Raw genomic sequence first — 461,373 nt, 5'->3', positions numbered from 1 at the left:
GCCGGCGTTGCGCAGATGCTCCGCATCCCTGCGGTATCGGGACTCGGACCGGGGTCATCGATGGCGGTGCGGTTCGCGCAGACGAGCCGCGCTGTAGGGAACGGAAAAATCCAGCTCATAGAACCAGTATCCTATGTTTACGACGCGCTTGCAAGAGAGGGTAGGCCAATCGTGGACCGGCGTCATCACCAGATGCGTCGCGCCTTTGCGCCTCGGCTTGCGGAGGAGGTGTCCCACGCGGCCATCGGCCAGGATCGAGAGGCGCTCCAAGCTGAACGGCGGGCGCGCGCCGTGCCGGCACAATCGCTCGAGCCCTTCGCGATCCCCCGCGCGCCCGGTGATCGAACAGCCATGCTGCAATCCTGCACGGGTCGTTCGAGTGTCCTCGCCGCTGAGTTCGGTCGCGCTGACGCGACGGTCTGCGGCCTCTGCCAGCGTGGCGTAGGCAATATTGAACAGCCGAGTGAGCTCGTTGGCTCTGTTGGTTTTATCGGCGGAACGGTGGATCGTGCTTTATTGTATGTACGTTATGTCAACTGCCGGTCGACGCCGTGGGCGGTCCGAACCAGGTGGTGAGGGCGTCACCGAGGCCCTGGTCCGTGCCTTCTCCGACCCACGCGACGTAGCCGTCAGGGCGAATCAAGACCGCGGTGGGAGCAGCGACCGCGCCCAGCACCGGGAGCTCCCACGCGCCGGCGTATCGCGCGTCGACTCGCCGGACCCGATCCGACCACGGCCGGATGTCGAAGGCGCCGGGCTCGCCGAGGTTTAGGAACACCGGTCGGGCATCGTGCAGCAGGGCGAACACGCGCTGCGGGCTGTCCGTGGTGACCACGTCGAGATCGGGCATGCGACGCCCGAGCAACGGGTGTCCCTCGCCGAGATCGTAGTTGATGTCCACACCAGACATCATCGCGACGTATTGCTGGCGAGGCGCGTCCCTCTGCATCAGCTCCGACATCATCCCGCGCAAGGCCTCGATGCGATCGTCGCCGCGATCGAGCGCGGTGAGCGCCATGGTGTTACGCAGCACGCGGGCACCGACCGGGTGCCGCTCGGCATGGTACGTGTCCAGGAGGCTCTCCGGCGATGTCCCGTGGACCACCTGGGCGAGCTTCCATCCCAGATTCACCGCGTCCTGCACACCGATGTTGAGCCCCTGTCCGCCCATCGGGGAATGCACGTGCGCCGCGTCGCCCGCCAAGAGCACGCGGTTGTTTCGGTAGGACGCCGCCTGCCGAGCCATATCGGTAAACCGGGAGATATAGGTGGCGCTGCGAAGACCATAATCCGTCCCGTAGACAGCGATGAGCGCCTCGCGGACGTCGCGTAGGGTCGGCTTGTCGCCCTGGGCGAGGGGCGGTTCATTCAACACCATGCGCACGCTCTTGCCGTCCTCGAGCTTGCCTATCGCATTGATGCCTTTTTCACCACGGCGGATGCCCCACTCGGGCTCTTCGGCCACCTCGACCTCGGCGATCAAGTAGCTGGTCGACGGATCCCACCCTGGGAAGTCGATGCCTGCTTTCTTGCGGATCAGGCTGCGACCGCCGTCGCACCCGACGAGATACTTCGCTCGCAACGATCGGCCGTCGGACAGCTCGACATCGACGCCGGTGTCGTCCTGCGCGAAACCCGTGACCTCACTTCGGCGATAGATCGGCACCCCCAGCTCGGAGACCCAGTCGGCCAGGATGCGCTCGGTGCGGTGCTGCCAGAGCCCGAGATAGTAGTTGTGGCGAGCCGGGATGTCGCTGATGTCGAGAGTGCCCCGCGCGAAGGGCGCGCTCCGAAACACCTGCCCTTGCGAAATGAAGCGATCGGCGATCCCTCGCTGATCGAGCACCTCGATCGTGCGTATGTACAGCCCGCCTGCGCGCAAGCCCTCGAGGTCTTGGCTCTCACGCCGCTCGACGATGGCGACGTCGACCCTCGCCAACGCCAGCTCGCCCGCCAACATCAGCCCTGTCGGACCTCCTCCGGCGATCACAACCGCGTGCTTTGTCATGGCGACACCGCGTCCGGATTCGTCGTGCATTTCGATCCTCCTGTGCATGCCATCTCTGGCTTGCGGCCGGCGACCGTACGGCACGACCAGGGGCTTGCCGCAAGCCCCCGTCTCTGGCATACGTTGGTAGTGGAGAGAGGCGGGGGTTGCTCTCCCCGGAGCGTTTTGTGTGTGCCCTCTCACAAAACCACGGCGCGCAAATTTCAGCGAGACCCGCCTGTTCCCGCCGGCGTAGTGGGTCAGCGGATCCGCGGCGAAGAGCTGTCCGTCCTCCGGTGGCGCACAGCTGGCGCCGGTGTCCCCTGCGCGGGAGCACGGCCATCACGACAGCCGCGTTCCCGGCGAAGTAGAGACAGGCCGTCCCGATGCGGCGGGCTACCGTGCTTCACCCTGGATGACGAGGAGCGCCACGTCGGCTGACCACGGGTTCCACCCGGGATGACGACGGGTTCCTCCCCGGCCGACGACACCCGCCGCCGCGATACCGACGGCGTTGCGCGCCGCGCCGTCGCGATCCGCGCGCGCGTTCGCCCACGCTCGCCGGCCCTATCGCCGCGAGAAGCCCCTCGACATCCCGCTGCGTGCGCGCCTAGCGTGCGCCAAGCCCGGCAAACGACACAATGACCGCTCCTCAGAACCCGCTCCTCAACGACCGCGACGTCGAGTTCCTCCTCTACGAGGTGCTCGACGCCCCCCGCCTCTGCGAGCTCCCCTATTTCGCCGATCACACGCGGGAGACGTTCGACCTCTACCTCCAGAGCTGTCGCCGGTTCGCGCGGGAGGTGCTGTTCCCGACCTACCGGCCGGTCGACGCGTCGCCGCCGCGCTTCGAGGGGGGCGCCGTCGCGGTGCACCCCGCCCTCAAGCAGGTCTTCCGGCCGATGATCGAGCTCGGCGTGCTCACCGCGGCGCGGCCGGCCGACGTCGGGGGCCAGCAGCTGCCGCTCGTGGTCGCCATGCTCGCCGGCGCGTACCTGATGGCGGCCAACCTGAGCGCGTGCGGCTACCTCGGGCTGACGACCGCGGCGGCGCACCTGATCCAGACGTTCGGCGACGACGCCCTGAAGGCCACCTTCATGACCCGGCTGTACGCCGGCGAGTGGACCGGGACCATGGCGCTCACCGAGCCCCAGGCGGGCTCGAGCCTGGCCGACGTGCAGGCGCGCGCGGAGCGGACCGAGGCGGGGCACTACCTCGTCCGCGGATCCAAGATCTTCATCTCGGCCGGCGATCACGACCTCGCCGAGAACATCGTCCACCTCGTGCTGGCACGCATCGACGGCGCGCCGCCGGGCATCAAGGGGGTGAGCCTGTTCGCCGTGCCCAAGCGGCGGCCCGAGGGCGGGCGGCTCGTCCCGAACGACGTCGAGGTCGCCGGCGTGATCCACAAGATCGGCTGGCGCGGGCTCCCGAGCCTCGCGATGAGCTTCGGCGAGCGCGGGGACTGCCACGGCTACCTCGTGGGCAACCCGCACCAGGGCATCTCCTACATGTTCCAGATGATGAACGAGGCCCGCATCATGGTGGGCGTCAACGCCGCGGCGACCGCCTCGGCGGCCTACCACGAGGCGCTCGGCTACGCGCTCGCCCGGCCGCAGGGCCGGCCGCTCGGCTCGAAGGATCCGAGGACGCCGCAGGTGCCGATCGTCGAGCACGCCGACGTGCGCCGCATGCTGCTCCGGCAGAAGGCCATCGTGGAGGGCAGCCTCGCGCTGGTCTCCACGACGGCGCGGTACGCCGATCTCGCCGCGCACGCCGCGGACCCGGCGGAGCGCGAGCGCGCGCAGCGGCTCCTCGACCTGCTCACCCCCATCACCAAGACCTTCCCCGCCGAGAAGGGCTTCGAGTCGAACGCCCTCGCGCTCCAGGTCCACGGCGGCTACGGCTACTCGAGCGAGTACCTCCCGGAGGCGTGGCTCCGGGACCAGAAGCTCAACTCGATCCACGAGGGGACGACGGGCATCCAGGGCCTCGATCTCCTCGGCCGCAAGGTCGTGGCCGGGGGCGGCGCGGCGCTCATGGCGCTCGGCGCCGAGGTCGAGCAGACGATCGGCCGGGCGCGGCGGGCCGGCGTCGAGCCCGCGTGGTGCGAGCGGCTCGGCGCGTCGATGTCGCTGCTGGGGGAGCTGACGATGCACCTCGCCGAGGCGGGGTTGCGCGGCGACGTCGAGCGGATGCTGCGGCACAGCGCGGACTACCTCGAGCTCGCCTCGATCCTGGTGGTCGCGTGGCAGTGGCTCGCGATGGCCGCGGCGGCCCGCGAGGGGCTGGCCCGGGGCGCGTCGCCCGCCGGCTTCTACGAGGGCAAGCTGTGCGCGACGCAGTACTGGTTCTCGACGGAGCTGCCGCGGGCCCCGGCGCTCGCGGCGCTCTGCCGGTCGGGCGAGGACTCGTACGCGAGGATGCGGCCGGAGTGGTTCTGAGCGGCGCGGGGCGCCGGGGCGCCTCGAGAGGAGCGATCGAATGAAGAGGGTGGTCATCCTGGTCGGGCACGGGGCGCCGGCGGCGGATTGCCCGCGCGAGCTCGTGACGCGCCTGAAGGCGCTGGAGGGCCGCCGCGCGGCGGGCGGGGGCAGCGCGCCGAGCCCGGAGGAGCGCGAGCTCGAGGCGAAGGTCCGCGCCTGGCCGCGCACGCCGGAGAACGATCCCTACCGCGCCGGCCTCGAGCGCCTCGCCGCCGCGCTCGCCCCGATGCTCGGCGGCGCCGAGCTCCTCGTCGCCTACAACGAGTTCTGCGCCCCGACCCTGGCCGAGGCCGTCGCGACGGCCGTCCAGCGGGGCGCGACCGAGGTCGAGGTGGTCCCGTCGATGCTGACCCCGGGCGGCGTGCACGCCGAGGTGGAGATCCCCGAGGCCCTCGCGCGGCTCCGCGCCGAGCACCCATCGGTCACCCTCCGCTACGCATGGCCCTTCGACCTCACGGCGGTGGCGCGCCTCTTCGCCGCGCAGCTCGCGCGGGACGTCGGCTAGGTCGGCACCCGCACCCGCACCCGCACCCGCACCCGCACCGGCACCCGCACCTGCGCACCGCCGCGCCCGCGCGCCGCTGAGCCCGCGGAGCTGCCCCCGGCATGTCCGCGGAGCAACATCTTGGAGAGCTTACCTTGTCCCTGTCCGGTGCTTACGCTACTTGATGGACGCCACCTTCAGGGGTGGCCGGACATCGGCAGGGTAAGCGGGCAAACTCGACGCGGCGCTCCTTGCTTGACACGAGACCCAGGACTCCTTCACCAGGAGAGCGAGATGTACGTCCCGACGACGGCGATCCGGCCTCAGCTCGATATTCGCGCGCAGGCGCCCGTGCCGACGAAGCACGGTGTCTTCCAGATGCTCGTGTTCCATTGGGGGGGAGCGACGAACCCCGAGCAGGGGCTATCGCCCGACCACGTCGCGCTGATCATGGGCGACGTGCGCGGCAAGTCGGACGTCACGCTGCGCGTGCACTCCGAGTGCCTCACCAGCGAGGTGTTCGGCTCGCTGAAGTGCGACTGCCGCGAGCAGCTCGAGGCGGCCCAGGCGGAGATCGGCCGCCGCGGGCTCGGCGTCGTGCTCTACCTGCGGCAGGAGGGGCGCGGCATCGGGCTCGCCAACAAGATCCGCGCCTACCAGCTGCAGGCGTTCGGCCACGACACGGTCGACGCGAACCGCATCCTCGGGCTGCCCGACGACGCCCGCGGCTACGAGCCCGCGGCCGCGATGATCGACCACCTCGGCATCGAGTCGATCCGGCTCCTCACGAACAACCCCGACAAGGTGGAGGGGCTCCGCTCCCTCGGCGTGCGCATCTCGTCGCGCTCGCCGGCCGTCGTGCCCGCGAACCCGTTCTCGGCGCCCTACCTCGAGGCGAAGCGCCTCCGGATGGGCCACGCCATCCCGTCGCTGCGCGACGGCGCGGCCGCCGAGAGCGCCGCGGCCGGCGACGCCGAGTAGCCGGGGGTGGGCGCGATGCGTCGCGACCTGCGCTGAGCCCCCGCCGGCGAGGCTGCGCTCCTGCGTGCCGGGCGCGCAGCCCGCCAGCGCCAGGCCTCGCCGCCTCCGATCGCGGACCTTGCCCATCGTCGCCTGCGCACCGCCGCCTTCCAGCCTCGAGCCGCCCTCAGGAGTCGCGGCGCAGGGTGAGCGGAGGCGGAGTGTCGGCTGCTCCTGCAGCGCGGCGGCGGAACAGCGCCACGCGCGCCAGGAGCAGCGTGGTCACAGGGACCGTGATGGAGAGCATGATGATGATGAGCCACGGGTGCAGCACGGGCCGGGACTCGATCATCGAGAAGTAGAGGATGCTCGCCAGCGTCACGCACCAGCTGCCGAAGGTGTACGCGAGCGCAGGGGGATGCATGCGCAGGAAGAAGTCTGGCAGGCGCAGGAACCCGAACGCGGAGATGACCACGAACAGGCCGCTCAGCACGAGCAACGCAGCGACCGCCGCCTCGACCCAGAGGGGAAGCTGGTTCATTCGATCACCTCCCCGCGCAGGATGAACTTCGCCATCGCGGATGAGCTCACGAAGCTGAAGAGCGCGATCAACAGCGCGGCTTCGAAGTATGTGTCGCTCCGGTGACGAATACCCAGCACCAGCATGACCAGCATCGCGTGGAAGTAGAGCAAATCGAGCGCGAACACGCGGTCCTGCGCCCGCGGCCCGCGGACCAACCTGACGACCACCAGGACCGACGCGACGGCGTAGCAGCCGAGCGCGAAGGCAATCGCGCCAGACAGAAGTGCGCTCATTCGAAGATCTCCCGGAGAGGCTCCTCGTAGCGAGCCTTGAAATGGGCGACGAAGGCGCCTTCATCGCCGACATTCCACACGTGCAGCAAGAGCGCGCTGCGGTCGAGCGCGAGCTCCGACCACACGGTGCCCGGAACCACGGTCGTCACCATGGATAACGCGGCCAGCCCGAGGGGGTCACGCAGATCGAGGGGCACGATCACGAACTTCGACTGGGGTCGCCGCCATCGCCACGCGACCACGCCCCAGGCGACTTGGAGATTCGAGAGCAAAACGTCGTAGCCGACCCTCAGGATGAAGCGCGCGACGACCAGCGGTCGCCGCACCCGGACGTTCGTCAGCCGCAGGGCCGAGGTGAGGAGCGGCACCGCCAGCGCGAGCCCTAGCCCCAGGACGACCTGGCCCACGCTCGTCGAGCGCGCGAGCGCCAGCCACAACGCGAACAGAGCGGCGGACAAGAGCGGCGCGAACACGGGCTTCTCGATGAAGGTCACGGTGCCCCCTCCTCTTCGATCGCGGGGCGCGTCGGGCCCGGACGAGGCCTCATCGACAAGACGGCCTCGATGTACGCCTTCGGCGAGTGCAGCCCCGCGGCAGTCGCGCTCGTGGTGCGCATGACCGGCTCAGCGCACAGCGTGAGCACGATGCAAGAGAGGACGAGGCCGAGGACGGAGGCCGCCTCGACGACCTTCAAGCTGGGCGGGAGCCGCCCGCCCGACGACCAGAAGTGTCGAATGCCCGCCCTCGCGAGGGAGATGGTGGCCGCGAGCCCCGAGAGGAGCAGCAGCCCGAAGAGGAGCCACGCGGCGGGCGGGACGGCGGCGCTGGCGCTCGCGTGGCCGCCCCCTCGGGGCGACAGGAGGGCGGTCAGCAACGAGGCCTTCGCGACGAAGCCCGAGAGCGGCGGCAGCCCTGCGACGAGCAGCGCGCAGACCATGAACGCCAGGCCGAGCAACGCGATGGACACCGGAAACGCTCGGGCGACGAGCGGCGCCTCCTCGTCATCGAGGTTGGTGTCCTCGCCCGGCTCCACGTCGAGGTCCGGCACCCGCCGCTGTCCATCGGAGCCGATGCGCTCCACCAGCTCGACGAGGAGGAAGAGAGCGCTCACCGCCAACGTGGCGCTCAGCATGTAGAACAGCGCCGCCGACGTCACCGCGGGCGTCCCCGTCCCGAGCGACGCGAGGAGCGTCCCCGACGACACGATCACCGAGAAGCCCGCGATGCGCCCGAGGGACATGGAGGCCATGAGGCCGATCGCGCCGAAGGCGATGGTCGCGAGCCCCGCGTAGAGCAGCACTGTCCCCCCGAACTGCGCTGAAGCGCCCGCGGAGAAGAGCAGCGTCCACAAGCGAACGAGCGCGTAGATGCCCACCTTCGTCATCAGCGCGAAGAGCGCCGCGACAGGCGCGCTCGTGGCCGAGTAGGCCGGCACCAGCCAGGCGTTGAGGGGCCAGATCGCCGCCTTGATGAGGAACGCCACGGCGAGGACCGCCGCGCCTGCGTGCAAGAGCCCGCGATCGCGCGCCGGGACGAGCGCGAGCTTCTCGGCGATGTCGGCCATGGAGAGCGTGCCCACGACGCCGTAGAGCACCGCGAGGCCGACGAGGAAGAGCGACGACGCGAGCAGGTTCACGGCGATGTAGTGGAGCCCCGAGCGCACCCGCGGCCACCCGGATCCATGGAGGTGCAGGCCATACGATGCCGCGAGCATCACCTCGAAGAACACGAAGAGGTTGAAGAGGTCTCCCGTGAGAAAGGCGCCGTTGAGCCCCATCAATTGAATCTGGAAGAGCGCATGGAAGTACGCGCCCGCGCGACCCCACGCGGCCTCCGCGTAGAGGGCAGCGCAGAGGCTCACCACGCCGACCAGCACCAGCATGAGCGCAGAGAGCCGGTCCGCGACGAGCACGATCCCGAAAGGCGCCTCCCAGTTCGACATGAGATACACACCGACGGCGCCGGACGAACCGCCAGCGTCGGCGCCGCGCATGATCTCCAGCGCCACGAGGAGGCCCGCCAAGGCCGCGCCGATGTTGACGATCGACTTGGCGCGCTTGCGCTTCGCACCGAGCAGAAGCAACAGGGCCGCCGTCATCAGCGGCAGCACGACGGGCGCGACGATCATGTGCGGGAAGCGCTCGGTCATGGCTCCTCCCTCGTCCCGTCCACGTGATCGGTGCCGCTGAAGCCGCGCGAAGCGAGGAGCACGACGAGGAAGAGCGCCGTGGTCGCGAAGCCGATGACGATGGCCGTGAGCACGAGGGACTGCGGCATCGGATCCGTGTAGTGCTGAAGATCGGCAGGCACGCCGGGCCGCGCGAGCGGCGGCTTGTCGATGAAGATGCTCCCCATGCTGAAGATGAAGAGGTTCACCGCGTAAGAGAGCAGCGTGAGCCCCATGATCACCTGGAAGGTCCGCGGGCGCAGCACGAGCCAGATCCCGGACCCGCCGAGCACACCGATGACGAGCGCGAGCAGGGCTTCCATCTAGCTCGTGCCCTCGCTCGTCGACGACGCCGGGCTCTGGGCTGGTCGCCGGTGCGCACGTAGCGACTGGTGAGCGAGTGCCGTGAGGGTGAGGAGCGTCGCTCCCACGACGACCGCGAACACGCCGAGGTCGAAGAAGGTGGCGCTCGGCAGGTGCGCTTCGCCGATCAGCGGCAGCCTGACATGCGCGGTGTGCGTCGTGAGAAAGGGATAGCCGACGGTGAGCGCGCCGAGGCCCGTGGCCGCCCCGAGCAGCAGCCCCACGGCGATCCAGCGCACCGGACGGAGGCGCGCGCGCGCCTCCAGCCAGAGCGCCCCCGAGACCATGTACTGCATGAGCATCGCGATCGCGATGACGAGCCCGGCCACGAAGCCGCCGCCTGGCTCGTTGTGCCCACGAAGGAGGAAGTGCGCCGCGACGAGGACGGAGACCGGCAGGAGCAGGCGCGCGATGACCGCCGGCACCATCATGTATCCGCGCGCGGCGTCCTCGGCCGTGCGCGGCTTCACGAGGTCGGTGACGACGTCGGCCGGCAAGGCTCTCTGTTGCTCGGGCTGCTCGATGCTCTCCGGGGGCGGTCGAAAGCGGCGCAGGAGGGCGTAGACCGTGAGCGCGACCGCGCCGAGGACCGTGATCTCGCCGAGCGTGTCGAAGGCGCGAAAGTCGACGAGCATGACGTTGACGACGTTGGCGCCCCCTCCTTCCGGCAGCGCGCGGCTGAGGAAGAACGGCGAGATGCTGTGCGGCGCCGGCCGGGTCAGCATGGCATAGGAGAGCGCGGCGAGGCCGCTGCCGGCGCCGATCGCGAGCAGCAGATCGCGCGCGCGCCGCACCCTGTCGCGGGCCGTGACCGGACGGGAGATCCCTTCGATGCGCATCGGCAACCAGCGCAGCCCGAGCAGAAACAGGATGGTGGTGATGACCTCCACGACGATCTGCGTGAGGGCGAGGTCGGGCGCCGAGAACCACATGAACGTCAGGCAGGTGACGAGGCCCGCGCCGCCCATCAACGTGATCGCGATCAGCCTGTGGAACTTCGCCATCACGGCAGCGCCGACCGCGCAGACCGCCCCGATGACCCACAAGAGCACGAACGCAGGCGACGCGGGCAGCCTGTCCCGGTCGCCCCACTCGAGCGGGACGCCGTGCGCCGCGAGGAGCGCGAGGAGGAGCGCGACCGCGACGATCGTGAACATCTGCGTCTGGAGTCGTCGAGTCCCGACGAGCCGAAGCGCCCTCCGCGACAGGCGCGTGAGCCCGAACAGCGCGCTCTCGAACAGCCGCCTCCCGTTGAGCCGTCCGACGAAGGGCGTATCCTGGAGCCGCCCCTGCTCCTGATGCTTGCGCAACCAGAGGTACCCGACGACGCCGCCTGAGATGGCGACGAGGCTCATGACGAAAGGCGGGTTGAAGCCGTGCCAGATGGTGAGGCTGTAGTCGGGGAGCGTCCCACCGACGACGGGGCGGGCCGCCGTCGCGAGCGATGGCCCGATGGAGATCGTCGGCGCGACGCCGACGATGAGGCAGCTGAGCACCAGGAGCTCGATCGGCGTCCGCATCCACCGCGGGGCTTCCTCCGGGTGCCGAGGGAGATCGGTCGACGGCGGGCCGAAGAAGATGTCGTAGCCGAAGCGCAGCGAGTACACGACCGCGAAGATCGCCGCGATCGTCGCCAGCGCTGGCAGCCCCACCTCCACCGAGGGGTGCGCGGACAAGAACATCGTCTCGGCGAAGAACATCTCCTTCGACAGGAAGCCGTTGAGCAGCGGCACGCCGGCCATCGCGGCGCTCGCCACGAGCGCCAGCGCGCCGGTGCGAGGCATGGAACGAATCAGGCCGTTCAAGCGACGGATATCGCGCGTCCCGGTCTCGTGGTCGACGACGCCCGCGGCCATGAACAGCGAGGCCTTGAACGTCGCGTGGTTCATGATGTGAAACACCCCGGCGACGGCAGCGAGCGAGCTGTTGAGCCCGAAGAGGAGCGTGATGAGGCCGAGGTGGCTGACGGTCGAGTAGGCGAGCACGCGCTTCAGATCGTTCTGGAACATCGCGATGTACGCGCCGAGCAGGAGCGTCGTCATGCCCGCGCCGCTGACGATCCAGAACCACAGCTCGGTCCCCGATAGCACCGGCCAGAGCCGCGCGAGCAGGAATACGCCCGCCTTCACCATGGTCGCCGAGTGCAGGTAGGCGGACACCGGCGTGGGCGCGGCCATCGCCCGCGGCAGCCAGAAGTGAAACGGGAATTGAGCGCTCTTGGTGAGCGCACCCAGCAAGATGAGGACGAGCGCGGCTGGGTAGAGCGGGTGTGCCCGCACGCGGTCGCCCGAGGCGAGGGCCACATCGAGCTCGTAGCTGCCGACGATGTGGCCGAGGATGATCACGCCTCCGAGGAGCGCGAGCCCGCCCGCGCCGGTCACGGTGAGCGCCATGCGCGCGCCCCGCTGCGCGTCCACCCGGTGATGCCAGTAGCCGATGAGCAGGAACGAAACGAGGCTCGTGAGCTCCCAGAAGACCACGAGCTGAACGAGGTTGCCCGAGACCACGACGCCCAGCATCGCGCCCATGAACGCGAGGAAGAGCGCGTATAGGCGCGCCACCGGATCCTCGGGGGACATGTAGTAGCGCGCGTACAGACAGACGAGGGCGCCGATGACGGTGATGAGCACGGCGAACATCCACGCGAACCCGTCGATCCGAAGGACCAGATCGAGGCCGAGCGAAGGCACCCACGAGATCGTCTCGCGGATCACGCCCCCGTCACGCACCCGCGGGAATAGGCTGATGACCCAGGCCGCCGCGCCGGCCGACACGAGCCCTGCGCAAGCCGCGAGCTCGGACCGCGCCCGCGTCGGCAGGATAGCGGTGAGCACGCTTCCAAGAAATGGCAAGAGGAGCAGGGCGACCGCGGGCATGGCGCGCGAGTGTACTGGCTGACCGCGCCGGTTTCAGCCATATCCCGCGGTTCTCAAGCTGCGGTGCGACCTCGTCGGCCCGGGGCCTGAGGCCGCGCCGCCGCGCCGGCTACTTCTTCGCCGCGTCCTTCAGCCGCGCCTTCAGCTTGCCGGCGTAGCCCTCCTTGTTCTCCTGCTTCACCCGGCCGATCGCCAGCGCGTCCGCCGGCACGTCGCGGGTCACGGTGGTGCCCGTCGCCACGTAGGCGCCCGCGCCGATCTTCACCGGCGCGACGATCTGCGAGTCGCTGCCGATGAACGCGCCGGGGCCGATCTCGGTCCGGTGCTTCCGGAAGCCGTCGTAGTTGCAGAAGATCGTCCCGGCGCCGACGTTGGCGCCCTCGCCGATGTCGCCGTCGCCGAGGTAGGCGAGGTGGTTCGCCTTCGCGCCCTTGCGGACCACCGTCTTCTTGGTCTCGACGAAGTTGCCGATGTGCGCGTCGGCCTCGATCTGGCTGTCCGGGCGGAGGTGCGAGAACGGCCCGATCTGCGCGCCGGCGCCGATCGACGACTGCGACGCGACGGTGTACGGCTTCACCGAGGCGCCCGCCTCGACGACCACGTCCGTGAGCACCGAGCCCACGTCGACGCGCGCGCCCGCGCCGATCCGCGTCTGGCCCCGCAGCACCGCCGCGTGCTCGATCACCGCGTCCGGCTCGACGACCACGCCGGCGTCGACGCGGGCGCTCGTCCGGATCGTGACGCCGCTCCGGCGCAGCCGGTCGGCGATGCGGCCGTAGAGCACCTCCTCGGCGGCGGCGAGCTGCGCGCGGTCGTTGATGCCCACGAGCGAGCCGGCGTCCCGCGCCACGACCACCGCGGCGCCGCCGGCCTTCGCCGCCTGCGCGACGATGTCGGTGAGGTAGAGCTCGCCCTGCGCGTTGTCGGTCGTCAGCCCGGCGAGCGCGCGCTCGAGGAAGGCGCCGCGGGCGAGGTACACGCCGGGGTTGACCTCGGTGATCGCGCGCTCCTCGGGGCTCGCGTCCTTGTGCTCGCGGATGCCGATCACGCGCCCCGCGCCGTCGCGCAGGATCCGGCCGTAGCCCGTCGGATCGGCGACCTGCGCGGTGAGCATCGCCATCGGCGCGTCGCCCGCGCCGTCGAGCGCCCCGCGGAGCTGCGCGAGCTGCTCCGGATCGAGCAGCGGCGTGTCGCCGCACAGGATCAGCACCGCCTCGGCGGTCGCCTGGAGGTGCGGCATGGCGCAGCGGACCGCGTCGCCGGTGCCGCGCTGCTGGGGCTGGAGCGCGGTGCGGACGTTCTTTCCCTGGGCGCCGAACGCCCTGTCCAGGTAGGCGGAGACCTCGTCGCGGCCGTGGCCGACGACGACCACGACGTCCGAGGCGCCCGCGGCGAGGGCCGCGTCGACGACGTAGTGGATCATCGGCCGGCCGCAGAGCTCGTGGAGCACCTTCGGTCGGGCGCTCTTCATCCGAGTCCCTTGTCCGGCAGCGAGAACGACAGCGGTGAGCGGGGTGGGTTGGGCGGTCGCCATCGCCCCGGAGCCTATCACCCTCCGCCCCGCCGCCGTCCCCATCGCGCACGGCGAGCCTGGAAAACGCGCACTATGTCCTCACCGCCCTCACCCGCGCGGGCGGGAAGCGCTACGCGGCTCCGGCGGAATCGTCTACCCTGGCGCCGTCTCGGGGAGGTTTCCTCATGCGCACGCGTACGCTGCGTTCCTCGGCCGCTGGTGTGCTTCGGCTGGCTGCGCTCGCCGCGTCCGGCGCGGTCGTCGTCTCCTGTCACGAGCCGCTCGACACGGCGCGGAGGGCGCCCCCGAAGGCGACGCTGGGCGACGACGTCTTCGGCGTGCTCTGCGACCGCGTGGGGGCGTCGAGCCTCTACGAGGACCACACGGGCGCGTCGTACCAGCGCGTCTGCCACTACGACGACGCGGGCGTTTACCTGGACGAGGTCGACGTCTCGCTGCTGCCGCCCGTCTCCGGCGAGCGGGCGGAGCGGGCGCGCAGGCTCGGCGTGGCCAAGGTCGAGGCCATGGCCCGGTGGCGCAAGGACCTCGTGCGCGCCGTCAACGCCGCGGTCCCGGACGTCGAGATCGCCAACGTCGCGGCCGGCGAGGGGGGCGGCAAGATCCGGCTGCACGACGCCTTCCTGAGCCTGTCGCAGACGATCGCCCCGCTCTACGAGGCGAACCCGTTCGATCCGAGCCCGGAGGCGAGGGCCGTCCTGCCGGCGTCGACGCAGGGGATGGGGCGGCTCCTCGACGCGCTCATCCACGGCAGCGAGGAGAGCGCGGCCCGGGTCGAGGGGGAGGAGAAGGCGCGGCGAGAGCGGGCGCCGATCGACTGCGACCGGGAAGGGGACGGGGTGGGGGAGGGGAGCGCGGTCGCCTGCGCCCTCTCCGGGATCTGGGGGCGAACGGGGTATCGCTCGGCGGACGCGGGGCTCGGCGCGGCGCGCGCGGCGCTCGCGTACCCGGGCCTGCGCCCGATGACCGTGGCGGCGCTCGACGCGATCGGCCCCGGCGGCTCGGGGGCGCCCGCGCTCCAGGCGCTCTTCGCGGCCGGCAAGCGCGAGCTGGCCGCGCTCTCGCCGGAGGAGCGGGCGCCGCTCTCGGTCGACGCGCCCACCGCCCAGCCGAACCGCCCGCGCACGCTCCTGGAGCTCGCGCAGGCGGCGCTGCTCGCCGAGGACGACGCGTTCGCGTCGCCGCCGTCGAGCTTCGTCGCCCGCCGCGACCGGCGCGGGTGGGTCCTCCCGCAGGGCGGCGGGGTTCCCGCGCCGTTCGCCGACGCCGACGGGGACGGGCTCGCCGACGTCGATGCCTCCGGCAGGTTCGTCGACGAGCGCGGCGAGCCGCTCGCGATCGACCCGCCGTTCGCCATCCCCGGCGTCACCCCGCCGCCGCGGGACGACTTCGGGCGCCTCTCGCCGGAGCTCTACGCCTACGTCGATACTTCGAGGACGCTCCTCGGCGCGGCGCTGCGCGCGATCGTGCCGCTCGTCGACGGGACCCGGTACGCGCGCAAGGACGACCCCGAGCCGTGGAAGACCGAGCACGAAGGGCTCATGTACGCCCTCGCCGGCTCGATCCTGCTCTTCGGCGACCGCGAGGAGGCCTGCTACGACTTCCGGACCGACACGGTCTTGCCGCCGGACCCGACGTGCGAGGAGCGCGACGGCCGCCTGTCGTACCGCCGCTTCCGCGGCGAGGACTCGCCGCTCGCCGATCTCGCGCACGCGGTCGGCCAGGTGCTCGCCGACAAGGACTCGGACGTCCTCCTCCTCACGCTGATCGATCTGCTCGAGAACCACGAGGCGGAGCTCGCCCGCATGATGGGCGCGGCGCTGCGCATCCGCGATCTCGCCCGGGAGCACGACCGGCTGGCCGCCGAGGGCAAGGAGCCGGCGGCGCAGCTCGACGGCGAGGCGCCGCTCTGGGACGAGGTGGCGGCGGTGCTCGACCGGGCCGTCGAGCAGCCCGGGCTCGTGCCGCGCCTCGTCGAGGCGCTCGCGAGCGACGCGCTCCTCGCCCCGCACGGCAGGGCGAAGCACGCGGGCGACGCGATCGCGGCGATGCTCAGGTACCGCGATCAGTACGCGTACGACCCGGAGGACCTGAACGGCCCGGCGATCAACCTCTCGGTCGGGGCGCCGTCGACGTCCGATCCGAAGACGCCGGTGGACCCGACGAAGCCGAAGATCGGCGACAACCGCTCGGCCATGGAGCGGCTGATGCACCTGATGCACGACACCGCCGGCGTGAGGCAGTGCAACAAGCGGGACACGGAGCTGAGCGTGTTCGGCGTCTCGGTGTCCTGCCCCGGGTGCGATGCGCCGTGCGAGCTGTTCCAGATCGACGACCTGGCGGCCTTCTACCTCGACTCCCTCCTTCCCGAGGGGCATGCCAAGAAGGCGGAGCTCAAGATCAAGCCCTCGGTCCTCTCGGCCCTCGTTCCGGATTCGGTGCTCGAGTTCTCCAGCGGCATCGACGGCTTGACGAGCCACCCCACGCCGGCCGCGCTGAGCCGGCTCATCTACTTCGGGGCCGACTCGGACGAGTTCCCGAACCTCGTCGATCTCGACCCGCTGCGCGAGCTGACCAACGAGACGACGAACGATTTCATCTCGGGGACGCTCGAGCCGGCCGGCACGATCCACTGCCCGAAGAACGAGCTCGGCGTGAACGAGTGCAGCTCCCCGGAGAACCTGATCCGGATCCGCCACCCGGGGACGACCTTCCTCATCGAGCGGCTCGGGCTCGGCGCGTACCTGAGCCCGATCGTGGCGGCGTTCGCCGAGGTCGCCCCGGACACCACCGGGGAGGCGATCTTGATCGATCTCTTCAGCACGGCGTACCGGCACTGGCCGGGCAAGGAGCACGGGCCGGAGTGCATCAAGGCCGGCTCGCCGGCGACCAACACCGCGTACTGCTCGGAGGCCGGGGCCAACACGTACGAGCCGCTCATGGCCGACGCGCTCCAGGCCGAGGACGTCCTGGCGTCGTCGGTGGCGTTCGCCCGGACGCTGGCCGACCGATCGGCCCCGGTGACGGTGCAGCGCGGTCCCGGGGCCGCGGCCGAGCCGCGGCAGACCTGGACGAAGGCGCAGGCGATCGAGAAGCTCGCGCGGATCTTCTTCAGCACCCGCTACGCGGGCAACGTGGGGATGGTCGATCGCCACGGAAAGAAGCAGGCGACGTGGGCCGACGGTCGGACCCAGGACCAGCTCACCGGGTTCACCCTGCTCGCGGACGCGCTGAACGGCATCGACGCGCGCTTCGCGGAGAGCGCCGCGCCCGACGCCGCGGCGCGGAAGGGCCAGTGGGAGCGGGCCACGAGCGAGCTCGTCGACGCGCTCCTCGCGGTCGAGGGGTCGGGGCCGGAGACCCGGTTCAAGAACCGCGCGCTCCCGAGGATGGGCGCCGTCGCCCTGCGCGTCCTCCGCGAGCAGCTGAACGCGCGCTGCCCCGATCGCGAGAGGACCGGGCGGTGCGCCTGGGCCCAGGACGAGCTCGGCGCGAAGGTGAGCGACCTCGTGAGCCATCCGCTGTTCGCCGCGGCGGTCGACGTGTCGGAGGCGATCCGCGCCCACGAGCCGGCGCGGCGGGAGCTCGAGCGGTTCCTCACCTACCTGCTCGACGCCGGCGTCGACGACGCCCCGCTCCGCGCGCTGCTCCCGGCGCTGGCCGACGTCCTCCAGCTGCTCGGCGACGAGGACACCCTGATCCCGGTCCTGAAGGCCGCGTCGACCGCGCTGACCCCGGAGGGCGACCGCGGCGGCCCGGGCGCGGCCGACGCGGGGCTCGCGGCGCTCAAGGCGCTCAACGACGACCGGTACGACCGGTACCACGCGATGGATCACGTCCTCCCCGCGCTCGTGACGCCGATGAAGGACGACGGCCGCGCGCCGCTCGAGGTGTTCGTCGACGCGTTCGCGGACGTGCACCGCGTGGAGGCCGCGAGCGGCGAGCCCCTGGCGGCGGAGGACTACCGGCAGGTCCTTGTCTCGCTCCGGGACTTCCTCACCGACGAGACCCGCGGGCTCGAGCAGATCTACGCCATCCTCCGGAAGCGGCCCGTCGAGTGAGCCGCGCGCACGACACCGCGATCCGCGCCGCGCTCGCCGCGGCGTCCGCCGCCGGGGCGCTCGCGCTGCTCCCGGGCGACGCCGGCGCGGCCGGGCTGTACTTCACCGATCGCGGCGTCCGCCCGCTGTCGCGCGGCGGGGCGTACATCGCCGGCGGCGACGATCTCGGGGCGATCGCCTACAACCCCGCGGGCGTCTTCGAGGCCGGCACGCAGATCCTTGTCGACGCCGGGCTCTTCGAGTGGCGCAGCGAGCACACGCGCCAGGCGATCGTGCGGCAGGTCGACCCGAACACCGGCGAGCCGACGGGCGCGAGCTTCGTGCAGACGATGGAGCCCGTCGCCGGCAGCGCGCCGGTGCTGCCGATCCCCACGCTCGGCGCGTCGTTCCGGGTCGATCCGCGGTGGGTGGTCTGGGGCGGCGTGTGGACGCCGTACGCGGCCCTCTCCAGCTACCCGGAGCAGGTGAAGGGCGCGCCGGCGCCGCAGCGGTATGCGCTGCTCACCCTCGAGGGCTCGGCGCTCGCGTTCGTCGGGGTCGGCGCGGCGTACGCGCCGTCGCCCAGGTGGCGCCTCGGCGCGGGGATCGGCGCGGTGGTCGGCACGTTCAACAGCCGCGTGATCGTCTCCGGGTGCGTCCCGGAGCGGATGTTCTGCGCGCCCGAGGATCCGGAGTGGGACATCGAGTCCGAGCTCACGGTCGCCCCGATCGTGGCGCCGACGGGCCAGCTCGGGGCGCTCTTCATCCCGACCCCGGCGTGGCGCATCGGCCTGGCCTTCCAGCTGCCCGCCTGGGTGCGCGCGCCCGCCACCTTCCGGGCGCGGCTCCCCGCGGCGCCCGTCTTCGAGCGCGCCGTCCAGGAGGGCGAAGACGCCGACGTCTCGTTCGATCTGCCCTGGATCCTCCGCGCCGGCGTCGAGGCGCGGCCCGTGGAGGACCTGCGCGTGGAGCTCGGGCTCGGCGTCGAGGGGTGGGGCATGCACGACGAGGTCGTGGTCGAGCCCGACGGGGTGGTGCTCCGGAACGTCGCCGGCTTTCCCGAGGAGTTCCGCGTGCCTCCGGTCACGCTCCCGCGGCGGTTCGAGGCGTCGTTCTCGGCGAGGCTCGGGGGCGAGTACGCGTTCGAGGCCGTCGGCAAGCGGTGGGCGCTGCGCGCCGGCGTGAGCGTCGAGCAGAGCGCGGTCCCGCCCGAGTACGTGTCGGTCCTCACGATCGACGCGCCGAAGGTGACGACGGCGCTCGGCCTGGGCGTGCACCTCGGTCGATGGCGCCTCGACGCGACCTACGCGCACGCGTTCGCCGCGGACGTGCGGGTCGATCCGCGGGAGGCGCGGCTCCCGCAGATGAGCCCGGTGCAGGGCAATCCGCCGGAGAACCCGAACATGATCAACGGCGGCGCGTACAGCGTCCGCGCGAACGTGGTCGGGCTCGGGGTGGCGTACACGTTCGAGGACGCGGCGGGCGAGCCGAAGGCGCAGACGACGAGCGCGCCGAAGGCGCCGCGCTGACGTGCCGTGACGGCCGCGCGGCGCCGCCGGGGGAGAGCCTCGCTAGACGGCCCGCAGCTCGCGCAGGCGCTCCGTGAGCCGGGGCTCGTCCAGCCAGCTCAGGTCCTTGTCCACGCTCGTCTCGATGCGGTTGCTGACCTGCTTGCTCACCGTGCCGCGGAGCAGGCCGAGGAAGTGCGGCGGCGCGATGAGCACCAGCGAGTCGTAGGCGTGCTCGTTGAGACCCTTCTCCAGCACCTCCGCGAGCTCCTGGGCGAACTTCTGCTTCTCGACCTCCTTGGGATCGGTGTCGGGCGCCGCGCCGGGCCGGCCGAGGTACGTGCCGCCCCCGCCGCCGCTGATGTTGCCGTTCCCGCCCGGGGTGCCGTTCGGCTTCCGCCCGTGCGCGTCGGCCATCAGATCCCGCACGCGCGCCCGGCTCTCGTCGTGACTGTAGGACTCGAGCAGGGTAAAGCCCTTGCCCGCAGGCTCTTCACGATAGAGCTGGGCACGGCTTGCGTCGGAGACCAGGATCCACGTCTTCCGTGCTGCCTTGCTTGCCATAAGCCTCCACAGGGAATCAACGCTTCCCTTGGGTTACGTTAGAGATCGACCCCCTCCATCGCAAGCGGCCGGAGAGCCCAAACCGACGAGATTTGACCGGATTGCACGCGAGGGCGCGGGATCGAGCGGGCTCATCCACTTTGATGTGCGTGAATTCGAGGAGAACGGGAGAGGGGGAGAGCGGCTCAGGAAGTTGTTGAGTGAGAAATACGGTCTTCGGTGTACGAGCCGAGGCCGCGGCGGGTGGCTGGGGTTCTCGCGCGACATCGGTGCTCGCCCTCACGCCGCGCAGGCCGCGGCCCCGACCCGGTTCGGCCCGCCCGAAGTCCGGCCGGGGGGGTGGCCGGGCTTCGGCGGCTTCGCGGCGGCTTCGCGCGGGCGGCCTTAGCGTTGTTTTCTCGGGGCTCCGCCCCGCTCCGCACCCCGGCGTCCGCTTCGCCGCCGCCGCAGCTCCGCGTGTCAGCGATCTCCGGCGGGGCTGCTCGGTCTGGTGCCAGCACCCTGGTGCCAGCACCGGGGAAGCGAGCACGGGGTTGACCGGGCGCCCGGATAGGAAGGACGCGGAGATTCGCGAGGATGAGCCTGGTCGGCGCGGTTCGCTTCGCCCTGGGTTCGCTTCGCTCTGGATCTGCCGCGGCGCGGGCATCCTCGGGCATCGCCGACCGCTGACAGCGCAGCGGGCCGACGACGCGCCGCGCTCGGTGATCGACCTGCGAGACGCGAGAAACCTTGGGGCTGGGCAAAGGTCGCCCCAGCATCACCGCCGCGGGGGTCGGCGGATCCGGGGGGGGGCAAGCCGGCAGCGGCGCACCGGATGCATCGGGCGGGGGAGGCGAGTCCAGTGTAGAGGATAGGATAGGAAGCCTATGCATCATGTGCGAAAATGACAGAGATCGCCGCGCTTGCTATGACGAAATTGACGACAACTGGCGCGAGGCGAACGTGGACGGGTGCATTGACCAATCCGATCAATTGCTGATGTGTCTCGAGGTAGAGCCCGAGTGTAGACAGGGCTCTGTCTACAGCGACGGTTGCGACGACGAGCATGAGAGCCTCCTCCGTTGCACGTTCGGCGTAGACGAGAGAATAGAAATAGTGTGCGGAAAGCTCTGCGAATGCGCGGATTGTAACATCGACACGGATCTTGTTGAATGCCTTGACATGGCCGGCGATTATCGACGTATGTCATCCGAGCTGGGGTGCACCGACCAATTCGAGGCATGGCTGGTGTGCCTCGAGGCCGTGGACGTGACCGAGTGTCGACAAGGGCTAGAGAGCCGCAGCTGCGGCGACGAGCTCGCGAGCCTCGTTCATTGCACAGAATAGCTGGGTAGAGCCCCAGCCTGACGAGTCGTCACCCATGGATTCAACGTAAAGACTGCGCGGCCGCGGCTTCGGCGCTGGCGAACTGCTCGAGGCTTCCGGCTCCGCGGGCTCGTTGGGCCAGACGAGGCCATTCGACCCGCTCGGCGCGATGCAGTACGAAGCTGGCCTCTTGCTCAGCTCGCGAGATGGGCAGCGCGCTCGAACTCGCGTGGTTCGCCGCGTGGGTAGCGCCAGACCGGAGCTGGTATCAAAAAGGCTAGAGTTCCCGCTGCTCGTCGACCATCTGGTCGACTTACACGAAGGCGTTCTGGGCCGCGTTCCTGTGGCGGCTCGGCATCGACGAGGTGACGAAGCTCGCCGACGCGATGGCGGTGCCTGACCTTGGCCTCGGCCTCTTCGACGCGATCGCGGAGACTGCGCCCGCCGAACTCGATCGCCACCAGGAGCGGCCAGACGCGCTTCGCGCTGTTCTTGTGCGATCGAGCGAGGGGCGTGTGGCGCCGTCGCCTGTGTTTTCCCAGACCGCATGGAAGCATCCACAAAAGCCAGAAGATACCGGGATGCCCTTGCCGGCCCGTCACGGCAGGACGGTGCAGGGCGACCATCGCAGCACAGCGCTCACGGAGGCCCGCGCCGCCTCGCCGGCGGCGCCGGAGCCGGGACATCGACGGTGAGGTAGAGGTGGCGCTCATCGACATCGAAGCTGACGACGCGCCCCGGCGGCCGCGCCTTGATCACGGATGCGCCGGGAGCGCCGCTGGTCAGGGCGTGCTCGATCTGCCCTGCAACGATGAAATAGGCATCGTCGCCGGCAACGACCAGGCGCTCCTGGCCCGTGCTCCCCTGCGGTGCAGGCCGATGCAGGAGCTCGCGCACGGGACCACCTCGCCTGGGCACGCTGCGCAGGTGTCGCCCGTCGGGCGCGTCGTTCACCCAATAAACGGCGTCGCGGTCGACGGCGATCGCGCGCGGGGCCGGCTGGCCCGCAGCCAGCGTGATCGGCGAGGATGCCCCCGCTGGCAAGCCGCGGATGGCCCCGTCCGGACCGGCCCCGAAGCTCACCCAGTAGATCCCGCCGCCATCGAACGTCACCGCGCCGGGGCGCGTCTCGCCGCCGACCACCTCGCTCACGGCGCCGCTCGTGAGATCCCCGCGCTTGACGCTTCCCTGGTCGGAGCCGGCGACGCCGGTGGTCCACACGGCGGACCGCCCATCGGTGGCTAGCGCCCAGCCCGAGAGCTCGGCCGCGACGAGGCGCGGCGCGGCATCGGTCGGCGAGAGCCCGAGGAGCCCTCCGCTCGTCAAGACCAGCAGCGTGTCGCCGGCCGCGGCAGAGGCGCGCACGTCGCCCACCGGGGTATTAAGTGACACGGTCGCCGACGTGCGGCCGATGTCGTCTTTCGGGCCGACGCGCACATTGGCGACGCTGATGCCGTCGAGCCAGTAAAGGTGCTTGGCGCCGGCCTGGATGCCGCCCAGGGGGAATTGCCAGGTCCGCGAAGCCAGGATTGGGCCGCCGGGGCGCGCCAGCGTGACCACCAGATGGCAGCCTCGCGCATCGCCGGGATCGGGGCAGCTTATCTCGTTCGGATGGGCGGTGGCCGGCGGAGGCGTGGGTGGCATGGGAGCCTCGCTTGACTGGGTGGGTGTCGTCGCTGACCGCGCGCCGCTCGTGGATTCCTCGACGCGAGGGCATCCGAGGGAGAGGAGCGCCACGCAAGCCGCCGGCGCCGCCGCGATGCGACGGCTCACGGGCCGAGCCCTCGCTGCTGGCGGAGCTGGTCGAGGGCGAGCGGATACTTCGACCGGAAAGGCGCGCTGATCCCGAACATGGCCGTCGCCATCAGCAGGACGAGGTGCTTGACCTGGTCGGCCGCCGCCATCCCGAAGAACGCGGGGCCGACCGTGACCGTCTGTGTCAACCGCGGCAACGCCGCGCCCGCGCCGCCCCAGGCGTCGCTCCCCGCGGCGCCGCGGGTCACCGTCAGGATCTGCCAGTTCACCGCCGAGTACATCTGATCGAACCGGTCGTGGATCCCGGCGATCTTGATCTTGTCATCGATCGTTGGCGGCGTGAAGGGGGCCGCGGCGCCGGGATCGGTCAAGCCGAAGATGGGCGCCAGGCGGTGCATGTTCTCTCGATTGTATTCGTCCCCGGTCTGGCTCGTGTCCCATGCGACCGCCGGCGGCAGCGAGCGGTGGATGGTGGAATAGAGCGTCTCGGTGTCGAAGTCGCCGTAGTTGAGCCAGCTCTCGAGCCACGCCACCGCGCGACGGGCCGAGTTCTCGTCTGCCGCCGACATCCCGACCATGGTGTCGGGCACCGCCGGTCCGACAGGGACGGTCCCCGGGTGGGCGAGCAACCAGGCGAGCAGCATATAGCTGTCGGTGTTGCGGAGCTGATCGGCGGGGGAGAGAAAGGCGATCTGGCGGGTGTTCGCGTAGGCCACGTCGTCGGCCCCGAACCCGGGGGTGCCGTGGGCGCTCTCGTGGATCAGCGTCCGTGCTCGCCAGTCGTTGTCGCTGCTCGTGAGGAAGTCGGGGCACAGGGTCATCGTGCCTCCGGCGGCCCCGCTCGGCGGGTCGTTGTACGCAGGGCGCCCGCACCCGGCGTCGCAGCTCGAGTGGCAGCGGTGGTTGGCCGGCAGGCCGCTTACCTGCGTGGCGAGCGCGCTCATGCGACTGACGACCGTCGCGCGCGGCACGCCGCTGAACAGCTGCGCGAGGAGCGCGGTCGCGTCCGGGTCGGCGGGGTTCGCGAGCTTCGTGTTGGCGGTGGTCATCGTCGCGTTGGCGATCGGGAGCGACGATGTCAGCGCCGTGCCGCAGGGCGCGATCTCGGAGCCGGGCGCGGCGCACGCGCTCTGTCCGCTCGGCGCGGCTGCTAGCCCGACGGGCGTCGGGAGGACCTCGACCGCGCGCATCCGGCGGTAGTTGATCTGGCCGATACCGCTGGTGCGCAGGTTGACGGGGGTATGGGTGCCCGTGTGACCGGCCGCCCTCAGCGCGCTGCTCACGGCCGCGATGCGGGCCTGGACGATCGCGTCGTTCGCCGCGGCGGAGCCCTCCTCGCTGCTGAAGCCGTTGAGCGTGAGGTTCTGGCCCGGAGGGGCGGCGAGCGCTGCGATCTTGCCGTGCTCGTGGCTCCCCACGGCGAGCGTCGTGGAGCCCGCCTCGAAGAAGATCATCGAGGTGTTGGCCGCGTCTTCCGGGGAGATCTCGGTGATCCGGAAGTCGGGGGCGACCGCCCTCCGGAGCGTCGATGGCCCCTTCGCGCCCTGCGCGACGTGCGCGAGCTCGTGTGCGAGCAGCCGCTTTCCTTCGGGTGAATCCGGCGCGTACTGGTCACGCCCGAACACGATGCTCGTCCCCACGGTGTATGCCCGCGCCTGCACGGCCTGCGCCGCCTTCGCCGCCTCGCCGTCGGCGTGCACGCGCACCCGGCTGAAGTCGTGCCCGAAGCGCGGCTCGAAGAAATCCCGCGTGGCGCGCGGCAGCGGCTCGCCGCTGTGCTCCGCTGCGCGCACGGCGGCCCCCGTGTCCAGCTCAGCACGGGTAGGCGCGGAGGGCGCCTGCACGCGCCGGATCGTGGTCTTCTCCTCGTCCTCGCACGCCGCGCATTTGCGCTGGATCACCGCAGGCGCCGAGCCGACGGGCGCCCGCTCCGCCGAGCCGCCCGGCGCTGGCTCCGCCATTCGCATCACCTTGTCGGCCACCTCGTCCGCCTCGCGCTCGAGCGGGTCGCCCGGGGAGCTTACGGCCGGCTTGCGCTGGACGGGCGACGGCATGACGGCGATGCGGGCGAAATCGAACTGGGAGCCCGGCGCGACGGGCGAATACGATTCAGCCTCGACGCCTGCCGCCGTGGCGGCGCCCCCGAGGGTTGACCAGGGCACATCGGATCGCGGCCAGACGGGCTCGGCGTAGCGCCGCCTCCCCTCGCTCAGGTCGCGCGTCAACTCGCACGGGGTCGCCGCTCCGGCGCTCCTCGACGCGGCCAGCCGAGCCCGGTGCGGGTTCATGGGCGGCGCGTGCGCCGGGCGCTGCGACGCCGGCTTTGGGGCAGCGGACGGATGCGGCTTCCGGGCGAGCATGAACATGGCGGAGAGCCCTCTCCTTCGTGAATGACCCGAGACTACTCGCTCTCGATGGGCGTGCCCACGGAAATGCTCCTCTCAAGGAGATCCCGAGGAGTTCGCGCTGCCGGTACCGGACCCGTGGGTCCAAGTGACCAGTCTTGGGTCGAGCCGGGGGGCCCAGGCCCATCCGGTTGTGCCTTCCGCTGCTGTCCATGAACCCGGCGCAAGGCTCCCTCGAACGCCAACCAGGCAATCCCAACCGAGCTGCCCGATCACCGATCGCGGCTGGCGTTGAGCCACCGCAGCTTCTCTGGATTTGCCATCGCCCGGATGGCGCGCACCACGCCGCCGTCGATCTCGAGCGCGATGACCACGCGGATCACTGCGTCCGCGCGTCCGCGCAGGAGGAGCGCCGGCTCACCGTTGACGTCGCCGATCGCCCCGTCAAAGGGGCCGGCCGGAAGCCGCGGAGTCGAGGCGACGAAGCGCGCCACCGCCTCGCGGCCGCGCAACGGCGCCAGCACGGCGCCGGGAAACCGCCCGCCGCCGTCGGCATCGAGCACGACGTCCTCGGCGAGCAGGTCGACCAGCCCGCGCAGATCGCCCGAGCCCACGCTGTAGGCGAAGCGCGCCACCAGCTCGCGGTGGGCCTCCGGGGTGGGCGGAGAGCGCGGCCGCTGCCGTTCGAGGTGCTCGCGGGCGCGACACCCGAGCTGGCGGCAGGCGGCGGGCGTGCGCTCGACGACCTGTCCGATCTCGGCGTAGTCGTAGTCGAACAGCTCGTGCAGGACGAAGACCGCGCGCTCGAGCGGCGAGAGCTGCTCCAGCACCACCAGAAACGCCACCGACACCGACTGCCAGCGGGCCAAGGGGGACGAGGCGTCGAGCGCGTCGGCCTCGCTCCAGATCGGCTCGGGCAGCCAGCTGCCGACGTAGGTCTCGCGCCGGCGGCGCGCCGAGCCCAGCAGGTTGAGGCACAGCCGCGTGACGATGGTGCCGAGCAGGGCCTTCGGCGACTCGACCTCGGCCTCGGACATGGCCAGGTAGCGGATGTAGGCGTCCTGCACCACGTCCTCGGCGTCGGCCACGCTGCCGAGCATGCGGTAGGCGATCGCGACCAGGAAGCGGCGGTGGATCTCGACGTCGGGTCTCATGGTTCTTGGCTTGCCTCGATCATGAGACAGCGCGGCCGGCGCGGATGTGACATCGGTCCGGATGTCACACGAGGACCAGCTGCGTGGTCTTGCCGGCACCATGCGCAACCTCATCCTGTTGGTCCTCGTCCCGCTGTTCCCCGCCTGCAGCAGCCCCTCGTCGCCGTCGGGCTTCGAGGGCACCTGGAACTACGACCTGCCCGACCGCGCCAGCGGCACCAACCTGGCTCACGTGTCCTGTCCGGCCCAGGGCGGCGCCCCCGCGGCGGAGCTCGACATCCCGCAGATCGGCAATCTGGTGCTGGCCCGCGACGGCGACCAGACGCTCGCCGGCCGCACCGATCAGGGTTGCTCGTGGACCTTCCACGACGCCGACGGCGAGCGCGCGAGCTTCGCATCGGCGGAGGCGACCTGCGACAATCCGGTCATCGGGTCGAGCTACACCATCACCGGCTGGACGCTGGCCCGCGCCGGCGCCGGCGCCGCCGAGGTCGTCCACGCCATCAGCCACCGCCCCGGCGGCCCTGACTGCGATTTCGTGCTCGCCGCCGGCAAGCGCACTTGGGTCGACCCTGACGTCGACGACGACCCCGCCGCGGCGTTCGTCGGATCGTGGGCTTACGCCCCGCCCGATCCGCTCACCCGCACCAACGTCGCCACCGTCGCCTGCGCCGACGCCGAGGGCAACCCGCTGCCGCCGAGCTACGAGCCCCAGCTCGGCAGCATCGCGATCGAGCGCACCGGGCCGCACTCCGCCGCCGCCACGGACGGCGACGGCTGCACCTGGACCTTCGCGGTCCACGGCAACACCGCGTTGCTCGACCCGCCGTCGCAGAGCTGTGGCCCGCTCACGCTCCATCACTGGGCCCTTGCCGGCGACGGCCGCCACGCCTTCGAGGTCCGCAGCGGCGAGCGCGGCGGCTGCCGCGTCCTCCTGACCATCGGCGAGCGCACCCGCCAGTAGGCGCTCCGGCGGGCGTGCGGCGGTCCTGCCAGGCTCCGCGAGCCTCGGGCCAGGGGGCTCAGCTCGTCTTGATCGTGAGCTCGTTGCCGCGCCCCGCCTCGAACGGGAGCGACTGGGAGAGATAGCCGTTCCGCGGGTCGCGCACGTAGTCGATATAACCCGAGGCCTGCTCGAACGCGTTTTCGCCGATGATGATCGCGCCAGGCTTCAGGTGCGGCTCGAGCAGCTTGAGGACGTCGAGATAAAGGGTGAAGGCGCCGTCGAGCAACACCAGGTCGACATCGCCGGCGATGCCAGACTTGAGGGTCTCCCGAGCGTCGCCGGCCCGGAGCTCGACGAACTCGGACAGCCCGGCGGCGGCGACGTTCGCCCGCGCCCGCTCGACCTTGCTGGGCACGAGGTCGGTCCCGATCAAGCGGCCGCCGCCCATATCGCGGAGCGCGGCAGCCAGATAGATCGTGGAGACCCCCATCGAGGAGCCGAACTCCACGATGCGCTTGGCCTTGCACGCGCGGGCGCACATGTAGAGGAAACGTCCGAACTCCGGGGAGACATTGAGGAAATTCTCCGCGAACCCGTGATACGTGCCTTTCAGATCGCTGGCTTCGTCCTCGAGGACCTGGGTGATCATCTCTTCTCGGGTGGCCGCCTCGCTCTGGGCGCTGGCGGCCAGCGGCGCGTCGGCCGCCTCCGCTTCCTGATGAAGACGCTCGAGGACCTCTGCGACCTGGCCGTTGCTGATTGAATTCATGTCTGCGTTCCCTTTCTTTCTGAATGAACGACCATGACCATGTGAGGTTGGTACCGTTTGACAACCGAGTCGTCCAGGACAATATTGGGCTCGGTTTGAGACCTGTGGAGCATCGATGAGGGGCTGCGGCCAGCCCTGGGATCGAGGAGCATGCCGATGGAACTCCGCCACCTGCGCTACTTCATCGCCATCGCCGAGGAGGAGAGCTTCAGGCGCGCGGCAGAGAAGCTGCGCGTATCACAGTCGCCGTTGAGCCGTCAGATGCAGCAGCTCGAAGAGGAGATCGGCGCGGAGCTCTTCGAGCCATCGGGGCGCGGCGTGAAGCTCACGACCGCCGGGCGGCTGCTCCTGGACAGAGCGAAGACGATCCTCTCCGACGTGGACGCTGCGGCCAAAGAGGTGAGGGAGACGGCCGAAGGCCAGATCGGAACCGTCACGATCGGGTTCGAGAGCGGCTCTGCGTATATAGGCCCGCTGTCGACGATCCTCTCGCGGTTTCGGGAGCTGGCGCCTCGAGTCAACGTGGAGCTCGTGCCCATGAGCAGCGCCCAGCAGTGGGACGCCCTGCGCGCGGGGCAGATCTCGCTCGGCTATGGGAACTACGTCCCTGATGACTCCTCGCTCGAGAGCGTCGTGCTCGCCCGGCATCGCCTGGGGATCGTCGTGCCGAAGCAGCACCCGCTGGCGACCGCATCCACGATCAACGTCAAGGACCTGGCGACCGAGCCCGTGCTCATGGATCCGCGGAAGAGCAACCCTCGTCTGTACGACGACATCATCGCCGCCGTCCGCGCGCGCGGCGTGACCCTGAACGTGGCTTCGGAGATCCTCGACGGAGAAGCCCTGTTGACGCTCGTGGCGAGCGGCTTCGGATTGACCTTCGGCGCGGAGCCCGCGGCTCGTTTCCTCGCGGTCGGCACCGCGATCTGGAGGCCGGTCAGCGATCTCGGTCTGGAGATGCTCAACATCGCGATGTGGCGGCCCGACGCGCCGTCTCTCCTGCTAAAGCCGCTCATTGACTTGGTGCGCGAGCTCGGCGTCGCTCCTCGCGATCGGGAGACGGGGCTGCGAAGACATGAGCGCGAGCGCCAGCGGCGACCGCGACGCGGGTAGGTGCGGTGAGCGGCGCCAGCAAGGGCGCGCTCCGCCGGCACCGCCCCGCGCCTCGTACCGGAGAACCCGCCCCTCGTCGGGCAAAACCCCCGCCTGGTCATCCGTCGCTCGATCCCGCCACGTCGTCTGGCAACGTGGCTGCCCTATGACATCCCGTACACGACAAGATCCTCTGCCGAGGGTCGTCGCCCTCACCGCGCTGGCTGTCCTCAACCCCGCTTGCGGATCGAGCTCCGGCACGCCGGACGCGCCTGACGACCTCCGCGGCGAGCTGGAGCGCCGCCTCGACGCCGCGGCGATGGCCGGGTTCTCCGGATCGGCGCTGGTCACGGTGGACGGGGGCACGGTGCTGGCGCGCGGCTACGGCCTCGCGGACCGAGACGACGGCGTGCCCAACGTCACCGACACCGCGTACGATTTCGGCTCCGTCATGAAGGACCTCACGGCGGCGGCCATCTTCAAGCTCGAAGGCGAGGGCAAGCTCAGGGTGACGGACTCGCTCGCTACCCTCTTCGACGACGTGCCCGCCGACAAGGCCGAGATCACCGTCCTGCAAGTCGTCCAGCACAGCGCCGGGTTCGACGAGTACCACGACACCGAGGGAGACTTCGAGCCCATGGCGCGCCTCGAAGCCCGCCAGCGGATCTTCGCGCAGGAGCTGCGGTTCGAGCCGGGGAGCGAGAGCGAGTACTCGAATTCGGGCTACACGTTGCTGGCCGACGTCGTCGAGACCGTCTCGGGGCGAGGGTTCACCGACTACGTGCGCGACGAGCTCCTGACGCCGGCCGGGATGCAACACAGCGGCTTCTTCGGCGACCCGGTGTGGGAACGGGTCGACACCGCCATCGGGTACGGCGAATCGACGTTCGGGAGCAACGACCCGGCCGCGTGGCCGTACACGTGGTCGCTGGTCGGCAACGGCGGGCTGGTCACGACGGTCTCCGATCTGGAGCGCTGGCTGGTCGCCGTGTGGGGCGGGGACGTGCTGGACCCGGCCGCGCTCGACGCCTACCGGACGCTGTACCTCTCGGGCGCGAGCTTCGAGGGCAAGACGGTTTACGGCTACGCCGGGGGCAGCGACTTCGGCTTCGGGGGGTACGCGGCGGACTGCCCGGAGGCGAACACCCGCGTGATCCTCGGGACGAACGCGTCCGACGCGTTCGACATCGAGCAGCTCGGGGGCGAGCTGGCCAAATTCGTTCTCTCGGCGAAATAGGACGAGCTCAGCCTGGTTGACGGATGCCCACGGTGTTCTCCAGCAACTGCTGCCGGACCTCCCGCGCCCGATCGCGCGACACGGGGACGCGGAGCGTGGGGCCGACCTCGACGAACAGCTCTCCCGCGAGCCGGCTCAGCCCCTGCACGTGCGCGGGGGCGACGAGCCAGTTGCGGTGCACGCGCAAAACGCGGCTGCCGAGGGCGGCCCCGAGCGCGTTGAGGGAGAGGTCCATCGAGAATACACCATCGACGTGGTGGACGTAGGTGAGGCGATCCACGGTCTGAAATGCAAACATGCCATCGAGGTCCAAGAAGACGAGGCTGTTGCTCTTCCGGGCGACCAGGCGCCGCCGCGCGGCGCCATGGATTGGCGGCCGGCGCCGCTCGAGCAGCCGTGCGGCGCACGTCGTGACGCGATCGAGCGCGAAGGGCTTCAGGAGATAGTCGACGACGCCCAGCTCGAACCCGTCGAGCGCATACTGCGCCGAGGCGGTGGCGAGCACCACCGCCGGGGGGCTCGCCAGGCCGGCGAGCGATCGGGCGAAGTCGAGCCCCGAGCGATCCCCGGGCCGATCGACGAGGCGCACGTCGACGAACGCGACCTCGATGCCGAGCTCAGGGCGCTCGAGCACCTCTCGGGCATCCTCGACGCTCGTCACCGCGGCGATGTCCCCGAAGCTTCCAGTGTCGCGCAGCAGCTCTACCAGGAAGTTGCGAGCAGGCCATTCGTCGTCGATGATCAGCGCGGACAGGGGCTTCATGCGCTCCTCCTTGGCAACGCGATCTCGACGCGTGTCCGGCCGGGCTCCGCGTCGATCCGCAGCGAAGCGTGGGCGGACTCGAGGGCCATGCGGCGCCGCACCAGGTCCAGACCCCGGCCCCCGGGGCGGGCCGAGCCCGGGTCGAAGCCGGGCCCGTCATCCTCGACGGTGCAGCGCAAGCGGTCCGCGTCGTCGGCGATCCGCAGGGCGACACGGCCGCGGCCCGGCCGACGGAGCGCGCCGTGATGAACCGCGTTCTCCAGCAGCGGCTGCAGCAGCAATGCCGGAAGGACGCAGTCCTCCGCCGACCGGTCCACGTCCCACGCGAACGCGAGCCGCCCGACGTGCCGAGACTCCAGGATCCGAGCGAAGCCCCGGAGCCAGCTCACCTCCTCGCGCACCGTGTGATGGTGGCGTCGCGACTCCTGCATGGCGTCTCGCAGCAGGTCGCCGAGCGTCGCGATGAGGTCGCGGGCTTCGCGCGGCTCTTCGGTCACGAGGCCTGCGATCGTGTTGAGGGTGTTCAGCACGAAATGGGGCTCGAGCGCGGCGCGGATGCGCGCGAGCTCGGCCTCCTGGCGGAGCGCGTGTCGCTCCTGCTCCAGCCTTCGCTCGGCGCCGATCCGGCGTGGCAGCTCGACGAGCAGGGCCCAGAAGCCGAACAGCGCGTCACCGTCGAAGAAGCCGACGACGGCGGTGGCCCCGAACGTCTGCCGCGGGCCTTCGGCGAAGGAGCCGGGGAGCGCCATGACGAGCAGGAGGGCGGCGAGGTGGATCAGCGAGCTGGCGATCCCGGCCGTGAGCGCGAGGGTCAGCAGCTGCCGCCAGACCGGCGTGCGCTGCGTGTCGAGCCTGTGCGCCACCGCCGTGAGCGCGCCGAGAACCGCCGACACCCACGCCGCGATCCCCAGCGCTGCCCGGGCGTCGAGCCTGCTGGTGCTGACCCAGTCGAGCAGCCAGAGCACGGCCGTCGTGATCAGCACGGCCTTGCCGAGGTGGGCCTTCCCGTGGCTGGCGGGTTCGTGCGCCGCCGCCGCGACGCCACCCGTCTGGGCTAGCATGGTCCGGGCTGGGCCATGGGTTCGTGGGAAACGACATCACGGGAACGTGGCGTCCGCAACGTTATCGCCGCGCGCGACGATCGGCGAAGGAGAGGCGCCGTGCCCCCGCGTGTCCTGTCAGGCGCCCTGAACGGCGCTCACCGGCGCTCCCACGTTCGTCGCCGCCGTGCGTCACGCGCCAGCAACGCCGCGAGCGCGGCGCGTCCGGCCGTTCGCGGTGATCCGCGACCGGATCGCGAGCGCCTACCGGCGCCGACGCCGGAGAACGAGCGCAGAAGCGACCAGCGAGAGAGCGGCGGCGAGCCCGCCGTTCCGAGTGCCCGCGCCCGTCCGGCAAGCGCACGAGCCGCTTGAATCGTCGCCGGCCGCGTCGTTCCCACCCGAGCCACTGGCAGCTTGCGTGCTGTCGTTGCCACCGCTGCCAGGCCCACCGGAGGGATCGGCGCTGCCGCCGGTGCCCGAGCCAGCGGTGCCGGTCGCTCCGCCGGTGCCTCCGGTGGCCGAGCCGCCGCTGCCCGAGGTCGCGCCCCCGGCGCCGCCGCTGCCGCCGGCACCGCCTCCGCCGCCTCCGTCGCCCCCGTCACCCGGCATGGTGGGTCCGGTGAACCGCCACCAGTTGAACTTGAAGAGGTCGCCGTTGCCGCCGACGAACTTCAGGAACAAGTCGTGTTTCCCGCTGCCCCCGCTGACCGCGCAGGTCTTGGTGGTCCAGGACGACGCGCCCGAGACGTCGCACGTCCCGAGCAGGGTGCCGTCCTGACTGTCGAGGTGGAGCTCGATCTTCGCGTTGCCGGCCGAGGACGATACCCGAGCCTCGAAGGAGGTCACGCCGTCCAGGAAATCGACGTTCTTCACCTTGATGTAGTCGCCGTTGCTGATGGACGTGACGTTCATGCCGGCGCCGGTGTCGGTGCACACCTCGGTCTTGAGCCCGGACGAGAAGGCGATGGTCTCGGCCTCGACTTGACTGAACGGATTCAGCGTGTCGACGGCGGACGGTCCGCTCGTGGACGCCGTGATCTTCGGAATGCTGCCGTCGGCGCCGTACGTGAACTCCTCCACGCAGACCGAGCGCTTGTAGTTACTGCCGCCTGGCAATGCGCTGTTGTGATAGAAGAAATACGAGTGCCCCTTGTAGTCGACGATGCCGGCGTGATTGGTGAAGGTGCGCCCGGCGTCCATGATGTCGCCGCGGATGTTCCAGGGCCCGGTCGGGCTGTTGCTGGTCGCGTAGCTGATCTTCTCGCTCCCGGCGATGGCGGCGTAGACGAGGTAGTACAGCGACCCTCGCTTGTAGAACCACGGACCCTCGGTGAAGCCGTTCAACGGCACCTCGGTGATGCTCCCCGAGGTGCTGATCATGTCCGAGTTCAGCTTCACGTGCCGGAGCTTGGCATTCCCCCAGTACATGTGGGCCTGTCCATCGTCGTCGACGAACACCGTCGGGTCGATGTTGCCGCCTCCGGGCGCCACGGCCAGCTCCCTTCCCAGCGGGTCCATGAACGGGCCTGCCACATTGTCCGATACGCCAACGCCGATCTTCGCGCCGGTGTTGTTGTTCAGCGGTACGTATAGATAGTACTTGCCGTTCCTGGCGATCCCCTGCGGCGCCCACGCATTGTCGGTCCCCCAGCGGAAGCTCTTGTAGCCCGCGGGCGAGCCGTGGTCCGTCCAGTTGACCATGTCGACGGTGGAGTACAACCTCCAGTCGTTCATGGTGTAGAAGTCCTTCACCGTCACGTCCTCGTCGTGGGACGTGTAGAGGTACAACCTGCCTTCGTGCACCATGGGAGCGGGGTCGGCCGTGTAGAAGGTCTGCACGATCGGGTTGTCCGCCCGAGCGAGGGACGGAATCGCGGCGACGACGGCCAGCGCCATCCCCGACAGGGTCATGCTTCTTGCTCGGTTCCACGTTGTGTTCAGGCGCACGTTGAATCCTCTCGCGAGCGGAATTGCCGGCGCCCCGCACCCCTGGTGCTGACTCGACGGAGGCGCCATCAAATGAGCGGATGGCCCGCGCAAAGGCACGCAGGGCGACCCACCCAGGACAAAGAACAAGTATTCCCCTTCGAAATGTGAACGATCACATTTCTTGTGTCAAACCCAATCGAACGGCCCGAGCCGGATCCTCGAGCCTGTGGGGAGGACAACGCTGGCGGGCTCCTCCGGAGCGCCCCGCCACCAGGGGGCGAGCGCGGATCGCCGGCCCGATGCGCTCGACGCCGACCTGCGCAGCGACGGCCGGCGCTCGACGCCGCAGGCGGCCGGCGCCCTGGGGATCGCCTCTCGTGCGCGGCGACTCGAGCGCGCGCTCCGGCCACGAGCTCGCCCCACCCTCGGCCGATTCGGAGCGACGTCGCTTATGTGAGCGCTCACATATTTGCGGCTGCGGTGGGGTGGTTGCGCTTGCCCTTCACCGGATCAGGACACGCCGGATGTCGATGAGGCGCGCCGAGCGCTCGGCTTCATTCCCTACCGCAGCGCGGCGAGCAGCTCGGCGAAGCCGCGCTCGGGATCGTCCGGGAAGAAGCGGAGCTCCAGCGTCCCCTTCGGCGTCGCGCCGAACGCGCGCCACCGGCCGCGGAGCTCCTCGAGCGCGGCGTAAGTCGAGGCCACCCGCTCCTCGGTGATCGCGACCGGCGGCGCGATGCCGGCCCCGGCAGCGCCCTCGAGCATGGAGGCGCGCCGCGCCTCGTTCGACACGAGGGGGTCGTACCAGCCGGCGTTGGCGAGCGCCTCGGCGAGGAGCAGCTCCCGGCGGTCCTCGCCGAAGCCGCGGTACTTGTCGGCCCCGCCGGCGCGGGTCGCCTCGGCGTTGATGCGCGCCGGATCCATGCCCGCGTCGACCCGACCCCAGAAGCCGTGGCGCAGGCCGAACGCGGACTCCACCACGAGGTGGATGAGGTCGTGGGGCAGGTGGTCCCCGTAGGTCGGAAACACCCAGGAGGTCTCGGTGCCGTCGCGGCGATGCACGTAGATGCGATCGCGCTGGCCGGGGACGCGGACGAAGGCGGCTCGCAGGAAGGGCGCTCCGGTGCTCATGCCGCCATCGTACCTCACGCGCGCCTGCGCGCGCCCGTCCGAGCGCCCGTCCGAGCGCCCGTCCGAGCAGATAACCGGCCGCCGCGCGTCAGCGGAACCGGTCGGTCGCCTCGATGAGCTCGTGCAGGATGCCAGGCTCCATCGCCGAGTGCCCCGCGTCCGCCACGATGCGCAGCTCGGCCTCCGGGAACGCGCGGTGCAGCGCCCACGCGCTCTCCGGCGGACAGACGACATCGTAGCGGCCTTGCACGATGACCGTCGGGATATGGCGGATCCGGTGCACGTCGTCGAGCAGCTGCGTCTCCGACGCGAGGAACCCCTTGTTCATGAAATAGTGGCACTCGATCCGGGCGAACGCGAGGGCGAACTCCTCTCCCGACGTCTTCGTGACGAGCTCCTGGTTCGTGAACAGGCAGCTCGTCCGCCCCTCCCACACGCTCCACGCCCGCGCCGCCTGCTGCCGCAGCTGGGGATCGGGGCTCGTGAGCCGCCGGTGGTAGGCCGTGAGCAGATCGCCCCGCTCGGCCTCGGGGATGAACGCGAGGTACTCCTCCCACGCGTCCGGGAAGATGGCGCTCGCGCCGCGCTGATAGAACCACTCGAGCTCCTGCTTCCGCAGGAGGAAGATGCCGCGCAGCACGAGCTCCGTCACCCGCTCCGGGTGCTTCTCGGCGTAGGCCAGCGACAGCGTGCTCCCCCACGAGCCGCCGAACACCAGCCAGCGCTCGATCCCGAGGTGCTCGCGGAGCGCCTCCATGTCCGCGACGAGGTGCCAGGTGGTGTTCTCCTCCAGGCTCGCGTACGGCGTGCTCTTGCCGCAGCCCCGCTGGTCGAAGAGCACGATCCGGTAGGCGGCCGGGTCGAAGAAGCGCCGCTGCTTCGGCTCCGTGCCGCCCCCGGGGCCGCCGTGCACGAAGATCACCGGCTTGCCGCGCGGATTGCCGGACTCCTCGAAATAGATCTCGTGAAGATCGGAGACGCGGAGCCTGCCGGCGCGGTACGGCTCGATCTCGGGATACAGCGTTCGCCTCTGGGTGCCTGTCATCGTCATGCCGCTCCCGTCCGTTGACCCGGCGTCCTGCCCGCGCCAGCGCGCGTCAGCCTACGCCAAGGCGCGCCGGGAGGGGAGAGGGCGTGGAGGGGAAACGGCGGGAATGGCGGGGAACAGCGGGGAGCGGCGGGCGCGCCGGCCCGGGGGCGGCGGCCGCTCAGCCGGCCGGCGCGGCCTCGCGCGGCTCGGCCTTGGACGCGCCGCCGAAGAGCGCCTCGAGCGCGGGCCCGTACTTCTGGAGCGCCACGCGCCGCTTCAGCTTCAGGGTCGGCGTGAGCATCCCGTTGTCGGCGGTGAAGTCCTCGGCCGCGAGGGCGATCTTCTTGATCTTCTCGAAGGACTTGAAATCCGCCGCGTACCGGTCGACCTCCTCCTGGACGTGCGCGACCACGCGCGGGTGCTTCAGCATCGCGTCGGGCGAATCGAACGTGAGCCCCTGGCCCCGCGCCCAGTCGGTGAGCGCCGCCATCTCGGGCACGATCAGCGCCACGTTGAAGGGGCGGTTGTCGCCGTAGATCATCGCGCTGTTGATCAGCGGAGACAGCTTGATCTTCTCCTCGAGCGGGGCCGGCGCGACGTACTTGCCGTTCTCCAGCTTGTACTGCTCCTTGATGCGGCCCGTGACGTAGAGATAGCCGTCGTCGTCGAGGTAGCCCAGATCGCCTGTGCGGAAGCCGCCGTCCTCGGTGAAGACGGCCTTGTTCTCCTCGTCGCGCTTGTAATAGCCCATCATGACGTTCGGGCCGTAAATGACGATCTCGCCCTGCTTCGGATCGTGCGTCTCCGACTTGTCGATGACGACCCGCACCCCCGGGATCGCCTTGCCCACGCTGCCGAGGCGGCGGGCCCCCGGGTAGTTCACGGAGGCGACGGGCGACGTCTCGGTGAGGCCGTAGCCCTCGTAGATGGTGATGCCGAGCGCGTCGACGAACTCGGCAACCTGGTACGAGAGCGCCGCCCCGCCGCTGATCGCGTACTTCAGCTTGCCGCCGAACTTGGCGCGGATCTTCGAGAAGATGACCCGGTCCGCCACGGCGAGGGTGAGCCGCTCGACGAGGTGGAGCGGCTCACCCTTGTTCTGCTTCGTCGCGGCGCGCAGCCCGGCGCGGAACAGGCTCTGGATGACCGCGGGCTTCTCGGTCATCTGCTTCTGCACCCCCTCGTAGATGCGGTTGAAGATCCGCGGGACGCTCATCAGCACGGTGGGGTGCACCTCGGCGAGGTTCGCGACGATCTTGTCGACCGACTCGCTCAGCGCCATCGACGCGCCGACCGTGATCATCACGTGGAGCTCGCCGGTGTGGCCGAACGAGTGGGCCCACGGGAGGAACGACAGGCTCCGGTCGCCGCTGCCGAACGGGATGAGATCCACCACGGCGCAGACGTTGGAGGCGATGTTGCCGTGCGAGAGGATCACCCCCTTGGGATTGCCGGTCGTGCCCGAGGTGTAGATGAGGCACGCGGTGTCCTTCGACGTCGGCTGGATGGCGGGCGCCGGGCTCTTCTCGCCCGCGGCGAGCAGCTCCTTGTACGAGGTGGTCCGCGCGCCGGGGACGCCGTCCGCCGGCCCCGCGGGCTCGAACAGACAGACGACGTGCTTCAGCGAGGGCGCCTTCTCGGGGAGATCCTTGCATTTGCCGTAGATCTGCGGCGTGGCGACGATCGCGGCGACGGCCTCGCAGTCGTTGATGATGAACGCCCACTCGCTCGGCAGCTGCGCCTCGTACATCGGCACGACCGCGACGCCCATGCTGAAGCAGGCATAGGCCGAGACCGCCCACTCCACACGGTTGTTGGAGATGAGGGCCACCCGATCGCCCCGCTGGACGCCGAGCGACGCCAGGCCGCCGCGAAACCTGGCGACGAGCTGCCCGAACTCCGCATAGGTGATCCAGTCCCAGCGGCCCTCGGTCTTCGTGCCGAAGATCGGCTGGGGCCCATGCTGCTTCAGCGAGCGATCGAGCAGTTCTACCAGGTTTTCCAGTTTCGCCATCGGGTCTCCTCCCGGGGCGATTTTTACCATGATGCCCCGGCCGGCTCTGCGTCCTTTTGGCGGCGCGCGGCGCCGGCGTGGCTCGGGCCAGCGCTGGATCTGTCCCGCCCGTCCGCATCCGTCCGCAGATCCCGGCCGCGTCGCGCGCGGGGAGGGCGGCGCGCCGCGCCGCGCCGCGCCGCGGGAGGCGGGGGCACGCGGGAGCGGGCGCCGGGCGCGCGAGGTGGCGGCCTCGGGCCCCTTCTGTTAGAGGGTGCATCGCTTCGATGCCCCGGTATTCGATCACGACGTTCGGCTGCCAGATGAACGTGCACGACTCCGAGCGGATGCACGACGTGCTCCGCCGCGCCGGCTACACCGAGGCCGGCGGTCCGGACGAGGCCGACGTGCTCGTGCTGAACACCTGCAGCGTGCGCGAGAAGGCCGAGCAGAAGCTGCGGAGCGAGGTGGGGCGGCTCGCGCGCTGGAAGCGCGAGGGCGAGGGGCGGGTGGTCGTCGTCGCGGGGTGCGTGGCGCAGCAGGAAGGGGAGCGCCTCCTCAAGCAGCTGCGGACGATCGACGTCGTGGTCGGGCCCGACAACATCCCGGAGCTGCCGGGCCTGCTCGGCGACCTCGCGCTCGGCGGCCTGCCGGTCGCGCGCACGGTGTTCGACCTCGACGCGCCCCGGTTCCTCGTGGCGTCGCCGCCGCCCGCGTCGCGCGCCGCGCCGACGGCGTTCGTGACCATCATGAAGGGCTGCGACGAGCGGTGCTCGTTCTGCATCGTCCCGCACACCCGCGGGCCGGAGCGCTACCGGCCGAGCGACGAGATCGTCGCCGAGATCGCCGGGCTCGTGGCCGCGGGGACGCGCGAGGTCACCCTCCTCGGCCAGACCGTGAACAGCTACCGCGATCCGCTCGGCGCGCTGCCGCGGGCCCCCGGCGCGAGCGCGGACGACCCGGACGAGAGCGAGTTCGCGGCGCTGCTCCGGCGCGTCGCCGCCGACGTCCCGGGCCTCGCGCGGCTGCGCTACACGAGCCCGCACCCGCGGCACCTCACGCCCTCGCTCCTGCTCGCCCACGCCGAGCTCGCCGTGCTGCCGCGCCACGTGCACCTGCCGGTGCAGTCGGGCAGCGACCGGGTCCTCCGGCGGATGATCCGCCGCTACACGCGCGCCGAGTACGTCGCGAGGACGCGCGCGCTCGTGGAGGCGGTCCCGGGGCTGACGCTCTCGACCGACATCATCGTCGGCTTCCCGGGCGAGACCGAGGACGACTTCGCGGCGACGCTGTCGCTCGTGCGCGAGGTGGGGTTCAAGGGGCTGTTCGGGTTCAAGTACTCGCGCCGCCCGCACACGCCCGCGCTGAAGCTGCCGGACGACGTGCCCGAGGGCGTGAAGGGCGAGCGGCTCGCGCGCCTGTTCGAGGAGAGCGAGGCGCTGCTCGCCGCCCACCTGTCGGGCCTCGTGGGGACGACGCAGGAGGTGCTCGTCGAGGGGCGCGACAAGGAGCGCGGGCACGGCGGCCAGGGCGGCGCGCTCTGGTCGGGCCGGACGGGGCGCCACGAGATCGCGCACATCGAGGGCGCGGCGGAGCTCGACCTGCTCGGCGAGGTCGTCGAGGTCTCGATCGCGCGGGCGAACAAGCACTCGCTGCAGGCCGAGCTCACGGAGGCGGCGCGCGCCGCGGCCCGGCCGCGGCAGCGGGGCGCCGCGGAGCCGCGGCCGGCCCGGCGCTCGCTGCCGGTGGTCGCCGCCGAGGGGGGCTGACGTGGCGCTCGTCCTCGACCTCGGCGGGGCGTCGCCGCGGCTCGGGCGCGGCGTGTTCCTCGCGCCGAACGCGACGGTGATCGGCGACGTGGAGCTCGGCGACGAGGCGAGCGTGTGGTTCGGCGCGGTGCTGCGCGGGGACATCGGCGCGATCCGCGTCGGCCCGCGGACCAACGTGCAGGACCTCGCGTGCCTGCACCTGACGAGCGGCGTCTCGGAGACGATCGTCGGCGCCGACGTGACCATCGGCCACGGCGCGATCCTGCACGGCTGCCGCGTCGGGGACGGGTGCCTGATCGGGATGGGGAGCATCCTGCTCGACAACGTGGTGGTCGGCGAGGGGTCGGTGATCGCCGCGGGCGCGGTGGTGCCGCCCGGGAAGGTGATCCCGCCGCGGTCGCTGGTGCGCGGCAACCCGGCGCAGGTGATGGGGGAGGTGCGGCCGGACCAGGCCGAGCTCGGCAGGCTGGGGGCCGCGAGCTATGTGGAGAACGCGCGGCGCTTCCGGGCGGCGCTCGCCGCGGCGTCGTCCGCGGCCGGCGAGCCGGGGGCCGCCGCGGCGGGGTGCGATGGTGGCGCGATGCACGAGGTGAAGAGGCCATGAACATCACGGTGAACGGGGAAGCGCGCGAGGTGCCGTCGGCGGTCACGGTGCGGAGGCTCGTCGAGCTGCTCGGGCTGACCGAGGGGCCCGTGGCGGTGGAGCGCAACGGCGAGGTGGTGCCGCGGGCCGAGCACACGGCCGCCGAGCTCGCCGAGGGCGACGTGATCGAGATCGTGCACTTCGTCGGCGGCGGCTGAGCCCGCCTCGTGATCTAGCGTTCTTCCAGTTCGTCCGCGATCCGGGTAGCATCGCCAGCTGCCGTGGATACGAGGGCCCTCGCTCTGGTCTTGGCGCTCGGCAGTTCGGCGGGCGTGGGCGCCGCCCTGGCGGTGCGCGACGCGCTGCCGGCGTCCCCGGTGGTCCGCGGCCTCTCGATCGGCGAGCGCTTCGTGCCGGACGGCGCCGCGCCGGAGGCCTGGCTCGAGGCGAGGCGCGACGCGCTCCGCGGCCGCCTCGTCCGGCTCCGCCACGACGACGTCGACCTGACGGCGACGCTCGGCGAGGCGGGCGTCGAGGTCGACGTCGGCGAGACGCTGGCGGGGGCGCGGCGCGTCGGCCACGAGGGGCCGTGGGCGCGGCGGCTCCGGGAGGCGCGGCGGGCGCGGCGCGGCGAGATCGACGTGCCGCTCGTCTGGGCCGTCGACGAGGCGCGGGCGCGCGCCTTCCTCGAGCGGCTCGCCCCGCAGGTCTTCCGGATCCCGGTGGACGCGCGGCTCGATCTCGCCAACCGGCGCAAGATCCCGGAGCAGGCCGGCCGTGAGCTCGACGTCGACGCCTCCCTCGCCGCGCTGCGCGCCGGGGACCACGAGGACGAGGAGCTCATCGAGCTCGCCGTCCGGTACACCACCCCCAAGATCACCGTCGATGACCTGGTGAGCGTCGACGTCAGCCGGGTCGTCGCGGCGTACGAGACGAAGTTCAAGCGGCACGGGAAGGAGGCCGGGCGCGCCGTCAACATCAAGACCGCGGCGTCCAAGATCGACGGCACCATCCTGGCGCCCGGCGAGACCTTCTCGTTCAACGCCCACGTCGGCCCGCGGACCCGCAAGAACGGGTTCACCATCGCCCCGGAGATCCTCGGCGACGAGACCGTCCCCGGCTACGGCGGGGGGACGTGCCAGGTCTCCAGCACGCTCTTCGCCGCGTCGCTCTTCGGCGCGCTCGACACGCCCGACCGCCAGAGCCACTCCCGCCCGAGCGCCTACATCCCCATGGGGCTCGACGCCATGGTGACGTACCCGGAGTCGGATCTGAAGATCAAGAACACGCTCCCGTTCCCGATCATGATCCACGCCTACCTGCCGACGCCCACGGTGCTCCGCGTCGAGCTCCTCGGCGGCGACCCGGTGGCGGAGGTCGATCACCGCATCTCGGCCGAGCACACCGACGACTTCATCCGCCGCATCTACGTGAAGTCCGAGCTCTCCGAGGGCGAGGTGAAGCGCCACCAGAAGGGCTCGTGCGGGTACGACGTGAGATCGTATGTCACCGTCCGTTACAAGGACGGCCGGGCCTCCGAGCGCAGCTATACGAGCGAGTACAAGCCCGCGCCCGAGGTGTTCTGGGTCGCGCCCGGATACGACCCCTCCGCGCTGCCGGAGGTCCCCGAGCACGCGAAGGCGGTCGAGGAGCTCCAGGAGGGGGAGACCCCCGCGGGCGAGGCCCCCGCGGGCGAGACGCCCCCTGCGGAGGCGCAGGGCGACGGCTTCTCGATGTGAGCGGGGGCGCCCGGCGCCCTGCGCGGCGGGCGTCGCCTCAGGCGGCCCGGGCGCTCCGGTCGAAGCGCAGCGGCAGGCTCTGCAACCCCCGCAGGCTGAACATCGTGCGCCACACGACGGGCCCCGGCTCGCGCGAGAAGGGCGGCAGTCGCCGGAAGATCTCCTCGAACGCGATCTTGCCCTCGAGCCGCGAGAGCGGCGCCCCGACGCAGAAGTGGATGCCGAAGCCGAAGCCCACGTTGCCGCGCTGCTCCCGGGTGATGTCGAACCGGTCCGGATCGCTGAACTGCGCCGGATCCCGGTTCGCGGAGGCGATGATCGGCATGACGATCGCGCCCTTCGGGAGGGTGACGCCGGCGAGGGTCACGTCCTGGGTCGCCCGCCGCATCAGGATCTGCGCCGGCCCCTCGTAGCGGAGGACCTCCTCGATGAAGCCCGGGATCAGCGCCGGCTCCTCGCGGAGGCGGCGCAGCGCGTCCGGGTGCTCGAGGAGCGCCAGCGTGCCGTTGCCGATGAGGTTGGTCGTGGTCTCGTTGCCCGCCACGAGCAGGAGGACCACCATGCCGAGCACGTCGTCCGGCGAGAGCTGGCCGTACTCCACCTCGCCGCGGATGAGGTCGCTGATCAGGTCCTCGCGCGGCTGCCGCTTCCGCTCCGCGATCATCTCGTGGAAGTAGGCGCGCATCTCGCGGCGGCTCCGGAGGATGCGCTCGACGTCCTCGTCGGGGAGCCGCCCCATTCCGGTGCTCACCGAGTCGTCCGACCAGCGCTTGAAGTCCGCGCGGAGCGACGGATCGACGCCGAGCATCTCGGAGATGACCGTGACCGGCAGCGGCACGGCCAGATCGTCCATCATGTCGAACGTATCCTTCGCGAGGATCCGATCGATGTACTCGGTCGTGATCGCGCGCACCCGCTGCTCGAGCCGCGCGATGGCCCGCGGCGTGAACGCGCCGCTGACGAGCTGGCGTATTCGGGTGTGGACCGGCGGATCGCTCATGAGGATGTTCACGTCGCTGACGACGAGCGGCTCGCGCTGGAGCCGCTCGTCCTGCGTGCTCTGCCTCGCCGCGAAGGTGTCGGACGAGAAGAGCTCGGGGTGCTTCATGACATAGACCACATCGTCGTAGCGGCTCACCGCCCAGAAGCCCCTCGGCTCGACCTGACACACCGGCGCCTTCTCGCGGAGCTCGGCGTACACCGGATAGGGGTTCTGCGTGACCTCGGGCCCGATGAGACTGAACGCGTAACTCATGATGTCTTCTCCGTGATGGCGCGGTCGAAGCGCAGGGGCAAGCGCCGCAGCCCGCGCAGGCCGAACGATCGGTTCCACGAGGGCGGCCCCGGCTCGCGCGAGAAGGGGGGCAGCCGCCGGAGGATCTCCTCGAAGGCGATCCTGCCCTCGACGCGGGAGAGCGGCGCGCCGACGCAGAAATGGATGCCGAAGCCGAAGGCCACGTGGCCGCGCTGCTCCCGGGTGATGTCGAACCGGTCGGGGTCGGGGAACTGCGCCGGATCCCGGTTCGCGGCGGCGACGAGCGGCAGGACGGTCGCGCCCTCGGGGATCGTGACCCCGGAGAGGGTCACGTCCTGCGTCGCCCGCCGGGTGAGCAGCCGGACCGGCCCCTCGTAGCGGAGGACCTCCTCGATGAAGCCCGGGATCAGCGCCGGCTCCTCGCGGAGGCGGCGCAGCGCGTCCGGGTGCTCGAGGAGCGTGAGGGTGCCGTTGCCGATGAGGTTGGTCGTGGTCTCGTTGCCCGCGACGAGCAGGAGGACCACCATGCCGAGCACGTCGTCCTCCGTCAGCACGCCGTGCTCCACCTCGCCCCGGACGATGTCGCTGATGAGGTCCTCGCGCGGCCGCCGCTTCCGGTCCGCGATCATCTCGTGGAAGTAGGCGCGCATCTCGCGGCGGCTCCGGAGGATGCGCTCGACCTCCTCGTCGCTGAGCGGCTGGGAGCCCGCGGGCACGTTGATGGTGTCGTCGGACCAGCGCTTGAAATCGGCGCGGAGCGACGGGTCGACCCCGAGCATCTCGGCGATGACCGTGACCGGGAGCGGAACGGCCAGGTCCTCCATCATGTCGAAGGTGTCCTGCGCGAGGATCCGATCGATGTGCTCGGTCGCGATGTCGCGGACCCGCGCCTCGATCCGCGCGATCGCCCGCGGCGTGAACGCGCCGCTGATGAGCTTGCGCATCTGGGTGTGGTCCGGCGGATCGCTCCTGAGGAGGCTCGTATCGCCGACGAGCAGGGGCTCGCGCAGGAGCCGCTCGTCGAGGAGGCTCCGCCTCACCTCGGAGGTGCGGGACGAGAAGAGCTCGGGGTGCTTCAGGACGTAGACCACATCGTCGTAGCGGCTCACGGCCCAGAAGCCGTTCGGCTCGACCTGGCAGACGGGCGCCCCCTCGCGCAGCTCGGCGTAGCGGGGGTGCGGGTTCTCGATGACCTCGGGCGCGAGGAGATTCAACGTGTGACGCATGGTTCCCTCCGTTGCTTGATGCTTGGGCGCGGCGCGGCGCGCCTCCTGATGGATCCGCGGTACGGCGGGCGACGGGCGGTGAGCTTCCCGCGCGCTCGGCTCAGTGCCCCGCGGACACGGGGCCGCCCCTGCCCCTCCCGAGCAGGAACACGAGCGGGAGCGTGGCGATGACGAGCACCGCTGTCACCCAGAACGTGTCGTTGAACGACATCACGGCGGCCTGCAGGTTCACGATTCCGTCGAGCACGTGGAGCGCCTTGTCGCGCGCGTCGGCCAGATCGAACCCCTTCGCGGCGAACGCCGACGTGTACGCGGCGACGCGCTCGAGGGTCGTCGGGTCGCTCGCCCCCATGTGGCTCACCAGGACCGCGCGGTGGAACGCCTGCCGGTCGGCGAGCACGGTGGTGAGCACCGCGACCCCGACGCTGCCCCCGAGCTGCCGCGTCAGGCTGTAGATGCCGGTCGCGGCGGCGATGTCGCGCTTGGGGAGCGGCCCGAGGGTGGCCATGCTGAGCGGCAGGAACATCAGCGTCGTGCCGAACGACCGGATGATCAGCGGCCAGAACAGGTCGCCGGCGCCCGTCGCGGGCGTCAGCTGGTGGAGCTGGAAGAGCGCGACGAGCAGGATGAGCCCCCCCGCCACGAGGAGCGCGCGCGGGTCGAACCGGTTCACGAGCCGCGCGACGAGCGGCATCGAGAGGGCGGAGGCCAGCGCGCCCGGCAAGAGGAGCATGCCCGTCTGCTGCGACGTGTAGCCGAGGATCGACTGGGCGAAGATGGGCACGGCGAAGAGCGCGCCGTAAAGGCCCATGCCGATGACGGCGGAGAGGAGGCTCCCCGCCCAGAGCGAGCGGTGCCGGAGCACGCGCAGGTCCACGATCGGGCGCTCCGACGAGAGCTCGCGGTGGACGAACAGGGCGAGGCTCACGGCCGCGATCGCGGAGCACGCGACGATGAACGGCGAGTCGAACCATTCCTCGGCGTGGCCCTCCTCGAGCGCGGTCTGCAGCGAGCCGACGCCGGCCGCGAGCAGGGCGATCGCGATCCAGTCGACGCCGCCGCGCTCGCGCTCGCCCGCGGCGTCCGGCGGTAGGAAGGCGAGGCACATCAGCACGGCCGCGATGCCGAGCGGGACGTTGATGAAGAAGATCCACCGCCAGTTGATGTTCGTGACGATGTAGCCGCCGAGCGTCGGCCCGATCGTCGGGCCGGCGATGACGATGGACGAGAAGAAGCCCTGCGCCATCGCCTGCTCTTCCTTCGGGAACGTCTCGAACAGGATCGACTGCGCCTTCGCGAGCAGGCCGCCGCCGCCGAGCCCCTGGAGCACGCGGGCGACGATGAGCATCGGCAGGCTGTTCGCGACCCCGCAGAGCACCGACGCCGCGGTGAAGGCGACGAGCGAGAAGACAAAGTAACGCTTCTTTCCGAAGCGGTGCCCGAGCCACGCGGTGAGCGGCAGGATGATGACGTTCGCGATGGCGTAGCTCGAGACGACCCAGCTCACCTGCGTGAGCGTAGCGCCGAGCGAGCTCTGCATCTCGGTGAGCGCCACGTTGACGATGCTCGTGTCGACGATCTCGAGCAGCGCGCCGAGGGCCACGGCCGCGGCCACGAGCCACCGGTTCGCGTTGACGGGCGCGACGGCGTGCGCCGGCGCGGCCGCGATTGCCGCCTCTGCCATGGTTCCTCCTCTCCCGCGCGAGGTGCGCGATGCTTACTTGCTCGCGTCGACCGTCAGCTCGACGCTCATCCCGGGGCGCAGCGCGAGGTCGGACGGCGCGTCGTGGAGGCGGATCCGCACCGGCACGCGCTGGACGACCTTGGTGAAGTTGCCGGTCGCGTTGTCCGGCGGCAGCAGGCTGAAGCGGGCGCCGGTGGCCGCGGAGAAGCTCTCGACCTCGCCGTGCACGGTCACGCCGGGGTAGGCGTCGACGGACACGCGCGCGGGCTGCCCGACGCGCATGTGCGCGAGCTGCGTCTCCTTGAAGTTGCCCGTCACCCAGACCTGCCGCGCGGGGACGAGCATCCCCACGGGCTGGCCGGGGGAGACCAGCTGCCCGACGGAGAGGGTCTTCTTCGACACGACCCCGTCCTGCGGCGCGACGATGCGCGTGTACGACAGCTCGAGGGCGGCCAGGTCCCGCGCGGCCTGGGCGGTCTCGACCTGCGCGTGCGCCACGCGGGCGCGGGCGCGCGCCAGCGCGATGAGGGCGTCGACGTTGCTCGCCTGCTGGACCCTCGCGCTCGCCTCCTCGACCCGGCTGAACGCCTGCGTGGTCGTGGCCTTGAGCGCCGCGAGGTGCGCCTTCGCCTGCTCCAGCGACGCGCCGGCGACGTCGACGGCCGCCTCCAGCTGATCGAACTGCGCCTGGGCGAGCGCCCCGGTCTCCACGAGCCGCTTCGCGCGGTCGCGCTCGAGCGTCGCCTGCTCCAGGGTCGCCGTCGCCGAGGCGACGTGCGCCTCGCCCTCGGCGATCTGCTGCTTCGACGCGCTCGCGCTGCTGGCCGCGCCGTGCAGCGACGCCTCGGCCACCGACTTGTTGCTGCGCGCGTTGGTCTCGGCGATGCGCTCGTCGGCGTCGGCCGCGTCGGCGCTCGCCCTGGCCGCCGACAGGCTCGCCTCGGCCTGCGCGAGCCGCGCGCGCGCGGGCTCGGCGTCGAGCTCGGCGAGCACGTCGCCCGCCTTCACCGCCTGGTTCTCCGCGAACAGGACCTTCACCACCACGCCCGACGCGCGCGCCGGGACGGACACCACCTCGGCGTCGATCTGCGCGTCGTCCGTGGTCTCGAGCCCGCGGTGCGCGACGTACCAGCCCGCGCCCGCCGCGACGGCGAGCGCGATCGCCGCCGCCGTGACGCCGACCGCCTTGCTCGGCTTGCCCGTCTTGACCGCCCCGGAGACCGCCTCGGGGGGAGCCGTCGCCTCTCCAGGGAGAGCGCTCGTCGTCGTGGACATGTCGCCGCCTGCTCCTCGTCGCCTCGACGGCGGGCGCAACCGGCGCCGCGTACCTAAGGCAACCTGTGGTTGCGATAGAGATACCACGGGGACTGACAAAGACAACGACTTGTTGCCATAGCCCGGACGAGCCATGCTCCACGGGTCGCGCCGTCGTGGTTGAATGGAGCCCCCTCGGGATGCGGAGCGTCACGTCGTCCCCTCTGAAAGAGCCTTCTCCGGCTGAGTCCGGCGCCGCGGGGGGGCGCCGCCGGACCGGCACGCACGGCGCGCGGCACGGGGGCCGCAGCGAGCGCGTGGTGCGGGCGGTGATGCAGGCGGCCGCGGCGGAGATCGCGCGCGCGGGCTACGCGGCGCTGCGGGTGGAGGACGTGGCGGCGCGGGCGGGCGTGAACAAGACGACGGTCTACCGCCGCTGGCCGACGAAGGCCGAGCTCGTGAAGGCGACGCTGCGCTCGTTCTCCGACGACCGCGAGGCGCCGCCGGACACCGGCGCGCTGCGGCTGGACCTGCTCGAGCTCGTGCGGCGCGTCGTCGCCGCCGCGTCGACGCCCGAGGGGCAGGGCATCTCCCGCATGCTCATGGCCGAGATGCACGTGCCGGAGGTCGAGGCGCTCGTCCGCGCGCTCCGCGAGGAGCGCCTCGCCCCGTGGCGGGACGTGCTCGAGCGCGGCGTCGCGCGCGGCGAGCTGCCGCCGGGCACCGATCTCGACCTGATGGTGGAGATGATCCGCGGCACCGTGACGAACCGCCTCTTCCGCCTGCGCGCGCCGGTCGACGACGGCGTCCTGGCGTCGATCGTCGACGTCGTGGTGCTCGGCGCGAAGGCCGGGGGCGCGCTCCGCCGCGCCCCCGGCGCGCCGTCAGGTCCGGCGGCGCCGGAGCCCGCGCCGGCGCGCGATCCGGACCGCCTCACTTCTCCGTGAGCACCTCGACGCCGGTCCAGTCGGCGGGCGCGCCGTGCGCCATCAGGTGCGCGATGCGCTGCTGGTAGACCTGGGCGGCCTTGTCGGTCGGGTGCTGCAAGAGCACGTGGGCGATCGCCAGGTTGGCCTCCGCGAACCTCCGGGCGCGGTAGTCGGACAGCGCCTGCTCGAAGTGGCGCCGGGTCTTCTGCTTGCGATCGATCGTCTCCGGAGGGTCGCCGTCGAACACCTCGACGACCGATACGGGCTCTCGCTTGCCCTTGAGCCGCACCTTGTCCAGGAAGCGATGGCCGTAGCCCTCCCGGGTGCTCAGCGCGATCATCGTCTGCTCGCTCAGCACGATGGCCACGCCGTAGCGGGCGGCGAGCCTCTCCAGGCGCGAGGCCTGGTTCACCGTGTCGGAGATCACCGTGGCTTCCATCCGCTCTGCCTCGCCGATCGTGCCCAGCATGAGGCTGCCGGTGTGGATGCCGATGCCCATGCTGATCGATGGCAGCCCCGCGCTCCGCCGCTCCTCGCTGAACTCCCGCACCGCGCGCTGCATCGCGACGGCCGCGCGCACGGCGTCGTCGGCCTTTCCCGGGAAGAGGGCCATGATGGCGTCGCCGATGTACTTGTCGATGAAGCCCCCGCAGCGCCGGATGATCGGGCTGAGCCGGCCGAGGTAGGCGTTCGTGAAGGCGAACGCCTCGCCGGGCGTCATGCTCTCGGTGAGGGCGGCGAAGCCGCGCATGTCGGAGAACAGGACGGTCATGTCGATCTGCACGTGGTCTCCGAGCCTGACGTCCACCGCCCGATCTCGGCCGAGCAGCCCGAGCATCTCGGTCGGCACGAAGCGGCTGTAGGCCTGGTTCGTCGCGAGCAGCTCGTCGTTGAGCCGCGCGAGCTCGGCGGTACGCTCCGCGACGCGGCGCTCGAGGTCGCTGTTGGCCCGCTGTAGCGCGCGCTGGAGGGCGCGCAGGGCCAGGTGCGTGGTCACGCGGGCCAGGAGCTCTTCGTTCTGAATGGGCTTGGTCAGGTAATCGACCCCTCCGACCTCGAAGCCCTTGACCTTGTCGGTGGTGTCGGTGAGACCGGTCATGAAGAGGACGGGGATATCCCTGGTCGCGGGGTCCGCCTTCAGGCGGCGGCAGACGTCGAAGCCGTTCACCTTCGGCATCACGACGTCGAGCAGGATCAGGTCGGGGGCCTCGTAGCGGAGCAGCCCGAGCGCGCTCTCGCCGTCCTCCGCGGCGAGCGTGTCGATCCCGGCGCCGCGGAGGTGCTCGACGAGCAGCTTCAGGTTGGCCGGCGTGTCGTCGACGACCAGCACGCGGGGTCTCGTCGCCTCGCTCACGATCGCTCTCCTCCGGCCCTCCAGGTCGGGCCGCCCGCGAGGGCATCCAGGGCGGCCGGGCGCCGATATCGCCCAGAGATCCGGCGCGTGGAAGGCCGCGCCGCGCGTCGCCCCTGCACCTGCACGTCGATCATGCGGATCCGTCGTCTCCTGTGGCGGCGCGGTCCGTCCCGAGGAGCTCGCGCAGCTCGCGGAGCTTATACGCCTGGGCCAGCGCGCGCACCTGCGCCATCCATCCGGCCAGCCGAGGTTCGGCCTGCTCGAGCTTCTGCGTCTCGGCCAGGAGCTCCTCCACGCGGCCCCTCCTGAGCAGCTCTCGCAGCGCCGAGATCTGCTCGGCGGAGGGCCGCGACGATCTACCGATCTCCTCGCCGGGGGAGCCGGGGCTCTGGGGCCCGTCGCGGCGCGAGAGCCATGTCAGGCCGAGGTGGCGCTGGATCTTGTCGAGCAACGCGCCGACGTCGACCGGCTTGGGCAGGAAGTCGTCGCAGCCCGCGGCCATGCCCCGCAGGCGGTCCGCGTCGGACACGCTCGCCGACGAGCCGATGACGACGACCTCGCCGAGCGCTGGGATCTCCCGCAGCCGCCGCGCCGTCTCGAAGCCGTCCAGGCCGGGCATGGAGTGATCCATGATGACCAGGCCGGGGCGGTGCTCTGCGGCCACGGCGAGGGCCTGCGCGCCGCTCTCCGCCTCGCGCAGCGTGAACCCGAGCGGCGCGAGCGCGTCGCGCAGCAATGCTCGGTTCTCCGCGTTGTCGTCGACGACGAGGATCGTCCGCCGCTCCCCCTCGTATCCGGCGATGTCCTCCCACGTGGACGCCGCGCGCGTGGAGGCCTGGTGGGCGGCCTCCTCCAGGGGCAGCGCGACCGTGAACACGCTGCCCCGGCCCTGCGCGCTCTCCACGTCGATCGATCCGCCCCAGTGCTCGACGATCCGCTTCGTGATCGCGAGCCCGAGGCCGGTCCCTTCCGACCGCGCCGTCTCGTCTCCGACCTGCTCGAAGCGATCGAAGATCCGGGAGAGGTGCTCCGGCGCGATCCCGGGTCCGGTGTCCGTGACGCGGAATCGGACCGTGCGGAGGCGCGGGCTCCTCGGCGACAGCGCGGGGGCGCCGTCGAGCACGGTCACATCGAAGGTGACGCCGCCCCGCGAGGTGAACTTGATGGCGTTGCCGAGCACGTTGAGGAGCACCTGGGTCAAGCGCTTCTCGTCCGCGCGCAGCGCGAGCGCCGGGCCGCGGTAGCTGGTCGCGAGCGAGATCCCCTTCTGCTCGGCGCGCACGCGGCACAGCTCCGCCACCGCGTCGATGAACGCGGGGAAGCGCACCTCGCCTGGCCGCAGATCGAGCTTGCCCGCCTCGATCTTGCTGAGATCGAGCACGTCGTTGATGAGCGCCAGCAGGTGCTCGCCCGATCTCCGGATGACGCGCAGGCCGTCCCGCGTCCGCGCCGTGAGCTCCGGCGCGCGCTCGATGAGCTGCGCATACCCCAGGATGCCGTTGAGCGGCGTGCGGAGCTCGTGGCTCATGCTGGCCAGGAAATCGCTCTTCGCCCGGCTGGCGGCGTCGGCGGCGTCGCGCGCGCCGATGAGCTCGGCCACGAGCCCCTCGACCTCCTGCGCCATGTTGTCGAAGGCGCCGGACACGACGCCGATCTCGTCCCGGCTCCCGATCCTGCTCCTCTGGGAGCGATCCCCGGCGCGGAAGCGCTCCGCGGCGGTGGCGAGCCGGTAAAGGGGGCGGACGACGATGAGCTGCAGGATGACGCCCGTGAGCGCGCAGAGGAGCACGCCGCTGCCCACGGTGATGCCGAGCATCCGGAGCGCGACGGCGTAGGCGAGCGCCTCGGCATCGCTCGTGTCGAGGACCACCTGCACGACGCCGGAGACGCCGCCCTCCAGGCTGCTCGGGAGCCTCGCGCGGTTGAGCGGGGAGGTCACGATGAGCTCGCTCCCGCGGCGCTCGTGGATCGGGCTCGTGAGGTCGCCGCGCGCGAGGAGCGCGAGGAGCGGAGGAGCGTCGACCCGATCGCCGGTGCTCTGGTGGCTGCCGGCGATCACCTCGCCGTCGAGGGACGCTACGAGCACGCTGCGAACCCCCGGCAAGAACGCGGCGTTCGAGGCGATGCGCTGCGCGTGGAACGCGTCGCCGCCGTCGAGCAGCACCACGAAGGTGTAGTTCAGCGTGCCCGCGATCGCGTCGCCCTCGCGCTCCAGCGCCATGAGCGCGGTCTGGCGCGCCTGCCTGAAGGTCAAGACCGCGACGACGCCCGCGAGGGCGAGCAGGAGCGCCCCGACGCTCAGGGCGAGCTTGATCGTGAGCCGGAACCGCAACTTCTGTCCCGGAGGGCTTGGCATCGTCGAGAGCTCCCCCTCCATCGATCAAGGCCGCGCTTCGAGGGCGCGCTCGACGAGGCGCGCGTCGATGACCGCGCTGGCATCCGGCGGCGGGCGCCTCACCATCCTGTGCTCGACCATGAACCGCGCGGTGAGCTCGTACGCTCTCCAGAGCGAGGCCCCTGGGCTTCCGCGGTCGAGGAGGCGGCGGTTCTGCTCCAGATCGGCGATCTCCACCCCGGCAAGGCTCGCTTGGAGCGCCTCCTTGCTCGTGCCGAGGTACCGCAGCGCCGACCGCTGCGCCTCCTCCTGCCGCTCCGGCTGCTTCATCGCCTGCGCCGCCCGGTGCCAGGCCAGGAGCACGCCGGCCACCTCCTCGCGCCTCGTCTCCGCGGCGTCGCGCTGCGCGAGGAGGACATCGACGATCTCGCCGGGGATCTGCCTGCTCGAGAAGACCAGCGACATGCCCCTCTCGCGAGCGGTGGACAGGAACGGCTCCCAGAGCGCAGCCGCGTCCACCTGGCCCTGCTCCAGCGCGGCGATGCACGCCTCCGGGGGCATGCTGACGACCGTCACGTCATCGATCGAGAGCGCGCGCAGCGACAGCGCGCGGATCAGCAGGTACTGCGCCTCGGTCCCGATCTCCACCGCGATGCGCTTGCCTTTCAGATCGTCCACGCTGGAGATCCCCTGTCGCGCGACGATGCCATCCGCGCCGTTCGAGGTGTCGGTGATGAGGACGATCTTGAGATCGGCGCCTTGATCGAGGAAGCGGATCGCCTCGGTCAGCGAGCCTGCGGTGAAATCCGCGCGCTTGTGGAGGAATGCGTGAGTGGCGTCGACGCCGGAGCTCAACCGGACGATATCGAGCCCGGGAGGGGGATAGAGCTCCAGGTCTCTGGCGACGTAAAAGGGGGTGAAGCCAGCCCACTTGACCGTCGTGAGGCGCAGCGGCCGCGGCTCGGCCTTGCCCAGGTCACAGGCGGTGGCGAGGAGCAACAATCCGCACAGGAGCCAGTGACGCAAGAGGGGAGTCTGCATCGCGCCTCCTCCGGGAACTCGAAGCCGGCCGAGAGCACCGTCCTGGCATCATCGCTTCGTTCGGCCGGTGAGCGCAATGACAATCGGGGCCTGCGATCCAAGGTATGGCGATGGTGGTGAAGGTGGGCAGGTAAGTCGCGAGCGCCGCGAGCGCCGCGCCCCGGCGGAGGTGCGGGCGGCGATCGTGCGCTTCGTCGCGCTCCTCGACGCGGGCGCGGCGGGCGGCCTCGCCCGCTGCGACTTGCCCGCTGGATGCGCCCGTCTGTCCGGCAGCATCCATGTCGTCGGCGATAAGCCTGGATGAAATCTCCCATCGAAAAGGGGATATCCACGCAATCTGGGATCAACGCGTGAGCGCCCCTGCTCTCCGGGAATAATCTGCTGGACGGTGCATGACACCGGTGTAGATCGCCGTTGCAGCCGGGGGACCGGAGGTGAGCCGTGGCTCAGCTCGGTCGCGGGCAACAAGCCGAAAGCGAGCCCTCCGCGGTGCGATCGTGCGCGGAGGGCAGATGCAGAGGGGGCGAGCACCGACGGAGTGGGGAGATGCCGGTCGGCCGCCGCGCCGCCGCGAGCTCCTCGCCGGCATGGGGGCGACTGCAGGCCTCTTGCTGCTCGGCTGTCGCGGCGAGCCGGTCGACCTGCGCGCCCAGGCCGCCATCGCCGCCGGCGGCAGCCGGGGTTACGCGGGCCCGGCCGTCGATCTCGCGTTCTGGACGGGCTTCACCGGGGGCGACCGGCCGCCGATGGAGCGGCTCATCGCGCGGTTCAACCGCGAGCACGCCAACATCACGGTGCGGATGAGCGTGACCCGGTGGGGCGATTTTTATCAGAAGATCCCGGCCGCGGTCGACAGCGGTCATGGCCCCGACGTGGCCGTCATGCACGCCGATCAGCTGGCCACGGCGGCGGTCCACCGCACCATCCTTCCCCTCGACGAGGTGACCGAGGCGCTCGGCCTCGGCGCCGGCGACTTCTCCGAGACGCTCTGGAGCGCGGGCGTCTTCCGGGGGCGCCGTTATGGCGTCCCCCTCGACGTCCACCCGCTCGGCCTCTACGTCAACCGCGCCGTGCTGGCCGGCGCCGGCCTCGACGACGCCGCGCCGCCTCGCTCGCGGCGCGATTACCTGGCCGCGCTCGAGCACCTCAAGCGGCGGGGGATCCAGGGATCGTGGGTGTCGCCGGTCCTGTTCACCGGCGGGCTGATGTTCCAGTCGCTCCTGTGGCAGGCGGGCGGCCAGCTGTTCTCGGAGGACGGGGCCCGGGCGATGTTCCACGCCGAGGCCGGCGTCGAGGCGCTGAGCTTCATGGTCGAGCTGATCCGGCGCGGCTACAGCCCGCGCGACGTCGGCCAGGACGCCGACAGCATCGCCTTCATGAACGACCGGAACGCCTTCCTCTGGAACGGCGTCTGGATGATCAACACCTTCAAGGCGGTCCCCGGGCTCCGCTGGGGTGTGCTCCCGGTGCCCGTGATCGGCGCGCACCGGGCGGTCTGGGGCAACGCGCACCACCTCGTGCTCCCTCGCCAGCCCGGGGCCCGCGCTGGCCATCGCCGCCTGCAGGCGGCGGTGGTGTTCCTCGCCTGGCTGAGCGAGCACTCCCTCGACTGGGCCGCGGCCGGCATGGTGCCGGCCCGGCGGGAGGCCCGGGAGAGCGCCGCGTTCCGGCGGATGACGGAGCAGGCGATCGTCGCCGAGCAGCTCCCGGCGGTCCGCTTCCCGCCGGCCATCGCCGGGGCCGACGCGGTGCGCGCGTCCACCCTCGATCTCGCCGTCAACGATGCCGTGCTGCTGAGGGCAACGCCGCGCGAAGCCCTGAGCCGCGCCGCTCGCGAGGCCGACGCGCTGCTCGCGGGCAACCTCAAGAAGTTCGGGAGGGCTCTGTGACGGCGGTCGACGTACCCCTCGTGGAGCCCGGCCAGGCCGAGGCGGACGGCGGCGCGCAGAGCGCCCCCGGCGTCGGCCGGCTCCGGAAGCGCGGCCTCGCGCGGCCGCGGCGGTGGGCGCCCTACCTGTTCCTCGCGCCGTACCTCGCGCTGTTCGGCCTCTTCGTCGCGACGCCGATCGCCCTCGGCGTGTGGCTCAGCCTCCACGACTGGGACCCGTTCCTGCCGTCGCGGCCGTGGGTCGGCCTCGACAACTACGCGGATCTGTTCCGGTCCGGCTCGCCCACCCGCGGCAATTTCTGGCGCGCGCTGCGGGCGACCGCGCTGTTCACGGCGCTGAGCGTGCCTGTCCTGGTGACGCTCCCGCTGCTGCTCGCCCTCGCGCTCAACCAGCGCTTTCCCGGCCGATCGTTCTTCCGGGCCATGTTCTTCGCGCCGTATGTGCTCGGCGTGGCGGTCGTCGCGATGATCTGGCGGCTGCTCCTCGATCCCCAGGTCGGCGCGATCAACCACCTTCTGGGGAAGGTGGGTTTGCCTTCGGACACCGGCTGGACCACGGCGGTGCCGTGGGTGTGGGTCTCGCTGGTCGGGATGACGGTGTGGTGGACCCTCGGCTATAACGCCGTGATTTACCTGGCGGGGCTGCAGAACATCCACCGGGAGCTCTACGACGCCGCCCGCATCGACGGCGCGACCCGATGGCAGCAGTTCTGGCACGTCACGATACCTGGGCTCAGGCCGGTGTTCGTGTTCGTCGTGACGATGACCGTCCTCGCGTCGGCCAACATGTTCGGACAGGCCTATCTGGTCACCGGGGGCGGGCCGGGCAGCGAGACGCGCACCACCATCATGTACATCGCCGATGAGGGTTTCCGGAGCTTCCGCCTCGGCGCCGCGGCGGCCATGAGCTACGTCCAGGCGTTCTTCCTCGCGGTCGTGAACCTCGTCATGTTCCTCCTGTTCTTCGGCCGGGGCAGCGACGAGGACGCTCAATGAAGCTCCGGCTGCACGAGGACGGCTGCCCTGTCCGCCGCCGGCAGATCGGGAGGGCCTTGTCGTATGCGGCGCTGCTCCTGCTCGCCGTGGCGTACCTCGCCCCGTTGATCTGGATGGCGCTCACGTCGCTCAAATCGCCGTCCGAGGCGACGGCGGTGCCGCCCACGCTCGTGCCCGCGCGGGCGACGCTCGAGAGCTACGAGGCGCTCGCGGGCTCGAGCGCCGGGGCGCCGGTGTTCCGCTGGCTCCTGAACAGCCTCCTCGCCGCCGCGGCGCACGCGCTGCTCGTGCTGGCCACGGCGGCCCCTGCGGCGTACGCGCTCGCGCGCATGGAGTTCCGCGGCAAGCGGCTCGTGCTCGCCGCGGTCCTCTCCACGCTGTTCATCCCGCCGATCATGTTCTTGCCCGCGAATTACCTGATCGTCCGGGCCCTCGGCTGGCTCGACAGCCTCACGGCGCTGGTCGTGCCGCCGGCCGCCTCGGCGTTCGGCGTCTTCTTCCTGCGCCAGTTCTTCCTCGGCCTCCCGCGGGAGCTCGAGGAGGCGGCGGCGCTCGACGGCGCCACCCGGCTCCAGGTCTTCTGGAAGATCGTGCTGCCGCTGTCCAAGCCGGCCCTGGCCACGCTGGCCGTGCTCAGCCTGCTGAGCAACTGGAACGATTTCCTCTGGCCGATTTACGTCCTGTTCAACCCCGAGAAGCTCACGCTGTCGCCCGGCCTCGCGCTGCTGCAGGGGGCGCACACCACCGATTACGCGCTGGTCACGGCGGGCGCGGTGGTGGCGAGCGTCCCGATCCTCGCGGTGTTCATCGTCGCGCAGCGATACGTGATCGAGGGGGTCGCCCGCACCGGCTTGAAGGGGTGATCGGCGGCCCGACGCGCGGCGTCACGGCGGCGCGACGGCAAGGACATTGGCTGTCCGTGCGCGCCTCGCCGCCGCTTGATCCTTCGTCGCTTTCGGGGGAAGCTCTCTGTCCACGGCGGCTGCGGTGCCCCTCTCGCGCGCGGCCGAGGCGCCGAGATGTGCCTGCTGCCACGGATGACGGCTGGTGTGCGCTTGGCTTATCTTTGCTTGGATCTCATGAGCGGGATCCGGCGTCCTGTCGTGTCGGCGGAGCCCGTCGTGGTGTGCAGACCTCAGCGCGCCCTCCGCGCCAGCTCGGCCATGAGCCCGAAGAGCTCGACCACGCCTGGCGGATTGAGCTTCCCTCCGCTGAACTCCCGGTAGAGCGTGTGCACGTTCACCGCGATGCGCTCCGCGTCGCTCCAGCTCGCGTAATCGGCGAGCGCGATGTCGCGGGCGGCGTCGGCCGGCGGCATGCCGGCGTCGTAGCGGCGCCGCGCCTCGTCGCGGATGTACACGAGGTAATCGCGCACCGCGCGCACGCCGGCGCGATCCGTGATCGGGCCGTGCCCCGGCACGATGACGTCGGCGTCCAGCGCGAGGATGGTGTCGCACGCCTTGATCCAGTTGCCGACGGGCCCCGCCCACATGATCGGCGTCACGTCGATGAAGAGGATATCTCCCGTGTAGATCGCGCGGTCCGCGGGCACGTACACGAGCAGATCGCCCTTCGTGTGCGAGGGGCCCACCTCGAGGAGGCGGACCTCCTTCGCCCCGACCGCGATGGTCAGCTCCCCCTCGAAGACCCGGGTCGGCGCCGTGGGCGCGATCCCGTCGAAGTCGAAGGCGCCGAAGCAATGGACGAGGTAATCGCCCAGCGCGCCGGCGGCGCCGCTGCGCGCCTGCCGCATCAGCATGGCCAGCATCGGCGCGGGGACCTCATCCATCTCGGCGGCGCTGGCGCGCGTGGCGATGATCGTCGCGCCCTCGACCAGCGCGTTGCCGTAGCAATGGTCGCCGTTCGCGTGGGTGTTCACGACCGTGCCGATCCGCGCCGCCGCCGGGGTGGCCGCGCGCATGGCGTCGAGCATCGCGCGCGTGCGCTTCAGGTCGAAGAGCGTGTCGACGAGCAGCGCCTCGCCGTCCGAGGTGACGAGCCCCGCGTTGCTGAGCCCCCAGGTGCCGGCCGGCTGGAGATACGCAAAGCAGCCATCGCCGACCTCCTGCAACCCTTGCTCATACCGCGATCGGCCCATGTCCACCCCCTGCCGCGCGCGCCGCTGGACGCGCCTCCGGGCTCAGGAGCGTAGGCCACCCGCTCGACGCCAGGGAATCGAAATCGACCCGGCCCGCGGCGCGACTCCTGCGCACGGCGCCGGCGCGGAGGTGGAGCCGAGTGGGCCGGGCGGCGCCGGCGAGCGCCGCCCGGCGCCGCGCTACCAGGCGAAGGCCTCGGGCGCCTCGCCGCCGGGGCCGGGGAACACCTCGTCGAGGCGCTTCAGGTGCTCCGGGGACAGCTGGAGCTCGAGGGCGCGCAGGCTGCCGTCGAGCTGCTCGGCGGTCCGCGGGCCGATGATGGGCGAGGTCACGACCGGGTTCTTGAGCAGCCAGGCCAGCGCCACGTCGGCGGGCTTCTCGCCGAGCTCCGCGCAGAGCGCCTCGTAGGCCTCCAGCTTGGGGCGGTTCTTCTCGATGCGCGCCTGCGCGTCGGCCGACGCGCGCCGGCCCTCGCGCGCCTTCTGGAGGGCGCCGCCGAGCAGCCCGCCGGCGAGCGGGCTCCAGGGCAGGACGCCGAGGCCGAACGCGCGGCACGCGGGCAGGACCTCCAGCTCGACCGTGCGCGCGTTCAGGTTGTACACGCATTGCTCCGAGACGAGGCCGAGGAAGTGCCGCTGCGCGGCGAGCCCGTTGGCCTGCGCGATGTGCCAGCCGGCGAAGTTGCTGCTGCCGACGTAGAGGACCTTGCCCTCGCGGACGAGCTGCTCCATCGCCTGCCAGATCTCGTCCCAGGGCGTCTCGCGGTCGATGTGGTGCATCTGGTAGAGGTCGATATGGTCCGTCTGCAGACGGCGCAGGCTCTCCTCGCAGGCGCGGCGGATGTGATAGGCCGAGAGCCTCCTGTCGTTCGGCCCTTCGCCCATGGGGCCGTAGACCTTCGTGGCGAGGACGATGCGGTCCCGCCGCCCGCCGCCCTGCGCGAGCCAGCGCCCGACGATCTGCTCGGTGATCCCCTCTCCGCGCTTCCGGCCGTACACGTTGGCCGTGTCGAAGAAGTTGATCCCGTGCTGAAGGGCCCGGTCCATGATGGCGAAGCTGTCGGGCTCGCTGGTCTCCGGGCCGAAGTTCATCGTGCCGAGGCAGAGAGGGCTGACCTTCAGGCCGGTGCGTCCGAGATTGCGGTGGTTCATGGTGCCGGGAGGGTAGCAACGCGCCCCGCGCGCGGTCCATGCCGGCACGCTGAACGCGCCGTAGGGCTTCGCCGGAGTCGCGCGTCCGTGAGCTGGCCCGCCGCTTCCTTGATGCGCTGCCGTGCTTCCCATAGGCTCGTTTCGTCGGGCGAGGAGACGATCATGTGGCAGCAGGAGGACACGGAGCTCGAGCACGCAGAGGACGTCCGCGACGAGGCGCAGGGGCTCTCTGGCGTCCGGTTCACCATCGAGCTCGGGCACATCGACCCGTTCGACGCCGCCGCCGTCTTCTGGGATCAGCACGGCCAGGCGCGGGAGCTCTTCCCTGGTACGGAGTGCGCGATGCAGTCGGGATCGTACCGCGAGCCGAGCTTCGTGCTCCGGACGAGCCTGAGCCTCCCGGGGATCGGGCCGTTCACGCAGACGTCGCGGTATTCGGCCCAGCGCGTCGCGCCGGAGTCGTTCGCCATCCGCGTCGATACGATCGACGAGAACATGCTGTGGAAACGGGGGCTCGCGATTCACCGCTTCTCGCCGGGCTCCGGCGCGACGACGCTGCTCGAGGTGACGAGCCTGTACGCGCCCAGGGTGCCGATCAAGATCCTGAATCAGGCGGCGATCGGCGCGGCCCGCGCGCACCAGCGGCGCTATCTCTCGGGCCGGCGACCGACGGCCGCGGAGCGGGAGCATTTCCTGGCGGCGCTCGGCGCGGGCGGGCAGGGCGGCGCCTGAGGCGGGCGTGTCCTCTCGCCGCCTTCGCGGCGGCGCTCCTCAGGCGGAGCGCGGGCGCGCGCGGCGAGGGGCGGCCGGCGGCGCGGCGCGCGGCGTCGCCGCGGCCAGCACCGCGGCCTCGTGGGCGGCGAAGCGCTCCGCCAGGAAGTCGACGAACAGCCGCGCCCTGGCGGGCTGGAAGCGGCGGCTCGGATAGAGCACGTGCACGGCGGAGCCCGGCGAGGGCAGGTCGGTGAGCAGCGGGACGAGGCGCCCGGCGTCGATGTCCGCGGCGACGTCCCAGATCGACTTGAAGGCGAGGCCGTGGCCGGCGACGGCCCAGTCGCGCACCAGATCGCCGCTGTCGGCCACGAGGCGGCCGGCGGGGCGGACGGCGTGGAGCCCCTCTCCGGTGCGGAAGGTCCACGAGAGCGCGCGCATGCCGGGGCGCTGCAGCACGATGCACGCGTGGGCGTCGAGGTCCGCCAGCGTGCGTGGCCACCCGCGTCGCGCGAGGTAAGCCGGCGCGCCGCAGACCACGCGGCGGCTCCGGGCCAGCCGGCGCGAGACGAGGCGCGAGTCGCCGAGCGCGCCGAGGCGCACGGCCACGTCCACGCCGGCGTCGAGCAGGTCCACCACGCGGTCCGACAGGCTGACGCGCACACGGAGCCCCGGGTGCGCCGCCGCGAAGTCGGCCGCGGCGGGCCCGACCCACTGGCGGCCGAGATCCACCGGCGCCGACACGTGCAGGAGGCCGCGCGCCTCGGCCTGGCCGGCGGTCACCGCGAGCTCGGCCTCGCGCACGTCGGCGAGGATGGCGACGCAGCGCTCGTGGTAGGTCGCGCCCTCGGCGGTGAACGTGAGGCGCCGCGAGCTGCGCTGGAGGAGGCGCACGCCGAGCGCCGCCTCCAGCCGCGTCATGCGCTTGCTGGCCACCGCCGGCGAGAACCCGAGCTCGCGCCCCGCCGCCGAGAGGCTGCCCCGCGCGACGGCGCACACGAACAGCTGCATGTCCTCCAGCTCGACCATGCGCACCCCCGGCGAGTCACGGGCAGCGAAGCGGGGGCAGGGTAGCCGCGCCGGGGGCGATCTTCAACATTTCCGAAAAGATGGTTCGGCGATCGCGGCCGTTTTCCTACGCGCCGGAAAGGATCAAGGTGGCTCGTGTCGCCGATCGACCCGATCGGCTGTCCGAGATCGCTTGTTCCGAGGAGACACGCCCCATGAAAAAGACCCTGTTGATCAGCGCCCTCTCCCTCTCGCTCTTCGCCGCCGCGAGCGCCTGCTACGTGCAGGGCGCCGGCGCGGAGGACCTGCCATCGCCGCGGTCGACCGTCGTCGACGGGAGCCTGCCGAGGGAGCAGGTCGACGCGGAGATGCTCGCGGCACGCCGGTTCTACGCGTTCTGGAACACCGGCGATGAGCGCCATCTCGACGCGGCGATCGCGCCGACCTTCACGGACCGCACCTTGCCCAAGGGGCGCCCGCAGGGCCCGGCGGGCCCGGCGTTCGCGTCGAAGAGCTTCCGCGCCGCCGTCCCGGACCTGAGCTGCGAGGTGGAGCAGCTGATCGTCGTCGGCGATCACGTGGTGGCGCACCTGCGCTTCCGAGGCCACTTCACCGGCACGTTCGGCGACACGAAGGGCGCCGGGCAGGCCGTGGACTTCATCGCCACCGACATCCTGCGCGTGCAGAACGGACGTATCACTGACAACTGGCATATCGAGGACAACCTGACGCTGTTTCAGCAGCTCGGCGTGGTGGCGCTGTGATGACGGGGCGGGCCCGGTGGAGCCTCCGCGCCCCGGGTCCGCCGGCGAGGAGCGTTGTCTCGCCTCGCGGCGCGCGAGATCCCCGGGCGAGTCGGGCGTGCTTTTTCGCGCGGCTCGTGCGAGCGTCGATCGGATGCAGATCCGAACCGCTTCTTCTCCTGGTGGGTATGCGAGCGTCCTTTGCGCCGCGATGCTCCTGGCCTTCCCGTTCGCCGCCGGCTGTGACGATGGCGATGGCGGCGGCGACGGGGGCTCGAGCGCCTCGACCAGCAGCGCGAGCGCGGGCGACGGGGGAGGCGCCGCGGGCTCGACCGCCTCGAGCAGCAGCGCGAGCGCCGGGGGCGGTGGCGCCGCCGCGTGCGGCCCCGACGTCGACGCGCCCGAGGAGGTGCTCCCCGGCGCCGCCGATCCCGAGGCGGGGGTGTTCACCCTGGCCGAGGCGCTCGCCGAGCTCCCGGAGGGGCCTGGGCCGCTGCGCGCGATCCTCGACACCGACAAGGGCGAGATCACGTGCGAGCTCTTCCCGGAGCAGGCCCCGAACGCGGTCGCCAATTTCGTCGGCCTCGCCCGCGGGCGCCGGCCCTTTCGGGACTCGGCGACCGGCAGCTGGGTGAAGCGGCGGTTCTACGATGGGCTGACCTTCCACCGGGTGATTCCGGAGTTCATGGCGCAAGGCGGCGACCCGCTCGGCACCGGCGAGGGCTGGCCAGGGTACGAGTTCGACGACGAGATCTCCGCGCTGAAGCATCGAGCGGGGACGCTCGCTTACGCCAACGCCGGGGCCGACACCAACGGAAGCCAGTTCTACATCACGGAGGTGGCGACGGACTGGCTCGACGGCGACTACACGATCTTCGGCCAGTGCGCGCCGGTCGAGGTGGTCACCGCGATGACGCACGTGGAGACCGACGAGGACGACAAACCGCTCGTGGAGCTGCGCCTGCGCGAGGTGACGATCACGCGCTGCGCGCCGTGAAGAGGGCGCGGGTGCGCCGGCCGTGCCGCTCGCTCGGGGCGCCGCGGCGCTGGGCGCCCGCGGTGGAGGAGGTCACCGCGCGAGCGGCTTCCTGGCGCTGATGAGCGAGTATCCCGCGTAGACCGGGATGACGGACACGTCGGTGAACCCGCACCCGCGGACGAGCTCGTCGAGCTCGCCGGCCGTGAGCTGCTTGCCGGGGGTCATGTACACCATGTTCATGGAGAACAGCGCCGCCGTGAGCGGGCCGTCCTGCCCGTCCGAGAGCAGGAGCTCGTAGATGAGGACGCGGCCGCCCGGCGGCAACGCATCGAAGCTGCGCTGGACCAGGCGCCGCTGGCGCGCGCTGTCCCAGTCATGGAGGATGTTGGCGAAGAAGATCGCGTCGTGACCCGAAGGCCACGCGTCGCGGAACATGTCGAGCTCCAGCACGTCGATGCGATGCTCGAGGCCGTGCTCCGCGACGTACCTCCGCGTCGCCTTGCACACGGGCGGCAGCTCGGCGACGGTGAAACGCACCCCGGGGTTCTGCTGCGCCAGGGCGATGCTGAAGCAGCCGGAGCCGCCGGCGACGTCGAGGAGGCGCCCCACGCCCGAGAGCTCGGCCCGCTGCGCGAGCCCGACCGCGGTCGCGAACGAGTGGCTGTGCATCGCCTGGGTGAAGACGAATGCCCGCTCGTCCGACAGGTCCGCCTCTGCCCACTCCTCCGAGATGACCTTGCCCTGGCCCTCGCCCCACGCGACGGCCCCGTCCCGCCGCAGCGTCTCCAGCAAGGTGCCGTGCGTGATGGGAACCTGGCAGATGAGCCGCACATAGTGGCCCCAGTAGAACGGCTTGGTCGGGATCAAGAAGTTGCGAGACGTCTCGGTGAGATGGAACTTGCCATGAGACCGCACCAGGAGCCCCATGCCCGCCAGGGAGGCCAGGAGGGCCTCGGTCGCGCGGACGCTGAGGTGAAGCTTCCCGGCCATCTCCGCGATGCCCGCGGGCTCCTGCTCGAGGAGCGAGAACACCCCGAGTTCGTCGGCGACGCTGATGATGGGCAGCTGGTAGACCGAACACCCGAGCTGCCGCATCAAGGAGTCGTCACAGGTAGGTTTTTCGAGATTCATGGACGTCAATGCATTCCTCCGCTCTGCTCAAGAAGGGGGATGCCGGCGCGGCCGGCGAGCGATCCGTCTCCAACATAGCTGAGCTCGGTCGGAGCTGACCAGGTGTTGCTCGCTGCCTCGTGGGTCCTCCCGCGCCCTCGCCGGCCGTGGCGAGCCCAGCGTCCCGGCGGGCGCGATGGACGACGCTGCTCGGCGTGCGGCTCAGGCGACTGCGCGAAATGAGGCGCCTGCGCGAGACGTAAGCGGCTCTGGTTTCGGCGCGGCGGGTGGGCTGGGCCGGGCTGGGAGAGGGGGCGACCGCCTCAGCACGGCGGCGGTCGTGCTACGCTCGGCGAAAGGCCATGTCCGCTGTCGAGCCCGAGATGACCGCCCGTCCGCCCGCTGCGCCTCACCGGCGGCTGGGAGCCCACGTCTATCGCCGCCCGCCCGAGCCGGTGGTCTTCCCGGAGGCCGAAGAGGTGCCCGAAACGAACCGCCACCTGGAGCTCCGCACCGCGCTGTACCTGATCCTCAAGCGCGAGCTCGCGCACGCAGCGACGCTCGGCTCCGACCAGTTCGTTTACTGGGACCCGACGACGCCGAGGAAGCGCCTCGCCCCCGACGCCTTCGTGCGTCTGGGCGCGCCTCATCGGACCTTCCGCACCTGGAAGACGTGGCTGCATGGGGCCCCCGACCTCGGCGTCGAGATCGTGAGCGATTCGGACGAGGGCGAGCCCGCGTGGGAGGAGAAGCTCGAGCGCTACCGCGCCGCGGGCATCCGCGAGGTCGTGCGCTTCGATCCCGACGACGGCGCGCGGCCGATCCGCGTCTGGGATGCGCTCGACGGCGATCTCGTGGAGCGGTCGCCGGACGACCCGGATCTCTGCGCGTGCGAGACGCTGGGCCTCTGGTGGACCGTGGTGGAGGACCCGTCGGTCGGCCCGATGCTCCGGCTGGCGCGCGACAGGGAGGGCCGTGAGCTGCTGCCGACGCCGGACGAGGCCGCGGCGAAGGAGCGTGAGGCCGCGGCCAAGGCGAGGGAGGCCGCGGCGAAGGAGCGTGAGGCCGCGACGAAGGCGAGGGAGGCCGAAGCCGAGGCGCGGGAGGCGAACAGGAAGCTCCAGGCCGAGCTGGACGCGCTGCGGGCCGAGCTCGCGCAGGCTACGGGCAAGCAGACGCCGCGTTGACGACCGCGCGCCCCGCGAGGGCCGGCTCGGTGCGCCGGCGGCGGGGCGCTCGATCGATGCACGAGCGAGCTATCGCGTCACCCCCGGGACGCGAGCGCCTCGTGTCCTCTCCTGCACGTGGGTTGCGGTCGCCGCGCCCGCGACGCCGGCGAAGATCCGGAGCGCGCCGGTGAGATCGGGATAGACGACCACGTCGCGCGCGGGCTCGTCCGGACCATAACGCAACCACAGCAGCGGCCATGCATAAGCGCGCACCGCCTGGGCCACGAGGCGGCCCCCGGCGGCGAGCGCGGTGAGGCCGGACACGGCGCGCTCGATCGTGCCGGCGAAGCGGTGGCCGTGGAAATCCGGCTCGACCGTCCGATCGCTGCCGCCGCGGTAAGCGCTGCTCCTCGCGCGGGGGCGGAGGTCGTGGCAGCGCAGGGGCTCGGGAGGGGTGTCGGCGCCCAGACGGCGCTCCAGGGCGCCCTCGAACGAGAACAGCGACGGCACGAACGTCATCTCGGGCGGCGCGTAGAGCTCGCGCATCTCGAGCGGGCGGTCCTGCAGATGGCGGATGCGCACCCGCCGGACGCGGCCGGCGCCCATGCAGGACGGGCAGCGGACGTATCCCGCGCGGCACGAGCAGGCGTACGGCCGGGCCCGGCCGCTGCAGCGGGGGCAGCGCGCGCCCCCCGAGGCGCCGGCGCACCCGGTGCAGGGCGCGAGGCCGAGATCCTCGACCAGGCGCCGGTAGGCGCGCGGCTCGAAGGACAGCGGACGGGGCGGGTCGCCCGGCTCGAGCTGCGCCGCGGCCGCCGGGCTGAGGTCGACGACCTCCGTCCAGCCCTCGCGGCGCACGATCGACGCGAGGACGACCAGCGCGGCCACGCGGCGCTCCTCGGCGGGCGCGCCGGGCGGAAGCGCGAGGCCTTCGGTGCGGGCGCGCGCGACCGTGGGGAGAAACGGGGCCACGGGATCGGACGGCGGCTCCATCGCGGCAGCATGTCCACGAACCGGAGGGCGCGCCATCGCGCCGCCGGCGGTGGGCACGAAGGCGCCGTACGGCGTCCCGCGGCGGCCGGGACGCGCCGGATGTGGGGGCCGCGCGTCGCTGCCGAACAGCGGCGGTCGCGCGCTGGGCGCTCCCTCCTCCGCCGGGAGCTCAGGCGTTGCGCATCGGCTCCGCGAGCCATCGAACCAGCGCCTCGCCCTCGAGCTCGATCAAGGCGGCTTCGACCTCGTCTGGACCGTTCACGCGAGCGCGCTCGACGATCGATCGCTCTTCTTCGGCCGTCAGACGTCGCCCGATGCGCCGCGCGAAGAGGCGGCCGAGGAGCTCTGCGATCGCCTTCTGCCCGCGCTCCTCTCCTCGTTGCTCTCCCCGCTGCTCTCCCCGTTGCTCGGCCTCGATGATCATCTCGCCGATGATCGGCGTGCGCCGGAGCAGCCCCTCTTCCTTGTCCTCTACCATGATGATGAGCTCCTTCAGCAGATTATGCCCCCAGGGATCGATGGTCGCCATCACCAGGAGCGCCGTGTACAGCTCAGCCCGCTCCTCCGCGCCCTTCGCCCCCGCGTGGATCTCCGCGACCACCTCCCGCAGCGTCGCCGCGGTCGCATTACGTGCAAGCGGCGCAAATACCAGCCAGAGCACGCTGCCGCGCGCTCGCAGCTCGGAGACTGTGCGCTGGTAGACGGCGTCGATACGGAAGCGCGCGCCGCTGAACGGCCGCCCGGGCCAGGCGATGCGGCGCTTCCCGGCTTTCGGCAAGCGCCGCCTGCGCCCCGAGAGGACCACGGCGACGCTCTCGATGGGCGGCACCGGCGCGCCAGAGGATTCGAGGCGGAGCGCGGCGAAGAGGAAGCCGAGGTATTCGAAGATGCGATCCGGCACGTCTTCGCGGAGCGAGAAGCAGAACTCGACGTGGAGCACCCGCGGCTCGCCGCCGACCCGTAGACGCAGCGCCTTGTCGAGGCGGCGCTCGATGTTCGTGACCTGGCTGTCGACCCAGCCGAGGACCTCGATGGGGCGGCTCTCAGGGACGAGGGCGCGCACCAGGTCTGTCCTTCCAGCAGCTTCGCACTTGCCCCCCGCTCGGGGAACCCCTTTCGCCCCCGGCGCTACGTCCCCGCCCCCGGATCCTTGCAGCAACGAAACCCGATCTCGTAAAACCGGAACATCGGTCCATGCGAGTCGTTGGTCCCGCGGCACCCCGCCCACGGCTTGGACCAGTAGCCGCCCTTCAGCGACGAGCGGTGCGGCCACTCGGGACGCGACGTCGATACCCACTCTTCCACGTTGCCGACCAGATCGACGACGCCGTACGGGCTCACGCACGCCGGATACGAGCCCGACGGCTCGCCCTGCCAGAGCCGCTGCGTCTCGGCGGCCCGCACCGCCGGGTCGTCCGACGCGAGCCGCCGCTCGCTGATGCCCCGGTATGGCTTGCTCACGTTGCAGGCGGCCGGGTCCTGCGCGTAACCGTAAGGGAAGGGGAGCGCCGACGGCCCCTCGCACGCGAGCTCCCACTCGAACTCGGTGCAGAGGCGCTTGCCGACGGCGGCGCACTCCCGCTCGGCCTCGACGAAGCGGAGCATCACGACCGGCAGCGCGCCCGCCCGGTTCGGCCACTCGTGGCGATCCATGCACGTGCGCACCGGCGTGAAGCGCGGCTCGGCGGCGAACAGCCCGGGGAAGAAGCTGAAGCAGTGGCCGCCGCGGTAGCTCGTGCAGATCCGCTGCACGTTCTCGTGGTGCGTGCCCTCCACGAGCACCATGTCGGGCGGGCAGGACGCCGGAGCCCCGGGCCGGGGCAGCGCGTCGGCCTGGGCGAGCAGCGGGGCGAGCAGGAGGTCGAGGAGCACGCGGCGGCTCTCTATCGCAAAGCCGCGCGCGGCGCACGAGAGGCCGCGCGGCGGCTCGCCTCACCGGACCTCGCGCGGCGCTCGCGCCCGCGCCCGCGCCGGGCTAGTCTCGCGCCATGGGAATGACGCTGCTTAGGATGCGGTTCGCCGCGCTCGCGGTCCTGGCCTGGGGGAGCGCCTGCGGTGGCAACGTCGTGGTCGACGGGATGCCCGGCGAAGGGTCGGGAGGCGCCGGCGTGACCAGCAGCAGCGCGAGCGGGACGAGCAACGTGGGGGTGACCTCCACCGGGGGGGGCGGCGGCGACGTGCGGTCGAAGTGTCTCGCGTACTGCGAGATGTTCCTGCCGGTGTGCGGCGCGGCGCCGGGCAGCTGCGGCGACGTCTGTGACGATCAGCTGTCCGCCGCGCCCCCGTGCAACGATCGGCTCGCGCCGTTCTTCGATTGCGCGATCGAGGCGTTCGATTGCTCCGTCACCCCGTCCAGGTGCCAGCTTTTGCTGGCTCAGTACGAGACGTGCGCGTTCGACGCCGACTCCGGCTGTGGAGGGCTGGAGTGCTTCGGCGGCGGGGACAGGGCGTGCAGCTGCAAGGGCTCGTGCCCGGGCTGGGATTTCGCCGTCGAGTGCAGGCCGAGCGGGCGCTCCGACATCTCCTGCTCCTGCCTCGTCAACGGCTCGGAGGTGGGCACCTGCACGCAGGCCGGCTCGGGGTGCGCGCTCGCCGTCGACTGTTGCGAGCCGAAGTTCGAACCGTTCCGCTGAGAGGCACGAGCGAGCGGCGTTCGCCATGGAGGAGGATCGACGGAGCGCAGCGCGAGGCGGGGCGCTCGCCGAGGAGATGGCGAGCTGGGTGGGGGCGCGGATCGACGCCGCGCACGCGAACCCCGCGACGGGGCTCGTCGCGCTGGCCGTGTACGTCGGAGCGCGGCGCGTGCTCGGCGCCGGCATCGGGCCGCGCGTCGCGGGGGTGGGGATCTTGCCGCGGCTGCCGCGGCTCCGCGCCGGCGGGGCGCATCCGCTCCTGGCCGCCATGCGGGCCCACCTGGTCGGCCGCCGCGTGCTGGCGATCGAGGTGCGGGGGGACGGCGTCGCCGTGATCGCCGGCGATCTGTCTACGGCGGAAGAAGACCAAGACGATGAACTGCCTGGTGAGGCGGGGCCGTCGGTGGCGGCGGCGCCCGCACCCGGGTTGAGCCTGGCGGCGCCCGCACCCGGGTTGGGCCCGGCGCCCGCACCCGGGTTGAGCCTGGCGGCGCCCGCACCCGGGTTGGGCCCGGGGTCGCCCGCACCCGGGTTGAGCCCTGGGTTGCCCGCACCCGGGTTGGGCCCGGCGCCCGCCGCGGCGGCGCGGCTGGAGCTCGCCCCGGGGCGCCGCGGCGAGGTGCGGCTGCTCGACGGCGCCGGCAACCTGATCCTCCGCTGGCCGCCTCAGGGGAGCGCCCCGCCGGCCGAGATCGCCTACCCGGAGGATCCGCTGGCCGCCGGCGCCGCGCTGGTCGAGGCGAGCGACGACGCTGCCGCCGGCCAGGAGAAGGCGGCCCTCGCGCGCGCCGTCAAGGCGCGGCGCGCCGCGCTCGAGCGCAGGGCCGAGGCGGTGCGCGGCGATCTCGGGCGGCTGGGGAGCGTCGCGCGCCTCCAGAAGACGGGGCAGCTCCTGCTCGCGCAGGGCGCGCGGGTGCCGCGCGGGGCCGCGAAGGCGCTCCTCGACGACTGGGAGACGGGCGGCAAGCTCGAGGTCGCGCTCGACCCGGCGCGCCCCGCGAAGGCGCAGGCCGAGGCGTTCTTCGCCAAGGCGCGGCGCTACCAGCGCGGCGAGGCGGTGATGCGCGCGCGCCTCGCCGAGACCGAGCGCGCCCTCGAGGCGATCGCCGCCCTCGAGGCCGACGTCGCGGCGGCGGAGGCGCGGCCGGAGGCGCTCGAGCCGCTCGCGCAGCGCGCGCGCTCCCTCGGCGTGGCGCGCGCCGAGATCGCCGGGGCGGGCGCCGCCGTCGCCGGCGAGCCGGGGGTGGCCGGAGGAGCGCGCGCCCCGCGGGCCGGACGGACCGCCCCGCGCCGGCCGTTCCATGCCTACCGGAGCGCGTCCGGCGCGGCGATCCTCGTCGGCCGGGGCGCCGAGGACAACGACGCCCTCACGACGAAGCATGCGCGGCCGCACGACCTCTGGCTCCACGCGAAGGGCGTCGCGGGCTCGCACGTCGTCGTGCCGCTCCCGAAGGGGGCGAGCTGCCCCGCCGACGTGCTCGTGGACGCCGCGACCCTGGCGGCGCACTTCAGCGACGCGCGCGGCGAGGCGGTCTGCGAGGTGAGCTACGTCCCGCGCCGCTACGTGCGCAAGCCGCGCGGCGCGGCCCCGGGCGCGGTGGTCTTCGATCGGGAGAAGGTCATCGCCGTGCGCATCGAGGGGGCGCGCCTTTCGCGGCTGCTCGCGACCAAGGAAGAGGGCTGACGAAGGGCGCTCGCGCCGGTGGCGACGCGCCTCGCGCGCAGGCCGGGAAGCGCCCCGCGGCCGGGCTGCGGCGCCCCCGGGCCCAGGCTGCGACGCCGTCGCTCCGCCTGAGGGCGGGCCGCCCTCAGGCCGTGAACGCCGCCCGGACCTGCTCGTTCAGCTGATCCAGCCGGCGCGCCGGCAGCTCCGCCGCGCGGGCGAGCGACGCGATCACCGCGCGCTCCGCGTCCGAGATCCCCTCGCTCGCGTGGGCCACCGCCAGCGCGACGATGACGCCCTCCTCCACCGCGTCGCAGTCCATGAGGATCTCCGCGAGCAGCCGCACCCGCGGCTCGACGCCCGCCGCCGCGATCACCTTCAGGCTCGCCTCGATCAGGTAGCGGACGAGCTCCGCGTTCAGCTCGGCGCCGAGCATCGGCTCGATCAGCTGCCGCAGGGCGTCGATCTCCTCGGCGTCCACGTTGCCGTCGGCGTTCGCCACGAGCGCGCCGAGGTCGACGATCGGGGTCGGGTTGTACTCGTTCAGGTCGAAGCGGGCGCGGAGCAAGCCGGCCGCCTGGTGGACCAACGCGGGAGGCTTCATGTCGCCTCCGCTCCGGCGATTCGCCTCATGACTCACCACCTTTCGGCGCGCGGCGCCGCACGGTCTCGGACTCGCTGAGCCCGAGGCAGAGCTGCGCCCGGAGCGCGCGCAGCCCCGCGAGCACCTCGGCCGACGCCTTCTCGGCCTCGGCCCGCTCGATGGCCGCGTCGAGCGTCGCGAGCCGCCCTGTCTGGAGCGCCTTGAGCGAGTAGGTCATCTGCACGAACGTGTCGAACAGGTCTCCGAGCTCATCGCCCTTGCGCAGCCCCTCTCCGATGGTGAGCCGCGTCGTGCCGACCTGGCGGCACAGGCGCTTCATCTGGTGGACCGGCCCCACGATGCGCTGGGTGATGAAGATCCCGAGCACCCCGAGGACGACGAGCAGGAACGCGCCCCCGCCGACGAGGATGTTGAGGAGGCGCTGACGCAGCGCCTCGACCTCGGAGCGCCGCCTGCCGACCTCCGCCAGGTTGCGCTCGTACTCGCGGTTCGTCTTCTCGAGCTCCTCGTCGAGGGTATTGCCGAGCTCGGCGCCGTCGCCGCCCAGGGCGGCGGTGCTCATCCTCAGGATCTTCGCGCTGTTGGCGGCCTCTTTGAGCGCGAGCTCGGCCTGGGACGCCGCGTACTGCGCCTGCTCGTTGGCGACGCTCGCGGTCTGCCAGATGACGAGTCCGAGCACCGCCATGACGGCGAGCACCACCGACACCAGGAGCCCCGTGTACTTGAGCTGGAATCGCGGGTTGAGGAGCAGCTTGCGGCGGGGGGCCGGGCGGGCTGTGGCGCGATCCTGGGCGGGAGAGGTCATGAGGTCTCGTCAGCGGGCGGACGGCATGACCGCCAGCACAGGACATGGCATGAGCGGGGCCGCCGCGGTGCGACCCCCCCGGAAAACGCACTGCGGTCTCACTGGTACCCCATTCCCGGCGCCGGTCGCAAGGGTCATTCAGAGGTCGAACAGCGTCCCCTGCCGGCTCGGCCGCCGGAAGGTCGAGCGCTCGTCTGCCGCTTCGCGCTCGCGCGCGGCGTTCAGCCCGAGGCGCTGGCAGTGCACCTCGAACAGCCGCTGGATCGCCGCCCAGCGCGCGCCTGCGCCCTGGAAGCGCGCCCCGAAGGCGGCCTCGTTCATCTTGCCGCCGCGCATCTCCTGGATGCCGCGGCGCACCTTGCCGGCGCGGTCCGGGAAGGCCTCCTCGAGGCGCTCGTCGAAGACCGGCAGCACCTCGCGCGGCAGGCGCAGCGGCATCATGAAGGCGCTCTGCGCCCCGGCGTCGCGGGCGCGCTCGAGGAGCTCGGGGACGTCGCTGTCGTTCAGCCCGGGGATCAGGGGCGACAGGGAGATCCCGGTCGGCACGCCCGCGTCCGAGAGCGCGCGCATGGCCTCGAAGCGCAGCGACGAGCGGCTCGCGTACGGCTCCATCTTGCGGGCCACGGCGTCGTCGGCGAAGGGTATGCTGAGGTGGACGCGGGCGCGGGCGCGCCGCGCGAGCTCGCCGAGCAGGGCGGCGTCGCGCCGCACGAGCGCGCCCTTGGTGATGAGCCCGACGGGGTTCCGGAACGCGAGGCAGATCTCGAGGCAGCGGCGGGTGAGCTCGTAGCTCGCCTCGAGCGGCTGGTAGCAATCGACGTTGCCGGAGAACACGATCGTGTCGCCTTGCCAGCCCGGCTTGTTGAGCTCCTTCTCGAGCAGCTCGGGCGCGTTCGCCTTGACCACGATCTTGCGGTCGAAGTCGGTGCCGGCGCCCCACCCGAGGTACTGGTGCGAGGGCCGGGCGTAGCAGTAGGCGCAGGCGTGGATGCAGCCCCGGTACGGGTTGACGCTGTACTGGAACGGCAGATCGGGGCTGTCGTTCGCGGTGATGATGGAGCGGGCCTGCTCCTCGAAGACCTGCAGCGTCGCCGGGGGCGCCTCTTCGAGGTACTCGACCTGCGTCGACGACCACGGGTTCGGAGGGTTGTTCACGGGGCGCGGCATGGTGCGGGTCAGCGCCGGGCGAGGGGAGGGGGCGCTGCGCGCGCAGTGTAGCGCGTCCTCGCCGGGGTGGGAGCGTTTGTTCAGTAGAGCCCGGTGGGCGTGGGCGCCGTCGTTGCGGGCTGGGCGGCGGGCGCGGCCTGGGCGGCGCTGCCGGCGGCGGGTGCGGCCTGGGGGGTGCGGCCGTGGCGGGGGGCGGGGAGAGCGGATTGACAGCCGAGGGGGCGCCTGCTGGCATGCGGGCGCTCAGGAGCGAGGTGAGGGACAAGATGGCCAATCCGACACAGCCAGGGTTCGATCTCCGCAGCACGTACCTGCACCTCGCGGACGGGGGCGATGCGCTGCAGATCGAGGTGAGGCCGACGTTCTGGCAAGAGCTGATGTCCGGCGACTCGAAGGCCGCGGACATCCGGCGGATCACGGACGAGGGGGGGTGGCTGGTGATACGGTATCCGCTGACCGAGGACACGCCGCAGTGGGAGATGCACCCGGCGGGGGACGAGATCCTGGTCCTCCTGTCCGGCGCGAGCGACGTCGTGCTGGAGGAGCAGGGCGGCGAGCGGGTCGTCGCCCTGCTCGCGGGGGCGGCGTGCAAGGTCCCGCAAGGCGCGTGGCACCGGATCATCGTCCGCGAGCCGGGGGACCTCCTGTCGATCACCTACGGCAAGGGGACGCAGCACCGGCCGCTGTAGTCGCGTGGCGGCGAGCATGCCGTCCGACATTCCGGGGCCGAGCGTCGCCGGCTGCCGCGAAATGAGGCAGGTGGGTTGATGCCGGCCGGATGCTACGCCTCGAGCCACGTCGAGAGGGAGTCACGGCTGAGGCGCTGCATGGTCGTCCGCCCTTCGTGGCGCTCGCAGACGAGCACCGCTTCCGGCGTGTCGGAGAGCGCATCGACGAGGACATCCGAGTGCGTCGTCACGATGACCTGTGTGCGCTCTGATGCGTCGCGCAGGAGGCGCGCGAGCGTGGGCATCAGATCCGGATGGAGGCCGAGCTCCGGCTCCTCGATGCACACGAGCGGCGGCGGCGCTGGATCGAGCAGGATGGCGAGCAGCGCAAGCCAGCGGATCGTGCCGTCGGAGAGGCGCGTCGCGGGGAGCGTCCAGCGCTCTTCCTCGAGGAATATCTGGACCGTTCCTCCCTCGATCTGCACGGAGAAGTCCACGGCTCCATCGAAGACCTGCTGCAAGGTGTCGATCAGCACCCGCTTCGTCGGGATATCCCGGCGGAACCGGTTCAGGATTAGCCCGAGGTTCTGTGCATCTTCTCGCAAGTGGTCGGTCGGCAGATCGGACGGCTGCGGGTATCGTGGGGACGAGGCGCGTCCGAGGCCCCAGTCACGGTAAAGCCGGACTTTGCTGTAGCGATCCCCGACGAACGAGAGCTCCGGATAGTGATCGGGATCCTTGCGCTGGGAGAGGATGGACTGCTGGGGGTCGATGTCCTCGCGCCGGAGCTCGCGTTTGCCGTTTCTCACGTTGAGCACCGGGCGTCCGTGCTCGTAGCCGAAGTAGACGTGCTGGCCGGTCGGCTCGGCCGGCGGCTCCTCGTCCTCGATGCGCTCATCGACGATCTCCAGGCGCGCTCCGAGCTCGGTGAAGGAGACCCGGTGGCGCAGGTTCCAGCTCGATTCCGGCCGGTATTCGAGGATGGCCTCCACCTCGGCCTTCGCGCCCGGCTCGCCTCGCCAGATCCATGCGCTCACCCCCCCGCCTTGTCGTACCGGGGCGAGCAGATCCGTGGGTGCGGAGCGAAGGAAGCCGATGGCCTCGATGAAGTTCGACTTGCCTGACCCGTTGGGTCCGATGAGGACGTTGAGCTTGCTGAGCTCGATCGGATCGGAGCCCGGACCGAAGGACAGGAACCGATCTAGCCGCAGACTCTTGAGGAGCATGCGCGGAACTCTACCCGGGCCGCGCTCATCGGCGCCACCGGGGGAGCCGGCCTCAGCCTCGCCCGGCGAAGCGGCGGTGGTCGACCATGAGGCAGCGGTCCTGCACGACGAGGATGCCGGCCTCGACGAGCCGCTCGGCCACCTGGTCGTTCCGGATGCCGCTCTGCAGCCAGACGGCGCGCGGCCGGGCGGCGAGCAGGTCGTCGAGGTGCGCGGCGACGTCCTGGCCGCGCCGGAAGACGTCGACGATGTCGATCGGGCCCGGGACGTCCGCCACGCGGCGGTAAACCTGCTGGCCGAGGATGGTCTTCACGTCGGGGTAGTAGACGGGGACGGGGATCACCTCCACGCCTGCGCTCTTGAGGTAGCTCGGGACGTAGAAGGCGGGCTGATCCGCCTGCGCCTCGGTCTTGATGCCGAGCACGGCGACGCGCCGCGCCCCGCGGACCAGCTCGGCCACCCGGGCATCGTCATCGCTGATGTCGCGAATGTCGTTCATGGGGAGAGTGTACGTCCGCCGAGCCGGCGCCGCACCCGGGGCGGCGCGATGCGGAGCCGCCGGGCCGGGGGGCGGCGCGCGCCTGCAGCGGCGCGACGGTATCGAGCTCAGCACGAGCTCCCCGTCCGCCGCTCATGGCAGACTCCGCCGCGTGAACCTCGACCGGCTCCCTGCGGATCCTTTGCGCATGACGAACCACGGGCGCCCCATGCTCAGAGCCCACGCTGCAACCGGCCGGCTCGCCGTAGCCATCGGGCTCCTGTCCGGCGTCGCGGTCTCGCTCTGGCCGAAGGCCGCCCTCGCGAACGTCGGCATCCCGATGCTCGTCTTCGCGTGGCCCGCATCGTGGATAGCCTTCGTTCCCGTCGTGCTCGTCGAGGCCGCGGTGGCTCGCCGGGTCCTGCGCCTGCCGACGCGAGAGGCGATCAAGCTCTCTCTGGCGGCGAACGCATGGTCCACGCTCGCGGGGATCCCGATCACGTGGGCTCTCCTGACCGTCCTCGAGATGACCGTAGCGCCCATCCTGGCGATGGCTCGCGATGATCTCGGAACGGCCGCCACCCTGCTCATGGTGCCGATCTCCGCTCCCTGGCTGGGCCCGGTGAAGGAGGGCTGGCGCGTGCTCGCCGCCGGCGCCTTCCTCTGTGTGCCCTTCTTCTTCGCCTCGGTGTGGATCGAGGCGCGGAGCGCTCGGCGCCGCGTGCCGGCGGCCGACGCGCTCCGCTGGGCGAAGAGGGCGAACGCCGCCACCTACGGCTTTTTCCTCGTCGCGCTCGCGCTGTTCGCGCTGATCTCGTGGATGAGCCACGCGGGCAGCGCCGGCTAGCCGCGGTCGCCGGCGTGGCGGCGGCCCTCCTGTGGCAGACTCCCCCGCGTGAACCTCGACCGGCTCCCCGCGCTCTGGGCCGACCTCTCCCGCCACCCCACCTCGCTGCTCGTCGCGCTCGGCGCGGCCATCGCCGTCCTCGGGCTCGGGTTCTTCGCCTACCGCCTGCTCTTCGCCCTGCTCTCGCGCGCCGCCCGCGCGACCCGGACGTCGCTCGACGACCTCCTCATCCGGCGCATGCGGCTGCCGGCGCGCCTGCTCGTCGCGCTGCTCGCGCTGCACACGTTCATCGCCCTGCGCGGCGCCGAGCTGCCCACGCTCCACAAAGGCGTGCTCCTCCTGGAGCTCGCGCTCGCGTCGTACCTGGCCATCGAGATCGCCGAGACCATGGTCATCGACTACTGGCTCGCCGAGCGCCGGAAGGTGCAGCTCCCGGCCCTCGTACGGCACCTCCTGCTCACGATCCTCTACCTCGTCGCCGGCCTCTCGATCGTCGGCGCGGTCACCGGCGTCGACCTCGTGCCGCTGCTCGCGACCTCGACCGTCATCACGGTCGTCCTCGGCCTCGCGCTCCAGGACACCCTCGGCAACCTCTTCGCCGGGCTCGCCCTGCACTCCGAGCGCTCGTTCGGCGTCGGCGACTGGATCCTCGTCGACGGGATCGAGGGGCAGGTCGTCTACGTGGGATGGCGCTCGACCCGCCTCCGGACGTTCTCCGGAGACATCGTGATCCTGCCGAACTCGATCATCGCCAAGGCGCGCGTACAGAACTTCTGCGCGCCGGACCGGACGTGCGCGCGCAACATCGAGATGCTCGTCGCCCTCGACGCCGCCCCCGAGGCCGTGGAGCGCGCGGCGCAGCGCGCCTATGCGCAGGTGCCGGACATCCTCCGCGAGCCGCCGCCCAGGCTCTGGCTCGCGGCCGTCACTCCCCTCTTCCAGCGCTATGTCATCAAGTTCTGGATCGCCGACTTCGAGCGCCACGATCTCCTGGAGTCCGAGCTGATGAGGGCGTTCTTCCGCGCCTGCCGCGACGAAGGCGTCGCCCTCAGCCCCGCCGCAGCGCAGCCGGGCCTCGCCGTCGATCCGCGCATCCTCGACCCGCGCGCGGCCGTCGATCCGACCGCAGCTCCGGTGGTCCTGCCGGCGATCGTCGCGGTCCCGGCCGCCCCGGCGCCCGCCGCCGTGAGCGGCAAGCTCGACGCGGGACCGCCGCGCCAGCAGGGGCGCTCCGCCGAGCCGCTCCCGGAGCGCTGAGCGCGCGATCGGCGCCAGCCAGCGCCCCGGCACCGCTTTGGCCCGCGGCCCGTCGCGACCGGCTCCGCGGCCGTCCGCCGCCTGCCGTCACCCTGATTTGGCTTGGTCCGGTCGCGCCGCTGCGGTAGCCGAGCGGTATGCCTGACAACCAGCCCGTCTCCCCCAACAAGGTCGCGGTCGTGGGCGCTGGCAGCGTCGGCGCGACGATCGCTTACGCGTGCTTGCTCCGCGGCGTGGCGAAGGAGGTCGCCCTGTTCGACGTGAACCGGACCAAGGTCGACGCCGAGGTGCTCGACCTGAACCACGGCCTCCAGTTCGTCCCGGCGGCGACGCTCGAGGGCAGCGATGACGTCGAGGTCTGCCGCGGGGCGCACGTGGTCGTCATCACCGCCGGCGCGAAGCAGAAGCCCGGGCAGAGCCGGATGGACCTCGCCACCGCGAACGTCGCTATCTGCCGCGAGCTCCTGCCGCGGCTCCAGGCCGTCGCGCCCGACGCGCTCTACCTGCTCGTCACCAACCCGGTCGACGTGATCACCTATGTCACGCTCAAGCTGACCGGCCTGCCGCCCGCCCGCGTCCTCGGCAGCGGCACGGTGCTCGACAGCAGCCGCTTTCGCTTCCTGATCGCCCGGCGGCTGAACGTGGCCGTGCAGAACGTCCACGCGTACATCGCCGGCGAGCACGGCGACAGCGAGGTGCCCCTGTGGAGCAGCGCGAGCGTCGCGAACATCCCGCTCGACGCGTGGTCCGTGCCCGGCCACGGCAAGCTCGCCGCGGGCGACCGCGCGGAGATCTTCTCGAACGTGAAGAACGCCGCCGCCCAGGTCATCTCCGGCAAGGGCGCGACCAACTACGCGATCGGCCTGGCGACCGCCAAGATCCTGGAAGCCCTGCTCCGCGACGAGAACCGCGTGCTGCCCGTCAGCAGCCTGCTCAGCGGCTACCGCGGGATCGACGATGTGTGCCTGAGCGTGCCCTGCGTCGTGAACCGCTCCGGCATCGAGTCGCAGCTGCCCATCCCGATGAGCCCCGAGGAGGAGGCCGGCGTCCGCGCCAGCGCGGACACGATCCGCAAGGCGATCCGGTCGCTCGGCTTCTGACGCGACCTCGCGCCGCGTCGCCTGAGCGCGTTGCTGGCGCGGTGATGGGGAGCATTTGAACCACAGAGGCAAAGAGGGCACAGAGGCGAGAGAAGAAGCTACCTATCTTTTTTTCTCTCTCTCTCCTCTGTGCCTCTGTGGTTCTTTTCTCATGAGGATCCATCCGGTGAGCACGACCTTGCGCTGCGATCCGACGATGAGGTGCTAAGCTGGCAGCGGAGGAGCGCTCATGCCGGATCCGTACGATTTGCAACGATTCGTGGACGCGCAGGCTCCGGTCTATGACCGCGTCCTGGCCGAGCTGCGCCGAGGACAGAAGACCAGCCACTGGATGTGGTTCATTTTTCCGCAGGTGCGGGGCCTGGGCCACAGCGCCATGGCTCACAGGTATGGCATCGCTTCGAAGGCCGAAGCAGAGGCCTATCTACAGCACCCGACGCTCGGCCCGAGGTTGATCGAGTGCACTCGCCTCGTCAACCAGATCGAGGGGTGTTCGCTTTATGACATCTTCGACAGCCCCGATGACATGAAGTTCTGCTCGTCGATGACCCTGTTCGCCCGCGCGGCCCCCGACAACGAGACGTTCCTCGCGGCGCTCGAGAAGTACTGTGGTGGCGAGCTGGATCCGCGGACGCTCGCGCTCCTCGAGGAGTGACGGGCTGCCGTCGGTGGGCGCCGGGGGCGGGCGCGTGCACGGCGCGGCGACCCCGGCTACGACCGCGGTGGGGGCGAGGGTGGGGGACCCAGCGCTCGATCTCACCGCGTGTGGGTGCATGGGCGGGCAAAGCCACGACGGCCTGCAGGTGTGCCACAGCGCATCTGGTCCAGGTGACGCGGCGTCGGCGGCCTCGATCGTCCGGCGTTCCAAGGGCTCGAGCCCAAGCAGAGCTCGGCCAGCAGCTTGGCGGCCTGTGGAGGTGCCGTGTGGTCACCGAGGCCGACACCCTGAGGAGATCTTGCTCTACGCTAGCTCCTCCCGATGCCTAGCGACGCTCCTGTCGATCTCTACTCGCTCGCCTTCACCTGCAGCGTCGACCCGCTGCTCTTGCTCGACGAAACCGGTCGGATCCTGGCGCTGAACCCCGCCGCCGAGCGCCTCTTCTCCACGCCCGGGGCGACGGCGCGCGGAGGGCCCGTCGATGAGGCCCTGCGGCCCCATCCGCCCCTCGGCGCGCTGCTCGATCAGGTGATCCGCGATCGCGCGCCGCGCGCCCTGCCGCCCGACTTCACCCTTCACCTCGCGAGCGAGCGCGCCGTCCTCGCCGAGGGGAGCCTCAGCCCGCTCGTCGACCCCGCGGGCGCGTGCGCCGGCGTGCTCCTCGCGCTGCGCGACGTGACCGAGCGACGCCGGGCCGAGCAGGCGGCGCGCGATCAAGCAGCGCGCCTGCACGCGGCCGTCGAGGCGCTCGACGTGGGCTTGGTCATCTACGACGCCGAGGAGCGGCTCTGCTTCTTCAACACGGCGTACAAATCGCACTACCCCGAGTGCGCCGCCGCCATCCAGGTAGGCAATACGTTCGAAGACGTCGTCCGCGAGGGCTGCCGGAACGGGATTCACCTCCACAGCGGCCTCAGCGAAGAGGAGTGGGTCGCCGGTCGCCTCGCGGACCATCGCCGCTCCGGGGACGTCTACATGCGGCGGTTCGGGGACCGCTGGCTCACCCTCAAGAGCACCCGCCTCGCCGACGGCGGCATCGTCGGCCTGCGGATCGACACCACCGAGATCAAGCAGACAGAGCTCGCCCTCGAGCGCGAGCGGCAGTTCATCCGCCTCGTGCTCGACACCATCCCGATCGTCGTCACGGTCAAGGACCGGGACGGCAAGATGAAGCTCGTCAGCAAGAGCTACGCCGCGCTCTACGACACCACGCCGGAGGCGGCGGTGGGCAAGACCGTCGGCGATCTGCCGTCCTCCCACGCCGAGCTCTCCACCATCGGCGAGATGGACCGGGAGGTGCTCACGCGCATGCAGCCGGTCTCGAGGGTTCAACCCATCGCGCGCCCGAACGGCCAGGTGCGGTGGATGTCCATCGTCAAGGTGCCCCTGGTCGAGCAGGACGGCACGGCGCACATCCTCGCCATCGGCATGGACATCACGGCGCAGCGGGAGCACGAGGAGCACATGGCCGCCACCATCGCCGAGCTCGAGCGGCAGAGGCAGGCCTTCGCCGATCAGCTCGCGGTCATCCAGCGCCAGCAGGCGCTCATCCGGGCCCTGTCGACGCCCGTCCTCCAGGTCGCCGAGGGCGTGCTCGCCGTACCCCTGATCGGCGCGCTCGACGACGCGCGCGCGGCCGACGTCACCAGCAAGCTCCTCGACGAGGTCGTGCGCACGGGCGCTCGATTCGCCATCATCGACGTCACCGGCATCGAGAGCGTCGACGCCGCGACGGCCGACCACCTCGTCCGCATCGTCCGCGCGATCCGCCTGCTCGGCGCGAGCGGCGTCCTCACCGGCATCGGACCGGCCGTCGCCCAGTCGATGTGCGGCCTCGAGGTCGACCTCTCCGGCGTCACCACCCATGGCAACCTCCGCGCCGGGATCGAGGTCTGCCTGCGCGCGCTGCCCCGGCGCCGCTGAGCGCCGCCGGCGCTCGCGAGGGCGACGAGGGGAGTCACGCCGCGCAGCGCCGGGCGCGAGACCCAGTCGAGCGCCGAGCGTGGGAGCTGCGAGCGCTCACGCGATCCAGCTCCACCGCTGCCCGTCGAAGCTGAGCACGTCCTTCGCGCCGATGGACCACGACGTGTCGCCGAAGGCGCTCAGCACGCCGAACGGGCCGGCGCCGAGCGACTCGAGGTCGAGCAGCTCGACCTTCCCGGCCTCGATGCAGTACAGCCGGCGCAAGCTCGCGGCGAAGACGCGCCCCTTGAACGGCGCGATGGACCACAGGTCGTCGGGGCAAGCCGCCTCGGGGGCCAACTGCCAATCGAAATTTTGCCCTTGCTTCGAGCTGCTCACCGCGGGCCTCAGCTCCAGTGCGCGGTCAACTCGAGATGATCATCGCCGTCTCCGCCGCCGGCGATGATGCGCTGGCGGACGTGGCTGGCGCCGCCGATCTCGAGGACCTGTTCGCAGGAGCCGATGACCTCGGTCCACATGTTCTCGTCGAATCCGTAGCAGCCGCTCCAGCGAGCGTGGGTGAAGCCGCGGCGGGATTCGAGGACCTGGACGCGGCCGACGGAATAGTAGTTGGCGAAGACGCGCTGGCCCAGGGAGAAGAGGGTAGAAGGGGAGATGAGGGCCGCGATGACCTTGTAGATGCCGCTCATGTCGTCGCGGGTGCACTGGCGGCCGATCTGGTGGACGAGGTCTTTGCCTTCGCCGCTGGCGCGCCGGATGGCCTGGAAGAGATCCTTGTACCAGTCGATCGGGTACCAGCCGGTGGAGACGATGCTGCCGTAGCGCATGCCGGCGCGCAGCGGCTCGCACATCTCGTCCAGGCTGAGCTTCTGGAGGGGCTCTCCGCGCAGCTTGCCGAGGCTCACGTACACGGAACGAAACGCCACTCCCTTGACCTTGGGTTCGTCGGTCATTCAGCCGTGCCAGCGCCCTCAGCACAGAGGGTACCGCGCACCTCGTCCGCAGGCCAGAGAGCTGCCGCTGGCCCGCGCGTGGCCCGGGCCTCGGGCGGACAGCGAAGAGCCCGGTCGGTCGTTGATCGGCAGCGCGGCCGCCTGCGCCACCGCGGCCGCGGCGTCGAGCAGGCCGGCGCCGCAGACGCCGCCGCAGCTGGGCATCGCGGGGGTGTCGCGCTCATTCTGTCGCATGGCGTGCGCCTTTCACCGCTTTATGTGGTGCCAGGAGCGCCCGCGCTTCTTGCCGCCGGTCGCGCCTTGGACGGCCTGCACCCCAGGGTCGAGCAGAGGGTAACCGTTCTCGAACAGCGTGCAGTCCGGAGCCTTCTGGTCTTTCCGGTACTTGTCGACCTTCGCCCAGAGATCGGCGAATGCGCCCGGCTTCTCCTGGTGGAAGCCGACGTAATTCTGGCTCACGTACGGGGCGTCGGGCGCGCCGTGCGTGGGCTGGCCGTGCTCGTCGAGCTCGATGTAGCCGGAGAAGTAGAACGCGAACGGGTGCTGGTACGGCGCGCCGCCCCCCGCGTCGGCGCGGCCGTTCTTCTCGAAGGCATATCCGAAGAGGATCGGCGGGCCCGCGGGCCCGGGCGTGGTGAGCGAGTACGCCTGGATATCCGGGACGCGCGCGGTGTCCTCCGGGTTGTACGGCAGGTGCTCGACGAAATTGGGTCGCGGCGGGTGATTCTTGGGTGAGAAGAAGCAGAAATAGGCGGTCTTCGACAGATCCGGCGCCTGGGGCGCGTCCTCCGGGAAGCCGAAGAAGTAGGCCTTGTTCCCCAGCGACACGAAGGAGCAGGAATAATGATTGCTCTTCGGGAAGATGGGCAGGCACCTCCGGCGGTAGTATTCCATCATCGCGCCGTCGCCGTCGCCGTCCGCCGGTTTGTAGGTCGAGTCGTAGTACGAGGTGCCCTGGGAGAGCTCGTAATCGCTCGGGGCGAGCGTCTTCGGCGGATCCGCGTAGGGCGGCGGGTTGGCTTGCCAGTTTTCGTGGGCCCGGTACATGTTCCAGTCGCTCACCCAGGCCGCCGGCCACTGCGGGTCCGGCGTCGGCTCGCCGCTCTTGCGGGTGCAGGTGCAGGTCGGCGAGTCGCCGCAGGCCATGCACTTGCGGCTGGCATCGGGCTCGTTGTGCGTTCCGTTCGTCGGGAAAACATTGTCCGGGCCAGCGCCGGCGTCCCCGCTGGGACCCGCGCCACATGCGGCGGTGAGCAGCAGCGCCGCAGGCCCCAGGCGCAGGCTGCGGCCGATCGAGGATGAAGATGTTCTTTCAGAGGGCATGGCCATGTACTCGCTCCAGCGTGAGCTCGCGCCGCAGACGCACGAAGGTGCTTCGCCCGCGTCGATGCGTGCGCTCGACCATCGGGCGCAGTGCTCGATCGGGCAATCGGACCATGGTCCGATCGAGGTTGTCAATGCAAACTGCGGCTCCCGCGCCGCGCCCCGCCGTGCGCTCGCGGGAATGCGCGGGCCTTGCCGTTTGGCCGACGTGACCGTTGCCGGGAGCGCACGGCGCCGGTAGCGTGATTATTGATGCGCGAGGTCGACCGCGCGACGGATGTCGTTCGTGGCCTCGCCCTGCGAGGAGGTGCCAGTGAGCTATCTGATCGGGCCGCGAATCACCTTCGCCGGCCAGTTCCAGGCGGATGTCTCCACCATCAACAACGAGGTCCGGTACTATCACAACGAAACGTTCGATCCGGCCTTCCAGGACCGCCGGCCGAGCGGAAACCCCGACGAAGGCGGCTGGTGGAACCCGACCGGGTCCGGCGCCTTCCGCCTTGTCGACTGCAAGGTGACCAGCGCCTGGCACGACGGCGCCTCGGTGACCGACCCGGCGAAGGATCCAGCCATCGGCCTGCTCGTCGCCAACGCGCTGGGCCGCTCGGCGGGCAAGATGGTCGACCTCGACCCGCAGATGCAGATGGCCTCGGGCATCTGGGGAATGGGCGTGCGGCTGACCGACGGAACCGGCCCGGGCTATGTGGCAGGCGACTTCTGGCCGGCCTCCTTCCGCGATCTCACGATGCGGCAGGAGACGCCCAAGCAAAACGGGCAGCCGCTCGGCGCCAGTTATACCTCGGTCCTGCAGAACCTGGTCTGGAATCCGTCCCCGACCATCGCTTCTCGGGTGCTCGAGCAGATCAGGCGGTTGCTCCAGCAGTACGGCCCCGAGGCGGCGCTCTCGATCCATTTCAACCTCTACAATTATTGCCGCAACTACGATAACCCGGAGATCGCCAAGCGCTACACCTTCGGCAATGTCGTGGGGGCGATCGGCGTGGCGCTCCCCAGCGAACCCAAGAGCTTCGTCCTCGGCCGTCGCTTCGCCCCGACGAAGCGGCCAGCGAACCCGTTCGGGGCGGCCTACTTCGACGCCGTGGTGGACATGGCGTCGGGCACCGTGTCCGTCGACCTCGGCAACGCCTTGCCGCTGGACGAGAACGGCCAGGTGCAGACCAACCTCGGGCAAATGTCGCTCGTGGTGCTGGCCAAGGCCGACACGGTCGCGAACGGGCAGCCGACATTCCTGCCGGAAGGCAGTGACCTGTCGGACGGCGATTTCGTCCAGATCGGTGACCTCCCCTATGCCGATCCGGACTGGATCACGACCACGGCGGGCATCGTCTCGCTGGCCCTGCCCGCCGCGGCGCTCGCGCTCCTCGCCGATCATCCGCTGGCGATCGTGAAGCCGGAGGTGCGCGACCTGCTGCCGCCCACGTTTACGATCTGGGCTCGCGAGACCGTCATGGGCTACCATGTCCGCGCCGACGAGTTCGTCCAGCGCCTCAACCCGCAGAGCCAGGTCCCCGATCCGCAGCCCACCGATTCGGTCGACGTGACGGTTTACGCGGCCCAGTGGGGGAATCCTTTCAACAGCGCTGGCCTCCACGTGGAACAACTGGGGCCGACGAACCTCGGTACGGGGGCCCAGCAGGATATCAAGGGGATCGAGGTCCCCTGGACGGGCTTGCCGGCAGAGGTGGTGACCCAGTCGCAGACACCCTTCTCCGGGGGGCGGGCGGTCGTGACGGTCACGGCGACCGACCCCGCGGGAGCGCGCCTCGTCTACTACTACACGCCGCCGGCGAACGAGACGGACCCGCTCCCTACCCCCGCGAAACAGCCGACGCCGCTCGTCGGGACCTACATGGACGGCCAGATCTATAGCCTCATCTACAAGCTCCAGGAGACGTCGGACTGGGAGCTGTACCAGTACACGATCGATCCGTCGGGCGCGAAAACTCCGCCCGCCCAGCAGCATTATCTGGACTACGTGAACCTGCACGTGCGCGACGGCTATGCCGCGAAGCTGGATCCGACCTGGCAGGACGTCGCCCCGATCTTCTCCCAGTACGCGAACCTCTATCCGGTCATGAGCCAGCGGCTCGTCGACCTGAGCGACGAGCCGTCGGTCACTGCCCATGCGGCGTCCATCGAGCTCGCTTTCAGCCTCGAGATGGACGACCCGAACTACATGCCGGTCACGCGCGACATGTCGCCGGCCAAGCAGCAGACCCTGCTCGCCTATCTTCGCAAGGTGCAGGGTAAGCCGGCGGCCGCGCCGAAGTCGCTGCAGAGCACCAGCGCCCCCCGGCCGCCGGGCGCGCCCATCCCGGTCGTGGACCGGGATGCCGCTGCCGCCCGCACCTCCATTCTGAGCAAGAGCCAGGCCATCAAGAACGGCGCCGCGTAGGCGCGACCGCCCAACCGAAGACGAGGAGGAGGACCCCATGCTCCGCGTGAAACCGACCCTGATCTCGCGGCTGAGACAGGTCACGAGTCAAGAAGAGCTGTTCACGTTCATCCAGTGCGCCATCGAGCTCGAGCATTCGACCATCCCGCCCTATCTCACGGCGCTCTACAGTCTCCTGCCGGGCAGCAACCAGGCCGCGGCCGACATCTTCACCTCCATCCTGCGCGAGGAGATGCTGCACATGTCGATCGCCTCGAACCTGCTGATCGCGCTCGGGGGCAAGCCGTGCTTCTCGAAGCGGGAATTCGTCCCGCGATATCCGGGCACGCTGCCCATGGAGGTGGACGACGGGCTCGTGGTCGGGCTCGCCCCCTGCTCGAAGGACCTCATCTACAACACCTTCATGCGCATCGAGCAGCCGGAGCATCCGCTCTCGCTGCAGCTCCCGGACGGCAGCCGCTCCAGCTACCCCGCCGTGGCGGCGGGGAAGTACTCCACCATCAGTGAATTCTACAATGTGCTGCTCGACAAGCTCCGGAGCCTGACCGTCACCTGGGGGCAAAGAGAGGCGCAGGTGACGCCGGAGACGGCTGGAACAGCCTGGTTCCGGACCTCGGACTGGTTCCCCATCACGTCGCTGCAGACCGCCGAGGAGGCGATAAACGTCATCGTCACCGAGGGCGAGGGGGCGACGACCTCCCCGGTCGACGGCGACGGCGACCCAGCGCATTTCTACCGATTCGGCGAGATCTATTATGGCGCGAAGATGGTCCAGCACGCGGCCAAGAGCCTTGACCAGAGCTGGTCGTACACCGGCCCGGCCATCCCCTTCGACGAGGCGAAGGTCTTTCGCATGCCGCCGAACCCCAAGGCCGCCGATTATCCCGTGGGCTCGCGGTCGCGCCTCTTGGTGGACCAGTTCAATCAGGCCTACATGCAGATCCTGCTGGCCCTGGACACGACATTCAATGGTCAACCAAGGCACCTGAACGCCGTGCTGGGGCTGATGTACCAGCTCCGCATCCTGGCCTACGAGGTCCTCGGCCAGCCGGATCCGAGCGACCCGGACCTGACGAGCCAACCGCCCAAGAAGAGCACCGGCCTGACCTTCGAGTACGTGGACCGGGTCATCTCCTGAACGCAATTGCGGCGGGCGGCCAGCGCCTGCCACACCAAAGAGCGGGGCGGCGCCGTACGACCAGCGTGCCTGCGAGCTGGGGTGCGAGCCCGATCGCCAGCGTGCGCGCGAGCTCGGTGGAAGGAGCTTCGCAGAGGTGGAACCCTGGCTGGACGCCAGAGGCCGGAGGCTACGTGTTGACGACCCGATAGACTCGCCAGGGCGCTGTCGGTGAGGTTCTGCGCAGCAGCCAGCAATTGACGCCGACGGTGTCCGGTTGGAGCGTGTATTTGCCGATCGTGTAGAAGCTGAGCGGGTCCCCGAGCGAGACGTACTCCCAGTCCTCGTACTGCATGACGAGCAGGTTCTTCTCTTTGCCGCTCGCGCCGCGGTAGGCGCCCACGATCCCATCGTAGTACGCCTGCCGCCCGTAAATCAGGCCCGTTCCCGACTTCGACTCGGGGGCGTTGGCGATGCCCACGTCTTCGGTCGCTAGCTCCTTCATCTCTTCGAACTGCTCTGTTGCGTAAAGCTCGTTCCACTTCTGGGCGAATTTCTTCACCTGCTCGATGGTTTGCTCCAGATCACCCGTCATGGGCTCCCCCTTTCCTTCCTGCCGTCTCCGCCAGCTTGGCTTGCAGGTTGCAGATGCCTCCCGCCGGCTTCGTGAACGACTGAGGGGTATACGCGATCATCTGCCGCCCCGCGGTGAAGTGCTTGGGCCCGCCGCGCCGGTACGGGCCGATGGCGCCGGCGATGTGGCCCATCGTGTTTGCTGCTGCGAGACGACTCGGCGGCGGTTCGCCGCGCTGCGCCCTCACGGTCGGCGCCGTCGCCGCTCGTGTGCGCCCCCAACGCTTCCCCTTCACGGAGGCCGCTAACAGGCCTGCGTGTCACCTGGCAAGCAGCGTCTCGATCCTCGCCGGGAGGCGTGCGCTTCATCGCGCGGGTGTGCGCTTTGCCTACAGCGGTCATGCGCGCGAGCAAGAGGTCGTCGAGGACCAGCCCGGCGACCTTGGCGAGGCGCGCGAGGGCGTTCGCGTAGGTCCCGTCGGCTCGCGCGACCGCGAGGTGCTGAAGCGGGGGCGGGGCGCGGATGACGAGGGCGCGGAAGCCCTGCCCGCGTTGGGTCACGTCGGAAGACGACTCGGCCAGGCGTCAGCCAGAGCTCGTCGAAATGATAGAAATTCCTGCCGCCGGCGCGTCGCCGCCGGAGAGGCCCTCACGGGATCTTGCAATAGGCCGGGAAGCTCGACGGGACGCCCGACGCGTAGGGCTCGGGGCGCACCTTGTACGGGTGGTCCTTCAAGAACTGCCAGCTCGAGGCGGCGATGCCCGACGGGATGCGGTGCCCGCCGCCGCTGTCGCAGTCGATGGCGAATCCCCCCTTCGCCTTGATGTCGTTCTCGAAGGCCGCGCTCGCCCGCGCGAAGTCGATGACGACCACATCGGAGCCCTGCGCGCCGTGGACCGCCATGACGGCCGGCGGGTTGCTGGGATCCTGGAGGGGCGGCGCGCCGAGGCCCGTCGTACCGCCCGAGTACGTCACGACGCTCGCGACGTAGTTGGAGCGCGCATAGGCCATGTACGCGGTCTGCAGGCCGCCGGCGCTGAAGCCGAGCGCGTGGACGCGGCGCGTGTCGATGTTGCGCTGCTGGATGGCGCACGCGAGCGCCTCGTCGGCGGTGTTGAGGTCGCCCACGTACCACACGTTGTTGCCCGTGGTCCGCGTGCCGTCCTCGCCGCCGTGGCCATCGTACGCGTTGGGCGCGAACACGACGCCTCCGCGGCTCGTGATCTCGTCGATGGCGGCCTGTCCGAGGCCGGTCACCGCCTCTTGCGGGCGGGAGCCCGTGGCGTGCCAGTAGATGACCACTGGCGCCGGGGTGGAGGACCTCGCGCCGGCCCACACGCGAACCTCGCGGCCGAGGAACGTCATCGTCCCGGTGGCGATCGTCGGACATGCCTCCCGGGCCGCCGGCAGGGCGCTCGGCGCGCTGCCGCCGCCGGAGCCACCGGAGCCACCGCTGCCGCCGGAGCCACCGCTGCCGCCGGAGCCACCGCTGCCGCCGGAGCCGCCGCTGCCGCCGGAGCCACCGCTGCCGCCGGAGCCACCGCTGCCGGTCGTGCCGGATGCCTCGCCTCCGGTGACGGACGAGATCGTCGGACGCGTGGTGCCCGTCGCGCAGAAGTTGAACGTAACCGACGCGCCGGGCTCGATGCGCGCGTTGCCCGCGGCCGGCGTCGCCGTCAGCAGCGTGCCGCTGCTCGAGAACACCGCGCCCCAGGACCTGGTCACCGTCGCGTTCTTCACGTCGGTGACGACGCTCCACGACGTGGCCGCGCTCGCGCCGCCGTTCGACACCTCGACGGCGGCGCAATAGCGGCCACCCCAGAGCGGCTGGTAGCTCAGCTCGGCCGAGAGGCCGCTCTCGGCCGCCATCAGCGACTCGCCGCCCAGCTCGGCGTCGCCGGCCTCTCCAGCGACGCACGCGCCCAGCGTCCCGAGCAGCCCGACCAGCGCGAGCCGCGCTAGGCGGTGAGCGCCGAAGACGCCCGCCTCGATCGGGCGCGACGAGCCGACGAGCCGCTCCTCCCTCGCTCGACGCCGCTCATCGCTCCCGCTCCGGGACCGTGAGCGCCGCTGTGACGAGCGCTTCAGCCAGGGGGCAACGTTCATGAGACCTCCTCCGTGTTCGTGATGCCAAGAGCGCGCGGCTGCGCCTGGCGCCGAATGCCCGTGCGCGAGGAGCGACACGGGCACGGCCAAGGGCAGCCGCGAGCTTCCTAAGAAAGCTGGCTCGACGGCCGCAATAAGCGGATCATAGCAAATGTCGCATCGTCTGTGAAACGAAGATGTGATTGGATGAATTGGAATTGTCCGCAGCTTCGCTCGAAGTTTCCGCGGCTCGCGCAAATGGCTCGCACGGTGTGAGACACGGACTCCGGCGGCCGCCGTCGTGCGTTTGGAGTCCCGCTCACGGTGTGCGTGTGTGCTCCTCGTCGAGGCCGCTGGCCGCCGACTCGGACATCGCTGTGCGCGAGACCCAGCGCGACGTCCGGAACGCGTCGCCGCGAGCTCGAGGCGCTGCCCAAGCTCGGCTGGTCGTCGAGGCGCGCCCCGGCAACCTGCGCTGGAGTCACCGGTGCACGATCGTCGCGATCTCGGGCGGCACCCACGGCGCGAACTTCTGCAGCTGCAGCGGCGGTGTCGAGCAGATTACGACGATGAGCTCACCGAGGGTGGTGGTGTGATGGTAGGGAGCGCCCGGCGAGCGCGGCGCGTAGCTCCTCGCGGCTGCAGCGGAGGGTTGCCCTCGGGTCGTCGGAGCATCATCGTGCCGATGCCGAGCATCCGCGCCGAACCGGTCTTCTCCAGGAGTACCTCATGATCAGCGCCGCGGACTCGCAGCGGCCCGAGCCCACCGCGCGGCACGTCCTGCCCCGCCCGCGACCCCGTCCCGCGCCCTCGCGGCGTGCCGCGCGGAGGCCGCGCCGGTCGGGCTCGCCGCTGCGCGGCCTGCCCGTGGTGAGCCGCCTTGCCCTCGAGGCCACCGTCGCCGGCGCGGCCACGCCCGACGCCTGTCGGCGCTCCGCCGGAGCGACGCCGCGCCCGCGGCCGAGGCCGGCTTCGTGGCGGATCCCGCGCGCCTTTAGGCGCAGGGCGGCGTGCGCAGATCGCCCGCCGATCGTGGTATTCTGGGCGGCGTGCTGGACGCGGCGTCCTCGCTGTTCGGGCTTCGAGAAGGAATCCTGTTTGCCGGGCGCTACCGGCTCGTCCGACAGCTGGGCGCTGGGGCCATGGGCGCGGTGTACGAAGTAACGCATATGCGGACGGAGAAGCGCTGTGCGCTCAAGGTCATGCATCCGCACATCGTCGAGCGGCAGGATCTTCGCGACCGGTTCGCTCGCGAGGCGAAGGTCGCGGCGAGCGTGCAGAGCGACTTCATCGTCGACGTCTTCGACGCCGACGTGGACGAGGCGACCGGGGTGCCGTTCCTCGTGATGGAGCTCCTCCGCGGGGAAGACCTGAGCCGGCGGCTCAAGCGTTCTGGCAGGCTCGATCCCAAGGAGGCCTTCCGGTACTTGCAGCATACCGCGCTCGCGCTCGAGGCGATGCACCAGGCGTCGATCGTCCACCGCGATCTCAAGCCCGGGAATCTGTTCCTCGCCGAACGCCAGGGCGGGCACGCGCGGATCAAGGTGCTCGATTTCGGCCTCGCCAAGCTCGTGATCGAGGGGACGGGGGCGGGCACCGCGACCACGGTGGGAACGCCGCTCTACATGGCGCCCGAGCAGTTCCGGGGCGGGAGGGTGGCGGCGGCGGCGGACCTGTATGCGCTCGGCATGATCGCCTACGCGCTCCTCGTGGGAGAGGCCTACTGGGCCGAAGAGCTCAGCGAGCACGGCAACGTGTTCGCGTTCGGGCTCACTGCGATGAAAGGGCCCATTGAGCCGGCGAGCGCGCGCGCCGCGCGCCGCGGCGCAAGCCTGCCCCCGGCGTTCGACCCGTGGTTCGCGCAAGCCACCGCGGTCGATCCGGCCTGCCGCTTCAGCAGCGCCCGAGCCGCGGTGACGGCGCTGGGGGCCATCTTAGAGGCCGACGTGCTCACGGACCGAGAGGGGCACGCGCGGGGCGGAGATCGCGTGGACAGCGCTGAAGCGTGCAGCGGGCCGGCGGTATCGGCGCCTGAGACGCGCGAGGCCGACGGACTCGACACGTCCGCGAGGGCGGCCGCGATGCCCGGCGACGGCACGCTCACGGCGAGTCGCACGCCGAGCCCGCAGCCCCACGCGCCGCCGTGGTCCGGGTCGTCCTCGGCCGCGGAATCCGCGGCGGCGGCGCCACGGGACCAGCGTGGCCGCGCCTGGCGGGCCAGGCGGTGGCTCGGGGCGGCTGGGCTCGTCACCGTGGCGCTCGCGTCGGCCGCGCTGTGGTGGCCGGCGGCTTCACCGCTCGCTCCACCGGACGCGGTGCTCGCATGCCCTGTGCTGCAGGCCTCCGGCCTGGACGAGCCCGCGGGCTGGCTGGGAGCGGCCGCCGCGGCGACGGTGTGCGAGCGGGCTCGGTTGCTCCTCGGCGGCAGCGCCACCCGCACGCTGGTGCCCGCCGAGCTCCTGTCGCTCCCGCCCCACCCGGTGGACAGCTTCCCTGTCGATCCGTATGGCCAGCCGGAGGCCCGCGAGCGCTCGTTGAAGGCGGCGCAGCGTCGCAGCGCCGCCTATATCGACGGCGAGATCGTCAAGGAGACCGCGGGGTTCCGCGTATCCCTTGCGCTGCGCCGCGCCGACGGCGCCGAGCTCGGCCGGGGGGCCGGCGGTGGCCGCGGGCTCTACCAAGCTGTCCGCGAGGCCATGGACGCCATCGTCGGCCCCGATCTGCTCCCCAAGGCGAGCGAGCTCGCTCCCGCCGTGCGCGAGTGGTCGCGCGCGCCCGACGTCGACAGCGCGCTCGCCTTGCTCGACCTCACGCTCGCCATCGCGCACAACGCCGGCGGCCTCCCCGAAGAATGCTCGCGGGTCGCGGAGAGGAGCGCTGGCATCGCGGAGATGGGGCTCATCGAACGGTGGCGCTGCGCGTACATCCTCGGGCTGCCAGCGCCGGAGCTGGATATCCCTGCTGCTCTCGACAGTTTGTCGTCGGGGGCGCTGGGCGCGCGCGCGCGGCTGCGGCACATGGTGCTGCTCGACGACGATCCCAAGCTCATCGAGCTCCTGCAACAGAGACTCGAACGGGAGCCGTCGGCGCTCGGGCAATCGCTGCTCGCCGCCACGGCATCGTGCCTCTTGCAGCAGTCCGATGCTCGGCTCGCCTCGGAGCTCGCGCTCGTTGCGGTGCAGGCGGAGCCCGAGAACCCCTTGGGCGAGGCCTGCTCGCCGTGGGGGCAGCTCGTGGCGACCACCCGGGATACGTCGAGCGCCAGGAGCGTCGTGCGCGCCATGCAGGCCTGGGCGCCCTGGGACGGCAACGGGTGGCTGTGGGACGCCATCGGATCTGCGGACGCGTCTCACGCGCTGACCTACGCGCGGCGCGCTTACGTGCTGACGCCGTTCGATGGCCACGTCGCCAGCGTGCTCGCGGACAAGGTCCTCGCGACGGGGGAGCGCGAGGAGGTGCGGAGCGTCGCCGCGGCGCTCTCGCGGGGTGGTTACCCGGTCCACCAGGTGGCGAGCGATTTGCTCCTCGTGCGCGTCGAGGCGAGCGAGGCGCATTTCGACGCCGCCCTGTCGCGAGCGCGCCGCGCCATGGCGATCCGCCCGGACGACGCCGGCTGGGTGCGGGTGCAGCGCTTCGAGATCGCCTGGCGCGCGCTTGAGCTGGCCACCCTCCTCGGCCATGCTGCGGAGCAGGCCGACCGCATCGTCGAGCACTTCCTCGATCCGGAGCCTCCGCCGCTGGACGGCGTGGATCTCGGCGTGCCCATACGGCTCTCGGCGGTCTGCGCGCGCGCCTCCGAGCTGGTCTCTCGACGGTGCTTCGCGAGATTCCACGCCCTGCGGCGCCACTTTGCAGGCAGCCTCCTCCCGGAGAGCGACAAGTTCGTCGAGGGGGCGGAGCGCTACGCTCGCGGCGATTGGCGGCGCGCGGCAGCGGCCTGGAGGCCGCTGTTGCGCCAGCCAGGGATGTTCACCGCGGCGCTCGCCGACGCGATGGAAGACGCCTTCGAACGATCCGGCGATGTCGAGCTGGTTGCGCGGCTGGAGTCCGCCGCGCTCGCGGCGGGCGCCGGAGAGATGCACGGCGCGCTCCCCGCGCACGCGCGCGCCGCGCGGCGGGCGGCCGCGCGCGGCGACGGGGCGCGGGCGCGAGCCCTCGCCGATAGGGTGATCGACGCATGGTCAGCTGCCGACGTGGAGGTGCCGGCCGTGGGCGAGATGCGGAAGCTCCTCAGGGAGCTCCCGTGATAAGCTTGAGCAATCTGGGATTCACCAGGGAGCTCAAAGAAGGTTGGGGGGCCTGATAGCACCAGTCCTTCGAGAGATCACACGGATGGTTGACGTACGTGGTGATGGGCGAGCGCCACATCGTCTTGCCATCGTCGCTCGAGCAGTCGTCGTAGGCGTCCCCGCTGCCCACGTCGCTCTTGGCGCAGCGGCCGCCCGGTTGGCCGGAGCAGGGGCCGGGCACGTTCTCGAAGCACGTCGTCTCGCTGGACGCGGCCGAGCTGTCCTGCACCTCCGTGCACATGCGATCGGTGAGAGGCTCGACGGCGCTTGACCACCCCTTATCGTAGCACGCATGCATGTTTTCGGACAGCATCACGAGCCGAGCGAACTGCAGCTTGGGATCCAACCCTGGGACGGACCTCCCGCCGAGCGTGACGTTGACGGGCGTGCGACGGAAGAGGTTACCGTAAAACGCGCCCTCCGGGAACGAGAAGATAGCGGTCTCGGGCGCCGGGTACTTGAGAATTTTACGCTGCAAGTCCAAAGGGTCCTTGACGATCGAGGCCAGGCGCGTCGCCTCGACGTCGATGTCAACTTGCGCCTCTTCGGAGCTCATGAGGCTGAAGTAACCGATCTGCTGCCCACTCAACGGCTGGATGGGATAAGGCGGAAACCTGGGGCCGTTGCTAGGACATGTAAACGTTGCGTTGTTGCGTCCAACGACGCTGAGCTCAGGGGTGCTCGCGAGAAATTCCGAGTATTGAACGTGCTCCCCCGGCCTGCGGGGCGTTCGCGGATCATTGCAGCCATATATGCCCGCGCAAACCCGCAGCATCGGGAGCACACGTCTCTTCGAGGCGAAGGGAATCTTCGCGCGTACGGTGACCGTCGTGCCGCTGAGGCACGTGCCGACATAGAGAGGATGCCAGCCACAAGGGCGCGGGTCTTTCGGAGCCGGAGTTTGAGCGCACTTTTCGAAGCTCCAGATCGTCGTCCCGTCTTTCTCTCGGAACTGGGTCTCCACCGGGACTTTGTCCCGGAGCGGCAGGAGGCACTCCGAGTCTCCGCGCAGGGAGATGGGGACCCTCTTCCCCCGCGCATTCACGCGCGCGAGCACGCAGGACGAGACGAGCTCCTGACATGCGAGGCTGGGCGGCCGGTCCTTCCAGTCGCTGCAGAGCCCCAGCTCTCCGCTCCAGGCACCGCCGTTGGCATGCCTGGATTCGACGCTATCCCCGGGCGCCAGGGCGCAGGACACGACGTACTTCAAGAGCTCGTCCGTCTCATTGGCCGTCTCCTCTTGCTTGAACGCGACGTTCTCGTCGAGCTCCTTGAAGGTCGCGCTGTTCAGCGGTCTCTTCGTGAGCGCCTCGCGCAGCCCTGCGTTCGACTTCAGGGCCTCCGCCGCCAGCGCGTTGTGGCCCAGGTCGTTGTGCGCCATGACGCGCAGGACGTCCTGCCGGATGACCGGATCACACCTGGGAGACGCCAGCATCGTCGCGGGTAGGGTGCTCAAGTCCGGTCTGAGGGGAGCGTCGACGATCGCGCCGCGGAGCGATCGGGCGGCACCCGCGGGCAAATCGGCGGCGGTCGGCGGCGCGGAGCCGGAGCCGCACGCTGGCAGAAGCGCCAAGAGAGCACCGAAGACCCATGTTACTTCGATCCGTCGCATGGAGGCTATTCCTTTCGATCTCGAACGGCGGACATCGAGGCACCACCCGTTCCGCCGCGCAGCAACGTCGACAACTTCGCCCTTCGTCATGGCACCGGCCACGGCAAGTTTCGTGCCATCTCGACGCTCCTGCCGCGCCGGTGCGCGCGATTGACTGCAACGACCAGGCCAACTATCGAACGACGATCGATGTCCAGGGGTCACGACAGTCGGACGATGTCCGCCACGCCTGCACCACCTTCCGAGGCGACCTCCACCCATGGCGGCGCGCACCTCTTCCTGGTCCTCCACAGCCATCGATTGCTCGAGCCTGCGATCCGCATATCGCTCACAGGTCTCGACGAAGTCTGCATCGGGCGCGGTCCTGCGCGCTCCATCGAGCGCCGCGACGACGCCAGCGTGCGCCGCCTCGCCCTGAGCCTGCCCGACCCGTGGCTCTCCAACGCCCACGCACGAATCGCGCGGGTGCTCGACCGATGGATGCTCGAGGACGCGGGGTCCAAGAACGGCAGCTCGGTCAACGGCGTCCCTGCGCGACGCGCCGAGCTGGCGGACGGCGACCTCATCGAGCTCGGCCACAACTTCTTCATCTTCCACTCACGTCTCGCCGTCGAGGACGGCGATCCCCTCCCCGGCGTGATCGATGCCACGGCATCGCAGGCAGCGGCGCCCGGGCTCATGACGCTCCTGCCGTCCCTGAAACGCTCCTTCACCCAGCTGGAGTGCGTCGCGAGATCGGCGGCCTCGGTGCTGATCGAGGGCGAGACCGGCACGGGCAAGGAGGTCGTCGCGCGGGCGCTCCACACGCTCTCGGGGCGCCCAGGCGATTTCGTCGCGGTCAACTGCGGCGCGCTTCCCCGGGAGCTCGTCGAGGCCGAGCTCTTCGGGCACCGCAAAGGCGCGTTCTCGGGCGCCACGGAGGATCGCCCCGGCCTCGTCCGCAGCGCCGATCGAGGGACACTCCTGCTGGACGAGATCGGTGACTTGCCCGCGCCTTCGCAGGCGGCGATGCTCCGCGTGCTGCAGGAGCGCGAGGTACGCCCTCTCGGCAGCACGCGCGCTTTCTCCGTCGACTTCCGCGTCATCGCCGCCACCAATCGTCCGCTCGAGGGGATGGTCTACGCAGGAACCTTTCGCGCCGACCTCTTGGCCCGCCTCAAGGGCTACTGCGTCGAGCTGCCGCCCCTGCGCGCCAGGAAGGAGGATCTGGGCGTGGTCCTCGGAGCGCTGCTCCACCGCCTGTCGCCGTCGCAGGCGCAGCAGATCCAGCTCCACCCGCGCGCGGCGCGGGCGCTCTTGCGCCACGACTGGCCCGGCAACATCCGGGAGCTCGAGAAGTGCCTGGAGACCGCCCTGGTGCTCGCGGGCGAGCGCGCCAGGGTGGAGCTCGAACACCTGCCGAAGAGCGTGCGGCGCTCCCTCGACGCGGCCCGCGCGAACGGGGCGGCCGACGACGCGGCCGCGCGCGCCGAGGAGCCGGACGGGCGGCGCGAGCCGACGGGCGAGCCGGCGCCGCCTGGGCAGTTGACGGCGAAGGCGATTCAAGCGTGCCTCGACGCGCACAATGGCGTGATCGAGGACGCGTGGCGCCCGCTCGGGCTATCAAGCCGCCACGCGCTCGCGCGGCTCATTCGCAAGTACGGCCTCGAGCTGCGCAGACGGCCCAAGTGAGACCGGAGCGGGTAGCCGCGCAGGGACGGCCGCTCAAGTGCGCGCTCAGCCGCGCGCATTTGCGCCGCACAGAGCCGTAGCGGCCGAGGCACGAACTGACTACATCCTGTGCGCGCTCATTGATCTGGATTGGGGAGCAGGCGACGCCCGTGCTGGCATGCTGGCCGCAGTGAGCCCCGCGCAGCGACTGGTCTCGCCGTGCCAGGATCTCGTCCGCATCCGGCGGTGCGCGGACGGAACGATGGTCGCCGCCGGCGGAGCTGTCGCAGCAGGAACAGGCGCTGATGAAGCGGTTGGCACGCGTCAGAGCACTGTTCAGCTTTCCCAGCTGCACGGGCACGAGCTATTCGATGCGACGTTCCAGGAGCAGCTGGCGGGCATGTACCGTAAGCGCTGCGTGAAGCGCCGTCTCTTCCCAGCCGCCACGTCCAGCGCATGATTGGCGCGCATGACAAGGACATCGTCGACAGAAGCAAAATGGGGGATCGAGTCCGGGCGTGGCGCGAGAGCGGCGAGTCGGCCGAGGAGTTCGCGTGGAGGCGCGGCTTTGCGGCATCGACGCTGCACGGCTGGTCGAGTCGGCTCTCACGGGCGGAGCGCCCGCGCTTTCTGCGGCTGGTGCCGAAGGCGCCAGCGGCGATGAGCGCTCCGGAGCTCGTCGTCGAGGTCGGCGGCGCGCGGGTGCGCGTCGTCGCGGGGTTCGACCCCACGCTGCTGGCCGAGGTGGTCCGCGCCCTGGGCGGTGCAGCGCGATGATTCCGGCGGGCGTGCAGGTGTTCGTCGCGCTCGAGCCGGTGGACATGCGCTACGGCTTCGAGCGGCTCTCGGGTCTCATTCGCGAGCGCGTGGGTTACGAGGCCCGATGCGGCGCGCTGTTCGCGTTCATCGGAAAGCGGCGGACCACCATCAAGATCATCTTCTTTGACGGCAGCGGACTCTGCCTCTTTTCGAAACGCCTCGATCGCGGCACGTTCGCGCTCCCCGACCCGCCGGCCGAGGGCGCGACGCACGTCGAGGTGGACGACGCGACGCTCGAGACGCTGCTCGACGGCATCGAGATCGCGCCCACGCCGAAGCCCACGAGGCGCGCCCCACGCCGCGTTCACTGACTCCGACGAATTCGCTCGACAAGCACGATCGGCGCACGTAGAGCGGCGCCGTGCACGACGCTGCGGACAAGCCGACGCGGACGCCCGAGCAGCAACGCATCGCGCAGCTCGAAGCTGAGCTCGCCGCAGCGAAGAGCGAGCTCGTGGGAGCGCGCGACGCGCTCGCGCAGCTCCGGCGCGCCTACACGCGTGCGCTCGAGCAGCTCCAGCTGATGCGGCGCCGCTTGTTCGTGGCGAAGGCGGAACGCGCCGAGGTGAGCGCGGAGCAGCTCGCGTTCGACTCGATGTTCCTCGAGGTCCAGCGCCTCGAGAAGGCCTTGGATGCCGCCGAGCGCACGAGCGGCGACGAGCGGCAGCACGACGACCCCAAGGGGCCGAAACGACGGCCCGGCGGCAAGGGCCGCCGCGACCTGTCCGAGTCCGACCTCCCCGTCGTGCGCATCGAGCTCTCCTGTCCCGAGCTCGATACGACGGCGATGCGCATCGGCGTCGAGGAGACCTCGCGACTCGGCTACGAGCGTGGAGGCATGCGCCGCATCGTGCTCGCACGCGTCGTGTACAAGGCCGAGAGGTCCGTCACGGATGCGAGCAGCTCGGGCGAGGGGGAAGCTGCCCCGCTCCAGGTCGTCGCGAAAGAAGTCACGACGCCGACGCCCGCTGTGAGCGTCAGCCCGGAGGACAGGGCCGCGGCCGGCGAGCCGAGCGCTTCGTCCGCAGCTCTCGACACGCCGGCGCCGGCGCCGACGGGTAAGACCTGCACGGTCTTCATCACGACGCCGCTGCCGAAGGAGCTGTTCCGGCGGTCGTTTCTCGCGCCGTCGGCCATTGCGCACATACTCACCAGCAAGTACCTGCTCGGTGTTCCGTTCTACCGGCTGGAGCAGCAGCTGGAGCTTCAGGGGGCGTCGCTCGATCGCGGCACGATGTGTCGTTACGCCGAAGATGTGGGCGCGACCCTGGGTGCCATCGTCGAGGCCGCGCGAAAAGAGGCATTCGACACCGCCTTCTGCCTCTCTACCGACGCCACGGGGGTCTCCATCCAGCCCGGGCCCATCCAGGAGCGCAAGGACAAGAAGCCCGGACCGTGCCGCAAAGGACACTTTTTCGTCGTCCTCGCGGACAAGGATCACGTCTTCTTCGAGTACCAGCCCAAGCATACCAGCGCTGCGGTCTGCGAGATGTTCCGCGGCTTCTCGCGATACATCCAGGCGGACGCCCACGCGATCTATGACGCCCTCTTCCGCGGCACGCCCCCAAGGGGCGCTTCCGCCGACGAGGGACGTGGACCGCCGCCGACCGAGGTCGGATGCTGGTCGCATTGCCGCACCAACTTCTGGGAGGCGGCGGTCTGCAAGCACGAGCTCGGCGTCGACGGGCTGCGCCGGATCAATGCCCTGTTCGCGGCAGATCGCGCGCTGGCAGATCTCGCGCCAGCGCAGCGCAAGGTGCGCCGCGACGCGGCCGTCCGCCCCTTGGTCGACGCGTTCTTCGCCTGGGTCAAGGCCGAGCACGCGCGTCCGCGCGAGCTCGGCCTGGTCTCCACCGCGCTCGGCTACGCCCTCAACCAGGAGCAGCCCCTGCGGCGCTTCCTCGACGACGGCCGCTTGCGCCTGGAGAACAACGCGAGCGAGCGGGCTCTGCGATCCATCGCTGTTGCGAGGAAGGCGTGGCTGTTCTTCGGCAGCGACGACCACGCCTCCGCCGCGGCCAACCTGTTCTCGCTCGTCGCGAGCTGCAAGCTCCACCACCTCGACCCCGAGGCCTACCTCGCTGACGTCATCCGCGCGATGCCCTACTGGCCGCGCGAGCGCTACCTCGAGCTCGCCCCGAGGTACTAGGCGCGCACCCGCGCTCGCCTCGTCGCCGAAGAGATGAAGCTGCCCCTCGGGCCGATCACCGTCCCGCCTCCGCTTCCCGCGGAAGAGCAGCGCGCGACGAGCTGACCGGACCGGTTCCATCGCGCCCATCCTGCACCAGCTGGCCGAGCTTGGGGGCTACGGCGCTTCGCGCAGCGCTTACTCAGTTCCATCGCGCCCATCCTGCACCAGCCGACCGACGTTGGGGGCTACGGCGCTTCGCGCAGCGCTTACGGTGAAGAAATCGGTGAAGTCGGCCCAGCGCGCAGTCAGCATCCAGGACTGCTCGCACGGATCAAGGGTGCGCTCGCTGCGCGAGCCGGTTGCGCGCTCGTTCGTTCTTTTCGACCTGAACCCGGAGCACCCGGAAGTGCACAACGATTATGTCCGGGGCTTAGCGCGCCCTGGCTACCTGTAGGCACAAGGTTCTGACGATCCGGTCGAGGACAAAGCGTGCGTAAGCTCGTGCGCGTGGAGAGAGTAACGATAAAGTCTATTGAACGGCGTACAAGTCGAGCGGACGCGGATCGACGCCACAATTATTCATGGAAGCAACAAAATCTTCTCCGGCGTCAATCAAATCGTAAAAGCAGTCTTCTTCCTCTTTATTATGAAACGCCAGTCCGAACACAAAGTCAAAAATATGATCGAGTGCATGTGGCGATTTGTTGTATGACACCGAAAGATCCACAGTAAATCGGCCATCAGACGTTCGTCGCCATGTCGCCGAAGGTACCGTGACGCGACTGAACACATAGCGGTACCACTGGTACTGCCCTACCTTCAGTGACGTAGGCGGTGCCATGGTTCGAGCAACTTCGACCCAACCTCCGGAACCCCTCGCCATTAGGTACAGTGTGCCTCTGTGCGCAACCAAGTCGGTGTCTGCCCTGGCGAATCCTTCAAGATCAAAAGCAGTAGTTCTCGTTGGAAGCGTCGTGTTGCGATGAATTCCGTAAATGCATCCTATTGTCATAAAGGCGATCGCGACAAGTGTTATGTTCAGACGAAGCCAATTGGTTTTCGATTTCATTGTTAGTCCCCTCTGATTGGTGTTCTGCTGTGGGCGTAGGCTGCTCTTGGTGCAGATGGTTGTGTATTCACGGTTTAGTCGCAGAGATTGATGACGAAGCGACGCCTCAAGAGGATGCGGGTCGTGACCATCTATGATCTAAGTTTCCGCAGTGTGCATGGCTGGATTCGAACACGGTGCAATCCGCATCGGAAGCCCATGCCTACCGTCCTCGCCGCTCTCCAGCTACCCTACTCTGCGAGGCCAGCGGAGATGCCGTCCCGTGTCAAAAGGGGCATGCGTCCGGTGCCCCCGCAGGCAGAGGGGGTTAGGCAGCCGCACTCCCGGCGAGCGGCCCTGAATGTTCCGTCGCGGCTGTACGTGTGTCCCCCGGCTCCTGGCTGCCGCAGGAACGCGAGGCACGCCGTAACCGCCCAGCCATCGCCATGGGCATGGTCCCTTGCGGCTCTCGCCGCGGTCGACGATGCTGGGCGCGGGGCGGCGTGAGCCCAGGCCCGGGCGCATGCGCGCGCAGACGAGAGGGCCGGCGAGGTGCTCTCCCCCGGCGTGAGGCTCGAGAGCGGCGTCGTTCAGGACGCCTCGGCGTCGCCAGGGGCCGATGATTCGACACGAATGCGTACACAAGGTGGTTTATCACCAGTGCTTACTGCGGCGGCAGGCTCTTGCGATACACGTACTCGGACACCACCTGCGAGGGGTCTGTCACGAACTGCTCCTGGGTGAGGATGTCTGTCGACATGGCACGATGCAGCGCGTCGACGCGTCGGACGGTAGCCGCGGTGCGTATGCTGATCGGGTCGCGTCGAAGTATCTCCTCGCGCTCTCGTATCTCGCGCTCCCGCTGCCGCTATTCCTCGGCCGTTGGCTGCTGCGCGGGTTCCCCCTGAATTGCCCGGCCCGGAGCGATACTTTGGCGGCTTCCTCTGCTCGCCTCCGGGCGCCACTTGCTCTGCAGTGTCACTGGCTCGGGCTTCGCTCCCCCGAACTCTAGCGGCTCTTGAGACATTCTTGAACTGGTCACGGCTGATCTCCCAATCGGTTGTACGGCGGCTTGTTCCACACTGGCTCTTAGCCCCTGGCTCAGAGGTCCTCCGGCCCGAACACGCGAAAGTGCTTGAAATACCAGTCGTCGTTGCTCAGATCCTCGTTCTGAATCATGAGGACGTGCACGTGGCCGCGTACACCGGGTGCACGCCCATCGTCGAGGTCCCAGATGTCGAGGCCCTCGAGTTCCTCGTCTTCGCCGTTCTTGTCGAACACCACGGGGATGCGCTTCTGGATCCGCCCGTTGTACGGATCCACTACGACGATACCGCCGCCCTGCACATCCTGCGACAGATAGAGCTTGCCGCTGCTCGAGAACTTCCCTCCCTGGACGCGGGTGAGCGGGGTTGGGTTTCCGTTGCCGTCGCGCAGCTCGAACCTACCCCGGTGGGTGATGCTCACGCTGCTCCCCACTGTGATCTCATATTTGTCGATATAACTCGTGTCGAAGCTCGAGCTGTAGAAGAGGCTGTCCTTGGGGTTATAGGCGATCCAGGGGCAGCTGCCGCCCTGGGGGCCGGGGAGCACCGCGTAACCGTAGTATTGGAGCGCCGTGTTGAACACACCGATCGCGGATCCGGTTCCGGAGCCGCCGCCCGTCTCAAGCGGAACGTAGATCTTGCCGCTCACGTGAACGATGTCTCCGAAGTGGTTGTACACGCCGTGCCAAGGATTGTTGTAAATCGTGGGTGACGCATTGAGGTCGGCACCCACGGGCACTCGCCAGATATGGGAACGCGTGGGGTTGGGCCATGCCAGCTTGGCATTGGTGAAATACCAGTTGCTCGCGTCGTGCGTCACGCCTTGAAGGTCATTGCCGGCCTCGAAGGAGCGATCGAACGGATAGTCCGAGATCGCCGTGAACGGCGGCGTGGCTTTCCGGAAGCGCTCGGTGAGGTGGACCCGGGCGCCCGAGAGCGACGAGCGGTACCAGCCCACGGTCTCGAACCAGAACCGTCTCCAGTAGCGCGGCGCGATCGTCTCGTTCGCGAAGATCTTCCAGCTGCAGCCGCCGTTGCAGTTCCAGGTCTCCACCTTGGCAGACGCGTTCGCGCTGAAGTCCGCGTTCATCAGGGTGGTGTCGAAGTACATGGTCTCCCGCCAGCCGGTCCAAGCCCAGCCGACGTTCGTCGGGCACCACGACGAGTCCACGGTGCTGCGCTCGCAGAAGTTCTGCTCAAACCAGCGGGCGTCGCCCGTCCAGTCCCATTCGACTGCGAGCGAGGCGGTGCCCAGGAGAGCGCCGGCACTCCGTGCTTCCGGATTCGCCTCCCAGGCCCGCCGCAGCTCGACCCGTTGCTGGTCGTGACCGAGCGCAACGGGCTCGGGGGGCGCCGCGTCCGCTGTCGAGTCCCGCTGCGAGATCCGCGCGGCGCGACGGTCCTCCGCGTTGATCAGCGCAGCGGGTATGGGCTCGCCCGGAGCGAGATAGGAGAACGCCTCCGGCAGCGGCCGCCGCAGGATCTCGCTCAGGTCCACGGGCTCATCACGCTCGTCGACCGAGCCGACCTCGACGAGCGCGACGAGCCCCGGCTCGAGTTCGCGGAACTCGACCGCGTGCGTGTCGCTGAGCCTCGCGACAGCGAGCGCAGAGGCATCGCTTTCGGCAGGGTTATCCGGCTGAGCCGCGCCGGAATCGACGCACGCGTGGACCGGGAGCGCCATAAACAACAATGACGAGCAGAATAGAATGTTTTTCATCGGAATCCTCGCGAGGTGGAATTTGCATCGAAACATCATTCATCTCGCCGCAGGATGCTTGGCGCAGAATCGCATCGCAGCGACCGAGCCGCAGGGACGACGCAGCATGCATCACAATGCTCGCGCCTGTTCACACTGAACCCCGCGTGCAACCTGGCGCGCCCGAGGTCGAATGTGGAGACGTTCCGGAGTCTGCGGCCGCAGCCTCAAGGATGATGACCACCGCCAGGCAGCGCGTGTAGCCGAGCTCATCGGCGAAGACGTCCGCGGGCGGGAATCCCTTCGCCGCCGCTGCGCCAGATGGTGTTCACGCAGTGGCTACCCTAAAATTCGCACTCATCCTTGAAGTCATGCTGCTTGACGTAGCTGTCGACGAAAATGACCACATTCTCGGCGCCGCTCGGGCAATGAGCATGCGGCGGCGGGTCAGCTACCAGACGGACTGTCTTTTGGAAGAACGGTCCTGCGAGCCCGTACCAACCGTCTTGATTCGTACTGGTTCCACCCAGGAATGTGTTGTCCTCAATGGAATATACGTTGATAGAGGCTCCCGGGACTTTCCCGTCCCACCACCAATCGTTTTCATCGATGAACTTTCCTCTGAGTATAGCGTACTGAGCTGAAAGTTGGCTTTCGTCCTCTTCGACGTGCTCGGCTTCAGCGTCCGTCTCATCATCCACCTCCATGACGCAGCCCAGAGCGGAATAGGTCAACAGTAGGATGGCCAGGTTGATCGCGCGATATCGAGTATTCATCATAGACCTCTTTCGTCGTTGTTGTACTTGAGTGAATAAGTGCACGCGTCGTTAGCGAAGGCGCGCAAAGGCGATGCGACTGGCGGCACCCATTGGACAGCGTCGCTCTATGCAGTCGGCGTGCCCGTGCGGGACTGCTGCAAGCTTGTGATATTGCCCACGCGCCGAGCGCGCCGTGCACCCGCTGACCCGGCTGGGCACGCGGATCGGGGCTCGACCGCCGCGCATCTGCGCGCGCAAGTGCGCGCGTAGATGTGCGGCACGGGTATTACGAGCCCCCCGTGTCAGAGAAGTTGTCGCCTGCTCTGATCCGCTTACGGAGGATCAGGTCACCAGTTCCGGGGAGCGGAGACAGGCTTTGAGGTGAGAGAGTACTCAGAATCCTTCAAAAGAAAAATCGTCCAACGGCTCCTCGCCCCAGGAGGAGCCACGGCGGTGGCGCTGTCCGCGGAGACCGAGGTGCATCACACGACGCTCTCGCGCTGGCTTCGCGATGCTCGTAGCCTCGCGCCCATGTCCGACGACGCTCGCCGCTCCGCCGCTCCGCCTCTGTTACCGAGCTGAGGCCGGTGGCGAGGACGGCCGAGCCGGACCGCGCCACGCCCCGGTGCACAAGCTGACCGAGGCCGAGCGCCGGCGCATCGTCGAGACGGCCAACAGCCCCGAGTTCCGCAATCTCTCGCCCAAGCAGATCGTGCCACGCCTGGCCGACCGCGGCGTGTATCTGGCTTCGGAGTCGAGCTTTTACCGCGTCCTGCGCGAGCGGGCGCTGCTGGTGCACCGCAATCTGGCTCGACCGGCAAGCGCCCATCGTCCTCGCGAGCTGGTCGCCAGAAGGCCCAATCAGGTCTGGTGCTGGGACATCACGTACCTGAAGAGCGCGGTGCGCGGCGCGTTCTACTTCCTGTACCTGATCGTGGACGTCTACAGCCGCAAGATCGTCGGCTGGTCGGTCGAGGCCGAGGAGTCGATGCTCGCTGCTTCTCGCCTCGTCGAACAGACCTGCGACCGCGAGAGGGTGGGCTCCGGCTACCTGGTGCTGCACGCGGATAACGGCGGTCCGATGAAGGGCTCGGCCATGCTCACCACCCTCCAGCGCCTGGGCGTCGTGCCGTCCTTCAGCCGCCCTCGCGGCAGCGACGACAACCCCTACGCCGAGGCCCTTTTCCGTACCCTCAAGTCCCGGCCCGAGTACCCACGCCGCCCGTTCGCCACCGTGGAGCAGGCGCGCCACTGGGTCGAGCGCTTCGTCGCCTGGTACAACGGCGAGCACCTGCACAGCAGCATCCGCTTCGTCACACCCGACGACCGCCACCGCGGTCGCGACGGCGCGCTGCTCGCCGCCCGCCACGCCCTCTACCAGCGGGCCCGCCGCAAGACGCCCCGGCGCTGGACCGGCCAGACACGCAACTGGACGCCCATCGGCCCCGTGACCCTCAACCCTCACAGTCACGAGGCTCAAGCACTCATGAGGATGTGACCGAATCAACGGACAAGTATGTTGACACCCACCGATCTACGTCTCAGGCGAGCTCGGCGCGGCCCCCACCCCGCGCGGCGAGCTCCCTCTCCGGGGGCCGGGCAGCTCGGCAAGGCCGCGCTCCCCGCGAGCCCCGCGGAAAGCCGTCACCCGCTGACCGGCCCCGTCCCCTGGTCCGACTCCCCCCACGCCACCATGACCGCGCTCGTGTTGTGGAACCCCTCGACGCTCCCCCCGAACTTCGCGATCTGCCCGTAGCACGCCACCCCGAACATCGGATGCGGCGCCGCGTTCGGCGACAGGAACGCCCGCACCTCGTCGCGGTACCGCTCCCCCAGCAGCCGGAACCGCGACGCGCAGTCGAACACCAGCGCCCCCGACACCGCCGGCAGCGGCCCGAGCACCTTCGTCGACAGCCCCTTCGCCGCCTGCAGCAGCGCGTCGGCCGTCGCGCTCACCACCCGCACCACCTGCCCCCGCGAGAGCCCCCCGGTCAGCACCACCGCCCCGTCCCCCCGGATCGCGATCGGCGACCGGATCTTCAGCGCCTCCCCGAACGGCGTCTTCGCCCCGAGCGCGTGCTTCGCCATCGTCTGGAGCAGCCCCTCGCCCGTCGACCGCAGCCCGAGCCGCGACAGCTCCTCCTCGTACACCCGCGCCGCCGGCTGCCCGTCCAGCGTCCGCAGCACGTTCCGCTCGATGTCCGTGATCGTGAAATCCCGCCCACCCTCGGCCGCCCGGAACCCGTGCACCACGTCGAGGTTCACCCGGTGCCGGTGCGTCAGCCGCACCAGCACCGCCGCGTCCGTCAGCGCCTTCCGGCCCAGGAACACCCGCGCTCCCTCGAACGTCCACCCGTCGCCCGCCGTCCCGCCGAACACCCGCATGTGCGGCGGCACACCCTGCCGCAGCGCGGCCACCAGCTCGTCCCCGTCGCACGCGAACGCGTCCGCCAGCACCAGGATCGAGCTCGGCGCGCCGCTGCGCGGGCCGTTGCTCGACACCGCCTCGTCCATGTCGCTCAGCGCCGCCCGCACGCTCTTGCCGTGATCCGCCCGCAGCTCGCGCGCCGCAGCGCACGCCACCTCGACGCCCGCGCCCCCGAGGAACGCGCACGACACCCCGCTCCTGCTGAAGCCCCGCTCCGTGAACGACACCCCGCCGGTGGTGGCCCCGATCACCGGGACGCCCGTCGCGTCCTCGACCGCGGCGAGGTACTCCTCGTGCTTCGTCCCGCTCGGCAACGCCACGATCGCGAGCCGCGCAGGCTCCTTCCACTCGGCGACCGTTCGCTCGATCTTCCGTCCGAGCAGCCAGGCGTTCCCATCAAAGGGTCCGAGGGTCATCATCTTCATGCGCCGAAGCTCCTGCCTGCCCAGCGCCGGAGCGCGGGGCTTCGAGTCCAGGCCATCGCTGACGATACGCGTCGCGGGTCGGTGATAACACGCACGAGGGACGCCCCTCTACTCCTCTTGCAGACTTCTGCCCCGTGCGGCCGCCCGCCTGGCACGGAGCCCGCGGCCGCGCATCGGCAGAGCTCGGGCGCTGTGATCCGCTCACGCACCTCCGCGTCCGCGCGCGTGGTCTGCTTCACCAGGCAGCTCGCCCGGCGTCGGCTGGGCCTCGGGCCGCGCCGCCCCGCGGACCTTCTCGTCGAGCGACCGGAGCGCCTGGCCGAGCTCCGCGATCTGCGCCTCGATCGCCCGGATGCCGAACGCGCTCTGCGTGGTCGCCTTCGCGAGCGGCGCGACGAGCCGCTCGACGAGCGAGAGGTGGTGGCCCACGAACTCCGACACCGATCGATCGGTCTCGACCTTCACCTCGACCTTCGGCTGCGCCACCCCCTTGAGCGCCCCGGAGAGCCGCTCGAGCTCCGGCGCGAGCCATTGCTTCACCTCCCGCGCCCGCCCGTCGCCCGCCTGGGCCGCCGCGGCCGCCTTGCCGATCGCCCCGCGGATGCCCTCCAGCTGCTCGCCGAGCATCGAGAGCGTCCCGGTCACGCGCACGACGGGGTCGTCCTCCTTGCCGCCCATGCGCTTGATGCGCTGGTACCCCTTCTTGATCTCGTCCCACCGCGCCTGCCGCTCGGGCGAGAGCCGCCCGCGCAGCTCGCCGAGCTTGAGCAGGTTCTGCTCGGCGCCCGTCGTCAGCGTCTGCGACTCGCTCACGTAGTGATCGTCGATGAGCCGCTCGATCTCCTCGGGCGTGTGCGCCGACACGACCTTCTCGGCCAGCTTGTTCATGTTGCGGTAGCTGCCCTGCAGCTTGAACGGCGGCTCGGTCCGGAACGCGTCGTCCTGCGACGCGCTCCGGATGTACTCGAGGTTCACGGACAGGAGCACCCTCTGCACCCGGAAGAGCCGCTCGAGCACGGCGACGATCTCCGCGACCTCCGCCGCGGCGTAGGCGTGCTCGAGCTCCGTCGCGGCGATCGCCTCGCCCCGCGCCATCCGGATGAGCTTGTGCGTGTCCCCCGGCGCCCGCCCCGAGAGCGGCGCGAGCGTCGGGTTCGAGGTGAGCGCGTTCTCCAGGTAGCTCAGCGCGAAGAGCTCCTCCTTGCCGTCGAGGATGTCGCCGAGGTTGTACGTGTCGGCCCGGTTCGACAGCATGTCGGGGATCTGGAAGCGCGCGCCCGACTCCGTGTACGGGTTGCCCGCCATCACCACGCAGAACTTCTTGCCGCGCAGGTCGTACGTCTTCGTCCGGCCCCGCCACACGCCCTCGACCCGGCGCTGCCCGTCGCAGAGCGAGATGAACTTCTGCAAGAGCTCCGCGTTCGTGTGCTGGATGTCGTCGAGGTAGAGCATCACGTTGTTGCCCATCTCGAACGCCAGGTTGATCTTCTCGACCTCCTGCCGCGCGGTCGCGTTCGGGGCCTCGGCCGGGTCGAGCGACGTGACCTCGTGGCCGAGCGACGGCCCGTTCACCTTCATGAACACGAGGCCGAGCTTGCTCGCGACGTACTCCATCAACGTCGTCTTGCCGTAGCCCGGCGGCGAGATGAGCAGCAGCATGCCCATGAGGTCGGTGCGCTTCACGTCGCCCGCGGCCCCGAGCTGCTTCGCCAGGTTCGCGCCGACGAGCGGCAAATACACCTCGTCGATGAGCCGGTTGCGCACGAACGACGTGAGCACCCGCGGCGCGAACTCCCCGAGGCGCAGCCGCCTTCGCTCCCGCTCCGCGATCTCGCTCCGCACCTTGCGGTAGGCGCGGTAGCGCGGCGCCCGCTCGCGCAAGAATGCCTCGATCCTGCTCAGGAACTCGTCGAGCCGGAGCGCGAGCGCGCGCTCCTTGATGCGCGGGTGCTGGCCGAGCAGCCCCTCCACGCGCGCCTCGGTCACGGCCCCGCTCGGCTCCCGCTCGAGGTGCCGCTCCGTCACCAGCACGACCGCCGCCTCGAGCGCGAGGTGCCCCATCCGGGCCCACGGGGGTTTGGGGGCAGAGCCCGGCTTGCCGGGCGAGCCCCCATCGTTGACCGCGTCCCGCGCCGTGAGCCCCCGCAGCCACGCCAGCGCGAGCTCCAGCCGCTCGGCCGGGTGCTTCTCGAGCTGCCGCAGGTCGTCGTCGAACGCCGCGCGGCTCCCCTCGAGGTCGAGGCGCGCGAGCAGCGCGTCGCGCAGCGCGAGCGCGGCGTCGCTGGTCACGAACCGCGGGCGCTCCGCGGCGAGCTCCTCCACGAGGTACCGCGCCGCGCCGCGCACGTCCGCCGCGCCGCTCACGTCCGCCGTGAGCCGGTGCGCCGCCGCCGTCGCGGCCACGCCCTCCGCGAGCTCGGCCGCGAGCGCCGCCCGCGCCTCGCCCTCGCCGAGCTGCGCCGCGAGCCGGCCGAGGCTCCGCGCCCGCCGGTGCGCGAGATCCCGGGCGCGCGGGTCGAGCCCCGCCCAGTGAAGGCAGGCGAGGGCCCGCGGCGCGCTGCCGAAGCGGAGCAGCCCCGCCGTGGCGCGCAGCGCGAGCAGCTTCTCCAAAATGAGCGCGGCGTCCGCGTCGTGGACGCCGCGCTCGTAGCCCTCGTCGTGCCGATCGGCCGCGTACGCGCGCACCGCCGCGAGCAGCCCGCCCGGGCCGAGCGACGCCTCGCGCAGCCGCTCGATCGAGAGCCCGCCGCGCCCGGCCTCGGCGTCGAGGAGCATCGAGCCCGCGAGGAACTCGCCCCGGTAGACGTCCCCGGTCTCGCTCACGAGCTCCTGGCCCCAGAGGTCGCGCGCGCTCTCGAGCGCCGGATCCTCGATCGGCTCGAAGAAATCGGTGCCGGTGAGGTGCAGCGCGAGCCCGTCGCCGTGCGGGACCAGCGTGAGCTCCAGGGCCTGCGTGCTCACGTTGAAGCGGTGGCGGCCGAGCTTGATGACGTCGCCGCCGCCCTCGAACAGGTCCTCGCGGTCGCGCAGCGCCCGGAGCGCGTCCTGCCGCGCCGACTTGAGCCGCGCCTCGACCTCGTCGCCCTTCACGCTGTCGCCGAGCGCGTGCAGGCTCGCCGCGAGCTCGCGGATCTTCGCGACCATCGCGTCGGACGCGAAGTACGTGTTGAGCTCGTCCACCGTCGCGAACGTGCGCGCCCGCCGCGAGACCCCCTGGACGATCCGGTCCGCCGCGGCGACGAGGTTCGCGACGCGCCGCTGCCGCTCGTCGAGCAGCGCCTGCCGCCGCGCGGCGACCGCGTCGTTCACCTCCTCGCGCTTCGCCGCGAGCTCGCCCAGGAACTCGTCGAACTCGCCGAACTTGCCCTCGAGCTCCTCGAGCTGGACGAGGAGCTTCGAGAGCTCGGCGTCGCAGCGCTCGGGCGAGTCGCAGACCGCGAGCGCGCTCGCGACGCTCTGGCCGAACACCTTGAACTGGGCGCCGAACTCGGCGCGCCCCTCGGCGCCCCGGAGGTCCTTGCCGCGGGCGCCGAGCGTGGCGCGCGCGCGGTTGAGCTGCGCGTAGACCTCGCTGATCCCCTCCAGGATGCGGGTCCGCGCCGTGGGGTCGTCGACCTTGAGGCCCGCCACGATGTCGGCGAGCACCGAGAGCCCCTCGCTCACCGCGTCGAGGTCCGCGGCGAACGGCGCGAGCTCGGACGATTTCGCGACCGCCTCGATCTTCGCGATGAGGCCCGCGAGCCGGTCGGCCAGCGGCCGGAACGCGTGGTCGCCGAGGAGGAACGCCACGCACGCGCGGCTCACCTCGTCGGACCGCCCGACGATCTCGGCCTCGAGGGCGTCGACGCGGCCGAGGTCCATGTACTTGAGCTCGCGGAGCGTGATGAGGTGCCCCCGCTGCCGCCGCAGCGCGGTCAGGGCCCCGAGGAACGCGTCGACGGTCGCCGCGTCCTCCGGCCGGACCCCGCCGAGCAGCTGCCGCTGCGCCGCCTCGGTCTCGGCGAGCGCGCTCGCCGCGCGCGCCTTGATGGCCTCGACCTTCTCGAACTCGTCGACGATGCTCTCGGAGACGGCCCGGAGCTCGTTCACGGTCGACAGGAGGTCGCCCGCCTCGGCGTGGCCGAGCCAGTAGAAGGCGTCGGTCATCCGCTCGGCGGTCCGGATGAGGTCCTCGTACGTCTGGCGCGTCGGCGACGCCTCGAGCGCGGCGCGCCGCATGCTGAGCGCGTCCGAGATGCCGCGCACGAGGTCGGCGTTGCCCACCTTGGCGAGGTACGAGCCGTCGGTCGGCGCCGACGCCGCGAACTCCGCGGTCATGAACGGCGTCTGCCAGATCTGCATCGGGTGGACGCGGGTCGGCTCCTCGCTCGCGGCGCGGAAGATCACCATCTTGCCGTCGTCGAAGAGGCTGTACCCGTGGCACTGGATCGGGGTCGCGATCTCCTTGCGGATCAGGTTGTACGGGAAGAGCACGTAGCGCCCCTCCACGACCTGGTGGAAGACGTAGAGCACGTCCTCCCCGTTCGGCGAGCGGATGACCCGCTCGAAGACGAGGCTGTCGGTGCTGCCCTCGAAGCGCTTCGTCTCGCCGGTGATGAGGTAGTAGCCGTTCGGGAAGACGATGCCCTGCTCCTCGGGGAGGCTCAGGCAGGCGAGGCCGATCGCGTCGATGCGCGCGACCTTCCGGGTGCGGCCGTTGTAGACGAGGTAGCGGTACGACGGCTCCCGGAACGGCTTGATCTTGAGCAGGATGAGCGGCCCGAGCCGCGCGTACTGGATGTCGGCGTCGTCGAGCGCCTGGCCCGCGTCGTCGACCGGCTCGCGGTAGATACCGAGCCCCGTGGCCGTGTTGTTCTCGACCTTGACCGTGAGGTCGCCGCCGACGGTCTCGACGAAGATCTCGCCGAGGATGGCGACGTGCGGGTGCTTGCCCTGCACGTGGTCGTCGCGCGTGGTCTGCGTCCAGGCGAAGTCGTGCGCCCGCGGCCGGACGTTGTCCTCGTCGCCGCGGGAGTCGAGGTACCGGATGCGCCCGGTCGCGTCGATGCTCCAGCGGAACACCTTCGCGTCGCGCTCGGTCGCGCCGACCTGGAAGATGGCGAGCAGCCTGCTGTCGCTGCGCCGGAGCTGGAGCAGCCGCGGCTCCTTGACGTAGCGGTGGAGGTCCTTGAACTCCTTGACGAAGGCGGGGTCGCCGAGGAACGCGTCGCCCTCGTCGAGCGGCACGTGCGTCAGGTCGAGGGCGCCGCCGTCCTTCGCGAAGCGGTGGAGGCTGAAGACGTCGCCGACGTTCACCTCCTTGAGCCCCATGAACACGAGGTAGCCGACGAGCAGCTTGCCCCGGATGCTCACGATGTCGCGCGGCAGGCAGTTGTTCTCGGTCCGGACGCGCGCGTTCTCGAGGAGCGCGAGGTCGGCGCCGCCGAACACCTGCTTTCGCCGCGCGTTGAGCGCCTCGGCGCGGCGGCCGAGCTCCTCGGCGCGCTCGACGAGCCGCCGGCGGATGACCTCGTAATTGCCCCCATCGAGCGACTCTGCCGCCTGCGGGGGGGGAGCCCCCGCGGTCTGGGCCGCGCCGTCCAAGGCCCCTGTCGACACCATGCATGCTCCGTGTGGTCAGGCTCGAGGCCCGCCCCCGCATCGAATCCGCGCGGGCCTCGGCTCGCCAGCGGCCAGGTTACCGCCGTTCGCCGCGCCCGGGGGGCGAGATGGCGATCGCGCGCCCGGGCGGGGCGGCGCGGTCGCGTCCCCGGCGCGCGCCCTGCCCGGGCGCGCTGTGGAGCACCGCACCGCCGGCGCGCGCCGGGATGTCAAGCTCGCTCTGCCCCCCGCCGGCCCGCGCGCCGCCCGCGGATTTCATCGCCTCCCGGCGACCGGCGCGTCGTAATGCCGCTGCGGCGTCAAATCCGCTTGCCGCACGGGGGGTGTTGCGTTGCGATGTGCCGGTAACGAGGGCGACCTACGCGCGCATACGCGCGCGAGCGCTGTGCGGCGCGCGCCCACGCCGCCTCCGGCGGCGCACCCGAAGGCCGGGGCGCGCCTGTGCCTGTGGCGGCGCGGGCTGAACAACACGACGCTCTTCAGCGAGTTGGGATGGTGGCATCAATGCGCTTGGGAAAGAGACTTACTTCTTCCGTGCTCCTCGTCCTGCTTGCCGGTCCGCTCGCCGCCTGCGGGGACGACGGCGGCGGCGGCAACGGCGGCGCGGGCGGCGGCGTGGGCGGTGCGGGCGGCAGCGGCACGTCGGGCACCGGCGGGACCGACGACAGCTCCGGGGCGTTCGGCGGGTTCATCGTCGGGCCCGGGGGGACCGGCGGCAGCGGGGGCGATCCGTGCGAGTCGCCGGATCCTCCGCCCGAGTGCGACGCGGTCGACGCGGCGTGCGGCGACGGCGAGATCAACCAGGACACCGAGGCGTGCGACGACGGCAACAGCCTGCCCGGGGACTGTTGCTCCGGCGCCTGCAAGGTGGAGCCGTACTGCGAGTGCCCGCCGGGGGAGCCCTGCCGCACGACGATCGCCTGCGGCAACGGCGCGATCGAGCCCGGGGAGAGCTGCGAGGACGGGAACACGGCCTCGGGGGACGGCTGTGACGATCGCTGCCAGCGGGAGCAGGGCGACTGGATCTGCCCGAGGCCCGGGGAGCCGTGCTTCCGGCTCCACTCGTGCGGCGACGGGCGCGTCTCGGGCGGGGAGACCTGCGACGACGGCAACGCGGTGGGCGGGGACGGGTGCTCCGAGGTCTGCGCGCTCGAGGACCCCGGCAACATCACCTGCCCCCGGCCGGGGCAGCCGTGCAGGCCGGTCGAGCGCTGCGGCGACGGCCTGCTGCGGCCGAGCGAGCAGTGCGACGACGGCGGCGTGGCGCCGGGCGACGGCTGCTCGCCGAGCTGCCAGGTCGAGGCCGGCTGGGCGTGCGAGGACGGCGTGCATTGCGTCTTCACGGTCGTCTGCGGCGACGGCCAGATCGGCGTGGGCGAGGGATGCGACGATCGCAACACGGTCTCGGGCGACGGGTGCTCCGCCACGTGCCAGACCGAGCCCGGGTTCGACTGCGCGCGCGCCGGGCGCCGCTGCACCGCCGTCTGCGGCGACGGGATGGTCGTCGGGCGGGAGGAGTGCGACGACGGCCGCACGGACGACGGCGACGGGTGCAACGCCGCGTGCGAGTGGGAGGACGGTGTCGTGTGCGAGCCCGCGCCCGGCGGCTACATCTGCCGCGACACGGTCTGCAACGACGGGGAGCCTGAGGGCTCCGAGCCGTGCGACGACGGCAACAACACGATGGGCGACGGCTGCACGCCGTTCTGCCAGGTCGAGCCGGACTGCGGCGAGACCGGCTGCACCTCGGCGTGCGGCGACGGGCTGCGCCTGGGCGGCGAGGCGTGCGACGACGGCAACACGGCGGACGGGGACGGCTGCTCGTCCACGTGCACCGTCGAGCCGGGGTACAGCTGCACGAACGGCGTGGCGCTCGGCGACGAGCTCCGCGTGCCGATCGTGTACCGCGACTTCAAGGAGAACGCGCCGAACTTCGAGCCCGACACGAATCCGCCGAACGCCGTCGTGACGGGCATCGTGCAGAACCTCCTCGGCGCGGACAACAAGCCGCAGTTCGCGGCGGCGCGGCCGAACGCCTTCCTCACGAACGCCACGGATTTCAACCGGTGGTACAACGACTCGGACCTCTCGAAGACGGTCGTGGACTGGCTCACGCTCGACCGGATCGGGACGTCGGACGTGTTCCTCTTCGAGGATCACGTCTTCTTCCCGCTCGACGACCGAGGCTGGCAGGACCCGTCGCTGCCGGCGGCGCAGCGCGAGGCGAGCCGCGCGGCGGGCGATCCGTTCAACAACTGGGCGAATGCCGGCAACCACAACTTCTACTTCACGAGCGAGGTCCGCTACTGGTTCGAGTACCACGGCGGGGAGCGGCTCGATTTCTACGGGGACGACGACGTCTGGGTGTTCCTCAACAACCGGCTCCGCATCGACCTCGGCGGCATCCACGCCCCGATGGGCACCGGCGAGATCGCCGGGGTGGCGGACAACCGCGGGACGGTGCTCATGGATGAGCTCGGCCTCACGGTGGGTGGGGTCTACGAGGTCGTCGTGTTCCAGGCGGAGCGCCACGTCACGGGGTCGAGCTACAAGCTGACGCTCGGCGGCTTCAACGCGGCGCCGTCCCGCTGCGAGCCGGTGTGCGGCGACGGGATCGTCACGCCGGACGAGGAGTGCGACGACGGGAGCGAGAACGGCGCGGGGTACGGCAAGTGCTCCACGAGGTGCGAGCTCGGGCTCTACTGCGGCGACGGTGTCCGGACGACGCCGTACGAGATCTGCGACGACGGCGCCAACCTGGGCGGCTATGGCTCGAACGCCTGCGCGCCGGGGTGCGTTGCGGCGCCTCGCTGCGGCGACGCGGAGATCGACAGCAAGTTCGGCGAGACGTGCGACGACGGCGTGAACGACGGCCGGTATGGCGGCTGCACGACGGACTGCCTCGTCGGGCCGCGGTGCGGCGACGCGCTGGTCCAGATGCCGGACGAGACGTGCGACGACGGCGTGAACGACGGTCGCTACGGCGGCTGCACGCCGGAGTGCCGCGACGCGGGGCAGTGCGGCGACGGGGTGACCCAGGACGAGTGGGGCGAGGAGTGCGACGACGGCGTGAACGACGGCAGCATGGGGTGCCTCGGCTGCCGGATCGGCGCGGTCTGCGGCGACGGGGTGCCCCAGCAGGACCTCGGCGAGCAGTGCGATGACGGCAGGAACGACGGCGGTTACGGCGAGTGCGCGCCGGGTTGCGTGTACGGCCCGCGCTGCGGCGACGGCGTGACGCAGATGCCGGAGGAGGAGTGCGACGACGCGGAGAACGACGGCGGCTACGGCGAGTGCGCTCCGGGCTGCGTGTTCGGTCCGCACTGCGGCGACGGCGTGCGGCAGCAGCCGTACGAGGAGTGCGACGACGGCAACACCGCGAGCGGCGACGACTGCAGCGCGACGTGCCGCACCGAGGTCAAATGACCCGGGTCGAACCGTGATCGAGAGGAGCGCGCGGCGGCTCGGGTGAGCCGCCGCGCTGCGCGCCGCCGGGGATCACATCGTCCAAACGACCCGGTTGAGCCGGAACACGCCCGCCTCGAGCGGCACCCAGGGCAAGAGCTGGACGAGCCAGCGTGGGGTGACTCCAACCCACTGCGGCGCGGACGTGGTCGTATTCGCTGGCTGGCGCGCGGCGCGCTCGCTCAGCGAGTGGGCTCCATCGTTCATGACAAACTCTTCCTAGCGCTCTGACGCGTGGGGGGGAGGCATGTCTCGGTCAGGGCCATTATGATGTACTATTCCCCCTGACAGCTTCAACAGGACATGCCCTATCTCGTCTACTTTCCTCCTGTAAACTAGAGGCTTCTACGTCATGGTAGAATGAGACAAAGTGCTTGCGCTGGCTTTCCGTTATGTCAGATAGATATCCGTTGATGTTTCAAGAGCGGCGTCCGCTGCCCGCTCGAGGTCCTCACGACCGTCGAGGACGCGTGTAGGCGCACCGTCGCACGTCGTCGCATCGTAGAGGCACCATGTCGAACGTCACACGCCGCTGGTTCGAAGACAACGCAGAGTCGATCGGCCGCACGCCGCTCGTGCGCCTCCGTCGCGTCCTCGACGGCGCGAGCGCGCTCGTGCTCGCCAAGATCGAAGGGCGCAATCCTGCCTATTCGGTGAAGTGTCGCCTCGGCGCGGCGATGGTGTGGGACGCCGAGAAGCGCGGGCTCCTCGGTCCGGGGAAGGAGATCGTGGAGCCGACGAGCGGCAACACGGGGATCGCGCTGGCCTTCGTCGCGGCCGCGCGCGGCTACCGGCTCACGCTCACCATGCCCGAGACGATGAGCATCGAGCGGCGCAAGCTCCTCGCGGCCTACGGCGCGAACCTGGTGCTCACCGAAGGGCCGAGGGGGATGAGCGGCGCCGTCGCGAGGGCGGAGGAGATCGCCGCGTCGAACCCCGACCGGTACGTGCTCCTGCATCAGTTCAAGAACCCGGCGAACGCCGCGATCCACGAGCGCACGACGGGCCCCGAGATCTGGGAGGACACGGACGGGAAGATCGACGTCCTCGTGTCCGGCGTCGGGACCGGCGGCACGATCACGGGCGTCTCGCGCTACATCGAGAACACGAAGGGCAAGGCGATCACCTCCGTCGCGGTCGAGCCCACGCACAGCCCGGTGCTCACGCAGACGCGCGCGGGCCAGCCGCTCAAGCCCGGGCCGCACAAGATCCAGGGGATCGGCGCGGGCTTCGTGCCCGACGTGCTCGATCTCTCGATCGTCGATCAGGTCGAGCTGGTGACCAACGACGAGGCGGCAGCCTATGCGCGGCGGCTGACGCGGGAGGAGGGCATCCTCTCGGGGATCTCGTCCGGCGCGGCGGCGGCGGTCGCGGCGCGGATCGCGAAGCGCAGGGAGAACGAGGGCAAGACGATCGTCGTCGTCCTCCCCGATTCGGGCGAGCGCTACCTGAGCACATCGCTCTTCGACGGGCCCTCCGACGAGGGGGGGCTCGCGACGTGAGCGCGGCCGATCGCGAGGCCGATCGGGGCTCTCCCGCGCCGGCCGGGGCTCCCTGGGCGCTCGGCTCGGTGGTCGCGGAGCTGCGCGCGGCCGCCCCGGACACCGGCGGCGCGCGCCGTCCGCTCGGGCGACCGCCGGCGCTGCCGTCGCGCGAGGTGCTGGTCGGCATCGCCCGCGACCTGCGCGCGGCGTTCTTCCCGGCGCACTTCGGGCCTCCGGATCTCACCGACGAGGGGACCGACTACTTCGTCGGGCGGACGCTCGACGCGGCGCTGCTCGCGCTCCACGAGCAGATCCGGAGGGGCCTCGGCTTCTCTCGGGATCTCGACGCGCGCGAGCTCGCCCGGCGCGAGGGCCGCGCGGCCGAGATCGTGCGCGGTTTCGTCGCTGGCCTCCCGGCCGTGCGGGCGCTGCTCGAGACCGACGTACGCGCGGCGTTCGAGGGGGATCCGGCGGCGACGAGCATCGACGAAGCGGTGTTCTGCTATCCGGGCATCACCGCGATCTTTCACCACCGGATCGCGCACCTGCTCTACACCCTCGGCGTACCGCTCATCCCGCGTATCCTCTCCGAGATCGCCCACGCCGAGACCGGCATCGACATCCACCCCGGCGCCCACATCGGCGCGAGCTTCTTCATCGATCACGGGACGGGCGTCGTCATCGGGGAGACGTGCCGGATCGGCGATCGCGTGCGCCTCTACCAGGGCGTCACGCTGGGCGCCAAGAGCTTCCCGCTCGACGGGGGCGGGAACCCCATCAAGGGCATCGATCGCCACCCCATCGTCGAGGACAACGTGGTCGTCTATGCCGGTGCGACGATCCTCGGGCGCATCACCATCGGTCACGGCTCGAGCATCGGCGGCAACGTGTGGCTCACGCGCAGCGTCCCGCCGAACAGCCGGATCAGCCAGGCCAACGTGCGGAGCGACGTCTTCGAGGACGGCGGCGGCATCTAGCCCCGTCCCCTGCGCGCCAGCCCGACCCGACCGACGGCGGAGGCGATCTCCTCAGCAGCCGGGGTCGGATTCGGTCCAGACACCGCCGGTACAGGTCAGATCGCTGACGCACGCGCCGCCCTCGTCGTAGCGGCACCCAGCCCCCTCGTCCGAGCACGAGCCGCCGGCCGTCAAGCCTCCCCGCGGGCACGTCTTCGTGGCCGAGCAGGTGCGGACGGTGGCCCACGAGCCGTCCTTGCAATGGCTATCGTAGTCGCACCCGGCGTCGTGGAAGCTGCATTCCTCGCCTGCGCTGCACGCCCCCCTGGGCGGCCCTTGCAGGACTCCGCACTCGGCCGCGCCCGCTTCATCACCCCCGGCGGCCGCTTCATCACCGCCGGCGGCCGCTTCACGACCATCGTTGGCTTCGCCGCCGCATCCAACGAGCATATGAGCCATCAAGATCGCTGTCGCTGGTCGAATCATCATCGCCTCCGATCACGCCTCCAGTCAACAAGCGTGCCACTCTTGAACGAATGATAAGACCGCGTTTTCGGGCCGACTCTGCCGCGAGTGTGCCGCTGTGTGCCCACGGCTATGTGTGCCATGGCAACGGCGGCATGACCGGATTAGGCCGTCCAGGAGGCCGCGCGGCTCGCGAGCAGCCGCCGACGCCGGGACGCTGGATCGTGCGATCGACGCCGCGGGTTGCGCTGGGCCGCCGCGTGATCTAAGGACAGGAGCTCGCCCGTTCCGGGCACTCCGTGCTTCATTTTTGTTTTGTTAAGGAGGTCTTATGAATTCTTTCACCACGCGTCATCGGTTTGCCTTCTCTGTGCTCTTCTTGTGCGTCCCGCTGCTGGCCGGGGCGAATGACGACGGCTGCGGCCAGGCTGTCCCAGAGGTCGACGGCGTGGACAGCGCGCCCGCCGAGCTCGTCTCCGCGGCGGCCGGGGGGATCAAGCCCGGCCGCTGTAGGCCGACCGGCTGTAGCGGCCAGGTCTGCGCGGACCAGGTCGTGTACACCACGTGCGAGTGGCGCGAGGAGTACGCGTGCTACGGCGACTACGGCATCTGTGAGCGCGACGCGTCCGGCCAGTGCGGCTGGCGACAGACGCCGGAGCTCGCGGCGTGCCTCGGCGGCGGGGGCGTGCTGGAGGCGGCGCCTGGCGGCGGCCCCGGGCGCTGTGTGGTCACCGGCTGCAGCGGGCAGGTCTGCGCGGACCAGGACGTGCTCACGACGTGCGAGTGGCGCGAGGAGTACGCGTGCTACGGCCAGCACGGCGTCTGCGAGCGCGACGCGTCCGGCCAGTGCGGCTGGCGGGACACCCCCGAGCTCGACGCCTGCCTCGCATCGGCCTCGGGCATCTGAGCCTCGCGCGGGCGGGGGGCCGGGGCGCCCCGCGGCCGGGCGTCAGCGCGAGGGGGCGCCCCCGGCCATGGCCTCGCCGCCCCGAGCGCCCGCGCGCTTCAGGAAGGCGCCCGGCGTGAGCCCGACGAGCTCCCGGAAGTCGGCGATCAGGTGCGCCTGGTCGTAATAGCCCGCGTCCGCGGCGATGCGCGCCCAGTCCTTCGAGCTCGCCGCCCGCCGCACGGCGCGCTGCAGGCGAACGGTCCGCGCGAAATCCTTCGGCCCGATGCCGACGCTCTCCGTGAAGGCGCGGCGAAGATGCCGCGCCGTGACGCCGAGCCGCTCCGCCACGCGCTCCACCCGAACCTCGCCTCCTTCGAGCAAACGAACCGCGCGGCGCGCGAGTTGTGCCGACGCCGGCTCGAAGGTCTCGTGGGTACGAAGGGCGATCGCGTGGGAGAGTCGGTCGAGCACCTCCGGCACGCTTCGCGCCTCGAGGAGATCGAGGCAGAGGTCGCCGCCAGTGCGGCCCCAGAGGTCTTCCAGCGGGACGATCCGGTCCGTCAGCGCGTTCGCCGCCACGCCCAGCAGCGGCGCCGACCAGCCTGGCTTGAACTGAAGCATCACCGCCTGCGCGACGCCGGTTGCGTTCTTGAACAGCGCCCGCGTCCGCGGGCCCGCGACGGCCACATCCCCTCTCCGACCCTCCTCGAACACTCGAAAGACAAGGGTCGTTCTCCCGTTGGGCAGCCATTCAACGTCGAGTGCGCGTCCAGCGACCGGTGCGACAGCGCGAACCTCCTCGACGAAGCGGGAGAGCGAGAACGTCGAGGCTGCAGAGTCCATGGCGCGCGGCACCCTCGCAGTCTCGCGCGCGCACCGCGGCCGGTCAAGCCGGCGCGGGAGGGCCGACGAAAATGTCCGGTCCTTCCAACCGGAGGGCGGCGACGGGAGGTACGAAGGCGGTGGCGGTACGGAGTGAGGCCGGGGCGTCCCGATGGCGCCAGGGCCCTCTTCACGGGGCCGAGCCCACGAAAGGAAATCAACATCATGAGCAAACCGACTCCCGCAGCCGACATCCCTCGCGCACCCACGCCGGTCCTCTCGGTCAGCCCAGTCGTGCTGCCGGCCCCCGGCCGCGCCGTCGATCTCCAGGTGCGCGTCTCCGCGCCCGTGACCGGAAGCGCGCTGCCCATCCTCTTGCTCTCGCACGGCCACGGCCCCTCCAACCACCTCTCCTCTTTGAACGGCTACGCCCCACTCGCCAATTACTTCGCGGCACACGGCTTCGTCGTGATCCAGCCGACCCATCTCGACTCGAAGACGCTCCCGTTCAGGGGCTCCGATCACCCCGAGGCGCCGCTGTACTGGCGATCGCGGGCCGAGGACATGAAGCGCATCCTCGACCAGCTCGACGCGATCGAGGGCGCCGTCGCTGCCCTCGCCGGGCGTCTGGACCGAAGCAAGGTGGCCGTCGTCGGGCACTCGATGGGCGGGCACACCGCGAGCCTGCTGCTGGGCGCGCGGCTCAAAGATCCCCACGACGGGACGGAAGTGAACCTCGCCGAGCCTCGGATCAAGGCGGGCGTGCTGCTCGCCGCGCCCGGCAGAGGCGGCGACGCCCTCAGCGAGCTCGCGGCCAAGAAGTATCCTATCTTCTCGACCATCGACTTCTCCACGATGACGGCGCCCGCGCTCGTGATCGCCGGCGATAAAGACGCCTCTCCCCACCTGACGGTCGCAGGCGCCGACTGGCACGCCGATCCCTACTTCCTCTCCCCGAGCCCCAAGTCCCTGGTCACCCTGTTCGATGCAGGGCACGGGCTGGGCGGCGTCTCGGGATATGACGTCGCCGAGACCACGGACGAGAACCCCGAGCGAGTGGCCGCCGTCCAGCGCCTCACCTGGGCCTACCTCCGCGCCGAGCTCTACCCCGGAGACCCCGCCTGGCAGGAAGCGCAAAACGCGCTGACTGGCGCGGCCAACCCGCTCGGACGGGTCGAATCCAAGTAAGCGGGGCCGCCGAGGTCAGCGCTTCGAATCCATCCAGGCGGTCACGGCCGCGGTGAACCGCTCTGGCTCCTCGAAGAACGGCTGGTGCCCGCTGCGCTCGAACAGGTGCGGCGTGAGCGTGGGCAGCGTCGGCGCGACGCCTTCCCAGAGGACGTGAGGCATCGCGTAGTCGTAGCGCCCGAGCGCGAGGAATATCGGGACGCGCAGCGAGCCCGAGTCGACCCGGATGTCCCAGGACGGCGCGAGCCTCCCGAGGAGATGGGCGAAGAACTGGGGCTTGACGTCCGCCTCCGCGAACAGCGGGGCGGCGTCGATGCGCGGGTCGAAGAAGCGCAGGGGCGTCTGCGCGAGCATGGCGTGGCCCGGCGGCGCGTCCTTGGGCAGCCTGGACAGGTTGTCTCGCAGGATCCTCTTTCGCTCCTCCGACGCGTCCTCCTCGAAGAACGACGCAGAGCGCGCCGAGAGCAGGGCCATGTCGCCGCTGGGCGGCGTGCCCACCGCGATCACGTGCGAGACGCTCCCGGGGCAACGCCGGCCATACTCGACCGCCAGCGCGCCGAGGATCGAGTGGCCCAGGACCGCGATCCGCTCGAGCCCGAGCGCGGATCGGACGGACTCCAGATCTTCGGCGAGCGCATCGAAGGTGAGATCGACCGGATCGCCGGTCGATCGTCCGCTCCCCCGCAGGTCGACGTAGACGAGCTTGAGGCGGTCGCTCAGCTGCGCCGGCATCTGCCGCTCGTAGGGCCGTGTGCCGATGCTGGACAGGACGAGGCACGCGGGCCCATGGCCCTGCACCGAGTAGAACAGCTCAGCCCCTTTGACGGAAATGAACACGGTCTTCCCTCCCGGCGGTCCTTGGCGAGGCCACGCACCCCGCGCCCGACCGACGCCGCAGGCTACCAGAGTCCCCGCGCGGACCGCGAGCACGACCGCGGCTGGAGGGCGGACGAGCCGGCGGCCACGTGAAGCGCCACGACGGCGCCCGATGGGCAGGCGAGGGGGCCGAGAGCCAGCGGCCCACGACGCTGGCTACCCCGGCTGTCCGCCCAGCCGCGTCACCGCCGTCGATCCCGCCTCGATCCCGCGCCGCAGGCACGCCGCCTCGCCCGCGCCCTCGAGCTCCGCGGCGATGAACCCGGCCGTGAACGCGTCGCCGGCCCCGGTCGTGTCCACCACCTCCACCAGCGGCGCCGGCGCGTCGAGGCGCACGCCGCGCCGCCCGCCGAGCGCCGCGCCCCGCGCCCCGCGCTTGATGATCACCCGCTCGAAACAGGCCCCCAGCGCGATCATCTGCCCGGCGAGGTCGCCGGTGCCCGAGAGCGCCTCCGCCTCGTCGGCATTGGCGAGCAGCGTCGACATCCCCCTCGTCCACTCGAGGAAGGCCCCGGCCCCCACCTCCCGCAGGAAGCTCACCGACGCGGCGTCGATGGCGACCGGGATGCCGCGGCTCCGCGCCTCTCCGGCGAGCCACAGCACCGCCCGCCGAGGCCCCTCGGCGAACAGCGAATACCCCGAGACGAGCACCAGCCGCGTGTCGTCCAGGAGCCATAGCGGCATGTCCGAAGGCTCGAGCGCGAGGTTCGCCCCTCGATCGGTGAGGAAGCTCCGCTCCCCGTCGGCATCGACGAGGACGACCAGCACGCCCGACGGCTCCCGCGGATCGGCCGCCAGGATGGCATCCACCTGGCAGCCCTTGAAATAGGCTTCGAGCTGCGGCTTGTCGCTGGCCCCCACCCGGGCGACGAACGACACCCGCGCTCCCATCGCGCCGAGCCACACCGCCTGGTTGGCCCCCGAGCCTCCCGGCCGGCGCTGGATCTTGGCGCGCCGGTCCGAGCCGCGCACCAGCGGCCCCTCGGGGCGGACGATGACGTCCGTCATCACGTCGCCCACCACGAGCACGCGGCCGCCCTCGCTCATGCCTTGGCCTTCGTCTTCGCCTTCAGCTTGCTCAACGCCACCGCGATCTCCGCCGCCACCGCCGCGTTGTTCTCGACCAGGGCGATGTTGGCGACGAGGCTCTTGCCGCCGGTGAGCTCGACGATGCGCTTCAAGAGGAACGGCGTCAGGTCCTTGCGGCTCACGCCCTCGGCCTCGGCGCCCTGGATCGCCTCCTCGATCCGCGCCTCGATCTCCCGGGCGTCCAGGGCATGGCTCTCGGGGATCGGGTTGGCCACAAGGACCCCGCCCAGGCCGAGCTCGAACTGCAGCGCGATGACCCTGGCCGCTTGCTTGGCGCTCTCGATCCTGTGGTCCACCTTCTGCCCGCTCTGCCGCGCCCAGAACGCCGGAAAATCCCCGGTCTTGTAGCCGAGGACCGGCACGCCCTTGGTCTCGAGCGTCTCCAGCGTCTTGGGGATGTCGAGGATCGACTTGGCCCCCGCGCAGACCACCGCCACCTGCGTCCGACTCAGCTCCTCGAGGTCGGCGGAGATGTCGAACGTCGTCTCCGCGCCGCGATGCACGCCGCCGATACCGCCGGTGGCGAACACCCGGATGCCGGCCCAGGCCGCCGCCATCATCGTGGTCGCCACCGTCGTCCCGGCGACCTCGCCGGACACCAGGAGCGCCGCCACGTCGCGCCGCGAGGCCTTGGCCGCCTTGCCGCCCGCCTTGGCCAGCCGCTCGAGATCGTTCGCCTTCACGCCCACCCGGAGCTTGCCGTCCATGACGGCGATCGTCGCCGGCACGGCCCCGCTCCGGCGGACCACCGCCTCCACGCGCTGCGCCATCCCGAGGTTCTGCGGATGAGGCATGCCGTGGGTGATGATGGTCGACTCCAGCGCCACCACCGGCCGGCCGGCCGCGAGCGCCTTCCTGACCTCGGAGGAGATGGAGAGGTGGTCCTTGATCGACACGCTGAAATCCTCCGGCTGCGAGGGGGTTTGCGATTCGGGAGGCCTCGGGCGACGCGGCCGTCTACCCCTTCGGCCGCCATGCATCGGCGGTATAGACGATCTTCCCCCCGACCATGGTCATGAGCACCTGAATCTTGCCGAGATCATCCTCGGGGATCTGAAGAAAGTTCTGGTCCAGCACGATCATGTCGGCGAATTTGCCCGGCTCGATCGAGCCCACGACCTTCTCCAGCCGCAGCTGGTAGGCCGAGTTCATCGTGATCGCGCGCAGCGCGACGTTGCGCGGCAGGAGCGGGTCGTCGTTGAGCCGGCCAGCATAGGACGGACCGAAGCTGGCCGGATGCGTGGGGTCCCCCTTGCGCGTGACGCCGATCTTGAGGGCCAGGAACTCGGCGAACGGATCGATCGGCCAGTCGCTGCCATAAGCGATCCTCGCGCCGGCGTTGTGCAGGCTGCCCTCGGGCTCCAGGCGGGCATAGCGCTCCGGCCCGAGCTGATGCTTCATCGCATCGACGGAATACGGGGCCTCCTGCGCCCACTGGAACGACATCACCGGGATCACGCCGAGCGCCTTGAAGCGACCGAAATCCGCCGGGTCGACCGTCTCGCAATGCGCGATCGCCGGGCGAACGTCGTTGCCCGGCAGCCGGGCGCGCACGGCCTCGTAAGCGTCGAGCGTCTGCCGCACCGCACGATCGCCGATCGCGTGGACGTGGGGATCGAGCCCGGCCTCGACCGCCGCGAGGATCAGCGATTTCAGCGTGTCCGGCGGGTAGTACACGTCGCCGCTGTGCTTGCCCGGGACCCATTGCGGCGCGCCGTCCGTGCCCACGTTGACATGGTACGGCGCGAGCATCGCCGCGGTCTGGGCCGGCGCCTGCAGGACACCATCCAGCATGACCTTGATGTGGCGAGCGCCGACGGAAGGGGCCGGCGCCGCGGCGGGTTGATCGTAGGAGGACGCCAGCGCCTTGACCGCGGCGATCGCCTTTTCCGGACCCTTCGCCACCTCGTCGGGATCGAGCATGATGGCGAAGAGCGCCCTCGCCGTCAGCTCGCCGCCGCGCTGCACGGCCGTGAACGCCCTCAGCGCGCGCTCGTCCGACCACGCATCCATGAAGGTGGTCACGCCCTGGCGGCGGATCGCGTCGAGCGCCGCCTTGGCGCTGCGCACGTCGTCCTCCGGCGTCGGCGGCGGCATGGCCGCCGATACCAGCGCGATGCCGGCATCCTCGAAGATGCCCGTCGGCTGGCCGCCTGCGTCGCGGCCGATCTTGCCGCCGACCGGATCGGGCGTCTTGGCGGTGATGCCCGCCAGCGCCATGCCGCGCGCGTTGGTCAGCGCGCTGTGGTGATCGGTGGAGTGCACGAGGATCGGCCGCTGGGTCTTGAGCGCGTCGAGCGCGGCCCGCGTCGGGTCGGCGTCCACCGAGACCGTGCCCTGCCGATCCCAGCTCGTCACCTCGAGCCACTGGTCGGGACCCTTGGCCGGCTCGCTGTCGAGGCAAGCCTGGATCTTCTGCTGGAGCTGCGCGATGGTGTGCGTCTTGTACTCGAGGCTGCACATCAGGCGCTGCGCCCCGCCGGACATCACGTGCAAATGGCCGTCGACGAGCCCCGGCATCAGCATGCGGCCCTTCAGATCGACGACCTCGGTCCGCGGACCCACATAACCCTGCACGCCGCTGTCAGCGCCGACATAAACGATCTTGCCCTCGCGCACCGCGACCGCCTGGTGCACCGAGTCCGCGGCGTCGACGGTGTACACGAAGCCGTTCCGCAGCACCGTGTCGGCGGCCTGCGGCATGGACGCGCCGCAGGCGACCTGCATCGCGAAGAGGGCGTGCGACGCCGCCCACGCGGCGCCGAACGCGCGACGACGGCGGGGGGGAACGCGGCTGTCCCCGGCAGCTCGAGACCTGTTCCTCATGAGCGCTCCTGGGCCCATTCGGCGTCACCTGCGACATGGCGTCGCCGTGGTCCGATGGGCTCGCTTGTCATCAGAGACGGAGTTGTTCGTCGTCGCGGCTCATGAGAGCTCCGCCCTGGCCATGCCTGCGTCGCTCGAGAGGTCATGAGTCGGGCCGCCATCCTAGCACCCTCGCCGCGGCGGGAGGGGAGCCGGCGCGGCGGAAAGCGGCCGCCGCAGGCGCGGGGCCCCGAGCGCGAGGGCGGCGGCGCACGCGAGCGCGAGCGCGAGCGCGGGCAGGTAAAGCCGCGGCAGCGCCGCCACCGCCTCCAGGTGGTGCCGGCCAGGGCCGACGCGCACCGCGAAGAAGCCCGGGGCGACGCGCCGCGGGGCCAGCTCGGCGCCGCCGTCGCGCACGCGCCAGCCGCCGTACGCCGTGGCGCGGAAGACCACGTCGACCGGCGCCTCGGCGTCGACGATCGCCTCGTACGCGCCCGGCTCGCGCGGCGCCTCGCGCACGCGGGCGCGGGACGCGTCGCAGCCGTCGTCGGCCGCGGTGAGGCGCTCGAGCGGGCCGCGGGCCGCCTCCAGCGCCACGAGCTCGCCGGGCGCGTCGAGCACGGTGCGCGGCTGCGCCAGGTGCTCGAAGAGCGCCGCGAGCAGATCGGCCTCGCGCCCGCGCCACACCTCGCGCACGCACCCGAGCCCGACGTAGTCCGTGCCGCCCACCCGCCGCGACAGCTCGACCTGCCCGCGCCTGTCCACGAGCGCCCACGCCTCGGGCGGCCCGGGCCGCTGCGCGGTCAGGTGGATGAGCGTGCGGACGCCGAGCGCCTCCGCGCGCGCGGCGCTCCCGGGGCGCTCGGGCGCCAGCTTGAGGAAGGCGGCGGCGTGGACGCCGACGTGCGCGCCCGCGCCGGTCGAGAACGCCATCGGGACCGCGCTGCGGAGATCGGCGGCGTGCACCTTGGAGCAGGCCGCGAGCGTGTCCTCGGCGCCGTAGGTCGCGCGGCCATGGGGCGCCTCGGCGAGCCAGCGGGCGATGAGATCGGGATCGAAGCCCTCGACGTGCGGCCGGCAGCCGCGCGACGCGACGAGCGAGGCCTGGTTCTCCGCGAGGACGTGGAGCTCGGCCGCGCGGGCGGGGATCTCGAGCGCCGCGACGAGCGCGAGCGCGGCGGGCGGGAGCGCGGCGAGCGCGGCCGGGAGGAGCGCGGCGAGCGCGGGGCGCGCGGCGAGCGCGGGGCGCGCGGCGAGCGGGGGGCGCGCGGCGAGCGGGGGGCGCGCGGCGAGCGCGGCGCCGATGCGCGCGAGCGCCGCGGCCGCGAGGTCGAGCCCGGCGACGATGGCCGCGGCCGCGACGAGCGGCAGGAGGGCGAGGGCGCGCATCGGCTGGAACACGGAGAGCAGCGCGCGGCCGAGCGGGCCCGCGGAGGCGATCCAGCCGCCGCTCATCGAGAGGAGCAGCGCGGCCGCCGACGCCGCGAGGAGGGCCCGCGACGCCGGGGCGCGGAGGCGCGTCGCGTGCAGGAGGCAGGCGGCGATCCACGCCGAGCCGATCACCGGGGCGTGCTCGTAGTCGAGCAGGTCGCCCTCGAGCGTCCACGGCAGCACGCGCTCGGGCCCGAAGCCGATGTGCCGCCACCCGAGGCCGGCTGGCCAGCCGAAGGGCGCGGCCATCGACGCGATGCCCGGGCCGTAGAGCGCGGCCGCGACAAGGCCGCCGCCCGCGAGCGAGCGGAGCGCCCGCGCGCACAGCCGCCGATCCCACGCGGCGATCGCGGCCGCGGCGAGGACGGCGGCGCTCACCGCGAAGACCTGCGGATGCGTCGCCGCGCAGGCCGCGGCGAGCGCCGGCCCGAGCTCGAAGCGGGCGGGGCGGATCACCGCGGCGGCCCAGGCGACGACGAGGGGGATGACCAGGATCTGCGAGAGCAGCCCGAGGAGGAAGAACGACGGCCACCCGCCGGCGAACTGCACGTACGGCGCGACCCACGCGAGCGCCACCGCGCCGGCGGCCGCCGACGCGGGCCGCGCGCCGACCGCGCGGGCCGCGGCGAGGGCGACCAGCGGGGCGCCGACGAAGGCGGCGAGGCCGAGCCCCTTCGCCGCGACCACCGGCGCGACGCCGAGGCGGATCAGCGCCGCCGTGAGCAGCCAGCCGACCGGCGGGTAGTGCAGCGCGACCGGGAAGCCGCCGTTGTTCGTGTCGATCCACCCGTGCGGCAGGCCGCTCGTCGCGATGTCGTAGGCGATGGCGAGGTGCGAGCTCGCGTCCTTCCACAGCGCGGCGCCGGGCCCGGCGAGCGCGCGCGCGTCGCGCAGCGCGGGCAGGAGCGCGGCCGCCACCGCCGCGGCGGCGGCGAGCCAGGCGAGGCGCGGCGCGGGCGCGGGCGCCGCGGGCGAGGCGGGCGCGGCGGGCGCGGGCGAGGCGGGCGCGGGCGCGGCGGGCGCGGCGGATCCCGAGGCCGCGTCGGCGCGGAGCTCGGCCAGCCGGAGGACCAGGACGCCGAGCGCGAGCAGGAGGAGGAGCATGGACAGAGCTCGCCGGCGCCGGCGTCAGCCCGGGGCGCGCCGCCAGGTGCCGAGGAGCGACCAGCCGGTGAGCGTCCGCCGCACCGACACCAGCTGCATCTGCTCCCCGACGTCGAGGGCCGCGAGGCGGCGCGCGTCGAACTTGCTCGGGTGGATGTGCTTGCGCGAGAAGCCGTCGCGGCGCGCGATCCACTCGAGCACCGTGGCCTCGAGGAGCGGCAGCGTGGACAGCCGGCCGTAGTTCGGGGTCGTGAGCAGCAGGGTGCCGCCGGGCGCGAGGCGCGCCGAGAGCCCGCGCGCCCAGCGCGACGGATCGAGGGTGTGCTCGACGACCTCCTTCGCGAGGACGACGTCGAACGGGCCGTCGAAGCCGCCGCCCGTCGGGAGCGCGTAGGGCCCCGGGCAGACGGCGAAGCGCGCCGCGCGCGCCGGGTAGAGGCGCCGGCACGCCTCGATGGCGCGCGCGTCGAGATCGCAGCCGTAGAGCTCGGTCGCGGGCGGCGCGCCGGGGATCTCGCCCTCGAGGCCGCAGCCGACGAGGAGCACGCGGGGCCGTGGGCCGCGCGCGGCGATGGCGCGCGCGAGGGGGCGGGTGAGCGCGCCGTGGTAGAGCGACCACGGGAACCGCTCGCGGCGGCGGTGGTTCGAGAAGTAGTCGCCGGGCGGCGCCGCCGGGTCAGCCATCGGGCCGCGCCCGCGCCACGAGCAGGTACTCGGCGGCCGCGTCGCCGCCCGGGGCGAGGCGCCCGACCGCGTTGACCACGGCGCGCGCCAGGTCGGCGGTGAGCGGGCGGAGCGCCGGCATCGCGATCCACCGGCCGGTGAGCTTGCGCATCACGTAGCCGAGCAGGCTCGGGTACAGCATGAAGTCGAACGCCCACGAGGTCGGCCTGCCCGCGATCGGGCGCGTCTCCGTGAGGTCGAAGCCCGCGCGCGCGAGGTGATCGCGCCAGCCCGCCTCGTCGTAGAGGTGGACGTGCGAAAAGACCCGGTCGAGCGCGTCGCCGTACGCCCGCGACAGGCCGACCAGGCCCACGGCGCGCATCGCCTCGGGCAGCGCGAGGTGGAACGTCCAGTCGGGCGTGGGCACGATGAGCACGAGCCGCGCGCCTGGCTTGAGCGCGCGCCGGATGTTCACGAGGGCCCCGTGGAGATCGGGCACGTGCTCGAGGCTGCAGTTGGCGATGGCGCTGCCGAAGAACCGCTCGGGCAGGTGGACGCTGACGATGTTGCCGCAGATGAGCGTCCGGTACGACGCGGTCCGCTGCGCGCGCTGCACCTCGGTCGGGTTGATGTCGATGCCCCACGCCTGCTTCTGCGGGTAGGCGAGGCGCGCGAACAGGCCGTCGCCGCAGCCGACGTCGAGCAGCGGCTCCGGCAGGTCGAGCTCGCGCACCGCGCGCAGCCGCACGCACTCGCGGATGGCGAGCGCCGCGGGCGCGAAGGCGTAGTAGGCAAAGAAGTCCTCCGCGTCGAGCGGCCACTCTCGGTCCATGGGAGCGCTCTTCACCCGTGGCGGCGCGGGGCGCGCCGGTGCGCGCGGACCGCTTCCGTGGGGTGCGGATCGTCGGTCGCTGCGACGGGCGCGGTGAGCGCGCCGGGAGCGGGGGGCGGCAGGGGCATGCGCGCCATCGTATCATCGGCGCGGCGCGCCCCGAGCGCGGCGGGCGCCTGACGCTGTCGGCGGAGCCCGGTGCGCGGCGTCCGGCGGCGCCGGCGTGGGACCGCGCCCGGCGCGGGCAGGGCAGGCGCCGCGCTCCTGTCGAGCGAGCTCGACCCATGCAGCGTCGTCTCGCAGGCGGATCTCCGCGTGCCCGGACGCTCGCAGCGTCGCTTCGCGCATGGATCCCTGAGCGCCGGGACGCATGCAGGGTCATCTCGCAGACAGATCTGTAAGCTGAACAACGCATGCACCGTCGTCGTGCATGCAGATCTCTCCCCGGATCGTCCTCCGGCGCTCACCGACCTTCGAGGACCAGATCGCGGAGCGTGTCGTCGAGCTCGGCGCGCGCCATGGCCGCGTCCTCGACGCGCTGGGTGATCTTCGCGCCGGTCTCCTCGGACTGCCGGGTCACCTCGGCGAGCCGGTCGAGCAAGGTCTGGCGGAGCTTGCCGGCCTGGGGCGTGCGCTCGATGGTCCTCAGGCTCTCGCGCAGCTCGGCGGCGCGGTCGATCAGCTCGGCGCGCTTCCGCCGCAGGGGGTCGAGCTCGTCGTTCGCGGCGTCGAGCGCGCGCCGGAGCGCGAGCGCGCGGTCCAGCCGCGCGCGGAGCTCGGCCGGGAGGCTCGAGCCCTTCAGGTAGAGCGAGAGCCGATCGCTGTCGGCCTGGACGAGCGGGATCTCGCGCTGAGACAGCCGCGTCTCCTCGACCACGACCTTCTGGGGCGCGCCGGGCGCGAGCTGCTTCTCGACGAGGCAGGCGTCCGGCGTCGCGTCCGTGCACCCCGGGAGGCCCAGCGGCTCGAACCCCGTCGCCCTCGCGTGGCGGATGAGCAAGGTCTCCGGCACGTCCCGGCCGGGCCTCACGTCGTAGACCGTCACGCGCCGGTACCGATCCTCGACGCGCAGCGCGCCGCGGGACAGCGACACGAGCCGCACCGGCACGTCCGTGGTCATGCTCGTCGCGCGCACCTCGGTCGAGCTGTCGATGGCGTACGGGATGGTCGCGCTCTGCCCGGGCAAGAGGCGCGTGAGCACGCCCTCGCCCACGAAGGTCCCGCCGGAGAAGATCGACACGGATCCGGGCTGGAGGCCGAGCGCGCTCCGGTTCTCGACCTGCGCTGCGCGGAAGGGGTGGGTCGCGCTCGCGGGCGCCGCGGGGTCGGGGCGGAACAGGAGGACGTCCTCGCCCGCGACCGAGCGGTTGATGAGCGTGATCAGCGCCGACGACTTCTTCGGGAGCGTCACCGGGTTCGCGATCGCGTACCGGAAGGCCCCGGCGACGGCGTTCACGCTCGCCGCGCCCTCCGGCACCTTCGCCATCGCCTCGGGCGTGACGGCCGGCGCCTCGCGCTCCGGGCTGGGGGCCTGCGCCTGCCCGACGTCCGCGGCGCGCAGGTAGACGCGGCGGTTGCGCTGCCGGTTTTCCTCGGTGTCGTTGGCGGCGAGGGGCATTGCGGCGCCCTGCGAGCGCGTCACGAGCTCGGTCGTGACCCCGAGCTGGAGGAGCGCAGCGCGCACGGCCGCGGCGCGCCGGGCCGCGAGATCCGCCGCGCCGGCCTCGTCGGCCGACGCGTGCCCCTCGACCTCGAACACGCGGATGTGCGGGACGCCCTTGATCGTGCGCGCGATCTCCTCGATGAGCGGCCTCGCGCGCGGCGGGATGACGTCCGAGCCCTTGTCGAAGGGCACGGTGGTCAGGATCTGGATCTCGCTGCTGATGGCGCGGACGGCCTTCGGGCAGCCGTGATGGCCGGGCTGCGGGCTCGCCGAGCCGGGCTCGCGCGGGCAGGCGTCCTCGTGGTCGAACACGCCGTCGCGGTCGGCGTCGAGCCCGGGCGAGCTCTCCGCGAGCACGGGGGCGAGCGCGCCGCCCTCGCCGTCGTAGACGCCCTTCAGCTCCGGCCTGTCGAGCATCGCCGGCGTGCGCAGGTTCGAGGCGTAGGAGAGCGGCGCGCCCGTCGCGAGGGTCACGTTGACCTCGCTCCAGTCCTCGTCGCCGATGTTGCTGATGAGCGCCCACGCCTGGAGGAGCGCCCGCTTCTCCTTCTGCCCCTTGGCCGGCAGGATCACGCGGTAGGTCGCCTTCCAGGCGGCGGTCGGCACCGCGTACGCGATCGACACGGGCCTCTTCGCGGCCGGCGAGAAGACGAGCTCGACCTCGGCGGGATCCTCGGGACCGCTCGCCTGCCCGGAGCGCGGCAAGAGCGCGCTCACGGTGGAGGGGGTGTCGTTCGGCCCGAGGTTCTGCTCGACGACGACCATGCTCTTCAGCACGTCGTCGACCTCGCGTTCCCGGAACCGGAGCGAGAGCCGCTCGCCCGGCATGACGCCGGTGCGCTCGAAGTAACCGAGGCCGTTCTGGTACAGGACGACGTGCCGCAGGCGGAGGTCGGGCGACGGCCCTTTCGCCAGCGGTCCGGCGCACGCGGTGAGGGCAAGCGAGAGCGCCGCGAGGGAGGCGTGCTTCATGGGGGCGAGCTTTCCGTGAAGAAGGAGGTGGAGGCGCGGGGGCGCCGGCAGTGTACCCGACGGAGATCGGCGGCAAGCGGCCGAGCACGGTGGCGGCGCGGCGGCTCCTGGTCTCGAACAGCTCGGGTGCCTCTGCGGGGCCTCCGTGGCGAGGCGTGGGTCGGAAGAACTCCGCATTCGGGGAGGCGCTGGTCGCCTTCAGGGCGAGATCGGTGGCTCGAGCGTGCCACCCTCATCTTCCGCTCGTCCGCGGATGTACTTGGCGGCAAACTGACAAGCCAGCTCCACGGCGTGGAGCGGATCCGCACCGGCCAGCGGGCGATCGAACGCGATCTCCGCTCCCCACGCGATCGTTACGTTGATGCCCCAAGGCGCGGGATCCTCGCCGTCGCGCACCTGTCTGACATCAAACAGTCGCACCGTGATATCCTTGGGTGTGTCGCCCTTGAATTGATACCTTAGCTCGATCATGCTCATCTGCACTTTCTGTCGCATTCGCGATTGCAGGCGGCGAGTTTGTTGGTGCACTCCGACAAGCAGTTTTTGTCTCCCTTGGGGCAGTCCTGGCGACATTTCTCCCATATCTGGTAGCAGAGGTCCTTGCAGCGCTCCAAACAGTCGTTGGCTGCGCCCGTACCCCACTCGCACGAGCTGCAAGACAGCGCCCCGGAGTCGGTCCCGACGCCGTAAATCTTCTCGCACCGCTCCTCGGCCTCGTCCAGTGATGCATGTTGGCCCTGGTATAGCGTCGTGCAGCTCGTCGTGCTTCCGCAAGTGGCCGAACCGGACTTCCAGGTGACCGTGCACGTCACTGTTTGTGAGCTACATAAATCGAAGGAAGCATCGGCAAGTCGAGGATCTTGCGGCGCATGCCCGAACCCTCCGGCTCCTGTCGGGGTGACGGTGCCAGCGCCGACTCCGCTCGTTTCTTCCATGGGGAGCCAGCACTCGCCCACGTCGTAGTTGCAAGCGATAAGACCGAGAAGCAGGACGGTAATGGCTCTGCTCATTTCGACTCTCCCCCGAATCTCCAAACGGGTCCAGCGGTGACCATCGCCATCAGGTCGCCGTGAAGAACACGGCTGCTCCCGCCGACCCAGTCCAAGTTGGCGCTCACAGACGCGCCCAGAGGATCGGAAAAATACCAGTCGGCCTGGACGTGGCCGCCCGGAGCAACGCCCGCCACTCGATTGCAGAGTGCGACACCGCAGACCGGCATCCAGTAGACCGAGAAGGACGGCCCGAGGCTGACCTTGCCTGCCTCCCAAGCGTACACGAGGGTGACCGCCGTTCGATCGTGGAGCCCCAACCGTTCTCCGGGTAGGACGCTGAACATGTTATGGATCTCGAGCAGAAAATCCCTCTCCTGGCGCCAGAGCAACCCAGCGAAGGGACTCACCGCGAGCTTGGGATTGGTCCCGACCTGGATCCCGCCCACGCTCACGCCACCGCTGAACTCGACAGCGTTGGCCGGCGCCGGAAGAAGGACGAGCGCACAGACACAGACGCACCGCAGGAGCGCGCGCGACTTCGCCTTCGGCCCGTGTGCCATGCCTTCCCCCCGATGCTGGATGCTTCACCCGCCGGAAGGCGGCGTCAACGGTGATCTAGGCTACGATACGTCCCTGCTGTTCCTGTTTCGGCGGGTCGAGCGCAGCGGGGGGCGTCGGTGGATCGGAGCGCCCGCCAGCGGCCACGGTGCCGCCTCCGGACACCGGCTGACGAGCACGACATCACCTCGGCGCGGTAAAGGCACCGCGGCCGAGGAACCTGCCGCCATGCCGCTGGCGGTCGGCATCTTCATGGCCGAGATCGACATCCTCGGCCTGCTCGAGCCCTTCCTCGCCGGCTGATCATTTCTGTCGCACCACGCGGTTGCGCAGGACGCCGATCTTCTCGACCTCCAGCTCGACCACGTCGCCGTCCTTGAGATAGCGCCCATGCTCCAGGCCGCAGCCATCGCCGACGGTGCCGGAGCCGAAGAACTCGCCAGGATGGACGGTCTCGTCGGCCGAGACCCGCGCCAGCAGATCCTCGAATCTGTGGTGGATCGTGCTGGAGTTGCTGTCGCACCAGGTCTCGCCGTTCACCCGCGCCTGCATCCGTAAGCGATAGGGATCGCCGATCTCATCCGTCGTGACGAGGAGCGGCCCCATGCTGTTGCCGGTGTCGAAATCCTTGCCTTTGCAGGGGCCGAGCATGCTCTGCATCTCGATGCTCTGCGCGTCGCGAGCGGAGAAATCGTTGAAGATGGTGAAGCCGAAGATGTGGTCGCGCGCCTCCGACGGCTTGATGTCCTTGCCCTTCTTGCCGAGGAAGAAGCCGAGCTCCAGCTCGAAATCCATCACCTGGCTGTAGCGCGGCCAGATGACGTCGCCATCCGGACCGATCACCGAAAAGCGATTGGATTTGTAATAGATCGGCATCCGATACCAGGCCGGCGCGACCTTGACCATGCCCAGCTTGACCAACCATGGGCCGAGCACGGGATGGCGCATCCTGGCGATCTGTTCCATCGCCTGCTGCACATGCTTCTCGAACAGCATGCTGTCGCGGATCTGCTCTGGCACCGGCACGGGCGCGCGCAGCTCGGCCTCCGACAGAGGCACGCGGATCTCGGCCTTGGCATGCAGGTCGCGTACCCGCGCCATCGCCTCCGCGCCTCCCTTGATGATCGACAGCATCTCCGGGAAGGCATCGCCGAGATCGACGATCATCGCGCCATCGCTGGTGAGGACGCCTGGCCGCATGGTCCCGCGCGGGGGATGACTGAAGGTGCAGAATCTCATCTGATAGCTCGCTTGTCCTGTGCTTCGATGACGGCGACGGCGCCGGTCCGGCCGGCGGGAGCGCCGCGGGGTGGTGGCCCAATTGCCCCAGAGTGATTCACATGAAGGCGGGAAGGCAGGAAGATCATGGATCTGTTCTTCCCGCCTTCCCGCCTTCATGTTCAAATCCGGCCACCACCCGCCGCGGAGCTCGTGCGGCGAGCTGGAGGCGGTGAAGCCGAAAGGCGGCAGGGCGGCCGCCTTGGCCTTCTCAGTTGACGTTGCCCGAGGCCCCCGCGCTGCCCGGGAACCCCATCGAGGTGCCGCCGGCGCCCCCCGAGCCGGCCGCGAGGACGTTGCCCCCGAACGTCACCGAGCTGCTGCCGACGCGGTAAAGACCATACGAGACGCCGCCCGCGCCGCCGCCGCCATACCCACCCTGGCCGCCGTTGCCGCCGCGGCCGCCGTTGCCGCCGGCGCCGACCTCGCTGGTGCACACCGTCCCGCCGTTGCCGCCGTTGCCGCCGTTCCCGCCGGCGCCGCCGACGCCTCCTGCGCCGCCGCTGCCGCCGTTGCCGCTGGAGATCTGGTTGGCGATGAGCTGGAATCCGTTCGAGTTCACCAGGAACAGCCCGAACGAGCCGCCGCCCCCGTTGCCCCCGACGCCTCCGAGGCCGCCGCAGCCCCCGGCCCCGCCGCCGCCGCCGCCGTTGCCGGCGCCGTCGTCGTTCGCGAGACCGCCCTGCCCGCCGCCGCCACCGCCGCCGCCGGCCCCGTTGCCAGGCAGGCCCGTTCCGCCGGTGTTGCCCGCCCTCGCCCGCCAGAGGTTGCCCGTGATCGTCCCGCCGTTGCCGCCGGTGCCGTTCAGCCCGACCCCGCCGTTCGCGCCGTTCTGGCCGGCGGTGCCCGGCTGCGCGCGATTCGTGTTGTTCCCCGGTGCGCCGCCGCTGCCGCCGAGCGACCCGCCCACGCCGTTCTGGCCGCCGCTGCCTGCGTGCTCCCCCTCGGGACCGCCGTTGCCCCCGTTGCCGCCCGTGCGCTCGCAGGTGGACGTGCCCCCCGCCCCGCCGGTGCGCGTGCCTCGGTCGTCGCAGCTACCCGCCCCGCCGGTCGACCCGTTGCCGCCCACGTTGCCGGCCGCCCCGCTGCCGCCCGCCGCGCCCGGCGCCCCGTTGCCGGCCTCCAGCCTGCTGTTCTTCAGCGTCACCGCCGTGCAGTTGACGCACCGCATGGCGTAGTTCGAGGTCCCCGCCGACGACACGCCCAGGTCCAAGGTCATGATCGTCAGCCGATCGAGCGTCGTGGGCGCGTTGATGTTCGTCCCCTCGACCGCCGCGGCGTAGCCGCCATCCGCGCTCCCCGAGCGCACGGTGACGATCGACGAGGCGGATCGCGCCCAGCCGAGCGCCCGGTTGTAGCCGCCGTAGAGCGACACGCCGCTCGTGAGGGTGACCCGGCCGTTGTAGAGCCCCTGCGAGATGTAGACCTGCGTCTTCCCCCGCACCACCGCCTCGTTGATGCCCCCCATGACCGTGAGCTTCGGCTGCGCCATCGTGCCCGGGGTGGTGATGGCGTCGCTCCCGTCCGTGGCGACGAAGATCGCCTGGCTCGCGTCGCCGTCGATGCCGTCGCAGTTCGCGTCGACGAACGCGTCGTCCGGCAGGTCCACGTCGCTCAGGAACGTGCACGCGTACTCGCAGCCGTTCGCGAGCGACCCGTCGACGTTGTAGAAGCCCGGCAGGCAGCCCTCGAAGGTGCACGCCCCCGCGCCGCACCCGACCGCCGCGTTCGGGATCGCCGCGGCGCAGTTCATGCCGCAGCCGCCGCAGTTCGCCGGATCCGTCGCGGTGCTGATCTCGCACCCGTCGGCGTCGATGCCGTTGCAGCTCGCGTACCCCGCGTTGCAGGCGACGAGGCCGCAGGCCCCGGCGACGCACGCCTCGGCGGCGTTCGCGAGCTCGCACGCCGCGCCGCAGGCGCCGCAGTGCGCGGCGCTCGTGCGCGTGTCGGCCTCGCAGCCGTTCGCCGCCTGGCCGTCGCAGTTGGCGAAGCCGGCCTCGCAGGCGCCGAGCACGCAGCTGCCGGCGAGGCACGACTCGGCGGCGTGCGGGAGCGCGCAGGCGATGTTGCAGCCGCCGCAGTTCGCGAGATCGCTCGCCGTGTGGACCTCGCAGCCGTCGAGGGCGCTCGCGTTGCAGTTGGCGAACCCCGGGTCGCACGCGCCGAGGACGCACGTCCCGCCGAGGCACGACTCCGCGCCGTTCGCGAGGTCGCACGCCACGCCGCAGGCGCCGCAGTTCGCGGCGCTGCTGTTGAGATTGACCTCGCAGCCGTTCGCCGGGTCGCCGTCGCAGTCGGCGTACCCCGCGGCGCAGGCGCCGAGCACGCAGCCGCCGTCGACGCACGACTCGGTGGCGTTCGGGAGGTTGCACGTCGCGCCGCAGGCGCCGCAGTGCGCGGTGCTGCTGCTCGTGTTGACCTCGCAGCCGTTCGCCGGGTTGTCGTCGCAGTTGGCATAGCCGGCCTCGCAGTCGCCGAGCACGCAGGTGCCGGCGAGGCACGACTCGGCGGCGTGCGGGAGCGAGCAGGCGATGTTGCAGCCGCCGCAGTTCGCGAGGCTCGTGCCGGTGTTGACCTCGCAGCCGTTCGCCGGGTCGTTGTCGCAGTTGGCGAAGCCTCTGTCGCAGGCGCCCATCACGCAGACGCCCGAGAGGCAGGCCTCGGCCGCGCCCGGGTAGCCGCACGAAATGCCGCAGGCGCCGCAGTTCGCGAGGCTCGCCCCGATGTTCGCCTCGCAGCCGTTCGTCTGGTCGCCGTCGCAGTCGGCGTAGCCGGCGTCGCACGCCCCGAACTCGCAGGCGCCGGCCACGCACGCCTCGCTCGCGTGGGCGAAGTCGCAGGCGACGTTGCAGCCGCCGCAGTGGGCCGCGCTGGTCAGGAGGTCGGTCTCGCAGCCGGTCAGCGGGTCGAGATCGCAGTCGGCGTGGTTCTCCGCGCACCCCATGATGTTGCAGTTGCCGCCGTTGCAGAACGCCGTGGTGTGCTCCTTGAGGCAGCTCGTCCCGCACGCCCCGCACGACCCCACGTCGGTCAGCAGGTTGGTCTCGCAGCCGTTCGTGGGGTTGCCGTCGCAGTCGGCGAAGTGGTCGGTGCACGACGACACCGTGCAGACCCCCTCGATGCAGCCGGTGGTCCCGTTCGGGGAGACGCACAGCTGCTCGCACGCGCCGCAGTGGGCCGCGCTGGTCAGGAGGTCGGTCTCGCAGCCGTTGTCCGGCTCGTCGTCGCACGCCGCGGTCCCCACCGGACAGCTGCCCGACCGCCCGATGACGGGCACCACCACGTCGGGCGCGCGCGCGCTGCCGATCTCGGCCTCCACGGTCACCCGATCGGCGGGCAGCGGCCCGGCGACGCCCCTCGAGGTGAACGTCACCTCGAAATAGAGCGCGCCGCCCGGCTCGCTCTCGGCCGGCAGCGTCTCGGCGGCGCGGATCCACGCGCCCGGGCTCGCCGGATCGGGCTCGTAGCGCGCCGGCTGGACGGCGAAGTCGGCGCTGGCGATGCCGGCCTCGGTGAAGACGACGTCCTTCCCGGTCTGGTTCTCGACGCGGAACAAGCGTGTCCGCTGCCGGCCGGCCGGCACCGACGCGAAGTCGAGGACCTCGGGGCTCGCGCACGCGCCGGTCGGCCCTCCGTCGTTGAGGACGCAGAGCTCGAGCTTCCCGCTCGCGGCCCCGCCGTCGCCGCCGCCGCCGCCGTCGCCGCCGCCGCCGCCCGCGCCGCCGAGACCTCCGCTGCCGCCCGCGCCGCCGGTCCCGGTCGGCCCGGTCGGGACCTCCGAGCCCCCCGCGCAGCCGGTTGCGGCGAGCGAGGCGACCAAAGCGAGCACGGGGACGAGCGGCGCCACCCGGACGAACAGCGTGGCGAGGTTCGGACGCAGAAAATTCCTATCGCGCGCCATAAGGCCAGTGGACCTCAGAGGCCTTACGCTGTCTACAGATCTCGCGGCCGCCGGAACGAGACCTGGCGCGATGGCGACATGGGCCCTCCCTGCGTCCCCGATGGATGGAGGCCAATATCGCACCTCGCCGCATTGCGCAGCGTCACCCCGCCGGCCGCCTGGACGCGCCGCGTTCCTCGGCGTCGGGCCGCCGGCCGTGATTTGACGCGCGTGGGGCCGCACCGCGCGTCGCGGGCGCCTGCCCAGCTCGACCGGCGCTCCGGGGTCGCGCCGGATCGTCCACGACGCCAAGGCCGGCCGGGTCCTGTCCTCGGCAGTGCTCAAAATTGAACATGAAGGCGGGAAGGCGGGAAGAAAAGATCAATGATCTTCCTGCCTTCCCGCCTTCATGTGAACTCTCTCCGGGCAAATTTGAGCACTACCCTGTCCTCTCTTTTGACGATGAGGCGCGCTGCGCGTCGGGCCCGACTCCACGGGTCGCTCGCGTTGTGACGTTCTCCTCGGGTCGTTTCAGCAGCACGAGCGAGCCGCCGGTCCCCTGGACTCGGGCGCGTCCGGGCGCCGCCGGTGACAACGTTTTATCCAGGGGCATTCGGCGCAGAAAACAAACTTGCGCCATAACGAAAATACGAGAAAACGAGTGATCTGCAGCCCACGACAAGGCATCCTATGTCTGGGCGATGGCCGATGAAAGCGCCCCCCGGACGAGGTGAGTGCCATGTACACGTGGGCGAGGCGGTTCATCGTTCCTGCGCTGTTCACGACGAGCTGCGCGGCGATGCTCGGGTGCATCGCGAACATCGGCGGCCTGGATGACGAAGAGGAGAGCAGCGGGCCTGGCGCCGGGCCCGGCAGTGGGCCTGGCGCCGCCGCCGGCACCGGCGGGAGCGGCTCGACGGGCGCCGGCCCCGGCGTCGAGCCGACGGTGTGCGTGCCGGGCGTCCCGCGGACGTCGGCGCTGCCGCGCCTGACCAAGGCGCAGTACGACAACACGATTCGCGATCTGGTCGGCATCGACAGCCAGCCTTCGTCGATGCTCGCGCCGGACGGCGTCGGGAGCGTCGATCAGCGCGCGTGGGATGGGTACAAGACCGCGGCAGCGACGGTGGCGGCGGCGGTGATGGCGGACCCCGGCGCGCGCGCCAAGGCCATCCCCTGCTCCCCGGAGGGCGACGGCGCCGCGTGCGCGCACGAGCTCATCGATGCGCTCGGACGGCGCGCCTTCCGGCGCCCGCTCACCGACGAGGAGAGGGGGCGCTTTCAGGCCCTCTTCGCCCGCCGCCAGGAGCTCACGGAGACTGGCTCGTTCGACGACGGCGCCCAGCTGCTCATCGAAGGGTTCCTGGTCTCCCCCTCCTTCCTGATGCGCGCGGAGATCAACGAGACGCCCGAGGGCGAGTACTTCGCGCTGAACAGCCACGAAGTGGCGTCGCGCCTCTCGTACCTGCTGTGGGGGAGCATGCCGGACGACGCGCTGTTCGCCGCCGCGGACGCCGACGCGCTGCTCACCCCGGAGCAGATCCTCGCGCAGGCGCGGCGAATGCTGGCGGATCCCAAGAGCCGCGGCATGGTCAAGGCCTTCCACGAGCACTACCTGCACATGGGCCCGGGCACCCGCTGGTCGAACATCCAGCGCGATCCGGCGGCCTTCCCGGACTTCGACGCTTCGATGGTCCCCCTCTTGTCCGAGGAGACCGATCGCTTCATCGAGCACGTGGTCTTCGAGCAGGCCGGGACGTTCCAGGAGCTCGTCACCACGCCGGTGGGCTTCGTCAACGCCTCCCTGGCGCCGCTCTACGGCCTGGATGCTGCGCAGTTCAACGGCGCGGAGCTCGTGCCGGTCGATCTCGACCCGACGCAGCGCTCGGGCCTCTTCACGCGCCTGGGCTTCTTGGTGTCGCACTCGGGGTACGACCGGACGTCGCCCATCCTGCGCGGCGCGTTCCTGCAGAAGGAGGTCCTGTGCGCGGACATCCCGCCGCCGCCGCCGATGGTGGAGGGCACGCCGCTGCCCACGGACGAAAACCTCACGACCAACCGCGCTCGCGTCGACGCGCAGACGGCCCCGGACGCGTGCAAGTTCTGCCACCACACGTACATCAACCCGACGGGCTTCGCGCTCGAGGCGTACGACGCCGTGGGGGCCTACCAGCAAACGGAGTCGTTCTCGGGCGCGCCCATCGACACGCGGGTGAGCGTCGACATGGGCCAGAGCGTCGTGGAGCTCGACGGCCCGGTGGCGCTCTCCGAGGCCATCGCGAGCTCGCCGGAAGCGCAGAAGTGCTACGTGAGAAAGTGGGTCTCGTTCGCTTACGAGCGCGAGCTCAACAGCGAGGACGCCTGCACCGTGGACGAGCTGAGCGCCAAGCTCACCCAGGGCGGCTACACCGTCCTCGACCTGATCGCGGACCTCACACAGAGTCAATCGTTCCGAGTTCGTGCACTGCAGACGGAGGTGGCGCCGTGAACCGAAGGCTATTCCTACGCGGAATTGGTGGCGCAGCGCTCGCGGTCCCCTTCTTGAATTCGCTCGTTCGCTCCGCGCGAGCGCAGGAGGTCCCGTCGCCGCGGCGCCTGGTGATCTTTTATACGAACAACGGTTGCCTGACGAACCGCTGGTTCCCGACGATCGAGAACGGGTCCGGGAGCGTCACCGCGGCGTCCCTGGAGGCGGTGCAGGCGGACGGGAAGCCCCGGACCCTCGCTGCGCTCGCCCCCATCGCGGCGAAGCTGCTCTTCCCGCGCGGGCTCGCGATGCCCCTGAACGGCTTCAACAACAAGGTGGACGGGGTGGTGCATTTCGATCCCCACGATCAGGGCATGGGCAGCAAGCTGACCTGCGCGCCGCTCGATCCCGCCGGGGAGCACTGGGCGCTGTCGCACTCGCTCGACCACGAGATCGCGCAGCGCTTCAACCAGGGCACCAACAAGTCCCCGCTCGTGCTCTCCGTCGGCAACGCGTTCACGAACGTCAAGGGCATCGTGTCGTACTCGGCGTCGAAGACGCCGTACGCGCCGGTGACCAACGCTCGCACGGTCTACAGCAGCCTGACCGGGCTCTTCGCGAGCGGCGCCGAGACCGAGGCGGATCATCGCGTGGCGCGCGGCGAGAGCATCATCGATCTGGTGAGCGCCGACCTGAGCGCCTTCAAGGCCCGCAAGATGAGCGCCCCCGATCGGAGGAAGGTCGACGACTGGCTCTCGCTGCTCCGCGAGACCGAGCAGCAGGTCGTCCCCTCGGCCTGCACCGAGGAGGCCGCGGTCGCGCTCGGCGTCACGGACGCCGCGCTCACCGAGGCGGGCTACCCCTCCCGCGGCGGCGGCTTCCCCAACAGCGAGAAGGTGTACACGCTCGGCAGCGAGATGATGATCCGCCTCATCGCCCTCACGATGATGTGCGACAGCAACCGCTCCATCGTGCTCCAGTGGCCGGGCTACGTGACGTTCAATTGGGACGGCATCGCCCACACCCACGATCATCACGGGCTCTCGCACCGGAACGGGAGCGCCGCCACCGGCGGCCAGTGCGTGAGCGGCGTCATCGAGCAGATCCACGAGATCGACCGCTGGTACGCGGGGCGCTACGCCAAGCTGGTGAAGACCATCGACAGCATCGCGGAGGGGGACGGCACCATGCTCGACAACTCCGCGGTCATGTGGCTGCCGGAGCTCGCCGATGGCAACGCGCACAACAACAACAACCTCCCCGTCGTGATCGCCGGCAGCGCCGGCGGTTACCTCAAGCAGGGCGTGTCGGTGAACGTCGCGGGCGGGAACCTCGCGGTGGGCAACAGCGAGGCCAGCTGCGCGACCGGCGCGGAGGGCGAGGACAACAGCGGCAACACCGGCTCGTCGGGCGGGACGGTCCCGCTGAACAAGCTCTACACGACGTTGATCAACGCGCTCGGCGCCGGGATGCCCGACTGGGAACCGGTCGATCGCTTCGGCGTGTCGGATGCGGTCTCGGCTGGCTTCGGCGGCAGCGCTCCGTCGTTCACCACCGACGGCGCGGGCAAGGTCATCGACGGGCCCGGCATCAGCAATCCGGGGGAGCTCGACGCCATCAAGGCGTGAGGCGGGGGGAGGCCCTCGCGGCGCCGCTCGGGCGCGCGGGCCTCGCCTGGCGAGCTCAACAAGACCGAGCTCCCGCGCCTCCTGGGCCAGCTCCGCGGGCACCCGCGCGAGGCCCTGCTTCTCCTCGCCGACGGCGGCGGCGTTCCTCGTCCCGGGCGCCACCCGCGCCTCGGCAGACAGACCCCTGCTTCCAGATCTCCGCGGTGCGCACGTTTTCGTCGGGGCCTCCAGTCTCCTCGGGAATTATTCTGCGCCCCCGTGATCGCTTTCCGTCTCCGGACATGCCGCACCGATCGTAGGCTTCCCTACGATTTTTCGTCGGCTGGTCCGGTCGAGCCGGCGCGCCGCTGCGCGATGAAGCCATCACGACCCCGACGGCGCGTCTGCGCGGCGGACGCTGTCGAGAAGGAGTTTCATGCGAAAGTCGATGTCGTTCGTGCTCACGCCGCTGGTGTTCCTGCCGGCGCTGCTCCTGGGTTGCTCCGGCGAGGAGGCGCCGGGCTCGGCGGGGACGTCGCCAACATTTCATCGCGACGTCGAGCCGCTCTTGCAGAAGCACTGCATGAGCTGCCATTCCCCGGGGAACATCGCCCCGTTCGGTCTGACGACGTACGAGGAGGCGCGCTCGGTGGCGGGCCTGATGGCGCACGCCACGCGGGAGCGTACGATGCCGCCGTGGGGGGCGGAGGAGACCGACGAGTGCCAGCCCCCGTACGGCTGGAAGGATGATCTCCGGCTGAGCGAGGCCGAGATCGCCGTCATCGAGGCGTGGTCTGCGGCGGGCAGCCCCGAGGGGGATCCTGCCGACGCGCCGCCGCCGTTCGTCCCCGGCGCCGGCGGGCTCAGCGGTGTCGAGCTGGAGGTCGCGCCGGAGGAGCCGTTCGTCGCGAGCGGCGATGCCGACCAGTTCCGGTGTTTCGTGATGGATCCTGGGCTCGCGGAGACGCGTTACATCAACGGCGTGCACATCGTTCCTGGCAACAGCAAGGTGGTGCACCACGCGCTCGTGTTCCTCGACCGGGAGGGCGCGGCGGACGAGCTCGCGGACGAGCACGGGGGATACGACTGCTTCGGCGGCCCCGGCTTCTCGGGCGAGCTCGTGGCCGCGTGGGCGCCGGGGGGCGTCCCGCTGGAGTTCGAGTCGAACATCGGCGCGGAGCTCCCGGCCGGCGCGCGGCTGGTGATGCAGGTGCATTATCACCCGGCGGGGACGACCGCGGATCCGGACACGACGCGCCTCCAGATGCGCTTCACGAAGGGGGTGCCGGAGTACTCGATGGGGGTCGCGCTGATCGGCAACTTCGAGTCGTCGGTGGACGGGGCCGGCGGCCTCTTGCCCGGCCCCAACGATGGGGATGACGCCGAGTTCTTGATCCCGGCCGGCGCGGAGGATCACGTCGAGACCATGCAGTTCCGGATGCCCGAGTCGGTGTCTGACGCGGAGATGTACCTCTATGGCGCCGGGACGCACATGCACTATGTGGGCACGGACATGAAGGTCACCCTGGAGCACACACGGGGCGATCCCGACAACGCTGCGAAGGAGTGCCTCGTGCAGACGCCGAGGTGGGATTTCTCGTGGCAGCGCGGGTTTTACTACGACGCTCCCATCGCGGAGCTCCCGCGCATCCACGGGGGCGATCTGCTCACGATGCGGTGCACGTACAACAACTCGAACAGCAATCCGTTCCTCGTGAAGGCGCTCCAGGAGCAGAACATGCCTGGCCCGGTGGACGTTCGCCTCGGCGAGAGCACGCTCGACGAGATGTGCCTCGCCGCGCTGATCTACCTGACCAAGAGACAATAACGAGCGCGAGCTCCGCCTCTCGCGAGCACGGGAGACGGGGGAGAAGGGGCGCGAGACGCGACCGACGCGACGCCGAGCGCCGCGTCGGCCTCGTCTCCCCTCAGGTCCGCGGGGGCCGTTGCGCCAGCTGATCGAGCCCCAGCTCCCGCGCCTTCTGGGCGAGCGCCTCGATCTTCTTCTTCCCGTCCGCATCCGCGCTCGGCAAGAGCGACGTCAGCATCCCCGACAGCGTCCCGTCCGCGGACCTCGCGAGCGGCGAGGGGTGCGCGACGAGCTGCTTCAGGTCCTCGGGGAGGCTCGCGTTGCCGTTCAGGTAGTCGCCGACCAGCGCCCGCACCGTGGCGCTCTGGTCGACCATCCCGTCGACCGACTGGCCGAGCGTGACCGCCTTGACGAACCGATCGAAGAACGCCCCGTCTCCGCCCACGATGTTGATCTTCGCCTGCTCGAACGCGCCCCGCAGGATCTCCGCCTGCGCCCGCGCGATGTCGGCGCGGATGCGCAGCGCCTCGAGCTCCACCGCCCGCTCCTTCTCGAGCCGCAGGCGGAACTCCTCGTGCTCCCGCCCGACCCCGTCGAGCGCCTTCATGGCCGCGGCCTTCTCCGCCGTGCCGGCCGCCTCGGCCAGGAGCCGCTGCTTGATCGCGGTCGCCTCCGCCAGGCCCGTCTTCTCGAGCGCCAGCGCCTCCGCCTCGCGCGTCCGCGCGGCCGCGAGCCCCTTCTGCTCGATGCCCGCGGCCTCGGCGAGCAGCCGCTCCCGCGCGACGAGCGCCTCGGCCCGCCCCTGCTTCTCGATCGCCTGCGCCTCCGCCTCCTTCACGAGCACCCGCGCGAGGCCCTGCTTCTCCTCGCCGACCGCGGCGGCGTTCATCTTCTCGAGCGCCACGCGCGCCTCGGCGAACCCCTGCTTCTCGATCGCCTGCGCGTCGGCCTCCTTCACCCGGATGCGCGCCAGGCCCTCGGCCGCCGACTCGGCCTGCACGCCCTCGGCCAGGCGGATCTTCGCGCGCGCCGCCTTGTCGCTCGCCTCGAGCTCCGCGTCCGCGATGACGAGCTTCTCGCGCGCCCGGAACTTCGCCGCCTCCTCGCTCGCCTCGGCCCCCTTGATCTGCTTGACGAGCTGCTCCTGCGCCTCCGCCTCGGCGTTGATGCGCGTCACGTCCTTGAGGCGCGTCGCCTCGGCCACGGCGCGCACGTCCTTGATCCGCTCCTCCTCCTCGGCCACCGTCTTCTCGACCGCGATCCGCGCCCGGACCACGTCGGCGATGTCCTTCTTCTGGAGCTCGATCTCCTTCTCGCGCGCGATCTTCTGGAGCGACACGTCGCGCTCGCGGCTCACGATCTCGAGCTCCCGCGCCTTCGAGACGCGCTCGGTCTCGACCGCGACCTCGCGCTCCTTGTTCTTCTGGGCGACCTGGACGCCGCGCTCCTTCGCCTCGCGGGCGACGAACGCCTCTTCGTCGTTCTTCTCCTGGAGGAGCACCGTCTTCTTGCGCTCGTCGCTCGTGATGCGGGCGGCCTCGTTCTGCTCGCGCGCCTGCGCCACCGCGATCTCCTTCGCCTTCTTCGCCTCGGCCTCGGCCCGGCGCTGCTCGAAGCGGAAGATCGCCTCGTCGGAGTTCAGGTTCTGGCTGCCGATCTCCATCCGCTCCTTCTGGCGGAGCTCGTTCGTCAGCACGTTCTGCGCGACCGTGAGCTCGGTGATCTTCCGGATGCCCTCGGCATCCATGATGTTGTCCTTGTCGAGCAGCTCGATGGGCGTCTGCTCCAGGTAGTCGATCGCCGCGTCCGCGAGCACGAACCCGCTGAGATCCTTGCCGATGACGTCGATGATGTCGTCCTTGAACTTCTGCCGCTCCTTGTAGAGGTCCTCGAAGTTCAGGCGCTTGCCCACGGTCTTGAGCGCCTCGGAGAACTTCGCGGCGAACAGCTGCTCGAGCGTCTCCGGGTTCGAGGCGCGGACGCAGCCGATGGTCCGCGCGACGGTGCGCACGTCGTCCTGCGTCTTGTTCACCTGCACGAAGAAGGTGACCTTGATGTCCGCGCGGATGTTGTCCTTGCAGATGAGCCCCTCCTTGCCGCGCCGGTCGATCTCGATCGTCTTGACCGAGATATCCATGTACTCGGCGCGGTGGATGATCGGCAGGACGAGGGTCCCGGTGAAGGTGACGATGGGGTCCTGGCCTCGCGTGTTGATGATCAGCGCCTTGCCCTGATCCACCTGGCGGTAGAACTTGGCGTACATGACCAGCATCCCGAGGGCGACGAAGGCGAGGACACCGACGAGGACGAGGATGAGGGGGACGGTCACAGTGGGCACGCGCATCTCCTTCGCGATTCGGCGGAGGGGAGGGCGCTGATCCTCGCGCCAGCGAGGGTCGACGCCCGGGCCCGCTCCGAGCCGGGTCGGGGGCCGCACGATGCCCCCTCGGGGGAGAGCGTACACGAAACCAGCAGCGCGAAAGCGGCGTTCAGCCGCCGCGACGGTGCTCGTCCCTGGCGCGCGCCGCGGGGATGGCCTCGTCCTCGGCGCCGTCCGGGGGAGCTTCCACGCGGGACGCAAGCCGCTCGGCGAGGGGAGGGGGTGGGCCCAGCAGGCCGTCGAGCGGCTCGACGCTGAAGACCTCCCCGTGTGGGTCCCAGCTCACGAGCAGCGCGCGGTCGCCGCGGCGGAGGGCGCCGGGCGTGTCGCACCGGACGTCGAGGATGTGGCTCGCGCCGCCCTCGTCGATCACCGCCTGGCCGAAGCGCTCGTCGACGCGCCCGGTGGAGACGACGCACACGCGGCCGACGAGGTCCTTCTTCGACGTCGCGTGCCGGGTCACGAAGAGCGGCGCGAGCGGCCGCACCGCGACCGAGGTCAGCAGCACGGCGACGACGAGCGACCCGGCGAGCGCCGCGAGGCCGAGGGCCCAGCGGGGCAGCCCGGCGCCGGCCCAGAGCGGCGCGGCGAGCATCGTCGACAGGGCGCTCGTGAACCAGCCGAACGCCGCGATCAGCGTGAGCGTCACGGTCGCCGGCACGCGGTGGAGCTCCAGGGCGACGAGCAGCGCGCCGACGCCGTGCGGGGCGTCGGCCCCGTCGGCGGCGCCTTCGAGCGAGCCCTTGGCGGCGCCTTCGAGCGAGCCCTTGGCGGCGCCTTCGAGCGAGCCCTTGGCGGCGCCCTCGAGCGCGCCCTTGGCGGCGCCTTCGAGCGCGCCCTTGGCGGCGCCTTCGAGGCCGCCGAGGTCGGGCGTCGCGTCGCCGTGGGCGCCGCCGAGCAGGTCGAGGTCGAGCGCGCCCAGGACGACGAAGAGCCAGTAGATGAGCGCGAGCGCGAGCAGGACCGTGAAGATCACGGCGGGGAACGCGAGCGAAGCGGCGAGCACCTCGGCCATAGGAAGACGCGGGCAGGGCGCAGGCGCAGGCGGAGGGGAAGCGATGTGCGATGCGGCGCCCGCGACCAGCGCCTCGATTGGATCACAGGGAGGGGAGGGATGGGGCCAAATTCGGCCGTCCGGGATGCCGCTGAAAAGGCTTGACACGGCCGGACCGGCGCCCGTGGCGAGTCGCCCGACCCGGGGTCGGGGTCGCTTGGCAGCGAGCTGGATCCGGCTCGCCCAGACGACGCGCCGGGCGAGCTTGCCGGGGGAGAGCAGGTGCTATCGCAGAGCGACTCGGCCTCTCGGAGGCGCTCGGCCTCGCGGGCGGCGCTGCGCGTGTACGCGGCTTCTTTGGCGGGAGAGTGAGGTTCCCGCTGCGCGCTGCGCGAACTGCGTTTCCATGAAGCCTTGTCGATCGTGGATGACGTGGTGGTGGGGGCCTTCGTTGCCGTGGTGGAGATATGCCTCCTCGTCGGGACCAGCGCCCTTCGGGACGAGCGCCCGGAGGATCGGCGAGGGGATTGGCGGGTGAAGGCACGAGCCCGGGGAGAGCACATCTCGCTCACGTCGCGAGGGAAATATCGCGCTTGAGGGTGGAGAGGGGCCATGTGCCGCGTAGTCGAGGTGGGCGCCGTGCCCGGCGCCGCGCGGCGAGCAGCGGGCCACGGAGCTGGCGGGGGGATGCGCAGGACGGGGGGGAGTGTTGCATAGGATACAACCGGGGCGCGCAGGAGGGTGGCGAGGCTGCGCAGGAGGGGTGGCGAGGCTGCGCAGGCGATGCAGTGGGGGTGCGCAGGACATGGCAAGGGGAGCGCAGGAGGCGTGGCGGGGCGGCGCAGGAGCCGAGCGACTGTAGTGTAGTTCACGGAATGGGGCGCACAGGAGGTCGGCGAGGCTGCGCAGGAGAGGCGGCGAGGCTGCGCAGGAGGGGTGGCGAGGCTGCGCAGGAGGGGCGGCGAGGCCGCGCAGGCAGGGGGCGAGGCTGCGCAGGACGGGCGGCGGCGCTGCGCAGGAGGGGCGGCGAGGCTGCGCAGGCAGGGGGCGAGGCTGCGCAGGAGGGGCGGCGAGGCTGCTCAGGAGGGGCGGCGAGGCTGCGCAGGAGGGGCGGCGAGGCTGCGCAGGAGGGGCGGCGAGGCTGCTCAGGCGGGCGACGAGGCTGCGCAGGCGGGCGGCGAAGCTGCGCAGGCGGGCAGGCGCTCGTCGACAGCCTGGTCCATCTCGCTCGGAAGACTCTATGATTGCCTGCTTTCGACTCAGCATACATGGGTGAAGCCCTCGCCGTCTGAAATATCCGGTTTGCGCGCAGCGCTTGACTCACGGTGCAGCGCCATGGCCTCCTCGGCGCGAGGGAGACTGCAATGGCGCTCGTTCCGCGATGTGTGCCCCGGGCGATCATCCCGCTCTTGATGTTCCTTGCTTGCGTGCTCGCGCAGGCAGGGTGCCAGTGCATCTCCGGCGAGCCGCCCATGGATCAGCGTCAGGGCGTCGTCGCTTGCCGGACCCAGAGCGCACGCAGCCCTGCCACCTCCCGTCCCGCGCCAGAGGTCGAGACCGTCGCCGCCGGCACCATCGCGGGGGCGTTCTCCATCACGAGCACCGGGGAGGCCGCGTACGCTATGGAGCTGACATCCCCTCCGCCGCGCGCTGGCATGGGTCCTCGGATCGAGCTCGTCTATCGGAGCGACGGCGGCGACGGCGTGCTCGGTGCCGGCTTCTCGATTACCGGGCTATCCGCGATCACGCGATGTCCGAAGAGCCTCGCGCAAGACGGGGAGATCCGCGGCGTGCGGTACGACGGCGACGACGCGCTCTGCCTCGACGGCCAGCGCCTCGTTCCGGTGGGAGAGGGGCCGGGAACGATCGAGTACCGGACGTTTCCGGATACCTTCGTCAAGGTGGTCGGGCACTACCCTGCAAGTGGCGGTGCGCCCGCCGAGGCGCTCTTCTTCGAGGCAACCCTGACCACCGGCCGCGTCGTCGAGTACGGGCGCACCGAGGGCAGCAAGCCGCTCGCCCGGGGCGGCGTCCCGCGCGCCTGGCTCGCGAACAAGGCGCGTGACGGCCGCGGCAACGCCATGACGTACGCCTACTGCCTCGCCGAGGCGGAGGACGGTCATGCCGCCGAGTACGCGGTGGAGGAGATCCGCTACACGGCTTTCGAGGGAACGCCGTCGCTCGAGCCTTCGCGTGCGGTGCGCTTCGTGTATGGGACCAAGGATCCGGCCGCCATTCGCACCGGGTACTCGGGCGGCATGGCGCTCCAGCGCTCGCTTCGCCTCGAGGAGATCCAGATGCTCGGTCCTGGCGACGCGCTGGTCCGGAGCTACGGGTTCCGCTATGAGCTCAGCCCGACGACGAGCCGCACGCTCCTGACCCAGGTCGAGGAGTGCGCGAGCGACCGGGTCTGCAAGCCTCCCACGCGCTTTCAGTACAGCCACGCGAAGCCCGGATTCAAGCGGGTGCCAACGGACATCGACGAGCCGGTCTCCGAGAGGGCGAGCCCGATGGTGTTCGACATCGACGCCGACGGGCTCGACGACCTCGTGATCCCGGACGTGGTCGCGGGGCTCAGCACACCGAGGAATCCGATCACCGCGTGGCGGGTGGCGCGAAACGTCGGGCCGGGCGCCTCGCCGTCCTTCCTCGCACCGGCGGAGCTCGCCTTCCTCGAAGAGTGGCCCACGATCGCCGATCCGGTGGGCCCCTCCGATCCGGCACTTCTTCAGCCCGAGCTCGGGACGGTCCTGGACTACGATGACGATGGGCGGATGGACGTCCTGCTCCACGACGTCTATGGCACCGAGGTCACGTGGCATGTGCTCCTGTCCCGGCCGGACTGGAGCTTCGCGCTCCATGACACGGGCATCCGCAGGCCCTTCCCGCTCGGGGTCACGCCCGCGCCGCCGAGCTTGAGCAGCCCCGGCGCGTCGATGCACCTGGGCGATCTGGACGGCGATGGCGTGCCGGATCTGATCCAGTGCGAGGATCACGCCCGCGAGGGACAGTCACCGCTCCCGCTCGCTGCCGTGTGGGCCGTCCACCCCTGGCGACCTGCGCGCGGCGCGACGCCCGCGGGCTTCGATCCCGCGGGCGAATCGATCGAGCTGCTCACCGGCTATCCCTGCGATACGGAGCTCCATACGCTCGACGTCGACGCCGACGGCAAGGTCGATCTCGTCGTGCCCTCTCTGCAACGGTTCGGTGACGGGACGGTCCTCCTCGGCGAGAGCTACGACGCGATCATGCGCCGGGGCGAGGGGCGCTGGGAGGTGATCGACACCGAGCTCCGCGTCGTGTGGCCCGGGGGCCGCGTCGTCTTTCTCGACGTGAACGGAGACGGCCTGCCCGATGCCGTCGAATCCGGCATGGGTGACCACCAGCTCTATACCTACTTGAACACGGGCCCGACCTTCGTGGCCTCAGCGTTCCGGACCGTGGACGCGTTCAGCTTCGGCGATCTGTTCGGTCTTCCCGATCAGGACGCGTTCTTCCGGTTCGCCGTGCCGCTCGACGTCAACGGCGACGGGCGGCAGGATCTCCTCATGCCGGTTCCGCCAGGCATGCTGCTGGGCGGCTCCGATGCGCTCCCGTCCTGGGCCGTCCTGCTCGCGACGGGCGACCGCGCTGGGCCGCCGTTCAGGCTCGTCGACGCGGGGGTGCCGTTCGAGGCCAGCCTCGGCGATGCGGTCACCCTCGCCGATCCGCGCGGGCCGCGCATCGGCGACGTCGACGGGGACGGCGCGCAGGACGTGATCCTGTCGCTCGGCGGCGTGTTCAACGTGTTCCGGAACCTCTCGGCCGACCAGGATCTCCTGGTCGCGGTCTCCGACGGGATGAACGCCCGCGACCCGGCCGAGTCGGACTTCGTGCCCAACGTGAGCATCTCGTACGGGCATCTGACCGACGCGTCGGCGGCGACGGGCGACGGGGCGGGGGATCCGGCGCGGGAGAGCCCGTTGTATGTCGCGCGTTCCGGCGCGGCGGACGACTGCGGCTATCCGCGCCGTTGCGTGGTCGGGCCTCGTCGGGTGGTCAGCGCGTACGCCCTCAACAACGGGGCGGACCGACCGCGGCGTTTCGAGGTCAGCTACCGCGATGGGCGCTATCACCGGCTGGGCCGTGGATTTCTCGGGTTCGGGGAGCGGCTCGCCACCGACCTGGATACGGGCGCGGCGACGCTCGACGTGTACGATCACATCACCTTCGACGACGAGCTCCAGGTCTTTCCCTTCGCGGGCAGCGTCCAGCGGATATGGCGCTGGGCTCCGGGGCTGGCGAGCCAGCCCAGACCTGAGCAGATCGAGCTCTCGTTCGTCGACGTCATGCGGACGAGGGTTCCGACGAACGACGGCGCGACGTATTTCACGCTGCCGACCGAGCGCCGCGTGAGGCGAGCGCAAGGGATCTATCCACCCCCGAACGGCGCGACGCCCTCCATCGAGGCGTACGTGCGGGAAGTTGAGGCCGGAGGCGACGGCGCGATGCTGCTGCGCGACTCGATGTCGACGGTGACGGACTTCGACACGTTCGGCAATGTGCGCGCCGAGGAGGTCGCGACAAGCGGCGTCGACCTGACGTTCAAGGTCACGCGGACGTTCAAGAACGACACCGAGCGCTGGGTCCTCGGCCAGCTCCAGACGCAGAAGGAGTGTAGCGCGGCGGCGGGGATGTCGCAGTGCCGGACCCTCACCCGAACGACCACGATCCACGGCGAGGTGGAGACCGAGTCCACCGAGAGCGATGACGGCCTGCCGGACACGAAGCTGACGATCGCTTACGTGCGCGACGACTTCGGGAACATCACCGGCGTCACGGCGGAGGACGCCTTCGGGCACCAGCGGGCATCCAGCACGGACTTCGACGAGGAGGGCATGTTCCCCGAGAAGTACGTGAACGCGGCCGAGCATACGACCCTCGTCGAGTTCGACGACGCGCTCGGCGTGCTCCTCAAGCAGGTCGATCCGAATCAGCTCGTGACGACGTGGGCGTACGACGGCTTCGGGCGCCTCGGCGTCGAGACGCGCCCGGACGGCACGACGACGGTCACGCTCTCCCGCACCAAGGACGGCGGCCCGGCGCAGAACGCATGGCGGGTGAGGCAGCGGAGCACGACGACCGGCGGGGCCGACGATACGATCGAGCTCGATGGCCTCGGCCGGCCGATCCGCTGGTGGTGGTACGGGCCCGCGGCGGAGCCGGCGCAGGGGGCGGGCGATGCGAAGCGCATCCAGCAAGAGATCGGCTACGACGCGCTCGGAGAGCACATCGCGCGGCGCTCGGTGCCGGTCCGAGAAGATACCCCTGAGAGCGACAGGCTGTACGATCGCTATGAGTACGACGCGGTAGGCCGCGAGGTGCGGCATACGACGCCGTGGAACGCGGTCACGACAACGGAGTACGACGGCCTGCGCGTGCGCGTCACCGACGCACACGATCACGTGACCATGACCGAGCTGGATCCGCTGGGGCGAACCGTGTTGATCACCGACGCAGCCGACGGGATCACCCGCTACAGTTACGGCACGTTCGGCATGCTGTACACGGTCACCGATCCAGGCGATGCGGTGACGCGCACGACGCGCGACGCGTTCGGCCGCGTCCGGCAGCTCGACGACCCCGATCGGGGCACGACGGTCTCGATCCATGACGGCTTCGGCGAGCTGATCTCGTCGACCGATGCGCTCGGGCGAGAGACCTCGTGGGCGTACGACGCGCTCGGTCGACCGCGCTCGCGCGTGGACCAAAGGGACGCCGAGCGCCGGACGACCACGTGGACCTGGGACACCGCGGCGCACGGGATCGGGAAGCTCCACGCGCTCGCGAGCCCCGACGGGGAGAAGACGTACGGGTACACCGACCGCGGCCAGCTCGACACGATCTCGCTCCGCATCGACGGCGAGCGCTCTCCCCTGGAGGCCAGGCTGCGCTACGACGAGCTCGGCCGCGTCGAGGCGGTCACGTACCCGTCGCCTGCCGGCGCGGCGCCGTTCGTCGTGGACCACGACTACGACGCGCATGGCCATGTGATCGCCGTGCGCGACCGCGGAACGGGCGCCGCCTACTGGCGCTTGACGGACGTGGACGACGCGGGGCGCTTCCGGGAAGAGGTGTTCGGCAACGGCGTCGTCACGGAGCGGAGCTATTTCGCCGACAAGCAGCGCCTGAGGCACGTGGCGACGCAGAGCGGCGCGGGCGCGGTGCAGGATCTCGACTATGGGTTCGACGATCTCCTCAATCTCACGCGCCGCACGGACGCGCTCCAGCCCGAGAACACGACGGAGCGCTTCCGCTACGATCCGCTCCACCGGCTGACCTGCGCGTACTTCAGAGACATCGAGAGCGCGGCGGCGCCCTGCGCGCTCCGGTACGGCCACGACCCGAACGGCAGTCTCACCTTCAAGTCGGACGTTGGAACGCTCTCGTACGATGACCCGCTGCACCCGCACGCGGTCACCGGCGCGGGCACGGCCAGCTTCTCTTACGACGCCGTTGGCAATCAGGTCGCGCGGCCGGGCGGCACGACCGTGCGTTATACGCCGTTCGACCTGCCGGAGCGCATCACGCAGGGCGCGAGCACCATCACGTTCGGCTACGACGGCGACCAGCAGCGGATCCGCAAGACCACGCCGGAAAAAGAGACGCTCTACTTCGGCGACCTGTACGAGCGGGTCACCGATCGGGCGTCGGGCACCGTGGAGCATCGGTACCACGTCCACTCGCCGGAGCGCGTGGTGGCGATCGTGACACGGGGAGGCTCGGACGGCGGCACCCGTTACGTGCATGTCGATCACCTCGGCTCGGTCGACGCGCTCACCGACGAGGACGGCGACGTGATCGAGCGGCGGAGCTACGACCCGTTCGGGCAGCGCAGGAACCCCGTGTGGGGAGAGCCGGCGCCTGCGTCGTTCTCCAGCGAGACGACGCAGGGGTTCACCGGGCATGAGAGCGACGACGAGCTCGGGCTCGTGAACATGAAGGGCAGGCTCTACGATCCCAAGATCGGGCGGTTCTTGACCACGGACCCGATCGTTTCGATTCCGACCTTCGGGCAGAGCTGGAATCCGTACAGCTACGTGCTGAACAACCCCCTCGCGTACGTCGACCCGGGCGGCTTTCAAGAAGCGCTCCCGGAGGCCGGGGCTCGCTCACCGCTGCCGGCCGGCGCGGAGTTCAGTTGGGAAGTGCTCGACCTGCCGCCGATCGGACTCAAGCTGATCGTCGTTCCGTCCTCGGAGCACCAGGCGCGCTCCGACGCCGAGATGAACATCGTGGCTGCCGAAACGGGCGGCGCCATGCCGCCGATCGACGTCAGCACGACCGGAAGCGCTTCCGGGTACGTGCCGCAGCCGGTGAGCACGGGGCCGGAGCACGCGGGCGCCAGCGCCGTGGTTGGCCAGAGCTTGCTGGGCGCCGCGGAGGGGACGGTCGAACTGGCGGCGGGGGTCGCGCGGTCGCTGGCGCTGAACGCGCTGACGCTCGGGATCTACAGCGGATACGAGCTCGGCAGCGCGGCGTGGGCGGGGTACGAGGAGGGCGGGCTCCTCGGCGCGCTGAACGCCGTGAACCCGCTCTACCAGATCGGCCGGGGCGGCGCGGATACGGCCCTCGCCATCGATCAGGGGGATTACCGGGCAGCGGGCGAGGCGGGGGTGAAGACCGTCATCCTTGGCGCGGCCACCGTGTTCGGCGCGGGGAGAGGGCTGGGGGCGCTCGCGGAGGAGTCCGCTGCCGCGGCGGGTGCTGCCGGGAGAGGAGTGGTGGCCGGAGAAGCCGGTCGGTTCGCCGCTCTCGATGCGCGACGTCTTGTCGGGGACGGACTGACACCGCATCACATGCCGCAGGTGGCTCTCGGGTTCACTTCCCGAGCGGACGGCGGGGCGTTGGTTATGATGGCAGAGGAGCACGCCGCAACACGGACCTACGGTGTACTTGGTCGAGTTACGGCCCGAACCGAGGCGGGAATGTCGTTCCGTGATGTGCTCGCTCGCGACATCCGCGACGTCCGCCAGATCGTCGGCCCCAAGTACGACCAAGGGCTCCGCGACCTCTTGCAGTTCTATAGGCAAAATTCCCCCAAACTCATGGAGAGATAATCATGGCTGTCCGCAAGGAAGTGGAAGAATTCGTTCAGCTCGGGCCACTTCCGGATTCTTGCGCTTCTGAGGAGACAATAGCGTTGCACCAGGCACACCTGCAGCGCATCAAGCGGCCGGTGACGGACGAGGAGGCCGCGCTGTTGGTCAGCTCATTCGGGCCGGACGACTGTTACGGACTTGCATGGACCCTCCTTCACCTGATCGAGTCAGCTCCTGGAGGAAGTCCCGTCAAGGTCGAACCGAGTCCTACCGACAATGAGTGGATTCGACGGCTGTGGACGAGCTCCCATACATAGCGATCTTGGTACGCCCTTGCCGATCCGTAGGTGCGACTATCGGGCGGCGGGGGGGTATACCGAAGGTCGCAGTGCAGCAAATGTCACTAATCAAGCATTGTGCGATGCGGATCCCAGGCTGAAGGGTTTGCAAATTCCCGAGCTTGCGCCAGTTAAGTTTGGCGGAATTTCTACAGAGCTGTCAAACAAGATCGCGGTCACACAGGCTGAACAAGCGCCGCTTACGACGTTCTGGAATCGTATGCGAATTCACGTGGAAGGGGGAGTTGGCAAATGACCGACATCGATCTGCTTGCCGCGCGACTCGGTCGAAATCCGCCTGCGCCGGCTGGATAGTCACGGATTCAAGACGATCAAGGTCGCAAGCGACAAGAAGAGCGTCTGTGAGCGCTGCGCCGCTCGGTCCGCCCAGGAGAGGGCCATCGCCGAGGAGAGCGAGGCCGTTGTATACCATGTCCCACATCGGGAGCGCTCCTCCTGCCCGCGGCATCCTCTCCCCCGGGCATGCGGGGGTTGCCAGCGAGTTTCAGGGCGGCGGCGGGCGCGCGAGGCCATCAAGCGGCGCTTGACCTCGCGGAGCCGCTGAGACCACATGGGGAGCCATGCGCACCGTCCCGGTCCAGCCCGGCGACATCCTGGCGGGCAAGTACCGCGTGGAGCGTGTGCTCGGCACGGGGAGCATGGGGGTCGTCGTCGCGGCGGTCCACGTCGAGCTCGGCCAGCGCGTCGCCGTCAAGTTCATGCGCTCGGCCCACGACGTCGACGCCGGCGCGCGCGCGCGCTTCCTGCGCGAGGCGCGCGCGGCGGTGCGGCTGCGCAGCCAGCACGTCGCCCGCGTGTTCGACGTCGGCACCCTCGAGGGCGGGGCGCCGTACATCGTCATGGAGTTCCTCGAAGGGCGGGATCTCGCCGCGTTGCTCAGGGAGCGCGGGTCGCTCTCGCTCGACGACGCCGTGGAGTACGTCCTCCAGACGTGCGAGGCCGTCGGCGAGGCCCACGCCGCCGGGATCGTGCACCGCGACCTGAAGCCGGCGAACCTCTTCGTCACGCACGACGTCAGCGGCTCGCCGTGCATCAAGGTCCTCGACTTCGGCATCTCGAAGATCAGCGGCGCGGACCTCGCCCTCACCGATGACGACCAGACGCTCGGCTCCCCCTATTACATGTCGCCCGAGCAGATGCTCTCGTCGAAGGACGTCGACGCGCGCAGCGACCTCTGGGCGCTCGGCATCCTCTTGTACGAGCTCATCGCCGGGCAGACGCCGTTTCACGCGGACAGCTTGCCGGAGTTCTACGGGCGCATCCTCGCGGCCCGGCCGACGCCGCTCCGCGAGCGCCGGAGCGACGTGCCCCCGGAGCTCGACGCCGCGATCCAGCGGTGCTTGACGCACGATCGCGAGCAGCGCTGGCGCGACGTGGCAGCGTTCGCCGGCGCCCTCGCGCCCCACGCGCCCGCACGAGCGCGGGGCTATCCGGAGCGGGTCTCGCGCGTGCTCGACATGCAGCGGCTGTCATTGTCGGGATCCAAGGACGAGCCGGGGGCGCGCCCCATCGAGCCGTCTCCGCCGCCGGCCAGCGCCGGAGCCGCCGAGGAGACCGCGCCGCTCCCGCTGAATTCCGTGGAGGAGACGGCGCACACCCTGTCCCCGCCGCGCAGCACCTCGTCGTCCTACGAGCTGCTGGGGGCGAAGCCGCGCCGCCGGGCGCTCCTCCTCTTCGCCGGCGCGCTCGTCGCGGGCGCTGCGCTCGCGGCGCTCGTCGGCGGCAGGCAGGAGGGGGCGCCACCCCCGGCTCCGACAGGCTCGCCGGCGGCCGCCCTGGGGGCGCCGGACGCGGCCCCGCCGGCGCCCAATGCGCCCCAGGCTCCCCCCTCCACGAGCGCCCCTCACGGCGCGAGCGCGACGGCGCAGGCGGAGCCCACCTCGCCTTCGGCGACGGCGACGGCGACGGCGAAGGCCACGCGGAAGGCGACGAAGCCCCTCCCGCGGGCGAAGCCCCCGGCCGAGGGCCCTCGCACCCCGAAGCCCGAGCCGACGATTTCGTACGATGAGCGGCGCTGACACCGGGACAAGGGCGAGGGGGGCCGATATCCTCCGGGAGGTGCGTGGCCCAGGCCCGATGCGTGTGAAGCGCAGCGTCATCGCCGCCAGTGCGCTGGTCCTCTCGTTATCGCTCGCGCCGCGCGCCCTCGCGGATCCGACCGCCGAGGACCGGGCGGCCGCCGACGTGCTCTTCCGCGAGGGGCGCGCGCTCATCAAGCAGGGCAAGTATGCCCCCGGCTGCTCGAAGCTCGCCGCCAGCCAGAAGCTGGATCCGATGGCCGGGACGCTGCTCGCCCTGGCGGATTGCTACGAGCTCAATGGCGAGACGGCGAGCGCCTGGGCGACCTTCAACGACGCCGAGGCGATGGCGCGCAAAGCGGGCGATCCGCGGCGCTCGAAGGAAGCGGCGCGGCGGGCGGGGCTCCTCGAGCCGCAGCTCTCGAGGCTCGTCATCGAGGTGGCGCCGGAGGCCCGGATCGAGGGGCTCGAGGTGCGGCGCAACACGAAGCTGCTCGATGCCGCGCTGTTCGGCTCGGCGATCCCGGTCGATCCGGGCGAGCATACGATCGAGGCGGCGGCGCCTGGCAAGGAGGCATGGAGCGCGAAGGTGCTCATCGCGCCGAAGGCAGCGCAGAGCACGGTGCGCGTCCCTCGGCTCGAGGACGCGCCCGCGCCACGAGCGGCCACCGCGCCCGCGCCGGACCGGCCCTCGCGCCCGCGTGCGGCCGCGAGCGCCCCGCCCGCGGCGAGCCCGTGGAGCGCGCAGAAGACCGTGGGGCTCGTGCTGGGCGGGGTGAGCCTGGCCGGGATCGCGGTAGGCGCCGTGTTCGGCGTCGATACGCTCTTGAAAGTTGGCGAGGCGCGCAGCCAGCACGGGTGCACCGACGACGACCCTCCCCGTTGTGACGCCGAGGGGATCGAGCTCCATCAGGCCGCCAACACGACCGCCAACATCTCCAACGTGGCGTTCGCGGCGGGGGGCGCGGCGCTCATCGCGGGCCTGGTCGTGTTCCTGACCGCGCCGTCGAGCGAGGCCGCGCCGAAGGCGGCGCTGGAGGTGCGCCTTCAGCCCGCGGTCGGGGTGGGAACGGCGGGGATGTCGCTGCGAGGTAGTTTTTGAGATGCGAGAGACGCGACCATGGAAGCTCGTCATCGCCGGGGGCGCTCTGCTCGTCGCCGGCTGCCAGCTCGTCGCGGGCGTGCGCACCGACGCGGAGCTGGACCAAGAGGGGAGCGGCGGCAAAGGGTGCAGCGTGCCTTCCGACTGCCCGGGCGGCGTCTGTCAGGGCGGCGTCTGCAAGCCGGCCGGGGCGACGTGCGTGCGGGACCTCGATCCGTTCGACATCCTCACGTCCGAGGACCTCGGAGGCCATGAGGTCGACGCCTCCTCGCTCGTGCTGGCGAGCGGCCCCGGTCGCGCCTTCGTCTCCGTCATCGACAAGACGGCGAGCCGGCTCGTGATCGGGACGGTGCGCGAGCTCCGGGACCCTGCCGGATCCAAGGCGGAGTTCCCCCTCCCCGACGGAGCGGCCTTCGTCACCGGCCGCGAGTCGGGAGGGCAGCTGACCCTGCTGGGCAGGGTGGGGGCCGACATCGGTCAGCTCGTCTTCCCCACGACCACCGACGGCGTCTCGTCGAAGGGGACGTTCCAGCGGTTCCCCGCGCTCGCCCCGGAGTGCTCGAGCCCCAACGTCGCCGCGTCGATGGCGTTCGCGCGAGCGGGCGATGAGGTCTTTTACGCCGCGACCTGCGAGGCGCCGGGCGGCTCGACGCGAGCGCTCGTCGTCGGCGGGTCGGCCGCGACCGCGTCGACCCTGGTGGCCCAGGGCCCGCGCACCGATGCCTCGCTCAACGTGCGCTTCTACACGGTCACGAGCGGCCGGCATCTCCTCCTGCTGGACGACGGCGCGACCGGAGAAGCGTTCTTCAGGACGGGCGGCGCCGCCGCCGATCTCGGCGTGGCGCAACGGATCCAGTTCAGCCCATCTCCTGAAGAGGTGGAGTCGTTCTTCGGCGCGTTCCCGCTGCCCGAGGGCGATGGGGTCACGCTCTTGATCGCGCACATCGTACCTCCGCCGAGGCTCGCCGTCTCGGCGGAGGTCGGCGTCGTGAGGGACTTCTCGTCGCTCGTCGAGGTCCCCCCGCCCGGCTTTACCCCTGTCTTCGAGCTCCAGAACGTGAGCCAGTACAACCCCCCGGGCCCGCCCATGAGCGACGGCGAGAACGTGTATGTGACATTGGTGCCGCACCCTGGAAAGACCGTGAATCTGGGCTGGTTCACGCGGACGGGCGAGTCCTTGCTCCCTCAGGAGCACATCTTCTCCCTCCCGGACGGCAGCAGCGCGCAGATCCTCGGCTCGACCGTCGCGCAGCTCGGCACCAAGCTGCTCGTCGCCTGGATCGAGCAACACGACGGCGCGACCTCGGTGCGCGGCCAGCGGCTTATCTGCGCGCTGTAAGGAGCGCGAGCGCGCCGCGCTCGCCCTGGAAGCGGTCGCGAGATCTGGTGGTAGCCCAATTTGCCCCGGAGTGATTCACATGAAGGCGAGAAGGCAGGAAGAACGTTGATCTTCTTCTTCCCGCCTTCCCGCCTTCATGTTCGAATCCGGCCACCACCTGAGATCTGAGGTGCGCAGGAGTCCGGCCATCGCCATCCTTGGCCGGACCCCCGGGCGGGCGGAGCTACGAGGCGTTCCGGCGCGACTCGTTGTTCTTCGTCTCCGACGTCGACGACGTGGCGCCGATCGAGGTCGCGCCGCCGGACGTGCCCGCGGCGGCGCCGGTCGCGCCCGCCGTGGAGCGCTCGCTCGACGACAGCCCGCCCGTCTTCGCCTCGCCCTGCTGCTGCTGCTCGCGGTACAGCCGGATCTCGTTCCGCACGTCGGTCACGCCCGAGATCCGCTCCGCGAGCGTCTCGAGCTGGTGCTTGAAGCGGCGCTCGCGGACGGTGCCGGTGAGGACGACCTCGCCGTTCTGCACCTTCACCTCGACGTCGCTCGCGTCGAGATCCGGGTGATCGGAGATCTGGTCGCAGATGTCCTCCCGGATCCGCTCGTCGGAGCGCTTGTATCCCTTGGGTGGACGACCGCGCGAACCCCCGACGTCTCCGCCCACGGTGCTGAGGAAGCTCCGGCCGCCGGAGCCCTGTCCGCCGGACTGGTAGCCCTGCCCGCCGGACCGGTAGCCCTGCCCGCCGGACTGGTAAGGGGAATGGCCCTGATCGCGGTAGCGGGGCTCCTGGCCTTCGTACCCGCGCCGCTCGCTCCAGCCGCGCTCGTCGTCGGCCCACTGCCGGAGGCCGCCCCGGGCTCCGTAGCCTTCGTGCTGGCCGCCGCCGAAGCCTCCCTGGCCACCGAAGCCGCCCTGGCCGCCACCAAATCCACCCTGGCCACCGAATCCACCCTGGCCGCCGCCGTGGTAGCCCTGGCCGCCATAGCCGCCCTGGCTGCCGCCGAATCCGGCTTGACCGCCAAAGCTGCCCTGGCCGCCGCCGTAGCCGCCTTGGCCGCCACCATAGCCGCCCTGGCCGCCGCCGAATCCGCTCTGGCCGCCGGCGTGACCCTGACCGCCGTAGCCGCCCCGGCCGCCGAGGTCGCGCTCGCCGCCGAAGTGGCCCTGACCGCCGTGGTAGCCATGGCCGCCCTGGCTGCCGCCGAATCCGCTCTGGCCGCCGCCGTGGCCGCCGAGTCCACCCTGGCCACCGAAGCTGCCCTGGCCGCCACCGAAGCCGCCCTGGCCGCCGCCGAATCCGCCCTGGCCGCCGCCGTAACCGCCTTGGCCGCCGCCGAAGCCGCCTTGGCCGCCGTAGCCGCCCTGGCCGCCGCCGAAGTGACCTTGGCCGCCGTAACCGCTCTGGCCGCCGCCGAAGCCGCCCTGGCCGCCACCGAAGCCGCCCTGGCCGCCGCCGTAGCCACCCCTGGAGCCAAGATCGTCGCGACCTCCTCGCTGGAAGTCATCGCGGTAGCCGCCCGACGCCTGGCGCTGGCCTCCGAAATCTTCGCGCTGGGACCAGCCGCGATCCTGCCGGCCCTCCCAGCCGCGCTCGCCGCCGTAGCCGCGCTCGCCGCGCTCGCCGCTGAAGCCGCGCTCACCCTCGTGACCGCGGCCGCCGAACTCCCGCTGATCCCATCCGCCGCGGAAGTCCTCCTGGCCGCTTCGGGCATGGCGCTGATCGTCTCGCTGGACGACTTGCTCGTAATTGCCACGATGCCCGTAGCTAGCATCGCCGGCGGCTCCGCGCTCGCCTCGATATCCCTCATCGCCTCGCTGTCCCTGGTGTCGCCCAAACCTCTCCTCGTCGCGCCCCCGGCCGTCGTTATGTTCCTCGTCGATCCATCCCTGACGATTCGGCATGACTCCTCCGCCTTTCTTGCGACACGAGCGACACGGCAGCGAAACCGCCTCGCCCCTTGCGTGGTCCAGTCGACGCTCGAGGGGCAACCGTGATCGGGCCGCCCGCTCTGGCGCGCCCGTCCGTTGCCGCGTGACCTGAAGAACCGAGGCCTCGATGCCCCAGCGCGGCCCCGCGTCGCAAGGGGTATTCCAGAACGGGCAGGGCGGTGTTTCGGTACGTTTTCAGGAAGATCACGCCCGCCGCGCACGCGCCGAGGTGCAAAGTGCCTCACGTCGGAGCGGCAAAGCGTCCCATCGAGACGTTGTGCCACAGCGACATCGCGAGTTAGGGCCCCTCCCGAGAATGCCTAGGGAGCCCACGGATGCTCTCTCTCGCAGCGGCGCGGGCTCGGTCGATCGGGCCATGGAAAGCCGCGGGCGACGACCCCGAGCAGCTGCCCCGGACGCCGATTCGCGCCGTCGACGTGCTGCCGAGCTCGGTGCCCGACGCCAAGGCTCGCCTGCCCGGTTTCTTTCTGAAGCTCATTTTGTGCCGAGCCGCTCCTGCGGTAGAGCCCGGCTGCCGTGCCCGGCTCGCCGCGACCTTCCGGACCGGGCGCGATGTTGCCGGCGGGTTGACATCCAGGCGTCCGGACTCGACCATGCCGCGCGCATGAGCCAGCAGCATCAATCGTCGAAGAACGTCCTCGATCGCCGCACCCTCGCGGGCGATCACCGCCGCCTGGCCGAGCTGCTCCGGCCGGGCCAGTCGGTGCTCGACGTCGGCTGCGGGACGGGCTCCATCACCGCGGGCATCGCCGAGGCCGTGCAGCCGGGCGGCGAGGTCCTCGGCCTGGACCGGGACGCGGACCTCCTCGCGCGGGCGGCGGCGCGCTTCGCCGGCCGGCCCGGCCTGTCCTTCGCGTGCGGCGACGTGCTCGCGTTCGACGCCGAGGCGCGGTTCGACGTGGTGACCGCGGCGCGCGCGCTCCAGTGGGTGCCTCGCCTCGACGAGGCGCTCGCGCGCATGGTGCGGGCCGCGAAGCCGGGCGGCCTGGTCGTCGTGCTCGACTACAGCCACGAGCGCCTGCGCTGGGATCCCGAGCCCCCCGCGTCGATGCGGCGGTTCTACGCGGCGTTCCTCGCGTGGCGCGCGGGGCTCGGCATGAACAACGCGCTCGCCGACGACCTCGCCGGGCGCTTCGCGGCGCACGGGCTCGAGGCCGTCCGCGTCACGGACCAGGACGAGCGCTCCCGGCGGGGCGACCCGGGCTTCGGGGCGGCGCTCGATATCTGGCTCCACGTCATCGACGGCTGCGGCCCCGCGATGATCTCGGCCGGCGCGCTCACCGAGCCCGAGCAGGGCGAGGCGCGGCGCGACTACGCGGACTTCTGCCGCGACGTCGCGGAGGGCCTGGTCATGGTCCTCCGCGCGGTCGAGGGGACGAAGCCGGGCGGGTGAGCGCCCGGAGGCCCGCCGGCGGTCGCCCGGAGCCCGCCGGCGCCGGCGCTCACCTCGGCGCGCGCAGCGCCTCGAGGATCGCGTCGAGCCGCTCGACGATCGCCCGGCCCTGGTCGTGCGCGCCCTGCGGCGCGCCGAGCGCGGAGGCCGCGAGCGCGGGGCCCATCGTCATCGCGAAGGCGGCGATCGCCTTGCCCGCGGCGGTCTGCGCGAGCCGGTCGGCGTAGCCGCCGGACACGCACGTCGAGATGAACAGGAGCGCGTCCAGGAAGCTCGCGCACCGCGGGTTCTCGCCGTGCTCGGCCTGGTAGAACAGGGTCGAGCACCCGACGAGCATCACCGCCAGCGCGTCGAGGGGGTCGCGCGTCATCGCGCTCCGGAAGCGCTGCTTCAGCCCGTCGTACGAGAGCTCGCCCGCGCCCCCGGCGGCGAGGCCCAGCGCGAGCAGGGCGACCGCGCCGCGCAGCCGTTCGTTCCGGCCGAGCAGAGGGGCCGCGGCCGCGGCGTCGTCCACGATCTCCCTCGCGGCGAGCGCTGATCGATCTCCCAAGGCGTGCCCTCCCGGCCGCGCCGCGGGTCACGGCGCAGGCTCCATCTCTCGCACGGACGCGGGCCGGAGGGAACGGGCCGCGCGCCTCACCGAAAATTCATGCGCGCGACGCGCACCCGCGATTACCCTCGCGCCTTCCTCGGAGCTCCCATGCCGGCCCAGAGAAGCGTGACGAGATGGCTCGAACGGGCGCCCGCCCCGGTGTTCACGGCCTTCGCCGTGTTCGCCGCGTTCGCGACCTACTTCTGCATGTACGCCTTCCGCAAGCCGTTCGCGGTCGGGACCTTCAAGGGCGCGGTCGCGCTGCCGCTGCTCCCGGACCTCGATCTGAAGAGCCTCTACATCATCGCGCAGGTGCTCGGGTACTGCGCCTCGAAGTTCCTCGGCATCAAGGTCGTCTCCGAGATGCGGCCCGAGCGGCGCGCCCTCGCGATCCTCGCGTGCATCGGCGTGAGCGAGGCCGCGCTCGTCCTGTTCGGGCTCGCCCCCGCCCCGTACGCGGCGCTCTTCCTCGTGCTGAACGGGCTGCCGCTCGGCATGGTCTGGGGGCTCGTCTTCGGCTTCCTCGAGGGCCGCCTCGTGAGCGACCTGCTCGGCGCCGGCCTGTGCGCCAGCTTCATCGTCGCCAGCGGCTTCGTGAAGACCGTCGGCAAGCTCACGCTCGGCTGGGGCGTGCCGGAGGTCTGGATGCCCGCGGTGACGGGCGCGCTCTTCTTCCCGCCGCTGCTCGCCTCGGTGTGGATGCTCGCGCAGATCCCGCCGCCCACGGCGACCGACGAGGCGCACCGGACCCGGCGCGCGCCGATGGATCGCGCCGCGCGGCGGGCGTTCGTGCTGGCCAACGCGGGCGGGCTCGCGACGCTGGTCCTCGGCTACATCGTGCTCACCGCGTACCGCGATTTCCGGGACAACTTCGCCCGCGAGATCTGGGACGCCCTGGGCTTCGCCGACCAGCCGGCGATCCTGACGACGGCCGAGATCCCCGTGGCCATGGGCGCGCTGCTCTCGGTGGCGGTGATGATGGGGATCCGGAGCAACCGCAAGGCGCTGCTCGCGGTGCACGGCATCATGCTCGGCGGCGCGCTGCTCGCCGGGCTGAGCACGGCGCTCTACCAGGCGGGCGTCATCGGGCCCGTGGGCTGGATGATCAGCGTCGGGCTCGGGCTCTACGTGGGGTACGTCCCCTACAACTGCGTGCTCTTCGACCGGCTCATCGCGGCGGTGGGCTCGGTGGCGACGGCGGGGTTCCTGATCACCGCGGCCGACGCGTTCGGCTACCTCGGCAGCGTGGTGTTGCTGCTCTACAAGAGCTTCGGCCAGGCGAAGCTCTCGTGGCTCGAGTTCTTCCTCGGCTTCAGCTACGCGACCGCGTTCCTCTGCGCGGCGCTCTTCGCCGCGTCGGCGGGGTACTTCTGGCTGCGCACGCGCGGCCCGGTCCCAGCCGCGCGGCCGGCGCTCGACGCCTGAGCCGCCGCCCGTCGCCGGAGGCCCCGATCGAGAGGAGGAGGTCCCGTGAGGCGGCGGCGCCGGCCGCGGGGCTCGCCGCCGTTCAACGTCAACGCGGACCGTGCTCGGACGAGGCGTCGGCCTCGTACGCGCCGATGTCGTACGTCGCGCCGATGGGCGGAGGGGTCCCTTCCAGAGCGTCCGGCAGGGCGTCCCAGAGGAAGAGCCCACGGTCTATCGCCGGCGAGCCGCCCCTCAGGCGATAGTCGTCGCTCGCAGGATCGACGAACAGCGCCCACGGCGGGGCGAGGATCGAGTGCCTATCTTGCCCTGTAGTTCGTCGCCAGGTCGCGAGGTTGATGATCGTCTCCCCGTTGTCCCTGCTGAAGCGATCCACGACCACGTTGTAATCGCTGTAGAAGCAAGGGTCCTCCGCGCCGCCCTCATAAATCAGGATCGACCCCCTGTCGAGGCGCGGCGTATAGAGGATGTTGTTCACGATCGTGTTGCACCTCGGGTTGGAGATGCCCTCCGGCGATTCGGGGATGTTGACCACCCAGCGGCTCCCCTCCGCCATCACGATGGTGTTGTTGTAGACCTTGTTGCGGCTGGAGCCTTCGCTGCCGTCGATCGCGAAGAGGGATATCCCGCTCGCGTGGTTCTCGTAGAGGACATTGTACCGGATGACGCTGTCGCTCACCCCGTCGCAGTTGATCGCCGAGGCGCCGCCGAGCCCGTTCTCCCAGATGATATTGCCCTCGACCTCGGCGAAGCTGATGAGCCCATCGCCGGGCGTGAAGTTCCTGTCGCCGTTCATGTGAACGCCGGCAGAGCGGTTGTGGTGGAGGAGGTTGCCGCGGACCACGGGGAAGTCGCCGCTGTTGCTGGTGTAGACGCCGTGCTCGCCGTTGAACTCGGACTCGTTGTGCTGGATGACCACGTGGTCGCTGAACGCCGTGAAGATGCCGGTCCTCCCGCTGTCGTGAACGTGACAGTTCTGGACCGTGATGTCGCGCGTGACGCGCACGTCGACGCCGGATCTGGGGGCGCTCGGGAGCTCGAAGCCGTCGATCACCCAGTCATGAACGACGACATCGTCGGAGTCTTCGACCTCGATGTTGCTGCCGTGCCGGTTGATCGGCCCGGGAGCGTTCACCACGGCGCCCCAGGGAGGCTCTGCCCGCAGGGTCTTGGGCCGGCCGGGCGCGCCTGACTTTCGAATACGACACCCCGCGTAGACCCCCGGTAGTACCTTGATGGTGTCGCCAGGGCGGATGGTGTCGACCGCCTTTTGGAGCGTCGCCCATGCCGTCCTCGGGGTCAAGCCGTTGTTGGTGTCGTCGCCGGTGTCATCGACGTAAAATGTCGCGGCTGCCGCCGCCCCTTGGGTCAGGGCGACCGCGACGAAGGTCAACAGGGATAGAGCGCCGTTCGTATTCATCTTCTGGCTCCTTGCGAAGGACGTTGAACGTCACGGGCGAACGTACGCGTACGAGCGAGCTCTCATGAGCGTCCCTGGATGCCGGCGTCCAGCGGCGCGCCGAGCGCTATCGGCGTCGCGCTCGACGTGCGCTCAGCACGGTCCGAGACCCCATCGCCGTAGACGGTTCAGCGAAGAGGTCGTGTCGCGCTACATCGCAGACCTGGCCATCGACGCCGTCTCGGGCACTGCGGCGGATACGTCCGCGTCTGTTTTGAACGAAGATCGCTTCGTGGAATCCGTCGAATCTCTGGAGATGTCGAAGAACGGAGCAAGGATAAGCCTGGACAGGCATGCTCGCAATGCAGAAACGCAACTCGCCTGCGCGGAGACAATGACGTCGTGGCCGCACGTCACTCCACGTCAGTTCGTGCGCGACGGGTGAACCGAGCCACGCATCCCTGGCCCGCGCCGTCGCGCTCGGGGATGAGGTGGCGGCCCGCATCGTTCACGAGGTACTCGGTCTGCCCGAACCATCCGCGTTCTGACGGTCGACGGACAGCCGATGATGTCAGCGGATCTGCCTGAGCAGCGCTTCGCGCGGGGGCGAAGGAGGCATCGGAGGCGACGGCGGCTACGGCGGCCCCGGCCGCGGTGGCGACTCGATCGGCATCGCCTACCTGGACGAAGACCAGCTCACGCTCGAGAACGTCACCTACGAGCTCGGCCCTCCGGGCAAGGGCGGCATCAGCTGGGGTTGGTCGGGCGCCATGGTCACGAGGGAAGACGGGATCGCCGTCGAGACACTTCGTGTCCCTAACTAAACGTCGCGCTCCTCGCGCGCCCGCCCAGCGCCCTGGGCCTCGGCCCCAAGGTGCGCTGGCGAGCGGCGCGAGCCTGCGTGCTCCGTCACGCTGCAGGCCCTTGTTGGGCGGCGTACCTGGCCATCGCCGTCATTCGAGGGGCGTGTCCGACAGAGTGCCGCTGTGGGGAGCGGTCAGGTCCTCGATCGTGCAATTGCTGCGAAGCCGCGATCCTTCGCATCTCCTCCGCTGCGCAACGGCTTGGGGCTGCGCACATCCTGCGGAAGCGCAGCTCAGAACACCGCTCGCGCCCCCCACCCCCGGCCGCCCCGTCACCAGGTCCCGCTGCACCCCTCGAACCCCTCTGCCGCCTCCGGCTCCGGCGTCATCGCCCCCTCGCCGCCGTACGCCGCCCGCAGCGCCCCCGTGAGCGCGCGCCCCCGCGCGATCTCGCCCAGGACCGCCGCGCCCTCGGTCGCCGTGCGCTCGTAAGACGCGTAATCCACGGTGTAGAGCCCGAACCTCGGCGCGAACCCCTCGGCCCACTCGAAGTTGTCGTAGAGGCTCCAGTGGTAATAGCCCCGCACGTCGACGCCCTCGCCGCGCGCGCGCTCGATCTGCTCGAGGGCCCGCACGACGACCTCGGCCCGCCGCTCGCCCACGCGCGTCGCGATCCCCGACTCGGTGACCACGAGCGGCAGGCCGGGGTAGCGCGCGCCGAGGTCCCGGAGCGCGCCGTACAGGCCGGGCGCGTGGTGCTCGTAGCGCATCGCCGGCACGCAGAACGTCTTGTCGACCGGCGGCACGCACGCGCCAAAATCGAGCCCGTTCACGCACGGCGTGAGGTTCAGCACCGGCACGAGGCCGCCGTCGCCCGTCACGCCGGCGCGGAAGTAGTACTGGACCCCGAGCCAGTCGAGCGCGCCCCGCAGGCCGGGCAGCTCCACGTCGGGCGCGCCGTCGAGATCGACGTCCAGCCGCCCGCTCAGGACGGTGTCGACCACGAGGTGGTTGTAGACGTAGGCCATGCGGTCGCGCGCCGCGACGTCCTCGGGGTCGTCGCTCACCCGGTGGCTCCGCGCCGGGACCCACTCGCCGACCGAGAGCGACAGCCCGACGTCCGCCGCGCTGCCGTCCCGGTCCGCGTCGACGGCGTCCGCCTCCTTGATCGCCCGGTACGCCGCCGCGTGCGCGAGCAGGTAGTCGCGCAGCACCGGGACGAACTCGCCGAGCAGGTCGCCGAGCAGGGCCGCCTTCCCCGGGGGAAACACGCCCACGCCGTAGGCAGCGAGCAGGTAGTTGAACGGCTCGTTCAGCGTGCCCCAGTCGTCCACCCGGTCGCCGAAGCGCGCGGCGAGCAGGGCCGCGTGCTCGGCCATCTCCTCGATCACGAGCGGCCCGCCCTCGGGGTGCCCGAGGCCGCAGAGGTTGTCGTCGCCCGGCCCATCCGCGCAGTCGGTGCGCCGCGGATCGTCGACCCAGACCGGGTTCGAGAAGTGGTGCAGCGTGATCACGGGGCGGATCCCCGCGGCCACGAGCGCGTCGAGGAGCCGGTCGTAATGGGCGAGCGCCTCCTCGTCGATGACGTCCCGCTGCGGCTCGACCCGGGCCCACTCCACGCTGAACCGGTACGAGTCGAGCCCCATCTCCTGGAGCAGCGCGACGTCCTCGATCGCCCTCGAGAAGCCGCGCGAGGCGTCGCCCACGAACTCGGCGCCACGGCCCAGGCCGCCCTCGGCCCTCGGGAGCGTGAACACGTACCAGTCGGTGGTCGGGTTCTGGTCCTCGATCTGGGTCGCGGCGCTGGCGGCGCCCAGGCGGAAGCCGCCCGCGCCGGACGCGCCGGCGAGCGGCCCGGGGCCGGCGTACGCGATGTCGGGCAGCGGCGGCGGCGCCGGCGCCACGGCCTCCTCGGACGAGCAGGCCGCGGCGGCGGCGAGCGCCAGCGCGGCGAGGGCAGGGAGCCCGCAGGCGCGGCGGGCGTCGTGGGCTCGCGTGCCGCGGGCGCGCATGGCGAGGACGGGGCTCAGTTGACCGGCGGGATCTCGGTCTTGCAGCCGACGTTGAGCTGGACCTGCCCGCCCGCCTGGAACCGGGTGCAGGTCGCGGGGCACATCACGATCTTCGTCGGCGTGCCGCCGGTCGCCGGGTCGACGTCGTAGTACCAGCCGCCGGCGGCCGCGTCGCAGCGCGCCTCGTCGGCCACGTAGAAGATGGTCGTCGCGGCGCCGCCGTCCGTCGGCGTGTGCTGGACGTTGAGCGTGTCGTAGTCGAGCGTCTGCCCGGAGGACGGCGCCGGGACCTGGTACTCGCACGCCAGGCTCTTGCCGCGGATCTCGGTGAGCGCGTCGAGGAAGGCCTGCGTCACGTCCGAGCTCGTGTCGATGAAGAAGGCCGACTCGGTCCCGCCGCCGACGGCGATGCGGTCCAGCGTGGCCTGGGCGCCGTCGTCGTTGCCGTCGAAGACGCCGATCACGAAGGTGGAGATGCTCGGCGAGCCGGCCACCGCGCCGGCCGCGAGCTCCGCCAGGCCGTCGGCGTCCTTCGGGTTGCACTCGGTGGGCATGCCGTCGGTGGCGAGCACGGCGACGACCCGGTGGGTCGGGTTCTGCTCGGCGTGGGCGCGGGCCTGCGCGAGCGCGCCGGACAGGGCGCCCGCGGTGGGCGTGCCCCCGTCGGGCGTCTTCCGGTCGATCGACCGGATGAGCTCCTCGGCCGACGCGGCGTCGAGCGGCGTGATCGGCACGGCGGGCGTCGCGTAGTCCTCGACGACGCACGAGTCCGGGTTCGCGCAGTTGCTCCGGGTCACCTTCATGCACGTGCCCGCGTTGCCCTCACAGCTCTCGCCCACGTCGGCGCAGAGCCGGTTTCTCCGGGAGCAGACCCCGAGGTCCACGCACGTGTCGCCCGCGCCGCAGTCCGCGTCGGTGACGCAGACCGTGACCGTCGTGGAGAACGAGTCGTGACAGACCCGGAGCGCGCACGGCCCGTTGTCGCCGCACTCCTCGTTGCTGGTGCAGCTCAGGGGCACGTCGTCGTCCGGCTGCGGGAAGTACTGGAGCCCGACGCCGAGCCCCACCGACTGCTCGTCGGTGAAGAAGGCCTCGAGCGCGTCGGTCACGGCGTCCCACTTGGTGATGCCCCGGCTGAGCTGCTCGTCCATCGACCCCGACGCGTCGAGCATGATGTAGAGGTCGAGCGGCACGAGCTCCGCGGTGCTCGTCTCGCCCGCGCACGAGGCGTCGCCGCCGGCGCCCTCGCCCGCGCCGCTGCTGCTCGCGGCGTTGATCCCTCCCGGCTCGTCGCCGTAACCGGTCGACGCGCTCGTCCCCGAGCCGTTCTCCGAGCTCGTCCCCGAGCCTGCGCCGGCCCCCGTCGACGCGCCGCCGGTCCCGCCGCCGGAGACCGAGCCGCCATCGGCCCCACCGCACGCCGCGAAGATCACGCAGATCCCTGTCGCGGCGAGCGCCACCATCGTTGAGCGGTTCTCCATGAGCAGAATCCAAACACCCTGACCGGTCCTTGTCGAGCGCATCGATCCGACGCTCGTCTGGAATCTGGCCCGATGTGGTGCGGGGTGAGAGGTCTTCCGGCGAGGTGCGTGGAACCCCGCAATTCAGGGGTGGTTCAGCGCGCAGGAGGGCTCGGAAGCACAGGAGGGCTCGAGGCCAGCGTGCTTTGGAGCACCGGGGGTGCTCTGGCGCAGAGGGGAGCGCCCGAATCGGGGCTGCTCCGGAGCACAGGAGTGCTCTGGAGCGCTTCGATGCCGCCGGCTCAGGGCTGCTTCCGGCTCAGGGCTGCTTCCGGCTCAGGGCTGCTTCCGGCTCAGGGCTGCTTCCGGCTCAGGGCTGCTTCTTCGGGCCCACGAGGCTGCGGAGGACGGCGCGGGCGACCTCGGCCCCCGTCGCGTCGAGCAGGCTCACGGGGATCGGGTACTCCCTGCGTTCGCTCGTGTCGGGGACAGGGCACTCGCAGACGGCGCGGATCGTGCCGCGCGCCTTCTTCAGGTACTCGATCGAGAGGCCCGCGACGATGAACCGGGCGTCGTCGGGCAGCGCGTAGGCCAGCGCCGTGTTCGCGGTGAGCTCGGCGAGGTTGACGAGCGCGACGGCGTGCACCGAGCGGAGGTGGTTGCGCAGCCCGGGCACGTCGCGCATCCACACCTCGGCGCGGCCGCGCTCGAGGACCTCGACGTGGGCCCGGATCGTCCCGGTGTACGGCGCCATCGCTCCGATGAGCCGGCTGAACACGCGCTTGCCCCCGGGCAGGAGGTGCAGCTTGTCCCAGAGGTCGCGGATGGTGTTGCGGCGCGAGGTCGCCGCGATGGATGCGAGAGAGAAGTCGGAGAGGTTCATGCGCTGGACCCGCGTGGCAGCGGCAGCGTGCCTCAAGTCGCCCGCGCACGCACCCGGAATGTTGCTCCCCGCGCTCCCGCCGCACAGCGAGGCGACAGCCCGTCCGACACGCCGCGAGCCGCGTCAAGGGGCCACGAGAGCGCGCATTCGGCGCCACGAGCGGCGCAGACGCCCCGTAATCACGCCGAGCAGCCCCGCGCCGCGGTGAGGCCGCCGCGAGCATGGTGGGCAGTGCCGCGCTCGAGCGAGCGGCCGCGGCCGTCCGCCGCGCCCCCGCTCCGGGCGGCGGTCACGAGGCGATCCGGTGGCTCTCGCGGGTGGACGCTCACGTCCCAAAGGCCTCCTTCAGACCGCCGAATCCGGGCAGGAGGGTGCAATTCTCCAGGAGAATTCTCCGGTAAAAATATATTCAAAATTCGGATGGACCACGGGCGCCTCGGCGCGCCGCCGACGCGAGGATTTCGCGCGGTCTTGAGCTCCCCACGCGCCGGGGAGCGGCCGACAGGCCCGTGCGCCCGCCGCTCGCGGGCTGCGGCGCACGGCAAGCGCTCATCTGCGCCCGGAATTTTTGTTGTGTATGACGCGACCTCGCCGCCCGGGCCAAGGTGGTCCACCCGAAAAAGAGCGGGCCTTCGAGCTGCTCTTTCGCGAAAAGACATTCATGCTCATCTGGCGCTGGCTGACGCGCCTGGGCGTTCCTCTGCGCGACCGCGGAGATCTCGCGCAGGACGTCCTGCTCTCCGCGTACCTGAGCTTCGACAACTACAAGCCCGAGATCTCCCGGCCGGAGCGCTGGCTGAACCGCATCGCGGTGCACACCGCCGCGCACTACCGGGAGCGGGCCCAGCACCGCTACGAGGAGCTGGTGCCCGAGGAGGAGTTCCCGACCCTCGTCGACCAGTCCAAGACCCCGGACGAGCTGATGATCTCGGACCAGGAGCGCCTCATGGTGCTCGAGCTCCTGCACCACCTCGACGTGGACGCGCACTCGATCCTGGTCGCGCACGACCTCGACGGCATCCCGATGGCGGATCTCGCGCAGCAGCGCGGCATCCCGCTGTCCACGGCGTACAAGTGGCGCGCGCGCGCCCTGGCCATGTTCCACGACGTCGTGGCGAAGCGCCGGCGCGAGGATCGGAAGAAAGAGGGCCCGCGCTTCGTGCTGCCCCTGGATCTGGCGGCGCTCTTCGCCACCGCCAGGCTCGCGCCGCGCATGCCCGACGACGTGCGGCTGTCGATCCTCCGCGGCGTCCACGAGTCGGCGCGGGCGCTCAAGGAGGGCAACGTCGAGAAGGCCGCCGCCGGCGTCGGCAAGGCGCTGAACGACGCCGCGGCCTGGCTCAAGGGGGTGGTGAGCCTCGTCCAGCAGCTGGTGCCGACCGTGGGCGCGGGGACCGCGGTCGCCGGGCCCATCGCGGCCATCGCGGCCGCGGGGGCGCTCTGGCTGGCGCTCCGGACCGAGGACCCGCCGCCACCGCCGACGGTGAGGCACGTCGCGCCGGCGATCATCACCGCCGTGGCCCCGCCGCCGCCCCCGGAGCCGGCGCCGCCGCCCCCGGAGCCGGCGCCGCCCTCGGCGCTTTCGCCGCAGGGCTCGGAGCCCGTGGCGCCGCCGCCGAGGCGCGCCCCGGAGCGGCGAGCGCCCGACCGGGAGGAGCGCGCGCCGGCGCCGGTCGCGCCCGAACCGCCGGCGCTCGAGATCGGGGTGCCCGGCAGCAGCCGGGACATCGACCTCTTCGAGGCGTGCAGCGCGGCGGTGCGGCGGCGCGAGCCCGACCGGGCGATCGCGACGCTCGAGCGCTACGAGCGCGAGGTGCCGCAGAGCGCCTTCGCGGTGGAGCGGAAGGTGCTCTGGCTCCGGGCGCTCGTGCTCGCGAGGCGCTTCCCGGAGGCGCGCGCCCTGCTCGACGAGGCCCGGCTCGATCCCGCGATCGATCGGCGCCTGCTCGACGAGCTGGACGACTCCATGCCCGATCCGTGAGCGGCGCCCCGGCGGCTCACTCGCCCGCGTACGTGCCGAAGCTCGCGCGGCCGCTCGTGGAGACCTGAGGGGCGGCCTGGCCCACCTGCACGACCGCGGAGAGGAACGCGGCCGGCTTGAGCCCCTCGTCGGGCCCTGCCTCGTTCGTGATGTACTCCAGCCCGAGCCCCGCCAGGAAGCCGAACGACGTGGTGTTGCCCCCCGAGCCGAGGATCGGGACCGTCGGCGCGACGCCCACGTAGCCGAGCAGCCCGACCCGCCCCTCGCCGAGCGTCTGCACGAAGCCGCCGACCTGCGCCGCGACCGGGAAGGCCCGGCGCTCCACCGGATCGTACCGGTCGAGCGCGAGCGCCACGCCGACCGCGCTGAGCACGCTCCGCGTGACGAGGGGCTTCTCGACCCACGGCGCGCGGGTGACCTGGAGGGTCGCGAGCATCGCCGGGACGGTCAGGTAGGCGCGGAAGCAGCTCCCCGCCGCCTCGAGCGTCTCGAAGTTGTCCTCGCCGCACAGCGGGACCGAGTGGATCGCCACCGAGCCGACGAGCCGCCGGGCGCGCTCCGGATCGCCGGGCTCGTTCGAGCGGAGCGAGCTCGCGACGCGGCCGGCGTCGGAGAGGAGCACGACCTTGCCCTGCGGGCTCAGCGGATCGCTGTAGACGGCCAGCCGGAGCCGCGCGTCCCCGTCGAAATCGTCGGCGAGCGGCGGGAGCGGGAACTCCGCGCTGCTCGGCGTGACGATCCACGTGCCGTCCCGGAGGAGCTCGATCGGCGCGCCGCCCCGCATCTGGTCGGTGCGGGTCAGCGAGACGTGCAGCGCGAGCGGCGCCACGAGCCGGTGCTTGGTCTGGCCGGTCAGCCGGATCCGGCAGTTGCCCAGCCGCAGCGGCGCCGGCGAGATGACGACCGCGCCGTGCGCGAGCGGCTGCGGCCCGGGGCGCGACGGATCCACGGCGGGCGCCCGCCGCGGCAGGGCGGCGCGCGGCGGCGCCGGGGAGGGGGCCTGCGCCGCGGTTTGCGGCGCCGGCGGGCCCGTTTGCGGCGCCGGCGGGGCGGCGGCGGGCGGGCGGGGCCCGGGCGGGCGGGGGCTCCCCGGCGGCGGGGCGCTCCCGGGTTCGGCGCGGGGGGCCGCGATCGGCGTGGGGCCGCAGTCGACCTTCAGGTCGTCGGCGAGCGGATCGGGGAAGAGCAGCCGCGCGGGGTTCGACTCGACGAGGTTCTCGAGCGGCGGGATCGTGACCCGGTACGTCGCGTTGACCACGTTGCCCGCCGCGGGCGCGTGCAGGTTGAAGGCGGTGACGCGGAGCCAGCCGCCGCCCGGGAACACGCGGAGCACCTTGCCGTCGGGGCGCCCGCAGGCGCCGGAGGCGACCTCGAGGACCGGCACCGTGAACGTGCGCTGGAACGGCTGCACCCGGGCGTTGCCGCAGCTGTCGACGATGGCGAGGTAGTGGAAGTCGGCCATCTCCGACTGCTTCGGCCACTGCATGCCCAGCGTGAGCTCGCCCGCGTCGGCGGGCGGCGGCTCGGGCCGGCCGTCGCGGCACGCGTCGACGCGCTCGGGCGGCGGTGCGGCCGGCGCGCCCGAGGGGGACCTCGCGGGCTCGGCGACCGGCCGGTAGGCGCAGACGTGCCGGTACGAGCGGCGGCCGAGGAGCACCGGATCGAAGTCGAGCAGGCGCTGGCCGTCCTCGCTGAGCCGCCCCCAGACCGTGAGCGGGAGGGGCAGCGTCGGGGTCTGGAGCTTGATCGAGCGCAGGATCTGGTCGCCGACGGGGCTCTGCCCGGGGTCGCCGGTCTGCGCCGCGCAGCCGCCGCCGCTGCACAGCCAGCGGCCGCCGCGGCGCGCGGCCTCGATCGGGACCGGATCGGTGTCGCGGACGGTCATCCAGACGCGGCGCGCGTCCGGGAAGATCTCCGGCCCGCCCGCCGACGAGGCCGCGGCGCCGACCGCGCCCGCCGGGGCGCGGACCACCTGGAGGCTGCCGCCGAAGTCGGCGGGGACGGCCATGGGCGGCGCAGCGCTCCGCGCCGAGGCCGGCCCCCCGGCGGGCGCGCCGTCGTCCGCCTCGCCGGCGTCCGTCTCGGGCTCGTCCTGCGCCGGCGCGGCGGCGGGCGCCGAAAGCGCGAGCGCGAGCGCGACGGCCGACAGGAGCATCGCGGGCCTGCGCGCGCTCACGGCGAGCCCTCCTCGTCTCCCGGCTCGGGCTCGGGCTCGGGCTCCGGCTCCGGCGCGACCACGGTGATCGGCTCGGACGAGCACTCCGGGCTCGCGAGCAGGCGGGGCGTCACCCGGAGCGCCGTCGTCCCCGGCCCCACGGCGACGCCCTGGATGATCGTCGCCTCGCTGTCCTCGCCGCGCAGGGTCACGGACGCCTCGCCGAGCGCGATCACCTGGTCGTCGCCGACGGTGAGGTCGACGGGGACGGCGATGCGCACGCGCTCGGCGTTGTAGGCGCTCACCTCGAAGAGATCGCCCGGGGTCCCCGCGGTCACGGCGCTCCGGAGGGCGCGCACGCGGAGCAGGCGCGGCTCGGGGTCGACGGTGAGGGAGGGGTTCGGCTCGAGCGCCTTCTGCCCCGAGCTCACGGCGAGCGTCACCGCGCCGCCGAGGTCGCTGAAGCACAGGGTGAACGGCGGGCTCTCCCCGGTCGCGCCCAGCAGCACGCGCAGGCGCGTGGTCCGCTCGCGGCACTGGGGGTCGAGCGAGAGGGCGGCCTCGCTGTGCAGCGACTCGACGATCACGGGGGCGTGCTCCACCACGCCCGGCGCGTTCTGGGGGGGCGACGCGCGGACGCGCGCCTCGCGCGACCGGATCGCGCCTGGCCGCCAGGTGGCGCCGAGGTCGTCCGGCAGGGGCCCGATCGTGCACGTGAGGGGCACGTACGTCGCGAGCACCCGGTCGCTGTCCCCGAGGCCCCCGGCGATGAGCGCGAAGTTGGTGGCGTCCTCGGGCAAGCCCGCGGGGAGCACCGTGATCGGGAGCTCCTCGGTGCGGTCGGCCCAGGCGACGACGACGCGCGCCTCGCCGGACCAGTCGCCCTCGGAGGCGGCGGTGAAGCGGGCGTAGCCCTGCGTGCCGGCGGTGCAGCGGAACGCGCCGTCCTTCACGCCGCACGAGGCCCCATCGTCCTCGGCGCCGCCCGCCGGGCGCAGCGCGAGCGCCTCGCTCGGGGCCACGCGGACCTCGACGTAGGCGCCGTACGCCGGCTCGTTCGCCTCGGTGAGCTTGAGCGAGACCTCGGTGCGCCACGGGCTCTGGCGGGGCGGCACCGGCCGGCCGGCCGCGTCGAGCGTGTCGGCCGCGAACAGCGGCCCGGCGACGTCGGCGCGGAGCTCGACCTGCCCGCTCCCGGCGAGCGGGTAGCCGCGCTCGATGCAGGCGGCGGAGAGGGCGAGCGCGAAGGCGCCGGCCGCGAGGAGCGGCGCTCGCGGCCGGCGCGGGCGGCGAGCGCGGCGCGAGGAGGAGCGGGGCGCGCGCGGGAAGGAGCGGGGCGCGGCCGGTCGAGGGGCGATCACTTCTGGTAGATCTCGGTGTACTCGGTCCCGAGCGGGTGGCGGTGCCAGGCGTAGGCGCTCTGCGGGAATCCGCTCTCGTCCGTGTAGTCGCAGGGGCCGAGCTCCCATTCGGTGTGCCAGACGCTCGCGCCCGTCGCGGGATCGACGGACATCCCGTGGGCGGTCACGTCGTCCTCCGGCTCGGCGGGGTCGTGCGCGACGCGCGTCCCCTCATCGACGTAGCGCTCCAGGACCGCGACGGGGACGCGCGCCACGCGCTTGCCGGGCATCGGGATGAGGAACACGTCGCTCTCGTCAACGGTGCTGGTCATGGCGCTCTCTCCTGCGAGCGGCGGGGGCGGCGCTCGGGGGCGCGGGGCGCCGGCTCCCGGCGTGCGCGCCGCGCTGGATGGGGCGCGGGCGCTCCCGGGGGCTCGGCGCCGTCCCCTCGCGCTGTCTCGAGCATACCCGCTCCGCGCGGCGCGCGGGAACCTTCCGCAGCGCGGACGCGAGCGCGGGCGCGCGAGCCGAGCGCGCTCGCCGCGATCGTGGGCGCGCCCTCGTTCACGCAGCGGCCCTGCTTCGCGCGGCGGAGGGCGACCGAGCTCGAGGTCCCTCGAGCGCGCGACCTCGCGCTCACGATCGCCGCGCCCGCCGACACCTCGCCGTCGAACGGCGGCGGAGGTGGCCGAGGGCGGGGGGGCGGGCGCCGTATGGTAAAGTGCCGGCGCCGCGGCCCTCGCGAAATCGTCCCCACCGCGGCCGCCCCATGCGCTCCCCAGATCGCCTGACCGTCCTCGGTGGCCGCTACCGTCTCCTGAGCGAGATCGGCCGGGGCGGCGCGGGCGCGGTCTACATGGCCGATGACCTCGACGGAGGCGGCCGGGTCGCGGTGAAGGTCCTGCTCCGGACGCCGTCGGCCGGCGAGGCGGCGGCCTCCCGCTTCCAGCGCGAGATCCGGGCGATGCGGCTCCTCGACGCGCCCGGGTTCGTGCGCATGCTCGACGCCGGCGTCGCCCCCGAGCTCGACGGCGCGCCCTTCCTGGTGATGGAGCTGCTCCGGGGCCACGACCTCGAGCACCTCGTCACCACCCACGGCAGGCGCTCGCCCGCCGAGGTGCAGCGCTGGCTCGGCGAGGTCGCCGACGCCCTCGAGGTCGCCCACGCGCAGGGCCTCTTCCACCGCGACCTCAAGCCCGCGAACCTCTTCCTCGCGATCGGCGACGACGGGCGGGAGCGCGTGAAGATCCTCGACCTCGGGCTGGTCAAGGAGGTCGACCCCGGCGCGCTCGGCGCGTCGGGCGGCCTCACGGCGACGGGCACGGCCATCGGCACGCCCATCTACATGGCGCCCGAGCAGGCGCGCGGGCGCTCGGACCAGCTCGGCCCCGCGGCCGACGTGTGGGCGATCGGGCTCATCGCCGTGCGCCTCCTGACCGGCGACATCTACTGGACCGCGAACAGCATGGCCGAGCTGATGGTGGCGCTGCTCGTCATGCGGCTCTACCCGCCGTCGTCGCGCTGGCGGTGGCTCCCGCCCGCGTTCGACGCGTGGTTCCTGCGGTCGTGCGACCGCGACCCGGCCGCGCGCTTCCCTTCGGTCCGCGAGCAGAGCCTCGCCCTGGGCGCCGCGCTCGCGGCGGCCGGCGCCCCCGCCGAGCCGCCCGGCGCGGGGGAGCCGTGGTCGCCGGGAGGCCCCGCGGCCACGGACATGCTCCGCACCGACACGATGGAGCTCGCGGGGACGGTCGAGGCGCCCCAGGAGCCGCTCGCCGGCGGCACGCTCCGCGAGGCCGCCAGCAACCCACGGGATCCCGGCCTGCCCTCGCCGCCGCTGGGCGCCTCGCCGCCGCTGGGCGGCTCTCCGGCGACCGAGCGGCCGCGCCACAACCTGCCGGTCCAGCGCACGCCGTTCGTGGGCCGCGCCCGCGAGCGCGCCGAGATCGCCTCGCTCCTGCTCGAGCCGAAGGCCGGCCTGCTCACCCTCACCGGCGTCGGCGGCACCGGCAAGACCCGGCTCGCGCTCCAGGTCGCCGAGGACCTCGTCCCCGCGTTCTCCGGCGGCGTCTGCTTCGTCCCCCTCGCGTCGCTGCGCGAGCCGGCGCTCGTCCCCTCGGCGATCGCGCAGGCGCTCAGCCTCGGCGAGGGCGGCGCGCGGCCGGATCTGGAGCGCGTGGCGCACTTCCTCCGCGACCGGCGGCACCTGCTCGTGCTCGACAACCTCGAGCACCTGACCGCCGCGGGGCCGGTGGTCGCGCACCTCGCCGCGAGCTGCCCGCGCCTGTCGCTCCTCGTGACGAGCCGCGCCGCGCTGAACCTCTCGGGCGAGCGGCGCTACGTCGTGCCGCCGCTGGAGGTGCCCGAGCCGCGCGAGATCACCGCCTCTGCGGCGCTGGCCAGCTCCGCGGTGAGCCTGTTCTGCCGCCGGGCCTCCGCGATCAAGCCCGGCTTCCAGCTCGGCCCCGACAACGTCGCCGACGTCGTGGAGATCTGCGCGCGCCTCGACGGCCTGCCGCTCGCGATCGAGCTCGCCGCGTCGCGCCTCAAGGTCCTCACCCCCGCGGCGCTGCTCGCGCGCCTCCGCGACCGCGGCGCGGCCGGCCGCGCCTCGCCCGCCGCGGGCTCGTTCCGCCTGCTCACGGGCGGCGCGCGCGATCTGCCCGAGCGCCAGCAGACCATGCGCGCCGCCATCGACTGGAGCTACGGCCTCCTCCTGCCGGAGGAGCAGCTCGCCTTCCGCACGCTCGCCGTGTTCGCGGGCGGGTTCTCGCTGGCCATGGCGGACCAGATGTGCGCCTTCCGCGACCCGGCGCTCGACACGCTCGCGATCCTCGAGTCGCTCGTCGACAAGAGCCTCCTGCTCCCGGTCGCGGGCGAGGAGCCCCGGTTCCAGATGCTCGCGATCCTCCGCGAGTACGGCCTCGACCGGCTCGCGGAGGAGGGCGCCGCCGCGGCGTGCAACCGGCGCTTCGTGGAGCTCTCGCTGGAGCTCGCCGAGCGCGCGGCCGAGGCGCTCCGCGGGCCCGAGCAGGCCGCGTGGCTCGCGGCCCTCGAGCTCGAGCACGACAACCTCCGCCTCGCCCTGGAGCTCGCGCTCGAGCCGGGCGACGCGCGCGACGCGGGCGCGCCGGTCCGCCTCGCGGCCGCGCTCTCGCGGTTCTGGTACATCCACGGGCACTACCAGGAGGGCCGCGCGTGGCTCGCCCGGGCGCTCGCGGGCGCGGCGGGCGTCGCGCCCGAGCACGTCGCCGCGGCGCTCCGGGGCGCGGGGACGCTCGCGCTCCTCCAGTGCGACTACCGCGAGGCGCGCGCGCTGCTCGAGCGGGGCGCGGCGCTCTACCGCGAGCTCGGGGACGAGCGCGGGCTCGCCTCGGTGGTCCAGATCCTCGGGAGCGTCGCCCGCGAGCAGGGAGACTACGAGCGCGCGCTCTCGCTGCACGGCGAGAGCCTGGCGCTGGCCACGCGCCGCGGCGACACGCTCGAGGCGGCGCGCGCGCTCGGCTACTCGGGGTTCGCGGCGTGGCTCTCGGGCGACACCGCGCGCGCGGAGGGCGCGTGCCGCCTGGCGCTGCCCGAGCTCCGCCGCGGGGGCGATCGCGAGGGGACCGCGACGGCGCTGCTCTACCTCGGCTGCGCGGCGTTCTACCGCGGGGATCTCGACGAGGCGTCCCGCCTCTGCGAGGAGAGCGAGGGCCTGTCGCGGGCGGTGAAGTTCAAGGAGGGGATCGCCTGGACGAGCAACATCCTGGGCCTCGTCGCGATCGAGCGCGGCGATCTCGCCCTCGCGGGGCGGCGACTGCGGGCGAGCCTCAGGCTGCACCGGGAGCTCGGCGATCTCTGGCGGTCGGCGAGCGTCCTGGAGGCGCTCGCGCGCGCGGCGGTGCGGGCGGGCAAGCCGGAGCGCGGCGCCCGCCTGCTCGGCGGCGCGGCGGCGCTCCGCGAGGCCATCGGCACGCCGGTGCCGCCCATCGAGCGGCCGGCGCTCGCCGCGTGCGCCGACGCCGCGCGGGCGGCGCTCGGGGCCGCCGTCCACGACGCGCGCCTCGCCGAGGGCCGGGAGGCCGGGCTCGACGCGACGGTGGCGGCGGCGCTCTCGGACTGAGCGGGAACGCGCTGCGCGGGTGGAGCGGGCCTCGCTCCCTCAGCGCGCGTTGGCGGGGGCCGGATTTGAACATGAAGGCGGGAAGGCGGGAAGAAAAGATCAATGATCTTCCGGTCTTCCCGCCTTCCCGCCTTCATGTGGATCACTCTGGGGCAAATTGGGCTCCACCCGCGCGCCCGGGTCGCGCGGCGCCGCCGCGGCCCGGCCGAGGCGCTCGGAGAGGCGGCGGAGGAGGTCGACGAGCTCCTCCGGCTCGTGCACCTCGAACTCGAACCCCAGGAACGCGAAGTGGAACGCGAGCGCGTCGAGGGTCGCGCCGCCGGTGTGGACCACGCAGCGGTCCGGCCCGAGCGGCTCGACGCGCCACGCCGTGCCGGAGAGCTGCGCCGAGGCCACGTCCGCGGGCGCGTGCACCGTCGCGCGCGCGCGGAAGCGGTACGCGTCGACCGACACCGACTGCGACACGTAGGCGGCCACGTCCTCGGCGGGCAGCGGGCGCGGCTTGAACCGCCCCCCGGCCCTCGGCCTGCCCTGGATGCGATCGACGCGGAACGTCCGCCACTCCGCGCGATCGAGGTCGTACGCGAGGAGGTACCAGCGGTGGCTCGTGTGCACGAGCCGGTAGGGCTCGACGGCGCGCGCGCTCGCCGCGCCGCCGTAGCTCGTGTAGTCGAAGCGCAGGACCTCGGCGTCGCGGCACGCGTTCGCCAGCGCGGCGAGCGCGTCCGCGTCGAACGTGGGCCCGCCGTCGCCGAGCCGCACGCTCACGGCCGAGAGCGCGCTCACCTTGCGCCGGAGCCGCTTCGGGAGCACCTGCTCGAGCTTCGCGAGCGCGCGGACCGCCGCCTCCTCCAGCCCCCTCACCGGGCCGGTTGCCGCCGCGCGCAGCCCCACGGCCACGGCGACGGCCTCGTCGTCCTCAAGCGGCAGCGGCGGCAGCTCCTTGCCGGCTCCGAGCTGGTAGCCGCCGCCGATGCCGGGGGTCGCGTGCACCGGGTACCCGAGGCTCCGGAGCCGGTCCACGTCGCGCCGGAGGCTGCGCTCGGTGATCTCGAGCGCGCCGGCGAGCTCCCCGCCCGTCCAGAAGCGCCGGGACTGGAGGAGCGACAGCAGCTTCAGCAGCCGCGCGGAGGTCTGGATCATGCGCCGCTCCTCATCGTTCGACGTCGCGCAACGTCGCGCAACGTCGCGCATCGTCGCGCGACATCGCGGACCGAATCTGTCCGCAATTGAGTGTAGCTTCCTCTCATCCCGCGGGCGAGGCGCTCGGAGGCGTCCCGCCCCCCAAACCCCCTGGAGCTACCGCCATGAGCAACGCCGCTTCCGCGCACACCACGACGACCCCCGGCATGGGCACCTACCGCGGGAGCTGCGCCTGCCGCGCGGTTCGCTTCGAGGCCGACTTCGACCCGAGCGCCGGGACGTCGCAGTGCAATTGCACCATCTGCGCGAAGACGAGGTCGTGGGGCGTCATCGTGAAGCCGAGCGCCTTCCGCCTCGTCGCCGGCGAGGAGGTCCTTGGCGACTACTCGCGGTCGGAGGCCGGTCACGCCCGGTTCTGCAAGACCTGCGGCATCCGCGTCTTCGGGCACGGAAACCTGCCGGAGCTCGGCGGAGAGTACTGCTCGGTCAACCTGAACTGCCTCGACGGCGCGGACCTCACCGGGGTGCCGGTGATGTATCTCGACGGGCTGCACGACACATGGGAGCAGCTCGCCGTCGCGCCGTACGTGGATCCGGTCACGGCCGCGAAGAGGGCCTGAATCGACGCGCGCTCCTCGGCGCAGCGCGCCGCTCGAGCCGCCGACGCCCGCGGCGGCAGCTCTTCAATGCGCCTGACAGAACTCGTTGATCCTGTCGACGAGGGGATCTTCCTTCTGGATCGCCCTCTCGACGGCGGTCTGGGCGACGCTGCTGCCCTCGGCGTCGTCCGCGTCCACCGCCGTCGCGAGATCGCGAGTCGCTCTGGCGGTCTCCTTGGCCATCGCCCGGTACTCCTCCGAGAATCGCTGGAGCTCCGGGGTGGTCAGCGCGACCCGGGCCGCGTCGGCCGCCGCCTTGTCCAGCACGTCGGCCATCGCCCTCAGGTCTCCTGAGCCTACCTGGCCGTCGCTCTCCGCCTCGCGCCTCTCGACGTTCTGCACGCCCTGGTTGATGACCGCGATGAGCTCGTTGCACTCCGCGATCTTGGTCCCGCGAGCGGTCGCGCTGGACGGCGGCGCGGCTGGCGTCGGCGCGGGGCTCGCGGGCGGCGCGCACGCGCAAGGCTCCCAGCCGGCGCCGTCGGGGGCGCAGGTGCGTACGCCCTGGGTCGCGTCGGGACAGACGCACGCCGTGGCCACGCTGGGTCCGCACACCCTCTTTTGGCCCGAGCAGGCTGCTGGCGTGACGAGGAGGGCGGCGGCAGCGAGCGCATGGATCCGGGTGGGGCGCCTCATCGGCGCAGGATGCCGTCGCCGGACCTGCGCCGACAAGACATGAGCCGCAATCCCACGCCCGCCGGGGCGCAGGGCGCGGCGGGGGGGGCCGCCGCGCCCTGAGCGCTTCCTCGGCCGGAAGCCAGCCTCCCGGGCCTCCTCGCGGCGCCGGTGCGCCGGCGGGCTCGCGGGATGGCCGGCGGCTCGCGCGCGCCCGGGCGACCGCCTCACGATGTCAGGGAGAGGTCCCCTTGAGGACGTCGCCGATGATCGCGTCGAGGTTCACCGCGTTGGCCATCGCCTGGTACCCGGCGTCGTTCGGATGCAGCTTGTCGGCGTCGTAGGCCGGGAGCAGCCGGCTCGGGTCGGCCGGGTCGCGCACCGCCTTGTCGAAGTCGATCACGCCGTCGAAGGCGCCGCTCGTGCGGATCCAGGTGTTCAGCTTCTGCCGCTCCTGCTCGCCCTTGGCGGTTCCATAATCGCCCTTGTAGGTCCCGGTCGAGCCGGCGAACGGCACCAGGGTACCGCCGTAGATCTTCAGCCCGGCGGCGCGGGCCGCCTGGATGATCTGCTGGTAGACCGGGATCAGATCCGCGGCCTTGGCGGAGCGATCGCCGATGTCGTTGATGCCGGCGAGCAGGATGACGGCGCGCGCGCCCGGCTGGGTCAGCACGTCGCGCGCGAGGCGGGCCGGGACGGGGTAGCCGAACTGGAGCTGGGGGCGGACGGTGAGCAGCTCGTTCCCGATGATCCCGGCGTTGACCACGGAGAGGGTCTGACCTTTCCGGTTGGCCAGGCGCTGCGCGAGGAAGTCGGGGTAGCGCTGGTTGGTGTTCTTGGTCGAGAGGTATCCGTCGGTGATCGAGTCGCCGAGCGCGATCAGGGTGCCGACGACGTTCGGCGGGGCCTTGACGTCGACGCCCGACAGGAACATCCAGCACGAGATCTTCCGCGTGAACTGCTTGTCGGCGCCGGCGCCCGTCTGATTGCCCGCGGCGAGGAAGCTGTCCTGCGCCGCGAAGTAGTGCTGCGTGGCCGGCCCGGTCTTGGCCGGCAGGTGGATGTTCACCGCCAGCGTCTGGAGGGCCTGCACGTTCATGGCCACGGGGTCGCTCACCGCCTCGCCGCCGGCGGCGATGACGATCGAGGCCTGGCCCGCGAAGCGCAGCGGCTTCGACGACCCGGCGACGGTGGCAGCGCCGCCCGCGGAGGCGGCGATCGACGCCGCGCCCACCCGGAGCGGCTCGCTGCCGCCGGCGTTCGAGATCCGCACGCGCACCGAGCTGCCGCCGGCGCTCAGGCGGACGATGTTCCGGACCGTCTGGCCGGAGAGGCCGACGTCGGAAGGGCAATCCTGCGAGTTGAAGGTGCCGCCCGGCGTCGCGCTGGCGTGCCATGAGGAGACCCACCGCCCGTCGGCCGCCGGGTCTGCGGCCAGGGCGGGGCGGCCCCATGCGCCGGCGATCAGCGCGACCACCGCGGCGAGGAAGGAAGCGCGCGGCGGGCGGCCGAGCTTCGGCCCCGGCAGCTTGAGCGAGGTGCGCGCGGTGTTGCGGCGCTCTGGGGTGACTCCGTGGGGTGTCTGTCGATCTGCCATCGGTTCTCTCTCGGTGGTTCGCGTGGAACGCGGGAAACTCCCCCGGGTTTCGGGGGATGCAGGTTCATTGGCCCGGATCTGCACACGCTGGGTCGGAGCTGTCGCCATGGGCGCGCCCGGCGGGCAGGATGCCGGCGCGGGAAGCAGGAGAGGCAAACGCCTCGGGGGCGTCAAGCCCGAGCTGGGCGAGCGGCGCCGGGTGGACAGCGCGTTCGTACCGCGATTTGACCCCTCCACGCTGGAAAAGTGACGCTGTATCGAACCTTGCCCGTATCAAGGGAGCCGCCGCCGGCGCACGGCCTGCGGGGAGCCCGTCCGACGCGGCCCAGCAGGCCGATGCGGAGCCCACCGCCCGGAGCCGTGTGGGGGGGCACGCCGTTACATGGCACCGCAGCGACGCATAGAGCTCGTCGACGAGCGCAACGATCTCGACTGCCGGCACGTCACTCTTCAGCAGTCGATCCAGCATCGACGGCTCACCGGCGGCCGACGGTCTCGCGCAGCCTGTCGAGCGACGCTCTGAAAGCGTCGTCGCTCACGTCGACGCCCGTCGCCGCGGGCAAGCTCTCGGCGAACATCAGCGCGGCTTTCCTCAGATCGCACACCCTGTGCGGGTATCGCTGGCGGGCTACGAGCGTGAGTCCTGTTACGATGCTGCGCATCGCTGCCCCCTGGAAGCCTGCTCCTTCGACGACGACTGCCGAGCATCTGACGAACGCGCTCGCCTCCGCGAGGAACGCCGAAATCGCCTCGCGCACACGTGCCGGAGGGAACGACGCCCCGCGCTCGATGACGGTGAGCAGCCCTATGCCGCGCGGATGTTGCTTTGAGAACTTCTTACACGCGTCGGAGAAGCGGCGAACTCCTTCTTCGGTCGTCTCCTGGCGCCAGATGACGCAGAAGATCTGGCGCCAGCTCGCCAGGATGTAGTCCGTGTGTTGGGCGACCAGGCGCCAGGGCTCGACGTGCACCGTCGTGCTGGAGCCGAGGCTGGGAGACTCCGCGACGATGGTCGTGTCGTCGTCGCCGAGCTCCCCGCGCACGACGGGGCTCACGAGCGGCCGGTCCGCGTCGTCCGCGGTGCGCACCGTCGGAAGCGGGGCCGTCACCGCTGCGCGCGTCGCCACGCTGACGGGGACCAGGAGCTCGTCCCGCAGATCGAAGCCGTCGGGCAGCAGCGATCGTAGTGCGTCGAGCATCGCCGCCGCGGTGGGGAATCGCTCGCCCGTGTCGAGCCGGAGCGCGCCGTGCACCACGGACGCCGCCTCCGTTCGGACCCAGGGCGCGAGCGCCTGGATCGAGGGCGGCGGCTGCGAGCAGATCGCGATGATCAGGTCGCCGAAGCCGCCGATATGCTCGTATGGGAGCTTCCCCGCGAGGGCACGGTAGAGCACCATCCCGAGCGACCAGATGTCCGTGCGGTAGTCGATGTCGCTGAGCCCCCGGGCCTGCTCGGGCGACATGTAGAGCGGCGAGCCGAGGATCCCTCCGGTGCGGGTGAGGCCCGTGGTCGGGCCGACCTGATGGGGCTCACGCTTGATCTTGGCGATACCGAAGTCGAGGATCCTGACGATGATCTCGCCCGCACGGTGCCGGGCGAGGAAGAGGTTGGCAGGCTTGATGTCCCGGTGCACGACGCCCGCTTCGTGAGCCTTCTGGAGGCCGAGGCAGACCTGCGCCGCGATACGGAGGGCGGTGTCGGGCTCGAGGCACCCGATCCTATCGAGCAGCTGCTGGAGGTCCTCCCCTTCCAGGAGATCCATCACCAGATAAGGCGCTTTGGTCTCCGGATCCGTGCCTGAATCGAGCACCCGGACTATGTGCTCGGTGTCCATGGCGCCCATGGCTTTCGCCTCGCGGTGGAAGCGTTCCACGCTGCTCTTGCCCGGGACCAGGAGGGATCCATCCATGCACTTGAGCGCGACGTGCTCACCGGTCTCTGCGTGCTCGGCCTCGTAGACCGCGCCCATCCCGCCTTGCCCGAGCAAGCGGATAATCCGGTACTTCCCGTCGTGGAGCTGGCCGATCAAGACATGGATAGCGTAAAGGATGCGGGCGCCCGGACGCAACAGCGTTCCGCCCACACCTGCGGCGTTGGCTCCTGACCGCGCCACCAGCGACCTCGACGGGTTCAGGTGTCTCCGTGGTCGAGGTTCCTCTGCTTACTCGATGCGCTCAGGCAGGGCCTGAATCCAGGAGCCGAGCACCCTCGAACTTTCAAGCACGGCTTTCTGGCCCGTGCGCGATCCCAATCTAGCGGTGAATCTGCTCTTTCGTGAACGGCAAGAGCTTCGTCAGGCGGTGGCCCTGGATGAGCGCCGCCCGCTGGGCCAGCGCCATCGGGACCTGCCGGTCCGACAGGAAGTGCTGAGAGCGGCTCGTCACCACCACCTTCGCGTTGTGCTGGGCCACCTGGATCCGCGTATCGAAGTGCTCCGCCGCGCGGTCGTAATGCACCCTCAGCGCGAGCTCGTCGAAGCCGTGATGCGTCGACCGGAGTCGAGCGCGGTTCGCCCGGCGCGCTCGGAACACGCCGCCGTGGCCGCCCCGACACACGCCGCGGCCGCTCCTCGAGCCCGCGACGGCAGTTCGCTGCGCTTGACCGATACGCGCTACGAGCTCCAGATCGACGGGACGAACGCGAAGCTGGAATGGGCCGGCTCCGTCGTGTCGCACCGGCGCGCTTGCCAGACGTTGTTCGATCAGAACCGAGCGCTCATCTCCGACGCGCAGAAGCTCGAAGGGCCCGCGAAGATGTCGGCAACCGAGGCGACGCGCCTGCCGAAGCTCGGGGTCTGCCAGCCGGCGGGCGGCCCCCCCCTCGACGTCCCTCAGCGGGCGCGGCGCGCCAGCGCCTTCTCGTAGGCGGCCTGCAGCTCGCCGAACACCGAGCGCGCCGGACGCGGCGCGCCGAGATGCAGGTGGCGCAGCTCGTCCATGAAGGCGTTCCAGAGCGGCGCGCCACCCTTTTCCAGCAGCTCCGCGCGCACGGACAGCTCCTTGCTCGGGCGCGTGTGGCGGCGGCCCCAGGCGCCCATGTGCGCGAGCAGCGGCACGAGCTGGATCGACGCTTCCGTGAGGCTGTAGATCCCCTTCTGCCGGTGTTTCAGATCGGAGCGTCGCGTCAGCAGGCCGGACGCGGTCAGGCGCTTCAGCCGGTCCGCGAGGATGTTCGAGGCGATGCCCTCCTCGCTCTGCGCGAGCAGCTCGCCGTAGCTGCGCCTGTTCCCGAACATGACGTCGCGGATGACGATCAGGCTCCAGCGGTCGCCGAGCTGTTCGAGCGTCAGGTTGATCGGGCAGCCGGATCGTCCTGTCTGCGGCACGGCCATGCTCCTGAGACTAGTACTTGCAAACCGCAAGCGGTAGGCGTAGGGTGCGGACCAGTTGCAATTTGCAAGTGGCCCGAACCAGGAGTCCCACGATGTCGCTCGCGCTGTACGGTCATCCCTTCTCCTCGTACACGCAGAAGGTGCTCATTGCGCTGTACGAGAACGGCACACCCTTCGAGTTCCGCTGCCTCGGGCCGGACACGCCGCAGCACGCGGCCGAGTGGCTGCAGCGCTGGCCGCTGCGCAAGTTCCCGCTGCTGGTGGACGACGAGCGCAACGTCGTCGAGACCAGCATCATCATCGAGTACCTGCAGCTCGCGCATCCCGGGCCAGCGCGCCTGCTGCCCGCGGACCCGATGGCCGCGCTGGACGTGCGCTTTCTCGACCGCTTCTTCGACCTGCACGTCATGACGCCGATGCAGCGCGCGGTCGACGGCGCGCTGACGGGTGATCCGGTGAAGCGCCAGGAAGGGCTGGCCCATGCCGCGACGAAGCTGGAGCTCGCCTACGCCTGGCTCGAAGGGCAGCTCGCCGGCAGGACCTGGGCCGCTGGCGCCGACTTCACGATGGCGGACTGCGCGGCCGCGCCCTCGCTGTTCTACGCGGACTGGACGCACCGGATCTCCGAGGCGTTTCCCGTGCTGCGCGCCTACCGCGCGCGGTTGCTCGCGCGCCCGTCCTTCGCCCGCGCGGTGGAGGAGGCGCGGCAGTTCCGGCCGCTCTTCCCCCTGGGAGCGCCGGACCGGGATTGAGGCTCCGCGCCGCGAGCGCCGGCGCAAATCGCGGTCGACGCACCTCCAGCGCGTCAATCGCAGTCGATGCAGCCGGCCGCCGTGGACGATGCGGGCGAGCGGGCGGAGGGGCGGGCGGCGCTCGAGGAATGTGCCGCGGCACATTTGCGTTGAATTTGCCGTGGCGCGGTGCGGTAATCGCTCGAAGGGCCCGCCGGGCGCTCGGACGGCGCGGCCCCTGGGCATCCTCATGGACAGGCACGCGTGACGGGCGCACGAGACAGCGGCCGGGGTCTCCCGGCGGGCGCGACCCTCCCGCCCGCGGACAGCCTCCCGCCCGCCGATAGCCGCCCGCCCGCCGACAGCGCCTCGCCCCCCGCGGCGAGCGCGCCCGACGGCGCGCCGGGGGCCGAGCTGCGCTCGGTCGCCGCGGGCGGCGCCACGCTCTGGCTCACGCAGTCGCCCGGGTTCTCGCTGTGGCGCGGCGAGGTGGCCGCGCCGGATCGGCTGCGGATCGAGGGGCGCGACGGCTATCTCCACGAGCTCCGGCTCGAGCCGGTCGGCGTGCTTCGGCTCGGCCGCGCGGAGCGAGTCGGCGACGAGCGCAACGAGCTCGTCTACCCCGACGTCGCGTCGCGGCTCGCGGCCACGCTGCGCCACGACGGCGTGCGCTGGTGGCTGCGCCGCCGCGAGGAGTGCAGCGTGCCCGTGCAGGTCGGCGCGCGGCACCTCGCGCGCGGGGAGGAGTCGCCGCTCGTGCACGGCACCTTCGTCTGCGTCGGCGGCATGCGCGCGACGTTCTTCGACCGCCGCTACGCCGCGCTGTCGGTCCCCGCCGGCGCGGTCGATCCGGCGACGGGCCTGCTCGCGCGCGCCGGCCTTGAGCAGGAGTGCGCGTCGCTGCTCGCGCGCAAAGGCCAGGGCGCGCTCGTCCTGCTCCGGCCGATCGGGGCGGGCGCGCCCCCGCGCGCCGCGGCCGCGCTCGTCGCGGTGCACCGGCTCTGGCCGGACCTGCCGGTCGGCGACGCGGACGGCACCGCGGTGGCGCTCGTGCGGGGCGGCGCCGCGGAGGCGGCGGCCTCGGCCCGGCGCGCGCTGGAGGCCGTGGAGGCCTCCGGGCTCGGTCCGTTCGCGTGCGGCACCTTCGCGATCGCCGGGGAGGCGGACGTCGCCGGCCGCGAGGTCGAGCTCGGCCTCCACGCCATCGCCTCGCTCGCGGCCGAGCGCGAGCGGAGCGGCCCCGGGGCGTCCACCCCCGTGACGGAGCTCCGCGACGGCGCGGCGAGCGCGCGGTTCGCCGCGCCGGTCGAGGTGCTCGAGGCGTCGCGGAGCGGGCGCCGGGCGACGGTCCTGTTCGGCATCGAGGAGCAGAGCGCGCTGTCCGGCGTCGGCCCGCACGTCATCGGCGCGCTCGCGCAGGAGCTCGCGGCGGTCGTCGCGAGCCACGCGGGCGCCGGCGCGCTCATCGCGCCGCTCGCGCCCGGCGTGGTCGCCGCGTGCGTGCCCCGGAAGGCGGATCCGGCGGCGATGGCGAGCGCGGTGCAGTGCGACTGGCACGCTCGGCCGCCGATCCTGGACGGCCGGGTCGAGCACGCGCGGACGCTGTCGTGGGAGCTCCTGCACGGCGCCGACGCGGGCGCGCGGGCGGCGGAGATCGCGCGCGAGTGCGGCGATCCGCACGGGGTGCTCTCGGCGCTGAGCGGCGGGCTGCCGTACCCGATCGCGGGGAGGGTGCGGGCGGCGATCGGGGCGTCGAGCGCGATCGAGCGGGTGAAGATGCTGTTCGACGTGCTCGAGGGCACGTGGCGCTTCATCGCGACGGTGCTCGTGTCGGCCTTCTTCAGCGGCGGCAGCGCGCCGCCCGGGTCGGGGCGCGGCGGCGGCGCGGGCGGGGGTGCCGGCGCGGGCGGGCCGCCGCCCGGGTGGGGCGCGGTGCTCGACTTCTACGGCCGCACGCGCACGCGCGACGGCCTCGCGCTCGGCGCGTGGCGCGAGCTCGCGCGCACGGCCGCGCGGGCGTTCGGGGATCGCGACGATCCGATCGGCTCGATGGCGAGGGAGGTGCTCGACGTCAAGCTGTCGCACAACCAGACGTTCGAGACGCTCTCGAACCTGATGCAGGCCGAGCGCAACCAGTTCGCGCACGGCCACTACACCGAGGCGCGGGCGGCCGCGGATCTGCCCGATTTCGAGCAGATGACCCGCGCGCTCCTGCGGGCGCAGCGGCCGCTCTGCGCGTGGACCCTGGTGACGGTCGAGAAGACCGAGCCGGATCTCTATGGCGATCTCCAGACGGTGGAGTTCATCGATCACACCGGGCCGTTCGCGTCGGGGACGCGGCGGCGCATCGGGCTGAACTCGCCGGTGCGGCTGTCGAACGTTGTGTATCTGGCGCGCTTCCGGGAAGGGCTGATGTTGCCGCTCGAGCCCATGGTGCGGCGGGTGCTGCACGAGGACAGGTTCGACCTTTACTGGATGGATCACCTGCCGCGACAGGGGATGTGCCAGATGAGCGCGGTCGTGGCGGGAAGGGCGGTGAAGGCGCCTTGCGATGCGCGGAGGATGCCGCCGCTCCTGCGGGCGATGGTGGACGCGGCGGGCGGGTGAGGGCTTGAGGGCCCCGGGGCGACGGGGGGCGGCGCGCTCCGCCTGCGTCAGCGAGCGCGGGCTCCCTTCGGCGCGCGCTCGATCACGCGGGCGAACCCGTCGAGCAGGGCGCGCAAGCCGAGGGCGAACAGCTCATCGAAGTCCAGGCTGAAGCCCCCGGTCCCGGCGAACGCGTCGAGGACGCGCGCGAACGCGGGGTAGCGCCCCGACGCCGCGAGGGCATGGAACTGCGCGACCCGCCCCGCCATCCACTCGTCGTCCGTCATCCCCGTCGCGCTCGTCGCGTCGACCTCGGCCTCCAGGTTCGTCGCGATCCCCTGGAGAAAACCGTAGAGGATGATGTGGAGCTTCATCCGCTCCGCGGCGTCGAGGCCGTGGCCGTCGAGCGCCCGGAGGATCCACTCCGCGTGCGCGATGGCGTTCGGGAGCGGCTCGGGCCGGGTCATGTTGATGACGCGCGCGAGCCAGGGGTGCCGGCGGAAGGCGGCCCACTGGACGCGCGCCGAGGCCTCGAGCTGGGCCCGCCAGCCGAGCGGCACCGTCGCCGGCAGCGCCGCCTCGCCGAACGCGGCGTCGGTCATGAGCGAGACGAGCTCCTCCTTGCTCGCCACGTGGCGGTAGAGCGACATCACCGGCGCGCCGAGCTTCGCCGCGACCCCGCGGAGCGACAGCGCGCCGAACCCCTCGGCGTCGGCGATCGCGATCGCGGCCTCGACGATGCGCGCGCGCGTCAGCTCGTGCTCGCGCGGGGCCCGCTGGCGGACGTGCGCGACGACGGTGCCGACGCGCGCGACGCCACGGACGAGGCCGGCGTCGGCGAGCTCCTTGAGCGCGTGGGCCGCGGTCGCGGTCGCGACGCGGTGCGCCCGCGCGAGCTCGCGGGTCGACGGAACCCGATCGCCCGGGCGGAGCTCCCCGGATTCGATCCGACGCCGGAGCTCGGCGGCGATGCGGCGGTACGGAGGTTCGGCGCCTGTTCGTTCCATGGAGCGCCTGTCCTAGTACAGATCGACCGAAGACGCATGAGCTTCTGCGCGCGAGCGAGCTGCGTGTCGAGCGCTGATCTAGTACATTTCCAGCAAATCGACGCGTGAACCACACATGGGGGTGGCGGAGTCGAGGGCGATGCGCACAGTGTACGGACATTCTGGTACAGCGTACGCGTCCTGGAGGAACCACGATGAACAGACCCCATGTCCTCATCTCCGGCGCAGGGATCGCCGGCCCCGCCCTCGCGCTCTGTCTCGACCGCTTCGGCTTCGCGGTCACCGTCGTCGAGCGCGCGCCCGCCCTCCGTGAAGGTGGGCAGGCGGTCGACTTTCGCGGCCCAGTCCACCGCGCCGTCCTCGAGCGGCTCGACCTCTGGGCGCCGATCCACGCCCACCGCACCCGAGCGAGCGCGATCGTCCTCCTCGATCCCGCCGCGAGGCCGCGCGTGACCCTGCCGGCGGTGATGGCGTCGGGCGACGTCGAGATCCTGCGCGGCGATCTCGTGCGCATCCTTTACGAGCGCACGCGGCAGGCGGTCGACTACCGCTTCGGGGATCAGATCACCGGCATCGAGGCGCGCGGCGACGCGGTCGCGGTGGAGTTCGAGCGGGGCGCGCCGGCGACGTTCGATCTCGTGATCGGCGCCGACGGCCTCCACTCGAACGTCCGCGCGCTGGTCTTCGGCGACGAGTCGCGCTTCCTCCGCCATCACGGCTATCGGATTGCGACGTTCGCGCTGCCGAACGTCCTCGATGGGGCGCGCGAGGCGCAGATCTTCAGCGTCCCCGGGCGCGCGGTCGGCGTATTTCCGACATCGCCGGAGGGGGCGCGCGCGCTCCTCATCCACGCGGGTGGGCCGCTGACGCGCGCCGAGCGCCGCGACGGCGGCGGGCTGAAGCGGTCGCTCCGTCAGACCTTTGCCGGCATGTCCTGGGTGGTGCCTCGCGTCCTCGACGCGCTCGACCGCGCGCCCGATCTCTACGTCGACGGGATCGCCACCGTCCACGTGGAGAGCTATTCCAGGGGGCGAGTCGCGCTGCTCGGCGACGCGGCCTACGGCGGCACCCTCGGCGGACAGGGGACCTCGCTCGCCATCGTCGGCGCGTACGTCCTCGCGGGCGAGCTCGCCCGCGCCGGCGATCCCGGCGCCGCCTTCGCGCGATACGAATCGATGCTCCGCCCCTACGCGACGGGATGCCAGACCGGCGCGCGGCGCGCCGGCTCGTTCTTCGCCCCGCGGACCGGCGCCGGCCTGTGGCTCCGCAACGCCCTCTATGGCGTGCTCACGGGGCCGCGGTTGGTTGGCCTCTTCGAGCGCCTGGTGAAGGACGCGGCGACCGACTTCGTGCTCCCCGAGTATGCAGTCCGGTGGGCGCCCGGGAGGCAGGCGCTCGTGAGCTCTTGACCGGGCGATGGGCGCAGCCTGCGGCAGCAGCGACGGCGTGGACATCCGGGTCGCGACCACCGACGCCGACGAGGCCGTCGCCGCCCCGAGGCGGCGCGCCCCCGGCGACGACCGCATCGCGTCGCGGCGCGCCGGCGAACCGTGGCCATTCCGGTGAGAGCGTCATCCTCCGCGCCACGCGGCGCGCGCGCCCCGCACGACCCCGCCCATGGATCGACGCCGGCGTCGGCCCAGCGCCTCGCCATCCCCCACGCCGCCCCCCCGCGCAGCGTTTTGCGGGATCCGGCAAAACCCTGACGCAAGAACGCGCGCCCTCTTTCCCCAACCCGGCCCCAACCCGCGCACCAGGCCGGACATTCCCAGAACGTTTCATGGCACATACGGTGCTTGCAGCTGCGCCGGGCGTCCCGGCAACGACGAAGCCGCCTCGAGCCGCCCGCAGCCCCGCGGGACTGCGGCGCTCGTCTTAAGTCGATCATCCTTGGACAAGGAGAAGCCATGGCACAGCGGTTTGATGCACGCGCAGGCGCGTGCGGATCGATGGTCATTGCGCTGGCATTAGGAGCTTCCGCGTGCGACGCGGACAAGGGGGGTTCCACAGCGAGAGAATCGGCCGAGAGCGGATCCATCCAGGCGGCGCTCACCGTCGGCGGCGCGCGACACGACGTCACCGCCGTCCACTACAAGGTCGTGAGCGCGAGCAGCTCATGCAGCGATTCGGCCATCGCCGAGACCACGAGCCCCCTCGAAGAGGAAGCGCTCCCCGGCGGCGCGCTCCCCCCGGGCTCGGGGACCCACGCCGGCGCCGACGGCCTGTTCGTGGTGCCGCCCGGCGACTACCGCGTCTGCGCGACCCCGATGGGCGACGCCGGACCGTCGGTGGAGTGCGGGCCCGCCGAGGGGATCGCGACCGTCATCTCCGAGGCGACGACCGAGCTCTTCCTCGTCTCCCAGTGCCTCGGGGCGAGCAACGGCGGGCTCGACCCGGTCGTCGCGCTCAACGATCCGCCGGCGTTCCAGGACATCGACGTCGCGCCGAGCAAGTTCATCACCCAGTGCGAGACGGCCACGATCACCGCGGTCGCGGAGGATCCCGACGGCGACGCGGTCTCGTACACGTGGGAGCTGGCCGCCGGCGCCGGCTCGATCACCGGCGACGGCAACACCGCGACCTTCTCTCCGGACGGCCCCGGCGACGTCACCGTGCGGGTGAGGGCCACGGACGCCCTGGGCGGCAGCGCCTCGCTGACCTTCCCCATCCACGTCTCGGCCTCGGACTGCGGCTCGACGGACTGCCAGGTCTTCGGCTCCGATGCCTTCGGATACGTCGGCTGCTCGCGCGTCGAGGAGGTCCCGTCGTGCGATGACATCTCGTTCACCGGAAACCTCGCCTGCAACGAGGACGACTGCCTCAGCAGCGTCGCGCTCCCCTTCGAGTTCAATTACTACGGGACCCCGCAGTCGACCGTGAGCATCGTGTCGAACGGCAAGCTCGGCTTCCCGGGCACGACGTCTTACGGCAACAGCTGTACGCTCGAGCCGCAGACCATCGCGCCGTTCTGGGACGACCTCTACCCGCCGGTCGGCTTCGTCTGGTACGAGACGCTGGGCACGGCCCCGTCGCGCCGGTTCGTCGTGCAGTGGCAGACTCCGCACATCGAGGGCGGCGACCGGCTGGACATCCGCGCGGTGCTGTTCGAGGGCTCGAACGACATCCGCTTCTGCTACGCGAACACCGCGGTCAACAACGCCTCCGTCGATCACGGCGCGAGCGCGACGTCCGGGATCTCGGGCGATACGAGCAGCCTCGTGTACTCGTGCCAGAGCCCGGCGCTCACGAACGGCCTGGCCCTCGAGTTCGATTACCCGGGCGGCTCCGAGACGTGCAGCGACGGCATCCAGAACCAGGGTGAGACCGGCGTCGACTGCGGCGGCCCCTGCGCGCCCTGCGGCGGCGCCGCGGTCGAGTTCTCGGAGGACTTCAGGCAAGGCGAGCCGCCGACCAACCAGTGCCGCGCCTGGGACACGTTCCGCGCGTCGCTCACGGGCACGTACTCGGCGGTCACGCTCCGCGGCAGCCTGGACCCCGACGGCGTGACCTGCAGGGGCGCGGCGGCGAACACGCTCTGCCAGGCGCTCCACAGCGGGACGCCCACCGGGCCGGTCGAGTGCGACGGCCGGATCTGGACCGTCGGGACCAACTGCGGCCCCGAGGGGGTGGTCGAGCTCACCGCGGACGGCGCGGAGTGCAACTGCGAGAGCAGGTACGTCGCGCGACCGTGCATCGGCAACGAGAACTGGGGCGGCGTGGGCAGCGACTCCTGCCTCCCGCCGAGCCAGACGATCTCGGTCGTGTGCGAGGGCGAGGGCGGCGCCGGCCCGACGTGCGATGACGGCATTCAGAACCAGGGCGAGACGGGCGTCGACTGCGGCGGCCCGTGCGCGCCCTGCGGCGGCGCCACGGTCGAGTTCTCGGAGCAGTTCACGCAGGGCTCGACGTCCGCCGAGCAGTGCGGCGCCTGGGACGCGTTCCGCGCGTCGCTCACGGGCTCGTACTCGTTCGTGACGATCCGCGGCAGCGAGGACCCCGACGGCGTGACCTGCACGGGCGCGGCGGCGAACACGCTCTGCCAGGCGCTCCACACCGGGACGCAGACCGGGCCGATCGACTGCGACGGCCGGACCTGGGTCGTCGGCACGGACTGCGGTCCGTCCGGCGTCGTCGAGATCTCCGCGAACGGCGACTCGTGCACATGCAGCGACGGGTACATCGCGCGGCCCTGCATCGATAATGCGAACTGGGGCGGCGTTGCCGGCGAGACCTGCTTGGCGCCGACCCAGACGATCTCGGTCCTCTGCGGGGGCGAGGGCGGCCCCGTCCCCACGTGCGACGACGGCCTCCAGAACCAGGGCGAGACGGGCGTCGACTGCGGCGGCCCGTGCGCGCCCTGCGGCGGCACCACGGTCGAGTTCTCGCAGCAGTTCACGCAGGGCGAGGCGCCGGTCGAGCAGTGCGGCGCCTGGGACGCGTTCCGCGCGTCGCTCACGGGCTCGTACTCGTCCGTCACGCTCCGCGGCAGCCTGGATCCCGACGGGGTGACCTGCACGGGCGCGGCGGCGAACACGCTCTGCCAGGCGCTCCACGACGGGACGCCCACCGGGCCGATCGAGTGCGACGGCCGGACCTGGACCGTCGGGACCGACTGCGGCCCCTGGGGGGTGGTCGAGCTCACGGCGGACGGCTTCGAGTGCAGCTGCAGCAGCACGTACGTCGCGCGGCCGTGCATCGGTATGGAGGCCTGGGGTGGGGTGAACAGCGACTCCTGCTTCCCGCCGAGCCAGACGATCTCGGTCGTGTGCGCGGGCGAGGGCGGCTCCGCCCCCACGTGCGACGACGGCATCCAAAACCAGGGCGAGGCGGGCGTCGACTGCGGCGGCCCGTGCGCGCCCTGCGACAGCGGCCTGTGCGACTCGGCGACCGAGGTCGAGTTCGATGGGCGCTGCTATTACCTGGATGGCTCGGGCGCCGTGTGCCAGGCCGGCTACACGCTGGCTCCGCAGAGCGTGCTGAACAGCATCGCGAACCGGTTCGCGGGCAAGACGTACAAGACCCAGCCGTCGGGCAACTGCTGCATCGCGCACAGCGAGCAATCGACCGAGCTCCAGGACTGGGGCATGGATTGGGATGCTTGCAACATGCCAGGCCCGTTCTCGACGGGCCCCATGCTGGGGGGCGCCGGCTGCACCGACGTGCTGATGGGGAGTTCGACCCAGCTCACGCTGTGCATGAGCCTGTGAGCGGCGCGTGACCGGCTGACGCGCGGCAGAGGGGTCGGCGCGGGGCCTCCGGGCGCCGCGCCGCTCTCGCCGCCGCCGCGGTCGCGAGCGGCCGGGAGCGCGCTTGAGAGTCCCGAAGGGATCGACAGAAGGGAAGAAAAACCGCAAGGGCGCGAGGAGCGCAAGGGGAAGAGAGAGAAAAATCTCGTCTCTGTTCCTTGCGCCCCTCGCGCCCTTGCGATTTCTCTCTTCCCCGCATTCCTTGCCCCCGGAGCTTGCTTCCCGGCAGAGCGGTCGGGCTTCGCAACTCATTGAAGTCATGAAGAGTTCGATCTGTTCGGTGCTCTAGCCGGCAGGCGCTTCGCCCACGGCCCTCGTTTCCGGCGGTGGACCCCGCGCGGCTCCCGCATTGGATCGTTCGATCGATCGGATCGATCCATCCGATCCATCCGCTCAGCGCCGCCCCGCAGTGAGCCCCTTCTTCCGCGCGCTCCGCCGTTGCCGCGTGAAGCCGTCCGCCTGGCACGCGCGGTGCTCGGGTAGCAGACGCGAGAGGAACGACGCGAGACGAACGCCGCGCGAGGCCCGACCGTGGTGGCCTCCGGCGCTCGCGCGAAGGCGAAGCTGTCGGCTCCGAACGCGGTGTGCGTGGAAAGGCGAGGGTATCATCGATGAACATCAAGAGCATTCTCGGCGTGATCTCCCTGGCGGCGGCGCTCGCGCTCGGCGCGGGGTGCAGCTCCCCCTGCGCCGACGTCTGCGAGACGTTCGTCGGCAGGACCCAGAGCTGCGGTCTGGGAGGTCCCTCGGGGGACGCCGAGATCGACGCTTGCGCGGAGGCGCTTCAGGAGACGTATACGGACGACGCCTGCGACATGATGTCGAGCTCCATCGAGTCCCAGAGCTGTGAGAGCTTGAAGCAGAGCCTCTGCGGCGATCCGAGCACGGCCCAGCATTACAGGTGCGATTGATGCGCGCGGGCCACGAGGAGGGATCGATGGAACGAGGGATGATGCTCGGTTCGTGCGCCGCCGTGCTCTGCGCGCTCTCGCGCAGGGGCGTGGCGTGGAGCTGGCCGGCCGGGTGGTTCGTCTCGATGTCGCTCCACGGCGGGGCGGGCGGCGACGCGCCGCGGCTCGGCGTCGTCTACGGCACCGCCGCGCAGGCCGACGGGAAGCGGTAGACGCCGCGGGTACAGCGCTCCTCGGCACCCGGCCGCCCGGTGCCCGGATCTCACCGCATTACTTGGAGGCGCTCCGGCCGATCACGCTGCGGAGGGCGCCATGCGGCCCGACGCCGATGCTCGCCCCGCGCGGCGCGCGCAGGGTGCCGCACGGGGCCGTCGTGGTATCCTCGGCCAAGGCCATGTCAGCCATCGAGCCCACGGTCCGCCCGCCCGCTGCGCCTCGCGAGCGCACGCGGGCGCACGTCTACAGCCGCCCGCCCGAGCCGGTGGTCTTCCCGGAGGCCGAAGAAGTGCCCGAGACGAATCGCCACCTGGAGCTCCGCACCGCGCTGTACCTGATCCTCAAGCGCGAGCTCGCGCAGGTGGCGACCCTCGGGTCGGACCAGTTCGTCTACTGGGATCCGACGACGTCGAGGAAGCGGCTCGCCCCCGACGCCTTCGTTCGGCTGGGCGTGCCCCACCGGACGTTCCGCACCTGGAAGACGTGGCTGCACGGGGCGCCCGACCTCGGGGTCGAGATCGTGAGCGAGTCCGACGAGGGCGAGCCGGACTGGGACGAGAAGCTCGCGCGCTACCGCGCCTCGGGCATCCGCGAGGTCGTGCGCTTCGATCCAGACGACCGGGTGCGGCCGATCCGCATCTGGGACGCGCTCGATGGCGACCTCGTGGAGCGGTCGGCGGACGACCCGGATCTCCGCGCGTGCGAGGCGCTGGGGCTCTGGTGGACCGTGGTGGAGGACCCGTCGATTGGCCCGATGCTCCGGCTCTCGCGCGACCGGGAGGGCCGTGACCTGCTGCCGACCCCGGACGAGGCCGAGGCCCAGGCGCGCGAGGCCGAGGCCAGGACGCGCGACGCCGAAGCCCAGGCGCGCGAGGCCGAGGCCCAGGCGCGCGAGGCCGAGGCCAAGGCGCGCGAGGCCGAGGCCCAGGCGCGCGAGGCCGAGGCCAAGGCGCGCGAGGCGAACAAGACGCTGGAAGCCGAGGTGGCGGCGCTGCGGGCACAGCTCGCGGAAGCCAAGGGGAAGCGGCGGCCGCGGCGACGCTCCCCGGGTTGACCGGAGGGGGTCGAGCACCGTCCCGGCAGCGCGCGGCGCTCCGCCGGAGGCGGCGGGCCACGCGCCCGCGACGTCGCGCGCCGCGCCGCAGGGGGTCGACCCCCCGCGCCGGCGCCGTCGGGCTCGCCGTCCTCCCGATCGCCCCCGATGAGCGCGCGCACGGCGAGCTCGCTGGTGGTTGCCGAATTTGAACATGAAGGCGGGAAGAAAAGATCAATGATCTTCCTGCCTTCCCGCCTTCATGTGAATCACTCCGGGGCAAATGGGGCCACCACCAGCTCGCTCGCGTCGCGCGGCTCGGCTCGCCCCATCAACCCCCTTCCTCGCTCGGCGATCACACCCAGTCCGGACTCACGGTGACGGGGACTCCACCCGCTCTCCCCTGACGAGGCGCGCGCTCTCGGCCGCGCGCGCAGCGCTGCTTCTCACTTTGCGCAAATCGCTAGCTCAGTTTGCGCACCGGTCGAGTGACAGCGCCTCTCCGCAGCCGGGGAGTCGCCGGCGCGCGCGCCTCACCCCGGGCGATGGCTCGCCGATAATTGCCCGTTTTTGCTGAGGATTCCACCGCCTCTCACGTGACACGCGCCTCCGCGCGCCGCGCCCAGGGCCCGCGGCGACCCCCTGGTACGGCACATGCGATATCCGCCTGCGAACGGTCGACGCCGCTCTCACGAGGGTTCCGGCAAGCGCTCATGAGGAGCTCGTCCTCAAGCGCGCTCGCCGCCGGCCAGCGTGGGCCCGGACTGCCACTCATGATCTCATGATCGGCAGTCCGGCCGACGAGCGGATCGCCCGCGGAAATCCCTGCAACAGCAGCCCTCCGGCTGCTCGATGGAGAGGTGCGATCATGACTCATCACGCCCTGAAGTCTCTCGGTCTGTCTTCGCTCTTCCTCGCCGGCCTCCTCTCGATGCTCTCCGCGACCGCGTGCGTCGCGTCCGGCGAGGAGAGCCCCTGTGAGCTCGGCGATCGGGCCGAGAGCGAGCGCGGCGAGGGCGCCTGTGATGACGCGGACGACGAGGAGAGCGCGGGCGAGGAGGCGCCCTCCGACGAGGAGGACGCCCCGCGCCCGAAGGCGCCCGCGAGCGCGCCGCAGGCGCTGCCGGTGTGCTCGCCGTTCTGCGATCGCATCTGAGGCGCGGTGAGACCGGCGCGCCCGCGCCGGTCTCACCGCGCTCAGGGGGACAGCCGCGACTGTAGCCACGTCGCGCAGGCTCGCTCCCACCGCTCGAACGGCGCGCGCGCCGCCAGCGCCGCGCGCGCCGCGGCGTGCTTGCCGGCCATCCGGTAGGCGAGCGCGCGGTGGTACGCCTCCCCGAACGAGCTCGGCGCGCCCACCCGGCCGAGCCAGTCGGCGGCGGCGTCGGGATCCGTCCACAGGTACGCGCCGGCCACCGCGGTGGCCACGTGCGGGTTCTTCGCCGCGCCGTCCTGGAACTGCCGCTCCAGCACGGCGAGGCGCTCCTCCAGCCGGGCGTTCGCCGGCTCCCCCTTCTGCCGCGCGACGCGCAGGAGCCCCCGGATCGAGGCGGCCTCGAACGGCCTGTCGGCCCTGGCCCCGGCGTCGGCGGCGAGCTCCTCCGAGAGCTCCCGCCGCGCCTCGTCCAGCCGATCCTGGCGCAGCAGCACCGCCGCGCGGAGCAGGTGGGCCCCCGGCTCCGGCAAGACGCCCATCCGGCGGCTGACGCCGCGCGCGCCGAGCGTCTGCTGCTCGTCCTCGAAGGCGAGGAGCCGGAGCGACGTCCGGTCCGCGACCTCCCACCGGTCCTCGCGCACGGCGAGCATGATGCGATGTCGCAGGACCCGCCCCGACAGGCTGCGATCCAGCTCGATCGCCTGCTCGGCGACCTGGTCGACGAGCTCGTTCTGGCACGTCTCGTCGTAGAGGCGCGCGAACACGAGGAGCACGTCCGCCGAGCCGGGGTCGGCGTGGCGCGCGGCCTCGCAGGCGTCGAGGGCGGCCTGGTTGTCGGCGTCCGTCGCGTGGCCCTGGGCCTGGCGCTTCACCTGGAGGACGCGGCAGCGCATGACGAGCGCCTGCGCGTCGTCGGGCGCGCGCGCGAGGGCGCGATCGAGGTCGCCGAGGGCCGAGGCGTACAGCGAAGGCTCGCCCTCGGCGTAGGCGTGCAACGACTGGAGATAGGCCCGCTCCGCGAGCGCCGGCACGTACCCGGGATCGGCGGAGAGCGCCTCGTCGAGCAGGCGCTTGCCCTCCGCGTGGTGGTGAGGCCGCGGCGCGGGGCCGATCAGCGTGTAGTACTGGAGCAGCCTCGCCCGGGCCGTGGCGTCGCTCGTCGCGTGGGCGGCGCGCTCCAGGCGGCGATGGTCCCGCCACACGAGCCGGACCTCGTCCTTGGCGCGGTCGCGCAGCGCCTCGAGCAGCCGCGGCAGGTCGCCCGGGTCGCCGTCGATCTCGATCGGCTCGCCCGCGACCGGGCCGTCGGTCGCGCGGAGCTGCGCCGAGAGGCGGAGGCTCGCCCCGACGCGCTGCAGGGAGCCCGTGACGACCCAGGCCGCGCCCCGCCGCAGCGCCTCGGCCGCCGGATCGCCGGGCCGGGCCGGGTCGAGCGCGCGCACCTGCGGCAGGGTGCGGAGGCCGCCGAGGATCGTCTCCGCCGCCCCCTGGCCGAGCCCGTCCCAGGAGGGGTCCTCGGTCAGGTTGTCGAACGGCATCACCACGAGGGCAGGGCGGGTGTCCTCGGGAGGGGCCGAGCGCGCGCCCTGCGCCTGCTCCTCGGGCGGGGCGGCCCCGAGCGAGGCGGCCTGCCCGCCCGCGCCGGCGCGAAAGGCCACGGCGGCGAGCCCGATCGCCGACGCCGCGGCGACGGCCGCGCCGACCCGCCGCCAGCGGGGCCTGGGCGACGCGCGGCCGCCCGCGGAAGCCGCGTCCGCCGCCGGCACCGACGGCCGGACGCCCACGGTCGTGGAGTCCAGCGTGGTCGACAGCGCCGCCCGATCGCCCGGGAGCGTCGTGCTCGTCGCGCCGGCCAGCGGGGCCTCGCGGCCGAGCGGCAGGGTCGTGCCCGCCCCGTCCAGGGGCTCGCCCGCGGCGGCCAGGGGGGCATCCGCCGCGGCCAGGCGGGGCTCCGCGTCCAGATCGGCGATCACCGCCGCGAGCGCGGCCGCGAAGCTGCCGGCGGTCGGGAAGCGCTCTTCGGGGCGGTTGGCCATGGCGCGCGCGAGCAGCGCGTCGAGCGCGCGGACGGCGCTGGCCGGCAGCGCCAGCCCCTCGAGGCGCTGCGGCGCGTCGCGCAGGATGGCGCTCAAGACCGTGGCGGGGGCGCCGCTGCCGAAGGGGGAGCGGCCGGTGAGCAGCTCGAAGCCGAGGATGCCGAGCGAGAAGATGTCGCTGGCCGGGCCGAGCGGCTCGCCGCGCAGCTGCTCGGGCGACATGTACGCGAGCGTGCCGACGATGCCGTCGGTGGACGCCTGGGCGAGCGCGCCCCGCGCGAGGCCGAAGTCCGCGACGAGCGCCTGCCCGTCGCGCCGCACCAGCACGTTCTCGGGCTTGAGATCGCGGTGGATGATCCCCTGGTCGTGCACCGCGGCGAGCCCGCTCGCCACCTGCTGGAGGAGCGAGAGCGCCCGCCTCGGCTCCAGGGCGCGCTCCAGGAGGACGGCCCGCAGCGTCTTGCCCTCGACGAGCTCCATCGTCAAAAAGCGCAGCCCGTCGGCCTCGCCCAGGTCGAAGACGCGGCAGACGTTGGGGTGGGAGATCTTCCGCGCCAGCTTCAGCTCACGGCGGAAGCGCGCCACCACGACCGGCTCGCACGACGCGCCGGCGAGGAGGACCTTGACGGCGACCTCCTCGTCCACCGCGCGGTCCAGGGCGCGCCACACGGCGCCCATGCCGCCCGCGCCGAGCTGGGAGCGGAGCTCGAACCGGCCGGCGATGACGTGCCCTGGGACGAGGGCGGCGACGGCGGCCGCGCCGGGGACGGGGGGCGCGTGGGGGGCCGTCGATGCGCCGAGGACCGGTGGGGCGCCGGGCGCGGTCGGGATGTCGGACAGCTCGTGCTGCGGCATGATCAACCACGCAGACTACCCCAAAAGTGGGCTCGACCGGCAACGGTCGCGCGGCGCGGCGCCGCAGCGCTGGGGAGACCCGGTGAGATGGGTGAGGGGAGGAGCGGTGAGGTGGGCTGAAGCGCCTCGGGCCATCGCTCCCGCGGGGTGAGCCGCGTGCGGGGATGGCCGGCGGGTCGCCGCCGCTGGAACGGCGCGCGGCGCGCGGGCCGCGCCAGCGCGCCGCCGGCTGGTGGTGGCCCAATTGGCCGCAAAGTGATTCCCATGAAGGCGTGAAGACAGGAAGATCATTGATCTTTTCTCCCGTCTTCCCGCCTTCCCGCCTTCATGTTCAAATCCGGCCACCACCCGCCGCCGGCTCCCGGGGGCCGCCGCGCCCGCGCTGCGCTCGTGGGCGGTTGCGCCGCGGTCCCGCGCCCCTGTGGGCCCGGCCGAGGTGATCGTTTGATCGAGCCGATCGCTCCGTTCGATCGATCGCCCGGCGCGATGGAGGCCGCCACGCCCGGCGATCGCCGGCGCGCCCGCGCTGGTATGGCCGTTGCTCTACGGTCAGGGGTCAGGCATCGATGCGCGGCGCGCGCGCTCCCCGGCAGCGGCCGCGGCGCCGCGCGTGATCGCGGGCATCGACCGCCACACGCAGCCCTGACGGCGACGGGGATCTCGCGACCTCGTTCGGCGCGATCGACGCCGGCGTCAGGCTGCGCTCCCCGCGCCGAGCAGGCAGAAGGATGGGATGATCAGATGAAGTTCACGTGGTTTCCTCTCGGATTGGCGCTCCTCTTCTCCGCGGGAGCGATGACGACGATCGGATGCGCGTCGCCCGTGAGCTCGCACGACGAGCAGGCGGTCGGGATGGTCAGCCTGCCGCTCGTGACGTCGGCGGGAGGCGAGTTCCGCCTCCATGGCGCCGTGTTCTCCATCCACTCGACGAACGGCGCCCACGCCGCCACCCTCGACTCCGAGAGCGAGCCGGGCGCGGAGACGCTGACGGCGACGCTGTTCCAGGGGCCCTACACGGTCCGCCTGGCCGACGGCTGGGAGCTCGCGCGGATCGAGCCGGACGGCACGGAGTCCCCCGTCTCCGCGGCCCTGCTCTCGCCGAACCCGCAGACGTTCGAGATCAGCGCATCGGCGATGACCGACATCTCGTTCACGTTCACGACGGGGCAGGGCACCATCACCCTCGGCGACGGCTCGGTCGGCATCAGCTTCGATGTCGCCCCGAACGACGATCGGGCGGAGTGCAACCTGGTCTCCTCCTATGATTATAACTACTGTCCGTCGGGGCAGACCTGCCTCCTCGCCGACTCGAGCGGCCGCACGTTCTGCGCGTCGCCAGGCTCGCTGCCGGTGGGCTCTCCGTGCACCTCGGACCAGTGCGTCGCTGGCGCCCAGTGCCTCAAGGTGGATCAGGCGAACCCGGATCAAGGCTCGTGCGTGAGGTTCTGCCGCGTGAGCAGCACGACGTTCGGCGTCAACTGCCTGAGCCTCGGCCTCCCGGACAGCGACATCGGCTTCGAGGGGCCGGCGCCCGAGGGGACCTGCGATCTCTTGACCCAGACGGGCTGCGCCGAGGGCGAAGCGTGCCAGTACACCGCCGGCAGCTTCCCGAGCTGCGGTGTCCCGGGCTCGACCCCTCCGGGCGGGGCCTGCTCCGGGGAGACCTGCGGGGCCGGGTACGACTGCTATTACGGCACGTGCAGGAAGATCTGCGATGCGAGCACGTGGTATGTCGGCCAGCAGGGCTGCTACTACTGCGAGAACGTGGGTACCGGCAACGCCGGGCGCTGTTACTACTAGCCTCCTCGGCGCTGCCCCGCGCCGCGTCCGCGCCCCGTGGTCGAGGCCGCCCGGCGGCGGGCGCCGAGCGGCGGGGAGGCGCTCGGCTCTGCCAGCCGATGGTGAGCGCGATCTCGCCTCGACGCCTATCGTTGCGCCGCTGCGCGATCGTGGGCGACAATGGCGCGGCTCCCACCCCGCGCCCATGCCCTACCTCGTCGTCCGCGAACCCGGCCAGGTGTCGTACACGGTCCCGCTGCGGGACGGCCTGCGCCTCGGCCGGAGCGAGCAGAACGACGTCGTGCTCGACGACCACCAGGTCTCGCGCTTCCACGCCCGGTTCACCCGGTCGGAGCAGGGCTGGCTCGTCGAGGATCTCGGGTCGACCCACGGCACGCTTGTCAACACCGTCAGGATCACGACCCACGCCCTCAAGGCCGGCGACCGCATCCAGGTCGGCAACATCCTGCTCGCGTTCCGCGACGACGAGGAGCCGGAGCTCGTCCACCAGCAGGCCACGGCGGCCTTCGCGCCCGTGCGCGACGACACGGGCCGCCGCCTCCAGCTCGTCTACGAGCTGAGCCGCGCCGCCTTCGACCTCGCGGATCGCGACGATCTGCTCGGCAGGACGCTGCAGTCCCTCCTCGACGTGCTCGGCTGCGAGCGCGCCCTGGTCGGCCTCGCGGAGCCGGGCGCGCGGGGCTTCCGCCGCCTCGCGCGGACGCGCGGGGGCGGCCCGGGGGCCGACGACATCGCCGTGAGCCGCACGCTGCTCGAGGCGGTCACGGTCCGGCGCGAGGGCGTCATCTCCCACAACAGCGGGGATCGCGGCGCCCCGAAGACCCTCGTGCGGGAGGGGATCCTGACGGCGATGGCGGTCCCGCTCCAGGCGGGCTCGCTCCTCCTCGGCTTCCTTTATGTCGACGCGCGGCCGCCGACTTCGCCCTTCACGCCGCAGGATCTCGATTTCCTGACGGCGATCGGGCACCTCTCGGCGGCGGCGCTCGAGAGCGCGCAGCGCTACCGGCGGATGGAGGCGCTCGCCGAGGCGCTCGGGCCGGGCGGCCCGGCCGCCGAGCTGATCGGCGCGAGCGAGCCGATGCGGCGGCTCAAGGCGCAGATCCAGAAATACGGCGCGTCCTCGGCCAACGTGCTCATCCAGGGAGAGAGCGGGACCGGGAAGGAGCTCGTCGCGCGCACGCTCCACAGCGTGTCCCCGCGCGCGGCGGGCCCGTTCGTGACGCTGAACTGCGCCGCCATCCCGGAGTCGATGGTCGAGAGCGAGCTCTTCGGCTACGAGAAGGGCGCGTTCACGGGCGCCGCCGGGAAGAAGCGCGGCAAGTTCGTGCTGGCCGACGGCGGGACGCTGTTCCTCGACGAGATCGGCGACCTCGACCTCGCGGCGCAGGCCAAGGTCCTCCGCGCCCTCCAGGAGGGGGAGATCCAGCCGCTCGGCGCCGAGAAGGCGGTGCACGTCAGCGTGCGGGTCGTGTCGGCCACGCACAAGGATCTCGCCGAGGAGATCGCGAACAAGCGGTTTCGCGAGGACCTTTATTACCGGCTCAACGTGGTTGAGCTCTCGGTGCCTCCGCTGCGCGAGCGCGGCGAGGACATCGAGCTCCTGGCGCGGGCGCTGCTCAAGGCGGCGGCGTCGAGCATGGGCAAGCGAGAGCTGGAGTTCACGCCGGCCGCCCTCGCGGCCCTGAAGGCCTACGGCTGGCCCGGCAACGTGCGGGAGCTCCGCAACGAGATGGAGCGCGCGGCCATCGACGCCGAGCTCCCGATCGTGGACCTCTACAACCTGAGCTCGCGGATCCGGCAGGGGCCCAGGGCGGCGCCGGCGCCGCGCGAGGGCGCGTCCCTCGCCGAGCGGTTCGCGGCGCTCGACGTGACGGAGCGGCAGCTCATCGAGGAGGCGCTCAAGGCGGCGCGCGGCAACCTGTCCGAGGCGGCGCGGCAGCTCGGGATCACCCGGGTGATGATCAAGCGGCGGATCGACCGGTTCGGGCTCGGTTTCCGCGACGAGCTTTAAGGCTTCTCTCTCGGCCTCCGCGGCCTCGGGAGGTCGTATTCCTTGATCCGGGAGACCAGCGTCCGCCGCGAGATCCCCAGCAGCTTCGCCGCGTAGGTCTGGTTCCCCACGCACTTCTCCAGCGCCTCGATGATGCGCTGCTTCTCGCTCGGCTCCGCCTGGCGCGGCGGCGGCGCGCTCGCCTCGGCGCCGCGCGGGGCCGCCGGCTCCGGCGGGCCGCTCGACGGCGCGGCGCCTCGCGGCGCTGCGGGCGCGCCCCCGGCCCTCATCTTGGCCGGCAGGTGCTCCGGCAGCAGCGTGTCGCCGGCGCAGAGCATGACGGCGCGCTCGATCGCGTTGCGCAGCTCCCGGATGTTGCCGGGCCATGCGTAGCGCTCCAGGAGCGAGAGGGCCTCGGCCGAGACGGCGGGGACGCGCGGCCGCTCGAACGACCGGCTCGCCTTGATCGCGAAGAGCTGGACCAGAGGCGCGATGTCCAGGGCGCGCTCGCGCAGCGGCGGGATCGTGAGCGTGACCCCGTTGAGCCGGAAGTACAGGTCCTCCCGGAACGCCCCCCGCGCGACCTCGGCCTCCAGATCGCGGTGGGTGGCCGACAGGAAGCGGACATCGATGCTGCGCGGGGCCCGGCCGCCGACGCGGAGCACCTGGCGCTCCTCGAGCACGCGCAGCAGCTTGACCTGCGTGGCCTTGGGCAGCTCGCCCACCTCGTCGAGGAACACCGTGCCCCCGTCGGCGGCCTCGAACAGCCCAGGCTTCGCCTGCAGCGCCCCGGTGAAGGCGCCCTTCTCGTGCCCGAAGAGCTCGCTCTCCAGCAGCGTCTCCGACAGGGCCGCGCAGTTGAGCCCGAGGAAGGGCCCCCGCGCGCGGGCAGGCGAAGAGCGGCGGTGGATGGCCCGGGCCAGCACCTCCTTGCCGGTGCCGGTCTCGCCCAGCAAGAGGACGCTGATGAGGCCCGGGGCGGCGAGGGAAGCCTGCTCGTAGAGCGCGCGCATCGCCGGGTCCCGGAGGACGAGGTCGCCGCCGTCCGGCGGCGCGGCGGGGCGGCCAGGGCCGGCCGGAGGCGCGCTCACGGCCGCCTCGGCCAGGCGGACGACGATCAGGGCGGAGCCCAGGGTGATGCAGTCGCCGGGGGCGATCTCGATGGTCTGCCCGGAGACCTGCCGCATGTCCTCCGTCTTCCCTGTCTCGATGGGCAGGCGCGCCTGGTCGGCGCGCGCGGCGCGCACGGAGATCGGGTTGGTGCCGCCGAGATCCTCGATCCGGAGCGGGGGATCGAGGTGCAGGACGGCGTGCCGGCGCGAGACGGACGCGTGGTTGATGCAGACGCCGTTCTCGGAGGAGCGGCCGATCGAGACCGAGCCGCCCGGCGGCAGCGGGTGGACCACGACGGCGTCGCCGGCGAAGACCACGAGCTCCCGCGCCGCAGGAGAGCGCGGGTCCCCGGCCGCGGGGCGATCGCCCGCGGGCGCCGCCCCGGCCGGGGAATGACGGCCTGAACGATCCGATGTCACCGGGTCGTTCTACCACCAGCGCAGGCGCGCTGGGACCGGCGTGCGCTCGCGAGCCCCGTCGAGCGCGGGGCCGCCTCAGCGGGCCACGCCGGCGGCCTCGAACACGCCCCGGTACGCGTCGTCCACCCCGATGTCGCACCCCACCGACGAGAGCGCAGCGCGATCGCCGGGGCCATAGACCCGAAGCACCCAGCTCCCGTCGGCCTGGCGCGCGAAGACCTCGATGCGCGGCGCCTTCTGCGACGCCAGGACGACCTCCCGGATCGACGCCACGGTCTGGTAATGCGCGAACTTGTCGCCGCGGTCGTACGCCTCGCTCGAATCGGAGAGCACCTCGACCACGAGGACCGGATTCAGGAGCGTGTCGCGCCGCTCGTCCTCGAACTCGGGGCGGCCGCAGACGACGGAGCCGTCCGGGTAGACGTAGCGGTCCGCGGAGGGGATCTTGATGCGCATGTCGGAGTTCAGCGCGATGCACCCGCCCTCGCCCAGCGCGTTGCCGAGCAGCCGGCCGATGTTCGCGGCGACGGCGCTGTGCTCGAAGGTGCCGCCGGACATCGCGAAGATCTCGCCGGCGGCGTACTCGTGCCTCACCTCCGATGCGCGCTCGAGCTCGAGGTACTCCTCCGGCGAGAGCTTCCGTCGCGATGCCGCCACGCCCATGTGCGACAGTGTCGCGTGGCGGGCCGGAGATGTCCACGCGCTGCCGGGCGAGCCGCCGCAGGGGCGCCGCGGCGCAGGGCGCGGGACCGTCCACCTCTCCCGCCGCTTTTGATACCGTCGTCCGGCGATGGACCGCACGCTCGTCGACGAGGGCAGCTCCTCCCGCGACCCCGGCGTCGTGCCGCTGCCCCCGGGCGGGCTCGCGCACGTCCCCGGCGACGTGCTCGACCGCCGCTACCGGCTCCGCGTCCGGCTCGGCCGCGGCGGCTTCGGCGACGTGTGGCGCGCCGAGGAGCTCCTGCCCGACGGCGCCCCGTTCCGCGAGGTCGCCCTCAAGCTCCTCGTCTCGGACTTCGCCGACGCCGCGGACTGGGCCGACGAGGCCAAGCTCCTCGCCTCGTTCCGGCACCCCTCGCTCGTCACGATCTACGCCGCCGGCATCCTCCACGGCGCCCCGAGGACCCCGTTCGTCTCGATGGAGCTCCTCGAGGGCAGGAACCTCGCCGACCTCATCCGCTTCCGCCGCCGCATCCCCTGGCGCCGCGTCGTCGCCTGGGCCCGCGACGTCGCCGGCGCGCTCGACGTCATCCACGCGCGCGGCGTCGTCCACCTCGACCTCAAGCCCGCCAACCTGTTCCTCACCCAGGACGGCGCCCTCAAGGTCCTCGACTTCGGCATCTCGCGGCGCGCAGGCCCCTCGCCCGGCGGCCCCCTCTCGCGCGCCCCCGGCGCGCCCCCGGCCGTCAGCGTCGGCGGCGGCAGCGGCCGCGCCGCCGGCAGCGCCGACGGCGGCAGCGCCGGCGACGGCGCCGGCGGCGGCGACCTCGGCACCGCCGCCTTCCTCGCCGAGCGCGACGTCTACGCCTCCACCCGCCGCGCCTTCGTCGGCGCGGACAGCCCCGCCGCCGCGCGCAGCGTCATCGGCACGCCCGGCTTCATGGCCCCCGAGGTGCTCGAGATGGCCGAGCCCTCCGCTGCCACCGACGCCTACGCCCTCGCCGTCTGCATCGCGCAGCTCACGACCGGGCGCCTCCCGCACGCCGTGCCCGACGAGCCGGCCGACGGCTCCGACGCGGCGAGCGTCTCCGCCTGGTGGACCGAGCTCCGCGCCGCGACCCTGCGCGGCGCCATGCGCGACCTCGCGGCCGACCCGGCGCGCCTGCCGCGCGGCCTGCTCGCGCTCCTCCGGCGCCTGCTCTCGGTGGACCCCGCGCACCGGCGCGTCGCGCCGGGGCGGCTGAAGCAGCTGCTCGACGAGGTCTGGGAGCGCCCCCACGGCGTCCCGGACCGGCCGTACAAGGGGCTCGCCCCCCTCTCGGCCACCGACGAAGGGCTCCTGTTCGGGCGCGACGACGACATCGCGCGCCTCGGGCGCGAGCTCGAGTTCGAGCCGTGCCTCGTCCTCCAGGGGCCCCGCGGCTCCGGCAAGTCGTCGCTCGCCTCCGCCGGCCTCGTGCCCCACCTCGCCCGCCGCCACGCCGACCACAAGGACGACTGGATCGAGGCGCGCGTCAGCCCCGAAGGCGATCCGGACGGCGCCCTCGCCCGCGCGCTCGCCGCCGTCTCCCCCGAGCTCGAGGCCGCCGACCTCGCCGCGCTCACCCGGTTCTGCATGGCGTCCGCCGTCGGGGTCGCGCTCGTCGTCGACCCGATCGCGCCCCTCGGCGACGGGCGGCTCGCCGCCCTCGTGGGCGCGCTCGCGACCGGCGAGGCGCGGCGCGGGCTCCGGCTCATCGGCGTGCTCGACGAGGCCGACGAGCGCGCCGCCGCCCTCCTCGCCTCGCCGGCCGGCGAGGGCCTCCGGGCGGCGCTGCGCTACGTGGGGCCGCCGGCCGCCGCGGCCGTGAAGGACCTCGTCGCCGGCCCCGCCAGGCTCGCCGGCGCCGAGGTGCGCGGCCTCGCCCAGGTCGAGGCCGAGGTGCGGCGCGAGCTCCGGAGCGGCGGCGCCGCCCTCTCGTTCGTGGCGCTCGCCCTCGCCGACTGGTGGGCCGCCGCGCGCGACGAGCGCGGCGCCCTCACCGGCGAGGCGTGGCAGGCCCTCGGCGGCGTGCGGGGCGCCCTCGCGCGGCACGCCGACGCCGCCGCCCTGGCCCTCACCCCGGAGGACCGCGCGATCGCCGACGAGGCGCTGCTCCGCCTCGGCGCCGTCGACGGCTCGCGCGTCCGCTGGGTCGAGGCGGAGCTCGTGGAGGCCGTCGGCGCCCCGCCCGCCGACGCGGCCCGGGTCCTCGGCGCCCTCGAGCGCGCGCGCCTGCTCGTCCGCCGCGACCTCCGGGTGGAGCTCGCCCACGAGGCGCTCGTCGCGGGCTGGCCGCACCTCGCGTCCACCCGCGCGCTGCACATGGACCGGCTCATCCTGCTCGAGCGGCTCCGCGAGGCCGCCGACGTGTGGGATCGCTCCGGCGAGAACCCCGATTTCCTGCTGCGCCGCGACCTGCTCGACCAGGTGAGCGCGGGCGCCGCCCTCGCCTCGCGGCTGCCGCGGCGCGAGCAGGCCCTCGTGCGCGAGAGCCTCCGGCGCGCCCGCCGCCAGCGCGCCAAGAAGCTCGGCGCGGCCGCGGCGCTCGGGCTCGCCGCCGCGTCGGCGTTCGCGGCGGAGCGGTGGGCCTCGGCGCGCCAGGCGAGCGCCGAGGCGGCGCGCCGCGCGGCCGAGGAGCGCGCCGACCTCGCCGAGCTCATCGGCAAGGCGCGCCGCACCGAGGACCCGTACCACCGCGCCGCGTGGGTCGCCGCGGCGCTCTCCCGGCGCGCGGACGACGCGGCGCTGCCGCTCGACCTCGCGACCGCGGCCATGGGCCTGCCGCGCGCGCACTTCCTGACGGTCGACAGCGTGGTGGGCCCGGCGCTGCCGTGGGACGACCGCTGGGTCGTCGCCGGCGGCCCCGGCGGCGCCCTGCTCGTCGCCGACCTGCGCCCGCCCGACCCGGAGGTCATCGACGACGTCGCGCTCGACGTCGATCCGGAGAGCGTCGACCGCGCCAAGACGCCGCGCGTGATCGCGCTCCGGCCGCACGACGCGCCGCACGTCGAGCGCGTGCCGTTCGCGTTCGACACGGCGGTGGTGACGCGCTCGGTCACGGGCGAGGTCCGCGTCTTCCGGCTGCGGGAGGACGGCACGGTCGCGCTCGCCGCCATCGCGCCGGTGCGGTGCAGCAGCGCCGTGCACGCGGCCGAGGCGGCGCCCGTCCTCGCGTGCTCGACCGACGGCGGCATCGCGCGCTGGGACCTGCGGCGCGGCGGCGGCGCCGGCGCGGTCGACCGCCACCCGTTCCGCGGCAACGTGCTCGGCGTCTCGCCCGACGGCGCCCGCGTGGCGGCGGTGCTCGGGCGGCGGGCGCTGCTCTGGGGGCCGGAGGGCGGCGCGGGCGCCGAGATCACCCTGAGCGCGCCCGCCGTGCTCGGGCGTTTCAGCCCGCGCGACCCCGCGATCGCGCTCGTGCAGCAGAGCAGGACGTCGATCTACGCCTTCGACCGGCCCGAGGCGCCGCTCCTCGAGCTCGACACCGACCCGGCGCCCGCGTCGGCGCGCTGGGACGCGGGCGGGCTCGATCTGGGCGTCTGCGGCGGCGGCGGCAGCGTCTGGCACTACCTCCGGAAGGGCGGCCGCGCCCCGGGCGACGCGCCGCCCGAGGGCTCGCCGTGCGAGGCGCCCCCGGGCCAGCGCGCGCCGCGGCCGCTGCGCGCGCGCGGCGACGCGGCCGACATCGCCGAGCGCGACGTCGGCCCGCACGGGCTCGTCGGCGGGTGGCGGCTGCCGGACCGCCGCGTGCTCACGCGCGACCTCATCCTGTTCAGCCCGGGCCCGCCCGCCGCGGAGCGCTTCCTCCGCTTCGAGGGGCAGGGCCCGGCGGGCGGCGCGGAGGGCCGCGAGCCGGGCGCCTCGGCCGCCGCGGTGCTGCGGCGCGGGGGCGCGGTGGCCTTCCAGATCGGCGGCGAGGTGCGCCTCTACGACGAGGGGTCGCGGCGCCGCACGGCCGCGCGGCGGGGCCACCTGCTGCGCGCCTGCGACGACGGCCGCCTGCTCGCGTACCGCAAGGACGAGGGGGTGTGGACGCTGTTCGACGCGGCGACCGGGGCGACCGTCGAGGCGGTGCCGAGGGCGCCCGCGCTCGTGCTCGGCGTCGACGCCGCCTGCCGGACGCTGTTCACGCAGGAGCTCGACGGCAACCTCGTGGCGACGTCGCTCCGCGACCTGTCGTCGCGCACGATCGCGGTGACCGACGGCTACGTCTACGAGGCGCGCCCGAGCCCCGCGCGCGGCGGCGTGGGCCCGGGGCTGTGGCTCGCGTTCAGCTCGGGCGCGGTGGCGCGCATCGACGAGGCGCGGGGGGAGGTGCGGGTGCTCGGGTACGCGACGCCGCGGGCGACCGCGATCGCCGACGGCCCGCTGCCGGGCGACGTGGCGTTCGCGGACGCGACCGGCGTCGTCCTGGTCCGCCGCGCCGGCCTCGCGGAGCGGGTGCTCGAGGGCGTGAGCGGGGCGGAGTGGGAGGACCTGTCCGTGGCGCCGGACGGCAGGACGATGCTGCTCGCGTCGGCGGACCGGATCGCGGTGCTCGACCTGGAGCGGCGCGAGATCGTCGGCGCCATGCCGTCGGAGGGCCGCGAGCGGCTCGCGGCGTGGGACGCCGAGGGCTCGGCGCTCTCCTGGTCGTTCGGCCGCGTGGGCGGGCCGGTCGGCGTCGTGGTGCCCCGGGGCCTGCCGCTGGCCCAGCGCGTGGGCGAGGCGGTGTCGAACCTCAGGGCCGAGGGCAAGCGGCTCGTGGCGCGCCACGAATGACCGTGACCCGCGTCACGGATGGCGCGGATGGCGCGGATGTCACGGATGTCACGGATGTCACGGATGAAGATGCGGTCTTTGGGACCGCCAAGGCCAAAACCTTGTAGGGCGCGCGCTCACCTCCGGGGCCGCGACGGAGCAGAAGGGATTGGCTCCCGTCCGCGGACGCCGTACGCTGCGCCCATCGTGCCCGCGTCCGAACCGAGCCAGGGTGCCTCGCTTTTCCTCTGCATCACCTTCTTCCCGAGCGAGCGGATGGCCACCGCGGTGCTGCGTCTGGTGTCCAGTTTCTGCGCCATGGTGCTGGACGACGCGAACGTGAGCTCGCGGTTTTACATGGCCGCGCACGAGCTCGCCGAGAATATCACCAAGTATTCGACCGGCCCCCGGGTCAGCCTGGAGCTCGTGATGGAGGAGGCCGAGAGCTCTTGTATCCTGAAGATCCGCGCGCGAAACGAGGCCTCTCCGGAGCGGCTGCGCGAGGTGGAGAGGCGGCTCTTCGCGCTGAAGACCGCGAGCGACCCGGTGAAGCACTATGACGATCTCATCAGCGAGACGGCGATGCTCGAGGGGGTGTCGGGGCTCGGCCTCGCGCGGGTGCGCGCCGAGGGCGGGCTCGACGTGGACTACAAGATCGAAGGCAACGAGCTGACGATCACCGCGCACGCGCCGGTCGAGAGATGGAGGGCAGATTGAGCAGCTTGAAGGTCGAGTCGGTCGTTACGGACAGCTTCGGGATCGAGCCGAGCCTGCGGGAGGACACCCTCAGCGTCAAGCTCACCGGCACGGGCGACATGGCGGCCGCCGCGCCGCTCGGCTCCTATTTCAAGACCCTCCAGGCGGAGGTGATACGCCTGTCCGTGAGCGCCGTCGAGTTCGACGTGCGGGCCCTCTACTTCCTGAACTCGAGCTGTCTCAAGGCGTTCATCAGCTTCATCTGCGGGCTCGCGGGCCAGGGGCTCAAGTGCAAGATACAGTTCCTCACCGACGCGAAGCTCGGCTGGCAGCGGCGGAGCCTGACGGCGCTCGAGCGCATGTCCCCGGAGCTCGTCTCCATCGCCGATACCTGAGCCGAGAGCCAGAGGCATGAGCAAGAAGCGCCGGACGATCGCCCTCTTGATGGATTACGTACGAGGCGAGTACCAGTCCGAGGTGCGCTTCGGGGTCGAGCGCGCCGCCGAGGCGCACGACGTCAACCTCGTGATCGCCTTCGGCGAGACGCTCGCCCTGCCCGGGTCGTTCGGCGCGGCCCAGAACAGCATCTATCACCTCATCGGCCCGGAGACGGTCGACGGCGTCATCGTCGCCTCGACCACGCTGTGCCATCACGTCGGCGTCGACGGGATGCAGCGGTTCTGCCGGTCCTACGCGCCGCTGCCCGTCTGCAGCATCGGGGTGGCGATCGACGGCGTCCCGAGCCTCGTCGTCGACAACGCCCTCGGGATCGAGATGGCGGTCGGCCACATGGTCGACCGCCACGGGCTCCGGCGCGTCGCGTGCATCGCCGGGCCGGCGAGCAACGAGGAGGCGGACGTGCGCTCCGGCGCCTACTGGCGGGCGCTCGCCGCCCGATCGCTGCCCGCCGACGAGCGCCTGTTCGCGTGCGGCGCGTTCACGATCGACTCCGGGCGCGCCGCCATGCGCGAGATCCTGGATCGCGGGGTGGAGCTCGACGCCGTGATCGCCGCCAACGACGCCATGGCCCTCGGCGCGATCGACGCCCTCCGGGCGCGCGGCCTCGGCGTCCCGGAGGACGTCCTCGTGTGCGGCTTCGACGACGCGGTCATCGCGCGCTTCACGAAGCCGTCGATGTCCACGATCCGCCAGCCGATCAAGCGGCTCGGGGCGCGCGCCGTCGACACGCTGATGCGCATGATCGACGGCGCGCCGGTCCCGGACTGCGACCTCTTCCCGGTCGAGCTCACGCTGCGCGAGTCCTGCGGCTGCGGCGGCCCGGTGGACGCGGCGGGCGCGCCCCTGAGCAGGGGGCCCCGCGCGGCGCCCCCGCCCGCCGGCGAGCGCGACGCGCTCTCGCGCGCCCTCGAGAAGAGCGTCGCGATCCCGGCGGGCTCGCTCCACGGCTGGGCCGGCGAGCTCCTGTCGGCGCTGGACGACGAGATCGCCGGCCAGGAGGGCCGGTTCCTGCGCGCCCTCGAGGCGATCCTCGACGCGGCGGGGCGCGAGGGGGCGAACCTGGAGCACTTCCAGGGGGTCGTCACGCTGCTCCGCGAGCGGCTCGGCCGCCGGCCCGACGGCCGGCGCGACGGGGCGCTGGAGGAGACGCTCGAGCAGCTCTGGCACGCCGCGCGCGTGCTCGTCGCGGGCGCGTCCGTGCGCGCCGAGGGGCAGCAGCGGCTCAGCGTGGAGCTCGCGTCGCTCTACCTCAGCTGGAGCTCGCGGAGCTTCTCGACCTGCCTGAGCCTGCCCGTCCTGCGGCGCATGATGGCGTCGGAGCTGCCGCGGATGCAGTTCTCGCGGGTCGCGGTGTCGCTCTACGACGACCCGCACCGCGCCACCATGGTGCCGCTCTTCCTGATGAAGGACGGCCTCGAGGTCGAGCCGCCGCCCGCGAGCTTCCCGGCCCGCCGCCTCGCGCCCGAGGGGTTTCTGGGCGACGGGGAGCGAAGGAGCGTGATCGCGCTGTCGGTCGCGTTCGGCGACGCGGAGAAGTTCGGCGTCGCGGTGCTCAACAGCGGCGCGAACGAGCTAGTCTATGACGCGCTGCGCCTCCAGATCGGCTCTGCGGTCAAGGCCGCGGCGCTGCACTGGGAGGTCGTCCGGCAGGTGGAGCTGCGCGAGCGGCTGGAGCAGGAGAAGGTCCGCCAGGAGAGCGCCGTCGCGGCGCGGATCCAGACCACGCTGGTGCCGGCGCAGCTCGCGGTCGAGGGGCTCGAGCTCGCCGCGGTCATGAAGCCGGCGGCCACGGTCGGGGGCGACTACTACGATGTCATCGCGACGCCCGAGGGCGGGTGGCTCGGGATCGGCGACGTCGCGGGGCACGGGCTCGCGGCGGGGCTCGTGATGCTGATGATCCAGAGCATGATCTCGGCCCTGACGCGCACCGACCCGAACGCCAGCCCGAGCGACATCCTCTCCGCGGTCAACGCGGCGGTGTACGAGAACGTCCGCAGCCGGCTGAAGCGGGACGAGCACGCGACGCTCTTGCTCCTCCGGTACGAGCGGAGCGGCCGGGTGACGTTCGCGGGGGCGCACGACGACATCATCGTGTGGCGCGCGCGCACCCGCCGCTGCGTGTGCATCCAGAGCTCGGGCGTCTGGATCGGCGCGCTGCCCGCCATCGACGCGATGACGCGAGACGCCGAGTTCTCCCTGGAGGACGGCGACATCCTCGTGCTGTACAGCGACGGCGTGACGGAGGCGCGCAACTGCCACCGGGAGCAGTTCGGCCTCGAGCGGCTGTGCTCTACCATCGAGTCTTCCCAGCACGCCCCGTCCGACGCGATCCGCGACCGGATCCTGAGGGAGGTCGAGGGCTGGTGCCCGAGCCCCGATGACGACATCACCGTCGTCGTGGCGAGGTACAGCGCGCCCCGGGCGCTCTCGCTCCAGTCCGCCGGCTTTCCTACATGAGCGCTACCCCACGCGAGGGCGGAAGGGACTGGATTCGGGCCGAGAACCACGTAGGATGCGTCAATCGTGCCAGTGTCCGAACCGAGCAGCAGCGGGTCACTGTTCCTGTGCATCACGTTCTATCCGACCGAGCGCATGGCGGGCAGCGTGCTCCGCCTGGTGTCCAGCTTCTGCAGCATGGTGCTCGACGACCCGAACGTGAGCTCGCGGTTCTACATGGCCGCGCACGAGCTCGCGGAGAACGTCATCAAGTACTCCTCCGGCCCGCGGGTCAGCCTCGAGCTCGCGCTGGAGGAGAGCGAGAGCTCGTGCGTCATGAAGATCTGCGCGCGCAACGAGGCCTCTCCGGAGCGGCTGCGCGAGGTGGAGAGGCGGCTGTTCGAGCTGAAGACAGCGACGGATCCGGTGAAGCATTATGACGACCTCATCTGTGAGACAGCGATGGTAGAAGGGGTGTCGGGGCTCGGCCTCGCGCGGGTGCGCGCCGAGGGCGGGCTCGACGTGGATTACAAGATCGAGGGCAACGAGCTGACGATCATCGCGCACGCGCCGGTCGCGAGGTGGAGGGGGGATGAGCGCCTTAAGGGTTGAGCCCGTCGTCACGGACAGCTTCGGGGCCGAGCCGGCCCTGAGGGAGGACACCCTCACCGTCAAGCTCACCGGCACGGGCGACATGGCGGCGGTCGCGCCGCTCGGCTTCTTCCTCAAGGAGCTCCAGTCCGAGGCGCTGCGCCTGCGCGTCGGCGCCGTCGCGTTCGACGTGAGGGCCCTTTATTTCCTGAACTCGAGCTGTCTCAAGGCGCTCATCAGCTTCATCTCCGGTGTCGCGGGCCAGGGGCTCAGGTGCAAGATCGAGTTCCTCACCGACGCGCGGCTCGGGTGGCAGCGGCGGAGCCTGACGGCGCTCGAGCGCATGTCTCCGGAGCTCGTCTCCATCGCCGATGCCTGACCGAGAGCCGCGGGCCATGAGCAAGAAGCGCCGGACGATCGCCCTCCTGATGGACTACGTGGGCGGGGACTACCAGTCCGAGGTGCGCTTCGGGGTCGAGCGCGCCGCCGAGGCGCACGACGTCGATCTCCTGGTCGCCTTCGGCGAGACGCTCGCGCTGCCCGGGGAGACGGCCGCGGCCCAGAACAGCATCTATCACCTCATCGGCTCGCAGACGGTCGACGGCATCATCATCGCGTCCGCCACCCTGTGCCATCACATCGGCATCGAGGGGATGCGGGAGTTCTGCCGCGCTTACGCGCCGCTGCCCGTCTTCAGCATCGGGATGGCGATAGAGGGCATCCCGAGCCTCATCGTCGACAACGCCTTCGGGATCGAGCTCGCGGTCGCGCACATGGTCGACGCCCACGGGCGCCGGCGCGTCGCGTACATCGGCGGGCCCGCCAACAACGAGGAGGCGAAGGCGCGGGCCGACGCGTACTGGAGCGCGCTCGCGGCGCGCGGCGCGCCGCTCGACGAGCGCCTCTTCGCGCTCGGCGCGTTCACGATCGACAGCGGCAGGACCGCCATGCGCGAGCTGCTCTCGCGCGGGGGCGACCCGGACGCCGTGGTCGCCGCCAACGACAAGATGGCCCTCGGGGCCATGGAGCTGCTCAAGGAGCTCGGGATCCGCGTCCCGCAGGACATCCTCATGTCCGGCTTCGACGACGCGGTCATCGCGCGCTTCTCCAAGCCGTCGCTGACCACCGTCCGCCAGCCCATGAAGCGGCTCGGGGCCCTCGCGGTGGACAGCCTGGTGCGCATGCTCGACGGCGAGGCGGTCGAGGACGTGGGGCTCCTGGAGGTCGAGCTGACGTGCCGCGAGTCCTGCGGCTGCGGCGTCCAGGCGAGCGCCTCGCTCCCGCCGCCGGGCAGCTCGACGCGGGGCGGGGCGTCGCTGATCGCCGGACAGCGGGAGTCGCTGGAGCGCGCGCTCCGGCGGAGCGTGTCGATCCCGACCGGCTCGCTCGACGGCTGGCCCGGCGATCTCCTGTCGGCGCTGGAGGACGAGCTCGCGGGGAAGGAGGGCCGCTTCCTGTACGCGCTCGAGGCGCTCCTCGACGCGGCGGGGCGGGCGGGGGCGATCCTCGATCACTTCCAGGGCGCGATCGCGGTGCTCCGCGAGCGGCTCCTCCGGCCGGCCGAGGACGGCGGCGTCCTCCACGACGCCCTCGAGCGGCTCTGGCACGCCTCGCGCATCGTCATCGGGAGCGCGTCGGTGCGCGTCGAAGGCGAGCGGCGCCTCAACGTGGAGCTCGCGTCGACGTACCTCAGCTGGAGCGCGCGGAGCTTCTCGACCTGCCTGAGCCTGCCGATCCTGAAGCGCGTCATGGCGTCGGAGCTGCCCGCCCTCGGGTTCTCGCGCGTCGCCGTGTCGCTGTACGACAGCGCGCCGGACGCGCAGGAGACCACCATGAAGGCGCTCTTCCTCATGGAGGGCGGCCGCGAGGTGGAGCCGCCGCCCGCGAGCTTCCCGGCCTGGCTCCTCGCGCCCGAGGGGTTCCTGAGCGGGGGAGAGCGCAACACCATGATCGCGATCCCGGTCGCCTTCGGCGATCTCGAGAAGTTCGGCGTCGCGGTGCTCAACAGCGGTGCGCACGAGCTCGTCTATGACGCGCTGCGCCTCCAGATCGGCTCCGCGGTCAAGGCCGCGGCGCTGCACCGGGAGATGATCCGGCAGGTGGAGCTGCGCGAGCGGCTGGAGCAGGAGAAGATCCGCCAGGAGAGCGTCGTCGCGGCGCGGATCCAGACCACGCTGGTCCCGGATCGGCTCTCGGTCGAGGGGCTCGATCTCTGCGCCGTCATGAAGCCGGCGGCCGCGGTCGGCGGCGACTATTACGACGTGCTCGCGACCGCCGAGGGCGGGTGGCTCGGGATCGGCGACGTCGCGGGGCACGGGCTCGCGGCGGGGCTCGTGATGCTGATGATCCAGAGCATGGTCTCGGCCCTGACGCGCCGGGAGCCGGGGGCGAGCCCGGCCCGGCTGATCTCGGCGGTCAACGCCGCGGTGTACGAGAACGTCCGCGGCCGTCTGCTGCGGGACGAGCACGCGACGCTCTTGCTCCTCCGGTACGAGCGGAGCGGCCGGGTGACGTTCGCGGGGGCGCACGACGACATCATCGTGTGCCGCGCGCGCACCCGCCGCTGCGTGTGCATCCAGAGCACGGGCGTCTGGATCGGCGCGCTGCCCGCCATCGACGCGCTGACAAGAGACGACGAGCTCTTCCTGGAGGACGGCGACGTCCTCGTGCTGTACAGCGACGGGGTGACGGAGGCGCGCGACGCCCACCATGAGCAGTTCGGCCTCGAGCGGCTCTGCACCGCCGTCGAGTCGGCCCAGTCCGCGCCCGTCTCGGCGATCCGCGATCGGATCTTGAACGAGGTCGAGGGCTGGTGCCCGAGCCCGGACGACGACATCACCATCGTCGTGGCGAGGTACCGCGCGCCCCACTAGCCCCGGCGCTCGCGGTCGCGGGTTTGGTCACAGGATCGTACGGCGGACCCATGGGGATTGGCTCCACTGCGAGAACCACGTACGCTGGTCGGGCCGTGTCAGCCTCCGGACCGAGCCAGGGCCGCTCACCGTTCTCGTGCGTCACGTTCTTTCGGAGTGAACGGATGGCCAGCGCGGCGGTGCGGTCGCTCGCCGCGCGCGCCGGTCGGGAGATGGAGGGTCGATGAGCAGCTTGCGGGTTGAGCCTGTCGTCACGGACAGCTTCGGGATCGAGCCGAGCCTGAGGGGCGACGCCCTCAGCGTCAGGCTCAGCGGGACAGGCGACATGGCGGCGGCGCCGCCGCTCGGCATCTGCCTCAAGGACCTCCAGGCGGAGGTCGTGCGCCTCTCCATCCCCGCCGTCGAGTTCGACGTGAGGCCCCTTTATTTCCTGAACTCGAGCTGTCTGAAGGCGTTCATCAGCTTCATCTGCGGCCTCGCGGGCCAGGGCGCGAAGAGCAAGGTGGTGTTCGTCACCGACGCGCGGCTCGGCTGGCAGCGGCGGTGCCTGGCGGCGATCGAGCGCATGTCCCCGGAGCTGGTCTCGATCGTGGACGCCTGAGCCGGGGGCCCGAGGACATGACGAAGCGCCGGACGATCGCCCTCGTGATGGATTATCTGCGCGGAGAGTACCAGTCCGCGATGCGGGTCGCGATCGAGCGCGCGGCCGAGGCGCACGACGTCAATCTCGTGATCGCCGTCGGCGAGGTGCTGACCGGCCACAGCCCCTCCGAGGTCGCCCAGCGGACCATCTATCACCTCGTCGGCCCGGAGGCGGTCGACGGCGTCGTGATCGCCTCGGCGACGCTCGGCAATTACGTCGGCGTCGAGGGGGTGCAGCGCTTCTGTGACTATTACCGGCCGCTGCCCGTGTGCAGCATCGGGATCCCGATCCCCGGCGTGCCCAGCATCCTCGTCGACAACGCCCTCGGGATCGAGATGGCAGCCGGCCACCTGCTCGACGACCACGGCTGCCGGCGCCTGGCCTACATCGGCGGTCCGGACGGCAACGGAGAGGCGCGGCTCCGCGCCGAGGTGTTCCGGAGGGCGCTCGCCGCGCGCGAGCTGCCCTGCGACGAGCGCCTCGTCGCGGCCGGCGAGTTCACGATCGAGACCGGCCGGGCCGCGATGGCCGAGATCCTGGCCCGCGGGGTCGAGCTCGACGCGGTGGTCGCCGCCAACGACAACATGGCCCTCGGCGCCATCGAGGTCCTGATGGCGGCCGGCCGCGCCGTCCCGCGGGACGTCCTCGTGTGCGGCTTCGACGACGTCGGCGTGGCGCGGTACGCGAAGCCGTCGCTCACCACGGTGCGCCAGCCGATCAAGCGGCTCGGGGAGCTCGCGCTCGAGACGGTCCTGCGCATGCTCGACGGCGAGCGCGTCCCCGAGCGGACCACGCAGGAGATCGAGCTCACGCGGCGCGAGTCGTGCGGCTGCTCGTACCAGGCCGTCGTCTTCATGCGACCGGTCACGGACCCGCCGCCGCGCCTCGGTGCGCTCTCGCTCGGCGGCCGCCGCGACGAGCTGGAGCGCGCGCTGGAGCGCGCCGTGGGCGTCTCGGCGGCGTCGCTCGCCGGCTGGTCCGGCGAGCTCCTGTCGGCGCTGGAGGAGGAGCTCGAGGGGACCGAGGGGCGCTTCTTGCACGTGCTGGAGCGGCTCCTCGACGCGGCGGCGCGCGAGGGGGTGTTCCTCGACCTGTTCCAGGGCGTGATCAGCCTGCTGCGCGCGCGGCTCCGCCGGCCCGCCGTGGACCCGGTCGGGGCCGCCGCGAACGAGACCCTGGAGCAGCTCTGGCACGCGGCCCGCATCCTCATCGGGAGCGCGTCGGTGCGCGCCGAGGGGCGCCATCGCCTCGACGTCGAGGTCGCCTCGATCGGCCTGAACTGGAGCGCGAGGTGGTTCTCGACGTCCCTGAGCCTCCCCCTCTTCCGGCGGATGCTGGCCTCGGAGATGCCGAGGCTGCTCTTCACGCGCGTCGCCGTCTCGCTCTACGACGACGCCCAGCGCGACACCCTGAAGACGCTCTTTCTGATGCAGGACGGCCGCGAGGTGGAGCCGCCCGAGGAGAGCTTCCCGGTGCACGCCCTCGCGCCGCCCGGGTTCCTGAGCTCGCGCGAGCGCAGGAGCACCGTCGTGATGCCGATCATCTTCGGCGACGCCGACTATTTCGGGATCATCGCGCTCAACAGCGGCGTGAACGAGATGGTGTACGACGCCATGCGGCTCCAGGTCGGCTCCGCGGTGAAGACGGTGTCGCTGCACCGGGAGATGGTCCGCCAGGTGGAGCTGCGCGAGCGGCTGGAGAAGGAGAGCGAGCGGCAGGAGACGGCGCTCGCGGCGCGGCTCCAGACCACGCTGGTGCCGGAGCGGCTCGAGGTCGAGGGGCTGGAGCTCAGCGCGATCATGACGCCGGCCGCCGAGGTGGGGGGCGATTATTACGATGTCATCCCGACGCCCGGGGGCGGGTGGCTCGGGATCGGCGACGTCGCGGGGCACGGGCTCGCGGCGGGGCTCGTGATGCTGATGATCCAGAGCATGGTCTCGGCGCTGACGAGCCGGGAGCCTGGCGCGAGCCCGAGCGAGCTGCTCGCGGCGCTCAACAAGGCGGTGTTCAAGAACGTCCGCGACCGGCTGAAGCGGGACGAGCACGCGACGCTCTTGCTCCTCCGGTACGAGCGGAGCGGCCGGGTGACGTTCGCGGGGGCGCACGACGACATCATCGTGTGCTCGGCGCGGACGCGGCGGTGCGTGTGCATTCCGAGCTCGGGCGTCTGGGTCGGCGTGCTGCCCGCCATCGACGCGGCGACGCGGGACGCCGAGTTCTTCCTGGAGGACGGGGACGTCCTCGTGCTCTACAGCGACGGCGTGACGGAGGCCCGCAACGCGCACCGCGAGCAGTTCGGGGTGGAGCGGCTCTGCGCCGCCATCGAGGCCGCCCAGGCCGCGCCCGTCGAGGCGATCCGCGACCGGATCCTGAGGGAGGTCGAGGGCTGGTGTCCGAGCCCCGACGACGACATCACGGTGGTCGTGGCGCGGTACCGCGCGCCCGCGTAGCGGCCCGGGGGGGGGCCGCCGCCGCCGCGCTGTGTGCCGCCGCCGCGGCGCTGTCGCCGGGTGACGGCTCTGTGACGGCGCCGCGGAGGGGCGGTGACGTCCTCTCCTCACCGGAGCTCCGGGGCGCGGCGGCGCTGGACTGCCTCGGGGCGCGGTGCTGGACTCGCCGGGGCGCCGCGCGGTGCGGCGCGCTGCAGCGGACGCGAGGATCCGCGCACTCCAGCCGAGAGATCGCGACATGCCTTATCCAGACCCGCAGGTAGTTGAGCAGGCCCTCGCCGCCGTGGAGGCGCTGCGCGCGAGCGCCGTCGAGCACGAGCAGCGCTACCGGCCGCTGCTCGAGGCGGTGCACCCGCAGCACCGGGCGGGGGCGACGAACCTGCTCCACTACCTCGCCGTCCGGCAGCAGGACATCCGCGGCCTCCAGCGGCGGCTCGCCGCGCTGGGCTTGAGCTCCCTGGGCCGGCTCGAGAGCTGCACGCTGGCGTCCCTGGACGCGGTGCTCGGCGCGCTCGACGCGCTCGCGCGGCGCCCCGAGCCGCGGGCGCCCGGCGAGTGCCCTGCCTCGTTCGAGTCGGGGGCCGCGCTGCTCGAGGAGCACGCGCGGGCGCTGCTCGGCGAGGGGAGGGAGGGGCGCCAGACGCGGGTGATGGTCACGCTGCCCGAGGACGCGCGGAAGGGCGAGCTGAAGAGGCTGCTCGAGGGCGGCATGGACATCGCGCGGATCAACTGCTCGAAGGGGGACGCGGACGGCTGGGCGGAGCTCATCGCGCGGCTGCGGAAGGCGGGGCAGGAGACCGGGATCGCCTGCAAGGTGCTCTGCGACATCTCCGGGCCCAACCCGCGCGTGAGCAAGATCGGCGGGGGGTCGGCGCGCGTGACGCTCCCGGAGTCGGGCGAGCGGCCGAAGCTCTGGCTGTGCAAGGACGTGAAGGACGCGAAGAGGGCGCGCGCCGCGGCGGGCGACGCCGACGTCGAGGAGGCGCTCGCCGTGAGCTGCACGATCCCGGAGGTCATCGACGACCTCCGGCCCGGGCACCGGGTGTTTTACGACGACGGGCGGCTGGGCGGCACGGTCGAGCGGGTGACCGAGGGGGCCGCGCTGGTGGAGGTGGATCTCGCGCGGCAGGGTGGGGTGAAGCTGAAGCCGGGAAAGGGCCTGAACTTTCCGGACACCGAGCTCGGGATTGCGTCGCTCACGCCGAAGGATCTCGAGGATCTCGACTTCATCGCGCGCAACGCCGACATGGTGGGGCTCTCGTTCGTCAGGTCTCCTTCCGATGTGGAGCGGCTCCAGGAGGAGCTCGCCGCGCGCGGTGCGGCGCACCTCGGGATCGTGTTGAAGATCGAGACGACCCCTGCGTTCCGGCAGTTCCCGCGGCTGCTGCTCGCGGCGATGCGCAGCGAGCACGTGGGGGTGATGCTCGCGCGCGGCGACATGGCCGTCGAGATGGGTTTCGTGCGGCTGGCGGAGGTCCAGGAGGAGCTCTTGTGGCTCTGCGAGGCCGCGCTGGTCCCGGCGATCTGGGCGACGCAGGTGCTCGAGAGCCTGAACAAGACGGGGGTGCCGACGCGCGGGGAGGTGACGGACGCGGCGATGAGCTCGCGCGCGGAGTGCGTGATGCTGAATCAGGGGGAGAACATCGTGGCGACGGTGGCGTTCGTTGTCGACGTGCTGAAGCGGATGCACGAGCACCAGGACAAGAAGCGGGCGCTGATGCGGCCGCTCAGCGTGTCGCGGCTCGATTGAGGCAGACCGGCTACTTGAAGATCGAGAGGGGCACGGCGTTCGCCATCGCCTCGTGGCCGGCGTCGTTGGGGTGCAGGTGGTCGCCGCTGTCGAACGAGGCGAGGATCTTCGCGGGCTGCTCCGGGTCGCGCACGGCGGCCTCGAAATCGATGACCCCGTCGTAGGAGGTGTTGCCGCGGATCCACGCGTTGACCTCCTGGCGTACGGCCTCCCCCTCGGGCGTATAGTAGGGTGGGAACGCTTCCTCGAACGGCAGGAGCGTGCCGACGAACGCCTTGACCCCCCTCGCTCTCGCCTTGTCGGCGAGCGACTCGAGCCCGTCGATCAACTGGGCGGCGGTCACCTTCTCGGCTTCCCCCAACAAGCCCGGCATGCCGATGTCGTTGATCCCGATCAAGACGATGGCGTGCGTCACGCCCGGCATCCCCAGCACGTCGCGCTCGAAGCGCGACACGGCGCTCGGACCGATGTTGTCCCGGAGCAGCCTGTTCCCGCCGAGGCCCTGGTTGACGACCGCGACCGTCCGCGTCTCCGGATCCGCCTGGAGCCGCGCGAAGAGCCGATCCGAGTAGCGCTTGTCGGCGTCCATCGTCGATGACGAGCCGTCCGTGATCGAGTCGCCGAACGTGACGACGACCTTCTGGGGCTCCGTGGACTCGACGTCGACGCCCGTGAGCCAATACGTGGACGTGATGTTGGCCGGTGACGTCAAGGCCTCGCTCGCCGCCTGGTTCCCCGTGGCGACCGCGTGCGTCGTGAAGGAGAACGGGTGCCACGTCGCGGGCTCCGACGTCGCCGCGCTGTAGATGCTCACGATGAGGCGGTCGCCCGTGCTCACCGCGAGCTCCACGCCGTCGCTCACCGCCTCGCTGGCCGGCGGTATCGACGCGCTCGGCTGGCCGGAGAACTGGACCCGCCGGTCGGTGCCCGGCGCCGAGACGAAGGGCGAGGCCTCTTTCGCCACGCGGACCTCGGCGAGCTCCAGCGGCTGGGTCCCGAAGAGGTTCGAGAGCCGCAGCCGGACCCGATCGCCGGAGGCGGTGACGACGAGCCGCTGGCGCAAGGTCTCGTCGGCGAAGCTACGCGGCGTCGTGTCGGGGAACGGCGAGTCCGGCCCCTGCATCGTCGTCCCCCACGCGGCTGTCCAGCTCGCGACGGGCACCTCGTCGTCGCCGCCGCAGCCGGCGGCGGCGAGGGTCAACACACACGCTCCCAGGGTCGCCCGACGGGTCGATTTCAAACCGATCATCACGCATCTCCTCCACGCACGAGCAGGTCATTTACCTCGGGTTGCGGCTCTTTGCCCGCGCCATGCGCCACGCGAAGCCGGGCTCCCGGGGGTTATCGACCGGGTTGACGACCCTGGCCTCACTGGCGCGACGAACGACCGCCGGCGGGATCGACAGGGCGGGACATTTTTTTCGCGACCCCGCGCGGCGCACCGCCGGGGCCTGGCCCGGCCGCCATGCTCCCGGCCAGCGGCGTTTGGAGCCGTTCCGCTATAGGTGTACGTAGGTCGCTGGGATTCTGCCTGGCGCGAAGCGCTCCACGCGAGCGACGTCATGCTGCGGTCATCGACCTCGGTGAGCGCCTCGGCGAGCTCCGCGTCGCTCGTGCTCGCGCGCGGGGCAGCCTCCGTCTGCGCAGCCGCGGTACGCTGGCCTTCAGGAGCCGGTTCGGCCATGGTGCTGGTCGCGGCGCCGTCGGTGGCGGCGTCTCGCCTGCGCCCGCCACCGAGCGCATGTCCGCGGGTCGAGCGCTCCATGGCTTCTCACCTCCTGTCCTCAAGAACTCGAGCCAACCTGGACGATATGGCACATGATCCTACCGGGGCGCCGCGCGCGCGACGCCTCGTGACCACCGCCGAGCTCGCGGCAGTCCTGTGCGCGCTCATCGGCTGCAGTGCCACGCAATCCACAGGCTCATCCGAGAAGGTCGATTGCCGGCCAACCATCAACGAGGGCCTCGACCTCGTCGCGAGGTCCTGCTGTCCTTATGGGCAGGGGTCCTTCGCCTGGGATGGCCACGGATGCAGGCCGCTTCCGTGTGGTTGTTACGTGTGCCGCGAGAGGCCCTGCGAAGAGATGATGTTCAAGAGCCGGGAGGCGTGCGAGGCCGCTCATGCCCCCTGCCTGGATCGGGTGACCACGCCGGACGCGGCCGCGTCGCGCTGAGGAGGGCTGAGGCGGGCGTTCACGAACGGCTGGGCCACCGGCCGGGTCCCTTCGCCCCGTGGAAGACCCAGGAGCGCCGAGGTGACCTCGAGGCCCGCAGGCCCAGGAGGGCGAGGAGCAACCAAGCGGCGCCGTCGCTCGCCGGCCGTGTCGAACCGCCCGCCGCGCACCCGTTGCCATGCAGGCGCGTCACGCCTCGCGGTTCAACCCATGAGGGATCGTCGGTGCCGGCTGAGGCAGTGCCGCCCGCGCCGCCCTCCGCCGGGGCTCCGCCCGCGCCGCCGTCGGCTGCGCTCGCCGCACCGCCGCCGGCTGTCGAGCCGCCGGCGCCGTCGTTTGTCTCCGGATCCATCAAGCATCCGCCGGCCAGGCAGACGCCGCCAGGGCAGGGTGTGCCCTCCAGCTCAGGTGCTATCACGCAGGCGCCGTTGCGCGGATTGCACAAACCGACCTGGCACATGATGCCGGGAGGATCGGGACAGATCACCTCGGGCCCCGGGGTGCAGACGCCGGCCTGGCAGATGTCATCCTGCGTGCACGGATCGCCGTCGTCGCACGATGCTTGAGCCGGATCACCGCAGTCGCAGGCATCGCCGATGCCATTGTCGTCGACATCGATCTGGGACGGGTTCGATACGAGACGACAATTGTCCTGCGAGTCGATGACGCCATCGTCGTCGTCGTCGGTGTCACATGGATCGCCGATGTCGTCACCGTCGTTGTCGGATTGGACCGAGCTGCCTGGCTGTATGGGATTCGAGAGATCCGGGCAGTTGTCGAGAAGGTCGGGGACGCTGTCCCCGTCCCGGTCGCAAGCGTCGCCTATGCCGTCGCCGTCGGCGTCTTCCTGCCCGGCATTCGCCAGGAGCGGGCAGTTGTCGTCCGCGTCGCTGACGCCGTCGCCGTCCGAGTCGCCGTCCGAGTCGGCGTCCGGATCGCACGAGTCGCCGATGCCGTCGCCGTCGGCGTCTTCCTGCCCGGCGTTCGCTGAGAGCGGGCAGTTGTCGTCCGCGTCGCTGACCCCGTCGCCGTCCGAGTCGGCGTCGCAGGCGTCGCCTTTGCCATCGCCGTCCGTGTCGGTCTGGTCCGGGGGCCACGTTCGCGTATAGGGGCAGTTGTCGTCGGCGTCGAGCACCGAGTCGTCATCGGAATCCACGTCCCGGTAATCTGGAATCGAGTCATTGTCGGTGTCGACGGGCGGCGTCTCCGGCAGGGTATCCCCTGCCTCTTCGACGTCGAGAAATCCGTCGTTGTCACTGTCCGTGTCCAATGCGTCGATGATCGCGTCGCCATCGGTGTCGTTGGCGACGTCGAGCGGATCAGCAGGGTTCGCCACCTCCTCGATGTCCGCGATGGTGTCGACGTCGGAGTCGACGCTGGTCGGATCGGTCCGGAGCGCCGCCTCCTGGGCATCCGTGAGGCCGTCGTTGTCGTCGTCGGCGTCGCATGCGTCGCCGAGGCTGTCGAGGTCGTTGTCGCGCTGATCGAGATTGGAGGCATGAGGGCAGTTGTCGGCGGCGTCGTCCACGCCATCGTTGTCGTCGTCGGGGTCGCACGCGTCGCCGATGCTGTCGCCGTCGGTGTTGAGTTGGTTCGGGTTCGGCGCGAATTGGCAGTTGTCTACTACGTCATCCAGGCCGTCATTGTCGTCGTCGGGGTCGCACGCGTCGCCGAGGCTGTCGAGGTCGTTGTCGTTCTGATCGGGATTGAAGGCATGAGGGCAGTTGTCTGCGGCGTCGTCCGCGCCATCGTCGTCGTCGTCGGGGTCGCATGCGTCGCCGAGGCTGTCGCCGTCGGTGTTGAGTTGGTTCGGGTTTTGCGCGAATTGGCAGTTGTCTACGACGTCATCCAGGCCGTCATTGTCGTCGTCGGGGTCGCACGCATCGCCGAGGCTGTCGCCGTCGTTGTTGTTCTGAACGGTATTGGAGGCACGAGGGCAGTTGTCGGCGGCGTCGTCCACGCCATCGTCGTCGTCGTCGGGGTCGCATGCGTCGCCGAGGCTGTCGCTGTCGGTGTTGAGTTGGTTCGGGTTTTGCGCGAATTGGCAGTTGTCTGCTCCGTCATTCACGCCGTCGTTGTCGTCGTCGGGATCGCATGCGTCGCCGAGGCTGTCGCCGTCGGTGTTGAGTTGGTTCGGGTTTTGCGCGAATTGGCAGTTGTCTGCTCCGTCATTCACGCCGTCGTTGTCGTCGTCGGGATCGCATGCGTCGCCGAGGCTGTCGCCGTCGGTGTTGAGTTGGTTCGGGTTTTGCGCGAATTGGCAGTTGTCTGCTCCGTCATTCACACCGTCGTTGTCGTCGTCGGGGTCGCAGGCGTCGCCGAGACTGTCGCCGTCGGTGTTGAGTTGATCGGGGTTGCGGACAGTGGGGCAGTTGTCGTAGATGTGCGGAACGCCGTCGCCGTCCACGTCATCAGGTTGCGCATGCGCGGCGCTTGCGCAGAGCATGACGCCAACGAGCATCCAAGGAAAAAGTCCGACGCGCGCTCGGTGGAGCCGCGGCACCGACGCCGAAGTTGGCGCTGAGGAACGAGGCTGGCGCCGAGCGGGTGATGTGCGATGACGCATGGTAGGTTCTCCGCGACGGACACGTTGGATCCGTAGACCCCGGCCAGTGCTCTCCCTCCGCACGGAGCATCTACGGGGACAGATGCCGGGCGTGTCACTATATTCAGCTTACTGCTGGTTGGAAATGCTCATCCGGCACGCGACCGGTTGCTGGCTGAAGGCTTGCCGCCGTCAGCTCCCGAGTCTCGGCGTTTGACATGCTGCGGCGGGCAGGCGTCCTGAGGTAGCTCTCTGGTCCTCGTCGCTACTCCTGCTACCCTCCCATAGCCGCAACCCTATGTGAGACCAGCGGGGACACCGTCCCGTGTCAAGAAGGGGGCATGCGCTCGGCAGGCGCCCGGCCGGAGTCGGGGACGGGTCGGCCGCCGCAGGGCGGGTATCCCGCTCGCCGCCTGGATCCTGTGCGGTGGTGCCCGCTCGCTCGTCTCCGGGCTGCGCCGGCATCCAGCTCGGACCCGGGGTCGCCCCTCGCCGGCCTCGTGCCCGCCGTGGAACTTCGTGGAGTCCTGTACCCTGGGGTCACCTGCCACGCCCGCTCCCCGTGATGCCGCCCACATCAATCCGCCCCAAGTCCAGCGTCGGCGAAAGTTATCAGGTCACGCGCGGAGCACACGAAAAGCAGAAGATACGGCTCTCGCCGTGTCTTCCTGGTGGAGGCGCCGAGAATTGAACCCGTGCCCCGACACGCGACGCGCCCGTGCGCTGTCGACGTTTGCCGTGACGAAACCTGGTCACGACGCGAGGCCGGCGCCGAGCCGGCCGTCGATGCCCTCGCAGTTCGGGCAGGTCTCGACGGCGCCGAGCATCAAGGTCCCGGCCGCAGAACGGCACGGACGGCGCTCAACGTAGACTTAGCTCCCGTTCCCACCGCTCCTGCTCCGCGATCGCGTCGTCGGCGGCTCGTACTCCCTCGACGAACAGCGCGGCGAACTCCGGGTCGTTCAGGTCGAAGCCGAGCCGGCGCATGATGAGGCGATCTTCCGGGGGGACGGAGCGGAGGATCGCGGCGGCGGAGCGGGGGCGACGGGCGGGACGCATGCTGCGAGCGTACCAGACTGTGCGCGCAGACCGTAAGGTCGCGCGGTTGGTTCTGGCCTGGCCCGACACAAACGGACGAGAGCGCGTCCGCGTAAGCGTCCTGTGCCGCGGACCGGGCGGGCGGCTACCGGGCGGCAAGGGGCGCTGCTCGCGCGCACGGCCTTTGTCCCACCGATGCTGGCGTTCCCAGCAGTGCGTCGTAGGGTGCCACGTGACTGCGAACACGACTCATCGGCATCGAGTGCCTGGACGAGGACCAGCTCACGCTCGAGGGCGTCACCTACGCGCTGGAGCCGCCGGGCAACGGCGGCAATCCGCTGGAACCACGATGGCAGCACGGTGACAGCGGAGGACGGCATCGCCGTCGAGACGCTTCGTTTCCCTGAATAGGAACTGCGCGCATGGCGCCGACGCGTCAGTCGACCGACGGCACGGTCGCGTCGACCCGGGTCGGCAGCCCGCGCGCGCCCGCCGGCGCGCGAAACGCGGCGCCGGACAGCTCCCGACGCATGCACGTGGCCGCCTCGTCGTAGCGGGGGTCGGAGGCGCTCCCGATGATCGTCGGCACCACGATGTAGCCCTCGGCGTCGACGTTGAACTCCACCCGGACGGCGTCGGGCGGCAGGATCTTGCCGTCCGGGTCGCGGCAGCGCTGCACGAGATCCCAGTAGAGCTGCGCCCGCGCCGCCTTCTCGATCGCGGGGCTCGACATGTCGGCCTGCACCATGGGCGCGCCGATCTCGACGCGCGACCGCGGGGCGGGGGCAGGGGAGGGCGCCGGGGCCGGCGGGGGCGCGGAGGGCGCCGGCAGGCCGGTGTTCGTGCCGATCTTCGCGAGGCTCGCGCCGTCGCCCGGCCTGGGCGCGGCCTGCCGCGCGGCGGCGAGGATCTCCTCGAGCGCGCCCGGCTCGGCGGAGCTCGCCGCCGGCGGCCCGCCCGACCGGGGTTGGGCGCCGCGCTCGCTCAGGGACGCCGCGGCGCTGCGCGTCCAGGGGGTGTGCGCCCCGGCGTCGGCCTCCGCCGGCGGCGCGGGCTCGGGGCGGCCGCAGGACGCGAGCAGCGGGAGCAGGACCACGAGCGCGGTGCGCACGCCGAGAGGGTCGATCGGATGGGCGTCGCGCGCAACGGCGTCGGCGGTGTAGCGTGACCTCGCACGTCGATGCGCGCGCTCCTCGCGATCCTGCGGATCGGTCTTCGCTCGCTGCGCGAGGGGCGCGGGGCGCACATGTCGGAGGGGCCGGCCGGGGCGCAGGCGCATGAGGCCGGGGCGCAGGCGCAAGAGGCCGGGGCGCAGGCGCAAGAGGCCGGGGCGCAGGCGCAAGAGCCGGCAGAGCGCCGCGGCGCCCTCTCCGGAGCCCTGCGCCGCGCGCCCGGGGCGCGCCTGGCCTTGGTCGTGGCGCTCTCCTCGCTCTCGGGCGCCCTGTCCGGCCTCCTGCCGGCGATGGCCGGCGCGGCCCTCGGCGCCGTGGCCGGCCGCGCGGCGTCGCCCGGCGGCGCGGCGCCCGCGAGCGGCCTCGGCGGCGCGCTCGCCCGCCTGCTCGACGGCGCGCCGCCGGCGGCCGTGGTGCTCGCCGCGCTGGGCGCCACGCTCGCCTCCGCCTCCGCGGCGGTGCTGTCGGGCCGGAAGAGCTCCGAGCTCGCCGGCGACCTCACCGCCGCCTTGCGCGTCGCGCTCTTCCGCGCGGCGCTGTCCGCCTCGCCCCGGGACGTCGACGCCGCTGGGCGCGCGCTCCTCGACGCGCACGCCGCGGGCCCCGCGGGCCCCGCGGCGCCCCTGCCGCCGGCCGGCCCTGGCCCGCGGCCCGCGGCGCCCCTGCCGCCGGCCGCCCCCGGCCCGCGGCCCGCGCCGCCCCGGCCGCCGGCCGGCCCCGGCCCGCGGCCCGCGCCGCCCGCGCGGGGCGCCGAGGTCGTGCGCCTCGCGATCGCGCGCGACGCCGGCCTCGTCGCCGACTTCGGCGTCGCCTTCGCCGCCGGCCTGCCCCAGGCCCTCGCGACCCTCGCGGTGCTCGCCGCGTCGCTCGTCTCCAGCGGCATGGCGCTCGTCCTCGCGGGCGGCGCCGCGCTCTTCGCGCTCTCGCGCCTCGCCGCGGACCGGGCCTCGGGCCGCGTGGCGCGCGCGATGCGGGAGATGCAGCACGCCGACACGGCCGTCTTCAGCGCCCTCGGCGAGGCGCTCGCGGGCGCCGAGGACCTGCGCCTGCTCGGCGCCCGCACCCAGGTTGAGGGCGAGCTCGCCGGGGCGGCCTACCGGGTCGCGGACGCCCGACGCCGGTTCGGCCAGGCGCTCGCGGTCTCCGGCCAGATCAAGGGGGTGTTCGCGGCGCTCTCGCCGCTGGTCATCGTCGCCGCCATCGCCGCCTCCCGCGGGGACGCCGGCGCGGGCGAGGTCGGCGAGCTCCTGCTCGTGGTGCCGCTCCTGATGGCGCGCCTCGAGGCGCTCGACGCGCTCCGCGCCGGCTTCCTCGAGCGCGCCCCGCTGCTGCAGGCGACCCTCGCCCTGCTGCGCCTGCCGGCGTACCCGCCGCCCGCGGAGGACGGCCCCGCCGCCGCCGGGCCCGCTTTCGCCGCGGTGGCCCAGGGGCCGGGCGGCGGCCTCGCGGCCGCTCTCGGCGGCGAGGCGAGGCGCCCGCTGGCGATCGCGTTCGAGCGCGTCACGTTCACGCCGAGCGGCGCGACCCGCCCGGTCCTCGACGACGTGTCGCTCTCGATCCCGGCCGGCGCGGTGGTCGGCATCTGCGGCCGATCCGGCAGCGGCAAGTCGATGCTCCTGCGCCTCTTGCTGCGGCTCGACGAGCCGTCGTCCGGCGCGATCGCCGTGGGCGGCGTGGACCTCCGGCGGATCCCGCCCGGCGAGCTCCAGCGGCTCTTCGGCGTGGTGGGCCAGTCGGCGCGCCTGTTCGAGCGGAGCATCCGGGACAACCTCGCGCTCGGCCTCGAGCCGCCGCCGTCCGACGACCGCATGCGGGAGGCGCTCCGCCAGGTGGAGCTCGACGAGCTCGCGGGCCCGCAGGTCGCGCCCGGCGCGCCGCCGACGACGGCCGCCGCCGCGGACGCGGCGGGGCCCGCGGGCGCCGCTCAGGCCGCGGCGCGCGGGCTCGCGACCGAGGTGCGCGCCTCACCGCCGAGCCTGTCGGGCGGCGAGGCGCGGCGGCTGCTGCTCGCCCGGGTGCTGCTGCGCGATCCGCGCGTCTTCGTCCTGGACGAGCCCGAGGCGGGCCTGCCGGGCGCGACCGCCGAGGCGCTCCTGCGCACCGCGTGCGAGGTCGCCGGCGGGCGCACCGCGATCGTGGTGACCCACGCGCCGCACCTCCTCCGGTCGACGTTCAACGTGCTGCTCGACGGGGGCAGGGTCGCGGCGGTGGGCACGCACGAGTCGCTCCGCGAGAGCTCGCCGCTGTACCGATCGCTCCTGGCCGAGGCGCTGCAGCGGTCCGCGGCGAGCCCGACGCGCTCGCCGGACGCCGCGCGATGAGGCCCAGCGTGGATTCGGCCTGCGCGCGCCGCGGGCGCGGGGGCGCGCTCCGTCCCTGGAGCGCCCCCGCGGCCCGTCCGGCGCGCGTCGCCAGCGCCGAGCGGTGTCGTTTCCCTTTCGTCCTCGCTCCGGATCAGGTCGGGCCCTGGGCGCCGTCCAGGATCCATTGCCGCAAGACCTCGAGCTGCTGCGGGCTGACGGTCGGCCCGGTCGTGCTGGGCGGCATCACGCCACTGATGCACTGTGCCATGTCGGTCTGCACGCAGCCCGCGGTTTCCGCCTTGCCAGAGGCCTTGAGGTAGAGCCAGCTGCGGTCGGGATCGCCCGGGACGACGAGCCTGTACTGGCCGCCGCCGATGGAGGGCTGGTTGACAAGGCCGTCGACGATCTTCTTGGAGCTGATGTGGCCGCCGAGCGTCAGCTTCGCGTTGGGCCCCGTCTCGGCATGGCAGCCGCTGCACAGGTTGGTCCGGCTCTCGAAGATGGGCCGCACCTTCTCGTGGAAGAACCCCGACTCCACCGGCAAAGGCTCGTTGGGATTCACGACGTCGTCGGGATCCAGGTTCTGCTGGATGATCTTGATCTCGGTGTCCATCTCGCGGCACTGCGCCTCGAGATCCTCCTTGAGCTTCCGGTCGTCCGGGGTGAGGCCCTTGGCGCGGCGATACTTCTCCCACACGTTGTCGATCCAGCCGTGGAGCTTCCAGAACATGTAGTTGTCGATGTTGGCGTTGGTGTTGTTCACGCCGTGCGTCGTGTTGCCCGGCCGCGCCCACTTGGCGTGCAGCACGAAGTGGAGGCCCACCCACGGCATGTTGGTCGCCCCCGCCAGCCGCTGGCCCACGTTGCACTGGAGCCAGAAGCCGAGCGTGCCTTCGTCCGGGAACCTCGCGAGGTTCTCGGGCTTGTCGATCTCGTCGCCGATCCTCCCGGCCTCGAGGGCGGCCGAATCCCAGTCCTTCCACTGGTTGCGCCACTGGGGCGGCACGTCCTCCGCCTTGGTCGGGAACTTGGAGAAGCCCTCGAACTGCTCGCTGTGGTTGGGCCAGAGCTGCTTCAGCGCCTGGATCATGTGGCGGTGGAACACCAGGAACTGATAGCCGTCGCCGGCGGTCTTGCAGTTCTGATCCTTCGGGACCAGGTTGGTGAACGAGCAGATGTTCACCTTGCTCAACCCGCCGCCGCCCGGGAGGTTACAGGCGCGGATCGCATGCCACTCGACGTGGGCCGCCTGCCAGGAGTGGTCATACATCCACTTCAGGACCTCGGGCTGCACCGTGGTGTCGACGATCTCCGGATCGTTGTTGCCGGGCGGGAAGAAGTCAGCGGGCCCGTCCTTCATGGTGGGGCTCGAGTCGCTCGGGTCGGGCATGTAGCCGTTCTTGCAGTGGTCGTACGGATGGTCGTCCGTGCCGCCTGCGCCCGTGCCGCCCGAACCCACGCTCGCGTGGTCGCCCGCGCCCGCGCCCGAGCCCGAGCCCGTGCCCGCGTGCGAGCTCGAGCTGGCGCCGCCTGCTCCGACCGTCGCACCGGGCCCCCCCGCGCCGCCCTCGGGCTCGCCGGTCAACGAGTTCCCATCGTCGCTGCCGCACGCGCTCAGCGACAACGCGGCCAGCGCCGCGAGCGCGGCCAGGCACTGTCGAGATCTACGGCGGTCGGTTGCAGAAACGTGTAGCAGGTCGTTGAATCGCATGTCGCTCTCGCACTCCGGTAAGCTTAATCCGTCAGGTGCGACCCGCTCCCACATCGGAGCGGGCAACCACACACTATCAGCGGCATGCCTGCTCCTTCCGCGGAGCGAGCATGCAGCAGGGATATTGGATGTTACTGGATTTGTATGTTCTCTCGGCCTCTGAATGAGCTCATGCTGGCTGGCGACGGAGCGAAGACGGCCCTTCCGACGTGTAAAGTTGCTGATAGGGTGTCGCTCTTCCAGGAAGGGCGGATCGGGCAAGGCGTCTTCGGAACCTGCGCCTGACCAGTCCCGGTATATGCCCTTCGTCCCTGTATTTGATCTCGAGGACGAGCTCGGACTCCGCGTCTCCGGTGCCGAGCCCGTCAAACTCGGTGCATTCAGCGACGGCGGCCGGGAGCACCCCGAGCAGAATTCGCTCCGCTACGAGCGCGGCGCGCCGACGAGCGCGAGGCGCTCGCTCGCGCGCGGTGACCTGGGTTGGCGGAGCTCGCTCGCCGTCATTCTGAACCGCGCCGCGAGCCGATGTGTTCGTCGTGCGGTAGTGCTCAAATTTGCCCGGAGAGAGTTCACATGAAGGCGGGAAGGCAGGAAGATCATTGATCTTTTCTTCCCGCCTTCCCGCCTTCATGTTCAATTTGGGGCACTGCCCGTCGTGCGGTGCGGCGGGGGAGCTCCGCGGCACCGGATCCGATCACGTCGATCGCACGTAGATGACGAAATCGACCGTGGCGGTGGCGCCGCGGTACTCCACGGACGCGGTCACCGTGGCCACGCCGGGCGCCTCGGTGCGGATCGTCCCGCGGCGGTCGACGGAGACCACGCGGGGGCGGTTGCTGCGGAAGCTCACCCGCGTGCCCGCGGGGAGCGGGCGGCTTTCGCCCTTGGTGATGTAGCCGTAGAGCGTCTCGTCGGTCAGCGAGACGGTGAGCTGCGGATCGATCTCCGCGCCGACGGGGAAGAAGACCCGCTGCTGGATGCCGAGGTCGTGATCGCCCACGATCTGCGGTTTGGCGGTCGCCACGGCGGCCGTCGGGCGGAGCGCGCCGGTCACCGTCACGAAGGTCTGCTCCTCGATGTCCTCGTCCGCGGCGGAGCGCGCGATCTGGAGCGCGTAGGTGCCCGCGTCGACGGTATAGCGACCCTGCTCCTGGTCGAAGAAGGCCAGATCGGCGACGGGCAGCTCGAAGCTCACGCGCCGGGTCTCCCCGGGGCGCAACGAGATCTTCTGGAACGCGCGCAGCCGCTTCCTGGGACGCTCGAGCGAGGCGGGGGCGTCGGGCGTGCTCACGTAGAGCTGGACCACCTCGGCGCCGGCGACGCGCCCGGCGTTGCTGACATTCACGCTCACCCGCAGCGCGCCATTCGCGTCCACGCGCTGCCGATCCGCGCGCAGTCGGGTGTAGCGGAAGCTGGTGTAGCTCAGGCCATGACCGAACGGATAGGTGACCGGGCCCTGGAAGTACATATAGGTTCGTCCAAGGCTGCTCGCCGTCGGTCGAACGGCGTAATCGTCGATCGGGGGCAGGTCGGAGAGGTTCGTGTACCAGGTGAAGGGCAGGCGGCCGCTCGGGCCAGCGGCGCCGAGCAGGACGTCGGCGAGCGCCTCGCCCTTGCGCTGGCCGTTGTAGGAGCTCCAGAGCAGCGCCGCCACGCCGGGCTCGAAGCTGCCGACGTCCATCTGGCCGACGGTCTCCATATAGACGATGGTGCTCGGGTTCTGCGCGGTCACCTGTCGAATGAGCTCGGCCTGGGCGCCGGGCAGATCGAGGGTGGTGCGGTCCACGTCCTCGCGCGAGTGGCGACCGTCGGTGCCCACGTAGACGACCACGACGTCGTAATCGGCGGCGGCGGCGACGGAGGCCGCGTCCACCTCGGCGAGGGTCTCCGGCGTCACGCCGGGGTAGAAGTCGACGGCGGCGTCGGGGTTGATGGCCTGAACGGCGGCCTTGATGCCGCTGTAGCCGTTCACCGTCTTGGCGTTGCCCGCGGGGCCTTGGTCGCTGGAGTAGCCGCCCAGGAAGACCTCGGCGGGGTTCGCGTAGGTGCCGATCACGGCGAGGCGGAACGCGCCGCGGCGCGGGACGCGGAGCGGCAGGAGCTTGCCAGTGCTGCCGTCCTTGCGCCGGGTCTCGCTGTTCTTGAGGAGCACGATCGCCTCGGCGCCGACCTCGCGCGCCATGGCGAGCCGCTCGGGCGTCTCGGTGATCGCGCCGTTGTCGTCGCTGTTGAGCCACGTCCCCGGCGCGACGCGGGCCCGCGCCTGCGTGACCCAGGGGACGCGGGCGTCGTCGTCGAACTCGCCGAGGCGCATGCGCGCGGCGAAGAGCCGAGTGACCAGCGGGTCGACGTCGTTCTCGTTGAAGATGCCCGTCGGCGTGGGGATGGCGCGCGCGACCGCGTCGGGGAGGGTGTTCGCGTAGCTGAAGCGGTCGTGATAGCCCCAGTTGCAGTTGAGATCCTCGCCGGCGACGGCGGCGAAGGCGTGGCGCTCGACGGCGTCGAGCGGGTGGGGATAGCCGGGCGGCTGCCAGCGGTGCCCGGCCTGGATCTCGCGGATGGCGTCGCAATCGGAGGTGAAGAAGCCCCGGAAGCCGAACGTGGAGCGCGCGAGCACCTCCTTGAGCTGGATGCTGGCGGCCACGGGGACGCCGTTGACGCGGTTGTAGGCGCTCATGATCGACGCCGGATCGGCGGCGCGGATGACGTCGCGGAACTGCGCCGTGTAGTACTCGCGCAGGGTGCGCTCATCCATGTCCGAGCTGCCTCTGCGGCGGTTGAACTCGCTGTTGTTGGCGGTGTAATGCTTGAGCGTGGTGTTCACCTTGAGGTAGCCGCGGCCCTCGGGCAGGGGGCGGCCGCGCTGGTCTTTGCCCTCCATGCCGTTCACGAACTGCGCGGCGATGGCGGCGGTCAGCACCGGGTCCTCGCTGAAGGCCTCGTCGTTACGGCCCCAGCGTGGATCCCGCGCCAGGTTGATGGTGGGGGCGTAGACGTTGAGGTCGAGCTTGTTGTCGCGGAAGATCTCGCGCGCCTCGTCCGAGATCATGCGCGCCTCGCGGTACATGAGCTCCGGGTTCCAGGTCGAGCCGAGGGACAGGTCGACGGGATAGGACGTGGTGTTGACGGTGTTGGGCGGGTTGCCGCCGTGGTTGACCTGCTCGCGGGCGACGCCGTGCGCGGCCTCGTTCCACCAGCCATAGGCGGGGATGCCGAGCGATGGGATGGCCGCTGCCTGGCTGCTGACCATCTGGCTGGCCTTTTCGGCGAGCGTCATGCGGGAGACGAGATCCGCGGCGCGCTCCTCGGGCGAGTAGCGGCGGTTCAGGTAAATGGGGGTGTCGGCGGCCCGCTCGGTCGGGTCGAGCGCCGCCGGGGCGAGGGGCGCCGCGGGCTCGGCCGCGTCGGGAGGGGCATGGTCCGACGAGCAGGCCGCGATTGCGGTCAGCGCGAGGGCGCCGCGGAGCGCGGAGAGCGCGCTTATGAAAGCCAGGTGCTTGAAGGTCATTCGTTGGCCTCTTTCCGTGGTGACAAGACGGTGGAAAGGCTCCTACCTGATGCCCTGTGCTGTGTGATGCCGGTTACATATAGGAAATGCGGGCGAGCGGCAACGGAATGGGGGGGCGACCTCAACCTGGGTCGGCGTTGGCGACCTCAACCTGGGTGGGGCCGGCGGGGGTCACCTCAACCTGGGTCGGCTCGGCGACCTCAACCTGGGTCGGGGCGACCTCAACCTGGGTGGGGCCGGCGGGGGTCACCTCAACCTGGGTCGGCTCGGCGACCTCAACCTGGGTCGGCTCGGCGACCTCAACCTGGGTCGGCTCGGCGACCTCAACCTGGGTCGGCTCGGCGACCTCAACCTGGGTCGGCTCGGCGACCTCAACCTGGGTCGGCTCGGCGACCTCAACCTGGGTCGGGTCGGCGGCCTCAACCTGGGTCGGGTCGGCGGCCTCAACCTTTGTCGGGTCGACCTCAACCTGGGTCGGGTCGGCGACCTGGGTCGGGGCGGCGGGTCGGGGTCGGGTCGCGCAACTTGACGGGAGCACGATTTCAACCTGGGTCGGGGCGCCGCCGGTGCGACCTGGGTCGGGTCACCTGGGCCGCGCCTCGGCTCCGGCGACTCAACCCTGGGTCGGGGCGGGGTCAGCGGCGCCACCTGGGTCGGATCGCGGGACGCGGCGCAATGTCGGAACGAAACGCCTCGGGATAGGCTACGCTCCGAGCCCGTCTATGATTCATCATCCCGGACACCGAATCTGCCTCACGTCGTGGGAGCTGCTTCAGGTCTTTCACGGAGCGGTCATCCCTCGCCAGGGAGAGCTGCTGCTCATCGAGAAAGACGGATGCGAGTCGAAGTACCGCGTGGAACGGGTCATGTACAAGATGACCAGCAACCACGAGCTCATCGCCACCGTCTTCGTGGAGCCAGCGTGATCCCCTCCGGCATACATCGGAGATCGACCGTGGACCGTCCCTGATGCCTCGTCGTACGACGATCCAGGCGATGCACGGGAACCACGGCTGCTCCCGCGGTTCCCCCGAAGGATCACAGGGACGAGCTCGAGCGACGCGCTACGCGCCTCCGGGAAATCCCAGGATGCGAGCTCGATGGGCGGGAGGTGAAGGAGAGGTCTACGCCTTGCCCGTGACCTTGTCCCATGCGTGCCGGACGGCGGACTTCATGTGCTCCCAGGTCCCGGGGTTGCGCTCCTCCCAGGCCTTGCCCGCCTCCGCCTCGATGGTCGTCCAGTCGTGTCCCTTGAAGTTCTGGGACGTCCCGAGCTGATAGCCGAACAGATACGCGGGCGCGACCTGGTCGTAGGCATAGCCGTGCTTGGAGTAAGGGCCCGCCTGGTAGTGTTGCCGGAAGTCGGTGTCGTAGCGCTCGTACGCCGTCGTCCCGTTGCTGCGCTCCGCCGCGCTGACCGGCTCGACGTGGACCTCCGTGTGGCGCAAGGTCTCCCGGATCTGCTCGGTCCTCTGGGTCACCGCCTTGCTGACGACGACCTCCTCGATGACGCGCGCCTTCTTCGCGACGACCGCCTCCTCGTCGGTCTCGACGAGCTCCACGGTGCCGGACTGGAAGGTGTCGAGCGCCGCCGGCTGAACCGGCCGATCCACCGGGTGCCGCTCGACGTGGACGTGCTCCTCGCGCAGCCTCACCGACTCCTGGACCGGCTGCTCAACCAGCCGGCTCGAAACACGCACGCCGCCGCGGTTCACGTCGCGCTTGCCGACCTGCAGCTCCTCCTCGATCACGGGGACCGCGATCTGCTCCTGCAGGACGTCGGCCCGGAGCTCATCCGTCTTCGCCGTCGAGGGGGCGGCCTTGGCGGTCTGCTGGGACCTGCTCAGCTGCTGAGAACGCTGGGACGGGGACATGGAACGTTCGCTGTGATTCATGACGTGACCTCCATGATGTCGTGGTCCATGTGGACCGTTATCCCCTCGCGCCACGCGCGAAGGTGGGGTTCGTGACTCGATCGCCCGGGCGCCGGAGCCCGTCCGACGATCCTTATTTCTCGTCGCGATCGCGCGGGGGCACGCGCTCCACCCGCACGTCCTCGCGGCGGAGCGTGACGCGCTCCGGCGGGCTCATCTCGACCGAGCGGACCCGCGTGATGCGGAGCTCCTCCTTCAGCACCAGGCGCTTCTCGACGAAGAGCACCTCCTCGACGACCGGTACGATCAGAGTGTCACCCTCTTGACGGGTCGCCGGCGGCTCCGTCACCACCCGATCGACGGCGACGCGCTCCACGACCACGCGCTCGCTCACGAGCGGCTCCTCGACGGCCTCGACCCGCTCGTGAACCTGCTTCGTGATGCGGACGCGGCCAGACTCGACCGTACGCTTCGTCACCTCGAGCTCCTGCGCGACGACTGGCATGATGAGCTCGTCGGTGATCTCTACGCTCCTATCCGCCGGTTCCTGGCTGCTGCTCGAGTCCTGCACGGTGCCCCGGTGCGCGCCCCTCCACGGAGCGCGGTCGATCGTCGGTTGAGTCGCTCCCCATGAGCGCTCCCCGGCTGGAGCACGGTCCGGGCCAAGCGCGATCGCAGGCGCCGAGGCGCGGTGGGCAGCGCGATCTCCCCTGCCGCGCGCCGCGCCTCGCGAGGCATCGCGCCACAGGCCTGCTGCGAAGGAATATTTACAAAGTGCCTGTTGCCGGGGATCGCGACGCCAGAGGTGATGACCAGAAGGCCACACGTGAGGCCGCAACGCGGTTCAGCTCTGGGCGCACCGTGAGGCGCGTCGATCGCGGATCACTGGGTCGCTCGCCTGTCGCCCTTATCGTCGTGCCGATTGGGCGCTTGCCCGGGTTTCCCGGCGCGCAGGGCCGCCCGCTCGCCTGTGCGCCCTCACGGGTCGCAGGGGCCGCCCACGCGTACGGGCGGGCGGGCGAGCTGCTCCGCATCGCGTCCGGCGCGGATCGCCTCCTCGGGCATGTCCGCCGAGATGTCGGGCGGGCGGCCCGCGAGACCCCGCGCGAGGTAGATGAGGATGGACGCGGTCCCCCAGGCCAGCGCGAGCGCGACGCCCGCATCGACGATCGCGCGGTACGGCGGGGACATCCGCCGGACAAGCAGGATGAGCGCCACGATGCCCGCGATGAGCACCCACGTCGCGATCAGCCGGCGGCGCGTCGTGTGGAAGAGCGCCATGCAGTAGAGCGGCGCCAGCGCCACGTGCAGCGGCCGACGATGCTCTGCGAGGTAGAGCGCGCGCGCGACCACCCGCGGCGAAAAGCGCTGTTGAAAGCCGCGATATCCCTCGAAATAGGCGATCACGACCGTCCAGGCCGCAAGCAGGACGAGCTGGCCTGTGGTGAGCTCGTGGGCCGTCAGGATGCGAGCCGCCGTGGCGCCGAGCCGGTAGATGGCCTCGACCAGGACGGCGACGACGCCGAGGACACCCCAGAGGACGATGGCGAGACGACGCCGATGCTCGCGGCCCGGCGAGCTCATCGCACCCACGCCGGATCGAGGGGCCCCACGGCCGTGGACCGCGAGCCGTCTGCCGCGTGCGCGGACGATCGCGTCGGACGGTGCGCCGGGCAGCCGAATCGCCGCATGCCCTCGCCATGCTAGGAGAGGAGCGGGGCACGTCAACCGGAACTTCGCAGGGCGGGAGGCCAGCCCGCGGCGCGCTGCCGGTTGCGTGGTTGCGGTTCGTTCGGCGGCCGTCCGGCGGTAGCATCGCCGCCCCATGCCGATCGCCGACCGCTCCGCGCCGGGCGCGCCGCCCGCCCCGGCGCGGGCCCTCCCGCCCTATCCGCACGCGCTGCGCTCGCCGCTCGCCCCCTTCACCGCGCGCCTGCGCGACTTGCTCTCGACCGTCGAGTCCGCGGCGCTCCTCGGCGCGGTCGAGGCGCGCGTGCGCGGGCTCGGGGAGCACCTGCGCTTCGCCTGCCTCGCGATGCCGTGCTCGGAGGCGCTCGTGGCGCTCGAGATGGAGGCGCTCGGACGGCTCACGGTGCCCGTCGTCGCCAACGCCGCCGGCTACCGCACGGCGGGCGCGGAGCTGCCGCCGAGCGGCACCCCGTTCGCGTACCTGCTCGGCGGCGGCGGCGGGCACGCGGTGGCGTTGGCCGACGGCGATGCGATGATCGCGCCGTTCCGGCCGATTCTGGGCGGGGTACCGGCTTATGCAATATTTGTGCCGATTTGCATCGGCGCGGCGATCGTGGGCGGCGCGGCGCTCTTCTCGCACGACGCGCCCCTCGGAGGTCGGGAGCTCGACATGGCCGAGCGGCTCGCCGAGGTCCTCGCGCTCACCGTGGAGTCGTTCCGCACCGAACGGGTCGTCTTCGAGCTCTTCGCCCGCGCTATGCCAGACCTGCTCGGGCACGCGCCATGCCAGGTTGGGGCGGCAAGCCCGAACCAGGTTGGGGCGGCAAGCCCGAACCAGGTTGGGGCGGCGGGCCCGAACCAGGTTGGAGCGGCGGGCCCGAACCAGGTTGGAGCGGCGGGACCGAACCAGGTTGGAGCGGCGGGACCGAACCAGGTTGGAGCGGCGGGACCGAACCAGGTTGGGGCGGCGGGCCCTGGTCGGCCGCTTCAGGAAGAAGCGGACCCACCGCCGACCTCGCTCCGCGCCGCCCTGGAGCGGCACATCCATGCGCTCCGCCTCACGCCCGAGTACCGCCGCCGTCTGGAGCTCGCGGCGGTGGTGGGGAGGCTCGCCGAGCACGGCGAGGTCGAGGCTCGCCTCGCCCTCGACCTCCTCGCGCGAGTCGACGCCTACGCGCGCGGCGGCGGCGTACAGGGGCCGCTAGGCGAGGGGGAGGGGAGCGCGGCGTGACGAGGCCCTCTCCGGTGGGGCCGGGCGGCGATCTCCGCGACGCCGCGCGCCGCGGCGCCAGCGTACGCGTCGCGCTGGTCGACTCCGGCGTCGACGCCTCGCACCCTGCGCTGCGCTCGGCGGCGCTGCGCCATGTCACGCTGAGCCGCCGCGGAGCAGCGCACGAGGTCGCGCCGTGCTCGCCAGGAGACGTCAGCGGGCACGGGACGGCTTGCGCGGGCATCGTCCACCGCATGGCGCCCGGGGCCGAAATCACGAGCGTCCGCGCGCTCGGCGAGGACGGACGATGCTCCCGCGACGGGCTCATCGCGGCGCTGCGCTTCTGCGTCCGCGAGCGCTTCTCCGTGATCAACCTGAGCCTCGGCATCGATATCCCGAAGAGCGCGCCGCTCCGCCCCGGCGACTACCGGTCCCTCGTCGAACTCTACGAGGTCGCCGACGCGGCCTACACGGCAGAGGTCGTGCTCGTGGCCGCCGGCCCGAACGCGGCGGCGTTCCGCACCTATCCGGGGCGCTTCAAGTCGCTGATCGGCGTCGGTCGAGGGCCCTTCCAGGACCCAGAGGCGCTCCGGAGCGAGCTCACGGACGACCACGAGATCCTCGCGCCCGGCGACGAGGTGCTCGCGCCCGCGCCCGGCGGCGGCGACCGGCGCTGGACCGGAACCTCGTTCGCGGCGCCCCATGTGACCGCGCACGTTGCGCGGATCCGCGCCGCCCGGCCGGAGCTCTCGATCGAGGCGGTGAAGGCGGCGCTGCACGAGCTCGCGCGCGGGTCGGGGAGCGGGACCGGGAGGAGCGCTGAGGAGGGCGCGACGGAGGTCGGCGCTAGCGCCGCGGCGGCGGGCCGCGGCGCCGCGCCCGGGCGCGCGGCCGCGGAGGCGCCGGAGGATGGCCGTGCGCCCGCTTGACCCGCTCGACGGCGTGTCGCCCCTGCCGCGGCTGCTCCGGAGCGCGCCAGGCGCCGAGGTCCGCGCCGAGCTCGACCGCATCGAGGCGCTCCTCGGGGAGGGCGGCGCGCCTGCGGCGGCACCGGCCGCTCCGCCGCTTCCAAGAGGCCCGCTCCTCGCCGCGGCGCTCGCCTTCGGGCGGGGCGCGCTCGCGCTGCGCGAAGGCGCGCTGGACGCCGCGGTCCGCCTCCTCGACGGCGCCGCTGCGACGTTCGGCGAGGAAGGGGCGGCCGAAGCCCGGGACCTCGCCCGGTGCGAGGCGGTGCTCGCGCGCCTGCGCCGCGACGCGCGGTCGGCTTGCGCCTCCGCCGTCGCGGAGCTCGATGCCATCGCGGGCGCAGGCGACGGCCGTCGCCGCGCGGCGGTCGTGGCCGCCCATTACCGCGCCACGGCCGAGCGGATCGCCGGCGACGCGGCGGCCGCGCAGCGTACGCTGCTGTCTGCGCTGCGCGGATCGGAGCCGTTCCTCGACGAGCGGGCGCAGATCCTGAACTCGCTAGGGACGCTCTATGTGACCCTCGGTGCCCACGGGGCGGCCGAGGCGCTGCTGGAGCACGCGGCCGAGCTCCACCGCCGCCGGGGAGACGCCGTGGGCGAGGCGATCGCCTACGGTCAGCTCGGCGCGGCGGCGCTCGGCCTCGGCGCCGTCGAGCGCGCCCGCGCGGCGCTCCAGCGGCAAGAGTGGCTGTGCGCGCGCCTCGGCGATGCGTTCGGCCGCGCCCGCGCGCTCACATTTCTCTCGGAGCTGGCGCTCGAGCTCGGACGCGCCGACGACGCCCTCGCGCTCGCGACCTCCGCCCGCGACATCGCGGCGGGCGCCACGCCGCCGCTGCGGACCTGGATTGCCTATGCGGCGCGGGCGATGGGGCGCGCGCGGCGAGACCTTGGCGATCTCGGCGCCGCGGCGGCGCTCGAGGAGGCGGGGGCGCTGTTCCGGGAGCTCGGTCATCCGCTCGGGGAGGCGCTCGCCGCGTGGGACCGCGCCTCGGCCGAGGCGCTCGCGCCGGTGAGGTCCACAACCCCGGTCGCGCCGGTGCAGCCCGCAACCACGGAGCAGCCCGCAACCACGGTGGTGCAGCCCGCACCCACGGTCAACTGGTTCTCCGCCGCCTGGGCGCTCGGCTCGCTGGGGCTGCCGTCCCGCGTGGCGCTGCTCCTTCGCGAGCGGATGGAGATTGAGGAGGCCGCGCCGCGGCCGGAGAACGGCGAGCCGGTGTCGGACGGCGGGATCCGTGAGCGGGCGCTCGCCGCGGCGGCGCAGACCTCGCCGCACGTGGCCGTGCAGCGCGAAGTCGAGCTCGTCTACGACCGGCCGGATGACCTCACCGTGGTTGCCGCCCATAGGGCCGCGGCGCACCGCAATCTAGGCCGCCTCGCAGCGCTGACCCTCGCCCCGCCCGGCCTCGTCGTCGCCGCGATCGTCAACGTCCGCGGCCTCGTGCTCCCGTCCGAGCGCGCGGCAGCCGCCTGCATCGCCCGTCTGCCCGGGCTCGCTGTTTGGCTCTGGCCGTCCGCCACCGCGCCCTCCGCCATCGGCAGCGATCTCGCCGACCTGCGCACGGCGCTCGGCGAGCCGCTGCGCGCCGCGCTCGCGCTCGCGCCGGCCGGACGCGTGCTCTGCCCGCCCTTCGCGGGCGACGTCGGCGCCGAGCTCGAAGCGGTCGAGGTCGGCGCCCTGCTGGCATTGGCAGAATCGCTCGCACCGGGCGAGCTGCGCCTGGATGCACAGCTGGGCTGGAACGGGGAGGTCGGCGCGAGCGTCGAAGCCCTGGGGTTCGTCGTCACGCGCTGAGAGCGTCCGCAGCCACGCTCGCGCCGTGGAACGTGCGCATCCACCATGTTCCTATCGGGAAGACGACACTGCGTATACCGGAACGCCAGCGTTCGAGCGCCGCTCGGTAGGACGCGCGAAATGTCCGTACGGCGTCATCGGCGATTCTCCACGCGTCACCCTGATTACGGCCCACCGCGAACGTCGGATTGCGCTCGCGGAGTGCTTCCGTGCTCGTGGCCCGCTCGTAAGGGGAGACATTGCTGGCGCGCTCGGCGCCCAGAAAGCGGAGTCCCTGCTGCTGCGTCTTGGCATGTGCCTGCGCTTCCTGTCGCTCGAGCTCGGCGGCGACGTCGCGGCGAAACCCTTCCGCGCTGTCCTGCTCTACGGTTGGGGGCAGCGCGAGCGGGAGCGTCGCTTCCTCGGGCCACTGTGGGTTCTCCGGATCGAGGTATACCGAGGGCCGCATCGCGTGCAGGACGCCGCGGCCGAGCTCGCGTACGTCGACCTTGGCGCCCGGCCATTCATGCGCATGTCGGACGAGGCCGGCGGCAACAGGGTTTGCGAGGACGTATGCGATCTTCTCCACCAATGCTGCGCGCGTCAGCAGCCGTACCGCGCTCGTGGGCTCGTGGTCCCACACCGGTCCCTCCCACGCGCGTAGCACCTTCGTCCCGAGCGCCGCGATACGATGGAAGAACTGTAGGAAGCGCGGCAGAACGCCATCGACGTCCGTTACGATGAGGTGAAGATGCGTCGACATCGCGCAGAATGCGTGGACCTCGATGCCGTAGCGGCGGCTCGAGACGGCGAGGGCGTAGACCAAGAGCTGGGTGATGCCTGCGTCTGGGCGGAGGAGGTGATGCCGGCGCAGGATGCGGCGGGTGATCAGGTATGTGGCGCCGGGGATGATCGCGCGGGGCTGGCTCATGGCCGGCGCACATAACAAATGCCGTGCCAGGGTTCTGGTGACGGATTTCAAGGGATCGACGTGCGTCGGGGGGGTGGCGGCCGCCAGGCTATCCGCCACTTAAGCCACCGTAACGTGGGTACGGCACCGCCAGCCCCGGTCAGCCGGACCTAGGTCGATTATTCATCCCCAACCTGGGTCGATTCATCCCCCAACCTGGGTCGGTTCATCCCCAACCTGGGTCTGTTCATCCCCAACCTGGGTCGGTTCATTCTGGTCATCCTCCTCACCGAACTGCGATGCCCTGCGCGCCGCCACCAGGCACCAACCCACCTGCCTCGCCTCGCGGGAGCAGGCTACCGTCGCGGCTCACCTGGAATGCCGCGATCGTCCCGGCCCCGGCGTTGAGGGTATATAGAAACCGCCCGTCGCGCGTCATCGTGAGGTCGATCGGCGCCGTGCCTGCGGGGAACGACGCCGACACGCCGCCGTCGAGCAACGTCAGCGCGCCGCGCGCGTCGACCTGAAGCCCGGAGACCGTGTCGCTGCCCGTGTTGGCCGTGAAGACATACCGGCTCCCAGGCGCGCCGGCGATCCAGCAGGTCGCCCGTTGGAAGGTGTCGACCGTGTCGCTGATGACGGCGAGGCTCCCATCCGCACGGATGCCGTACGAGGACACCGCGCTCGTGTCACCGGTCGCCGGCACGCCGTCGCCGCCGACCTCCGCCACGAGGAGGTGTCCGCGCCGGTCGAAGGCGAAATCGAACGGGACGAGACCCCTGGAGATCGTCGTGACCGGAGCGTCGCTGGGGAAGCCGCGGCCGCTCACAGGGAACACGTGGATCTGGTTCGACCCCTTGCCTGCCACGACCAGCACCTCCCCGTCGGGAGAGAACCCGATCTGACCCGGCGTCGCGCCGAGCGACGGCGGAATCGTGCCGCCGAGACCGAGATCGCGGACCGACCCGTTCATCGGCACAAGCTCGCCGCACGGGTCCACCTCGAAGCCGGCGATGTTGCCGTCGCCACCCACGTTGAGGACATAGACCAGGCCGCCGTGCGACGCGACGCTGACGGGAAAGTCGCCGCCCGAGTCAACCACGTCGAGCAGCGTCAGGCCGTGCGGCCCCACCCGGAACATCGACACCTCATTGCTCCCCGCGTTCACGGCGAACAGCAGCTTTCCGTCCTCGCTGAGGACGAGCGACCCTTGCGAGCCGAGCGGGTTGATCGGCCGGCTCGGCGCGCCGAGCCCCCCGGTCGCATACGTCCTTGCGTACGCGAGCGAGCCGTCCGCGGCCCGGTCATACGCCACCACGGCATTGCCATCTCCGGCGTTGGTCATCACGAAGACCTGACCGTGCCGGTGGACGCCGGCGCCGTGCGCCATGGCGTCGCCGGGCGCGCTCGCGGCGAAGATCCCCAAGCTCAGGGCCGTGATGTTCATCGTGCTGCGAAACATGAGAAAGCTCCTTGGAACGGCGCCGTGAACCCAGCGGCGCGGGCTTGTCGGTGGGTCGATCGTCGAGGCGCATCTCGGTCGTGACGACAGCGCACGACGCGCCCCGAGCCCTCGGGAGCGCGCGTCGCTGCGCGCCCCGTCAGGCGGGGTCATCCGCTGCTACGCGGAAGTCCCTCCGCCGTTTCGCGGCTGCCGCGACCGGCCCGCTCCGGCGCGCCTCTGCCGCTCACCCGGGCGACGCTCCGCCTGCGCACGCGCCGCCCGCGGCGGCTTGGCCGACACGCGCTCGTCGCCCCGCCTCTTTCGGCGACGGACGGACGACCGCTCCGCCCCGCCGGGGGTGCGGTCAGCGCGGCCGCCCGCCGCCGCAGCCGGAAGGCTGGATGCGCCGGACGGCCATCATGAGCAGGTAGCGGTCCGGAGCGCCGGGCAGGTACCGCTCCAGGTGGAGCTCCCCGGGCCGGAAGCCGAGCCCGTGCAGGAAGCGGAACACGCGGTGCGCGGCCTTCTCGTCGCGCGCGGTGCACTCCAGGGTCGCGAACACGGTCGGCGGTACGTCCTGGCGCCGCGCCCCCGGCGGCAGCCGCCGGCCAGGTCGGATCCGGAACCCGACCTCGCCATGAAGCTCACCGTCCCTCAGGTCCAGCGTGCGGACGTACCCGCTGGTCAGGACCGGAACGCGCCGGCGCGCCAGCTCCCGCTTGCGCGCCGCCACGTCAGCGCGAAAGGCCAGCGGGCCCTCCGGCGCCGTCGCCGGGTACCAGACCAGCACCGAGCGCTCCTTCCAGTGCTCGAGGTGCATCGGCAGCTGCGACGACGTCACCCCCCGCAGGTACTGATCCGCGATCTCGAGCGACAGCAGGCGGGCCGTCATCTCCTGCTGCCACGTCGCGAGCATCGCCTCCCGCGCCCGGCCGCTCAGGCGGAGGAACTCGCGGATCGCCGCGATGGGGATCCCCGCCGCCCGCAGGCTGCTGATGCTGCGGGCCTCCTCGACCTGCCCGGGCGCATAGGCGCGGTAGCCGTTCGCGCGCCGGCCGGTCGGCAGCAGGAGGCCCTTGCGCTCATAAAAGCGAAGCGCGCTCGGCGAGAGGCCGCTGCGGTCCGCGAACTGGGAAATCGTGAGCATGCGGCGGATTTCTCCTTGAGCTTCAACCTGGTTCAAGGTGCAGGGTTCGAGCGAAGCGCGCTCGGCGAGAGGCCGCTGCGGTCCGCGAACTGGGAAATCGTGAGCATGCGGCGGATTTCTCCTTGAGCTTCAACCTGGTTCAAGGTGCAGGGTTCGAGCGTCGCTTCCAAGGACCTCCCAGACCTCCCAGGAGAAGAGCGCATGAACGTCTCCGTCGTGACCCGGGGCGAGCTCCGGCTGGCCGGCATCAAAGTGGTGGGCCGCCGCAGTGAGCTCAGCCACCGGGTGCCCCTCGCGTGGCTAGAGCTCGTCGACCGCCTCGACGCCGTCCCCCACCTGGTGGACCGGAGCGTGCTTTACGGGGCCTTCCCGGAGAGCGATCACCGGAAGGCGAGCCACGACGGCGTCTACACCTACTGGGTGTGCGCCGAGGTGAGCGCGAGCGGGGCGCTCCCGGAGGGCGTGCGGCAGCTGGTGCTCCCAGCGCGGACCTACGCGGTCGCCCGGGTCGAGGGGACCGCGGAGGCCATCGAGGCGACCTACCTCGGGCTGTCGCGCTGGATCGAGGCCCAGGGCAAGCGCGTCGACGCGCAGGCCTGGTGCCTCGAGCGGTACGACGAGCGGCGGCAGCAGGTGACGCCGCCCTACGAGCGGTTCGACTACGACGTATGGAAGCCGCTGGACGGATGACGCGCCGAAATCCAAGCGCCACGCCGGTTGCACGCCACGCCGGTTGCGCGTCACGCGTTGCTCGATCGCGCAAGCGCCGGCGCATCACGAGGCGCGCGTTCCTGTAGACCTTGGAGAAGCGCGGCGCAGGACGACCCGCGAGCGCGACGCGGCGATCGCCTGCGCTCGACGGCGCCCCCGCTCAGATCACGGGCGAATGACGCTCCGGCGGGGCGTGGGCGCCTGGCATCGAGGATGCTTGGGCATCCAGGAGACGATCGCGAACGACCATCCATCCTCGAACGGGGCTCTCGCCATGTCCGCTCTGAACCCGCAGCGCACTGGAACCCTCGACGCACGCCGGCCCGCTAGCGCCTCCGAGCACGACGGAGCGGACTGCCTCCGGGACGAGTTCCTCAAGCTCGCATCGCATGAGCTCAAGACGCCGCTAACCTCGCTCGCGCTGCAGGTGCAGCGGATGAAGCGCATGAGCGAGCGGCACGCAGAAGACGCGTCGACGTGGGTCGCCTCGCTCGAGGTCGTCGGCCGCCAGGTCAACCGGCTCGCCCGGCTCTGCGACGACATGCTCCAGGCGATCTCGCTCCGAGCGGGCCAGCTCGCGCCCGATCGCCAGAGCGTCGATCTCGGGGCGCTCGTCCGGGAGGTGGTCGCCGGGCTCCCGGTCGAGCTCCGCGCCCCGTCCGCCGCCATCTCGGTCGACGCGCCCGAGGGCGTGGTCGGCCTCTGGGACCGCGAGCAGATCGGGCGACTCGTGTTCCACCTGGTCAAGAACGCCATCGCGTTCGGCGAAGACCGGCCGGTCTCCATCGAGGTCAAGGCCCCTCCCGGCGGAGCGCAGCTCCTCGTCCGCGACCGCGGCACGGGCATCGCCGAGGAGGACCAGGAGCGCATCTTCGCGTGCTTCGAGCGCGCGGGCGACGTGGAGCACTTCGGTGGTCTCGGGCTCGGGCTCTACATCGCGCGCGAGATCGTGCACGCCCACGGCGGTCGCATCGGCGTGGAGAGCGCCCTGGGCCGCGGCTCGACGTTCGTCGTCGACCTCCCCCTCTAGCCCCACCCGAAACCCAGCCGACCGCCGCGCGCGAGATCCGCGAGCGCCCGCCGCGCGGGGCGCGCTGCGACGAGGCCCTGGGCGGCCCGCCCGACCGGCAGGCCGCCCAGGGCCCACGCTACGGATCGCCGGGCGGCGCGTACCCGAGCCGCTTGATCCCGAGCGCCTTCAGCTTGTAGACGAGCGTGCGCAGCGGCATGCCGAGCGCGCGCGCCGCCTCCGTCTGGTTCCCGCCCGCCTTGCGGAGCGCCTGGACGATCAGCTCGGCCTCGCAGCGCTGGAGCCGCGCCTTCAGGAAGTCGGCGCCCGGCGGCGCGGCGCTGAGCTCGGCGTCATCGCACGGAAGGTCGCGGTCCACGGCCGGCGCGGCCGGGGGCGCCGCCCGCGCGCGCTCGGGCAGATCCTCCTCCGCGATCCACTCGCCCTCGGCGATGACCACCGCCCGCTCGATCGCGTTCCGCAGCTCCCGCGCGTTCCCCGGCCACGCGTACGCCCGGAGGCGCGCGAGCGACCCGGCGTCGAAGCCGCGAATGGAGCGGCCGTTCGCTTGGTTCGCCTGCTCGAGGAAGCGGCGCGCGAGCGGCTCGAGGTCCTCCGGTCGCGCCCGGAGCGGGGGGATCGTCACCGTCATCGCGTTCAGGCGGTACAGGAGATCGCAGCGGAACGCGCCGGACGCGCACATCGCCTCGATGTCGCGGTGGGTCGCCGCGATCACGCGCGCGTCGACGTCGATCGGCTTGTTCGAGCCGACCCGGGTCACCTGCCGGGTCTCCAGGACGCGCAGGAGCGCGGCCTGCGCCGCGGCCGGCAGCTCGCCGATCTCGTCGAGGAAGACCGTCCCCCCGTCCGCCGCCTCGAACACCCCCCGCTGCTGCTGCCACGCGCCCGTGAACGCGCCGCGCTCGTGGCCGAAGAGCGCGCTCTCGACGAGCTGCTGCGGGATCGCCCCGCAGTTGACGCACACCATCGGCTTCCCGCTCCGCGGGCCGCGGTCGTGGACCGCGCGCGCCACGACCTCCTTGCCCGTCCCCGTCTCGCCCAGCAAAAGCACCGGGATCGACGATCGCGCGACCCGCGTGACGATCTCGAAGACGCGCCGCATCGCGGGGCTCACGACGACGAGATCGGCGTGCGGGGCGCCCGCGTGGCTCTTCCACGCCCCGCCCGGCGCCGACCGCACGGGCTGATCCTCCGTCGCGCTGCGCACCGCGTTCCAGCACCGATAGAGCAGGTCCTCCGCCACGGTCCCCGCGTCGGGGAACATCGCGAAGCCCGCGAGCACGGCCGGCGCCCCGTCCGCGCCCGACGCGGCGAGCGCGCGCGCCAGATCGAGCGCCGCGTCGGCCCCGGCCTCGGGGAGCAGCGCCGCCACGACGTCCGAGCTGTACAGGGCGATCCGGTCCACGGGGCGCAGCAGCGCCCGCATGCGTGGGAACAGGTGGCTCACGTGACCGCCCTGCTGGCGCGCGGGCCGGGCCATGACGATGGCGAAGCTCCGCCCGAAGAACCGCGCGCGCCTCACCTCCTCCTCGAGGGCGACGCGGAGCTGCTCGTGGCTCATCAGGCCTGACAGCTCGCCCTCGGCCGCCGTGATCGAGCGGACGGCGACGACCACCTTGCCGAGGATCACCTCGTCGCCCGGCTTCGCCTCGCCGCGCGCGACCCGCGCCCCGCCGAGCCAGGTGCCGTTGGTCGAGCGCAGATCCTCGACGAGGACGCTGTCGCCGGACACGGTGAAGCGGGCGTGCTCGCGCGAGAGGCTGACGTCGCGGATCTGGACCTGCGACGGCGGCGCGCGGCCGATGACGACCGGCGCGCTCGGCCGCAGCACGACGCGCTCGGCGCCGTCGCGGTGATACACGAGCAGGGCCACGCGCCGGTCGTCCTGCCTGACACACTGGATCGCATCGATGAAGCTGCTCGACAGCGGCGTCGTTTCCATTCCGCTGTCCTCGCGAATCACTGACACTCTGTTAACCCCCCTCTCACAAGATCCCGTCCCGGGGTCCGGGCGCCGCGCCGCCCGCGTGCGCGACGCGCGCCGGGCGGAGCCCGCCCGCCCCGCGGGCAGGCGCTCGCTGACGCTGATTTGCGCACCGCCACGGGCGTCTCCCGCGCGCCGCGACGCACCAGATGGCTCACCGGGGTCGGGTGTTCATGTCGCTCCAGTCGCTCCAGTCGCATCAGTCACACCAGCCACACCAGTCACACCAGTCACACCAGCCACACCAGTCACACATCTTGCAATTCAAGCACCACCCGCGGGTCGAGCCCGCCGGTGACAAGGACACCGTGTTCCCGATCGGCGGGCGCGCGCGCTTCATGCTCCGCGGGCGCCACGCTTCGGGCCGGCGCGGCTCCACGATGTGCCGGTCCGCCTCGGGGCTCGACCGGGCGAACCGGGAAGGGGGCCTGAGCCCGGTGCCCCTCTGCATCCAGGCCGCGCTCGGCCGAGGAGACCTCCCATGCGCGACGGCTATCGCATCCTCGACGCGGATCGCCACGTGATTGAGCCGCTCGATCTCTGGCAGGTCCACCTGGCGCCGGAGCTCCGCGATCACGCGCCGTACCTCGCGTACGTCGGCGAGGGCGAGCCGCTGGCCGACCGCGTGGCGTATCCCGGACCGGAGGGCCTGGTCTCGCTCCCTCCGCAGCCGATGATGGACGGGCGGCCGCTCCTTCACCGGACGAGCGCGCGGACGTGGCGCGCGGTCGCCTCGGCCAGCCGCCGGCGCGCCGGGCAGCTCGCGCGGCTCGGCCCCCTGGAGCTGCCCCAGGCGCACATCGAGGACATGGACCGCGAGGGCATCGACGTGGCCTTCCTGTATCCGACCCTCGCGCTGATGCTCCTCGGCATGGCCCCGCTCGATCCGGCGCTCGCGAGCGCCTTCGCGAGGGCGTACAACACCTGGCTCCGCGGCTTCTGCGACCACGAGCCCCGGCGGCTCCGGGGCGTCGCGCTGATGAGCCCCCACGATCCCCCGCAGCTGGTGCCCGAGCTCGCGCGGGCGGCGGCGCTCGGTTTCCGCGCCGTCGTGATACGGCCGAACCCCGTCGCGGGCCGGACCCTGGGCGACCCCGCCTACGAGGCGTTCTGGGCCGAGTGCGAGCGGCGCTCCATCGCGGTCGCCGTCCACGAGGGCGCGCACGCCTCCCTTCCGGCGGCCGGCGCCGATCGCTTCCGCAGCCGCTTCGCCCTGCACGCGTGCTCGCATCCGATGGAGCAGATGATGGCGCTGCTCGCGCTGATCGAGGGCGGCGTGCTCGAGCGCCACCCCCGCCTGCGGGTGGCTTTCCTCGAGGCCGGCTGCGGGTGGCTGCCCTACTGGCTCCATCGCCTCGACGAGATCGAGTACCGCGGCCTTGCCGAGGAGGTCGCGCCGCACGTCCGCCGCGAGCCGTCCGCGTATTTCCGACGCCAGTGCTTCGTCGAGATCGAGCCGGACGAGCCGCTCCTGGAGCAGGCGATCCCGTGGCTCGGGGAGGGCAGCGCGATCTTCGGGACGGACTTCCCCCACATCGACCACGACGCGGGCATGGTGGAGCGGGCGCTCGCGCTCCGCGGCAGGCTCCCCGGCGACGCGCTCCGCAAGCTCCTCTGGGACAACGGCGCCCGGTTTTACGGGCTAGAGGAGTGACTCAGCAGATGGCGACCGAGAGCTGCGCGCCGCTCGCGAGCTCGGCCAGCGCGACGGGGCGATCGGTCTGCTCCGGCGCCGGCGGGACATGGAGCGTGATGACGCCGGCCGACAGATCCCAGGCCTTGCGCTGCTCGCGAAAGCGCCACCCCTCGCCGCTCGGCGCGCCAGGCTCCCGCGCCTCGCGGACGGTGAGCTCGATCCCCTGCGGCAGCGCATAGCCGCAACAGGCCCTCAAGAACTCCCGCGGATCTCTCTTCAGCCGAGCGAGCTGCGCCGGGTCTTCCCAGCTGAGCGCGACCGCGCGCAGCCACGCCGACTCCAGCGCTTGGAGCTCGTCCTCCACCGCGCCTCGCTCGCCTCCGGCACGCGCCTCGACGGGGCCGCCGTCGAGTTGCGCGGGGATGCTCTTGCTCTCGGTCTCGGAAGTCCCAGGCAGGTGATTGGAGGGTTGACGGGAAAACATGGCTATCTCCATTACCGCCGCTTCTGGCGCCCATGTCTCATGGAGCCGCCGCCTCGCGCCGTCGAGCCCCCGGCGCGGGATTCGAGGGCGCTCGAGAGGGGGCCGCGGCAGCTCAACCGCCGAGCTCCTGGTGCAGCGCTCGCGCCTCGGCGAACTCGGGCAGATCGGCGCACTCGGCGGGCCAGCCGCTGCTCTCCCGGAGCAGGGCACGCGCCTCGTCGCGCCGGTCCTGTCGCGCGAGCATACGGCAGATCGAGAGCGTCGAGCGCAGCTCGATCGCCCGCGCGCCCTGCTCGCGCGCGATCGCGATCGACTGCTGAAAGCAGCGCTCGCTCTCCTGCTCCGCGCCTCCGCCCAGGGCACGGAGCGACAGCGCCTTCAGGCGGTAAAGCTCCGGGACGTAGTAGACCTCGCCCAGCTCCGCGGCGAGCCGCAAACAGCCCGCGAGCCGCTCGACCGCGGCCTCGTGCTGCCCGCGCTCGGCCTCGATCTCCGCCACGAGGGAGAGCCAGTAGGGCAATCCCATCGTCTGGCCGGTGTGCCGGATCGCCTCGACGTCCTGCCTCAGCTTCTCGAGGTCGCGCTGCGCCCAGGAGTGCAGGGCCCAGCAGAGCTCCTTGAACCAGAGGTGATGGCTCGTCGTCAGCTCCATGAGGGCGTCGGTCAGCGCGGCGACCTTCTCCCGCTGGCGGCCGTAGTGATAGACGCCTGCCAGGTGGAGCAGCGCCATCCCGAGGGTGTTCGGGTGGTCGAGCTCGCGCGCCCACGCCACCGCGGCCTCCCCTTGCGCGAACGCCTGCGCCGGGCAGCCCATCAGGTAAAGCAGCAGCGCGAGCGTGTACTGGCCGCAGGCCTTGGGATCGAAGCCATACAGGGAGACGTGCTCCCGATCCGCGGGATCGTAGAGCTCGACGCCGCGCGCGAGGTGCGGGCGAGCCTCCGCGAGCTTTCCTTCGAAGAACAGACAGTTCCCCAGCACCACCATGGACGCGGCCCGCTGGCGGGTGTCCTGCGATCGCGTCGCCATCCCGAGGATCCGCTCCGTCAGCGCGCGCGCCTCGCTGCGATGGCTCCGGAAGTTGTGGTACCAGAACATCGCCCACAGCGTCGGCGCGGTCATGGGGCTGTCACCGAACGCGTCGATCAGCTCCTCGCAGCGCTTCACCGCGGCCTCGAGCGCGCGGGGCATGTACCCGAGGCGGTCAAGGAGCGCCACGACGAGCAGGCTGTTCAGCCGCAGCTCCGCGAGCGCGCGCTCCCGGTCGTCCGCGATGGCCGACAGCCAGCCGAGCGCCTGCGTCACGTGCCCGATGGCCTCGGTGTCGTCGGCGTTCGCCGGCCGCTTCAGCGCGCGCTCCGCCGCGATCTCCGCGTAGGCGATCGCCTGCTGCTTCTGCTCGGCGGCGGCGTGGTGGTGCGCGAGCAGATCGGGCCGCGCCGCGACGAGCTCGGGGAAGCGCTCCTCCATCGCCCGGGCCACGCAGGCGTGCAGCCTCCGCCGGCTCCGCTTCGAGAGCGACTCGTAGGCCGCGTCCCGGATGAGCACGTGCTTGAACATGTATGTCGGGTTGTTCAGCCGGCGCTTCCTGTGGATGAGGTCCGCGGCCATCAGCCGATCGAGATCCTCCTGGACGAGCTCGCCGTCGAGGGTGGTCACGGCGCTCAGCACCTCCAGGCTGAACTCCCGCCCGAGCACCGCGGCGATGCGGGCGGTCTCCTTCGCCCTGCCGAGCCGGTCGAGCCGCGCCATCAAGAGGCCCCGCAGCGTCGAGGGGATCGCGAGCTCCGAGAACGGCTCGGAGAGCGTGTAGTGATCCCCCTCGTCGACGAGGGCCCCGGACTCGAGCACCATCCGCGTCAGCTCCTCGACGAAGAGCGGGACGCCGTCGGTCCGGTCGACCACCTGCTCCAACAGCGGCTCGGGCAGCGAGCGGCCGCCGGCGAGCCGCGCGACCATGTGCTCGACGTGCTCGCGATCCAGGCGGCCGAGCTGGATCTGGAGCATGCCCGACGTCGACCAGGGCGGCGAGAACTCCGGCCGCGCGGTGAGCAGCATCATGAGCCGCGCCGAGGGCACATCGACGATCAGCATGCCGAGCCACTCCAGGCTCGTCGGATCGGCCCAGTGCAGGTCCTCGACCATGAACAGGACGGGCCGCTCCTCGGCCATGTCGAAGAGCATGGACACGAGCGCGTTGAGCGTCCTCTCCTTCTGCCGCGGCGGCGGGTCCTGAGGCGCGGCGTAGCGCGCGTCGAGGGGGATCGACAGGAGCGCCGCGAACAGCGGCACCGTCTCCGCCAGATCGAAGCCGCGGCGGGACAGGAGCGCCTCGAGCCGGGCGAGCCGGCGCCCCGGCGCGTCGTCCCGGCCCGGGTCGATCAGCCGCTCGAGCAGCTCGATGAGGGGGTGGAGCGCGCTGTTGCGCCGGTCGGGGGTGCAGCGGCACTCCAGGCAGCTGTGGCTGTCGCCGCGGAGCCGCCGCACGAGCTCCCACGTCAGGCGGGATTTGCCGATCCCGGGCCCGCCGGTGACGAGGATGCTCTGCCCGATGCCCTGCCGGACCTGGCTCCAGCGCTGGAGCAGGAGCTCGAGCTCCTGGCTCCGGCCGATCAGCGGCTCCGTGTCGCGGCCCGCGGTGTCCTGGTCCTGCGTCGAGCGAGGGATCTCGCGCCCCATGCGGTAGATGGCGCTCTGCCGCTCCGCGCCCGAGAGGTCGCGCGACGCGATCGGCTCGAACGTGAACCGGCTCCGGAGCAGCCTGAAGGCGTCGCCGCTCACCGCGATCGTGCCCGGGGCCGCGAGCGCGCTCAGCCGGGTCGCGATCCGCGGCGTCGTCCCGAGGTGCTGCGTGTAGCGTTGCGGCTGGCCGGCGACCACGAGGCCGGTGTGCAGCCCGATCCGGACCTCGAGCGCGATGCCCCGCGCCGCCGCGAGGCGCGCGCTGCGCGCGCGGACGTCCTCCGCGATCTCCAGCGCCGCGCGCGCGGCGCGCCGGGCGTCGTCCTCCTGCGCCGACGGATAGCCGAAATACAGCAGGATCTGATCGCCCAGCGCGCCGGCGAAGCGCCCGCGGTGGCGGCGGGCGATCTCGTCGCAGACGTCCTGTTGCTCGCCGAGCAGATCGTCGATCTCCTCGACGTCGGTGTCCTTCAGGCCCGGGCCCGAGGTCGAGAAGGCGCAGCAGACCACGGTGAGGGGCCGCCGCTCGGCGTCGAGGCACCCGGCGCCGCTGGCGAGCTCCCCGTCCGCGGGAGAGGGCGTGTCCTCCGGCCGGGGCGTCGCCGGAGAGGGCAGCGTGTCGGCCGCCGCGCGATTGCTGGGCGTCGACCGGCCCTCCCGCGGGGGCCGGTCGAGCGGCGTCGTCGCGCTCGCGCCGTAGCCCCACCGGCCCTCGTCCGGCGCGCCGGGGTCCGGCTCCGGCGCCGACGCCAGCCCTCGCGCGCGCGCCACGAAATCCTCGCGGCTCAGCCCCTCCACGCCGCAGGCCTCGAGCTCGCGCAGCAGGCCGGAGGCGGTGGCGACGCGCTCGGCCACGTTCTTCAGGGTCGCGCGCCTGAGGAGGGTGCCGAGCGGGTGGCCGAGGAGCGCCGCGGGGATCGGGATCGGCTCGGAGCTGGCCTGTCGGAACAGCACCTCTTGCAGCGACCTGCCGGAGATCGCCGGCCGCCCGGTGAGGCACTCCAAGAAGACGAGCCCCCAGGCGTACAGGTCCGATCGCACGCTCACCGGCTGTCCGAGGAGCTGCTCCGGCGCCGCGTAGGCGGGCGTGCAGAGGATCTCGTTGCTCGGGGTGAGCTTCGCGTCGACGCCCTCCATGGCCCCGGCGATGAGCGCGCCGATGCCGAAGTCGAGCACCAGCGCGTTGCGCCGCGCGCCGGTGGAGACGATCATGATGTTGCTGGGCTTGAGGTCGCGGTGGACGACGCTCTGCCCGTGGGCGCAGCCGAGGGCGTCGAGGACCTGGAGCATCAGGTGCCGCGCCTCGGTTGGATCCAGGGCGGTCTCCTCGGCCAGCACCTCTGCCAGGTTCTTGCCGGGAACGAACTCGAAGATGGTGTAGAGCGTGCCCTCGTCCGTCTGGCCGGCGTCGATGAGCCGGACGATGTTGGGGTGGTGGAGCTGCGCGCAGAACCGCGTCTCCTGGTGGAAGCGGGCGCAGCGCCGGGCGACGTCGGCGGGCTTGCCGCCCCGGGCCGGCCGCATGACTTTGATGGCCACCATCTGTCCGGTGGCGAGCTGGCGCCCCTTGTAGACGTCGGCGAACCCGCTCTCCCGCAGCGCGGAGACGATCTCGTAGCGCTCCTGGAACACGGCGCCCGGGGCGATGGCGGTCGGGGTCATCGCCGCTCCCTCCGCCGGGCGGCGCCGCGGGACCGGCCGAGCGGGCGCGCCCCGGGAGGCGCGGAGCGCGGCGCCGAGCGGCCCGCCTGGCCGATGGAGCGCTCGCGCACGGCGGCCGCCGACCTCGTCGTTGCGGCTGTCCCACGGCCGACCTCGCTGCTCACGGTAGCTCATATAAGGTGTGGACCCATGGACGTCCGTCGATGGCCGTCCGGTTCCGGCGCGCCCGGTGAACAAACTCTGGATCTCGCCCGCGCCCGTCCGGCGCCTCGAGGCGGAGATCGCGGAGCGGCGGCAGGCGGAGAGGCGGACCGGAGCGCGCCCGCAGCGCCGCTCGCCCGGCGGCGGCGGAGCTCGTCCGGCGCTGTGCGAGGTCGCTAGAATGTTCTGCTGGAGCTATCGACTCCATCGCTTCGATCTGCAGCGAATTGACCTCTGACGCCGCCGGTGAGAGGGCGATGGCGCCGGCTCCGCCGGCGACCTGTCGCGAGGTGCGCCGCGAGCGCCCCACGGCCGGTGAGCGACGGCGCGAGGTTCCTTGAAGGAGTGCGAGACATGCTGAGGCAACTGGCGACGAACATCGTTTTGCTCGCGTTCGCGGCGGCTCTTCCGATCGCGTGCTCGGGATCGGGGGACGGCCCTGGGGCCGCCGGCGGCAGCGCCGTCGCCAGCGGGAGCGGCGGCGCGGCGGCGTCCGTCGGGCAGACCTCGGCCAGCAGCGGCGCGGGCGCCGGCGCGGACGGGGGCGCCGGCGCGGACGGGGGCGGCGGGGCGGGCGAGGGCGGGGCGGCCGAGGGCGGCGCGGGCCCGGGCACGGGCGGCGCCGGCGCCGGCGGCGCGGGCGGGGGCGAGGGCGGCGCTGGGGCCGGCTGCGCGGGGATGGGCGGGATCACCTACACGCTCGCGATGGCCCCCGCGCCGACCGCAGAGCAGCAGTCCGCGTACGCCATGATCACGAGCGCCATGGATGAAGCGCTGTCGCACTACAACTGTTACACGAGCATCGAGAAGAGCCTGTCGGTGTCCTATGTGCCGTCGGTCGCGACGGCCGACGGCAACGTCAACGGATCCATCCGGTTCGGCGCCTTCAGCTCCATGAATTACATCACGGCCATGCACGAGATCTCCCACACCCTGGGGGTCGGCAGCTTCGAGTTCGCGGCGATGGTGAGGGACGGCGTCTTCGCGGGCGAGGCGGCGACGAGCCAGCTCAGGGCGATCACGGGGAACGCGAGCGACGTCGTGCACGCGGACAACCAGCATTTCTGGCCGTACGGTCTCAATTACACGACCGAGGTCGAGACGACGGACGACCTCGTGAACCACTGCAAGATGGTGATCGCCATCCGCGAGGACATCGGCTACTGAGGGCGCGCTGCGGCGCGGCCCGCGCGGCGCGGCGCGGGGGCGCCCCGGCGCGCCGGCGCCACGTCACCGGAGGTACGCGGCCAGGCCGAGCCCCTGATCGCGGATGGCGTCGGCGACCACCCGGGCGATCCGCGCCGCGCCGGAGCGCGAGAAGTGCGTGTGATCATCGCAGAAGAACTCGCCGACCGGCCCTCCGGTCGTCGCGCTCACGTCTCCGCCGGGGACCGGGCAGAAGCCGAGCTCGTTGTAGAGCGCGACGCTGCGCTCGTGGAGATCGATCACCGGCACGCCGTGCTCTTCGCCCGCCTCGTGGGTCGCGGTCACGTACTCCCCGCGCGTCCCCCGGGCCGTGCTGCCACTACAGGCGATCGCGCTCACGGGCGTCACGAACACGGGATGCGCGCCCCGCTCCTGCGCGGCGCGGGCCATCATCCCGTAGCTCGTCTTGAAGGCGTCGAGCCCCACGTGCCGATCGCACGTGCGCGATCCGTCGTTGATGCCGAACTGGATGAACAGGGTGTCGCCCGCCTTCATGCCGTCGAGCATCTGAACCCACCTGTCCTGAAGTACGGGCTCGCCGCTCGCGTCGCGCTCGAGCGCGCACTCCCCGGTGGCATCCATGGTGCTCTGCACGTGGTAGAGCCACGTGCGCACGCTGCGGCCGCCGACCGCGCTGTTCACCACGGTGACCCGCTCGTCGAAGAGCGCCGCGATCTGGCCGCCCCAGCCCGCCGGGCAGGGGGTTTGCCCGTTGGCGACCGTGGAGTCGCCCGCGATCCAGATCGTGATGTCCGGCGGCGGCTCCATCCCGCCTGACCCGGCGCCGCCGCCTCCGGGCGCGCCGCCCGAGCCCGCCGCGCCGCCCGAGCCCGCCGCGCCGCCGCCGCCAGCAGCGCCCGACGAAGCCGCGGTGCTCCCGGCGCCCGACGAAGCCGCGGTGCTCCCGGCGCCCGCGCTCGCGCTGCTCGCTCCCGGCGGCGGGCCTCCGCCCGTCCCTGCGCCGGGGTCGCCGGCCGAGCCCTCCGCATCCGTGCAACAGGCCACGGCGAGCAGCGCGACCCCCGACGCGCGGGCCGCCCGCCGACGAGCGGCAGATCGTAAGTCCAGGTGAATGAGCATGCCTTCCTCCTGCATCCCTGTGTCCGGGACGCCTTCCAATCAATCACCGATGGGCGTTTTTTTCTCGGAGCTGCCCACCGAGGCGCGCTCCGGGGCCTCGTTGCCGCATTTTTGAAACAGCGTCGGAATCGAGCCCGCGCGAGCTCCGGCGCTCCGCGGCCGCCCCTCGACAGGGGAGACGAGGTGAAGAGACATGAACCGACGTCACGAGCGCAGCGGTTCGTTCCCGACGCACGGCGGTATACGGACGGAAACAGGCCAAGTCCCTGGCACTCCGAACGGAAATCCACTCTTCCGCCGTGAGCCGTAGACAGTCGTATTATGCCGTTGACTGACGCGGAAATTGTCACGTAGCTTTACGAAGAGGCGACGCTGGCCAAGGGGGGGGCGTCGCACGGGACAGCAGAAATCACCCAAGCGCGCTCTCGTACGCCCGCGACGCAGCGGTACGAGGCTTCGCCGCGCGATAGCCAGAGGAGACGGTAGTTGTGCCCATGTCTCTAAGAGCTCATCGCACACTCTCGCAGGGGGAGGACGAGAGCGACGTCCATCTCGTCTCACGACGAAGGTATCGAGTGCTCGTCGTCGACGACGAGGAGCGGGCGCTTCGCAGCATCGCCGCCGTCCTGTCGACGGACGTCGATGTCGTGACCTGCTCGTCGGCAGAGCACGCGCTGAAGCTGCTCGAGGCGAGGCGGTTCCACCTCGTCTGCTCCGACTTCTTGATGCCTGGAATGAAGGGAGACGAGCTGCTCCGCCGGGTGTCGGGCATGTCCGTGTACACGAGCTGTCTCCTCGTCACCGGGGCCGACGAGTACATCCGATCCATGAGCGGCAGCCACAACTATGTCATCCTGAAGCCGTTCGACCCTGACCGCCTCATCGGGATCGTGCTGCAGCTCTCGCGCCTCGCCGAGATGAAGCGGTCGGTCCACTCGATGGCCGACTCCCTCGGATCGTCGGGCCCGACGGGGGCGGCCGCCGGGGGCGAGATGGTCTCCTGCGAGCCTGCCGACGCCGGCTCGCCGCCGGACTCCGCGCCGGCGCCGCCCACCTCGAGGTTCGGCGCGCGCGCGGCGGCCGGGTCCACGGCGCGCGGGCCGCAGCAGGGGCCGGAGCTCACGAGGGCCGACCCGGCGAGGACCGGCGTCCCGGGGCGCTCTTGCCGATGAGGCCGCGCGCGGCGTCGACGCGGGCGGAGGGACGAGGAGCCGTATGATCAGCTGGGATCCCCTGGGCGCAGCAGAGCAGGCCGCGGTCGCGGACGAGATCCTGTCCGTGCTGCGCCACGACCTGCGCAACCGCTTCGCCATCGTCCGCAATGCGTCGTTCTACATCAAACGCAAGGTCGCGGGAGACGCGGCCTACTCGGCGGATCCGAGGATCGCGGAGTTCTTCGGGATCATCGACGAAGAGGTGATCGCGGCGAGCGCGCGGCTCGACGAGTCGGTCGACGCCGCGCGGGTCTTCACCCGCCGGAGCGCGCGCGTGAGCGCGGCCGATTGCGTGCGGCGCGCGGCGGCGTGCGCGCGCGTCGGCGCGTCCGGGGCCCGCATCGAGCTCTCGGCCGAGGACGGCGACGTCGAGGCGGACCCGATCGAGCTCGCCGTCGCGGTGAGGTGCCTCATCGAGAACGCCGTGGCGTCGACCCCAGAGGACGGCGTGGTCACGGTGCAGGGCGCCGCGAGCGGCGGGCGGTACCTGATCGAGGTCACGGACGCCGGGGGCTCCACCGGCGAGATGGACGGCGAGATGGACGGCGAGGCGAGCCTGCGCCCGTTCACCACGACGAAGCCGGGTCACTTCGGCCTCGGGCTGAACATCGCGAGGCGGGTCGCCCGGCGCTATAGCGGCACGCTCGCCCTCGAGCCGCGGTCGCGCGGCACGTCGGCGGTCATCGAGCTGCCGCTCGCCGCCCCGCCGGAGCCCGGCGGCGCCGGGCCGGAGCCGGCGCCGTGAGCGCGGGCCGACCGCCCCGAGCGCGCCCGAGGCGCCCGCCGGCCGCCCGGAAGCCGGCGGCGGCGACCGCGCCGTGGCGCGCGCGCCCCGGCATCGCGCTGGGCCTGCTCCTGGCCGCGTCGACGGCGGCCGCGCCGCCGGAGCGGGCCGAGGCCGCGGGGGGGTCGGCGCAGCCCCCGGTCGAGGAGCTGTTCCTCGGCGAGACGCCGTTCCCGCAGGAGGCGCTCGAGCTGCAGGTCACGAGCGCGCCGGCGTGGGAGCGCGACGGGCGCCGGGTCCGCTTCGGCGTCCCGCTGCTGCTGGAGCTCGGCATCACCGATCGCCTCCAGGTCGGGGCCGAGCTCCCCCTCGAGCTCGTGCGCCACGACCGGGGGGCGACGGCCGGGCTCGGCGCCGTCCAGGCGGGGGCGATGGTCAACCTGGTCGACAGCGGGGCGCTCGGGCTCGCGCTGTCGGCGGGGCTGGAGGCCGCGCTCCCCGCCGGCGCGCGCGAGCTCGGCCCGCCGGGCTACGCGCTGGAGCCGTTCGTGAGCGTCGACAAGGCGATGGCCGGCGTCCACGTGGGCCTCTCCGCCTCGGCGGAGGTCCGGCTGCCGGCCACGCGGCGCGGCGCCGCGGAGCTCAGCCCTGGCGTCGCGCTGGCCGTGGTCCTGCCGGTCGGCCCCGTGGCGCCGACCGTGGAGCTCGCCGCCGAGCTCGACGAGGCCGCGTCGCTCGCCGTCGCGTCCGGCGTGCTCTGGCACCCGGCGCCCGGCCTGGAGCTCGGCGCCGCGCTCGAGCTCGGGCTCGCCGGGGAGACGCCCGACGTCGGGCTCCTGCTCCTCGTCACGACCGAGATCGAGCTCGCCCGCGGCGGCGATGAACCCCTGGAGCACGGAAGCAGGAGCCGCTCCCCATGAGCATTCGAGCCAGACTGGCCTCCATCTTCGGCGTCGCGCTGGCAGCGGTCCTCGTCGCCGGGGGAGCGTTCTACTTCACCATCGCGGAGATGCTGATCTTCCAGCGGCGGGCCGAGGCGTCGTACGAGGATCTGACGCTGCACGTCACCCTCGCGAGCGACGCGAGCCGCTACATGAACGAGGCGGCGAAGGTCGCGCTCCTCGGCGGCGTCACCGCGGAGCTCGCGGACGCGGCCGAGGACGCGGCGCGCGACCTCGGCGCCATCGAGGCGCTCAAGCGGCGGATGATCGCCGACGAGGAGGTCAGGGAGAGCGACGAGGAATCGACGGAGGAGCTCGGCCACATCCGCTTCATGCGAGAGAGCCTCGAGCACATCGTCGCGAGCACGGCGGGGATCGCCCGCGTCGCGGACGGCAGCGCGGGCGAGCGGCACGCGATGTTCGTGCGGCTCTCCGATCACGAGTACAAGGAGCGGTTCCTCCCGCACATCAACGCGGCGGTCCACGACGCGGAGCGGGACATCGCCAGGGTCCTCGCCGACGAGCACCGCCTCCGCGCGCGGGTGGCGGCGCTCGGGGCGGCGGCGATCGGCGGAGCGCTGGTCATCCTCGTCGCGCTGCTCGGGAGGCTCCTCCGCGCGATGGACCGCGGCTTCAGCGCGCTGGTCGAAGGCTCCCGGCGGATCGCCCACGGCGACCTCGATCTGCGCCTCCCCGAGCTCGATGAGCACGAGTTCGGGCGCCTGAGCGCCGCGTTCAACCACATGGCGCAGAGCCTCCAGGCCGCCCAGGAGGCCAGGCTGCGCATGGAAAAGCTCGCGGCGGTCGGGCAGCTCGCGGCGAGCGTCGGGCACGACCTCCGGAACCCGCTCGGCGCCGTCCGGAACGCGAGCCATTACCTCGGCAAGCGCCTCTCCGCGACGGAGCTCGGCAGAGAGCCCCGCATCGCGCAGTTCCTCTCGATCATCGACAAGGAGCTCGCGGCGTGCGGCCGGATCATCAGCAATCTGCTCGACTTCGCGCGCGAGCGGCGGCCGCTGCTCTCGGCGTGCGCGCTCGGCCCCCTCGTCGACGACGCCATCTCGGTCGTGGAGGTCCCGCCGCACGTGCGCGTCGAGAACGACGTGCCCGCGGCGTTCCCCGTGGTGGAGCTCGACCGGGACCAGTTCCGTCAGGTGCTCGTGAACCTGATCCAGAACGCGGCCGAGGCGATCCCGGCCGGGCGGGAGGGGCGCGTGCGGGTCGCCGCGGCGTGGGGGAGCGACGGGCTGACGCTCTCGGTCGCGGACAACGGGACGGGCATCCCCGCGGACATGCTCGCGCACATCTTCGAGCCGCTCTTCAGCACCAAGCTGAAGGGGACCGGCCTCGGCCTGGCGATCAGCGCCGGGATCGCCCGCCGGCACGGCGGCACGCTCGAGGCGAAGAGCGAGCCCGGCGGCGGCGCGACCTTCGTCGTCCGGCTGCCGGCGCGCGAGGCCGCGACGGCCGCGGAGCCCACCGCCGCGCCCTCCGGGGCGCAGGGCACATGACAGGGGGGTCGAGCCATGCAGGGGTCCATGCAGCAGGTCAAACGCGTGCTCGTGGTCGACGACGAGGAGGGCATGCGCATGACGCTCGCCGCCAACCTCGAGCTCGAGGGGTACGAGGTGGTGGAGGCGAGGGACGGCGCCCACGCGCTCGAGCTCGCGGAGCGGCAGGCGTTCACGCTCGTCCTCAGCGACGTCCGCATGCCCGGGCTCAACGGCGTCGAGACGTTCCGGGAGCTCAAGCGGATCCAGCCCGAGCTCACCGTCGTGCTGATGACCGCGTTCGCGCTCGAGCAGCTCATCGAGGAGGCGATCACGGAGGGCGTCTACACCGTGATCTACAAGCCGTTCTCGATGGATCACCTGGCGCGCGTCGTCGCGCGCGCGGTCGACGCGCCGGCCGTCCTCGTGGTGGACGACATCCCGAAGGTCGCCGACTCGATCGTCGCGGTGCTCCGGGCGGCCGGGCTGTCGGCCCACGCCGTCCACGACGGGCGGACCGCGGTCCAGCACGTCCTCGAGCGGCGCGTCGACGTCTGCGTGCTCGATATCGTGATGCCCGATCAGGACGGCGTCGCGACGTGCGCGCAGATGCGGGGGCTGAAGAAGCGCGTCACGGTGATCGCCATGACCGGCCACTCGGTCCCGGAGATGGTCGGCGCGATCATGAGCCAGGGCGGGTACACGTGCCTGCGCAAGCCGTTCGACGCGCGCGAGCTCATCCACACCATCGCCCGCGCCCGGGGCGACGCGCCGCCCGAGTGAGCCGCCGCGGCGCCGCCCTGCCAGGCCGGCGGGCCCCCCGCGCGGGGGGAGGCCGGCTCGCCCGGCGCCCGCGCCGGCCCGGGGCGCGGCCCCGCGTCACCCCGCCGGCCGGCCGGACGGCGGGGGCGCCTCGGGGGCTTGCGCCTCGGCGGCCGGCCTGCGCTGGAGCTGCTCCTGGAGGAGCGGCATCGCGCCGTACCCGGCGCCGACGAGGCGCTCGTCGAGCCGGGCCAGGCCGCAGCGGAACTCGTACGCCCTGAGGTGCGCCTCGTTGTGGAAGTACCTGAGGTTCAGCCCGGGGCCGATGGCGGCGTCGATCTCCATGGCGACGATGCGGAACCCCGCCTTCAGCTTGGCGATGAGCACCGCGTTGTTGCTCGGCGCGTGCTCGCTGACCACGTAGTCGAAGCCGAGCTCGCGCGTGTAGGCGAGGATCCGCTGGACGATCTCCCCATAGAGGCCGCGCCGGCGGTAATCGGGGTGAACGAGCGAGTGCCACATGCGGTACGTCTCGGCGTCCTTCTGGTGGCCCGCGAACATCGCCGCGACCCGCTCGCCGTCGCGCGCCACCCAGAAGTCCGCGAGGCGGCGGCCCCCCTCCGACGACGCCAGGCGGGCGCGGGCGCGCTCCCCCTCCTCCCCGGACAGCGCCGCGAGGTTGAAGTAGAACTCGGGCGGGAAATGGCGGCGCATCTCGGCCTCGTGCAGCGCCCAGTACGCCTCGCTGCCGTCGATCCGCTCGAGCGGGTAGCGGCCGGCGAGCGGCTCGCCGAAGTGCTTCCGTCGGATCGGCTCGGCCCAGTCCCACCCTTCGCTCATGCGACGCCCCTACCACGGCCGTCGCTCCACCCCAACGACCGATCCGGGCTCCTCGGCCCGGTCTCGCGGCTCCGCGCGAGGTGCTCGGCGAGGACCTCCGGATCCTGCTCGCCGGCCTCGACCAGCCACGCGCCGGCGAGCTTGTGGCCGAGCTCCCGGTCGCGATTTGTGAGCATCGCGTACGCCGCCTCCCGCAGGAGCGCATTGCGGAAGGCGAGCTCCTCCTCGCCCGGGAGCCGCGAGCCCGGCCGGCGCTCGAGGATCTCGCGATCGAGCAGCTCGGCCCACGCCGCGCGCTCGCTCGGCCCCTGCGCCGGCGCGCCGAGCAGCGCGCGCACGCCCCCGGCCCAGCAGACCTCCCCGAAGACGCTCGCCGCCCGCAGGAGCCGGCGCGCCTCGGGCCCGAGCGCGGCGATGCGCGCCTCCACGAGCCCCAGCGCGGCCTCCGGCGGCGCGCGGCGCCCCTCCGCCGCGGCCCGGACGAGCTCCTCGAGGCAGAACGCGTTGCCCGCGGCCCGCTGCACGAGCGCGGCGGCCTCCTCGGGCGCGAGCGACGCGCCCAGCGCGCTCCGCACCAGCTGCTCGGCCGCCCGGACGGGCAGCTCGCGCAGCCGGAGCTCCGAGAGCCCGCGCTCGGCCCAGAGCTGCGGGAAGAGCGCGTGGACCTCGGGCCGGGCGAAGGCGAGCACCGCGTAGGGCCGATCGCCGAGCTCCCGCAGCGCCCGGTCGAAGATCCCCACCGAAGGCGCGTCTCCCCCGTGGAGATCCTCGAGCACCACGAGCATGGGGCGCGCGCCCGTCACCGCCCGCGCGTAGTCGACGTACGCGCGCTGGATCTCCTCGGCCATCCGCGCCGGGTCGCGCCGCGCGTCCTCCAGCGCCGCCGGCGCCTCGTCCGGCGGGGCGAGGCCGAGCAGCTCGCCCAGGAACGCGGCGGCCCGTCGCCCCTCCTCGCCCGCGAGCAGCGACCCGAGCGCCTGCGCGAGCCTGGCCCGCTGCGCGCCCGGCGCCTCGCCGGGGGCGAGCCCGAGCGCGCTCCGGAGCGCGCCGGCGAGCAGCGCGAGCGCGGCGCCCCCGCCGAGGGCGTCGCCGCGGGCGACGCTCAGCGCCACGCCGGGGTGACGCTGGCGCAGCGCCTCGACGGCCTCGCGGCGCAGGCGCGATTTCCCCATGCCCGCCGCCGCGGTCACCAGCGCCGCCGCGGAGCGCCGCTCGGTGAAGCTGTCGTCGACGAGCTCGAGCAGCTGCTGCAGCTCCCGCTCGCGCCCGACGTAGGGGCTCGGCCCGCCGAGGAGCCAGCGCGCTCCCTCGCCGATCTCGCGCTCCGCCTCGAGCCGCGCGAGCCCGCCGCCCTCGGCCACGACCTCGAAGCGCGCGTCGAGCAGGGCCCGCGTCGCCGCGTCGACGAGGACGCCCTCGCGCCGGCCGTCCGCGCGGGCGGGCGCGGCGGCCACGTCCAGCAGCGCGGCCGCCCGACCCAGCGCCTCGCCGAACGGCGACCCCCCCATGGGCTCGCCCCGCGCCGTCACCAGCGCGACCGCCGCGCCGGGGAGCATCGCGCGGATCTGCAGCGCGCAGCGCGCCGCGAGGGCCGCCTGATCGGTCGCGCAGCCCGCGCTCGCCGCGACGGCCGCCACGATCCCGTCGCCGAGCTCGACCACCTGAGCGCCGAGCGTCATGGCCGCGCGGCGCACCGCGGCGAGCGTGCCCGGGGGCGGCGCGTGCGCGTCCAGGGACTCGGTCGTCGCGGAGAACGAGGGCTCCGCGGACCGGACCGCGACGACCGAGGCGAGCCGCCTCTCCCGCATGGAGATCGCCGCGGGCGGGGGCAGGGCCGAGGCGGCGCCGCTCCCTTCCAGGGCGCCGAGCGCGTCGAGGCAGCGCACCACGGCCGCGCCGTCCTCGGGTCGCTCCGACGGATCCTTGGCCAGCATCCGCGCGACGAGCGCGTCGAGGGCCTCGGGCACCTCGGGCCGCAGCTCCCGCGCCCGCGGCGGGTCCTCGAGGAGCAGCTTCCACACGACCGACAGGTGCTGCCCGCGGAACGCCCGCTGCCCGGTGAGGCACTCGAACAGCACGCAGCCGAGCGAGAAGACGTCGGCGCACCCGTCGAGCGCCTCCCGGTCGCCGCGCGCCTGCTCCGGGGCCATGTAGCCCAGCGTGCCCACCACCGCCGACGTCCCGGTCAGGCGCGACGTGGCGTCCGCGAGCAGCGCGATCCCGAAGTCGAGCAGCTTGACCCCATCGAGCGCGCCGTCGACCAGGAAGAGGTTGCTCGGCTTGATGTCGCGGTGCACGATCCCGCGGGCGTGCGCCGCGCCGAGCGCGTCCGCCACCTTCCGGGCGAGGGCGACGCTCTCGTCGACGCGCAGCTCCTGCCGCGACAGCCGATCCGCGAGGCTCTCGCCGGAGAGCCACTCCATCGCGAGGTACGGCTCCCCCGTCGGCGCCACGCCGTGCGTGACATACCGCACAATGTGCGGGTGCGAGAGCCGGGACAGCGCCGCGGCCTCGCGGAGGAAGCGCGCCTCGGCGCGCGCGTCGAGCCGGCGCAGCAGCTTGATCGCGACGACCTCGCCGGTCGCGCGATCGAGGGCCCGGTAGACCGTGCCCATCCCTCCGGAGCCGGCGACCTCCGCCAGCTCGAAGCGGTCGTCGAGCAGCCTGCCGGGGAGCATCTATCTGTGGGCAGGATGCACCGTCCCCCGAGGGCCTGGCAAGGCGCAGGGGCGGCGCGATCGTGTCATGGAGCCGGCGCGGCGCGCACCGGTGACTTCGTCACGTTCAGGTATCTTCATGAACGGGTATCGCAGGTCGAGGGGGCGGCGCGGCGGGCAGCAGGAGCCCACCCGAGCGCGCTCGCGGGGCCCGCGCCGGCCCGAGGAGACATCGCATGCCGCTCTTTCAAAAGGCCCCCGCGACACCCGAGGAGATGGAGCGCCACAGGCCGCTCGACCTGTCCCCCGAGGAGGTGAGCGAGCTCGACGAGGGGGCCTGGTACGCGCGTGCCTACCGTGGCGACGAGACGCCGCAGCTCACCGTGCGCGCGATCGTCATGGGCGCGGCGCTCGGCTTCGTCCTCGCGTTCACGAACCTCTACCTCGGGCTCAAGATCGGCTGGCACATCGGCGTCGCGATCACCGCGTGCCTCCTGTCGTTCGCGATCTGGGGCTCCTTCGTGCGGCTCGGCGTGGCGCGCACGCCGATGACCATCCTCGAGAACAACTGCATGCAGTCGACGGCCTCCGCGGCCGGCTTCTCGACGGGCAGCACGATGGTCTCGGCGATCCCCGCGCTCCTCATGCTCTCGGCCTCGGCCGAGCGCCCGGGGGGCGAGCACCTGCCCTGGCCGGTGCTCGCCGCGTGGACGTTCTTCCTCGCCGTGCTCGGCGCCGTCCTCGCGATCCCGATGAAGCGCAGCCTGATCAACCAGGAGAGGCTGCGCTTCCCGTCGGGCACGGCCGCGGCCGTCACGCTCCAGAGCCTGTACAGCAAGGGGGAAGCCGCGGCGGGCAAGGCGAAGGGGCTGCTCTTCGCCGCGCTCGCGGGCGGCGTCGTCCCGCTGTTCACCAGCCTGAACGTGGCCCGCGAGGCCGACGCCGCGGGGAAGGCCGTGCGCGCCGCGCTCCTGCCCGGCGCCGTCAAGGCGTTCGACGGGCTGCCCGGGATCGCGGGCGCCGGCAGGACGTATCCGCTCTCCGACTGGAACATCAAGCTCGACTTCGGGCCTGCGCTCATCGCCGCCGGGGCGCTCGTCGGGCTGCGGGTCACGGCCTCGATGATCGTGGGCGGGCTCGCCCTCGCGCTGTTCCTCGGGTCCTGGGGCATGGAGTCGATGTGGACCAACCCCGCGGGCGCGACCGTCCCGGCCGTGACGCGCCCGCAGGCGGCCTGGCGCGAGATCGGGCTGTGGGCGGGCGCGCCGATGCTCGTCTCGGTCGGCCTGCTCTCGCTGGCGCTGGAGTGGCGCACGATCGCGCGCGCGTTCACGGGCCTGCGGCGCAGGGGGCCGGCGAGCGCGCCTCCGCGCGGCGAGGGCGGGCGGCCGCAGGAGGGCCTCGCCGAGCGGGTCGCGCGGACCGAGGTGCCGGGCGCGTGGTTCTGGTGCGGCGGGCTCTTCGCCGGCGCCGGGGTGGTCGCGATCGCGTGGCGTTTCTTCGAGATTCCGCCCTACTTCGGCGTGCTCGCGGTGCTGCTCACGTTCGTGCTGTCGCTCGTCGCGTGCCGGGCGACCGGCGAGAGCGACGTCACGCCGACGGGGGCGATGGGCAAGATCATGCAGCTCGTCTACGGCGTGCTCATCCCGCAGAACGCGACGGCGAACCTGATGACGGCCGGCATCACGTCGGGCGCGGCGGCGGCGAGCGCCGACCTGATGACGGATCTCAAGTCGGGCTACCTCCTCGGCGCCGACCCGAGGCGCCAGTTCATCGCGCAGATCCTCGGGATCGTCCCCGGGACCGTCGCCACGGTGGTGGGGTTTCACCTCCTCGTCCCGGACGCGTCGGCGCTCACGGGCGGGAGCGGCGGTGAGGCCCCGTTCCCCGCGCCGGCGGCGCAGCAGTGGAGGGCGGTGGCGCAGCTCTTCAAGCTCGGGGTCGGCAACCTGCACCCGATGGCGCGGGCGTGCATCGCGGGGGGCATCGTCGCGGCGATCGTCCTCGTGCTCGCGGACAAGGCGCTCTCGGGCGAGAGGCACAAGGCGTACAGGAGATACGTCCCGTCGGCCACCGGCGTCGGGCTCGGGCTCATCTTGCCCTTTTATCAGCCGCTCTCGATGTTCCTCGGGGCCGCGATCGCGGCGATCGTCGGCGCGCGCAAGGGCAAGGCCGAGGCGTACGTGGTGCCGGTCGCCTCGGGGCTCATCGCGGGGGAGAGCCTCGTGGGGGTGGTCGTGGCCGCGCTGAACAACTTCGTGCTCACGTAGGCCGGGCGCCGGCCCCGTAGCGCGCCGCGCCGCTGCGCCTCCTAGGGCCTCCGGAGGTGCTGCAGCAGATCGACCGGCTGCTCTGCGCGCCCTCCGCCGCCCATGGCCGCGCGGTACGTCTCGCGGAGGAGCTCGTCGATGTCGAGCAGCCGCTCGAGGTACTCCGCGGTGGCCGTTCGATAGGTCGCCTGGTATCCCTCGTTGAAGAGGATCTCCTTCTCGAGCTGCGAGATGTCCCACTTGAAGACCGGGACCGCCTCGGTGTTGACCTCGATGGCCCTCGCCCATTTGAGCTCGTCCACGGCGTTGCGCGAGACGCGGTAGTCGTGCGCCTCGACGGCCGTGGAGGCGAGCGCGTAGATCGCCCGCAGCGCTTTCCCGGGGAACCGGATGCTGTGGTACCGGTCGCGAAGGATGCGGATGCCGACCGTCGCGGGCCGATCCAGCGGGAGCGGCTCGCTCCGCGCGATGCTGGGATCGAAGACCTCCAGGGGGAAATTGCTGAGGAGACCGCCGTCGACGAGGTAGCTGACGACCCCGTTCTCCCCCGTCGTCGTCACGGGCCGGAACACGAACGGCACGCCCATGCTCATGCGCACGGCGAGCGCCACATCCATGTCGTCCGGGCTGACTCCATACTGCCGCCAGTTCAGGTCGGAGGGCAGGAAGAGCATGCGTCCGCGCGTGATGTCCGACGCCGTGACGTAGAGCTTGTACCGCCGGAGCGACCCCTCGGGCTCCTTGTGATCCGCGAGCAGGTCGCCGAACGTCCTCACCCCCTTGTCGCGCAGCTTGGATCGCAGAAAATCGAGGAAGTAGTCTCCCTGGAACATCCCGAGCTTCCACAGCACCCCGTGGGCGACGCTGAGCGGCCTGCCGACGACCGGGATCCGGGCGAGCACGCCGTGGTCGGCGAAGCGCGAGAACTCCGTGCTGGCGACGATGGTCTCGAGCTCCGCGGGCGTGTAGCCGGCCGCGAGCAACGCCGCGACGATGGCGCCGGCCGAGGTCCCCGCGTAACGGGACTCGTCGAGCGACAGCGCGAGCCCGCGCGCGTTTTCCCGGTTGAACTCCGCGATCCGCGCCTCGAGCGCCTTCAGGGCGCCGACCAGCGCGATCCCCTTCACGCCGCCGCCCTCGAGCACGAGGTTCAGCTTCTTGCTCAGCGCTCGCGCCATCCCGGCCCCCGGAGCGGGCGCCTGCCCGGCGCCGCGCTCCTCGTCCACCACCGCGCTCTTCATGTGGTTTCCCCCTCCCACGGCGCTCGGCTCCCCGGCGGGCGCTCGCTGCGATCACGGCCCCTGTCCAGCCGGGGTCGACGACGCACGTCGACGCACGTCGACGGGTCGATGCACGTCGACGCGCTTTGCAATCCGCGTGCGAACGGCGGGCTGCGCTGGAGGGGACCACCGCACATTCCCGCGCCGTCCCCCGGCCTGGACATGTCGTAAATCCGCGGCCGCGGGAATGGCCCCTGATGTCATCGCTGGATCCTGCGCGATCGTGGCGGACATCCCGGGGGATCTCGGCCCCAGCGGTCTAGTTTGACGCGTTGCGTCGTCGTCGCCCTCGGCGCCTCCTCGGCGCCTGGGGAGACCGCCACGAGCGAAATCGCGGCGTCGGTTGAACGTTCCGCGGGCGTCCGGGAACGGAGGTTCGTTCGGCCAGCGCAACGGCGGCCCCGCGGAGGGGCGCCTGGGCGCGCCCACAAGGAGTCACCGATGACGCCCGTCTCCTCTGCCCCTCTGGCGCGGAGCTCTGCGCCGCGATCCGCCTTTCGCCGGCTCGTGAAGCCGCTGCTCGGTCTCATGATCTTCGCGGCGCTCTTCCTCGCGCTGGCGTGGGCGCTGGACGACAGGCCTTCCACGGCGGCGGGGCCCCTCGCGGCGGTGGCCGCGAGCCCGCTCGGCCAGCTCTCCCGGTCCGCCGCCGATCGCGCGCTCCTCGTCGGCCGCGTCGAGGAGCGCCTCCCGGCCGGCTCGTACACCTACTTCGCCGTGCGCGCCGGCGAGGCCCTCACGTGGGCTGTCACGGTCGGCGACGCCCCGCCGCCCGGCACCCCGGTGCAGGTGCGGAGCATGGGACGCAGGACGAACTTCCACTCGAGCCGCCTCGCGCGGACGTTCCCCGAGCTCGTCTTCGGGGTCGTCTCGCGCGCCGACTGAGCCCCGAGCAGCGCCCGAATCAGAAAGGACCCTGACCATGACCACGACGACACGTATGTTGAACGAGACCCTCGAGCGCCCCTCGCGCGCGCTCGCCGCCGCCGTCCTCGCGGCGCTCCTCGCGGGGTGCGGATCCGACACCGGCGCGACGCCCTCCGACGCGCCCTCTGACACGCTCCCCGCCGGGTGCACGGGCGGCGTGATCGAGGCTGATCTGGAGGCCGACCCGCTGAGCGGGCCTGGCGTCGATCCCGCGACCGGAGAGCTCCAGCCTCCTCCGGAGGGCTCGTCGTACACGGTCAGCGCGACCTACGGGATGCCGAGGCCGGGAGACGCGGTGATGGAGAAATACGTGCAGTACTTCGGGGCGATCCAGGCGCAGCTCGCGTCTCAGCCCGGCCTCGTGGCGATCCAGCTGGCGCAGTCGTCGTCCTGCGGCTCCGGGCGCACGCTGGCCGTCTGGTCGTCGACCGAGGCGATGTACGAGTTCGTCATGAGCCCCGCTCACCTGGCGGCGATGGACGCCGTGAACGAGCTGGTCCAGCCGAACTATGCCGTCACCCACTGGGAGACCGCCAGGGCCGACGAGGTGACGATGGAGGAGGGGGCCCGCCACATGCACGCGAGCGACGCCCGCGCGCGGTAGCTGACGCCGCGCCGGTCGCGCCCGCTCCGGTCCAGGGTCAGCGGGCGGGCGCGCCCGCGGCGCGCTGCGCGCCGAGGCGGCTCATCGCGAAGGCGAGCCCGCTCTGGAGCGTGCCTTGCGTGGCGATCCGGCTGAAGTCGATGTCGAGGCTCACCAGCGTCCTGGCGATGTCCGGGCCGACGCCCACCATCACGCTCCGACAGCCGAGCAGCTCCGCCGCCTGCACGGCGCGGATCAGGTGGCGCGCCACGGCGGTGTCGATCACCGGCACGCCGGTGATGTCGAGGATCACGAACTCCGCGCCTCGCTCCCCGATGGCGACGAGCATGCTCTCCAGCGCCTGGGCCGCGCGCCGGTCGTTGATCTCCCCGACCAGCGGCATCAGCAGGATCCCCTGCCAGATCTGGATGACCGGCATCGCCATGCGATCGAGCAGCGCCGCCTGCGCGTCGATGATCGCGCGCTGCTCCCGGTTCTCCGCCGCGATCCGCTCGGCCTCCATGTGCCGCCGCTTCAGATCGGTGATGTCCGTGATGAGCCCGCAGAGGCCGACCACCTCGCCCTGCGCGCTCTTCATGGGGAACTTGCGGGTCCAGATCGTGCGCGTCGCCCCGTCCGCGCCCGTGGCGTGCTCCTCGTTCTCGCTCGGCTCACCGGAGTTGAAGACGATATCGTCGTAGCTCCAGAAGAGCGCGGCCTGCTCCTTCGGCCAGTAATCCGGATCGCTCCGGCCGATCAGGTCCTCGTAGCGCCGCCCGATAAGCCGGCAGAAGCCCGGGTTGCACGCGATCCAGCGGTGTTGACGGTCCTTGACGAAGATAGGATCCGGAATGGTGTCGATGACGAGCTGGAGGAGCTCGAAGGTCTTCCAGTCCGAGACGTCGATGCACGGGAGCGTGAACGCCATGGAGAAAACCCGATCTCCCCCCGGGCCAGCCTCTCGTTATCAGCCATCGGGGATGGCTCCGCAAGGACAGAAGCGGCCAGGATCGTGCGCCGAATGGCAAAGACGTAGTGGCGCACGCCATAACGGCGTGGACGTACTTCGTCTTCCTGGTCTGCGCTACATATTTACGAGAAGGCTTCACGCGGCGCGAGGGCGGGAGCACGCGCGGATCGAGCTCCCGCGCTCGGGTCGAGCGCGCGGAGGGGCGGCGGGAGGAGCCACACCTGCCCCGCTTCACCGGCGAGAGCCGCGAGAAGAGGGGGGCGACCTCGAGGCGCTCGCGGCGTCCTCCGGCGATCGCTGCGGCGCGGAGCGGATGCGGCACCTGGACAGCGAGCGGTATTGAGCGCTGGCCGGCGAGAGATTACGAGAGAAGGCGGAGGTGTTCATGCGAATCCTGGTCACCGGGGCGACGGGGTACATCGGATCGCGGGTCGCGCGGCGGCTTCATGCCAAGGGGCACGCGATCGTCGCGGCGGTGCGCGACGAGGCGAGCGCGCGGCGCCTGCGGGACATGGAGGTCCCGGCCGAGCCGCTCCGGGCGTCGCTCGACGACGTGGAGGTCCTGGCCGAGGCGGCCCGCTCGGCGGACGCGGCCGTGCACATCGCCTTCGAGATGCGGGGGGGCGATCTCCGGGCAGCGGTGGCGCAGGAGCGGCGCGTGGCGCAGGCCTTCATCGAGGCGCTCGCCGGGACGGGCAAGCCCCTGATCGGGACGACCGCCACCGGCGTCGTGGGCAACACGGGGCCCGTGCCCGCGGGGGAGGATCACCCGTCGGAGCCCGGCCACCCCGGGGCGCTGCGGCGGGAGTCCGAGGGCGACTACCTGGCCGCGGCGCAGCGGGGGATCCGGAGCGCGGTCGTCCGCCCGTCGATCCTCACGCACAGCGACGCGCCTCACGGCGTCGCGTCGAGGCTCGTTTCGGCCGCGCGCCAGCACGGCGCCGCCCTTCACATCGGCGCGGGCGAGAACCAGGTCACCTGCGTACATGTCGACGATCTCGCCGAGCTCTACGTCCTCGCGCTGGAGAAGGCGCCGCCGGGCCGGATCTACAACGGGAACGGGGCGAACGTGGCGACGGGCGATGTGGCGCGGTGGGTCGGCCGCGCCTTGAAGGTGCCTGTCGCGAGCGCGACGCGCGAGCAGGCCGGCGCGCTGTGGGGGCCGTTCTTCGCCATGCTGCTCGCGCTCGACCACCGGATGTCGAACGAGCGGGCGCGAAGCGAGCTCGGCTGGCAGCCGTACAGGACGACGAACAGCCTCGAAGACGACATCGCGCGCCTCGCGCACCAGCCACGCGACGAACACCCTCGCTGAGGGCCTACCCCACCTCCGCGAAGCCGTGGAGTCGACGTCGAGAAGATAGAAATTTCTTCTCTTGGCGTCCTGGCGGCTTCTCTTCGTACCGCCGCAGAGCGCCTCCCGGACGTCTCCTCGCGTGACGTCGTCGGCGAGGTAGCGCAGCTCGCACGTTTAGGATAGAAGCGTGATCAAACCTCCGAGGTCAGGGAATTCACCGGCGCCCCGCAGCACGCCTTCGTGAATCACGTGCTCGCTGCAATTTTTGCTGTCATCGCTGCCGATCGGGTCGCTGTGCACTTCAGCCGATCGGGCGATGGTGCGCCATGCAGGTGTCGCTGACCATCGAGAGCTTCTAGTCCAACCCATCGAACGCTGGGGCCCCGGGAGCCCCGTCCTGCATGAGAATCGTCGACATTCGCGCCACCACCGTCACCGTCCCCCTCGAGGCGCCGCTGCGCCACGCCAACGGCTGCCACTGGGGCCGCTTCGTGCGCACGCTCATCGAGGTCGAGGCGGACAACGGGCTGGTCGGCCTCGGGGAGATGGGCGGCGGCGGCGAGTCGGCCGAGGCCGTGTTCCGCGCCATGAAGGGTTACCTCGCGGGCCACGATCCGGCCCGCCTCGAGGAGATGCGGTTCAAGATCGCGAACCCGACGGCCTCTCTCTACAACAACCGCACCCAGATCCTCGCCGCGCTGGAGTTCGCCTGTCTGGACCTGCTCGGACAGGCCTACGGCGTGCCGGTCTACGACCTGCTCGGCGGCAAGCTGCAGGACGAGGTGCCCTTTGCGTCCTACCTCTTCTTCCGCTACCCGAACGCGGACGGCTCTGGCGAGGTCCGCACCCCGAAGCAGCTGGTCGAGGAGGCGAGGGCGCTGAAGAAGAAGCACGGGTTCACCTCGCACAAGCTCAAGGGCGGCGTGTTCCACCCGGACTACGAGCTCGAGTGCTACCGCGCCGTGGCCGACGCCTTCCCGGACGACCGCGTCCGCTTCGACCCGAACGCCGTCTGGTCGACGGAGCAGGGCATCCGCTTCGGTCAGGCGATCGAGGGCCTGAACAACGACTACCTGGAAGATCCCGTCTTCGGCCTGCACGCGATGCGGCGCACCCGACAGAAGGTGCGGATGCCGCTCGCGACGAACACCGTCGTCGTGAGCTTCGAGCAGCTCGCCGCGAACGTGCTCGACACGGCGGTGGACGTCATCCTGCTCGATACGACGTTCTGGGGCGGCATCCGGCCGTGCGTGAAGGCGGCGGGGATCTGCGAGACCTTCGGCCTCGGCGTCGCCGTCCACTCCTCGGGCGAGCTCGGCGTGCAGCTCGCGACGATGCTGCACCTCGGCGCCGTCATCCCGAACCTCTCGTTCGCCGCCGACGCGCACTACCACCACCTGAAAGACGACGTGATCCGCGGGGGCCCGCTCCCCTACCAGAACGGCCGTATCCGCGTGCCCGACGGCCCCGGCCTCGGCGTCCGCCTCGATCGCGAGAAGGTCGCCCGCTACGCCGAGGAATACCGCCGCCTGGGCCCCTATCCCTACGACAAAGATCCCCTGCGCCCGGCCTGGTGCGCGACCGTGCCGAACGAGCGCTGGGCCGATCCCAAGGACGACCGGATCCCCGAGGTGCCGAGATGACCCTCGCCGAGCGCGTTGCCAAGGCGATCGACGCCGCGCCCATCATCGATCTCCACACCCACCTCTTCGCCCCCCAGTTTCAGGCGTTGAACCTCTGGGGCGTCGACGAGCTCCTGACGTACCACTACCTCGTCGCCGAGACCCTGCGCGCCGAGCCGAAGGTCACGCCCGAGGCGTTCTATGCCCTCGACAAGAAGGCGCAGGCCGACCTCGTGTGGGAGGCGCTCTTCGTCCGCCGATCGCCGCTGTCCGAGGCGACCGCGGGGGTCGCCACCGTGCTCGACGCGTTCGGGCTCGACCCCGCCGCGCCGAACCTGCGCGACGCGCGCGCCTACTTCGCCGGCCGCAAGGCCGAGGATCACCTGGAGGACGTGCTGCGCCTCGCCGGGGTGAGCGCGCTGGCGATGACGAACGACCCGACCGACCCCGCGGAGCGCGCGATCTGGGAGGCGGGCGTCACGCCCGATCCGCGGTTCTACGCGGCGCTGCGCATCGACCGCCTCGTGTCCGCGAACGACCTCGCCGCCGAGCTCGACCGCTGGATCGCCCGCATGCGGCCGCGCTACCTCGCGATCTCCGTCAACGAGGTCGCGGCCCCGCCCCGGGCCGTGCTGGACGCGTGCCGCGCGCACGACCTGCCGTTCGCGATGATGATCGGCGTGCGGCGCGCGGTGAACCCCCGCCTCGGCGTGGCCGGCGACGGCGTGAGCACCGTCGACCTCACCCCGCTCGAGCGGCTCGCCGGCGACAACCCCGACGTCCGCTTCCTCGTCACGACGCTCTCGCGCGAGAACACGCACAGCCTCTGCGTCGTGGCGCGCAAGTTCGCCAACGTCCTCCCGTTCGGGTGCTGGTGGTTCATGAACAACCCGAGCCTCATCGAGGAGACGACCTCGATGCGCCTGGAGATGCTGGGGCCGACCTTCGTGCCGCAGCACTCCGACGCGCGCGTCCTGGATCAGCTGATCTACAAGTGGCGCCACTCGCGGCGGTCGATCGCGAGCGCGCTTGCGCGACGCTATGGGGCGATGCCCGTCCCGCCGACCGACGCGCAGATCGAGCGCGACGCGCGCGCGCTCCTGGGCGGCATCGCCGGGGAATGGCTGGGAGCATGACCAAACTCTTCGACATCGCGGGCCGCAGGGCCGTCGTGGTCGGCGGCACCTCCGGCATCGGCCGCGCGATCGCCCTCGGCCTCGCCGAGGCGGGGGTCCACACCGTCGCCTCGGGCACCCGGGCCGACCGGGCCCGCGCGGTCTATGGCGAGATCTGCGAGCGGGGCGTCCGCTCGCTCGAGGCGACGTGCGACGTGAGCGACCGGGCGTCCCTCGACGCCCTGCGCGACAGCGTGGTGGAGGCGCTCGGCGGCGTCGACATCCTCGTCAACTGCGCCGGCAGGACGTTCCGCACGCCCACGGCCGAGGTCGGAGACGCCGAGTGGAACGGCCTGCTCGACACGAACGTCACAGGCATGCTCCGCGCCTGCCAGTCGTTCCATGGCCCGCTGCGCGAGAGCGGCCGGGGCCGCATCGTCAACATCGCCTCGCTGTCGAGCTTCGTCGCCTTCCACGAGGTGGCGGCCTACGGCGCGTCGAAGGCGGCCGTGATGGCGCTCACCCGGAGCCTCGGCGCCGAGTGGGCCAAGCACGGTATCCGCACGAACGCCCTCGTGCCCGGCGTCTTCGTGACCGACCTCAACCGCGCGCTCCTCGACGGCACCCCGCGCGGGCGGGAGCTGCTCGCCCGCACGCCGCTCGGCCGCTTCGGCGAGACCCAGGAGCTGATCGGCGCGGCCCTCTTCCTCTGCTCCGACGCGGTGAGCTTCATCACCGGCACGAGCATCGCAGTCGACGGTGGCTTCTTGGCTTCGGGGGTGAACCAGTGACCGCTGCTTCTCCCGTGGTCCCGGCGAGCGGCGGCGTGATGACGCGCACCCGCTGGACCATCTGCGCGCTCCTCTTCTTCGCGACGACGATCAACTACCTCGATCGGCAGCTCTTCTCGCTGCTGGTCCCGTTCTTCGAGAACGAGCTGCGCCTCGGGCCGACGGACCTCGCGCTCATCAACGTGAGCTTCCTGCTCGCGTACGGCTTCGGCATGGTGTTCGTCGGGCGCTGGATCGACCGCGTCGGCACCGGCAAGGGGCTCAGCGCGACGTTCCTGGTCTGGAACATCGCCTCTGCGGCCCACGCCTTCGTCGGCAGCTTCGGCGGCTTCGCGGCGATCCGCTTCCTGCTCGGGGTCGGCGAGGCGGGCAATTTCCCGTCCGCCGTCCGCACCGTCGCGGAGTGGTTCCCCAAAAAGGAGAGGGCGCTCGCGACCGGCCTGTTCAACTGCGGCTCGAACGTGGGCGCCATCCTCGCCCCGCTCCTCGCGGTGCGCATCGCGGAGGCGTACGGCTGGCGCGCTTGCTTCCTCGTCCTCGGCGGGATCGGCGTCGTGTGGATCTTCTTCTGGACGCGCCTCTACCGGCGGCCGGAGGAGCACCCGAAGGTGTCGCCCGAGGAGCTCGCGCACATCCGCTCCGACGCGAAGGAGTCGACCGAGTCCCTCGGCGTCAGCGAGGTGTTCGGGATGCGGCCCGTCTACGCGGTCGCGATGGCGAAGTTCTTCACCGACGCGCCGTGGTGGTTCTACCTCACCTGGCTGCCGAAGTTCCTCGTCAGCGAGTTCAAGCTGACGCCGACGTTCATGGGCTACGCGATCCCGGTCGTGTTCATCGTGGCCGACGTCGGCGCGGTCGGCGGCGGCTGGCTCTCCTCGAAGCTCATCGCGCGCGGCCGCTCGGTCGGCGCGGCGCGGAAGCTCGCGATGCTCGCCTGCGCGCTCGCCGCGGTGCCCGTCATGGCGGTCGGGCAGCTCGTCGACGTCCCGAGCGTCGCCGGCATCCCGTCGGTGTACGTCGCGGTCGCGCTCATCTCGCTCGCCGCGGCGGCGCACCAGGGCTGGAGCAGCAATCTCTACACGCTGGTCTCGGACACCCTGCCTCGCCCGGCGATGGCGACGGTGGTCGGCATCAAGACCGCCTTCGGCGTCGTCGGCGGGGCGATCTTCCAGATCTTCGTGGGCCGGTCGCTCACGCTCACCGGCTCGTACGCCCTGCCGTTCCTGCTCGCGGGGAGCCTGTACCTCGTCGGGCTGCTCGTGCTGCACCTCCTCTTGCCGCGCGTCGAGCCGGTCACGCCCAAGCGGCGCGTGCCGCAGGCGGCGATCGTCGCCGGCGGCCTGGCGATGCTCGCCAGCATCGCGGGCCTGCAGCTCGCCCTCAACCGTCCTCCGTACGCCTCCGTCGACGACTACCGCGCGACGCGGCCCGGCCAGCTCGGCGCGACGGGCGCGCCGGTCGAGGGCCCCGCGGCGCACGTGGGCTGGATGGACGCGCGCTGGTACCTCTGGCCGACGGCCCAGGGGACCAAGGCCGAGCTCGTCAAGCTCGACCGCGACGGGAGGCCCATCGTCGAGTCGAAGGGCGCGAGCGCCAAGGGCTACATCGGCCCGTCCGCCACCGAGGTGCAGTCGACGCGCGCGCCGGGAGGCAGCCCGTGATCACCGCCCTCGGCGCGCCTCGTCGCCTCTGCTCGGCCCCTCGGGGCCACCTCCTCGATTCGGCCCTTCCGTCGCGGGGCCAGCCCACCTACGGGTAAGCCATGTCCATCACGCTCCGCGATCCTGCCGATTGCCGTTGGGACCTCGTCTCCCTCGGCGAGGTCATGCTGCGCCTCGATCCCGGCGACGGTCGAATCTCGACCGCTCGCAGCTTCAACGCCTGGGAGGGCGGCGGCGAGTACAACGTCGCGCGCGGCCTCCGCCGCTGCTTCCGGCTGAGGTCGGCGATCGTGACCGCCCTCGCGGACAACCCCGTCGGGCGGCTCATCGAGGACCTCATGTTGCAGGGCGGCGTGGACCTCTCGCACCTGCGCTGGGTGCCCCACGACGGCGTGGGGCGGACCGTGCGCAACGGCCTGAACTTCACCGAGCGGGGCTTCGGCATCCGCGGGGCGGTCGGCGTCTCGGATCGCGGCCACACCGCCGCGTCGCAGCTGAAGGCCGGCGACATCGACTGGGACGCGATCTTCGGCCGGGAGGGCGCGCGGTGGTTCCACACCGGCGGCATCTTCGCCGCGCTCTCCGAGACCACGCCGGGCGTGGCCAAGGAGGCGATGGAGTCGGCCAGGCGGCACGGGGTCGTCGTCTCCTACGATCTGAACTACCGCCCTTCGCTCTGGAAGTCGATCGGCGGCCAGGCCCGCGCGCGGGAGGTCAACCGCGCGCTCGCTCCGTACGTCGACGTGATGCTGGGCAACGAGGAGGACTTCACGGCGGCCCTCGGCTTCGAGGTCGAGGACCTCGACGAGGGGCACAAGCACCTCCATGTCGGCGCGTTCGAGGCGATGATCCGGCGCGTCATCGAGGCGTTCCCGAACATCCAGGCGGTCGCGACGACCCTGCGCGTGGCGACGTCGGCGACGCGCAACGACTGGAGCGCGGTGCTGTACCAGGGCGGCCGGCTCTACCAGGCGCCGGAGCGCAAGGATCTGGAGATCTACGACCGCGTGGGCGGCGGCGACTCGTTCGCCTCGGGGCTGATCTACGGCTTCCTCGCCGGCAAGGGGCCGCAGTGGGCCGTCGACTGCGGCGCGGCGCACGGGGCGCTCGCGATGACGACGCCCGGCGACACCACGATGGCGACCCTCGACGAGGTACTCAAGGCGATGAAGATGGGCACGGCCCGGGTGGATCGATGAACAAGCAAGACGTGCTGGGGTGGATCGGTCGCACGCGCGTCGTGCCCGTCGTGCGCGCGGGCTCGGCCGACGAGGCGCTCCAGGCGGTCGACGCCCTCCTCGAGGGGGGGATCGACGTCCTCGAGATCACGATGACCGTGCCCGGCGCGGTCGAGGTCGTGCGCGAGGTCGCGGCGCGCCACGGCGATCGGGCCCTGGTCGGCGCGGGCACGGTGCTCGACGCCCGCACCGCCGAGGCGTGCGTCGAGGCGGGGGCGCGCTTCGTCGTCAGCCCCGCGCTCGACGAGGGGACGGTGAAGGCGTGCCTCGCGATGAACGTGGTGAGCGCGCCCGGCGCGCTCACGCCGACCGAGGTCGTGGCGGCGCACCGTGCGGGCGGGGACGTCGTGAAGGTGTTCCCCTGCGACGCCCTCGGCGGCGCCTCGTATCTGAAGTCGCTCAAGGCGCCTCTGCCGCACATCCCGCTCATGCCCACCGGCGGCGCGACGCTGCAGAACCTGGGCGCGTTCCTCGCCGCGGGCGCGGTGGCCGTCGGCGTCGGCAGCAACCTCGTCGATCTCAAGCTCCTGCGCGAGGGGCGGCGCGAGGAACTCGTCGCCCGCGCCCGCGCGTTCCGCGAAGCGGCCCGCCAGGCCTGAAGGGGCAACAGGAAACGTAAGCGCCGTTCGCCGCGTCGAGCTCTCCCGCGCTGCCGGGCAGAGATCGACGCGACGCCGGGCCGTGATCCGTCCGGTGTAGTGACAATAAAAATGTAAGTAAAATCAATCACTTGCGGCGCCAGTGAGGATACCCGGCGCCATCGATAACCAGGGGCTTCGGACATGAACCAATCGAAGGTTGCGAACCTATTCGGTGCGTCGATTCTCTTCGTGGCGGCGGCCGCGCACGGCCAGGCTCCCCCGCCGGCGCCGCCGCGGGGTCCGGCTGCGCCTGCTCCGGCGGCTGCGCCTGCTCCGGCGGCTGCGCCCGCTCCGGCGGCTGCGCCCGTGGCGGCTGCGCCCGCTCCGGCGGCCGCGGCTGCGCCGGCGGCGGCCGCGCCGGCGGCGGCGGCGCAGGCTCCCCAGCCGGACGCTGGCATGACGCAGCTGCCGACCGGCACGCAGGCGCCGGCCACGCCTCCGCCGATGCTGGGCACCGGGCCTGCGGCCGCGGCCCCGCCGCCGGCTCCCCCCGCGGACCTGGCCAAGCCGCCGGCCGCGACGCCCGTTCCCGTGACCTCCAAGTGGAAGGCCACGATCTACGGGATGGCGGAGTTCGACATCATGCACGACTCCACCCAGAGCTTCGGCGAGTCGGTGGGGGCCACGGTGATCCAGCGCGAGGACACCTATGCGGGCAGGCACGCCCGCACGCATTTCACGACGCGCAACTCCCGGCTCGGCGTCAAGGTGAGCGCGCCCGAGTACGAGGGGTTCAAGACCACCGCCGCCCTGGAGCTCGACTTCTTCGGCAGCCAGCCGCCCAACGTCTCGGAGGCCGCGCTGGTGAGCAGCGGGACCTTCCGCCTGCGCCAGGCGTACATCAAGGTGGAGTCGGATTACGTCGACGTGGTGATTGGCCAGACCTATCACCTGTTCGGGTGGCAGCCGTTCTTCTTCCCGGCCACCACGTCGTTCTTCCCGGTGATGAACCAGGTCTTCGGCAGGATGCCGCAGCTGCGCGTCGGCCACACCTTCAAGTCGGAGCCCTTGAACTTCGAGCTCGCGGCGGCGGCCGTCAAACCGCCGCAGCGCGACTCCGAGATTCCGGACATCCAGGCGGGGATGCGCTTCGGCGTCAACGGCTGGAAGGGGATTCACACGCTGGGCGCGGGCGGGATGTTGATCGACCCGCTTTCCATCGGCGTCTCCGGCACGTTCCGCCACCTGAAGGTGGCCGAGCACACCGCCGCCCCGCTCTACTCGAGGTCGGCCAACGGCTACGCGATCTCGGTCGACGCGATGGTCCCGATCATCCCGGCGAGCGCGCTCGACGATCCGGGCAATGCGCTGACGTTGACCGGCTCGTTCTTCTCCGGCACGGGCATCGCGGACATCGTGGGCGTCGCGAGCAACGTGCCGAGCCCGCCGCTCCCGGACGGCGCGGTCTACACGCCGGACATCGACAACGGCCTCGCGGTGTACGACGCGAACAACAACCTCAAGACCATCGGCTGGCGCGGGATGATGGTCGGTCTCCAGTACTATCTGCCGCCCTCGGGCCGCGTCTCCGTCTCCGCCAACTATACCCAGGGCTGGTCGGATCGGATCACGGCGGAGCACGGCTACAGGGACCTTCGCACCGCCTTCCGCGAGTCGCGCTACATCGATGGCAACCTGTTCGTCGACATCATGCCGGCGCTCCGCGCGGGCCTCTCGTTCCAGCGCTCGGAGCAGACCTTCGCCGACGACGTGACCGCGACCAACGAGCGCTTCAAGCTGTCGCTCTACAGCTTCTTCTGAGCGAAGCGCGGGCGCGCCTGGCGGCGGCGCTAACGCTCGCTGAGCGCTGCCCTCATCAACCCGTCGACGCACGCTGGCCATGCGGAGGGGTCGAGGAGCTGCGATGGATCGTACGACGCCGCGCCCTGCGCTGCTCCTGCGGGCGTGCCCAGGGCCCCCATGAGCCCGCGCAGGCCGGCGTCGGTGCCGCGCACGAGGCAGGCCACCATGGTGGCGGATTGCACGTAGAACAGGACCGCCTGCTCCGGGAGGAGCGTGTACGGGATCGATTGCTCCATCACCTCGAGGGGCATGGGGGCATCCCTCACCTGTTCGAGGCGGGCCGGATCGAGCCACCAGGCTTCGCGCGCGACGAGCATGGCGATGCCTTCTTGCGCCCAGGCCGGCCCCAGGATTCCTTGGCTCATCAGGGCGTGGTGCGTGTATTCGTGCACGACGCTGGCCTGCACGTCGTCGTGATCGAGGACCACGTGCAGGGCGCCGTCGTAGTAGGCGACCACGTTGCGGTTGGTGCACGCGGCGGCGACGAGCAGCTCCTTGTCGAAGTACGCGAAGACGTCCGGAGGCTCGGGATCGAGGCCCAGCTGCGCGAGCACCTCGCGTTCCGCCTGCTGGAGGTGATGCAGGAGAGGGAGATGCGCGCCTTCCGGCAGCCTGGGATCGACATAGAGCCGGCCGGCGGCGGCCCAGTCCTCGTTGCGGAAGCGCGCGATCAACGTCTGTCGGATCTGGGCGGCCTCGCTCGGGTCCGGGCACAGGCCAGGCTGCAACCGCCGCCGGAAGGCGGACTGATCCAGCCGGCGCGCGCGGTGCGGGGCGGCGCTTGCGTGGGCGGGGGCTTCCGTGAGGGGGCGCTCGGACGAGCCCTCGTCGACGGGGGCAGGCGGGGGTCCGGGCGGGATGGGGGGCTCCGGCCCCGGCGCCGTCCGCGCGGGCGGCGCGGCGGGAGGAGCGCCGGGGGCTGGCCCGATCGGTGTCGGCGTGGAGTTGGGGGCGCGCCGGTGCGCGCGGAGGGGGGGCGGCACGGGCGCCGGAGCGCCGGAGCTCCCCGCCGCCGACGTCGACCGAGGTTGGGCGGAGGCGCCGGCAGCACCCGAGCGTCGCGCCGTCCACGCGACGCAGATGGCCAGCGAGAGGACGGCGATCAGCCCCAGGGCGAGAATCAGGCGACGGCGAGCGAGAGTCACGGATGGCGGAGCGCAAGGGGTGTGCCGAGCGCTCGGTGTGCGCCTCGTGGTGCGTGCGAGCGGCCGTCCTGCGTCACCTCTGTCGAAGGTGTCACACACGGGGGGCATCGCCAGACGATTTGGCACCCCCAGTTGAGGCGACCGACCCAGGTTGCGGTACGGGCGGCGGGCCGAGCCGACTCAGGTCAGGGGCCCAAGCTGGAGGCGGAGGCGCCCGACCCAGGTTGGGGCGGCGACGACCGACCCAGGTTGAGGCGACCGACCCAGGTTGAGGCGACCGACCCAGGTTGAGGCGACCGGACCAGGTGACGATCGACGCCGCCACCGGGGTCGTCCAGGGCTCGGGCGCCACGTACGACCGGTTCGCCGCGCGGCACAGCGGCAAGTGCCTCGACGTGAACGGCGCCTCGACCGCCGACGGGGCGGTCGTGCACCAGTGGACCTGCAACGGCGGGAGCAACCAGGAGTGGCTGCTCCAGAGCGCCGGCGGCGGCTACTACCGCGTCGTCGCGCGGCACAGCGGTAAGTGCCTCGACGTGGTCAGCGGCTCGACCGCCGACGGCGCGGCCGTGAAGCAGTACACCTGCAACGGCGGCAGCAACCAGCAATGGGAGAGCTGGTGACGCAGCGCTGAGCGCCACCCAGGCGAGGCGGGTCGCCCTGCGCCCGCGAGGCGCACGGCCCTTCCCCGGCAGCGCGCCATCCGCTCGCTCCGCCCATGGAGAAATCTCCTGTGGGAGGACAGGTCCCGCGCCGCGTCGAAGCGCTGCTCAGGGGGCTTCGAGCTGCGTTCCCCGCTCGATTCCTGAGTATGCTGGCCGACGGGATGGCGGGCTCGCTCGCCGGTCACGCTGGGTGCGAGGGGCGCCGGCGGAGGCCGGAGGGGCGCCCGTCTCTGCAGGCCAAGGAGCGACGATGATGACGCCGAATCAAGCCGCCAAGGGATGTCCGGTGCTCCACTTCAAGCCGGACGCGCCGGGGTTTGACGCGAACCCTTACCCCGCATACACGGCGCTGCGCGAGTCCGCGCCGGTGTATTTCTGGCCGGACGCGCAGTCCTACGTGGTCAGCCGCTTCGACGACGTGGCGGCCGTGCTGCGCGATCCGCGCCTCGCGACCGACCCCGTGGCGGCCGGGCTGCGCGCGCCGGACGCGGGCCTGCCGGACGCGATCCGCGGGCCGTTCGAGCGGTCGCTGTTCCGCCTCGCCCCCAAGGACCACGCGCGCGTCCGCCGGGCCGTGAGCCCCGCCTTCACCCCGCGCGCGTGCGACCGCCTGCGGCCGATGATCCAGCGCATCGTCGACGAGGCGCTCGCGCCCTTCGAGGGCAAGGGCGAGATCGAGGTCGCGGAGTTCGCCGACTTCATCCCCCTGCGCGTCATCTCCGCGATGCTCGACATCCCGGGCGCGCACGAGAAGACCTTCCGGGACTTCGGTGAGGCGCTCATCAAGACCATCGATCCGCGCCTCACCCCCGAGGCGTACGCGGCGGTCGTCGCCCCGGTGCCCGCGGGCATGGCGCTCCTCCGCGAGCTCATCGCCGAGCGCCGCAGCCGCCTGGGCGACGATCTGCTGAGCACGCTCCTCCGCGCCGAGGCCGAGGGGGACCGGCTGAGCGAGGACGAGATGCTCGGGCTCGTCGCCGCCATCATCGCTGCCGGCTCGGAGACCACGGTGCATTTCATCTGCTTCGGCGTCATGTCGCTGCTCTGCGTGCCCGAGCGCGCGGCCGCGGTGCGGGCCGAGCCCGCTCTCCTGCGCAGCGCGATGGAGGAGCTCCTGCGCTTCGACAATTTCGGCAAGGGAGGGGTCGTGAGGTACTGCACGGAGGACGTCGAGATCGGCGGGGTGAACATGGCCAGGGGGTCGATCATCGTCGCGATCCTCCCGGCGGCGCTGCGCGATCCCCGCGCCATCCCCGACGCGGATCGCTACGACCCGCGGCGGCAGCACGACGAGATCCTGAGCTTCGGCCTCGGGCCGCACTACTGCCTGGGCGCGTCGCTCGCGCGGCTCGAGGGGGAGGTCGCCACCGGCACGTTGCTCCGCCGCTATGCAGACATGCGGGTCGTCGGCGAGCCCACGTACGCGGGGCATCCGACCCTCCGCAAGCTCTCGTCGCTGCGCGTGGCGGTGACGCCCGCGGCGCGGTCCGAGGTGGCCCGATGAGCCGGATCGTCGTGGACCGGGATCTCTGCGAGGCGAACCAGGCCTGCATGCGGGCCGCGCCGGAGGCCTTCCGCGTGGACGAGGAGGATCGGCTCCACGTCCTCCTGACCGAGGTGGACCCGGCGCTGCGCCCGAAGATCGAGCGCGCGGTGCGGGCGTGTCCGCGAAAAGCGCTCGCGATCGTGGATTGAGGGGGGGCCGGGGGGGCGCCCACGTCGCGGTTCGTGGTAGGATCGCGTTCCGCAAAGGAGATTTCATGCCCGCCGATGTGGACGCCGAAGTGGACAAGTTGACAGAGCTGGCGCTCGCCCTCCCGCCAGCGCTGCGTGAGCTCGTGGCGTACCGGATCTGGGAGAGCCTCCACGCCGAGGAGAGCTGGCCGCTCGCGCCAGGGCACCGCGACGAGATCCGAAGGCGAGCGGCGGAGGTCGAGGCAGGCACGGTACAGCTCGTGGACGGCGACGACGCTCTCCGCGAGGCGCGCGCCCGGATCGATGCGCGCCGGCAGTGATGCGGTTCCGGCTCCACCCGCGTGCGCTTCAGGAGTTCGAGGAGGCGGTCGACTACTATCTCGATCTCTCGCCGGAGGTAGCGTCGCGGTTCGTCGATGCGTTCGAGGCGGCGGTCAGCTTCGTTCGACGGAATCCTGACGCCGCAGCGCGCATCGAGGGGGACGTGCGCCGGTGGAACCTGCGGAAGTTCCCTTATGCCCTGATCTACCGGATCTCGAACGAGCACGTCGTTGTCCTCGCAGTGATGCCTGCTCGCCGCGAACCTGGATACTGGAAGAACCGAATCTCTTGATAGAATCAGGGGCTTGCTCCCAGTGGCACTCCTCCCGGGCCTCGGCGGGGCGAGCGCCGTCGAGCCCCCGTTCTCGGGCATGATGTGGACGAACGCGGCGCTCGTGGACCGGATCCTGTGCGACGGAACCGCGACGTCCATCCGAGGCTGGTGTCACCCGTGATCGGGTGACTACGGAAAAATCTAGACATCGAGCGAGCTCCTGCGGTGGCGCCGCCTCCCTCCGATTGGCCACCACCACGGAAGCGTCGCTCCCCGTCGAGCGAATGCTCGTATGCGCTTCGGGCGACACCGGAGCCGGGCAGATTCTCTGAAGGGAGGTCGCCTCCGGCGGCATTCAGCCTGGCAGCGTGACTCCTGGGCTCTCCCCGGAGCATGGCTGACGGAGCGGAACGGCCCTGCGCGGGCCGTTCCATCGCGTTCGCCGCTGCTCACGCTGTCGTTTCGGACAACCCTTCTCCGATCGGAGGCTGCTTCCATGTTCATGTCACCCTCGACGGTCTCATCGTCACGACGGACCGGAGCGTCGAAGCGGGCCCTGCAAGGGCTGACGCTGAGCTTGCTCTGCATCGCCGGCAGCGCGCACGCCCAGAACCACCCGTTCGGTAGCCACCACCAGGCCTACCACGCGTCGACGTTGCGCGTGTCGGCCGGCCAGGCTGCGGCCGACAGCGCAACATCAAGTTTCTACTGGCAGTGGAAGAGTCGCTACGTCGAGCCCGGTTGTCGGCCGGACGAATACCGCATCCGGGCCAGCACGGGCGACGGCGCTCACGTCGTGTCCGAGGGCCAGGGATACGGCATGCTGATCGCCGCGATGATGGCCGGGCAAGACGCCCAGGCGCGGACGATCTTCGACGGCCTGCACCGCTACAACCGCCGTCACCCCAGCCAGAACAACCCCGACCTGATGGCGTGGGCGCAGGACTCCAGCTGCAGCGACATCCTCGACCACGACTCGGCCACGGACGGCGATCTCGACATCGCCTACGCGCTGCTGCTCGCGGACGCGCAATGGGGCTCCAGCGGCGCGATCGACTACGCGGCCGAGGCCACCCGCGTGCTCAACGCGATCGCGGCGAGCAACGTCAACCCGACCACGCGGCTGGTCAACCTCGGCGACTGGGCCAAGTGGCCGGATGACCCGACGTATTACTATGCCACGCGCAGCTCCGACTGGATGCTCGGCCACTTCCGCAGCTTCATCGGCCGCGCCGGCACCGACTGGTCGCAGGTGCTGAGCGCGCACCAGACGCTGATCGAGACGATGCAGAACCGGTACGCCAGCTCGACCGGCCTGTTGCCCGACTTCATCATCAACACCCACACGACGCCTCGCCCCGCCGACGCCAACTTCCTCGAGGCGCCGCACGACGGCAGCTACTCCTGGAATGCGGCCCGCGTGCCGTGGCGCCTCGGCATCGACGCCGCCATCAGCGGCGACACGCGCTCGCGCAACGCGGCCAGCAGGATCAGCCGCTGGATCCGCGGCAAGACCGGGGGGAACCCGAGCAACATCCGCGCCGGATACACCCTCGCCGGCCGCGCGATCGAGCCCTACAACGACATGGTGTTCATGGCCCCGTTCGCGGTCGCGGCCACCACCGACGCCGGCGGTCAAGCGTGGCTTGACAGCCTGTGGAACGAGATCGTCTCCACCGCGCCCACCGAGGACTACTACGGCGACACGCTCAAGCTGCTGTCGATGCTGTGCGTCTCACGCAACTGGCTGACGCCGTGATCGAACGGAGCGCCGCGCCGGCGGTCGCGGCTCAGAGGGCCTCGACCCGCATCGGCGGCTGCGCCTCTTCTTTCTTCTAGCGCGGACCGATGAGCTTCGCCCGGTGGCCGGGTCTCTACATCCGGACGGCTTTGCCGCCCGCCCTTTTCCGGAGGCCACCATGTCCGCTGTCTCGTCCGTCGGGCCTCCGGGTCGTCGGCCCGGACGGCGGCCGGCCGTCGCTGAAGCAGGCGCTGGTCCGCGAGGCGTTCACGCTCGTCGGCTCGATCCCGATCGTCGGGCCGTTGCTCGCGCTCGCCGCCTGGGTGTGGATCGGTATGACGATCCGCTCGAGCCCGCTCCGCCAGGGCAAGCACGACCTGCTCGCGGGCGGTACGCGGGTGGTGCGCGTCCGGTAGGCGCACCGCGAAGCTCGTCGAGACGCGTGAGGGCTCCGTACACCACAGCACATCATCCCAGAGCTTCCGCGTCGGCCACCGAATCGGTATTGGGCCATACGCATGTGGCTCACGTCACGTGGCCGGCGCGCCCTGCGCTCCTCGTCGCCGGTTGGTCCCGCGCGTCGCATGCGATAGAAGTGACGAGACACGAACCGAAAGGCGCGGGGGACGCCGGAGGCGATGTGCCTTGTCCCGTCATCTCCTGCGCCCTCGGCGCTCTCTCTCTCGCCGCTCGACACCTCACGAGACCGCTTGTCCGACGCGAGCGGCGCCTCGCGAGCACCCCCCGCCCCGACAGAGCTCCTCACGCAGAGACAATGGCCCTACTCTCCCGATACACGCTCGATGAGCCGATTCACGAAGGCAGATCCGCCATCCTGTACAGGGGGCGCCGCAGCGCCGACGGCGTCCCGATCGTGGCCAAGGTCCTGAGGAGCGAGTACCCGGAGCCGCGGGAGATCGCCAAGCTGAGGCACGAGTTCGCCATCCTGAAGCAGCTCGTCCTGCCGGGCGTGGTGCGGGCCCACGCGCTCGAGAAGCACCACCACGGCGTGGCCCTCGTGCTCGAGGACACGGGCGGCCGGTCGCTGGCCCAGGTCATCGCCCGGGAGCGCCTCGGCCTGGAGACGGTCCTCCGGATCGCCGTGTCGCTCGCGGACACGCTCGGCGCCGTGCACCAGCGCAACGTCATCCACAAGGACATCAAGCCTCACAACATCCTTGTCCGGACGGAGGAGCCGCTCTCGGTCAAGCTCGCCGATTTCGGCATCGCCACGCTCCTGTCGCAGGAGATCCAGCGCGCGCAGGCGCCCGACGCCCTCGAGGGCACGCTGCTCTACATGGCGCCGGAGCAGACCGGGCGGATGAACCGCGTCGTCGACCGGCGGACAGACCTGTACTCGCTCGGCGCCACGCTCTACGAGCTCCTGACCGGAAAACCGCCCTTCCCGGTCACGGACCCGCTGGAGCTCGTGCACAGCCACATCGCGAGGACGCCGCCGCCGCCGCGCGCGCTCGCGCCGGAGGTGCCCGAGGTGGTCTCGGACATCGTGATGAAGCTCCTGTCGAAGGCCGCGGAGGACCGCTACCAGAGCGCTCAGGGGCTCAAGCACGACCTCGCGGCGTGCCTCGAGAGGCTCGAGTCGACCGCGCGCGTCGCGCCGTTCTCGCTCGGCCAGCGGGACGCGTCGGGCGAGCTGCGCCTGTCGCAGAAGCTCTATGGCCGCGACGCGGAGCTCTCGACGCTCGCGTCCGCCGCCCTGCGGGCCGCCGCGGGCGCGGCCGAGCTCGTCCTGATCTCGGGGCACGCCGGCGTCGGCAAATCGGCGCTCGTGGGCGAGCTGCCCAGGGTCCTCACCGGCGAGCGGCGCTCGTTCCTCCTCGCCGCCGGCAAGTTCGAGGAGCTCTCGCGCGGCACGCCGTATGTCGGCGTCGCCCGCGTGCTCCAGGACGTCGTGCGGCAGATCCTGGCGGAGCCGGCGGAGGCGCTCGCGCGGCAGCGGGCGGCGCTGCTGCGCGCCGTCGGCCAGGGCGGTCAGGTGCTCGTCGACCTGGTCCCGGAGCTCGGGCTCCTGCTCGGTCCCCAGCCGCCGGTCCCGGAGCTCGGCCCGACCGAGGCGCAGAACCGCTTCGCGCTCGTCGTGCAGCGCTTCTTCCACGCGCTCACCGCCGAGCGGCCGCTCTGCCTGTTCCTCGACGACCTGCAGTGGGCCGACCCCGCCTCGCTCAAGCTGCTCCCGCTCCTCCTCGCGGGCCCGGCCAGCGGCCCCTCGGAGGGGGACGGCGGGCACCTGCTCGTCATCGGCGCGACCCGCGCCGGCGAGGTCGACGCGGCGCACCCGCTCGCGACGGCGCTCGACGCGCTGAGGGAGGCGGGCGGCGCCGTGCGCGCGATCGAGCTCGGCCCGCTGCCGCTCTCCGACGTCACCCGGCTCATCGCCGACACCCTCGCCTGCGGCGAGGAGCGGGCCGCGCCGCTCGCCGAGCTCGTCTTCGAGCGGACCGGGGGCAACCCGTTCTTCCTGAGCCAGGTGCTGCTCGCGCTGCACGAGGCGGGAGAGCTCGCCTTCGACGAGCGCGAGGGCGCCTTCTCGTGGGACCTCGATCGCATCCGGGAGCGCGGCCTCGCGCGCGACGTCGTGGCGCTCATGGCGAGCAAGATCGAGCGGCTCGCGCCCGAGACGCAGCGCGCGCTGAAGCTCGCCGCCTGCGTGGGCCACGAGTTCACGCTGAAGCTGCTCGCGACGCTGCACGGGAAGTCCCCGGTCGAGACGGGCCGCGATCTCTGGGGAGCGCTGCGCGAGGGGCTCGTCCTGCCGCGGGATCCCGAGTACCGCCTCCTCTACGACGACAGCACCGCGGCGTCGTTCGACGTCTCGTACCGGTTCCTGCACGACCGGATCCACCAGGCCGCGTACGCGCTCATCGAGGGCGATCTCCGGGAGGAGGCGCACCTCACGATCGGGCGCCTCTTGCTGGCGAGCGGCGACCGCGAGGTCGACGAGGACCACCTGTTCGCCGCCCTGCGCCACCTGAACCTCGTCGCGGCGCGGCTCGACGCGCCGCACGAGCGGCGGCGCCTCGCGGCCTGGAACCTGACGGCGGGGCGGAAGGCCAAGGCGGCGACCGCGTACCAGGCGGCGGCCGCGTACCTGCGCGCCGGGATCGCGGCGCTGGGGGAGGCGGGCTGGGAGGCTCAGCCCGACCTCGCGTTCGCGCTCCGGCTGGAGCGGGCCGAGTGCGAGTACCTCGCCGGCGATCACGGCGCGTCGGAGCGCCTGTTCGAGGAGCTCCTGCCGCGCGCGGGGTCCCGCGTCGAGCGGGCGCGCGTGCTCAGGCTCCGCGCGGTCCTCTACCTCACCTCGAGCCGGTTCGCGGACGCCGTGAGCGCCGGGGTCGAGGCCCTCGCGCTCTTCGGCATCGACGTGCCGAACGGCGAGGGCGCGCTCGGGGCCGCGTTCGGCGCTGGTCTCGAGGAGGTGAGCCGCAACCTGGCCGGCCGCAGCCCCAGCGACCTCGCCGCCGCGCCGGAGATGACCGATCCGGACGCGCGCGCCGCCTGCGAGATCCTCTCGACCCTGATCCAGCCGGGGCCCCTCATCGGCCCCGTCCTCTACGGGTTCCTCAACGTCACGCAGATCAACCTGTTCCTGAAGCACGGCCACACCGAGCTGTCGGCGTACGGCGCCATCTCCTTCGGGTTCATGCTGGCGATGGTCCTGGACCGGCACGACGAGGCCCGCGCGTTCAGCGAGCTCGGCCTGGCGCTCCAGGAGCGCTTCAGGAACGACGGCCTCGCGTGCAAGCTGAACGAGCTCATCGGCGTCTTCAGCCACTTCTTCCGGCCCGTCCGCGCGTCGCTCGCCTACCTCGATCGGGCGCAGCAGGCCGGCCTGGAGTCCGGAGACTTCCTCTACCTCTCGTACGCGCTCTTCCACGCGGTCGCGATCCGGCTCTGCGCGGGCGACGAGCTCGGGGCGGTGCGCGCGGACGCGGGCCGGGGCGTCGAGCTCACGCGGCGCACGCAGGTCGCCATTTGTGAGGCCGGGCTGCTCCTCGTGAAGCAGGCGGCCGCGAGCCTCGCCGGGGGCACCGAGGGGCCGCTGAGCCTGAACGGCGACGGCTTCGACGAGGCCGCCTTCGTCGAGGCGCACCGGGGGCCGGACGCCGAGTTCATCGCCTGCGCCTATTACCTGCTGAAGGCCGAGCTCGCGTACCTCCACGAGGAGCACGCGGCCGCGCTCGCGATGGCCGCGGAGGCCGAGGCGCGGAGCGCGAGCGGCAACAACCTCTACCTCCTCACCGAGCTCTCGTTCTACGTGTGCCTCGCGATCCTCGCGGCGGACGCACCCCCCGAGGCGGCCGCGCCGGCCGAGGCGCTCGCGCGCCACCGCGCGAAGCTCGCGGCGTGGGCCGAGCGCTGCCCCGAGAACTTCCAGCACAAGCACGCGCTCGTCCGCGCCGAGGCGGCGCGCGCGTCGGGCGAGGGCCTCGACGCCGCGCTGCCGCTCTACGACGAGGCGATCGAGGCGGCCCGGCAGAACGGCTTCGCGCACCACGCGGCGCTCGCGAGCGAGCTGTGCGCGAGGCTCCTGCTCGAGCGAGGCAGGCCGAAGCTCGCGCGCGTCTACATGACCGACGCCTACTACGGTTACCTCCAGTGGGGCGCGACGGCCAAGGCGGCGCGGCTCGCGCAGCGCCACGCGCACCTCCTCCTGCCGGGCGAGCCGGCGGCGCGCTTCGTCCCGTCGGCCACCGTCTCCAGCTCGTCCAGCAGCACCGGGGGGCTCGGCTTCGACGCCCTCTCCGTCCTCCGCGCGGCCCAGGCCATCTCGGGCGAGATCGTCCTCGACCGGCTGCTCGCGCGGCTCGTCGAGATCCTCGTCGAGAACACCGGCGCGCAGCGCGGGATCCTGCTCCTCCAGCAGGGGGGCGCGCTGCGCGTCGAGGCGGTGATCGCGGTGGCTCCGGAGGAGCGGGCGTTCGGCCCCGACGCGGCGGCGCGCGTGGGCGACGCGCTGGCCATGAGCGTCGCGCGCCACGTCCAGCGGACCCGGGAGCCGGTCATCACGGGGTACGCCGCCGCCGGGCGGCGCTTCGCCGACGACCCCCACATCGCCGCGAGGCGGCCGAGGTCGATCCTCTGCCTGCCGCTCGCGCACCAGGGCCGCCTCACGGGCGTGCTCTACCTGGAGCACGGCGCGCTCGGCGACGCCTTCTCGCCGGCGCGGCTGGAGATCCTCCGGGCGCTCTCGTCGCAGGCGGCGAGCGCCATCGAGAACGCGCAGCTCTATGCCCGCGTGGAGGCGATGCGCGAGGAGCTCCAGCGCTCGAACGCGTCGCTCGCGCGGGAGGTCGCGTCCCAGACCGAGCAGCTCCGCGCGGCCAACGAGCAGCTCACGCGCGAGCTCGCCGAGCGCGAGCGGGCCGAGCGCGAGCGGGCCGCGCTCCAGGACGAGGTGCTGCGCGCGCACAGGGCCAGGCTGCTCGAGCTGTCGAGCCCGATCATCCCGATCACCGACAGGATCCTGGTCATGCCGCTCATCGGCCAGATGGATGCAGAGCGCGCGGAGCAGATGCTCTCGACGGCGCTCGAGGGAGCGGCGGCGCATCGGGCCGAGGTGGTGATCATCGACATCACGGGGATCCGAGCGGTCGACACGGGCGTCGCGAGCACGTTGCTCAGGGCGGCGGGGGCCCTCCGGCTGCTCGGCACCCGGGTCGTGCTCACCGGGGTGCGCGCCGAGGTGGCCCAGGCGCTCGTCGCGCTGGACATCGACCTCGGCGACCTCGTCACGATGGGGACGCTGCGGAGCGGCATCGCGTACGCGCTCCGCCGCCCGGGCGGCTAGCCTCGAGGGAGCGGTGGCCGCAGCGGCCTCGCGAACGCCGCGCGTCCCCTCGGCGTCGCCGAGGGCGCGGCCTCATGGCTGGGGGACGACCTCGTCCGTGGGGTTGCCGTCGATGTCCCCGACCACGTTGTTGGACCAATCAGCGTACGTACACGTCGCGCACGACGTCGTGTACCCCCAGTGGCTCGGGCCGAAGACGTTGTTGCGCAGGATCATGTCCTCGCCGTTCTCGGGGTAGAAGTCGTAGGCGCCGAGCGAGACGAAGTTGTCGTGGACATCGTAGTTCTTCAGCGTCGAGCCATCGACGCTCTGGGTGAAGAGCACGGCGGTGATGGCTTGCCAGTAGTTCGGCACCTCGTTGCCCGTCGCGGCGTCGACGCCCGGCTCGAGTCGGTTGTGGCTGATCTCGAGCGGCCCGCTGCCCCCGTACGGGAAGACGCCGCCCGTATGCGCCAAAGAGGGGTCCTCCAGGTGCGCGATGTAGTTGTCGTGCAACCAGCTCTGCTCGATGATGGTGTTTTGGCCGCAAAGGCACATGCCACCGGTATTGGCCACGTCCACCCGGGTCAAGCGGATGGTGCACGTCGCGCAGGCGTTCACGGCGTGCTCGGTGAGGGCGGCGTTCGTACCTCCGAGGCCGACCGGCTCGGGGCGAATGGTGGTATCGCTGATGTTCAACGTGAGCGGCGCGGACTCGTCGGCGTTGACCAGAATGCTGCGATTCGTGGAGCCGGGCGGCGGCGCGATGATCGAGTTGGTGATGTTGACCGTGCCGTGGCAGCCGGTGCCGATGTAAATGAACGCGTGGAAATACATGTGGTCCAGGTTGACGATGCCGTCGCAGTCGTACAGATCCCACTCTTTGCTCTCGTCGTCGCTGGGCCACACCTCCGTGTACCCGGGCGGCACCGGGAGCTCGGGATCGGATTGGGCGTAGGGGCCCACGCCTGGGGCGCCGACGGTGAAGCGATCGGGGTAGCCCCTGGTGCTTGGCGCGCCGCCGCCTCCCGCTCCACCACCGCCTCCGCCGCTCGTGCCTCCGCCGCCGCTGCCTCCGGTGCCTGACGACATGGATGATGAGCTGGGCTTCATCTCGCCGTCACCGCACCCTGCGAGGAGGGCGCTCAGCAAGACCACCCCCGGCAAGCTCGGTCCGAGGCCTGCTGTAAGACGATTGGCCGCTCTCTTCATGAGATCTCCTTCGCTCTCGGGGACGTCGCGTCGCTCGTGGTCGGAGATGAAGCCCGAGCGGTCCGCGGCCTGTTGCACGCCGGTTCTCACCCTCATGGGCCACTCAAACGACCGTCGGTGAACGTGCCGCGTATCGAGGGCGGCGTCGAGCGAATTCATGAACGCCCGGCGCCTCGCGGGGGATTCGGCTGGCGCCGGGGCTTCGGGCGGGCGGAGCTAGCGCGTCCTGGCGTATGCTGCCGTCATGAGCTGGAAAGAGAGCTGTCGCTCCCGCCTCCGTGAGCACCTCGACGCGCGCGGCGATCTCGCCCCGCCGTGGGAGCGCTTCCCCGATTACGAGCGCCACACCCTCGGCTGGCGCATGGGCGCCGGGGAAGACTGGATGGGGATGTGGGGCGTCTTCCTCGAGCAGCTCGCCCCGGATCCCGAGACCCGCATCGCTTACCTGCGGCGTCACCCGCCCGCTCCCATCAGCTGGGCAGACGCCGTTCACGAGGTCCTGTACCCCGCGGAGCCAGGCGACGGCGACGAAGACGACGGCGACGAAGACGACGGCGACGAAGATGACCCGAGCGCGGCGGCCGAGCGCCGCTCCGCGCTCCTGGAACAGGGCCTCATCGCGTCCGACGTCGCCTTCACCACCTGGCTCGGCCAGCAGCGAGGGCTGCGCTGGCCGTGGGAACGGCACCCCGTCCCCGAGGAGGCGGCCCGCTACGACACCCGCGAGCTCTGGTTCTGGTCGCGCCAGGTCGCCGAGCTCCGGAAAGGCCGCGAATGGGCGCCCCCCGCCGTGCCGGCGTCCTGGAGGGCGTGCGCGCGGGCGCTCGAGACCGGGGACGCAGGCGCGATCGACCCGCAGCGCGGGCTCCTGTCGCTCGCCCAGCTGCTCTGCGCCGGGCACGTCGAGGCGCCCTGGCAGCTCGGCCTGTCGCTCGCCGACTTCGCCGACTCCTTCGAGGACGACATGGGCTATGTCGACGCGTTCCGCCTGTGGGGAATGTCGGCTTTCGACGACGCCGAGCAGCTCCGCCGCTACCTCGAGGCCACGCGCATGCCGCCGGGCTGGCAGGACTGGGTCGCAGAGCAATTCCCCGTCGCGTGAGCCGCCCGCGGCGCTCGCTGCCCGCGCGACAGCGAGTTGGCTGCGACACCGTCGAGGTGCGCTCTCCTCCTCCGTGCCTCCCGAGCAGGCCGCCTGCCACCGTCAGCTCCCCTCGTCGCAAGGCCGTTGCTCTGCTACCCTCGCGTGGACCCGCGAGGCAGCGCAGCGCGGCGACCGGAGCATGGCACTTCGACCTGGGTCGCGGCAATGCGATGAAGGTCCGGCGCCCGCGCTCGAACATCCCCCGACGGGTGCTTAACGTGCGCCGTACCCCTTCGATAGTTAGCCAAACTAAGTGATGTGCTGTGCCTGCGCAGGGGTCTCCGGCGCTCGCCGGAGAGCCGGCGCGAGCGGTGGCTCGTCTCCCCGCCGAGCGCGGCGGCGCGCCGTGGAAGCGCGCGCGCCGCCGTCCGTCGATTCGAGGAATTCGAAACAGCGGTCCGGTGATCCCGAGGATCCGGGCCTCGACGCGCGTCGAGGCCCGCTGTCGCTCGTCAGGGCGGGGAGGCGTTGGACGTGCCGGTGAGCTTCGCCTTCGCCAGGTTGTTCGCCTCGAGCTTGGTCTCCGCGTCCTTGACCGCGGCGGTGCTCGTGCCCGCGATCGTTATCGACTCCTCCCCGAGCGCGTAGATGGTGAACTCGTAGGTGTCGGTGTTGGCGCTCCCGCCGCCGAAATTCGGGCAAGGCCCGAGGTAGTTGCTGTTCTGCTTGGCGCCGATCGACGCCGCGTCCTTGAACTCCTCGGGCAGCGAGGTGACGTTGGCGGGAATGTTGTAGATGACCCAGTGATAGCCGTTCATGTTGGGCGGCGTCTTATGCGCCAGGGTGACGTCGATGAAGGTGATGGCGTAGCTCTTCGTGCCCGGAGGCCCCGCGGTCCAGTTGAGCTCCGGCAGGAGGCTGCCGTTGAAGCCGGCCGCCGCGCAGGTGTACTTGTCGGCGAACTCGGCGCCTTCCTCGTGATTGGGGCTCGTGAGCTTGAATTCGGCGGAGGACTCGCCGCCGCCGCCGCCTTCGTTCGCGCCGCCCGCGTCGCCGCCGCCGCCGCCGTCGCCAGCGCCGCCCGCGCCGCCGGTCCCCGTCGTCGCCGCCGTGGTCGTGGAGCTCGCCGAGGCCGTGCTGCTGGTGCTGCCGGGGCCGCTCGTGGTCCCGGTGCTCGTCGCGGAGCCCCCGCCGTCGCCCGACGGCCCGGAGTCATCGTCGGAGCAGTTCAACGTTGCGAGCGGCACGCTTGTGAGGATGAGAATTCCTATGCTGCGAGTGAGCCTATCCGTGATGGTTCGCATGCGCGGGATGATGTCACGTCCAGGTTTCCCTCGCGATGGCAGTCGCTTCGCTCCACGAAAAAAAGAATCTCAATTCAGTGGCACATTTCCCGGGACTACGTCCGGTGTCGACACGCTTTATCTCTACAGCTCCGGCGCACCGTTTAGCGTTAACACGCTTCATCTCTACAGCTCCGGCGCACACGTCCTTGTGTCGGCACGCTTCATCTCTACAGCCCCGGCGCACACGTCTGGCGCCGGAGGAGATTTGCAGAGAGAGCCGTCGTCGCCGTGCGCCGCCCCGCCGTCGTCGCCGTGCGCCGCCCCTTCGTCGCGGCGTCAGAGGGCGACGAACCGGTCGCGGCAGAGCAGCGGCCGGTACAGCGGCGCGATCAGGCTGGCCCCGGCCGCGCCCTGCAGCGCCGCGGGCGTCATGCCGGCGTACCGCCGCACGGCGCGGCACAGGTGGCTCTGATCGGCGAACCCGGCGTCGGCGCTCAGCGCGGCCCAGGACAGGCCCTCGTCGAAATGCTCCAGCGCGCGCTGGAAGCGCCGGATGCCCTTCATCTCGCGCAGCGTCACCCCGTGGTGGCGCTGCAGCAGCCGCTCCGACTGGCGCAGCGAGACGCCGAGCGCGCGGGCGAGGCCAGCCGCGTCCCGGTCGGCGAGCCGCGTGTCGCGCAGCGCGGGGGCCGGCGCCGCCGCGCGCGGCGGCAGCGCGGCCGCCCAGCGCCGCACCGAGAGCAGGCGGCCGTGCGGCGTGCCTTCGCGCCGCACGGCCGAGAGGAGCCCCGCCACGGGCGCCGCGCCGATGGCGTCGCGCAGATCGATGCGGCGGTCGACGAGGCTCCCGGCGTCGAGGCCGAACCACGCCGGGAGCACCCACGGCTCGAGCAGGACGATCACGGCGTGCAGCTCGGCGGGCAACCGGTAGCCGAACGGCCGCGTCGCGACCCCGGACAGCCAGACCGCGCCGCCCGCCCGGTCGTCGCGCTCGCTCTGGATCTCGCCGACCAGGCCGACGCACAGGACCGCGTGCAGCGACGGCAGCGCGCGCGGCGCCGGCGGCCCCCACGACGCGACGCTCCCGGCCACGTCGATGAGCCCGGTGATCCCGGGCTGGCCGGCGCCGGCCGCGGCGTGCGCGAGCAGCGGCGACGCGCGGCGTTCGCGGGCGGCGGTGGCGAGCCTCGATGTCGACATCGTTCAATACGCGCCGGCCGCCGGTGATCACCTTGCTCCGGCGCCGCGGACGTCGGCGCCGATCGTGAGGAGCGAAGCGCATGAAGGCAATCGGAATCCATCGCCACGGCGACGCCTCGCAGCTCGTGCCGCTGGAGCTGCCCGACCCGGCGCCGGGGCCGCACCAGGTGCGGGTGCGGGTGATCGCGTCGTCGATCAACCCGGCGGACGTGCGGGCGCGCTCGCCGTCGCCCGGGCCGCGCCGCATCGAGCGGCAGCTCCCGCTGGTGCTCGGCTACGACGTCTCCGGCGTGGTCGACGTGGTCGGCCCCGGCGTCGACGGGTTCGCGGTCGGCGACGAGGTGTTCGGCTCGCCCAGCCTGTTCGGGCAGGGCGCGAACGCCGAGCTGGTCGTGGTCGACAGCCGCACCATCGCCCGCAAGCCGCCGGCCCTGTCGCATGAGGAGGCGGCGTGCCTGTCGCTGGCCGGCGTCACGGCCTGGGAGTGCCTCGCCCGCGCGCAGCCCGCGGCCGGCGCTACGGTGCTGATCACCGCGGGCGCCGGCGGGGTGGGGCACCTGATGCTCCAGCTCGCGCGGCACCTCGGGCTGCGCGCCGTGGCGACCGCCAGCCGGCCCGCGTCGACGGCGCTGTGCCGCGAGCTCGGCGCCGCGGTCGTGCTCGATCACGCCACGCAGGACGTCGGGCAGGCCTGCCGGGATCTGACCGGCGGGGCGGGCGTCGCGGCGGCGTTCGACAACGCCGGCGGCAGCGCGCTGGAGCAGGCGCTCGACGCGGTGGCCCCGATGGGCACCGTGGTGAGCATCGTGCCGACGCCGGCGCCGGTCGCGGATCGGCTCTTCATGAAGGCGGCGTCGCTCGTCTATCACGTGATGGGGGCCGCCTCGATGTGGCGGCTCGACCCGCACGCGCAGGGCCGCGCGCTGGCCGCGGTCGCGGCGCTGGCGGCGCAAGGCCACGTCCGGCCCGTCGTCAGCGCGACCTACCCGGTGCGCGACCTCGCGCAGGCCCACCGCGCCATCGAGTCGGCGCGCACCGTGGGAAAGATCGCGATCCGCGTGGAAGACGGCTTCTGAGCCGCGGGACGCTTGCGGGCCCGAACGCGGGGCCAGCGCGGGGCAGCGCTCCCGGTTCCCCGATCGGCTGATTAGTTAGCCAAACTTACTGATCTTGGCGACGGGGGCAACGGCACGCGGAGAGGTGTCAGCGACGCCGGCTCAGTTCGGAGGCGGGATGAAGACGCCCGGACAGGGCTCGTCACCGAAGACCCTCATGCCGAGCCGATACATCGTGATCTTCGGGTTGGGCGCCCAGTTCCAGCTGGCTCCGGCGTACGAGTAGTCGTTCGACTCATTGAAGTCCTGCCAGCTGGACGCGTGGAACGCGACGCGGAACTGCTCGGTGGTGCCCGAGGGCGCCAGCGTGACCTCCGGGATCGCCACATCGACGTAGTGCGTCGCGTTCGCGCACCCGCCGCCGGGCACCTCATGGAAGGTCATCGCCGGCGTGGTCGAGCAGCCCCAGCACTCGGCCGCGAGCGTGCCAGGCGGCTCCTTGGTGAAGTAATACCGCACCGTCGTGTTCCAGAGGAGGAGGCTGTCGGTCCCGGTGTTGCGCACCTGGATCCCCGGCGTCACCCAGTTCGGCTGCGGCGTGTGCTCGTCGTACAGCACCTCCAGCCGGCAGTCCGCCGGGCAGGACGAGGTGCTCTCGCCGGTGCTGCAGACGCCGTCGCCGCAGGAGCAATCGGTCGCGCACGAGGCCGGGCTCTCGAGCGGGCCGCAGGCGCCGTCGCCGCACGAGCACACGTCGGACACCGTCATCTCGCACATGGCCTGGACCGCGAGGTGGGCGTAGGTCACGTCCTCGCCGCGGCACCCGTCGTCCGCGCACTGCCTCGGGCGCACGCAGGCGGCGCCGTTCGGGTCGGGCTCGAAATCCGTCGCGCCGCGCACCAGGATGCCCACGAGCTCGTGCGTGGCGAGATCGAACACGCCCGAGCCCGAGTTGCCCACGAACGTGTCCAGGTTCGCGACGAAGAACTCGGGGTCGCTCGCATCGCGGATGTTGGCGCCGTCGGCCAGCTTGAGCGGCAACCCGCGGGGGAAGCCGTGCACGATGAGGTCGGTCTCCTCGTCCAGCGGCGCGCTCGACGCGCGCACGTCCGCGGGCTGCCGCCCCACGACCGGCCGGTCCAGGCGCACGACCGTGTAGTCCGCTCCGCTCGGGTCCCGGTACCACGCAAGGAAGTCCACGCAGCGGTAGAGGTCGTCGCTGGTGATCTGGTTGAGCTGGCCGGTGGAGGGGTTGATCGCGTAATCGAAGACGAAGCGGCTGTCGTTGCAGTTGTTGATGCAATGCCCGGCCGTGAGCACCAGGTCGTCGTCGATCAGCGTGCCGCTGCAGTCGGCGAGCGCCGGCTGGGTGGCGAAGCGCTCGTCGGGGCACACGTTGTCGCGCCCGATCCAGTTGGGCCCGGCGATCTGGATGTCGTTCGGGTCCGAGTCGTCGACCGCCGAGGTGGGGACCAGGGCCACGGTGAAATCCAGCACGCGCTGCGCCCACACGGGATCCGAGTACGTGAATGGCTCCTCCCGGTCGTCGTCACCGTAGATGACCTCGGAGCGGATCTCCCCTGTGGCCTCGTCATCGACATCGGCCGGCGTCCCGCAAGCCACGCCGGCCCCGGCGAACACGAGACCCGTGCAAGCGATCCATCGAAATATCTTCATGGCAAACTCCCGAGCTGCAATGTAAGGACATCGAATGCGCTCAAGCTTCGTAAGACACGAGAGCTGGTCAGCGTCGGACTCTAGTTTCCCGGTCGGCGCGGTCCCAATGGATAGTCGGCATGAGCCTCATGCACACCGTGCATCGGGTTTGCCCTCACGCCGGCGTAACCAGCGCCGTCCCCGCGGAGAGCCCGTGACTCGCTACTTCCGGGCGTCGCAGAGCCGCGCCGCCTGCGACAGGAGGTAGCTCTGCTCGGGGAGGTTCGTCGTGCGGCCGGCCGCCCTCCGGTAGTGCGCTATCGCGGCCTCGCGATCCCCGGCCCGCTCCAGGAGGTGCGCGCGGGCGGCGTCGAGGCGGTGATGGCCCTGGAGGCGCGGGTCGGCGTCGAGCGATCTCAGCAGCTCGAGCCCTGCCTCGGGGCCGCGCACCATGGCCGTCGCGATCGCGTGGCTGAGCGCCACCATGGGGTTGTCGGACATCCCGAGGAGCAGGTCGTACAGCGCCAGGATCTGCGGCCAGTCCGTGTCCTCGGCGCGCGCCGCCTCGTCGTGCACCGCCGCGATCGCGGCCTGCACCTGGTAAGCGCCGATCGAGCCCCTGGACAGCGCCGCGGTCACGAGCGCGACGCCCTCGGCGATGGCCCCCTGATCCCACAGCCTCCGATCCTGATCGGCGAGCGGGATCAGCTGGCCCTCGGGCCCGGTCCGCGCCGCGCGCCGCGCGTCGGTCAGGAGCATCAGCGCGAGCAGGCCCGCGACCTCGCCGTCGTCCGGCAGGAGCGCGTGCACGGCGCGCGTCAGGCGGATCGCCTCGCTCGACAGATCGTCGCGGTGCAGCGCGGGGCCGGAGCTCGTCGTGTAGCCCTCGTTGAAGATCAGGTAGAGCACGTGCAGCACGGCGCCGAGCCGCGTCGGGCGCTCCTCCGACGTGGGCATCTGGAACGGCACGCCGGACGCCTTGATGGTCTGCTTGGCGCGGCTGATCCGCTGCGCCATGGTCGCCTCGGGGACCAGGAACGCCCTGGCGATCTCGGCCGTCGTCAGGCCGCCGACGGCGCGCAGGGTCAGCGCGATCGCGGAGGACGTCGACAGCGCGGGGTGGCAGCACATGAAGAGCAGGGCGAGCGTGTCGTCCTGCTCCACCGCCTCGTCGCTGTCGGCGGCGAGGGCGATCTGCTGCTCCGGCGGCACGAGGCTGACCACGAACGCCTCGCGGCGCCGGCGGGCGGCCTCGCTGCGGACGTGATCGGTGATGCGCCGCGACGCCACCTGGATCAGCCAGGCGCGCGGCTCGTCGGGCACGCCGTCGCGCGGCCACTGGGTGGCCGCCGCGACGAGCGCCTCCTGGACCGCGTCCTCGGCGGCGCCGAAGTCGCGGAATCGACGGAGGACGGCGCCGAGCACCTGCGGCGCGAGGTCGCGCAGCAGGCGCTCGGCCCCGGTGTCCCGCGGCCGTGAGGTCAAGGCAGCTCTTGGGGGGGCGGCGCGCTCATCACCTCTCGCACCTCGATCGCCAGGTTGAGCGGCGCGCCGCCGGGGCCGGGCGCGGCGGACGCCTGGGCGGCGAGCTCGTAGGCGCGCTCGGGGCTGTCGACGTCCACGATCCAGTACCCGGCGAGGAACTCCTTGGTCTCCGGGAACACACCGTCGGTGATGGGCTTGCCGTCCTTGCCGGCGCGCACGAGCTTGGCCTGCTCGGGCCCCGCCAGGCCCTCGGCCCCCACGAGCTCCCCCGACGCGCTGAGCTGCTGGTGGAAGCGCTTCATGAAGGCGATGTGCGCCTGGAAGTCCTTCTGAGGCCAGCTGGCGACCTGGTAGGGACCGCCGTGCGGGGTGTGCATCATCATGATGTATTTCATGGCCGACTCCTTCTCATCGCGGGCGCCCCGGGGATCGGGGCGCGTTCATGGGGAGGTCGGAGCCGAGGGCGGGGTCTCGACATCCCGGGCGACGATAGCGAAGAAATTTTGGGACCGACACAGGGTCCAAGGTGGGTGAGTGTAGGCGTCGCGCCCGGCGGTGGGCGTTCGTCGGCGGCGCTCGCCGGGCCCGCGATGCGGCCCTCGCGCTTGTGTGGACGACGTTATCGGCTCCGCCCGCGTCGTGCGACGGCGAGGGGCGAGCGACGGTACGTCCTCGAAGCGCGTCCGGGCTCTCCCGCGGACGGCGGGATGGGTGGTGCCGTGTGCTCGGCCGTCGCAGGTGCCCGGCGGATGAGGGGGTGTGTGCTCGGGCTTCGCAGGTTGTCGCCCGCCGGCCTCCCATCGCGGGCGGATTCCGCGGCCCTGCGCCCCCTCGCGGTCGCGGGCGGCGCGTCTCGAGGTGAGGCGCCTCTGCGTGGCGAATCCCGTCGCCGCGGGTCGACGCGCCCGGCGAGGCGCGCGCGTGGCGCCTCGCTCGCCGGGCCCGCTCCTCGGACCGGGCGCGGGACATGCACCCTCGCGCTCGGATTCTCACCGCTGATCGAACCTGGAGGAGCGTCGATGGAGAAGCGTGCTTTGCAAGGGAAACTTGGACGCAGGCAATTCGCGGGCAGGGCTGCGGCCACCGCCGGCATATCGCTGCTCGCCACACCGGGCCTCGCGCTCGGGGCGGGCAAGGGCGCAGACAGCGAGTCGGTCGGGCCGATCTCGCTCCCGGAAGGGGCCGCCTTCACGCCCGGCGTCTACGTCGATCAGCGCGCGAGGAAGCCGATCTACCTGCCGGGCGCGAACGCCGGCTACGCCGCGCACGCCGTGTCGGAGGTCCTCTTCTGGACGGACCAGCTGATGGAACACGGGATGTTCATCGCGCTGCTGATGCCCGGCGACCGCCTCCGCGGGCCTCGGAGCGAGGCGCGGCAGTTCCAGATGACCTTCGCCGGGCATTTCCTCTCGGCCCGCGACCGCGGCTATCGCGATGACGGGCTCTCCTCGCTCCTCCTCTCGACGCGGGCGGACGTGCTCCAGTTCATCGAGTACAAGCGCCGCATGCAGCGCGCGCAGGAGGCCGGCACCCTCAAGAGCCTCGTCTGGCCGCTCTTCTTCGACCACATCGCGCGCGAGGCCGAGCGCTTCGCCGACCGGCTCGCTCTGCTCGCGCAAGGCAGCGCCGCGCTCCAGAGCGACGAGGTGGCGGCGTTCTGGACGACGATCATGGCGGATCACCTCGAGTTCGTCGCGCACCTGCTCGACCCGCAGGAGCGCGCGCTCGTCGCGGACGCGAAGGCGCGCGCGGAGCAGCTGTACCAGACGCACGCGCACCGCGTCGGCAGCGGGCAGCTCGCGACGATGGCCGACGAGGTCATCGACTTCAAGACGGCCGCGGAGCACGGCATCGAGACGGGGCAGATCAAGAGCATCATCGATCCCTCGCTCGCCGATCACGTCCTGCGCGAGGCGGTGCGGTTCTCCGACGAGGTGCGGCGCGCCGTGTGAGCGGAGGCGCCCGCGGGCGGAGCCGCTCGGGGTGCCCGGCGCGCCGTCCTGTCAGGTCACCGCCGCTCTGCGGGAGATGACGTCGCTGCGCGGCCAGGTCCGGTCGCGCTCGGCCTCCCGCGGGGCGGTCGAGCGCGGCCGCGGGTCTCTCGATGGGCCCGGCGTGGCCCGTGCGCTCGGGCGGCGCTAGGCCCTCAGCGCGACCGCCGCGGCGGCGCGAGGAGGGGACGCGGATGTTCGTGCTGATCTCGATCGACCTGGAGGGATGCGCGGGGGTGGTGCATGTGGACCAGACGCGCCGGGGCGGCGGCGACTACGAGCGGGCCCGCGCGTGGATGAGCCGCGAGGCGAACGCCGCGGCGCTCGGCGCGTTCGAGGCGGGGGCCACGCGGGTCGTGGTCAACGACAGCCACGCGGACATGCGCAACCTCCTCTTCGAAGAGCTGGATCCCCGCGTCGAGGTGATCTCGGGCGCGCTGAAGCCGCTGTCGATGGTGCAGGGGATGGACGCGGGGCAGCCGGCCGCCGCGTTCTTCGTCGGCTATCACGGGGGCGCGGGGCTGCGCGCGAGCGTGCTCGACCACACCTATTACGGCGCGGTGGTGGGCGAGATCCGGCTGCGCCCCGCGAGCGGCGCGGCGGACGATCCCGGGCTGTGGGTCGACGAGGCCGCCATCAACGCGCTCGTCCTGGGGGAGGCGGCGGTGCCCGTGGCGCTGGTCACGGGGGACGAGGCGGTGACCGCGCACGCGAGCGAGCGGTTCCCGGGGGTGACGACCGTGGCCGTAAAGTCGTCGATCACCCGCTACAGCGCGCGGTCGATCCACCCCGACGAGGCGTGCCGGCGCATCCGGGCCGCGGCGAGCGAGGCGCTGCGGGGGCTCGCGCGCGTCGGGCCGTACACGCTCCCGCCGCCGATCGGCGTGACGTTCTCGCTGCTCACGACCGCGTACGCCGACGCGGCGGAGCTCGTGCCCGGGGTCGTCCGCCTGGACGCGCGCCGCGTGCGCTACGTCGCCCCGAGCGCGCGCGAGGTGCTCCGCGCCGTCCTCGCGATCACGAAGATCGCCGGGACGGTGGTGGTCTGACGGAGCGGCGCTCGCCCCCGGGCCGGCCCGGCGTACCGCGTCTGTACAGCGATGAGCGGCCGGGGGTACGCTGCGCAGGCCCGGCGGGCGTCGAGCGCTGGGGGCGCGGCGCCGAGGCCGCATGCGAGGCAGCGATGGAACTGACGTTGACCAACGAGGGCGGTGTGAAGTTCGTGGAAGGCGTGCCGGACCAGGCTTTCATGTCTAGCGACCGCGACGTCGATCGCCTGCTCGAGGCCTGTTTCTCGGACGGCGTGCGGTGCGCCCTCCTCTACGCGCCGAACCTGCCGGCCGCCTTCTTCGACCTGAGCTCGCGAGAGGCCGGGGAGATCCTGCAGAAGCTAAGGAATTACTGGGTCCGGCTCGCCGTGGTGTGTCCGCCGGGGGGGCCGGGCTTCAGCAGCCGTTTCGGTGAGATGCTGGCCGAAGAGCGCCGCGGCCCGCATTTCGGGGTGTTCGAGACGCGCGACGCCGCTGTCGAATGGATTTGCCGGACGTCGGATGAAGAGCAGGTCTGACGGGCGGCGATGATCCGGGCGGGCGCCGCGCGCGCACCCGGATCATCGCGCTGACCTTGATTCCATGCCTGTGTGGCCCGTCGCCCCTTCACCACCTCCGCAGCAGGCGGACGTGGATCGCGCGCTCGAGGGCGCGACGGCGGCGTGGCTCGTTCACGACGATGGCCGTCGCGCTCGCGTCCCTCGCTCGGGGATCGAGTCCCTCCGCCCGCTGCTTCGCCTCCGAGGGGAGGGGGCCCCGCGCAGCGAGGGCGCGGGTTCCGGAGGGCCCGCGCTGGCGCCGGTGAGTCTCGAGCTCGAGCGGCATGGGCGGCCGTCGGCCACGGTCCGCGTGGGGGCCGACCTGTCGATCCAGCTCGCGTGGGATCGACCCGCGCACGTGGCGGCGCCCGCCGCGCTCCGCGCCTGGCTCGTCGCGCGCGGCGCGGCCCTGCGGCCGTCCGCGCCCGAGCGCGACCCTGCGCCCGCGGCCTCGGCCGCCGCGGGCGAGCTCGCTCCTCCGGGGGCGACGCTCGTCGCCGCGACGTCATCGACCTATCGCCGCCTTTGCACGGATGGCGCGCGCGTCTTCGCGATCCAGGGCTGGATGCTCGTGCGCCTGCAGAAGGGCCAGCGCGCGCGCGAGGTCTGCCCGGTCTTCAGGTCGGACACGCCCATCGCGATCCGGCCGGGCGGGGTGCTCCTGCTCGACCCGAGCGGCAGGCGTCGGCTCGTGGCAGAGGGCGGGGAGACTCGGCCTGACCGGCGCCCGCTCTTCGGGCTGCCAGCGCTGCGCCTGCGCCATGCGCTGCCGCGTTTCGTCGCGGCGCGCGACGCCGCGCTCGCCCGGCTCATCCCGGACGACGCCGATCTCTTGCCGCTCGACCCCGGTCACGACGCCTGCGATGCGTACGAGGCGTTCGGCGGCGCGCTGCCGGCCGCGCTGCGGCTGCGATCGTTCTGGGGTTGCGACATGGCGCGCGGGCTCTTGCACGAGGTGCCGGCACGCGGCGCCCCCCGGCAAGTCGCGCTCGGCGGCCGCCCAGCATGGCTGGGCGCGACCGACACGGGCGTGCTCGTCGTGGTCGGGCGCGACGGGGGCGAGGTGGACGTGCTCGCGGTCGACGAGGGCGCCCCGGCGCGCTCGCTGGGCACGTTCCGCGGCCGCGCGGACGACGTGCTCGCCGCGCTGTACGTGGGCGGCGAGGCGTGGCTCCGCCTCGCGGCGCCGCTCGGCGACGTCGTGGTGGCGCTTCAGGGCGCCGGGGGCGCGTAGGAGGGCAGCGCCGGATGCCGCGGTGAGGGGCGCAGCGACCGGAGCACACCCGAGAGGTCGGTGGCCCTTCGCGGGGGCTAGCGGGGCGGGGGAGGATCAGGACGTCGGGGCGCGCGGCGACGTGGTCGCCCGCGACGAGCACCTCCGCTGGCAGCGGCTCACGCAGTTCCGCTTGCACGCGACGACGGAACCAACGTAAGGCTCGCCGAACCTCGCCTCCCAGAGGGCGGCCGTGGTGACGAACATCGCCTGGAGCACCGGCTCCTCCTCGCGTGTCCCGCCGAACCCGCCGTCGTGATCGAGGATATCGCCGAACAGCCTCATGCAGTCGGCGACATAGGCCTTCGGGTGGAGCATGTGAAGGTGCCAGATGCGGTCGATGCGTTTGGTGGGCGCGATCGGGATCTCCGGGTGTTCCTTCGCGAGGAGAAGGAAGTGCTCATAATCTCTGACGTCGGCCGCCAGCTCGTCCTCGGGGGTGGACTGGAGCTCTTCCGAACGAAGGGCGGCCCGGACGAGGTCCACGCTGATGATGTCTTTCATGATCGTCTCCTCTCGGCGCTCGCTTGCGCCGCCCTGGATGATGCGGCCCCGAGCGCGTGGTGCAACGGGATGCAACTGCAACGCATCACCATGTCGATGCACAATTGATGCGTACGGTTGCGGAGAGGGAGCGACTGTCGTAGCCTCGTCAACGTGCTTAACGTTCCGAAGGCCCTCGCCGCCACGAAGAGGTCCGACCGTGCCCTGGGCGCCGAGGTGCTCGCCGCTTGGAAGGCGCGCGAGCCTGGGCGCACGAGCTTCCCTCAAGGGGAGGCCATCGGTGTGAAGCTCGGCCTGCTGCGGAAGGGCGACGTGAAATGGTGGAGGAATCATCCGCTCGCCCTCGAGGTGCTCGCGGAGATCCTGGCCTGCCGACCCGAGGAGATCGTGCCCGCGGACGACGCTGTGACGGGCGCCATCCCGATCTCCGCCTTCGAGGAGCTGGAGCCGATCCTCCCTGGGCAGGACGCGTGTGGGCTTCGGGACGACGGGGCGTGGCTCGGCGCGATGGCAGAGTCCCTCTTCCGCTCCAAGGCCCGGGCCTGGGTCGTCGCGCCGGCCGGCTCGGGCAAGACGCTCGCGCTGGCTGTGCTGCGACAGCGCCACGGCACCCGCGTCGCGGCCGTCCAGTGCCGCCGGCTCGCCGATGCGACCCGGCACGCGAAAGCCGGCGTCCCGCTGATCGTCGAGATCGCCGAGGCGGACCCGGCCACGGACGAAGGCGCGCTCCAGGAGCTCGGCAAGGCGCCGATCCACGTGTGCGTGCTCTCTCCGTACGCTCGGCAGGTCGTCCATGGCGCGAGCCGGTTGTCCTGGAGCGACATCCCGTGGGCGCCGAGCGGCGACTGGCGGGAGCGGCTCCTCAAATGGGCCAACGCTCGGGCGCCGAAGCCGGATGACCTCGATGTCGAAGAGGTCCTGCACTGGCTCAAGCTCGTCGACCCCGCGGAGCGCCTCTTCGCGACGCCCTGCGATGTGCTCGCGATCGCGGCTCGGGCCTATCGAGCGGAGCTTCCAAGGGCCGGTGAGCTTCGCGAGCTTTCGCGGGAGAGCATCGGAAGGCTCCTCGGCGCGAGCGAGGACGCGTGGCTCCGGAGATTCGGGCTCAGCGCTGCCGAATCCCTTCTCAAAGCCCGGCTCGAGGTGGTTGATCACCCCCTAGGTCCACTGCCGCTGACCGTGTGGGCGCGGTTGCTCCCGGCCGATCTGTCGCCTGCGCCGCGGAGCTCCCCGGCGAAGGCGCCGAGATCGAAGGTGCGCGTCGAGGACGACATCGACCGGCCGCCGGCGATCCAGGCGGTTCACCTGCTCGCCGACGCTGGCGTGCTCCGAACGACAGAGACCGGTCAGCTCGACTTCTCCTCCTGGGTTCGCGCAGGCGTCGAGCGCGACCTGATCGAGAGCGCCGTGAAGGCGCCCGGCCTCGACTGGGCGCTCTGGGCGATCGAGCCGACGCGCCGCGCGGCGGTGGACGATGCCCTGGACGCGTCGCCCCCTGCGACGCTCCTGCGGGCGGTGCGGAGAGCCCTCGCCGCGGACGCGGAGGAGCTGCGCACCGTCGCGGCGATCGAGGCGCTGTTCTCGGCGGTCTCGCGGAAGCTCGCGGGGCCGTGGCGGCCCGCGAACGAGATGATGGGCGACCTTCAGAGCCTCGGGCTTCGGCAGCTCCAGCTCGTTCGGCAGCTCCCGGAGGGCTTTACCTTTCCGAACTCACCCCCCCTCACGCGGCAGGGGATCGCGCCTCGCACCAGCGACACGGAGGCGTGGATCGCGGAGGCGTGGACATTCAGCTTCGCGATCACGCCGCCCGAGCGCGACGTCGATGCCGGATGGATCCTCCCCGGATGGTCGCGATCGCTGCAGCTGACGGACGCTCCGATGTGGTTTCCCCCGTCCAGTCCTGACCGGCGCTGGCTCGCTACGACGAGGAGAGCGCTGCGGGCCTGTACGGACTCCGAGCTCCCGGCAAAGATTTCCTACGCCCTTTTCCCTGCGGTGATTCTGGATGGGCCGAGCCGGGGCTGGACGCTCTCGAAGGAGCAGAGATCCCGCGTCTTGTTCGATGTCGATCAGCTCCTCGGGGACGTCGCCGAGAGCGAGCCGGCCGAGGTACGGCGCCAGCTCTCCCTGACGGTGTGGGAGTGCGCGCTCGACGAGGCGCGGCAGGATCCTTCGGTGGCGCTCGCCGTGCTCGCTCGGGTCGCGCCCAGGCTGCATGGCGTGGTTCTCGCGCAGCTCCCCGTCGAGGTGTTCGCCGCGTCCATCATGGCTGCGCCGGCGGGGACCATGCGCGACGAGCAGGTCCTGGGCCGCCTGCCTCCGCGCCTTCACCGGCCGACCCTGTCGGCCCTCGTCGCTCGGCTGGAGCGTGAACAGGGGCCCGTGCGCGGCATCGAGCCTCTGCTGGAGGGGCTCGGCGAGGAGCACCTCGATCTCCTCGTCGGATTTGCCGCACATGGATACAGCGCAGGTTACGCTGCCGCCCGTCGCGTATGGGCGCTCGCCCCGGAGACGGCGTTCGACGAAGCGCGAAGGGCCGTCGCCTCGACCCGGAAGCGCGCTCGGGTGTGGTTCGACACGGCGCCCATGGAGCGGTGTTTGGACCTGCTCGCGGTGCTGCAGGCCATCCAGGGTGCTCCACCATCCTGGTGTGCGCCCTGGCTCGCCGCCGTCTTGCCTCGAGCAGGTCACGCAGCGCCCGCCGTATTCGCCCTCCTCCGGAGCATCACCTGAGCTCGGAGAGGGACGTCCTGCAGGCATGGCTGCCGCGACGTCGTGCCGAGGCGAGGGACGCTCCGACCGCGCCGACGCCCCGGCGCTCGCCACCCCGCGTGCCACGCGAGCCGCCGCGATGGCCAGCCGAGCCCTCGCGCCAGCCCGCCAGCAGGCTTATCGCTGCAGCTGCGCGACGAGATCCTCGAGCCGATCGTAGCTGAGGGCCGCGCCGTGCTCCATGCCGGACGCGATGACCGCGTCGCGCACTTCCTTGGACGGATAGCGCGTCGTGGTCGTGACGCGCGTCTTGCCGCCCTCCTCGGTGAAGACCGATGTCACGAGCGAGATGGTGTCCGGAAACATCTCGAAGATCTCGGTGTACACGAGCCGGCTCGGCGGCGAGATCTCCTTGTATTCGCCGTGGAAGGCGGCCTCGCCGTGGGGGTGGCGGTTCACGAAGCGCCACGCGCCGCCCGGGCGAAGGTCGATCTCGCAGACGGACACCCCGTAGCCCTCGCCCAGGCAGCCCCACCACCGCTTCACGTGCTCGGGCCTCGTCATCGCCTCGAACACGAGGTGCCTCGGCGCGTTGAACAGGCGCGTCATGTGGATCTCCTGCTCCGATGGCGTCGTGACCTGGAAGCTGTCCTTGTTTGCTGCGCTGGTTGCGACCATGACTCTTCTCCTCCTGCGCTGACCATCCCTGAACGTGGTGCGCCGCACGCAGATTGGGCGGCACCCGTATCTAACCGAAAGGTTAATTAACCTGTGGGTTAAGTACATCGCCGCACCGTGCTTGTCAAGGCGGAGGAACGCCGAGCGCGGCGTGCCGGAAATCGGTCTCGATCGTGGGGAATCGTGCAGCGCGAGAGGGATGGAGCTCGCCATCCCGGAGGGCGGGCGCGCTGGCCCGGGGTCGGGCCGGCGCCCATCGCCTGGTCGAGGAGGCCGCCGCCTATCTCGAGGCGCGCGGGGACGGCGACTCTCGCTCTTCCTCTGCGGTCGCGCTCTCCCCCGCCGTAAGGAGCGCCCGGGCCGCGCGCTCCGCCTCCGGCGCCGTCAGGCCGTGCGCCGCGCCGGCCCGCGCCACCGCCCGCCGGAACCTCGCCCGGGCGTTCCTGTGCTCCACGCTGATGAGCACCAGGCTCAGGATCGCGAGCCCGGCGCTCGCGCCCGGGCTCGGCACCGACCACGCCAGACACCCGATCGCCACCGTCAGCAGCACGCTGCACAGCACCATCGACTCGCCCAGCGCGCGCGACCCGTCCGCCATGGCCTGCGCCAGCGCCCGCGCCGCCCCCGGCTGGACCTCCTCGCCGCCCTCGCGGCCGTCCTCCAGGGCCGCGCCCGCGTCCGGCTCGCTCGACGTCGACCCGCTCCCCGCCGGCGGCAACGCGGCCGCCCCGGCGACCAGACCCCCCGCGCCGGGCCGGCCCTCCGCTCCCGCGTCCATCCTCGTGCTCGGGCTCCACGTCGACATGCTCTGCTCCCTTGCTCCGACGCCTCCGCCGCGCGGAGCGCCTCTGACCTTCGTCCGTGGCTCGGTCCACCGGTCCAGGCCGGGCGCGCGGCGCCGAGCCGCCCGCGCGCCCCGCCGCCCCGCGCTCACGACGCGCCCGCCGGCGCCTCCGGCCGGAGCAGCGGCGACGGCGGCTGCTGCCTCCGCGCCTCGAACACGCTCGCCCTCGCCGCGGGCTCGTCCAGCGACTCCAGCGCCTCGGCCACGGTCGAGAACACCCGGCCGCCGATGAACGCCTGGAGGAGCCCCGCCTCCTGCAGCCGATCCGCCACCCGATCCGACGCCCGCGACAGGAGCGCCCGCGTCCCCTGCTCGCGCAGCTTCCCGAGCAACGCCCGGAACGCCTCGATGCCCGTGCAGTCGATGAGCGGCACCCCGGCGAGATCGAACACGAGGTGCCGCGGCAGCGGCCCCCCCTCGGCCAGCGACCGGATCTCCGTGTGCGACGCGAAGAAGATCGGCCCCTCCACCCGCACCACCGCGACGGGCGGCGTCGGCCCGAGCGACCGGCGCGCCGGCAGCTCGAGCAGCCGCGGCATCTCCTCCGGCTCGTCGGTCGCCGTCACCAGCGACACGTCCACCCGCCGCTGCATGTGGGCGAAATGCACGAGCGACAGCACAAGGCCCATCAGCACCCCGCCGACGAAGTCGGTCGCGACGATCGACGCGGCCGTCGCCACGAACACGAACGCCTCGAACCGCGAGACCCGCCACATGAGCCGCACCTGCTGCCAGTTGATCAGCCGGTAGCCGACCACGAGCAGGATGCCGGCGAGCCCCGCGAGCGGCAGCCGCTCCACGAACGGCCGCGCCAGGTACAGGAGCCCGAGCAGCGTCACCGACTGCGTGAGCGCCGCGAGCCGCGTCGTCGCCCCGCACTGGAGCGCCGCCGACGACCGCACGATCGCGCCCGCGACCGGCATCCCGCCGATCATCGAGCTCACCATGTTGGCCACCCCCTGCGCCATCAGCTCCTGCTCGCTCGAGTGGCGCTTCGCGTTGCTCTGCGCGTCGATCGCCACCGCCGACAGCAGCGAGTCGATCGACGCGAGCAGCGCCAGCGCGATCGCCTCGGGCAAGATCGCGATGAGCTCGAGGCGGTCGAACGCCGGCAGCGAGGGCGCGGGGAACGACGCCGAGATGGGCCCGACCGACGCCGTGCCGACGCCGAGCGCGCTCACGGCGAGGATCGCCGCCCCGAGGCCGATGAGCCCGCCAGGGAGCCGCCGGTGCAGCTTCGGCAAGAGCACCGTCGCCGCGACGACCAGCGCGCCGATGCCGACGGCGAACGGATCGATGTGCGCGAGCCAGCCCGTCCCCGGCAGCGAGGACACGAGCCGCATCTCCGCCGGCAGGCCCAGGAGCCGCGGGAGCTGCGAGTTGAAGACCAGGAGACCGACCGCGGCCATGAAGCCGCCGATCACCGAGACGGGGATCATGTGGATGAGCCGCCCCACCCGCGCGACCCCCATGAGCACCTGGAGGACGCCGCACAGGAACGTCGCGCATAACAGCCCGTGCGGCCCGTGCCGCTGCAAGATCTCGAAGGTCAGCGGCACCAGCGCCACCTCGGGCCCCGTGACCTGCAGCCGTGATCCGCCGAAGAGCGCCGCGATCACGCCGGTCACCGCGCCCGTGATGAGCCCGGCGCTCGCGGGTAATCCGCACGCCAGCGCGAGCGCGAGGTTCAGCGGCAGCGCCACGAAGGCCACGGTCAGCCCGCTCAGCAGGTTGTCCGCGAGGCTCCTGGGAGCGACCATCTCCTTCCAGGAGGTCACCGTGTCTGCCCACATCGAACGCCAGAAGTTCGGTTGGGCCGTCGTTGTCAGAGTAGGCGAGGGGGTCATGGGGCGCGCCGCAATTCACGCGATGTGCCAGGCCCGCGCCTCGCCGGAATCCCGCGTCCCCGCGCGCCGCCGCCGCCCGGCGTCTGGATCCGCCGACACTCGCTTGGGGGGCCCGGCCGACGCTGTCGGCGGTCTCCCACAGGGGCGCTCCTGACGTCCCGTGTCCTCGAAAAAGTGTGGAATGTCGGCGGCTCGTGCGTTCGATGACGCGCGAGATCATAGTCGGGGTCTCGCATGCGCCTCTTGACCCGACTCGTGCTGTCTCACACCGCCCCGGTGCTCGTGATGCTGGTCGCCCTCGGCGTGGTCCTCGGGTCGCTCGCCCAGATCACCTCGTCGCTGCAGAACCTCTTGAGCGACGAGACCGAGGAGCTCCGGCGCGAGGCGGCGCTCCACCACGCCGCCTGGGCGATGGGGCTCGCGATGCGGCGCGGTCAGGAGGCGTGCTCGCGCGGCGCTTCGTGGGACGAGGTCGCCCCGATCCTCCGCACGCGGATCGCCGCGCTGAAGGCGGAGACCGGCGACCCCGCCTTGCTCACGTCCGACCCGATGCTCCCGTCGATCGACGGCCACCTCCAGCTCGCGCAGGGCGCGCTCGACGGCGGCACGTGCGGCCACCTCACCGACCCCGACGTCCAGCACGAGCGCGTGCGCCTCGACGAGCAGCTCACGGACGCGTGGGTCATGCGCATCGGCGAGCTCCAGGACCGCGTCCGCTCCAAGGAGGAGGACGCCCGCGGCGCCAGCGCCTCGGCGCTCTCGAACGGCCTCGCCATCTCCATCGCCGCCTGCGTGGTCGCCGCGCTCCTCGCGCACCGGATCGCGCGCACCGTCACCGAGCCGCTGGCGGCCATCGCCACGCAGGCGCAGCGCCTCGGCAAGGGCCAGTTCGACGCGGCCGCCGAGGTGCGCGGCCCCGCCGAGGTGCGCGACCTCGCCCTGGAGATCGAGACCATGCGCAGGCGCCTCGCCGAGATCGAGACGCTCAAGCAGGGCTTCCTCGCCTCCGTCTCCCACGAGCTGCGCACACCGCTCACGAAGATCCGCGAGGCCATCTCCCTGCTCGAGGACGGCGTCGGCGGGGGCGCGCTGAGCGAGCGCCAGACCCGCATCCTCCACATCGCCCGCGTCGCCTGCGAGCGCGAGATCCGCATGGTGACCACCCTGCTCGACCTCTCCCGCCTCAGCGCCGGCTCCCCCATCCGCCTCCAGGACGGCTCCTCCATCGACGATCTGATCCGCAGCGCCGTGCGCGACGAGGAGGCGGAGGCGCGCGAGCGCGGCGTCACCATCGAGGTCGAGACGCCGGGCGACGTCCCCCCGTGCAGCCTGGATGTGGCCCTGGTCGAGCGCGCCGTCGCGAACCTGGTGCGCAACGCGACCTCCGTCTCCAAGCCCGGCCAGCAGGTGCTCGTGCGGCGCGAGCTGGTCGAGGACACGAAGGGCGGCCGGCCCGGCCGACGGGTGATGATCAGCGTCACCGATCAGGGCCCGGGCGTCCCCGGGGAGATCCGGCAGTCGCTCTTCGAGGAGTTCAAGACGCAGCCGGTCGCGAACTCCCCGAAGCGCGTCGGCATCGGCCTCGGCCTGGCCCTCTCCCGCAAGATCGCCCGCGCCCACGGCGGCGATCTGGAGCTCGACGACCACGCCGCGAGCGCCGCCGGCGCGGGCCAGGACGCCCGCGCCGCGGGGGCCACCTTCCGCCTCTGGCTGCCGCTCTCGACCGAGCGCTCTTCCGAGCAAGCCCCCGCTGCGCTACACCCCGTCCCCGCGGTTCCATGAGCCCTGCCCGAAAGCCCCACGTGGTCATCGTCGACGACGAGCCGCACCTCTGCGAGTTGCTCGCCTTCCGCCTCGAGCACCACGGCTACCGGGTCACCACGGAGCTGACCGGCGCCGGGGGCATCGCCGCCCTCTCCCGCGAGCCCGTCGACGCGATGATCGTCGACCTCCGCCTCGACGACTGCGACGGGCTCGACGTGCTCAGCGAGGTGCAGAAGCGCTCCCCCGACGTGCCCGTGGTCATCCTCACGGCCCACGGCACCATCGAGATCGCCGTCGAGGCGATGAGGCGCGGCGCGTACGGCTTCCTCACGAAGCCGTTCCACGACCTCGATCTGCTCCAGAAGCTCGCGCACGCGGTCGAGAGCAGCTCGCTCCGCCGCGAGGTCGCCGGCCTGCGCCGCATCATCGGCGCCCAGAGCGACGAGCTGCGCCTGCTCGGGACGAGCGACCGCATCGCCGCCGTCCGCGAGATCATCTCCCGCGTCGCCCCCACCGACGCCACCGTCCTCCTGCTCGGCGAGTCCGGCACCGGCAAGGAGCTCGCGGCGCGCTCGCTCCACGCCCTCTCGCAGCGCCGCGGCAAGCCGTTCGTCGCGGTCAACTGCAGCGCCCTGCCGGCCGAGCTCCTGGAGAGCGAGCTGTTCGGCTACGTGCGCGGCGCGTTCACCGGCGCCACGCGCGACAAGGAGGGCCTCTTCGCCTCCGCCAACGGGGGCACCCTCCTGCTCGACGAGATCGGCGACGCCCCTCCCGCGGTCCAGGTGAAGCTCCTCCGGGTGCTGCAGGAGCGCCGCATCACCCGCGTCGGCTCGCTCAACGAGGAGGAGGTCGACGTCCGCGTCGTCGCCGCGACCAACCGCGATCTCCTCACCGAGGTCCGCGACGGCCGCTTCCGCGAGGATCTCTTCTATCGCCTGCACGTCGTCCCCATCGTCATGCCCCCGCTCCGCGAGCGGGTGGAGGACATCCCCCTGCTCTGCGAGGTGTTCCTCTCCCGCGCCGCGGCCCGCCACGGCCTCTCCGAGCCCAAGCTCTCCCCCGAGGCCCTGCGCGTGCTCCTCGCGCACCCCTGGCCCGGCAACGTCCGCGAGCTCGCCAACGTCATGGAAGGCGCCGTCCTGCTCTGTCGCGGCGAGCGCCTGCGGCCGCAGGACCTCAGCACCCTCCTCGTCCCCCCCGCCCGCAAGCTCGACGGCTGGTCGAGCGGCGCGGAGCCCGAGGACGCCGAGACCCCGGCCATCCCGGACGCCGCGGGCGAGATCCTGTCGGTGGCCTTCGGCGACCCCGGCTCGGCGCTCCCGTCGCTCAAGGAGGCGCGCGACACGTTCGAGCGCGCCTACCTGGTCGAGGTGCTCCGCCGCGCCAACGGCAACGTCAGCGCCGCCGCGAAGCTCTCCGGCAGGAACCGGACGGACTTCTACGACCTCCTCCGCAAGCACGGCCTCTCCTCCGCCAGCTTCAAGGAGTGACGCCCTCGGCGGACGTGGCGCGCGGCGCGCCGGGCGGCGCTGCTATCGGGGCGTGTCGTCGCCGGCCGGGTGATCGATGAGGTAACGCCAGGTCCCGTCAGGCTGCCTTCGCACCACCTCCGCCGAGCGCGCCGTCTCGGTGACCTCCTCTCCGTCGGGGCCGACGAACGACAGGCGCCATTCGCCCTGCAGCAGGGCGATGTCCCCGGCCTGCATGCAGTAGTTGTTCTTCGACGCCATGCGGCCTCGCAGCGCGAGGAGGGCGCCGATCGCCTCCCGGATGGCGGGCGCGCCGGCGGCGCGCTGGCCCGGCGCCGGCGCCAGCACGGCCCCGGGCTCGTAGAGCGCCATGATCCGGTCGAGATCGCCGGAGTTGAAGGCATCGGCGAAGATCGCGTTCATCTGCTGGGGTTCCTTGACGTCCATGCGTGACCTCCAGCGCTGACCGTGGCCCCCAGAGGCCGTGGCGTCCATGCACGAATCTTCAATTCACTCGTGCGCCGGCGGCGATGGACATGCAGGGCTCGTGTCGAGCGGTCCACAGCGCCTCTGACGAACTCATCAGGTAAAGCGCGCGGGGACCCCGCGACGCGGCGGCGCCGGAGGCCGGGCCCTGGGGGGTGTGGTACAAGCGAACGGTCGCCATGACGGGACTGCGCGCGAGCCACCTCGATCGGAGCGGGGAGCGGAGGCCGGCATGAGCCGGGCCGAGGCGGCGAGCGCCGGAGACGGGCTGGACCCGGCCGGCGCCGCGCTCTCGGGCGGCGGGGAGATGGGGGCGCTGATCCGCTCCATCGACTGGTCGCGGACGGCGCTCGGCCCCGTCGAGGCGTGGCCCCAGTCGCTGCGCACCGCGCTCTCCATCCTGCTCTCGTCCGAGCACCCCATGTTCCTCTGGTGGGGCCGAGAGCTGATCCAGTTCTACAACGACGGCTACCGCCCCATCCTCGGCTCCAAGAAGCACCCGGCCGCCATGGGCCAGGCGGGGCGCGCGTGCTGGAAGGAGATCTGGGACGTCATCGAGCCGATGATCGAGAAGGTCTTCGCCGGAGGGGCCACGTACCTCCGGGACGGCCTGCTCATCCTCGATCGGAACGGCTTCCTGGAAGAGTGCTATTTCAACTACGGCTACAGCCCGATCCGGGATGAGCGAGGCGCTGTCGCGGGCGTCTTCGTGGCGTGCTCCGAGAGCACCGGGCTCATCCTCGGGCAGCGCCGGCTGAAGCTCCTCGCGGCGCTCGGCGCGAGGGTGGCCGACGCCAAGAACGTCGAGGACGCCTGTCGGGTCATGATGGACACCGTGGCGGAGGCCGGGCGCGACCTGCCGTTCGCGCTGCTCTACCTCGCCGACGAGGGCGGCGCGCAGGCCCGGCTCGCGGCGACCGCCGGGCTCGACCCGGGCCACGCCGCCGCGCCGGCGACGGTGAGCCTCGACGCCGCCGGCGGCGCGGTGTGGCCGCTGCATCGCGCGCTGCGCGAGGACGCGGAGGTGGATCTCGCCGAGCTGCCCGCGGGCGTCGGCCCCCTCCCGGGCGGGCCGTGGCCGGACGCCGCGCGCCGGGCGGTGGTGCTGCCGCTCCCCCGCGCCGGCGCCGGCGGGCGGCCGGCCGGGTTCCTCGTCGCCGGCGTCAGCCCCCGGCTCGTGCTGGACGACGACTACCGCGCCTTCCTGCGGCTCGTGGCCGGCCACTGCGCGACGGCGATCCAGAACGCCCGGGCCAGCGAGGAGGAGCAGCGCCGGCTGCAGGCGCTCGCCGAGCTGGACCGCGCGAAGACGGCGTTCTTCAGCAACGTCAGCCACGAGTTCCGGACGCCGCTGACGCTGATCCTCGGGCCCGTGGAGGACGGCCTCTCGGACGCCGAGCAGCCTTTGCCTCCGCGGCAGCGCGAGCGCCTCGCGATCGTCCACCGCAACAGCCTCCGGCTCCTCCGGCTCGTCAACACGCTGCTCGACTTCTCGCGCATCGAGGCGGGCCGCATCCAGGCGAGCTACCAGCCGACCGAGCTCGGCGCCTTCACCGCGGACCTGGCGAGCTCGTTCCGCTCGCTCCTGGAGCGGGCCGGCCTCTCCCTCACGGTGGACTGCCCGCCGCTCGCCGAGCCGGCCTACGTCGACCGGGAGCTCTGGGAGAAGATCGTCCTCAACCTCGTCTCGAACGCCTTCAAGTTCACCTTCGCGGGGGGCGTCCGGGTCTCGCTCGAGGCGGCGGGCGGGCGGGCCGTCCTGTCGGTCGCGGACACCGGCACCGGCATCCCGGAGGCCGAGCTGCCGCACGTGTTCGACCGGTTCCACCGCGTCGAGGGGGCCAGCGGCCGCAGCTACGAGGGCAGCGGCATCGGCCTCGCCTTGGTGCAGGAGCTGGCGAAGCTCCACGGCGGCGCCGTGGCCGTGGAGAGCCGCCTGGGCGAGGGCAGCCGCTTCACGGTGTCCGTCCCGCTCGGCAAGGCGCACCTGCCCGAGGACCGCGTCGCGCGGGCCTCGCCGCCGGCCGCGGGGGGGCGGGACGCCGCGCCCTTCCTCGACGAGGCCGCGCAGTGGCTCCGCGGCGAGCAGGCGCCGGCGTCCCGGCCGGCGGGCGAGGGGCCGGGTAGGAAGCTGCCGGGGCGCGTCCTCGTCGCCGACGACAACGCGGACATGCGCGAGTACGCGCTGCGGCTGCTCGCGGCGGAGGGGTGGACGGTGGAGGCCGCGACCGACGGTCAAGCTGCCCTGGAGCGCGCCCGCGCCCACCCGCCGGATCTCGTGCTCACCGACGTGATGATGCCGCGGCTCGACGGCTTCGGCCTGCTCAGGGCGCTGCGCGCCGACGAGCGCACCCGCGGCGTGGCCGTGGTGATGCTCTCCGCGCGCGCGGGCGAGGAGGCGCGCGTCGACAGCCTCGAGGCCGGCGCCGACGACTTCCTCGTGAAGCCGTTCTCCGCGAAGGAGCTCCTCGCGCGGGTCCGCGTCCACGTGGAGCTCGCGCGCCGCCGGCGCGAGGCCGAGGGGCAGCGCCAGTACCTGAACGACCTCTTCATGCAAGCTCCCGGGCCCATCGCCATCCTCCGCGGGCCGGAGCACGTCTTCGAGGTGGTCAACCCGCTCTACCAGCGGCTCGTCGGCGGTCGAGCGCTCGTGGGCGAGCCCATCCGGGCCGCCCTGCCCGAGCTCGATGGACAGGGCATCTGGGAGCTCCTCGACGCCGTGGTCCGCACCGGCGAGCCCATCGTCGGCAAGGAGCTCCCGGTGCGGCTCGACCGCCGGGGCGACGGCACGACGGAGGAGGTCTTCTTCAACTTCGTCTACCAGCCGATGCGCGATCGCGACGGGGCGATCGAGGGCGTCCTCGTGTTCGCGTTCGACGTGACCGACCAGGTGAGCGCCCGGAGGCGCGTGGAGGCGCTCGTCGAGGCGCTCAAGCTCGCCGATCAGCGCAAGGACGAGTTCCTCGCGATGCTCGCGCACGAGCTCCGGAACCCGATGGCCTCGATCAGCCTGTCGCTGACGCTGCTCGACGACGTGGACGGCGACGGGCCCACGTCGGCGCGCTTCCGGGAGATCGCGCGGCGGCAGATGGGCCACCTCGTGCGGCTGGTGGACGATCTGCTCGACGTGTCGCGCATCACGCGGGGCACGGTGGAGCTGCGCCTCGGGGACGTCGATCTCGCGGCCGTGGTGCAGGACGCCGCTGCCGCGGCGAGGCCGGCCCTCGAGGCCCGGCGCCATGCGCTCTCGGTGTCGGTGGGGCCCGGGGGCTTCGGCATGCGGGCCGACGCGACGCGGCTGGAGCAGGTGGTGACGAACCTCCTGACCAACGCCGCGAAGTACACCCCGCCGGGGGGCTCGATCTCGGTGCGCCTCACGCGCGAGGCGGCGGGCGGCGCGCCCGAGGCCGCGGTGCTGCGGGTGCGCGACACGGGCCGCGGCATCCCGCCGGCGATGCTCGAGAAGGTGTTCGATCTGTTCACGCAGGTCGACCAGACGATCGACCGGCGCACGGGCGGGCTGGGGCTCGGGCTCACGCTGGTGCGTCGGCTCCTGGAGCTGCACGGCGGCAGCGTGATCGCGGCGAGCGCCGGGCCGGACCAGGGCAGCGAGTTCACCGTGCGCCTGCCGCTCGGCCCGGGCGCGGCGCCGCAGCCTGCGCCGAGCGCCGGGCCGCTCGCGCCGCGCGACGAGCCGCAACCGGCGCCGCGCGAGGGGCCGCCGCCGCATCCGGCGCAGCGCGCCGAGGCGCCGGAGGCGGCGGCCGACCGGCGCCGGGTGCTCGTCGTGGAGGACGCGGAGGACGTGCGCCGGGTGATGCGGGCGTACATCGAGGCGCTGGGGCACGAGGTGGCGGTGGCGGCGGATGGGCTGGAGGGCGTGACGAAGCTGCTGGAGCTGCGCCCCGAGGTGGCCTTCGTGGACATCGGCCTGCCCGGCATCGACGGCTACGAGGTCGCCCGGCGGGCGCGGGCCGCGCCGGGCGGCGAAGCGCTCTACCTGGTGGCGCTCTCGGGGTACGGCGGGACCGACGATCAGGCCAGGTCCAGGCGGGCCGGCTTCGACCTGCACCTGATCAAGCCCGTGGGCGGCGCCACGCTGCAGGACGTGCTCACCGCGCCGCGCACGTAGCCGCGCGGCGTACGTGACGTGGGACGCGACAGGAGCCTCCCGGCCGAGCCGTCGTCGCCGGGAGGCTTGACCCCACAGACACCACATTGTATAACTAAATGGTTTTTATACCAAGGAGTTATGCAATGACCCCGTCCGAGCGCCTCGACGCAACGTTCGCTGCGCTCGCCGATCCGACACGGCGAGCGATCCTCGCGCGCCTCGCGTCCGGCGAGGCGTCGGTGACCGAGCTGGCGAAGCCGTTCGCGATGAGCCAGCCCGCGATCTCCAAGCACCTCAAGGTGCTGGAGCGCGCTGGCCTGATCTCGCGCGGCCGCGACGCGCAGCGGCGGCCTTGCCGGATCGAGGCCAAGCCGCTCGCGGACGCCAGCGGCTGGCTCGACAACTACAAGCGCTTCTGGGAGGGCAGCTACGAGCGCCTCGACGACCTGCTGGAGGAGCTGAAGGAAAAAGAGAGCAAGGGCGAGTGATGCCGTCGGGCAGCACGAGAGCGCAGGGGCGGCCGGGGTCGTTCTCGTCCGGCGCCGCGAGCGCGCTGGGGAGCGGAGACGGCCCTCCACGGTGGGACCCGGGTCGGTAGGACGCCGTTTCCGGTGACGGGCTGCTCGAACGCTCGTTGCGCCGCAACCTGCTATGGGGAGGAGGAGGAGATCGCCTGCGCCGCGGGGACGAGCGAGGCAAGGACCTCTTCAGCGCGTCCGACGCTCCCCAGCGCGACGCCGTACGCGGGAGCATCCTTCACCGGAGATAATCTCAGCTCGCCGCCTTGAACGCTGGCCAAGAACTCGACGCCGAGCGCCGGAACCTGCACGAAGAACGTGCCGCCCGATCGTTCGCTGGCGTTCCCGGCGAGGGCGCTCGCCGCCCGGTCGATCCCCGCGGCGCGCGCGCGGTCTCCCATTCGGAACGTGCTCCAGCCAGCGCTCGTCTTGAGCACTCCAATGGTGGACGTCGGCGCACCGGCTAGGCGGACGGCGAGCAGGCGCTGCCCCACGTCACGCAGCAGGCTGGAGGCATCAACGCCTGTGGAATACCTCTGCAGCGACGTCAGGTCTACGTGGTAGACGCGCAGCGGCGCGTCGAGCGTGATCGAGCCGAGGTCGTTCGGGGAACTCAGGCCGAGCGCCCGCGCGATGCGCGCGTTCCGCGCGGAGCGAGCTTCGGCGACCGAGGCCTCGGCGGCGGTGGTCGATGGGTCCGCCGACTGCGCCGAGGCGGTCACGGTGAGCAGCGACGCGAGCAGAGTCATGCGGCAGAACGTTCTCATCGTTTCGTTCCTCACTGAATGTCGTAGTGATCGGTCCAGGGATTGTAGGAACCAGCGACCGACGTGTAGGCCGCGTACGTGACGACGTCTTCGGTCCCGCCCGGATTGTTCAGGACGACCCAATCGTCGTTGTTGAAGCGGAAGGTGTCGACACCCACCATCATGTGCCCGCCACCTCCGACCCAGGCGATGGTGTGCGTCCACGGGCGGTTCGCCGCGACCTCCGTCTGGATGTCGGCGAGCGTCAGGGTCGTCTTCTGCTGCGTCGTGTAACCGAGCGTCGCCCAAGGCGTCCACCCCGTCACGTTGCACGCCGCGGGCGGTGAAGCGTTGCAGCAGTCGTTTCGAGATGTCGCCCAGTTCGCCATCGTGCATTGAGCGACAGCGTTGCCGTAGTAGGTCGTGATCATCTCTCCGCTCGCGGCCCAACACCAGTTGGTCTGCGTCTGCGCGACGAGCGGCACGAACATGGAGGCGCTGTTGATCTTGTGCTGGACTTGACCATTCACCGTCGCCACGACGTCGATGCGTGTGTCTCCCCACGACGTAGCGTCGGGTGAGCTCTGCAGATTTCCGCCGAGGTCCTGCTCCCAAGACCAGTCGTTGTTGTACGGGTACCACCGATGCTTCAGGTGATCATCGGTACCTCGCCAGAAGACGCTGATCGCTCCGTTACCCCACGAAGTCGCCCCGGGCGAAGAGCCGGCGGCGATGTTGCCGCCGAGGTCTTGCTCCCAGGACCAGCCACCGTTGTAAGGATACCACTTGTGCTTCACGTGGCCGTCGGAGCCTCTCCAGAACACGCTCATGCGGCCCTGTCCCCAGTGCACGGCGGCGGGATCGGTGGTCGCGCTGCCGCCCAGGTTCTGGGCTGTGGACCACGTTCCCCCGCTGTACGACTTCTGCCGGATCGTCCCGTCGCTCGCTCGCCAGAAGACGTCCAGCTGACCGTTCCCGCGCGAGAGCGCGGCGGGCGCCGACGCGATGAGGTCCGAGTGCGTCGACGGCGACGACCAGGTCCCCGAGTTCCACGAGATCTGCTGCAAGCGCCCATCCGTGCCACGCCAGAACACGGCCATGTGCGTGCTGCTCCACGACGCCGCCGCTGGATCCGAAGCGACGACGCCCGTGGCGAGCTGCTGTTCCCACGACCACGTGTTGTTGTAGGGGAACCACTTGTGCTTGAGATTGTTGCTCCCATCACGCCAGAAGGCGCTCATCGACTGCGTGCCCCAGGTCACGATGGCAGGACCGCCTACCGGGCTGCCCCCGATCGTCTCCCACCCAGTCCATACCGCTTGCTCGGCAGCCCCGACCTCCTCGATCGTGCCGGGCTCGACGGAGCCTTCATTTCCCGTCCCGCATGCGCTGGCGCAGCTCAGCGCGATGAGGAACCCCATCCGGATACGCATAGGTGTCCTTTCTCTGTCGTGGTTCAACGCCGATCGGCGCGCGCGGCGGTGCGCGCGCCGATGATGTTCATGTGCAAAGCTGGCACATCCGTGACGGCTCTGCGGTGATCGTCGGCTCCGCTGTCACGAGACGCGCGACGTGGCGTGTTTTATGGGCCTCGAATCCCAACTCATGCATTGCGCCTGGTCGAGCGCGCGTGCGTGGATGGTAGCCTCAGAGCGGATTGGGCGCACGATGCTCGTGATCTGCTTCGGTGGCCGCAGTCCCGAGCTGGCGAGTTCGGTGCTTGTCTACCTCGCCGGGGCCGATGTCTCGGCGTCCTCCGCGTCAGATTGTGGCCCGCTCCAACCAGCGTGAGCAGGTGCCGAGTGTGTAGCTCGAACGCCGCGTCACGGACTGCAGCACCCCTTGGTCCCCGTGATTGGTACCCAATGCCTGTGAATGATGAGCCCCTCGAGACGTTCGGTTCGCTCTATACGTTGACCGTTTCGTGTACAGTGCTCGCAGGCCGCCGTCAAGTCATGTCGCATGTTCGAACACGCCGGCTCGGTCATGAATTCTGGCGGCTCGCTGGCGGAGGAGCCAAGGGCGAAGGGGGCAGGTTCTGCACTGACACGAAATCATTGACGTTCTTGGAACAGGCAGATCCACGCCGTGACGCAATTCGGCGGCATGAAAAATGTTCCGGCTGTTCGGAATTGAGTTGGGATGGCCTGACGTCGGCGGTGATGGCGGCACCTGAGGGCACCTGCGCCAACGAAGGGAAGGGCGGAGCGCCTCGACGAGCTGCTCGCAGAGAGACGCGCCCAAGTCGAGGCTAGGACAGGCGCGCCGAGCCTGCGTCGCGCTCAGGCGTGCGCCGGGCTCTCCGGGCCGCGGCACCTCGCGCGCGCGCGCTCGAGCGCCGGCCGGGCGGCCAGCCGCTCCTGGTAGGCAGCGAGCGCCTCGGGCAGCGCCTTGCCGAGCGCGCCGCGATAGATCCCGATCGCGGTGCTCACCGAGATGTCGGCGAGCGTGAGGCGCTCCCCGGCGAGAAATGGCCTGTCGCCGAGCAGGCCGGCCGTGAAGCGCAGGGCCCGCTCGACGTTCGCCTCGTGCGTGACGACCGACCAGTTGCGCTTGTCCGCCTCCGGCGCGCCGAAATGCGCCGTCAGCAGGGCGTTGACGCCCGCCCCGATCGCGGCTTCGCCGAACACGGTCATCTGCAGCACGCGCGCGAGCGCCGGATCGTCCTTGTCGGGCAAGAGGGGCGTGGGCCCGTATTTCTGCGCCAGGTAAAGCATCATCGCGACGGACTCGTGGATCGCCACGCCGCCCTCGTCCTCGAGGAGCGGCACGTTGCCGAGCGGATGCAGCGCGCGATAGGCCTCGCTCGGCGGATACGAGACCATCTCGACCTCGTAGGGCAAACCCATCTCCTCGCACTGCCACATCACCCGCAGGCCGCGGGCCCCGCGCGCGAAGTTGTAGACCTTGATCATCGGTGACGTCCTCGATCGCGAGAGGCGGGGAGGCGGGGAGGACGGACGACGACCTCCCCACCTCCCCGCTTTCATGGGGGCTCTTCCAGGCGGCGCGCCCGCGCCCCGCCGGCTACGGCTGGATCGCCTTGGGATCCATCCACATGACCTCCCAGTGGTGGCCGTCCACGTCGTAGAAGCTCCAGCCGTACATGAAGCCGTGATCCTGCGGATCCAGCGCGTGCGACCCGCCCGCCGCGATCGCCTTCTTCACCATGTCGTCGACCTCGGCCCGGCTGCTGCACGAGAGCGCGAAGAGCCCTTCGGTGTGCGTGCTCGTGCTGCAGATCTCCTTCTTCGTGAACGTCTTGAAGAACGACTCCGCGAGGAGCATGACATAGGCCTCCTCGCTGACGACCATGCAGGCGGCCTTCTCGTCCGTGAACTGCGGGTTGAACTCGAACCCGAGCTTGCTGAAGAACTCCATCGATCGCTTCAGGTCGCGGACGGACAGGTTGACGAAGAGCTTGCGAGGGGTGTTCGTGGTCATGGTTGCTTCTCCTTTACCGTGATGGACTGTCGTGAAACGTGAAGCTCATCGGCCCTGCGACGACGGGCTCGCGGTCAGCGCGCGCACGCGGCGGTCGCGCAGCCAGAGCCCCGCCCAGAGGAACGCGGCCACGTAGATGGGGAAGAGGGTGTGGCTGAAGAGCGGGTTCTCGACCCGCACGTGGATCGCGATCGCGCCGCCCAGGTAGCCGGTCCACAGGATCGCCCCGAGCACCGCGGTCCGCGGGATCAGGTAGAGCACGAGGCAGGCGATCTGGAGGTAGCCGAGGGTGGGGACGAGGTGCGCCGGGAACCCGAGCTCGGCGGTCGACGCCTCCGCGGGGAACAGCTTCAGCACCTTCACCGCGGCGTCGAACGTCAGGAACAGGACGGCCAGCCCGCTCAGGACGCGGCCCGCCCACACGGCTCGCCTGGACGGCGCCGCGTTGGGCGCCGTGGCGGGGGCCGGCGCCTCGGCCTGGGGCCGGGTCACGAGGTTCTGGTCACGATGATTGATGCTGGCGACGCTCGCGGTCATGGGTGCCTCCGTGCTGGATTCACCCCCGTAGACCCCCGCCCCCGTCAGGAATCATCGGTCGCTCAGAAAAAAAATCGTCGCGCCGTCGCTGACCGGGCGCCCGCGGTCAGGCCGGCAGGGCGCCCGCGGCTAGGCCGGCAGCTCGAGCGGCAGGCCGAACCGCGGGAAGAGCGTCTCGGTGTCGAGGAATGACGTCATGCTGACGATGCGGTCCCCCGCGACGTCGAGGACGATGAGCGCCCAGGCCCGGTGGCCGCCCTCCGGCGCCGGGCGATACTGCGCGAACGCGGGCGAGCCGCTGGCCGCCGTCGGGATGAGCCGCGACCCGCGGCAGCCCGCCCCCGGGCCCACGAGCCAGGCGCGGATCGACTCGTGGCCGCGGAGCCACAGGGTGAACGGCGGCATCGACAGGGTCGCGTCCTGGTGCAGCAGCGCCGTGAGCGCGTCGACGTCGTACCGCTCGAAGGCGTTGACGTAGCGGTCGAGCAGCGCGGACTGCGGCTCCGGCAGCGAGGGGCGCGCGTCGCCGAGATCGCGGCTCGCGAGCGTCGCCCGCGCGCGCTGGAGCGCGCTGTTGATCGCGGCGACCGAGGTGTTGAGGCTGTCGGCGACCTCCGCGGCGGACCAGCCGAGCACCTCCGTGAGCAGCAGCGCGGCGCGCTGCTTCGGCGGCAGGTGCTGGAGCGCCGCGACGAACGCGAGGCGGATGCTCTGGCGGAGCATCGCCCGCTCCGAGGCGTCGATGTCCGCCGGCAGGGCGTGCGCGTCGGGGACGGGCTCCAGCCAGTGGGTGCGCGGGCGCGTCTCGAGCGCGTCGTCCACCGTGCCGACCGGGCCTTCCTCGATGGGGCGCGCCCGGCGCGCGCGGTCGGCCCGCAGGTCGATGCAGACGTTCGTCGCGATGCGGTACAGCCAGGTGCGCAGCGACGAGCGCCCGTCGAACTTATCGAGGCTCCGCCAGGCGCGCACCATCGTCTCCTGGACGGCGTCGTCGGCGTCGACCACCGAACCCAGCATCCGGTAGCAGTGTCCAGTGAGCGCCGCGCGGTGTTCTTCGAGTTGGGCTACACTCTCCGACATCGGCCGGACCCTATCATCGGCTCTCCGGCGGGTCCACGGCCAACCGCGCTCGGCGCGGAGCCTTCGTGTCTCGGGTGTGGGCCAAAGGACGCTCCCGAGCCAGCCCCGGAACACCCTCGCTGCGTGCAACGGCGCCAGAGCGCCGGAGCCCGCCGACGAGCGCGACGACGGCGCTCAAAAAAGCGACGGACGATGGCAATCGCTACCTCGTCGAGGGAATGACGGTTCCCGCGACTCGCGACTTCGGCGATCCTGGGTTCGATGAGCATCGACCGCGCCGTGCTGGAGCAGCTCGATCGGGTCGGAGGCCGCCTGGCGGAGGGCAAGGCCCTCAAGCTGCTCGACGACATCGCCTGGCCGCGCGAGGTGGAGGAGCGCTTCTTCGCCGCCGGCGAGGACCGCCTCCCCGAGGTCGAGCACCGCGTCGATCGCGACGGCCTCGCGCGGCGCGTCGCCGAGCTGCGCGAGCTCCTCGGGTCCATCGACGGGGACGCGCCGGCGCTCGACTGGCTGCGGGACAACGTCCGCGCCCAGATCCAGGCCGCGGAGCTGCTCGAGGCCGCGGGCACCCGCGCGTTCTCCGCGCGGTCGCAGGAGCTCTACGGCGGCGCGCGCTCGCGGTTCTTCGGCGGCCCGCTCAGGAACATCGATCTCGCCGAGCACCTCGCCGAGCGCCTGCGCGTCCACGGCTGGGACGAGGCCAGCGATCCCGAGGAGGAGCCGCTCGACGCCGGCGCGCTCCGGGACGTGCTCGCCGCCCGCGTGGCGGCCCGGGCGCCGCGGCTCGACATCGAGGTCACCCTCGACCCGCGCGTCACGGCCAAGGTGGTCGCCGGCATGAGCCGGGTCCGCATCCGGCCGGAGGCGACCTTCGCTTCCTGGGAGGCCGAGGGGCTGTGGCACCACGAGGTCGAGACGCACGCGCTCACCGCGCACAACGGCGCGGCGCAGCCGCGGTGCGCGTTCCTGCGCTCGGGCGGCCCCCGCACCACGCGCACGCAGGAGGGGCTCGCCATCTTCGCCGAGCTCTACAGCCGCTCGCTCTCCATCGGCCGCCTCACCCGGCTCGCCGAGCGGGTGCGGCTCGTGGACATGGCCGAGCAGGGCGCGAGCTTCCTCGATCTCTACCGCCACCTGCGCGAGCGCGGGGCCGAGCGCCGCGACGCCTACTTCGACGCCCAGCGCGTGTGCCGCGGCGGGCTCGTCGAGGGCGGCGCGCCGTTCACCAAGGACGCCTGCTACCTGGCCGGGCTGCTCGAGGTCTACGCCTTCCTGGCCGCGGTCCTTCGCGGCGGGCTGCGCGACGAGGTGGAGCTGCTCGTGTGCGGCCGGATCGCGCTCGACGACATCGCGGTGCTGGCGGAGCTGCGCGCCGCCGGCGTGCTGGAGCGGCCGCGCTACCTCCCGGGCTGGCTGCGCGCCTGGCAGACGCTGCTGCCGTACTTCGCGTTCACGTCGTTCATGGACGGCATCGATCTCGGCCCGGTGGAGCGGCACTTCCGGGAGCTGCTCCGCGTGGCCGCCGACGCGCGCCCGGCCGGGGAGGGGAAGCGGCGCCGCGGCCGGCCGCGCGAGGGGTGAGCGGCGAGCCGCCGCGTGGACCGCCGGCGCGCCGGTTTCCTGCGGAGCGGAGGTCTCGTGCTCTCGGACGCCCGCGCCTTGACCCGGCCCTGTCGAGGGGTGACGCTGCGCGCATGAAGCAGGCCCACCTCCGCATCGCGCGCCCGCGCGCGGCCGTGGCGCGTCGTCGTGTCGTCGCGTGGGCGCTGGGCCTGGCTGCCGCGGCGCCCGCGCTTTCCGTAGCCGCGGAGCCTCCCGCGCCTCCCGCGGCGGCCGCGCCCTCGGTGGCCGCGGAGCCGCCCGCGCCTCCCGCGGCGCCCGCGCTTTCCGTAGCCGCGGAGCCGCCCGCGCCTCCCGCGGCGGCCGCGCCCTCGGTGGCCGCGGAGCCGCCCTCGCCTCCCGCCTCGACCCCGGCGCCGGCGCCCCCTGTCGCGCCGGCCGTGGCGGGGGTCCCGCCCGGGGCCACGTGGGAAGCGACCGCCGCCGCGCACCAGGCGCGCATCGCGGCGCTGGAGAGCCAGGCCCGCCGCGTCCACGAGCTCGGCTCCGCGGACGAGCGGCGCGCCGAGCAGCGCCGGATCGAGCTGGAGCTCGCGGCGGCGAGGGAGGCGTTCCGCGACTTCGAGGAGCGGACGACGGAGTGGAATAGCCCGGTCATGGTGATCTCGGGGCTCGTCCTCACGACCCTGGGCGGCGCCGCCATCCTCAGCGGCGCGGCGCTGGTCCTCGCGAGCCACGACAACAGCACCGCCGCGCGCACCGAGGCGTCCAGGGTGGCGATCGCCACCGCGCTCGGCGGCGTGGCCGGGATCGCCGTCGGCCTGCCGCTCTACGTGTTCGGCAAGCGGCGGGTGCGGCGAGACGACGCGCCGAGCGCGCCCGCCGTCGCGCAGCTCCTCGTCGGCCCGGGCGCCGTGGCCGCGTCGCCCGGCGCAGGCCCCCTGAGCGCGGGGCTGCGCGTCGCGTTCTGAGCGCCGAGCGCGATCACCACCCGCCGAGGCGCTCCCACACCGCGTCGATCGCCGTCCCACCGGCCACGGCATGGCACCGCGCGTGCTGCGCGGCGGTCGCGCAGGCGTGGTCGGGCAGGATCCGCAGCGGCGTGCCGATCCTTCACGAGCGCCGGTGTCTCCAGCTCAGCGAATATCCATGTTCGATGTGCGCGGCCCGGGGCAGGGCCGCGCGCCAGCGGCCAAGCGGCCAGCGTGAAGCGAGCGGGAGGACACCCCTCCTCCACAAAAAGTGCTGGGCAAGATCGAGGTCGAGTGCTAGTGTCCCTCTCGACGCGTAGCCCGCGTCCACCATGCGCATCTCTCACTGACACCACGCTCCGTCGCGCGGACCCTCAGGGGCCTACTCACGGGAACACTCACGCAGTGCTCGCCGTGGTAGAAGATGAGCGCCTGTTGCCCAGGTAGGCACGGCCCCCCCCTGTATCGTCGCGCATGAGCAGCCACGACGGCGACCCGCGGATCCCCGCGCGAGCTCGCGTCGTGTGCGCGCTGGGACGGAGCGGGGTGACGCGCGGACGAGCCAGAGGCGCTGGAGGCCGACGACCGGGAGATTCGTGATCTCCTGGCGATCGTCCCTCGCTCGCTGGCCGCGCGCTCGAAGCACCGAGCCGGAGCGTTCGTGGCGCGACGGGCCGAATCGTCCTCTCTCCTGACGTCGAGACGCTGAGTCGTCTCGACGGGGAGCGTGCGGCGAGGCGGACCGTCCCGCCCCGACGAGCGGCGGAGTTGCGTCGAGAGAGCGCCGGTCGAGCGAGCAGGGAGAGGCCCAGAGAGACAGCGTCCCTCACGGGTTCGATCCGCCCTGAGTCCGGGGACGTACGATGAATGGAGGGTGTATGAGAGTCGGTTCTTCGAAGGTCTCGTTCAGCGTGGGTGCTCTTCCCGATGTGTTGATGACCGATTCCATGGAGGATCCTATGCAGCGACGCGCGCATCTCCCCGTCTCCGACCTCGCGTCGGGCTCGGCCAAATCGCCCGACCGGACGCCTGCGCAGCGCGGGCAGCTCCCCGCGCCGAAGCCCGCGCACCGGGATTCCCGCCCGCCGCGCGGGCTCCCCAACCTGGATCGCTCCCGGCCGGCGGTGAACATCCCGCAGCGCCGCCGCATGGGCGTGCGGTAGAGCCCGCGACGGCTCCCCCGCCGGAGCGCGGGCCCGGGCGGCGGCCCGGCCGCGCGCTCCGGCGCCGCGGGGCGGAAGCCCGCGATTCCCGCGATTGCGCGCCCCCCGGCGGCGCCCTTTCGGAGGCGATCGCGATTGGGCCGGGGCGCAGGCTGCGGTAAGACCTCGCCACCCGCGCGGCCTCGCAGCCGAGCCCCGCCGGGGCCCGACCATGATCCACGCCGAACCGTTCGAAGCCCGCCTCGTCGCCGCCCGGCCTCTCAGCCCTTTCGTGCGCGAGCTCTCGTTCGAGCGCGCCGACGGGAGGTCGTTTCTGTTCGAGGCGGGCCAGTGGGTCAACCTCGTCCTCCCGCTCCCGGGCGGCGAGGTGAAGCGCGCCTACTCCATCGCCTCCGCCCCCGACGGCTCCCCGCGCTTCGATCTCGCGGTCACGCTCGTGCAGGGCGGGGCGGGCTCGGAGCACCTGCACCGGCTCGAGCCCGGCGCCACGCTCCGCGCCATCGGCCCGCACGGGCTCTTCACCCGCGATCCCGGGGATTCCGCGCCCTCCCTGTTCGTCGCGACCGGCACCGGCATCACGCCGCTCCGGAGCATGCTGCGCGCCTCCCTGCGCGCGGGGCTGGCCGCGCCCCACCTGTGGATCCTGTTCGGCGCGCGCTTCGAGGAGGACGTCATCTACCGCGACGAGCTCGAGGCGCTCGCGCGCGGATCCGACCGGATCCGCTACGAGATCACGCTCTCGCGCGGCGGCCCGTCCTGGGCCGGCCGCCGCGGCTACGTGCAGGCGCACGTGCCCGAGCTCTACCGGGAGCTCGCAGAGAAGAGCGGCGATCCGGCGCCGCACGTCTTCATCTGCGGCCTCGATCGGATGGTCTCGTCCGTTCGCGAGCTCGCCCGCGGCGAGCTCGGCGTCCCCCGCAAGCACGTCCACGTCGAGCGCTACGACTGAGCCCCGGCCCCGCCGCGAGCGAGGCGCCCGCCTCTCCGCGATCTCCGCGGCCGCGCCGCCGGCGTCGCGGATCGCCGCCGCGCGGGCGCGGCGCGCCTTGAGCGGCACCCTGGGTACGACGTAGGATGCCACCCCCGCGGGCGGTTCCTGCGGGGTCTGTTCTGCAGGTGACCACGTGACGATCAAGAAGACGTTCCGCTCCATCGATCCCGCGACGCTCCCGAAGCACTTCGACTCGCCCGTCGCCGAGCTGCGCCTGGCCGACGAGTGGGAGGCCGACGGGACGTACCGATACGACCCGTCGCGCCCCCGCGAGGAGACCTTCGTCGTCGACACCCCGCCGCCGACCGCCTCGGGCTCGCTGCACATCGGCCACGTCTTCAGCTACACGCACACGGACGTCGTCGTCCGCCAGCGCCGGATGCGCGGCTTCAACATCTTCTACCCGCTGGGCTGGGACGACAACGGCCTGCCCACCGAGCGGCGCGTGCAGAACTACTTCCACGTCCGCACGGACGTGCGCACGCCGTACGAGCGCGGCCTGACCTTGCCGCAGGCCGCGCCGGAGACGATCAAGAAGGACCCGCCGCGCATCGTGTCGCGGCCCAACTTCATCGAGCTCTGCCACAAGGTCACGCGCGAGGACGAGCAGGTCTTCAAGGCGCTCTTCCGCCGGGTGGGCCTCTCGGTCGACTGGCGGCACGAGTACGCCACCATCGATGATCACTGCCGCAGGACGGCGCAGCTGTCGTTCCTGGATCTCCACGAGAAGGGCCACCTCTACTCGGTCTTCGCGCCGACGATGTGGGACGTCGATTTCCAGACCGCGGTCGCCCAGGCGGAGGTCGAGGATCGCCCGCAGTCGGGCGCGTTCCACGACATCGCGTTCGCGGTGGAGGGGACGGGCGAGGAGCTCGTCATCGCCACGACGCGCCCGGAGCTGCTCGCGGCCTGCGTCGGCGTCACGGCGCACCCGGAGGACCCGCGGTATCAGCACCTCTTCGGCAAGACGGCGCTCACCCCGATCTTCCGCGCGCCGGTGCCCATCTTCCCGAGCCCGCTCGTGGATCGCGAGAAGGGCACGGGCATCCTCATGGTCTGTACCTTCGGCGACGCGACCGACGTGATCTGGTGGCGGGAGCAGAAGCTCCCTCTCCGGCAGATGCTCGGCAAGAACGGCCGTGTCCTGCCGGTGACGTTCGGCGAGGGCCCGTGGGAGAGCCGCGACCCGGCCGCGGCCAACGCCGCCTATGCCCCGCTCCAGGGCAAGGGGGTGAAGCAGGCGCGCGCGGCGGTGGTCGAGCTGCTCCGCCGCGACGAGCACGCGGCGGCGCCCGGCAAGGGGCCGGCGCTGCGGGGCGAGCCGAGGCCGATCGAGCGCGCGGTGAAGTTCTACGAGCGGGGCGACCAGCCGCTCGAGTTCGTGCCCACGCGGCAGTGGTTCGTCCGGCTCGCCGACAAGAAGGCCGAGCTCCTCGAGTTCGGCGAGAAGATCAAGTGGCACCCGGATTTCATGCGCCTCCGGTTCCGCAACTGGACCGAGGGGCTCCAGGGCGACTGGTGCATCAGCCGCCAGCGGTATTTCGGCGTGCAGTTCCCGGTCTGGTATCCGCTCGACGCCGAGGGCAAGCCTGACCACAGCCGGCCGCTGCTCGCGACGCGCGAGGTGCTCCCGGTCGACCCGACGGTCGACGTGCCCCCCGGGTACGAGGCCTCGCAGCGCGATCAGCCGGGCGGCTTCACCGCCGAGACCGACGTCTTCGACACGTGGTTCACGAGCTCGCTCACGCCGCAGATCAGCTCTCACTGGGGGGACGATCCGGCGCGCCACGCGCGGCTCTTCCCGGCCGATCTGCGGCCGCAGGCCCACGACATCATCAGGACGTGGGCGTTCTACACGATCGCGAAGGCGATGCTGCACGAGTCGTCGGTCCCGTGGCACCACATCGCGATCTCCGGGTGGATCCTCGATCCGGATCGCAAGAAGATGTCGAAGAGCAAGGGCAACGTCGTCACGCCGATGCACCTGCTCGACACGTATTCTTCGGACGCGGTCCGTTACTGGTCGGCGAGCGCGCGGCTCGGCACGGACACGGCGTTCGACGAGAAGGTGTTGAAGATCGGCAAGCGGCTCGTCACGAAGATCTGGAATGCGAGCAAGTACGTGCTCAGCCAGTCGGCGGAGGTCCACCCGATCTCCGAGGAGCTCGACCGGGCGCTCTTGCACAAGCTGTCGGCGGTGGTGGAGGACGCGACGCGCTCGTTCGACGAGCACGAGTTCGCGGCGGCGCTCGAGCGGACGGAGGATTTCTTCTGGCGCTGGTTCACCGACGCCTACCTGGAGCTCGCGAAGGCGCGTGCGCGCGGCGAGGGCGGCGCCGGGGAGGCGGCGCGCGGCTCGGCGGTGGCGGCGCTGCGGCTCGGGCTGTCGGTGCTGCTGCGGCTGTTCGCGCCGGTCCTGCCGTACATCACCGACGAGGTCTGGCGCTGGGTGTACGCGGAGGAGACGGGCGAGGCCTCGATCCACCGGGCGAAGTGGCCTTCGGCGGCGGATTTCGCGGCGGTCGCGGCGCCGTCGGACCCGGGGCTCCTGGATCTGGCGGCGGCGGCGATGGCGGCGGTCAACAAGCGCAAGAGCGAGCTCGGCGCGAGCGTGGGGCGCGTCGTTTCGGACCTCGCGCTCGGGGCGAACGCCGCGACGCTGGCGCGGCTGAAGCCGGCGCTGGGGGACGTGCTCACGGCGGTGCGCGCGGGCGCGCACGAGCTCGTGGAGCGGCCGGAGCTCGCGGATGGCGAGGTCGTGGTGGTGCGCTGCGGGGTGGAGGCGGCGGCGGCGCCGGCCGGGGCGGGGGACGCGGCGGCGACCACGGAGTAACGGAGCCGGCGTGCGGCGGGCGGCGTGCTCCAGCGCGCTGCCCGACCCCGAGCGGGGTGCTCTGCGCGACGCTGAGCGCCTCCGCGGCGAGCTCCCCGCTCGTATGCCTTCCCGTCATGCGAAGAGCGTGGACCTCGTTCCGTCGCGCATTGCCGATCGCTTCCAGCTGACAGTAGTGGTCAAATTTGAACATGAAGGCGGGAAGGCGGGAAGAAAATCTTAATGATCTTCCCGCCTTCATGTGGACTCTCTCTGGGCAAAGTTGACCACTACCCACCCAGGATGCGCCTCCTCATTGTGCGGTGCGTCAGGGGCTGTGTAGGGGTGTGTCTTCCCGACCCCGTGGGGATATTGCTAAACCCTGCACAGGAGCGCTTAGAAATGATAGATTGAGAGTTTGTCGCTGCGTGGCCTTGAACGCTGACACCCAGCGCCGAAAGGAGGATCCTGATGGTATCTTTCTATCCTCGCATGGTTGTGCTCCTCGCCGTCTCTCTGGCTACCACTGCCTGTATTGGCGCCGACATCGATGAGGCGTCGGAGGAGTTCGTCGAGGTAGAAGAGAGCGCGGCCGTCGCCGACAACGGCATCCTCGCCAATGCGCTCAGCCCGAACGCGCTGAGCCCGAACGGCGTCATCCCGAACGCGCTGAGCCCGAACGCGCTGAGCCCGAACGCGCTGAGCCCGAACGCGCTGGCCCCGAAGGCGCTCACCTCCATCAGGAATCCGGAGCTGGGCGGCGCCCTGTCCAGGGAGCTCGTGCGCTACGTCGTGAGCTGCGCGCTCAGGCCGGACCAGTCGTTCGCATTCTCGTGGACCGACAGCATCGGGGTGGTCCATCCAGAGACGTACCGGGGCGAGCTCGGGATCGCGGACTGGTGGATGTACGGCCCTTTGACCGATCCATTTTACCAACGCTGGCTCACGGCATGTCTCGCCTCGAGGATGAACTGGTACGGCAAGTCGGTCAGGATTTCCCTTCGTGGCATGACGACCGCGCTGGGCTCGTCGTCGTCGGAGCGCTCGGCCTACACGGTGAGAGAAGGCGCCTTCTGGGGGAACGTGTTCAGCTCAACGCCGTACCTGCACGCTTGCTACAGTCCAGCAGGTGTCACCCGCGCGCGCGCGATGGAGCGTGACTGTGCGGCTGGGCACCTCAGCGTGGACCCTGTGACCGGGGCCACGACAGCTCAGCCGTGTGGCACCCTCGCGATCGTGGGATCATGCGACGCCGTATGCAACCAAGTGAACGCCGACGGTGGCTATTACACCGGCTGCCTCGATCAGCCCGTCGTTTCGCCGTCGGCACGCACGAGCTCGGTGATCACGTCGTTCCTGCCACCCTGACGCAGAAACATTAGCGATTTCAGCTGCCTGTACGCAAGGACCAGCACGTCGGCCTCCCGGTACGCCGCGGGCGGCCGGTAACGGTGAGCTCCCGGCGTCGTGTTTCCTGAGTTCCGTGGCGCCTGCACGGAGATGCTCCAGGGCCACCCTTGGCAGAACGCACACACGGAGCCGCACTCGCAGTACATAAGAACAGCGATGCGCGCCGGGGACGTAGTCGAGGAGCGTTTCGAGATCGAGCGGCTCGCCGGCTCCGGCGGCATGGGCGACGTCTACCGCGCGCGCGACCGGCTGTCCGGGCAGGCGGTCGCGCTCAAGGTGCTGCAGAGCGCGAACGTGCGCGACCTGAGCCGGCTCTCGCGGGAGGCAGAGGCGCTCGTCACGCTCCGGCTGCCGGGGGTCGTGCAGTACGTGGCGCACGGCGTGACGGGCGCAGGGCGGCCGTACCTGGCCATGGAGTGGCTCGACGGCGTGACGCTGGAGGAGCGGCTCGCCGGAGGGCCGCTCTCGATCGCCGAGAGCGTGACCCTGGCGGCGCAGGTAACGGCGACGCTCGGCGAGGTCCACCGGCTCGGCGTCGTTCACCGCGACCTGAAGCCGAGCAACCTGATGCTCGTGGGCGGCGCCGTCGAGCGCGCCATCCTGCTCGACTTCGGCATCGCGCGCGACCTCCGGCTCGCGCGGAGCTTGACGGCGCCCGGCGCGATCCTCGGCACGCCCGGGTACATGGCCCCCGAACAGGCGCGCGGCGAGCCGACGATCGACGCCCGCGCCGACGTGTTCGCGCTCGGCTGCATGCTGTTCGAGTGCCTCGCGGGGCGCCCGCCTTTCGTGGGCGACAACGCGCTGTCGCTGATCATGAAGGTCGTCCTGGAAGATCCGCCGCGGCTCGGGGAGCTCCGCGACGGCGTCCCCAAGCACCTCGAGCGGCTCGTGGCCCGGATGCTCTCGAAGCCGGTCGACCATCGGCCGCGCGACGGCGCCGCCGTCGCCGAGGAGCTCGCCGCCCTGGCGCAGGCAGGGCTCCCCGGCGGAGCGCGCGAGACCGTCGCGCCGCCCGCATCGCGCGTGGAGATCACGACCGCGGAGCGCCGGGTCATGTGCGTCATCCTGGCTGCCGAAGGCGGCAGCGCGGAGGCGGACGCCACGCTCTCCGAGGCCGAGGGCGCCGCGCGGACCGAGGCGCTGCGCCAGATCGCGGCGCGCCACGGCGGACGCCTCGAGCTCCTGCAATCGCAGTGGCTGCTCATCACGCTCTCCGGCGCCGAGACCCCGACGGATCTCGCCGCGCGCGCCGCCCAGTGCGCGCTCTCCCTGCGCGCAGAGCTCGGGGGCGTGCCCATGTCCATCGCCACGGGGCTGACCGAGGTCGCAGGGAGGCTGCCCGTGGGCGCGCTGATCGACCGCGTCGTGCAGCTCTTCCCGAGGCGCGCCCGAGCGCCGGAGTCCGGCATCCAGCTCGACAGCGCGACGGCGGGCCTGCTCGCCAGCCGCTTCGACACGATACAAGGGGCCGAAGGGGCCTGGCTGCGCGGCCCCAAGGACGAGCCGGACACCGTCCCGCGGCTCCTCGGCAAGCCGACGCCCTGCCTGGGGCGCGAGCGCGAGCTCGCGCAGCTCGCGGCCGAGTGGCGCCACGCCGTGGATGAGCCCTCCGCGAGCGCCGTCGTCGTCGTGGGCGCCCCGGGGCTCGGTAAATCGCGCCTCGCCTGGGAGTTCCTCCGCACGCTCAAGGAGCGGAGCGAGGCCGCCGAGGTCTGGATCGGCAGGGCCGACCCGGTGGCCGCCGGGTCCGCGTTCGGCCTGCTGGCCCAGGCGCTCCGCCGCGCCATGGGCATCCTCGACGGCGAGCCGATCCAGGCGCGGCGGAGCAAGGTGCTCGCCCGGGTCGAGCAGCTCGGCGGGCTCGGGGCCAAGGCCCCGCACGTCGCGGCGTTCCTCGGCGAGCTCGTGGGAGCGACGTTCCCCGACGACGGCGATGTACAGCTCCGGGCGGCGCGCCAGAACCCGGTGCTGATGGGCGACCGCATCCGCCAGGCCTTCGAGGACCTCGTGCACGCCGAATGCCAGCGGAGGCCGGTGATCCTCGTGATCGAAGATCTGCACTGGGGCGACCTGCCCACGGTGAACCTCGTCGACGCCGCGCTCCAGCGCGCGCGAGGCCTGCCGTTCCTCGTGCTGGCGCTCGCCCGTCCCGAGGTCGACGAGCTCTTCCCGGCGCTGTGGAGCGAGCGCGACGGCCTCCGGATCCGCCTCGCCGCCCTCTCGCGGCGCGCGGGCGAGCGGCTCGTGCGGGAGGTGCTCGGCGATGCCGTCGATGCCGATCTGGTCGAGCGGCTGCTCGCGCGCGCCGAGGGCAACGCGTTCGTGCTGGAGGAGCAGATCCGCGCCGTCGCCGAGGGCAGGAGCGAGGGCATGCCCGAGACGGCGCTCGCGCTGGTGCAGGCGCGGCTCGAGGCGCTGGGCATCGAGGAGCGGCGCGTGCTGCGGGCGGCGAGCGTCTTCGGCGAGACGTTCTGCAAGGGGGAAACGATTCGTAGACGCAGGAATAATCCTGAATGGTTCCGAAATGTTGGCTGCTGTGACCGCAAGTCTGCGGCGGCAAGTGCGGGGAGGCCGGGGGGAGCTGTAGGGGCCATGGGCGGGCGCCCGTGCCGGTGCTGGGTCGCGGGTCGTCGAGGGCGCGGCTTCGGATCGCTGCGCCTGGGGCACGCGCTCGGGGCTGTGGTCTTTCACCATCCAGTAGCTCGACGAGGAGGAACTCGGCGCGGCCGCCGTCGAGCGCATGACGCCGGAGTCAATCGGCGCGGTCCCGCGGCGCGGGCGTCGGGCCGGGCGGCCGCTCCATGCCTACCCGACGTCGAGCTCCCCGGGCACGAACTCGGGGCCGCCATCGTCCACCTAGGCACGCTCGGGGCCGTTGCGGATGTCGAAGCGGACGTTGGTCAACTCGGCTAGTTCCGCATGTCAGAAATCCCGCCAGGAATCGCGCTTCTTCACCTGCGCGCCGAGGCCCACGGCTCTGGAAATTCTAAGCGGAAGATGATATCAGTGGTCGGAGCGACGGCACAACCATGAACCCGAACGATATCGAGCAAGGCGAGGTGGTTCGCGGCACGCCCATCCTCGAGGCGAGCCGCGAGTCATCATTGAGTGAGGATCCGGTTCTCGAACAGGCCGTCCGCGTGCGCGAGGAACTGGACGCCCTCCTCCCGATCGGTCAGGAGCGCGGCGGTGGGGACGACTGGGATGCCCCGCTGGACCTCCGCGTGGCGCGACCGTTGGCAGTCGTCCTCGACACGTTTTCTCCGGCGGGGCAGGTGCTCCCGGCATTCAAAGATCGAAAGACCGTCCTTATCATCCACGTCGTCACGCCGTTCGCGCGCGACGGGCACAGTCCGGATGGGGTCTGGGGACTAGGCTACGAGTTCGTCATGAAAGGGGTCGACGCGAGCACGGTCGCCGTCCTGCCGAACGACGAGGTGCTCCAGATCGCGAGGGTCGGACAGGAGCTCGACATTGAACTCGGTGTCGGCGGCGAAGTGACGACGAAGGGCATGGCAACTGACCGCTCGGACCAAGCGTCGTTGTCCTTACACGGAGCACGGCTACGGGCTTCCACCACCGGCCAGCTTCACCTGTCCCTCCGGCTGTCGATCACGCTCCGGAAGGTGCTCGGCGCTCCGGTCGGGATCGGCGGCGCGCAGTGGAAGATGTACCGCCAGGACGAGCCGATGGATCGACCACATACGCTTTTGCAGACGGTGTTGTTGCCGAAGGGCGTCGACCGGATCAGCTGCGTCATCAAGACGTGGGTCAGACGGGCGGGAGTGCTCGGCACGACCTGGCGCGCGAAGTTCTGGCCATACCAAGACCTCGAGTACAGCGTCCCGATCCACAGCCTCGCCCGAACGTGGAGGCCCCCCATGGCGTGACGGAGTGCGAGGCGATGCTCCACCGGCTCAAGCAAGCGGTCGCGCGCGTCGAGGTCGACGGGAAGCCGAACGGCACCGCCTTCCTGATCGACCCGGAGCACGTCGTCACGGCGCATCACGTGTTGCTGGGCCAAAAGGCCGTCACACTCCGCTTCGCAGAATGGTCGGCGGCTTCGCCGGACGTGTCGCTGACCGGAAACGACGACGGGGTACGAAGCTGCCAGCTGAGCTGGCAGCCGGCCAACGGTGCCGACCTCGCGGTCTTGAAATTGGACCGCCGATGCCCATTGAACGTGGCCGCGCTAAGTCTGGGAGCGCTCCCCGAAGTCGACGCCGAGTGGTCGACGTTCGGGTACCCACGTGGGGTGCCTGGAGGGCACCGGCTCGCCGGTGGGAAAGTCAGGGATCCCGGCAAGCTGGTGGAACCGCTGACCTACAGGTTTCTCCAGTTGGAGACGAGCGCCGCACGAGAGCGGCTCTCCGGCTACAGTGGTGGTCCGTGCGTCGTCGATGGGTTGGTCGTTGGCGTGTTGACGAGTCAGCTGACCAGGTTCGCGCAGGACATCGAGCCGTCGATGTCGGCCTCCGCCGGTGGTCCTGCAACCGCAATGACACGATGCCCTTCGCTCGACACGCTCTATGCACTACCCGTCGACCTGTTGCGCGAGTGGCGATCGACAATTCGACTCGTTCCTCACGTCTCGAGCACCGCCGCGTTCTGCGTTCCGTTCACGCGCCCAAGGTTGCTGGGTCGCGAGTCCTTGCTCAAGAGCATCCACGATCTGCTTTCGCGTCGAAGCGGGGCTGGACCTCTCCCGGTGCTGGTCGGTCCCGGCGGTATTGGCAAGACCCAGCTCGCCGTGCTCTACGCACACACGTATGCCGACGAGTACGCGGGGGGTGTCTTCTGGCTGGACGGCAGCCAGGATCTGCAGTCCATCGTGGCTCAACTCGGCAGCTACGCGCTGCGAACCGGGTTGGCTGCGCCCCACCCGTCGGGTGCTGGGCCGGACTACTACGCGCAGCTCGCAGCCCTGTGGCTCGGCCGGTTCGGTTCTCGACGGGACGTCCTCCTGATCGTTGACGATGTGGCGGACTCGTCGTTCCTGGTTCAGCAGGTCCGCGGCGCGACGACTTGGACTTTCCGATCATTGGCCGCGACCGTCCTCGCGACGAGTCGTCGACGCGGCATCGTCGGCGCGACGGACGTCGACCTTGTGACGCTCTCCGAGCATGACGCTGAGGAGCTGCTGCGCCGCGAGGCGGGCCGCTCTGCGAGCGACTGGGACGGCCCTGCAGCGAGGGCGATCGTCACAGCCCTGGGGGCGCTGCCGCTCGCGATCCGGCTGGCAGGTGGTTACCTCAAGCGGCGCGAGGCGGTCGCAATGAGCGACCTCGCAGCCGTACTCCACCGAGCCGGTGTTGACGCGCCGCTCGAAGACGTCGTCGTGCTTGAGGACTATCCGACGACGCTGCGTGGCGGCATTGCAACGGTGCTCGCGGCGACACTGGACGATCCTGCGGATTCGGTCGCGTCACGGCTGTTGTCGGTGCTGGCTTGTTTCCCCAGAGGTCAGCCGATTCAGGTCCGGACGCTGGCGTGGCTGGTCGACGGACGGCGGAACCTTGGAGCAGACGCATCGGGTGCCATCGACGCACAGCTTGAGACGCTGCGCAGCGTCAATATCCTCGACGCGACGGAGAGCGGAGAGCTGCGCTTGCATGCTGTGATCCACACCGTTCGCCGCGCTCAGTTGACGCATCGGTTTCGTCGACGCGTGAGCAGACGGCTGGTCGGGCGGCTCTTCGAACCGCGTCTTCTAGCGCGGCAGAGCGGCGCGTCGTTGCTCTCCGTATTCCGCGATCTCGCCGCGCTGGAGCGGATGCTGGACGAAGATCCGCTGTCGGCGCAGATCGCCGCGCTCCGCCGCGTCCTTGGCCGCGCAGCGCACCTCCTCGAAGGTCCGGCGTCACCGTTGCCGATTCTGCATCGGCAAGCCTTGCTGATGCGCGAGACCGCGCTAGCGCGCGTTTTCGACTGCTCGGCATCGCTTCGCGGCGAGCCGTGGCTGCGCCTGCGCTGGTCGACGCGGACCACCGATCGAGCCGAGGTCCGGGTGTTGGCAGATCCCTTCGTTGGGACGCGAGCATGCTCACTATCGGCGGACGGGGAGCTGCTTTCCATCGGTGACGGGGGCGGAGGCGTCGAACTTTATCGGCCGAGGACGGGCCTCAGGGTGGCCCGTACTGTCCACGGTGGGGCAGTGCTGTGCGTCGCCACGTCTGCCTCCGGAGAGGTAGTGGCGTCGGGTGGCACCGATCGGGTGGCGCGGATCTGGGACGTACAGAGTGGGGCGATGCGCTTGGCGTTCCACGCGCACGAACACACAGTCCTCGGCGTCGCGCTCGACGGCGCGGGGGCGCTCGCGGTGTCCTGCGGGTTGGACCGGAGCGTCCGCAGCTGGACCACGGAGGACGGGACGCGTCTCTCGCTCTGGATACACAACGAGCCGGTAATCTCGTGCGCAGTCTCGGACGATGGTCGCGTCGCAGTAGCAGGGACCATGGACGGGATCCTGCGCGTCTTCGACCCGAGGACGGGGGAGGAGCTCGAGCGTGACCGTCCGGAGACCAAGCCCCGTCTTGTCCAGACGACGCTGTCTCCGGACGGCCGCTTCGTGCTCTCGGGCTGGGCGAACGGGGCGTTGCACTTGTGGGATCGCATCGCGGGCTCGAGAACGCTGCTTCAGGCGCCGTTCACGAGATACGACTGCGCGATCTCTTCCTGCGCGCTGTCGGACGACGGTTCGATCGCGATCGCTGGGACGGTCGATCGGACGATCCGTGCTTGGAGGACCAAGGACAAGAGGCAGTTCGCAGTCATCTCCGGGCTCATCGAAGCAGCTCGGTCGTGCGCCCTGGCGCGAGACGGCGACATGATCGTGGCGGCGGCCGGGGATCTGCGCGTCTGGAGCCTGCTCGCCGCGGGGGAGAGCGCCGTCGCTCCCGTACACAGAGGTTCGGTCCGTCTCTCGAGCATCTCCGGCGACGGGCGCACCGGGCTGACGTGCGGCGGCGACGCGAAGGCAAGGCTCTGGGATGTCGTACGCGGAGCTCCAACGTACGAGCTGCCGGTCGGTGATCTTGATGACCGGCCGCTTGCGTGCGCGCTTGCGCGCGGAGGCCGAATCGCGATAACCAGCGCCCGCAATCCTGGCAACGGCGCTGCCATGGTCGTCGAATATAAGCTTCCCTCCGGCGAGCGGCGGCGGATTGTACGCGACGTCCACTTCGAAGAGGGACTGACGCGGCTGTGGAATACACGTACCGGTGTGTGTTCCCGGATGCTGACCAAAGCTCACCACGACTGGGTTCGCGCCGTGGCGATCTCTGCAGAAGGAAGGCATATCGTGACCGTTTCGAGAGACTCTCAGCCGACCCTCTGGGAATTCCCGAGCGGGAATCACCGCATTATCGCCGAGACCGATGATACTTTCGTCGGCCAGTGCTGCGCGCTTTCCGACGATGCCGGTGTTCTGCTCATCGGCGGAGAGGACGGTCGCGTGATGGTGTGGGACGTGCGAACGGGAGAGGTTCTGCGGGCGCTCGACAGGCACCAAAGCTGCGTGACCGCGTGCTCGCTCTCTACGAGCGGCGAGGTCGCTGTGTCCACTTCCGCCGACGGGATCATTCGTGTATGGGAGGTACAGACGGGCCGTTGCACGCGTGAGCTCTCGCGTCCCGGAGTACGGGGGTGCGCGCTGTCCGTGGACGCCGCGTTGCTCCTCGTCTACGGGTCGGGTGTCATGTCAATCCTCCGGGCCGCTACGGCAGAGCCCGTTGTCGAACTTCCGATCGAGAACATCGTGGCCTGCTCGATGAACGAGGACGCGGGTGTGTTCTTGGTTGGCGACGCGGCAGGGCACGTGTCCGTCTTCGATCGCGTGACGCCGCCGCTGGCTCAGGGACTTCTGTCGAAGGCGCTGAGCGCTCTGTCCTCTCTCGTCAAGCGGTAACCACTGGAGGCCCGGCGGTCGAGGCCTAGTTCGATGCTGTCTGCATGGCTGCGTCGGGCACGCGAACAAAGCCGGCTCCACGATGCGGAGGATGGAGATCCTCGGCGTGGATGAGGCCACGGCCCGAACCCACCTGGAAGCCTGCCGGTGCCACGTGCAAGAGGCACGCGCGATCGCGCCGGAACACCGGACGGACCCGCCTGGATACCAGAGCGGCTCCACCGACCGATAACACGCACACCACCTGGTGCCGATGGGTCGGCGGCACTACTCGCTGAGCTTCAGTTCTACCAGTATGCACACCTGGAGGAACGTCAGTTGGGGCCAGGCCGAGCAGCTGGCCGATTGCGTGGTGAACGACGCGGGCTGCTACCTCATCTCCGAGGGCGACGGCTCGTCTCAGGGTGGCGGGGAGCGACGCGACCACGGCGGCCCGAGGCGACGCGTCGGCCGGCGCCAGCTCCCCGAGCCCGAGGTCCGGCGAATGTAGCGGCGCGACGGTTCGCCCCCGCGGAATCGTCCCGCCAGCTCGGGCTCGCGCCAGACCCGCGTACGCCGCTTCGTGATGCGTCGCTTCATCTGCGCCTCCGGAGCAAGAGCGCCAGCGTTTCCCGGGCCATGCGCAGGCGAGATGCCGCCGTACGGGGGTTCATCCCGCGCGCCTTCGCCCACCCGACCAGCGTCTCCGGCGCGTCCACGATGAGGATCGCCTCCAACTGCTAGCCCGGCAGGTCGGCGAGCACCTCCAGCACCTCCCGAGCTTCGATCTGCGCGTGCAGGTTCGGGCCTACCGTCTCACGCAGCAGGCCGAGCGGCGCGGCGTGAAGCACGGCGCGGCGCACCCAAGCGCTGCTGAGGTAATGCGACACCTTCCGCCACGTGACGCCGAACAGCCAGCCCTGGAGTGCCTTGCGCGGATCCTCCGTCGGGTCGGGCCGGTACATGCACCTCCGCACAGAGTTCCACGCGCCCATGAGCACCTGCTGCTCGACGTCAGCGCGGTCGCGAGCAGCGATGCCACCGGCGTGAAGCACAGCGCGGATGAGCCGACGCTCCGCGAGGATCGCCTCCATCGTCGGGTGCTGGCTGGGATGTCGTGCGGCAGGCGGGCGATGGGCCCCCTTCCGCCGCTTCTTCACCCGCTCCTCCCGCAGGCCGTAGCGACGGGGGCGCGGAGCAGGCGCGCCACGGGAGCACGCCAGGCCCGCGCGGCGAGCTGCAGTACGGCGGGCGAGCTGCAGGCGACGCCGGCCAGCGTGCGCGGTCGGCGGGTCTCAGGCTGTATAAAGAGGAGGGAAGCGGGCGAGCGGCGACGCGCGGGCGCGCCGCTCCCTTGGCCCGCGGACGGCGGGCGAACTACGGTCTGCATGTCGGACCTCGGTTGCTCGGGGTTCAGCCACGCGGCCCGAGGTGCTACCAACACCCGCGGGCCGCACTGTTGTGGCGGTCAACAAACCGTCGATCAGCACAAGAATCCTGGCACCAAGAGCGCGCCGGTGAAGACGTTGCAGCACGCCATTGGGCTCGCCGCGAGCTGGCGACGCAACGGCGAGGCGCCGACCCGGCGCGTGTACGCGTGCGGCGGTGGTTCGGAGGCGATCTCGCTATCCCCATGAGTCGACCTCTGGGGCGGCCGTTTGTGTGATGGCGATTGGTCCTACGGAGGGCCGCTCGACCTGTTCGAGCAGGGGAGTTGGCGCGAGGACGTGGCCCGCATCGCGCGGGGGCTGGAGGCGAGGCTCGCCCCCTGACGCGGCGCGCCAGGCGTCGTGGATGTCCGGATGCGCGGCGCGATCGGCGTGGTCGAGCTCGATGGACCGGTGAACGCGGCGAACGTCAACCGGCGCTTCGCCGAGGCCGGCGTCTGGATCCGCCCGATGGGCCGGGTCATCTACCTGACGCCCCCGTTCGTCGTCTCCGACGAGGATCTGTCGAGGCTGACCTCGGCCATCGTCGCCGTCGTTCGAGGGTAGAGCGCCGCCGCGCCCGGCGCTCGCGTGAGGTAGCCACGCGCCCGGCCCCGCGCCCGCCAGCGGCCGTCAGGCGGAGCCGCGCCAGTGCGCGCCCGCCCCCGCCTCCAGCAGCGCCCGCCTCACCGGGGCGACTTGCTGTCCCGCTGGCCGGGCCGATATGCTCGAGCGCGCCATGCCGGACCCGTCCCCGTCGTCATTGCTCCTGGAGGATCTACGAAAGCAGATAGCGGATCAGCGGGCCGTCGTGGTTGCCGGCGCGGGCGTTTCCATGGCCGCGACCGGCGGCAACCCGGTCGCCTCCTGGACCGGGCTCCTCCGGGACGGGGTGAGCCGCTGCGAGCACGTGGTGCCAGGTCTGCCGCGCGGCTGGGCGAGCCGGGTCCGACAAGAGATCGAGTCCGGGGACATCGACGATCTGCTGTCGGCCGCGGAGAAGATCTCCAGCAAGCTGAACCCACAGAGCGGGGAGTATCGCCGCTGGCTTCGTGAGACCATCGGGGCCCTGCGCGTCACGGATCCTTCGGTGATCGAGGCGCTCCAGGCCCTGCGGGTGCCGATCGCGACGACCAACTACGACGGTCTCATCGAGGACGTCACGGGCCTCGAGGCCGTGACGTGGCGGCACGGCAGCGAGGTGGAGCGCGTGCTGCGCGGCGACGACCCAGGCGTCGTTCATCTCCACGGCCACTGGCGGGAGCCGGAGTCTGTCGTCCTCGGCATCCGCTCCTACGACGCGGTGCTCGGTGACGCGCACGCGCAGACGATGCTGCGCGCCCTTCGCGCGACGCGGACCTTTCTCTTCGTCGGGTTCGGCGCAGGCCTCGCAGACCCCAATTTCGGCGCCTTGCTGCGCTGGTCGCGCGGCGTGTTCGCCGGCTCGGACTACCGCCACTTCCGGCTCGCGCTGGCCGAGGATGTCGCCCGCTTCCAGGCGGAGCACCAGCCCGAGGAGCGTGTCTTCGTGCTGCCGTACGGGACCACGCGGACCGACCTCGCCAGCTTCCTTCGGTCCCTCGTGCCCGGCGCGCCGGCGACCCGGCCGGCTACCCCCCATGCCCCACCCCCGGCGATCGCCACGGCGCCGATGTCAGCGCCCCGTGCGGCGGCCGCGGGCGTTATCACCCCACCTGCGCGGCGCCCGCTCCGCGTTGTGTTCGGCTACTCGCGCCGGGACGACGAATATCGAGACAGACTCCATGTGCATTTGACGCCTCTCAGGCGGCAAGGGCTGATCGACACCTCGCACGACGCGCTCATGGATCCGGGCGTCGATGTGCGCGCGGCCGTGAACGACCGGTTCGACGCCGCGGACATCGTGCTGCTGCTCATCAGCGCCTCGTTCCTGGCCTCGGACTTCTCCTATGGCGACGTCATGCAGCGGGTGCTCGCGCGGCACAACGCCGGGGAGACCAGGGTCGTACCGATCCTCCTCAGACCCTGCGACTGGCAGGGCTCGCCGTATGGAGAACTGCAGGCCCTCCCGCGGAACGCGCGCCCGATCACCTCCTGGACGGATCACGACGAGGCCTTCCTCGACGTCGTCCGTAGCATCAGGCTCCTCGTCGAGGAGCTGGCAGCCAAGCTCACCATGGTCACCTCGACGAGCACCGTTCCGCAGGCCACGCCGGAAAGGGCTTACCAGCTGTTCGAGGTCTTCATGAAATCGGGCATGCCAACGGTCACGTTCGTGGCCACCAAGCGGTTTCAGGATCTGAAGCTCGCCCTCGCCCAGCCGGGGCGTGGCGTCGTCATCGAAGGCCCGTCCGGCATCGGCAAGACGACCGCGCTCCGGCAGGCCATCAAGCAACTCCGCGAGGAGGGGCACCTCGTGGCGGGCGGCAGCGCTCCCGAGATACTGAGCGCGCGGAAGCAAGCCGATGTGGCCCGCCTCGCGACCATCGAGCAGTGGCACCGCGGCACCGTCGCCATCGACGACTTTCATCGCCTCCCGCGGGAGCTCCTCCAGCGCATGGCGGATTACTTGAAGTCGCTCGCCGACGAGGACGCCGCGGATCGCAAGCTGGTCGTCGTCGGCATCCCGAAGACCGGCCAAGCGCTCATCGATCTCGCGTTCGACCTGGCCAACCGCATCGAGGTCATCACATTCAACCGGGTCGATAGCGCGCTCGTTCAGAAGATGATCGTGCAGGGCGAGCGAGCGCTCAACGTGCGTTTCGATCGTCGTGCGGAGATCATCCTGGCGTCCGACGGCAGCCTGAACATCGCCCAGTTTCTCTGCTTCTACTTGTGTCAGGCGGAGAGCGTCTTCGCGACCCAGAGTAAGACGGCCACCGTGCGTTGCGACATCGGCGACGCCATAAGGAACGTGCTCACCGCGCTCTCGCCAAAGTTCCGCGAGCCGATGCGGCGCTTCGCACGGATGGCGGGGCCCCAGGACCGCGTCTGCGTCCGGCTGCTCGAGGAGCTCCGGCGCAGCGACGAAGGCTCCGTATCCCTGCTCATGTTGAAGGACACGGCCCCAGCGCTCGCCACGCCGCTGCGCCGCTTCGAAGAGGAGCAATGGATGCAGACGCTCCAGGCGAGCTACCCGGAGCTGGAGATGTTCCTCTTCTACGATCCGAGCATGCACCGGATCACCATCGATGATCCGCAGCTCGCGTTCTACCTGCGCAGCGTCCATCTCGAGGAGATCGCCCGAGAGGCCGGCGTGCTGAAGCAGCAGGGCGGCGGCCGGATCTTCATCTCGTACGTCCTCAGCGACCTGCGATGGCTTGAGCGCCTGCAGGTACACCTCGGTCCCCTGACTAAACGTGGGCTGGTCCTCGATATCTGGGAGGAGAGCAGGCTGACCCGACACGCTGGCGCGTACAGCGAGCTTCGCCAGGTGATCGAGGCTGCCGCGATGTCGATCGTGCTCGTCAGCGCGGATTACCTGGTGTCCGAGTTCTCAGGGAACCCGGACCGGGGAGGGATCGATGTCCTGCTCGGCGTGGCGGCCGAGAACGGCGCCAGCGTGCGTCCGGTCGTGCTGAAGCCGTGCTTGTTGACCGGATCGGGGCTCGATCGCTTTCCCGTCCTCAACCCCGATGCCGCGCTCAGCGAGATGGGGGAGAGCGCTGTCGAGAGCACGCTGGTGAGGCTGGCTGAGGAGATCGCGCGCCTCTTGTGACCGCGCGACAGACGGATGGAGTCCTGCGCAAAGAGGAAGTATTGAGAGTGCTTACAAAAGTTCGGGTGCTCATTGATCCGCCGAAGACTCCACGCGGCATCGCTTCCAAGCGCGAGCTCGAAGCCGCAGCGCGCGAGCTCGAAACGCTGGTCGCGTCTTGGGACGGTGAAGGCGACCCGCCGGCCGCCATGGTCGCGTGGGCCTCCCGTTTCCTGGATAGCTGGCTCGTAGACGCAGATCCCGGAGCTCCCTCGTAGCCGTCATGGAGATCCGTGCCGTCCTCCTCCCGGAAGGTGATTGCGACTATTCAGAAAACCGAAGCGTCTCGTGGGCCTTGCCGCTATCTCCCACCGTCGTGCTGCCATCGTGGTTCCAGCTGGTGCCGCCCTTGCCCGGCTGTCCGGTCTCGATGGTGACGCCCTCGAGCGTGAGCTGGTCCTCGTCGAGGTAGGCGATGCCGATCGAGTCGCCGCCGCGCCCGGGACCGCCGTAGCCGCCGGGCCCTCCTTGGCCGCCCCGGCCGCCGAAGCAGGCGGCGAGTTCATCCTTCAGCGTTCCGCCCGGTGCGCCTCGGCCGCCTAGGCCGCCGTCCTGGGGTTCCCCGCCGTCGCCGCCCCTGCCGCCAAAGTCCACCGTGATCTTGGTGTCGAGCACGGTCACCCGGGCGTGAAGCGCGAGGACGCCGATGGACGGCTGTCCGTTCCCTCCCCCGCGGCCACCTCGGCCTCCGCAACCGCCGGCCCCTCCCGAGCCTCCTCCTGGGCCACCTTTCGAGGCCACGCCGCACACGGCGAGCCCGCCCCGACGACCGCCGCCGCCGCCGCCGCCCTGGCCCGGCGTGCCCCAGGTCCCCTCGCCGCCCGTGTCGCCCTCCCATCCAGTCTCGGTGAGGCGCCCGATGCCCTTACCGGGCGCGCCCTGCGTTCCCGGAGCCCCCGGGCCCCCCTCGGATCCAATGCCGCAACTGAGGTTGTCCCGCTCCCCGATACCACCCCGTGCGGGCGGCAAAAGGTCGGCGGGCTCCCCGTCGCCCCCATCCTCGGCGCTGTCGGGCAGCCCATCCCCTCCCTTGCCGCCGACGCTCGTGCGCCCGCTCTCGCACTGGTTCACGACCGGAGGCCCGCCGGCAACGACGGCCGCCGAGCACGCGTCCCCTCCGAACATGCCATCCGGTCCGTGCGGTTGGACGGACTGCCACTTCTCGCCGTTGCTGCCTCCGTCGCCTCCGCGGGCGGATATCTCGCTCCGCAGGATCTCCACCGCCGTGCTCGACTGAACGAGCACGCCGACCTGGCCCCACGAGCGGACGTAGAGATCGGCGAGCGTCGACACCCCGTCCGCGGCCCCGCTGTCTTCGGGGCCTGCGGGCTCGACGATCACCATGGGACCGGGGACCCGCAGGGGAGAAAACTGGGTCCGCGGGAGCAGGGGGTCGCGCACCCAGTCCCAGCAGTTGAAGCCCCCGCGGAGATCCACGCCGGAGGGCACCCTGATTTGATCCACCACGAATCCCTCGTTGCAGAGGAACACGCGCCCTCGTCCAACGCGCGCGAGCTCGACGGCGCGGGCGACCGTGTACACCGGCTTCGCCTTCGTGCCGGGGTTCCTGTCGTCGCCGCCACCGACGTTTCCGGCGAGGAACACGCCGCAGCCGTCGTCGAGTATACCGGCGGCGACGTGCTCGACGCAGACCGACTCCGGGGGCGGCTCGTTCTCGCACGAGGTGCCTTCACAAGGCGTCACGCCAGGGTCGTTCACACCGGGCGCAGTTCCGCAGCCGGTTGCCCACGGCGATAACAGAAGGACGACGGTAGCAGCGGTGATCTTCCTCATGGGGGTCTTCTGATGTGCGTCGCCAGCACAGGGCGATTCATCGAGGCGGCTCCGGGTCTGGCGCATCGAACCGGTACCAGAACAGCGCAGTCCCATCGTTCCCCTGGCCGGAGTTGTTTTCCGGGGTTGCGTTGCCACCGAGCCCCCCGGTGCCGGCTTGTCCGGGCGAGACCGCCGCACTCTGCAAGATGGTCACGGAGGCGCCTACGGAAGCGATGCCGAACGAGTGGCCACCGAGACCGCCGCCGGCGTCGCCCCCGCGGCCGCCTTTGCCTCCCCAGCCACCACTGCACGCAGGCAAGATCTGACTGCCAGCAGGGGGCCTGCCGCCGTAACCGCCCACTGACCCGCCGCCGCCGGGTTGGCCCGTTCCGCCAACCCCGCCATTGCCGCCCTTGGCCCCGAGGACCTTGCTGGCATCGACCGTGAGGTCGCTCCCCTGCAAAGCCACGATCCCGATGCTCGCGCCGCCGTAGTCGCCCCCGTTGCCCCCCTTGCCCCCGCACCCGCCGCTGCCGCCTGATCCGCCGGCCGCACCGCCCCGCGGCCGACCTGCCGGACACGCGAACGTGTCGCTGCGCCCTTTGCTGCCACCACCCCCGCCGCCGCCCTGGCCGACGCCGCCCGGCTTCCCGTCCTTCCCGCGGACGCCGATCCATCCGTCGACGCCCAGGAGACCAGGGTCCACTGCGCCGGCAGCGCGCTCCGCATCGGCGCCGTCTGCTCCCTGCTCCCCTGGGTTGCACGCCATGCTGGACGCGCCGAAGCCACCCAGGCCGCGGTTATCCAGAGTCCCGACCGGTTCCGGCAGTCCTGAGGTCCCGTCGCCGCCCGTCTCGAGGCCTCCATCGCCCCCCTGGCCACCCGTCGACTCGATGCCATCGTCGCACACGGTCACGACCGGAAGGGCACCCGGCGCCACGTTCGCGGTGCAGGCGTCCACGCCGTCGTTCCCAACCACGCCGGCCTTCGCGCGGAAGCTCGGTGCGTCCTCGCCCCGCTCTCCATCCTTGCCGTCGCCTGCGAGGATCACGCTCGCCTGTACGATCGCCCTGGCCCCATGCTCCAGGATCATCGCGATCGACGACTTGCCATCGCTCGCGGAGGCGTCGGCCGCCACGGCGTGCACACCGAAGATCACCGACGTCGCGTCGTCCTTCACCATGACTGCGTCGTCCCCCCGGAGGACCCGCACCGGGATCCCCACGGGTGGCGCGATGACGGTCAACACGTTCTGCCCGTCGAGCGGCCCTCCGTAGGACCAATCGCCGGCACACAGGCGGCCGCCCCAGAGGTCGACTCCTTGGGGGAGCGAGATCGCCTCCTCGAATACCCCGCCACAGGCGTACACGCGCCTGGTCGGCGCCTCGCCGCGCCCTCGTCCGCTCGCGGCGAGGCCGACCGCGTGCTGCAACGTCCTCACCGGCGCGTCCTTCGTGCCGGAACTCTCGTCGTCGCCCTGCTCGCTGACGAACACGCCGCACATGTCGAGCGCCAGTGCCGTCGCCGGATGCCCGTCACAAGGTGACGGCTCCGGCGGCGGAACCTCGCACAGGTAGGCGTCCGCGCAGTTGTCGGAGTAGCACCCCGTGCTGCCGGCCGCGCCGGCCAGACCGAGCGCGATGGACGCCAGCGAGCGGAGGCCTCCTCGACCGCGACCCACGGATCTAGAACGCATGACCTCGCCTCCGCCTCACCATGCTCCTTCGAGGAGCACCCCAGCCCGTTCGCTCGTTGTCATGGGGACGACGCGGACGCCAGTGGCTCTCGGCCCGGCACCGAAGACGGCGACCTCCGTGAAAAAGGAGGCCGCCGTCGCCGCGCCAAACACGGCGCTCGTCACCAGCGACACCTTGCCGAGCGTGGCGAACAAGTCCCGCTCGTTCACCTGGTCGTGAATGTCGGCGCACGCCGCGGGTGCGCTCGCTTCCCGGCACGTGTGCGACGTCCATCCCTGCGCGCGACGCGCGGCGTCTCCCTCGCGCAGGTCGCCGTGGACGACGTGAGCGCGCAGGAGAAGGATCGCACCGGCCGCCGCCGTCGCCGTCGTCACCGCGATGCCGCCGATCCGCGCCCTCCCCGGCCAGGAGGCCCATGGGCTGGGAGGCCCTGTGCGCGCAACCGGCGGAGAGCTCGGGGTTTGCGGCGTGTCGTTCCGTGCTACCGGCCCGCCCTCCTTGGCTTCGCGCGCCGACGTGCGCGGCAAGACCATCGCGATGTCGTGCTTCGCGCCTGCCACGGCGCCGATGGCATGGAGCGCGTCTTCGCGGCCGGGTGCTCGGGCCCGCACCATGTGTCGGCCCGGCTCCAAGTAGAGCGTGTAGGTGCGCGCGGGCCGGCCGACTTGCTTGCCGTCGACGAGCACCTCGGCGTCCGGCGGATCCACGGCCAGGATGAGCACGGCCACCAACGACTCTGCCTTGCGTCGCCCCTCCTCGAACCTTTTCTGCAGCGGCAAAGGGAGCGCCTCGAGCTGCCCAAGGCTCCAGGCCAAGTGCTCGGCCGCGTCACGGTGTTTGTTCAGCGCGAGCTCGCACAACCCGAGCTCCCCGGCGATCTCCGCACGCTCTCGCCCCGTGCTGGACGCCGGGTCTGCCGCCTCGAAGGCCGCCTTGTAGGCGGCGTAGGCCTCCGTCCACTGCCCCGCACTGCGCGCTCGCTGACCACGCCGAACAAGGTCCTTCACCGATGAACTGCCGCTCGGTTTCGCCTGCGGATGGACGCCGTTGGCACTGGCCGAGTTGGTGAAGCCTGTTGCGGCCCCGAGTGTGAGAAAAATCGAGAGCGAATGCGCAATGTAACGCATCCCGGCACGGTACTGACGCCGGCCGCTCGGCGTCAATCGACAGAAGTCGCCACGTCTTGGCCGCTTTGTCGAGAATTGGCGCCTGGATGACGGAATGCGCTCAGTCATCGCGAGCCTCGATCGAGTGTGGTCAAAATTCTTACTTTGGGGCATACTAGCCGGCCAAAGTTGCCTCGGCTATGGGCGAGAGCGCGGCAGCCGCGCTCACGCTCGCACCTGCGCCGCTTCACCGGCGGGCGAAGCCAGCGGTGAGGCTGCGACGGGAGCTCGTGCCGCGCGTCTAGAACTGCACGACGTCGCCCCTGCACGAGCGTCGCCCGCCAGGGCGGCTCGTCGCGGCATCGTGGGCAGGACGGCGCTCGACGGCGTTGGACGGAGTGCTGGCGACCGCACGCCTGGAGCTGCGCGACGTCCCCCGGGCGCGGGCGGCTCGTCGGAGCGCCCCCATGGGGCAGGTCACGGTCACCGCGCGCTGACGGCGAACCTCCGTTGTTCTAGTGTTTCGGGTTCGGGACGGAGCCTGAACGAGAGCCCGTGAGGAGGCCCGAAATGGTAATTCTGATGATCCGGTAAATCGTCGCGAGTTACCGGGATCTGGTCAGGCGAAGAAACGCTCTGGTGACACGCAGTTAGGCCGTTTCGAGGGAGCGCCCGAGGGGCCGATCTTGGGGGTCGATTTGGTAATTCTGCGCGGGTGCCAGGCACCATGATCCGCGGTGCTACCCGATCGGTGCGCGGGCTAACTAGAGCGGTGCCTCCTCGTCGAGGTCGTCATCGGTGCTTTCGTTATCGGGGTCGCTGTTGGACTCGAGCTTGCCGGCGAGGTGGAAGGCGATCAGGGACATGACCTCGTCGAACTGGTTGGCCTGCTGCTCGGCGGCGTCGTCTCCATGGGGCTGCGCGGTGGGGCTGCCCTGCTCATCGGCTCGGGGCTTCTTCTCGCCGGGCTGCGCGCGGGGGTAGGCGGGTCGCCCCCTCCGGCGCTTGGTCGCCTTGGAGGCCTTCGGCTCGTCCGGGGGTGGCGGCATCCGGCGCGGCGGACGCTCGCCCGCGAGGACCTTGCGGGCCCTCTCCTCCTGCTCCACGACCGTCTCAGCGTACGCCACGAAGCGCAGCGCGTAGAACGGGACGCCGGCCTTATCGAGCTTTTCACCGAGAAGGGGAGGCAGCCGCGCGATCCGTGCGTACTGGCTCCGGCGCGCCTTCGACACCTGCGCGCGCACCTTCGACGGCGTCTGGTACCAGAAGGCAGCGCACCAGGCATAGGTGATGAATTCCGGTACCAGCAGCCGCTCTTGGTGACGTTCGTCGAAGCCGTAGGTCGTCACGAAGCGGGGCGGCGGGGGCCTCCTGCGGCGCTGGAAGCGCCCTCCATCGCCGCCTGGCGTGGGCGCCAGGCGAGCGGCTTCTTCCTGGAGGCGCTTGTGCTCCCGCTCCAGCTCCGCCGCCCTGCGCTCGATCGCCCGCTCTCTTCGGGCGAGCTCCCGCCGCTCCTGCTCGAGCTGATGGCGCTCGAGGGCGACCTGGATCTGCTGCTCGTGGTGCTCGGTGCGGTCCTCGGTGAGCAGCTTAACGACCGCCGGCAAGCCCACGGCGAGGGCGGGCGCGGCAGCAGCGAGGGCCTGGACCAGCGGCGAGGGCTGCGGCGACTGGGGGGCCTGCGGCGGCTGTGAGGGGTGCGTGCCCTGCGGGGGCTGCCGGTCAGGGGAGTCCATTCGTCCCACCGTACGGATGGACGCGGCCGGGTCGAATCCATACCCGGTTTACGACGGCGTAAACCGGTCGCGTCTTCAGCGTCGTCGCTGCCGGATGCCGAACCGTTTCGTAGGGTTGCCGGACAGCCAAGGAGCGTTCAGGCGTCGCTTGGCGCGGCGCTGCGCGCAGAAACGATCTTCGTGCCAAGCGGGACGCGCAGCGGAGTCGAGGTGGGTGCCGGTGAGAGCAGGGCCGTCGATATCCGTCAGGTCCGGGGGCACAGCGGGCCTCGTCGAGTGCCACGGCGCGGCTGCTCGCCGCGACGGTCGTGCAGATCGAGGCGTGCATCGGCCAGCTCGGCGCCGTAGCTCGCCGGCGTCCACCTCGACGCCGGCGGCCGCTCCGCGGTCGACCAGGGCCGTGACGCCAAGCCCGCGCTCGAGGAGCTCGCCGGCGACGGCCCCGAGCTCGACGAGGTGGACCGCCATGGCCCCGAGCTCGCGCGGCGCTCTTTTTTGGTGTATCAGCGAGCGGACGCAAAGCGTGGAGGAGGCCGCAGAGCCCAGGCAATACGGAGCCGCTCGCGACGCTGCCGCCGTTTCGGCAGCCGACGATACGGCCCTCTCCGAGGAAATCCGCGGACTCCTCGCGGCCGGCGAGCTCGCCGCCGCTCGCGGCGTTCACGCCCGCGTCAGTGCCGCCCTGGCGCTGCTCCATCGCCTGCGACTTGCTCCGCTACTGCGTACCGCGCCGAGGAAGGCCGCCACCAGTTCGCGCCCGTCCTCGACGGCTCCGCCTGACTACCGGCCTCCTCGGTGCCGCCGTTGCGCCGCTCTAGACCGCGTCCGCGAGGCGATCCGGACCCGCCGCTACAGCCCTCGCACGAAGATGCGTACTGCGCCTGGACCCGGCGCTTTGTTCTGTTCTATGGCCTCCCTCCTCTACGGCTACGGCATCGACACGGCTACGGTACCGACCTCCTTCGGCTTGAATGCGCCGAGCTCCGCGTGAAGTCCTCGTTCGCGACGGCAAGGGCAGGAAGAATCGAATCACAATGCTGCCGCTCCTGCCTGGTCCCCCGTTCCGCGATCGCCTCACCGCCGTGCGCGTCCGGCATGCCGCCGATGTCGAGGCTGGCGCCGGCTGGGTCGCCCTCCCCGATGCCCTGGGCACGCACCTGCTGGAAGCCGGCTACAACATCCGCGCGATCCAGGAACTCCTCAGCCGTCCGAGGTTGTGAACGGACCGGTATGTGTCCGACAATCTCTCGATGAGGCGCCGCGCCGTGTCACCCAGGTGCGACGCGGTGCGACGCCTACGGTCGCGCGTCCGCCGCGCCGCCTCCAGGCGCCCCCGGCCCCCCAGAAAGGCCGGGACTGCCGACGGTGTTAGATGGATGTACCCCATGGCGCTGGGCGGCGTTGGGCCTTGCGGCGCAGGGCCGATCCGTGAGACTTCCGGTGGGGGAGGTCACAAAAAGCGACGATCTAGACAGACCTGGTCCGGCGGCTTCGGTTGACCAATCGACTGACACTTGGGCCGGCGGGCCTTCAGCCACGACCACCCCGCGGCGGGCCCGGCAGCGCGGTCACGGAACGGGACCATGAACCATGAACCCGGGGGCCGCCGGGTGCGGTTCGCCTTGTTCCCGCGCACCGACTTCGAGTAAGATCCCGTTGGGTTATCAGTACCATGAAGAAGTTCGCCCCGAACCTCCTGGATGCAACGCACGAAGCGCTCGTCAAGAGTTATTGGTACAAGAATAATCTGCGGTCCTTCCTGCATCGCGCTGGCGTCCCCGCAAGTGTCCTTGCCGAGTATGACTGGAGTTCGACGGGACCCGCCAAGTACCATACGGCTAGAGCGATCATTGATCGATATGCAGCCGACCCCGCCACCGGCACACCACTTCTGCAGTCGATCGTTGATGGGCTGGTCGAGCAGGATGACTTTCCTCAGTTGAAGAACCTCGAAGACGGCCCGCGCAAGGTGAAAGAGGCGAAGGCGGCGGTCAAGTTCTTGAGGGACTTGCTCGGCCTTAAGACCGTAACGGAACGCGCAGAGCGCGCACGAGCCGACAAGCGGGACGAGGCGGCCAGAGCGTCCGAGCAGGCAAGCCGACGGAAGGAGGCGATTAAAACGCTCGCGAACCGCTTTTTGACCCTCTCCTCCCAGACCGATCACAACCAACGAGGCCGAGATTTCGAGCCCCTGCTACGCGATCTGTTTGTCCTCTACGATCTGGATCCACGCAGCTCCTTTTCTTCCCCTGGCGAACAGACCGATGGGAGCTTGGTCATCGACGGCACCTACGTGCTCGTCGAAGCCAAATGGACTAGCGGGCCAATTCACCCTGATCAGATTCGCAATTTTCGAGCAAAAATCGAAGACAAACTCGACAGCACGCTCGGCCTGTTCATCTCCATGAGTGGGTTCACGGCGGAAGCCGTTCATCGGGCTGCCCAAGGGAGGCGGCTGCTGATCCTGATGGACGGAGTCGAACTGGCGTACATTTTTCAAGGCCTATGGGCGCTCGACGATCTTCTGAGAAGAAAGTTGCGGGAAGCCGCAGAAACCGGCAACGTCTTCTTTAAACCTTGGTGATTGATTGCGACGAATGCGCGCCTCCCTGTGGAGTGCGTCTCGGCCCGAATGGTAAGTGGTCATACGAGAGATTTAGGATGCACACCCATCGCGGAGTCTAGATGGATCGTTGGAGTATGGTAAAGGATGAAATCCGAGGTGTTCTTGAAACTGGCGCGCGCCGCCGCGGCCTCGTTAGCTACTTGGCGCTGAACCCGAGAGGATTTATATGACAGATCATGGTGGAAGTGACCGGACCACGAAGGGCGTAGGGCCGTTCGAGGATTTGGGCGACGAGCAGGTAATGACGTTTTCCTGTTCCGGCTGCGATTCACACCACAACCGCGAAGAATACGAAGAGGTTCGCCAGGAGCCACGCGATGGCATCGTCGTGAGGATCTATCGGTGTCCTAAAGGTCACGAGATAGAGCTTGATATGCGTGTTGTGGTTTCAGAGAATCCAGACGAAGCTGTCTATGTCGAGTTGGATCCAAAAGAGAAGTCGGGATAGACGAATTGCGGCCCAGCAATAAGCTGGTGACCGACGCGTGGATGCGCTACGCGCACTCACCTGCGGTACAGCCCCAATTCCTTTGGCGGAGCATAGGCACGCGGTACGCTCACAATCGAAAGCCGTCGATTTCAACGCCTTTGTTCGTGCCTGATCGGCCGTTGTTGTCCAGGTCCATGTTTGGCGGGACAACCGAAACCAGAGCTGATATACTTGCCGTGCGGAAATGAAGGGATGGACCTGCAGCGTAGGCGCGCCAACGGGCCGCGAGGGAGGGCCGGCAGCTCGCCCTCGGCAAGGCAGGCCGCGGCGCCAGCCAGCGGCGGCATGGGCGTGCCGAGGACCGCCTGGAATTCGGGCCGCTCGCGTCTCGGCCCGGTCAGGATCCGGCTGCGCTGACCGGTGTCGACGGCGAGGGGCCACTCCCGCCGGCGTCTCCTTCCCGAGCAGTCACTTGCCCGAGCAATCACTTGCAGCGCGAGCCATCGCGCGCTGGACACTGACTTCCGATGGTTGGGCGGTGAGGCCGGTACCAGGTACCACGCCGAGCCCGGCGTTGCGGTGCTTCTCCCGCCTGACCTCCACCTCTGCATGTGGTATGTGGTCGACGCAACAAGGACTAGCAAATGCTCAGCCCGCTCCAGATTATTCTTGATGAAGAGTCGTTTGTGCGGCAGGAACTTCGCAAAGGCCGTGACGCAAGCACCGGCCCCAAGCTTGCGCAGCACGGGCTCCGAACGGGAACAGAGCTCCTTAAGAAGGACCAGGCAGGCACGTCCCGACGACGTCTACCCGTCTGCAAAGAAACGTGTTCTTGGTGCTGTCGTGGAGTGAAGGTAGACGTATCGATACAAGAAGCCCTTGTCATTGCCGAGCACAAGCGCTCGACGTTGTCCGTTGAAATGTTCAGTCAGTTTCGCGAGCAAATTGCTCAGCTCGCCGAGCAAACACGCGATCTCCATGTGGACGATCGGGCAAGGCAGCAACTGCCATGTCCGCTACTGGATCAATCCGGTTCGTGCTCCGTCTACGAGGTCCGACCACTTCGCTGCGCCGGGCATAACTCTTACGATGCTTCGGCATGCGAGTGGTCATGCCAAAACCCAGATCTGGCTCGTGACATCCCGGCCGACGCTGCGCAACAGGCCATTTTCTCGGCGGTGACCATGGGGCAACAGCGAGGCTTAGTCGCCGCAGGCATCGACGCTCGCAGCTTCGAGCTTGTCAGCGCCTTGAGAGTCGCCCTGGAACAACCTAACGCAGCTGAACGCTGGGCCAAGGGCGAGCGCTTGTTTGATGCAGCCGATCGACGGATCGATCGAGAAGATCGTGAGGCGGCGTTCCGCGATCTCTCAAGAACTTATGGGGTGGATCTACCCCCAGAGCTGGCACATTCTACTGATCCGATGGAGCTCTTCCGTGCCCTTGCTGCGGCAGAAGGCAGACCGTTACCTCCTGAACTTGCCCCACCTGCACCGTTGCGCATGGAGAAGACACCCAACCAATTGAAACGAGAGCGCCGCGCACGGAAGAAGAAGTAGATCGCGTGGCGCTCATCTCGGTTCAGTGTCGTCGCGGTTCAGTGGAAGGAGGCAGCCGAGCGGTGGCCGTTCAGTGGTGCCGGCTGTTCGTCAACCAGAAGGCGAGCACCAGTGCCGACGGGCCGGTGATGCGCACGTCGATCGCGTCCGGCAGCTGGATGTTGTCTCCGGCGCCATGTACGACGCCAGCGCGAGCACGCGCTCGCTGGCGTCCACCTTGAGCCCGCGGCCGCTCCACAGTAAGCGCCCGGGCCATCGCCATGGGGGCGACCCCTTGCGGCTCTCGCCGGGGTCGACGATGCTGGGCGCGGGGCGGCGCCTACCCGTGGTCCGGGCAGACGCGCGCGGCCCAGATCGGCGTGTGGACCGGCAATGAACGGTGAACGTCGGCGATCACGTGGCCGCGGTCCTAATCGATCCGACGCGGGACGCGAGGATAACCGACAGCCAGCGGCCGGAGGCGCAAGCGACGCTCGCGCCCACGCGTCGGGCAGCAGCTCGTCCAGCCGTTCGGGCGGCCAACCCGCCTGCAGGCTGCTGATCACGTCCGTGGCCCAGGCGGAGCCGCCGTGCCCGATTCAGGTCGGCCGGTAGCGCCAGAGCCTCTCGTCGGCGTGTCCGTCGCCCGCGACGGGGGCGGGCGTCATGTGGATGGAGGGCGCCGGTGCCGAGGACGCAGGCCATGCCGTCGCGGGGGCGAGCCGCCGCCGCGCACAGGCCGTTTTTTTAATTGTACCTACCTCACGCCTGCCTGTAGTCTCCTCGATCATGTCCGACGTGGATGAGCTGAACGCGTTGATCGCGGCAGGGCGACTGCTCTTCGATCCTCCGAACGGAGATCTCCTCCGCGGCGAGTTGCTCGGGATTCCACCGGCGAGGCCGGTGCACGCGCGCGTCCGGACGCTGGTCGTCGCGCTGTGCGGGAAGGTGCCGGGGAAGAAGATCCGGATCGCGAGCCTCATCCGGAACGACAAGAAGCATCACGGGGAGGCCCGCGCGGTCGACGTAGGTAACGAGGAGATCGCGCGCGACCTCTTGCCGCTGGTGGCCACACAGGCGGAAGTGGACCGGCTGCACATCGACGAGCTCATCTTCGATGCGGCCTTGGTGGGCGAGAGCAACCGTAACAAATTCAACTTCAGAGGCGGCAAGCCTCACAAGTACGACGACGCGACGCTGGCCGACCATCGCAACCACATCCATTGGAGCGTGCGCGCCTGATTACGATCCGCCCGACAGCCCGCCTGCCGGGAGGAGAGGCGCCAGGCGTTCCGTTAGGTCGAGTGAAAGCAGGTCACGCGTTGCCGGTGCTCGCTTATGCGCATGAGCTACTGGAATCACGATCCGAGGACCCGACATGCTGAGACTCGATGAGCTCGAACAGCGCTTTCGCGACATGCTCCAGCGCGGCGCGGTGGAGGTCGTGCTCGAGAAGCTCGAGCTGCCCGAGTTGCCCGACCGTTTGTGGCCCACAGCTGGCCTGAAGCTCCTTCAAGCCACGATCGACCGAACCGGTCCAAGCCTCGTCGTGGCGGGCAGCGGCACCATCGAGCTGCTCGGTCGCGCGCGGACCACGCTCACGTTCCGGGAGCAGAGTGGCTCGGTCAGCATGGACGTAGAGCTCGATCTCGATAGCCCAGCGATCCTCGATCGGCTCCTCGCAGCGCTCGTTGACGGGCTGGACTACGCAGTCATCGGCGCACTCAAGGAGCTGACCGCCCGAGGGGTCAGCTGGCGAACGCTCCCCACGGGCGGCCTTCAGGTCACGCTCTCGCTATCGGGCTCCGCGCGCTTCGACCTCGGGGTGGCGCGAGCCACGCTCTCGCTCGCCCGCGCAGCGTTCGTCGTGGGGGGGCCTACACCGGTCCGGCTCGACGGCGAGCTCAGCCTTCTCGGGGTGACGGTTCCGGCGAGCGTCACGCTCGACGACAAGCTTCAGGTCTCGGCCGAACTCCCGGACATGGACCTGCGCCGGCTCGCAGAGGCGTTGTCCTTGCCGCTTCCTCCACTGCCGCCGCTCTCGCTGCTCCAAGCGCCGCTCCGCGGTGCGCGGCTGTACGTTCGCGGCGACGAGGTTCGTTTGTCTGCTGCCGTCGACGCGTCGAAACTCGGTCCCGCCCGCGCGGTCATCGCGCGGAGCTCGGGATCGTGGGGTCTGGTGCTCGGGCTGCACCCTCCCCGCGATTTCCGGTTTGCCGATCTAAGCGCAGCGCTCACGCCGCTCGACAAAGCTAGGGAGCTCCTGCGTCTCGACGATCCCGCGCTGACGGTATCCACCGTCCGTTCGAGCGCGTTTCCTTATGTCGACAGCTCGGGCGAGTGGACCACGGTGTCCGTACAGGTGGGCGGCGTCCTGCGCGGGGAGCTCGTCCTCAACGGGCTCGGGCTCGAGCTCATCGCTGCGATCCTGGGAACGGATCGGCTACCTCTGCAAATGCCGCTCGGGCCCGACGGGTCCGAGGTCCGCCTGACTGCTTCGATCGCGAAGCGGGTGAATCTGATCCCCGAATGCGTGACAATCGAGACCTTTCGGGTCGTGCTGTCCCCCGATCCACTTCTCGTGACCGCCGCCGGTGAGGTGAAGATCGACCTGTTCGGGCAGCAGCTGCCGCGCTTCGTGCTCGGCGCGAGCCTGACGGCGGCGGGGGCGTCGCTCTTCTTCACAGCCGCGGAGCCGTGGAAGCTGCCGCTCGGCCTGCCGCTTGTGATCGAGGAGCTGGGCTTTCAGATCAGCGGTCCCGACCTCGCCTATGGGGTGTTTGGAAAGATCGCAGTCCAGGGGCGCGCGATGAGCGTGGCGGCCAAGTTCGTGGGCCAGGCGCCTACGCTCATCGCAGGCAAGCTCGAGGGGGAGATGCCGCTCGGCGGCGTGCTCGAGGACCTGATTCAGGTGAACCCGCTGCCCGACTTCGTGCAGCCGAGGATCCGAGACTTCGACACCTACCTCGTGGTCCACCCGGCGGGCACGACGGTCGGCGAGCGCAGCTACCCCTTCGGGCTGTCGCTCTCCGGAACGCTGCTGATGCTCGGTCTCGCGCTCAGGGCGAACGTGCACGTCAGCCGCACGCGGGTCATCGCCGAGGGCTCGCTCGATCGACCGATCCGCCTCGATCCGGTCCTCCGGGTCACGGGAGCCGGCAGCAACGCGACCCCCGTCCTGAGGATAGATACCGGCTCCGATCCGGTCGCTCGCATGTCGGCACGGGTCGAGTGCCTCGGCCTCGCGCAGGAGGTCGACGCCGTCCTCGGCACCCACGGCTTTACCTTCAAGCTCGATCAGAAGGTAGGCGCGGTCCACGCGAGCCTGCGCGCCACCCTCGGCAACGGCAGGCTCAAGGCCAATGGCGTTGCCCGATTCGGTATCCGCGAAAGCTTCGGCCCGATACGACTGTTCGATGGAGGCCCCAATCTCGGCACGATCCGCGTCGACACCGGCATCGAAGCGATCGTCGACCTCAGCATCGCCGAAGGTGCCGCGCTGACCGCAAATGTATCAGCGCGCTTCACGTTCTTAGGCATCCAAATCTCCGTGCCGGAGTTCGCTGTCGACGTCGCGTCGATCGAGCGGATTCCTGAGGCCGTGATCCGTGCTATCCGTGCGAACTTGCTCGCGATTTTCGATGATGTGTTCGGCGACGCCGATAGGTGGCTCGCGGCGGTAGCGAAGAAGCTCATCGACGGCGTCGAGGACGTGGCGAAGGTGCTCAGCAAGCACTTCAACAAGAACTCGGCCGAGGTGGCACGCGCCCTCCGGCGCGTGCTGAACGAGACCGTCGAGCAGACCGCGCAGGCGCTGAAACGGCTGGGAGAGACGCCGGAAAGAATCGCGCAGATCCTCTCGGACATCGGCGAGAGCGCCGAGCAAATCGGGAAGGCGTTGAAGGCGCTCGGCCAACCCCCCGAGGTCATCGGTAAGGTGCTCAAGCAGCTGGGCAAGGAGGTCGCCGAGGTCGGTAAGATCCTGACCGGCATCGGATTCCCAAAAAACATGGTCGATGCCGCGCTGAAAATGACGTTCCCCGGCCTCTCCTTGGGATCCGGCGTGAAGCTGCCGTTTATTAAGGTGAGGCACTTGAAGGTTTTCTGATGGGAGTCGAGGTCCGACCGGTCGGCGTGCAATGCAACATCGCGTGCCAGTACTGCTACCAGAACGTATTGCGCGACGCGGGCTGGCAGGCGGAGCGCGCCGACATTGAGGCGATCAAAGCGACCATCCGAGAGGTAGGCGAACCTTTTCACCTCTTCGGCGGCGAGCCGCTGCTCCTGCCGATAGCGGAGCTCGAGGAGCTCTTTCGCTGGGGCGCCGCGGAGTATCAGACCAACGGGATCCAGACGAACGGGGTCTTGATCACCGAGCGCCACATCGAAATATTCGCCCGCTACGACGTGCGCGTCGGGATCAGCATCGACGGCCCCGGTCGGCTTAACGACGCGCGCTGGGCGGGCTCGCTTGAGCGCACCCGAACGGCGACCGTGGCGACGCTTGCCTCGATCCGACGCCTATGCGAGGCCGGGCGCCCGCCGGCGCTGATGCTCCAGATCACTCGGTGCAATGGCATCGCAGAGCGGCTCGAGGAGCTGTGTGCGTGGCTCTTGGAGATGCAGGCGCTGGGCGTGAAGTACGCCCGGATCCATATCCTGGAGATCGACAATGCAGAGCTCCGCGAGCATTACGCCCTCTCGATCGCCGAAAACATCGCCGCCTTCGAGCGCATGGCGGCGCTCGGCCGCGAGCTCACGACGCTTCGCCTCGACTGCAATCACGACAAGCGGCTGATGCTGATGATGCAGGATGAGGACGTGGCGTGCGTGTGGCGAGGGTGCGATCCGCTGTCGACCGACGCCGTGCTCGGGGTAGGGAGCCGGGGCGAGCGGCACAAGTGCGGGCTGACCGACAAGGAGGGCGTGAACTTCCTGCGGCCCGAGCGCGCCGGCTACGAGCGTTATCTCGCGCTCTACCACACGCCGCAGGCGTTCGGAGGGTGCCAGGGATGCCGGTTTTTCCTGGGCTGCAAGGGGCAATGTCCTGGGACCGGCATCGACGGCGACTGGCGGAACAGATCTGAGAACTGCGAGGTGTGGAAAGCGCTGTTCAGCCGGGCCGAGGCCGACCTGGTCGCCGAGGGCCGGACGCCGGTGTCGCTTCATCCTGAGCGCGAGGCGATCGAGCGACGGCTGATCGAAGCGTGGGCCGCGGGCACGAATCCCACGCTCTCGGAGCTGCGGAGAAGCTACGGGCTCGAACTCGGCGGATCCGTCGAGGAGTGGTCGCGTGAGTGATCGCGCGCGCCTGCCCGGGGCCGGACCGGGCGCCAGTCCGTTAACGCGTGTCACGACCCGGCTCCCGTTCGCCCTGCCCTCTTTTCTCCGGCTCAGCTGGGCCTCTCCGCAGGCTGAGCACGTCTGGTCGCCGGCGCTTGAGCGTGCCCGCCAGGAGACCGACGAGCGAGCGGCTGCCGGCGTGCTCCGAGGAACCGTTCCCGCAGCGATCGTGCGGCTCCCTCCGTTCAAGGTCCCGAGATTGCTCGCGCAACTGGGTGCGGGGCTTCGTGCCACCGTGCTCGGGCCCGATGCGCCCACGGGCATCGCGCGTGCGCTGATCCCCGCACTCCCCGATGACCGATTGCATGTGGCGCTCGGCCCTGGTGCTGACGTCGACAAAATCTCAGGAGCGTGGGCGCGCGATGACGTCGGCGGCCTGCTGCCGCTCCTCGGCTGGCCGGCGTGTTGCCTCCGCACCCTGCTGGTGACGGATTTCAAAGACCCTATCTGGTCTCCTGTCCTCGGGGCACCGCCGGCTTCGACGTTCGCGCCCGAACTGAACCTCCTCTTGCGCCGACTGGGAGTCGCTGCGATTCCACACGTCCCGTGTAGTTTCGACTGCGAGACGAGCCGCACACTCGGTGCTCGACTCATATCCGAGGGGCCGCTCCTCGACGTCCTGGGCTGGCCTATGCAATGGTCTGCGCTCCACGGGATCGCAGAGGTGCTCACGCCCGTGTTCAAGTTGGTCCACGACACCGATGCGACGGGCGAGAAGCGCGAGGTGAAGCGACTGGCCGAGCGGATGCCGAGCGAAGCCGCACGAGGCGTGGTCTTCCCATATACGGCGCCGCCGACGCGTCTGATACGGCTGTCCCGATCGTTCCAGCGCGGGCTGGAGCACGCCGGCGCGCTGGAGCGAGTGGACGCAGCCCGCGCGGTGAGACAGGTCGAACTCGCGGCGCTCGATTGCCTTCCGAGCGAGCCCGTGTACCTGCGGGGGATGAGCGAGGCGTGGCCCGCCCTTCACCGCTGGACGCCGGAATTTCTGCGAGGCCGCTTCGGGCCGGTCGACGTCCGCCTCACCCGCGGATACAACGGTCCCTATCGCACCGCGCGGTTTGGCGATTTCCTGTCGTCGGTGATGAGCGGCGGTGCCCTCTCCGCGTGGTACTTGATTGACTTCGCCTTCGAGCGCCTGCATCCAGAGATGCTCGACGACTACTCGGTTCCTCCGGCGCTGCGCAGCTGGCACCACCTGCTCGCGCCGGAGGAGCGTCCCGGCCTGCGATCGCTCTATTTAGGGGGAGCCGGGACGGGGACTGCACTGCACGTCGACATCCTGCTCACCAGTGCGTGGAACGCGCTCCTCTGGGGAGAGAAGCGCTGGGCCTTCTGTCCACCGGACAGCGACGCGCGGCTCTTGGACGGTCAACCCGACCTGTTCGACCCCACCGTGAGACGCCGGCTGACGCGCGCCGGCGTGATCGTCCACGACTGTGTGCAACTGCCGGGGGACGTCCTCTACACGCCCACGGGTTGGTGGCACCAGGTACGCAACGAAAGACCGAGTCTCGCCCTGACCGAGAACTTCGTGAACGCCAGCAACGCAGATGAAGTCGCACGCTGCATCGCGGGCGCGGACCACCCTGTCCTGGCGGAGATCGGCTCGGCATTGCGTCGCGCCATCGAGCTTGGGGTCCTCCAGACCGCAAGCCGATGATCGCATGATGAAGGTGAATATAGCGACGACGCACAAGCTCCTGGGGGTGTGGGTGTTGACGGCTGGGGCGGCGTGCGCCTCGGAGAGCCCGGTATAGGTTTGCTGTTGCGCCGGACAGGCCAGGCAAGCACCGTGCGCTTCGGCGACGTGGTCGGCCTACACCGCGGGAAGCCGCGCCAGCGACCTCGGCGGCCGCTCGTTCCCCTCGGCCCTTCGGCTCCGCCACGAGCTCACCGCGTACATGCTAACGCGCCCCTGCAGGGGTTGACGCGGGGCGGTCAGTCCCGCGACTCGGCCCTTCGGCTCCGCCATGAGCTTACCGAGTACATGCTAACGCGCCCCTGCAGGGGGTTGACGCGGAGCGGTCAGCCCCGGGAACGTTCGACCGAGGCGGGGGCACGTTCCGGAGAGCCGAGGTAGTCACGCGCAGACATTGACGGTGCGGGTAGCGCAGCGACGATCGGGGACGGCAAGGCGACGGGCGAGGGGGCGGGGAGCGCAGCGACGGCCGGCGCAGGGCGCAGCGCTGGCAACTCCTGCGCACCATGCGTCGCCGATATTTGCGATGGGTCGCGCCAAGTGATCCTGATCTGCTTGTCCTTCGTCGCCTCGACTTTCGAGGAGAACGCGCGGATCAGCGCTCGCTGGATGTCTACATGCAAGATGCTCCACTCGTCGGCTATCTGCTGGACATAGGCATGCGCGTGCTTCCGAGTCTCGACGGTGTCGTTGCCCGCCGTGTCTTTGAACTCGGCTTCCTTCGCCTCGATTGCTGCAAGCGCGTCATCGAGACGATTCAGTTCTACCTTCACGTCCTCGACCGTGAAGAGCCCCTTCGCGACAAATTCCACGACGCGCTGTCGCGCGATCTTGATCTCCCGCCGCTGGGCGGCGAAATCTGGCTTCTCGATCTGGCGCGGCGGCCTGGTGAGCGAGGTGAGTAGCGAGCGAGCAAACGCCAGGAATTGCTCTCCCACAGCGGCGTCCGTTTCTGGCTGGCGAAGCCATGCGGAGGACTTGCACCGCACGCCCTTCTCTTTCTGCTCAACATGGCCGCGGCAGACGTAGTAGCCGACCTTGTGCCGGCTGCTGCGGGGTACCGGAATTGCGGCGACGCTGCCGCCGCATTCCGCGCAGCGGCAGATGCCTCGCAGCAAGTGGTTGGCGGTCGCAGACTCGGCTTGTGGCTTTCTCCCGCGGCGCCGGTCTCTCAGTGCAAGCTGGACGTTGTTGAAGGTCTCGTCGTCGACGATCGCCTCGTGCGCGGGGATCCATTCAGCCGGAAGCTGCACCGCGCCGCGTGTGGCCTGCGGCCGCACGGCGGTCTTCGCAATGCGGCCCGTATAGACGCGGTTGCGCAGCGCTACCAGCACCCAGGCGCGCCCGAAGGCTTTTATGTTGCCATACTCCTGGCGAAGCCGCCTCGCGATCTCGAGCACGCTGCAGCCTTCGAGCGAGAGCGCAAACATGCGGCGCACCACCGCGGCGTGCTCCGGAACCACGCGGAGCGGCAGCGGCGTCTTCGTTCCTTTGGGCTTCGGCTGGCGTTCATAGCCGAAGGGCGGCTGCCCCTCGACGAAGTACCCCTGGACACGCAGGTGCTTGCGCCCGCCTTCGGTCCGCTCCTTGATCCGACGCCGCTCCTGTTCCGCGCCGACCGCCCAGTTGGCCAGCGTGTCCTCTGCCATCGGCGAGCGCGAATCGAAGCCCTTGTCAATGGCGACGAACACGGCGCCCTTGCGCATGATCTGCCGCACGTTCTTCACGATGAAGACCACGTCGCGGCCGAAGCGGTCGATGTCCGTCACGATCACCATGTCGCCGCGGCGGACGTCGGCCAGGAGAGCGGCGACCTTCTTCCTGTTCGCTTCGTTCTCCTCGCCGCCGCTCTCGACTTCCGGAAACAAGATCGGCTCCGGCAGCGCGTGGAGCCGGCAGTAGTTGCCGATCTTCTCGGCCTGGGCCTCCAGGGAGACGCCGGCGATCTCCTGCTCCCTCGTCGAGACGCGCGGGTAGCCGAGCGTTCGACGGATCGCGGTGTTGGGGGTTGCGTCTTTCATTTGTTTCACCTGCGCTAAAGGATGATCCTACTCCGGCCGGCCAGGCTGAGCAAATCGCCCTTTTCGGCCGGAATTTCTGCCTCTCCTGCGTCTACTAAAAGCTCCGCAGCTCTGGGAGGGCGGAGTTCGGGCCCTCGTGGGCGGCGCCCCGGTGGCGCGGCGGCTCGCCGAGCTCTCCCGCCGGGAGCTCATCCGGCGGCGAGACGAGGCGCGCATCGCGGGCGAGGTCGAGTACGAGTTCCGGCACGCCCTCGTGCGGGAGGCCGCCTACGGCATGCTCACGGAGCGCGACCGGCGCGTCGGGCACGGCCTCGCGGGCGACTGGCTGGACCGGGCCGGTGGCGGGGACGCGATGGCGCAGGCCGAGCACTTCGAGATCGGCGGCGCGCCGGCGCGGGCGGCGGAGGCGTACCTGCGCGCGGCTGAGGAGGCGCTCCGGGGCGGCGATCTCGTCGCGGCGATCGCGCGGGCCGACCGCGGCATCGGCTGCGGGGCGGCCGGGGACACCGCCGGCAGGCTCCGCCGGGTCCAGGCAGAAGCCCATGTGTGGCGCGGCGATCTCTTCCTGGCCGTGGAGCGAGGCACGGAAGCGATCGAGCGGATCGAGCGCGGCTCGACCGTATGGTTCTCGGCCATCAAGCAGGTGGTCATCGCGACGTCCAAGCTGGGCCAGCTCGACGAGCTCGAGGGCTGGACGACCCTGGCGGCGAGCGCTGTCCCCGCGACCGATGCGCAGAGCGCGAAGCTCGTCTGCCTTGCCAACGGCGCGACCATGCTGACCGTGGTCGGCCGCTACGCGGAAGGGCGCGCGCTCATCGAGGCCGTCGAGCGCGCTTTCGTGGACACCCATGTACGAGACGTGGCGGCGACCGCGCAGCTCCATGAGGCGCGCTCTTGTTATGCCATCTGCACGGGCGATCTGGTCGCCGGCGCGGACGGGATGGACGCCGCGAGCCGTGCCTACGAGCAGGCCGGTGATCTCCGCAATGCGTACGGCGCACGCGGCAACCTGGGCGTCGCCTACACCGAGCTCGGCGACTTCGAGAGGGCGGAGTCGATGCTTCGCGAGGCTCACCAGGAGGCCGATCGGATGCATTTGCATGAGCTGAAGCTCTCCTCGGGGGCCAACCTCGCGCAGGTCCTCGCGTGTCGCGGTCAGCTGGCCGAGGGTCGGGCGTTCGCCGAGGCGGCTGCTTCGGCGAGCCGGCAAGCGGGCGCGGTCCGTACGGAGCTGTTTGCTCGCTGCTATCTCGCCAAGATCTGCGTCGCCCTCGGCGACCTCGAGGCCGCCGAGGACGAGGCGCGCGCCTCGGTGGCGCGCTCGCAGAGCGCTCCGACGCTCGGCGTCCAGGCGTACGCGGTCCTCGCGCGCGCGCTGCTGGGGCTCGGGCGCGTCGACGAGGCCGTCAGGACAGCCGCCGAGGCGAGCTCCATGCTGGAGTCGTTCGGCACCCTCGAAGAGGGCGAGTCGCTGGTCCGGCTGACGGTTGCCGAGGCGCTCGCCGCGAGCGGCAGGCAGCACGAGGCGAACGCCGCGATCGCCTCGGCCAGGGCCGCGCTGCTCGCGCGCGCCGACAAGCTCAGCGACCCGACCTGGCGGGAGCGCTTCCTCCGCGACGTTCCGGACAACGCCCGCACGCTGGAGCTCGCGCGGCAGTGGCTCGGCGGTTGAGCAGCACGTAGGGCCCATGGATCGACCTCTCCGTAGGCTCGCCCGCGCTGGTGACGTCGAGCTCCTGGCCTCGTCGTCCTCGGGTGGCTTCGTGCCTGCGCGGAGAACCTGAGGTATCGCCCTGGGAGAGCACCTGCGGGGGCTCCCTCGAAGTACATGAGAACGGCGATGCGTTCAGCGGACGTGATAGAGGATCGTTTCGAGATCGAGCAGCTCGCCGCCTCCGGCGGGATGGGGGACGTCTACCGCGCGCGCGACCGGGTGTCCGAGCAGGCGGTCGCGCTCAAGGTCTTGCAGGGCGCGAGCGTTAACGACCTGCGCCGGTTTGCGCGGGAGGCGGAGGCGCTCGTGACGCTGCGGCTGCCGGGCGTTGTGCAGTACGTCGCGCACGGGGTGACCGGCGCAGGGCAGCCGTACCTGGCCATGGAGTGGCTCGACGGCGTGACCCTGGAGGAGCGGCTCGCCGGGGCGCCGCTCACGCTCGCCGAGAGCGTGGCGCTGGCCGCGCGCGTGGCCACGACGCTCGGCGCCATCCACCGGCTCGGCGTCGTTCACCGCGACCTCAAGCCGAGCAACCTGATGCTCGTGGGCGGCGCGGTCGAGCGCGTCACGCTGCTCGACTTCGGCATCGCGCGCCACCTCCGGCTCGCGCCGATCCTCACGTCGCCCGGGGCCGTGCTCGGCACGCCCGGGTACATGGCGCCCGAGCAGGTGCGCGGCGACGCGCCGGTCGACGCCCGCGCCGACGTGTTCGCGCTCGGCTGCGTGCTGTTCCAGTGCCTCGCGGGGCGCCCGCCGTTCCTCGGCAACAGCGCGCTCGCGCTCCTGATACGGGTCGTCCTGGAAGAGCCGCCGCGGCTCGGGGAGCTCCGCGACGGTATCCCGGAGCCGCTCGAGCGCCTGGTGGCGCGGATGCTGGCGAAGAACGCGGGGGAGCGGCCGCGCGACGGCGCCGCCGCCGCCGCGGAGCTCGCGGCCGTGGCCGGCGAGGGGCTCTCGATGGGGGCGAGCGCGGCCGAGGCGCCGGCCGCGCCGGGCGAGGCGATCACGACGGCCGAGCGCAAGGTGATGTGCGTCATCCTCGCCGAGGACGGCGGCGCCGAGGCCGACGCCACGCTCTCGGAGGACGACGGCGCCGCGCAGGCCGAGGCGCTGCGGGACATCGCGGCGCGGCACGGCGGGCGCCTCGATCGGCTGCAAGCGCGCTGGGGGCTCGTCGCGCTGTCCGGCGCCGAGTCGCCCACGGATCTCGCCGCGCGGGCGGTCCACTGCGCGCTCGCGCTCCGGAAGGTGCTCGGCGCCGTGCCCATGTCCGTCGCGACCGGGTTGACCGAGGTCGAGGGCAAGCTGCCGGTCGGCGAGCTGATCGATCGGGTCGCGCAGCTCATCGCCGGGCGCGATGGCCCTCCGCCCGGGGAGATCCGGCTCGACGACGCGACCGCCAGCCTGCTCGCGAGCCGCTTCGAGACGGTGCGGGGGCCCGGCGGGTGCTGGCTTCGCGGCCCGAAGGAGGAGCCGGACACCATCCCGCGGCTCCTCGGCAAGCCGACGCCCTGCGTGGGGCGCGAGCGCGAGCTCTCGCAGCTCGCGACCGAGTGGCGCCATTGCGTGGACGAGCCCTCCGCGAACGCGGTGGTGGTGGTGGGCGCGCCTGGCCTCGGCAAGTCGCGCCTCGCCTGGGAGTTCCTCCGCACGCTCAGGGAGCAGCGCGACGGCGCCGCGATCTGGATCGGCAGGGCCGACCCGATGGCGGCCGGCTCGGCCTTCGGCCTCGTCGCCCAGGCGCTCCGCCGCGCCATGGGCATCCTCGACGGCGAGGCGCTGGAGGTGCGGCGGAGCAAGGTGCTCGACCGGGTGGGGCAGCTCGACACGCTCAGGGCGAGGGGCCTGCGCGTCGCGGCGTTCCTCGGCGAGCTGGTGGGGGCGCCGTTCCCCGACGAGGGGGACGTGCAGCTGCAGGCGGCGCGCCAGAACCCGGTGCTGATGGGCGACCGCATCCGCGAGGCGTTCGAGGATTTCGTGAAGGCCGAGTGCCAGCGGCAGCCGGTGCTGCTGGTGCTGGAGGACTTGCACTGGGGCGACCTGCCGACGGTGCGGCTGATCGACGCGGCGCTGCAGCACGCGAGGGACCTGCCGCTGCTGGTGCTGGCGCTGGCGCGCCCCGAGGTGGACGAGCTGTTCCCCGAGCTCTGGCGGCATCGGATCGGGCTGCAGCTGCGCCTCTCGCCGCTGCCGCGTCGCGCGAGCGAGCGGCTCGTGCGCGAGGTGCTCGGCGACGGCGTGAGCGAGGCGCAGGTGGACGAGCTGCTGGCGCGGGCCGAGGGCAACGCGTTCGTGCTGGAGGAGCAGATCCGGGCGGTGGCCGAGGGCCGTGGCGAGGGCATGCCGGAGACGGTGCTCGCGATGGTGCAGGCGCGGCTGGAGGCGCTGGATGTCGAGGAGCGGCGGGTGCTGCGCGCGGCGAGCGTGTTCGGCGAGACGTCGTGGAAAGGGGCGATGGCGGCGCTGGTGGGCGGGGCGCAGGTCGAGCAGCCGCTCGCGGAGCTCTCGCGGCGCGAGCTGCTGGTGCGGCGGCCCGAGGCGCGGATCGCGGGCGAGGTGGAGTACCAGTTCCGGCACGCGCTGGTGCGCGACGCGGCGTACGGCATGCTCACGGAGCGCGACCGCCGCGTCGGCCACGGCCTCGCGGGCGACTGGCTGGCCCGGGCCGGCGGCGCGGACGCGATGGTGCTGGCCGAGCACTTCGAGATCGGCGGGGCGCCGGCGCGGGCGGCGGAGGCGTACCTGCGCGCGGCCGAGGAGGCGCTGCGCGGCGCCGATCTCGACGCGGCGATCGCGCGGGTCGACCGCGGCATCGGCTGCGGCGCGGCCGGGGAGATCGCCGGCAGATTCCGCCAGATCCAGGCGGAGGCCCATGTGTGGCGAGGCGATCTCGCGCTCGCCGCGGAGCGGGGGAGCGAGGCGGCGGGCCTGGTGGAGCGCGGCTCGGCCGCGTGGTTCTCGGCCATCACCCAGGTCGTGCTGGCCTCGTCCAAGCTGGGCCGGCCTGATGAGGTCGAGCGCTGGACGGCGATCGCGGCGGATACCGCCGCTCGGGGCGACGACACGGCCGTCAAGCTCATCTGCCTTGCCGAGTGTGCGATCGCGCTGCTGCTCAACGGACGTTACGCGGCGGGCGGTGCGCTGGTCGAGGCTGTCGAGCGCGCGCTGGCGGGCGTCGAGGCAGGAGGCCTCGAGGTGGTCGCCACGCGGCTTCACTTGGCGCGGTCCTACCATGCGATCTGCACCGGCGATCTGGGCGCCGGCGTGGACCGCATGAGAGCCGCGATACTCGCGTTCGAGATGGCCGGGGATCGACGCAATGCCTGTGGTGAACGCGGAAACCTCGGATCCGTCTATGCAGAGCTCGGCGACTTCGAAGCGGCTGAATCGACATTGCGCGAAGTGCTGGAGGAGTCCGACCGGCTGCAGCTGCAGGAGCTGAAGATCTCGGCGGAGTCGAATCTCGCCCGTGTCCTGGCGTGCCGTGGTCGACTCGCCGACGGGCGGGCGCTCGCCGAGGCGGCGGTCGTGTCGAGCCAGGGAGCGGGCATGGTGCGCACCGAGCTCTTCGCTCGCTGCTACCTCGCGAACATCGTCCTCGGCCTGGGGGACCTCGAGGCGGCCGAGCGCGAGGCGCGCTCCGCCATCGCGCTCCTGGAGAGCGCCCCGACGCTCGGCGTGCAGGCCATCGCTGTGCTGGCGCGCGCGCTCCTTGGTCTCGGGCGTACGGACGAGGCGATGCGGGCTGCCGCCGAGGCGAGCGCGCTGCTCTCGGAGTTCGGCACCCTGGAAGAGGGCGAGCCGCTCGTCCGCCTGACGTACGCCGAGGCGCTCGCCGCGAGCGGCCGGCACGCCGAGGCGAGCGCCGCCATCGCGTCGGCCAGGGACGCGCTGCTCGCGCGCGCCGAGAAGCTCAGCGACCCGACCTGGCGGGAGCGGTTCCTCCGCGACGTTCCGGACAACGCCCGCACGCTCGAGCTCGCGCGGCAGTGGCTCGGCGGCTGAGCGGGCGCGTAAGGGCTCACGGGTCGACCCCTCCGTGCGCTCGCCGGCGCAGGCGGCTGCGCGCTTCCGGCGTCGTGTTCATGGGGCTCGGGGGCGCGTGCGCGAAGGGCCTTCGGCGCCGCCCGACGGAACACACGCGGGGGCTCACTCGAAGTACATAAGCACGGCGATGCGCCCTGCGGACGTGGTCGAGGATCGTTTCGAGATCGAGCGGCTCGCCGGCTCCGGCGGCATGGGCGACGTGTACCGCGCGCGCGACCGGCTGTCCGGGCAGGCGGTCGCGCTCAAGGTGCTGCAGAGCGCGAACGTGCGCGACCTGAGCCGGTTCTCGCGGGAGGCAGAGGCGCTCGCCGCGCTCCGGCTGCCGGGGGTCGTGCAGTACGTGGCGCACGGGATGACCGGCGCTGGACGTCCGTACCTGGCCATGGAGTGGCTCGACGGCGTGACGCTGGAGGAGCGGCTCGCCCAGGGGCCGCTCTCGATCGCCGAGAGCGCGACCCTGGCGGCGCAGGTAACGGCGACGCTCGGCGCGGTCCACCGGCTCGGCGTCGTTCACCGCGACCTGAAGCCGAGCAACCTGATGCTCGTGGGCGGCGCCGTCGAGCGCGCCACCCTGCTCGACTTCGGCATCGCGCGCGACCTCCGGCTCGCGCGGAGCCTGACGGCGCCCGGCGCGATCCTCGGCACGCCCGGGTACATGGCCCCCGAGCAGGCGCGCGGCGAGCCGACGATCGACGCCCGCGCCGACGTGTTCGCGCTCGGCTGCCTGCTGTTCGAGTGCCTCGCGGGGCGCCCGCCTTTCGTGGGCGACAACGCCCTCTCGCTGATCATGAAGGTCGTCCTGGAAGATCCGCCGCGGCTCGGCGAGCTCCGCGACGGCATCCCGGAGCCGCTCGAGCGGCTCGTGGCCCGGATGCTGTCGAAGCCGGCGGAACACCGGCCGCGCGACGGCGCCGCCGTCGCCGAGGAGCTCGCCGCCCTGGCGCAGGCAGGGCTCCCCGGCGGAGCGCGCGAGACCGTTGCGCCGCCCGCGCCGCGCGTGGAGATCACCACCGCGGAGCGCCGGGTTATCTGCGTCATCCTGGCCGAAGGCGGCGGCGCGGAGGCGGACGCGACGCTCTCCGAGGCCGAGGGCGCCGCGCGAACCGAGGCGCTGCGCCAGGTCGCGGCGCGCCACGGCGGGCGCCTCGAGCTCCTGCAGTCGCGGTGGCTGCTCGTCGCGCTGTCCGGCGCCGAGGCCCCGACGGATCTCGCCGCGCGCGCGGCCCATTGCGCGCTCGCCCTGCGCGCAGAGCTCGGGGGCGTTCCGGTGTCCGTCGCCACAGGGATGGCCGAGGTCGCCGGTCGCCTGCCGGTCGGCGCGCTGATCGACCGCGTCGTGCAGCTCTTTCCGCAGCGCTCTCGAGTGCCGGAGCCGGGCATCCGGCTCGACAGCGCGACGGCGGGCCTGCTCGCCAGGTCCTTCGACATGGCGCAGGTGGACGAAGGCGCGTGGCTCCGTGGCCCGAAGGAGGAGCCGGACACCGTCCCGCGGCTCCTCGGCAAGCCGACGCCGTGCGTGGGGCGAGAGCGCGAGCTCGCGCTGCTCGAGGCCGAGTGGCGCCACGCCGTGGATGAGCCCTCCGCGAGCGCCGTCGTCGTCGTGGGCGCTCCGGGCATCGGCAAGTCGCGCCTCGCCTGGGAGTTCCTCCGCGGCCGCGAGGAGCAGCGCGAGGGCGCCGAGGTCTGGGTCGGCAGGGCCGATCCGATGGCCGCCGGCTCCGCGTTCGGCCTGCTGGCCCAGGCGCTCCGCCGCGCCATGGGCATCCTCGACGACGAGCCGATCGAGGTGCGGCGGCACAAGGTGCTTGCCCGGGTCGAGCGGCTCGGCGCGCTCGGGGCCAAGGCCCCGCACGTCGCGGCGTTCCTCGGCGAGCTCGTGGGGGCGAAGTTCTCCGACGCGGGCGATGTGCAGCTGCATACGGCCCGTCAGAGCCCGATGCTGATGAGCGATCGCCTCCGCGAGGCGTTCGAGGACTTCGTCTGGGCCGAATGCCAGCGCAGGCCGGTGCTCCTCGTGCTGGAGGATCTGCATTGGGGCGACCTGCCCACGGTGACCCTCGTCGACGCCGCGCTCCGGCGCGCCGGGCGCCTGCCGTTCTTCGTGCTGGCGCTCGCCCGTCCCGAGGTTCACGAGCTCTTCCCCACGCTCTGGAGCGAGCGTCACGGGCTCCGGCTCCGCCTCGCGCCGCTGCCGCGGCGCGCGGGCGAGCGACTCGTCCGGGAGGTGCTCGGCGACGCCGTCGACGCCGACCAGGTCGACAAGCTCCTCGCACGCGCCGAGGGCAATGCGTTCGTGCTGGAGGAGCAGATCCGCGCCGTCGCCGAGGGCCGGAGCGCGGGCCTGCCCGAGACGGCGCTGGCGCTGGTGCAGGCGCGGCTGGAGGCGCTGGACGTCGAGGAGCGGCGCGTGCTGCGGGCGGCGAGCGTCTTCGGCGAGACGTTCTGGGAGGGCGGGGCCCGGGCCCTGGTGGGCGGAGCGCCTGTGGTGTGGCACCTCGCCGAGCTCTCCCGCCGCGAGCTCATCCGGCGGCGGCCCCAGGCGCGCATCGCGGGCGAGGTGGAGTACGAGTTCCGGCACGCGCTGGTGCGGGAGGCCGCGTACGAGATGCTCACCGAGCGCGATCGCCGCGTCGGGCACGGCCTCGCGGGCGACTGGCTGGACCGGGCCGGAGGCGCCGACGCCATGGCGCTGGCCGAGCACTTCGAGATCGGCGGCGCGCCGGCGCGGGCGGCGGACGCGTACCTGCGCGCGGCGGACGAGGCGCTCCGGGGCGGCGACCTCGCCGCGGTGATCGAGCGGGCCGACCGCGGCATCGGCTGTGGGGCGGCGCCAGAGGTCGCCGGCAGGCTCCGCCGGGCCCAGGCCGAGGCGCACCTCTGGCGCGCTGATGTCTCCAAGGCCCTGGAGAGGGGCCTCGAAGCGGCCGAGCGGATCGAGCGCGGCTCGACGGAGTGGTTCTCTGCCGTCACGCAGGTGGTCTTCGCGTCGTACAAACTGGGCCGGTTCGATGACGCCGAGCGCTGGATGAGCGTGGTCGCGAGCACGGCCGCCATGGCCGGCGCGGAGAGCGTCAAGCTCATCTGCCTTGCGGATGGCGCGGCGGTGCTGTCGATGGTGGGTCGCTACGCAGAAGGGCGCGCGCTGCTCGACATCGTCGAGCGCGCCTATGCGAGCGCCGGCGCGCTCGACGTCGAGGCGGCCGCGCACCTTCACGAGGCGCGCGCTGCTCACGCCGTCTGCACGGGCGATCTCGTCGCCAGCGCGGACGGCATGGAAGCCGCGAGCCGTGCCTACGAGCAAGCCGGCGATCGCCGCAACGCATGCAGCACACGCGTCAACGCGGGCAGCATCTATGCTGAGCTCGGCGATCTCACGAGGGCGGAGTCGATGCTGCGCGCGGCGCTGGCGGAGGCTGACCGGATGCACCTGCAGGAGCTGAAGCTCTTCGCGGAGGCGTGCCTCGCGCAGGCCCTCGCGTCGCGCGGTCAGCTGGCCGAGGCGCGGTCGCTGGCCGAGTCCGCCGCGGCGTCGTGCCGGCAAGCGGGGCTGGTGCGCATGGAGCTCTCTGCGCGGTGCTACCTTGCGAAGATCTCCCTCGCCGCCGGCGAGTTCGAGGCGGCCGAGGGCGAGGCGCGCGCAGCGGCGGCGAGCTCGCAGAGCGCCCCGACGCTCGGCGTCCAAGCGTACGCGGTCCTCGCGCGCGCGCTGCTGGGGCTCGGGCGCGTCGACGAGGCTGTCACGACGGCCGCCGAGGCGAACTCCGTGCTGGAGTCGTTCGGCACCCTCGAAGAGGGCGAGTCGCTGGTCCGGCTGACCTACGCCGAGGCGCTCGACGCGAGCGGCAGGCGCGCCGAGGCGATGGCCGCGATCGCGTCGGCCAGGGCCGCGCTGCTCGCGCGCGCCGACAAGCTCAGCGACCCGACGTGGCGCGAGCGCTTCCTCCGCGACGTTCCGGACAACGCGCGCACGCTCGAGCTCGCGCGGCAGTGGGGTGGCAGCTGAGCGGTGCGCAGGGGCCAGCGCATCGACATCTCCGTACGCTCACTGGCGCTGGTGATGTCGAGCTCCTGCCATCGTCGTTGTGGGGATGCGGAATGCTGGGGACAGCGTGCCTGCGCTGGTGCGTAAGCTGCCGAATCGCCGTTATCGGCGGGTGAGGCCGAGGCCCGGCAGAAAGCGCCCCACCCTCGCACAGTAGGCGGCGTAGGCCTCGCCGTGGGTGCGGAGCAGGTAGGGCTCCTCGACCACGCGGACCTGCAGCTCGATCGCGGTGACCAGCGCCGCGAACGAGGCGAGCGCAGCGGCGTTCGGGAGGATGAGCGCCATCCCGAGCGCAGCCAGCATCATGAAGCTGAAGATGGGGTTCCGCACCACGGCGAACGGCCCTCGGGTCACGAGGCTCGTGCGCTCCGCCTCGCTCACGCCGATGCGCCACGACGCCCCCATCGCCCCCTGGGACCACAGCGTGCCGAGGATCCCCGCGAGGATCGCGACCGCCCCGAGCCCGACGACGAGGCTGCCAGGCTCGGCGAGCGGCCCGATCCAGCCGGCGAGCTCCGCGATCGGGGCGGCCAGGCCGAGGAGCATCGCGACCGCGAAGAGCACGCCGCCGATCCAGGGCAGCGAGCCTGGCGGCCCCGAGATGCCGCGGAACCCCGTCGATCCAGTCGCGCGGCGCTGCCGGAGCGACCGCCATCCGAACGCGAGCGCCATGTAGATGCCGTACAGAACAAGGGCGAACCAGGGACGATTCATCTCAAACTCCCATCTTGCCGTTCAACCGGGTTGGCGGCGACGACGCCCTCGACGATGTTCCAGCCGACCGTCAGGTCCTCGAACCGAAGCGCTCGCTCCACGTGCCCCGGGTGTCCTCGCTCCTCCTCTGCATCCGAGGAACAGCTCGTGCAGCGATCGCAGCTCGCCTCGTTGATCATCTCCATCGCGGGCCTCCACCTCGCAAGGATCGACGGGCCGACCCCTCCAACCTTACGCCGATGCCGCGAGCCGACGCCGAAGCGGCTCGCGGAGGCCCGCCTCGCCCGCCTCGCAGCGCCGCAAAATTTTCTGGGAGGGTTGAGAGAAGAGCCCGCCGTGAGCAGAATCGGAGGTGTCCATGGACCCCGACAAGCTGACCGGAGCGGCCCTGGCCGTGCGCGAAGCCCTGGCCGCTCAGCGCGGCGCGCTGCTGGAGAGCGTGCGACGCAGGGCCAGGGCAGGCGTCGACGCCGAGGAGGTGCTCCAGCGCGCCCTCGAGCGGGCGCTCGTCCGGAGCGACCAGGTGCGCGACCCGGCACGAGCCGCGGCGTGGGTGGGGCGGGTCGTGCGCAATGTCCTCCTCGACGAGCTGCGCAAGAAGCACGACGTGGCGCTCCCGGTCGATGAGCTCGAGCTTTCCTCCGTCGAGGAGGATGGCGTCGACTGCGGGTGCGTGCTCGTCCAGGCCGATCGATTGAAGCCCGAGTACGCGCTCATCTTGAAGCGCGTCATCGTCGACGGTGTCGCGGTCACGGAGGTCGCGGCCGAGCTCGGTGTCACGCCGGGCAACGCGATGGTGCGGCTGCACCGCGCCCGTAAGGCGTTGAGGGATCGCCTGGAGGAACACTGCGGGACGACGACGGCGCGGTCCTGCTCGGAGTGCGGCTGCGACGAGCGAGGCTGCTGCCCGCAGGCTCCGTAGCTGGCAGAACGGACAGACGAGCATCGCCCGCGCGAGCGGGGGTCGCTGCTGGATGGCTGAGATCAGGCCCTGATCACGACGACCTCGCGGCCGGCGGGGGTCGACGCGTGCTCGCGGCGCGTGCGCTCGGCGATGGGGGGCTGTCCGGAGCGCTGATCGAAGAGGATGAGCCAGCCGCGCTGGAGCCCCAGCCCGGCGAGGTACTCGTCGAGCTGGGCGAGCCCCTCGGCGAGGGGATCGGGGCGGCCATCGCGCCAGACCTTGAGCTCGATCGCGAGCGTCTCGCCGGCGTAACGGACGCAGAGGTCCATCCGGCCCCGACCGATGGCGTACTCGCGCTCGATCGTGCCGCCGCCGTTCACGACGCGGTGGAGGAAGGCCATGACGACGAGGTGCGGCGCGATCTCGTGATAAGGCGCGGCGCCGAGGAGCGGCTCGCCGTGCTGGCGCCAGAAGGAGAGAAAGGCGTCGAGGAGGCGATCGGCGTCGAGGCGGCCATCGGGGGTGAGCCAGGTCGCCGGGATACGAGGCAGCGAGTCGCGCACGCCGCTCGTGAGCTGGCGTACGATGATCTCGCGGTAGATGGGATTGGCGATGACGAGGCCGCCCTCCGCTGCGCGGCGCACGAGGCCCAGATCGACGGCGAATCGCCGGTCGTCTTCGGGCACGTCGCCGAGGGTACCGCCGGCGAGCATGGGCTCGATCACGGCGCGGATGCGCGGCTCGCGCAGCCGCTCGACCAGGCTGTCGAGGTGCGTGTCCTGCCGCTCGATCAGGATCTCCTTGGCGCGATCGACGTCCGCGGCGGTGATGGGCTGCGCGCGATCCTTGACCAGGACATCGACGAGCTGGCGGGCGAGCGCGTTGACGAGCCATGGCTGGCCCTGGGTGAGCTCGAAGGCGCGATCCACGGCGCTCGACTGGAAGCCCTGGCCCGTCTCGGCCGTGTGCTGGGCAACCAGGGCGGCGACCTCGTCGCGGGTGAAGTTGCGCAGCGTGAGCGACTCGACCTTAATGTTGAACGGGCTCGAGGTGCCGAGTCGGTCGCCGCCGCCGGAGTCGACCTTGTAGTCGCGCACGTCGCGAAGGCCGATGAGCGCGAGCGCGTGCGGGAAGCCGTGCGGGCGGCCTGGATAGCCGCTCCGGAGCTGGCGCAGGACGGAGATGAGCGTGACATCCCGCAGGGCGTCGATCTCGTCGAGGAAGACGACGAGCGGCCGCGGCGCGGCCTGTGCCCAGGCGCGCAGGGCGGCCCCGATGCGCTGCCCGGGGGGCGCGTCCGGGAACGGCGGCGGCTGGAGCTCGGCCGGTAGCTGCGAGCCGGCAAGGCCGCGCCACTCGCTCAGCATCGCGAGCTCCGCAGCACCGGGGTCGTCCGGAAATGGGGCGCCGACCTCTGCCGATACGAGGAGCGCCACGTAGCGCCCTTCGCGCGTGAGCGCCTGGGCGAGCGTCAGCAGCGAGGTCGTCTTCCCGATCTGCCGCGGCGCGTGCAGAACGAAATAGGCTTTGCGGTCGATGAGGTCGCGTACGCCAGGCAGCCGCTCTTCGGGCGGAAGCATGTAGTGATCGGCCGGATTGCAGGGGCCTGCCGTGTTGAACCAGCGGGGCATCGCAGCGCGAGTCTAGAGAGCGGAGCGCGAAGTGGCCAGCGTGCCCTGGTGGTGGCGTTCGCCCGTCGTTCGCGACCCTGGACACCCGGGTACCAGAACGCGTTGCGGTCATCGACGTCTCCGAACGCCCGGCACCAGAACGCGATGTGGTCACCGACGTCCCCGGACGCCCGGGCACCAGAACGCGATGTGGTCACCGGCGTCCCCGGACGCCCGGGCACCAGAACGCGTTGTGGTCAACGACGTCCCCGGACGCCCGGACACCAGAACGCGTTGTGGTCGCCGGCGTCCCCGGACACCCGGACACCAGAACGCGTTGTGGTCGCCGGCGGCCCCGGATGCCCGCCACCAGAACGCGTTGTGGTCGCCGGCGGCCCCGGTCGCCCGGCACCAGAACGCGTTGTGGTCGACCCAGGAGCCAGGTCCCCGAAATCGCCCAACTTTTTACGCTGACGTAAGCTGAGTCACGAATCTGCCGGCCGCGCCACCCCCGCGCCGCGCGCGGGGCCCGCCCTGCGAGCCCCGCTCTCGCGCCGCCCTCACTTCGTGGCGAGCTTCGTCAGGTCGAGCATTTCGTCCACGTCCGGCACCACCACCAGGTCGCACCGGCGGTTCTTCTGCTTGCCGGCCGGCGTGGTGTTGTCCGCCACGGGGTCCGTGTCCGCGAACCCGGCCGCGCTCCAGTGGCGCGTCGGCAGACGGCCGTCCTTGCCGATGAGGAACAGCAGCACGGACCGCGCCCGCATCAGCGAAAGCCCCCAGTTGTCGAAGAACGGGCCGTTCTTGTACGGCTGGCTGTCCGTGTGCCCCGCGACCTGGTAGTCGCGATCGACAAGCGACTTGTCGCCCCGGATGACGTCCGCGATCTTCTTCAGGATCTCCTGGCCGTCCTTGCTCAGGCTGTCCTTCCCGGAGTCGAACAGCACGTCCCCGGGCAGCGAGATGACCATCCGGTTCCTGCGGACCCGCACCTCCAGGCCGAGCTTGGTCAGCTCCTCGAGCTTCTTCCGGAGCAGGTCGAACCGCGCCTGGATCGCCTCCAGCTGCTTCGCGCGCGCCTTGTACTCCGCCAGCGCCTTCTCGCGGTCCTCCAGCGTCGAGCTCATCTTCGAGATGTCGGCGCCCTGGTCCGCGAGCTTCTTCTCGAGCTCCTCGACGCGCTGCTTCGCGTCGGCGAGCTCCTTCTCGAGCTCCGCCTCCCTCTTCTGGCTCCGCTTCTGGAGGTCGTTGTACTTGCCGAGCTGCGCCTTCCACTCCTGCTCGGAGTGGCCGCAGCCCGCGGCGAACAGCGACGACAGCACGAGGGGTAGTGCAATGAGTGTCCGGTTCATGAGCGCTTTCTCCATGGCTCCGTCCCGCGGAGCGGGATGCTGCGGGCGGGAGCCTCGCTCAGCTCGGCCGAGAGATCCAGAGGAGAGGACGGCGAGATCCGCCCGTCCACGCGGCCCTCCGCCGCAGGACAGGCCGGATCAGGGCTTCGGCGGCGGAGGCGCGAGCGGCAGCGGAGCCGCCGGCGGCGCTGCCCGCGGCGGCGCTGCCGGCGCGACGGGCGGCGCTGCCTGCGCGGCGGGCGGCGCTGCCTGCGCGGCGGGCGGCGCTGACGGCGCCGCCGGCGACGGCGCCGCCGCCCCCGGCTCCCCGGACGCCTGCTGCGGCTTCTTCACCGAGTGCACGATGACGAACTCGACGCGCCGGTTCTTCTGGCGGCCCTTGGCGGTCTTGTTGTCGTCGATCGGCTTGTCCGGGCCGTAGCCCCGCGCCACGAGCCGCGCCCGGTCGACGCCCTTGCTCGCGAGGTAAGCGACCACCGCCTCGGCGCGCCGCTGCGACAGCGCGCGGTTCATGTCCGCCGGCCCGGCGTCGTCCGTGTGGCCAGCGACCTCCACCTTGAAAATTTCCGGGTGGATGCTCAGCGCCGACGCCACGGCGTCGAGCACCGCGAAGCTCTGCGCGCCCTGGATCTTGTCGTTGTTGAGCGCGAACTCGACCCGCTGGAGGATCTTGATGTCCTCGTCGCCGACCTGCACCAGGCTCGCGCCGCGGTCCGGGCAGCCGTCCAGGTCCTCGACGCCGTTCAGGTTCTCCGGCTGCTTCGGGCACCGGTCCTTGTCGTCCGGGATCCCGTCCCCGTCGCTGTCGGGGAGCTCGTCGGGGCAGCCGTCCTCGTCCTTGAAGCCGTTCTTCACCTCGGGCTGGTCGATGCACTCGTCCTGCTGGTCGAGCACGCCGTCGCGGTCGTTGTCCGGGTCGGGGCAGCCGTCCTCGTCCTCGAACCCGTCGGTGTCCTCGGGCGCGTCGACGCACTTGTCGATCGGGTCCGGCACGCCATCCTCGTCCTTGTCGGGGCAGCCGTAATGCGCGGGCAGGAGCACCCGGCCCGCCTGATCCGGGCACTTGTCCTGCGCGTCCGGGACCCGATCCTTGTCGCGATCCGCCACCTCGTCGGGGCAGCCGTCCTTGTCGTCGAGCCCGTTGATCACCTCCGCCTTCGCCGGGCAGCGGTCGCTCTCGTCCGGGATGCCGTCCCCGTCGCCGTCGTCCTCGGGGCAGCCGTCCTCGTCGGCGATCCCGTCGCGGTCCTCGGGCAGCGCGGGGCACTGGTCCGCCGCGTCGCCGACCCCGTCGGCGTCCCCGTCGCCGGGCTCGTGCACGAAGAGGATCCCCGCGATGCCGCGCGCCACGGGCACGCCGATGCCCTCGACAACGCCCGCGCCGCCGCCGACCGTGAACACGAGGCCGAGGTCGCGCGGGGCGATCTGGAGCGCGCCGTCGACCTCGAGCGAGTTCGTGCCGCCCTGCGCGCTGAACTGCGTCGCGCCGTACCCCTCGGCGAGCACGCGGAGCGACGGGGTGATCTGGTAGCCGAGCGCCCCGCCGTAGCGGAACTCGACCGGGCCGACCTCGGTCGAGGCGATCCGCGCCGCCTCGGGGAGCAGCTTGCCGCGCAGGTTGAGCCCGAACGACAGCGGCCCCGCGCTGCCGTCCACGATGAGGCGCAGCCCCGCGGTCACCGGCGACGAGCTGCCGAGGTAGCTCCCCTCGCTGGTCGCGTGCCCGAGCGGGAAGCTCACGTCGGCGGCGGCGCCGAGCACCAGCGGATCGCGCGGCCCGCCGAAGAACCGCACCTTGGCCTCGAGCGTCGGGTCGCCCGCGCCGAACGCCTTCAGCCCCTCCGCGGCCGCCGCGCCGGTGGCGGCGTCGACCCCCTGGCCGCTCACGTAGGCGACCGGGAAGCGCAGGCCGGCCTGGAGCCACGACGTCGGCGTGATCGAGGCCAGCAGGTTCCAGGTCAGCATGTCCGAGATGACCGGCAGCTCCCGGTGGTCCCGGGCGTCCGGGGAGGAGCAGTCGGTCGTCGAGACGCAGCTCTCGAGGACGAACGGCTCCCGGGCGTAGTCGAACATCAGGCCGGCCGTGATCCCGAGCGACGCCTCCATCCGGGCGCCCTCGACGCTCAGGTAGTTCCTCGAGCCCGGCGCCGGTTCGAACCGCTGCACCGAGAACTCCCCCTCGCGGACCGCCTCCTGCGCGCGCGCCGCGCCCGAGGCGAGCCCCACCCCAGCGCCCACGATCGACAGCAGACACAGCGCTCGCAGCGTTCTCATCTATCCCCTTTCAGGCATCTTCCCGGTCGGTGAGCCTCCGGCAGCGCACGGCCGTTCCAGGATGGACGTTCGCTGGGACGGAGGCGCTTCGCGCGGACGGTGAGGCGAGTACGGCAGCCGGCGCGCGCGGCGGCATCCAACGCAACGCGGTGGATGTTCCCGGATCATGCGCAGAATTCCAAGAGGGCTCAAAGAAGCCGCTGCATGCGGTCGGGGACGCCGGGACGGGCGCGGTCGGGGCGCGCGGTCGGGGGCGGCGGGACGGGCGCGGTCGGGGCGCGCGGTCGGGGGCGGCGGGACGGGCGCGGTCGGGGGCGGCGGGGCGGCGCCGGGCGCGCGCGCGGCGGGGCGCCGGCTCGGGGGCGCCCGGGGGCGTTCCGGGGGGCGGGTTCCAGGGGTCGGGGCCGAGCGGCGCCTTGACCACACAAGCCGGGCATGAGACATCGGCGCCCGGCCTCCGGGCCGCCGAGAGCTCGGAACATCAACCTCATCCTGCGCGCGGGGCCAAACGCGCGAACGAAACCAAGCAGATGCCCATCTCGTCGCGGTCTACGGGAACGTCGTGCAGCCCTGGCACCCCTCGCCGTCGCCTCCGGTCGGGCCTCGCGCTCGCGCTCGTGCTGGGCGCGTCCTCCGCGTCCGCCCAGCCGGCGCGCCGGCCGGCCCAGCCGCCGGCGGCGCAGCCGCCCGCCGGGCAGCCCGGCGCTCCTGCTCCGCAGCCCGGCGCCGCACCCGCCCAGCCCGGCGCGGCCACCGCGGCCCCCGCGCAGCCCGGCGCGGCGCAGCCCGGCGCGGCGCAGCCCGGGGCGGCCACCGCGCCGCCGGCGCAGCCCGGCGCGGCGCAGCCCGGGGCGACCCCGGCGCAGCCCGGCGCGGCGCCGGTCGGCGGCAGCGACGTGGAGGCGCTCGAGCCCCCGGCGCCGACGCGCGAGCCGCTCATGCCGCCGGCCGACGCGGCCGCGCCGGCCGCGCCCCAGCCGGCCAGGCCGGCCGCCTCGGAGGGGCCCGCGGCGGCCGCCGAGGGGACGGAGCGGAAGGCGACCCAGGGGGAGATCGGCGCCCGGCCCAGCGAGGTGTACGCCGAGGACTGGTGGTCCCACGCGCGGCCGACGTTCGAGTTCCACGGCTACTACCGGCTCCGGTGGGAGCTCTTCAACAGCTTCGCCCTCGGCCGCGTCGACAAGCGCAACGCGGCGCTCTGGCCGCAGCCGGCCGACAACTCCTACGACTCGAGCCACTTCGTCAACCTCTGCGACCCGAGCGAGACCACGAGCGGCGGCTCGCGCGAGTTCCACTGGTGCAAGAGCGACACCCAGGCCGGCGCGAACATGCGCTTCCGGCTCAACCCCGAGCTGCACATCAGCGACAACCTGCGGATCCTCTCGCAGGTCGATCTCCTCGACAACGTCGTGCTCGGCTCGACCCCGGAGGGCTACGCCAACCAGCCGAGCGGCCGCGGCGGCTACGAGGTCGCCCGCCGGGGCGGGTACTCGCCGCTCGGGGCCTTCTCCAGCACCCAGTGGGCGCCGAGCGCCGGCATCAACTCGACCAGGGACTCGATCTCCGTCAAGCGGATCTGGGGCGAGTACATGACCCCCGTGGGCCTCCTGCGCTTCGGCCGGATGCCGAACCACTGGGGCCTCGGCATGGTGGCGAACAGCGGCGACGGGCACGACTCCGACTACCAGTCGACCGTCGATCGGCTGATGTTCGTCACGGGGATCAAGAAATACGACATCTACTTCGCCGGCGCGTGGGACTGGGCCAACGAGGGCGCGACGAGCGCCTCCCTCCAGGAGCTCGAGGGCCAGCCCTACGACCTCGCCCAGTCCGATGACGTCGATCAGTACGTGTTCGTCGCCGTCCGCCGCAAGAACCCGGAGCTCCAGAAGCTCGAGCTCGCCCGCGGCAACGCGGTCATGAACGGCGGCGTCTACTTCGCCTACCGGAAGCAGACCCTGGCGAACGACAACACCGGCAGCTCCGGCGCCGAAGACAAGGGCGCCTCGCTCGGCCAGACCATCGACAACGTCGCGAGCGGGTACGTGCACCGGGGGGCGGAGATGGTCATCCCCGACGTGTGGTTCCAGCTCCTCTACAAGAAGTTCCGCTTCGAGCTCGAGGCGGCGATGATCTACGGGTCCCTCGACCTGCGCGGGCAGGACGAGAACGATTACGCGAACGCCCTCTCGCCGGAGGACACGGGCTGGGGCGTCCGGCAGTTCGGGATCGCGACCCAGGCCGAGCTCACCGAGATGGAAGGCCGCCTGCGGATCCATTTCGGCTTCGGCTACGCGACCGGCGACGACGACGTGCCCTCCCTGAAGCCCGTCGGCGAGGGGGGCATGGACCCCCAGAACTCGACCGATCGCACCTACTCGACCTTCCGTTTCCACCCGGATTACCGCGTCGACCAGATCCTGTTCAGGAACATCCTGTCTCGGGTCCAGGGGGCCTATTACTTCCGCCCCGGCGTGGACTGGGACTTTGCTCGTGACAAGAACGGCCAGCGCGCCGGCCTCGGCGCCGCGGCCATCTGGAGCCGCGCCTCGGAGTTCGTGCAGGCGCCCGGGAACGCCAGGGATCTCGGCATCGAGCTGAACGGGCAGCTGTACTTCCAGTCGAAGGACGGGACGCTCAACGACGATCCCGACAAGATGGGCGGCTTCTACACGGCGGTGCAGTACGGCGTGCTGTTCCCGCTCGGTGGGCTCGGCCAGCTCCAGGGGGAGAAGAACCTCCAGCCGATCGATCTCGAGACCGCACAGACGGTGCGCTGGTATCTCGGTATCCTCTTCTGAGCTGGTCAGCCGATTTCTGAGCTGGTCAGCCGATCCAGGCTCAACCGTGGCAGTGTGTCTGGAAATAAGCGCTCCGGGCGGTAGACCGGAGCGCTCCGGCGTGTGACGACGACGTCTGCCGGGCTCGTCACGCCTCCTGCATGAGCCATCGCGGGCCAAAGGGGCCTTGATCTCGCGACCGTCCTGGCCAAGGATAAGACCGTCTGGACGCCAGGCGCGTCGCGAGATTTCCGTGGTTCACCGAGGAGAGCGGGTGGCGAGGGCCGCCGATCTCCGGAGGGACGTGATGGTTCGTCGTCTCTTCATTGCGATGTTCTTGGCGACTTCGATGGTCTTCGGCGCGACGTCCCTGTCGAGCGCGCAGGACGCCGACACCTCCGCTTTCCGCGACATCGCCGTCGGCAAGGACTACCGGCTGAGGGTCGCGGCGGCGCTGGCGCTCGGCCGATCGAAGAGCCCGGGCGCGCGGCCCGCCCTCGAGAAGGCGCTCAAGGATCCGCACCCGGCGGTGCGCGCCTCGGCCGCGGCCGCGCTCGGCGCGCTCGGCAACCCCGCGGCGGTCCCGGCGCTCAAGGCGGCGCTCACCGTCGAGTCCACCCCCAGCCAGAAGCGCCCGATCCAGGCGGCCATCGAGCGGCTCTCCAAGTTGTCCGCGAAGGCGCGCTTCCTGGTCAGCCTGGGCAAGTTCGAGAACCGCTCGGGCGTGAAGGACGCGATGCTCGGGTCGCTCCTCAAGCAGCAGACGCGCAACCGGGTGATGCAGTTCGCCGACATCGAGATCGTGGCCGACGGCGCGGACGTGGCGGCGGAGGGCAAGAGCCGCAAGCTGCCGGCGTTCACGCTGGACGGCTCGGTCACGCACCTGAGCAAGCGCCACGGGGCCGACGGCATCGGGTATGCGGCCAAGGTCGAGTTCGTGATCCGCGAGATGCCGAGCCAGACGCTGAAGGGCTCGATGACCGGCTCGGCCCAGGCGGTCGCCGAGGCGCGGCGCGCCAGCGGCCGGCGGGAGCTCGCCCAGCTGCAGACCGACGCCGTCGCGGGGGCGATCGAGAGCGCGCTGCAGCGGGCGCCGCTCGCCCTCGAGGCCGCCTCGGGCAGCAGCGTCATCCCCGCCGGCCGCTGACCCGGCGCGCCGCGGGCGCTCGACCAGCGCGCGGCGGTCCTCGACCAGCGCGCCGCGGCGCTCGACCAGCGCGCCGCGGCGCTCGACCAGCGCTCCGCGGCGCTCGATCGGCCGGCGCCCGCGCCGGCGGGGGTCGACCCGGGCCTCCAGCCCTCGCGGCGGCGGCCGGGCTCGCCCCCTCGAGCGGGCGGATGCCGCTCTCCGGTCGTGCTAGACCGCGCCTCCTCCTATGCCCATCGCAACGCCTGCCAGCTCCGATCTGATCCGACGCACGTTCCTCGAGTTCTTCGCCCAGCGCGGGCACGAGGTCGTCCCGAGCGCGCCGCTCCTGCCGCAGAACGATCCGACGCTGATGTTCGTGAACGCGGGTATGGTGCCGTTCAAGGACGTCTTCACGGGCAAGGACAAGCGCCCCTACCAGCGCGCCGCCTCGAGCCAGAAGTGCATCCGGATCAGCGGCAAGCACAACGACCTTGAGAACGTCGGCGTGACCGCGCGCCATCAGACGTTCTTCGAGATGCTCGGCAACTTCAGCTTTGGGGACTACTTCAAGGAAGACGCGATCGCCTTCGCGTGGGAGCTCCTGACCAAGGTTTACGACGTCCCCCCGTCGCGGCTCGTGGTCACCATCTACAACGGCGAGGGGGGCTTTCCGGCCGACGACGAGGCCGCGGCGATCTGGCGCAAGGTCACCGGCTTCGGCGACGATCGGATCCTGCGGCTGGGCCTCGCCGACAACTTCTGGACGATGGGCGACGTCGGCCCGTGCGGCCCCTGCTCGGAGATCCACTTCTTCCACGGGAACGAGCCCGACGTCTCGCGCTTCGGCGAGGAGCCGCGCATCGACGGCACGGGCTGGACCGAGATCTGGAACAACGTGTTCATGCAGTACGAGCGCGCCGAGAAGGACGGCCCGCTCGTGCCGCTGCCGGCGCCGAGCATCGACACCGGCATGGGCCTGGAGCGGATCGCGAGCGTGCTCCAGGGCGTGACGGCGAACTACGACACCGACCTGCTCCGGGGGCTCGTCGACAAGGCCGCGGAGCTCAGCGGCAAGCCGTACACCGGCGGGAGCGCCGACGACGACGTGTCGATGCGGGTCATCGCCGATCACGCGCGGACGACCGCGTTCCTGATCGCCGAGGGCGTGATGCCCGAGCGGCAGCGGCGCGAGTACGTGCTCCGCCGGGTGATGCGCCGCGCGATCCGCCACGGGCACCGGCTCGGGATCGATCGGCCGTTCTTGCACGAGGTCGCGCTCGAGGTGGTCCGCCGGATGGGCGAGACGTACCCGGAGCTGCGCGATCGGCGCGAGCTCATCGCCCGCGTCACCGAGGACGAGGAGATCCGCTTCCGCTCCACGCTGAAGCGCGGGATGAAGATCCTGGACGAGCGCTTCGACGAGATGCGCTCGTCGGGCGAGAGGACGCTCCCGGCCGCCGCGGCGGCCGATCTCTACACCACCTACGGATTCCCGCTGGATCTGACGCAGGTCATCTGCGCCGAGTCGAACTTCGACGTCGACGTCCAGGGGGCCGAGGCGGTCATCCGCGGCGCCGCCGAGGCGGACGGCCCGATCGATCCGAACGCCGCCGTGGACGCCGCGCACCGCGAGGCGCGCGCGAAGCTCGCGCAGCCGGTGGTCTTCACGGGCTACGAGCGCGAGGAGGGCGACAGCGAGATCGCCGCGATCCTCCGGGTGGAGGTGCAGGGCGAGGGCGACCGGGCGCGCAAGGTGCGGACGCTGGTGGAGCGCGCGGAGGCGGGGGAAGCGGTCGAGATCGTCGTCCGCGAGACGCCGTTCTACGCCGAGTCGGGCGGCCAGGTCGGCGACAGCGGCGAGCTGACGGCGGACGGGGCGCGCGTGGAGGTGAAGGACGCGCAGAAGCCGGTCGCGGGGCTCGTCGTGCACGAGGGCGTGGTCCGCGAGGGGGCGATCGCGGTGGGCCAGCGCGTCCACCTCGAGGTGGACCACGCGGCGCGGTCGGCGACGCGCCGCAACCACTCGGCCACGCACGTGCTGCACTGGGCGCTGCGCAAGGTGCTCGGGGAGCACGCGCAGCAGAAGGGCTCGCGGGTCGGCCCGGACATCCTCCGCTTCGACTTCACGCACAACCGGCCCCTCACCCGCGAGGAGATCGCGCGGATCGAGGACCTCGTGAACGAGAAGGTCCTCACGAACGCGAAGGTGACGACCGAGATCCTGCCGATGGACGAGGCGCGGCGGCGGGGCGCGATGGCGATCTTCGAGGAGAAATACGGCGACACCGTGCGGATGCTCACGATGACGCCCGAGGTGGTGGAGCTCTGCGGCGGCACGCACGCGCGCGCGCTCGGCGACATCGGGCTGTTCAAGATCACGAGCGAGGGCGGCGTGGCCGCGGGGGTGCGCCGGATCCTCGCGTCGACGGGGCTGAACGCGCTCGCGTACGCCCGGGGCGTCGAGGCCGAGCTCGCGCGGGCGCGGCAGGTCGCGAAGGCGCAGGGCGGCGATCTGGCCGAGAAGATCGGGAAGATCGTGGCGCACGAGCGGGAGCTCGAGAAGAAGGTCGCGGACCTCGAGCGGCGGATCCTGGAGGGCGCCGGCCCCGCGCAGGGCGGGGGCGGCGGCGGCATCGACGCGATGCTGGAGGGCGCGCGGGAGATCGGCGGGATCAAGGTGCTCGCGCGCCGGGTGCCGGACGGCACCAACCCGGGCGCGCTGCGCGACCTGGCGGAGAAGCTGCGCGACAAGCTCGGCGATCGCGCGGCGGTGCTGCTCGGCGCGGCGGTGGGCGACAAGGCGCAGCTCGCCGTGATGGTCTCCAAGCCGGCGACCGAGCGGCTCAAGGCCGGGGAGCTGATCAAGCCGATCGCCCGCATCGTGGGCGGCTCCGGCGGCGGGCGCCCCGACATGGCGCAGGCCGGCGGGACCGACGTCGCGCAGCTCGACGCGGCGATCGCCGCGACGTACGTCGAGGTCGAGCGGGCGCTCACCTCGTAGCTCGTAGCGCGCGGCGCGCGGCGGCGCGCGAAGAGCCCCCGCCGGCGCCCTCCCCCTGGCGAGGGCGCCGCGCGAGGAGCCCTCGCCAGGGCGGTGGCCCAAGTGGCCCCGGAGCGATTCTCATGAAGGCGGGAAGACAGGAAGATCATTGATCTTTTCTTCCCGCCTTCCCGCCTTCATGTTCAAATCCGGCCATCACCCTCGCGAGGGGGGAGGCGAGGGCGGCGCGCCCGGGGGAGGGGGGCGCCGCCGCGATCAGGAGTCACGCCATTTGGTGCGGGCGAGCGGGAGGAGCGTTGAGGCTTTCCCGCGCTTGCCGTGGCGCGTCGGCAGGCGCACGGGCTCGCCCGGGGCGGGCGCCGGCGGCCGCGCGCCGCGGGCGTGGGCGCCGATGGTCGCGCGCACGATCGGCGGCAGGAACACGGACTCCAGGTCCACGCGCGCGAGCGCGGCCGCGACCGTGGCGATGCGATCGGGCAGCGACGCATTGGCGTCGACCAGGATGACCCGGCGGCCGAGCACGGTGCAGAGCCCGCCCCGCGGATTGCGCGCGTCCGACAGGTGCGGATCGAACGCTTCCATCCGGACGGCGATGCCGACCCGGTTGGCCGCCAGGGTGAGCTCATCGAGAAGCCGCGAAAGCTCCACCCACGCAGCGTAACCCCCTTATCCGGCAGATGGCAAAGCGCAAAAGCGATGTTGCCGCCGCTCTGTTGTCGCCGCGCCGCGCCGGCGGCGCGGTGTCGCGGTCGCGCCGGCGGCGCGGTGTCGCCGGGGCGCGCCGCGCCGCGGCGCGGCGGCGGCGCCCTGGCCGGGAGGGCTCTCCCGCTCTCGGCGCGCCTCATTCCCGTCCTCGGCGCGCTCCTGCTCTCGCGCTGGCCGGCGTGGCGCGCCACGTCCAATCGCGTTCTCCATCATCGCAGCTCGCGCCGCGGCCGCGCGGGAGCCGCCGCGCCCCGCGACGAGCGCTAAGCCCATCTCCCGCTCCCATATCCCGTGCTCCGGACTGGCCGACAGCCGCTCACGGGCGACATCGATGCTCGCGCGCGGCCCGCGCCCCGCGCCGGCCGCGCTCTCGCCCGCGCCGCACGCCCGCTTCCGCGCGGCAGGCGCGGGCTTCGCGCCGGCCGCGCCCTGGTTCCAGCCCCAGAGGTCGTCCAGCGGCTTATCTTGAGCCAGATCGCGCGGCCCGTTGACCGCGGCGCTCGAGCATGCTACGAGCAGGCCGTTCCGCGCGTCGTGGCCGAGTGGGAGCGAATGTGCGTTTCCCGGCTGCGGTGGGGTATCCCGCGCGCTTCGTCAGCCACTGTGGACGGGGCGGCCGCGATGGGGACGACGAGGGCGCCCGCCGGGCGGCGCGCCCCGAAGGGCGAACAAAATGACGTTCACGGATGCAGCCGCCGAGGTGCTTCGCCTCATCGGTAGACCGCTTCACTATAAAGAGATCACCGATATCGCGATCGAGAAGAACCTCCTTAGCCACGTTGGCAAGAGCCCAGAGGTCACGATGGGCGCCCGCCTGGCGGCGACGCTGAAGAAGGACACGGCGGACAACCCCCTGGTGCGGGTGAAGCCGGGCGTCTTCGCGCTGCGCGAGTGGGACGAGAAGACGATCAAGTCCGGGCTCGACGGGAAGAAGGGGAAGCGCGGCGGGAAGCCCGAGGCGGCCAAGGCGCGCAAGGACGAGGAGCAGCCCACCCTGTTCGAGACGGCCGCGGACGACGAGGCGGTGGAAGAGAGCGACTCGGGGGCTCTCGCGGCCGAGCCCGAGGTGGAGGCCGAGGCGGCCGACGTCGAGACCGAGGCCGCGGGCGAGGCGGCGCAGGCCGCGCCCGCGCTCGACGACGAGGAGGACGAGGACGAGGCGCTCGTCGCCGCGCCCGCCGCCGCCGCGATGAACGGGGTGGAGATCCCGGCAGCGCGCGAGCCCGTGCCGCCTCCGGCGCCCTCGTCCCCGCGGGCCGCCGGCGCGTACCTCGACGAGGAGGACGGCGAGCTCGAAGACGCCGAGCCGCCGGGCCCGGACGAGGCGATGCGGGCGGAGGCCGTCGCCGGCGCCGCGGAGCTCTTCGACGAGGAGGACGACGACGATCAGCCGATCCTCGGCGGTGAGGACCGCGCCACCCCCGGCTCGTCGGGCGAGCAGGGCGAGGGCCGCCGCCGCCGCCGGCGCCGTCGGCGCGGCCGCGGGACCGCGGAGGCCAGCGCGAGCCCCGGTGGGCTGCCTTCTTATGTCGCGACGCCGGTGTTCGAGGCGCGCCGCGAGAACGGCCGCGAGCCGCCGCGCTCCGACCGGACCGAGCGCTCCGACCGGACCGAGCGCTCCGACCGGACCGAGCGCTCTGACCGGACCGAGCGCTTCGACCGCGTCGAGCGCGTCGAGCGCGTCGAGCGCGCCGAGGGCTTCGGCGCCGAGCCGGTCTACCGCGGCCCGCAGGTGATCGAGCTCACGGGCGGTGAGGGGCACGCGCTCGACGACCTGGCCGGCCGCGATCTGGCCGACGCCGTCGCGGGCATCCTCTCGACCTTCGATCGGAACGCGGGCGCGGTGTCGCTCCGGCAGATCGCGGAGACGGCGCAGCGCCGCGGCCGGCTCGCCGGGGACGTGCAGCTCGTGCAGTCCCAGGTCGCGGCCGCCGTGCGCGCCGACAACGCGCGCCGCACCGCCGCGGGGCAGCGGCCCCGCTTCCGCTTCGCCGGCGGCCGGATCGCGCTGACCGACTGGCTGCTCCCGGGCGACCTGGCGCGGCTGGAGCAGGAGGCGCTCGCCGCCGTGGAGCGCTACCGCGACGCCGCGCGGCGCGCCTTCGCGCGCAAGCTCTCGGAGCTCCCGGGCCACGCCTTCGTCGAGATCTGTGTCCTCGCCCTCGAGCGCATCGGCCTCGGCCAGCTGCGCGCGGTGCGCCGCGCCGGGGCGCCGGGCGGCGAGAGCCACTTCTCCGGGGCGCTCCGCACGGCGGGCGACGAGATCAAGCTGGCGCTGGTCATCCGGCGGGACGGCCGCGAGGTCGGCCGCGAGCGGGTCACCGAGCTGCGCGGCTCGCTCCACCACTACGGTCCGGCGACCGCCGGCTGGATCCTGACCGCCGGTCAGATGCTCTCCGGCGCGCGCGAGGAGGCCGCGATCCCCGGGACCGCGCCCATCTCCCTCTTCGACGGGCTGGCGGTGGCTCGCGTCTGCGAGGACAACGACGTCGCCGTCCTCCGCGCCCGCCTGCCGGTCGCGATCCCGGACGTCGATCTGCTCGAGGCGCTCCGGGCGTCCTGATCTCGGCCGCGCGTCTCCGGCCGGGGCTCGCTCCGGCCGGGCGCGCGGCGCCCCTCTTCGGCTCCCTCGCCGCTTCCGCGGTTGACGGGCTCCGCGATCCTTGTCAGCGTCCGCGCCCATGCGCCATCGCGCGATCGCCTGGGCCGCGACCCTCGCCGTGCTCGTGACCGGCTGTGCCGCCGTGGATCCGCCGCCATCCCGGTTCCCGACCGCCGACGCGGCGCTCGCCCGGATGAAGGACACGTATGCCTGCGTGAACGGCGTCCAGGGCACCGCCAAGATCGACCACTTCTCGCGTCAGGGGAGGATCCGCGGTGACGTGTACATCCTGGCGGTCAATCCCGATCGGGTCCGCTTCGATGTGGTGAGCCCCTTCGGCGCGACGCTCTACACGCTCACGTCGAATGGCACCCTGTTCCAGATGCTCGATGTCGGGGAGAAGCAGCTTTTGCATGGGCCCGCGAGCGCGTGCAACCTGGCGCGGCTCACCCAGGTGCCCATCCCCGGGCACGCGCTCGTCTCGCTCCTCCGCGGCGAGGCGCCCGTGCTCGCCCACGAGCCGCACGGCGCCTCGATCGCCTGGGACGGCGACGGCTTCTACCGAGTGCTGATCCAGAGCACCCGCGACGCGATGGAGGAGATCCACCTCGAGCCGCGCCCGGACGACTGGCGCCTGCCGTGGAGCCAGCAGCGCTTGCGCGTCCGGCAGGTCCGGGTCGCGCAGCGGGGGATGGACCTCTATCACGCCGAGCTCAGCAATCACGGGGTCATCCGCACCGCGCCGCCGCGCGTCGACCCGGAGGGGATCGACGATCCGATCCCGCCGAGCGGCGGCGCCTGCGAGGCCGAGGTCCCCCGCTCGATCCGCATGCGGGTGCCCAACACGGAGGACGACGTCATCTTTCAATACAAGGAGGCGAAGTGGAATCCGCCTCTCCTCTCCGGGGCGTTCACCCAGCCGATCCCCGGCGGCGTCGTCCGCCGTTATGTCGACTGCCAGGACTGAGTCCGCGCGCTCAGGCGGTCCCTGAGGGAGCCACAAACCAACTGCGCACCTCGCGGGGGCGCCGGCCGCCGGCCTGCTGTGCTCGCCAGACGGCATGGACGCCGCTCGCTCGAACGTCTAGATCTGCCCAATTCACCTCGCCTCGGCGGGAGGAGTCGGCGATGGACGTCGAGCCGGGAACGATCGTCGGCGAAAAGTACCGCCTGGAGAAGCCGCTCTCGCGCGGGGGGATGGGCTCCGTGTGGGCGGCGCGGCACGTCCAGCTGGGCGCGCCGGTGGCGATCAAGTTCATGGACCCGGAGCACGCGGCCTCGCCCGAGTTCCGCGCGCGCTTCTACCGCGAGGCGCGCACCGCGGCGAACCTCGAGAGCCCGCACGTGGTGAGCGTGCAGGACTACGGGATCCAGGGGAGCGTCCCGTACCTCGTCATGGAGCTGCTCCGGGGCGAGGACCTCAGCCGCCGCCTGCGGCGGGTCCGCCGCATCCCCCTCGCGGACGCGGCGCGCATCGCCGTCCAGACCGGCAAGGCGCTGCGCCGCGCGCACGAGTCCGGGCTCGTCCACCGCGACCTCAAGCCTGGCAATCTGTTCCTCGCGCGCGTCGACGACGACGAGGAGATCGTCAAGGTCCTCGACTTCGGCATCGCCAAGCAGCTCGCGGGCAAGCTCCTCAGCGGCGAGACCACGAAGACCGGCGAGCTCCTGGGCTCGCCGTTCTACATGAGCCCGGAGCAGGCGCGCGGCGACAAGGACCTCGACGCGCGCAGCGATCTCTGGTCGCTCGGGGTCATCCTCTTCCGCGCGGTCACGGGCAAGCTCCCGTTCGAGGGCGACGTGCTCGGCGCCGTCCTGTCGCGGATCCTCGTCGAGCCGATCCCGCTGGCGACGCAGCTCGCGAGCGATCTGCCCGCCGAGCTCGACGGGTTCTTCCTGCGCGCGCTCTCGCGCGAGAGGTCCCAGCGGTTCCAGTCGGCGCAGGAGATGGCGCACGCCTTCGTGGCGGCCGCGGGCGACCTCGGCATCCCGCTGCCCGCGCCCTCCGTGCCGCGGCCCCCGCCCGCCGCGTCGCGCACGGGGACGCTGCTCGGGCTGTCGCCGGCCGGCGCCGCCGAGGTCTCGGGGCCGGGCGACGTCGGCGCGCTCTCGTGGTCCGAGGGGTCCGAGGATCGGGGCGCGGCCCCGCGGGAGGACGCGCTCACGCCGCTGCCCGATCCGTCCCAGCCCGGCACGCTCACGGCCGCCGCGGCCGGCGAGGTCCGCGACGCCCGCAGGCCGCGCGCGAGCGCGACGCGGCGCTGGCTGCTGGCGTGCGGCGCGCTCTTCGTGCTCAGCGGGACGGCCGCGCTCACGGCGCTGCGCCCCGTCGGCCAGGAGGGTGCTGGCGCCGTGGTCGCGCCGGTCGAGCCCGCGCTTGTCGCGCCCGCGCCGGCGATCACGGCCCCGCCGGTGGAGGTCGCCCGCGCGTCGACGCCCGTGGCGGATCGCCTGCTCGTCCCCGAGAGCGCGCCGGCCGTGGACACGGCGCCGCCCTCGCCGGCGCCCTCGGGCACGGCGGCGCCAGCGGCGTCCGCGGCGCGGAAGGACCCGCCGGCGCGCTCGGCGCCGCGTCGGGCGCCGCACCGGGCGCGCGAGATCGTCGACCCCTGGCAGCGACGGTAGCCGCCGCCATCGCCCGAGGCGCCGCGCGCCCGCGGCCAGCCGCGCCCGAGGGCGCCGGTCCGGCCGCGAGCGGCGTCGCCGGTCACGCGAGCGCTTCGCGGATGCGGCGCGGCACGTCGGTGATCAGCCCGTCGACGCCGAGCGCGGCGAGGTCCCGCGCTTCCCGCGGGTCGTTCACGGTCCACACGTTGATCACGCGCCCCTGCCGCTTCAGCAGCGCGATGCGCTCGGGCGACGCGATCGTCCGCTCGATGTGCGCGGCGAGCGCCCCGAGCGCCGGCGCGAGGCGCACGGCCGTGTCGTGGTAGCGGCTCCGGTGCACGAGGAGCGCGCGCGGGACGGCGGGCGCCATGACCCCGAAGGAGGCCAGCATGACCGGATCGAACGACGAGACGAGCACCGCGTGGCGGGGATCCCAGGCGCGCAAGAGGCGCGCGGTCGCGAGCACGACGGCGGCGCGGTCGGGCACGTCCCGCTTCATCTCGATGTTGACCACGAGCCGCCGCCCGCGCGCGAACGCGAGCACCTCGGAGACGAGCGGCACCCGCTCGCCGCCGAGGTCGACCTGCCGCAGCTCGTCCCAGCGGAGCGCCGCGGCGGCGCGCGGGTCCGCGCCCTGGGTCACCCGCTCGAGGTCCGGGTCGTGCAGCGCCACGAGCTCGCCCGACCCGCACACCCGCACGTCGAGCTCGATCCCGTCGGCGCCCTGCGCGGCCGCCGCCTCGAAGGCGGCGAGGGTGTTCTCGGCGGGGGCGCCCTCGCCGCGCACGCCCCGGTGCCCGAAGAGGAGCGGCGCGCAAGGCCCGAGCGCGCCGGCCTCGCCCCGTGGCGCCGCCCGCCCCGCCGCGCGCGCGCTCCGGCGGAAGCGCTGCTCGGCCCAGGTCACCGCGCGGGCTCCTCGTTGAGCTCCTCCGCGATGGTGCGGGCCGCCTCGCGCGCGCGCTCGAGCGCGGAGAGCGGGAAGGACGCCGCGCCGACGGCCGGGTGCCCGCCCCCGTCGTAGCGGCGGCAGATCGGGGCGATGTCGCGATCGCGCGCGACGCCGCACCAGGGGTTGTAGCCGACCGAGAGCTTGTAGTGCTGCTTGTGCCGGGAGAGCGTGACCGAGTACACGCAGTCCGGGTACATCGCGTACGTCATGAACTTGCCGACCGCCTCGAGCGGCGCGTCGGAGAGATCGACCAGCACGACGCGGCCGAGCTTCCGCGCGCCGCGCTCGATGCGCGCGACGAAAGTCTGCCGCGAGAGGGAGAGCGGCCGCCAGAGCTCCTGGATGTCGGGCGCGCGCGCCACCTCGCTCACGGGCCGCTCGACGAGCCGGGGCACGACGGAGGCGAGGAAGGGCCCGTCGCCGTGGTGCTCGACGACCGACGCGAGCTGCATGATCGGCTCCTCGCGGCTCACGGCGGCCTCGGCCGAGGGGAAGCGCGCGGTGTCGATGAGGTCGGCCCAGCGGATGAGCTCATCGACGCCGGACATCTCGACGCCGAAGCGATCGCGGCTGACGTCCGCGATGAGCTTCGTGCACGAGCCGTAGGCGGCGTCGTAGAAGACGTGCGGCGCGTCGCCCACGGCCGTCCCGCGCGACGCGCCGGCGAGCGCCGCGTCGCGCTCGTCGTCCGAGCCGAACCCGGTGATGTGGTGGTCGAAGTACCACGTCAGCTTCTTCGTCGGCGTGTACCGGAAGTCGAGGATCGCGTTCTCGTCGCCGTCGAGCCACGAGGGCGGGATCATCGTCATGCCCGGGCCGTACCCGCAGGAGCGGTAGCGGAGCGCGAGCGGCTCGCCGGGGCGGAGCGCCTGCATCAAGCGGGTGAACAGCGCCGCGCTCGCCATGCCGTCGAAGCAGTGGCCGTGCGTCGCGACGACGATGTCCCTGGGCTTCATCGGGCGAGGGGGTAGCACGCCTCACGGCCGGCCGCTCGCGGGCCGAGCGTCGCGCGGCGGTTCTGATAGGCTCCGCGCCGTGCGGCGTGCCCTCGTTCCCCTCGCACTGCATCCGTTCAGGCCGGCGCGCCGCTTCGCCGCCGCGCCGCTCGTCGCGCTGCTCGCCGCGTCGGGCTGCGGCGGCGCCTCCGCGCCCCGCGCCGAGGTCCTGCAGCCGAGCCCTCCGCCGGCGCCGGCCCCCGCGCCCACGCGCGAGGTGCGGAACCCGCCGCCGCCGAGCGATGCGCCCGAGCCGGACCCGGAGGCGGCGCGGCTGTTCCTGAGCCGCGTGGGGCAGCAGCGGCCCGCGGCGAGCGCGCCGGCGCCGCGCGTGACCGCGCTCGCGCTCGCCAACACCGCGCGCGGCGAGGCGAGGGGGATGACGCCGCTCGGCGACGTCGTGTCGCTCGCGATCGGGGAGGGGGAGAGCAGCGCGATCCCGGTGCGCGTGGCGCCGGGGGAGTGCGCCGTGTTCATCGCGCAGGGCGGGCTCGGCGTGATCGAGGTCGATCTCTTCGTCACGAAGGGCGCGCCGCCGTCGCACGAGATCGTCGGACAGGACGCGGACAGCGGGCCGATCGCGGTGATCGGCGGCCGGGGCGCGTGCTTCACCTCGCCCGGAGGCGCGCCGTTCGCCGGGAGCCTGCACGCGCAGGTGCGGCGCGGCGCGGGCGTCGTGCTCGTGCAGGGCTACCGCGGCCCGCGCCCGCCCGCTCCCCCCGGCGCCGGGCCGCCCGGCGCGACCCCGCCCGACACGGCGCCGCCGAGCGCCGCGCCGCCGAGCGCGCCGCCCTCCAGCGCCGCGCCGCCCTCCAGCGCCGCGCCGCCGAACGCCGCGCCGCCGAGCGCCGCGCCGCCCTCCAGCGCCGCGCCGCCGAACGCCGCGCCGCCGAACGCCGCGCCGCCCTCCAGCGCCGCGCCGTCCTCCAGCGCCGCGCCGCCAGGCGCCGCGTCGCTCCGCGCCCCGCCCCGGTAGCGCCGCGGCGGCCCGGGCGCGCCGGGCGCGCTCCGCATTTTGCGCAACTCGGCCCGGGCGCCGGTCGACACGCCGCGTATGGCGTCGATCGAGATCCAGCCCGCAGATCCCTCCTACCCCGCGCCGCTCTGGGCCCTCGTGACCGAGACCGAGGCCGCGCCGCCGACGCTCTACCTGCGCGGCGCGCTCCCGTCGCGCCCCGGCATCGCGATCGTCGGCACGCGCGCCGCGAGCGACGACGCGCTCCGGTTCACCCGCGCGCTCGCCGCGTCGCTCGGCGAGGCGGGCTACTCGATCTGGTCGGGCGGCGCGCGCGGCGTCGACGCGGCCGCGCACGAGGGCGCGCTCGCGGCGCGCGCGCCGACCGTGGTCGTCAGCGGCGGCGGCCACGCGCGCCCCTACCCGCGGGAGCACGCGCCGCTCTTCGATCGCATCCTCGCCGCGGGCGGCGCGCTGCTCGCGCGCGTCCCCGACGACACGCCGCCGCTGCCGGGGCTGTTCCTCCAGCGCAACGCCGTGCTCGCCGCGCTCACCCTCGCGACCGTCGTGGTCGAGGCGGGCATCGAGAGCGGCGCCCGCTCCGCCGCCGCGGCGGCTCGCCGCCTCGGGCGCCACCTCTGCGTCGTCCCCCACGCCCCGTGGAGCCCGCGCGGCGTCGGCTGCGCGCTGGAGCTCGTCTCCGGCGCGCGCCCCGTGACGCGCGCGGCCGACGTGATCGACGTCCTCGGCGGGCCGGCGCCGCCGCCCCGCCGGCGGGCGCGGCGGTCGCCGCGCAACAGCCCGCCCGCCGCCGGCACCCTGCCGCTGCCGGACCCGGCCGTCGCCGCGCCGGCGAGCGCTCCGCCCGAGGAAACCGCGCAAATCCCGGCGATGAGCGCGGTCGAGCGCGCCGTTTTCGACGCCCTGGACGCCTGCCCGGCGCACGTGGACGAGGTCTGCGAGAGGACGGGGCTTCCGCCCAGGCGCGCCGTGGAGGCACTCTTGACGTTGACGCTCCAGGCCGTAGTAGTAGAGGGGCCCGCCGGGTTGTTTCGGCGGGCTCTTCGTTGAAGGGGCGCGCCGGCTCACCCTGCCCAGTGCGGTTCCGGGTGGCCGCCTCCTCGCGAGGGGGGCCTCCCTCGCACCGAAGGTCGCCCTTCAATCCTCTCACAAGCCCCGATCGCGTTGCTCAGAAGGTGGTGATGGCCAAGACGCTCGTCATCGTGGAGTCGCCGGCGAAGGCGAAGACCATCAAGAAGTATCTCGGCAACGGGTACGAGGTGTTCGCCTCGAAGGGCCACGTCAAGGATCTGCCCAAGAAGCAGAACGCCGTCGACGTGCAGAACGACTTCGCCGAGACCTACGAGGTCATCGAGGGCAAGGAGAAGGTCCTGGAGGAGCTCAAGTCCGCCGCGAAGAAGGCGGACGAGGTGCTCCTGGCGACCGACCCCGATCGCGAGGGAGAGGCGATCGCGTTCCACATCTCGGAGGAAATCAAGAACCCGAAGCTCAAGGTGGCGCGGGTGGAGTTCCACGAGATCACGAAGAAGGGGGTCGACCACGGCGTCCACAACCCCCGCAAGCTCGACGAGAACCTCTACGACGCCCAGCGGGCGCGGCGCGTGCTCGATCGCATCGTCGGCTACGACGTCTCGGCGCTCGTCTGGTCGAAGCTCGCGTTCGGCCTGTCGGCCGGGCGGGTGCAGTCGGTCGCGCTGCGGCTCATCGTCGACCGCGAGCGCGAGGTCGAGGCGTTCGTCCCGGAGGAGTACTGGAACATCGCGGTCGGCCTCACCGCGGCGAGCCCGCCGCAGCGCGCGCCGTTCGTCGCGAAGCTCGCCTCGGCCGACGGCAAGAAGCTCGAGGTGACGAACGGCGAGGTCGCCGCGAAGGTGCGCGCCGACCTCGAGACCGCCCGCTACCGGGTGGCGAAGGTCGTGCGGCGCGAGCAGAAGCGCAACCCGCCCGCGCCGTACACGACGTCGAAGCTCCAGCAGGACGCGACGAACTACCTGCACTTCGGCGCCAAGCGGACGATGCAGATCGCCCAGGCGCTCTACGAGGGCATCGACCTCAAGCGCGACGGCGGCCCGGTCGGCCTCATCACGTACATGCGTACCGACTCGACGCGCGTGAGCGACGACGCGGTCGCCGAGGTGCGCGGCGTGGTCGCGAAGCGGTACGGCAAGGAGTTCGTCCCCGAGCGCCCGAACGTCTTCAAGTCGAAGAAGAACGCGCAGGACGCGCACGAGGCGATCCGGCCGACGAGCGTCGAGATCCACCCGGACTCGATCAAGAAGCACCTCAAGGACGAGCAGTACAAGCTGTACAAGCTCATCTGGAACCGCTTCGTCGCCTCGCAGATGAACCCGGCGGTGTACGACCGCACGACGGTCGAGATCGACGTCGCGCCGACGGTCGCCGAGCCCGCGCACCGGAGCTACCTCGCCCGGGCGAGCGGGCGGATCCTGAAGTTCGCCGGCTGGCTGCAGGTCACGGAGGGCCAGCAGGAGTTCGCCGGCGAGGAGGAGAGCGCCGGCGCCGCGGCGGACGGCGGCGGCGGCGCGGCGGCGCCCGCCGAGGCGAGCGCCGTCGAGGCGGAGCGGGCGGCGCCGGGGCCGTCGGCCGAGGAGGACTCGGAGGCGCTCCTGCCCGACATGAAGGAGGGCGAGGCGCTCGCGGTGTCGCCGCCGGGCGTCGTCACCGACCAGAAGTTCACGCAGCCGCCGCCCCGCTACAACGAGGGCTCGCTGGTGCGCGAGCTGGAGAAGCGCGGCATCGGCCGCCCGTCGACGTACGCCGAGATCATCAGCAAGGTGCAGCAGCGCGCGTACGTGGAGAAGCGCGAGGGCGGCGCGTTCCAGCCGACGCTGCTCGGCAAGTTCGTGGTCGACGGCCTCGTCCGGTCGAACCTCGACATCATGGATCCGAACTTCACCGCGCAGATGGAGGAGGAGCTCGACGCGGTCGGCGCCGGCAACCTGAAGCGCGAGCAGCTGCTCAAGCGCTTCTACAAGAAGTTCCGGGAGCAGCTCGACAAGTCGAAGAAGCTCGCGCCGTGGAAGCCCGAGGCGGAGAAGACCGACATCGTCTGCGACGAGTGTGGGTCGATGATGCTCAAGAAGTGGGGCAAGAACGGCTGGTTCTTGAGCTGCGAGCGCTACCCGAAGTGCAAGGCCACCCGCGACCTGTCCGACGCGCGCGGGACCGCCGCCGTCCGCGAGACCGACATCTCGTGCGACAAGTGCGGGAAGCCGATGATCATCAAGACGGGGCGCTTCGGCGACTTCCTGTCGTGCACCGGGTACCCGGCCTGCAAGAACACGCGCCCGGTGCCGCTCGGCGTCGCGTGCCCGAGCTGCGGCGGCGATCTCATCGAGATCCGGCCCCGCAAGAAGGGCGGGCGCACCTTCTACGGCTGCTCGAACTGGAACGCCGAGCAGAAGTGCGACTTCAAGCTCTGGCAGAAGCCGGTGCCGGTCCCGTGCCCCCAGTGCGGCGCGAAGTTCGTCACCCGCACCGCCGGCAAGAAGGCGATGCTCGTCTGCGCGACCAAGGACTGCGGCTTCAAGCAGGAGATCGTCGAGGGCGAGGGGGAGGAGGGCGCCGCGGACGGGTCCGCCTCCCTCGACGCCGCGGCGATCGTCGCGAGCGCCGCGGCGGCGCCGGCCGATCGGCCCGAGCCGCCGAAGCCCGCGCCGGCCGACCGGCCCGAGGCCGCGCCCAAGGGGGCCGGCGCGCCGAAGGGGGAAGACGAAAAGCCCGCGCGGGCCGTGCGCGCCCGGCGCACGGCGAGCTAAGAAGGCCGCGAGACCTCCCACCCTGGTGAGCTGCACATGAACGGAGCGGAGAGCCCGCGCGACGAGGTCGTCGTCGTCGGAGGCGGCCTGGCCGGTTGCGAGGCGGCGTACCAGCTCGCCCAGCGCGGGCTGCGCGTGCGCCTCGTCGAGATGAAGCCGCACAAGCGCACGCCCGCGCAGACGAGCGATCGGATGGCCGAGCTCGTGTGCTCGAACTCGCTGCGCGGCGCGGCGCTGAGCAACGCGGTCGGGCTGCTCAAGGAAGAGCTCCGTCGCGTGGGCTCGCTCGCCCTGCGGTGCGCCGACGAGACCTCGGTGCCCGCCGGCGGCGCGCTGGCGGTCGATCGTGAGCGGTTCGCCGAGGCGATGACGCGGGCGATCGAGGCCCATCCTCGCATCGCCGTGGAGCGGCGGGAGGTGACGGAGATCCCGGCCGAGCGCCCGGTGATCCTCGCGACCGGTCCGCTCACGTCCGACGCCCTCGCGGCGAGCCTCGCCGCGGCCGTGGGCGCCGAGCACCTCGCCTACTACGACGCGATCGCGCCGATCGTCAGCGCCGACTCGATCGACTGGTCGCGCGTGTGGAAGCAGTCGCGCTACGGCAAGGGCGGCGCGGTCCGGGGCGAGCGCGCCGCGCCGGCGGAGGGCGCCGCGCGGCCCGAGCCGACGGCGCCGCCGCCGGAGGACGCGGCCGAGCGCCGCGACGACGCCGAGGCCGGCGACGAGGCGTACGTGAACTGCCCCTTCGACGAGGCGCAGTACAAGGCGTTCGTCCGGGCCCTCGTCGCGTCGGAGAAGGTGGAGGCCCGCGACTTCGAGGAGGTGCGCTACTTCGAGGGGTGCCTGCCGTGCGAGGTGATGGCCGCGCGCGGGGAGCAGACGCTCGCGTTCGGGCCGATGAAGCCGGTCGGGCTCACCGATCCGCGCACCGGCAGGCGGCCGTACGCGGTGCTCCAGCTGCGCCCGGAGGACGAGGCGGCGACGGCGTACAACCTGGTCGGCTTCCAGACGCGCATGAAGTACGCCGAGCAGCTCCGGGTGTTCCGGATGGTGCCCGGCCTCGAGGAGGCCGAGTTCCTCCGCATGGGCTCCGTGCACCGGAACACCTTCGTGGACGCGCCGGCGCTCCTCGGCCCGGCGATGGAGCTGCGCGCGCTGCCGGGCGTGCACCTCGCCGGCCAGATCTCGGGCGTGGAGGGCTACGTGGAGAGCGCCGCGGCCGGGTTCGTGTGCGCGATCCTCCTCGCGCAGCGGCTGCGGAACGAGCCGCTCCGGCCGCCGCCGCCCACGACGGCGCTCGGCGGCATCCTCACGCACCTCGGGCGGAAGCAGCCGTCGTCGTATCAGCCGTCGAACATCACCTGGGCGCACATCGCGCCGCTCGATCCCGCCCACGGCAAGCTGCGCAAGCGCGCCCGCTACGAGGCGATGGCCGAGCGCGCCCTCCGCGACCTCGACGCGTGGTGGGCCGCGGGCTGACGGGCGGCCTCGGCGGGCCGTGCCCACGCGCGTCCTGGCGAGCGCTCTGGAAGGCTGTAAGTCGGGAAGAACATTCAGGTTTCTTCCTGGCGGTCCGGCTCCCTGCGAGCGCTGACGCGCGGCGCGGGGGCCGCGCGGCGCACGGGCCGCGCGCCAATCGTGCGCGGGCTGCCTGCCGCGCGCGGGCTTGGGTAGCCTGGAGGTGGTGCGCCGCGCGCCGACCGCGCTCCGGGAGCCCGCCCGCGCGGACCCGCGCCCATGGAGGTACCCGATGAAACTTCGCTTGCTCGCGCTCCTCGCGCTCGCCGTTCCTTCCGCGACGCTCCTCTCGCCGCGCGAGGCGCTCGCCTGCGGCGGGTGCTTCGCCCCGCCGACCGAGACCACGGTCGTCAACGCGCACCGGATGGTCCTCTCGGTGTCGCCCGTCCAGTCGGTGCTCTGGGATCAGATCCAGTACTCCGGCGATCCGCGCGAGTTCGCCTGGGTGCTCCCGGTGAAGCCCGGCGCGACGATCGAGGTCGGCTCGGACGCCTGGTTCGAGACGCTCGACGCGGCCACGTCGGTCCGCATCACGGCGCCGAACTCCTTTTGCGCCGCGAGCGGGGGCGGCTGCGGCGCGCTGGGCTCGGCCGACTCGGAGAGCGGCGTGGCAGGGGGGTTCGGCAACGACCAGGTCACCGTCCTCCACCGCGGCACCGTCGGCCCCTACGAGACCGTGACGCTCACGACCGACACGCCCGGCGCGCTGAACACGTGGCTGGAGAGGAACGGCTTCGGCGTCGACGAATCGACGCAGCCGGTCATCGACGCCTACGTCGAGGAGCAATTCGACTTCATCGCCCTCAGGCTCCAGCCCGGCAAGGACGTGAAGGAGATGAAGCCGGTGCGGGTCGTCATGCCGGGGGCGAACGCCGCGCTGCCGCTCCGGATGGTGGCCGCCGGCACGGGCGCGAACGTCGCGATCACCCTCTTCACCATCAGCGAGGCGCGGCTCGCTCCGGAGGGGTTCGCGGCCGCGGCGGTCCCCGTCGACCTCCTCGCGTGGGACTTCGCCTCGCAAGACTCGAACTACGGCGAGCTCCGCGAGAAGGCGCTCGCGGCGCACGACGGCGGCCGCGCGTTCCTCACGCCCTACGCGCAACAGGGCTCGCTGTTCTCGCCCGTGTCGAGCTCCGCGGCGCCGTTCGGCGTGCAGTACACGACGAGCGGCTCGACCACCCCGGTCGACACGATCGCCGCGGCGTTCGCCCAGCAGGGGCTCGCGAACGGCGAGACCCTGGACACCGACTGCGCCGTGCGCTTCGCCGAGATCGCGACGGAGAGCCGCGCCGTGGCGAGCCCGTGTCCCGCCGGCGTCCCGCTCTCCGACCCGAGCTGCGGCGAGGTCGCCGCGGGCCAGATCGACGCGCGCGAGCTCGCGTGCGGGCCGCTCGACGACCTCGCGGTCGCGATGATCGGCCTGCACCCGAGGGACGTGTGGCTCACGCGCCTCGAGGCGAACCTGCCGCGCGCGGCGCTCGACACCGACCTCGTCCTGAGCCCCGCGAAGCAGGAGCGGGTCGACAACTGGATGCGCGCCCGCCTGAGCGTCCACGCCGAGGTGCTCTGCGGCGCGGCGCTCCCGCTCGTCGACGGCGACCGCGCCTCGCGGACGCGGGGGCAGGGCACGCTCGTGGGCATGACGCTCGGCGCCCTCGCCCTCGCGGCGGCGCTCGCCCGCCGCGGCGCGCGCCGCTTCGCCTCCCGCCCGGCCTGACGGACGCTCAGGCGTCCACGTCCCGCGCCCTCGGTCGCGCGACGGGCAGGGGCTGGCCCTGCTCCGGGATGATGGTGAGATCGCCGTCCGCCTCCAGGATGGCCCAGCGCACCTGCGAGAGGTGCGCGAGCCCGCTCTTGTGCATCTCGGACACGATCTCCTCCGGCTGGATGCGCTGGCGATTGCACGCCTCCTCCAGGATGCGGCCGTTCGCGACCAGGACCGTCGGCGTGCCGTCGATGACCTTGGACGCCCGCGGGGAGAGGTGCGTCAGGATCGACGTCAGGAACACGAGCACGAGGAGGGTGGACACGCCCGCGAGCGCGTTCGCGAGCGACGCCTCGCGGACGAGGGCCTGAGAGACGATCTCCGGGATCAGCATGAGCGTGACGAGCTCGAAGGGGGACAGCGAGCTGAGCTCTCGCTTGCCGAGCACGCGGAACGCCACGGCGAGGAACACATAGACGAAGGCGACGCGGGCGACGGTCTCCATGGCGGTCAGGGGAAGATGAACGTGCGGAGCGGCGCCACGGCGCCGCGCTCCCCATCGCACGAGAGGGTTGCGTTGCCCGAGGCGAGCCAGGAGCGCTCGCCCCGGAGATCGACGACGATCCGGCGCTGCTCGCCGGGCGCGAGGCCGCCCAGCTCGAAGCGGCCGATGGCGGTCTCCTCGGGCGTGGCGCGGCGCTCCTCGAAGCTGTCCAGGTAGGCCTGGTCGATCGTGAGCGCGGCGGCCCGGCAGGGGGTGTCCGCCGTGCGCGTCACGTCGAAGGTGAGCTGCTCCGTGTCGCGGAAGCGCATCCGCTCGGGGTACGCCACGCGCAGCGCGAGCCCGGGCGCGGTCGCCTCGCCGGTCTCGCGGGCGTGCATGAACAGGGCGCTCGCGGCGACGCAGGCGAGCGCGAGCGCGCCGAGCGCGTGCTTCGGGCTGAGCTTGAGCCGGCGCCGCATGTCCGGCGCCGGCGGCGGCTCGGACGCGGTCTCGAGCGGCGCCGCGGGCGCGCGCCCGTTCACCTGGCCGGGCCGACGAGCGGAGATCTCATGACGGGACGGGACCATCGCGCACGACGCCCTTCAAATCCGATGCCGCGGTCCGCGCGCGCCGGAGGGCCTGGTCTGCGCCAGAGAGACCGCTTGCCCCGGCGGCGCTGTGGCGTGGTGGCCTTGCGTGGCAAGCTGCCACGTCGCGCATCTTCCTCCGCGGGCATCCCTGCGCGATCGCGACTTCGCGAGGTGGCACACGGGCTGCTTGAGCCGTTGTGGTGAGGGCGTGCGGGCCACTGCGGCAATCGAGCTGCAGCCGCCCCGCGCCGGGACTCGACATGACTTGCTCGGTGCTGACCTTTCCAGGCTCCAGGGCGAACTCCAGGACCAGCCACGCGGTGCCGGACAGGGGGTGCGCGCTCCACGCGACGCGCCTCTTGCCCGGGATGACGGTGGTGCTCGAGTCGCTCCTCGACGACATCGCGCGCGCCCGGGAGCGGATCTGGATCTCGACGTACATCTACCGCAACGATCTGATGGGTCATCGCTTCGCCGATGCGTTCGCGGCCGCCGTGCGGCGCGGCGTCGACGTGCGGCTGCTCTACGACGCGCTCGGCAGCCACGCGACGCCGGCGCAGTTCTTCGAGGACATGCGGGCTCGCGGCATCCGCGCGCGCGCGTACCGGCCGCTCGGCACGGTGCTGCGCCGGGGCGTCGTGTTCCCGCGGGAGCACTCGCGCATCGTGGTGATCGACGGCGCCGGGTACGTCGGCGGCGCGGCGTGGGCCGACGAGTGGCTGCCGCGCGATCAGGGCGGTGACGGCTGGCACGAGGTCTGTAGCCGGGTGGTGGGGCCCTGCGTGGGCGACATGGCGCGGGCGTTCGAGTGCCGCTGGATGCTCGCCAACGAGGCCGACGGGCGCTCGTTCGACTACTGGACCGGCGGCGTCTACGACGACGTGGAGTTCATCACCGACGCGCCCAGGCCGCCGGCGATCATCTACGAGCGCCACGTGGAGCGGGTGCGCTCGGCGCGGCGGCGCGTGTGGATCGAGAACGCGTATTTCTGCCCGCCCCGCGGGCTGGAGCGCGAGCTCATCGACGCCGCGCGCCGCGGGATCGACGTGAAGATCATCGTTCCGCGCAACTCCGATCTGCCGGCCATCCGCAACGCGAGCCTCGCGCGGTACAGGGGGTGGCTGGAGAACGGGCTTCAGATCTACGAGTTCCTGCCGTCGATGCTGCACTCGAAGTTCGCGGTGATCGACGACGATTGGGCGACCGTGGGGACCTTCAACGTGAACCCGACGAGCCTGCGGTGGGTGAGCGAGGCGAACCTCATCGTCAAGCAGCCTGGCTTCGTGAGGGACGCGGCGAACCTGTTCGAGCGGGACGTCGATCGGAGCGAGGAGGTGTGCCTCAACAACCTTCCCAGGCTGGGGGCGCTCGCGCGGATGCGAAACGCGCTGTGGAGCCTGGGGCTCGATCTGCTGGAGCCGCGGTACGCGTCCGGGAGAGGGCGCGGAGCGCTCCCCGAGCCGGAGCGGGAGGGGGGCTTCCTGCCAGCTATCGGAGTCTAGAGCGGTTTTCAGCTGCTCTCGTCCTCGTCTTCAGTCTCGGTCTCTCGTCCCCGTCTTCCGTCTTCCGTCTTCCGTCTTCCGTGCTCGTCCTTCGTGCGCGTGCGCGTGCGCGATTCCCCGGAGTCGCGTGCGCGATTCCCCGGAGTCAGCGCGCACGCAGACGAGCACGGGGACGAGAGACGGAAGACGGGGACGAGAGACGGAGAGAGGTGGAGACGAGAGACCGAGACGAGAGGCGGAGACGAGAGACCTCGCCCCGGCCGGCCCGGCCGACCCGTGAGCCCGATCCGCTACGGCGCCGCTGGAGCGCTCGGGGGCTCCTCGGCCGCGCCCGCGTCGGCAACCGGCGGGGCCGGCTCGGCCGCTGGCGGGGGAGGGGCGGGCTCCTGACTGGCCGCCCCCGCATCCTCGTGGACCTCGACCGCAGGCGCCGAGGCGTCGGCCACCGGCGGGCAAGCCGACCCCGCGCCATCCTGCCCACCCGTGCAGGCAGCGGCCCCGGGCTCCGGCGACGCGCCGGACGTGGGCGCCTGCGCAAGGAGCTGCAGCGCCTCCACGCCCGCGTCGGACGAGGGTAGATCCGGGAGCGGCGCGCTCGCGGTGGGCGCCGGCGACTTGGCGGCCGCAGCTGTGGGCCCAGGCGCAGGGGGAGCCGGCTTCGGAGCCCGCGTCGGGCGCGGGGCCACAGGCTCGGCCGGGGGCGCCGGGGGCGCCGGGGGCGCCACGACGCCGCGCGCGATGCTGGCCGTCAGGGAGCTCGCCTCGGCCGCAGGGCGCACCGGCGACGACGGCTCTGCGACCGGCGCCGGTGGCGCGGCCAGAGACGCCGGCGCCGTCGGCGTCAGCTCGACCGCTGGGCCCGTCGAGACCGGCGCCACGCTCCACGCCGCCGCACCCGCCATGAGGACGAAGCCCGCCGCCGCGAAGCGGCGGAACGGGAAGCGATCCCGCAACGAGGGCCGCTGAGACGGCGACACCGCCACCGGCGGATTCACCATCGCCGTCGCCTCGGACCACGCCCGCTCGCCGCTCTCCTCCAGCGATCCGCGCCGCACCACCACCGCGGCGCGGCGGCTCGTCTCGTCAGGCGCCCGCCGCGCGGACGCCATGGGCAGCTGCAGCTCCAGCGCGTCGTCGGAGCGCCGCGAGTGCAGCGTCGGCGCAGCGCTCACCACCATCGGCCGCGGCGACGGCGCGGGGATCTGGCTCGTCCGCTCGTCCAGCCACTGCGCGCGGAGCGACGCGCCGCACACGTCCTCCGAGACGCCCCGCGAGAGGAGCCACGTCGCGAGCGCGACGCCGAGCTCGCGCATGCTCCCCCAGCGATCCGCCGGGTCCTTGCGCAACCCGCGCTCGATGATCGACCACAACGCCGGATCCGTGCCGCACCGCTCGACGAGCGACTGCACCGGATCCTGGATGACCGCCCGAAGCGTCCCGAACCCCTGCTCGCCGGCATAGGGCGTCTCGCCCGCGATCGACTCGTACAGCATCGTGCAGAACGCCCAGATGTCCGCGCGATGATCGAGCTGGCCCTGCCCGAGCGCCTGCTCGGGCGGCATGTACTGCGGCGTCCCGATCACCGCCGCGCCCGTCGAGCCGGACTGCGGTTCGGTCCACGTCACCTTCGCGATCCCGAAATCGACGACCTTCGGCTGGATCCTCCCGTCGCCCTGCTCCGCCAGCATCACGTTGTCCGGCTTGAGATCCCGGTGGACGACGCCGCGCTCGTGGGCGGCGTGCATCGCGCTCGCGACCGGAAGCAAGATCGCGATCGCCGCCTCGGGCAAGAGCCGCTGCTCGCGGCAGAGCACGTCCCGCAGGGCCTCGCCCTCCAGGAGCTCCATCACGATGTACGGCGTGCCGCCCGCGGTCTTGCCGAGATCGAAGACGCGCACGATGCCCGGATGACTGAGCTTCGCCGCCGCCCGCGCCTCGCGCAGCAGGCGCTCCGCGATCGCGGGAGAGCGCATCTCCGGGCGCAGCACCTTGATGGCCACGTTGGCCTCGAGCGCCGTGTTCGCAGCGACCCAGACAGAGCCCATCGCCCCCTCTCCCGCCTTGCGGAGGAGCTGGTACTTGTCGCCCACCACCGTGCCAGCCTCGAAGCGCTCCCCTAAGGTGTGCTCGAACCCCTGGGTCAAGTTGCTCGACATGCGCTCTCCTGCCGCCTGCTCCGGCCATCCGCCGCCCACGACGCCACGCTTCGCCACGATTCCAAATCTGGAGCATCGCTCGTGCCAGGCGCTCCTCTCGGGGAGCGCCTGAAATCCCGGACGAGCGCGTCGGCGGCAGCGCGCCTCAGCGAGGCAAGTTGCCACGCGCCGGGCGCCCCAGCATCGCCAGCGCGCTCACCCCCGCGCGCTGCCTAGATGAAGCTGTCGTAAGGACGTCGCTGCGCGCTCTCGCTCCGGACGTTCTCGGCGCCCGAAACCTCGAGGATCATCGCCAGGATCTCCGCGTCTCGCTCCGAGGTCGCGTGAACGCCCACGAGGACCGCGCCCTGCCGCAAGCCGCTCTCGTACACGCGCGCGCGGTGCTCGGGCACACCAGCGCCGGCGAGCGCGCCGACGAGCCCGCCGGCCGCGCTGCCCGCGCCCGCGAGCGCGGACTCCAGGGGGCCCGCCACCGCGAGCTCGAGGCCAGGGAACGCCACGCTCGCGCCGGCCGTCGCGAACGCCGCGAAGCCCGCCCCGCCGACGCCGACGTCCGCCGCCGCCCTCGAGCCGGTTCCGCTCTCGACACGCTCTCCGGGCGCGGCGTCGCTGATGACAAGGCTGATGGCGTCACGCTTGTATCCACAGCTCATGACGCGCTCAACCGCTCTCTCGGCGTCGAGCCGTGTCCTCACAAGACCGGTCACCAGCTTTGCCCTCACCGACAGCTCCTTTCCCGAAGGACGTCCTCGCCCAGACGCGTACCCTCGCTGTATTCTGGAATCCCACCCCGTACAGCAGGCGCCGTGCCAACGGAGGATGCCGCAAATGCACGCTCTCCTGCGCCGTCGGCTGTGGACGGTAGACGCCTGAGCCTGCGGAGAGACGCCACACTGAGGCGCCGTTGCAGCGAAGACGAACCGCCGCGTGCGCCCGGGCACATCCGCGCGGCGCGGCGGCGAGGGGGAGAGCGAGCTCAGCGATGCAGCCAGATGCGGAGCAGCGCGAGCAGCTGCTCCGTATCGACCGGCTTGGAGATGTAGTCGGTCGCGCCGGCCTCGAGGCATTTCTCGCGATCGCCCTTCATCGCCCTGGCCGTGACGGCGATGATCGGGAGCGTCTGGAACGCTGGCCGCTGCCGGATCGCGCGCATCGTGTCGTATCCGTCCATCTCCGGCATCATGATGTCCATGAGCACGACATCGATGCCGCTCGTCCTCTCCAGACGGTCGATCGCCGCCTTGCCCGTATCGGCGGCGAGCGTGGTCATCCCCTGGCTCTCGAGGACGGTCTTCAGCGCGTAGATGTTGCGGAAATCGTCGTCGACGATCAGCGCGCACTTGCCGGAGAGCGCGGCGGCCGACTCGTGGAGCTGCTCGATCAACACCCGCTTCGGCTCCGGCAGATCCGAGAGCCGGCGGTGCAGCGCGAGCGTGACCTCGTCGAGCAGGCGCTCCCTCGACTGGACATGCTTCACGGGGAGCCGCTGCGCGAGGCGGCCGAGCTGCACCTCGTCGTCCCCGGCCACGTCGGCCGGCGTGTACACGATGGCCGCCAGATCGGTGAAACGCCCGGCCCGGTCGAGGTGCTCGAGGAGCTCGAGGCCCGGCATGTCGGGCAGGCGCAGCCCGAGCACGATCGCCTCGTACGGCTCGCGCTCGAGGGCGGCGAGCGCGGCCTCGCCGGTGGCCACGCTGGCGATCGTGACCCCCTCGTCCCGGAGCAGCTCGACCACGGGATCGCCCGACGCCGCGTCCGGCTCGACGACGAGCAGCCGGCGCCGCGGCGAGCTGACCAGCCCGTCGAGCCGCGCGAAGGCCTCGTCGAGCGCCGTCCTGCTGCTGAGCGGCTTGTTGAGGAGCCCCACCGCGCCCATCCGCCGCGCGCGGCTCCGCTCCTCCTCCGTCTCCGTCGTGATCACCTGGACCGGGACGTGCCGCGCCGACAGATCGCGCTTGAGGCAGTCGAGCACGCGCCAGCCGTCCATGTCGGGCAGGTTGATGTCCAGCGTGATCGCCGCGGGCTTGAGCTCGCGCACCAGCGAGAGCCCCGTCGCGCCGCGGACGGCGACGACCGCCTTGAAGCCGTGCTCGCGCGCGACGTCCACGAGGAAGCGGGCGAACACGGTGTCGTTCTCCACGATCACGATCGCGCGGTCGCCGGGGCGGACGCTCTCGCTGTCGTCGATGACCTGCGTGTCCGGGCCCGCGGCCATGCGATCCGACGGCCGGCTGCTGTGGACGGTGTCCTCGATGGCGGCCGGCGTGTCGAGGACGTGCGTCGGCTGCCGCCGCGCCGCCCGCACGGGCCGGTAGGTGCGCGGCAGGTAGAGCGTGAACGTGCTGCCGCGGCCCGGCGCGCTCACCAGCGCGAGGTCGCCGCCGAGCATCCGCGCGATCTCCCGGCTGATCGCGAGCCCGAGCCCGGTGCCCCCGTACTTGCGGCTCGTGCTCCCGTCGGCCTGCTGGAACGCCTCGAAGATGATCTGCTGTTTGTCCGGCGCGATCCCGATGCCCGTGTCGTGGACGGAGAGGGCGATCACCGAGTCGGCCCGGCTGAGCACATCGTTCTCACGGTTCCAGCCGTCGCGGGCCACTGTCACCTCCAGGACCACCTTGCCGCGCTCGGTGAACTTGAAGGCGTTCGAGAGCAGGTTCTTGAGCACCTGCTGGAGCCGCTTCGCGTCGGTGAGCATCGAGGACGGCAGCGCCGGCGAGAACGAGAGCTCGAAGTCGAGCTTCTTGGACTCGGCGACGTGCCGGAACGTACGTTGTACGTAGTCCGAGAGGTCCTTGAAGCCGATCTCGCCCACGTCGACGACGACGGTGCCGGACTCGATCTTCGAGAGGTCCAGGATGTCGTTGATGAGCGCGAGGAGATCGGTCCCCGACGCGTGGATCGTCTTCGCGAACTCGACCTGCCGCGGGGTGAGGTTCTGGTCGTTGTTCCTGGAGAGCTGGTCCGAGAGGATGAGCAGGCTGTTCAGCGGGGTCCTGAGCTCATGGGACATGTTGGCCATGAACTCCGACTTGTATTTCGACGTGAGGGCGAGCTGCCGCGCCTTCTCTTCGAGGGCCTGGCGGGCCTGCTCGACCTCGTGGTTCTTCCGCTCGACCTCGACGTTCTGCTCGGCCAGGAGGCGCGCCTTCTCGCCGAGCGCCGCGTTCGTCTCCTGGAGCTCCTCCTGCTGGCTCTGGAGCTCGCGCGCCAGCGACTGGGACTGCTTGAGCAGGTCCTCGGTGCGCATGTTGGCCTCGATCGTGTTGAGCACGATGCCGATCGACTCGGTGAGCTGATCGAGGAACGCCTGGTGGGTCGGGCTGAAGCGCTCGAGCGACGCGAGCTCGATGACGGCCTTCACCTGCCCCTCGAAGAGCACGGGCATCACGATGATGTTGACCGGGGGCGCCTCGCCGAGGCCGCTCGTGATCGTGATGTAGTCGGGCGGCGCGTTGACGAGGAGGATCTTCTCCTTCTCGAGCGCGCACTGCCCGACGAGCCCCTCGCCGAGCTTGAACTGGTTGTCGACGTGCTTGCGCTCCTTGAACGCGTAGCTCGCGAGCAGCTTGAGGACGGGCTCCTCCCGGGAGGAGTCCATGATGTAGAAGACGCCCTGCTGCGCCGTGACCACCGGGGCGAGCTCGGACAGGATGAGGCGGCCGACGGTGAGGAGATCCTTCTGCCCCTGGAGCATGCGCGAGAACTTGGCGAGGTTGGTCTTGAGCCAGTCCTGCTCGCTGTTCTTCAGCGTCGTGTCCTTGAGGTTCCGGATCATCTCATTGATGTTGTCCTTCAGCGCCGCGACCTCGCCCTGCGCCTCGACCTTGATCGACCGGGTGAGGTCGCCCTTGGTGACGGCGGTGGCCACCTCGGCGATCGCGCGGACCTGCGTCGTGAGGTTCGCCGCGAGCTGGTTCACGTTGTCGGTGAGGTCCTTCCACGTGCCGGCCGCGCCGGGCACGCTCGCCTGGCCGCCGAGCTTGCCCTCGACCCCGACCTCGCGCGCCACCGTGGTCACCTGATCCGCGAACGTCGCGAGCGTCTCGATCATGCCGTTGATCGTGTCCGCGAGCGCGGCGATCTCCCCCTTCGCGTCGACGATCAGCTTGCGCTTGAGATCGCCGTTGGCGACCGCCGTCACGACCTTCGCGATGCCGCGCACCTGGTTCGTCAGGTTGCCGGCCATCGAGTTCACGTTGTCGGTGAGGTCCTTCCAGGTGCCGGCGACGCCGCGGACGTCGGCCTGTCCGCCGAGCTTGCCCTCGGTGCCGACCTCGCGGGCGACGCGCGTGACCTCGGAGGCGAAGGAGTTGAGCTGATCGACCATCGTGTTGATGGTGTTCTTGAGCTCGAGGATCTCGCCCTTGACGTCGACGGTGATCTTCTTCGAGAGATCGCCGTTGGCGACGGCGGTGGTGACGGCGGCGATGTTGCGCACCTGGGCGGTGAGGTTGCCGGCCATCGAGTTGACGGAGTCGGTGAGGTCCTTCCAGGTGCCGGCGACGCCGCGGACGTCGGCCTGTCCGCCGAGCTTTCCCTCGGTGCCGACCTCGCGGGCGACGCGCGTCACTTCGGACGCGAACGAGCGGAGCTGATCGACCATCGTGTTGATGGTGTCCTTGAGCTCGAGGATCTCGCCGCGGACGTCGACGGTGATCTTCTTCGAGAGGTCGCCGTTGGCGACGGCGGTGGTGACGGCGGCGATGTTGCGCACCTGGGCGGTGAGGTTGCCGGCCATCGAGTTGACGGAGTCGGTGAGGTCCTTCCAGGTGCCCGCGACGCCGGTCACCTCGGCCTGACCGCCGAGCTTGCCCTCGGTGCCGACCTCGCGCGCGACGCGCGTCACCTGCGCCGCGAACGCGCTCAGCTGGTCGACCATCGTGTTGATGGTGTTCTTGAGCTCGAGGATCTCGCCCTTGACGTCGACGGTGATCTTCTTCGAGAGATCGCCCGTGGCGACGGCGGTGGTGACGGCGGCGATGTTGCGCACCTGGGCGGTGAGGTTGCCTGCCATCGAGTTGACGGAGTCGGTGAGGTCCTTCCAGGTGCCCGCGACGCCGCGGACGTCGGCCTGCCCGCCGAGCTTTCCCTCGGTGCCGACCTCGCGGGCGACGCGCGTGACCTCGGAGGCGAAGGAGTTGAGCTGATCGACCATCGTGTTGATGGTGTTCTTGAGCTCGAGGATCTCGCCCTTGACGTCGACGGTGATCTTCTTCGAGAGATCGCCGTTGGCGACGGCGGTGGTGACGGTCGCGATGTTGCGCACCTGGGCGGTGAGGTTGCCGGCCATCGAGTTGACGGAGTCGGTGAGGTCCTTCCAGGTGCCGGCGACGCCGCGGACGTCGGCCTGTCCGCCGAGCTTGCCCTCGGTGCCGACCTCGCGGGCGACGCGCGTGACCTCGGCCGCGAGGGAGCTCAGCTGATCGACCATCGTGTTGATGGTGTCCTTGAGCTCGAGGATCTCGCCCTTGACGTCGACGGTGATCTTCTTCGAGAGATCCCCCTTCGCGACGGCGGTGGTGACGGCGGCGATGTTGCGCACCTGGGCGGTGAGGTTGCCGGCCATCGAGTTGACGGAGTCGGTGAGGTCCTTCCAGGTGCCGGCGACGCCGCGGACGTCGGCCTGTCCGCCGAGCTTGCCCTCGGTGCCGACCTCGCGGGCGACGCGCGTGACCTCGGAGGCGAAGGAGTTGAGCTGATCGACCATCGTGTTGATGGTGTTCTTGAGCTCGAGGATCTCGCCCTTGACGTCGACGGTGATCTTCTTCGAGAGATCGCCGTTGGCGACGGCGGTGGTGACGGCGGCGATGTTGCGCACCTGGGCGGTGAGGTTGCCGGCCATCGAGTTGACGGAGTCGGTGAGGTCCTTCCAGGTGCCGGCGACGCCGCGGACGTCGGCCTGGCCGCCGAGCTTGCCCTCGGTGCCGACCTCGCGCGCGACGCGCGTCACCTCGGACGCGAACGAGCGGAGCTGATCGACCATCGTGTTGATGGTGTCCTTGAGCTCGAGGATCTCGCCCTTGACGTCGACGGTGATCTTCTTGGACAGGTCGCCGTTGGCGACGGCGGTGGTGACGGTCGCGATGTTGCGCACCTGGGCCGTGAGGTTCGACGCCATCGAGTTGACGGAGTCGGTGAGGTCCTTCCAGGTGCCGGCGACGCCGCGGACGTCGGCCTGCCCGCCGAGCTTGCCCTCGGTGCCGACCTCGCGGGCGACGCGCGTGACCTCGGACGCGAAGGAGCCCAGCTGCTCGACCATGGTGTTGACGGTCTTGGCCGTCCGGAGGAACTCGCCGTCGAGCGGCCTGCCGTCGACCTCGAGGGCCATCGTCTGCGAGAGATCGCCCTTGGCGACGGCGCCGATGACGCGCGCCGTCTCGGCGGTGGGGTGGACGAGATCGCCGATCAGGGCGTTGATGCACGCGACCTCGTCGGCCCACGCGCCGTTCACCTCGCCGATGAAGGCGCGCTGCGAGAGCTGGCCTTCCTTGCCGACCACGCGGCTCAGGCGGTAGAGCTCCTTCGCCATCTTCTCGTTGAGCTCGACGACCTCGTTGAAGGTGTCCGCGATCTTCCCGTCGAGCCCCAGCCAGTCGACGGGCAGCCGCACCGAGAAATCGCCCTTCTTGAGGCTCAGCAGCGACGTCAGCAGCGTCCGCCGGTCGAGCCCGTCGCGCTCGATGGGCGCCGCGGCGCGGGGGGGCTCCGCCGCGGGGGCCTTCTTCGCGCGCGCGGCGCCGTGCGACCCCCCGCCCGACGCGCCCTTCTTGCTCTTGCCATTGCCAGCCTTCGCTCTGCGGGCCTTGTCGAGGTCGCTACGCTGCTCCATGCCGCTGTTCTCCTGGCCCTGCATCGCAGTCAGGGCCGATCGGTGAAGGGAAACGAGGGCGTGCCCCGGGCGCGGAGGGAACCCGGGGCGCCGAGAGCGGTGGGATCAGGCGCCCCGGCGCGCCGCTCGGGCGCCGGGGCGCCGCCGCGAGGCGGCGAGAGGGCGAGAGGAGGACTGGCCCTCTCGTCCGGGGGGCGGGATCGTCGGCCGCCTCGGGCTTCCGCCGGACGCCGCGCGCCGCCCGGGGGCGGGGTTGTCGCTGCCCGACCGCGCAGATTCCGTCGGGTCCCATCGGGTTCAGGCTTCGAGGAACGATGGCCATGCGCGTCTGCGCCCACCGCGCAGGAGCATGGGTTCGTATACTACGCAGGCGCGCAGCCGGGCAAGCATCGCGCCGCGCTGGCCGCGCGCTTCTCGGGTCGCTTCTCGTGGGATTCCCGTGGCAGGGCGCGCGGTCGGGCGCGGGCGATGTGGCCAGGGCGAGGAGCGAGGCGGTGAGGTGCGTTCGCGCCGGCGCGGGCGTTGCGCGCGGGCGCGGCTGTTGCGCGCCGGCGCGGACCCTGTGGGGTGGTGCGGGCTGCGGGTGTCGCGCGGCTGGTGCGGGCCGCGGGTGTCGCGCGGCTGGTGCGGGCCGCGGGGGTCGCGCGCGGGTGCGGGGGTCGGTCGAGGGGCTGCCTCAGGCCACGTCGGCCTTGGGGGGCCGGCGTCTCGGCAGGAGAGCGCCGCCGGGCTGCTTCCGTGGCGTGACGATGCAGTAGCGCCCTGCCTCTCCCACCCGCTCGTGGATGCCCGATTCCGTGATCTCTCGCGCCGGCCTCAGCGGCGGCAGCCATCGGGACACGTTCGCGAGGCACGAGGTGCGCTCGGGGAACGGGGAGTGACGGGGCCGCGGCCGCTCCGTGGCGGCGCCGTGCGGCCGCTCCGTCGCGGCGTCGTGCGGCCGCTCCGTCGCGTCATAGGCGCGCTCCGGGGCGTCGTGGGCTCGCTCCTGGGCGTCGTGGGCCCGCTCGGCAGCGAGGTCGTAGGCCCGCTCGGCGGCAGCGTCGTGGGCCCGCTCGGCGGCGTCGTACGGCCGGTCCGAGATCGATCGGTACACCCGCTCCGACAGAGAGCCGTGGGGCGGCCGCTCCGAGGGCGAGCCGTGGGGCGGCCGCTCCGAGGTCGGGCCGTGGAGCGGCCGCTCCGAGGGCGAGCCGTGAGGCCCCTCGATGGCTGCAGCGCTCTGCGCAGGGAGCGTGCCGGACGATGCGCGCCGCTTCGCGGTGGTCGCCGCGATCCGGAGCCGGAGATCCTCGACGTGCCTCGCGAGCCGCTCCGTCTCCTCGGTGAGCCGCGCGAAATCATCGACCTGGCTTCTGCGCTCTGACATAAACGAGTCCTTTGCCGCGTTTCTTCAGCCGATCTCGATTCTCTGGCCAGTTCAGCTGCACACCGCATGCCGCGCGAGCGCGGGTCCCTTGAACGGACGTCGAAGGGCGACGTAGAGCTGCGGTGTAGCGATTTGTCGCAGCGTGGCAACGCTGCCTCCACCGTGCAATCGCGATCTCGGCGGCTCGCGCGGAGCGTGCCGGACATCCCGCGGGAAATGCGGGAGCGGACTCGGCGGCATGCCCTGTGCCGTGCGACGCCGCGCACAAGATGGATGAGCCCGTCGCGCCTCGCTGCGTCACGGCCTGATGCCGCCGCGCCCGCGGGGCGCGGCGGGGTGTTCCGTGCCCCAGGGGGCCTGGCCTGACGGCGCGCGGCGCTGGTTGAAGGAGCAGACCCATGCAGAACTCGAACTTTGAATCGCTCGGCGCCCGGCTGGGGCTCCCGGCGGACGGCGTATGGCAGTGGGTGATCGTCGCGGCGAGCGTTCCGGTCGGCTTCGCGCTCGCTCGGCTGGCAGTGGGCCTGTTCCGGCGCGCCGGCTCGATCGTCGTGCGACGGACGGCGACGCCATGGGACGAAAAAACACTCGACGCGGCAATTGGCCCCGTGACGCTTTGTCTCGGGATCATCCTGACGGCCGGCCTCGCGAAGATGACGCGGCTCGGGCAGGAGCTCGTGGCCGATCTGCGATCGCTGCTCTCGGCGCTGTTCATCGGCGGCGTGGCGTGGCTGCTCATGCGCCTCGTCGGGATCCTCACCGAGGTGCTGGACGCGCGCGCCCTGCGGCACCTCGAGGAGGGGAGCGAGTCGTCCCGCGGGCTGCGCACGCAGGCCCGCGTGCTCGAGCGGGTCGCGCGGGTGATCATCGTGATCGTGGCGGGCGCGCTCGTGCTCCTGAATTTCGAGACGGTGAGGAACGTCGGCGTGTCGCTCCTGGCCTCCGCCGGCATCGCGGGCGTCGTGCTCGGCCTGGCGGCGCAGAAGCCGGTGGGCGCGATCCTGTCGGGCCTCCACATCCTGTTCACCCGGCCGATCGATCTCGGCGACAAGGTCGTGGTGGACGGTGAGTTCGGGACGATCGAGGAGATCCGGCTGACCCACGTGGTCATGAAGATCTGGGACGAGCGGCGGCTCATCGTCCCCACCGCGCGGCTCCTCGACCAGTCGTTCCAGAACTGGACGAAGCACGGATCGGAGAAGCTGGGCACCGTCGAGATCTACGTGGATTACCGCACGCCGGTGGACGCCGTGCGGCGGCACTTCGAGTCCATCCTCCCGAACAGCGAGCTCTGGGACAAGCGGGTAAAGGCCGTCCAGGTCACGAACGTGACAGAGCGCACGATTGAGGTGCGTTTTCTCGTCTCTGCCCGCGACTCTGGGCAGCTGTTCGATCTGCGGTGCTGGGTTCGCGAGGAGATGCTCCGGTGGGTCCAGGAGCTCGAGGAGGGGATGTACCTGCCGCAGGAGCGCTTCTCGGGGGCGGCTCCGGTCGTCGAGGCGATCGAGCGGCGTGGTCCGGCCTCGGGTCGGGCGCGGCGGGCTGGAGCGGTCGACGGCGTGGCCGATGTGAAGTCGTGACGGTGCGCGCCCGCTGCGTAGCGGAACGCCACACCGCGACGCCCAGGCTGGGGCGATGGACGTCGGCGCGCTCTTCCGGCGCGTCACCGTCGCGTGCGCTTCCCGCCTCGCCCCCGTCGACTCGATGACACCTTCGACGCGCGGAACAGGCCTCCACGCCTGTCCGCGCGCTCCGTCGCGCGCCGGGGCCCAACCGCTGTGCCCGGGGTCGTTCCGCTCGCCGGCAGGCGCAGGAAAACGGCATGTGCTTTGCAGCGAAAACAGAAAGATCCGGCACTTGGCCCGTCAGCCGTCGACCGCGCGACGAGGTTTCGCCACGCCCCTGGGGGGAATGGGGGCGTGGCAGGTCTAACTGCCCCGCCCGCTCTGTGCAGCTGCCTGCGCGGGAGTCCAGGAGCAACGCGCCATGAAATGGGTCATCAGGATCACGCGGGTTGGCGGAATCGATGTTGTCGCGCACGCGGCGTTCGGCCTGCTCATCCCGATCGGGGCGCTCCAGTGGGGGGCGCGGCACGGCGGGAGCGGCGCGCTCTTCGGATGCGCGCTGGGGGCGGCGTTGCTCGGGTGCGTGGCGCTGCAGGCGCTCGTCCACGGGCTCGTGGCGCGGCAGCTCGGCCTGCGGGTGAGCGAGGTGCTGCTCTCGCCGATCGGGGCGATCGCGAGGCGCTCGCGGCCGGACGCGGGGTGGGCGCAGAGCGGGGCGCTCGGCCTGGCGGCGAACTTCGCGCTGGCGGTGATCGTCTTCTTGGCCGCGGGTGCCCAGCACGGGGCGGGGGAGCTCCGGTGGGCGTCGGTGCTTCAGGCCGTCGAGGCGCCGTCGCGCGAGACGGCGGTCGTGTGGATCGCCAGCGCGAACCTGGGGATCGCGATGCTCGGCCTGTTGCCCGCGCTGCCGCTCGAGGGGGGGCGGGTGCTGCGCGAGGCGCTGTCGCCGCTCACCGGCACCTGGCTCGCGACGTCGCTGGCGGCGACGCTCGGGCAGGCGATGGCGGCCGTGCTGTTCTTCATCGCCCTGATCGGCGGTCAGCTCTTCATCGCGCTGCTGTCGGCGCTGCTGTTCCTCGGGGCGCGGCGGGAGTGGAGCGCGGCGCAGGTGGTGAGGGCGCCCGTCGCGTCGTCCGAGGCGCGCCGGCTCGAGGGTCGGGCGGTCCAGCTGTGGCCCGGCGAGCTCGTGGGCGATGCCGCGCGGCGCATCCTGGCGAGCCATGAGCCCGATTTCCCGGTGGTGTACGAGGATCGCGTGATCGGGATCGTGACGCGCACGGACGTGATGCGCGCGCTGGCGGCCGGCGAGGAGGGGGCGTTCATCGCGTGGATCATGCGCTGCGACGTGCCGCGGGTGGCGGCGGACGTGTCGCTCGACGAGGTGGGGCGGAAGATGGTCGAGAAGAACACGCCGGTGGTCGCGGTGTTCGACGGGGAGAGCTACCTGGGGCTCGTGAAGCACTCGGATATCGCGGGGGCGCTCACGCGGGGGCGCGGGGGGAGGCTCGGGAGGATCCGGCTGGCGGCGGCGCAGGCGGGGTAGGCCAGAGGCTTTGCCGGGCTGAACGGCCCCCGGAGGGGTGATGGTGGGGCGGCCCGGCGCGGGGGCCCCGCCGAACTCGCCCTGGATGTTACCCCTCCGGCGCAAGCGCCGGAGAGGTAACATCCAGGGCTCAGACATCGGCCCATCCCCCGCGCCGGGCCGCCCCACCATCACCCCTCCGGGGGCCTGGGGTGAGCTGCGGAGTCAATCGGGATAGGGGACTGGGGTTGAGCTGCTGGCCGCGTCCGAGTCACGCGAACGAAGACGCCCCGCCCACCGGGGACGGGGGGCGGGGCGTCGGGGATTGTCCCTGAGAGGCGGAGCCTCAATCGTTTCGCACGAAATTGAGCTTGAAGGAGACCACGAGCACCAGCGCGTCCTGACTGATACGCCGCTTGCCCCAGGCGACCCCGATGTGCAGCCCCTCGATCGGCTCGAGGTTGGAGGGGAGACCTACGGTGTGCGTGAGCGTCTTCGTGAAATTCCACTCAGGCTTCTTGTTCGCAAGCGCTGAGTTGACGGCCCTCATGATGGTATGGTCGATGATCGAGGGGATGCCGCGGATGTCGGCCTCCTCGAGCTCGACGTTGAACGCGAGGACGTTCCCCTTGTTCCTCTCGATGATCTCCGGGGTGATCATCACCCTGAGCTCGTCGAGCTTGATGGTGGGGTTCACGCCAACGATGGACCACTTCAGCTCCGCGGGACAGGTGACGCGCAAGCCCATGTCCTCGACCAAGGTGATCTCGGTCGCCTTGCCGAGGTAGAGCCAGCGGTCGGTCTTGTCATCGTCGTCCAGGTGAATTTTCACAGGGAGGAACTCGCCCAAGACCTGGGCGAGATCCTCCCGCGTGATGATGGCTTCGAGCCACACGGCTGGCGCCTCAGCTCAGGTGGTGACCGCTCTCGCCGCCCTGGGCTCGCCCGCCCTCGATGCCGTAATGCGAGTTCCCGGTCTCGGAGGAGACCGCGCCCTTCACCGCGTCGACCGCGCCGCCGACCTTGTCGTGGACCGTGCGCTCGGCCTGCTCGACCCCGCGCGTCGCCTGGCGCTTCAGGCCGTCGAGGCGGTTCAGGATGTCACGGCGCAGCGCCTCGCCGGACGTCGGCGAGAGCAGCATGGCCACGCCCGCGCCCACCGCGACGCCGGCGCCGAAGAACGCGAGCGTCGTGAGCGGGCTCCGCTTGCGCGCGAGGCCGACCCAGCCGAGCACGTCGTCGAAGCCGAGCGCCCCGATGGTCGCGGCGATCCCGGCGACCGCCTTCGCGACGTCGAACGCCGTCGTCTTGGCCGTCGTCGCCGCGACGCCCGCACCGGCGGCCGCCGACTCGTACACACCCTTCGCAGTCCCCACCGCGTCATTCAGTCTCGTCATGGCTCTTGTCTCCTTGTGACGGACATGACGTCCGCCGGTTCGTGAGGGGATGCATTGCAGGCCCCGGACCAACCAGCAGACCGCGCTGTACGGCCCGCTTGTCCCCGCGGCCGCACCCACCTCACCGTGACGCCTCCGTGACGAAATGCCACATCTGTCGTGCCGCGCCTCGCGCGCACGCCCACCCCAAACGGCGCGCCCAGCGACCCCCCCGAGGCCGCGCGCCGGCCGCTGCGCCGCCGAGGCAGCCCGCCGCGCCGTCGCAAACGGAAGATGGTCTATCGGGAAACGTGACCAGGAAGGTAGAAGCGCCCCCGCCCCGCCCTGACCGACGCCCGCCGAGCGGGCCTCGCCCTCTGCTTCACGCTCGCCGAGCGGGGCTCGCCCGCACAGGAGACGGGCCCAGATCGGCGTTTTCGGCGCACAGGCGTGCTCCAGCACGCCGAGCACCGAAAACGTCGAGATGGGCCCGTATCCGCAGCGGGCGAGCCCCTCTCAACGGGGGGAGTGGGTGAGGCCGGTGAGCACGACGTCGACCCGGCGGTCGTAGCCGTAGGAGTACATCGGCTGGTTGCCGACCGCCTCGGACGCGCCCGTCGCGCGCACCGAGACGCGGTCCGCAGGGATGCCCTCCTTCACGAGGATCTCCTTCACCCGCGTGGCGCGGCGAAGCGAGAGATCCTGATTGTAGGCCTGCGTACCTCGCGGATCGGCCCGGCCGACGAGCTCTATCCTGACGTCCTTGAGGTTGGAGGTGAGCAGGCAGTCGACGATCGCGCGGAGCTCCAGGTGGTCCTGGGGCAGCGGCTCGGACGAGTCGAAGGCGAAGTTCGTCTTGGGCAGCCGGCAGACATCGGCGATGTCGTCGCCGAGGGTGAGCCGGATGAACCGATCTTCGCCCTCCCGGAGATCGGGCCACTCGACCTTGTAGACCCCATCGGGGCCCGGGTTGGGCAACCTGGGTTCGGCCCGCGCCTGCTCCACGGGCGGGGCCGCTGCGCACGCGGAGAGCAGCGAGATCGCAAGCGCGCCCAGGCAGAGCCTGGGCAGATGGACTACCGACGGCATGGGGACCCTCCTTTCGAGGTCGCGGCCCGAGAGACACCGACACGGCGCCGAAGAAGGAGCGGTGCCTTCCTCGTCCCGCCATCCCCGGCGCGCATCGCCTCGAGCCGCCTGTTGTACCGCGGTGGGTAGTTCAAACTCCGTGCCGAGCCGGAAGCCGCGGCGCGCGCGTGACGCAGCGCCGCGCGCGGCGCTGCGTCACGCGCGCGCCGCGGGGCCCGGCCGGATCAGCCGGGCGAGGAGGGCTCCCTGGCCTCGAGCTTCGGCCAGGTGAACCGGAAGGTGGCGCCGGCGCCGACGGCGGACTCGACCCACGCGCGCGCGCCCTTGCTCTGGACGATCTTCTGCACGACCGACAGGCCGATGCCCGTGCCCTCGACCTTGTCGCGCGCCTTCAGCGTCTGGAAGATGCCCCAGATCCGGTCGTGGTACTCGGGCGCGATGCCCGACCCGTTGTCCGAGACCGAGAACTCCCAGAACGGGCCGGCGTCCCGCGCGCCGATCCGGACCTCCGGATCGGCGCGCCCCGCGTGCTTCAGCGCGTTGCTGATGAGGTTCAGGAACGTCTGCTGGAGCGGCGCGCGCTCGGTGACCAGGACGGGCATGTCGGGGGCGATCTCCACCCGCGTCTCGGGCGGGGGCGCGAGCAGCTCGACGATCTCCCGGAGGAGCTTGCCGACGTCGATCGCCTCGGGCTTCTCCCGGACGCGGCCCGCCCGCGAGTAGCTCAGGATGCCGTCGATGAGGTTCTCGAGCCGATGGACGCGCCCGCGGAGCAGATCGAGCTGCTTCCGGCTCTCCGCCGTCATCTTGTCGTTCAGGTCCTCCTCGATCCACTGCGAGAGGTTGGCGATGCCGCGGAGCGGCGCCTTGAGGTCGTGGCTCGTGACGTACGCGAACTGATCGAGCTCCTTGTTGCTGCGCTCCAGCGCCTGCACGAGCCGCTGCCGCTCCTCCTCGGCGCGCTTCTGATCGTCGATGTCCGTGTACGTGCCGAACCACCGGACGATGCGGCCCGACCCGTCGCGCGCCGCGACCGCCCGGCCGATGAACCAGCGGTAGGCCCCGTCGGCGCGGCGGAGCCGGCACTGGCTCTCGTACGGCTCGCCCGTGCGCAGCGCCTGCCGCCACGTCTCGATCGCCCGCTCGTGCTCCTCGGGGTGGATGATCCGGCTCCAGCCCTCGCCCCCCGTGTCCTCGGCGGTCAGCCCGGTGTAGTCGTACCAGCGCTGGTTGAAGTACTCGTGGTGGCCGTCCGGGCGGTTGGTCCACACGAGCTGCGGCATCGTCTCGGCGAGCAGCCGGAACTGCGCCTCGCTGTGCTTCAGCTCCTCCGCGAGCGTCTCGACCTCCTTGCGCACCGTGACCTCGCGCTCGAAGAGCAGCGCGTTGTCGACGCTGAGGGCGGCGCGCCGGGCGAGCTCCTCGGCGAACTGCACGTCGGCCTTCGTGTAGCGCCGGCCCGACTCCGCGTGCGCGAGCGTGATCGCGCCGAGGACGCGCCCGCGCGCCGCGAGCGGCACGACCAGGTACGACCGGAGGCCGAGCTCGCGCGCCATCCGGAGGTGCTCCTCGTCCCGCGCGTTCTCGACGAGCAGCGAGTCCGGGATGTCGGACGACCACTCGGTCTCGCCGGTCCGGAGCACCCTCGGCACCCCGCGGCTCGCCGCGGGATCGACGGGGTACTTCTCCTCGATCTGCCGGACGAGCGTCACCTTCTCGGGGTCGGTGTGCTGGACGGCGACGCGCTGGATGGCGCCGTCCTGCGCCTGGATGTCCACCGCGCACCAGTCGGCGAGGAGCGGGACGACGAGCCGGGCGAGCTGCCCGAGCGTCTCGCGGAAATCGAGCGAGGACGAGAGGATCTCCCCCGCGCCCGCGAGGAGGCTGACGTTGGCCTCGGCGCGCTTGCGCTCGCTGATGTCGAGCACGTAGGTGAGGTTGCGCTTCTGCGTCTCGATGCGGGCGGAGCCGACGAGGACCGCCACGCGCTTGCCGTCCTTGCGGATGTACTCCTTCTCGAACTGCTTCGTGGCCCCACGGAGGCTCAGCTCGTTCACCGCGTCGTGGTGCACGTGCTCGTACTCCGGCGGGGAGAGCTGCTGCCAGGTGAGCAAGCCCGCCTTGATGTCCTCGCGGGTGTAGCCGACCATCGAGAGGAAGCAGTCGTTCGCCTCGAGCACGCGCCCTTCGTAGTCGCTGAAGAGCAGGCCCATCATGCTGGTGTCCATGATGCGCCGGAACACCTCGTCGCTCGCCTGGCGCTCGAGCTCGCGGAGCGCCGCCTCCTGCCGCTTGATCTGCTCGGCCCTGCGGTGCAGCTCGACGAAGACGGCCACCTTGGCGCGGAGGATGTCGGGATTGAACGGCTTGACGACATAATCGACCGCGCCCTCGCGGTAGCCGCGATACAGTCGATCCTCGTCCTCCGGCAGCCCCGAGATGAAGATAATCGGCGTGTGCCTCGCGCGATCGAGCCCCCTCACGCGCGCGGCCGTCTCGAAGCCGTCGATACCGCGCATCTTCACGTCCATGAGGATGAGCGCGAACTCCTCGCGGCTCAGGTGCTCGAGCGCCTCCTCGCCGGATTGCGCGGTGACGAGCCGCTGGCGCAGCGGATCGAGCACGGCCTCGAGGGCGAGGAGGTTGGGGCGGTGATCGTCGACGAGCAGAATGCTCGCGACGGGCTCGGACGGCGTCGTGGGAAGGGGGGCGCCAGGCTGGTGTGGGGCCTTCATCTCGTAAGGGCTCAGCCCTGGCCTTCGGTCGGGCATAACGATGACGGTTAACGGCGCGCGGACCGTCTGGCAAGCGAAAGCGGCGCTCGCACGGCCGCGGCGGACGGTCGAACGTTGGTTCACCGTCGCGCGCTCACTCGCCGCGGCGCTGCGCTGCACGGGACCGGGCGCCTCGGGGGCCTCGTGCCTTGTTCCTTGGACCTTGTACGACTTGCACCACGCTGTGGCGATCCGTCACGCGCGGCGAGCGGAGCGGACAGCGCCGAGGGGCGTCGCGCCGCGGCGGCGGGCCGCGCGCGGCTGGCATGGGGCCTGCTGGATGCTTCGCCGAGGGAGCACCTATGCGATTCGGACTCAAGCTGGCTTCGTTCGCCTTCGCGCTCGCGGGCGCGCTCGCGAGCGCGCCGTCGCCGGCGAACGCGGCCGATGGGGCGGGGCTCTTCGCGCTCCCGCCGAGCCGGCCCGACGCGTCGGCGCGCGCCGCGATGCCGGCGCCGGAGCCGCCCGCGACGTCTCGAGGGACGTTCGTGGCGCTGCTCGAGCGAACGATGCTGGCCGCCTTCGCGCCGCCGCCGGCGGAGGTGCGCGTCGCGCCGCTCGTGAGCCAGGGGGGCGGCGGCGGGCTCCGCCTCGTGCTGCCCGTGTGCGAGGACGGCTGTTCGCGCTACGCGACCCGCGGGGTCCTCCTCGTCACCTCGAGGACGCCCGACTCGCCGATGGCCTGGCTCGCCGCGGTGAGCAACCGCAGCGCGCGCTCGCCCGAGGGGCCGCCCGGCCTCGCGGCCCTGCGGGAAGAGGCCCGCAGCGCCCGCGCGAAGGTGCCTCAGGAAGAGGAGAGCGCGCTGCCCGAGTAGGCGCGAATGCGCGCGAGGCGGCGAGCGCGCGCCGGCGGGAAGCCCGCCTGTCGCCCGCGAGCGCCGAGCTGGCCTGAGCGCGAGGGGCCGAGTCGGCGGAGCACGGATATCGCGCGACGGCGGCAGACGGGGCACCACCTTTCGGGAGAACGGAGTCGGCGCGCGCGGCGGCTCACGGCGGGACGGGGGCAGACGTGACCGCGTCGTGCAAGGCGCGGAACATCGCTGCGAGCTTGTCCGGCTGGTAGCTGGCGTTGAGCCCGCTCGGGTTCGGCAGCACCCAGATCCTCGTCGCGTCGAGCGTCTCCGGCTGCGGGCCGGGCGCGGCGTGGGGCCTGCCGAAGGCGCTCCGGTAGGCGCCGATCCCGAGCACGGCGAGGACGCGCGGGCGGTAGCGCCGCACCTTGGCCGCGAGCCGCTCTCCGCCGGCGGCGAGCTCGTCGGCGGAGAGCTCATCGGCCGATGCGGTCGCTCGCTCGACCACGTTGGTGATCCCGTAACCGAGCTTCAGCAGCTCGCGCTCCTCGAACGGCGAGAGCACGCGATCGGTGAACCCGCCGGCGTGCAGCGCCGGCCAGAACCGGTTGCCCGGGCGGGCGAAGTTGTGCCCGACAGCGGCCGTGTAGAGGCCCGGGTTGATGCCGCAGAAGAGGACGCGGAGGTCGGGGGCGATGACGTCCGGCACCGTCTTGCCGGCGGCGGCGAGGATCTCTTCGCGGGTGGGCCTTCGGGGTCGGCGAGGGGTGGGCACGGGCTTTCGGGGGCGAGCGCGGGGCGCGGCGGGGCGCAGCTTACGACGGCGGCGCGAGGGGAGAGCGCGGCTGTCGGCTGAAGGAGGTGAATCGGCTCTGGACGGGGGCGGTACAGCGGATACCGTCGTGCGTTCCCCGATGCTGGCGCGCTCGCTCGGTCTGCTCACGGCGCTGCTCGCGGCCGCCTGCGCGCGCGCGCCCGAGCCGGCCCCCGCGCGCGGCGCCGCGGCCGCTCGGTCGGCGCGCGGGGGGCGCGCCGCGGACGCGGGTGTGTCGCGCGTGCCGGGCGCGCCGGGCGCGTGGGGCGCCTTGGTCGCGGCCGGCGCCGCGCCGGCGGGGGTCCGCTACGTCCACGGGCTCGCGGACGTGTTCCGCGTGACGCACGGCGGGCCGGACGCGGCCGTCGTGGATCGCGTCGTCGCGGCGGGCGCGCGGCTCGAGCTCGGCGAGGGCGGGCGCGTGGTCGCGGCGGCGTGGGAGCCCGATCTGTGGGCGTCCGGCGATCCGGTCGTCGGGTCGCTCGCGATCGCGCCCCACCTCGGCGGGGGCTTCCTCCACTGGACCCGGCGCAGGGCGTTCCGGTCGCGCGGCTTCACGGGACCGCTCGCGGAGGTGGCGCTCGGCGGCGGCGCCCGCGCGGTGCGGGGCGCCAGGAACGGCCTGGGCGGCGTCGTGATCTTCACGGAGCAGGGGCCGCGCGCGCTCTCGCCAGGCGAGGACCGCGGCCGGGCGCTCGAGGCGCCGGCGATCCACGATCTCGCCGCGCTCGACGCGGAGCGCGCGGTGCGCCTCGACGTCTTCGGCCGCGCGGCGACGACCGCGGACGGCGGTCGGACGTGGATCGACGTCGGCCGGCGGATCGGGCTCGGCGCGCGCGGCCTCGGCGCCGCGCCGGACGCGCTCTGGCTCGCCACGGCGCTCGGGCGCGTGGCCGTGCTGCCGGACGGCTCGCTCGGCCGCCCCGACGGCGATCTCCGCGCGACGCCGGCGGCCGGCGCCTTCCAGCTACTCTTCGCGGGCGGCCGGGCCGCCGAGCGCGAGGCGCTGGCCCTCGAGGAGCGCGCGCAGCTCGCGCCGCTCGAGGCGGCCGTCTCGGCCGGCGCGCTCCTGCCCGACGGGACCGCGCTCGGGGTGTTCGAGGGCGGGGTCGCGCGGATCGACGCGCGCACGGGCGCGACGCGCGAGCGGCTCGCCGGCTGGCTCCCGGACGGGCTGGACTGCGCGCCGATGCGCGCGGACGACGGGCTGCTCTTCCTGTGCGCGTGGGACGACTACGAGGGCCACGGCAGCTACGTGCTGCGCTCGGAGCGCGGCGAGGCGCCGCTGGTCGAGCGCGCCTTCAGCGACGAGGGGTTCTTCGTGGCCGACGACGGCGGCGCGGTCGGCTACGTCGGCGGCTGCGCGGCGTCGCCGCGGCTCGTGAGCGACGAGGAGCGCGATCGCCGCTACGGCGAGGTCGTGTTCCACCCGCGGATCTGCGTGCGGCGCGGCCCGGGCGCCTGGGTGGAGCGCGCGATCGAGCTCGGCGAGGCGGAGTCGCTGATCGGCTGGGCGCCGCGCCGGGACGGGAGCGCGGTCGCGCTGCTGCAGGGCGAGGGCGGCGCGCTGCCGGCGCCGGTCGGCGCGCGGCTCTGGCGCGACGAGGGGGGCGCGCGGGTCGTGCGGCTCGGGGCGCGCCCGGCCGGCTGGTACTGGACGCCGCCTCCGCGCGACGGGGCGCGGGTGCTCGTCGACCGGCGCTTCCGCGCGCGCGAGGACGGCGGGGTCGACGGCTGGCTGTCGTCGATCGAGTGGCCCGATCCCGTGGGGCAGGCGAGCCTCGGCGTCACGATCGCGGCGGACGGGGCGATCTCGCCGCACGAGTTGCCGCCGGATCCGGCGGGGATGGTGGTGACCGGCGATCACGGCGTGCTCGTCACGCGCGGCGCGGAGCTCCACGAGACGCTCGATCACGGCCGGACGTGGCGCGCCGCGGGGCGCTCGCCGGTGACGCCGTCGTCGTTCCAGGGCGCCTGCTCCGCGCTCGGCTGCGCGCTGGTCGGCGTGGTGCGGCTCGGCTGGGGCGCGGGCGAGCCGTCGCCGGCCGTCGCCGCCGCGCCGGAGCCCGGATGCGGGGGAGCGGAGGCGGGCGCGGCGGGCGCGGCGGCGTGCCCGGGCGGCGGCCGAGCGCAGGAGGCGGCGGGGCTGCCGGTGCTGTCGTGCGCGCCGGTCGGCCTGCCGGCGCCGCTGCCGGGCGCGGCGCCCGCGGCGGGGTCGGAGCGATGGACCGTCGCGACGCCGTACGGCGATACGCTGGAGATCGTCGCCGACGCGCCGGAGCCGGAGCGCGCCGCGCGGCCGGACGACGGCGCGCCGCCGCCGCCGCCGTCCGAGGAGGCGCCGCCGGGGCGAGGCGGCCCGAGGGCCGCGGCGGTCCCGACGCACAGCGTGGTGGTTCGCCTGCCGTTCGATCTGCGCGGCGAGGCGCTGCGGCTGAACGCGACCGAGCTCGCGCCGAGCGGCAGGCGCGGCGCGCAGCGGGCCGCCGCGGTGCCGCTGCTCGCGCCGGGCGGCGAGGCGGCGCTGCTCGTCGTCGCCGAGGCGGGCGAGCTGCTGCTCGGCCCCGAGGGCGCGCGGGCGCTCCCCGCGCTCGAGCCGCGCCGGAGCCCCGTGGACGGGTCCGCGGGGCGGGCGCCCGGCCTCCTGCTCGGCCCGGGCCGCGCCCTCGTGCTCGGCGAGCACCGGCGCCGCGCGGCCCTCGAGGAGCACGGGCCGGAGCCCCGGCAGCCCGCGCGCGTCGTGGGGCTCGATCGCGAGGAGCTGCGGGGCCGGTCGATGGCGCTCGCCCGGCGCGACGACGGGGAGGCCGGCGTGCTGGTGCTGGACGGCCCCGCGGCCGAGACCGCGGGGGCCGCGGCGCTCGATCGCCTGGCCGGGACGGCGGGCGAGGTGGTCGCGCTGGCGCCCTGGTCGACGCTGACCGCCGCGAGCGACGCGCGCTGCCGCGCCATGCGGGGCGCGTGGCGCGCGCTCGTGGCGCTCGATCCGGAGCGCGCGCTGCGCCTCGATCGGCGGGCGCTGCCCGCGATCGCGCTCGGCGACCGGGGCATCGCGGCGGTGCGCTGGGGGCGCGAGCGCGTGTGCCTGGAGGCGCTGCACCTCGCGGTCGCCGACTCGAGGCGGCGGGGCGAGGCGGCGGCGGACGCGGCGCTGATCGCGCGGTGGACGGCGCCGCGGGGGCAGGGGGGCGGGGCGGGGGGCGAAGGGGTGCTGCGGACCGCGTCGACGATGCAGCGGCTCTCGTGCGCCGCGGGCGCCGCGAGCGCCCGATCGAGCGACGAGTGACGCCGCGCGCCCTCGGCCGGCTTTCGCTCCTCGCCGCGCCGGTGCTCGCGGCCTGCGGGGCGGCCGAGCCGGCGCCCGCGCCGCCCGGCGCGCCGGAGCCGCCGCGCCGCGCCCCCGCCGTCGTGGCGCTCGGCCCTGCCCGGTACGTCGCGCAGGCGGCGCAGGGGCTCGTCGAGCGCGCGGTCGTCGACGGCCAGGAGATCGAGAGGGCCGTGGTGAGCGGCCTGCGCGTCGAGCTGCACGGCCTCGCGCGGCTCGAGCCGCTCGGCGCCGGCGGCCCGGAGCTCGCCGGCGGCGCGGCGTTCCCGGCCTGGGCGCAGGCCGGGCCGCGCTACGTGTTCTGGAGCGGCGGCGACGTCTACACGGCGACCACCTTCGCCGGGGAGCTCCAGAAGCGCGCGACCTTGCCGGGCAGCGTCGCCGGCGTGTTCCCGTGGCTCGACGGCGTCGGCCTGATCACGTCGGCCGGGAGCTTCGCCGTCGAGGGCGCGACCGGCGCGCTGCGGCCGCTCGGCATGCCGTCCCTCGTCGCGGCCGTGGCGGCCAGCGACCGCCGCGCGCTCGGCCTGACCGTCTTCGGGCGCGCGCTCCTCACGGTGGACGCGGGCGCCTCCTACCGCGACGTCACCGCGGAGGTCGGCGGCGCGATCGCGCTCGAGGTCCGCGGCGAGGAGATCGTCGCCTCGCTCCGCGGCGGCCTCGAGCGCGCCGTCGACGCGGGAGGGCGCCTCGGCGCGCCCCGCGCCCCGCGCGCGCGGCCGTCGGCCGGCGCCGGCTCCTACGCCGCGTGGCTCCCCGGCGCCTCCTTCGAAAAGCTCGCGGACGCCGTCGCCTCGGGCCTGCCGCTCGACGACGGCGGCGCCGTGATCGCTGCGGACGGCGCCGCCGGCCGCATCGACCTCGCGACCGGCCGCGCCTCGTCGGTCGCGCCGCTCCCGCCCGGCAGCGGCGCGTGCGCGCCGTTCCGCGCGAGCGACGCGCTGCTCGCCGTCTGCGCCGGCCCGGATCGCGCGAGCGTCGTGGACCTCGCGAGCGACGCGCGCGGGTCGGGCGCGCTCCGGCTGGAGCGCGCGTTCGAGCTCCGGCCCGAGCCGGAGCGGGAGGGCGGCCGCTTCGTCGGCGTCGACGGCGAGGCGCTCGGTTACCTCGGGCCGTGCGAGGGGCTGCCGAGGCCGCGGCTCGACCTCAGCGCGATCGCGCGCGCGGCGTTCGCCGGCGGCGCGGCGCCCGAGAGCGCGGTGCTCTGCGTGCGGCGCGGGCCGGGCGTCTGGGTCGAGCACCGCCTCGACCCGGCGGACGCGACCGACGTGATCGCCTGGATCCCGCGCGCCGGCGGGGGCGCGGTCGCCCTGGTCGCGCGCCCCGGCGCGTTCCTGCCGGACCGCGAGCGCGTCGAGGTGCGCGGCGCGCTGCGCGTCGTGCGGATCGCGCGCGGCGAGCCGCCGCTCCACCTGCCCTCGTACGGCGAAGGGCGGCCCGGGCTGCTCTCGCGCGCGCTCGCCGCGCACGCGGACGGCGCCGTCGAGGGCTGGCTCCCCGCGCAGGGCGCGGTCGGCCTCGCGCCGATCGCGATCGACGCCGCCGGCCGGCTGCGCCGCCTCCCGCTGCCGGCGCGCGCGCGCTCGCTCGAGGCGTCGGGCCCGTTCGCGCTCGTCGAGACGGAGGACGGCAGGCTCTTCGAGACGATCGATCGGGGGAGGCGGTGGACGCCGGTCGCGCCGCCGCCGGGCGGCGCGGCGGCGCGGCTCTCGGGCTGCTCCGCGGTGGGGTGCCGCCTCGGCCCGTTCCTCCGGATCGGGTGGGCGTCGGCCGCGCGCGGCGGCGGGGCGCGCGCGGCGTCGCCGCCCGACGCGCCCGCGGCCGAGCTACCCCCGCGGCGCGAGCGCGACGGGCCGTTGCGGCCGCTGGCGCCGCCGCCCGTCGCGCGGCTCGCGTGCCGCTTCGCGGGGCCGATCGCGGCCGCGCGCGTGCCGGAGTCGCAGGGGTTCGGCGCGGTCGCCGCGCCGCCCCTGCGCACCGCAAGCCCGCTGCGGCTCGGCACCCTCGGGGTGCTGACGCTGCCGCCCGTCGGCGGCGCGCTGCCGGCGGCCCTCGCCGACGCGGAGCTCGCCTGGATCGCCCCGCTCGATCTGCGCGCCGAGATCCGCCGCGCGAGCGTGCCGGTCGCGGGCGCCGAGCTGTCCCGGCTCGCGTACCGGCCCTACGAGGCGCAGGTCGGGCTCGCGATCGATCGCGACGGCCGCGTGGCGCCGGTCGCGGTCGGCCCGAAGGAGGCGTGCCTCGCCGGCCTGCTGGAGGCCGCGCGCGTGACGCGGCCGATCGGCGGCTGCGCCCCCCAGCCCTCGATCGGCGTCGATCTCGGCGATCGCGCGGTGTTCCTGAGCCCTCGGTACGACGGCCTCGCGGTGAGCTCGGTCGACCTGCGCGGGGAGGCGGCGCGCGGCGCGCCGGCGAGCCCGCGGCCGTCCGGCAGCGGGGCGCTGCGGGAGCTTTACGTGCAGCGCGCCGCGCCGATGGCGGGGCCGCAGGCGCGCTTCGCCTTCGGCGCGGGCGCGCGCGGCGGCGCGCCGGTCGTGGTGGCGGTCGCCGGCGACGGCGGCGCGGTACTCTCGCCGGTCGATCCCGAGCTCGGCGAGCTCGGCCCCGAGGAGGCGCTCGCGCCGCTCGGCGAGCTCGCCGCGGGCAGCGCGCCGTCGTGCGCCCCGCGCCGCGGGGAGGCGCGCGTGGTCCTGCCGTTCGACACGGAGATCGGCCTCGCGCCCGGCGCGCTGCCGGGGATCGCCGAGGCCGGGACGGCCGGCGTCGCGGTGATCCGGTGGTCGCGCGATCGCGCGTGCCTCGACGCCGTGGAGCTCAACGTGCGGGACGAGCGCTACGAGGCCGACCTCGGCTTCTACGAGCCGCCCGGCGTCGTGAAGAAGCTCGTCGCGCGCTTCGCGGGGCCGCCGCCCGCGGCCCGCCTCGGCGAGCGCGGCGAGCCGGCGCGGGAAGCTGGCGGCGGCACGCTCGTGCTCGTCCAGCCCGGCCAGGAGGTGCGGCAGCCGGTGCGGTGCACGGCGGTCGTGCGGGGGCGCTGAGGCGGCCGCCGCGCGATCCGCTCGGTCGAGGCGCGCTGCAGCGGGGCGGGCCGCCTCGCGCCGGTCCAGGCGGCGTTCGCTGGCGCCCGGGCGGTCCGACCAGGAGAGCGCGCTGCGGTGCGCGCTCGGATCGTTTACAGTCGTCGCCGCCGCGATGCCCTCCCGCGCAGGCGTCCTCCTCGGGCTCGCCCTCGCCGCTGCCTGCAGCGCCGCCCCCGAGCGCCCTCCGCCGCCCGCCAAGCCCCAGGCCGCCGGGCCCTCGGACGTGCCGCCGCTCTCTCCGGCGCGCTACGCGCTCACCGAGGGCGTCGGCGTCCTCTTCGACGCCGCCGCGCCCGGCGATGGCGCGCCCGCGCCCGGCCCGCAGCCGGCGCTCCACGAAGGGATCCGCGTGCGCCTCGACGGCGGCGTCGTGCTCGCCGCCGCGCCCGCGTCCGAGCCGCTCCGCGGATTCCGGTCGATCCCGGCGCGCCTCGGGGGCGGGTTCGTCCTGTGGTCCGAGGGCCGCGTCTACCGCGCCAGCGACTTCCTCGGCGCGCTCGCGCCCATCGCCGACGTCGGCGCCCCCGGCGGCGCGCGGCCGTACCTCGACGCCATCGTCCTGCGCAGCGACCGCGGCCTCCTCGAGGTCGACCCCTCCTCGCTCGCCGTCCGGCGCTTCGGCGTCGCGGGCGTGGTCGACGCGGTGGCCGTCGACGCGCGGCGCGCGGCGCGCCTCGACCTGTTCGGCCGCGCCTCGGTCACGCTCGACGGGGGCGTCACCTGGGTCGACGTGCTCGAGGCCCACGGGCTCGCCACGACGCTCCTCCAGGAAGGGGGCGGGGAGGTCGCGCTGCTCGGCCCCTCGGGCAGCCCCGCGCTCCGCGTGACCGCCGCCGGCCTCGTTCGCGCCGCGCCCGCGCCGCCGCGCGACGGCCCGAGCCCCTCGCTCCACCTCCCGCCGGCGCGGGACCCGCTGCCCGGCGCGTCCTCGAGCCGCGGGCTCGCCCCGGAGGCGCTCGCGCTGGCCGCGGCGGCCGGCGCCCTCCTCCCCGGCGGCAGGCTGCTCGTCGCCCGCGACGGCGGCCTCGCCGTGCTCGCCGCGGCGACGGCCCAGCCCATCGCCGACGCGGAGATCGAGGGCCTCGACCCGCGCTACGCGCGCTGCCAGCCGTTCCGGGCGGGCGAGGACGTCCTGCTCGCGTGCGCGCACGACGCCGCCCACGTGCTCCGGCTCGAGACGACGCTGTCCGCGCCGCGCCTGGAGGCCACGTTTCCGCCCCGCGGCCGCGACCCCGACCCGATCGCGACCTCGCGGGGGGCGTTCTTCGGCGACGATCGCGGCCGCCTCGCCTTCGCCGGCCGGTGCGGCAGCGCGCCTCCCGGGCTCCACGACTTCCAGGAGAGCCCGGACGGCGCCGCCTCGCCGGACGGCGAGCGGTCGCCCTGGCCTTCCGCGTTGCCGCTGTCGCGCGAGCCGCCCTCCGAGACGGCGCGCCCCCCGCGCGGCGCGCCCGCCGAGGAACGCGCCGCGCGCGTCTGCGTGCGCGCCGGCGGCGGCCGCTGGGTCGAGCGCCGGATCGAGGGGGAGGTCGCCGCGCGCCTCTACCGCTGGATCGCCGGCGAGCGCGGGACCGTGACCGCGCTCGTGCTGGAGGCGCCTCCCGTCGCGCGCGACCGCGCGCGACCGCCCGAGGGCGTCCGCGTGATCCGCGTGCGCGAGCGCGACCCGGCGCTCGCCGGCGGCGTCTTCCCGGCGCTCGCCGACCCCGCCTCGCCGCGCCTCGTCGACACCGACTTCTGGGAGGACGACGACGGCGCCGTGCGCGGCTGGCTCCACCTGGCCGACGCCACCTCGCCGGCCGACGGCGCCTCGCCGGACCGCGCGGCGCCGCCGGACGTGGACGCGCCCGCCGCGCGCCTGCTCTCGACCCGCCGCGGCGGACGCCTCGCCGGCCTGCGCATCGACGCGCGCGGCGGCATCACCGTCTACCCCCTCCCGGCCGCCGTCGCGCACGTCGTCGCCGGCGGCCGGTTCGCGCTCGCCGCCACGGGCGACGACCCGCCGGCCTACTTCGAGTCGACCGACGGCGGCCGCTCGTGGCGCCCCGTGGAGGGCCCGCCCGCTCGCCAGATCGAGCCTCCGCTCGACGAGGGCGCCCCCTTCGCCTGCTCGCCGATCGGCTGCGCCATGGGCGAGCACGGCCTCGTCCGTCTCGGCTGGGGCGGCCCCCCGCCGCCACCGCGCAGCGCGCCGCCGCCCTACGCCCCCGCGGCGAGCCCCGCGCCGCGGACCGCGCCTCCGCCGCTCGTCTCCTGCCGCCTCGACGACGACCCCCCCACGCCCCCGCCCCTCGCCGCCCTCCCGGCGCCGCGCCCCCCTGCGGGCCGCGCCGGCCGGATCGCGCTCGCAGCGCCGGGCGCCCCCGCGTCGGCCCGGCTCCTCGGCGGCGCGCCCCCGGTCGTCTCGCTGTGGACCGCCGCGTCCTCCCCCCTGGGCGCGCTCCGCGACGGCGTCTTCATGGTCAGCGTGCTCCCGCCGTTCGCGGGCACGGCCGCGCCCCGCCGCGTCTCCCTCCGCGACCGCTCGCTCGCCATGACGACCGGCGAGGCCGTCCCCGTGCTGCTCGCGCCGGGCGCCAAGGCGCCCGCGGATCTCTTGCTGCTCCTCGACGCGGACGAGCCGCACGGGCGGCGCGCCCTCCGCGTGCCCGCGGGCGCCGCGCCGCCCGCGCTGCTGCCGTTCGATCACGCCGGCGCGATCGCCGTCGCGGCCGAGCTGCCGGGCGGCGACCTGCTCGCCTTCGACGCCGGCAAGCGGAGCCTCGTCCTGGCCACGCGGCAGGCCACCCTCGCCGTCGCCGGGCTCGCGCCCGTCCCCGACGTCGCCGGCGCCCGGCTCACCCTCGGCCGGCGGCTCGACGCCCCGGGCTTCGCGCTCGTCGGCTACGCCGTCGCCTCGGGGGAGGTCGTCGCCGCGCCGCTCGACGCCGCCCGGGGTGAGGTCGGCCCCGTCGAGCCGCTCGGGTCCCTCGCGTCCCTCGCCGAGAGCGGCGCCGGCGGCTGCGGCGGCGCTCGGCCGTCGCACCGGTTCATCGCCGAGCTGCCGGTCACCCTGCGGCTTTCGTCGAGGGGCGGCGCGCCGCTCCTCGACGAGGACGCCCCCGCGGCCGCGCTGCTCGTCGGCGGCCGCGGCGCGCTGTGCGTCGAGGCGATCGAGATCCGCGCCGCGGCCCGGGGCGCGCAGGATCTCGGCGCGGTCTTCGGCCCCGGCGGGGCCGCGGCGCTCCGCGGGGGCGCGCGGCTCCGCTGCGAGCTCCTGCCAAACCGGCCCTGACGATCGGCGCGTCCCGGAAACTGCGCTCCGCGGTGCCTACGTGCTAGGGTCGGCCCCATGCCCGCCCTTCGATCCTTGGCCCTGCCGATCGCGGTGGCTGCGTCGATGCTCGGCCAGCTGGCCTCTTGCTCCGAGCGGCCCACCAACTTCCCGGACCGCGACGGCGTCATCGCCGCCCAGGCCGAGTGGTGCGCCGCGCTCGCCAAGCTCCAGCGCGCCGGCGCGTCCTGGGAGCACCTCAACGCGTGCAAGGCCGCCTACCCGACCTCCTCGCCCACCTATCTCCGCGCCATGACGAGCTGCTTCTCGCGGCGCATGGAAGCCGCCACCGAGAGCTCGCCCGACCGGAGTCAGATCATCCTCGAGTGCAACGACGAGATCGCCGTCAAGATCAACCCGGACGAGCCCACGGCGAAGCCCGTCATCGACGCCCGCTGCGCGCGCATGTCCCGGTGCGAGAAGATCCCGGTCCCCGACTGCCAGGCCGCGTTCACCAAGCTCGAGGCGGCCCAGCGCGCGATGTTCACCACGATCTACAACGCCTCCGGCCGCTACGAGATCATCGACTGCCTCGAGAACGCGAGCTGCACCGACAACGAGGAGGCGGGCCGCCAGGCCTGTTACAAGCCCACCTCCGACGCGCTGCTCTGGTTCCCGGACTGAGCCCGCGCTCCCCGGCGGGCGCCGCGCCCCCTCGGACGCCGCGCGTCGGCGCGGCGCCTCGCCCGCCGTGAGGCCCCGCGCCCGCGCCTCCTGCCCTCTCGTCCGCGCCTCGTCTCCATGAAATCCCTGGTAGCGTGCTGCGCATGCGAACCGCCCGACCTCGAACCGGTCCCCTGTCTCAGCTCGGCGCGCGACGTCAGCGCGCCGAGCGTCCTCACGCTCGCCCTGCCCACGCGCGCCCCGGAGCGGCGTCCCGCCTCGCCGGAGGCGGCCGCCGGCTCCTGCTCGCGCGCGTCGTCGCCGCCGCGCTCGCCCTGATCGGCGCGTGGCTGCCCGCGACCGCGGCGCACGCGGCGGGCACCGTCACCATCGCCGATCGCTCGCCCAAGGAGGACGACGGCCGCTGGAAGCTCAAGATGACGATCAATTACGGAGGGACGCCGCACCTCTCGCACATCCCGATGCTGTTCTCGTTCACGCCGACGGTGCACTACGAGCGCGCGCTCACCGACCAGTCGCCCGAGAAGCCGATCCTGAACCGCATCCCGCTCCAGAACCAGCAGTCGATCAACGAGAGCATGGACGTCGGCTTCTCCGACGGCAGCGGCAAGGTCTTCTCCATCACCAAGTTCGACTTCGTCCTCCGGCGCGATCGCGGCTTCGAGGCCGGCGAGTACGAGCTCGTGATCAAGCGCGCGAGCGACGGCGTGCAGATGGGGCAGAAGCAGAAGATCACCCTGCAGGGCGAGAACGAGATCATCGATCGCCGCGCGATCGTCTTCACCGGCGAGAAGAAAAAGAAGGACAAGCCGGCGGACAAGGCCGACGCCGAGAAGAGCGGCGAGACCGAGAAGGCGCAGGGGTCCGAGGGCGAGCCCGCGTCCGAGCCCACGGAGGCCGAGGCGCCCTCCGCCGCCGAGCTCCCGCCCGACGAGGCGCCGCCGCCGGTGGAGCCGAAGCAGGGCGGCTGCGGCTGCCGGCTGTCCCCCGAGGAGGCCGCGACGCCCCTCGCCTTGCCGCTCGTCGCCCTGGGCGCGGCGGCCGCCGTCGCTCGACGGAACCGCGCGCGCCGCGCGCGCCGAGGCTAGCGCCGCCCGCCGCGCCGGCGCACGCCGCAATCAGGCGTGGCGCGCGTGGCGCGCGTGGCGCGCGCGCGCGTGCGCCGGTCGCTCGCGCCCGCGCCCGCAGCCAGGGCGGACGGGTCTTCTTCGAGGCGACCTCTGTGCTGGACGGCGCGCGCAGCCTCGGCGCGGCGCCCGCCTCGCGTGATCGCGCTTGCAGGGACCACCCGAGCCCGCCGACAATCGCCCGCCGACGCCGACTGCCCGCGACTCCCTCGCGGGCCCGCCGTCGCCAACCCAATCGATGAGCTCCCTAGTCCCTGCCCACCAGCACCCTCTGCTGTACGCGATCTTCGTGCGCGTCTGGCTCCATGAGCTCTCGCGCGCCGCCAAGGCCAGGGTGACGCTCGCCAGCGTGCCCGACGCGGCGCTCGACCGGCTCGCCGCGCTCGGCGTCGACTACGTGTACCTGATGGGCGTCTGGACGCTCGGCCAGGAGGGCCAGCGCCTCTCGCTCGCGCACCCCGACCTGCGCGCCGAGTACGACCGCGTGCTGCCGGACTGGACCGACGCCGACGTGGTCGGCTCCCCGTTCGCCGTCGCGCGGTACGAGGTGAACCCCGCGTTCGGCGGCGACGCCGCGCTCGCGGATCTGCGCCGGCGCCTCGCGGCGCGCGGCATCGGGCTCATCCTCGACTACGTCCCGAACCACGTCGCGCGCGACCACCACTGGGTGAAGGAGAAGCCCGAGTGCTTCATCCAGGGCGACGACGGCGCCCCGCTCAGCGGGCGCGACCCCTACATCCCGCCGTGGCCCGACACGGCCCAGCTCGACTACCGCCTCGCGGCGACGCGCGCCGCGTCCACCGAGGCGCTCCGCAGCGTCGCGTCGCGCTGCGACGGCGTCCGCTGCGACATGGCCATGCTCGTGCTCGACGACGTCTTCCGGCACACGTGGTCCAAGCGGCCGCCCAAGGAGCGAAAGGCCGAGGCCACGGGCGAGTTCTGGGCCGAGGCCATCGACGCCGTGCGCCGCGACCACCCGAGCTTCGTCTTCATCGGCGAGGCGTTCTGGGACCTCGAGTGGCGCCTGCAGATGCTCGGGTTCGACTACACCTTCGACAAGAGCCTTTACGATCGGCTGAGCCACGCCTCGGCGTCCTCGGTCCGCGGCCACCTCGCGGCCACGTCCGACTACCAGCGCCGGAGCGTGCGCTTCATCGAGCACCACGACGAGCCGCGCATCGCGGCCGTGCTCCCGCCGGACCGGCGCCGGGCCGCGGAGTTCATCGCGGCGACGGTGCCCGGCATGCGGTTCATCCACCACGGCCAGCTCGAGGGGCGGACGGTGCGCGCCTCGCTGCACCTCGCCCGCGCCCCCGAGGAGCCGGTCGACCAGGCGTGCCTCGCCTTCCACGAGCGGCTGCTCGGCGCGGTGCGCCGCCCGATCCTGCGCACCGGCAGCTTCGCCACGCTGACCCCGCGCGGCCCGGGCGCCGACGCGTTCGTCGCCTACCGGTGGGAGCCGCTCCCGGCCTGCGGCGCGCCCCGCAGCGCGGCGCCGCTCGTGGCGGTGGTCAACTTCGCCCCGTCGCGCGGCGGCTGCCGCATCCCGCTCGACGTCGCGGGCGTCGCCGGCCGCAAGGTCCTGCTCGCCGACCTCATGACCGGCAACGAGCACCCGCGCGACGGCGACGAGCTCGTCGATCTGTCGCGCGGCCTCGGCGTCGAGCTCCCCGCGTACGGCATCCACCTCTTCGAGATCCGGCGCTGAGGCGAGCACGGGCCCGAGCCCTAGGAGGTCCCCATGTCTGATCCCGGCGTGGGCGTGCCCCTTCGCCTCATCACCATTCCCTGGAGCCACTACTGCGAGAAGGCGCGGTGGGCGCTCGATCGCGCCGGCGTGCCGTACCGGGAGGACGCCTACCTCCCGCTCGCCCACGCGCTCCCGTCGCTGCGCGCCGGCGGGCGCCGCTCCGTGCCGGTGCTCGTCACGCGGGCGGGCGCGGTCTCCGACTCCACCGACATCCTGCGCTACGCCGACGCGTTCGTCCCGTCGGAGCACGCGCTCTTCTCCGGCGAGCCCGGCGCGCGCCGCGACGACATCGAGGCGCTCGAGGAGCGCTTCGATCGCGAGCTCGGCCCCGCGAGCCGCCGCGTCGCGTACTTTCACCTCCTACCCGACGAGGAGGGCGCGTTCGCCCTGATGGGCGGGTCGCTCCGCTCGCTCGAGGGCGCCGGCGCGGCGCCGCCCTGGTGGTTCGGGCGCCGCGTCTTCCGCGCGTACTACCCGATCGCGCGGGCGGTCATGAAGCGCGTCATGCGCATCGACGCCGCCGGCGCCGAGCGCTCGCGGGGCAAGCTCCGCGCGGTCTTCGACGCGGTGAACGAGCGCCTGCGCGACGGGCGCCCGTTCCTCGTCGGCGATCGGTTCTCGGCCGCCGATCTCACGTTCGCCGCGCTCGCCGCGCCGCTGATCGTGCCCGAGCGCCACCCGGTGCCCTTCCCGTTCGCCGGGCTGCCGGCCGTCCTCCGCGAGCTCATCGAGGCGCTCCGCGCCGAGCCGGCCGGCGCCTTCGTCCAGCGCCTCTACCGCGAGCAGCGGCACCGGAAGGCCGGCCCCCCCGCCGGCGGGTGACGCTCGGCGCGCGCTGACGGCCGCCGCGCGCTCAGCCGCGCGCCGGCACGCTCGCGAGCAGGTCCCGCACCGCCGGCCCTGCCTTCAGCGGCTCGCGGCGCGCGCCGAAGTGCCGCGCGTGATCCCGGATCGCCCCGATCGCCGCGTCCGGGGCGAGGCCGTGCCGGGCGCGCAGCCACGCCGCCAGCACGACGGCCGCGCGGCCCGCGCCGGACGCGCAGTGCACGACGATGGGCGCGCCGCCGGCCTCCGCGCGCCGCAGCGCGGCGAGCGCGCGCTCCAGGGCGTCGGGCGAGGGGATCGCCCCGCCCTCGAGCGGCACGTGCGTCACCCGGAGGAATTCGCGCTGGTAGCGGCCGAGGAGCGGGACCCGATGGAGCGCCAGCTCCCCCTCGTCGAGCAGGCAGAGCACCTCGCGCATGCCCTGCCGCGCCATGAAGCCGAGCCACGCCTCGACGGGGGCGTCGCTCGGATCGGGGTGCTGCGCGGCGCCCGGCGGCGCGACCACGGACGAGCGGATCCCGGAGGCCGACCAGAGCGCCATCCCGAAGCCGGGGCGCTCCGCGCCGTGCACGACCCGGTCGAGCGGCGACGCGGGCGCGAAGTTGAAGGGGGCCGACGTCGATGGCTCGCGCCCGCTCCGGTAGAAGAGCTCGAACTCCTCGACGGACGCCTCGAGCTCGGGGTCGTCGATCGAGCCGGGCCGCGCGCGCCGCACCTCGTGGATGGCCTCGGTCGACGACCGGCCCAGCGCCACGAGGCGGCAGGCGAGCACCACGCCGGTGCGCCCGATGCCGCCCTCGCCGTGCACGACGGCGGGCCGCGGCGCCCGTTCGAGGAACGCCACGGCGCGCAGGAGGTCGACGCTCGGGATGCGCGTGAAGTCCGCGAGCGGGCAGTGCAGGTGGACGAGCGAGCCGAGCGCGTGCGGCGAAGGCGCCCGCCGCGAGAGCGACACCATGCTGCGGAAGCCGAGCTCCACGAGCTCCTCGACCGCCCGCGGCGCGTGGGGGTACGCCATGCCGGCGAGCTCGCCGGGCAGGACGAACGAGAAATTCTCGAGCTCACTCATGGCCGCCGCCCGGTGCGCACACGGTCGTGAGCTGCGCCGCGCGGTGGGGCACCCGCCCGCACCGGCCCGGGAGGTCGCAGCGCGCCGCGCCCCCCGCCGCGTCGCGGATCGGCGCGGCGGGGCGCTGCGCCGGGCCGCCGCCCCTCGGTTGCGCGCCGGGTCCGCGGGCGGGCGGGGCGGCGGGGGCGGCGAGGCCGAGGACTGCCGGGAGCGGGGGCCTGGGCGCGAGCGCATTCCTCATGGTGGGTCCGCATTGTAACGGCAGTTCACGGCCGCTTGGCAGCCGTCACGGCGAGCGCGGTTCGTCCTGGTCGCGGGGGCCGAGCCGCGGGGCCGAGCCGCGACGATGGCACGTCGCTCCTGGTTCCCTCGGCACGGTCCGGCGTGTATGAAGGGCGCGTGGTCCGCTACGCCCTTGCCCGGACACCGATCCTGCGCCCCCTGATGCTCGTCGCGCTCGGGCTCGCGTCGGCCTGCAGCGGCGCCGCCTCGCCGGCGCCCGCGCCGCCGGCCCCCGGCGGGGAGGCGCCCGCGCCCCCGGCGGCGCCCGCGGCCCCCCGGCCCCGGGCCGCCCTCCCGGCGGAGGCGCCGCCCAACGTCGCCGAGGCGCAGGCCTTCCTGGCCGGCGTCGACCGGGACCTGCGCCGGCTGCGGCTCCAGTCCGCGCGCGCGGGGTGGGTGAACCAGACGTTCCTCACGGACGACACCGACGCGCTCGCCGCCTCCGCCGACGAGGCGAGCATGGAGTACCTCAACCGCACGATGAAGGCGGCGAGGCGCTTCGACGGCCTCGCGCTGCCCGCGGATCTGGCCCGCCAGCTGAAGCTGCTCAAGATCTCGACCACCCTGCCGGCCCCGAGCGACCCGGCGGAGCGCGCGGAGCTCGCCGCGCTCTCGGTCGAGATGACGAGCCTCTATGGCAAGGGCAAGTACTGCCCGAAGGGCAAGGCGGCGCGGCCGGCGCCGGCCGGTGCCGCTGCGGCGGCGGGGGCTCCGCCGGCGCAGAAATGTCTCGCGCTGGACGATCTCTCCGAGATCATGAAGACCAGCCGCAAATGGGATGAGCTGCTCGACGCGTGGACGGGCTGGCACGCGATCGCGCCGCCGCTCCGGCCGAAGTTCGAGCGGTTCGTCACCCTCGGCAACAAGGGGGCCGCGGAGGTCGGGTTCGCGGACCTCGGCGCGCTCTGGCGGGCCGGGTACGACATGCCGCCCGAGGCGTTCGAGGCCGACACCGAGCGGCTCTGGGGCCAGCTGAAGCCGCTCTACGACGAGCTGCACTGCTACGTGCGCGCCCGGCTGCGCGCGACGTACGGCAAGGACAGGATCGGCGACAAGGCCCCGATCCCTGCGCACCTGCTCGGCAACATGTGGGCCCAGGCGTGGTCGAACGTCTACGGCCTCATGGAGCCGTACAAGGGCCAGCCGTCGCTCGACGTGACGCGCAAGATCAAGGCGAAGAAGCTCGACGAGAAGCAGATGGTCGCGCTCGGCGAGCGGTTCTTCACCTCGCTCGGGCTCGACCCGCTGCCGGCCACGTTCTGGGAGCGGTCGCTCTTCACGAAGCCCACCGACCGCGAGGTCGTCTGCCACGCGAGCGCCTGGGACGTCGGCTACAGGAACGACCTCCGCATCAAGATGTGCATCCGGCCGAACGAGGAGGATCTCATCACGATCCACCACGAGCTCGGGCACATCTATTACTATAGCCAGTACTACAAGCTGCCGATCCTGTTCCAGGAGGGCGCCAACGACGGCTTCCACGAGGGGATCGGGGACACGCTGGCCCTCTCCGTGACGCCGACCTATCTGAAGACGCTGGGGCTCGTCGACAGGGTGCCGGAGGACGAGAAGGGGCTCATCAACTTCCTCTTGAAGACGGCGCTCGACAAGGTCGCGTTCCTCCCGTTCGGCAAGCTCATCGATCAGTGGCGGTGGGACGTCTTCTCGGGCAAGACGAAGCCAGCCGACTACAACAAGGCGTGGTGGGCGCTCCGGCTCAAGTACCAGGGCGTGGCGCCGCCCGTGCCGCGCAGCGAGGCCGACTTCGACCCGGGGGCGAAGTTCCACGTCCCGGCGAATGTCCCCTACACGCGGTATTTCCTCGCGCACATCTATCAGTTCCAGTTTCACCGCGCGCTCTGCAAGGCGGCCGGGCACACGGGGCCGCTCCACGCGTGCTCGATTTACGGCAGCGCGGCCGCGGGCGAGAAGCTGCGCGCCATGCTGTCGCTCGGCGCGAGCCGGCCGTGGCAGGAGGCGATGAAGGCGATGACGGGGGAGACCGAGGCCGATCCGAGCGCGATGCTGGAGTACTTCGAGCCGCTCCGGAGGTGGCTCAAGGAGCAGAACAAGGGTGAAGTCTGTGGGTGGTAATCGAGCGTAGGTGAGCTGTGCGCGTCTTCGTCGCTGTTGATCCGGGAGCCGAGCTCCTCGCCAAGGTCGGAGAGCTCCTCAGGGAGATCTCGCCCCGGGCTCCGTCCGCCAAGTGGGTGGAGCCTGCAGGGCTGCATATCACGCTCGCCTTCATGGGCGAGATCGGAGAGGAGCGCCTGCCGCTCGTCATCGCGGCGGCCGGGAGCGTCGCCGCCTTCCACAGGCCGCTGACGCTGCGGATCGAGAAGGGCGGCGCGTTCGGCACGCGGCGCCGCCCGCGTGTGCTCTGGCTCGGGGTGGGCGGCGCGGTCGGCGCCCTCACCGCGATCCACCGCGATCTCGAGCAGACGCTCTCGCTCTCGACGGGCTACGTGCCGGAGGACCGGCCGTTTGAGCCGCACCTCACC

At 71.9% G+C, this 461,373-nt stretch carries 326 protein-coding genes and 4 pseudogenes (2 of these 330 running past the window's edge); 176 read left to right on the top strand and 154 right to left on the bottom strand.

Annotation, left to right across the window (positions count from 1 at the left end; all coding sequences use genetic code 11):
- Both WMF26_RS32580 and WMF26_RS32575 read right to left on the bottom strand, forming a co-directional pair.
- Positions 1–119: the 5' end (the start) of a hypothetical protein gene (locus tag WMF26_RS32580; protein WP_437995897.1), read on the bottom strand. The gene continues 793 nt to the left of window position 1, outside the view; 119 of the gene's 912 nt are visible here — the first part of the coding sequence; it begins with the start codon at positions 117–119; its stop codon lies off the left edge, out of view.
- A 413-nt stretch (positions 120–532) separates the two neighbouring features.
- The gene (locus WMF26_RS32575; RefSeq protein ID WP_437995896.1) at positions 533–2,038 is read right to left on the bottom strand and encodes an FAD-dependent monooxygenase; all 1,506 of its coding nucleotides are present in this window, start codon (positions 2,036–2,038) and stop codon (positions 533–535) included.
- A gap of 590 nt (positions 2,039–2,628) precedes the next feature.
- Here WMF26_RS32575 and WMF26_RS32570 point away from each other — a divergent pair.
- The 3 genes from WMF26_RS32570 to ribA all read left to right on the top strand — a co-directional run bounded on the left by WMF26_RS32570 (position 2,629) and on the right by ribA (position 5,938).
- Positions 2,629–4,431, top strand: coding sequence for an acyl-CoA dehydrogenase (locus WMF26_RS32570; protein WP_437995895.1), 1,803 nt, complete (start codon positions 2,629–2,631; stop codon positions 4,429–4,431).
- 40 nt (positions 4,432–4,471) lie between these two features.
- Positions 4,472–4,978, top strand: a complete 507-nt coding sequence (locus WMF26_RS32565) for a sirohydrochlorin chelatase (RefSeq protein WP_437995894.1) — start codon at positions 4,472–4,474, stop codon at positions 4,976–4,978.
- Positions 4,979–5,251: 273 nt separating this feature from the next.
- The gene (ribA, locus tag WMF26_RS32560; RefSeq protein WP_437995893.1) at positions 5,252–5,938 is read left to right on the top strand and encodes a GTP cyclohydrolase II; all 687 of its coding nucleotides are present in this window, start codon (positions 5,252–5,254) and stop codon (positions 5,936–5,938) included.
- Positions 5,939–6,104: 166 nt separating this feature from the next.
- On the opposite strand, the gene WMF26_RS32555 is transcribed toward ribA, so the two are convergent.
- From WMF26_RS32555 to glmU, 7 genes are all read right to left on the bottom strand, one after another.
- Positions 6,105–6,458, bottom strand: a complete 354-nt coding sequence (locus WMF26_RS32555; protein ID WP_437950053.1) for a Na+/H+ antiporter subunit G — start codon at positions 6,456–6,458, stop codon at positions 6,105–6,107.
- Positions 6,455–6,733, bottom strand: coding sequence for a K+/H+ antiporter subunit F (locus WMF26_RS32550; RefSeq protein WP_437995892.1), 279 nt, complete (start codon positions 6,731–6,733; stop codon positions 6,455–6,457). Before WMF26_RS32550 ends, WMF26_RS32555 begins: the two co-directional genes overlap by 4 nt.
- Positions 6,730–7,218: a Na+/H+ antiporter subunit E gene (locus WMF26_RS32545; RefSeq protein ID WP_438002470.1), complete on the bottom strand. Its 489-nt coding sequence runs from the start codon at positions 7,216–7,218 to the stop codon at positions 6,730–6,732. The genes WMF26_RS32550 and WMF26_RS32545 overlap by 4 nt, the downstream gene beginning before the upstream one ends.
- Positions 7,219–7,223: 5 nt before the next feature.
- Positions 7,224–8,882, bottom strand: coding sequence for a monovalent cation/H+ antiporter subunit D (locus WMF26_RS32540; protein ID WP_437995891.1), 1,659 nt, complete (start codon positions 8,880–8,882; stop codon positions 7,224–7,226).
- Positions 8,879–9,223 carry a Na+/H+ antiporter subunit C gene (locus WMF26_RS32535; protein WP_061628451.1) on the bottom strand — a complete coding sequence of 115 codons (345 nt, stop codon included), beginning with the start codon at positions 9,221–9,223 and terminating at the stop codon, positions 8,879–8,881. The genes WMF26_RS32540 and WMF26_RS32535 overlap by 4 nt, the downstream gene beginning before the upstream one ends.
- Positions 9,224–12,139 carry a monovalent cation/H+ antiporter subunit A gene (locus WMF26_RS32530; RefSeq protein WP_437995890.1) on the bottom strand — a complete coding sequence of 972 codons (2,916 nt, stop codon included), beginning with the start codon at positions 12,137–12,139 and terminating at the stop codon, positions 9,224–9,226. It lies immediately after the preceding gene.
- Positions 12,140–12,248: 109 nt separating this feature from the next.
- Complete coding sequence (gene glmU / locus WMF26_RS32525) at positions 12,249–13,610, bottom strand: bifunctional UDP-N-acetylglucosamine diphosphorylase/glucosamine-1-phosphate N-acetyltransferase GlmU (RefSeq protein WP_437995889.1); 1,362 nt, start codon at positions 13,608–13,610, stop codon at positions 12,249–12,251.
- A 227-nt stretch (positions 13,611–13,837) separates the two neighbouring features.
- On the opposite strand from glmU, the gene WMF26_RS32520 reads away from it, so the two are divergent.
- Positions 13,838–17,731, top strand: a complete 3,894-nt coding sequence (locus WMF26_RS32520) for a hypothetical protein (RefSeq protein WP_437995888.1) — start codon at positions 13,838–13,840, stop codon at positions 17,729–17,731.
- Positions 17,728–19,239: an OmpP1/FadL family transporter gene (locus tag WMF26_RS32515; RefSeq protein WP_437995887.1), complete on the top strand. Its 1,512-nt coding sequence runs from the start codon at positions 17,728–17,730 to the stop codon at positions 19,237–19,239. The genes WMF26_RS32520 and WMF26_RS32515 overlap by 4 nt, the downstream gene beginning before the upstream one ends.
- A 42-nt stretch (positions 19,240–19,281) precedes the next feature.
- Here WMF26_RS32515 and WMF26_RS32510 read toward each other — a convergent pair whose 3' ends face one another.
- The 4 genes from WMF26_RS32510 to sigJ form a co-directional block, all read right to left on the bottom strand.
- Complete coding sequence (locus tag WMF26_RS32510) at positions 19,282–19,782, bottom strand: host attachment protein (protein ID WP_437313682.1); 501 nt, start codon at positions 19,780–19,782, stop codon at positions 19,282–19,284.
- A gap of 1,944 nt (positions 19,783–21,726) precedes the next feature.
- Positions 21,727–22,647 carry a hypothetical protein gene (locus WMF26_RS32505; RefSeq protein ID WP_437995886.1) on the bottom strand — a complete coding sequence of 307 codons (921 nt, stop codon included), beginning with the start codon at positions 22,645–22,647 and terminating at the stop codon, positions 21,727–21,729.
- A 209-nt stretch (positions 22,648–22,856) separates the two neighbouring features.
- On the bottom strand, positions 22,857–25,004 hold the full coding sequence (locus WMF26_RS32500) for an eCIS core domain-containing protein (protein WP_437995885.1): 2,148 nt from the start codon (positions 25,002–25,004) through the stop codon (positions 22,857–22,859).
- A 455-nt stretch (positions 25,005–25,459) separates the two neighbouring features.
- Entirely contained in the window at positions 25,460–26,341 is an 882-nt protein-coding gene (gene sigJ, locus WMF26_RS32495) for an RNA polymerase sigma factor SigJ (RefSeq protein WP_437995884.1), read from the bottom strand.
- Between the two features lie 100 nt (positions 26,342–26,441).
- Here sigJ and WMF26_RS32490 point away from each other — a divergent pair, with 100 nt between their 5' ends.
- Positions 26,442–27,305, top strand: coding sequence for a hypothetical protein (locus WMF26_RS32490; RefSeq protein WP_437995883.1), 864 nt, complete (start codon positions 26,442–26,444; stop codon positions 27,303–27,305).
- A 58-nt stretch (positions 27,306–27,363) separates the two neighbouring features.
- Here the strand turns inward: WMF26_RS32490 and WMF26_RS32485 are convergent, their stop codons facing one another.
- Positions 27,364–28,056 (bottom strand): O-methyltransferase, encoded by a 693-nt coding sequence (locus WMF26_RS32485; protein WP_437995882.1) that lies wholly within the window; start codon positions 28,054–28,056, stop codon positions 27,364–27,366.
- A 156-nt stretch (positions 28,057–28,212) separates the two neighbouring features.
- Between WMF26_RS32485 and WMF26_RS32480 the strand changes: the two genes are divergently transcribed.
- Together WMF26_RS32480 and WMF26_RS32475 are read left to right on the top strand one after the other, a co-directional pair.
- Entirely contained in the window at positions 28,213–29,169 is a 957-nt protein-coding gene (locus WMF26_RS32480) for a LysR family transcriptional regulator (RefSeq protein WP_437995881.1), read from the top strand.
- A gap of 145 nt (positions 29,170–29,314) precedes the next feature.
- Positions 29,315–30,385 (top strand): serine hydrolase domain-containing protein, encoded by a 1,071-nt coding sequence (locus tag WMF26_RS32475; protein WP_437995880.1) that lies wholly within the window; start codon positions 29,315–29,317, stop codon positions 30,383–30,385.
- A gap of 7 nt (positions 30,386–30,392) precedes the next feature.
- Here WMF26_RS32475 and WMF26_RS32470 read toward each other — a convergent pair whose 3' ends face one another.
- The 6 genes from WMF26_RS32470 to WMF26_RS32445 all read right to left on the bottom strand — a co-directional run bounded on the left by WMF26_RS32470 (position 30,393) and on the right by WMF26_RS32445 (position 38,295).
- A complete protein-coding gene (locus WMF26_RS32470; protein ID WP_437995879.1) occupies positions 30,393–31,148 on the bottom strand; it encodes a LytR/AlgR family response regulator transcription factor in 756 nt (251 codons plus the stop codon).
- Positions 31,145–32,209, bottom strand: coding sequence for a sensor histidine kinase (locus WMF26_RS32465; RefSeq protein ID WP_437995878.1), 1,065 nt, complete (start codon positions 32,207–32,209; stop codon positions 31,145–31,147). Before WMF26_RS32465 ends, WMF26_RS32470 begins: the two co-directional genes overlap by 4 nt.
- 243 nt (positions 32,210–32,452) lie before the next feature.
- A complete protein-coding gene (locus WMF26_RS32460; RefSeq protein ID WP_437995877.1) occupies positions 32,453–34,102 on the bottom strand; it encodes a glycoside hydrolase family 43 protein in 1,650 nt (549 codons plus the stop codon).
- Positions 34,103–34,681: 579 nt separating this feature from the next.
- Entirely contained in the window at positions 34,682–35,251 is a 570-nt protein-coding gene (locus WMF26_RS32455; protein ID WP_437995876.1) for a hypothetical protein, read from the bottom strand.
- An 88-nt stretch (positions 35,252–35,339) separates the two neighbouring features.
- Positions 35,340–36,302 carry a prolyl aminopeptidase gene (gene pip, locus WMF26_RS32450; RefSeq protein WP_437995875.1) on the bottom strand — a complete coding sequence of 321 codons (963 nt, stop codon included), beginning with the start codon at positions 36,300–36,302 and terminating at the stop codon, positions 35,340–35,342.
- A gap of 157 nt (positions 36,303–36,459) precedes the next feature.
- Entirely contained in the window at positions 36,460–38,295 is a 1,836-nt protein-coding gene (locus tag WMF26_RS32445) for an AMP-dependent synthetase/ligase (RefSeq protein WP_437995874.1), read from the bottom strand.
- Positions 38,296–38,561: 266 nt separating this feature from the next.
- Between WMF26_RS32445 and miaB the strand changes: the two genes are divergently transcribed.
- The 4 genes from miaB (at position 38,562) to WMF26_RS32425 (ending at position 42,365) form a co-directional block, all read left to right on the top strand.
- Complete coding sequence (miaB, locus tag WMF26_RS32440; protein WP_437950034.1) at positions 38,562–40,043, top strand: tRNA (N6-isopentenyl adenosine(37)-C2)-methylthiotransferase MiaB; 1,482 nt, start codon at positions 38,562–38,564, stop codon at positions 40,041–40,043.
- Between the two features lies 1 nt (position 40,044).
- A complete protein-coding gene (locus tag WMF26_RS32435; RefSeq protein WP_437995873.1) occupies positions 40,045–40,647 on the top strand; it encodes a gamma carbonic anhydrase family protein in 603 nt (200 codons plus the stop codon).
- Positions 40,644–40,844: a sulfur carrier protein ThiS gene (thiS, locus tag WMF26_RS32430; protein ID WP_061627456.1), complete on the top strand. Its 201-nt coding sequence runs from the start codon at positions 40,644–40,646 to the stop codon at positions 40,842–40,844. Before WMF26_RS32435 ends, thiS begins: the two co-directional genes overlap by 4 nt.
- Before the next feature lie 63 nt (positions 40,845–40,907).
- The gene (locus tag WMF26_RS32425; RefSeq protein ID WP_437995872.1) at positions 40,908–42,365 is read left to right on the top strand and encodes a VanW family protein; all 1,458 of its coding nucleotides are present in this window, start codon (positions 40,908–40,910) and stop codon (positions 42,363–42,365) included.
- A 37-nt stretch (positions 42,366–42,402) separates the two neighbouring features.
- Here WMF26_RS32425 and WMF26_RS32420 read toward each other — a convergent pair whose 3' ends face one another.
- The 4 genes from WMF26_RS32420 to WMF26_RS32405 all read right to left on the bottom strand — a co-directional run bounded on the left by WMF26_RS32420 (position 42,403) and on the right by WMF26_RS32405 (position 47,805).
- Positions 42,403–43,620, bottom strand: a complete 1,218-nt coding sequence (locus tag WMF26_RS32420; protein ID WP_437995871.1) for a cytochrome P450 — start codon at positions 43,618–43,620, stop codon at positions 42,403–42,405.
- Positions 43,617–44,846, bottom strand: a complete 1,230-nt coding sequence (locus tag WMF26_RS32415) for a cytochrome P450 (protein ID WP_437995870.1) — start codon at positions 44,844–44,846, stop codon at positions 43,617–43,619. Before WMF26_RS32415 ends, WMF26_RS32420 begins: the two co-directional genes overlap by 4 nt.
- Before the next feature lie 100 nt (positions 44,847–44,946).
- Entirely contained in the window at positions 44,947–46,530 is a 1,584-nt protein-coding gene (locus WMF26_RS32410; RefSeq protein WP_437995869.1) for a DHA2 family efflux MFS transporter permease subunit, read from the bottom strand.
- Between the two features lie 33 nt (positions 46,531–46,563).
- Entirely contained in the window at positions 46,564–47,805 is a 1,242-nt protein-coding gene (locus WMF26_RS32405) for an HlyD family secretion protein (RefSeq protein ID WP_437995868.1), read from the bottom strand.
- A 179-nt stretch (positions 47,806–47,984) separates the two neighbouring features.
- Here WMF26_RS32405 and WMF26_RS32400 point away from each other — a divergent pair, with 179 nt between their 5' ends.
- Positions 47,985–48,731 carry a TetR/AcrR family transcriptional regulator gene (locus WMF26_RS32400; protein WP_437995867.1) on the top strand — a complete coding sequence of 249 codons (747 nt, stop codon included), beginning with the start codon at positions 47,985–47,987 and terminating at the stop codon, positions 48,729–48,731.
- Here the strand turns inward: WMF26_RS32400 and WMF26_RS32395 are convergent.
- The 3 genes from WMF26_RS32395 to WMF26_RS32385 all read right to left on the bottom strand — a co-directional run bounded on the left by WMF26_RS32395 (position 48,718) and on the right by WMF26_RS32385 (position 53,443).
- Positions 48,718–50,067, bottom strand: a complete 1,350-nt coding sequence (locus WMF26_RS32395; protein ID WP_437995866.1) for a response regulator — start codon at positions 50,065–50,067, stop codon at positions 48,718–48,720. The two genes, WMF26_RS32400 and WMF26_RS32395, sit on opposite strands and share 14 nt — an antisense overlap.
- A 130-nt stretch (positions 50,068–50,197) precedes the next feature.
- Entirely contained in the window at positions 50,198–52,423 is a 2,226-nt protein-coding gene (locus WMF26_RS32390) for an ATP-binding protein (RefSeq protein WP_437995865.1), read from the bottom strand.
- A 24-nt stretch (positions 52,424–52,447) separates the two neighbouring features.
- Complete coding sequence (locus WMF26_RS32385; protein ID WP_437995864.1) at positions 52,448–53,443, bottom strand: ABC transporter substrate-binding protein; 996 nt, start codon at positions 53,441–53,443, stop codon at positions 52,448–52,450.
- A 587-nt stretch (positions 53,444–54,030) separates the two neighbouring features.
- Between WMF26_RS32385 and WMF26_RS32380 the strand changes: the two genes are divergently transcribed.
- From WMF26_RS32380 to WMF26_RS32370, 3 genes are read left to right on the top strand one after another with little or no spacing between them, the layout of a single operon-like run.
- Positions 54,031–55,332, top strand: coding sequence for an ABC transporter substrate-binding protein (locus tag WMF26_RS32380; RefSeq protein ID WP_437995863.1), 1,302 nt, complete (start codon positions 54,031–54,033; stop codon positions 55,330–55,332).
- Positions 55,329–56,327, top strand: a complete 999-nt coding sequence (locus WMF26_RS32375) for a carbohydrate ABC transporter permease (RefSeq protein ID WP_437950025.1) — start codon at positions 55,329–55,331, stop codon at positions 56,325–56,327. Before WMF26_RS32380 ends, WMF26_RS32375 begins: the two co-directional genes overlap by 4 nt.
- Entirely contained in the window at positions 56,324–57,190 is an 867-nt protein-coding gene (locus WMF26_RS32370; protein WP_437995862.1) for a carbohydrate ABC transporter permease, read from the top strand. Before WMF26_RS32375 ends, WMF26_RS32370 begins: the two co-directional genes overlap by 4 nt.
- 272 nt (positions 57,191–57,462) lie before the next feature.
- Here WMF26_RS32370 and WMF26_RS32365 read toward each other — a convergent pair whose 3' ends face one another.
- The gene (locus WMF26_RS32365; RefSeq protein WP_437995861.1) at positions 57,463–58,425 is read right to left on the bottom strand and encodes an MBL fold metallo-hydrolase; all 963 of its coding nucleotides are present in this window, start codon (positions 58,423–58,425) and stop codon (positions 57,463–57,465) included.
- A gap of 180 nt (positions 58,426–58,605) precedes the next feature.
- Positions 58,606–59,577 (bottom strand): aldo/keto reductase, encoded by a 972-nt coding sequence (locus tag WMF26_RS32360; RefSeq protein WP_437332204.1) that lies wholly within the window; start codon positions 59,575–59,577, stop codon positions 58,606–58,608.
- Positions 59,578–59,739: 162 nt separating this feature from the next.
- On the opposite strand from WMF26_RS32360, the gene WMF26_RS32355 reads away from it, so the two are divergent.
- A complete protein-coding gene (locus WMF26_RS32355; protein WP_437995860.1) occupies positions 59,740–60,309 on the top strand; it encodes a hypothetical protein in 570 nt (189 codons plus the stop codon).
- Positions 60,310–60,348: 39 nt separating this feature from the next.
- Here the strand turns inward: WMF26_RS32355 and WMF26_RS32350 are convergent, their stop codons facing one another.
- Positions 60,349–61,317 carry a LysR family transcriptional regulator gene (locus WMF26_RS32350; protein WP_438002469.1) on the bottom strand — a complete coding sequence of 323 codons (969 nt, stop codon included), beginning with the start codon at positions 61,315–61,317 and terminating at the stop codon, positions 60,349–60,351.
- A gap of 194 nt (positions 61,318–61,511) precedes the next feature.
- Between WMF26_RS32350 and WMF26_RS32345 the strand changes: the two genes are divergently transcribed.
- Positions 61,512–62,060 (top strand): ester cyclase, encoded by a 549-nt coding sequence (locus tag WMF26_RS32345; RefSeq protein ID WP_437995859.1) that lies wholly within the window; start codon positions 61,512–61,514, stop codon positions 62,058–62,060.
- A gap of 133 nt (positions 62,061–62,193) precedes the next feature.
- On the top strand, positions 62,194–63,036 hold the full coding sequence (locus WMF26_RS32340; RefSeq protein WP_437995858.1) for a peptidylprolyl isomerase: 843 nt from the start codon (positions 62,194–62,196) through the stop codon (positions 63,034–63,036).
- Between the two features lie 72 nt (positions 63,037–63,108).
- Here the strand turns inward: WMF26_RS32340 and WMF26_RS32335 are convergent, their stop codons facing one another.
- Complete coding sequence (locus WMF26_RS32335) at positions 63,109–64,149, bottom strand: methyltransferase (protein WP_437995857.1); 1,041 nt, start codon at positions 64,147–64,149, stop codon at positions 63,109–63,111.
- A gap of 341 nt (positions 64,150–64,490) precedes the next feature.
- Here WMF26_RS32335 and WMF26_RS32330 point away from each other — a divergent pair, with 341 nt between their 5' ends.
- Positions 64,491–65,315 carry a Uma2 family endonuclease gene (locus WMF26_RS32330; RefSeq protein ID WP_437995856.1) on the top strand — a complete coding sequence of 275 codons (825 nt, stop codon included), beginning with the start codon at positions 64,491–64,493 and terminating at the stop codon, positions 65,313–65,315.
- Between the two features lie 69 nt (positions 65,316–65,384).
- Here WMF26_RS32330 and WMF26_RS32325 read toward each other — a convergent pair whose 3' ends face one another.
- The 3 genes from WMF26_RS32325 to WMF26_RS32315 form a co-directional block, all read right to left on the bottom strand.
- A complete protein-coding gene (locus WMF26_RS32325; RefSeq protein WP_437995855.1) occupies positions 65,385–66,290 on the bottom strand; it encodes a hypothetical protein in 906 nt (301 codons plus the stop codon).
- A gap of 169 nt (positions 66,291–66,459) precedes the next feature.
- Positions 66,460–67,353, bottom strand: a complete 894-nt coding sequence (locus tag WMF26_RS32320) for a hypothetical protein (RefSeq protein ID WP_437995854.1) — start codon at positions 67,351–67,353, stop codon at positions 66,460–66,462.
- A 65-nt stretch (positions 67,354–67,418) separates the two neighbouring features.
- The gene (locus WMF26_RS32315; RefSeq protein WP_129577859.1) at positions 67,419–68,162 is read right to left on the bottom strand and encodes a formylglycine-generating enzyme family protein; all 744 of its coding nucleotides are present in this window, start codon (positions 68,160–68,162) and stop codon (positions 67,419–67,421) included.
- A 116-nt stretch (positions 68,163–68,278) separates the two neighbouring features.
- Here WMF26_RS32315 and WMF26_RS32310 point away from each other — a divergent pair, with 116 nt between their 5' ends.
- Positions 68,279–68,923, top strand: coding sequence for a hypothetical protein (locus tag WMF26_RS32310; protein WP_437995853.1), 645 nt, complete (start codon positions 68,279–68,281; stop codon positions 68,921–68,923).
- Positions 68,924–68,948: 25 nt separating this feature from the next.
- On the top strand, positions 68,949–70,607 hold the full coding sequence (locus tag WMF26_RS32305) for an NFACT RNA binding domain-containing protein (RefSeq protein WP_437995852.1): 1,659 nt from the start codon (positions 68,949–68,951) through the stop codon (positions 70,605–70,607).
- Between the two features lie 124 nt (positions 70,608–70,731).
- On the opposite strand, the gene WMF26_RS32300 is transcribed toward WMF26_RS32305, so the two are convergent.
- From WMF26_RS32300 to WMF26_RS32290, 3 genes are all read right to left on the bottom strand, one after another.
- On the bottom strand, positions 70,732–71,190 hold the full coding sequence (locus tag WMF26_RS32300; protein WP_061628323.1) for a tellurite resistance TerB family protein: 459 nt from the start codon (positions 71,188–71,190) through the stop codon (positions 70,732–70,734).
- A gap of 25 nt (positions 71,191–71,215) precedes the next feature.
- Positions 71,216–71,995, bottom strand: a complete 780-nt coding sequence (locus WMF26_RS32295; protein ID WP_437950010.1) for a HAMP domain-containing protein — start codon at positions 71,993–71,995, stop codon at positions 71,216–71,218.
- Positions 71,996–72,133: 138 nt separating this feature from the next.
- Complete coding sequence (locus WMF26_RS32290) at positions 72,134–73,162, bottom strand: PA0069 family radical SAM protein (RefSeq protein WP_020738350.1); 1,029 nt, start codon at positions 73,160–73,162, stop codon at positions 72,134–72,136.
- 266 nt (positions 73,163–73,428) lie between these two features.
- On the opposite strand from WMF26_RS32290, the gene WMF26_RS32285 reads away from it, so the two are divergent.
- Positions 73,429–73,851: a cupin domain-containing protein gene (locus tag WMF26_RS32285; protein ID WP_437995851.1), complete on the top strand. Its 423-nt coding sequence runs from the start codon at positions 73,429–73,431 to the stop codon at positions 73,849–73,851.
- Between the two features lie 92 nt (positions 73,852–73,943).
- On the opposite strand, the gene WMF26_RS32280 is transcribed toward WMF26_RS32285, so the two are convergent.
- Both WMF26_RS32280 and WMF26_RS32275 read right to left on the bottom strand, forming a co-directional pair.
- Positions 73,944–75,056, bottom strand: a complete 1,113-nt coding sequence (locus WMF26_RS32280; protein WP_437995850.1) for an AAA family ATPase — start codon at positions 75,054–75,056, stop codon at positions 73,944–73,946.
- Positions 75,057–75,108: 52 nt separating this feature from the next.
- A complete protein-coding gene (locus WMF26_RS32275) occupies positions 75,109–75,555 on the bottom strand; it encodes a CoA-binding protein (protein ID WP_437995849.1) in 447 nt (148 codons plus the stop codon).
- 208 nt (positions 75,556–75,763) lie between these two features.
- On the opposite strand from WMF26_RS32275, the gene WMF26_RS32270 reads away from it, so the two are divergent.
- From WMF26_RS32270 to WMF26_RS32250, 5 genes are all read left to right on the top strand, one after another.
- Positions 75,764–76,381, top strand: coding sequence for a hypothetical protein (locus WMF26_RS32270; RefSeq protein WP_437995848.1), 618 nt, complete (start codon positions 75,764–75,766; stop codon positions 76,379–76,381).
- 48 nt (positions 76,382–76,429) lie between these two features.
- The gene (locus tag WMF26_RS32265) at positions 76,430–77,638 is read left to right on the top strand and encodes a mechanosensitive ion channel family protein (protein ID WP_437995847.1); all 1,209 of its coding nucleotides are present in this window, start codon (positions 76,430–76,432) and stop codon (positions 77,636–77,638) included.
- A gap of 137 nt (positions 77,639–77,775) precedes the next feature.
- A complete protein-coding gene (locus WMF26_RS32260) occupies positions 77,776–78,738 on the top strand; it encodes an L-lactate dehydrogenase (protein WP_437995846.1) in 963 nt (320 codons plus the stop codon).
- Between the two features lie 229 nt (positions 78,739–78,967).
- Positions 78,968–79,393: a DUF1810 domain-containing protein gene (locus WMF26_RS32255; RefSeq protein ID WP_437995845.1), complete on the top strand. Its 426-nt coding sequence runs from the start codon at positions 78,968–78,970 to the stop codon at positions 79,391–79,393.
- A 324-nt stretch (positions 79,394–79,717) separates the two neighbouring features.
- Positions 79,718–81,319 carry a PAS domain-containing protein gene (locus WMF26_RS32250; protein WP_437995844.1) on the top strand — a complete coding sequence of 534 codons (1,602 nt, stop codon included), beginning with the start codon at positions 79,718–79,720 and terminating at the stop codon, positions 81,317–81,319.
- Positions 81,320–81,415: 96 nt separating this feature from the next.
- On the opposite strand, the gene WMF26_RS32245 is transcribed toward WMF26_RS32250, so the two are convergent.
- The 4 genes from WMF26_RS32245 to WMF26_RS32230 are packed head-to-tail and all read right to left on the bottom strand — an operon-like array spanning position 81,416 to position 83,418.
- Positions 81,416–81,658: a hypothetical protein gene (locus WMF26_RS32245; RefSeq protein WP_437995843.1), complete on the bottom strand. Its 243-nt coding sequence runs from the start codon at positions 81,656–81,658 to the stop codon at positions 81,416–81,418.
- Between the two features lie 47 nt (positions 81,659–81,705).
- Positions 81,706–82,272 carry a hypothetical protein gene (locus WMF26_RS32240; protein ID WP_437995842.1) on the bottom strand — a complete coding sequence of 189 codons (567 nt, stop codon included), beginning with the start codon at positions 82,270–82,272 and terminating at the stop codon, positions 81,706–81,708.
- Between the two features lie 18 nt (positions 82,273–82,290).
- Entirely contained in the window at positions 82,291–82,506 is a 216-nt protein-coding gene (locus WMF26_RS32235) for a hypothetical protein (protein WP_437995841.1), read from the bottom strand.
- Between the two features lie 12 nt (positions 82,507–82,518).
- Positions 82,519–83,418, bottom strand: a complete 900-nt coding sequence (locus tag WMF26_RS32230) for a hypothetical protein (RefSeq protein WP_437995840.1) — start codon at positions 83,416–83,418, stop codon at positions 82,519–82,521.
- A 490-nt stretch (positions 83,419–83,908) separates the two neighbouring features.
- Between WMF26_RS32230 and WMF26_RS32225 the strand changes: the two genes are divergently transcribed.
- The gene (locus tag WMF26_RS32225) at positions 83,909–86,011 is read left to right on the top strand and encodes a hypothetical protein (RefSeq protein WP_437995839.1); all 2,103 of its coding nucleotides are present in this window, start codon (positions 83,909–83,911) and stop codon (positions 86,009–86,011) included.
- Between the two features lie 37 nt (positions 86,012–86,048).
- Positions 86,049–87,149 (top strand): ferritin-like domain-containing protein, encoded by a 1,101-nt coding sequence (locus WMF26_RS32220; protein WP_437995838.1) that lies wholly within the window; start codon positions 86,049–86,051, stop codon positions 87,147–87,149.
- Between the two features lie 169 nt (positions 87,150–87,318).
- Here the strand turns inward: WMF26_RS32220 and WMF26_RS32215 are convergent, their stop codons facing one another.
- From WMF26_RS32215 to WMF26_RS32205, 3 genes are all read right to left on the bottom strand, one after another.
- The gene (locus WMF26_RS32215; RefSeq protein ID WP_437995837.1) at positions 87,319–87,723 is read right to left on the bottom strand and encodes a hypothetical protein; all 405 of its coding nucleotides are present in this window, start codon (positions 87,721–87,723) and stop codon (positions 87,319–87,321) included.
- Positions 87,713–87,895 carry a hypothetical protein gene (locus WMF26_RS32210; RefSeq protein ID WP_437995836.1) on the bottom strand — a complete coding sequence of 61 codons (183 nt, stop codon included), beginning with the start codon at positions 87,893–87,895 and terminating at the stop codon, positions 87,713–87,715. Before WMF26_RS32210 ends, WMF26_RS32215 begins: the two co-directional genes overlap by 11 nt.
- Before the next feature lie 455 nt (positions 87,896–88,350).
- The gene (locus WMF26_RS32205) at positions 88,351–89,808 is read right to left on the bottom strand and encodes a cellulose binding domain-containing protein (RefSeq protein ID WP_437995835.1); all 1,458 of its coding nucleotides are present in this window, start codon (positions 89,806–89,808) and stop codon (positions 88,351–88,353) included.
- Between the two features lie 305 nt (positions 89,809–90,113).
- Between WMF26_RS32205 and WMF26_RS32200 the strand changes: the two genes are divergently transcribed.
- Both WMF26_RS32200 and WMF26_RS32195 read left to right on the top strand, forming a co-directional pair.
- Positions 90,114–90,383, top strand: coding sequence for a hypothetical protein (locus tag WMF26_RS32200; RefSeq protein WP_437995834.1), 270 nt, complete (start codon positions 90,114–90,116; stop codon positions 90,381–90,383).
- A 414-nt stretch (positions 90,384–90,797) separates the two neighbouring features.
- A pseudogene (locus WMF26_RS32195) lies at positions 90,798–91,511 on the top strand (serine/threonine-protein kinase); the annotation flags it as partial.
- Positions 91,512–94,017: 2,506 nt separating this feature from the next.
- On the opposite strand, the gene WMF26_RS32190 reads toward WMF26_RS32195, so the two are convergent.
- Positions 94,018–95,688 (bottom strand): hypothetical protein, encoded by a 1,671-nt coding sequence (locus WMF26_RS32190; protein WP_437995833.1) that lies wholly within the window; start codon positions 95,686–95,688, stop codon positions 94,018–94,020.
- Between the two features lie 150 nt (positions 95,689–95,838).
- Between WMF26_RS32190 and WMF26_RS32185 the strand changes: the two genes are divergently transcribed.
- The 5 genes from WMF26_RS32185 (at position 95,839) to WMF26_RS32165 (ending at position 100,742) form a co-directional block, all read left to right on the top strand.
- Positions 95,839–97,359, top strand: a complete 1,521-nt coding sequence (locus WMF26_RS32185) for a sigma 54-interacting transcriptional regulator (protein ID WP_437995832.1) — start codon at positions 95,839–95,841, stop codon at positions 97,357–97,359.
- A gap of 435 nt (positions 97,360–97,794) precedes the next feature.
- On the top strand, positions 97,795–98,115 hold the full coding sequence (gene tnpA, locus WMF26_RS32180; RefSeq protein WP_437995831.1) for an IS66 family insertion sequence element accessory protein TnpA: 321 nt from the start codon (positions 97,795–97,797) through the stop codon (positions 98,113–98,115).
- A gap of 11 nt (positions 98,116–98,126) precedes the next feature.
- Complete coding sequence (tnpB, locus tag WMF26_RS32175; protein ID WP_437995830.1) at positions 98,127–98,468, top strand: IS66 family insertion sequence element accessory protein TnpB; 342 nt, start codon at positions 98,127–98,129, stop codon at positions 98,466–98,468.
- 50 nt (positions 98,469–98,518) lie between these two features.
- Positions 98,519–100,306, top strand: a complete 1,788-nt coding sequence (gene tnpC / locus WMF26_RS32170; RefSeq protein WP_437995829.1) for an IS66 family transposase — start codon at positions 98,519–98,521, stop codon at positions 100,304–100,306.
- A 253-nt stretch (positions 100,307–100,559) separates the two neighbouring features.
- A complete protein-coding gene (locus WMF26_RS32165; RefSeq protein ID WP_437995828.1) occupies positions 100,560–100,742 on the top strand; it encodes a hypothetical protein in 183 nt (60 codons plus the stop codon).
- A gap of 75 nt (positions 100,743–100,817) precedes the next feature.
- On the opposite strand, the gene WMF26_RS32160 is transcribed toward WMF26_RS32165, so the two are convergent.
- The 3 genes from WMF26_RS32160 to WMF26_RS32150 all read right to left on the bottom strand — a co-directional run bounded on the left by WMF26_RS32160 (position 100,818) and on the right by WMF26_RS32150 (position 104,860).
- Positions 100,818–101,357, bottom strand: coding sequence for a hypothetical protein (locus tag WMF26_RS32160; protein WP_437995827.1), 540 nt, complete (start codon positions 101,355–101,357; stop codon positions 100,818–100,820).
- 1,080 nt (positions 101,358–102,437) lie between these two features.
- A complete protein-coding gene (locus tag WMF26_RS32155; RefSeq protein ID WP_437995826.1) occupies positions 102,438–104,102 on the bottom strand; it encodes a hypothetical protein in 1,665 nt (554 codons plus the stop codon).
- A gap of 323 nt (positions 104,103–104,425) precedes the next feature.
- On the bottom strand, positions 104,426–104,860 hold the full coding sequence (locus WMF26_RS32150) for a hypothetical protein (RefSeq protein WP_437995825.1): 435 nt from the start codon (positions 104,858–104,860) through the stop codon (positions 104,426–104,428).
- A 360-nt stretch (positions 104,861–105,220) separates the two neighbouring features.
- Here WMF26_RS32150 and WMF26_RS32145 point away from each other — a divergent pair, with 360 nt between their 5' ends.
- Positions 105,221–105,421, top strand: a complete 201-nt coding sequence (locus WMF26_RS32145) for a transposase (protein ID WP_437995824.1) — start codon at positions 105,221–105,223, stop codon at positions 105,419–105,421.
- On the top strand, positions 105,351–106,337 hold the full coding sequence (locus WMF26_RS32140) for an IS3 family transposase (protein WP_437995823.1): 987 nt from the start codon (positions 105,351–105,353) through the stop codon (positions 106,335–106,337). Before WMF26_RS32145 ends, WMF26_RS32140 begins: the two co-directional genes overlap by 71 nt.
- A gap of 146 nt (positions 106,338–106,483) precedes the next feature.
- On the opposite strand, the gene WMF26_RS32135 is transcribed toward WMF26_RS32140, so the two are convergent.
- Positions 106,484–107,692 (bottom strand): FIST signal transduction protein, encoded by a 1,209-nt coding sequence (locus tag WMF26_RS32135; protein WP_437332182.1) that lies wholly within the window; start codon positions 107,690–107,692, stop codon positions 106,484–106,486.
- A 201-nt stretch (positions 107,693–107,893) separates the two neighbouring features.
- Positions 107,894–113,293: a DNA repair ATPase gene (locus WMF26_RS32130; RefSeq protein ID WP_437995822.1), complete on the bottom strand. Its 5,400-nt coding sequence runs from the start codon at positions 113,291–113,293 to the stop codon at positions 107,894–107,896.
- Between the two features lie 492 nt (positions 113,294–113,785).
- Here WMF26_RS32130 and WMF26_RS32125 point away from each other — a divergent pair, with 492 nt between their 5' ends.
- Positions 113,786–116,719, top strand: a complete 2,934-nt coding sequence (locus WMF26_RS32125; RefSeq protein ID WP_437995821.1) for a DUF4215 domain-containing protein — start codon at positions 113,786–113,788, stop codon at positions 116,717–116,719.
- 72 nt (positions 116,720–116,791) lie between these two features.
- Here WMF26_RS32125 and WMF26_RS32120 read toward each other — a convergent pair whose 3' ends face one another.
- Complete coding sequence (locus tag WMF26_RS32120; RefSeq protein WP_438002512.1) at positions 116,792–116,965, bottom strand: hypothetical protein; 174 nt, start codon at positions 116,963–116,965, stop codon at positions 116,792–116,794.
- Positions 116,966–117,270: 305 nt separating this feature from the next.
- Here WMF26_RS32120 and cysK point away from each other — a divergent pair, with 305 nt between their 5' ends.
- Together cysK and epsC are read left to right on the top strand one after the other, a co-directional pair.
- Positions 117,271–118,260, top strand: coding sequence for a cysteine synthase A (gene cysK, locus WMF26_RS32115; protein WP_437995820.1), 990 nt, complete (start codon positions 117,271–117,273; stop codon positions 118,258–118,260).
- Entirely contained in the window at positions 118,257–119,219 is a 963-nt protein-coding gene (gene epsC, locus WMF26_RS32110) for a serine O-acetyltransferase EpsC (RefSeq protein WP_437995819.1), read from the top strand. The genes cysK and epsC overlap by 4 nt, the downstream gene beginning before the upstream one ends.
- Before the next feature lie 51 nt (positions 119,220–119,270).
- Here the strand turns inward: epsC and WMF26_RS32105 are convergent, their stop codons facing one another.
- Complete coding sequence (locus WMF26_RS32105; protein WP_437995818.1) at positions 119,271–119,648, bottom strand: hypothetical protein; 378 nt, start codon at positions 119,646–119,648, stop codon at positions 119,271–119,273.
- Positions 119,649–119,994: 346 nt separating this feature from the next.
- On the opposite strand from WMF26_RS32105, the gene WMF26_RS32100 reads away from it, so the two are divergent.
- The gene (locus WMF26_RS32100) at positions 119,995–120,570 is read left to right on the top strand and encodes a hypothetical protein (RefSeq protein ID WP_437995817.1); all 576 of its coding nucleotides are present in this window, start codon (positions 119,995–119,997) and stop codon (positions 120,568–120,570) included.
- Between the two features lie 42 nt (positions 120,571–120,612).
- Here WMF26_RS32100 and WMF26_RS32095 read toward each other — a convergent pair whose 3' ends face one another.
- The gene (locus WMF26_RS32095) at positions 120,613–121,239 is read right to left on the bottom strand and encodes a helix-turn-helix domain-containing protein (RefSeq protein ID WP_437995816.1); all 627 of its coding nucleotides are present in this window, start codon (positions 121,237–121,239) and stop codon (positions 120,613–120,615) included.
- A 360-nt stretch (positions 121,240–121,599) separates the two neighbouring features.
- Here WMF26_RS32095 and WMF26_RS32090 point away from each other — a divergent pair, with 360 nt between their 5' ends.
- On the top strand, positions 121,600–122,562 hold the full coding sequence (locus tag WMF26_RS32090) for an alpha/beta hydrolase family protein (protein WP_437995815.1): 963 nt from the start codon (positions 121,600–121,602) through the stop codon (positions 122,560–122,562).
- Between the two features lie 15 nt (positions 122,563–122,577).
- On the opposite strand, the gene WMF26_RS32085 is transcribed toward WMF26_RS32090, so the two are convergent.
- The 10 genes from WMF26_RS32085 to WMF26_RS32040 all read right to left on the bottom strand — a co-directional run bounded on the left by WMF26_RS32085 (position 122,578) and on the right by WMF26_RS32040 (position 135,549).
- On the bottom strand, positions 122,578–123,399 hold the full coding sequence (locus WMF26_RS32085; protein WP_437995814.1) for an alpha/beta fold hydrolase: 822 nt from the start codon (positions 123,397–123,399) through the stop codon (positions 122,578–122,580).
- 195 nt (positions 123,400–123,594) lie between these two features.
- On the bottom strand, positions 123,595–124,485 hold the full coding sequence (locus WMF26_RS32080) for a carbohydrate kinase family protein (protein ID WP_437995813.1): 891 nt from the start codon (positions 124,483–124,485) through the stop codon (positions 123,595–123,597).
- Positions 124,482–125,423 carry a pseudouridine-5'-phosphate glycosidase gene (locus WMF26_RS32075; RefSeq protein ID WP_437995812.1) on the bottom strand — a complete coding sequence of 314 codons (942 nt, stop codon included), beginning with the start codon at positions 125,421–125,423 and terminating at the stop codon, positions 124,482–124,484. Before WMF26_RS32075 ends, WMF26_RS32080 begins: the two co-directional genes overlap by 4 nt.
- Before the next feature lie 61 nt (positions 125,424–125,484).
- Positions 125,485–127,353 (bottom strand): amidohydrolase, encoded by a 1,869-nt coding sequence (locus tag WMF26_RS32070; protein ID WP_437995811.1) that lies wholly within the window; start codon positions 127,351–127,353, stop codon positions 125,485–125,487.
- A gap of 162 nt (positions 127,354–127,515) precedes the next feature.
- Entirely contained in the window at positions 127,516–129,867 is a 2,352-nt protein-coding gene (locus WMF26_RS32065) for a hypothetical protein (protein WP_437995810.1), read from the bottom strand.
- 24 nt (positions 129,868–129,891) lie between these two features.
- Positions 129,892–130,551 carry a class I SAM-dependent methyltransferase gene (locus WMF26_RS32060; RefSeq protein WP_437995809.1) on the bottom strand — a complete coding sequence of 220 codons (660 nt, stop codon included), beginning with the start codon at positions 130,549–130,551 and terminating at the stop codon, positions 129,892–129,894.
- Positions 130,544–131,362, bottom strand: a complete 819-nt coding sequence (locus WMF26_RS32055) for a class I SAM-dependent methyltransferase (RefSeq protein ID WP_437995808.1) — start codon at positions 131,360–131,362, stop codon at positions 130,544–130,546. Before WMF26_RS32055 ends, WMF26_RS32060 begins: the two co-directional genes overlap by 8 nt.
- Positions 131,363–131,825: 463 nt before the next feature.
- On the bottom strand, positions 131,826–133,997 hold the full coding sequence (locus tag WMF26_RS32050; RefSeq protein WP_437995807.1) for an OmpA family protein: 2,172 nt from the start codon (positions 133,995–133,997) through the stop codon (positions 131,826–131,828).
- 198 nt (positions 133,998–134,195) lie between these two features.
- Positions 134,196–134,474: a hypothetical protein gene (locus WMF26_RS32045; RefSeq protein ID WP_437995806.1), complete on the bottom strand. Its 279-nt coding sequence runs from the start codon at positions 134,472–134,474 to the stop codon at positions 134,196–134,198.
- Between the two features lie 529 nt (positions 134,475–135,003).
- Positions 135,004–135,549: a hypothetical protein gene (locus tag WMF26_RS32040; RefSeq protein ID WP_437995805.1), complete on the bottom strand. Its 546-nt coding sequence runs from the start codon at positions 135,547–135,549 to the stop codon at positions 135,004–135,006.
- A gap of 19 nt (positions 135,550–135,568) precedes the next feature.
- Between WMF26_RS32040 and WMF26_RS32035 the strand changes: the two genes are divergently transcribed.
- Positions 135,569–135,850, top strand: a complete 282-nt coding sequence (locus tag WMF26_RS32035) for a hypothetical protein (protein WP_437995804.1) — start codon at positions 135,569–135,571, stop codon at positions 135,848–135,850.
- Here WMF26_RS32035 and WMF26_RS32030 read toward each other — a convergent pair whose 3' ends face one another.
- Positions 135,851–136,714, bottom strand: coding sequence for a fumarylacetoacetate hydrolase family protein (locus tag WMF26_RS32030; protein WP_437995803.1), 864 nt, complete (start codon positions 136,712–136,714; stop codon positions 135,851–135,853).
- Positions 136,715–137,036: 322 nt separating this feature from the next.
- Positions 137,037–140,726, bottom strand: coding sequence for a hypothetical protein (locus WMF26_RS32025; RefSeq protein WP_437995802.1), 3,690 nt, complete (start codon positions 140,724–140,726; stop codon positions 137,037–137,039).
- 718 nt (positions 140,727–141,444) lie between these two features.
- Here WMF26_RS32025 and WMF26_RS32020 point away from each other — a divergent pair.
- The 3 genes from WMF26_RS32020 (at position 141,445) to WMF26_RS32010 (ending at position 146,607) form a co-directional block, all read left to right on the top strand.
- Positions 141,445–143,193 (top strand): DUF1592 domain-containing protein, encoded by a 1,749-nt coding sequence (locus WMF26_RS32020; protein WP_437995801.1) that lies wholly within the window; start codon positions 141,445–141,447, stop codon positions 143,191–143,193.
- 53 nt (positions 143,194–143,246) lie between these two features.
- The gene (locus tag WMF26_RS32015) at positions 143,247–144,800 is read left to right on the top strand and encodes a DUF1552 domain-containing protein (RefSeq protein ID WP_437995800.1); all 1,554 of its coding nucleotides are present in this window, start codon (positions 143,247–143,249) and stop codon (positions 144,798–144,800) included.
- 415 nt (positions 144,801–145,215) lie between these two features.
- A complete protein-coding gene (locus tag WMF26_RS32010; RefSeq protein WP_437995799.1) occupies positions 145,216–146,607 on the top strand; it encodes a hypothetical protein in 1,392 nt (463 codons plus the stop codon).
- A 100-nt stretch (positions 146,608–146,707) separates the two neighbouring features.
- On the opposite strand, the gene WMF26_RS32005 is transcribed toward WMF26_RS32010, so the two are convergent.
- Both WMF26_RS32005 and WMF26_RS32000 read right to left on the bottom strand, forming a co-directional pair.
- On the bottom strand, positions 146,708–148,933 hold the full coding sequence (locus tag WMF26_RS32005; protein WP_437995798.1) for a hypothetical protein: 2,226 nt from the start codon (positions 148,931–148,933) through the stop codon (positions 146,708–146,710).
- Positions 148,934–149,078: 145 nt separating this feature from the next.
- On the bottom strand, positions 149,079–149,984 hold the full coding sequence (locus tag WMF26_RS32000; RefSeq protein WP_437995797.1) for a glycine zipper family protein: 906 nt from the start codon (positions 149,982–149,984) through the stop codon (positions 149,079–149,081).
- Positions 149,985–151,327: 1,343 nt separating this feature from the next.
- Here WMF26_RS32000 and WMF26_RS31995 point away from each other — a divergent pair.
- The 4 genes from WMF26_RS31995 (at position 151,328) to WMF26_RS31980 (ending at position 162,862) form a co-directional block, all read left to right on the top strand.
- Positions 151,328–158,062, top strand: coding sequence for an RHS repeat-associated core domain-containing protein (locus tag WMF26_RS31995; protein ID WP_437995796.1), 6,735 nt, complete (start codon positions 151,328–151,330; stop codon positions 158,060–158,062).
- A gap of 901 nt (positions 158,063–158,963) precedes the next feature.
- Entirely contained in the window at positions 158,964–160,421 is a 1,458-nt protein-coding gene (locus WMF26_RS31990) for a serine/threonine-protein kinase (RefSeq protein ID WP_437995795.1), read from the top strand.
- Positions 160,422–160,479: 58 nt separating this feature from the next.
- Entirely contained in the window at positions 160,480–161,523 is a 1,044-nt protein-coding gene (locus tag WMF26_RS31985; protein ID WP_437995794.1) for a hypothetical protein, read from the top strand.
- Between the two features lies 1 nt (position 161,524).
- Positions 161,525–162,862, top strand: a complete 1,338-nt coding sequence (locus tag WMF26_RS31980) for a hypothetical protein (RefSeq protein WP_437995793.1) — start codon at positions 161,525–161,527, stop codon at positions 162,860–162,862.
- A 223-nt stretch (positions 162,863–163,085) separates the two neighbouring features.
- Here the strand turns inward: WMF26_RS31980 and WMF26_RS31975 are convergent, their stop codons facing one another.
- Positions 163,086–163,517, bottom strand: coding sequence for a BON domain-containing protein (locus tag WMF26_RS31975; RefSeq protein ID WP_061627223.1), 432 nt, complete (start codon positions 163,515–163,517; stop codon positions 163,086–163,088).
- Between the two features lie 96 nt (positions 163,518–163,613).
- On the opposite strand from WMF26_RS31975, the gene WMF26_RS31970 reads away from it, so the two are divergent.
- Both WMF26_RS31970 and WMF26_RS31965 read left to right on the top strand, forming a co-directional pair.
- Entirely contained in the window at positions 163,614–164,849 is a 1,236-nt protein-coding gene (locus tag WMF26_RS31970; RefSeq protein WP_437995792.1) for a hypothetical protein, read from the top strand.
- A gap of 559 nt (positions 164,850–165,408) precedes the next feature.
- Complete coding sequence (locus WMF26_RS31965) at positions 165,409–166,197, top strand: class I SAM-dependent methyltransferase (protein WP_437995791.1); 789 nt, start codon at positions 165,409–165,411, stop codon at positions 166,195–166,197.
- A gap of 49 nt (positions 166,198–166,246) precedes the next feature.
- Here the strand turns inward: WMF26_RS31965 and WMF26_RS31960 are convergent, their stop codons facing one another.
- Positions 166,247–166,747 carry a hypothetical protein gene (locus WMF26_RS31960; RefSeq protein WP_437995790.1) on the bottom strand — a complete coding sequence of 167 codons (501 nt, stop codon included), beginning with the start codon at positions 166,745–166,747 and terminating at the stop codon, positions 166,247–166,249.
- A 150-nt stretch (positions 166,748–166,897) separates the two neighbouring features.
- Here WMF26_RS31960 and WMF26_RS31955 point away from each other — a divergent pair, with 150 nt between their 5' ends.
- A complete protein-coding gene (locus WMF26_RS31955; protein WP_437995789.1) occupies positions 166,898–168,214 on the top strand; it encodes a DUF5690 family protein in 1,317 nt (438 codons plus the stop codon).
- Positions 168,215–168,302: 88 nt separating this feature from the next.
- Here WMF26_RS31955 and WMF26_RS31950 read toward each other — a convergent pair whose 3' ends face one another.
- The gene (locus tag WMF26_RS31950) at positions 168,303–169,352 is read right to left on the bottom strand and encodes a right-handed parallel beta-helix repeat-containing protein (RefSeq protein WP_437995788.1); all 1,050 of its coding nucleotides are present in this window, start codon (positions 169,350–169,352) and stop codon (positions 168,303–168,305) included.
- Between the two features lie 463 nt (positions 169,353–169,815).
- Between WMF26_RS31950 and WMF26_RS31945 the strand changes: the two genes are divergently transcribed.
- Together WMF26_RS31945 and WMF26_RS31940 are read left to right on the top strand one after the other, a co-directional pair.
- The gene (locus tag WMF26_RS31945; RefSeq protein ID WP_437995787.1) at positions 169,816–170,058 is read left to right on the top strand and encodes a hypothetical protein; all 243 of its coding nucleotides are present in this window, start codon (positions 169,816–169,818) and stop codon (positions 170,056–170,058) included.
- Between the two features lie 154 nt (positions 170,059–170,212).
- Positions 170,213–170,437: pseudogene (locus WMF26_RS31940) on the top strand (hypothetical protein); the annotation flags it as partial.
- A gap of 311 nt (positions 170,438–170,748) precedes the next feature.
- Here WMF26_RS31940 and WMF26_RS31935 read toward each other — a convergent pair.
- The 3 genes from WMF26_RS31935 to WMF26_RS31925 form a co-directional block, all read right to left on the bottom strand.
- Positions 170,749–172,428: a glycoside hydrolase family 1 protein gene (locus WMF26_RS31935; RefSeq protein ID WP_437995786.1), complete on the bottom strand. Its 1,680-nt coding sequence runs from the start codon at positions 172,426–172,428 to the stop codon at positions 170,749–170,751.
- Between the two features lie 14 nt (positions 172,429–172,442).
- Positions 172,443–173,909: a VWA domain-containing protein gene (locus WMF26_RS31930; RefSeq protein WP_437995785.1), complete on the bottom strand. Its 1,467-nt coding sequence runs from the start codon at positions 173,907–173,909 to the stop codon at positions 172,443–172,445.
- A gap of 349 nt (positions 173,910–174,258) precedes the next feature.
- Complete coding sequence (locus tag WMF26_RS31925; protein WP_061627216.1) at positions 174,259–174,771, bottom strand: hotdog fold domain-containing protein; 513 nt, start codon at positions 174,769–174,771, stop codon at positions 174,259–174,261.
- A 661-nt stretch (positions 174,772–175,432) separates the two neighbouring features.
- On the opposite strand from WMF26_RS31925, the gene WMF26_RS31920 reads away from it, so the two are divergent.
- Complete coding sequence (locus WMF26_RS31920) at positions 175,433–176,752, top strand: sigma-70 family RNA polymerase sigma factor (protein ID WP_437995784.1); 1,320 nt, start codon at positions 175,433–175,435, stop codon at positions 176,750–176,752.
- 16 nt (positions 176,753–176,768) lie between these two features.
- Here the strand turns inward: WMF26_RS31920 and WMF26_RS31915 are convergent, their stop codons facing one another.
- From WMF26_RS31915 to WMF26_RS31905, 3 genes are read right to left on the bottom strand one after another with little or no spacing between them, the layout of a single operon-like run.
- Entirely contained in the window at positions 176,769–178,928 is a 2,160-nt protein-coding gene (locus WMF26_RS31915; RefSeq protein WP_437995783.1) for a hypothetical protein, read from the bottom strand.
- Positions 178,925–180,268 carry a hypothetical protein gene (locus WMF26_RS31910; protein ID WP_437995782.1) on the bottom strand — a complete coding sequence of 448 codons (1,344 nt, stop codon included), beginning with the start codon at positions 180,266–180,268 and terminating at the stop codon, positions 178,925–178,927. The genes WMF26_RS31915 and WMF26_RS31910 overlap by 4 nt, the downstream gene beginning before the upstream one ends.
- Positions 180,265–180,579: a hypothetical protein gene (locus WMF26_RS31905; protein WP_437995781.1), complete on the bottom strand. Its 315-nt coding sequence runs from the start codon at positions 180,577–180,579 to the stop codon at positions 180,265–180,267. The genes WMF26_RS31910 and WMF26_RS31905 overlap by 4 nt, the downstream gene beginning before the upstream one ends.
- A gap of 437 nt (positions 180,580–181,016) precedes the next feature.
- Here WMF26_RS31905 and WMF26_RS31900 point away from each other — a divergent pair, with 437 nt between their 5' ends.
- Entirely contained in the window at positions 181,017–184,349 is a 3,333-nt protein-coding gene (locus WMF26_RS31900) for a protein kinase domain-containing protein (protein WP_437995780.1), read from the top strand.
- A 99-nt stretch (positions 184,350–184,448) separates the two neighbouring features.
- Here WMF26_RS31900 and WMF26_RS31895 read toward each other — a convergent pair whose 3' ends face one another.
- Entirely contained in the window at positions 184,449–185,492 is a 1,044-nt protein-coding gene (locus tag WMF26_RS31895; protein WP_437995779.1) for a helix-turn-helix transcriptional regulator, read from the bottom strand.
- A 164-nt stretch (positions 185,493–185,656) separates the two neighbouring features.
- On the opposite strand from WMF26_RS31895, the gene WMF26_RS31890 reads away from it, so the two are divergent.
- A complete protein-coding gene (locus WMF26_RS31890; protein WP_437995778.1) occupies positions 185,657–186,112 on the top strand; it encodes a GFA family protein in 456 nt (151 codons plus the stop codon).
- A 63-nt stretch (positions 186,113–186,175) separates the two neighbouring features.
- On the opposite strand, the gene WMF26_RS31885 is transcribed toward WMF26_RS31890, so the two are convergent.
- The 4 genes from WMF26_RS31885 to WMF26_RS31870 form a co-directional block, all read right to left on the bottom strand.
- Positions 186,176–186,691 (bottom strand): hypothetical protein, encoded by a 516-nt coding sequence (locus WMF26_RS31885; RefSeq protein ID WP_437995777.1) that lies wholly within the window; start codon positions 186,689–186,691, stop codon positions 186,176–186,178.
- 310 nt (positions 186,692–187,001) lie between these two features.
- Entirely contained in the window at positions 187,002–188,363 is a 1,362-nt protein-coding gene (locus WMF26_RS31880; RefSeq protein WP_437995776.1) for an SGNH/GDSL hydrolase family protein, read from the bottom strand.
- A gap of 476 nt (positions 188,364–188,839) precedes the next feature.
- Entirely contained in the window at positions 188,840–190,393 is a 1,554-nt protein-coding gene (locus WMF26_RS31875; protein ID WP_437995775.1) for a serine/threonine protein kinase, read from the bottom strand.
- A 223-nt stretch (positions 190,394–190,616) separates the two neighbouring features.
- Entirely contained in the window at positions 190,617–190,919 is a 303-nt protein-coding gene (locus tag WMF26_RS31870) for a hypothetical protein (RefSeq protein ID WP_437995774.1), read from the bottom strand.
- 42 nt (positions 190,920–190,961) lie between these two features.
- Here WMF26_RS31870 and WMF26_RS31865 point away from each other — a divergent pair, with 42 nt between their 5' ends.
- Positions 190,962–191,228, top strand: coding sequence for a hypothetical protein (locus WMF26_RS31865; protein ID WP_437995773.1), 267 nt, complete (start codon positions 190,962–190,964; stop codon positions 191,226–191,228).
- Here WMF26_RS31865 and WMF26_RS31860 read toward each other — a convergent pair.
- Positions 191,195–191,695 (bottom strand): winged helix-turn-helix transcriptional regulator, encoded by a 501-nt coding sequence (locus tag WMF26_RS31860; RefSeq protein ID WP_437995772.1) that lies wholly within the window; start codon positions 191,693–191,695, stop codon positions 191,195–191,197. The two genes, WMF26_RS31865 and WMF26_RS31860, sit on opposite strands and share 34 nt — an antisense overlap.
- A gap of 92 nt (positions 191,696–191,787) precedes the next feature.
- On the opposite strand from WMF26_RS31860, the gene WMF26_RS31855 reads away from it, so the two are divergent.
- Both WMF26_RS31855 and WMF26_RS31850 read left to right on the top strand, forming a co-directional pair.
- The gene (locus WMF26_RS31855; protein WP_437995771.1) at positions 191,788–192,447 is read left to right on the top strand and encodes a glutathione S-transferase family protein; all 660 of its coding nucleotides are present in this window, start codon (positions 191,788–191,790) and stop codon (positions 192,445–192,447) included.
- A gap of 243 nt (positions 192,448–192,690) precedes the next feature.
- A complete protein-coding gene (locus WMF26_RS31850; protein WP_437995770.1) occupies positions 192,691–195,033 on the top strand; it encodes a hypothetical protein in 2,343 nt (780 codons plus the stop codon).
- A gap of 47 nt (positions 195,034–195,080) precedes the next feature.
- On the opposite strand, the gene WMF26_RS31845 is transcribed toward WMF26_RS31850, so the two are convergent.
- The gene (locus WMF26_RS31845; RefSeq protein WP_437995769.1) at positions 195,081–196,019 is read right to left on the bottom strand and encodes a TetR/AcrR family transcriptional regulator C-terminal domain-containing protein; all 939 of its coding nucleotides are present in this window, start codon (positions 196,017–196,019) and stop codon (positions 195,081–195,083) included.
- A gap of 194 nt (positions 196,020–196,213) precedes the next feature.
- On the opposite strand from WMF26_RS31845, the gene WMF26_RS31840 reads away from it, so the two are divergent.
- The 7 genes from WMF26_RS31840 to WMF26_RS31810 all read left to right on the top strand — a co-directional run bounded on the left by WMF26_RS31840 (position 196,214) and on the right by WMF26_RS31810 (position 204,581).
- Positions 196,214–197,428, top strand: a complete 1,215-nt coding sequence (locus WMF26_RS31840; protein ID WP_437995768.1) for an FAD-dependent monooxygenase — start codon at positions 196,214–196,216, stop codon at positions 197,426–197,428.
- Positions 197,429–197,435: 7 nt separating this feature from the next.
- Positions 197,436–197,585, top strand: coding sequence for a hypothetical protein (locus WMF26_RS31835; RefSeq protein ID WP_437995767.1), 150 nt, complete (start codon positions 197,436–197,438; stop codon positions 197,583–197,585).
- 533 nt (positions 197,586–198,118) lie between these two features.
- Entirely contained in the window at positions 198,119–201,226 is a 3,108-nt protein-coding gene (locus tag WMF26_RS31830; protein WP_437995766.1) for a PKD domain-containing protein, read from the top strand.
- A gap of 650 nt (positions 201,227–201,876) precedes the next feature.
- A complete protein-coding gene (locus tag WMF26_RS31825; RefSeq protein ID WP_437995765.1) occupies positions 201,877–202,176 on the top strand; it encodes a hypothetical protein in 300 nt (99 codons plus the stop codon).
- Between the two features lie 26 nt (positions 202,177–202,202).
- The gene (locus tag WMF26_RS31820) at positions 202,203–202,388 is read left to right on the top strand and encodes a hypothetical protein (RefSeq protein ID WP_437332116.1); all 186 of its coding nucleotides are present in this window, start codon (positions 202,203–202,205) and stop codon (positions 202,386–202,388) included.
- Between the two features lie 182 nt (positions 202,389–202,570).
- Positions 202,571–203,446 carry a Uma2 family endonuclease gene (locus WMF26_RS31815; protein ID WP_437995764.1) on the top strand — a complete coding sequence of 292 codons (876 nt, stop codon included), beginning with the start codon at positions 202,571–202,573 and terminating at the stop codon, positions 203,444–203,446.
- An 847-nt stretch (positions 203,447–204,293) separates the two neighbouring features.
- Positions 204,294–204,581 (top strand): hypothetical protein, encoded by a 288-nt coding sequence (locus tag WMF26_RS31810; protein ID WP_437332114.1) that lies wholly within the window; start codon positions 204,294–204,296, stop codon positions 204,579–204,581.
- 41 nt (positions 204,582–204,622) lie between these two features.
- Here WMF26_RS31810 and WMF26_RS31805 read toward each other — a convergent pair whose 3' ends face one another.
- Entirely contained in the window at positions 204,623–207,472 is a 2,850-nt protein-coding gene (locus tag WMF26_RS31805; protein ID WP_437995763.1) for a protein kinase domain-containing protein, read from the bottom strand.
- A gap of 741 nt (positions 207,473–208,213) precedes the next feature.
- Here WMF26_RS31805 and WMF26_RS31800 point away from each other — a divergent pair.
- Both WMF26_RS31800 and WMF26_RS31795 read left to right on the top strand, forming a co-directional pair.
- Positions 208,214–209,272: a hypothetical protein gene (locus tag WMF26_RS31800; RefSeq protein ID WP_437995762.1), complete on the top strand. Its 1,059-nt coding sequence runs from the start codon at positions 208,214–208,216 to the stop codon at positions 209,270–209,272.
- Positions 209,273–209,456: 184 nt separating this feature from the next.
- Positions 209,457–211,283: a sigma 54-interacting transcriptional regulator gene (locus tag WMF26_RS31795; RefSeq protein ID WP_437995761.1), complete on the top strand. Its 1,827-nt coding sequence runs from the start codon at positions 209,457–209,459 to the stop codon at positions 211,281–211,283.
- On the opposite strand, the gene WMF26_RS31790 is transcribed toward WMF26_RS31795, so the two are convergent.
- Together WMF26_RS31790 and WMF26_RS31785 are read right to left on the bottom strand one after the other, a co-directional pair.
- Entirely contained in the window at positions 211,280–212,794 is a 1,515-nt protein-coding gene (locus WMF26_RS31790) for a sigma 54-interacting transcriptional regulator (protein WP_437995760.1), read from the bottom strand. The two genes, WMF26_RS31795 and WMF26_RS31790, sit on opposite strands and share 4 nt — an antisense overlap.
- A gap of 75 nt (positions 212,795–212,869) precedes the next feature.
- Complete coding sequence (locus WMF26_RS31785) at positions 212,870–213,457, bottom strand: Uma2 family endonuclease (protein WP_061621503.1); 588 nt, start codon at positions 213,455–213,457, stop codon at positions 212,870–212,872.
- Between the two features lie 127 nt (positions 213,458–213,584).
- Here WMF26_RS31785 and WMF26_RS31780 point away from each other — a divergent pair, with 127 nt between their 5' ends.
- The 10 genes from WMF26_RS31780 to WMF26_RS31735 all read left to right on the top strand — a co-directional run bounded on the left by WMF26_RS31780 (position 213,585) and on the right by WMF26_RS31735 (position 230,114).
- Complete coding sequence (locus WMF26_RS31780) at positions 213,585–218,237, top strand: nSTAND1 domain-containing NTPase (RefSeq protein ID WP_437995759.1); 4,653 nt, start codon at positions 213,585–213,587, stop codon at positions 218,235–218,237.
- Between the two features lie 186 nt (positions 218,238–218,423).
- Positions 218,424–218,933, top strand: a complete 510-nt coding sequence (locus WMF26_RS31775) for a hypothetical protein (protein ID WP_437995758.1) — start codon at positions 218,424–218,426, stop codon at positions 218,931–218,933.
- On the top strand, positions 218,930–219,307 hold the full coding sequence (locus WMF26_RS31770) for a hypothetical protein (RefSeq protein WP_020738257.1): 378 nt from the start codon (positions 218,930–218,932) through the stop codon (positions 219,305–219,307). Before WMF26_RS31775 ends, WMF26_RS31770 begins: the two co-directional genes overlap by 4 nt.
- Positions 219,308–219,323: 16 nt before the next feature.
- The gene (locus WMF26_RS31765) at positions 219,324–221,828 is read left to right on the top strand and encodes a SpoIIE family protein phosphatase (protein WP_437995757.1); all 2,505 of its coding nucleotides are present in this window, start codon (positions 219,324–219,326) and stop codon (positions 221,826–221,828) included.
- A gap of 72 nt (positions 221,829–221,900) precedes the next feature.
- Complete coding sequence (locus WMF26_RS31760; RefSeq protein ID WP_438002468.1) at positions 221,901–222,419, top strand: hypothetical protein; 519 nt, start codon at positions 221,901–221,903, stop codon at positions 222,417–222,419.
- Positions 222,400–222,777 carry a hypothetical protein gene (locus tag WMF26_RS31755; protein ID WP_437995756.1) on the top strand — a complete coding sequence of 126 codons (378 nt, stop codon included), beginning with the start codon at positions 222,400–222,402 and terminating at the stop codon, positions 222,775–222,777. The genes WMF26_RS31760 and WMF26_RS31755 overlap by 20 nt, the downstream gene beginning before the upstream one ends.
- Before the next feature lie 16 nt (positions 222,778–222,793).
- Positions 222,794–225,271 carry a SpoIIE family protein phosphatase gene (locus WMF26_RS31750; RefSeq protein WP_437995755.1) on the top strand — a complete coding sequence of 826 codons (2,478 nt, stop codon included), beginning with the start codon at positions 222,794–222,796 and terminating at the stop codon, positions 225,269–225,271.
- Between the two features lie 223 nt (positions 225,272–225,494).
- Complete coding sequence (locus WMF26_RS31745) at positions 225,495–225,872, top strand: hypothetical protein (RefSeq protein WP_437332098.1); 378 nt, start codon at positions 225,495–225,497, stop codon at positions 225,870–225,872.
- Between the two features lie 17 nt (positions 225,873–225,889).
- Complete coding sequence (locus WMF26_RS31740) at positions 225,890–228,364, top strand: SpoIIE family protein phosphatase (protein ID WP_437995754.1); 2,475 nt, start codon at positions 225,890–225,892, stop codon at positions 228,362–228,364.
- Between the two features lie 283 nt (positions 228,365–228,647).
- The gene (locus WMF26_RS31735) at positions 228,648–230,114 is read left to right on the top strand and encodes a pyruvate kinase (RefSeq protein WP_437995753.1); all 1,467 of its coding nucleotides are present in this window, start codon (positions 228,648–228,650) and stop codon (positions 230,112–230,114) included.
- Positions 230,115–230,124: 10 nt separating this feature from the next.
- Here WMF26_RS31735 and WMF26_RS31730 read toward each other — a convergent pair whose 3' ends face one another.
- The 4 genes from WMF26_RS31730 to WMF26_RS31715 form a co-directional block, all read right to left on the bottom strand.
- On the bottom strand, positions 230,125–231,363 hold the full coding sequence (locus tag WMF26_RS31730; RefSeq protein WP_437995752.1) for an SGNH/GDSL hydrolase family protein: 1,239 nt from the start codon (positions 231,361–231,363) through the stop codon (positions 230,125–230,127).
- Positions 231,364–232,307: 944 nt separating this feature from the next.
- Entirely contained in the window at positions 232,308–234,734 is a 2,427-nt protein-coding gene (locus tag WMF26_RS31725; RefSeq protein ID WP_437995751.1) for a thrombospondin type 3 repeat-containing protein, read from the bottom strand.
- Between the two features lie 960 nt (positions 234,735–235,694).
- The gene (locus tag WMF26_RS31720; protein ID WP_437313495.1) at positions 235,695–235,820 is read right to left on the bottom strand and encodes a hypothetical protein; all 126 of its coding nucleotides are present in this window, start codon (positions 235,818–235,820) and stop codon (positions 235,695–235,697) included.
- Positions 235,821–236,307: 487 nt separating this feature from the next.
- Complete coding sequence (locus tag WMF26_RS31715; protein ID WP_437995750.1) at positions 236,308–236,982, bottom strand: energy transducer TonB; 675 nt, start codon at positions 236,980–236,982, stop codon at positions 236,308–236,310.
- A 69-nt stretch (positions 236,983–237,051) separates the two neighbouring features.
- Between WMF26_RS31715 and WMF26_RS31710 the strand changes: the two genes are divergently transcribed.
- Complete coding sequence (locus WMF26_RS31710; RefSeq protein WP_437995749.1) at positions 237,052–239,364, top strand: ATP-binding cassette domain-containing protein; 2,313 nt, start codon at positions 237,052–237,054, stop codon at positions 239,362–239,364.
- Positions 239,365–239,497: 133 nt separating this feature from the next.
- On the opposite strand, the gene WMF26_RS31705 is transcribed toward WMF26_RS31710, so the two are convergent.
- On the bottom strand, positions 239,498–240,931 hold the full coding sequence (locus WMF26_RS31705; RefSeq protein ID WP_437995748.1) for a hypothetical protein: 1,434 nt from the start codon (positions 240,929–240,931) through the stop codon (positions 239,498–239,500).
- 424 nt (positions 240,932–241,355) lie between these two features.
- On the opposite strand from WMF26_RS31705, the gene WMF26_RS31700 reads away from it, so the two are divergent.
- Positions 241,356–241,634, top strand: coding sequence for a hypothetical protein (locus WMF26_RS31700; protein WP_437995747.1), 279 nt, complete (start codon positions 241,356–241,358; stop codon positions 241,632–241,634).
- A 117-nt stretch (positions 241,635–241,751) separates the two neighbouring features.
- Here the strand turns inward: WMF26_RS31700 and WMF26_RS31695 are convergent, their stop codons facing one another.
- Positions 241,752–244,565: a glycoside hydrolase family 3 C-terminal domain-containing protein gene (locus WMF26_RS31695; RefSeq protein WP_437995746.1), complete on the bottom strand. Its 2,814-nt coding sequence runs from the start codon at positions 244,563–244,565 to the stop codon at positions 241,752–241,754.
- A 121-nt stretch (positions 244,566–244,686) separates the two neighbouring features.
- Positions 244,687–245,103 carry a hypothetical protein gene (locus WMF26_RS31690; protein WP_437995745.1) on the bottom strand — a complete coding sequence of 139 codons (417 nt, stop codon included), beginning with the start codon at positions 245,101–245,103 and terminating at the stop codon, positions 244,687–244,689.
- Positions 245,104–245,287: 184 nt separating this feature from the next.
- On the opposite strand from WMF26_RS31690, the gene WMF26_RS31685 reads away from it, so the two are divergent.
- Positions 245,288–245,491 carry a hypothetical protein gene (locus WMF26_RS31685; RefSeq protein ID WP_061623806.1) on the top strand — a complete coding sequence of 68 codons (204 nt, stop codon included), beginning with the start codon at positions 245,288–245,290 and terminating at the stop codon, positions 245,489–245,491.
- Positions 245,492–245,689: 198 nt separating this feature from the next.
- Here WMF26_RS31685 and WMF26_RS31680 read toward each other — a convergent pair whose 3' ends face one another.
- The 3 genes from WMF26_RS31680 to WMF26_RS31670 form a co-directional block, all read right to left on the bottom strand.
- Positions 245,690–246,460 (bottom strand): YsnF/AvaK domain-containing protein, encoded by a 771-nt coding sequence (locus WMF26_RS31680; RefSeq protein WP_437332086.1) that lies wholly within the window; start codon positions 246,458–246,460, stop codon positions 245,690–245,692.
- A gap of 112 nt (positions 246,461–246,572) precedes the next feature.
- On the bottom strand, positions 246,573–246,944 hold the full coding sequence (locus WMF26_RS31675; RefSeq protein ID WP_437995744.1) for a DUF2382 domain-containing protein: 372 nt from the start codon (positions 246,942–246,944) through the stop codon (positions 246,573–246,575).
- A 473-nt stretch (positions 246,945–247,417) separates the two neighbouring features.
- Complete coding sequence (locus WMF26_RS31670; protein ID WP_437995743.1) at positions 247,418–248,023, bottom strand: hypothetical protein; 606 nt, start codon at positions 248,021–248,023, stop codon at positions 247,418–247,420.
- Between the two features lie 241 nt (positions 248,024–248,264).
- Between WMF26_RS31670 and WMF26_RS31665 the strand changes: the two genes are divergently transcribed.
- Genes WMF26_RS31665 through WMF26_RS31655 form a run of 3 tightly spaced genes read left to right on the top strand, consistent with a single transcriptional unit; the run spans position 248,265 to position 252,098 of the window.
- Positions 248,265–249,359 (top strand): hypothetical protein, encoded by a 1,095-nt coding sequence (locus WMF26_RS31665; protein ID WP_437995742.1) that lies wholly within the window; start codon positions 248,265–248,267, stop codon positions 249,357–249,359.
- The gene (locus WMF26_RS31660) at positions 249,356–250,267 is read left to right on the top strand and encodes a S8 family peptidase (RefSeq protein WP_437995741.1); all 912 of its coding nucleotides are present in this window, start codon (positions 249,356–249,358) and stop codon (positions 250,265–250,267) included. The genes WMF26_RS31665 and WMF26_RS31660 overlap by 4 nt, the downstream gene beginning before the upstream one ends.
- On the top strand, positions 250,254–252,098 hold the full coding sequence (locus tag WMF26_RS31655) for a hypothetical protein (protein ID WP_437995740.1): 1,845 nt from the start codon (positions 250,254–250,256) through the stop codon (positions 252,096–252,098). Before WMF26_RS31660 ends, WMF26_RS31655 begins: the two co-directional genes overlap by 14 nt.
- Here the strand turns inward: WMF26_RS31655 and WMF26_RS31650 are convergent.
- From WMF26_RS31650 to WMF26_RS31640, 3 genes are all read right to left on the bottom strand, one after another.
- Positions 252,088–253,008: a transposase gene (locus WMF26_RS31650; protein WP_437995739.1), complete on the bottom strand. Its 921-nt coding sequence runs from the start codon at positions 253,006–253,008 to the stop codon at positions 252,088–252,090. The two genes, WMF26_RS31655 and WMF26_RS31650, sit on opposite strands and share 11 nt — an antisense overlap.
- A gap of 265 nt (positions 253,009–253,273) precedes the next feature.
- A complete protein-coding gene (locus WMF26_RS31645) occupies positions 253,274–254,449 on the bottom strand; it encodes a lactonase family protein (protein WP_437995738.1) in 1,176 nt (391 codons plus the stop codon).
- 346 nt (positions 254,450–254,795) lie between these two features.
- Complete coding sequence (locus WMF26_RS31640) at positions 254,796–255,578, bottom strand: MerR family transcriptional regulator (RefSeq protein ID WP_437995737.1); 783 nt, start codon at positions 255,576–255,578, stop codon at positions 254,796–254,798.
- A gap of 201 nt (positions 255,579–255,779) precedes the next feature.
- Between WMF26_RS31640 and WMF26_RS31635 the strand changes: the two genes are divergently transcribed.
- Positions 255,780–256,268, top strand: coding sequence for a GyrI-like domain-containing protein (locus tag WMF26_RS31635; protein ID WP_437995736.1), 489 nt, complete (start codon positions 255,780–255,782; stop codon positions 256,266–256,268).
- Positions 256,269–256,563: 295 nt separating this feature from the next.
- Positions 256,564–257,319, top strand: coding sequence for a sensor histidine kinase (locus tag WMF26_RS31630; protein WP_437995735.1), 756 nt, complete (start codon positions 256,564–256,566; stop codon positions 257,317–257,319).
- A gap of 118 nt (positions 257,320–257,437) precedes the next feature.
- Here WMF26_RS31630 and WMF26_RS31625 read toward each other — a convergent pair whose 3' ends face one another.
- Positions 257,438–259,261, bottom strand: coding sequence for a sigma 54-interacting transcriptional regulator (locus WMF26_RS31625; protein WP_437995734.1), 1,824 nt, complete (start codon positions 259,259–259,261; stop codon positions 257,438–257,440).
- 523 nt (positions 259,262–259,784) lie between these two features.
- On the opposite strand from WMF26_RS31625, the gene WMF26_RS31620 reads away from it, so the two are divergent.
- Complete coding sequence (locus WMF26_RS31620) at positions 259,785–260,957, top strand: amidohydrolase family protein (protein ID WP_437995733.1); 1,173 nt, start codon at positions 259,785–259,787, stop codon at positions 260,955–260,957.
- Position 260,958: 1 nt separating this feature from the next.
- Here the strand turns inward: WMF26_RS31620 and WMF26_RS31615 are convergent, their stop codons facing one another.
- Entirely contained in the window at positions 260,959–261,423 is a 465-nt protein-coding gene (locus WMF26_RS31615) for a BMA_0021/BMA_0022 family TOMM bacteriocin (protein WP_437995732.1), read from the bottom strand.
- 112 nt (positions 261,424–261,535) lie between these two features.
- Complete coding sequence (locus WMF26_RS31610) at positions 261,536–265,765, bottom strand: TOMM system kinase/cyclase fusion protein (RefSeq protein WP_437995731.1); 4,230 nt, start codon at positions 265,763–265,765, stop codon at positions 261,536–261,538.
- A 555-nt stretch (positions 265,766–266,320) separates the two neighbouring features.
- Here WMF26_RS31610 and WMF26_RS31605 point away from each other — a divergent pair.
- Complete coding sequence (locus WMF26_RS31605; RefSeq protein ID WP_437995730.1) at positions 266,321–267,133, top strand: hypothetical protein; 813 nt, start codon at positions 266,321–266,323, stop codon at positions 267,131–267,133.
- Positions 267,134–267,196: 63 nt separating this feature from the next.
- Here WMF26_RS31605 and WMF26_RS31600 read toward each other — a convergent pair whose 3' ends face one another.
- Positions 267,197–268,252, bottom strand: a complete 1,056-nt coding sequence (locus tag WMF26_RS31600; protein ID WP_437995729.1) for a GDSL-type esterase/lipase family protein — start codon at positions 268,250–268,252, stop codon at positions 267,197–267,199.
- 575 nt (positions 268,253–268,827) lie between these two features.
- Between WMF26_RS31600 and WMF26_RS31595 the strand changes: the two genes are divergently transcribed.
- The 5 genes from WMF26_RS31595 to WMF26_RS31575 are packed head-to-tail and all read left to right on the top strand — an operon-like array spanning position 268,828 to position 273,404.
- Complete coding sequence (locus WMF26_RS31595) at positions 268,828–269,424, top strand: response regulator (RefSeq protein ID WP_437332069.1); 597 nt, start codon at positions 268,828–268,830, stop codon at positions 269,422–269,424.
- Positions 269,425–269,467: 43 nt separating this feature from the next.
- On the top strand, positions 269,468–270,211 hold the full coding sequence (locus WMF26_RS31590; protein WP_437995728.1) for a sensor histidine kinase: 744 nt from the start codon (positions 269,468–269,470) through the stop codon (positions 270,209–270,211).
- Complete coding sequence (locus WMF26_RS31585; protein WP_437995727.1) at positions 270,208–271,110, top strand: hypothetical protein; 903 nt, start codon at positions 270,208–270,210, stop codon at positions 271,108–271,110. The genes WMF26_RS31590 and WMF26_RS31585 overlap by 4 nt, the downstream gene beginning before the upstream one ends.
- On the top strand, positions 271,107–272,642 hold the full coding sequence (locus tag WMF26_RS31580; RefSeq protein ID WP_437995726.1) for a sensor histidine kinase: 1,536 nt from the start codon (positions 271,107–271,109) through the stop codon (positions 272,640–272,642). The genes WMF26_RS31585 and WMF26_RS31580 overlap by 4 nt, the downstream gene beginning before the upstream one ends.
- 27 nt (positions 272,643–272,669) lie before the next feature.
- Positions 272,670–273,404: a response regulator gene (locus WMF26_RS31575; protein WP_437332065.1), complete on the top strand. Its 735-nt coding sequence runs from the start codon at positions 272,670–272,672 to the stop codon at positions 273,402–273,404.
- A gap of 96 nt (positions 273,405–273,500) precedes the next feature.
- Here the strand turns inward: WMF26_RS31575 and WMF26_RS31570 are convergent, their stop codons facing one another.
- Together WMF26_RS31570 and WMF26_RS31565 are read right to left on the bottom strand one after the other, a co-directional pair.
- Positions 273,501–274,223, bottom strand: coding sequence for a GNAT family N-acetyltransferase (locus tag WMF26_RS31570; protein WP_437995725.1), 723 nt, complete (start codon positions 274,221–274,223; stop codon positions 273,501–273,503).
- A complete protein-coding gene (locus tag WMF26_RS31565; protein ID WP_437995724.1) occupies positions 274,220–276,901 on the bottom strand; it encodes a serine/threonine-protein kinase in 2,682 nt (893 codons plus the stop codon). The genes WMF26_RS31570 and WMF26_RS31565 overlap by 4 nt, the downstream gene beginning before the upstream one ends.
- A gap of 215 nt (positions 276,902–277,116) precedes the next feature.
- Here WMF26_RS31565 and WMF26_RS31560 point away from each other — a divergent pair, with 215 nt between their 5' ends.
- Positions 277,117–279,150, top strand: a complete 2,034-nt coding sequence (locus tag WMF26_RS31560; protein WP_437995723.1) for an OPT family oligopeptide transporter — start codon at positions 277,117–277,119, stop codon at positions 279,148–279,150.
- 41 nt (positions 279,151–279,191) lie between these two features.
- Here the strand turns inward: WMF26_RS31560 and WMF26_RS31555 are convergent, their stop codons facing one another.
- Positions 279,192–280,391, bottom strand: a complete 1,200-nt coding sequence (locus WMF26_RS31555) for a patatin-like phospholipase family protein (RefSeq protein WP_437995722.1) — start codon at positions 280,389–280,391, stop codon at positions 279,192–279,194.
- Between the two features lie 480 nt (positions 280,392–280,871).
- On the opposite strand from WMF26_RS31555, the gene WMF26_RS31550 reads away from it, so the two are divergent.
- Both WMF26_RS31550 and WMF26_RS31545 read left to right on the top strand, forming a co-directional pair.
- Positions 280,872–281,315, top strand: coding sequence for a hypothetical protein (locus WMF26_RS31550; RefSeq protein ID WP_437995721.1), 444 nt, complete (start codon positions 280,872–280,874; stop codon positions 281,313–281,315).
- Positions 281,316–281,352: 37 nt separating this feature from the next.
- A complete protein-coding gene (locus WMF26_RS31545) occupies positions 281,353–281,961 on the top strand; it encodes an antibiotic biosynthesis monooxygenase family protein (RefSeq protein WP_437332060.1) in 609 nt (202 codons plus the stop codon).
- Between the two features lie 37 nt (positions 281,962–281,998).
- Here the strand turns inward: WMF26_RS31545 and WMF26_RS31540 are convergent, their stop codons facing one another.
- Complete coding sequence (locus WMF26_RS31540; RefSeq protein ID WP_437995720.1) at positions 281,999–282,868, bottom strand: PAS domain-containing protein; 870 nt, start codon at positions 282,866–282,868, stop codon at positions 281,999–282,001.
- 427 nt (positions 282,869–283,295) lie between these two features.
- Here WMF26_RS31540 and WMF26_RS31535 point away from each other — a divergent pair, with 427 nt between their 5' ends.
- The 8 genes from WMF26_RS31535 (at position 283,296) to WMF26_RS31500 (ending at position 293,036) form a co-directional block, all read left to right on the top strand.
- Complete coding sequence (locus tag WMF26_RS31535; protein WP_437995719.1) at positions 283,296–284,225, top strand: NAD-dependent epimerase/dehydratase family protein; 930 nt, start codon at positions 283,296–283,298, stop codon at positions 284,223–284,225.
- 383 nt (positions 284,226–284,608) lie between these two features.
- Positions 284,609–285,850, top strand: a complete 1,242-nt coding sequence (locus WMF26_RS31530; protein WP_437995718.1) for an enolase C-terminal domain-like protein — start codon at positions 284,609–284,611, stop codon at positions 285,848–285,850.
- Positions 285,847–286,965 carry a hypothetical protein gene (locus tag WMF26_RS31525; protein WP_437995717.1) on the top strand — a complete coding sequence of 373 codons (1,119 nt, stop codon included), beginning with the start codon at positions 285,847–285,849 and terminating at the stop codon, positions 286,963–286,965. Before WMF26_RS31530 ends, WMF26_RS31525 begins: the two co-directional genes overlap by 4 nt.
- Positions 286,962–287,735, top strand: a complete 774-nt coding sequence (locus WMF26_RS31520; RefSeq protein ID WP_061628366.1) for an SDR family NAD(P)-dependent oxidoreductase — start codon at positions 286,962–286,964, stop codon at positions 287,733–287,735. Before WMF26_RS31525 ends, WMF26_RS31520 begins: the two co-directional genes overlap by 4 nt.
- A complete protein-coding gene (locus tag WMF26_RS31515) occupies positions 287,732–289,396 on the top strand; it encodes an MFS transporter (protein ID WP_437995716.1) in 1,665 nt (554 codons plus the stop codon). Before WMF26_RS31520 ends, WMF26_RS31515 begins: the two co-directional genes overlap by 4 nt.
- A 101-nt stretch (positions 289,397–289,497) precedes the next feature.
- A complete protein-coding gene (locus WMF26_RS31510; RefSeq protein ID WP_437332053.1) occupies positions 289,498–290,595 on the top strand; it encodes a sugar kinase in 1,098 nt (365 codons plus the stop codon).
- Positions 290,592–291,233, top strand: coding sequence for a bifunctional 4-hydroxy-2-oxoglutarate aldolase/2-dehydro-3-deoxy-phosphogluconate aldolase (locus WMF26_RS31505; RefSeq protein ID WP_020738196.1), 642 nt, complete (start codon positions 290,592–290,594; stop codon positions 291,231–291,233). Before WMF26_RS31510 ends, WMF26_RS31505 begins: the two co-directional genes overlap by 4 nt.
- Positions 291,234–291,581: 348 nt before the next feature.
- The gene (locus WMF26_RS31500; RefSeq protein ID WP_437995715.1) at positions 291,582–293,036 is read left to right on the top strand and encodes a hypothetical protein; all 1,455 of its coding nucleotides are present in this window, start codon (positions 291,582–291,584) and stop codon (positions 293,034–293,036) included.
- Between the two features lie 29 nt (positions 293,037–293,065).
- Here the strand turns inward: WMF26_RS31500 and WMF26_RS31495 are convergent, their stop codons facing one another.
- Positions 293,066–293,806 (bottom strand): translation initiation factor IF-2, encoded by a 741-nt coding sequence (locus WMF26_RS31495; RefSeq protein ID WP_437995714.1) that lies wholly within the window; start codon positions 293,804–293,806, stop codon positions 293,066–293,068.
- A gap of 722 nt (positions 293,807–294,528) precedes the next feature.
- Here WMF26_RS31495 and WMF26_RS31490 point away from each other — a divergent pair.
- From WMF26_RS31490 to WMF26_RS31450, 9 genes are all read left to right on the top strand, one after another.
- The gene (locus tag WMF26_RS31490; RefSeq protein ID WP_437995713.1) at positions 294,529–294,846 is read left to right on the top strand and encodes an RICIN domain-containing protein; all 318 of its coding nucleotides are present in this window, start codon (positions 294,529–294,531) and stop codon (positions 294,844–294,846) included.
- A gap of 292 nt (positions 294,847–295,138) precedes the next feature.
- Entirely contained in the window at positions 295,139–296,392 is a 1,254-nt protein-coding gene (locus WMF26_RS31485; protein WP_437995712.1) for a cytochrome P450, read from the top strand.
- Positions 296,389–296,583 (top strand): ferredoxin, encoded by a 195-nt coding sequence (locus WMF26_RS31480; protein ID WP_020738187.1) that lies wholly within the window; start codon positions 296,389–296,391, stop codon positions 296,581–296,583. Before WMF26_RS31485 ends, WMF26_RS31480 begins: the two co-directional genes overlap by 4 nt.
- A 65-nt stretch (positions 296,584–296,648) precedes the next feature.
- A complete protein-coding gene (locus WMF26_RS31475) occupies positions 296,649–296,903 on the top strand; it encodes an addiction module protein (protein WP_437995711.1) in 255 nt (84 codons plus the stop codon).
- On the top strand, positions 296,903–297,196 hold the full coding sequence (locus tag WMF26_RS31470) for a type II toxin-antitoxin system RelE/ParE family toxin (RefSeq protein WP_437995710.1): 294 nt from the start codon (positions 296,903–296,905) through the stop codon (positions 297,194–297,196). The genes WMF26_RS31475 and WMF26_RS31470 overlap by 1 nt, the downstream gene beginning before the upstream one ends.
- Positions 297,197–297,209: 13 nt before the next feature.
- On the top strand, positions 297,210–297,359 hold the full coding sequence (locus WMF26_RS31465; protein WP_437995709.1) for a hypothetical protein: 150 nt from the start codon (positions 297,210–297,212) through the stop codon (positions 297,357–297,359).
- Positions 297,360–297,755: 396 nt separating this feature from the next.
- A complete protein-coding gene (locus tag WMF26_RS31460) occupies positions 297,756–298,937 on the top strand; it encodes a glycosyl hydrolase family 8 (protein ID WP_437995708.1) in 1,182 nt (393 codons plus the stop codon).
- Positions 298,938–299,026: 89 nt separating this feature from the next.
- Positions 299,027–299,335 (top strand): RDD family protein, encoded by a 309-nt coding sequence (locus tag WMF26_RS31455; protein WP_437332045.1) that lies wholly within the window; start codon positions 299,027–299,029, stop codon positions 299,333–299,335.
- Positions 299,336–299,694: 359 nt separating this feature from the next.
- Complete coding sequence (locus WMF26_RS31450; protein WP_437995707.1) at positions 299,695–304,728, top strand: protein kinase domain-containing protein; 5,034 nt, start codon at positions 299,695–299,697, stop codon at positions 304,726–304,728.
- A gap of 72 nt (positions 304,729–304,800) precedes the next feature.
- Here the strand turns inward: WMF26_RS31450 and WMF26_RS31445 are convergent, their stop codons facing one another.
- Positions 304,801–305,919: a hypothetical protein gene (locus WMF26_RS31445; protein ID WP_437995706.1), complete on the bottom strand. Its 1,119-nt coding sequence runs from the start codon at positions 305,917–305,919 to the stop codon at positions 304,801–304,803.
- A gap of 244 nt (positions 305,920–306,163) precedes the next feature.
- On the opposite strand from WMF26_RS31445, the gene WMF26_RS31440 reads away from it, so the two are divergent.
- The gene (locus WMF26_RS31440; RefSeq protein ID WP_437995705.1) at positions 306,164–307,021 is read left to right on the top strand and encodes a hypothetical protein; all 858 of its coding nucleotides are present in this window, start codon (positions 306,164–306,166) and stop codon (positions 307,019–307,021) included.
- A gap of 494 nt (positions 307,022–307,515) precedes the next feature.
- On the opposite strand, the gene WMF26_RS31435 is transcribed toward WMF26_RS31440, so the two are convergent.
- Positions 307,516–308,250 (bottom strand): YbhB/YbcL family Raf kinase inhibitor-like protein, encoded by a 735-nt coding sequence (locus tag WMF26_RS31435; RefSeq protein ID WP_437995704.1) that lies wholly within the window; start codon positions 308,248–308,250, stop codon positions 307,516–307,518.
- A gap of 375 nt (positions 308,251–308,625) precedes the next feature.
- On the bottom strand, positions 308,626–309,489 hold the full coding sequence (locus WMF26_RS31430; RefSeq protein ID WP_437995703.1) for a helix-turn-helix domain-containing protein: 864 nt from the start codon (positions 309,487–309,489) through the stop codon (positions 308,626–308,628).
- An 80-nt stretch (positions 309,490–309,569) separates the two neighbouring features.
- Here WMF26_RS31430 and WMF26_RS31425 point away from each other — a divergent pair, with 80 nt between their 5' ends.
- On the top strand, positions 309,570–310,565 hold the full coding sequence (locus tag WMF26_RS31425) for a quinone oxidoreductase family protein (protein ID WP_437995702.1): 996 nt from the start codon (positions 309,570–309,572) through the stop codon (positions 310,563–310,565).
- A gap of 141 nt (positions 310,566–310,706) precedes the next feature.
- Here the strand turns inward: WMF26_RS31425 and WMF26_RS31420 are convergent, their stop codons facing one another.
- The 3 genes from WMF26_RS31420 to WMF26_RS31410 all read right to left on the bottom strand — a co-directional run bounded on the left by WMF26_RS31420 (position 310,707) and on the right by WMF26_RS31410 (position 314,080).
- The gene (locus tag WMF26_RS31420) at positions 310,707–312,221 is read right to left on the bottom strand and encodes a trypsin-like peptidase domain-containing protein (protein WP_437995701.1); all 1,515 of its coding nucleotides are present in this window, start codon (positions 312,219–312,221) and stop codon (positions 310,707–310,709) included.
- A gap of 201 nt (positions 312,222–312,422) precedes the next feature.
- The gene (locus WMF26_RS31415; RefSeq protein ID WP_437995700.1) at positions 312,423–313,685 is read right to left on the bottom strand and encodes an RNA polymerase sigma factor; all 1,263 of its coding nucleotides are present in this window, start codon (positions 313,683–313,685) and stop codon (positions 312,423–312,425) included.
- Positions 313,682–314,080, bottom strand: a complete 399-nt coding sequence (locus WMF26_RS31410; protein ID WP_437949858.1) for a YciI family protein — start codon at positions 314,078–314,080, stop codon at positions 313,682–313,684. The genes WMF26_RS31415 and WMF26_RS31410 overlap by 4 nt, the downstream gene beginning before the upstream one ends.
- A 624-nt stretch (positions 314,081–314,704) precedes the next feature.
- Here WMF26_RS31410 and WMF26_RS31405 point away from each other — a divergent pair.
- From WMF26_RS31405 to WMF26_RS31390, 4 genes are all read left to right on the top strand, one after another.
- Positions 314,705–315,637, top strand: a complete 933-nt coding sequence (locus WMF26_RS31405) for a DUF2935 domain-containing protein (RefSeq protein WP_437995699.1) — start codon at positions 314,705–314,707, stop codon at positions 315,635–315,637.
- Positions 315,638–315,870: 233 nt separating this feature from the next.
- Entirely contained in the window at positions 315,871–316,725 is an 855-nt protein-coding gene (locus WMF26_RS31400; protein WP_437995698.1) for a M55 family metallopeptidase, read from the top strand.
- Between the two features lie 134 nt (positions 316,726–316,859).
- On the top strand, positions 316,860–317,243 hold the full coding sequence (locus WMF26_RS31395) for a DUF4180 domain-containing protein (RefSeq protein ID WP_437995697.1): 384 nt from the start codon (positions 316,860–316,862) through the stop codon (positions 317,241–317,243).
- Between the two features lie 283 nt (positions 317,244–317,526).
- Entirely contained in the window at positions 317,527–318,498 is a 972-nt protein-coding gene (locus tag WMF26_RS31390) for a hypothetical protein (RefSeq protein WP_437995696.1), read from the top strand.
- Between the two features lie 96 nt (positions 318,499–318,594).
- On the opposite strand, the gene WMF26_RS31385 is transcribed toward WMF26_RS31390, so the two are convergent.
- The gene (locus WMF26_RS31385; RefSeq protein ID WP_437995695.1) at positions 318,595–319,041 is read right to left on the bottom strand and encodes a glycine-rich domain-containing protein; all 447 of its coding nucleotides are present in this window, start codon (positions 319,039–319,041) and stop codon (positions 318,595–318,597) included.
- 153 nt (positions 319,042–319,194) lie between these two features.
- On the opposite strand from WMF26_RS31385, the gene WMF26_RS31380 reads away from it, so the two are divergent.
- The gene (locus tag WMF26_RS31380) at positions 319,195–321,774 is read left to right on the top strand and encodes a hypothetical protein (protein ID WP_437995694.1); all 2,580 of its coding nucleotides are present in this window, start codon (positions 319,195–319,197) and stop codon (positions 321,772–321,774) included.
- 156 nt (positions 321,775–321,930) lie between these two features.
- Here the strand turns inward: WMF26_RS31380 and WMF26_RS31375 are convergent, their stop codons facing one another.
- The 3 genes from WMF26_RS31375 to WMF26_RS31365 all read right to left on the bottom strand — a co-directional run bounded on the left by WMF26_RS31375 (position 321,931) and on the right by WMF26_RS31365 (position 325,053).
- On the bottom strand, positions 321,931–322,431 hold the full coding sequence (locus WMF26_RS31375; protein ID WP_437995693.1) for an SRPBCC family protein: 501 nt from the start codon (positions 322,429–322,431) through the stop codon (positions 321,931–321,933).
- 280 nt (positions 322,432–322,711) lie between these two features.
- Positions 322,712–323,236, bottom strand: coding sequence for a hypothetical protein (locus WMF26_RS31370; RefSeq protein ID WP_437995692.1), 525 nt, complete (start codon positions 323,234–323,236; stop codon positions 322,712–322,714).
- A 125-nt stretch (positions 323,237–323,361) separates the two neighbouring features.
- Positions 323,362–325,053 (bottom strand): SulP family inorganic anion transporter, encoded by a 1,692-nt coding sequence (locus WMF26_RS31365; RefSeq protein ID WP_437995691.1) that lies wholly within the window; start codon positions 325,051–325,053, stop codon positions 323,362–323,364.
- 312 nt (positions 325,054–325,365) lie between these two features.
- On the opposite strand from WMF26_RS31365, the gene WMF26_RS31360 reads away from it, so the two are divergent.
- On the top strand, positions 325,366–326,904 hold the full coding sequence (locus WMF26_RS31360) for a HAMP domain-containing sensor histidine kinase (RefSeq protein WP_437995690.1): 1,539 nt from the start codon (positions 325,366–325,368) through the stop codon (positions 326,902–326,904).
- Positions 326,901–328,376, top strand: coding sequence for a sigma-54-dependent transcriptional regulator (locus WMF26_RS31355; protein ID WP_437995689.1), 1,476 nt, complete (start codon positions 326,901–326,903; stop codon positions 328,374–328,376). Before WMF26_RS31360 ends, WMF26_RS31355 begins: the two co-directional genes overlap by 4 nt.
- 42 nt (positions 328,377–328,418) lie before the next feature.
- Here the strand turns inward: WMF26_RS31355 and WMF26_RS31350 are convergent, their stop codons facing one another.
- Positions 328,419–328,802, bottom strand: a complete 384-nt coding sequence (locus WMF26_RS31350; RefSeq protein WP_437995688.1) for a YybH family protein — start codon at positions 328,800–328,802, stop codon at positions 328,419–328,421.
- Between the two features lie 271 nt (positions 328,803–329,073).
- On the opposite strand from WMF26_RS31350, the gene WMF26_RS31345 reads away from it, so the two are divergent.
- Together WMF26_RS31345 and WMF26_RS31340 are read left to right on the top strand one after the other, a co-directional pair.
- A complete protein-coding gene (locus tag WMF26_RS31345; RefSeq protein WP_437995687.1) occupies positions 329,074–332,973 on the top strand; it encodes an ATP-binding protein in 3,900 nt (1,299 codons plus the stop codon).
- A 125-nt stretch (positions 332,974–333,098) separates the two neighbouring features.
- Complete coding sequence (locus WMF26_RS31340; protein ID WP_437995686.1) at positions 333,099–333,443, top strand: ArsR/SmtB family transcription factor; 345 nt, start codon at positions 333,099–333,101, stop codon at positions 333,441–333,443.
- 161 nt (positions 333,444–333,604) lie between these two features.
- Here WMF26_RS31340 and WMF26_RS31335 read toward each other — a convergent pair whose 3' ends face one another.
- From WMF26_RS31335 to WMF26_RS31310, 6 genes are all read right to left on the bottom strand, one after another.
- Positions 333,605–334,240, bottom strand: a complete 636-nt coding sequence (locus WMF26_RS31335; protein WP_437995685.1) for a hypothetical protein — start codon at positions 334,238–334,240, stop codon at positions 333,605–333,607.
- 11 nt (positions 334,241–334,251) lie between these two features.
- Entirely contained in the window at positions 334,252–335,640 is a 1,389-nt protein-coding gene (locus WMF26_RS31330) for a C39 family peptidase (RefSeq protein WP_437995684.1), read from the bottom strand.
- An 861-nt stretch (positions 335,641–336,501) separates the two neighbouring features.
- On the bottom strand, positions 336,502–337,134 hold the full coding sequence (locus WMF26_RS31325; protein WP_437995683.1) for a glutathione S-transferase family protein: 633 nt from the start codon (positions 337,132–337,134) through the stop codon (positions 336,502–336,504).
- Positions 337,135–337,246: 112 nt separating this feature from the next.
- The gene (locus WMF26_RS31320; RefSeq protein WP_061626176.1) at positions 337,247–337,663 is read right to left on the bottom strand and encodes a VOC family protein; all 417 of its coding nucleotides are present in this window, start codon (positions 337,661–337,663) and stop codon (positions 337,247–337,249) included.
- 45 nt (positions 337,664–337,708) lie between these two features.
- Positions 337,709–338,200 (bottom strand): DoxX family protein, encoded by a 492-nt coding sequence (locus WMF26_RS31315; RefSeq protein WP_437995682.1) that lies wholly within the window; start codon positions 338,198–338,200, stop codon positions 337,709–337,711.
- A gap of 129 nt (positions 338,201–338,329) precedes the next feature.
- The gene (locus WMF26_RS31310) at positions 338,330–339,280 is read right to left on the bottom strand and encodes a sigma-70 family RNA polymerase sigma factor (protein WP_437995681.1); all 951 of its coding nucleotides are present in this window, start codon (positions 339,278–339,280) and stop codon (positions 338,330–338,332) included.
- 261 nt (positions 339,281–339,541) lie between these two features.
- On the opposite strand from WMF26_RS31310, the gene WMF26_RS31305 reads away from it, so the two are divergent.
- Both WMF26_RS31305 and WMF26_RS31300 read left to right on the top strand, forming a co-directional pair.
- The gene (locus tag WMF26_RS31305; RefSeq protein WP_437995680.1) at positions 339,542–340,861 is read left to right on the top strand and encodes a flavohemoglobin expression-modulating QEGLA motif protein; all 1,320 of its coding nucleotides are present in this window, start codon (positions 339,542–339,544) and stop codon (positions 340,859–340,861) included.
- Between the two features lie 113 nt (positions 340,862–340,974).
- Complete coding sequence (locus tag WMF26_RS31300) at positions 340,975–341,811, top strand: hypothetical protein (protein ID WP_437995679.1); 837 nt, start codon at positions 340,975–340,977, stop codon at positions 341,809–341,811.
- Between the two features lie 13 nt (positions 341,812–341,824).
- On the opposite strand, the pseudogene WMF26_RS31295 reads toward WMF26_RS31300, so the two are convergent.
- Positions 341,825–341,950: pseudogene (locus WMF26_RS31295) on the bottom strand (DSD1 family PLP-dependent enzyme); the annotation flags it as partial.
- An 820-nt stretch (positions 341,951–342,770) separates the two neighbouring features.
- Here WMF26_RS31295 and WMF26_RS31290 point away from each other — a divergent pair.
- From WMF26_RS31290 to WMF26_RS31260, 7 genes are all read left to right on the top strand, one after another.
- Complete coding sequence (locus WMF26_RS31290) at positions 342,771–342,974, top strand: hypothetical protein (protein WP_437995678.1); 204 nt, start codon at positions 342,771–342,773, stop codon at positions 342,972–342,974.
- 211 nt (positions 342,975–343,185) lie between these two features.
- Positions 343,186–343,923, top strand: a complete 738-nt coding sequence (locus tag WMF26_RS31285; protein WP_020738144.1) for a ferredoxin--NADP reductase — start codon at positions 343,186–343,188, stop codon at positions 343,921–343,923.
- A 175-nt stretch (positions 343,924–344,098) separates the two neighbouring features.
- Positions 344,099–346,798, top strand: a complete 2,700-nt coding sequence (gene valS, locus WMF26_RS31280; protein ID WP_437995677.1) for a valine--tRNA ligase — start codon at positions 344,099–344,101, stop codon at positions 346,796–346,798.
- Between the two features lie 471 nt (positions 346,799–347,269).
- Positions 347,270–348,145 carry a hypothetical protein gene (locus tag WMF26_RS31275; RefSeq protein ID WP_437995676.1) on the top strand — a complete coding sequence of 292 codons (876 nt, stop codon included), beginning with the start codon at positions 347,270–347,272 and terminating at the stop codon, positions 348,143–348,145.
- Between the two features lie 198 nt (positions 348,146–348,343).
- Positions 348,344–351,103 (top strand): protein kinase domain-containing protein, encoded by a 2,760-nt coding sequence (locus tag WMF26_RS31270; protein WP_437995675.1) that lies wholly within the window; start codon positions 348,344–348,346, stop codon positions 351,101–351,103.
- A gap of 116 nt (positions 351,104–351,219) precedes the next feature.
- Complete coding sequence (locus tag WMF26_RS31265; RefSeq protein WP_437995674.1) at positions 351,220–352,080, top strand: hypothetical protein; 861 nt, start codon at positions 351,220–351,222, stop codon at positions 352,078–352,080.
- A 14-nt stretch (positions 352,081–352,094) separates the two neighbouring features.
- Positions 352,095–356,096: a trypsin-like peptidase domain-containing protein gene (locus WMF26_RS31260; RefSeq protein ID WP_437995673.1), complete on the top strand. Its 4,002-nt coding sequence runs from the start codon at positions 352,095–352,097 to the stop codon at positions 356,094–356,096.
- Between the two features lie 719 nt (positions 356,097–356,815).
- Here the strand turns inward: WMF26_RS31260 and WMF26_RS31255 are convergent.
- Positions 356,816–357,169 carry a hypothetical protein gene (locus tag WMF26_RS31255; RefSeq protein ID WP_437995672.1) on the bottom strand — a complete coding sequence of 118 codons (354 nt, stop codon included), beginning with the start codon at positions 357,167–357,169 and terminating at the stop codon, positions 356,816–356,818.
- Positions 357,170–357,865: 696 nt separating this feature from the next.
- Here WMF26_RS31255 and WMF26_RS31250 point away from each other — a divergent pair.
- A complete protein-coding gene (locus WMF26_RS31250; protein ID WP_437995671.1) occupies positions 357,866–358,069 on the top strand; it encodes an aminotransferase class III-fold pyridoxal phosphate-dependent enzyme in 204 nt (67 codons plus the stop codon).
- Positions 358,070–358,241: 172 nt separating this feature from the next.
- A complete protein-coding gene (locus tag WMF26_RS31245) occupies positions 358,242–361,199 on the top strand; it encodes an SIR2 family protein (RefSeq protein ID WP_437995670.1) in 2,958 nt (985 codons plus the stop codon).
- A gap of 303 nt (positions 361,200–361,502) precedes the next feature.
- Here the strand turns inward: WMF26_RS31245 and WMF26_RS31240 are convergent, their stop codons facing one another.
- From WMF26_RS31240 to WMF26_RS31225, 4 genes are all read right to left on the bottom strand, one after another.
- Positions 361,503–363,032, bottom strand: a complete 1,530-nt coding sequence (locus tag WMF26_RS31240; protein ID WP_437995669.1) for a hypothetical protein — start codon at positions 363,030–363,032, stop codon at positions 361,503–361,505.
- 37 nt (positions 363,033–363,069) lie between these two features.
- Positions 363,070–364,710 carry a hypothetical protein gene (locus WMF26_RS31235; RefSeq protein ID WP_437995668.1) on the bottom strand — a complete coding sequence of 547 codons (1,641 nt, stop codon included), beginning with the start codon at positions 364,708–364,710 and terminating at the stop codon, positions 363,070–363,072.
- 15 nt (positions 364,711–364,725) lie between these two features.
- Positions 364,726–365,838, bottom strand: coding sequence for a hypothetical protein (locus tag WMF26_RS31230; protein ID WP_437995667.1), 1,113 nt, complete (start codon positions 365,836–365,838; stop codon positions 364,726–364,728).
- Positions 365,839–366,581: 743 nt separating this feature from the next.
- Positions 366,582–367,166, bottom strand: a complete 585-nt coding sequence (locus WMF26_RS31225; protein ID WP_437995666.1) for a hypothetical protein — start codon at positions 367,164–367,166, stop codon at positions 366,582–366,584.
- Positions 367,167–367,262: 96 nt separating this feature from the next.
- Between WMF26_RS31225 and WMF26_RS31220 the strand changes: the two genes are divergently transcribed.
- The 9 genes from WMF26_RS31220 (at position 367,263) to WMF26_RS31180 (ending at position 379,153) form a co-directional block, all read left to right on the top strand.
- Entirely contained in the window at positions 367,263–367,511 is a 249-nt protein-coding gene (locus tag WMF26_RS31220) for a hypothetical protein (protein ID WP_437995665.1), read from the top strand.
- 1,076 nt (positions 367,512–368,587) lie between these two features.
- Complete coding sequence (locus WMF26_RS31215; RefSeq protein ID WP_437995664.1) at positions 368,588–368,773, top strand: hypothetical protein; 186 nt, start codon at positions 368,588–368,590, stop codon at positions 368,771–368,773.
- Positions 368,774–369,225: 452 nt separating this feature from the next.
- Positions 369,226–370,137, top strand: a complete 912-nt coding sequence (locus WMF26_RS31210) for a restriction endonuclease (protein WP_437995663.1) — start codon at positions 369,226–369,228, stop codon at positions 370,135–370,137.
- Positions 370,138–370,345: 208 nt separating this feature from the next.
- Complete coding sequence (locus tag WMF26_RS31205; protein ID WP_437995662.1) at positions 370,346–370,627, top strand: hypothetical protein; 282 nt, start codon at positions 370,346–370,348, stop codon at positions 370,625–370,627.
- A 626-nt stretch (positions 370,628–371,253) separates the two neighbouring features.
- Positions 371,254–372,168 (top strand): YkgJ family cysteine cluster protein, encoded by a 915-nt coding sequence (locus WMF26_RS31200; RefSeq protein ID WP_437995661.1) that lies wholly within the window; start codon positions 371,254–371,256, stop codon positions 372,166–372,168.
- Positions 372,169–372,813: 645 nt separating this feature from the next.
- Positions 372,814–373,389, top strand: a complete 576-nt coding sequence (locus tag WMF26_RS31195) for a hypothetical protein (RefSeq protein ID WP_437995660.1) — start codon at positions 372,814–372,816, stop codon at positions 373,387–373,389.
- A gap of 136 nt (positions 373,390–373,525) precedes the next feature.
- Complete coding sequence (locus tag WMF26_RS31190) at positions 373,526–376,255, top strand: hypothetical protein (protein ID WP_437995659.1); 2,730 nt, start codon at positions 373,526–373,528, stop codon at positions 376,253–376,255.
- Positions 376,255–377,448: a radical SAM protein gene (locus tag WMF26_RS31185; protein WP_437995658.1), complete on the top strand. Its 1,194-nt coding sequence runs from the start codon at positions 376,255–376,257 to the stop codon at positions 377,446–377,448. The genes WMF26_RS31190 and WMF26_RS31185 overlap by 1 nt, the downstream gene beginning before the upstream one ends.
- The gene (locus WMF26_RS31180; protein ID WP_437995657.1) at positions 377,441–379,153 is read left to right on the top strand and encodes a cupin-like domain-containing protein; all 1,713 of its coding nucleotides are present in this window, start codon (positions 377,441–377,443) and stop codon (positions 379,151–379,153) included. Before WMF26_RS31185 ends, WMF26_RS31180 begins: the two co-directional genes overlap by 8 nt.
- 365 nt (positions 379,154–379,518) lie before the next feature.
- On the opposite strand, the gene WMF26_RS31175 is transcribed toward WMF26_RS31180, so the two are convergent.
- On the bottom strand, positions 379,519–381,213 hold the full coding sequence (locus tag WMF26_RS31175; RefSeq protein WP_437995656.1) for a recombinase family protein: 1,695 nt from the start codon (positions 381,211–381,213) through the stop codon (positions 379,519–379,521).
- Positions 381,214–381,325: 112 nt separating this feature from the next.
- On the opposite strand from WMF26_RS31175, the pseudogene WMF26_RS31170 reads away from it, so the two are divergent.
- The 3 genes and pseudogenes from WMF26_RS31170 to WMF26_RS31160 all read left to right on the top strand — a co-directional run.
- Positions 381,326–382,885: pseudogene (locus tag WMF26_RS31170) on the top strand (serine/threonine-protein kinase PknK); the annotation flags it as partial.
- 168 nt (positions 382,886–383,053) lie between these two features.
- Positions 383,054–386,932 carry a protein kinase domain-containing protein gene (locus WMF26_RS31165; RefSeq protein WP_437995655.1) on the top strand — a complete coding sequence of 1,293 codons (3,879 nt, stop codon included), beginning with the start codon at positions 383,054–383,056 and terminating at the stop codon, positions 386,930–386,932.
- A gap of 169 nt (positions 386,933–387,101) precedes the next feature.
- A complete protein-coding gene (locus WMF26_RS31160) occupies positions 387,102–390,977 on the top strand; it encodes a protein kinase domain-containing protein (RefSeq protein WP_437995654.1) in 3,876 nt (1,291 codons plus the stop codon).
- 141 nt (positions 390,978–391,118) lie between these two features.
- On the opposite strand, the gene WMF26_RS31155 is transcribed toward WMF26_RS31160, so the two are convergent.
- On the bottom strand, positions 391,119–391,730 hold the full coding sequence (locus WMF26_RS31155) for a methyltransferase family protein (protein WP_437995653.1): 612 nt from the start codon (positions 391,728–391,730) through the stop codon (positions 391,119–391,121).
- Positions 391,727–391,915: a hypothetical protein gene (locus WMF26_RS31150; RefSeq protein ID WP_437995652.1), complete on the bottom strand. Its 189-nt coding sequence runs from the start codon at positions 391,913–391,915 to the stop codon at positions 391,727–391,729. The genes WMF26_RS31155 and WMF26_RS31150 overlap by 4 nt, the downstream gene beginning before the upstream one ends.
- 173 nt (positions 391,916–392,088) lie before the next feature.
- Here WMF26_RS31150 and WMF26_RS31145 point away from each other — a divergent pair, with 173 nt between their 5' ends.
- Positions 392,089–392,652, top strand: a complete 564-nt coding sequence (locus tag WMF26_RS31145; RefSeq protein WP_437995651.1) for an RNA polymerase sigma factor — start codon at positions 392,089–392,091, stop codon at positions 392,650–392,652.
- A 62-nt stretch (positions 392,653–392,714) separates the two neighbouring features.
- On the opposite strand, the gene WMF26_RS31140 is transcribed toward WMF26_RS31145, so the two are convergent.
- The 3 genes from WMF26_RS31140 to WMF26_RS31130 form a co-directional block, all read right to left on the bottom strand.
- Positions 392,715–394,265 carry an ATP-binding protein gene (locus WMF26_RS31140; RefSeq protein ID WP_437995650.1) on the bottom strand — a complete coding sequence of 517 codons (1,551 nt, stop codon included), beginning with the start codon at positions 394,263–394,265 and terminating at the stop codon, positions 392,715–392,717.
- A gap of 539 nt (positions 394,266–394,804) precedes the next feature.
- Positions 394,805–395,596, bottom strand: coding sequence for an OmpA family protein (locus WMF26_RS31135; RefSeq protein ID WP_061626026.1), 792 nt, complete (start codon positions 395,594–395,596; stop codon positions 394,805–394,807).
- Positions 395,597–395,734: 138 nt separating this feature from the next.
- A complete protein-coding gene (locus tag WMF26_RS31130; protein WP_437995649.1) occupies positions 395,735–397,870 on the bottom strand; it encodes an OmpA family protein in 2,136 nt (711 codons plus the stop codon).
- 530 nt (positions 397,871–398,400) lie between these two features.
- On the opposite strand from WMF26_RS31130, the gene WMF26_RS31125 reads away from it, so the two are divergent.
- From WMF26_RS31125 to alaS, 3 genes are all read left to right on the top strand, one after another.
- Entirely contained in the window at positions 398,401–400,671 is a 2,271-nt protein-coding gene (locus WMF26_RS31125; protein WP_437995648.1) for a TIGR04551 family protein, read from the top strand.
- Between the two features lie 310 nt (positions 400,672–400,981).
- Entirely contained in the window at positions 400,982–401,797 is an 816-nt protein-coding gene (locus tag WMF26_RS31120; RefSeq protein WP_437995647.1) for a HEAT repeat domain-containing protein, read from the top strand.
- Between the two features lie 229 nt (positions 401,798–402,026).
- Positions 402,027–404,780 (top strand): alanine--tRNA ligase, encoded by a 2,754-nt coding sequence (gene alaS / locus WMF26_RS31115; protein ID WP_437332003.1) that lies wholly within the window; start codon positions 402,027–402,029, stop codon positions 404,778–404,780.
- Positions 404,781–405,035: 255 nt separating this feature from the next.
- On the opposite strand, the gene WMF26_RS31110 is transcribed toward alaS, so the two are convergent.
- On the bottom strand, positions 405,036–405,428 hold the full coding sequence (locus tag WMF26_RS31110) for a hypothetical protein (protein WP_061623019.1): 393 nt from the start codon (positions 405,426–405,428) through the stop codon (positions 405,036–405,038).
- A gap of 730 nt (positions 405,429–406,158) precedes the next feature.
- Here WMF26_RS31110 and WMF26_RS31105 point away from each other — a divergent pair.
- The 3 genes from WMF26_RS31105 (at position 406,159) to WMF26_RS31095 (ending at position 410,712) form a co-directional block, all read left to right on the top strand.
- On the top strand, positions 406,159–408,048 hold the full coding sequence (locus tag WMF26_RS31105; protein WP_437995646.1) for an HTH domain-containing protein: 1,890 nt from the start codon (positions 406,159–406,161) through the stop codon (positions 408,046–408,048).
- Positions 408,049–408,166: 118 nt separating this feature from the next.
- A complete protein-coding gene (locus WMF26_RS31100) occupies positions 408,167–409,054 on the top strand; it encodes a LolA family protein (protein WP_437995645.1) in 888 nt (295 codons plus the stop codon).
- A 161-nt stretch (positions 409,055–409,215) separates the two neighbouring features.
- Entirely contained in the window at positions 409,216–410,712 is a 1,497-nt protein-coding gene (locus WMF26_RS31095) for a protein kinase domain-containing protein (RefSeq protein ID WP_437995644.1), read from the top strand.
- A gap of 82 nt (positions 410,713–410,794) precedes the next feature.
- On the opposite strand, the gene WMF26_RS31090 is transcribed toward WMF26_RS31095, so the two are convergent.
- Together WMF26_RS31090 and WMF26_RS31085 are read right to left on the bottom strand one after the other, a co-directional pair.
- Positions 410,795–411,598 carry a glycerophosphodiester phosphodiesterase gene (locus WMF26_RS31090; RefSeq protein WP_437995643.1) on the bottom strand — a complete coding sequence of 268 codons (804 nt, stop codon included), beginning with the start codon at positions 411,596–411,598 and terminating at the stop codon, positions 410,795–410,797.
- A complete protein-coding gene (locus tag WMF26_RS31085) occupies positions 411,595–412,599 on the bottom strand; it encodes a hypothetical protein (RefSeq protein ID WP_437331997.1) in 1,005 nt (334 codons plus the stop codon). The genes WMF26_RS31090 and WMF26_RS31085 overlap by 4 nt, the downstream gene beginning before the upstream one ends.
- Positions 412,600–412,678: 79 nt before the next feature.
- Between WMF26_RS31085 and WMF26_RS31080 the strand changes: the two genes are divergently transcribed.
- The 5 genes from WMF26_RS31080 to WMF26_RS31060 all read left to right on the top strand — a co-directional run bounded on the left by WMF26_RS31080 (position 412,679) and on the right by WMF26_RS31060 (position 420,628).
- The gene (locus WMF26_RS31080) at positions 412,679–413,614 is read left to right on the top strand and encodes a hypothetical protein (protein ID WP_437995642.1); all 936 of its coding nucleotides are present in this window, start codon (positions 412,679–412,681) and stop codon (positions 413,612–413,614) included.
- A 78-nt stretch (positions 413,615–413,692) separates the two neighbouring features.
- On the top strand, positions 413,693–414,664 hold the full coding sequence (locus WMF26_RS31075; protein WP_437949811.1) for a DNA-processing protein DprA: 972 nt from the start codon (positions 413,693–413,695) through the stop codon (positions 414,662–414,664).
- Between the two features lie 131 nt (positions 414,665–414,795).
- Positions 414,796–417,393 carry a type I DNA topoisomerase gene (topA, locus tag WMF26_RS31070; protein WP_437995641.1) on the top strand — a complete coding sequence of 866 codons (2,598 nt, stop codon included), beginning with the start codon at positions 414,796–414,798 and terminating at the stop codon, positions 417,391–417,393.
- Between the two features lie 36 nt (positions 417,394–417,429).
- Positions 417,430–418,872 carry a methylenetetrahydrofolate--tRNA-(uracil(54)-C(5))-methyltransferase (FADH(2)-oxidizing) TrmFO gene (trmFO, locus tag WMF26_RS31065; protein ID WP_437995640.1) on the top strand — a complete coding sequence of 481 codons (1,443 nt, stop codon included), beginning with the start codon at positions 417,430–417,432 and terminating at the stop codon, positions 418,870–418,872.
- Between the two features lie 271 nt (positions 418,873–419,143).
- Positions 419,144–420,628, top strand: coding sequence for a DUF2330 domain-containing protein (locus tag WMF26_RS31060; protein WP_437995639.1), 1,485 nt, complete (start codon positions 419,144–419,146; stop codon positions 420,626–420,628).
- A 7-nt stretch (positions 420,629–420,635) separates the two neighbouring features.
- Here WMF26_RS31060 and WMF26_RS31055 read toward each other — a convergent pair whose 3' ends face one another.
- Both WMF26_RS31055 and WMF26_RS31050 read right to left on the bottom strand, forming a co-directional pair.
- Positions 420,636–421,121 (bottom strand): DUF421 domain-containing protein, encoded by a 486-nt coding sequence (locus WMF26_RS31055; RefSeq protein WP_061627237.1) that lies wholly within the window; start codon positions 421,119–421,121, stop codon positions 420,636–420,638.
- A 5-nt stretch (positions 421,122–421,126) separates the two neighbouring features.
- Positions 421,127–421,687: a hypothetical protein gene (locus WMF26_RS31050; RefSeq protein ID WP_437995638.1), complete on the bottom strand. Its 561-nt coding sequence runs from the start codon at positions 421,685–421,687 to the stop codon at positions 421,127–421,129.
- 275 nt (positions 421,688–421,962) lie between these two features.
- Here WMF26_RS31050 and WMF26_RS31045 point away from each other — a divergent pair, with 275 nt between their 5' ends.
- On the top strand, positions 421,963–423,192 hold the full coding sequence (locus tag WMF26_RS31045; RefSeq protein ID WP_437995637.1) for a phospholipase D-like domain-containing protein: 1,230 nt from the start codon (positions 421,963–421,965) through the stop codon (positions 423,190–423,192).
- Positions 423,193–423,482: 290 nt separating this feature from the next.
- Here WMF26_RS31045 and WMF26_RS31040 read toward each other — a convergent pair whose 3' ends face one another.
- The 4 genes from WMF26_RS31040 to WMF26_RS31025 all read right to left on the bottom strand — a co-directional run bounded on the left by WMF26_RS31040 (position 423,483) and on the right by WMF26_RS31025 (position 433,546).
- Positions 423,483–425,348, bottom strand: coding sequence for a serine/threonine-protein kinase (locus tag WMF26_RS31040; RefSeq protein WP_437995636.1), 1,866 nt, complete (start codon positions 425,346–425,348; stop codon positions 423,483–423,485).
- Positions 425,349–425,560: 212 nt separating this feature from the next.
- Positions 425,561–426,001 (bottom strand): hypothetical protein, encoded by a 441-nt coding sequence (locus tag WMF26_RS31035; protein ID WP_437995635.1) that lies wholly within the window; start codon positions 425,999–426,001, stop codon positions 425,561–425,563.
- Positions 426,002–426,324: 323 nt separating this feature from the next.
- A complete protein-coding gene (locus WMF26_RS31030; RefSeq protein WP_437995634.1) occupies positions 426,325–432,177 on the bottom strand; it encodes a HAMP domain-containing protein in 5,853 nt (1,950 codons plus the stop codon).
- 676 nt (positions 432,178–432,853) lie between these two features.
- Positions 432,854–433,546: a hypothetical protein gene (locus tag WMF26_RS31025; RefSeq protein ID WP_437995633.1), complete on the bottom strand. Its 693-nt coding sequence runs from the start codon at positions 433,544–433,546 to the stop codon at positions 432,854–432,856.
- Between the two features lie 398 nt (positions 433,547–433,944).
- On the opposite strand from WMF26_RS31025, the gene WMF26_RS31020 reads away from it, so the two are divergent.
- The gene (locus tag WMF26_RS31020) at positions 433,945–435,126 is read left to right on the top strand and encodes a mechanosensitive ion channel family protein (RefSeq protein ID WP_437949800.1); all 1,182 of its coding nucleotides are present in this window, start codon (positions 433,945–433,947) and stop codon (positions 435,124–435,126) included.
- Between the two features lie 406 nt (positions 435,127–435,532).
- Complete coding sequence (locus WMF26_RS31015; RefSeq protein ID WP_061627733.1) at positions 435,533–436,654, top strand: CBS domain-containing protein; 1,122 nt, start codon at positions 435,533–435,535, stop codon at positions 436,652–436,654.
- 325 nt (positions 436,655–436,979) lie between these two features.
- On the opposite strand, the gene WMF26_RS31010 is transcribed toward WMF26_RS31015, so the two are convergent.
- The 4 genes from WMF26_RS31010 to WMF26_RS30995 form a co-directional block, all read right to left on the bottom strand.
- Positions 436,980–437,528 (bottom strand): hypothetical protein, encoded by a 549-nt coding sequence (locus WMF26_RS31010; RefSeq protein ID WP_020738099.1) that lies wholly within the window; start codon positions 437,526–437,528, stop codon positions 436,980–436,982.
- A gap of 10 nt (positions 437,529–437,538) precedes the next feature.
- Positions 437,539–438,030, bottom strand: coding sequence for a YtxH domain-containing protein (locus WMF26_RS31005; protein ID WP_061627732.1), 492 nt, complete (start codon positions 438,028–438,030; stop codon positions 437,539–437,541).
- A 495-nt stretch (positions 438,031–438,525) separates the two neighbouring features.
- Positions 438,526–439,098: an OmpA family protein gene (locus WMF26_RS31000; RefSeq protein WP_437331984.1), complete on the bottom strand. Its 573-nt coding sequence runs from the start codon at positions 439,096–439,098 to the stop codon at positions 438,526–438,528.
- Between the two features lie 224 nt (positions 439,099–439,322).
- Positions 439,323–441,833, bottom strand: a complete 2,511-nt coding sequence (locus WMF26_RS30995) for a PAS domain S-box protein (RefSeq protein ID WP_437995632.1) — start codon at positions 441,831–441,833, stop codon at positions 439,323–439,325.
- A 341-nt stretch (positions 441,834–442,174) separates the two neighbouring features.
- On the opposite strand from WMF26_RS30995, the gene WMF26_RS30990 reads away from it, so the two are divergent.
- Positions 442,175–442,687, top strand: coding sequence for a hypothetical protein (locus WMF26_RS30990; protein ID WP_437331982.1), 513 nt, complete (start codon positions 442,175–442,177; stop codon positions 442,685–442,687).
- 172 nt (positions 442,688–442,859) lie between these two features.
- On the opposite strand, the gene mug is transcribed toward WMF26_RS30990, so the two are convergent.
- Positions 442,860–443,372 (bottom strand): G/U mismatch-specific DNA glycosylase, encoded by a 513-nt coding sequence (mug, locus tag WMF26_RS30985; protein ID WP_438002467.1) that lies wholly within the window; start codon positions 443,370–443,372, stop codon positions 442,860–442,862.
- A gap of 193 nt (positions 443,373–443,565) precedes the next feature.
- On the opposite strand from mug, the gene WMF26_RS30980 reads away from it, so the two are divergent.
- The 7 genes from WMF26_RS30980 (at position 443,566) to WMF26_RS30950 (ending at position 457,518) form a co-directional block, all read left to right on the top strand.
- Positions 443,566–446,763 (top strand): hypothetical protein, encoded by a 3,198-nt coding sequence (locus tag WMF26_RS30980; RefSeq protein ID WP_437995631.1) that lies wholly within the window; start codon positions 443,566–443,568, stop codon positions 446,761–446,763.
- Positions 446,760–449,840, top strand: a complete 3,081-nt coding sequence (locus tag WMF26_RS30975; RefSeq protein ID WP_437995630.1) for a hypothetical protein — start codon at positions 446,760–446,762, stop codon at positions 449,838–449,840. The genes WMF26_RS30980 and WMF26_RS30975 overlap by 4 nt, the downstream gene beginning before the upstream one ends.
- 154 nt (positions 449,841–449,994) lie before the next feature.
- Complete coding sequence (locus tag WMF26_RS30970; protein ID WP_437995629.1) at positions 449,995–453,156, top strand: hypothetical protein; 3,162 nt, start codon at positions 449,995–449,997, stop codon at positions 453,154–453,156.
- A gap of 57 nt (positions 453,157–453,213) precedes the next feature.
- On the top strand, positions 453,214–453,819 hold the full coding sequence (locus tag WMF26_RS30965; protein ID WP_437313360.1) for a hypothetical protein: 606 nt from the start codon (positions 453,214–453,216) through the stop codon (positions 453,817–453,819).
- 143 nt (positions 453,820–453,962) lie between these two features.
- Positions 453,963–454,907: a hypothetical protein gene (locus WMF26_RS30960; protein WP_437995628.1), complete on the top strand. Its 945-nt coding sequence runs from the start codon at positions 453,963–453,965 to the stop codon at positions 454,905–454,907.
- Positions 454,908–455,184: 277 nt separating this feature from the next.
- Positions 455,185–456,654, top strand: coding sequence for an alpha-amylase family glycosyl hydrolase (locus WMF26_RS30955; protein WP_437995627.1), 1,470 nt, complete (start codon positions 455,185–455,187; stop codon positions 456,652–456,654).
- 33 nt (positions 456,655–456,687) lie between these two features.
- A complete protein-coding gene (locus WMF26_RS30950; protein ID WP_437995626.1) occupies positions 456,688–457,518 on the top strand; it encodes a glutathione S-transferase family protein in 831 nt (276 codons plus the stop codon).
- 31 nt (positions 457,519–457,549) lie between these two features.
- On the opposite strand, the gene WMF26_RS30945 is transcribed toward WMF26_RS30950, so the two are convergent.
- On the bottom strand, positions 457,550–458,590 hold the full coding sequence (locus WMF26_RS30945) for a phosphatase domain-containing protein (protein ID WP_437331975.1): 1,041 nt from the start codon (positions 458,588–458,590) through the stop codon (positions 457,550–457,552).
- A 444-nt stretch (positions 458,591–459,034) separates the two neighbouring features.
- Between WMF26_RS30945 and WMF26_RS30940 the strand changes: the two genes are divergently transcribed.
- Together WMF26_RS30940 and thpR are read left to right on the top strand one after the other, a co-directional pair.
- Complete coding sequence (locus WMF26_RS30940) at positions 459,035–460,966, top strand: M2 family metallopeptidase (RefSeq protein ID WP_438002466.1); 1,932 nt, start codon at positions 459,035–459,037, stop codon at positions 460,964–460,966.
- 17 nt (positions 460,967–460,983) lie between these two features.
- A protein-coding gene (thpR, locus tag WMF26_RS30935; protein ID WP_061623114.1) for an RNA 2',3'-cyclic phosphodiesterase crosses the window boundary here: on the top strand, positions 460,984–461,373 show its 5' portion. The gene runs 198 nt beyond the window's last position; the window shows 390 of its 588 coding nt (coding positions 1–390); the start codon lies at positions 460,984–460,986; its stop codon lies off the right edge, out of view.

It is taken from the genome of Sorangium sp. So ce185 (assembly GCF_051526825.1).
GTDB lineage: Bacteria > Myxococcota_A > Polyangia > Polyangiales > Polyangiaceae > Sorangium > Sorangium cellulosum_D.
Note: the sequence above shows the minus strand (reverse complement) of the source record. Positions and strands in the feature narration are given on the sequence as shown.

What these genes read in the sequence shown, in the direction of transcription:
- WMF26_RS31780 (WP_437995759.1), top strand. Translation starts at nt 213,585, where the DNA reads ATGGACCGCACGCTCGTCGACGAGGGCAGCTCCTCCCGCGACCCCGGC.
- WMF26_RS31670 (WP_437995743.1), bottom strand. Translation starts at nt 248,023, where the DNA reads ATGAGCTCGCCGGGCCGCGAGCATCGGCGTCGTCTCGCCATCGTCCTC.
- WMF26_RS31800 (WP_437995762.1), top strand. Translation starts at nt 208,214, where the DNA reads ATGAAGTTCACGTGGTTTCCTCTCGGATTGGCGCTCCTCTTCTCCGCG.
- WMF26_RS31425 (WP_437995702.1), top strand. Translation starts at nt 309,570, where the DNA reads ATGAAGGCAATCGGAATCCATCGCCACGGCGACGCCTCGCAGCTCGTG.
- WMF26_RS32455 (WP_437995876.1), bottom strand. Translation starts at nt 35,251, where the DNA reads ATGAGCACCGGAGCGCCCTTCCTGCGAGCCGCCTTCGTCCGCGTCCCC.
- WMF26_RS31285 (WP_020738144.1), top strand. Translation starts at nt 343,186, where the DNA reads ATGATCCACGCCGAACCGTTCGAAGCCCGCCTCGTCGCCGCCCGGCCT.
- WMF26_RS31025 (WP_437995633.1), bottom strand. Translation starts at nt 433,546, where the DNA reads ATGTCAGAGCGCAGAAGCCAGGTCGATGATTTCGCGCGGCTCACCGAG.
- WMF26_RS32060 (WP_437995809.1), bottom strand. Translation starts at nt 130,551, where the DNA reads ATGGCTGACCCGGCGGCGCCGCCCGGCGACTACTTCTCGAACCACCGC.
- WMF26_RS31395 (WP_437995697.1), top strand. Translation starts at nt 316,860, where the DNA reads ATGGAACTGACGTTGACCAACGAGGGCGGTGTGAAGTTCGTGGAAGGC.
- WMF26_RS31895 (WP_437995779.1), bottom strand. Translation starts at nt 185,492, where the DNA reads ATGATCCAGACCTCCGCGCGGCTGCTGAAGCTGCTGTCGCTCCTCCAG.
- WMF26_RS31100 (WP_437995645.1), top strand. Translation starts at nt 408,167, where the DNA reads ATGCGCCATCGCGCGATCGCCTGGGCCGCGACCCTCGCCGTGCTCGTG.
- WMF26_RS31935 (WP_437995786.1), bottom strand. Translation starts at nt 172,428, where the DNA reads ATGCGCGCCCGCGGCACGCGAGCCCACGACGCCCGCCGCGCCTGCGGG.
- WMF26_RS31695 (WP_437995746.1), bottom strand. Translation starts at nt 244,565, where the DNA reads ATGACCTTCAAGCACCTGGCTTTCATAAGCGCGCTCTCCGCGCTCCGC.
- WMF26_RS31320 (WP_061626176.1), bottom strand. Translation starts at nt 337,663, where the DNA reads ATGACCACGAACACCCCTCGCAAGCTCTTCGTCAACCTGTCCGTCCGC.
- WMF26_RS31650 (WP_437995739.1), bottom strand. Translation starts at nt 253,008, where the DNA reads ATGAGCCAGCCCCGCGCGATCATCCCCGGCGCCACATACCTGATCACC.
- WMF26_RS32140 (WP_437995823.1), top strand. Translation starts at nt 105,351, where the DNA reads ATGCTCGTAGCCTCGCGCCCATGTCCGACGACGCTCGCCGCTCCGCCG.
- WMF26_RS32160 (WP_437995827.1), bottom strand. Translation starts at nt 101,357, where the DNA reads ATGAAATCGAAAACCAATTGGCTTCGTCTGAACATAACACTTGTCGCG.
- thiS (WP_061627456.1), top strand. Translation starts at nt 40,644, where the DNA reads ATGAACATCACGGTGAACGGGGAAGCGCGCGAGGTGCCGTCGGCGGTC.
- WMF26_RS31190 (WP_437995659.1), top strand. Translation starts at nt 373,526, where the DNA reads ATGCTGAGACTCGATGAGCTCGAACAGCGCTTTCGCGACATGCTCCAG.
- WMF26_RS31235 (WP_437995668.1), bottom strand. Translation starts at nt 364,710, where the DNA reads ATGCGTTCTAGATCCGTGGGTCGCGGTCGAGGAGGCCTCCGCTCGCTG.
- WMF26_RS32045 (WP_437995806.1), bottom strand. Translation starts at nt 134,474, where the DNA reads ATGAGCATGATCGAGCTAAGGTATCAATTCAAGGGCGACACACCCAAG.
- WMF26_RS31445 (WP_437995706.1), bottom strand. Translation starts at nt 305,919, where the DNA reads ATGAAGAGAGCGGCCAATCGTCTTACAGCAGGCCTCGGACCGAGCTTG.
- WMF26_RS32480 (WP_437995881.1), top strand. Translation starts at nt 28,213, where the DNA reads ATGGAACTCCGCCACCTGCGCTACTTCATCGCCATCGCCGAGGAGGAG.
- WMF26_RS32240 (WP_437995842.1), bottom strand. Translation starts at nt 82,272, where the DNA reads ATGACCGACGAACCCAAGGTCAAGGGAGTGGCGTTTCGTTCCGTGTAC.
- ribA (WP_437995893.1), top strand. Translation starts at nt 5,252, where the DNA reads ATGTACGTCCCGACGACGGCGATCCGGCCTCAGCTCGATATTCGCGCG.
- WMF26_RS31060 (WP_437995639.1), top strand. Translation starts at nt 419,144, where the DNA reads ATGAAACTTCGCTTGCTCGCGCTCCTCGCGCTCGCCGTTCCTTCCGCG.
- WMF26_RS31555 (WP_437995722.1), bottom strand. Translation starts at nt 280,391, where the DNA reads ATGAAGAGCGCGGTGGTGGACGAGGAGCGCGGCGCCGGGCAGGCGCCC.
- WMF26_RS32305 (WP_437995852.1), top strand. Translation starts at nt 68,949, where the DNA reads ATGGAGGAGGATCGACGGAGCGCAGCGCGAGGCGGGGCGCTCGCCGAG.
- WMF26_RS31150 (WP_437995652.1), bottom strand. Translation starts at nt 391,915, where the DNA reads ATGGAGATGATCAACGAGGCGAGCTGCGATCGCTGCACGAGCTGTTCC.
- WMF26_RS31990 (WP_437995795.1), top strand. Translation starts at nt 158,964, where the DNA reads ATGCGCACCGTCCCGGTCCAGCCCGGCGACATCCTGGCGGGCAAGTAC.
- WMF26_RS31820 (WP_437332116.1), top strand. Translation starts at nt 202,203, where the DNA reads ATGGAACGAGGGATGATGCTCGGTTCGTGCGCCGCCGTGCTCTGCGCG.
- WMF26_RS32065 (WP_437995810.1), bottom strand. Translation starts at nt 129,867, where the DNA reads ATGCTCCTCCTCCTGCTCGCGCTCGGCGTCCTGGTCCTCCGGCTGGCC.
- WMF26_RS31525 (WP_437995717.1), top strand. Translation starts at nt 285,847, where the DNA reads ATGACCCTCGCCGAGCGCGTTGCCAAGGCGATCGACGCCGCGCCCATC.
- WMF26_RS32465 (WP_437995878.1), bottom strand. Translation starts at nt 32,209, where the DNA reads ATGCTAGCCCAGACGGGTGGCGTCGCGGCGGCGGCGCACGAACCCGCC.
- WMF26_RS32230 (WP_437995840.1), bottom strand. Translation starts at nt 83,418, where the DNA reads ATGGCCTGCGGCGACTCGCCGACCTGCACCTGCACCCGCAAGAGCGGC.
- WMF26_RS31920 (WP_437995784.1), top strand. Translation starts at nt 175,433, where the DNA reads ATGCTCATCTGGCGCTGGCTGACGCGCCTGGGCGTTCCTCTGCGCGAC.
- WMF26_RS31255 (WP_437995672.1), bottom strand. Translation starts at nt 357,169, where the DNA reads ATGGAGGCGATCCTCGCGGAGCGTCGGCTCATCCGCGCTGTGCTTCAC.
- WMF26_RS31145 (WP_437995651.1), top strand. Translation starts at nt 392,089, where the DNA reads ATGGACCCCGACAAGCTGACCGGAGCGGCCCTGGCCGTGCGCGAAGCC.
- WMF26_RS31305 (WP_437995680.1), top strand. Translation starts at nt 339,542, where the DNA reads ATGAGCATCGACCGCGCCGTGCTGGAGCAGCTCGATCGGGTCGGAGGC.
- alaS (WP_437332003.1), top strand. Translation starts at nt 402,027, where the DNA reads ATGCCCATCGCAACGCCTGCCAGCTCCGATCTGATCCGACGCACGTTC.
- WMF26_RS31825 (WP_437995765.1), top strand. Translation starts at nt 201,877, where the DNA reads ATGAACATCAAGAGCATTCTCGGCGTGATCTCCCTGGCGGCGGCGCTC.
- WMF26_RS31985 (WP_437995794.1), top strand. Translation starts at nt 160,480, where the DNA reads ATGCGTGTGAAGCGCAGCGTCATCGCCGCCAGTGCGCTGGTCCTCTCG.
- WMF26_RS30995 (WP_437995632.1), bottom strand. Translation starts at nt 441,833, where the DNA reads ATGAAGGCCCCACACCAGCCTGGCGCCCCCCTTCCCACGACGCCGTCC.
- WMF26_RS32275 (WP_437995849.1), bottom strand. Translation starts at nt 75,555, where the DNA reads ATGAACGACATTCGCGACATCAGCGATGACGATGCCCGGGTGGCCGAG.
- WMF26_RS32280 (WP_437995850.1), bottom strand. Translation starts at nt 75,056, where the DNA reads ATGCTCCTCAAGAGTCTGCGGCTAGATCGGTTCCTGTCCTTCGGTCCG.
- WMF26_RS31475 (WP_437995711.1), top strand. Translation starts at nt 296,649, where the DNA reads ATGCCCGCCGATGTGGACGCCGAAGTGGACAAGTTGACAGAGCTGGCG.
- WMF26_RS32250 (WP_437995844.1), top strand. Translation starts at nt 79,718, where the DNA reads ATGCCTAGCGACGCTCCTGTCGATCTCTACTCGCTCGCCTTCACCTGC.
- WMF26_RS31740 (WP_437995754.1), top strand. Translation starts at nt 225,890, where the DNA reads ATGACGAAGCGCCGGACGATCGCCCTCGTGATGGATTATCTGCGCGGA.
- WMF26_RS32365 (WP_437995861.1), bottom strand. Translation starts at nt 58,425, where the DNA reads ATGGGCCGATCGCGGTATGAGCAAGGGTTGCAGGAGGTCGGCGATGGC.
- WMF26_RS31815 (WP_437995764.1), top strand. Translation starts at nt 202,571, where the DNA reads ATGTCAGCCATCGAGCCCACGGTCCGCCCGCCCGCTGCGCCTCGCGAG.
- WMF26_RS32125 (WP_437995821.1), top strand. Translation starts at nt 113,786, where the DNA reads ATGGTGGCATCAATGCGCTTGGGAAAGAGACTTACTTCTTCCGTGCTC.
- WMF26_RS31260 (WP_437995673.1), top strand. Translation starts at nt 352,095, where the DNA reads ATGCTCCACCGGCTCAAGCAAGCGGTCGCGCGCGTCGAGGTCGACGGG.
- WMF26_RS32475 (WP_437995880.1), top strand. Translation starts at nt 29,315, where the DNA reads ATGACATCCCGTACACGACAAGATCCTCTGCCGAGGGTCGTCGCCCTC.
- WMF26_RS32090 (WP_437995815.1), top strand. Translation starts at nt 121,600, where the DNA reads ATGAGCAAACCGACTCCCGCAGCCGACATCCCTCGCGCACCCACGCCG.
- WMF26_RS31970 (WP_437995792.1), top strand. Translation starts at nt 163,614, where the DNA reads ATGGCCCTGATCGCGGTAGCGGGGCTCCTGGCCTTCGTACCCGCGCCG.
- WMF26_RS32055 (WP_437995808.1), bottom strand. Translation starts at nt 131,362, where the DNA reads ATGGACCGAGAGTGGCCGCTCGACGCGGAGGACTTCTTTGCCTACTAC.
- WMF26_RS31185 (WP_437995658.1), top strand. Translation starts at nt 376,255, where the DNA reads ATGGGAGTCGAGGTCCGACCGGTCGGCGTGCAATGCAACATCGCGTGC.
- WMF26_RS30955 (WP_437995627.1), top strand. Translation starts at nt 455,185, where the DNA reads ATGAGCTCCCTAGTCCCTGCCCACCAGCACCCTCTGCTGTACGCGATC.
- WMF26_RS31135 (WP_061626026.1), bottom strand. Translation starts at nt 395,596, where the DNA reads ATGAACCGGACACTCATTGCACTACCCCTCGTGCTGTCGTCGCTGTTC.
- WMF26_RS31860 (WP_437995772.1), bottom strand. Translation starts at nt 191,695, where the DNA reads ATGGCCGTGCCGCAGACAGGACGATCCGGCTGCCCGATCAACCTGACG.
- WMF26_RS31385 (WP_437995695.1), bottom strand. Translation starts at nt 319,041, where the DNA reads ATGAAAGACATCATCAGCGTGGACCTCGTCCGGGCCGCCCTTCGTTCG.
- WMF26_RS32555 (WP_437950053.1), bottom strand. Translation starts at nt 6,458, where the DNA reads ATGAACCAGCTTCCCCTCTGGGTCGAGGCGGCGGTCGCTGCGTTGCTC.
- WMF26_RS31195 (WP_437995660.1), top strand. Translation starts at nt 372,814, where the DNA reads ATGTGGATGGAGGGCGCCGGTGCCGAGGACGCAGGCCATGCCGTCGCG.
- WMF26_RS32335 (WP_437995857.1), bottom strand. Translation starts at nt 64,149, where the DNA reads ATGAATCTCGAAAAACCTACCTGTGACGACTCCTTGATGCGGCAGCTC.
- WMF26_RS31640 (WP_437995737.1), bottom strand. Translation starts at nt 255,578, where the DNA reads ATGCTCACGATTTCCCAGTTCGCGGACCGCAGCGGCCTCTCGCCGAGC.
- WMF26_RS31270 (WP_437995675.1), top strand. Translation starts at nt 348,344, where the DNA reads ATGCGCGCCGGGGACGTAGTCGAGGAGCGTTTCGAGATCGAGCGGCTC.
- WMF26_RS31330 (WP_437995684.1), bottom strand. Translation starts at nt 335,640, where the DNA reads ATGGGGTTCCTCATCGCGCTGAGCTGCGCCAGCGCATGCGGGACGGGA.
- WMF26_RS32260 (WP_437995846.1), top strand. Translation starts at nt 77,776, where the DNA reads ATGCCTGACAACCAGCCCGTCTCCCCCAACAAGGTCGCGGTCGTGGGC.
- WMF26_RS31160 (WP_437995654.1), top strand. Translation starts at nt 387,102, where the DNA reads ATGCGCCCTGCGGACGTGGTCGAGGATCGTTTCGAGATCGAGCGGCTC.
- WMF26_RS32325 (WP_437995855.1), bottom strand. Translation starts at nt 66,290, where the DNA reads ATGGAGCCGCCGTCCGATCCCGTGGCCCCGTTTCTCCCCACGGTCGCG.
- WMF26_RS31085 (WP_437331997.1), bottom strand. Translation starts at nt 412,599, where the DNA reads ATGAAGCCCAGGGACATCGTCGTCGCGACGCACGGCCACTGCTTCGAC.
- WMF26_RS31230 (WP_437995667.1), bottom strand. Translation starts at nt 365,838, where the DNA reads ATGCGTTACATTGCGCATTCGCTCTCGATTTTTCTCACACTCGGGGCC.
- WMF26_RS31300 (WP_437995679.1), top strand. Translation starts at nt 340,975, where the DNA reads ATGAAGCAGGCCCACCTCCGCATCGCGCGCCCGCGCGCGGCCGTGGCG.
- WMF26_RS32390 (WP_437995865.1), bottom strand. Translation starts at nt 52,423, where the DNA reads ATGCCAAGCCCTCCGGGACAGAAGTTGCGGTTCCGGCTCACGATCAAG.
- WMF26_RS31020 (WP_437949800.1), top strand. Translation starts at nt 433,945, where the DNA reads ATGCAGAACTCGAACTTTGAATCGCTCGGCGCCCGGCTGGGGCTCCCG.
- WMF26_RS31520 (WP_061628366.1), top strand. Translation starts at nt 286,962, where the DNA reads ATGACCAAACTCTTCGACATCGCGGGCCGCAGGGCCGTCGTGGTCGGC.
- WMF26_RS32310 (WP_437995853.1), top strand. Translation starts at nt 68,279, where the DNA reads ATGGGAATGACGCTGCTTAGGATGCGGTTCGCCGCGCTCGCGGTCCTG.
- WMF26_RS32150 (WP_437995825.1), bottom strand. Translation starts at nt 104,860, where the DNA reads ATGATGAATACTCGATATCGCGCGATCAACCTGGCCATCCTACTGTTG.
- WMF26_RS31055 (WP_061627237.1), bottom strand. Translation starts at nt 421,121, where the DNA reads ATGGAGACCGTCGCCCGCGTCGCCTTCGTCTATGTGTTCCTCGCCGTG.
- WMF26_RS32130 (WP_437995822.1), bottom strand. Translation starts at nt 113,293, where the DNA reads ATGGTGTCGACAGGGGCCTTGGACGGCGCGGCCCAGACCGCGGGGGCT.
- WMF26_RS31210 (WP_437995663.1), top strand. Translation starts at nt 369,226, where the DNA reads ATGAAGAAGTTCGCCCCGAACCTCCTGGATGCAACGCACGAAGCGCTC.
- WMF26_RS32135 (WP_437332182.1), bottom strand. Translation starts at nt 107,692, where the DNA reads ATGAAGATGATGACCCTCGGACCCTTTGATGGGAACGCCTGGCTGCTC.
- WMF26_RS31955 (WP_437995789.1), top strand. Translation starts at nt 166,898, where the DNA reads ATGCCGGCCCAGAGAAGCGTGACGAGATGGCTCGAACGGGCGCCCGCC.
- WMF26_RS31810 (WP_437332114.1), top strand. Translation starts at nt 204,294, where the DNA reads ATGACTCATCACGCCCTGAAGTCTCTCGGTCTGTCTTCGCTCTTCCTC.
- WMF26_RS32070 (WP_437995811.1), bottom strand. Translation starts at nt 127,353, where the DNA reads ATGAGGAACAGGTCTCGAGCTGCCGGGGACAGCCGCGTTCCCCCCCGC.
- WMF26_RS32385 (WP_437995864.1), bottom strand. Translation starts at nt 53,443, where the DNA reads ATGCAGACTCCCCTCTTGCGTCACTGGCTCCTGTGCGGATTGTTGCTC.
- WMF26_RS31420 (WP_437995701.1), bottom strand. Translation starts at nt 312,221, where the DNA reads ATGAAGATATTTCGATGGATCGCTTGCACGGGTCTCGTGTTCGCCGGG.
- WMF26_RS31075 (WP_437949811.1), top strand. Translation starts at nt 413,693, where the DNA reads ATGGCGTCGATCGAGATCCAGCCCGCAGATCCCTCCTACCCCGCGCCG.
- WMF26_RS31930 (WP_437995785.1), bottom strand. Translation starts at nt 173,909, where the DNA reads ATGGAGAACCGCTCAACGATGGTGGCGCTCGCCGCGACAGGGATCTGC.
- WMF26_RS31325 (WP_437995683.1), bottom strand. Translation starts at nt 337,134, where the DNA reads ATGATCAAGGTCTACAACTTCGCGCGCGGGGCCCGCGGCCTGCGGGTG.
- WMF26_RS31510 (WP_437332053.1), top strand. Translation starts at nt 289,498, where the DNA reads ATGTCCATCACGCTCCGCGATCCTGCCGATTGCCGTTGGGACCTCGTC.
- WMF26_RS31620 (WP_437995733.1), top strand. Translation starts at nt 259,785, where the DNA reads ATGCGCGACGGCTATCGCATCCTCGACGCGGATCGCCACGTGATTGAG.
- WMF26_RS32080 (WP_437995813.1), bottom strand. Translation starts at nt 124,485, where the DNA reads ATGAGCGAGGGCGGCCGCGTGCTCGTGGTGGGCGACGTGATGACGGAC.
- WMF26_RS31440 (WP_437995705.1), top strand. Translation starts at nt 306,164, where the DNA reads ATGAGCTGGAAAGAGAGCTGTCGCTCCCGCCTCCGTGAGCACCTCGAC.
- WMF26_RS31805 (WP_437995763.1), bottom strand. Translation starts at nt 207,472, where the DNA reads ATGCCGCAGCACGAGCTGTCCGACATCCCGACCGCGCCCGGCGCCCCA.
- WMF26_RS31125 (WP_437995648.1), top strand. Translation starts at nt 398,401, where the DNA reads ATGCCCATCTCGTCGCGGTCTACGGGAACGTCGTGCAGCCCTGGCACC.
- WMF26_RS32445 (WP_437995874.1), bottom strand. Translation starts at nt 38,295, where the DNA reads ATGGCGAAACTGGAAAACCTGGTAGAACTGCTCGATCGCTCGCTGAAG.
- WMF26_RS31965 (WP_437995791.1), top strand. Translation starts at nt 165,409, where the DNA reads ATGAGCCAGCAGCATCAATCGTCGAAGAACGTCCTCGATCGCCGCACC.
- cysK (WP_437995820.1), top strand. Translation starts at nt 117,271, where the DNA reads ATGTCGAACGTCACACGCCGCTGGTTCGAAGACAACGCAGAGTCGATC.
- WMF26_RS31400 (WP_437995698.1), top strand. Translation starts at nt 315,871, where the DNA reads ATGTTCGTGCTGATCTCGATCGACCTGGAGGGATGCGCGGGGGTGGTG.
- WMF26_RS32300 (WP_061628323.1), bottom strand. Translation starts at nt 71,190, where the DNA reads ATGAAGCCTCCCGCGTTGGTCCACCAGGCGGCCGGCTTGCTCCGCGCC.
- WMF26_RS31275 (WP_437995676.1), top strand. Translation starts at nt 347,270, where the DNA reads ATGGTTGTGCTCCTCGCCGTCTCTCTGGCTACCACTGCCTGTATTGGC.
- WMF26_RS31530 (WP_437995718.1), top strand. Translation starts at nt 284,609, where the DNA reads ATGAGAATCGTCGACATTCGCGCCACCACCGTCACCGTCCCCCTCGAG.
- WMF26_RS32520 (WP_437995888.1), top strand. Translation starts at nt 13,838, where the DNA reads ATGCGCACGCGTACGCTGCGTTCCTCGGCCGCTGGTGTGCTTCGGCTG.
- tnpA (WP_437995831.1), top strand. Translation starts at nt 97,795, where the DNA reads ATGATTGGCGCGCATGACAAGGACATCGTCGACAGAAGCAAAATGGGG.
- WMF26_RS32570 (WP_437995895.1), top strand. Translation starts at nt 2,629, where the DNA reads ATGACCGCTCCTCAGAACCCGCTCCTCAACGACCGCGACGTCGAGTTC.
- WMF26_RS32400 (WP_437995867.1), top strand. Translation starts at nt 47,985, where the DNA reads ATGCGGAGCGTCACGTCGTCCCCTCTGAAAGAGCCTTCTCCGGCTGAG.
- WMF26_RS31765 (WP_437995757.1), top strand. Translation starts at nt 219,324, where the DNA reads ATGAGCAAGAAGCGCCGGACGATCGCCCTCTTGATGGATTACGTACGA.
- WMF26_RS31575 (WP_437332065.1), top strand. Translation starts at nt 272,670, where the DNA reads ATGCAGCAGGTCAAACGCGTGCTCGTGGTCGACGACGAGGAGGGCATG.
- WMF26_RS32535 (WP_061628451.1), bottom strand. Translation starts at nt 9,223, where the DNA reads ATGGAAGCCCTGCTCGCGCTCGTCATCGGTGTGCTCGGCGGGTCCGGG.
- WMF26_RS31645 (WP_437995738.1), bottom strand. Translation starts at nt 254,449, where the DNA reads ATGTTTCGCAGCACGATGAACATCACGGCCCTGAGCTTGGGGATCTTC.
- WMF26_RS31350 (WP_437995688.1), bottom strand. Translation starts at nt 328,802, where the DNA reads ATGGACGTCAAGGAACCCCAGCAGATGAACGCGATCTTCGCCGATGCC.
- trmFO (WP_437995640.1), top strand. Translation starts at nt 417,430, where the DNA reads ATGAACGGAGCGGAGAGCCCGCGCGACGAGGTCGTCGTCGTCGGAGGC.
- WMF26_RS32510 (WP_437313682.1), bottom strand. Translation starts at nt 19,782, where the DNA reads ATGGCAAGCAAGGCAGCACGGAAGACGTGGATCCTGGTCTCCGACGCA.
- WMF26_RS31120 (WP_437995647.1), top strand. Translation starts at nt 400,982, where the DNA reads ATGTTCTTGGCGACTTCGATGGTCTTCGGCGCGACGTCCCTGTCGAGC.
- WMF26_RS32370 (WP_437995862.1), top strand. Translation starts at nt 56,324, where the DNA reads ATGAAGCTCCGGCTGCACGAGGACGGCTGCCCTGTCCGCCGCCGGCAG.
- WMF26_RS32100 (WP_437995817.1), top strand. Translation starts at nt 119,995, where the DNA reads ATGAATTCTTTCACCACGCGTCATCGGTTTGCCTTCTCTGTGCTCTTC.
- WMF26_RS32205 (WP_437995835.1), bottom strand. Translation starts at nt 89,808, where the DNA reads ATGAACGTTGCCCCCTGGCTGAAGCGCTCGTCACAGCGGCGCTCACGG.
- WMF26_RS32340 (WP_437995858.1), top strand. Translation starts at nt 62,194, where the DNA reads ATGCAGATCCGAACCGCTTCTTCTCCTGGTGGGTATGCGAGCGTCCTT.
- WMF26_RS31000 (WP_437331984.1), bottom strand. Translation starts at nt 439,098, where the DNA reads ATGCCGTCGGTAGTCCATCTGCCCAGGCTCTGCCTGGGCGCGCTTGCG.
- WMF26_RS32345 (WP_437995859.1), top strand. Translation starts at nt 61,512, where the DNA reads ATGAAAAAGACCCTGTTGATCAGCGCCCTCTCCCTCTCGCTCTTCGCC.
- WMF26_RS31155 (WP_437995653.1), bottom strand. Translation starts at nt 391,730, where the DNA reads ATGAATCGTCCCTGGTTCGCCCTTGTTCTGTACGGCATCTACATGGCG.
- WMF26_RS31015 (WP_061627733.1), top strand. Translation starts at nt 435,533, where the DNA reads ATGAAATGGGTCATCAGGATCACGCGGGTTGGCGGAATCGATGTTGTC.
- WMF26_RS32040 (WP_437995805.1), bottom strand. Translation starts at nt 135,549, where the DNA reads ATGGCACACGGGCCGAAGGCGAAGTCGCGCGCGCTCCTGCGGTGCGTC.
- WMF26_RS31140 (WP_437995650.1), bottom strand. Translation starts at nt 394,265, where the DNA reads ATGCCCCGCTGGTTCAACACGGCAGGCCCCTGCAATCCGGCCGATCAC.
- WMF26_RS32190 (WP_437995833.1), bottom strand. Translation starts at nt 95,688, where the DNA reads ATGCGACGGATCGAAGTAACATGGGTCTTCGGTGCTCTCTTGGCGCTT.
- WMF26_RS32235 (WP_437995841.1), bottom strand. Translation starts at nt 82,506, where the DNA reads ATGCGACAGAATGAGCGCGACACCCCCGCGATGCCCAGCTGCGGCGGC.
- WMF26_RS32010 (WP_437995799.1), top strand. Translation starts at nt 145,216, where the DNA reads ATGCGAAAGTCGATGTCGTTCGTGCTCACGCCGCTGGTGTTCCTGCCG.
- WMF26_RS32380 (WP_437995863.1), top strand. Translation starts at nt 54,031, where the DNA reads ATGGGGGCGACTGCAGGCCTCTTGCTGCTCGGCTGTCGCGGCGAGCCG.
- WMF26_RS31355 (WP_437995689.1), top strand. Translation starts at nt 326,901, where the DNA reads ATGAGCCCTGCCCGAAAGCCCCACGTGGTCATCGTCGACGACGAGCCG.
- WMF26_RS32420 (WP_437995871.1), bottom strand. Translation starts at nt 43,620, where the DNA reads ATGAGTTACGCGTTCAGTCTCATCGGGCCCGAGGTCACGCAGAACCCC.
- WMF26_RS31035 (WP_437995635.1), bottom strand. Translation starts at nt 426,001, where the DNA reads ATGAGCTGTGGATACAAGCGTGACGCCATCAGCCTTGTCATCAGCGAC.
- WMF26_RS30940 (WP_438002466.1), top strand. Translation starts at nt 459,035, where the DNA reads ATGCTCGTCGCGCTCGGGCTCGCGTCGGCCTGCAGCGGCGCCGCCTCG.
- WMF26_RS30970 (WP_437995629.1), top strand. Translation starts at nt 449,995, where the DNA reads ATGCCCTCCCGCGCAGGCGTCCTCCTCGGGCTCGCCCTCGCCGCTGCC.
- WMF26_RS31855 (WP_437995771.1), top strand. Translation starts at nt 191,788, where the DNA reads ATGTCGCTCGCGCTGTACGGTCATCCCTTCTCCTCGTACACGCAGAAG.
- WMF26_RS32460 (WP_437995877.1), bottom strand. Translation starts at nt 34,102, where the DNA reads ATGACCCTGTCGGGGATGGCGCTGGCCGTCGTCGCCGCGATTCCGTCC.
- WMF26_RS31710 (WP_437995749.1), top strand. Translation starts at nt 237,052, where the DNA reads ATGCGCGCGCTCCTCGCGATCCTGCGGATCGGTCTTCGCTCGCTGCGC.
- WMF26_RS31750 (WP_437995755.1), top strand. Translation starts at nt 222,794, where the DNA reads ATGAGCAAGAAGCGCCGGACGATCGCCCTCCTGATGGACTACGTGGGC.
- WMF26_RS32030 (WP_437995803.1), bottom strand. Translation starts at nt 136,714, where the DNA reads ATGATCGTCGATCTCGGCGATGCCTTCCCGGAGATGCTGTCGATCATC.
- WMF26_RS31565 (WP_437995724.1), bottom strand. Translation starts at nt 276,901, where the DNA reads ATGCTCCCCGGCAGGCTGCTCGACGACCGCTTCGAGCTGGCGGAGGTC.
- sigJ (WP_437995884.1), bottom strand. Translation starts at nt 26,341, where the DNA reads ATGAGACCCGACGTCGAGATCCACCGCCGCTTCCTGGTCGCGATCGCC.
- WMF26_RS32005 (WP_437995798.1), bottom strand. Translation starts at nt 148,933, where the DNA reads ATGCGCGTGCCCACTGTGACCGTCCCCCTCATCCTCGTCCTCGTCGGT.
- WMF26_RS32550 (WP_437995892.1), bottom strand. Translation starts at nt 6,733, where the DNA reads ATGAGCGCACTTCTGTCTGGCGCGATTGCCTTCGCGCTCGGCTGCTAC.
- WMF26_RS31535 (WP_437995719.1), top strand. Translation starts at nt 283,296, where the DNA reads ATGCGAATCCTGGTCACCGGGGCGACGGGGTACATCGGATCGCGGGTC.
- WMF26_RS31635 (WP_437995736.1), top strand. Translation starts at nt 255,780, where the DNA reads ATGAACGTCTCCGTCGTGACCCGGGGCGAGCTCCGGCTGGCCGGCATC.
- WMF26_RS31900 (WP_437995780.1), top strand. Translation starts at nt 181,017, where the DNA reads ATGCGCTCCCCAGATCGCCTGACCGTCCTCGGTGGCCGCTACCGTCTC.
- WMF26_RS32255 (WP_437995845.1), top strand. Translation starts at nt 78,968, where the DNA reads ATGCCGGATCCGTACGATTTGCAACGATTCGTGGACGCGCAGGCTCCG.
- WMF26_RS31680 (WP_437332086.1), bottom strand. Translation starts at nt 246,460, where the DNA reads ATGAATCACAGCGAACGTTCCATGTCCCCGTCCCAGCGTTCTCAGCAG.
- WMF26_RS31685 (WP_061623806.1), top strand. Translation starts at nt 245,288, where the DNA reads ATGATTCATCATCCCGGACACCGAATCTGCCTCACGTCGTGGGAGCTG.
- WMF26_RS31205 (WP_437995662.1), top strand. Translation starts at nt 370,346, where the DNA reads ATGACAGATCATGGTGGAAGTGACCGGACCACGAAGGGCGTAGGGCCG.
- WMF26_RS32025 (WP_437995802.1), bottom strand. Translation starts at nt 140,726, where the DNA reads ATGGCGCGCGATAGGAATTTTCTGCGTCCGAACCTCGCCACGCTGTTC.
- WMF26_RS31995 (WP_437995796.1), top strand. Translation starts at nt 151,328, where the DNA reads ATGGCGCTCGTTCCGCGATGTGTGCCCCGGGCGATCATCCCGCTCTTG.
- WMF26_RS31335 (WP_437995685.1), bottom strand. Translation starts at nt 334,240, where the DNA reads ATGAGAACGTTCTGCCGCATGACTCTGCTCGCGTCGCTGCTCACCGTG.
- WMF26_RS32035 (WP_437995804.1), top strand. Translation starts at nt 135,569, where the DNA reads ATGCTTCACCCGCCGGAAGGCGGCGTCAACGGTGATCTAGGCTACGAT.
- WMF26_RS31835 (WP_437995767.1), top strand. Translation starts at nt 197,436, where the DNA reads ATGGGCGCAGCCTGCGGCAGCAGCGACGGCGTGGACATCCGGGTCGCG.
- miaB (WP_437950034.1), top strand. Translation starts at nt 38,562, where the DNA reads ATGCCCCGGTATTCGATCACGACGTTCGGCTGCCAGATGAACGTGCAC.
- WMF26_RS32330 (WP_437995856.1), top strand. Translation starts at nt 64,491, where the DNA reads ATGTCCGCTGTCGAGCCCGAGATGACCGCCCGTCCGCCCGCTGCGCCT.
- WMF26_RS31570 (WP_437995725.1), bottom strand. Translation starts at nt 274,223, where the DNA reads ATGAGCGAAGGGTGGGACTGGGCCGAGCCGATCCGACGGAAGCACTTC.
- WMF26_RS32355 (WP_437995860.1), top strand. Translation starts at nt 59,740, where the DNA reads ATGTGGCAGCAGGAGGACACGGAGCTCGAGCACGCAGAGGACGTCCGC.
- WMF26_RS31590 (WP_437995728.1), top strand. Translation starts at nt 269,468, where the DNA reads ATGATCAGCTGGGATCCCCTGGGCGCAGCAGAGCAGGCCGCGGTCGCG.
- WMF26_RS30950 (WP_437995626.1), top strand. Translation starts at nt 456,688, where the DNA reads ATGTCTGATCCCGGCGTGGGCGTGCCCCTTCGCCTCATCACCATTCCC.
- WMF26_RS30965 (WP_437313360.1), top strand. Translation starts at nt 453,214, where the DNA reads ATGCCCGCCCTTCGATCCTTGGCCCTGCCGATCGCGGTGGCTGCGTCG.
- WMF26_RS31375 (WP_437995693.1), bottom strand. Translation starts at nt 322,431, where the DNA reads ATGGTCGCAACCAGCGCAGCAAACAAGGACAGCTTCCAGGTCACGACG.
- WMF26_RS31890 (WP_437995778.1), top strand. Translation starts at nt 185,657, where the DNA reads ATGAGCAACGCCGCTTCCGCGCACACCACGACGACCCCCGGCATGGGC.
- WMF26_RS31615 (WP_437995732.1), bottom strand. Translation starts at nt 261,423, where the DNA reads ATGTTTTCCCGTCAACCCTCCAATCACCTGCCTGGGACTTCCGAGACC.
- WMF26_RS31665 (WP_437995742.1), top strand. Translation starts at nt 248,265, where the DNA reads ATGCCGATCGCCGACCGCTCCGCGCCGGGCGCGCCGCCCGCCCCGGCG.
- WMF26_RS32020 (WP_437995801.1), top strand. Translation starts at nt 141,445, where the DNA reads ATGTACACGTGGGCGAGGCGGTTCATCGTTCCTGCGCTGTTCACGACG.
- WMF26_RS31410 (WP_437949858.1), bottom strand. Translation starts at nt 314,080, where the DNA reads ATGAAATACATCATGATGATGCACACCCCGCACGGCGGTCCCTACCAG.
- WMF26_RS32540 (WP_437995891.1), bottom strand. Translation starts at nt 8,882, where the DNA reads ATGACCGAGCGCTTCCCGCACATGATCGTCGCGCCCGTCGTGCTGCCG.
- WMF26_RS31485 (WP_437995712.1), top strand. Translation starts at nt 295,139, where the DNA reads ATGATGACGCCGAATCAAGCCGCCAAGGGATGTCCGGTGCTCCACTTC.
- WMF26_RS31505 (WP_020738196.1), top strand. Translation starts at nt 290,592, where the DNA reads ATGAACAAGCAAGACGTGCTGGGGTGGATCGGTCGCACGCGCGTCGTG.
- WMF26_RS32575 (WP_437995896.1), bottom strand. Translation starts at nt 2,038, where the DNA reads ATGCACGACGAATCCGGACGCGGTGTCGCCATGACAAAGCACGCGGTT.
- WMF26_RS31430 (WP_437995703.1), bottom strand. Translation starts at nt 309,489, where the DNA reads ATGTCGACATCGAGGCTCGCCACCGCCGCCCGCGAACGCCGCGCGTCG.
- topA (WP_437995641.1), top strand. Translation starts at nt 414,796, where the DNA reads ATGGCCAAGACGCTCGTCATCGTGGAGTCGCCGGCGAAGGCGAAGACC.
- WMF26_RS31105 (WP_437995646.1), top strand. Translation starts at nt 406,159, where the DNA reads ATGACGTTCACGGATGCAGCCGCCGAGGTGCTTCGCCTCATCGGTAGA.
- WMF26_RS31925 (WP_061627216.1), bottom strand. Translation starts at nt 174,771, where the DNA reads ATGAACCTCTCCGACTTCTCTCTCGCATCCATCGCGGCGACCTCGCGC.
- WMF26_RS32410 (WP_437995869.1), bottom strand. Translation starts at nt 46,530, where the DNA reads ATGGCAGAGGCGGCAATCGCGGCCGCGCCGGCGCACGCCGTCGCGCCC.
- WMF26_RS31455 (WP_437332045.1), top strand. Translation starts at nt 299,027, where the DNA reads ATGAGCTTCGCCCGGTGGCCGGGTCTCTACATCCGGACGGCTTTGCCG.
- WMF26_RS31580 (WP_437995726.1), top strand. Translation starts at nt 271,107, where the DNA reads ATGAGCATTCGAGCCAGACTGGCCTCCATCTTCGGCGTCGCGCTGGCA.
- WMF26_RS31550 (WP_437995721.1), top strand. Translation starts at nt 280,872, where the DNA reads ATGACGCCCGTCTCCTCTGCCCCTCTGGCGCGGAGCTCTGCGCCGCGA.
- WMF26_RS31245 (WP_437995670.1), top strand. Translation starts at nt 358,242, where the DNA reads ATGCCGGACCCGTCCCCGTCGTCATTGCTCCTGGAGGATCTACGAAAG.
- WMF26_RS32290 (WP_020738350.1), bottom strand. Translation starts at nt 73,162, where the DNA reads ATGCCGCGCCCCGTGAACAACCCTCCGAACCCGTGGTCGTCGACGCAG.
- WMF26_RS31720 (WP_437313495.1), bottom strand. Translation starts at nt 235,820, where the DNA reads ATGCGCCGGCTCGGCTTCGACCTGAACGACCCGGAGTTCGCCGCGCTG.
- WMF26_RS31725 (WP_437995751.1), bottom strand. Translation starts at nt 234,734, where the DNA reads ATGCTCTGCGCAAGCGCCGCGCATGCGCAACCTGATGACGTGGACGGC.
- WMF26_RS32295 (WP_437950010.1), bottom strand. Translation starts at nt 71,995, where the DNA reads ATGACCTCTCCCGCCCAGGATCGCGCCACAGCCCGCCCGGCCCCCCGC.
- pip (WP_437995875.1), bottom strand. Translation starts at nt 36,302, where the DNA reads ATGACGATGACAGGCACCCAGAGGCGAACGCTGTATCCCGAGATCGAG.
- WMF26_RS32405 (WP_437995868.1), bottom strand. Translation starts at nt 47,805, where the DNA reads ATGTCCACGACGACGAGCGCTCTCCCTGGAGAGGCGACGGCTCCCCCC.
- WMF26_RS31200 (WP_437995661.1), top strand. Translation starts at nt 371,254, where the DNA reads ATGCTCAGCCCGCTCCAGATTATTCTTGATGAAGAGTCGTTTGTGCGG.
- WMF26_RS31560 (WP_437995723.1), top strand. Translation starts at nt 277,117, where the DNA reads ATGCCGCTCTTTCAAAAGGCCCCCGCGACACCCGAGGAGATGGAGCGC.
- WMF26_RS31215 (WP_437995664.1), top strand. Translation starts at nt 368,588, where the DNA reads ATGCTGCCGCTCCTGCCTGGTCCCCCGTTCCGCGATCGCCTCACCGCC.
- WMF26_RS32220 (WP_437995838.1), top strand. Translation starts at nt 86,049, where the DNA reads ATGCTCCGCGTGAAACCGACCCTGATCTCGCGGCTGAGACAGGTCACG.
- WMF26_RS31785 (WP_061621503.1), bottom strand. Translation starts at nt 213,457, where the DNA reads ATGGGCGTGGCGGCATCGCGACGGAAGCTCTCGCCGGAGGAGTACCTC.
- WMF26_RS31310 (WP_437995681.1), bottom strand. Translation starts at nt 339,280, where the DNA reads ATGTCGGAGAGTGTAGCCCAACTCGAAGAACACCGCGCGGCGCTCACT.
- WMF26_RS31005 (WP_061627732.1), bottom strand. Translation starts at nt 438,030, where the DNA reads ATGACGAGACTGAATGACGCGGTGGGGACTGCGAAGGGTGTGTACGAG.
- WMF26_RS31165 (WP_437995655.1), top strand. Translation starts at nt 383,054, where the DNA reads ATGCGTTCAGCGGACGTGATAGAGGATCGTTTCGAGATCGAGCAGCTC.
- WMF26_RS32485 (WP_437995882.1), bottom strand. Translation starts at nt 28,056, where the DNA reads ATGAATTCAATCAGCAACGGCCAGGTCGCAGAGGTCCTCGAGCGTCTT.
- WMF26_RS32565 (WP_437995894.1), top strand. Translation starts at nt 4,472, where the DNA reads ATGAAGAGGGTGGTCATCCTGGTCGGGCACGGGGCGCCGGCGGCGGAT.
- WMF26_RS31795 (WP_437995761.1), top strand. Translation starts at nt 209,457, where the DNA reads ATGCCCTACCTCGTCGTCCGCGAACCCGGCCAGGTGTCGTACACGGTC.
- WMF26_RS31880 (WP_437995776.1), bottom strand. Translation starts at nt 188,363, where the DNA reads ATGGCAGATCGACAGACACCCCACGGAGTCACCCCAGAGCGCCGCAAC.
- WMF26_RS32270 (WP_437995848.1), top strand. Translation starts at nt 75,764, where the DNA reads ATGCTCAGAGCCCACGCTGCAACCGGCCGGCTCGCCGTAGCCATCGGG.
- WMF26_RS31600 (WP_437995729.1), bottom strand. Translation starts at nt 268,252, where the DNA reads ATGCTCATTCACCTGGACTTACGATCTGCCGCTCGTCGGCGGGCGGCC.
- WMF26_RS32415 (WP_437995870.1), bottom strand. Translation starts at nt 44,846, where the DNA reads ATGCGTCACACGTTGAATCTCCTCGCGCCCGAGGTCATCGAGAACCCG.
- WMF26_RS31175 (WP_437995656.1), bottom strand. Translation starts at nt 381,213, where the DNA reads ATGAAAGACGCAACCCCCAACACCGCGATCCGTCGAACGCTCGGCTAC.
- WMF26_RS31240 (WP_437995669.1), bottom strand. Translation starts at nt 363,032, where the DNA reads ATGAGGAAGATCACCGCTGCTACCGTCGTCCTTCTGTTATCGCCGTGG.
- WMF26_RS31030 (WP_437995634.1), bottom strand. Translation starts at nt 432,177, where the DNA reads ATGGAGCAGCGTAGCGACCTCGACAAGGCCCGCAGAGCGAAGGCTGGC.
- WMF26_RS31340 (WP_437995686.1), top strand. Translation starts at nt 333,099, where the DNA reads ATGACCCCGTCCGAGCGCCTCGACGCAACGTTCGCTGCGCTCGCCGAT.
- WMF26_RS32470 (WP_437995879.1), bottom strand. Translation starts at nt 31,148, where the DNA reads ATGAAGCCCCTGTCCGCGCTGATCATCGACGACGAATGGCCTGCTCGC.
- WMF26_RS31755 (WP_437995756.1), top strand. Translation starts at nt 222,400, where the DNA reads ATGAGCGCCTTAAGGGTTGAGCCCGTCGTCACGGACAGCTTCGGGGCC.
- WMF26_RS30990 (WP_437331982.1), top strand. Translation starts at nt 442,175, where the DNA reads ATGCGATTCGGACTCAAGCTGGCTTCGTTCGCCTTCGCGCTCGCGGGC.
- WMF26_RS31845 (WP_437995769.1), bottom strand. Translation starts at nt 196,019, where the DNA reads ATGGAACGAACAGGCGCCGAACCTCCGTACCGCCGCATCGCCGCCGAG.
- WMF26_RS31370 (WP_437995692.1), bottom strand. Translation starts at nt 323,236, where the DNA reads ATGTCGACGTGGAGCCCGAGCACGAGGATGGACGCGGGAGCGGAGGGC.
- WMF26_RS31095 (WP_437995644.1), top strand. Translation starts at nt 409,216, where the DNA reads ATGGACGTCGAGCCGGGAACGATCGTCGGCGAAAAGTACCGCCTGGAG.
- WMF26_RS31470 (WP_437995710.1), top strand. Translation starts at nt 296,903, where the DNA reads ATGCGGTTCCGGCTCCACCCGCGTGCGCTTCAGGAGTTCGAGGAGGCG.
- WMF26_RS32215 (WP_437995837.1), bottom strand. Translation starts at nt 87,723, where the DNA reads ATGACGGGTGATCTGGAGCAAACCATCGAGCAGGTGAAGAAATTCGCC.
- WMF26_RS31625 (WP_437995734.1), bottom strand. Translation starts at nt 259,261, where the DNA reads ATGGAAACGACGCCGCTGTCGAGCAGCTTCATCGATGCGATCCAGTGT.
- WMF26_RS31290 (WP_437995678.1), top strand. Translation starts at nt 342,771, where the DNA reads ATGCAGCGACGCGCGCATCTCCCCGTCTCCGACCTCGCGTCGGGCTCG.
- WMF26_RS31610 (WP_437995731.1), bottom strand. Translation starts at nt 265,765, where the DNA reads ATGACCCCGACCGCCATCGCCCCGGGCGCCGTGTTCCAGGAGCGCTAC.
- WMF26_RS30960 (WP_437995628.1), top strand. Translation starts at nt 453,963, where the DNA reads ATGCGAACCGCCCGACCTCGAACCGGTCCCCTGTCTCAGCTCGGCGCG.
- WMF26_RS31675 (WP_437995744.1), bottom strand. Translation starts at nt 246,944, where the DNA reads ATGCCAGTCGTCGCGCAGGAGCTCGAGGTGACGAAGCGTACGGTCGAG.
- WMF26_RS31840 (WP_437995768.1), top strand. Translation starts at nt 196,214, where the DNA reads ATGAACAGACCCCATGTCCTCATCTCCGGCGCAGGGATCGCCGGCCCC.
- WMF26_RS31605 (WP_437995730.1), top strand. Translation starts at nt 266,321, where the DNA reads ATGCTGAGGCAACTGGCGACGAACATCGTTTTGCTCGCGTTCGCGGCG.
- WMF26_RS32155 (WP_437995826.1), bottom strand. Translation starts at nt 104,102, where the DNA reads ATGAAAAACATTCTATTCTGCTCGTCATTGTTGTTTATGGCGCTCCCG.
- WMF26_RS31700 (WP_437995747.1), top strand. Translation starts at nt 241,356, where the DNA reads ATGCCCTTCGTCCCTGTATTTGATCTCGAGGACGAGCTCGGACTCCGC.
- WMF26_RS32350 (WP_438002469.1), bottom strand. Translation starts at nt 61,317, where the DNA reads ATGGTCGAGCTGGAGGACATGCAGCTGTTCGTGTGCGCCGTCGCGCGG.
- WMF26_RS31265 (WP_437995674.1), top strand. Translation starts at nt 351,220, where the DNA reads ATGAACCCGAACGATATCGAGCAAGGCGAGGTGGTTCGCGGCACGCCC.
- WMF26_RS31450 (WP_437995707.1), top strand. Translation starts at nt 299,695, where the DNA reads ATGGCCCTACTCTCCCGATACACGCTCGATGAGCCGATTCACGAAGGC.
- WMF26_RS32285 (WP_437995851.1), top strand. Translation starts at nt 73,429, where the DNA reads ATGGCCAATCCGACACAGCCAGGGTTCGATCTCCGCAGCACGTACCTG.
- WMF26_RS31545 (WP_437332060.1), top strand. Translation starts at nt 281,353, where the DNA reads ATGACCACGACGACACGTATGTTGAACGAGACCCTCGAGCGCCCCTCG.
- WMF26_RS31980 (WP_437995793.1), top strand. Translation starts at nt 161,525, where the DNA reads ATGCGAGAGACGCGACCATGGAAGCTCGTCATCGCCGGGGGCGCTCTG.
- WMF26_RS32530 (WP_437995890.1), bottom strand. Translation starts at nt 12,139, where the DNA reads ATGCCCGCGGTCGCCCTGCTCCTCTTGCCATTTCTTGGAAGCGTGCTC.
- WMF26_RS30945 (WP_437331975.1), bottom strand. Translation starts at nt 458,590, where the DNA reads ATGAGTGAGCTCGAGAATTTCTCGTTCGTCCTGCCCGGCGAGCTCGCC.
- WMF26_RS31540 (WP_437995720.1), bottom strand. Translation starts at nt 282,868, where the DNA reads ATGGCGTTCACGCTCCCGTGCATCGACGTCTCGGACTGGAAGACCTTC.
- WMF26_RS31630 (WP_437995735.1), top strand. Translation starts at nt 256,564, where the DNA reads ATGTCCGCTCTGAACCCGCAGCGCACTGGAACCCTCGACGCACGCCGG.
- WMF26_RS31315 (WP_437995682.1), bottom strand. Translation starts at nt 338,200, where the DNA reads ATGACCGCGAGCGTCGCCAGCATCAATCATCGTGACCAGAACCTCGTG.
- WMF26_RS32210 (WP_437995836.1), bottom strand. Translation starts at nt 87,895, where the DNA reads ATGGGCCACATCGCCGGCGCCATCGGCCCGTACCGGCGCGGCGGGCCC.
- WMF26_RS31405 (WP_437995699.1), top strand. Translation starts at nt 314,705, where the DNA reads ATGGAGAAGCGTGCTTTGCAAGGGAAACTTGGACGCAGGCAATTCGCG.
- WMF26_RS31480 (WP_020738187.1), top strand. Translation starts at nt 296,389, where the DNA reads ATGAGCCGGATCGTCGTGGACCGGGATCTCTGCGAGGCGAACCAGGCC.
- WMF26_RS32050 (WP_437995807.1), bottom strand. Translation starts at nt 133,997, where the DNA reads ATGAAGCACGCCTCCCTCGCGGCGCTCTCGCTTGCCCTCACCGCGTGC.
- WMF26_RS32120 (WP_438002512.1), bottom strand. Translation starts at nt 116,965, where the DNA reads ATGAACGATGGAGCCCACTCGCTGAGCGAGCGCGCCGCGCGCCAGCCA.
- WMF26_RS32490 (WP_437995883.1), top strand. Translation starts at nt 26,442, where the DNA reads ATGCGCAACCTCATCCTGTTGGTCCTCGTCCCGCTGTTCCCCGCCTGC.
- WMF26_RS31730 (WP_437995752.1), bottom strand. Translation starts at nt 231,363, where the DNA reads ATGATCGGTTTGAAATCGACCCGTCGGGCGACCCTGGGAGCGTGTGTG.
- WMF26_RS31745 (WP_437332098.1), top strand. Translation starts at nt 225,495, where the DNA reads ATGAGCAGCTTGCGGGTTGAGCCTGTCGTCACGGACAGCTTCGGGATC.
- WMF26_RS31130 (WP_437995649.1), bottom strand. Translation starts at nt 397,870, where the DNA reads ATGAGAACGCTGCGAGCGCTGTGTCTGCTGTCGATCGTGGGCGCTGGG.
- WMF26_RS32000 (WP_437995797.1), bottom strand. Translation starts at nt 149,984, where the DNA reads ATGGCCGAGGTGCTCGCCGCTTCGCTCGCGTTCCCCGCCGTGATCTTC.
- WMF26_RS31040 (WP_437995636.1), bottom strand. Translation starts at nt 425,348, where the DNA reads ATGTCGAGCAACTTGACCCAGGGGTTCGAGCACACCTTAGGGGAGCGC.
- WMF26_RS31050 (WP_437995638.1), bottom strand. Translation starts at nt 421,687, where the DNA reads ATGGTCCCGTCCCGTCATGAGATCTCCGCTCGTCGGCCCGGCCAGGTG.
- WMF26_RS31345 (WP_437995687.1), top strand. Translation starts at nt 329,074, where the DNA reads ATGAGCCGGGCCGAGGCGGCGAGCGCCGGAGACGGGCTGGACCCGGCC.
- glmU (WP_437995889.1), bottom strand. Translation starts at nt 13,610, where the DNA reads ATGAAGAGCGCCCGACCGAAGGTGCTCCACGAGCTCTGCGGCCGGCCG.
- WMF26_RS32360 (WP_437332204.1), bottom strand. Translation starts at nt 59,577, where the DNA reads ATGAACCACCGCAATCTCGGACGCACCGGCCTGAAGGTCAGCCCTCTC.
- WMF26_RS32105 (WP_437995818.1), bottom strand. Translation starts at nt 119,648, where the DNA reads ATGCTCGTTGGATGCGGCGGCGAAGCCAACGATGGTCGTGAAGCGGCC.
- WMF26_RS31905 (WP_437995781.1), bottom strand. Translation starts at nt 180,579, where the DNA reads ATGACCAGCACCGTTGACGAGAGCGACGTGTTCCTCATCCCGATGCCC.